Source organism: Variovorax sp. RO1, assembly GCF_002849325.1.
Classification (GTDB): Bacteria; Pseudomonadota; Gammaproteobacteria; order Burkholderiales; family Burkholderiaceae_C; genus Variovorax.
On sequence record NZ_PKMT01000004.1, the window covers coordinates 223718 to 567195 of the forward strand.

The following is a 343478-nucleotide window of genomic DNA, read 5'->3' on the forward strand; positions in this document are numbered from 1 at the left end:
GCAGTTCAGCACCTCCTTCGTCTGCCATGTGGTGCGGATCTTTCTCGAATCGCACCCGAACGTTCGCTGCCAGCTCGACGTGGCGAACGGCTTGCAGGCCCCGCAGATCGGCGAGGTCGATTGCTATGTGGGCTCGGCGCCGCCCGACCTGCCGGACCTGGTCGCCAAGCTGCTGGGCCGGCTGGCCTATGGCCTGTACGCCAGCCCGCAGTACCTGGTGCGGCACGGCACGCCGCAGACGCCCGAGGCGCTGGCGCAGCACCGGATGATCGCGATGCACGAGCCGTCGGGGCCGCCGTCGCCGCTGCGGCTGGTGTCGCAGCAGGCCTCGGGGCGCCACGTGGTGCGCACGGAGCCGGCCTTCGAGACCAACGACCACTGGGTGATGAAAACCTTCTGCATCGACGGCCTGGGCATCGCGCCGCTGCCGGTGTTCTTTGCGGGCCCCGAGGTGGCGCAGGGCGTGCTGGTGCCGGTGCTGCCGCAGTGGCCGCCGGAGGCGCGGCGGCTGTACTGCGCCTACCAGCGGCAGCGCTACATGGGGCAGAAGCTGCGCGCGTTCGTCGACCTGATGGCGCGCTGCGTGGCGGACATCGGCTCGTACAACCACTACGTGGGCTCGACCGCGGCGGTGTCGTCTTCAGCGCGCCGGGCGCGGCCTGCAGCGCGACCATAATCGGCCTTCTTCCTGCATCCGTCTGCTTCCTTCACCGATCCATCATGAAGAAAATCCTCGTTCTCAACGGCCCCAACCTCAACCTGCTCGGCACGCGCGAGCCCGAACAGTACGGTCGCGACACGCTCGCCGACGTCGAACGCCTGTGCAAGGACACGGGCGCCAAGCTCGGCGTGGAGATCGAATGCCGCCAGTCGAACCACGAAGGCGTGCTGATCGACTGGGTCCAGGAGGCGGGCCGCGAAGTGGCCGCCGGCAACATGCTGGGCGTGGTGATGAACCCGGGCGCCTACACCCACACGTCGATCGCGCTGCACGACGCCATCAAGGGGGCGAGCGTGCCGCTGATCGAGCTGCACATCTCGAACGTGCATGCACGGGAGGAGTTCCGCCACAAGTCGTACATCTCGCCTGCGGCGCGCGGGATCATTGTGGGGCTGGGGGTGAAGGGCTATACGCTGGCCATCGCCGCGCTCGTGCCCTGACCCTTCTTCAGTAGTTCTGCTTGGGCGCAGCAGCCTTCCAGCTGCGGCTGACCCGGCCGCCGCTGTCGACGCTTTCCAGGTGGACGTCGAAGCCCCAGAGCCTTGCGACGTGCTTCAGCACTTCTTCGGCGCTGTCGTTCAGCGGCAGGTTGTTGCGCTGTGTGTGGCGCAGCGTGAGCGAGCGGTCGCCGCGCGTGGCGACGCTCCAGACCTGGATGTCGGGCTCGCGGTTGCCGATGTCGTACTGGCGTGACAGCGATTCGCGCAGCGCCTGGTAGCCGCTGTCGTCGTGGATGGCCGACACCTCGAGTTCCGATTCGCTCTGGAAATCGCGGATGGCGAACAGGCGGAAATCGCGCATCGTCTTCGGGCTCAGGAACTGGCCGACAAAGCTCTCGTCCTTGAAGTTGCGCATGGCGTAGTCGAGCGTCCTGACCCAGTCGGTGCCCGCGTAGTCGGGGAACCAGCGGCGGTCTTCCTCGGTCGGCTTTTCGCAGACGCGGCGCAGGTCGGTGAACATCTTGAAGCCCAGCGCATAGGGGTTGATGCCGCTGTAGGCGCGGTGGCCCACGGGCGGCTGGAACACCACGCTGGTGTGCGAGCTGAGCCATTCCATCATGAAGCCGTCGTCCAGCTGGCCGCGGTCGTACATGGTGTTGAGCAACGTGTAGTGCCAGAAGGTGGCCCAGCCTTCGTTCATGACCTGGGTCTGGCGCTGCGGGTAGAAGTACTGCGCGATCTTGCGCACGATGCGCACCACCTCGCGCTGCCACGGTTCGAGCAGGGCGGCGTTCTTCTCGATGAAATAGAGCAGGTTCTCCTGCGGCTCCGACGGAAAGCGGCGTGCGGCTTCGGCTTCCGACTCTGCCGCCTGCTCGCTCTTGCGCGGCAGCGTGCGCCACAGGTCGTTCACCTGCTGCTGCATGTGGCGCTCGCGGTCGGCGCGCTGTGCGCTTTCTTGCGCCAGCGAACGCTTCTGCGGGCGGCGATAGCGGTCGACGCCGTAGTTCATGAGCGCGTGGCAGGAGTCGAGCAGGTCTTCCACGGCATCGAGGCCGTGGCGCTCCTCGCACTCGGCGATGTAGTGCCGCGCGTAGACGAGGTAGTCGATGATCGACGACGCATCGGTCCACATGCGGAACAGGTAATTGCCCTTGAAGAAGCTGTTGTGCCCGTAGGCCGCGTGAGCGATCACCAGGGCCTGCATGGCCATGGTGTTTTCTTCCATGAGGTAGGCAATGCACGGATCGGAGTTGATGACGATCTCGTAGGCCAGTCCCATGTGGCCGCGCTTGTAGTTCTTCTCGGTGGAGATGAACTGCTTGCCGTAAGACCAGTGCCTGTAGATCATGGGCATGCCCACGCTGGCGTAGGCGTCCATCATCTGCTCGGCCGTGATCACCTCGAGCTGATTCGGATAGGTGTCCAGGCCGAAGCTCCTGGCTGTCTTGGCGATCTCGGTGTGGTACGTCTCGATGAGCTCGAAGGTCCAGTCGGACGGACTGGGCAGGCGCTCCAGGCGCGAGGTGGGCAGGTCGGTGCTGCGCGGCAGGACGGGGGCACCGGGAGGGCGTTCGGTGGTGGTGATCATGCGGGGACCCCTTCCTTCTTGAACAGGTCGCGGAACACCGGGTAGATGTCTTGTGCGTCCGACACCTTGCGCATCGCGAAGTTGGGCGCGACGCCCTCGAGCTGCTGGTACTCCTGCCACAGGTTCTGCTCGGTCTCGGCCACCTGCACGTAGGCGTAGTAGCGCACCACGGGCAGGATGTTGTCGACCAGCAGTTCGCGGCAGCGGCCGCTGTCCTGGTGCCAGTTGTCGCCGTCGCTGGCCTGGGCGCCGTACACGTTCCATTCGCCGCTGGCGTAGCGGGCCTTGACGATCTCGTCCATGAGCACCAGCGCGCTCGACACCACGGTGCCGCCGGTTTCGGTGGCGTGGAAGAACTCTTCCTCGGTCACCTCTTGCGCCTGCGTGTGGTGGCGCAGAAACACGAGGTCGATGCGCTCGTAGTGCCGCGTGAGAAACAGGTACAGCAGCATGAAGAAGCGCTTGGCCATGTCCTTGCGCGCCTCGTCCATCGAGCCCGACACGTCCATGAGGCAGAACATCACGGCCTTGGCGCTGGGCACGGGCGTCTTCACGCGGTTGCGGTAGCGCAGGTCGATCGGGTCGATGTAGGGCACGTGTCGCATGGTGCGGCGCAGCTCGGCGATGAGATCCTCGGTCTCGCGGATTTCCTTCTGGATGAGTGCCGTCTCGGCCTGCGGATGTGCTTTCAGGACCAGGAGGTGCGCCTCCAGGCGCTTGAGTTCCTTGCGCGGTTCGCCGCCGAGCGCAATGCGCCGCGCGAGCGCGCCGCGCATGGAGCGCACCACGTGCAGGTTGTTGGGCGAGCCGTCGCTGGTGAAGCCGGCGCGGTGGCTCTTCCACTCGGGCACTTCGGCGATCTGGGTGCGGATGAGGTGCGGCAGCGCAAGGTCGTCGAAGAAGACACGCATGAACTCCTCGCGCGTGAGGCGGAAGACGAAGTCGTCCTCGCCTTCGCCGCTGTCGCTGGCCTCGCCGCTGCCCGAGCCGCCGCCGCCCTGGCCCTCGGGGCGCGCGATGCGGTCGCCCTTGAGGTATTCCTGGTTGCCGGGGTGCACGTACTCGCGGTCGCCGCCGCGCGCATGGCCGAACACCGGCTCGGAGACATCATGGCGCGGCAGGGTCACGTCTTCGCCTTGCTCCAGTTCGCGGATGTTGCGCCCGCTGACCGCGCGCCGCACCGCCTCCTGGATCTGCCCCTTGTAGCGCCGAAGAAAGCGCTCGCGGTTGCCGATGGACTTGTTCTTGCCCGAGAGCCGACGATCGATGATCTGCTGCAGGATGGCCACGATGTTTTCAAAGCTCCTTGCAAAACGGTGGGCGATGCGATGGTTAGGTTCGTCGCATGCGCCCGTTGTTCCCGCTGTCCGCTATGAACTCTTGCGCACGCGCAGGTACCACTCGCACAGAAGCCGGACCTGCTTGGCGGTATAGCCCTTCTCGACCATGCGGGTCACGAAGTCTTCATGCTTCTTCTGCTCGTCGGCGCTGCTCTTGGTGTTGAAACTGATCACCGGCAGCAGCTCTTCGGTGTTGGAGAACATCTTCTTCTCGATGACTGCGCGCAGCTTCTCGTAGCTGGTCCACGCTGGGTTGCGCCCCGCGTTGCCGGCCCGTGCGCGCAGCACGAAGTTGACGATCTCGTTGCGGAAGTCCTTCGGGTTGCCGATGCCGGCGGGCCGCTCGATCTTCTCGAGCTCGCCGTTGAGCGAGGCGCGATCGAACACTTCGCCGGTGTCCACGTCGCGGAACTCCTGGTCCTGGATCCAGTAGTCGGCGTAGGTCACGTAGCGGTCGAAGATGTTCTGGCCGTACTCGCTGTAGCTCTCGAGGTACGCGGTCTGAATCTCTTTGCCGATGAACTCGGCATAGCGCGGCGCCAGCAGCTCCTTGATGTAGCTGATGTACTTCTGCTCGGTTTCCGGCGGAAACTGCTCGCGCTCGATCTGCTGTTCGAGCACATACATCAGGTGCACGGGGTTGGCGGCCACCTCGGTGCTGTCGAAGTTGAACACCTTCGAGATGATCTTGAAGGCGAAGCGCGTCGACACACCGCTCATGCCCTCGTCGACGCCCGCGTAGTCGCGGTACTCCTGGATCGACTTGGCCTTGGGGTCGGTGTCCTTGAGGTTCTCGCCGTCGTACACCTGCATCTTGCTGAAGGTGCTGGAGTTCTCGGGCTCCTTCAGGCGCGTGAGCACCGACAGCTGCGCCATCATGCGCAAGGTGCCGGGCGCGCACGGGGCCTTGGCCAGCGACGAGTTGCGCACCAGCTTCTCGTAGATCTTGATCTCTTCGGAGGCACGCAGGCAGTACGGCACCTTGACGATGTAGATCCGGTCGAGGAAAGCCTCGTTGTTCTTGTTGTTGCGGAACGCCTTCCACTCGCTCTCGTTGCTGTGGGCCAGCACGATGCCGTCGAAGGGAATGGCGCCGAAGCCCTCGGTGCCCTTGAAGTTGCTTTCCTGCGTGGCCGTGAGCAGCGGGTGCAGCACCTTGATGGGCGCCTTGAACATTTCCACGAACTCGAGCAGGCCCTGGTTGGCCAGGCACAGGCCGCCGGAGTAGGCGTAGGCGTCCGGGTCGTCCTGGGCGTAGGTTTCGAGCTTGCGGATGTCGACCTTGCCGACCAGCGAGGAGATGTCCTGGTTGTTCTCGTCGCCCGGCTCGGTCTTGGCGACCGCGATCTGGCGCAGCACCGAGGGGTAGCGCTTGACCACCTTGAACTGGCGAATGTCGCCGCCGTACTCCTCGAGCCGCTTCACGGCCCAGGGCGACAGGATGCGGTTCAGGTAGCGCACGGGAATGCCGAACTCTTTCTCGAGGATCTCGCCGTCTTCGAGGGTGTCGAACAGCCCCAGGGGCGATTCGTTCACCGGGGAGCCGTGGATCGCATAGAAGGGCACGTGCTCCATGAGCTGCTTCAGGCGCTCGGCGATCGAGCTCTTGCCGCCGCCGACGGGGCCCAGCAGGTAAAGGATTTGCTTCTTTTCTTCCAGGCCTTGTGCGGCGTGGCGGAAATAGGACACCACCTGCTCGATGGCATCTTCCATGCCATAGAACTCCTTGAACGCCGGATAGATCTTGATGACCTTGTTCGCGAAGATCCGCGAAAGACGGGGGTCATTGCGGGTATCTACCAGTTCCGGCTCGCCAATGGCCTGAAGCATTCGTTCGGAGGCCGTTGCATATGCCGTCGGATCGCGTTTGCAGATATCCAGATATTCCTGCAGCGAGAGAACTTCCTCGCGGGTGCGTTCGTAGCGGGCTGCAAAGTTGCTGATCACGTCCATGGTCGCGCCTCCTTAGGTCGGCGGGGCTTTTGACCCCGATGCCTACAGCCAGAGACTGCGTCGCTCCTCTTGGAAGAGGGGCCCCGCCCATGGCCGTATGCCGTGGAAAACTCCCTTACACACTACCTACTCAATCGGTTCAATCAGCATAAAGCAAAGAAAGAACCAGGCAAATGTTTTATTTATTCTGAACCCCTCTGCCGAGTAAAGTTCCTCGGAAAACAAGGAACTTCTATTCGCGTTTCTGTTAAATTGAAAAGCTCGCGCTCGCGTAATTGTCCCCGGATGAAATGACTATGCCGAATGGCTATCGTCCTCATTGCAATTCTCCGGCGAACAGGTTTCCTAATTGAACCCGGGTTCAATAAAGCCGATGCCTTTCATCAATAACGCACGACCTGTCGTTTGGTTTATTGCATATCCAAAAAAACATTAAAGCAATCCCCGCGCCACTTCCACAGCGGGTGGCTGGCGCATGCAAACGTGGGAAGACAGCGCGGGCGCCGGTCGGCGGCGTTCCGCAACGGTGCGGGGAGCACCGTTCGCGTGCCTGGCGCGCCGCCGAAGGGCGGAGGCGGCCGAAAGAGGGCACGCAGCGGGCCGACAGGGCGTCGGCCCGGCGCTGACGAAGGCCGTCAGCGCGTCAGCAGCAATATCTTCAGCTGAAGAATTCCTTGGCCTTGTCGAACCAGCCCTTGTCGGTCGGGCTGTGCTTGTCGCCGCCCTTCTTGAGCGATTCGTCGAGCTCCTTGAGCAGCTTGCGCTGGTGCTCGGTGAGCTTCACGGGCGTTTCCACGCGCACGTGGCAGTACAGGTCGCCCGGGTAGCTCGAACGCACGCCTTTGATGCCCTTGCCGCGCAGGCGGAACTGCTTGCCGCTCTGCGTGCCGTCGGGAATGTCGATGGCGGCTGCGCCCTTGAGCGTGGGCACGTTGATCTCGCCGCCGAGCGCCGCGGTGGTGACGCTCACGGGCACCACGCAGTGCAGGTCGTCGCCGTCGCGCTCGAACAGGTCGTGCTTCTTGAGGCGGATCTCGATGTACAGGTCGCCGGGCGGCCCGCCGTTGGTGCCGGGCTCGCCGTTGCCGGTGCTGCGGATGCGCATGCCGTCGTCGATGCCGGCCGGAATCTTCACCTCGAGCGTCTTGTTGTTCTTGATCTTGCCCTGGCCGTGGCACACGGTGCACGGGTCGGGAACGATCTTGCCGCTGCCGTGGCAGGTGGGGCAGGTCTGTTGCACGCTGAAGAAGCCCTGGCGCATCTGCACGGCGCCCGCGCCGTGGCAGGTGGTGCAGGTGATGGGCTTGGTGCCGGGCTTGGCGCCGGAGCCGTGGCAGGTGCCGCAGTCGTCCCAGCTCGGGATGCGGATCTGGGCGTCTTTGCCCTCGGCGGCTTCCTCGAGCGTGACTTCCATCGCGTAGCTCAGGTCGCTGCCGCGGAACACCTGGCGTCCGCTGCTGGTGCGGCCGCGGCCGCCACCGCCGAACACGTCGCCGAAGATGTCGCCGAAGGCTTCCGCGAAACCGCCGAAGCCTTCCGCGCCCGGGCCGCCGCGCATGTTGGGGTCGACGCCGGCATGGCCGTACTGGTCGTAGGCGGCGCGCTTCTGGCCGTCCGACAGCATTTCGTACGCTTCCTTCACCTCCTTGAACTTGGCCTCGGCGTCCTTGCTGGTGTCGCCGTGGTTGCGGTCGGGGTGGTGCTTCATCGCAAGCTTGCGATAAGCCTTCTTGATTTCGTCCTCGTTGGCGTTCTTGGGAACGCCGAGGGTTTCGTAGTAGTCGCGTTTGGTGGCCATGTCAGCAGATTCGGTCGGGCGGCAGGAACTCGGGGAACTGGAAGCGAGAAAGGCTGGAGCACCTGTTCAGGTGTTCCAGCCTTGTGCAAGGGGCTGAAGATCAGCCCTTCTTGACTTCCTTGACTTCGGCGTCGACCACGTTGTCGTCGGCCTGCGCGCTGGCAGAGGCTTCCGCGCCTGCCGGGCCGCTGGCTGCCGAGGCGCTGGCCGCGGCGGCCTGCGATTCGGCATACATCTTCTCGCCGAGCTTCTGGCTCGCGGTCATCAGCGTGTTGGTCTTTTCCTCGATCACGGTCTTGTCTTCACCCTTGAGGGCTTCCTCGACGTCCTTGATCGCGGCTTCGATCGCGTCCTTCTCGGCGGCTTCGAGGCTGGCCCCGTGCTCGCCGAGCGACTTCTTCACGCTGTGCACCATGGCTTCGCCCTGGTTGCGCGCCTGCACGAGTTCGAGCTTCTTCTTGTCGTCTTCGGCGTTGAGCTCGGCGTCCTTCACCATCTTCTGGATCTCGTCTTCGCTCAAGCCCGAGTTCGCCTTGATGGTGATCTTGTTTTCCTTGCCGGTGCCCTTGTCCTTGGCGCCGACGTGCAGGATGCCGTTGGCGTCGATGTCGAAGCTCACCTCGATCTGCGGCGTGCCGCGCGATGCCGGCGGAATGCCCTCGAGGTTGAACTCGCCCAGGGCCTTGTTGCCCGAAGCGATCTCACGCTCGCCCTGGAACACCTTGATCGTCACGGCCGGCTGGTTGTCTTCGGCGGTCGAGAAGGTCTGTGCGAACTTCGTCGGGATCGTGGTGTTCTTCGTGATCATCTTGGTCATCACGCCACCCATGGTCTCGATGCCCAGCGACAGCGGGGTCACGTCGAGCAGCAGCACGTCCTTGCGGTCACCCGAGAGCACCTGGCCCTGGATGGCGGCGCCGACAGCCACGGCTTCGTCGGGGTTCACGTCCTTGCGCGGTTCCTTGCCGAAGAAGGCCTTCACCTTTTCCTGCACCTTGGGCATGCGGGTCATGCCGCCGACCAGGATCACGTCGTTGATGTCGTTCACGCTGATGCCGGCGTCCTTGATGGCCAGGCGGCAAGGCGCGATGGTGCGCTCGACCAGCTCGTCGACAAGGCTTTCCAGCTTGGCGCGGGTGAGCTTGATGTTCAGGTGCTTCGGACCCGATGCATCGGCCGTGATGTACGGCAGGTTGATGTCGGTCTGCGCGCTGTTCGACAGCTCGATCTTGGCCTTTTCAGCGGCTTCCTTCAGGCGTTGCAGGGCGAGAACGTCCTTGCCCAGGTCGACGCCTTGTTCCTTTTTGAACTCGCCGATGATGTAGTCGATGATGCGCTGGTCGAAGTCTTCGCCGCCCAGGAAGGTGTCGCCGTTGGTCGACAGCACTTCGAACTGCTTTTCGCCGTCGACGTCAGCGATTTCGATGATCGACACGTCGAAGGTGCCGCCACCCAGGTCATACACGGCGATCTTGCGATCGGCCTTGTCCTGCTTGTCCAGGCCGAAGGCCAGAGCTGCAGCGGTGGGCTCGTTGATGATGCGCTTGACGTCCAGGCCCGCGATGCGGCCGGCGTCTTTGGTGGCCTGGCGCTGTGCGTCGTTGAAGTACGCCGGCACCGTGATCACGGCTTCGGTGATGGTTTCGCCGAGGTAGTCTTCGGCGGTCTTCTTCATCTTGCGCAGGATGTCGGCGCTGACCTGTTGCGGGGCCATCTTCTTGCCGCGCACTTCCACCCATGCGTCGCCGTTGTCGGCCTTGGCGATGGTGTAGGGCATCAGGTCGATGTCCTTCTGGACTTCCTTTTCCTCGAACTTGCGGCCGATCAGGCGCTTGATCGCGTACAGCGTGTTCTTGGGGTTCGTAACGGCCTGGCGCTTGGCCGAGGCACCGACCAAGACTTCACCGTCTTCCTGGTACGCGACGATCGACGGCGTGGTGCGGGCACCTTCCGAGTTCTCGATCACACGCGTGGTGTTGCCTTCCATGATCGACACGCACGAGTTGGTGGTGCCGAGGTCGATGCCGATGATCTTTGCCATGTTCTTACTCCTGAAATTCGGAAAAATATGTTGTTATGAACTTGTGGATAACCCGGCGTGATTCAAGGGATGACGCGGGGATTTCCTGTGGGAATCTTGTGGGCCGATGCCGCTTTTACTTGGGCGCGGCCACGGTGACCAGCGCCGGGCGCAGCACGCGCTCGTTGATGGTGTAGCCCTTCTGCAGCAGGCCGACCACGGTGTTGGCTTCCTGGTCGGCAGGCACCATCGAGATGGCCTGGTGCAGGTGCGGGTCGAACTTGTCGCCGGCGGCGGGGGCCACTTCGATCACCTTGTTGCGTTCGAGCGCGCTCTTGAGCTGGCGCAGCGTGGCTTCGGCGCCTTCGCGGATCTGCTCGGGCGTGGCGTCCTTGATGGCCAGGCCGGCTTCGAGGCTGTCGGTCACCGGCAGCAGGCTCTCGGCAAAGGCCTCGACCGCGAACTTGCGGGCCTTGGTGATCTCGTCGTCGGCGCGGCGGCGGGCGTTCTGCACGTCGGCTTGCGCGCGCAGGTACTGGTCGGCCAGTTCGACGTTCTTGGCCTGCAGGGCAGCCAGCTCGCCTTGTGCCACGGCCAGGGCGTCGAGCGCCTCGGCTTCGTTGGCGGCGTGCGCGGCCTCCAGTTCTTCGGGACTGGGCTCGCCTTGCAGCATTTGAGAATTCTGTGCGGATTGTTGCGGGTCAGACATTTTTCAAAGAACCGGCGTGCGCCGGAAAACAAACACAGCCAGCCACTTGGGGCTGCTCTAGGGCTTTTCAAGCGTAAAAATGCGGCCGAAAGGGCCGCAATACGGGTCGCGAAGTGGTTTTCGCGAGAGACACCGAGGAACCGGCTTCGCCGGGCCTCAGGTGTCGCCCCCGGTAGGGGGTTGGCGCAGCGGACACGAAGTGCCGCGCAGCCTGGGGGGCGAGCCCTTAATGCGCGTCGAGGAGCTCGACGTCGAACTTCAGGGTGGCGTTCGGGGGGATCACGCCGCCGGCGCCGCGGGCACCGTAGCCCAGCGCAGCGGGGATGATCAGCGTGCGCTTGCCGCCGATCTTCATGCCGGCGACGCCTTCGTCCCAGCCCTTGATGACCTGGCCGGCGCCCAGCGAGAACGCGAAGGGGTCGTTGCGGTCGCGGCTGGAGTCGAACTTGGCGCCTTGCACGCCGTCGTTGAAGAGCCAGCCGGTGTAGTGCACATGCACGTGGTGACCGGCCTTGGCTTCAGCGCCGGTGCCGACTTCGGTGTCTTCGTATTGCAGGCCGGAGGGGGTGGTGGGCATGGGAAACGCTCCTTGCGTCGATGAAATGGGAGAGGAATCGGAGCCGCGGAGTTTACCGAGGCTCGGAGCGCCCCCGCTTCAGCCCTGGCTGTCGGAGCCGGACGGCGTCGATGCGGGAGGTGTCGCGTCGGGTGCGGAAGGCGCGGGCGTCACAGGTGTGGACGCGTCGGCAGAGGCCGGCTGGGCGGCGGCCGGCCCCGCGGCCTTCTTGCTCTGCCCGAGCTGCCACTTGGCGGCAAAGGCCTGCAGGTCGGACAGGCGCTTGAGCAGGTCTTGCCCGCTCAGCGTGAGGCAGTAGCCGTCGCTGCCGTGGCTCACGACGCCGGCTTCGCGCAACTCTTTGATGCGGGTGTTGAGGGTGTTGGGAGTGATGCCGCCGACGCTGTCCTGCAGCAGCCGGAAGGTCTGGGCGTGGCCGTCGCGCAGGGCCCACAGCACACGCAGCGCATAGCGGGCTTCGAGCAGGGCGAGCAACTGGCTGATGGCTGCGTTTTCCTTGGTACTCATCGACATCATCTCCTCGAAGCTGGGCGGACCGTCGGCCGGGGGGCGGGCCGGGGCGGCGCACTCTTGTTTGTGATTGGTCGTCATGGACCGTCTGACTGGCCGACGACTATAGCGCGAAGGATCAGGATGCTACTGGTTTTATAGCTGTGCAGGCATGCAGCATGCGGGTTTCGAGACAAAGCTTCACAAATCAGGCGTAGTTGGCCATGGCTTCGCCCAGGCGGATCGCGCGGGTGGGCGACCAGTCCGGGTTGAAGGCCAGCGCAGGCGCCGGGAACAGCATGACGACGGTCGAGCCCAGCAAGAACCGGCCCATCTCGTCGCCTTTGCGGATGTCGATCTGCTGGTCGTTGTAGTGCCACTCGCGCAGCTCGCCCACGCGGGGCGGGTTGACCACGCCGTGCCATACGGTGGCCATGCTGCCCACGATGGTGGCGCCCACCAGCACGAGCACGAAGGGGCCGTTGGCCGATTCGAAGACGCACACCACGCGTTCGTTGCGCGCGAACAGGCCGGGCACGCCGCGCGCGGTGGTCGGGTTGACCGAGAACAGGTCGCCGGGCACATGGATCATGCGCACCAGCCGCCCGTCGCAGGGCATGTGGATGCGGTGGTAGTCCTTGGGGCTCAGGTACAGCGTGGCAAAGCTGCCGTGCGCGAACTTGGCAGCCAGCGCCGCGTCGCCGCCGACCAGCGCGGTGGTCGTGTAGTTGTGGCCCTTGGCCTGGAAGATCTGGTCGCCCTCGATGGCGCCGAACTGGCTGATGGCGCCGTCCACGGGGCAGACGAGGTCGGCCTGTGCGAGCGGGCGCATGCCGGGCTTGAGGGCGCGCGTGAAGAACTGGTTGAAGCTCTTGTAGTGATGGATGTCGGACTCGAGCGCTTCGCCCATGTCGACGCCGTACTTGGCAACGAAGCGGCGAATGATCCAGGTGGTGACCGCGCCTCGTTCCTTGCCTGCGACCCAGCCGGCGAAATTGGTCAGGGCCTGCTTGGGGAACAGGTATTGGGGCAGAACTGCGGAGCGATCGGACACGTTGTGAAAGGCCTGGAATGCGGAATCGGACGGGCATTCTATAAAGCGCTTCCCTCGGGGGGCGTAGGAAGCTTCCCTTGGTTCGCGGGGGGGCGGGTGCTCTTTGCGGGGCACGCGCCCGGCGGGCGGTGCGGTGCGGGCGGCCCCACTGTGCCGGCCGCTTCGCGGCTGCCCTGCGGTGCTCGCGTTTCGCGGGGTCTCGCAGAACTCGCTCCACTGCGTTCCGCTCAGACAGCTGCGAGCCCTGATCCGCGAAACGCTGCGCGCCTCGGCGGCACAGAGGGGCCGCCCGCACCACACCGCCCACCGGGCGCTTGTGGGGGTGTGGAGGCTGTCGGGCGCCGCTGCTGAGGGAGTTGGGTCAGTCGGCCTTGATGCCTGCTGCCTTGATCACCTGCGCCCACTTCTCCACTTCCGACTTCTGGAAGGCGGCGATCTGTGCGGTCGTCAGGTCGGCGGGCTCCATGCCGAAGCCCTTGAGCTTGTCCTGCATCTCGGGCGTCGCGAGGATCTTGCGGATCTCGGTGTGCAGGCGCTCGACCACGGGGGCGGGCGCGCCGGCGGGCACGAAGATCGCCTGCCACGACACCACCTCGAAGTCCTGCAGGCCGGGCACGCCCGATTCGGCGACCGTGGGCACGTCGGGCATCGAGGCCAGGCGCTTGGCCGAGGTGACGGCAATGGCGCGCAGCTTGCCGCTCTGGATGTGCGGGCCGGCCACCACGGTGGTGTCGAACATCATGTCGACCTGGCCGCCGATCACGTCCTGGATCGCCGGGCCGCTGCCCTTGTAGGGGATGTGCGTGAACTTCACGCCCGACTTGAAGCCCAGCAGCTCCAGCGCCAGGTGCTGCGAGGTGCCCGTGCCCGCCGAGGCCGACGAGAGGCCGCCGGCCTTGGCCTTGCTCGCGGCGATCACGTCCTTCAGCGTCTTGTAGGGGCTGGCCTGGTTCACGACCAGCACGACGGGGTTGGTGCCGATCAGCGTCACGGGCGCGAACGACTTCTGCGGGTCGTAGCCGAGCTTGGGGTACAGGCTCACGTTGATGGCGTGCGAGCTGATCGTGCCGCCCACCAGCGTGAAGCCGTCGGGCGCGGCGCGCGCGCCGATCTCGGAGCCCACGCTGCCGCCGGCGCCGCCCTTGTTGTCGATGATCACGCTCGTCCCGAGCGCGGTGCCGAGCCTCTGGCCGATGAGGCGGCCCAGCACGTCGGTGGTGCCGCCCGCGGGGAAGGGCACGAGGTAGGTGATGGCCTTGCCCGTGGGCCAAGTGGTGCCGCCTTGCGCAAAGGCGGGCAGGGCCGCGGCGAGCGAAACGGCGAGGGCGGACTGGATGAGTGTGCGGCGTTGCATGGCAGTGTCTCCTTGTCGTGGGGCGTTCACGGCTTGATGTTCAGTTTGGTGATCAGCGCCTTGAAGTAGGCGTTGTCCTTGGCCAGCGTGTCCTTGAACACGGCGCCGTCGGTGTAGACGTAGCCCAGGTTCTGCTTGTCCATCACCTCGTGCATGAGCGGCTCGGCGGCGGTCTTGGCGGTGATCTCGCGCAGCTTGGCCATCACTTCAGGCGGCGTGTTCTTCGGCGCGCCCAGGCCGCGCCACGTGCCGATCGACAGGTCGATGCCGCGCTCCTTGGCGGTCGGGACTTTCTCGAAGCCCTTCACGCGCTTGTCGGCCATCACCATCAGCACCTTGAGCTTGCCGCCCTGCACGTGCGTCGTGACTTCGGCGGGGCTCACGGCCACGGCCTCGATGTGGCCGCCCAGCAGCGCCAGCACGGCGGGCGCCGCGCCCTGGTAGGGGATGTGGCCGAACTTGGTGCCGGTCTTGTCTTCGAGCGCGGCGGCGGCCAGGTGCCAGATCGAGCCGTTGCCCGAGTTGCCCACGCGGATGCCTTCGGGCGACTTCTTCGCGGCGGCGAGGAACTCTTCGATCGTGTTCCACGGCGCATCGGCCTTCACGGTGATCGCGGCCGGGTCGGCGTTGAGCTGCGCAATCGGCTGGAAGTCGTCGTAGTTGAACTTGGCCAGGCCCAGGTGCGGCAGCGTGAGCAGCTCCACGGTGAGCACCGCGAGCTTGTAGCCGTCGGGCTTGGCGTTGATCACCTCGGTCCAGCCGATGGCGCCGCCCGCGCCGGGGCGGTTGACGATCACGATGCTCTGCGAGATGTGCTTGCGGCTTGCTTCCGAGAACGCGCGCGCCAGGCCGTCGGTGCCGCCGCCGGGTTGGTAGGGCACGAGCAGCTCGATGGTGCGGTTCGGGAAGTCGTTGGCTTGTGCCGCAGCGGGCGCGGCCAGGCCGAGCGAGAGGGCGGCGGTGGCCGAAAGTGCGGCAATGCCGCGGACGAACTGGCTTCTTTGCATGGTGTCTCTGTCTCCGTTGTTGATCTGTGGTGCCGAGAAGGCGGGGAGGTCAGGGCATGTACTGCCCGCCGTTCACCTCGAGCACCTGGCCTGTCACGTAGCCCGAGAGCTGTTCGGACGCGAGGTACAGGAAGGCGCCCACGCATTCGTCGGCCGTGCCCAGGCGCCCCATCGGGATGCCGGTCTTGAAGGTCTCGAGCATCGCGGGCGTCGAGAAGCGGTCCTGGAACGGCGTCTGGATCACGCCCGGCGCCACCGCGTTCACGCGGATGCGGTCGCCCACGAGTTCTCTTGCGAGGCCGTGCGTCGCCGTGCTCACGAAGCCTTTGGCGCCCGCGTACAGGTAGGCGCCGGGCCCGCCGCCGGTGCGTGCGGCCACCGAGGTCACGTTGATGATGGTGCCGCTGCCTTGCTTGCGCATCTGCGGCACGGCCTCGCGGCAGAAGGCCAGCACGGAGCGCGCGTTGATGTGCATCACCTCGTCGAACAGCGCATCGTCGAACTCGGCAATGGGCATGCGCTTGACCAGGCTGCCGGCGTTGTTCACGAGCACGTCGATGCGGCCGAACTGCGCCGTGGTTTCCTGCACGCAGGCGCGGATCGCAGCCGTGTCGCGCACGTCGGCCTGCAGCGCGAAGGCCGTGCCACCGGCGGCGCGGATGGTGTCGACCACGCGGGTCGCCGCCTCGGCCGAGCTGTTGTAGTGCACCGCCACGCGCATGCCGCGCGCGGCAAACGCGATGGCCACCGCCGCGCCGATGCCGGTGCTGGCACCGGTGACGAGGGCGGTCTTGTCCTTGAGGTCTTCCATGGATGCTCTCCTTTCGGTGTCAGGTCACGGGTGCCGGGTTGAACAGCACCAGCGCGTTGTGCAGCTTCCAGTGCTCGGCCCAGGTCTTCTTGCGGCCGCTGGCCACGTCGAGCATCAGGCGGAACATCTCCCAGCCGATGTCTTCGATGCTGGCTTCGCCGTCGGCGATGCGGCCTGCGTTCACGTCCATCAGGTCGTGCCAGCGGCGCGCGAGGTCGCTGCGCGTGGCGACCTTGATCACCGGCACCTCGGCCAGCCCGTAGGGCGTGCCGCGGCCGGTGGTGAACACATGCAGGTTCATGCCGGCCGCGAGCTGCAGCGTGCCGCAGATGAAGTCGCTGGCGGGCGTGGCGGCGTAGATCAGGCCCTTCTGCGCCACCTTCTCGCCGGGCGCGAGCACGCCGGTGATCGGCGACGAGCCCGACTTCACGATCGAGCCCATCGCCTTCTCGACGATGTTCGACAGCCCGCCCTTCTTGTTGCCGGGCGTGGTGTTGGCGCTGCGGTCGACGCGGCCCTTGTCCAGGTAGGCGTCGTACCAGGCCATCTCGCGGATCATCGCGTCGGCCACTTCGGGCGTGGACGCGCGCGAGGTGAGCTGGTCAATGCCGTCGCGCACCTCGGTGACTTCCGAGAACATCACGGTGGCGCCCGCGCGCACCAGCAGGTCGGTGCAAAAGCCTACGGCCGGGTTGGCGGTGACGCCCGAGAAAGCGTCGCTGCCGCCGCATTGCACGCCCACGACGAGTTCGCTGGCGGGCACGGTCTCGCGTCGGCGTTGGTTCAGGCGCGCGAGGTGCACGTCGGCCTGTCGCATCACCGAATCGATCATCGACATGAAGCCGACGTGCGCGTCGTCCTGCAGGCAGACCACGTCGAGATCTTCAGCGGGCGCACCGCGCTGGTCGGTGATCGGGATGGTGCCGGGCGGCAGCAGCCGCTCGGGCTGCAGCTTCTCGCAGCCCAGGCTCACGACCATCACCTCGCCGCCGAAATTCGGGTTGAGGCTGATGTTGCGCAGGGTGCGGATCGGCACGATGGCGTCGGGCGCGTCGATGGCGACGCCGCAGCCGTAGCTGTGCTCGAGCGCCACCACGTCGTCCACATGAGGGTATTTCGGCAGCAGCTCGGCCTTGATGCGCGTCACGGCGAACTCGGTCACGCCGGCCACGCACTGCACGGTCTGCGTGATGGCCAGGATGTTGCGCGTGCCCACCGAGCCGTCGGCGTTGCGGAAGCCCTCGAAGGTGTAGCCCTCGAGCGGCGGCAGGGCAGGGGGCTTGACCGTGGCAATGGGCAGGCCGTCGAGCTCGGGCGCGACCGGCATGCGCATCACGCGCTCATGCACCCAGCTGCCGCGCGGCAGCGCCTTGAGCGCGTAGCCGATCACCACGTTGTAGCGCACGATGGCCGCGCCTTCGGCCAGGTCGGTCAGCGCGACCTTGTGCCCTTGAGGCACGGTGTCGACCAGCACGAGGCCGTCGTCAAAGGCCGTGCCGGCCTTGAGGCCGCCGTCGTTCGCGACGATGGCGACGTTGTCGGCCGCGTGGATGCGGATGTACAGCGGCGGTCGGGTGTTCGCATCGGCCATCGGGAGGCCCTTTCTTCTGTCTTTACTTCACCACCATGAACAGGCCCGGGAGCCAGGTGGAAAACGCGGGAACAAAGGTAACCACCCCGAGCGCAAAGATCAATGCGCCATAGAAGGGCCAGATCGTTCGCATCACCGTGCCCACCGACACCCCGCCGATGGCACAGCCGACGAACTGCGTGGTGCCCACGGGCGGCGTGTTCAGGCCGAGCGCGCAGTTGATGAGCATCACCACCCCGAATTGCACCGAGGTCATGCCGTAGTGCTGGGCAATGGGCAAAAAGATCGGCGTGCACAGCAGGATCGTCGCGGCCATGTCCAGGAAGGTGCCCAGCACGAACAGGATGATGTTGATGAGCAGGAAGATCATCCACGGCGTGGTGGTCACCTGCGACAGCATCTCGCCCGTGAGCTGGGCCACGCCGTACAGGCTGATGAGGTAGCCGAAGGTGCTCGAGATGCCGATGAGCAGCAGGATCACGCCTGTGGTGCGCACCGCCTTCGCAGCCGCCTTGATGAAGTGCTCCCACTTCAGCGTGCGGTACACGAAGATCGTGAGGCCGAGCGCATAGAGCACCGCCACCGCCGCCGATTCGGTCGCCGTGAAGATGCCCGACAGAATGCCGCCGAGGATCAGCACCACGATGAACAGGCCCGGCAGCGCCGCCGCGAACGAACGCGCCACGATCTCCCAGCCCGGGAACTTGCCGGCGGGGTAGCCGCGCTTCACGGCCACGAGGTAGGCGGCTGCGAGGTTGCTGATGGTGAGCACGGCCGCCGGCAGCAGCGCCGCCAAAATCAGCGCCGCGATCGACACCTTGCCGCCCGCTGCGAGCGAGTAAATGATGAGGTTGTGGCTCGTCGGCATGAGTGCGCCGACCAGTGCCGCGTGCGTCGTCACATTGACCGCGTAGTCGGCGTGGTAGCCCTCCTTCTTCATCATCGGGATCATCACGGCGCCCATGGCCGAGACGTCCGCCACGGGCGAGCCCGAGACGCCGCCGAACAAGGTGCAGGCCACCACGTTCGACATGCCGAGGCCGCCGCGCACGTGGCCCACGAGGTTGCGCGCAAAGTTGACGATGCGGTCCGCGATGCCGCCGTAGAGCATGAGTTCGCCGGCGAAGATGAAGAATGGAATCGCGAGGAACGAGAAGATGCCCATGCCCGAGGTCATCTGCTGGAAGCCCACCGCGAGCGGCAGGCCTTCGTACAGCAGCGTGGCCAGGGCCGAGAGGCCGATCGAGAACGCCACCGGCACGCCGAGCAGCAGGAACAGCGTGAACGAGAGGCAAAGAATGAGAAGAGGGGTCGTCATGATGAGGTTCAGCCCCAGGCGGGTTCGACTTCGCGGCCTTGAGCGAGCGCGATGATGTGTTCGATGGAGAACATCACGATGAGGACGCCCGACACGGCGGCGGGCACGTACTTCCAGCCTTCGGAAATCCACAACGTGGGGAGGCGGTAGTCCCACACCGATTCAGCGAGCGAGGCGCAGTTCCAGGCCATGGCCAGGCCGAACAGCAGGATCAGCGCGTGGATGAGGTATTCCATCTTCAGGCGCAGCCAGTCGGGCGCGAGTACGAGGAAGGATTCAAGCCCGATGTGCCCCGCGTCGCGCACGCCCACGGCCACGCCCAGCATGGTCACGTAGAGCACCAGCAGCAGCGCGAGGCTTTCGGCCCAGGTGGGGGTGTTGTTGAGCACATAGCGGCCGAACACCTGCCAGCTCACGGCGCAGATCACCGCGACGAGACCGAGGATGCCCATCCACATGCAGGCACGGGCGAGCGTGCGGCAAAGTTTGGTGTACATGAAGGTTCTTTTTTCTGTCTCCCTCCCCTTCCGGGGGAGGGCCGGGGTGGGGGCCAGCGGCGTTGCGATGCCAGCGCCGTCGTGCCCCCATCCCAACCTTCCCCCGGAAGGGGAAGGAGCCAATCAGCAGAGGGACTTGCTTACTTGGTGTCCTGGACGCGCTTGACCAGGTCTTTCAGCTTCGCGTCCGTGATGAACTTGTCATACACCGGCTTCATCGCGGCCTGGAACGGGGCCTTGTCGACGTCGATGATCTCGGCGCCGCCGGCCTTCACCGTGGCCAGCGACTTCACTTCACGCTCCTGCCACTGCTTGCGCATGTAAGGCACCGATTCCTTCGCGGCCTGGCGCAGCCAGCCTTGCTCTTCGGTGGAGAGCTTGTCCCACACGCGCTTGGAGAACAGCAGCATCTCGGGCGCCATCGAGTGCTCGGTCTTGCTGTAGTACTTGGCGACCTCGAAGGCGCGCGCGCTTTCGTAGGTGGGGTAGTTGTTTTCTGCGGCGTCGATGAGGCCGGTCTTCAGGCCCGTGTACACCTCGCCCATGGGCATCGGCGTGGCGTTGGCGCCCATGGCTTCGAGCATCGACACCCACAGGTCGGACTGCTGCACGCGGACCTTCAGGCCCTTCATGTCGGCGAAGTTGCGCACCGCCTTCTTGGCCGTGAACATCGAGCGCGCGCCGCTGTCGTAGTAGGCCAGGCCCACGAAGCCCTGCTTCTCGCACGACTTCAGAATTTCTTCACCGACCGGACCGTCGAGCACCTTGTGCAGGTGGTCGACCGAGCGGAACAGGAAGGGCATGGTCGGCACCTGCGTCTCGGGGCAGATGTTGTTCATGGGCGCGATGTTCACGCGCACCATCTGCAACGCGCCGATCTTGGTCTGCTCGATCGTGTCTTTCTCGTTGCCGAGCGCGCTGTTGTTGAAGACCTTGATGCTGTGCTTGCCCCCGGACAACGCCTTGAGCCGTTCGCTCATGAACTTCACGGCGGTCACCGTGGGGTAGTCGTCGGGGTGGATGTCGGCCGAGCGGAACTCGGTGGCGCCTGCAGCCAGTGTGGTCAACGCGGCTGCAGCGCCGGCAGCAAGTGCGATGAGTGTCTTGTAGAGCTTCATTTGTCTCGTCCTCTTGGTGGTTGTCGTAAACAGAAAGAAAGGGGTCAGCCGAACGCCGGCTCGGGCACGCCGGCCACGCCGGGGCGCAGCGCGAACACGCCGCCGGCCAGCGGCTGGTCCGACAGGTCGATGCCGCCGGGGCGGATCGAGGTGACGAACAGCGTGTCGAGGTTCGCGCCGCCGAAGGCGCACATGGCGGGCTTCTTCACCGGCACGGCGAGCGAGCGGTCGAGCCGGCCGTCGGGCGTGAAGCGGTGCACCAGGCCGGCGTCGTTGCCGCAGATCCAGTAGCAGCCGTCGACGTCCATCGCCGCGCCGTCGGGGCGGCCGGGCAGGGGCTGCATGTCGACGAACAGGCGCCGGTTGTGGGGCGTGCCGGTGTCGGTGTCGTAGTCGAAGGCCCAGACGGCCTGCACGCTCGGGTGCGAATCCGACAGGTACATCGTGCGGCCGTCGGGGCTGAAGGCCAGGCCGTTGGGCACGATGAGGTCGTCCAGTTGCAGCGTCGCACTGTCGTTGCCGGCGCCGTAGCGGTACAGGCGGCCGACGCGTGCGCCTGCGGCCATGTCGAGCAGCATCGTGCCGGCCCAGAAGCGGCCCTGCCGGTCGCAGCGGCCGTCGTTGAAGCGCATGCCCGGCGCGGCGTGCGCCACCGGGGCGAGCGGCGTGGCCGCGAGCGTGCCGTCGGCGCGCGGGCGCAGCGAGAACAGGCCGCTTTCCATGCCGGCGATCCACTCGCCGGGCTGGCCGGCGCGCGGTGCGATGCAGGCGATCATTTCATCGGCCTGCCACTTCGCATGGCCTTCGGCGGCGTGCCAGCGGTTGAGCGTGCGCGCGGGAATGTCGACCCAGTAGAGCGCCTGCTCCGCGCCCAGCCACACGGGGCTTTCGCCCGTGCCGTTGCGCGCGTCGAGAACGAGTTCGGCTTGCATCGGGTGCCGTGCGTTCAGTCGCCGAATGGGCCTTGCGCGGTGAACGCGCCGCCCTGGTAGATGGCGTTCGGGTCGGTGGGCGCCACCTTCGGCTGCGCCTCGACCTTGTCGCGGAACACCTCGGAGCTGTCTTGCGGCACGAAGCCCAGGTGCGCGGCGGCGGCGTTGTCCCACCACAGGTCGCGGTTGGCCGACATGCCGTAGACCACCGTGTGCTTCACGTCGGGCGTGAAGAGCGACTTTTCGATCAGCGTCGTGAGGTCGCGGTAGCTGAGCCAGGTGCTCATCATGCGGCGGTTGAGCGGCTCGGGGAACGACGAGCCGATGCGGATGCTCACCGTTTCGATGGCCCAGCGGTCGAAGTAGAACTGCGCCATGTCTTCGCCGAAAGACTTCGACAGGCCGTAGTAGCCGTCGGGCCGGCGCGCGGTGTGCGCGTCGATGTGCTCGTCCTGTTTGTAGAAGCCGATCACGTGATTCGAGCTGGCGAACACCACGCGCTTCACGCCGTGGCGGCGCGCGGCCTCGTACAGGTTGAACACGCCCTTGATGTTGGCTTCGAGCACTTCTTCAAACGGGCGCTCGACCGACACGCCGCCGAAGTGGGCGATGGCGTCGCAGCCGGCCACCAGCGCGTCGACCGCGGCCTTGTCGGACAGGTCGCAGGGCACGACTTCTTCATGTGCGCCCGTGGCCGGCGCGATGTCGGCGATGTCAGAAAGGCGGATCACGTTCGCAAACGGTGCGAGCCGCTCGCGCAGCACGCGGCCCAGGCCGCCGGCGGCGCCGGTCAGCAGCAAGCGGCCGAGTGGGGAGGAGGGGGCTTCAGGCGTCGACATGTCTTCGAGATGTGTGATGGGAAGCGGAGGGAGTGGACAACTTCGTCACCGTTTTTAGGTGATAAGTTATCTGTTGTCGTACAACTGTGAGGGGATTATGATCGTCGCCATGGCCCAAACGACTGCGGGTAATCCCGAGGTTCAGAAAACGACCGCCGACAACCCGGCGGGGAGCGCCGCCTTCGTCGGGCGGCCGCGCCAACGCGCGCGCGGCCTGGCGCATGGGCTGGTGGAAGACCTGGGCGAGAAGATCCGCAGCCAGTCGCTGCGGCCGGGCGACAAGCTGCCCACCGAGTCGGCCATCATGCAAGCCTATGGTGTGAGCCGCACCGTGGTGCGCGAGGCGCTGTCGAAGCTGCAGGCGGGCGGGCTGGTCGAGACGCTGCACGGCGTGGGCACCTTCGTGCTGCAGCCGCGACCGGGTGGCATGGGCGGGGTGTTCCGCCTCGATCCCGGCGAGATCGCGACCTCGGTCGACGTGCTCGCCGTGCTCGAGCTGCGCATCAGCCTGGAGACCGAATCGGCCGGGCTGGCCGCGAGCCGGCGCACCGACGAGCAGCTGGTCGCAATGCGCCAGGCGCTCGATGCGTTCGAGCAGAACGTCACGGTGGGCGGCGACACCGTGGCGCCCGACTTCGCTTTCCACCTGGAAATCGCGCAGTCGACCGGCAACCCCTACTTCGCCGACATCATGCGGCACCTGGGTACGACGATCATCCCGCGCACGCGCATCAGCGCGATCCGCGTGCAGGACGGCAGCTACCTGAGCCGCGTGAACCGCGAGCACGAAGAAATCTATGCGGCCATTGCGCGCCGCGACCCCGAGTCGGCACGCGCCGCGATGCGCATCCACCTGACCAACAGCCGCGAGCGGCTGCGCATGGCGCAGGAAGCCGCGCAACAGCAAAAAGCCAAGACGGAGGCGGCCGGCAACGGCGCCGCTTCGTCCGACCCCACCCCTTCGCGTTGAGTTCGCCCTGAGTTTTCAGGGCTCAAGTCTGGACAAGCTGATTTTCTAGTTGTACGATGACTGATAACATGCGGCGCCATCGCGGCCACGCATGCCCCGCATCGAACTTCAGGAGACAGCACCCATGACCGTCAACCGACGCGGCGCGCTCGGCGCCGCCCTCGCCACCACACTGGCTGCCAGCCTGCCCTTGCACGCTTTCGCGCAAGGGGCGGGCGGCAACTGGCCTTCCAAGCCCATCCGTTTGATCGTGCCGTACCCGCCGGGCGGCTCGTCGGACATCATTGCGCGCGCCATCGGCCAGCCGCTCTCCGAAGCGCTGGGCCAGCCCGTGGTCATCGAGAACCGCGCGGGCGCCAACGGCAACCTCGGTGCCGACATGCTCGCCAAGGCGCCCGGCGACGGCCACACGCTCATGCTGTGCGACCTCGGCGCGCTGGCCATCAGCCCGTCGCTGTACCCCAAGCTGCCGTTCGATCCGACGAAAGACCTGCGCAGCGTGGCCATGCTGGCCTACTCGCCGCACCTGCTGGTGGTGCACCCGTCGGTGCAGGCGAACACGTTGAAGGAGCTCGTCGAGCTGTCGAAGAAGAGCGACCTCAACTTCGCCGTCACCGCCAGCGGCAGCACCGCGCACCTGGCCGGCGTCGAACTGCAGCGCAAGAGCGGCGCCAAGTGGGAGTACGTGCCCTACAAGGGCGGCGTGCAGGCCGTGCTCGACACCGTCGCGGGCCAGACGCAGGTGCTCATGAACGGCATGCTGGCCACCTACCCGCATGTGCAGAGCGGCAAGCTGAAGCTCATCGCCGTGTCGAAGTCGACGCGCATGCCGCTGATCGGCAACGTGCCGACCATCGCGGAGCAGGGCGTTCCCGGCTACGAGTCGGGCACATGGCAGGGCGTGGTCGCAGCGCGCGGCACCCCTGACGCGGTGATCGCCCGGCTCAACAAGGAGCTGGTCCGCATCATCCGCACGCCCGACATCCGGGCGCGCCTTGCGGGACAGGGCGCCGAGGTCGTGACCATGACCGCGCCCGAGCAGGACCAGTTCTTCGCCAAGGAGCGCGCGCGCTGGGCGCAAGTGATCCAGCAAGCCAACCTGAAGCTCGATTGAGCGGCCCCTTCTTCTTTCTTCTTTTCCTCATTTCTCTTTTTCACTGGACGACTTCCGATGAACCCGCAAGAACTCAAGACCATCATGGGCTCCGGCCTGCTCTCGTTCCCGCTGACCGACTTCGACAGCAACGGCGACTTCCACAAGAAGGGCTACGTCGAGCGCCTCGAATGGCTGGCGCCCTACGGCGCGAGCGCGCTGTTCGCCGCGGGCGGCACGGGCGAGTTCTTCTCGCTGACGGGTGAGGAGTACCCCGAGATCATCCAGACCGCGGTCGACACCTGCCGCGGCGTGGTGCCGATCATTGCCGGCGCCGGCGGCCCGACGCGCTTTGCCATCCAGTGCGCGCAAGCCGCAGAGAAGGCCGGCGCGCACGGCATCCTGCTGCTGCCGCACTACCTCACCGAAGCCGGCCAGGAAGGCCTGGCCGCGCACGTTGAAGCCGTGTGCAAGAGCGTGAAGTTCGGCGTGATCGTCTACAACCGCGCCTCGAGCCGCCTCAAGCCCGACACGCTGGCCCGCCTGGCCGAGCGCAACCCGAACCTCGTCGGCTTCAAGGACGGCGTGGGCGACATCGAAGCGATGGTCGCGATCTTCCAGAAGATGGGCGACCGCTTCGCCTACCTGGGCGGCCTGCCCACGGCCGAGGTCTATGCCGCGGCCTACAAGGCAATGGGCACGCCGGTGTACTCGTCGGCGGTCTTCAACTTCATTCCGAAGACGGCGATGGACTTCTATCACGCGGTCGCCAACGACGACATGGCCACGCAGCACCACCTGCTGAAGAACTTCTTCATGCCCTACCTGGAACTGCGCAACCGCGTGCCCGGCTACGCCGTGAGCATCGTGAAGGCGGGCGCCAAGGTCGTCGGCCACGGCGCCGGCCCTGTGCGCGCACCGCTCACCGACCTGAAGCCCGACGAGATGGACGCGCTGAAGGCGCTCATCGACACGCTCGGCCCGCAGTAAGCGGGCACTGATCGCAGTAGTCGACCGCACCACAAAACAAACAGGAGACAACGACATGCTCATCAGAAAATTCATCCTCGCCGCCGCAGCGACCGCCGTGTTCGCGGGTTGTGCCGCCAGCGGTGGCAGCAGCAACAGCGCATCGGCCGAACCGGCGGTGGCCGCGGCCGCCGAGCGGCTGCGCGTCGCCATGGTCGACCCGACACCGGCCGCGCTGCGCGCGCTGGTGGCCGACGACCTGAGCTACGGCCATTCGGGCGGCAAGGTCGACACGCAGGCCAGCTTCATCAGCGACCTGCTCGACCGCAAGTCGGACTTCGTGACCATCGCGATCACCGACCAGACCATCAAGGTGGTCGACGGAAACACCGCCATCGTGCGCCACACGCTCACGGCCGACACCAACGACTCGGGCAAGCCCGGCAAGGTCGCGCTGAAGATCCTCGGCATCTGGCAGAAGCAGGGCGGTGAGTGGAAGCTGCTCGCGCGCCAGGCCGTTCGTCTCACGACCTGACGGAGGCGCGATCGATGAAGAGACAACACCTCCTGGCCGCGGGCCTCGCGCTCGCCGCCACCACGCTGCTGCCGCTGCACGCTTCGGCACAAGCCGACACATGGCCGCAGCAGAAGCCCGTGACGATCATCGTGCCGTTCCCCGCCGGCGGCTCCACCGACATGGTGGCGCGCGCATTGGCGCAGCAGCTGCAGGGCAAGCTCGGCGGCAGCTTCGTGGTCGACAACCGGCCCGGTGCCACCGGCACCATCGGCACCGGCTTCGTGCGGCGCGCACTGCCCGACGGCTACACGCTGCTCGTGTCGTCGCTCGGCGCCTTCGTCGTCACGCCGCACCTGCAAAAGAGCGTGCCCTACGACGCCACCAAAGACTTCGACTACATCAGCGTGCCCGTGCAGGCGCCCAACGTGCTCGTGGCGAATGTCGCGCGGCCCGAACACACCGTGGCCGACGTGCTCGCGCTCTTGCGCAAGACGCCGGGCAAGGTCTCGTTCGCGAGCTCGGGCAACGGCTCGTCCGACCACCTGTCGGCCGAACTCTTCTGGCAGCAATCGAAGACCGAAGGCGTGCACGTGCCCTACAAGGGCGGCGCGCCGGCAGTGAACGATCTGCTGGGCAACCAGGTCGATTTTTCGTTCCAGAACGTGAACGCCGTGCTGCCGCACATCCGCGCCGGCAAGCTGCGCGCGATTGCCGTCACCGGCGACAAGCGTTCCCCCGTGCTGCCCGACGTGCCCACGCTCGCCGAAGCCGGCGTGAAGGGCGCCGAGGTCTATTCGTGGCAAGGCATGGCCGCGCCCAAGGGCCTGCCGCCCGCCACGAAGAAGAAGCTGAGCGACGCCGTCGTCGCCGCCATGCAAGACCCCGAGACGAAGAAACGCATGCTCGACCAGGGCCTGGAAATCGTCGCGAGCACCCCAGAAGACTTCACTGCTTTCCAGTTGCGCGAATGGGCGCGATGGAAGACGCTCATCGACACCCGCCACATCACTGCAGACTGAGCCACCGAGCCCGAAGATGACCTCTCCTGAATCCGCTGCTTCCCCCGTCGTGTCGGGCGCGCCCGTCGTCACCGCCATGCGCGTCGTGCCCGTTGCGGGCCACGACAGCATGCTGATGAACCTCAGCGGCGCGCACGGCCCGTTCTTCACGCGCAACCTGCTGATCCTCACCGACAGCGCCGGCCACACCGGCGTGGGCGAAGTGCCGGGCGGCGAGAAGATCCGCCAGACGCTCGAAGACGCGCGCGACCTCATCGTGGGCCAGCCCATCGGCAACCACAACGCCGTGCTCAATCGCATGCGCAGCGCGTTTGCCGCGCGCGACAGCGGCGGGCGTGGCCTGCAGACCTTCGACCTGCGCGTGACCATCCATGCCGTCACCGCCGCCGAAGCCGCGCTGCTCGACCTGCTGGGCCAGCACCTGGGCGTGCCCGTGGCTGCGCTGCTCGGCGAAGGCCAGCAGCGCGATGCGGTGCAGATGCTCGGCTACCTTTTCTACGTGGGCGACCGCACGAAGACCGACCTGGCGTACGAGACCGACCCCGGCGCCGACAACGACTGGTTCCGCCTGCGCCACGAAGAAGCCATGACGCCCGAGGCCATCGTGCGGCTGGCCGAGGCCACGCACGCGCGCTACGGCTTCACCGACTTCAAGCTCAAGGGCGGCGTGCTGCGCGGCGAAGAAGAGGTCGAGGCGATCCGCGCGCTGCACGAACGCTTTCCGCAGGCGCGCGTCACGCTCGACCCGAACGGCGGCTGGCTGCTGGCCGACGCCATCCGCCTGTGCCGCGACCTGCACGGCGTGATGGCCTATGCCGAAGACCCCTGCGGCGCCGAAGGCGTGTTCTCGGGCCGCGAGGTGATGGCCGAGTTCCGCCGCGCCACCGGCCTGCCCACCGCCACCAACATGGTCGCCACCGACTGGCGCGAGATGGTGCACAGCCTCTCGCTGCAGTCGGTCGACATTCCGCTGGCCGACCCGCATTTCTGGACGATGCAGGGCTCGGTGCGCGTGGCGCAGCTGTGCCAGGCCTGGGGCCTGACCTGGGGCTCGCATTCCAACAACCACTTCGACGTGTCGCTCGCGATGTTCACGCACGTGGCCGCTGCCGCACCCGGCAAGGTCACGGCCATCGACACGCACTGGATCTGGCAGGACGGCCAGCGCTTGACGAAGGCGCCGCTGCAGATCGAAGGCGGTCTCGTGCAGGTGCCCACGCGCGGCGGCCTGGGCATCGAGCTCGACATGGCCGAGGTCGAGAAGGCGCACCAGTTGTACCTGAAGCACGGCCTCGGGGCGCGCAACGACGCGCAGGCGATGCAGTTCCTCATTCCGAACTGGACCTTCGACAACAAGCGCCCCTGCATGGTCCGCTGAGCGCCCGGTGCCTTCGTGCGCTGACGGCTGAAACATCCAAGGAGACTGAATGAACAAGCACATGGATCGCCGTCGCCTGCTGCAAGCGGCTGCCGGCTCGGCACTCGGCGCCGTGGCCGCCGCCGCGGGCGCCCAGTCGTTTCCCTACAAGCCGCAGCAGCGCTACCCCGACCCGTCGGTGCTGATCCTCGACCCCAGCTTTGCGAGGTACCGCATCTACAGCAGCACGCTCGAGCAGGTCGGCACGGGCATGCGCTGGGCCGAGGGCCCGGTGTACCTGCCGCGCGAGGGCTACCTCGTGTGCAGCGACATTCCGAACAACCGGCTGATGCGCTACGAGGAAAAGACCGGCGAGTTCAAGGTCCACAAGGCGAATGCCGGCTACTGCAACGGCAACACGCGCGACCGACAGGGCCGCCTCATCAGCTGCGAGCACTCGGTGACGCGGCGCGTGGTGCGCACCGAGCCCGACGGGCGCATGACCGTGCTGGCCGATCGCTACCAGGGCAAGCGGCTGAACTCGCCGAACGACGTGGTCGTGAAATCGGACGACACCGTGTGGTTCACCGATCCGCTCTTCGGTATCTCGGGCACGTGGGAAGGCGAGAAGGCCGCTCCCGAGCAGGCGACGACCAACGTGTACCGCCTCACGCCCGACGGCCAGCTCTCGGCGGTGATCACCGACCTCGTGAACCCGAACGGCCTGGCCTTTTCGCCGGACGAGAAAAAGCTCTACGTCGTCGAATGGAAGGGCACGCCCAACCGCAGCCTGTGGAGCTATGACGTGGCGGCCGACGGCAGCGTGTCGAACAAGGCGAAGCTCATCGACGGCACGGGCGCCGCGGCGCTCGACGGTTTTCGCGTCGACCGCGACGGCAACCTCTGGATGGGCTGGGGCTGGAACGGCGCGCTCGCGCCCGAACCTGCCGATGCCGGCAACGGCATGAAGGTCTATCAGCCGCAGGCCAAATCCGAAGACCTCGATGGCGTCAAGATCTTCAATGCGCAAGGCAAGCCCATCGGTTTCATCCGCCTGCCCGAACGCTGTGCCAACCTCACCTTCGGCGGCCCCAAGAACAACCGCCTCTACATGGCAGCCAGCCACTCGCTGTACGCCCTCTACGTGGAGTCCGAAGGCGCCACCTAGCCTTTAGACTTTTCCAATCTCCTCACCGCAACACGCACACAAGGACATCGACGATGACTGAATTCAACAACCTCATCAATGGCGAATGGCTGGCTGGCCAAAGCTACAGCCCCAACATCAACCCCAGCAACCTGGCCGACGTGCTGGGCCAGTACACGCAGGGCGACAAGGGCCACGTCGATGCGGCCGTGGCTGCTGCCACCGCCGCCTTCCCCGCATGGGCGACGGGCAGCATCCAGGCGCGCTCCGATGCGCTCGACAAGATCGGCACGGAGATCCTCGCGCGCAAGGAAGAGCTCGGCACGCTGCTCGCACGCGAAGAAGGCAAGACCAAGGCCGAAGGCATCGGCGAGGCCACGCGCGCGGGGCAGATCTTCAAGTTCTTCGCGGGCGAATGCCTGCGCCTGTCGGGCGAGCTGCTGCCGTCGGTGCGGCCGAACATCGGCGTCGAGATCACGCGCGAGCCAGTCGGCGTGGTCGGGCTCATCACGCCGTGGAACTTTCCCATCGCGATTCCCGCATGGAAGATCGCGCCCGCGCTGGCCTTCGGCAACTGCGTAGTGCTCAAGCCCGCCGACCTCGTGCCGGGCTGCGCCTGGGCGCTGGCCGAGATCATCAGCCGCTCGGGCATTCCGGCCGGCGTGTTCAACCTCGTGATGGGCCGCGGCAGCGTGATCGGCGATGCGCTGGTCAATCACCCCGGCATCCATGCGATCAGCTTCACGGGCTCGGTGGGTGTGGGCCGCAACATCGCGGTGCAATGCGTCACGAACCACAAGAAGGTGCAGCTCGAAATGGGCGGCAAGAACCCGCAGGTGGTGCTCGACGACGCCGACCTTGCACAGGCCGTGGAGCTCAGCGTGCAGAGCGCGTTCTATTCGACGGGCCAGCGCTGCACGGCGTCGAGCCGCCTCATCGTGACCGAAGGCATCTACCCGAAGTTCATCGAGGCGATGAAGACGCGCATGGCAAAGATCAAGGTCGGCGACGCGCTCGCGCAGGGCACCGACGTGGGCCCGGTTTCGTCGAAGTCACAGCTCGACCAGGACATGGAATATGTCGCCATCGGCAAGGGCGAAGGCGCCACGCTGGCGGCCGGCGGCGAGCTGCTGAAGCTGGAGGCGGACGGCTACTACATGTCGCCGGCGCTGTTCAGCGAATCCGCCGCCCACATGCGCATCAACCGCGAGGAAGTGTTCGGCCCGGTGGCGAGCGTGATCCGCGTGAAGAACTACGAAGAAGCGCTGGCCACGGCCAACGACACCGAGTTCGGTCTGTCGGCTGGCATCGCGACCACCTCGCTGAAGTACGCGACGCACTTCAAGCGCCACAGCCAGGCGGGCATGGTGATGGTGAACCTGCCGACGGCGGGTGTGGACTATCACGTGCCGTTCGGTGGCCGCAAGGGTTCGAGCTACGGGCCGCGTGAGCAGGGCAAGTACGCGCAGGAGTTCTTCACTACGGTGAAGACGGCTTACACGTTGGCCTGACGTCTTTCCTCGAATGGATGGAAGCCCCCGCTCGGGGGCTTTTTTGCGTCTGCTTGGTTCGGGGCGCGTGCACAGGCCACCGGGTACTTCCCTCCGCGAATGTCCCCCGCTTCGCTCCTCCTTGATTTCGCTGCGGGAAGCACCCAGTGTCCTGCGCCCGCTGAGCGCTGTGGTTGTGCTGGCTGATCAACGACTGCACTGAACACGCTCACGTCGATGCGGTGCCTTGCGCAGCGAAATCAAGGAGGAGCCCGAAGGGCGGGGGACATTCGCGGAGCAAGGTACCGCGTCGGCGGGAGCGTCGCCCTGAACCACTCAAGCCAATGGCGCCCTGCGACTGCGACGCATCAGAAATTCGATCAATTCGAAGATGCCTTCGCTGATCAACGCCATCGCCGCAGCCGGCAGTGCGCCGGCCATCAACAGCTCGCGGTCATTGAGCGCCAGCCCCGTCACGATGCGCTCACCGAAACCGCCCGCGCCGATGAAGGCCGCGATCGTGGCCGTGCCGATGGCGATGGCCGTGGCCGTTCGCACGCCCGCCAACAGCGTGGGCAATGCAAGAGGCAGCAGCACCAACTGAAGGCTCTGCGGCGGTGTCATGCCCAGCGCAGTACCGGCCAGTCGCAGGCCGTGGGGCACTTCGGTCAGCCCGGTCACGGTGTTGCGCATGATCGGCAGCAGCGAGTACAGCGTGAGTGCAATGAGCGCGGGCAGGGCGCCGATGGCGCCGAGCAGCGAGATCAGCACCGCGAGCAGCGCGAGCGAGGGCACGGTCTGCATCACGCTCGCAAAGCCCAGCACCACGGCGCGCAGCCGCAGGTGCGGAAACACGAGGATCGCGAGCGGCACGCCGATGAGGATCGCCACGCCCACCGACACCGCCACCAGCAGCAGATGCTGGCGCGCGAGCGGCCAGAGGTCGGGCCCGAAGAGTTTGGCTGTGAAGCCGCGCGCGGCGCTCGGCGGCGTCTTGCCGTCCTTCGTGGCGCCGGCGAGGAAGTCGCGCGCGATGGTGTCGAAGCGCACGCCCTGCAGTTCGGCGCGCGCGTTCATCGCGATCATGGCGTGCTCGTCGATCTTGCCTTCGAGCGTCTGCAACGCAGCCCAGGCCTTCGGCAGCCGCGTCGGCAGGTCGAGGCGGTAGAGCACCACGGCGTCGTAGCGTGGGAAGTACTTCTTGTCGTCTTCCAGCACGCGCAGGCCGAGGTGGTCGATCTTGGCGTCGGTGGTGTAGATGTCGATGGCGTCGATCTGCTTGGCGGTCAGGGCGTCGTAGGCCAGGCCGTGGTCGAGACCGGTCGGTGTCTGCGTGAAGCCGTAGCTTGCCGCCAGGCCTTTCCATCCGTCGGCGCGGCCGATGAATTCGTTCGACAGCCCGATGCGCAACTCGGGGTGCTTCGCCAGGTCGCTCAGCGTGCGCAGCCCGAGCTTGTCGGCATCGGCGGCGCGCACGGCCAGCGCGTAGCCGTCGTTGAAGCCCAGCGGAATCGCCAAACCCAGCCCGAGCGGCGCGAGCGCGGTGTTCATGGCCTCGCGCGTGTCGGCGGGCGAGCCCTTGAGAATTTCGAGGGCGATGGTGCCGGTGTATTCGGCGTAGAGGTCGATGGCGCCGGAGCGCAGCGCCTCGTAGACGATGGCCGTGTTGCCCAGGCCTTGGCGTATGACGGGCGGCGATGCGGTGTGCGGCGCGGCGGTCTGCGCGAGCACTTCGGCCAGGATGTACGACTCGGTGAAGCGCTTGGAGCCGACGCGCAAGGTCTCGTCGGCGGCCTGCGCCGAAGGTGCGGCGGCCAACCAGAGCATCGCGGGAAGCCACAGGGCGGCGCGCCAGAAGCTGCGAAGCAGGTGCATCCGGGTCAGTGTATCGGCATCGCCGCGCCGGCCGTACCCGTCCGTCTCCTACACGCCGTGGTGCGCGGGGCCGATGCGCCCGGGCTGCGCAGCGGCCCATAGTGGCCGTCATGAAAAAAACAAAGCACGCGCTCCCCGGTCCCGACATCCACGGCCTGCGCGAGCTGCCCGGCCTGCGCGTGGACGGCTACAGCCTGCAGCTGCGCGACAAGGACGGCTTCGTCGGCGACCAGGCCAGCCAGACGGCGTTTCGCGAACTGCTCGAACGTTGGCGCAAGCGCCGCCGCAAGACGGGCCGCGACCCGTTGGGCAAGACCCATTCGCGCGACCTCAGCAAGAAGGACCTCGACCGCGTGCTGCAGGAAAAAACCGCGACGGCCGCCGCCGATGTGATGCATGGCGCCATCGAGGAGTTCGCCGAAGAGCTGGCCTTCGTGATCCAGCGCTTCGTGCGCCAGCCCTCGTGGCGCAAGGTGCAGCGCATCGTGGTCGGCGGCGGTTTTCCCGAGAGCGACGTGGGCGAGCGCGCGATCCTGGAGGCGGGCGCGATGCTCGAAGACCTGGGCGTGCACGTGCAACTGGGCCGGCTGTCGCACAACGTCGACGACGGCGGGCTGATCGGCTGGGTGCACCTGACGCCGCCGGCGCTGTTGAAGGGGCACGACGCGATTCTTGCGGTGGACATCGGCGGCACCAACGTGCGCTGCGGCATCGTGAAGACGCGCCATCGCAAGGCGCCCGACTTCTCGCGCGCCAAGGTGGTCCGGCGCGAGAAGTGGCGCCACGCCGACGACGGCCCGAACCGCAGCCACATGGTCGAGCGCATCGCCGACATGCTCGAGGACATGGTGATCTACGCCGAGCGCCGCAAGATCCGGCTCGCGCCTTTCATCGGCATCGGCTGTCCAGGGTTGATCCGCTCCGACGGCTCGATCGCGCGCGGCGCGCAAAACCTGCCGGGCGACTGGGAGAGTCGCGCCTTCCACCTGCCGGCCGCACTGTGGCAGCGCCTGCCGATCATCGGCTCGGGCGCGACGCTGGTGCTCATGCACAACGACGCGGTGGTGCAGGGCCTGAGCGAGCTGCCCTTCATGCGCGACGTGCGCCACTGGGGCGTGCTGACCATCGGCACTGGGCTGGGCAACGCCAGCTTCACGAACCGGCGCTGAGTTCTTCCCGCTCTTACAGATCCTCGGGCCGCAGCTCCGCGCCGACGCGCGCGATGGCTGACGCGGTGGCGACATTGCCTGCCGCATCGGTGGCACGCAGCTCGATGTTGGCCAGACCCGCGCGCGCGGGCGTCCAGTTGCAGGCGTAGGGCGCGGCGCGCAGTGCGCAGACGGTCTTGCCGTCGACGATGAAGGCCAGCTCGGCCACGCCGACATCGTCGGACGCGCTGGCCGACAGCCGCACCGGGAGGCCGGCGGCCGACGAGGCCATCGGCGGCACGTTCAGAGTCACGACCGGCGCCGTGGTGTCGGCCGGCGCGCGCACGATCACCTGCGCCGACGCGACCTCGGCATTGCCCGCGGCATCGATGGCGATCACGCGGATGATCTGCACGCCCGGCGCAGTCGGCGTCCAGTGGCAGGTGTAGGGCGGCGCGGTGAAGGTGCACAGCGGCAGGCTGTCGGTGCCGATCACCTTCACGCCGAACACGCCGACGTTGTCGACCGCGACGGGGGCCAGCGCCACCGGCTGGCCCACGGTCGCCATCGCGGGCGCGGCCAGCGACACGGCCGGCTTCTGGCTGTCGGGCACGCCCAGCGGCAGGTCGATGGTGAAGGCGGCCTGCCCTTGCACCGCCTTCTGCTCGAAGGCATCGAAGATGGTGAACCAGGTCGCGCCCGGCGCGCGGCCCGAGGCCTGGGCCTTCACGAGCAGCGTGGTCTTGCCGACGGCGAAGCAGCTGAAGCCGCAGCGCCAGTCGAAGACGAAGCGGCCTTCGGCATTCGTCGTGCCCTGTGCGATGGGCTCCAGCGGCTTGCCGGCGCCCGGGTCGCGCCACACCGAGACGGGCGCGCCGGCCAGCGCGGCGCCGCTCTCGCGTTCGGTCACGCGCACCTGCGTGGCGGTGGTCGCGGCCATGAACTTCGAGCTGCCGAGCTTGGGCCAGTCGCGCCAGTCGGTGTTGATCTGTGCCTTGGTGCCTTCGGTGAAACGGATCAGGCCGAGTGTGGCGACGCGGTTGGCGGCCGGGTCGTAGCGCTGCTCGAACACGGTGCCCAGCAGCGGGTCGAGGCGCCAGTGCTGGCGCGTCCACCAGTAGCGGTCGGTGTGCTTCACGAGGGCGAGGTCGCTGGCGGGTGCGGTCTCGGTGGTGTCGGCGACGGCGATGGCGTTGTAGTACTCGCCGGAGCCGGCGCCGAACACATGCTCCAGCTCGTGCAGCAGGGTCTTGAGCTGGCGGCCGAGGTAGTCCTTCTCGGTGGATTCGGGCGCGGCGGAGGTGATGGCGCGCGACAGGCGCAGCGGGTCGTGGATGGCGGTCCAGTTCAGGTTCCAGGTCACGCCGGTGGGCGGGAAGGTGGTGCTCGTGGTCAGGCCGCCGTGGCTGTAGCCGCGCTTCGACGGGCCGACGCACAGCACGATCTCGCCGCCGGCCACGCCGCTGAAGCCGCAGGGCGGCGCCGCGCCGGGCGCGACGATCTGCAGGTCTTTCGCGGGATCGAAGGTGAAACTGCGCACCGTCTCGCGCATAAACACGGTGTTGAGGTCGGCCACGTACTGCGCGAGCCGGCGACCGGCCTCGGGCGCGCCGATGTCGGCCGCCAGTTGCGGGTCGATGAAGAAGCGCAGGCGGTGCACGCTCGGCGTGGCGCGGCCGACTTCGTTCAGGGCCGCCCAGGTCGGGGCGGCGGACAACGGCAGCAGCAGCGCGAATGCGACGGGCAAGGCTGCGCCCAGCCGGCGCGCGAGCGCCAGCAGCGAATCCATGGAGGGCATCGATTTTTCTCCCCGTGCTCAGGGGAATCCGGCAGTGATCAACAACAAAGGGGATCGCTTCGGGCCGCGCGAAGGTGTCGCCCGGCGCCCAGCGCTCAAACCCCGCCGCGACCACCTTTGCTGGTCACGCTCCTGCATCGCATCGAGGTCGCCGAAGGCGATACGCCCTGACGGACGCCGATGCTTCTGAAGTGCGGGGAACTGGTCGCAAATTCAGGAGAGGAAGAGCAGACCGCTCATTCCCCAACGCGAAGTTGCGATAACCAGTGAACCTTTATCTTAATTTTTGACCCCCGTAGGAAGGGGGCTTGCCTCGCTGTAGTGGGTGCCTGTTATTTGGGCACTTTGTCACGACGGCGGTATTGCGCGTGCAAGCACCCTGGGGGTGCGGCGAGAAGAAAGCTCGCATCGGTTTTTCCCCGGAGCCGGGGCGCAAGATTTCCAACGGATGGCGCTTCGGTCGGCCAGACAGGCCGGGCCGGAGCGGGCTGCCCCGCGATGCAGGGGGCTCCGACAGATCGTCATCCACCGGAACCGGTGGCGATTCTAGTGGGAATGTTCAATTGGTTGCAATTGTGTTGCATTCGTGCGTCTGAAGCGATGCACGACCGTCGCTGGGCACCTACAGCTGGAACGCGACCGTCAGCAGCAGCCCTTCGGCCACGTCGCGCAGCAGCCCCGGTCGCCGCGCGCGGTAGGGCTCGCCGGCCGAGGCGGTGGCCTCGATCCACTCGGCGAACCATTCGATGTCGCTGCGGCCGTAGAACACCACGGCCGCCTCGTGGTTCAGCAGCAGGCTGCGCAGGTCGAGGTTGATCGAGCCGCACATCGCCAGTTCGTCGTCGACCACCACGGCCTTGGCGTGCGCCATGAAGGGCAGCATGCGAAAGCTCACGCCCGCGCGTGCGAGGTCGCGCATGGCGCGTGCGCGCACGAAGTCGGCGAGGCGGTGGTTCGATTGCGCGGGCATCGCGATGGTCACCTGCACACCGCGCCGCGCGGCGAGGCGCAGCGCGTCGCGCAGGCCGTCACCTGGCACGAAGTAGGGCGTGATGGCCAGCAGGCGGTGCTCGGCGCGAAAGCAGGCGTCGATGAGCAGCGCGTGCGCCGTGTCTTCGGTCTGGTCGGGGCCGCTCGGCAGGAACTGCGCCATCGCGCAGCCGGGGCCTGCGGGCACGTCGTCGGCGGTGATGGCGCGTGCCTTGCGCCCGCGCACCGAGCTCCAGTCGTGGTCGAACTGGCGCGCGGCGGCGCCGGCCACGCTGCCGCGCAGGTCGAACGACAGGTCGTGCCAGGCTTCGGGGTGGGTGTCGTTGCCGGTGAAGTACTCGCCCGCAAGGTTGCGCCCGCCCGACCAGAGCCAGCGGTCGTCGGCGATGGTGAGCTTGCGGTGGTTGCGCAGGTTGCGCGGCCCGATGCGGCGCAGGCTGAAGAAGGGGCGGAACACGGCCACCTCGCCGCCCGCCGCGCGCAGCCGGTCGAAGTGATGGCGCGGCAGCGAGAGCGCGCCGAAGCCGTCGAGCAGCACGCGCACTTTGATGCCTTCGCGCGCGCGTTTGGCAAGCCGCGCAATCACCGCGTGGCCGAGTTCGTCGTCGCCAATGATGAAGGTGCACACGTCGATGCGCTCGCGCGCGCCGTCGATCACCTCGAACAGCGCTTCGCGCGCGGCCTCGCCGTCGGCGTGCATGCGGATGGCGCAGCGACCGGGCGGCGCCAGGCCGAAGCTCTCGATGAGGTCGGCCGCCCAGTGGCCCGGCGGCATCGAACGCGGCGGCCGCGGCGCACCCGCCGGGCGCAGCTTGCGCTGGCCGAACAGCAGGTACATCGGAAGGATCACATACGGCATCAGCACCAGCCCCATGACCCATGCGATGGCGGTGGTGGGCGCGCGCTGCTCGCGGCGCGTGCGCGTGGTCAGCACATAGACCAGCAACGCGAAAGTGACGGCAAGAAAATGCTGCGAAGGGGAGGGCAGCCAGTCGAAGGCGGTGTCCGGCATGGGGCGGGTGATGCCTCGGTGCCCGCTCAGCGCTGAAGGAAGGCCGGCACGCCGCGCCCTTGCGACGCCAGGAACCGCATCATCGGATCGACCACCGCGCGCACCGCGGGCCGAGCGCCCACGCGGTCGCGCCAGGCCACGAGGCGCGGCGTGGCATCGGTCATGCCGGCGCCCTTGCGATCGGCGAACACGTGGGCCATGTAGAAGGCGATGTCGGCGAAGCCGTACGGCCCGGCCAGGTACTCGCGCGTGGCGAGCAGGTCTTCCATCTCTTCGTAGAAGCGCGCACACGCGGCGCATGCGGCCATGGCCGGCGCGCTCTGCATGTCGTGCTGCAGGCCGAAGAGCTTGACGACGTTCGGGAAGAACAGCTCGTCCGATCTCTGCTCCAGCTGTCGCGCGCGGGCCCGGTCGGCAATGCCTTCAGGCCACAACGCAGGCTGCGGGTAGCGGTCTTCGAGGTACTCGAAGATCTGCGTCGAGTCGAACAGCGCCACCTCGTTGTCGACCAGCACCGGCACCTGCTGCTTCACCGGGTTCACGCGCAGCACCTCGGGGTGCCGGGGCTCGTAGGCGTCGTCGGTGGTGAACGGCACCATGATGAGCTCGAAGGTGATGCCTTTTTCGTACGCGGCGATCTGCACCTTCGCGCCGAACATGCTGAGGGGGCCGGAGTAAATCTGCGTCGTCGTCATGCCCCCGACTTCAACAGAAAGCGCGCGTCAGGTCGAGCCCCAGACTTCCTGCGCGGTTTCGACCACGAGCCGCAGCTTGTTGCGCTGCGCTTCGACGGCGATGTTGTTGCCGTGCACCGTGCTGGAGAAGCCGCACTGCGGCGACAGCGCGAGCTGTTCGAGCGGCGCGTACTTGGCGGCCTCTTCGATGCGGCGCTTGAGCTCGTCCTTGTCTTCCATCTCGCCGAACTTGGTGGTCACGAGGCCGAGCACCACGGTCTTGCCCTTGGGCAGGTAGCGCAGCGGCTTGAAGTCGCCCGAGCGCGCGTCGTCGTACTCCATGAAGTAGGCGTCGAGGTCCATCTCCTTCAGAAGCGCCTCGGCCACGGGCTCGTAGTTGCCGGCGGCGGCGTGCGTGCTCTTGAAGTTGCCGCGGCACAGGTGCATGGCCAGCAGCATGCCCGGTGGCTTCTGCGCCACCACCTTGTTGATGAATGCTGCATAGCGGTGCGGCAGTTCGTTCGGGTCGTCACCGCGCTTGCGGGCGGCTTCGCGCATGTGCTCGTCGCACAGGTAGGCGAGGTTGGTGTCGTCCATCTGCACGTAGGTGCAGCCGGCTGCAGCCAGCGAGCGCAGTTCGTCGCCATAGGCCTTGGCCACGTCGTCGTAGAAGGTCGGGTCGAGCTCGGGGTAGGCCTCTTTGCTGATGCCGGCGCGGCCACCGCGGAAGTGCAGCATCGTCGGCGAAGGAATGGTCACCTTCGGCGTGCGGCCGGCCGACACCTGGCTCTTGAGGTACTGGAAGTCGGCGAGCTGGATGTCCTTCACGTGGCGCACCTTGTCGAGCACGCGCATCGCGGGCGGCGCCAGTTCCTCGGTGCCGTCGGGGCGGCGGATGGTGACCGGAATGTCGGTCTTCACGCCGCCGAGCTGGTCGAGGAAGTCGATGTGGAAGTAGGTGCGGCGGAACTCGCCGTCGGTGATGCTCTTCAGGCCGATGTCTTCCTGGAAGCGGACGATCTCGGTGATGGCCTTGTCTTCGACCTCGCGCAGTTGCTCGGGCGTGATCTGGCCCTTGGCTTTCTGCTCGCGTGCTTCAAGCAGGTATTGCGGGCGCAGGAAGCTGCCCACGTGGTCGTAGCGGGCGGGCAGGGCGGCATGCTGGGACATGGAATGAACTCCGTCGTGACTGTGAACGAGCGGAATCCTAGCGCCTTCGCGCGAAGCTTGTTTGTATACGTCGAACTCGGTGTTTACCCTCGAATAATGGGTTGTACGCTGGAATTTCTCGCTGTTATGTATACATTGCGTATTCATGAAGACGCCCACGACCGCCTTTCCGCTCAACGCCTGGTATGCCGCCGCCTACGACGTCGAAGTGCGCCACGCGCTGCTGCCGCGCACGATCTGCAGCCAGAAGCTGGTGATGTTCCGCCGCACCGACGGCCAGGTGGCCGCGCTCGAAGACGCCTGCTGGCACCGGCTGATGCCGCTGTCGCTGGGCCGCCTCGAAGGCGACGAGCTGGTCTGCGGCTACCACGGCCTGGTCTACAACAGCCAGGGCCGCTGCACCCACATGCCGAGCCAGGAAACGCTCAACCCCTCGGCCTGCGTGCGCAGCTTTCCGGTGGTCGAGAAGCACCGCTTCGTGTGGATCTGGCCCGGCGACCCGGCCAAGGCCGACCCCGCGCTCGTGCCCGACATGCACTGGAACGACGACGCTGCCTGGGCCGGCGACGGCAAGATGATTCGCGTCAACTGCGACTACCGCCTCGTGGTCGACAACCTCATGGACCTCACGCACGAGACCTTCGTGCACGGCTCGTCGATCGGCAACCGCGAAGTGGCCGAAGCGCCCTTCGTGGCCACGCACGGCGACCGCTCGGCCACCGTCACGCGCTGGATGGAGAACATCGACGCGCCGCCGTTCTGGGGCAACCAGATCCGCCATGCGCGCGGCTACACGGGCAAGGTCGACCGCTGGCAGATCATCCGTTTCGAAGGCCCGTGCACGGTGAACATCGACGTCGGCGTGGCCGAGGCGGGCAGCGGTGCGGTGCCGTCGGGCAGCAACCCCGGCGACCGCAGCAAGGGCGTCAACGGCTATGTGCTCAACACCATCACGCCCGAGACCGACAAGACCTGCCTGTACTTCTGGGCCTTTGCGCGCAACTACTGCCTGGGTGAACAGCGCCTCACGCACGAACTGCGCGAAGGCGTGTCGGGCATCTTCCGCGAGGACGAGATCGTGCTCGAGGCGCAGCAGAAAGCCATCGACGAGCACCCCGACCACCAGTTCTACAACCTCAACATCGACGCCGGCTCGATGTGGGCGCGCCGCCTCATCGACCGCATGATCGAGAAGGAGCGGCCCGCGCGTGCCGCGATCCCGATCCGCCCCGTCGAAACGACACAGGCCGCGTGATGAAGGTCGCCCCCCTGACTTCTGCGGAGCCCGGCGACAGCGGCAGCTCGCAGGCCGTGAAGGCGCAGTTGCGGTTGCGCGAAATGATTCTGGCGGGCGAGCTGCCCGGCGGCGCACGCATTGCCGAGGTCGCCATCTCCGAGCAACTCGGCGTGTCGCGCACGCCGGTGCGCAGCGCGCTGATGCGCCTCGAGCAGGAAGGGTTGCTCGAAGCCTTGCCCAACGGCGGCTATGCGGTGCGCACCTTTTCCGAACGCGATGTGGCCGACGCCATCGAACTGCGCGGCACGCTCGAAGGCCTCGTGGCGCGGCTCGCGGCCGAACGCGGTGCGGCGCCCGTGGTGCTGCGCGAGGCGCGCGCCTGTCTCACGCGCATCGACGAGCTGCTGCGCGAGCCCGCGCTCGACGACGCGGCCTTCTCGCGCTACGTGACGCACAACGAAAAATTCCACGCGCTGCTGTGCGAGATGGCGGGCAGCCCCCTCATCGCGCAGCAGCTCGAACGCGTGGTCAACCTGCCGTTCGCCTCGCCCTCGGGCTTCGTCATCGTGCAGGCCAATTCGCCGGCCGCGCGCGACATGCTCGTGATCGCGCAGGACCAGCACCTGCAGGTGCTCGACGCCATCGAGTCCGGCGAGGGCTCGCGCGCCGAGGCGCTGATGCGCGAGCACAGCCGCATCGCACGGCGCAACCTGCGCGAGGCGCTGCACGGCACGCCGAGCGCCGAGCAGCGTCCGCTGCCGGGCGTGCAACTGATCCGCCGTCGCGGCTGATCGACGACGTTCTTCCTTCTTTCTTTCCCTGCTGGTGTTCCCCCGATGAAAAGCGATCTCCAATGGATGCAGGCGCAGATCGTGGCGCTGCGCGACGTCACGCCCACCGTGCGCGAATTCACGCTGCGCCCCGACGCCGACTTTGTCGCCGCACATGAGCCCGGCGCCCACCTGCAGGTGCAGGTGATGACCGAGCAGGGCCGCGTGCAGACGCGCTCGTACTCGCTGGTGGGCGAGGGCGACGGCAGTTGCTGGCGCATCGCCGTCAAGCGGCTGGACGACGGTCGTGGCGGCTCGCGCGCGATGTGGCGGCTGGCCGTGGGCGACCGGCTGCAGGTGAGCGCGCCGCAGAACCACTTTCCGCTCGACCTCGCGGCGCCCGGCTACCTGCTGGTGGCGGGCGGCATCGGCATCACGCCGCTGGTGCTGATGGCGCAGCGCCTCGGCGCGCTGGCGCTACGCCGCGGCGTGCCGGTGTCGATGCTGTACGGCGCGCGCCACGCGGGCGAGTTCGGCTACCTCGACACCCTGCGCGAGGCATTGGGCGAAGCCGGCGTGCAGGCGCACGAAGGCGCCGCCCCCATCGACTTCGACGCTGCCATCGCCGCGCTGCCGCCCGGCGGCCAGCTCTACACCTGCGGCCCCGTGCCGATGCTCGAAGCCGTCAAGCGCGCCTGGGCCGCGGCCGGCCGGCCGCTCGCCGACCTGCGCTTCGAAACCTTCGGCAGCAGCGGGCGCCTCGCGACGCAGGCCTTCACCGTGCGCATTCCGCGCCACGACCTGTCGATCACCGTGCCGGCCGACTGCACGCTGCTCGACGCGCTCGATGCCGCCGGCGTGCAGACCCTGTCGGATTGCAAGCGCGGCGAGTGCGGCCTGTGCGCCATGGACGTGCTCGCGGTCGACGGCGAAGTCGACCACCGCGACGTGTTCCTGAGCCCGCACGAGAAGCAGGCAACCACGCGCATCTGTGCCTGCGTGTCACGCGCCGTGGGTACGCTCACCCTCGATTCCGCCTACCGTCCCGACCGCTGAAAACATCGGTTGCGCGATCATCGCGCAACCATTCGATTGATCGCGCAACAAAGTCCCGTGCGGCGGGTGGGTAGGTGGTTGCCTTCTCCGCCAATTGTTGCGAATTGTTCAAAATACGCCCGGTTTCGCGTTCCGTCCCTCAAAGGAAAAATTCCATGCAAAGACGCCATCTCATCCAGACCGCCGGCCTTTCGGCGATTGCGCTCGCCACCGCGCTGTCGCTGCCTGCGGCCAGCGCCCAGGACAACAGCAAGTTCAAGATCGGCCTGATCCTGCCGATGACGGGCCAGTCGGCCTCCACCGGCCGCCAGATCGAGGCCGCCGCGCGCCTGTACATGGCGCAGAACGGCGACACCGTGGCCGGCAAGAAGGTCGAGCTGATCGTGAAGGACGACACCGGCCTGCCCGACGTGACCAAGCGCCTGGCGCAGGAACTCATCGTCAACGAGAAGGTCAACGTGATTGCCGGCTTCGGCATCACCCCGGCTGCGCTGGCCGCCGCGCCGCTGGCCACGCAGTCGAAGACGCCGCAGGTCGTGATGGCCGCCGCCACCTCGAGCATCACCGAAGCCTCGCCCTACATCGTGCGCAGCAGCTTCACGCTGCCGCAGGTGTCGGTGGTGATGGGCGACTGGGCGCCGAAGAACGGAGTGAAGTCGGTCGTGACGCTGGTCACCGACTACGGCCCCGGCAACGACGCCGAGAAGTTCTTCAGCGAGCGCTTCCAGCTCAACGGCGGCAAGGTGCTCGAGAAGCTGCGCGTGCCGCTGCGCAACCCCGACTTCGCGCCGTTCCTGCAGAAGGTGCGCGACGCCAAGCCCGACGCGCTGTTCGTCTTCGTGCCCTCGGGCGCGGGCGCGGCGGTGATGAAGCAGTTCCTGGAACGCGGCATGGACAAGGCCGGCATCAAGATGATCGCCACCGGCGACGTGACCGACGACGATCAACTCAACGATATGGGCGACGGCGCGCTGGGCGTGGTCACCTCGCACCACTACTCGGCCGCGCACCCCTCGGCGCTCAACAAGAAGTTCGTCGAGGCCTTCCAGAAAGCCAACCCCAAGATGCGCCCCAACTTCATGGCCGTGGGCGGCTATGACGGCATGCGCGTGATCTACGAAGCCCTCAAGACCACCAAGGGCCAGGGCGGTGGCGAAGCACTGCTGGCCGCCATGAAGGGCCAGGTCTTCGAGAGCCCGCGCGGGCAGGTGCTGATCGATGCACAGACGCGCGACATCGTGCAGGACGTGTACCTGCGCAAGGTTGAAAAGAAGGACGGGCAGCTCTACAACGTCGAGTTCGACGTGATCAAGGGCGTGAAGGACCCGGGCAAGGCGAAGTAATTTTTGCTTCGTCGCGTGGGAGCGCTGCTGTTCAGGGCGACGCTCCCGCCGACGGGGAACCTTGCTCCGCGAATGTCCCCCGGGGCTTCGCCCCTCCTCCTTGATTTCGCTGCGCAAGGCACCCCATCGACGTGAGCGTGTTCAGAGCACTGGTTGATCGGCTGTGATCCGACAGCGTGCCTTGTGCGCAGGGCACTGGGTGCTTCCCGCAGCGAAATCAAGGAGGAGCGAAGCGGGGGACATTCGCGGAGGGAAGTACCCGGTGGCCTGCGCACCCGCCCTGAACAGCATCACCCCGAACAGCAGCATCCAGAACGAACGCACCCAGACAACCGACATGCTGACCATTCTTTTCGACGGCATCGCCTACGGCATGCTGCTCTTCGTCCTCGCCGTGGGGCTGGCCGTGACGCTCGGGCTGATGAACTTCATCAACCTCGCGCACGGTGCCTTTGCCATGGCCGGCGGCTACCTCACCGTGTTCGCGATGCAGAAGCTGGGCTTGCCGTTCCTGGCCTGCCTGCCGCTCGCGTTCATCGTCGTCGGGCTGGCCGGCGCGCTGCTGGAGCGCACGCTCTACCGGCCGATGTACGGCAAGCCGCACCTGGACCAGGTGCTGTTCTCCATCGGGCTGGCGTTCATGGCCGTCGCGGCCGTCGACTACTTTGTTGGCTCGTCGCAGCAGAACCTGCAGCTGCCCGAGTGGCTGCGCGGACGCAGCGAATTCGGCGACGGTGCGTTCCTGCTGGGCATGGGCCACTACCGCATCTTCATCATCGCCGTGTGCGCCGTGCTCACCGTGGTGCTGCAGCTCATCCTCTCGAAGACGCGCTTCGGCAGCCGCCTGCGCGCCGCCGTCGACGACCCGCGCGTGGCGGCCGGGCTGGGCATCAACGTCAACATCGTGTTCCTGCTGACCTTCGCCGTGGGCTCGGGCCTGGCCGGGCTGGGCGGCGCACTGGGCGCGGAAATCCTCGGGCTCGACCCGACCTTCCCGCTCAAGTACATGATCTATTTCCTCATCGTGGTCTCGGTCGGCGGCACCTCGTCGATCACCGGGCCGCTCGCCGCCGCACTGCTGCTCGGCATTGCCGACGTGGCGGGCAAGTACTTCATTCCGAAGATGGGCGCGTTCACCGTCTACCTGCTCATGATCCTGATCCTCATGTGGCGGCCGCAAGGCCTGTTCACGCGCAAGGGAGGCCGTTGACATGAGCGCGCCTGCCTATGAATCGGCCCTGCTGCGCACCGCGCGCTGGCGGCCCTGGGAGTTCGTGATCTGGGCCGTGGCCTTCGCGCTGCCGCTGGCCATGCCCTCGCATTCGCTGCTGGTCAACGAGATCGCCATCGTCGCGCTGTTCGCGATGTCGCTCGACCTGATCCTCGGCTACACCGGCATCGTGTCGCTTGGCCATGCGGCCTTCTTCGGCTTCGGTGCGTATGCCGCCGCGCTGTTCGCCAAGCTCGTCATGCCCGACCCGACCGTGGGCCTTGTGTTCGCCACCGTGCTGTCGGCGCTGCTGGGCCTCGTGGCCAGCGTGACCATCTTGCGCGGCAGCGACCTCACGCGGCTCATGGTCACGCTGGGCACCGCGCTGCTGCTGCTCGAACTGGCCAACAAGCTCGACTGGCTCACCGGCGGCGCCGACGGCCTGCAGGGCGTGGTCATGGGGCCGGTGCTCGGCCTCTTCGAGTTCGACCTCTACGGCCGCACGGCCGCCTGGTACTCGCTGGCCGTGATGCTCGTGCTGTTCCTCGTGATGCGCCGCATCGTGCACTCGCCCTTCGGCGCCACGCTCAAGGCGATTCGCGACAACCGGCTGCGTGCCATGGCCATCGGCATCCCGGTGGTGTCGCGGCTCGCCGTGGTCTACACCGTGGCCGCCGGCATCGCGGGCGCGGCGGGCGCGTTGCTGGCACAGACCACCGGCTTCGCCTCGCTCGACGTGCTGGCCTTCGACCGCTCGGCCGATGTGCTGCTGATGCTGGTCATCGGCGGCGTGGGCTGGCTGTATGGCGGCGTCACCGGCGCCATCGTCTTCAAGCTGCTGCAGAACTGGCTGTCGTCGGTCACGCCGCAGTACTGGATGTTCTGGATCGGCCTGATCCTTGTGCTGCTGGTGCTCGTGGGGCGCGATCGGTTGCTGAAACCATGGACGTGGTTCGGCGCCGGAAAAAAGAGGGGCGGTGCCGCATGAGCGATACCGTGCTCTCGACCCAAGGCCTCGTGATGCGCTTCGGTGGCATCACCGCCACGAACAACGTCACGATGGAACTGAAGCGCGGCGCGCGCCATGCGCTCATCGGACCGAACGGCGCCGGCAAGACCACGCTGATCAACCTGCTGACGGGCGTGCTTACGCCGACCGAAGGCCGCATCTCGCTGCTCGGCGAAGACATCACCACGCTCGCGCCGCACAAGCGCGTGGCGCGCGGGCTGGTGCGCACCTTCCAGATCAACCAGCTCTTCGATTCGATGACGCCGCTGGAAACGCTGGCGCTCGTGGTGTCGCAACAGAAGGGCATCGCCGCGCAATGGTGGCGTCCGCTGGGTGCGGACAAGCGCATCGCGGAGCGGGCAGGGCAACTGCTGGAGCAGTTCCACCTCGCCGACGTCGCGCAGCAGCAGACCAAGTTCATGGCCTACGGCAAGCGCCGCCTGCTGGAGATTGCGATTGCGCTGGCTTGTGAGCCGCGCGTGCTGCTGCTCGACGAGCCCGTGGCGGGCGTGCCCGCCGGCGAGCGCGAAGAGCTGCTGCAGACCGTGGCCGCGCTGCCGTCCGATGTGTCGGTGCTGCTCATCGAGCACGACATGGACCTGGTGTTCAGCTTTGCCGACCGCATGACGGTGCTGGTCAACGGCGCGCTGCTGACCGAGGGCGACCCGGAAACCATCGCCAACGACCCGAAAGTGAAAGAGGTCTACCTGGGCCACGGAGAACACGCCCATGTCTGAACTCTTGCGCATCGATAACCTGAGCGCCGGCTACGGCGAGGCCGTGGTGCTGCACGACGTGGCCTTCACGCTCGGCGAGGGCCAGACGCTCGCGCTGCTGGGCCGCAACGGCACCGGCAAGACCACGCTCATCAACACGCTGGCCGGTGCCACGCGCCAGCACGGCGGCACCATCGCGCTCGGCGGGCAGGCGGCGCTGCACAAGCTGCAGCCGCACCAGCGCGCGGCGGCGGGCATCGGCTGGGTGCCGCAGGAGCGCAACATCTTCAAGTCGCTCACGGTGCACGAGAACCTCACGGCGGTGGAGCGGCCGGGCAAGTGGAACCCGCAGCGCGTCTACGAGATGTTCCCGCGCCTGGCGGAGCGCAAGACCAACCTGGGCACGCAGCTCTCGGGCGGCGAGCAGCAGATGCTGGCCGTGGGCCGCGCGCTGGTGCTCAACCCCAAGCTGCTGCTGCTCGACGAGCCGCTCGAAGGGCTCGCGCCCATCATCGTGGAAGAGCTGCTGCGCGCCATTCGCCGCATCACGCAGGACGAGGGGCTGGCCGCGATCATCGTGGAGCAGCACCCGCAGGCGATCCTCGCGATTTCCGACCATGCCGTGGTGCTCGACCACGGGACCATCGTGCACACCGACACGGCGGCGGCGCTGCGCGCGCAGCCGGAGGTGCTGGATCGGTTGCTGGGCGTGGCGCGGTAGCAGCGGCCACTCACAACGAACCACAAGGAGACAGACAGATGGCGATCCCCCCAACAGTGTTCAGCGGGGGCGCCATGCTGGCGACCGCCGCCTTGCTCGCCGCATGCGGCACCGCCCCGACCGGCCCCACGCGCCTCGGCCTCGGCGCCGATCCGGCGCAGGCTTGCGCGGCGCTCACCGCACCGGTGGCGGCCACCGCCATCGGCCTGCCCAGCGGTGCGGCGACGATCGATTCCGCGGCGCTCGTGCCGGCGTCCGCGCTCGCCGTGGCCGAGCGCGGCCCCAGCCCCGCGTCGCGCATCACGCCGGCGATGCCCGCGTACTGCAAGGTGCTCGGGCGCATCGCACCGGTCGACGCGAGCGCGCCGCCGATCCTGTTCCAGGTCAACCTGCCGCTCGCATGGAACGGGCGCAGCGTGCAGTACGGCGGCGGGGGCTTCAACGGCACGCTGATCACCGGCCTTTCGCTGGTGCCCGCCGCACGCTTCGACCTGCCCACGCCGCTCGCGCAGGGCTACGTGACCTACGGCACCGACTCGGGCCACCAGAACGTGCAGGGCCAGCCGCCGCAGGCCTTTGCGCTCAACGACGAGGCGCTCGTGAACTTCGCGCATGCCTCGTACAAGAAGGTGCGCGACGTGGCGGTGGCGTTGACGCAGCGCGCCTACGGCCACGCGCCGCAGAGGCTCTACTTCATGGGCAGCTCCGAAGGCGGGCGCGAGGCGCTCACGATGGCGCAGCGCTATCCGCAGGACTTCGACGGCATCTTCAGCCGCGTGCCGGTGATCAACTGGACCGGGCTGCAGCACGCGGGCACGCGCAACGGCATCGCCACCTTCGGCGAAGGCTGGCTGCGGCCCGCGCAGGTGCAGCTGGTGCACAGCGCCGTGCTTGCGTCGTGCGACGCGACGGATGGCGTGGCCGACCGCATCGTGTCGAACCCGGTGGCCTGCCTGCAGCGCTTCGACCCGGCCACCTTGCGCTGCGCGTCGGGCACGAGCGGCGACAATTGCCTCAACGACGCGCAGGTGCAGGCGGTGCGCACGCTGCGCTCGCCGTGGCGCTCGCCCGTGCCGCTGGCGCATGGCGTCACCGAGTACCCGGGTTGGGGCATCGGCGGCGAAGGCACGCCGGCTTTCGCGTCGATGGGTGGCTGGAACGCGTGGTGGACCGGCACCGCCGCGCCGACCGTGCCGCCGCAACCGAGCAACGGCATCGCGTGGTTCTATGGCAGCGGGGCGCTGCAGTATTTCTATGCGCGCAATCCGTCGCTCGACGTGCGCAACTACCGCGCCGAAGACTTCGCCGCGCGCATCGCCACCGTGTCGCAGCTGATGGACTCGACCAACCCCGACCTCAGCGCCTTCCACGCGCGCGGTGGCAAGCTCCTCGTGCTGGAGCACATGGCCGACTACGCACAGAGCCCGTTCGCGGGCATCCGCTACTACGAGTCGGTGGTGGCGCGCATGGGCCGCGAGAACGTGGACCGCTTCATGCGCCTGTACACCGCGCCCGGGGTCGACCATGTGGGCAGCGGCGCACCGGCCAACGTCGACATGCTCGGCGCGCTGGCCGACTGGGTCGAGCGCGGGCGTGCGCCGGTCGGGCTGCAACTGCTCGAACAAGAAGTGCAGGCGCCGTTCAAGACCACGCGTGCGCGTCCGCTGTGCGAGTGGCCGCTGTGGCCGCGCTACGTGAGTGGCGATGCCTCGCAGGCGGCGAGCTTCCAGTGCAGCCGGTAGCGGCCGCTTGAATCGGCCGCGATCTTCAAGGGGCGATTGAAAGAGTTTCCGGGCGCGGGGGCTTTTTCATGTGCGGGCATCACCGCAGACTGCAGGCAACAAAACTTCTTGCCGCAGCGCACCGACCCATGAGCACCACGCCCCTCATCAGCATCGCCGTATTGAAGGCCAGGACCGGCCAGCGCGAGGCGCTGCGCGACGCCTTGAGCGCGCTGGTGGCGCCCACGCGGCAGGAGCCTGGCTGCCTCGACTACACCTTGTTCGAACTGCGCGACGAACCCGGCAGCTTCTACATGCGCGAGTCGTTCCAGGACCAGGCCGCGCTGGATGCGCACTTCGCTACGCCGTACTTCCAGGCTTTCGAAAAGCGGTTCGGCGAACTGCTGGACGCGCCGATCCGGCTGGTGTTCCTGGAGAAGGTCGCCTAGATCGCGCAGCCGTCGGGGCCGCACGCTTCAGGCGCTGCAGCTGCTGAAGGCGTCGGCGCGACGAAGGTGGCGAGTTGCGCCTTCCAGTCGTCCGCACGCCCCAGCCACGGCCCGATGTCGATGCGGCCCGTGCTGCCATCGGCCTGCGCCAGCACGAAGGTCGGGAAGCCCTGGCCGCCCGCGCGCTGCAGCAGGTCGCGGCTGGCGGCGATGTGCTGTGCGGTGGCGTCGCCCGTGTGCTGCTCGAAGGCGGTGGCGAAAGCCTCGGCATCGAAGCCGAGTTCGGCCGCCAGTGCGGCGAGCACGCCGGCTTCCGCGATGCGCTGGCCTTCGACGTAGTGCGCCTGCTGCACACGGTGCGCCATGTCGAGCCCGCCGCCCGCGCGCAGCGATTCGGCGGCGAGGATGGCGGTGATCGGCGGGGCGGAATCCATCACCGCGCCGCTGTCGCGCAGCAGGCCTTCGAAGTAGGCCTCGCCGAAGGGCTGGCCCGTGAGTTCGGCGATGCGCTTGTCGTGCGGGATCACGTAGTCGCGCCACTGCGGCGTGATGGGGCGGCGGTTGGCGCCGGTCATCATGCCGCCGCCGTGGAACGCGACGCGCAGGCCCGGCACGGCGCGTGCCGCCTCGACCAGCGGCGCGGCGGCGTAGCACCAGCCGCACAGCGGATCGAAGATGTAGTGCAGGGTGGCGGTGCCGCCGTTGCTGCTGGTTATTGCGGCCACTTCATTTCTCCCTTGATGACCTTGGCGCCGAGTTCGAGCGACGAGGCGTCTTCGAGCTTCGGGTAGCGCTGCTTCATGGCGGCGATCAACGCAGCCGAGTCCTTGGCCTTGGTGGCTTCGGTCTCGAAGGCCTTGAGGTAGTCGCGCGTGAACTTCACCGAGGCCACGGTGTAGGGCGCCGAGCCGTCGGCGTTGGGCAGGTAGTGACCGGGCACCACGGTCTTGGGGTGCAGCGCGGCGATGCGGTCGAGCGTCTTGAGCCAGTCGCGGCGCGACTGCACCGTTTGCGTGTCGGCCACCCAGACGTGGATGTTGGCCGACACCGGAATGCCCCCGACCACCGCCTTCAGCGAGGGAATCCACGCGAAGGTGCGCGCGGGTGTGGAACCGCCGAGGCCGACGACCTGGATCTTCTTGCCTTCGAGCGTGAGGCTGTTGCCGGCCAGCGGCTCGGGCACGACCAGCGCCTGGGGCGCGTTGTCCTTGAGGATCGGGCCCCAGTGCGCGAGCTTGCCGTCCTTCGAGGCCTGGATGGCGGCCACGGTCTGCGGCGTGGCGACGATCTTCGCGTCGGGGAACGCGGCGCGGATCACGTCGAGGCCGAAGTAGTAGTCGGGGTCGCTGTGGCTGATGTAGACCGTGGTCAGCTTCTTGCCGCTGTCCTTGATCTTCTGCACCAGCGCCTGCGCGTCGTTGCGCTGGAATTGGGCGTCGACCAGCACGGCATCGGTGGCGCCGGCGACCAGCGTCGACGACACGGGGAACATCGACTTCGTGCCGGGGTTGTAGACGTCGATCTTCAGCGGCTGGGCAGCCTGGGCGGCGAGCGGCGCGAGAGCAAATGCGGCGGACAGGGCGGCGGCGGCAACGAGTGTTCTGCGGAACATGGCGGTGTCTTTCGGTCGGTGGGTTGGATGGGTGACAGCGTGAACAGACCGAATGTTAGGTTGCGGGAAACGAAACAAAAACCACCGCCAGGACAATGGATCGTTTCGGTTATCGGACGAATCAGCTGTCTTCTGCGCGGTCCGTGGCGCACCGCTCGAGGTGCGCCACCAGCAGCTGCGCCGAGGGCGACAGCGTCGCCTCGCTGCGAAAGCAGATCGCAAAACGCCGGCGCGCCCAGTCGTCCGTGAGCGGCATCAGCCGCAGCCCGAAGGCCTCGGTGAAGGGCCGGGCGACTTCCGCGGGCACCACGCTGATGGCCAACCCCGCGCGCACCACGCGCAGCGCCGCGTCGAAGTTGGACACCAGCACGCGGTACACGAGCGGCTTGCCGGCCACGGCCGCCTCGCGCGCGAGCATGAGCTGCACGGCGCTCAGCGCGGGCATGCCGACGAATTCGTGGTCGAGCACCTGCTCGAAGCGCACCGCGTCGTGGCGCGCCACGGGGTGCGACGGGTGCGCGACGATCGCCAGGTGGTCCGAGCGGTAGTCGCGCCGCTCCAGCCCGTCGAGGTCGGCCGCGTCCCAGCACAGGCCGATGGAGGCCACGCCCTCGCGGATGCCGCGCACGATCTCGGGGCTCACGCGCTCTTCCATGTCGACGCGGATGTTGCGGTGCGCCGGGTCTTGCAGAAAGCCGGCCACGTCCTCGGCCAGTGATTCGGCCATGACCGAGGCCGACGCCAGGATGCGCACATGCCCACGCGCGCCGCCCGCATACGCCGCCATGTCGCGCTCGATGCGGGTGGCGCTGCCGAGCATGGCGCGTGCGTGTTCGAGCAGCGTTTCGCCGGCCGGCGTGGGCACCACGCCGCGGCGCTTGCGCAGCAGCAGCGGCGTGCCGACCGTGTCTTCGAGCTGCGCGAGGCGCTTGCTGATCGCCGAGCCGACGATGTTCGCTTGCTCGCCCGCGCGCGCAATGCTGCGGCTCTCGCAGACGGCGACGAACAGGCGCAGGGTGGTCAGGTCGAGGTCTCTCATGAAGTTCCAATATGGAAGCGAATGGCTTCCAAAATATACCTTCAGGACTGAATCGGAACTTCTACGATGGGCGCCATTCCCTCACGACGGAGACAAAACTTGATTCACGCCTTCCTGCCGCCGCGCGCGGTCGTCCGCGAAGTGGGCCTGCGCGACGGGCTGCAAAGCATCGCCCGCGTGCTGCCCACGGCGCACAAGCTCGAATGGATTCGCGACGCGCACGCGGCCGGCCAGCGCGAGATCGAGGTCGGCTCGTTCGTGCCGGCGCACCTGCTGCCGCAGCTGGCGGACACGGCCGAACTGCTGGCGTATGCGAAGACGTTGCCGGGGCTTTTCGCCTCGGTGCTCGTGCCCAACCTCAAGGGCGCCGAGCGCGCGATTGCGGGCGAGGCCGACCTGATGATGGTGCCGCTGTCGGCCAGCCACGCGCACAGCCTCGCCAACCTGCGCAAGACGCCCGACGAAGTGGTGGCCGAGGTCGGTCGCATGCGCGCGGCGCGCGATGCGGCGGGTTCGAAAACGCTGATCGACGGGGGCGTCGGCACGGCGTTCGGTTGCACGATCCAGGGCCATGTCGAACCTGACGAAGTGCTGCGGCTGATGCAGGCATTGCTCGATGCCGGCGCCGACCGCGTGAGCCTGGCCGACACGGTGGGCTACGCCGATCCGGCGATGGTGCGCAGCCTGTTCGAGCGCGCGCTGCGCATCGCGGGCGACCGCCTGTGGTGCGGCCATTTCCACGACACGCGCGGGCTGGGGCTCGCGAATGTCTACGCGGCATTGGAGGTCGGCGTCACGCGCTTCGATGCGTGCTTGGCCGGCATCGGCGGCTGTCCGCATGCGCCGGGCGCGAGCGGCAATGTCGACACCGAGGACCTCGTCTTCATGTTGGAGAGCATGGGCGTGGCGACGGGCGTCGACCTGCCAAGGCTGCTCGACCTGCGCAAGCGCGTGGCCGGCTGGCTTGATGGCGAGACGCTGCAGGGCACGGTGTGGCGCGCGGGCTTTCCGAAGACCTTTGCACTGTCGGAAGGCGTCGCGGCATGAGCAACGAAGCAAAGCGCCTGCCGCTCGCGGGCATCCGCGTGGTCGAGTTCACGCACATGGTCATGGGGCCGACCTGCGGCATGGTGCTCGCGGACCTCGGCGCGGAAGTCATCAAGGTCGAGCCCATCGACGGCGACCGCACGCGGCATTTGCTGGGCGCGGGCGCGGGCTTCTTCCCGATGTTCAACCGCAACAAGAAGAGCATCGCGCTCGACCTGCGCCACCCGCAGGGGCTCGAAGCCGCGCTGCGGCTGTGCGCCACGGCCGACGTGGTGGCGCAGAACTTCCGGCCCGGCACGATGGACAAGTACGGGCTCGGTTATGCCGCGCTGGGCAAGCTCAATCCGCGCCTCGTGTACGTGAACCACACGGGCTTTCTGCCCGGCCCGTACGAGCACCGCACCGCACTCGACGAGGTGGTGCAGATGATGGGCGGGCTCGCTTACATGACGGGCCGCCCCGGTGATCCGCTGCGCGCGGGCACCAGCGTGAACGACATCATGGGCGGCATGTTCGGCGCCATCGGCGCGATCGCCGCGCTGATGCAGCGCGCTGAAACCGGCAAGGGGCAAGAGGTGCAGTCGGCGCTGTTCGAGAACAACGTGTTCCTCGTCGGCCAGCACATGCTGCAGTACGCCATCACGGGGCAGGCGGCGGCGCCGATGCCCGAGCGCATCTCGGCCTGGGCGCTGTACGACGTGTTCACCGTGAAGGACGGCGAGCAGATCTTCCTGGCGGCGGTGAGCGACGCGCAATGGAAGACCTTCTGCGACGCGCTGGGCTTCGACGACCTGAAGGCCGACGCCACGCTGCAGACCAACAACGACCGCGTGCGCCTGCGCCCCAGCTTGCTGGCCGCGTTGCGCACGCGCCTGGCCGACCGATCAGCCGCGGAGTTGTCGGCGATCTTCGAGGCGCGCGGCCTGCCGTTCGCGCCGATCACGCGGCCCGAAGACCTGTATGCCGATCCACACCTGAAGGCCACCGGCGGGCTCGCGGACATCCGCCTGCCCGACGGCGAACGCGCTGGCGAGATGGCGCAGACGACGCTGTTCCCGATCACGCTCGGCGGCGAGCGCCTGGGCGTGCGGCTGCATCCGCCGACGCTGGGCGAACACACGCGCGAGCTGCTGGCCGAGCTGGGCTACGCCGGCGCGCAGGTGGATGCGATGCATGCCGACGCGGCCATCGCCTGAGTGCTTCATCCAAAACAAGACGAGAGACAAGACCATGACCACGAACTTTTTTCCGATGAACCGTCGCGCGATGCTGGGCTTGGGCGCAAGCGCCGCGGCGCTCGCCGCGTTTCCTGCGCTCGCGCAGGGCTCCGACAAACCGATCCGCTTCATCCTGCCGATCAGCGCAGGATCGGGCGTGGACGCCATCGCGCGCGCCGCCTCGGTCGCGCTCGGCAAGGCGCTGGGCCAGCCGGTGGTGATCGAGAACCTGCCGGGCGCCGGCGGCATCACCGGCACGTCGGCGGTGATCAAGGCACCGCCCGACGGGTTCACGCTCGGCATGGTGTCGAACAACCATGTGATCAACCCGAGCGTGTTCAAGAAGATGCCCTTCGATGCGATCAACGACATCACGCCGATCAGCGTGGTCGGCGCCACGCCGCTGGTGCTGGCCGTGAACCCGAAGCTGCCCGCGAAGAACGTGAAGGAGCTGGTGGCGCTGCTGCGCGCGAAACCCGAGGGCTACAACTACGCCTCGTCGGGCAACGGCACCATCATCCACCTCGCGGGCGAGATGTTCATGGACGAGGCCGGCGTGAAGGCGCGGCACATTCCGTACAAGGGCACGGGGCCGATGGTGACCGACATGATCGCGGGGCAGGTCGAGATGGGCGTGGTCGCGCTGCCGGCGGTGCAGCCGCATCTGAAGAGCGGCGCGCTGCGCGCCATCGGCGTGTGCGGCCCGGCACGCTCGCCGGCCGCGCCCGACATGCCGACCATCGCGGAGCAGGGGCTGCCGAACTATGCGGTCGAAGGCTGGTTCGCGGTGATCGGCCCGCCGAAGATGCAGCCGGCTGACGTCAAGCGCGTGCACGAGGCCATCGTGGCCGCCTTTGCCGCGCCCGAGGTGCGCGAGGCGATGGACAAGCAGGGCAACATCGTCAAGCCCACGTCGCCCGAGCAGGCCGCGAGCTACTTCCGTACGGAGGCCGCGCGCTATGCGGCGCTGGTGAAGAAGGCGAACGTGGTCTTGGAATGAAGGTCTTGCTCCTTCCCCTCCCGGGGGAAGGTTGGGATGGGGGCACGCGGCCTTCGATGAAGCGCCGCGTTGTCACAGAGGCTGTCGTGCCCCCACCCCGACCCTCCCCCGGAAGGGGAGGGAGAAATACACGCGAGGCCTATCAGGCCGGGCTCACCGCGCGGTACAGCGCTCGCACGAAATCCGACTGCGTGATCATCCCCGTCAGCCGCCTCTCGCTGTCGATGATCGGGATGTGGTGGTGGCCGCCTTCGGAGAACAGCGGCACCAGCTCGACCACCGGCCGGTCGGCGCTGGCCACGCGCACCTGGCGCGTCATGATCTGGCCGACCACCTCGGGCTTGTTCGAGATCACCGTGCGCGTGGCGCGGATCAGGTCGCGCAGCCGGCCCGCGATGCCGTCGTGGTGCTGCAGGTCGAGCTGGCGAAAGAAGTCGGCTTGCGTGACGATGCCGACCACGCGGCGCGTGCGGTCGGTGACCGGCAGCGCCTTGATGCGGTGCTGGTGCATCAGCGTCCAGGCTTCCTGCAGCGGCGTGCCGAACTCCACCGAGATCGGCGTGCCCGACATGATGTCGGCGCAGTGCAGCGTGCCCAGGCGGCGCTTGTACGACTCGAGCTCGGTCTGCTGGATCAGCGACTCGAGGTCGTCGCGGCTGATGTCCAGCACCTGGTTGTAGCGCGCCAGCACGGCGTCGATGTCGCTCTGGCTGAAGCGCGCATCAGGCGAAGGCGGGCGCGCCACCTGCACGTGCGGATAGCGCCGCCCCGTGAGCGTGTTGTAGGCCACGCCGGCCAGCACCAGCAGCACCGAGTTCAGGAGCACGGGGAACAGCGCCGCCGAGAAGTCGGTGGTGTGCGTGAGCACCGCCAGCAGCGCCGCCGCGCCGCCGGGCGGGTGCAGGCAGCGCGTGAAGAACATCAGGCCGATGGCGAGCGCCACGGCCACGGCGGCGGCGAGCGCGGTGTCGGGAATCCAGCTGGCGCAGGCGATGCCCACGAGCGTTGACAGCGTGTTGCCGCCGATCACCGACCAGGGCTGGGCCAGCGGGCTGGCGGGCACGGCGAACACGAGCACGGCGGTGGCGCCCATCGGCGCGACCAGCCACACGGCGTGCTCCAGCGGGACGGCCAGCCAGCGGCAGAGCAGGCCGGTGATGAGCAGCCCGATGCCTGCGCCGCCCACGGCGCGCAGGCGCTCGCGCGCGTTGACGTTGGAAGGGCCCGGGAGCCAGGCGCGCAGATAAGTCCACAGTGCGGCGAATCGCATCCCCCGTCTCCCTCAGGCTTCGTCGTGAGCCACCCGACGCCCGATGTCGGGCCAACGGTGGTGCAGCCAGACCCAGGCGACCAGCCCGATCGAGAGCATCAGCGCGGAGGTGAGGGCCAGTGCCAGCGTGGAGTGCATCACCAGCGGCGCCACCGCGCCGGCCACGACGCCGTTGGCGGTGGAGCCGATGACGGCCTGCAATGACGACGCCATGCCGCGGCGCTCGGGGTGCAGGTCGAGCACCAGCAGCGTGACCACGGGCACCATCAGCGCCCAGCCGAAGGCGAACACCGCCAGCGGCCACACGGCCCAGGCCACGTGCGCCTGGAAGAAGATGTTGGCCACCACGTTGACCACCGAGGTGACCATCATGATCAGGAAGCCGTCGCGGATCTGCCGCTTGGGCGCCACCTTGCCGGCCATGCGGCCGCTGGCGCGCGCGCCGAGCATGATGCCGCCGATGGTCAGCAGGAAGAACCAGAAGAACTGCTGCGGCTGCAGCGCCAGGTGGTCGCCCAGGAACGCGGGCGCGGCCAGCACGTAGAGGAACATCCCGTTGAAGGGCACGCCGCTCGCAAAGGCCAGCAGCAGAAAGCGCGGGTCGGAGCACAGGTCGCGGTAGCCGCGCATCAGGTGGCGCACCTGGAAGGGCTGGCGATGGTCCTTGTGCAGCGTTTCGGGCAGCAGCTTGTAGTTGGCGACGAACAGCACGACGCCCACGGCCACGAGGAACCAGAAGATCGAGTGCCAGCCCGCATGCACGAACAGGAAGCCGCCCACGATAGGCGCGATGGCCGGTGCCACGCCGAAGTAGATCGTGACCTGGCTCATCACGCGCTGCGCCTCGGCCGGCGGGAACATGTCGCGGATGACGGCGCGCGACACCACGATGCCGGCGCCGGTCGACAGGCCCTGCAGTCCGCGGAACAGCACCAGCTGCGTGATGTTCTGCGACAGCGCGCAGCCCAGCGAGGCGAGCGTGAACACGGCCAGTCCCCACAGCACCACCGGCCGGCGCCCGAAGCTGTCCGACAGCGCACCGTGGAACAGGTTCATGAACGCGAAGCCGAACAGGTAGGCCGACAGCGTCTGCTGCATCTCGGCCGGCGTCGCGCCGATGGAGTGCGCGATGCCCGCGAACGCCGGGATGTAGGTGTCGATGGAGAAGGGCCCGAGCATGCCCAGCACGGCGAGCAGCACGGCAAGCGCCCAGCGCGGGGCCTGCCAGAGTTTGTCTGCGTCGGGATTCATGGAAAGACGGCTCCGTTGTACTTGGTGTGTGTGTCGGTGGAAAAAACGAGAACGCCCGCCGCCCGGGTGAGGGGCAAGGCGGGCGCTTGGGCTTCAGCGAACCTGGATTACAGGGTGTCGATGAAGCTGCGCAGCTTGTCGGAACGCGACGGGTGCTTCAGCTTGCGCAGCGCCTTGGCTTCGATCTGGCGGATGCGCTCGCGGGTCACGTCGAACTGCTTGCCGACTTCTTCCAGCGTGTGGTCGGTCGACATTTCGATGCCGAAGCGCATGCGCAGCACCTTGGCTTCGCGCGGCGTGAGGCTGTCGAGGATGTCCTTGACCACGTCGCGCAGGCCGGCTTGCATCGCGGCCTCGATGGGGGCCGTGTTGCTGCTGTCCTCGATGAAGTCGCCCAGGTGCGAATCGTCGTCGTCGCCGATGGGGGTTTCCATCGAGATCGGCTCTTTCGCGATCTTCATGATCTTGCGGATCTTGTCTTCCGGGATCTCCATCTTGGCGGCCAGGATGCCGGCGTCGGGCTCGAAGCCGAACTCCTGCAAATGCTGGCGCGAGATGCGGTTCATCTTGTTGATCGTCTCGATCATGTGCACCGGGATGCGGATGGTGCGCGCCTGGTCGGCGATCGAGCGCGTGATGGCCTGGCGGATCCACCACGTCGCGTACGTCGAGAACTTGTAGCCGCGACGGTATTCGAACTTGTCGACCGCCTTCATCAGGCCGATGTTGCCTTCCTGGATCAGGTCCAGGAACTGCAGGCCGCGGTTGGTGTACTTCTTGGCGATGGAGATCACGAGGCGCAGGTTGGCCTCGATCATTTCCTTCTTGGCATCGCGCGAGGACGATTCGCCCTCGTTCATGCGCTTGTTGATGTCCTTGAGCTCGGTCAGCGGCACCACCACACGCGACTGGATGTCGGTGAGTTTTTGCTGCAGTTCCTGCACCGGCGGGATGTTGCGCGCGAGCACGGCGCTCCAGGGCTTGCCGGCTGCAGACTGCTTCTCGACCCACTTGAGGTTGAGCAGGTTCGAGGCGATGCGGTTGCCGTTCTTGTCGAAGCCGCTGAAGTCGCGGATGAACTCGTCCTGCGGGAAGCCGCACTTGTCCACGATGATGCGGCGCAGTTCGCGTTCCTTCTTGCGAACGTCGTCCACCTGCGTGCGCACCAGGTCGCACAGCTTCTCGATGGTCTTCGCCGTGAAGCGGATGGTCATGAGCTCGTCGGACACGGCCTGCTGGGCCTTGGTGTACGCCGGCGTGCCGTAGCCTTCCTTCTCGTAGATCTTGTGGATCTTCTCGAACATTTCGGCAATGCGGTCGAAGCGCGCGAGGGCTTCGTTCTTGAGCTCTTCGAGCTTCTTGGTCAGGGCCTTGGAGCCGCCCTTGCCGTCGTCGTCGTCTTCTTCGTCGAATTCGTCGAAGTCTTCTTCGGCCACGTAGTCGTCGGCCTCGTTCGGGTTCGAGAAGCCGTCGACGATGGTCGAGATGACGACCTTGCCTTCACGGATGGTCGCGGCCATCTCGAGGATCGCGGCGATGGTGGCGGGGGAAGCCGAGATGGCTTCCATCATGGCCATCAGGCCGCCTTCGATGCGCTTGGCGATTTCGATTTCGCCTTCGCGCGTCAGCAGCTCGACCGTGCCCATTTCGCGCATGTACATGCGAACGGGGTCGGTCGTGCGGCCGAATTCGCTGTCCACAGTGGACAGAGCCGCTTCGGCTTCTTCTTCGGCTTCTTCCACCGTGGTGGCGGTGGGCGCGGTGTTGTTCAGCAGCAGGGTTTCGGCGTCGGGCGTCTGCTCGTACACCGCCACACCCATGTCGTTGAGCATGGTGACCACGACTTCCATGGTCTCGGCGTCGACCAGCTTGTCGGGCAAGTGGTCGGAGATTTCGCCGTGCGTGAGGTAGCCGCGGGTCTTGCCCAGCGTGATCAGGGTCTTCAGGCGCGAGCGGCGCTTGGCCAGGTCTTCTTCGGAGAGCACGGTCTCGTCGAGGCCGAACTCCTTCATCAAGGCGCGTTCCTTCGCCTTGCTGATCTTCATGCGCAGCGGCTTGACCTTCTCTTCGGTGGTCGCGACGACCGCGGGCTCGTCACCGGCCAGGTCTTCCTCGATGTCCGACAGGTCGATGTCGCTCTCGCCGGCTTCCTTGGCGGCCTTGGGCTTGCGCCCGCGCTTGGCGCCGGTGGCGGGCGCAGCTGCAGCAGCGCTGGCGGCCTTGGGCGGGCGGCCAACTTTCTTGGCGGCGGGGGCAGCCGTGGCAGTGGCTGCGGCTTTCTTGGGATCGTCGAGAGAGGTCGATTTCGTGGGCACGGGTTTCACTTTCGTTGCGGCTGCCGTTTTGGACGCGGCGGCAGCCGTCTTGGTTGCCGGTTTGGCACCGGCTTTCAACGGTTTCTCTGCTGCGGGCTTGGTGGCGACGCTTTTGACGCTTTTTGCAAGTGAAGGAGCAGGCTTCTTTGAACTGGGCATACGACCTCGTTACGACAAGAAAAGACAAGCGGGATCACAGGCGCGCCGTCACGCGGACAGCACCACCAGGCCCGTGCACAGGCACGGACAGAACAATTGGGAAATGAGGAATTAATTCCTCATCAGGCAAGATGTCGGGCGAACATTTGGTATGCAGTCCTTGCGGTTATTGACCCTTTCCGCCGGAATTTACCGTTGGAGTGCGTTGCGCTAGGGGTCGGCCCGGAGGTGCTGCTGTCGCTCTTGCCTAATTTCGCCAGTTGCGAAGCCCTACATTATAGCCTGTTGCGCAAATTTCAAGCAGTATCTGTCCCCGACGCGCGAATGCGGTCTCGCAATTCGAGCCGGCGGGCTTCCAGCGCCTTGTAGCGTTCCAGGGCTTTCGGGTCTTTTCCGACCGAAGCGATGGCCTCGCTCTGCTGGGCCTTCAGGCGGTCGTCGAGCATGAAGTCGAGCACGCTCGCCAGCTCCTTGGCGGCATCGGCCAAATGTTGTTCTTCCTCGCCTTCGGGCACCGGACCGGCCTCCGACACGCTCATGAGGCGCTCGGCCAGCGGCGCGAAATCGAGCCCGCGCAGGCCTTCGCGCAGCGCCGCCCACGGTTGCACGCCGTGCTCGTGCAGCTGGCTGTCCAGCCAGGTGAAGAGGCCGCCGTGCTCGCCCGGCAGGTCGCACAGCATCACATGCAGCTCGTGCGACAGCGCCTCCCACTGCGCCATGTTCGACAGCACCAGCCGCACCGCCACGTCGGGTCGGCTCGGCGGCTTGCCGCGTCCGCGCAGCGGCTCGATGGGTTCCTCGAACTTGCCGCCCCAGCGCTTGCCCTTGGTGAACTTGCGCGGCTGGAACTTGGGTTTGCTCTCGTTTTCGTAGCGCGGGGGCTCGTAGTCCTGCGTCGGCGGCATGTCCGGGTAGTAGTCGCCCGGGTCGTTGCCGTAGCTGTCGGGCTCGCTATGGCGCTGCGGGGCCTGCGACGGCGCACCGGCACCCTTGCGGGGGCCGGGCGCGGCGGTGGCCCACAGGTCGGACAGCGCCGCGGCGTCGAGCTGGACCAGCGTGGCGATCTCGCTGAGCAGCTGCCGCTTGAGCGCGCCGTCGGGCATGGCGCTCCAGAGCGGGCGCACGTTGCTCGTCATGTGGGCGCGGCCCTCGGCCGAACTCAGGTCGCAGCCTTCGCGGGCGGCCTCGAGCATGAAGCGCGACAGCGGCGTGGCCTCGGCCACGAAGCCGGCGAAGGCCTCGGCGCCGTGCGCGCGGATGTAGCTGTCGGGGTCGTGCTCGGCCGGCAGGAACAGGAATTTGATGCTGCGCGTGTCGGTCGCGTAGGGCAGGGCGCCGTCGAGCGCCTTGCGCGCGGCACGGCGTCCGGCGGCGTCGCCGTCGAAGCTGAATACCACCGACTCGGTGAAGCGGAAGAGCTTTTGCACGTGCTCGGTGGTGCAGGCCGTGCCCAGCGTGGCCACCGCGTTCGGAAAACCGAGCTGGGCCAGCGCCACCACGTCCATGTAGCCCTCGGTGACGAGCGCGTAGCCGCGGTCACGGAAGGCGGCGCGCGCCTCGTACAGGCCGTAGAGCTCGCGGCCCTTGCTGAAGACGGGCGTTTCGGGCGAATTCAGGTACTTGGGCTTTTCGTCGCCGAGCACGCGCCCGCCGAAGCCGATGCACTCGCCCTTGACGTTGCGGATCGGGAACATCACACGGTCGCGAAAGCGGTCGTAGCGCTTGGCCTCTTCGTCGCTGAGCTTGCCTTCCTCGTTGTTGACGATCACCAGCCCGCTCTCGGCAAGCAGCGGATCGTCGTAGTCGGGAAACACGCTGGCCAGCGCGCGCCAGCCGGCCGGCGCATAGCCGATGCCGAACTGCTTGGCGACCTCGCCCGACACGCCGCGGCCCTTGAGGTAGTCGATGGCGCCGGGCGCCTGGCGCAGCGCCTTGCGGTAGGCGTCGCCGGCTTTCTCGAGCACGTCGGTCAGCGTGGCCTGTTTCTGGCGCTGGGTGGCGGCGCGGGCGCGCTCGGCGGGCGAGACGTCGTCTTCGGGCACGACCAGGCCGTACTGGCCGGCCAGGTCGTGCACGGCTTCGACGAAGCCCATGCCCGCATGTTCCATGAGGAAGCCGATGGCGTTGCCGTGCACGCCGCAACCGAAGCAGTGATAGAACTGCTTCGTCGGGCTGACCGAGAACGAGGGCGACTTCTCGCCGTGGAAGGGGCACAGCCCCATGAAATTGGCGCCGGCCTTCTTGAGCTGAACGTAGCGGCCGACAATTTCGACCACATCGGCGCGCGCGATGAGTTCCTGGATGAATGAAGCGGGGATGGTCATGGCTGCGGGGAGCGGCAAATCATACGCAAGCGCGCGGGCGGCATACTGAACCCCGCCGCAAATCCACATCACGCATGAAGACGCCCCTGCCTTTGCAACACGCCGCGCCGCTGCTGCGCCATCCGCTGCGCTTCGTCTGGGGTGCGCTCAAGGACTTCCGTGCCAACCAGGGGTTGCTGTTGGCGGGGGCGGTCGCCTACTACGCGCTGCTGTCCATCGTGCCGCTGCTGATCGTGAGCGTCATGGCGCTGTCGCACGTGATCGACCAGGGCGAGCTGCTGCGCACCATCGGGCGCTACCTTGAGTGGCTGCTGCCGGGGCAGTCGAAAGCCATCGTGGCCGAGCTGTCGAGCTTCCTGGACCACCGCTCCGTGCTCGGGCCGGTGCTGCTGGTGACGATGATTTTCTTCAGTTCGCTGGCGTTCAGCGTGCTCGAAAGCGCCATGGCGGTGATCTTTCACCACCGCAAGGACGATCACAAGCGCCACTTTCTCGTGTCGGTGGCGATGCCGTACCTCTACATCCTGAGCCTGTGCGCAGGGTTGTTGCTGGTCACGCTGGTGTCGGGCGCGCTGCAGCTCGTGGGGCAGGAAAGCGTCGACCTGCTGGGGCGCAGCTGGTCGCTGTCGGGCATTTCGGGGGTGTTGCTGTACCTGCTCGGGCTGGGCGGCGAGATCTTCATGCTGACCTCGCTCTACCTCGTGATGCCGGCCGGGCGCATGTCGTTGCGGCATGCGTTGCTGGGCGGCGTGACCGCTGCGCTCTTGTGGGAGGCCACGCGGCGCGTGCTGATCTGGTACTTTTCGACGCTGTCGCAGGTGAACATCGTCTACGGCTCGCTCACCACGGCGATCGTGGTGCTGCTGAGCCTGGAAATCGCCGCCATGCTGGTGCTGCTCGGGGCCCAGGTGATCGCGAACTACGAGCGCCTGGACCGCACCGGCAGCACGAAGCTGCCGGCGTCCGAGATCAGCGAGGGGCCAATCGAATCGCTCCGTCCAGACGAATCACCTCGCCGTTGAGCATGTCGTTCTCGATGAGCTGAAAAGGTCGGTGTTCCCCGGCGATGATTTCACCCGGATAAAATCTGATCCCTTTTCTGAGCCCAGTCGCCGTTCCCCTCTTGAACCCGAGCTTTGTGCGCCAATCTACAAAGCTGGTTTAACAAAAAATGGAGAGAGCGTGGCGAACAAATACGAACGTGGAGACATCGTCAAGCTGAATAGCGGCGGCCCAGACATGTCTGTGAAGACGGTCCCGTCGGAAGCTCGCGTGTGGTTCCGATGTGACTGGTTTGCAGGAAAGAAGCTCGAATCGGGCGAGTTCCGTGAGGAACAACTGATCTTGGTCAAGAAGAAGCCGTGACTCCGGAAGACCTCGCACAGTGGATGTACGCACGTCTTGTAGATCAGGAGTGCGTCTACCAAGATGAGTCGGTGGATCACGCGTTGTATCCCGATGGTCATGATGCGTTGTACAAAGTGACCGACGACGGAAACATTCATCTGGCGAAAGAAGTCCTGGCAGCGTTCAGGAAGTTGGATGACGAAAACGTCGTATGGGTCAAGCCGGATCGTTACTGGCGGTGGCGCTGCGACACAGACGAGCCAGGACGCGAACAGCGCGGTTGAAGAAAGGGACCATCGAGGTCCCTTTTTTTACTTCGACGCCTTCGCCATCAGCTTTTGAGCATTCTTGAACAGCAGCACGTTGTCGCCGTTGTTCTCCTTGGCGTCTTCCTTCTTGATGTTGTACTTGTCCTCCAAGGACTCCTGCATCTTCTGAAGCATGGTCACGGTCGCCATCGTCTCTTTCAGGATCGACATCTGGCTCTTGCGACGTTCAACGGCATCGCGGTCGAACAGCTGATCGACCTTGACGAGCAGAAGGCCCTGTAGCTCCTGGCAGAACTGACGCAGCATCTCGTTGATCGCCACGCCCAGTTGAGCGTGCATCTCCTTTTTCTCTTCGTAGCTCTTCTTCAGGCGAGCACGGTTGCGAGCGGCGTTTGATGTCTCTTGTGCACGGCGACGATTCTTCAACGCCAGTGCCGCCTTCTCTTCGACCGCCTTTGCTGCTCGCTCAGCCTTCGCCATCGCACGATCCATGATCGACGTCTCGACAGCTTCCACGGCTGGCGTGAACTGCGAGAGGTTTACTTTTTCTTCCATCCCTGTCTCCTTGTTGTTATTGGTTCTCTCGGTGGTGCTCGTACTTCAGGATGAGCTTCGTGAACATCTGGCCGAGTGGCGTGTTCAGGTACGGCATCAGCTGCGAGCTGTTCATCCAGATCTTTTCTTTCTTCTCGTCCGTCAGCGTGTCGTCGGTCGCCAACTGCCCGAGGCCCTTGACGCTCTTTGCGACACGTCCGATGCCGCCCATGATCGGAACGGATTCCTTCTCCATGCTGTACTTCGGTGTCAGGCCGAGCCATTCACCAGCTTGACCCATTGAAGGCTCAAGCACCTTCATCGCCGTCATCAGCAAAGAGGAGGGTAGAAGAAGTGTGTTGTTCAGCGCTCGGCCCCAGATCGCGTTCTGCGTGCGCTCGTCGTCAATGTCGTGCTTTCCGTACATCAGCTGCCACGTGTAGGCGCCCGCGTAGTTGTACGCTGCGAGCTTCATGTACGTCTTCAGGATCTCAGTAGGTCCAGCCTGGAACGTGGGAACAATCTGCTTGTCGATTGCCGCACGAATGAAAGACGTGAACTGAAGCACGGTCGAGAAGAAACCGGAATGCTCCCCGCGCTCGATCACCATCTTGGTCGTCGCGTCAGGTTCAAGGATGTACGAGTTGATGGCGCGCTTGTTGAACCCCATGAAGTGCTCGGCTGCCTGTGCGTCATCCCACAGATGGGTATTTGGGTAGTCGATCCCGTCCACTGTCTGGCCGTGCCTCAAGACCTGCACATGCACGCGCTGTGTCATCGGATCATCAAGGTTCGTCGCCAGACCGAAACGGTTGTATTCGGACAACTGTGTTTCGTTCAGTGATCGATTGCCCTTCAGGAACTTGATGAAGTTGTCATTGATGTCGGTCGTCATCATCTTGCGGCCGGAATCGTTGAAAGCCTTCATGCCGCTGAAGACGTGAGTCGTATCAGCGAACCACTGAGCACCGCGCCTCCATGTTGAGACGCGAGCACGGTCCATCTCAGAGACGACCGTATTCATGCCGTCGTTCATCGAGTCATACATGAAGTGGCGTTGGATCGTTCCAAGGCGTCGTGCCTGTTCGAAGTCAATCGATCCTGGTGCCGATGGGTCAGCAATCGCACGTCGGATGCCTGCGACGATCTCAGTAGGGAACTCGACGAACACACGTTTGATCGAATCGAGCACCGTCATCGAGTGCAAGTCGCCCATGTTCGCGTTCAGCGAGCGACCGAGCATCATCCCGCTCATTCCAGTGCGGAGAGTTGAAATGATGTCCGATTGCTTCTCAGCAACGCCAAGCGCCCGATCCAGGCCCCATTGAAGCTGCTCTGTGTCCTTCTTTGCTCTCGTGAGAATCTTTGCCTGCTCAGCTTCAAACTGACCCGGCTTCAGGTCTGCTCGTTGACCAAGTTCGACAATCTGGTTCTCAGCCTCTTGATGAACCTGTGCGATACGTTTGTTGTAGACGGTTGTCCACTCAGGGCTTTCGAAGTGCTCACGAGGAACGATGGCACGGGCGCTACGCTTGACATACATCTCCGTCAGAAGACTCGCATCGTTCTCAAGGAAGTCGATGAAGGCATTCGTCGGCAAGTGCCCGAGAACGACACCCTTTGAGGAATCCGGTCCACCAGTTGCACCACGGAACTCAAGCGCGCTGAACTCACCATCGGAGTCACGGAAGTGATGGTAGAGGCGCCAAGCCTGATCAAGCGGCGTGCCTTCGATCTCAGGATTGTGGAAGCGAGCAGCGATGCGGACGAACGGCGGCAGGTCATCACCCGGGATCATCGCAATGATCTTGTCGCGACTCCACAGGCGAGCTTGGCCGTACGTTTCCGAAATTCCACGCTCAGCATCGGTGTCGATACGCCACGCGCCAGCGCGGTTTCCTCGTGTAGCAATGTCGTTCGTGATCTGCTGATTGAGCATTCGGCTGTAACGGGTGACGGATGGGATCGGTGCTTCAAATCCGTTGTCGCCGGCGAACTTCGCCAGCATGTTGAAGTCCTTGCGTGCAGGGTCGTTCGCCATGCTTCTACGCGTCCCTTTCAGCACAGGGATTTCTGCAGCATTTGAACGGAAGCGATCCACAAGCTCATACGCGCGAATGCGGTCGCCGTTCGTGATCACCTGTTCCGCCCAATCGACAATCGCCTCGTGCTGCTCGGCACTCATCTTCGACCACTCGGCCTTGTACTCAGAAAGGTTGTGGTTCTCCAGTTCATCCAGCTTGTCGAGGTAACGATGCTTGAACGATTCGACCTTCGAGCCAAGAGGCATAGGGTTGCCCGAGCCTGATTCGGAAAGACGTGTTGCGGTGTTGAGGGGAAGCAAGTCAGCTGCCAGCGCGCGTGTGCTTTGGTTCTTCGACATCAGCATGTAGCTGTTGAAAGTCGTTGTCGCATCCCACTTGTCGCCGGTCAGATTGCGCGCCAACCGGTCAACGCCGGTTGCGACAGCCGTCAGGCGTGGACTGGTTGAGTCGAGCGCGTACTGACCCGGAACACCATCAAACGGGAATGTTGCAGGCGTGTCATGCCCGCGCCCCAGAAGTTGTCCTGGCTGGGCGTAGGCTGCACCGCCACTGTGATCTGGAGCTTCAATGTCCTTGCCGACCTGATCGACTACCGTGCGTGGTGGAAGGCCTTGCATTAAAGAGTCATCGAACAATTCAAACTGACGGCCAGCCTCATCGCTACGAACACGGAGGTTGTTCGCCGCTGCCGTTTCGCCAAGAACTTCGTCCTTGCGGGCGACGAGAGGTGCGTTGTTCCATGAGCGTAGAGGCGTCGTGTCAGGTTCGAGGACTGCTTTTCCAAGCTCTTGCTCGGCTGTCGTCCCCTTGTTGATGAATGCCTGACGTGCAGCTTCTTCGTTCGGGCCAACGGAGGCTCGGCGAGCGATAGCGCCACCGATACCTTCAAATGCGCCTTGGAATGCACCACCAAGGATTGCAGCGCCAGCGACGGTGTATGCGGATTCCTGCATCGTGCGGGTTTCCTGCAGCTGGTGCAGCGCTGTTTCCTTGCCCGCCGTCAACGCCGCATTCGTACCCGAAGCGATGCCAACACGAGCCACAACCGCACCGACGCGGGAAAGCGTTGCCGGGATGGCACGGTAAGCCACTGGAGGGACGGCAAGCGATGCCAAGGTGCCGAGCAACACTTCATCCTGAGAGAACGTAGCGCGAATCTGTTGGCCGAAGGAGGCATAGCTCAGGAGGTCACGTGCTTCGTCCTCCTGCTGCTTCTTGACCTCAGGCGCATCGTTGCGGTGGTCGAAGTTGTCGATTACGTTGTTTAGGCGAGCGTCAGCCGCACGGACCTCCTTGAACGTCGGGCGCCATTGATCACCCATAGCAGAGCGGGAATTGACGTTGTCACCCTGTGTGTGGGTCAATTGTGTGGAGAGCCGCTCTTCCGGCTTGAGTAGACCTGCCATTACCAGTCTCCCTGTGGTTGTTGTGTGCTTGGGTTGCTAGGGGTGTTGAAGCTGGCAGCAGATCGAGCGAGAGGGTTGCCCTTCTTTCCTGTGCGCTCTGCGAGTCCTGGCTTCTTGACGATCACCTCCGGTGGGCGCTTGTCGTTCGGATCGAATTCGATCTCTACCGGGCCGCGCGCGTCAATGAGAGGCTTCGGAACCCCCGTGCGTTTGTCCAGGACGTTGACGCGATAGACAGGGTGCTTTCCCTTCTGACCGACGTACGTGTACTGCGTGTTCTCTGTGCCGCTCAGCGTTGTGGTGATAACGACGTCCTTGCCGTCCTTGTCCAGACCGCGTTCATTGATCTGAAAGCCCTTCAGGTATTTCTCCTGCTGGTACTTCAGGTCCGGCTCGGCAATGCCGAACTTGTCCGGCTGCTTGTAGCGGACGACCTTCTTGCCGTCTGTTGTTGAGACGGAGTAGTCACGCTGAACAACTGCCGCAGCGTCTTTCGATGCAGCGTCAGCGTCCTGGTTGTTCGTCTTGAATGAGTTGCCGAAGTTCGCCTGGTACGTCGCTTCCACCTGAGGCGGAAGGGTTGCGCCCTTGAAGGCAGGACCGAGAACCTTCTGTGCAGAGAACGGAGCCATCTTGGTGGACGTGCTGTCCGTGTTCAGCTTGATGCGGTCCTTGATGACAGCTTGTTCCTCGGGCGTGCGGATCTGGTCATCGAGTACGCCCTTGCGAGCGGCCTCAGGTGTCATGCCGTGGCGGTCCACGTTGTGAATGATCGTCTGCATCGGCTTCGGCAGCTGCTCCATGACGTTCGAATCGATCTTCGTCAGGGTGGACAGCCGGCGAACTGCATCTGCCGCAATCGCGGGGTCGTTGCTGTTTGCGCGTTGCTTCAGTTCGCGTTCGCGCTTCTCTGGGAGGTAGCCAAAGCGACCGACATACTGCTGGTCGAAATCTTGTTGCTGTGCCGGGTTGAGCTTGTTGTATCCGTTCGCCGTCTGAAGCTTGTCGTATAGCGCGTCGCCCATCTTGCGGCTCTTCGGATCGGTTGGATCGATCCGTGCGCCACTGGCAACGAAGTCACCAAGGCCAGCATCCGCTTGACCTTCCTTGGCAACGCGGTTCGCATCTGCTTGTGCCTTGCGCTGGCGTTGCTCAAGTTCATTCGTCATCTGGACGACGCTGCGACCAACGACATCGAGCATGGGGTTGCCCGGATCGTTGGCGATCATGTCCTTCATCTTTGAGCGTTCAAGTACAAGGCGTTGGCCGATCTGGTGAGAGCTCGTCTTCGGATCGGTCATGAACAGAATCACTTCGTTCTGGTAGCCGTTCGCCTCGACGCGCTGTTGCTTCTCCAGTTCGCGTGCCTTCTCTTCATCCGCACGCTTGGCGTACTGACCGAAGTCGTTTTGCAAGTCGAGCAGCTTTGTCGTTGAGAATCCGCGCAGCGGGTCGGCTATCAATGCAGACTGGTCGCCCGACTTGTCAGCGGCAGCACGTAGCGCAAGGCTGGCATCCGTCAGCTCAACAACCCGCTTCGGGTCTTGGATGGCGAGCGTCTTCATCGCACCGTCACTCCAGATGCGGTTCTTGCGAGTCGCTACTTGGTCAGGCGTGAACAACACTGCAGCCGGACCCGATTCGTAGGCCTCTGCTGCCGCGGCACTGGCTGCAAGCGCACCCAAGATGTCACCGCCCGCGCTCAACGTTGCAGCGCGTGTCTGGTGGCTCTGGGCGATCTGCTCGATGTTGCGACGACCAATGTCAGCGATGCGAGGTTGAACGACACTGCGCATGTACGATTCATTTGCCGCGCCGACCCACTTCTGTTCGTAAGCGCCTTTCTCGTCTCCCAGCCAGTCGACCTTGTACTTCGGCGAAAGTTCTGCCTTCGCTTGATCCAGACGTTGGTTGTAGTCGGTCTGAAGCTGTTCGGGCGTCCACATCTCGCCCTTTTCCTGTTGCTGTTTCTGCTGCTCGACACGAATCTGTGCTTCACGCGCACCCAGTTCAGCGCCGTACGCTTCGAGCTTCTGTCTGTCGTTTGTGATGCCAGCCTTGCGGATGACTTCTGCACTCTGTTCAATCGTGTCGCCCAGCTTCGCCATTGCGAGCGCTGGCAGCGTTGCAGATTGAATGGAGTCTTCCGGAACGAGTTGTGCCGCGCGTGGTGCCTGGGCAGCACCAGCACTCAGTTTTCCGAATGTGTTACGTGGATCAAGCGCCATTATTCGCGTCCCCATTTGAATGTGTCACCCCATCCGGCCACCTGTGGGCTGCTGGAGCTTGTTGTTGTTCTTGCGCCGGAGTTGTACTTGCCTGCTGCGCTGACAGCAGAACTGAGCAACGTGCCGACTGCCTGTGCTTGAAGTGCTTGACCTTGCGCATCGCCTTGCTTGATCTGCTGCATTGCGTTCGACGTGCCACCCTTGATGATGTTTTCTGCGCCAAGCTTTCCGGCGATGTACTTCTGGCCGCCGTCATGGAGCATCGCCAGAGCGTCAGCAGCGACGAGGTTGTCCGTCTCTTCTTGGAGGACTTGGGCGGTTCCGCTGTCGTACGTGAAGCCAGACGCAGCGACGAGCGCCTGCTGTGAGCTGCGGAACTCGCGTGCTTGGCCTTGAAGCTTCTGCGCGTTCACCTGAGCAACACGGCGTGCTTCCTCTGCCTCGTACATCAGCGCACCGGCCTCTGCACCTGCGTTCTGTGCGGCAATAGCGGCACTGTCCCGGCCGGCGCGTGATGCAGCCTTACCTGCTTGCGCTTGTTGGTTCGCGCTGTACGCGCCAGCGGCTACGGTTACACCCGCAATCACCAGTGATGAAACTGCTGCCATCTTCCTGTCCCTTTACAAATCTAGCTTGTAGAAGCCGCCGACGTGTTCCATACCTACGTACTGGTACAGCCGCTCGACGTGCTTCGAGAACACACCTGTTGTGTTCGTCACTTGCGCCTGTGATGCGCCTTTTTCTCTCGCCTGACGGAACGCTTCTTTGAGAAGGTTCACTGCCGTCATTCCGCCGCGATGTGCCGGGTGGATGAACAGGGCGTTGTCGTACATCACCTTCGTCGTGCGGCAGAACCACATCACGTCTACACCGCCAACGAATCCACCGACGATCTCTCCGCTGTCATCACGGCAAACGATCACGATGCCGCTATCAGAATCAACCAGGTTGACGAGGATGTCGAACACCTTCCCGCCGTCGAAATCGTTGTAGCGCCCATAGTTCGGGCTCTCGTTGAACATGACGACTGCCAGCTTCACCAGCGGCAGCACGTCCTCCATAGTTGCGTTCTCAATAATCATGTTGTGTCTCCCTTGCTTCTCTATTTATGTTTCGCAGGGAGCACTAGTCGTTCACGGATACCTTCATGACGACCGCCAGCAACGTGAACGGCATCGGCAGTTCTTGTTCGATCTTCATGTTGAGCGGTGTTCCCCAGCCCATCGACGCGAGGCGCTTGTCACCGGAGTACGGAACGGGAGCCTTGTCGGCAAGCTGTCCAATTGAATTGAACGCAACTGGGCTGCCGTTCACCTTGCAACTGACCGTCTGATCGACAACCAGAGTGACTTCGTGGACTGATAGCTGGCGACCGCGAGCTGTACCGCCATCCACCTGAGGGTTCGGGTGGAGAAGTTCGATCGTTGTCGTGTACGGAAGGCCGATGGCGACTTCCTTTGCTGCCACATCGAGCACGATCTGACCGCCCGTGACGATCTTGCGTGTGGCATTGCTGTTGTCACCGACGATGACGACTTCCTTACCCTCTAGGTGGCCCAGTCCCGTCCAAGTTGTTTTGGCAACCGCATTGGCACCGAAGATCGTGGCGTCGGACAGGGACTTCAGCACATAGTCAATGCTCTCGATGTACTTCTTGTAGACGCCGTTGACGAGGCGTTCGACGCAAACATAGGTCGTGTCGCTGTTGTTCTCAGGGATCGTCGCCACGGCCTTGAACCAGCCGTCCGTATCATGGCGCGCCCACGCAATGACATCCTGTTCGTTCAGGTAGGTCAGAGAGACAAGGTAGCCGTCCTTGCGGATCAGCCAGACATTGAAGTCCGGGTCTTGCTGGAACGCCATGTCGATGACACCTGTGCCCGTGATGTGTTCGGAAGTCACGGTCATGTCGGCTGCGGTGTTCGACCCTTTGCCCAGGTCATAGGCTGCAGCACGGACACGGCGGCCGTCGCGCTGGACAAACACAGCAGCGTTCCCGATGCGCAGAGGGGAGACGAGGTTGCAGCCGTATGTGGTCTGAGGTTTGACGATGGCCGTCTTTGGTGTGTAGACGCCACTCGTTGAACTCATCACGAACTCGTTTGCGTAGCTCATGATCAGCAGGTCCGTTGGGGACGGCACCATGTGCAAGATCATGTCGTTGGAAGAGCTTGCGAGCGTCAGTTCGACACCGTCGTTGTCGTCCGGTCCGCGTGTGAAGTTCGTGATGTCGAGGTCTGAGCCTGACTTCGAACCCCATAGCGTCTGTGGTTGTGCTGGAGTGCCAGCCAGGAACATGCGCTGTTGGTAGAAGGCAATCGCGGCTGGGTAGTTGCCTGCTTTGAAAAGCAGGGCCATCGCGCCTGACACGGAGCCGACGACGCTCCATTCCTGGCGTTGCGAGTCGGCATAAATGCAAGTGACCGTCCATGTCTCGGCTGGGCTTCCTGCTTTGCTCGCTGCAACCATCTGGCCGTAGCCGGTTCCTGCGAATGTCGCAGTAGCAGCGCCCCCACCGCCAGGACTCGTCACGGTGAACACGCCGCCTGCCGTGTATGGGTTCGTTGTGTTGCTGATGATGCGGAAGCGAATGTTCGCGTTCTCGTACCAGTAGTCCGTCAGAGCGCGGTGGACGAACGCCATGTCAGTGAATGTCCAGCTGGTATCGCCAGTACGGAAGAGGCGCTTCGGCGGGTAGTTCGGGTGCGTGAAGTACACGCTGTTGCCGAACTGGGCAAAGCGAAGTTCGTTCAGTTCGTCGCTCGTGTACGGGTGCGTGATTTCGTAGCGAACGCCCGGCGATGTCTCGATGAAGTCGCCGTCCTTGATGAACTGGATGCGGCTGTTGTTGAACACGCACAAGAAGCTCTGCGTGCGCGAGTAGATGAACGGCACCAACTTGACGGCGAACGAGCTGTCACGCACCTCGCCATGGAAGAACGTGCCAGGACGACGCTTCGTTCCACCGTGATAGAACGGCAGAGCGTTGAGCATCGTCTTCGTGCTGGTGTCGTAACCCTTGAGGTCCGTGCGACCAAGCATCTTCGGAGAGACTTCACCGCCCAAGAAGGCGGTCTGGATCATCGTTGTCTTCGCCATGCTTAGAACCTCACGGCGATGAACGAGCTGGCATCTGGGCCGAAGTCGTCTGAGATGTCCTCCGAGGCGTCGATGGCAAGTGCCGATTGCAGGGCGAGTTGGAGGTTTTGCTGAGCGAGCGATACCTGATCGGCACTCTTGGTGATCGGATACGCGAGGCGAAGTGTCATCGCCGCCGTCAGAACCTCGATGAACCCCTGCGACCACTGCGATGTGTCGGTCACTTCAGCGACGTACTTGAGGAAGCACGTGCTCTTGTTCGTGACGATGCGACGGCCTTCAGCGTTGTACTTCTGGTCGCCGTCAACAGTCAGGATGCGCAGGCAATCCGCCGGGAGCGTGAACTGATACTTGTATTGGTAGAGCGGCGTTTCGACATCTGGCGGTAGCTCGATGCGACGGATGGCGAAGTTCCACGGGTGCTTGTCGAGGTATGCGCGAACGAGTTGCTCATAGAACGTGTTGCAGAGAGCGGCTTCCGTCCCTGCGTCGTTCAGACTGTGAATTGGATTTGCGCCGAGTTGCGCAAGTGCGATGTTGCAGATCGAGACTGCGCTGACCATTGCCATGAGACATCCCCCTAGATGGATTCGTTAGGGGGTATTTATGGAAACGGTGGACCGGATGAGAGGCGACTGACAAATGAGCAATGAAAGAAAACACGTCGCGCTGCTCACCGGCTGTGTATTTATCGAGCAGGCAAAAAGAAAGGGCTCCAAACGGAGCCCTTGTTCATTCACCTAGGTTGCTTAGACTGCGCAAGGCATCTCGATCACACCCGTTGGGTCGATGATTACAGCGCCTGCGCTGATCTTCGCCATCACTTGCCATGCGTCCATCTGAACGACACGCTCCACTGCCACCTTTGGTTCTTGGCCGATTGCCAAGCCGACCGCGCGCTTGTTGAAGTAAAGAGCCGTTTGAACGTTCGTTGCTGTCGGCAGCAAGTTCGAAACGATGACGTTGAATCCCATGAACTTGCCAACTTCGCCGGACACTGCTGGCAACAGACCTGCTGTGTAGTCAGCACTGATGACCTTTACTTCGTTCATCATTTCGCTGAGAGCCTTGGAGCCGATGACCATGAAGCGGTCTGCTTCATCTACGTCAGCTGCATTCAACAGTGTGAAAGCTTCCAAGTGCTTTGCGTATGTCCACCCACCAGCCGTTGTGCCTGTGACGTTGGAGCCAGCAAGAGCCGCTGTGATGATGATTTCATCGAGCTTGCGGTTGATCGTGCTCGTGACCTGAGTCACATACTCTTGGCGGAGAGCAACGTTGGTCTTGATCTCGTCGAGGTCATCCAAGTACTCTGTGGAATACCAGTCGCCCAGTGTTGCGACAACGCGGCTGTGATCGCCTTCAAACGGAACTAGGTTGCCGTTGCGTGGCTTCTGTGCCGCTGTGCCCTTGCCGAGGATAGGGAAGCCATACGTGGATCCAATCACGCCGTTCGCTTGACGGACTGCGCTACGCAGCTTTGTGTTGGACTGCTGGAATACTTGGTGGATTTCCTCGGAGAACTGAGGAATGAAAATGTTTGGTTGTGTGTTAGCCATGGTTGCCCCTTCTTTTTGTTTTTGTTAGGCAGGAGTTAATTGATTGCTGGCTTGTCTTCGTCCTTCGAAGGGCCTCAACTACTTCACCTACACAGGGCAATCGCGTATCTGTTCGGTCTTTCGTTATTCCTATTTATTGCGGTGCTGAAAATTCACAGCACAAGAAAAAAAGGCTCCCGAGGGAGCCTTGATGTGTTTGGTCTGATTTGGTTACTTGCTGTTCTTCGCGTACCAGTCGGCAACCTTGCCTTGGAGCTCTTTTCCGGTCTTCGTGTTCTTGTAGTAGTCGGGATGGGCCATCATCTTGCGAATCTCGTCTTTGCCGACGCCGACAGGTCCCGAGGACTTAACTCGCGTCACGTCTTCACCCAGTTCGCTGCCGATGCGGGAAAGGATGTCGATGATGAAAGGGTTGTTCCCGATCACTTCAATTGGAATGTGTGAGGGCACGTACGTTTCAAACGCGTTGATTGCGTTCTGCACGTTCTTTTCGTAGTCAGAACCCCATTGCTTCTCCAGGTACACCTTCGCCTTCTCTGGGGTGTCGGTCGTTTGCTCGTATGCCTTCTCGTATTGCTCAAGTGCCCACTGGTATTGCGCAGGCGTCAGGCCAGCCTTCAGTGCGTCTTCCTTGAAAGCCTTGTTCGACTCATCATCCAGCTGGATTGACTTCGGTGTGTACTCGTAGGCATCGACAGATTCAGGAGCGAAGTTGCCCTTGGTGCTGATCTTCTTCTCGAGAGACTGGTAGCTCTTAGCCAGGTTCTGGAAATCAGGCTTGCCGTCACGGAGGAACTTGGCTGGAACCCAGCTGAGGTCTTCATCGTCGCCGCTGTCTTCAGCCTTTGCCTCGACCTTCGCAGTCGTGTCGACTGGCTTCTCTGCTGGTGTTGCAGGGACGGTTGTTTGAGCTTGAGGTGTCAGCACTGTCGCAGCGGGTGTAGCTGTCTCAGTTGCTGGCGCGGATTTTTGGTCTTGTGAGTTGTCTGCCATTGCAGGCTCCTTTTCTTGTTGTTATCTGACCTGCTTGAACAAGTCTGCTTTTGTGCCGGTCTCAGGAAGAACTTCCTTCTGACGGCGCTTGTATTCGGCGAGCCATTGCTCACGAATCTCTTGTGGCGTGTCTGCTGTCACGCCGTCTTCGTACTTCCACGCCTTCGGTGCTGGCTGTACTGGTGTTGCTTGCACTTCGGGTGCTGGTGTCTTGCGCTTGAATGTCATTCGTCTTGTGCCTCATCGGGTAGTTGTGCGAGCTTCTGCAAGACGAATCGCACAACACTTCGCTGCCCTTCGAGGAAGGCGGTGTGGTACGGGTCTTCTCTGGTGTAGCTGGCGATGTCGTAGAACAGGGCAGTCAGGTCTTCGAGGACCTTCTGCCCGGTTGTGTCTCGTGCAAAGAGGGATTGATACGCTTGCGCGTCAACGGGTTGGTACATAGATGTGATTCCTTTCACTTCTATTTATGCAAACCGCCCGACGCGTTTATTGCGTGATCTGATCAACCAGTTCGTTTGCCTGTCCTGGCTCTGGGCGCGCGCTCAATGCGCGCGCTGCTGCCTCACGTTGAGCGGCCTCAGCTTCTGCTTGCGCACGTTGCTGGCGAATCTGATCGATCTCGCGTTGATCGCGCATCAGTTCTACGGGGATGCCGAGAATCTCTGCTCGCTTCTGTGCAGCCTTGTCCACGTCATACGTGTCAGCGACTTGAGGTCCGAACGCCTGCATCGACTGAGCAAGGCTGGATTCGTAGCGATCCATCGCCGTCACATCGTCCATGCGCTGCGCACGGGCGAGTGGTGACTTGAACTCAGGAATGAAGCGCATCTCCATCAACTCATCCGGTGGCTGACCGAGGAGACCAGCGCGGAAGGCCAGGTTGAAGCAACGCTCGATCAGGGGGTTCAGGAACTCAGCTTGGAGGCGGCTGAACGTAGGACCGAGAATTTGTCGGATGATCTGCGTGCGAGTACGAACCTCTTCAGCGGTCATCGGTGCGCCGCTCTGCGAAGGTGCCAGCTCGTCCGACATCATCACGCGCTTGATCTGACCCTGAAGGCGCATGATTTCGCCTTCAGCGATACGCCAGTTGCCGCCGGATGCCAGAGGCTTGATGTTGTCTGGATCGGCGACCATGATCACCTTGCGGGGGCCGATGCGGACGGTTGACGGGTTGAACACGCCGTCATGCTTCGCCACGAACGTCCCAGCGATTGCCATCTCACCGTTCGTCAGCACCATCTCGACCAGCTTGTTCAACGTCTTCACGTCTGGCAGTGCGTCGTTCAACGGGCCGACTGCGTACTCTGTTCCCGGGATGACGGACCAGCGAGGGATGACCAACGGAAACTCTTGGTAGCCAGACTCGTAGCAGACCTCGCCCGACTTCTCACAGACGTACGTCGATTCGAACGGCATCGCCTTCGCCATCTTTCCCGCTGAGCGTTTGCCAGCTCGGAAGCGAGGACGGATGCAGTGGATGTACGGGTGCTTGACGATGCTTGTCGGGTCGTTCTCCAGCAAGCTCTTCGCTGACGGAGGAAGGTTGGCGGCACCGAACTTTTCCGCCGCCTCTGCCACAGTCATCATCAAGCGGCGGTAGACGGTATCGACCTTCTGAGCCTTGGTGCTGTCTGCGATGTACAGACTTGCAAGGGGCCAGTGTTCGAAATGCAGGCGACCTGACTCTTCGTTCATCTCAATGAACAAGCCGGCCTGACCAGCAACCGCGATGTCGATGAAGAACTCGTACGCCTCGGCGTTGTAGTTCGAAGAGTGGATCATCGAGAACAACGTCTCGGACGACTGCTGCAGCCACGCACGCACAGGCCGCGGAATGTAGGCGTCAGGTGTGTTCGGGACGGAAAGACTGAACCACTGAGACGTGCTCGGTGTCAGGCCGCCGATCATTGATGCTGACAACAGGCGGCATGCATCCGTCCCTGTGCTGTCAAACAGTTTGGCTTGATCCGTGCGTGCTCTCGTTGCATTCGTGAACGGATCGTCGTTGCCGTAGAAGCCTTGACCTCGCAGCGGGTACGAGTATTCGAAAGCTTCCTTCCATGTCTGTTCAAGAACGCTGCGTTGTGATTGCAGGCGTTTGAATGACTTCAGGATCTCTTGTCCTTTGTTGTCTCCCATAGCGACCTTCCTTGTTTTTATTGTTTTGGTGCGCCTGTCACTCCGCTCGTCATGATTCGCTCAAGGAGGGATTGCTTCGCTTTTGTTTTTTCTTCTTCGTCTTGCTGGCCGGGTGCGAACAACTGCTGCTTGTCATCTGCACCGAGGACCTTCTTGTCCTCTTGCGCAACCAAGTCGTTGTCCTTGACGTTCGCAACACGCAACATGTCGCCCAACATAGTCTCGTTGCTGATCTTTTGTTCAGCCGCCAACTTCTCGTGCTTCGCCTTCTCAGCAGCTACGCGCTCTGCCTCACGTGCTGCACGTTCCGCTTCGAACTGAGCGGCCTGTGCTGCCTGTTGCCGTTGAAGCTCCGCTTGTTGCTGGTTGAATGCGTCCGCCTGCGCCTGGAGCTGTGATTGCCATTCAGCGCGTTGTGTGGCGTTCTGCGCTTCGATCTGCTCACGTTCACGCGCAAGCTGGTAGTCCCAATCCAGCTGCTTGACCACTTGCTCACGCTGCTGCACGTACGACGCATTGACAGCCTGCCTGCCATTCATCTCAATGCCGCCGAATCCTTCGAAGCCCTCTGGTGCCAGCGCATAGAACTGGCCTGTCTCTTCGCTCGTCCAACCAGTCACCCAGTCGTACGTGTAGTCCTCGACACCGACTTGCGTCATCTCGACATCGCCACCACTGGCTTCCCACACACCACGTTGGCCGGTGCGTTTCTCTGTCACTCGTTTCAGTGCCATAAGAACGCTCCTTACCCAGCCTTGGACGCTTGCTTGCGTCGCGTGCTCAGGCTTTGGTTGGCGTCGTCGTAGTTGTTGTCGTCGTCCAAGTAATAGAACGACTCCAGGTACGTCTTGCGGCGTGCTTGGTCTGCGGCGAGTTGTTGGCTGTTGAGCTCGCTGTTGTTGCGTGCCTTCTCAGCTTCTTGTTGTGCGGCGAGTTCCTTTTGCTGCTCTTCTTGCAACAGACGGTCTTGCTCTTTCTGCTTGTCCGCCGCCAGTTGGTCTTGGTACTGCTGGCGTTGCTGGTCGGACTGCTGCTGGAGTTGCAGCATTCGTTGACTCTGGGCCTCGCGTTCGAACGACATCTGGTTGTCGATGCGGCTTCGCTCGGCGTCTTGCTCTGCCTTCAAGCGGTCACGTTCAGCACCAGCACGTGCTTCAGCTTGGAGCTGAAGCATCAGTTGGTCCTGCATGCTTGGTCCTTTACTTCCTTTTCCCATTCTTTTTCTCCCATTCGGTTTGATTGAATGGGGCTATTTATGGAAAGAAGTTGAATAGGCCGTTGAAGCACTGGTCCCGTAATGGACGGTTTTGAAAAATCGCGCAATTTCAAAGTCGTCTATAAAAATTCTGGGCAGATTCCTTTCTGGGGCATACCCGTTTTTCGCCGGGGAGCTATACGGTCGAGCCAAAAAGTTCTCCGCAGCGGACGCCCAGCATTCATCACTGTGAGCTTCCCCAGCGAGCGAGAAGACCTGGAGCAATGTCGCTCTCGCTGCGGTACATGCTCGTCAGGTCTCAATGTGGATTGCAGGCAGTAGAACGGCCGAGAAGCGACTGAAACGGTCTGGTTGGTGGGATGGCACCAGCACGTCTGGGAAACGTCTTCTAGGAGGTGGGCGAGCAAATCACTATGGATGACATGCTTCCTCCCAGCTACAGCCGCGATGTGATCCCAAATCTGATGCAAGGACCACGCAAAAACAATAGGGTTATAGCCGGCTAAAATTATTTGAATCGTCCATGTCGCAGCGATTCAGGATTTGAATCGACCATCAAGGCAGCAGGATCGATTCAATTTGTGAGGTACCACAGACAAATGCAGGTCTGTCTAGGTCGTCTCACACATCGATAAAGCTCACGGAGGCCACTCTCTTTGCAGTGGGAGCGGCATCGAAACCGCCTGACTGTCTTGAAGAGTTGAGCTAGCAATAGAAGAACTGTGGCTGTTCTTCGTTGGTTTCATTGCCTCTCTCAATCCTTCTCTTCTATTAGTCCATTCATCCATGTCTATCTTGGATGTCTTCTTGATGCTATTGATGTGGTCAAGGAGGTTTTTGACATAGGCGTTTGCTGGAGAAAAACAAATACCAGACTGAGATGTCAGCTCATTTCCACTTGAGATGTTGACCTTGATTGAACTCGTGTTGATGGTCACGTCATCGATTAACAAACCAAGGAAACGAAATGAACGAAACGATTAAAGAACTGCTGATGTCGGTCAAGGGGAAGTCTTTTGACGAGGCATTTCAGTTTGTCGATCAGTACTTCCAAAACATCATGTTCTCTATTGAGGCTGATGAGTGGAAGGTTCGGATGTCTCAAACGGAAAAGGAGAAGTTCATCAATGCACTGCTGACATGCAAAAAGAAGTAATTCAATTCATCTATTTCAATTCACTTATTTGATTCAAGGAAACAACCATGACCGAACAAACCACTGCTACCTCTGCTGCAACGTCCAAGCGTCAAGCTCAACTGGAAGCTCTGATTGCCAAGGAGGAAAAGGCGAGGGCGGAACGGATGGCAAACCTCAAGGCTCGTCTGGAGAAGGAGCAATCGAAGACGAAGGAGCTGGCTGTCGGAATGGAAGGGCTCGGAGCAGTGATGGATCAATTGGACGACCTGGCTACCAAGCACTCTGTCTCGATGTTGAAGCTGCTGGACTTCCTGGCTAAGCAGAAGGTCGGCGAGACGGCACGGGTTGTCTATCGCAGGAAGCGTGAGCCGAAAGCTCCCAAGGAGCCGAAGGCACCACGGAAAGTTGCAGCAAAGAAGGTCGTGAAGAAGTAAGACGACCTCATCTCAATCCTCAAGGGCCGCAAGGCCCTTTTCTTTTTTCCGTCTGTGGTAGCTGCCGACAGCTTTCAGGCGACGCTCAACGAAGGATGCATTGAACTCCTTCATGATCTTGTTGAGCTTGACGATCTGCCTAACAAGCTCGTCATCGTCAATCCATCCTTGCTTGTGCAGTTGCTTCAAATAGAACGCGACATGTTTGGCAAGTGATACACCCAGTACTGGCTTCTGTGTCTGGAATTTCCGTCCGTCTGCTGTGTAGATGAAGTAGATGTGAACCGGAATGGCTGGGTTTGGTTGTCGTCCGTACATGGAAATCCTTTGGTGCATCACCTATTTATGGGGCTGATGCCACCTGATTTCCCGTGCTAGGTAGTCCCGGATGAAAAAACAAAAGGCCCACACCTGTTTGAATGTGGGCCTACTTGCTTCTTAAGGAGATGTGACCTTCACAGGCGACAGATGTATTTATGCAACAATGTCATTGGCCGATTTTGGTCGTTTACTTGGAAGAAGAATGAGCAAGCCAACGCTGGAGCTGAGTGGTTTTGATGGGACTATTGAAGGTCATCCGGACCTCACCGCTCTTTTTAAAGTGATCCTTAATGCCGAGCCGGTAATGACTTCCGTTGGCAAGCAAAATGGAAGGCCAATAGTAGGCGTAGGCAATTTGGAAGAGCCGAAAGTATTGTTTATTTTTACACAAACAGATGAGGGCTACACTCTTACCCGTAGCAGGTAGTTCTGAGTAGCAGGTGTCGGTCTTCCTTCACCTGCTTGTTAGATTTACTGATGGGCAAATCAATGCATACAGCGACCCGCACGGGGTTCCTGTTACCGTAGCACTCGTTTGTAGGGAAATTGGATTCATCTCCATCATTTAATTCATCTGCTTGTTGAGTTTGACTGAAGTCGGAGAGGAGAACAACTTGTCGCTGCGCGAATCACCTTCACATCTGCTCCTTTCGTCGCATCTGTTCAGTTGATTGATTTCATCCAAGAAATTTTGGACACAGTTATCCCTAATGCCTGCCGCAAAAATCTAATTTGCGGTGAGAGCCCCTGACCATGCCTGCCTAACGTCATCGCTGCAGTTGCGTTCCGCCTTGACGATGGACCAGTTGTGAAGTGATCCGTTCGGTCTGCTGGTTGTCATCGATCATCAAGGAACCCGATGCAGCTTTGAGCTATGTGCTCTGGCGATACTGGCAGACGTTGCAAGTGTTGGGACACGTTCATCTGTTCTCTCGCCCGGTCTCTCGGCATAGTGCTGAGAAGTTAGGTTTGGGTTTCGGAAATGAGGAAACCCACGACGGCCTTGGACAGCTTTTATCGTGGGTTTCGAAGTGATCGTTACGGTGGGGTTGTCCAAGACCTTGAATGTATTTATGTCGATGGACAGAACCGAAGCAAAAAAATAGGTTAATGGTTACTAACCTCAGCTTTCACCCCAATGTTTTCTTTTTAATGGGGTAAAGAGCCTGACTGCTCACCGTATAGAGTGAGCAGGTCGGAGGCTTCTTTGCCGAGGCGACAGGCTTCGTTCGCAGTAGCCTTCATTTCCTCAAGCGTCATGTTGTTCGGGTGGCGCAGCTTTTCGTGAAGGCGCCATCTCCGGTTGGATGTAGAGCAGTACTTTTCAAAGAGGGGCCATGCAGCGTTGATGCGGTCGATGTTCATGTTGGTCTCCTTCATGCCTGTATTTATGACGGATCGAACACAACATTCCTCGCCGGGGAAATCGAAGCGGGATGGGTCCTCCGCATAAATAGAAGTGCATCTTGAAAGGAAGCACTCATGGAACTCATCACCATCCTCACACCGCTCGCAATCGGCACACTGCTGATCGTCATCTACAACCAGCACCAAGCGCTCAAGCGATCCAAGCTACAGGCACAGCTTGCACAGTCGAAGTACCAACTGCTCCTGGCTGTGCAGTCGGAGCTTCCTCTTGACTGACATCCACGGCATCAGCAGGAAGGAATGGAAGTTCGTAGCGAACGCATCCAGAGCCGACTTCGAGCTGCTGGTTGCCGCTGAGGAATGGAAGGTGCTGGACAACCTGGCCGAGAAGGTCAGGTACTACGGCACTCAGTTCGAACCGGAGGCCGGTCATCAAGACTTCCTCGACCTGTACGACTACACCTCCGAATACTTGACCCAGCATGGCGAACTACCGCCAGCCGTCCAAAAGCTAGTACGAGGGGAATGACCCCTGTGAGGCATTCCAGATCAACGCATGCGCCTGCTTGACGGCACGACCAGCAACGGCGTTCAGGATGTTCTTTCCGTCCGCATCACTTGGCTTGGCCTGAGGGGCAAGGCGAAGTTCGACCGCCACCTCCCACAGCTTCTTTTCCTCGATCACCCGCGCATGGAAGACATCCAGCAGCTTGTTGATCTGAGCAACGTTCGGTAGGCGCGCAAGGGGGTACTCGGCAAACGACTCCCGCACGGGTCGGCCGCGCTTGACCTTCTTCAGTGACTTCAGCTTCTGCTCGATGTCGGCCAGGAGCACCGATGTTGGGTTCGCAAGGTTGACGAGCAGCACAGCCTCGTTCAGCCCGAGCTCGTCCGTCTCCCAGAGGCTCCATTGCTCGGCCTCTTCCTTGGTGTCGATCACCCTTGAGATGAACGGCGGCACTTCCTCCAGCAGCTCGCCCACCTCATCCCACCAGTCCTCGAACGAGAGCGACTGTGCCGTGCCGAGGTCTTTCCTCACTGACGCCTTCCAGTCCTTCAACGGGACCAGCTGAAGGCATTTCCACCAGAGCTTGTACGGGTTCTTTTCCATCCAAAAAGCATAACAGATCAATTGAGGAAATTAATTGACTAGCGAATTCCTAGCGTCAAAAAAATACATTAACTCATCGCTTCTGCATCGCCAGAACGAATGCCTCGAAAGAGGGTTGCTCCTTAACAATTTGGGTTGGACTTCAGATTTCGCATTCCGAATACCCCAATAAAGAGGGTAGGGAAGGATAACTCGTTCAACCACTATCAGTAGTGAGCCTATCCCTTGAAGGCGTAACGCTCACAAATCAACTTTTATAGGAGGTTTTATAGAGGTAAATCTAATCTAGTTTTATCGGTGTAGGAAGAGAGTCACACCCTCAAACGGCTGTGGCTCTTTTTGTTTGTATTTCAATTTACTAGGGAGTTTTAAATGAGCGATACGTTCTATTTGTACAAATGCGGCTGCTGCGAGCGGCTATTCATCTCGTCGGCCACTGAAAAGAATGTGATGGAGATCACCTCCACACAAGCTCAGATGTGGCTTGAGGCAAAGGCGAAGCTGGGATTTCCCCTGACTTCTATTCAAAAAGACATTCTTAAAGGAAAAATTTAAATGAGTAACAGCAATCAAAAACTTCAAAACGTCATCAGTTTGGTGATGTCGGACCTGGACCTGATTCATGAGCAGGTGTGCTTCCGGGAGGAAGACTTCGGAGGCAACGCGTGGACCGCAGCATCCGTGAACGTCACCTACAACATCTGCCTGTGGAAGGCGGCGATTGTTGAAGAGGTCGGAGATCTGAACCTCTACCGTGAATGGGAAGCGAAGTGCGAGGCGATCAAGGCTGTGATGGTCGAGCTGGCAAAGCAGGAAGGAGGTGCAGCATGAGCAAACTCTCCCTAACCACTGGCAACGCCCGGACCGATGCGGCGCTTGAGTCGCTCATCAATGCCTACGGCGAATGCGCGAGGATCATTCGATGCGACGGTAAAGCGATCGATCAGGTTCGCACGGTCGCTAGCCTCATCGCAAACGTGATGGTCGATCTTTCCAGCGAGTCGGAAGTGGACAAGCTGTTCAGTGACGTGCCAGAGATCGTAGAGGCGAATCGTCGGCTGTACATCGAAGAGCACGATGATGGCCTTGAAGTGAGGCAGTACCGCTGGTATCTCGGAGCGATTGGGTCGCTGCTGCATGACGATGTGGTGAGAGGGCCGCTCAACCATGAGCGCATCACGTACGGCCAGACGCCACTCACTGGTGATCTGCGAACCGATCTGCCGATGCTGCTTGAAGAGTACCGTGCGTGGAGGGACAAGCAGCAGAACTGAAACAGTAGCTCGCTAGGGAACTGAGGAATTTCTTCGGTTTTCTGGCGACCTTCTCTAAATAAATGGGTCGGTGAGAACAGCACATGCGGTGCTCGACTCCCGACCCATTCATTTTTCTTGAGGAGGAAACACAAATGAGCAACACGAACGCAGCACTACAGCACCCAGTCATCACGATCCGCGTCACAGAAATCTTCGGCCATGTGGTCAAGTACAAGCTGTGGCATGTCGGTGAGAAGGGCAAGGAATTCACGTTCGCCGGAATGATCATGGCGGACAGAGACACCATCGCAACGATGGAGCCGGGTCGCGGCTATCAGGTTGTGCAGTCAGTGGACTCATTCAACTGCACGCACTGGACGGCAGCACACCCATACGCCGGCGGCAAGGTGATCAAGCAGGACGCAATCATCGAGCGTGTTGCGGCGAAGAAGGCAGAGCGCAAGTACAACGAAGCATGGCTGGACACCGTTGAGTTCTGAGCCATAAGTACAGGACCAAGGAGAAAAACATGAACGAACGATTGAAACGCGACTTCGAGGAATGGAAGTCACAACCGGGAAACCAAGCGGGCGAGGTGACGTCAAGCCAGATTCGGCAAGCGACACAGAAGCTGAAGCAGTACGACTCAGACGGCGTGCCGTTGATGACCGCGGCGCTTGCAACCTTCCTGTTGCAGTACGAACAATAAAAAAGGGGCCGCAAGGCCCCTTCGCTTTTGGTCGATGTGCTTCAGTACTCGTCTGGCAGAAGCACCGTTGTCACCGATCGATCCCACTCAGTGATGATGTAAATCTTGACGTTCGTTGGTGGCAGGAAATACACGCTCAGGACGCGCAAACCGTTTGCCACAGCGTACTCGTTCGCCTCCTTGTCTGCTGTTTGCAGATCACCCCAATCGCCTTTTGCATGTCTCGTGATGTACGTGACAGGGTTCTCTCCGCTGTCATCGAAGGCCCCGATTGCGCCTTTCGTGGCAACCACTTTTCCTAGTTCAAGCATTCGCTCTCCTTGTTGATGGAGCGAGCACCGTCCTGGCTGAACCCCATTTCAACAACTGGGAGCACCGCAGCGGTTCTGCCGGGACGAGCAGGTCATTCCCGTTGTCTTTCTCATAAATACAGGGGAGGGTGGACATCACCTCAACTGCAATGAAAGGCAACCAATGATTCGCAAACCAAAGAACAGTACGAACTTCCACTTCCGATTCAACTACATGGGAAAGACGTACTCGGGCTCAACGGGAACATCGAGCCGACACCTCGCCACCCAGTACCTCAGCAAGTACCGCGATGAGGTCTACAAGAAGGTAGCGCTGGGGGAAGTGGACGAGCCAGACCGAATGAAGCTGAGTGAGGCAATTGCTCAGTACTTCAAGGACAACCGCCACACGACGATCCCAACCACGTACACCACATGCAGCACCAAGCTGTTCGGCAAGAAGCGATGCAACCGCACGCACAAGATGCTGCGTGTCTATGGCCTTCGAGACGAATCAATCGAGACGTACAAGGACAAAGACATCCAGAAGCTGATCAACGAACGTCGGAATGAGGGGAACAAGAACACGACGATCCTCTATGAGCTTGTGTTCCTCAGTGTCGTGTTCAAGCACGTCAAGCGTCTCGGCTACCAAGTACCTGACATCGACTTCGATGAACTGAAGAAGGCGAACAAGCTGAATGCGAATCGCGGCCGCCTGCGCTTCCTCTCGATGCCAGAAGAGAAGAAGTTGCTGATCGAACTGTCCCGAACGCTCGACGCTGACAACGAATTCACCAAGCTGTGCCGCGTGAACGCCCTTCACTTCGCTGTGATGCTGCTCGACATCGGTTGTCGTATGGGCGAACTTCAGAACCTCAAGTGGTCAGACATCGACATGGAGAAGCGACAGATTCAACTCTACCGCTCCAAGGTAGACAACGAATCCGCACTGGCGATGACGAACCGTGTGCATGAAGTGCTGACCGACCGCCTTGCCTCGAAGGCCGAAGAGCAAACGATGGTGTTTGAGGGAATGATTCAGCGCGCCAAGGGCAAGGGTCGCGGGACGTTGAAGTGCCGTGCTGCATTCAGGAGTGCATGTGAGCGGGCAGGGATCACGGGCTGCTCGTTCCATACGCTGCGTCATACCCATGCATCTCGTCTCGTTCAGGCTGGTGTGTCGCTGTACGTTGTGCAGCACCAGCTCGGCCACTCGTCGCCAACCACGACAACTCGCTACGCGCATCTGGCACCACAGCAGGCAACGATGCAAGCAGCAAGCGTGCTCAATCAAATTCAGGAGGCAGCATGACCATTTTTGAACTGATTGCATGGTACGGAGGCTTTGCCGCGTTCCTGTACGGCGCTCTGTGGATCGAGAAGGCAGTGAAGAAGAACAAGAAGAGGCGGTTCGACCTTGAGACCGAACGGATCAACAGGACTCGAGATCGCATGCTCGCTGAGGAACGAATGAGCACATAACCGCGCCCTCACCAAAACCATAAATACCCCCTGACGGCTACGGCCTCAGGGGGTATTTTCTTTGGCAAACAAGAAGCAAAGCTCGATCACATACGAGCAAGTTGACGGCACGACAGTGGGGTTCAGGGAGTTCTATGCGGTGTATGCCGTCATGGAAGGGTTTGGCTCCGTCCCGTCGTTTCACTGGGACATGGTTGACTTCCTTGAGAACGACGACCAATGGCTGAACAACGTCGGGGTGATGCAGTGCTTCCGTGGTGCGAGCAAGTCATCGCTCAGCGCCGCATGGATCGCTTGGCGGCTTGCTCGTGACCCAACGCTGCTGTTCCTGATCCAGTCGGCAGACGACTCACTGGCGATGAAGATGTCCAGCGACATCGCCAAGATCATCACGAACCACCCGCACTGTTCGCACCTTCTCAGTTCAACAAACAAGTGGACTGAACGTGGTTTTCGAGTACGAGGCGCAACATCAGGCCGAAACCTCAGCGTCACAGCACGCGGCATCTTCTCCAACGTCACTGGCTTCCGCGCACACATCCTCGTCTATGACGACTGCGAGGTTCTGAACACGGCCAGGTCTGAGCCACTGCGCGACGACCTCCGCACCCGTATCTCAGAATCTGCACGCCTGCTGCATCCAAACGGCAAGCGCCTGTTCATCGGCACGCCTCACGCCGTCGATTCGATCTACCCGGAAATGATCGACCGTGGAGCCTCATCGTTCCGCGTTCCATTCCTCGAAAAATTGACTGGCGAGTGGCCTGCATGCACGGGGGTATCGAACTGGCCCGAGCGTTGGCCGCTGGAACTGATCGAGCAGGTTCAACGCTCATGCAAAGGCAAGGCGGAGTTCTACTCCCAGTACCAGTTGATCCCGACGCTGGCAGAAGACAGCTACCTCGACCCTGCATTCATCCGCACGTACAAGGGCGAGCCCGAATTCATCGAGTCAAACGGAAGCAAGCTCTATCGCCTTGACGGCAAGAAGATCACTGCGCACTGTGCATTCTGGGACCCGTCACTGTCAAAGGCGGGCCGGGATAACTCAGTTCTCGCCATCGTGCTCTGCACGCAGGACGGGCAAATCTTTATCCACCGCACTGTCTCACTCGTGGGGGAGATCGAACGCCAGTGCGAGCAAGTCCGCAAGCTGCTGATCGACTTCCACGTTCCGACTTGCTACATCGAAACGAACGGCATCGGCTCGTTTGTGCCGCAGCTATTGCTCAAGCACACGGCGGGCCTGGGGATCGCAATCGACGGCAAGCACACGTCCACCAAGAAGTCCGAATCGATCCAGACGGCCTACGAGACGCCGCTCAGTGCGGGAATCTTGTATGTGCACGAGAGCGTGATGGACACGCAGTTCCTTTCGCAGCTTCGTGACTTCAATCCTCGCTTCATGAAGGGCAAGGACGACTTCATTGACGCCCCAGCGAAGGCGATCCACCTGTTGCCGATCTCGCTGCGCTCAGGTGCTGCGCTTGATCCGAACGGCTTCGAGCCGTATCGAGCGTACGGAACTGTGATCGACATCGAGCGCGACTACGCATGACGGATACCCATAAATAAGAAAAACAACGAGGAGGGACGATGACAGTCTCAGTTCAAGATCCAATCAAAAAGTATTTCGGAAACGGCTCGGCCGTCAGCTTCACCTATCCGTACCTGCTGCTCGACCAAGCAGACTTGAAGGTCTATCTCAACGGCGTTCTGGCGTCGGGCTACACAGTTACGGGGATCGGAAACGGCGGCGGTGGCGCGGTGATCTTTCCATCACCTCCGGCGAGCGGCACGCTGGTCATCCTCCAACGCCTTGTGGTGCTGAACAGAGAGACTGACTACCAAGAGGCTGCCGCAATTCCGACCGACACCCTTGATCGCGACTTCGACCGTGCATGGCTTGCGATTCAGGACACACGTGCAGCTGCACCGTTGACGCTCAATGGCTTGGGTGAGCTTGACGCAACGACAAAGCGGATCATCAATCTGGCCGATCCGATCAATGCGCAGGATGCTGTAACAAAAGCATGGGCGGAGACGGCGGGCACAGCCCAAGTCGCGCTCGCAGCTGCACAGGCGGTGATCGCCTCGAATGCAGCCAATGTTGCATCAGCAAGCTCGGCGGCTGCATCCTCCTCTCAATCTGCGGCGGCTGCATCGGCAACGATTGCAAACGCGGCGGTGGCAACTGTCGGAGTGTCGGAAACCAATGCTGCGGCGAGCGCAGTTGCTGCCGCTAGCTCACAGACCGGCGCAGCTGGATCGGCGGCGCAGGCAGTCACACAGGCGGGGCTAGCAGATGCTTCCAAGGTCGCAGCGGGAGTGTCCGAGGTAAACGCGGCTACGTCCGCTACGAACGCAAACACATCGAAGGTGGCGGCTGGTGTCTCTGAGACAAACGCAAGTGCTTCCGCAGTAAATGCAGCAGCAAGCGCTACGGCGGCAGCTGCGAGTGCAGCAAGCATCGCTGGTGGGCCGGTTGCTTCGATTGCCGGTCTCACTGGGGCCGTGACATCTGCAGCACTGAAGACGGCAACAGCGCTCAATCTGGTCAACAACACAGCCGACCTGAGCAAGCCGATAAGCACAGCAACACAGGCGGCGATCAATGCGCTAGCGGTCGCAACGACTGGAGACTTCAAGTTCGTGATGCGTGCGACTGCTCCAACTGGATGGGTCGCAGGCGATGGATCGACCATCGGGAATGTCGGCAGCGGCGCGACTCGTGCCAACGTTGACACACAAGCACTGTTCACCGCGTGGTGGACGGACTACACGAACGCACAGCTTCCGATCCTCACTTCGACAGGCACAGCAAGCACTCGCGGTGCCAGTGCCGCAGCCGACTGGACCGCTGGCAAGCGCCTCACCGTGTTCGATGTGCGCGAGAGGTTCATTCGTAGCTCGGGGACGGTCGTCATCAACGGCACCAAGTACGCCGAGTCTGTCGGCCCTCACACCCACCCAATCTCGCCGATGGTGGCGCTACCCGGCACAGGCGGCGGCAGCGGCTTCACGTACAACCAAGTCAGCACTGGCTCACCTCTTGGTGCAGGCAACACCGGAAGCCCAGCAGGAACTGAAACGGCACCTGTTCACATCGCAATGTTGGGGTGCTTCAAGCTATGACGTCCACGGGCCGGACGCTGCATGACCATAAATAGGGGGAAACAAAAATGACAGTATCTATGACCACGCCTACAAACCAGCCGATCAGCCTCACGAAGGCCGCATCAGCAATCCTTGTCCCCGTCATCGTCGCCCTCATCATCGGCGGGTTCACTTTGATCTGGAAGATGGACCGACTGACGGAAACCCTGACGTACAAATTTGAGACAGTCGCCAATCAAGTGAAGGGCCACGATGGCAAGCTTGAGGAGATCGACCGCCGCATCCGTGTGCTTGAACTCGAAGTCGCTCTAAACGCAAGGGGTCGCCGATGATCGTCAGGAATTTTTGGAGATCATGGTCATGGATTGCAGCATCGATCGGCCTCGTGCTTCCTGAACTGCTGTCCCTAATCGCATCGAACTCCGATCTGATTCCCTACCTCGACGCAGAAGCCACGGATGCGATTCGACTCGTGTGCCTGGTGCTCGTCGTCGTCTTGCGCCCGATCCCTCAGAAGGCTTTGCGCAATGACTGAGCGGTAGTGACTGGAGCGCCAGCTTACGGAGCAGCGACCGGCGCAAGGCGTTGCCGGCTTGCTAAATGTCCGACTTCGCCTTCTTGGCTGCATCTTCCCGCGCGCCGTTCGCACGGTTCTTGGCAGCTTCGCGGTCCGCCTCAAGGCGCTGTCTGCGCGCGGTCAAGACCGAGGGGTTGGTTAGCACGACCCGGGCGGCACCCAGCTTCATGGTCTCATCAGCACGCGTCCATGTGATGCCGTTGTCGTAAGAATCGCGCGCATTCGCCACCTCGGAGGTGGGCGGTCCATACCGTTGCGTGAACGCCTCCAGGAATGTGCCTGGATTTTTTCCTTCATGGAAAACGATGATCTCGCTCGCCTGCGCATCGAAAAAGCTGATACGAATGAGCTTGACTTGGTTTCCACCAATGGTTGCCATCCGCTGCATGGCTGGCGTCAACGAACTGGCAGGCAGATAAGTTGTCGTGCAATCCTGAAATTGCTGCCACATCCCTTGTGGAAGCCCGCTCTTCTTGACTGCGCACGTACGGACCTCAAGGTTCGACTCGCAGACCGTGGTCAGGTAGTTCTGGCGATCTGGTGAGCACTTGAATGCAGAGGTGCCGGTTGCCAAGCCGGCAAGCGCGTCCTGCTTGACATTGAGATTGAGGCCCTTCACTTCGAAAGTGGGCACGGCGGTCTGTGCCGGGGCGGGCACGCCAGTCGCACTGAGGACCGAAAACAGCAAGAGGGGCAGCGCGGTCCTTTTAGAAATCACCACGACGCTTCTCCTTGTCGGCCTTCGCTTTCACCCCATCAGCTTGGACCTTTGCATCTTCAAGCGCTTTCGCTGCAGCATCACGCTGCGCGCCAACGACCGGGCTGTGGATTTGCACACGATCACGCGACAGGGCCAACTGTTCGCCCTTGCCGTACCAGAAAGTCATTCCATCGCGCCTCTCGCGTGGCGCGCCGTATTTCGAAGAAAGCGCATCCTCGGCCGGTGCATTTTCCAGATTCGCGAACAACGTAACGTTGAGGGTCTTGTTCTGGAAGAACGAAACCTGGACCTCGACGACGTTCCGGCCTGCGAAGGTGGTCAGTGCCTGTACGCCTGCAGGCAGGCTAGAGGGGGCCGCCTGCACGGTCTTGCATTCCATCCGCTGCATCGGACCTTTTGGGGTGTCGACAACTTGCGGAATGCACGTCTTGGAATCCAGCACAGCGAAGCAGGTCTCCACTAGTTGGAAAGAGGGGCTGGGCTTGCAACTGAAGAACGAGCGACCCGGCGTCATGGCCATCAAACTCTCTTTGGTGAGCGCTAACGTGAGCCCTTTCAACTCGAAATTCTTCGCTTCGGTACTCCACTCAGCTTGCTGCTGCTTCCTGGTCGCCGCAGCACTCGCCTTCGCCTCAATGGCACTTGCTCGCCCGAGAATCTGCTGGTTCCGCTCCATGATGTCGGCAGTCGTGAGCTGAGCTGCGCAACTGTCTTCGAACCTGCGTCTGGCCATGGTGGCTGCGTTCTGATCACGCTGCGTGGCCTCCTGCGGCGGCACGATGCAGGAAGTCGATCGGGCAGCGCCCTGCGCGTAGTACTCCTTGATAACCAAGTAGGAGCAGAAGTTGCGCTTGTTCGTTTCGACGGCCTGCCTTAGCTCATCGATCGACTGCCGGCCATACATCCAGTCTCCGGAATCGTTGACCGAAGCGATGCACTCTCGTGGTGGGCGAGGCGACCAACCCGCCGATTGCTGCGCCGCGTCAGGCGCAGCCGGCGAAGCTGAAGTTATCGGCACATCCGGCCGAAGCTCTCTGGCTCGCAGGCTCTGCGGTGTCGAGCCCAACGGCTGGGCTGCGGCACCTTGCTGGCCAGCCTTCGCTAGACCATCAAGTGCCTGAAAGAAGTTTTGCACATCGCGCTGCTGCGCGCTGGCGCTACAGCCAAAGGCCGCAAGCGATACAAAAAGGGTGATGGCGGGCAATGCCCGGCCAACTTCGAATCCGCGGCGCATAAGGTCCCTCATGTTGTTCTGGGGACAACCAGGGATTCGGGCCGTCCTTCCACGCTTTGACGCGCGTGTCGATGATACGAATGGATACATGGCCGGTCAATGCGATCGTAGCGATACCAAGATCGAGCTACGGCCCGCGACCGCAAACGCAATCGCTTCAATCTCCAATTGCTGTCTCGGAAATCTAGGAATCCGTCAAGACGTGTTCGTGGGGCGCTTGTCGCGGCTCACGAAGAATTGATTCGTGCAGCGGCCAAGTGGTCCGTCTATCGCTTGTTGAGATCGAATCGCTGGCCTTCGTTCAGCATGGTCTGGTTTTAGGCAATCAGCAGACCCTCATTTCTCCTGCGCCTGCTTGCAACTAGTGCCCTGCTTGAGGGTGTCTGAACCAGAGCAGAAGTAGGTCTTGGTATTGCACTTGGCGGTCCATGAGGAAGTGTGCATGTTCAATCTGTAGTCTGAGATTGAGACTTCACTTGGACTGCAGCCGATCGCGCCGGACGAAGCCGACTGCAAACTTGCCGTTGATGCTGCACAACCGGAAAGCAAGAGCAATGGTATGAGGCGCATCCCTCGGAGTCGGCAAGTCTTCATGTAGGGCCCTAACGACAAGAGAACATCTTGCGGAATGTGCCTTGGATCACGCCTTCCGACAAGAGCCGCACAGGGCGCTCCCTCAAATTCGTGCTGTTCGGGTGCCTCGTTGTCGCGCTGATGGGGCTGTGATGCGTGTCGATGCATTCCCATCTCAGTGAAAAAAGAGGTAGGAGCTACTGATCGGCTTGGGGTTGCGATTGTTGTGCGCGTTCGGCAGCTTCTTTCTTTGCGGCTGCGGCCATGTCGAACATCTTCTTCTGCATCGCTCGTGAGTCGATGACGACTTGAAGTCGGCGAGCTTCTTCGGCACGCAGACGGGCTGCACCAGCTGGATCAAAGCGCTCGCCAACATAGTTGGCCTGGTTCTCTTCCGGAAAATCTTCGAAGTAATCTGACCATTCACCCATCTCGTTCTCCTCGTTGAATGTTCGACTCTGCAAGGTGCTAGGCACCGTACTCCATGTTCAACCTCTGTTTGATCTTGAAACGCAACTGACGCCAGATCGAAATCGGCTCGTAGGTCTCGAAGGTGACGCTTGGATGCTTCTGTGTTGAGGTCCGTGCGTAAGCGCCGACGATGTCCTTCCTAGACAAGTCCACATGAACTTCATACCGTTCATTGCGCGCCCTCAGTATGGAACTCCCGCTATAGGCATCTCTGGAGAGCTCATCGCCAAAATGGTTCGCCCATAGGTCGGGAACGGAGAGAAGCTTGCCGTCGCCGAGTACAAATCCGTAGTCGGTGACCTCCAGCGTGTGGTCACTACGGCTGATTACGTGCATTGCGTAGCCAGGTGATTCGTCATAATGAGCTGACCCATAGCGGACTTGAATTCTGTCTGACTCTGCACGTACCTTCCACCACCAGTTGATGAGGAATGACATGAGGCCGCCCACCATTGCACCAACGGTAGAGGCGATGCCGACGATCTTTCCGATCTCTTCGATGTCCATGTCAAATCGCTCCGCTTAGAGCTTCCGAGCGTCGCTTTGCGCGACGCAGTTCCCCGTAGCGGTTACACGTCTTTCCTGGCGACCCATTGGGTGTGCTCACGCGAGAACGCATTCTCTGCATCGCCGACAAACAGGGAAAACTCCTCATCGGTACTGGGTAGCAGCGACTGCTCTCGGATAAGGCTAATTTCATGTGCCGCCAGCGCGTAAGACGCAGCAAGTTCAGAAAACCTCTTTGCTTGCATCCAACTCAATAAGCTGGCCGCAGCAGCGACCAAGACGTCAGTCGGCCAGTACGGCACTTCGACAAACTTGATCCTCAGGATTGCGCAGACGACGGCGACCGCATTGGTCACGATTAGCGCCCAGAAGAACCCATTGGAAGTTCTTCGGTTGAAGGCCGCTTTTTTGACATACCAAGTGAGCTGGTTACCAATGCGACTCGTTGCGTACTTCGCCTTTCTTTCCTCTAGGGATTGCGCCCGCATCTGAGCCATGACTTCAGTTATCTGGGGTGCGTCCAGGTGGTTCGTAAGGCTCTGGACGACCTCTCTGTTCTGCTCAACGACAGCTTTCAACTTCTGCCGCAAGTCGCTCTTGGCCGCAGCGTCGCCGCCTTGGAAAGGCTCGGCTCGGCAGACGTAGCGCCAAGTAATTGTCTTGATGGACTCAGCCACCGCCCGACCGGCATACCAAAGGCGATCAGGTCGCCGGCTGAACAGGTAGATCGAGCATGACAACGCCCCGAGCAGTGCAAGCAGTTGAAATGCCGCAACTGACCAGTGGGGGATGCTCACAATAGACAGCACAGCCGCGACAACCAGCAAGATCAAGTGCAACTTAAGAGCGCGGAAAAAGTGCCTCTGTGACGCCAGTGATAGTTCGTCGGCTGACCTGTAGAGGGCGGGAAAGTCCTGCTCTTGCATACCTCGGACCTTCAATCAGTAGCCGAGCTGGGTGTAGACGTGATCCTTGTAGTGGAAGTCGTCATTCGCCCCCATCTCGTAGTTCGCCAGCGCGTGGGCGATGATCTTTGGAGAGAACGGCACGAAAATGGCTCCAATGTTTCGGATGATCGGTGGGCAGGTTGCGTCGACGACGCGGCGGGAACCGTCGATGTTGATGCCGATGATCCTGCACTTCTTCTCGATGGCGACCTCCATCTCCCAGCGGACGTACTTGTGCTTTGACCGCGTGTCCTGACCGATCAGCACGGCAAACGTGCCGGCCATGTCGATACGCTCGCGGCACTTTCGCTTGATGTAGGCCTCATTCTCGGAATTGATCTCGTTTTCGAGTTGGACGTCTGCGAAATTGAAGTCAATGTGCTCATTGGCTTTCCATGCCTGCATGAGCCTGTAGTACCGAATGTCAGTGCTGCTGAATCCGACGAACGTCCGTGGAAGTCCCATGCTCAATACCCCTTATGAAATAATTTGGTTACATCTGGGGCATGTTACCTGCACTTCAAGTTATTAAGAAAGATTACTTCTTAGATGGGAGTGCTGAGCGTTTGTTGACGGCAGACGAAGGCTGCGTGTTGAGGAGACGGCGAACCTTCGACCCTCGCATTGCGAACGACATCCGGATCGTCAACTCGCCGCACCTTTTTGCCGGAGTCAATAGGGTTACATGATCACCCTTGCGTCTGAGGTGATCCCATTTCCAACGACGGCTTACCCCACTGAATTCGCAGCTTCGATTGAGTGACCAAACTCGATAGTCACCCTAAATCGCATCGCTACAAAAAAGGGAGCGCGAAGCTCCCTATTCATGCGGCTTTTAGCGAGGGGCCAATCGAATCGCTCCGTCCAGACGAATCACCTCGCCGTTGAGCATGTCGTTCTCGATGATGTGCTTGGCCAGCTTGGCGTAGTCGTCGGGCGTACCCAGGCGCGAGGGGAAGGGCACGCTGGCGGCCAGCGCGTCCTGCACCTCTTGCGGCATGCCGAACAGCATGGGCGTGCCGAAGATGCCGGGGGCGATGGTCATGTTGCGGATGCCGCTGCGCGCGAGGTCGCGGGCGATCGGCAGGGTCATGCCGACCACACCGCCCTTCGAGGCGCTGTAGGCGGCCTGACCGATCTGGCCGTCGTAGGCCGCGACCGAGGCGGTCGAAATCAGCACGCCGCGTTCGCCGGTGGCTTCGGGCTCGTTCTTGCCCATGGCATCGGCCGCGAGGCGGATCATGTTGAAGCTGCCGATCAGGTTGACCGTGACGGTCTTGCTGAACACGGCCAGCGCGTGCGGGCCGTTCTTGCCCACGGTCTTCTCGGCCGGTGCGATGCCGGCGCAATTGACCAGGCCCATGAGCTTGCCGAGCTTGACGGCGGCAGCCACCACGGCCTGGCCGTCGGCTTCCTGGCTCACGTCGCACTTGACGAACACGCCGCCGATTTCCTTCGCAACGGCTTCGCCCTTGTCAGCCTGCATGTCGGCGATGATCACCTTGGCGCCGTTGGCGGCCAGCATGCGCGCCGTGCCTTCGCCGAGGCCCGAAGCGCCACCGGTCACGATAAAAACCTTGCCGTCGATTTGCATGAAAAGTCTCCAGAGATGAGACCTGCATTATCGAAGACGCCGCCGGACGAAAAAAAAGGCCTCGTCGTGAGACGAGGCCCTGAATTGGATCCGTGAGGACCCAAGGAGACAACTGGTGGTGGTCGGTGCTTAGCGCTTGCGCGAAGCGGTGGCCGTCTTGGCAGCGGCGACGGCTTGGGTCGACACGGCGTTGAAGTTGGCTTCGGCGACGTCCGACGCTTGCTTGACGGCCTTCTGGACCGATTCGAAAGCGTTGTTGGCGGCAGCCACGGCGCTCTTCAGCACGGCGACGGCGGTTTCCGAGCCGGCGGGGGCGTTCTTGGAAGCGCTGTCGACGAGGCCGACGAAGGCTTGCTGGGCTTCAGCGGCCTTGGCTTCGAAAGCCTTCGAGAATTCGGTGCTGGTGCCTTGGGCGATGTCGTACAGGTGACGGCTGTAGGCAGCGGTCTTTTCGGCCAGGGGCTGGAACAGGCTGGCTTGCAGCGTCAGCAGCTCCTGGGCGTCCTTGACGTTCAGGGCAGCTTGAGCGGTGCTCTGGGCTTCGGTCAGGGCGGCCTTGGAAGCGGTCACGTTCAGTTCGACCAGCTTTTCAACGCCTTCGAAAGCCTTGGTGGTCAGGCCGAACAGGGTTTCGAGGTTTGCTTTTTGAGCGGCGAGGATTTGGTCAGCGGTCAGGGCCATTTGAGATCTCCAGAAAGGATGATGGGGTGGTCGATTCACGTTGCGCTGCGCCTCGTCGTTCATGTTGCGGTGCAGCATGGCCTGAAGTATAGGCAGCTGAACGCAGCGATCAAGCGGTTTTTGCTGCTGTGCAGCAATTTAGAAGTGGCCTTCTAAATCGGGCCTGCGCGGCCAGAATGCGGCCATGCGTGCTTTCTATTCCGGGCAGTTCGTGCTGCCCCTGCCGCCGGGCCACCGCTTTCCCATGTCGCGCTACGCGATGCTGCGCGACCGCCTGCAAGAGCAACTGCCGGCCGTCGAGATGGACCCGGCTCCGCGCGCCACCGACGACGAGCTTGCGCTGGCCCACACGCCCGAATGGATCGCCGCCGTCAGCGAAGGCCGCGTGAGCCCGCAGGCCATGCGCGAGATCGGCTTCCCCTGGAGCGAGGCGATGGTCGAGCGCTCGCGCCGTTCCACCGGCGCCACCATCGCGGCTTGCCGCGCCGCCTTCGCGGGCGGCGTGTCGGCCAACATGGCGGGCGGCACGCACCACGCCTACGCAGACAAGGGCAGCGGCTTCTGCGTCTTCAACGACGCAGCGGTGGCCGCGCGGCTCATGCAGGCTGAGCAGGCCCGCGCCGGCCGGCTGCTCAGGGTGGCGATGATCGATCTCGACGTGCACCAGGGCAACGGCACCGCCCGCATCTTCCAGGGCGACCCGAGCGTGTTCACGCTGTCGGTGCACGGCCAGAAGAACTTCCCGTTCCGCAAGGAGGCGAGCGACCTCGACGTGGAGCTGCCCGACGGCTGCGGCGACGCCGACTACCTCGCGGCGCTGGAGCACGCGCTCGACGAACTCGACCGCCGCTTCTCCCCCGGCCTCGTGATCTATCTGGCCGGCGCCGACCCCTTCGAGCGCGACCGGCTGGGTCGCCTCAAGCTGAGCTTCGACGGCCTGGAGGCGCGCGACCGCCGCGTGTTCGACTGGACCTGGCAGCGCCGCATCCCGACGGCCTTCGCGATGGCCGGTGGCTACGCCAGCGACATCGCCGAGACGGTGCAGGTGCAGCTGGGCACCTTCCGGGTGGCGCTGGACTACTGGCGCCGCTGGCAAAATGCCGCGCGATGAGCGCCCCGACACCTACTCCCAAGCCCACGCCCCACACCCGCAGCGCCTACCGGGCGTTTCGCAGCATCCCGACGCGCTGGGCCGACAACGACATGTACGGCCACGTCAACAACGTCGTCTACTACAGCTGGTTCGACACCGCGGTGAACGCGCTGCTCATCGAGCGCGGCGCGCTCGACATCCACGGCGGCCAGACGATCGGCTTCGTGGTCGAGACGCAGTGCAACTATTTCGCGCCGGTCGCGTTCCCGCAGACGGTGGAGGCGGGCATCCGCGTGGCGCAAGCAGGGCGCTCGAGCGTGCGCTACGAGATCGCACTCTTCGCCGAGGGCTCCGACAGCGCCGCCGCGCAGGGCCACTTCGTGCATGTGTACGTCGACCGCGCAACGCAGCGGCCGGTGCCATTGCCCGAGGCGCTGCAGCAGGTGGTCGATTCGCTGCGCGCCTGAGTGCCCACGAAAAACGGCGCCCGCAGGCGCCGTCGTGGTCAGTGGGGCATGACCCCGCTTACATCGTCTTCTTCATGGCCTTGATGTCGGCCTTGCCCTGGGCTTCGTCGGCCTTGGCCTGCTTCACGCAGGCGGACTTGGCCTCGCCCTGCTGGTCGTCGCACTTTTCCTTCGCGACTTCATAGGCGGCCTTCACCTTCTCTTCGGCCACCTTGCGGGCATGGCTGTCGCTCGGCTGGTACTGCTGTTCCAGTTCGGCCTTGGCCACTTCTTCCTTGCCCTTGGCTTCCTTCTGGCAGACGTCCTTGGCGTTGTCCTTCATCGTGTCGCACTGGGCCTTGGCGACCTTGTAGTCGGCCTCGACCTTTTCCTTGGCGACCTTGTACTCGTCCTTGGTCATCGCGCCGGCCTGGCTGGCAACGAAGCAGGTGGAGGCGAGGGCGAGCATGACGAGGTGTTGTTTTTTCATGGTGTGTGTCCTTTGCGGTGAGTGGCTGGAAGAAGGAGGGCGCAGGGCGCTGTCGTTCTCAGTACTTTTCGAACCAGAGGGCGTCGGGCGAGCGGCCGTCGCGAGATTCCCAGTCCTTGACCTGCTTCTCGGCCTCGTCGCGGCTGATGCCGTGGCGTTCCTGGATGCGGCCCAGCAGCTGGTCGCGCTTGCCGGCGATGACGTCGAAGTCGTCGTCGGTCAGCTTGCCCCATTGCTCCTTGACCTTGCCCTTGAGCTGCTTCCAGTTGCCTTCGATGGTGTCCTTGTTCATGCGAATCTCCTTGCGTAAGAGTGATGACCCGGCGGAACATGCCGCCGCCGTGAAATCAATGTCGCGTGGGTGATTCCCCCTGCCGGTAGGACGTGCAGTGCGGCCTTCGTAGGCAGAGGCCGACTCAGGCCGTGATAATGGAACGGACGCCGCAGCCAGAGACCCGAGACACCGCGCACCGCACCATGATCATTCACAGCCTGCTCGACACCGACCTCTACAAGTTCACGATGATGCAGGTGGTCCTGCACCACTTTCCGGGGGCGCGGGTCGAGTACCGCTTCAAGTGCCGCAACCCCGGCGTCAACCTCGCGCAGTTCGCGGGACAGATCCGCGACGAGATCCGCAGCCTGTGTTCGCTGCAGTTCCGCGACGCCGAACTCGCCTACCTGCGATCGATGCGCTTCATCAAGAGCGACTTCGTCGACTTCCTCGGGCTGTTCCGGCTCAATGAGAAGTACATCAACGTCATCCCCCAGCCCTCGGGCGAGCTCGAGATCCGCATCAAGGGCCCGTGGCTGCACACCATCCTGTTCGAGATCCCGGTGCTGGCCATCGTGAACGAGGTCTACTTTCGCAACACGCAGAAGAACCCCGACTTCGAAGAAGGCCGCCGCCGCCTCGACATCAAGATCAGCCAGCTGCAAGAGGCCGGCCTCGGCGACCTCAAGATTGCCGACTACGGCACGCGCCGCCGCTTCTCCAAAGACTGGCATGAAGAGGTGCTGCGCACGCTGACCCAGCGGCTTGGCGCCGTGGTCTCGCCGCCGGCCAAGTCGCCCGCCGGCGAACACCTGCCGCAGCTGGCGGGCACCAGCAACGTGCTGTACGCCATGAAGCTGGGCCTCATTCCGCTGGGCACCATGGCGCACGAGTACCTGCAGGCCTGCCAGGCGCTGGGCCCGCGGCTGCGCGACAGCCAGATCTTCGGCTTCGAGAGCTGGGCCCGTGAGTACCGCGGCGACCTGGGCATTGCGCTGTCCGACGTGTACGGAATGAGCGCCTTCCTGCGCGACTTCGACCTGTACTTCTGCAAGCTCTTCGACGGCGCGCGCCACGACAGCGGCGACCCGTTCCAGTGGGGCGAGCGCATGCTGGCGCACTACCACGCGAACCGGGTCGATCCGCTCACCAAGACGCTGATCTTCAGCGACGGCCTCACGGTGCCCCGCACCATCGAGCTCTACCAGCAGTTCCGCGGCCGCTGCCTGCTGGCCTTCGGCATCGGCACCAACCTCACCAACGACCTCGGCTACGAGCCGCTGCAGATCGTCATCAAGATGATCCAGTGCAACGACCAGCCGGTGGCCAAGCTGTCGGACACGCCGTCCAAGAACATGTGCGAGGACGAGAAATACCTGGCCTACCTGCGCCAGGTGTTCGAGATCGAACAACCCCCCGTGTGAACCCTGTACCGATCTCCGTGCAGCACTTCGTCTGGTACGGTACAGCCCCATGAAAAAATCCCTCCGACTGGCCGCGGCCGCGCTGCTGCCGCTGATGTTTCCTGCCCTGGCGTCGGCCGCCGAATTCAACGGCGCCACGCTGTCGCCGCTGTGGGGCGTGCCCTTCGCGGGCATCCTGCTGTCGATCGCGCTCATGCCGTTGCTGGTGCCGTCGTTCTGGCACCACCACTACGGCAAGGTGTCGGCGGCCTGGTCGCTGGCCTTCCTGCTGCCGTTCGCCGCGATCTACGGCGCGCCGCTGGCCGGGGCGCAGACGGTGCATGCGCTGGTCGAGGAATACATCCCCTTCATCATCCTGCTCACTGCGCTGTTCACGGTGGCGGGGGGCATCCACATCCGCGGCAACCTGCATGGCGCGCCCGGGCTCAACACGGCCATCCTGGCCATCGGAGCGGTGCTCGCGAGCTTCATGGGGACCACGGGCGCCTCGATGCTGCTGATTCGCCCGCTGATCCGCGCCAACGACAACCGGGCGAACCGCGCACACGTGGTCGTGTTCTTCATCTTCATCGTCTCGAACGCGGGCGGCTCGCTCACGCCGCTGGGCGATCCGCCGCTGTTCCTGGGCTTCCTGAAGGGCGTCGACTTCTTCTGGACCGCCAAGCACATCCTGCCCGACACGCTGTTCATCCTGGCCGTGCTGCTCGTGCTGTTCTACCTGATCGACCGTTACTACTACCGCAAGGAAGGCGTGCTGCCGGTCGACCCGACGCCCGACACCAAGCGCATCGGCTTCGACGGCGCCATCAACTTCGTGCTGCTCGGCGGCGTGGTCGCGCTGGTGCTGATCAGCGGCTTCTGGAAGTCGCCGGTCACCTTCGACATCTACGGTTCCACGATGGGTCTGCCGGGGCTGGTGCGCGATGTGGGCCTCATTGCCATCACGCTGCTGTCGCTGAAGATCACCGCCGCCAAGGTGCACGCCGACAACCAGTTCGAGTGGGGCCCGATGGCCGAGGTGGCCAAGCTCTTCGCCGGCATCTTCCTGACCATCATCCCGGTGATCGCCATGCTCAAGGCCGGCACGCAGGGCCCGTTCGGCGCCATCGTCGCGGCCGTGACGCGCGCCGACGGCCAGCCCGACCCGGCCATGTACTTCTGGGCCACCGGCATCCTGAGCTCGTTCCTGGACAACGCGCCCACCTACCTCGTGTTCTTCAACACGGCGGGCGGCGACCCGGTGGCGCTCATGACCACCTACGCCACCACGCTGGCCGCCATCTCGGCGGGCGCCGTGTTCATGGGCGCGAACACGTACATCGGCAACGCGCCGAACCTGATGGTCAAGGCCATCGCCGAAAGCCGCGGCGTGCGCATGCCCAGCTTCTTCGGCTACATGCTGTGGTCGGGTGCGATCCTGATCCCGCTGTTCGTGCTGACCACCTTCATCTTCTTCGTCTGATCCTTCCCACACGTTCAAGAAAGAGACACGTTCCATGAGCAGCAGCAAGCCCAAGATCCTGGTCGCGCGCGCGGTGTTCCCCGAGACCCTCGCGCGCCTGGCGCAGCACTTCGAGGTCGAGTCGAACCAGGCCGATGAGACCTGGAGCAAGGACCAACTGATCGCGAAGCTGCAAGGCAAGCAGGGCGCCTTCACCACCGGCAGCGAGCGAATCGATGCCGCCGTGCTCGACGCCTGCCCCGAGCTGAAGATCTGCGCCAACATGGCCGTGGGCTACAACAACTTCGACGTCGACGCCATGGCCGCGCGCGGCGTGCTCGGCACCAACGCGCCCGACGTGCTGACCGAGACCACGGCCGACTTCGGCTTTGCGCTGCTCATGGCCACTGCGCGCCGCATCACCGAGAGCGAACACTTCCTGCGTGCCGGCAAGTGGGAAAAGTGGAGCTACGACATGTTCGCCGGCTCCGACATCCACGGGTCCACGCTCGGCATCATCGGCATGGGCCGCATCGGGCAGGGCATTGCCAAGCGTGGCGCACACGGCTTCGGCATGAACGTGATCTATCACAACCGTTCGCGCCTCGATGCCGCGCTCGAAGCCGAATGCAAGGCCAGCTACGTCGGCAAGGAAGAGCTGCTCAAGACCGCCGACCACGTCGTGCTGGTCGTGCCGTACTCGCCGGCGTCGCACCACACCATCGGCGCGGCCGAGATCGCGCTCATGAAGCCGACCGCCACGCTGATCAACATCGCGCGCGGCGGCATCGTCGACGACGCCGCGCTGGCCGTGGCGCTGCGCGAAAAGCGCATCGCCGCCGCCGGCCTCGACGTGTTCGAGGGCGAGCCGAAGGTCCACCCCGACCTGCTCACCGTGCCCAACGTCGTGCTCACGCCGCACATCGCCAGCGCCACCGTGCCCACGCGCCGCGCGATGGCCGACCTGGCGGCCGACAACCTCATCGCCTGGGGCAGCGGCAAGGGCCCACTGACACCCGTCACGCCGGTGCCATCGGCCACGAAATAGTCCAACCTGACCGCGAGAGCGACACGCCCCCACCTTGGAACTGACGGAATTGATTCTTCTCGCACTGGCCGCACTCGCCGTGGTGCAGCTGGTGCTGGTCATCTGGCTGCTGGCGCGCCGGCAACCCGCACCTGATCACAGCGAGATGCTCGGCGTGCTTGCCGCGATGGGCAACGCCAACGAGCGCACCGAACGCGAACTGCGCCGCGAGATCGGTGAGAGCTCGCGCGGTGCACGCCAGGAAACCGCACAGGCCTTCGCCACCTTCCAGCAGTCATTGACGCAACAGGGCGCCGAGGCCACGCGCACGCAGAACGCGCAGCTCGACGCCTTCGCGCTGCAGCTCGCGTCGCTGCAGAAAACCCTGGCCGACACGCTGAATACCCAGCTGCAGGGGCTGAGCGAATCGAACGCACGCCGCCTTGCCGAGGTGCGCACGACCATGGAAACCCAGCTCGCGCAGCTGCAGCAAAGCAACGCCGCCAAGCTCGACGAGATGCGCAAGACCGTCGACGAAAAGCTGCAGAGCACGCTCGAAGCGCGCCTGGGCGAGAGCTTCAAGCAGGTGGCCGACCGGCTCGAGCAGGTGCACAAGGGCCTGGGCGAAATGCAGACGCTGGCCGTGGGCGTCGGCAGCCTGCAGCGCGTGCTGACCAACGTGAAGACGCGCGGCGTGTTCGGCGAAGTGCAGCTCGAGGCGCTGCTCGAACAGGTGCTCACGCCCGAGCAGTACGCGCGCCAGATCGAGACCAAGCCGCGCAGCGGCCAGCGCGTCGACTTCGCGATCCGCTTTCCGGGGCGCGGCGACGACGGTGCACCGGTGTGGCTGCCGATCGACGCCAAGTTTCCGCGCGACGACTACGAACGCCTCATCGACGCCCACGAGCGCGCCGATGCCGCCGGCGCCGAGGCCGCGGCCAAGGCACTCGAAGCCCGCATCCGCACCGAGGCCAAGTCGATCGCCGAGAACTACCTCGCGGCGCCGCACACCACCGACTTCGCGATCCTGTTCCTGCCGGTCGAAAGCCTTTATGCCGAGGTGCTGCGCCGCCCCGGCCTGATGGACGCGATCCAGCGCCAGCACCGCGTGACGCTGGCCGGCCCGACCACCTTGCTCGCGATGCTGAACAGCCTGCACATGGGCTTTCGCACGCTGGCGCTGGAGCGCCAGGCTTCCGAAGTCTGGAAGGTGCTCGGCGCGGTCAAGACCGAGTTCGAGCGCTATGGCGAATGGGTGGCGCGCATCAAGGAACAGGTGGCCAAGGCCTCCGACACCATCGACAAGGCCGACACGCGCGCCAAGCAGATGCGGCTGGCGCTGCGCAAGGTCGAGGCCTTGCCCGAGGCGCAGTCTGAAGCATTGCTGCCACCCGCTGCTGACACTGACAGCGAGGGCGACGACACCCCGTGAAAGGTTCTGAACTGCTGCGCGTCATCGTGGCGCAGGTCTGCCTGCACGCCACGATGGCGGGCATGCGACTCGCCACCCCGCTGCTCGCGCTGCAGCAAGGCTACAGCGCAGCGGCTGTCGGCCTGCTGATCGCGCTGTTCGCGCTGACCCAGGTGTTCCTTGCGCTGCCGGCCGGGCGCTTCGCCGACCGGCATGGGCTCAAGCGGCCGCTGTGGCTGTCGGTGATCGCGGCCTCGGGCGGGGCAGGGCTGGCATTGATTTTTCCGGTGTTCCCCGTCATGTGCATCGCCGCGCTCCTGACCGGTGGCGCCACCGGCGCGACCGTGATCGCGCTGCAGCGGCACGTGGGGCGCTCGGCCACCGACCCGACGCAGCTCAAGCGCGTGTTCAGCTGGCTGGCCATTGCGCCGGCGGCGGCGAACTTCGTCGGGCCCTTCCTGGCCGGCATGCTGATCGACCATGCCGGCCGCGCGCCGGCCGACCTGCTGGCGTTTCGCATCTGCTTCGCCGTGATGGCCTTCCTGCCGCTGCTGTGCTGGCTGCTGGCGCGCGGCGCGCACGAGCCGCCGCGGGTGCCGCCGGTGCCGGGCGCCGTGCCCACGCGCGCCTGGGACCTGCTGCGCGAGCCGATGTTCCGCCGCCTGCTGTTTGTGAACTGGCTGCAGTCGTCGAGCTGGGACGTGCACGCCTTCGTGCTGCCGGTGCTGGGCCACGACCGGGGCATCAGCGCCTCGGTGATCGGCTCCATCCTCGGCGCCTTCGCGATCGCCGCGGCGATCATTCGCGTGGTGCTTCCGCTGATCGCGTCGCGCGCGTCGGAGCGCAGCGTGATCCTGAGCTCGACCGTCGTCACGGCCGCCGTGTTCGCCGTCTATCCGTTGCTGAATTCGCCGTGGACCATGGGCATCTGCTCCGTGATCCTGGGCTTCGCGCTCGGCGCGGTGCAGCCGATGGTGATGAGCATGCTGCACCAGATCACGCCGCATGCGCGGCATGGCGAGGCGCTCGGACTGCGGCTCATGACCATCAACGCATCGAGCGTCGCGATGCCGATGCTGTTCGGCTCGCTCGGCGCGCTGATCGGCATCACCGGCGTGTTCTGGGTGGTGGGCGGCGTGCTGGCGCTGGGCGCGAAAGCGACCTGGGGATTGAAGCTCTGACGTGCGCGGGAGGGCGCCTGACTGCGGCCTGAATCCCACGTTGCAAATAACAGTAATTCTCATTTGATTGACAAAATACTGACCCAAAGTCAGTATCGGCGCCTTCTTCGTTCCTGACCCGAAGGCGTCCATGGACTCCCATTCCCCGTCGGCGGCTGCCGACCCGCGCCGCCGCCTGGCCCTGGTGGCGGCGGTCTACCTCGGCAGCTTTATCGCCACGCTCGACGTGAGCATCGTCAACGTCGCGCTGCCCACGTTGCAGCGCGCGCTCGCGACCGACCTGGCCGGGTTGCAGTGGGTGATCGACATCTATGCGCTGTGCCTGTCGGCCTTCATGCTGTCGGCCGGCCCCCTCGGCGACCGCTACGGCCGCAAGCGCGCCTGGCTGGCTGGCGTGGTGGTCTTCACCGTGGGCTCGGCGATGTGCGCGATGGCGTCGGGCCTGCCGATGTTGCTTGCGGGCCGCGCAGTGCAGGGCGTGGCGGGCGCGCTGATGATCCCGGGCGCGCTGTCGCTGCTGGCGCATGCCTTCCCCGAGCCGGCGAGTCGCGCGCGGGTGATCGGCGGCTGGTCGTCGTTCACGGCGCTGTCGCTGATCCTCGGGCCGATGCTCGGCGGCCTGCTGGTGGACCACGCGGGCTGGCAGAGCATCTTCCTCATCAACCTGCCGATCGGCGTGCTGACCGTGGCGCTGGGCATGTGGGGCCTGCGCGAGTCGTCGCACCCCGAGCATGCAGCGCTTGACCCGGCGGGGCAGGTGCTCAGCGTGCTCTGGCTGGGCGCGCTGACCTACGGACTCATTGCCGCGGGCGAGCACGGCTGGGGCTCGCGCCACGCGGCGATGGCACTCGTCGCGGCGGGTGTCGGGTTGGCGCTGTTCCTGGCCGTGGAGGCGCGCGTGGAGCGGCCGCTGCTGCCGCTCGCGCTGTTCCGCGACGCGCGCTTTTCGGTCACCAACTTCGCCTCGTTCGTGCTCGGCTTTTCGACCTACGCCAGCCTGTTCTTCTTCTCGCTGTTCCTGCAGCAGGTGCAGGGCTGGTCGGCCAGCGAGACCGGCTGGCGGCTGGTGCCGCAGTTCGTGGCGACGGGCATCGTGGCCTCGCAGTTCGGCCGGCTGGCGCGCCGCTTCGAGGTCCACACGCTGATGGTCGCGGGCTACGGGCTGATCGGTGCAGCGATGCTTCTGCTGACGCTGTTCTCGGCCGACACGCCGTACCTGCCGCTGGCGTTGATCTTTGTCGCGCTCGGTGCGGGCGCAGGCTTGGCCGTGCCAGCCACGAGCACGGCGGTGATGGCCTCGGTGCCCGCACAGCGCTCGGGCATGGCCTCGGCGACCATGAACGCGTTGCGACAGGGCGGCATGCTGATCGGCATCGCGCTGCTCGGCACGCTGATGCGCACGCGCGCCACCGCGTTGATGACCGACTCGCTCGCGCGTGCCGGCGTGCCCGAGGCATCGCAGGCGGCGGTGGCAGCGGTTTCGCGGCACGACCTCGGCGCGCTCGCGGCGCTCGACGCCGGTACCGCGCAGCGGCTGTTGAGCGATGCGCTCGCGGGCGGCTTCCATGCCGCGATGGCCTGTGCCGGCGTGGCCGGGTTGGTGGCTGCGGGACTGCTGCTGCGTGTCAGGCCGCGTGCCGACGCGCTCGCCGCTGCCACGCGCGCCTGAGCTGGGAGCCGCTCGCCATGCCCGCTGTACGCGTTCCTTTCTTGCGCCGGAGTGCCCGGCGCCTTCTTGTGATTCCGAAGGAGACTTTCATGGTCCGTCACGAACTCAGCCAATGGCCGCTGGTCATCAGCGTGTCTGCAGGCTTGCAGACGCTGGAAAGCATGCAGGCCTTCACCGAAGACTGGAACCGCTGGCTCGACCGCGGCGAGCCCTTTGTCTCGCTGCGCGTGTTCGCGGACGCCGACGCGCTGGTGCATCCCGAGGGCAGTGCGCAGCGCGCCAAGCAGTGGCTGCAGGCGCGCGGCGCCGACATCCGCCGCCACATGATGGGCATGGCGAGCGTGGTGCCCGCCGATCAGTTCGAGAAGATCAGCAAGATGAACGTCGAGAAGCTCTTCGGCATCCCTGCAAGCACTTTCGCCCGCACCGACGAAGCACTGACCTGGTTGCGTGAGCGCGTGATGGCGCCGCGCGGTCTGGCCCTCGATGCCGCCGCGGCGCGCGCCGCCATCGATACGGCACGCACCGGCACCACGGCGGGTTCCTGACCATGACAAACAGCAGCCCCGACGACACCCCCGCCACCGCACGCCGCCGCACCAAGGCGCCGCAGACCCGCGCCGCCGCGCTGATGGACGCCGCCGAGCAGCTGTTCATCACCAAAGGCATTGCCGCCACCAGCATCGACGACATCGCGGCCGGCGCGCAGGTGGCCAAGGGCACCTTCTACCTGTACTTCCCGTCGAAAGAGGCGATGCTCGGCGCGCTGCAACAGCGCTTCGTCGACACCTTCTGCGGGCGTCTGCAGGAGGCGATGGACCGCCACGCACCGGGCAAGTACCGCGCACGGCTCAAGGCCTGGGTGGAAACGGGGCTGGAGACCTACCTCGACAACGTCGCGTTGCACGACGTCGTGTTCCACGAGTACCGGCCCGAAGACCGGCGCATGCGCAACGACAACGTCGTCATCACGCAGCTCGTGACCCTGCTGACGCAGGGTGACGCCGCGGGCGTGTGGGAGGTCGAGGACGCGACGTTGACGGCCGTGATCCTCTTCAATGCGCTGCACGGCGTGGCCGACGATGCCGTGGCCATGGGGCCGCATGCGAACCCCGTGGCCGACCGCCGCCGCCGCGCCCGCGCGCTCACGCGCTTCTTCGAGCAGGCCCTGCGGCCCGACGACAGCGACGACGCCTGATCCGCTCGATCAGAGCTTGTAGAAACGCTTGATCGCGTCCCACGCGTCTTCCGGCGCGTCGACGTACTCGAAGAGCTTCACGTCACCGGGCGAGATCACGCCTTCGTCGACCAGGAAGTCGAAGTCGATCATCTTCTTCCAGTAGGCCGAGCCGAACAGCACGATCGGCACGGGCTTCGACTTCTTGGTCTGCACCAGCGTGATGACTTCGAACAGCTCGTCGAGCGTGCCGAAGCCGCCCGGGAACGCCACCAGCGCCTTCGCACGCATCATGAAATGCATCTTGCGGATCGCGAAGTAGTGGAACTTGAAGCTCAGCGCCGGCGTGACGTAGGGGTTGGCTTCTTCTTCCATCGGCAGCGCGATGGCCAGGCCGACCGAGAGGCCGCCGGCTTCGTGCGCGCCGCGGTTGGCCGCCTGCATGATGCCGGGGCCGCCGCCCGTGCACACGAAGAGCTTGTCTTGTGGTTCCTTCTTCTCGCTGTACTGCGCGACCAGCTTGCCGAAGGTGCGCGCCTTCTCGTAGTAGTGCGAGTTGCGCGCGAGCCGGCGCCAGCGGTCGGCCGCGGCCGTGTCGCCGGCCGCCTCGGCCTGCGTGACCAGCGCGACGGCTTCGTCTTCGCTGCGGAAGCGCGCGCTGCCGAAGACCACCACCGTGTTCTCGATGCCGTGCGCGCGCTGCTCAAGGTCGGGCTTCATCAGCTCCAACTGCATGCGGATGCCGCGCGTTTCGCGGCGCAGCAGGAACTCGGGGTCGGCGAAGGCCAGGCGCGAAGGATCAGGGTCCAGGGGGAGGCCCCGGTCGGAATGGGACTGCAGCGTGGCCCAGGCATCGGCCAGGCGCTTGTCGTGAATGTTGTGCGTGTTGTTCATGGAGCTGTCGAGCTGAATTGACTTGGCATTGTGCGCCGACGCAAGCGGTGTGCCCGCCAACGAAAAAGGCTCCTTGCGGAGCCTTTTCGGGGTGGTGGTCAGCCGGGTGCGAACGCGCTCAGACGCGCTTGCGGTATTCGCCGGTGCGCGTGTCGATTTCGATCTTGTCGCCTTGTGCAACGAAGAGCGGCACGCCGATTTCGAAGCCGGTGGCGATCTTGGCAGGCTTCATGACCTTGCCCGAGGTGTCGCCCTTGACGGCCGGCTCGGTCCAGGTGATTTCGCGCTCGACGCTGGTCGGCAGTTCGACCGAGATGGCCTTGCCGTCGTAGAACACCACTTCGACAGCCATGCCGTCTTCGAGGTAGTTCAGGGCGTCGCCCATGTTCTCGGCTTCGACTTCGTACTGGTTGTACTCGGTGTCCATGCAGACGTACATCGGGTCGGCGAAGTAGGAGTAGGTGCACTCCTTCTTGTCGAGCACGATCTGGTCGATCTTGTCGTCGGCCTTGAAGACCACTTCGGTGTTGAAGTTGGCGATCAGGCTCTTGAGCTTCATGCGCACGGTGGCGCTGTTGCGGCCGCCGCGGCTGTATTCGGTCTTCAGGACGACCATCGGGTCCTTGCCGTGCATGATGACGTTGCCGGCGCGGATTTCTTGAGCGATTTTCATATCAGGTTCTCTGGATGTTGGCCGCTCGGTGCGCGGGGCCCTCGGCGCTGTGTGCCGTCGTATCTGGCCCCGCCGTACATGTCCCGCGGCAGGTTTGGCGAAAGGCGTCCCGGACCACGGCGGTCAGGGCTGAATTCCGCAAAGCCCGCTATTTTAGCTTTTTCCGGCGACCAGCTGCCGCAGTTGGGCCAGCAGATCGTCCTGCGCGAGCAGCCTGTCGCGCGCCGCACGGGCGGTCTTGCGCCATGCCGCCAGCGGGCCGGGTGGGGGCAGGGCACGGTCGCCGAAGCCGTTCCAGGCGTGGTGAAAAAGCCGCAGCTCCGGCGGGGCGCCGAGCCAGTCGAGCCAGGCGTTGAGCTTGACGTGGTGCGCGTCGTCGTCCTGCGGGTAGATCTGCCAGACCAGCGGCGCGCCGGCCCAGAGGGCGCGCACCAGCGAGTCTTCGCCGCGCACGAAGTTGAGGTCGCAGGCCCACAGCAGGTGGTCGAAATCCGTCTGGCTGAGGTAGGGGAGGTATGAAATTGATAGCGAACTTTGAACGTCCAACGGGCGATCTGGCATGCACGCCTGCACGGCGCGTGCGGCCCGGCCCGCGGTGACCAGCAAGCGCGTGGGCTGCGGGTCGGCGGCCAGCTGGGCGAGCAAGGCAGCCAGCGCCGGGGGCTCATAACAGAAGAGCGAGACCAGACGTTCGCCCTTCCGCCAGGGAATCTGCTGCGCCTCCAGCCAGCGCGCCCGGTCGAAGCGCGCCTGGCGCGCCATCAGGTCGGGCTCGCGCAGCAGGCCGCCGGTCGCGGGCGTGAAGCCCGGATAGAAGAAACGTTTCGTCAGCCCCGCGCCCGGGCCCTTGAACACCGGCGACGGCAGCCGGTGCAGCTTCTCCACATAAGGTTCAGCGGACAGGTATTCGAGGTTGATCCAGGCCTGCGCATGGCTCGGGGCTTGTGCGAAACGTGCGACGAGTTCCGACTCCGGGTCGCAACCGAAAGCTTCGACCAGAACATCAGGCACCGAATCGGCAACGGCGCGGCGCACGACTTCGGCGTCGGACCAGTCGATCACTTGCACGCCCTCGCAGCCGGCCGGAGCTATCCAGTGCAGCGCCGTCGGGTCGTCGACCCACAGCCGCGCGCGCTCGCCCGCCGCCGCCAGCTGGCAGGCCAGGCGCCAGCAGACGCCCAGGTCGCCGTGGTTGTCGATGACCTTGCAGAAGATGTCCCATTGCATGTGCGTGCCCATGGCCGCGAGTGTGCCCGTCTTCGCGGTCGCTCAGGCGCAGGCGAAAACGCCGCGTGATTGCTATGCTGGCTCTCGCCACAACAACCATCGGAGAGAGCCAGACCATGAGGATGCAGACCCGTCGCCGTTCATCGTTTTCTTCTTCGCCCTTGAGCACCGCCAAACGCGGCGTGCTCGCGCTCTCGCTGGCCCTGGCCGGCATCGCCGGCGCCCAGGCGCAGACCGCGCCGCTCACCGCGCAGCAGCAGCGCTTCCGCGAGATCTACAAGGAGCTGATCGAGATCAACACCACCCACTCGGTGGGTGACAACACCGCCGCGGCGCGGGCCATGGAAAAACGGCTGATCGACGCCGGCTTCGCTGCGGGCGACATCCAGATCTTCGAGCCGTTCCCGAAGAAGGGGAACCTGGTGCTGCGCTTCAAGGGCGACGGCAGCAAGAAGCCGCTGCTGCTGCTGGCGCACATCGACGTGGTCGAGGCCCGCCGCGAAGACTGGAAGACCGATCCCTTCAAACTGCAGGAAACCGGCGGCTACTTCACGGCGCGCGGCGCCATCGACGACAAGGCCATGGCCGCGGCGCTGGTCTCCGTGCTGGGGCAGCTCAAGCAGGAAGGCTTCAAGCCCAAGCGCGACATCATCCTGGCGCTCACGGCCGACGAGGAGCGCGGCGACGCGCTGAGCAACGGTGCCTTCTGGCTCATCAGCAACAAGCCCGAGCTGCTGCAGGCCGAGTTCGGCATCAACGAAGGCGGCGGCGGCGAGCTGCGCGGCGGCAAGCCGAACTTGCACCGCATGCAGGTGGCCGAGAAGATGTACACCACCTACATGCTCGAGATGCGCGACGTGGGCGGCCACAGCTCGGTACCGACCAAGACCAACCCGATCTACGCGCTCTCGGCCGGCCTGGAGCGCCTGGGCAACTACGCCTTCCCGATCAAGCTCGCGGACGTCACCAAGACCTACTTCGCGCGCAGCGCACCCTTTGCCACCGGCCAGCTGGCCGACGATATGCGCGCCATCGGCAGCGGCACCCCCGACGCCGGCGTGCTCGAGCGCATGACGGCCAACCCGGCCTACAACGCGCAGCTGCGCACCACCTGCGTGGCGACGATGGTGCAGGCCGGCCATGCCGAGAACGCGCTGCCGCAATCGGCCAAGGCCACGGTCAATTGCCGCATCCTGCCGCACGACGACCCTGAAGAAGTCGAGCGCCTGCTGACCCAGGCGGTGGGCAACGACAAGATCGTGGTGCGCAACATGGGCAAGCCGCTGCGCAGCCCGGCGTCGCCGCTCAACGGCGACCTCGTGAAGACGGTCGAGACGCTCACGCAGCAGATGTGGCCCGGCGTGCCCGTGGTGCCCGCCATGAGCACCGGCGCCACCGACAGCCGCTTCCTGCGCAACGCCGGCATCCCGATGTACGGCGTGACCGGCATGTTCCTGGAGCCGGCCGATGCGCGCGCGCACGGGCTCGATGAACGCATCGAGATCCAGCGCCTGTACGACGGGCGCGAGTTTCTGTACCGGCTGGTGTCGGAAGTCGCGAAGTAAGTAGATAGGTGATCAGGCAAGGGGGCTGGCACAGCGAAGGCTGCACCAGCCCCTTTGTCGTTCAGGGCGTGAAGGTGTCGCCCAGCACGATGCCTTCGCGGCGCGGATCTGCGCCGCCGGTCAGCACGGGCTTGCCGCCGACGTTCGTGCGTAGGATGGTGCTCACGCCGCTGGACTGCGGGGTCACCGACACCTTGTGACCCAGCCCGATCAGCCCGGCGACCAGCGGGTCGTTGAGGCCCGAGTTGGTCTCGTCGACATTCGGGTGCTCGCCGCCGACGTTGGTGGTCACGGAGTTGGGAGCCCCGAAGTCGACCAGCGACGTGGCCTGTTGCGCATCCAGGCCCCAGTCGATCGCGCCGACCAGCGTCTTCACCACGTACTGGATGATGTTGCTGCCGCCGGGCGAGCCGGTGCCCATCACAAATTCGCCCACGCTGCCGTCGGCGTTCTTCTTGAACACCAGCGTAGGCGCCATCGAGCTGCGCGGACGCTTGCCCGGAGCGACGCGGTTGGCAACCTTGTAGGTCTGCGTGGGCTTGCCGTACGGTTCGTCCGAGAAATCTGTCAGCTGGTTGTTCAGCAGGAAGCCCTGCGTCATGTGGGCCGACCCCATTCCGCCTTCCACCGTGGTGGTCATCACGACCACGTTGCCCTGCTTGTCGACGATGGTGAAATGTGTGGTGCCGTGCTCTTCGGTCTTGTCGATGCCGAGCGGAACGTCGCCAAGATCGCCGGGCTGGGCGGTGCCCATGCTCTTCGCCAGACTGATGAGGCTGGCACGGCCCTGCAGGTAGGGCTTATTGATCAGGGAATCGATCGAGCCGTACGGCAGCGGGACGAAGTCGGTGTCGGCCACGTACTTTTCGCGGTCGGCGTACGCCAGGCGTTCGGCCTCACTCACCAGGTGCACACCCATCACGCTCGGCTTGCCGCCTTCGAGGTCGATGGCGGTCGGCTTGTGCAGGCCGAGATTGAAGGTCTCGAGGATGCCGAGCGTCTGCATCACCGCAATGCCACCCGAGGACGGCGGCGACATGCCGCACACGTAGTAATCGCGGTAGGTGCCGCAGACCGGGTCGCGGCGCTTGGCCTTGTAGCTGGCCAGGTCGGCCAGCGTGGTCTTGCCGGGCGTGATGGCCGAGCCGTCGCTGGCTGCCGTGGTGACGCCGATCTTGTCGACGATGCCCTTGGCGATGTCGCCCGCGTAGAAGACGTTGGCGCCTTGCGTGGCGATGGCGTTCAGCGTCTTGGCGTAGGCCGGGTTCGTGAGCTTGGTGCCCAGCGCCTTCGGCGTGCCGTCGGCGTTGAAGAAGTAGGCCGTGGCGTCGGCGTCGCGCTTCAGGTGTGTCGCGGAGCCCGCGATGGCGGTCGCCATGCGTCCGCCGATCAGGAAGCCGTCGGACGCGAGCGTGATGCCGTAGCCGAACAGGTCTTTCCAGGGCAGTTTGCCGTGGTCTTGATAAGCGATGTCGAGCATGCGGACGGCACCGGGCGTACCGATGGAACGGCCACTCCAGCGGGCGCTGGGCACGGGCGCGCTGGTGTCGGTGGCATCGTCCACATAGCGCAGGTAGTTCTCGGTGGCAGCCGCAGGCGCCGTCTCGCGCCCGTCATACGCCTGCACCTTCTTCGTCGCCGAGTCGTAGTGCAGCATGAAGGCGCCGCCGCCCAGCCCGCTCGACTGCGGTTCGACCAGGCCGAGCACCGCCTGCACCGCCACCGCCGCATCGACCGCGCTGCCGCCGGCTTTCAGCACGTCGCAGCCGGCGCGCGTGGCCAGCGGGTGGTTCGCGACCACCATGTAGTTCTTGGCGTACACCAGCTTGTGGCCGGGCACATAACCCGACGCCGGTTCCGGTGCGGCCGGGTCGCCTGGGTCGCCCGAGCCGACGACCACGGAGCTGCCGCTGCTCGGAATCTGGCAGCCGTTGTCGGCGGCTGGCGGGGCCGTGGGGCCGGGCTGGTTGGCCGCGTTGATCGCGGCGATGGCCGCGACCAGTGCGGCGTTGTTCTGTGCGTTGTTGTTGCTGTTGCCGCCGCAGCCGGCCACGACCAGGGAGAGCGCAAGGGGCGTCAGGGCCCACCACGCGCGCACGGAGTTTTTCTTCATCAGAGTTTCCCTTTGCTGTTTTTGAAAGACAGGAATGACAACGGGCGCTCCTCGCGCCCGCGCCCATCATGAGCACATTTCGTTCCCGCTCGTGTCGCGTGCGTACGGGTGTGGCCGGGTTCGCTGCGGGGCCTCACGCCGCGCGCCACAATAGCCGTCATGTCCGACGTGCATTCCGATCAATTGCTCAGTGAAGTCGCGGCCCTGCCGCAGCTGCCGGGCGTCTACCGCTATTTCGACGCGGCCGGTGCCGTGCTGTATGTGGGCAAGGCGCGCAACCTCAAGAAGCGGGTGGCCAACTACTTCCAGAAGAGCCACGGGGGCACCCGCATCGGCCACATGATCTCGAAGATCGTGCGCATGGAGACCACGGTGGTGCGCTCCGAAGCCGAGGCGCTGCTGCTCGAGAACAACCTGATCAAGACGCTCAAGCCGCGCTACAACATCCTGTTTCGCGACGACAAGAGCTACCCCTACCTGAAGATCGCCTCGCACGCGTTTCCGCGGCTGGCCTACTACCGTGGCGCGGTCGACAAGAAGCACCGCTACTTCGGGCCGTACCCGAGCGCGTGGGCGGTGAAGGAATCGATCCAGCTGCTGCAGAAGGTGTTCCGCCTGCGCACCTGCGAGGACACGGTGTACGCCAACCGCACGCGGCCCTGCCTGCTGTACCAGATCAAGCGCTGCAGCGGCCCCTGCGTGGCGCTCATCTCGCCCGAGGACTACGCGCAGGACGTGGCCAGCGCCGAAGCCTTCCTGATGGGCGACACGCAACTCGTGCTCTCGAAGCTCGAGCAACGCATGACGACGCATGCCGAGAAGCTCGAGTTCGAGCAGGCGGCCGAGCTGCGCAACCAGATGTCGGCGATCTCGCGCGTGCTGCACCAGCAGTCGATCGAGGTGGTGTCCGACAAGGACGTCGACATCCTCGCGGTCAAGGTGCAGGGCGGCAAGGCCTGCGTCAACCTCGCGATGGTGCGCGGCGGGCGCCACCTGGGCGACCGCGCGTACTTTCCGGTGCACGTGGACGATGCGGCGCAGATTCACCACGGCGAGCTCGACGCCGAAGAGGGCGCCGACCCGGTGGCCGCCGACCCGATCGAGGTGCAGGTGCTCGAGGCCTTCATCGCGCAGCACTACATCGACGTGCCGGTGCCCGCCACGCTGGTGCTGGGCCGGCAGGTGAGCCGTGCGCTCATCGAGGCGATTTCGCAGCAGGCCGGCGCGCGCATCACGGCGGTGTTCCAGCCGCACGAACAGCGCCGCCACTGGCTCGAGATGGCCGAGACCAACGCCGGCCTGCAGCTGGCGCGGTTGCTGGCCGAAGAGGGCTCGCAGCAGGCGCGCACCCGCGCGCTGGCCGACGCGCTCGAGCTGGCGTCGGACGACCTGGACAACTTCCGCGTCGAGTGCTTCGACATCTCGCACACGGCGGGCGAGGCCACGCAGGCCTCGTGCGTGGTGTTCGCGCACCACGCGATGCAGAACCGCGAGTACCGCCGCTACAACATCGAGGGCATCACGCCCGGCGACGACTACGCCGCCATGCGCCAGGTGCTGCATCGCCGCTACGGCAAGCTGGCCGAGGTGATGGCGGCCGAGACCGAGGCGCTGGCCCCGGGCGACGCCGAGAGCGAAGGGGCCGAAGGCGTCGAGGCGCCCCCGCCCAAGACCCCGGCCGCGCGCATGCCCGACCTGGTGCTGGTCGACGGCGGCAAGGGCCAGGTGTCGATGGCGCGCGAGGTGTTCAGCGAACTGGGCCTGCCGCTGTCGCTGATCGTCGGCGTCGAGAAGGGCGAAGGCCGCAAGGTCGGGCTCGAAGAACTCGTGTTCGCCGACGGCCGCGAGAAGGTCTACCTCGGCAAGGATTCGGCGGCCCTGATGCTGGTGGCCCAGATCCGCGACGAGGCGCACCGTTTCGCCATCACCGGCATGCGGGCCAAGCGCGCCAAGGTGCGGGTGGGCGGCAGCCAGCTCGAAGACATTCCGGGCATCGGCCCGAAGCGCCGGGCGCGCCTGCTGCAGCGTTTCGGCGGCATCCGCGGCGTGGCGGCGGCGAGCGTGGAAGACATCGCCTCGGTCGAGGGCATTGCCACCGAGCTGGCCGAGGAAATCTATCGCGCGCTGCGTTGAAGACGGGATTGCCCCCGACCTTCCAGCGCTTCACGCCTGCATGACACAATCGCCCGCATGTTCTGGACCCTACCGACCATCATGACCTGGACGCGCATCGTCGCGATTCCGTTGATCGTCGGCGTTTTCTACCTGCCGATCAGCGAGCCGATGCGCAACCTGATCGCCACGGTCATGTTCATCGTTTTCGCCGCCACCGACTGGCTCGACGGCTACCTGGCGCGCAAGCTCAACCAGACCTCGGCCTTCGGCGCCTTCCTCGATCCGGTGGCCGACAAGTTCCTGGTGTGCGCCGCGCTGCTGGTGCTGGTGCATCTGCAGCGCGCCGACGTGTTCGTGGCGCTCATCATCATCGGCCGCGAGATCGCTATCTCGGCGCTGCGCGAATGGATGGCGCGCATCGGCGCCGGCAAGAGCGTGGCGGTCCACATGATCGGCAAGGTCAAGACGACCGTGCAGATGGTCGCGATTCCCTTCCTGCTCTATGACGGGCATCTCTTCAAGGTGATCGACACGGGCCTCTGGGGCCAGTGGCTGATCTGGATCTCGGCGGTGCTCACCGTCTGGTCGATGGTCTATTACCTGCAAAAGGCCATTCCCGAGATCCGGGCTCACTCCAAATGACCGCGGCCGTCTCGGCCCGCAACGCAGGCTGGCTGCGGGCGATGCCGGCGGTCTTCGTGCTGATCTGGAGCACGGGTTTCATCGTTGCGCGCTATGGCATGCCCTACGCGCCGCCCCTCAAGTTTCTCGCCGTGCGCTATGCGCTGTCGCTCGCCTGCTTCGGCCTCTGGGTCACGCTCGCACGCGTGGCGTGGCCGTCGAAGCGCACGCAATGGGGGCACCTCGCGGTCACGGGCGTGCTGATGCAGGCCGGCTACCTCGGTGGTGTCTGGGCTGCCGTGCATGCAGGCATGGGCGCGGGGCTCGTCGCGCTGCTGGTCGGCATCCAGCCGGTGCTCACGGCGGTCTGGCTGTCTTTCAACGGCGGGCGCATTTCGGGGCGGCAATGGGCCGGGCTTGCCCTGGGCTTCGCGGGGCTGGTGCTCGTGGTGTCGCGCAAGCTGGGGCAGGGCACCGAGGTCAACGCGCTGACGATGGGGCTGGCCGTGATGGCGCTGCTGTCGATCACGGCGGGCACGCTGTACCAGAAGCGCTTCGTTGCGCCCTGCGATGTGCGCAGCGCCAGCGCGGTGCAGATGGCGGCCGCGCTGCTCGTGACCCTGCCTTTTGCCGCGCTCGAGGCGCAGGCCATCGAATGGAACACGCATTCGATCGGCGCGATGGCGTGGTCGGTGCTGGCGCTGTCGTTGGGCGGCAGTTCGCTGCTCTATATGTTGATCCAGCGCGGCACGGCCACCGCCGTCACCAGCCTGCTGTACCTCGTGCCGCCGTGCACGGCGCTGATGGCCTGGCTGCTGTTCGCCGAACCGATCACCTGGACCACGGTGCTGGGCATCGGCCTGACAGCCATCGGCGTGAGCCTCGTGGTGCGTGCCGAGCGCTGACCGCGCTTTCTCTTTCTTCAGCGCCCGCCCGGCTTGACCGGCTTCCAGGGCTCCGAGCGGAACTGCTCGACCAGGTGATCGACCAGCAAGCGCACGCGCCGCGGCGTCTTCGGCCGCCAGGGCGCGACCCAGTGGATGTCGGCATCGGGCATGCTGTACTGCGGCAACACGCGCACCAGGTCGCCGTTTGCCAGCTGCGGCGCGATGTCCCAGAGGCTGCGCAGCATCACGCCGTGGCCCGCGAGGCACCAGTCGCGCACCATCTCTCCTGAATTGCTCGTGAGCGGACCGTGCACCCGCACGCGGGCCGTGCTGCCGTCGCGCGCGTGGCGCAGCGTCCAGAGCGCGAACTGGCGCGGCTGGGCGGCGTCGCCGTTCTCGCGCGCGATCAGGCAGTCGTGCGTGGCCAGCGCTTCCACCGTGGCGGGCGTGCCGCGGCGTGCCAGGTAATCGGGCGAGGCGGCCAGCACGCGCTGGTTGCGTGCGATGCGGCGCGTGGTCCAGTCGGCGGCGCGGTGCTGCTGCACCGCCCACAGCCAGACCGCACCGTCGTAGCCTTCGGCGCCGAGGTCGGGCAGTTGCTCGGTCAGCAGCAGCTCGACCTGCAGGCCCGGGTGCTGCGCCTGGAAGTCGGCGAGGGCCGGGCCGAGCCAGCGCCGGCCGAAGCCGAAGGTGGCGGCGAGGCGGACCGTGCCGATCAGCGCGTTCTGCCGTTCGCCGAGTTCGCTTTCGAGCGCCGCGAAGCCTTCGAGCAGCGTGCGCGCGTGCAGGCACACGGCCTCGCCTTCGGCCGTGACACTGAGCCGCCGCGTCGTGCGGTCGAACAGCCGTTGCCCGAGCCGGACCTCCAGCGCGCCGAGCCGCTTGGTGATGACCGAAGGCACCACGTCGAGCGTGGCGGCCGCGCCGGCCAGGCTGCCCTGGTCGCGGATGGCCAGCACCAGTTCGAGATCGCCGCGTTCCATCGCGTGAGGATTCATGCCAAAACGGAAAGTATGAATTGGCTGATTGTTGCTTGATGGCTGCCGGGGTGCAACGCACAATCGTGGCGTGACGGCCTCTTTCCTCGACTTCTCCCGCTTCGACATCGCCCGAGATGGCGTGCGCGTCCACGGTCGCATCGGCGGGCAGGGCGCCCCCTTGCTGCTGTTGCACGGTCATCCGCAGACGCATGCGATCTGGCACCGCGTGGCGCCCGCACTGGCCGAGCGCTTCACGGTGGTTGCCGTGGACCTGCGCGGTTATGGCGATTCGGGCCGCCCCGCGGCCGACGCCGAGCACGCGGTCTACAGCAAGCGGGAGATGGCGCGCGACGCGCTGGCCGCGATGCATCACCATGGCTTCGAACGCTTTGCCGTGCTCGCGCACGACCGCGGCGCGCGCGTGGCGCACCGGCTCGCGGCCGACCATCCGGGTGCGGTCGAGCGCATGCTGCTGCTCGACATCGCGCCGACGCTGGCGATGTACGAAGGCACTTCCGAAGCGTTTGCCAAGGCCTACTGGCACTGGTTCTTCTTGATCCAGCCGCCGCCGCTGCCCGAGGCGCTCATCGCTTCCGATCCGGTGCGCTATATACGCAGCGTGATGGGCGGGCGACATGCGGGGCTCGCGCCGTTCGCGCCCGAGGTGCTGGCCGAATACGAGCGCTGCATCGCCATCCCGGGCACCGCCGAAGCCATCTGCGAGGACTACCGCGCCTCCGCCACCATCGACCTCGTGCACGACCGCGCCGACATCGCTGCCGGCCGGCGCCTCGCGCAGCCGCTGCGCGTGCTGTGGGGCGAACACGGGGCGGTGGGGCGCGCATTCGACGTGCTCTCGCTGTGGCGCGAACGGGCCGACGACGTGTCGGGCCGCGCGCTGCCCTGCGGCCACTACATCCCCGAAGAAGCCCCCGACGCCTTGCTGGCCGAGGCGCTGAATTTTTTCGTTTCCCCTGAACACCCAGGAGCCAACCCATGAGCACCCACAGAATCGCAGTCATCGCCGGCGACGGCATCGGCAAGGAAGTCATGCCCGAGGGGCTGCGCGTGCTCGATGCGGCGGCGCGCAAATTCGGCATCGACCTGAAGTTCGACCACTTCGACTTCTCGAGCTGGGACTATTGCGAGAAGCACGGCCAGATGCTGCCCGACAACTGGAAAGACCAGATCGGCGGTCACGACGCCATCTTCTTCGGCGCGGTCGGCTGGCCCGAGAAGATTCCCGACCACGTGTCGCTGTGGGGCTCGCTGCTGATGTTCCGCCGCGAGTTCGACCAGTACATCAACCTGCGTCCCGCGCGCCTGATGCCGGGCATCATCGCGCCCGTGGTGCGCCGCGACGGCTCGCCGCGCGCGCCCGGCGAGATCGACATGTACATCGTGCGCGAGAACACCGAGGGCGAGTACTCGAGCATCGGCGGGCGCATGTACCAGGGCACGCCGCGCGAGATCGTGGTGCAGGAAACCGTGATGTCGCGCATCGGCGTCGACCGCGTGCTGAAGTTCGCGTTCGAGCTCGCGCAGTCGCGGCCGAAGAAGCACCTGACGAGCGCCACCAAGTCGAACGGCATCTCGATCACCATGCCGTACTGGGACGAGCGCGTGGTGGAAATGGCCAAGGGCTATCCGGGCATCACGCTCGACAAGTTCCACATCGACATCCTCACGGCGCACTTCGTGCAGCGGCCCGACTTCTTCGATGTGGTGGTGGCGAGCAACCTGTTCGGCGACATCCTCTCCGACCTCGGCCCCGCCTGCACCGGCACCATCGGCATCGCGCCGAGTGCCAACCTCAACCCCGAGCGCACCACGCCCTCGCTGTTCGAGCCGGTGCACGGCTCGGCACCCGACATCGCCGGCCAGGGCATCGCCAACCCGATCGGCCAGATCTGGTGCGGCGCGATGATGCTGGAGTTTCTCGGCCACAAGGATGCGCACGACGCGATCCTGGCGACCATCGAGAAGGTGCTTGCGCCCCAAAGCGGCGCACCGCGCACCCCCGACATCGGCGGTCGGGCGAGCACCGCCGACCTCGGAAAGGCAATTGCCGAGGCCCTTTGAAAAGTACGTCGCGAAACGCCCCTAAAATCGCGCGCTCCGCTGGGCTGCGCAGCGGCGTGTCTTATTGACACCCCGCAGACCAGTGGTTGTAATCCTCGCTGGCAGTGCGCTGCCGAGGCGTCAGGCCTGCCATGTTCTTGAGTCGCACCCGTCGCGGCCAGGTCGCAGCTGACGAAAGCCGACCAACTTTATTTCTTCGACAAGGGGCCCTTGTGAACAAGACCGAACTGATTGAGCACATCGCAAAGAACGCCGATATTTCCAAAGCCGCAGCGACCCGTGCGCTCGAATCCACCATTGGCGCCATTCGTACCACGCTCAAGAAGGGCGGCTCCGTGTCGCTCGTCGGTTTCGGCACTTTCGCAGTAGGTAAACGCGCAGCCCGCACCGGCCGGAATCCCCGCACCGGCGAGGCGATTAAAATCAAGGCAGCCAAGATCCCGAAGTTCCGTCCCGGCAAGGCGCTCAAAGACGCGCTGAACTGAGGCTGTAGACTCGGAGAGTATTTCAGGTGGGGTGCTTAGCTCAGTTGGTAGAGCGGCGCCCTTACAAGGCGTAGGTCGGGGGTTCGAGCCCCTCAGCACCCACCACCACCCGATGCAAAGGCGAACACCGGTTCGCCTTTTTTATTGCCTTCCGGCGCCCGTCCAAAAGAGTGTTCAAGCATGTTTGATACCTTCCGCAAGTACAACAAGATCGTGATGATTTTCTTGTTCTTGCTGATCATTCCCTCGTTCGTTTTCTTCGGCGTCGAGCGTTACCAGGGACTCGGCGGCGACGAGAAAGTGGCTCGCATCGAGGGCCACGACATCACCAAGCCCGAGTGGGACCAGCAGCACCGCGTCGAGACCGACCGCATCCGCCAGCAGTCGCCCAACGTCGATCCGACGCTGCTCGACTCCGACGCGCTGCGCTACGCCACGCTGGAGCGCATGGTGCGCGATCGCGTGCTGGCCACCGCGGCGACCAAGGCCAACGTGTCGGTGTCTGAAGACCGCCTCTCGCGCATGTTCGCGCAGGACGCCGGCCTGGCCGCCTTCCGCACGGCCGACGGCAAGTTCGACCGCGAAGCCTTCCTTCGCGCCACCGGCCGCACGCCCGAGCAGTACGAAGCCTCGGTGCGCGCCGATCTCGCATCGCAGCAGGTGCTGCTGGGCGTGACCGGCACGAGCTTCGCGCCGCCGGCGCTGACCGCGGCCACCGTGAATGCTTTCTACGACCGCCGCGAGATCCAGGTGGCGCGCTTCGCCCCCGAGAGCTTCGCGTCGAAGGTCACGGTCAGCGATGCCGACATCGAGACCTACTACAAGGACCACACGGCGCAGTTCCAGGCGCCGGAGCAGGCCAGCATCGAGTACCTCGTGCTCGACCTCGAAGCCGCGAAGAAGAACATCGTCGCGAACGAAGCCGACCTCAAGACCTACTACGAGCAGAACACCGCGCGCTTCGGCACTAAGGAAGAGCGCCGTGCGAGCCACATCCTGATCACCGCGCCGACCAGCATGTCCAGCGGCGACCGCGCCAAGGCGAAGGCCAAGGCCGAGCAGCTGTTGGCCGACGTGAAGAAGGCGCCCGCCACCTTCGCCGACGTGGCACGCAAGAACTCGCAAGACCCCGGCTCGGCCGAGAAGGGCGGCGACCTCGACTTCGTCACGCGCGGCGCGATGGTCAAGCCTTTCGAAGACGCGATGTTCGCGCTCAAGAAGGGCGACATCAGCGACCTCGTCGAAACCGAGTTCGGCTATCACATCATTCACCTGACCGACATCAAGCCGGCCGTGGTGCCGCCTTTCGAGAAGGTGCGCGCGACCATCGAGAACGACGTGCGCGCCCAACAGGCCACGCAAGAATTCGCGAAGGCTGCGGAAATTTTCACGGACAGCGTGTATCAGCAACCCGAGAGCCTCAAGCCGGCCGCCGAGAAGCTGAAGCTCACGATCCAGACCGCGACCAACGTGCCGCGCACGCCCGCACCGGGCGCCACCGGTCCGCTGGCCAGCCGCAACTTCCTGCAGGCGTTGTATGCCTCCGACTCGCTCGAGCGCAAGCAGAACACCGAAGCCATCGAAGTCGGTCCGAGCCAGCTCGCATCGGGCCGCGTAACGCAGTACACGGCCGCGCATCCGATTCCGCTGGCCGAGGTGAAGGACAAGATCCGAGCGCAGCTCATCACCGAACGCGCCGCTGCTCTGGCCAAGACCGAGGGCGAAGCCAAGCTCGCTGCCTGGAAGGTGAAGGCCGACGGCGCTACGTTCGGCGCGCCGGTCACGGTGTCGCGCATCGACGCGCAGTCGCAGCCCGCACCGGTGATCGACGCCGCGCTGCGTGCCGACGGTGCCAAGCTGCCCGCGCTGCTCGGCGTGGACCTGGGCGCGCAAGGCTACGCCGTGGTCCGCGTGACCAAGGTCGTGCCGCGCACGCCTCCGACCGCCGAACAGGCACAGCAGGAAAGCATGCAGATCGCCCAGTCGGTGACCGCCGCCGAAGCCGCTGCGTACTACGAGCTGCTGAAGCAACGCTTCAAGGTCGAGATCCTCGTGCCGAAGCCGGCCGACACGCTGCCGACCGCTGCAGCGGCTCGCTGATACAGACGCGCAACTGCTGCTCGCAACAAGCCCGGGTCCGACGACCCGGGCTTTTTTTTGGTCGCACGAGGGACAAGCGCGGTTCGCGCTTCTTGCCAGAATCCGGCGCATGGGAACCCTTTACCTCGTGCGCCACGGGCAGGCCAGTTTCGGTGCTGCCGACTATGACAACCTGAGCGAGCTCGGACACCGGCAGGCCGTGCGCCTCGGCGAGTACTGGCGCGAGCGCGGCATGCGTTTCGATGCCGTCATCACCGGCACGCTGAAGCGCCACAAGCAGACCTGGGAGGGCATCGCGCAGGGGCTCGGGCTGTCACGCGACGATGTGCTGCCGTGGCCGGGACTCAACGAGTACGACAGCGAGGCCGTCATCGCGACGGTGCACCAGGGCAAGCTCGAGAAGCCCGATTCACCCGAGATGTACCGCCATCACTTTCGCCTGCTGCGCGACGGGCTGGGCGCGTGGATGCAGGGCCGCACGGCGCCGGTCGGCATGCCGAGCTACGTCGACTTCCTGGCCGGCGTGACCACGGCGCTGGACCATGTGCGCGAGCGGCACCATGGCGCGAAGGTGCTGGTGGTATCGAGCGGCGGGCCGATCAGCACCGCGGTCGGCCATGTGCTGGGCACCAGCGCCGAGACGACCATCGAACTCAACCTGCGCATCCGCAACAGCTCGGTGACCGAGTTTGCCTTCACGCCGAAGCGGCACATGCTCGTGACCTACAACACCTTGCCGCACCTCGACGGCCCGGCGTACGAGGATTGGGTCACTTATTCCTGAACAGCGTCAGGCCTGCCAAACGCCGTAGCCGGCGCGGCGCAGGGCGATGCCCAGGTCGACCTCCATCAGGCGCGCATCGTCATACGGCATCGGGTTGTGGCGTTCGTAGAGCGCAGGCAGCAGCCGCAGGCCGAACTCCTGCACGAAGCGGTTGGCCTGAATGCCGGCCTTGTGCTTGTCGAAGCGGATGTCGGGGTCCAGGCCGGTCATGCCGACATAGACGAAGGGCTTGCCGAGCTGGTAGTCGGGGTTGGCGCGCCGGAAGCGGCCGTTGTTCCAGACGCGATCGTCGAGTTCGACCACATAGACGTGGTGACGGGCGCGTGGTTTGCGGGGCATCGGCGGGGAGGCCTCGCGAGGCTGGCTGAAGAAGTGTGGGGGTTCAGTCAGCCGGAACCGCCGGCCGCGTGGCGCGGCACGGCGTCACGGGCATCAGCTCTTGCGCTTGATGAGACCGTAGAGAACCAGCAGCACGATCGCGCCCAGCACGGACGCGATGAAGCCGGCGCCCTGGCCGGCGGTGTACCAGCCCATCGCCTGGCCGAGGTAGGTGACGCCCACCGAACCTGCGATGCCGATCAGCGTGGTCACGATGAAGCCGGCGGAGTCGTTGCCCGGCTTGACGGCCCGCGCCACGAGACCCACGACGAACCCGATCAGGATAGTCCAGACGATGCTCATGAAGAAGTTCCTTTGATGAAGTGAAGTGGCGAAAGCCGGGCCCGGGCGGGCCGCTCTATTCATGATAGCGGAGCCATTCGCGCGCCGGCATCGGGGCAGGCACATCGGACGTGCGACCGCGAAGTTGTGCCGATGAGGCAGGGCGCCTGTGTTGCGGCAAGCCATCGCGGACCGCTTTTGAAGGAGCCCGCCGCAGTCCGATGTGGCATTTCGGCGTCTTTGATGATCGCAAGAGTGAAAGCCGCGATTTTTAACGCTACAATCAGAGGCTCTACGGTGGCTGTAGCTCAGTTGGTAGAGTCCCAGATTGTGATTCTGGTCGTCGTGGGTTCGAGTCCCATCAGCCACCCCAAAAAATTCCGTCCCTGCGCTATTTCTCAATAGCACCCAAGGGATTCCAACGCCGGGCTTGCCCGGCGTTGTCATTTCTGGCTTCGCCGTCGCTTCAAGCGCCGGGTTGCAAGCCGCATTCTTTCCCCTGCTCCCCCCGATTTTGAAAGTGCCCAAAATGGTGCGTGCGTGTTGCGCCTTGTTGCATTCAACCAATGCGTCTGCATTTTTCTGCTGAAAAGGCGCTTGTGGCAAAAGCGGTTTGAATTAGAATTCAGCCGTTTTCAATTCACAACAGGAGTCCAACAATGGCTTCGTCACTCGCCGATATCAATTCCCAGATCCAGAAGCACGACGAGCAGATTGCCCAATTGCGCAAGCAGGCCGAAGACCTGCGTAACCAGGAACGGGCCGGCGTGATCGAAGAAGTGCGCAGGAAGATTGCGGAATACGGTTTGACCGCTTCCGATCTGAAGCTCGGTGGTGGCCGTGCCGCCGCAACCAAGCGCAGTGCAGGTCCTGCAGCCGCCAAGGCTGCTGCCAAATACCGCGGCCCGACGGGCGAAACCTGGTCCGGTGGCCGTGGCCGCAAGCCGCGCTGGGTCACGGAAGCCCTGGCAGCCGGCAAGTCGCTCTCCGATTACGAGATCAAGTGATTGCCTGCAGAATCAGTTGGACATTCGCCCAATAAAAAAGCCCGCTTCGGCGGGCTTTTTTATTGGGAAGCGCACATGCGGATGCGCGCTCGTCCGATCAGTTCACCATCACCAGTTTTCCCTTGACGCCGCGCGATCCCATGTGCGCATAGGCGGCCTTCAATTCGGCCATCGGCATCGTGCTGTCGATCACGGGCTTGATTTTTCCCTGGCCGTACCACTGGGCCAATTCGGCCATCATCTGTGCATTGGCCTTGGGTTCGCGCTTGGCGAAATCGCCCCAGAACACGCCCACGAGCGACGCGCCTTTGAGCAGCGTCAGATTCAATGGCAGCGACGGGATCGGGCCCGACGCAAAACCGACCACCAAATAGCGACCGCGCCAGCCAATCGAGCGGAATGCCGGTTCTGCGAAATCGCCGCCCACGGGGTCGTAAATCACGTCCGGGCCTTTACCGTCGGTCGCAGCCTTGATGGCATCACGGAAGCCATTGGGCAGTGCGTGCGTCGTGTAATTGATCGTCGCGTCGGCGCCAATCGAGCGGCAGAGTTCGCACTTCTCGTCGGTCGATGCTGCTGCAATCACTTTGGCGCCTGCCGCCTTGGCGATCTGGATGGCCGCCGTGCCCACGCCGCCGGCCGCGCCGAGCACCAGCACGGTTTCACCGGCCTTGAGCTGCGCGCGGTCCATCAGCGCGTGCCACGAGGTGGCGTAGATCATGATGAAAGCGGCGGCATCCACGTGGCCGAAGCCTTCGGGCAGCGGCATGCACAGCGCGGCGGGTGCCAGCGTGTGGGTGCCGAAGCCGCCGGTGCCCGAGAGGCACGCCACGTTCTGGCCGACCTTGAGGTGCGTCACGCCTTCGCCCACCGCCTGAATCACGCCCGCATATTCCGATCCGGGAACGAAGGGCAGCGGCGGCTTCATCTGGTACTTGTTCTGCACGATCAGCAGGTCGGGGAAATTCAGGCTGGCCGCCTTGATTTCGATCAGCACCTGGCCCGGGCCCGGCGTGGGGGTGGGCAGTTCTTTCCAGGTCAGCGCGTCGACGCCGGTGGGGTTTTCGCAAAGCCATGCGTGCATGCTCGGGGTCTCCTTCGAATGAGTCGTGTGGGCAATGAATTCGGGGCGATGATAGGCGGCGCTGTGGTGCGGCGTTGTCCCTGCTGCGACGCACCCCGCACCTACAATCCGCTGCACCCAGAAGCACCATGAAGATACTTATTTCCAATGACGATGGCTTTCAGGCGCCGGGCATCGTCGCGCTGCACGACGCGCTCAAGGACATCGCCGACGTCGAGGTGGTGGCACCCGAGCACAACAACAGCGCCAAGTCGAATGCACTGACGCTGGCCGCGCCGCTGTACGTGCACAAGGCGCACAACGGTTTCCGCTACGTGACGGGCACACCGGCCGATTGCGTGCACATCGCGCTCAAGGGCCTGCTCGACTACCGGCCCGACCTCGTGGTCTCGGGCATCAACAACGGCGCCAACATGGGCGACGACACCATTTATTCGGGCACCGTGGGCGCGGCGATGGAGGCCTACCTGTTCGGCATCCCGGCCATTGCGTTCTCGCAGATCGAAAAGGGCTGGGCGCATGTCGATGCGGCGGCCCAGGTGGCGCGCCGGCTGGTGCAGCAGATCGAGCGCGAAAAGATGATCGGTGGCCCCGCCTTCCTGCTGAACGTGAACGTGCCGAACCGCCCGTTCGACGAACTGAAGCCGATCAAGGTCTGCCGCCTCGGCCGCCGCCACGCCGCCGAGAAGGTGATCACGCAGGACAGCCCGCGCGGAGAAACCATGTACTGGATCGCCGGTGCAGGCAGTGCCAAGGACAGCGGGGAGGGCACCGACTTCCACGCGACCGCGGCCGGCCACATCGCGCTGACGCCGTTGCAGATCGACCTGACGGACCACGCCAACCTTGGCCAATGGCGCGAGACGGTTGCACGTCTCGGCAATTGACGACATGGCGACCCCTCCACGGCCCAGTTTCCCGGTTCGACTGACCCCCACCGCCTCGGCAGCCACGCGCGGGCGCATGCCCGCCGTGCCGGTCAAGCCGATGGTGCCGTCCACGCCCTCGATGGCCTCCGACGCCATACGGGCGCGCATGGTGCAGAGGCTCGCGGCCCAGGGCATCAGCGATGCGCGCGTGCTGCGTGCCATGGGCGCGGTCGAGCGGCACCGTTTTGTCGACAGCGCGCTGGTCAACCAGGCCTACGAAGACACCAGCCTGCCGATCGGGCTGGGTCAGACCATTTCCAAGCCCAACGTGGTGGCCCGCATGATCGAGCTGCTGCTGGGCGCGCCGGCGCTGGCCGGCAAGCCGCAAGACCGGCTCGGGCGCGTGCTCGAGATCGGCACCGGCTGCGGTTACCAGGCCGCGGTGCTGAACGAGGTGGCCACCGAGGTCTACAGCATCGAGCGCCTGCGCGGGCTGCACGAGCGCGCGCGCACCAATCTGCGGCACTTCCGGCTGGCCACCGTTCACCTGATGCTGGGCGACGGCATGATCGGCTACGCCAAGGGCGCGCCGTACGCGGGCATCATCGCGGCGGCCGGTGGCGAGTCCGTGCCCGAGGCCTGGATCGCACAGCTCGCCGTGGGTGGACGCATCGTCGCGCCGACTCATTCCGCCACCGGTGGACAAGCCCTTGTCGTGATCGACAAGACCCCCCGGGGACTCGAGCGGCGCATTCTTGAGGCGGTTCACTTTGTCCCCCTAAAATCGGGCATCGCTTGAAGGAATAACAAATGCAGGGTTTTGGCAATCGGAGTTTGTTCGCAGGCATCACGTTGGCAGTTGTGCTCGTGATCGCGGGCTGCTCCGCACCGCGTGGTCCCGCACCGGTCGAAGACCGGGGCACGATTACGCGCGCACCCGGGGCGACGACGCCCGGTGGTCCCCCCATCACGACCGATGCGTCCGGCAAACCGCTCGCCGGTATCGAGAACTACGGCAAGCCCGGCTACTACGCCGTGCGCCCTGGCGACTCCATCCGTCGCATCGGCAGCGAAACGGGCCAGCGCTGGCAGGACATCGTGCGCTGGAACAATCTCGACAACCCCGATCTGATCGAAGTCGGCCAGGTGCTGCGCGTGATTCCGCCGAGCGGCGCGAGCACGGCGGTTGCCACGGCACCGTCCACCACGGCGCCGTCGGCCACTGAGGCGACGACCAAGCCGGTGACCCCGCAGGCCTCTGTCACGCCGGCCGTGCCGGCCAGCGGCGCGAGCGGCTCCACCAAGCCCCCCGTCACGGCCTCGCCCTCGGGCCCGAGCAGTTCGGGCGACGACGACCTGGGTTGGATCTGGCCTGCCAGCGGTTCGCTCATCGCCGGGTTCGACGAAGCCAAGAACAAGGGCTACGACATCAGCGGCAAGGCCGGCGATCCCGTGCTGGCCGCGGCCGACGGCCGTGTCGTCTACGCCGGCGCAGGCCTGCGCGGCTACGGCAACCTGATCATCCTGAAGCACAACAACACCTACCTCACGGCGTATGCGCACAACCAGACGCTGCTCGTGAAGGAAGACCAGTCGGTTCAGAAGGGCCAGAAGATCGCCGAAATGGGCAACAGCGACGCCGATCGCGTGAAGCTGCATTTCGAGATCCGCCGCCAGGGCAAGCCCGTCGACCCGTCGCGTTACCTGCCCAACCGGTGATGCCATGGCTGCCTCCCGCCCTCGCCGCACACTGCCCGTGCGCGGGCTGGCGGGGCAGGGCAGCCCTTCACCCCAAAACAACGGCGGTCGCAATGGCCACCAGGACAGCGGCGACGAGCCGCTGAGCGCAGACTCTCTTCCCGACGACCCCACCGCGGATCCGTCGATTCCCTCTGCGGTATCGACCCCGCTTCACGGTGCGACCGCCGAAGTCATGGGTGGCGAGGGCGCCGATGCCCTGACCATCTACCTGCGCCAGGTCCGGCGCACCGAGCTCTTCACCCCCGCCGAGGAATACACCACCGCCTGCGCCGCGCGCGCCGGCGACTTCGCGGCGCGGCAATCGATGATCGAGCACAACCTGCGGCTCGTGGTCAACATCGCCAAGAACTACCTGGGACGCGGCATGCCGCTGTCCGACCTCATCGAGGAAGGCAACCTCGGGCTGATGCACGCCATCACCAAGTTCGAGCCCGAGCGCGGGTTTCGCTTCTCCACCTACGCGACCTGGTGGATCCGCCAATCGGTCGAACGCGCCGCCATCACGCAGGCGCGGGCGATCCGCCTGCCGGTGCATGTCGTGCGGGAGCTGCAGCAAGTCTTGAGGGCGCGGCGCGCGCTCGAAGGCGATGCCGACTTCATGGCGAGCCGACCCGACGGTGTGCGCGTCGAGGACATGGCCGCGCTGCTCGGTCGCGACGTGCAGGCGGTGACCGACCTGCTGGCGCTGGCCGAGGCGCCGCGTTCGCTCGATGCAGGCGACGCCCACGGCGAAGAAGGTTTCACGCTGGCCGACACCGTGGCTTCCGACGACGAGCAAGGCAACCCGGCCGGCGTGACGCACACGCACGAGGTGGAGCGCTTGCTCGATCAGTGGGTGCAGGCGCTCAACGCGCGGGAGCGCGAGGTGCTTGAAGGCCGCTACGGCCTGCACGACCGGGAGCCCGAAACGCTCGAGGTGCTGAGCGTGCGGCTGGGCCTGACGCGCGAGCGCGTGCGGCAGATCCAGAACGAGGCGCTGGCCAAGATGCGCAAGCAGTTGGCACGCTCCGGCGTCGGCCGCGACGCGTTGTTCTAGCCGCCTGACAGAAAGAAGGTAACCCGTCGCGGCCGGACCACCCTGGCGACGCTGAGACAATCGGGGGATGACGGAATCCATCGAAGAAAAGAAAGTCCCCGCGAGCCCCGCCGATGAATGGCTCCAGGTTGAGTCGCTCGACCTGGACGCGCAAGGCGTTTCACACAAGTCCGACGGCATGGTCGTGTTCATCGAAGGCGCACTGCCCTTCGAGGAAGTGCAGTTCAACGTCCATCGCCGCAAGAACAACTGGGAACAGGGCACGGTCACGCAGATCCGCCGCGAATCCTCGCAGCGCGTGCGCCCCGGCTGTCCGCACTTCGGCCTGCACACGGGCGCGTGCGGTGGCTGCAAGATGCAGCACCTCGACGCCGCTGCCCAGGTCGCGGTGAAGCAGCGGGCGCTCGAAGACAACCTCTGGCACCTCGGCAAGGTCAAGCCCGAGAACGTGCTGCGTCCGCTCGAAGGCCCGGCCTGGCATTACCGCTACCGGGCGCGCCTGTCGGTGCGCCATGTGGTCAAGAAGGGCACGGTGCTGATCGGCTTCCACGAGCGCAAGAGCCGCTACCTGGCCGACATGCAGGTCTGCCCCGTGCTGCCCAAGCAGGTCAGCGCCATGCTGATGCCGTTGCGCGCGCTGATCGGCTCGATGGATGCGCGCGAGACCTGCCCGCAGATCGAACTGGCCTGCGGCGACGCGCCGGGTTCGACCGCGCTGGGCACCATCGCCTTGGTGCTGCGGCACCTCGAGCCGCTGTCGGATGCCGACATCGGGCGGCTCAAGGCGTTTGCGGCCGAGAACGAGGGCGTTCAATGGTGGCTGCAGGCCAAGGGCCCGGACACCGTGAAGCTGCTGGAGGAGGGCGGCATGCCGCTGGCCTACCGCCTGCCCGCGTTCGGTGTGACGATGCCGTTCAAGCCCACCGATTTCACCCAGGTCAACCCGCACATCAACCGCGCGCTGGTCGGCAAGGCGCTGCGCCTGCTCGACGTGCAGCCCGAAGAGCGCGTGATCGACTGGTTCTGCGGCCTGGGCAACTTCACGCTGCCGCTGGCCAGCCAGGCGCGCGAGGTGCTGGGCATCGAAGGCAGCGACACGCTGGTGGCGCGCGCGACCGAGAACTTCAAGAGAAATCAGCCTGCAACGCCCGAGCGGCGCGCGCTTTCAGCCACCCAGTTCGTGACGCGCAACCTGTTCGAGATGACGCCCGAGATGCTGGTGGCCGACGGCAGCGCCGACAAGTGGCTGGTCGACCCACCGCGCGAAGGCGCCTTCGCGCTGGCCAAGGCGATGGCCGACCTGCATCTGCAACCCGAACTTCGCGCCAATGGCTGGACGCCGCCGAAGCGCATCGTGTACGTGAGCTGCAACCCGTCGACGCTGGCGCGCGATGCCGGCCTGCTGGTGCACCAGGCGGGCTACCGCTGCACCTTCGCGGGCGTGGTGAACATGTTCCCGCACACGGCGCACGTCGAGTCGATTGCGGTCTTCGAGCTGGAATGAAAAAAGGCCCGAAAGGGCCTTTTTTCTTGGGGTTGGAGGTAACCGATCAGTCGCGCTCGCCGCCGAAGATGCCCAGCAGGGCCAGCAGGCTCTGGAACACGTTGAACATGTCCAGGTACAGGGCCAGCGTGGCGCTGATGTAGTTGGTTTCGCCGCCGTCCATGATCTGCTTCAGGTCATAGAGCATGTAGGCCGAGAAGATGCCGATGGCCGCCACCGAGATCACCAGCATGCCGGTGCTCGAGCCCACGAAGACGTTGATGACCGCGCCGAGCATCAGCACCAGCGCGCCGACGAACAGGAACTTGCCCATGCCCGACAGGTCACGCTTGATGACCGTGGCCAGCGACGCCATCACGAAGAACACGCCGGCGGTGCCGCCGAAGGCCGTCATGATCAGTTCGGGGCCGTTCTTGAAGCCGAGCACCATCGCGAGCAGGCGCGAGAGCATCAGGCCCATGAAGAAGGTGAAGCCCAGCAGCACCGGCACGCCGGCGGCCGAGTTTTTGGTCTTCTCGATCGCGAACATGAAGCCGAAGGCGCCGCCGAGGAAGACCATCAGGCCGAGTCCGCCGGTGAGCGAACGGGTGATGCCGGTGCTCACGCCGACCCAGGCGCCCAGCACGGTGGGCAGCAGGCTCAGCGCCAGCAGCCAGTAGGTGTTGCGCAGCACGCGCTGGCGTTCGGCCTGCGGCAGTGTCTGGCCGTAGCCGGTGGAAGTGTCGAGGGTGGTTACACGGTCGTTCATGGCCGAAGCTCCTGAGGTTGCTGCATGCAATAACACACAGTTGGGCGCATTCTAGGGGGCTGCAAGAGGGCCCCCGGCAAAGACCGTATGCCCGATGTTCTTAAGCCCCGGCGGGACGCTGCGGCGCCCCGCCGTTATGCTGTCGGGTTTCGACGCAACCTGAGCTTATTCATGAAGACCAAATCATTCCTCGAACTCGCCGACGTCAAGGCCATCGCCGCTGCAGCGGAAGCCGAGGCCCTGAAGAACAACTGGGCCGTGACCATCGCCATCTCCGACGACGCCGGCAACCTGCTCTGGCTGCAGCGCCTGGACGGTGCCGCCGCGCTGTCCTCGCACATCGCCCCCGCCAAGGCACACACCGCCGCCATGGGCCGTCGCGACAGCAAGGTCTATGAAGACATCATCAACGGCGGCCGCACCGCGTTCCTGACGGCGCCCCTGGTGGAAGGCCTGCTCGAAGGCGGCGTGCCGATCGTGAAGGACGGCCACGTCATCGGCGCAGTCGGCGTGAGCGGCGTGAAGTCGAACGAAGACGCGCAAATCGCCAAGGCCGGCATCGCCGCGCTCGGCCTGTAAGCCTTTTCGCTTCGCCCAAAGCAAAACGCCGACCAGATAGTCGGCGTTTTCGTTTTTGGGGCTTCAGCGTGAAAAAAAGCTTGGCTAGTCGGCGAACCGTTGGCTAGCAAAAAACGACCCTTCGGAGATGAATCTCCTCGAGTCGCCCCACGATGAAACTTGCGCGAGGGGCGGGCTGATCGACTTACTTGGTCAGGATCAGCTTGCCGAGTTTGGTGGCTTGAAGCCGGTAGAGCGAGCCGTTGTGCATGATGCCCACGGTCTTGCTTCCTTTCAGAAGCTCCGTGCTTTCGACCATTGGCGCCGGACGCGCCACCTGGATCGATGCATGACCGCCACCCGATTGGTCGAGCGAAGGGTGGTTCAGAACAGAAAAGGCATTCGGGGTGGCTGGCATCTGGAGTTCCTTTATGGAAGCGATGAGTGAATGATAATGATTCTCAATATAAAGTCAATCGTCGCGATCAACTTTTTTTCGATCATTTGCTCATTCGTTCAGATCACTTCGTGTCGGGCTCGGTGATGAAGCCGATCTTGCGCACGCCGGCTTCACGCGCCTCGGCCATGGCCTTGGCCACGCGCTCGTAGCGCACGGCCTTGTCGCCGCGGATGTGCAGCTCGGGCTGCGGTTCCTTGGCGGCTTCGGCGGCCAGGCGGTTCGGCAGTTGGCTGTCGTCGATCTTCTCTTCGTTCCAGTAGTAAGAGCCATCGGCCGTGACGCTGAACAGGATGTTCTGCGGCTTGGGCTGCTCGGGCTCGCTGCTGGCGCGGGGCAGGTCGATGTTCACGGCGTGCTTCATGACTGGCACGGTGATGATGAAGATGATCAGGAGCACCAGCATGACGTCGACCAGCGGCGTCATGTTGATCTCGTTCATCACCTCATCGGGTTCGTCTTGGGTTCCGAAAGCCATGATGCTGCTCAGCCCTTCTTGAGCGGAACCACGACGGCTTCACCGCTGCCGCTTTGCACGCGGGCGCCGGTCACGAAGTAGGCGTGCAGGTCGTGGGCGAAGCTGTTGAGCTTGGTCAGCACGAACTTGTTGCCGCGCACCAGCGCGTTGTAGCCCAGCACGGCGGGGATCGCGACCGCCAAGCCCAGCGCCGTCATGATCAGTGCTTCGCCGATCGGGCCGGCCACCTTGTCGATGGTCGCCTGGCCGGCAGAGCCGATGCTCATTAGCGCGTGGTAGATGCCCCAGACCGTGCCGAACAGGCCGATGAACGGTGCCGTCGAGCCCACCGAAGCGAGGATGGCGAGGCCGGTCTGCAGGCGTGCCGTGAAGGCGTCGATGCCGTTGCGCAGCGAACGCGTGATCCAGTCGCTCACGTCGAGCGCGTCATGCAGGTGCGCCTTGGTGTTGCGGTGGTGGGCGGCGGCTTCGCGGCCCTCGAGCGCCAGGGCGCGGAACGGGTTGCCGTCGTCGGTGCCCAGTTTGTTCAGGGCGGTGGCGAAGTCTTCGCTGTGCCAGAAGTCTTGCGAGTGCTTGGCGAAGCGCTTGTAGCGGATGACGTCGAGCGCCTTCACGATGATCACGATCCACGACGCGAGGGACATGCCGATCAACAGAACCGCGACAGCCTTGGTGACGAAGTCGCCCTGATTCCAGACGTTCATCAAGCCAAAATGGGAATCCATACGAAGTTGCTCCAGAGAAAAATTAGTTCAGGACGTAGTTGACGGGGGCGTCGTAAGACATGGCCTGCACCACGCCGTTGACCTTGCCGGGCACGAACCGGCATTTCATGATGTATTCCACGGCGGCCTCGTCGAGGCGATCGAAGCCGCTGGATTTCTTGACCTCGGCGCTCTTGGGCAGGCCGTCGGCGCCCACGAGCACGCGCACGATCACCTTGCCCTGCTCGCCGAGCCGCTTGCTCATGGCGGGGTAGACCGCTTTCGGGTTCTGCAGGTAGTCGGCATTGCTCGACGGCAGCTGCACGGCGGGCGGCGCCGGAGGTGCCGGCGGCGGTGCGGGAGGGGCTGGCGGCGCGGGCGGTGCCGGTGGCGCGGCCGGGGGCGGCGGCTCCGTGGTGCCGACGGGCGCGCTCGGCGCAGGCGTCGGCTTGGGCTCGCGAATGGCCTGCGGGCGCGGCGGCGGCGGCGCCTTGTTCACCTTGGGTTGCGGCGGCGGAGGAGGCGGGGGGGGCGGATCGGCCTTGGGTTTCGGCGGTTCGACGAACTGGCTCAGGATCTCGACGGGAATCACCACTTCGGCGGCCCGGCGCAGCAGGCCGCTTTGCAGCGCCCACAGCGCGGCGCCGTGAAACAGGATCACACCGCCGGCGATGACGACAGTGCGCGACAGGCCAAGGAAAGAGGGAGGGGGGGCAAAGCGGTCAGACACGATCAACCATTCGAATGCGGGCACTACAAATCGTGCCCCGATTGCAGCAAAACCGCTACAGAGACGCTACTTGCGAAAAATCCACCAGACAGAGCCGGCGACGAGGATCAGGCTGCCGCCGAGAGCCGAGACGAGTTCCATGCTTTGCTTTCCTTGATGGAGTTGGCAAGCTGGATCGCTCTCGGCGCCGATTCGCAGTGGAGTGCGGCGACCGGGTGAGAGACGCTGCACTGCGCCACGATGTCGCGGGCACAACCTTCACACTGACCACACTGGGTGGCCACGCCGAGTTCGAACTGGACTTCGTCGAACGTCATCCCGGCTCGCACATGACGTGCGATTTCACGGTCAGAGACTCGGCGGCAGACGCAAACGATCATGGTGGTGAAAGCGGCAGTTGGCTGGCTGTTGGATGTGACTCATTATAAATAAGAATCCATCGCATTTGCAATAACTATGACTGACATGCGGTCGGAGTTTGCAAGCCGGTGTTACACCTCGGCCCAGAGCCGCAAGAGGTTGTGATAGTGGCCGGTGAGCGCCACGGTTTCCTCGCATTCGCCCAGGCGGGCGCGCAGTTTCTGGATGGTCTGGTCGAGTTCGAACAGCATCCCGCGCTGCGCGTCGCTGCGCACCATGCTCTGCAGCCAGAAGAACGAGCACACCCGCGCCCCGCGCGTGACCGGGTGCACGCGGTGCAGGCTGCTTGCCGGGTAAAGGATCAGGTCGCCGGCTGGCAGCTTGACCTCGTGCGAGCCGTAGGTGTCGATCACTTCCAACTCGCCGCCGTCGTAATCGTCCGGGTCGCTCAGGAAGAGGGTGCACGACAGGTCGGTGCGCAGCTGCTGGCTGCTGCCCGGCACCGCGCGAACCGAGCCGTCGACATGCACACCGTAGTGTTCGCCGCCTTCGTAGCGGTTGAACAGTGGCGGCACGAAACGCGCAGGCAGTGCTGCCGAGAAGAACAGCGCGTGGCGCGAGAGCGCGGCCAGGATGGTCGCGCCGAGTTCGCGCGAGACGGGCGAAGACTCCGGCAACTGGCGGTTGCGCTTCACCTGCGCGCCCTGGTCACCCACGGTTTCGCGGCCGTCGACCCATTGGGTGGCGTCGAGCGCGGCGCGCATCTCGCGCACCTGGTCTGGGCTCAGCACGTCGGGCACATGCAGCATCATTTCGGTGAACTCCACAAGAAAAAAGCCCCGGCGCAGGCCGGGGCTTGAGTGTCGCACTGCGCCTGCCGCAGGGGCCGGCACAGAGGCGACGCGGTCGTCGGGATCAGAACGCGAAGTTCGCGGTGATCTTGGCCGAGCGAGGCGTGCCCGGCGTGTAGCGGTAGCCGCTCTTGTTGATGGCTGCCGCGTACTGCTTGTCGAACAGGTTGGCGATGTTCAGCTGGATGTCGATGTTCTTGTTGATGCGGTACGACGCCATGGCGTCGAACACCCAGTAAGAATCGATGTACGCAGGCGTGCCCACCGCGCCGTCGGTGCCGCGGTGCAGCTTGCCGTTGTAGCGCGCGCCGCCGCCGACCGTCAGGCCGAACGGAAACTGGTAGGTGGTCCAGGCCGTGAACGAGTTCTTCGGCGTGTAGGTCAGCACGTTGGTGCCGTCGGCGGTGACGTTGGGGCCGCTCTGCACCTTGGTGTCCATCGTCGTGAAGCCGGCGCTCATGCCCCAGCGTTCCGTGATGGTGCCTGCCACGCCCAGCTCGATGCCCTGCACGCGCTTCTTGCCGCTCTGGTAGTACAGCGCGGTGTTGGTCGGGTCTTGCACCACTTCGTTGGTCACGTCGGTGCGGTAGACCGCGCCGGTCAGCGACAGCTTGTCGTCCAGCACGTCCCACTTCGTGCCGACTTCAAAAGTCTTGGCCTTCTGCGGCAGGAAGTCGGTGCGCGCCGCGCTGTTGCCCGTGCCGGCAGCCGACAGCGAGAAGTTCGCGCCGCCCGGGGGCTGGGCCGAGGTGCCGTAGGCCGCATAGATGCTGCCGTTCTTCGCGGGCTTGTAGACCACGCCGATCTTGCCCGTGAACAGGTTGTCCGACAGCTTGAGCGACGAGGGCACCAGCGTGCCGACCGGCAGGCCGGGGTTGGTCGTTGCGGTCGACAGCGTCGCGCTCTGGAACGAGGTGTTGTAGTGGTCGAAGCGCAGGCCACCGGTGATCTGCCACTGCTCGTTGAGCTTGACGGTGTCGAAGGCGTAGAGGCCGACCGTGTTGGTCACGCCCTTGCTGTCGGCGCCGCTGAGCATGCGGTTGTAGCCGTTCACGTACGGGTTCGGCGCGTAGAGGTTGGCCACCGGCCAGGCGCCGTTCTGCACGACCTTGCCGTTGAACGTCGCACCGGGGCTGAAGTAGCCCAGGCTCGATTGCTCTTCACGGATCAGCTCGACGCCCGCGCTGAGCGAGTGGCTCAGGCTGCCGGTGTTGAACTTGGCGGTCACGTTCGTCTGGTTGACGAAGATCGTGTTTTCCTGGTTCTTGTTGGTCGGCGAGTTGCGTGTGACCGTCCACGACGCGGGCAGGCCCGGAATCGGCGTGTCCAGGAAGGCGGCGCCGGCTGCCGGCGGCCGGCCGGTTGCTGCAAGGCCCGCGAGCATGAACGACGTCAGCATGTAGTCCTGCTTCGTCTTGCCGTAGCGGGTCGTGTTGCGCAGCGTCACGTCGGGCGTGAAGTCGTGCTCCACGCGCGCGGTGAACATGTCGGCCGTCACCTTGTTGAAGTCGTATGCGGTGCCGTAGAAGTTCTTCGGATCGACCGGTGCCGCGTAGTTCAGGAAGCTGCGGCGACGTGCGCCGAGGGCGACCGGATCGGGGTTTGAATAGCTGGGCAGGCCGATGGTCGGCACGCCGCCGTCAGGCACGTTGTCCTGGTCGACGTGCAGGTAGTCGAAGTAGAAGCGCGTGGGCGAGTTCAGGCCGAGTGCGATCGACGGTGCAATGGCGGTGCGCTTGTTCTTCACGAAGTCGCGGCCGGGCACGCCGCCGTCTTCCATTGCTGCATTCAGGCGGAAGGCCGCGCCGATGCCGTTGGCGCTGCTGAGCGACTTGTTCCAGTCGATGCTGCCGCGCTTGTAGTCGGCGCTGCCGAAACCGAGCGAGCCCAGGAAGCTGTCTTCGAGCTTCGGCTTCTTGGTCACGAGGTTGATGTAGCCGGTGGGCGAGGCGCGGCCCACGTCGGTGCCCGACGGGCCCTTCACCACTTCAACTTGCTCGATGTTGAACATGTCGCGCGAGACCGAGCCCAGGTCGCGGATGCCGTCCACGAAGATGCTGCTGGAGCTGTCGAAGCCGCGCATGAACACGGCGTCGCCGGTGTTCGTGTTGCCGTTCTCGCCCAGGAAGAAGGTGCCGACGCCGGCGGTGTTGCGCAGCGCTTCGGTCAGCGTGGTCGCGCCCTGTTCGCGAATGATCTGTTCCTTGATCACCTGGATCGTCTGCGGCGTGTTCACCAGCGGGGCCGTGAACTTCGGGTTGGCCGAGGTGTCGGTCTTGTAGTCGGCGGCCGTCGAATCCTGCACGCGGACTTCAGGCAGTGCGCGCCCGGTCTGGGCAAAGGCGGCGGGGGCTGCGAGGGCCAGCAGCGTGGCTGCGGCGGCACCCGACAGGTGAGGAACTGCGCGGGCGACGGCGTGTTTGCGGCTCTTGATGTAGGCCATGTTGTTTTCTCCAGAAAGGGCGGGCGGGCAGGGCTCGACTGGCTGGGTCCGGGCGGCGCACTCTCAGGGGAGAAAAGGGCGGCAAGACTGGCTGGGTGAGCTGATTTGCGAGGGTTTTTGCAAATCGATGCAAATGATATTGCTTCTCAATACCAAGGTGCTAAAAAGTGAACTTTTAAGCCAAAAGTTTCTCGCCACCCGTTGCCGGGACGCAACTGAGCCCGCCGCGCGAGCTGTTCAGTAGACGTCGCGGCGGTAGCGCCCGCTGGCCGACAGCTCGGCCCAGAGGTCGTCGCCGGCGATCTGCCGCAGCGCGGCATCGACGCCCGACGCCATGCCCTGCAGGCTGCCGCAGACATAGACGGCGGCGCCGTCGCGCAGCCAGGCCTGCAGCGTGTCGGCCACCTGCAGCAGGCGATGCTGCACGTAGAAGCGCTCGGCCTGATCGCGCGAGAACACCATGTCGAGCCGGGCGAGCGTGCCGTCGGCCTGCCAGGCCTCGATCTCCTCGCGGCAGAGGAAGTCGTGCGCGGACTGGCGCTCGCCGAACACCAGCCAGTTGTCTTTTCGCCCGGCGGCGGCGCGTGTGCGCAGGTGGGCGCGCAAGCCGGCCAGGCCGGTGCCGTTGCCGATCAGGATCAGCGGGCGGTTCTCATTGCCCTCGAGCCTGAAGCCGCGGTGCGCCCGCAAGCGCAGCGCGACGCTGTCGCCGACCGAGAGCGTCGAGGTGAGCAGGCCCGACGCAGCGCCCATCGAGCCGTCGGGGTGCTGCTCCTGCCGCACGAGCAGTTGCAACTCGCCGTCGGCGGGTAGGGAGGCGATCGAGTAATCGCGCGGCCGTGCCGGATCGCTCGCGACGGCGACCTGCACGAGGTCGCCCGACGCCCAGTGCGGCAGGGCGCCGGCTTGCGGCGTCAGGCCGAGGTGAAAGACGGGGCCGCCCGTGCTGCCGGCGTTGAGCAGTTCGCGCCGCGTGAGCCGCCAGGGCGCAAAGCTCGCCGGGGCGTCGTCGATGTCCTCGGGTGCATCGCCCCAGCGGGACTGCCAATCGGCGAGCGCGACGGGGTCGCTGTTGTCGACCTCGATGGCGTCGAAGTCGCGCACGGCGCCGGACGTGTGAAGCCACGCGTCGAGCGCGCGCCCGAAGCCGCAGAAGTGGGCGTACTGGCGATCGCCCAGCGCGAGCACGGCGTAGCGCAGCGAAGGCAGCGCCAACGGCGCGCCCATCACGCGTTCGGCGAACACGCTGGCGCCGTCGGGTGCATCGCCCTCGCCGTAAGTGCTGGCCACGAAGAGGGCACGTCGGGCCGAGGCGAGCGTGGCGCTGTCAAGCGCGTTGAGCGCCATCACGCGCACCGCGGTGCCGGCTGCGCGCAGTCGCCGCGCGGTCTGCCACGCGATGGTTTCGGCCTGACCGGTCTGGCTGGCGAACAGCACGAGGGTGGGCGACGCCTGCTCGCCGTCACCGGCTGACAGCACTGCGGCTTCGCGGGCGGCCATGGCATGCAGCCGCCGCTGGCGCGCATAGATGCCCAGGCACAGCGCGGCATAGGCCGCGACCGTCGCGCTGGCGCCCAGCGCACGCCACAAGGTCTCTGTCATGCGCCGGCCTGCGCCTGCCACGCCCGCGTGGCGCGCTCGGAGACCGATCCGTCGTCGGCGCGGGAAATGAACAGGGCCGCGATGTCGCGCGGCTGCGCAAAGGCCAGGCCCTCGTCGGGTCCGAGCACGGTCAGCACGGTGGCGAGCGCGTCCGCCTGCATGCATTGCGGATGCAGCACCGTGACGCTGGCCAGCGCGTGCGCCACCGGTTCGCCGTCGCGCGGATCGATGGTGTGCGACCAGCTGCGGCCTTCGAGCGCGCGCCGGTGCCAGCGGTCGCCCGAGGTCGCCACTGCCATGTCGGCCAGCGCGATGCGTTGCGGGGTCGGCATCTCGGTGTCGACCTGCACCTGCCACGGCACGCCGCCGGGCCGCCGGCCGATGCCGCGCAGCTCGCCGCCGATTTCGAACAGCAGGTCGCTGAGGCCGAGTGCGCGCAGCGCGTCGACGCCGTGGTCCACCGCGAAACCCTTGGCGATGCCTGAGAGGTCAAGCTGCACGCCGCCGGGTTGCAGCAGTGTGTGGTTGGAGGCATCGAATGTCAGCCGTTGCCAGCCGACGTGCGAGTGAATTGCGGCCAGCGCGTCGGGCGCCGGCAGGGCGTTGTCCTGCGACGCTGCGGGGCCGAAGCCCCAGCTCGCCACCAATGCGCCGACCGTCGGATCGATCGCGCCGCCGCTGGCCTGCGCCCACGTGAGCGCGCACTGCATCACCTGCGCAAACTCCGCCGGCAGCGCATGGCGCGAACCGGCGGGCGCGGTGTTGAAGCGACTGATGAGGGAGTCCGGCTCCCAATGGCTCATCTGCGCGATCACGCGCGCGTGCGCGGCTTCGACCGCCTCGCGCACCTGCGCGAGCGGCAGCATCTGCGGGTTGTCGAAGCGCAGCGACCAGGTCGTGCCCATCGTCTGCCCGCCGAGCTGCTGAAGGCTGGCGGGATCGGCGCGACGGGGGACGGCCGCGTTGGCGTAGCCGCCCGCGCGCCAGGTGCTGAACGAAAGACTCAAGGGAACGGGAGGATCAGGGCATCACTTCCAGGGTGGCCGCGTAGCTCAGGCGGCGTTCCTTGGCTTGCGGCACGGTGGTCTTGCTGTCCTTGGTGCTGGCGTCGAGCCAGTACATGCCGGCGTTCGGCCAGGTCACGCTGAACTGGCCCTTGTCGTCGGTCTTGAGCTTGACCTCGTCGAGCTTGTCGCGGTACTGGGTGTTGCCGGCGGTAACGGTCACTTCGAGGTCCTTGGCGGGCTTGCCGTCCAGGTGCAGCGTGAAGGTCGCCTTCTCGCCCTTGACGAGGTCGGTCGGGCTGCCGGTGGAGATCAGTTCCAGGCCCTGGCCGATGGGCTTGAGCGCCGAGGGCTTGCCGACGGTCACGAAGGTCTCGATGCGGCCGGCCGATTGCGTGATCGTCACCTCTTGCGCGTCGGCCGGGATTTCCTTGGCGATGGTTTCGGCCGTGCCGCGGGCGCGCTTGTTCTGGCCCGTGGCCTTGTCCTTCCAGGCGGCGAACGCGCCGTTGTTGACCACCGCGATGCGGTAGGTGCCCGCCTGTGCCACGTTCACGTCGAACACGTTGCGCAGCTTGAGCTTGGCTTCGGATTCAGGCTTGACCACGCTGCCGTCGGGAGCGGTGATCTGCAGGCCCTCCAGGCGCAACGGCGCGTGGTTGGCGACAAACAGGTCGTTCGACACGGCCGCGTCGACGCTCACGGTGTCGGCCTTCGACAGCACGGTGGTCGAGGGCAGCAGCCAGGCGTTGTGCGCCTGAGTCACGGAAGCAACGGCCGAAAGGGCGAGGGCGAGGCCGGCGGCGCGCAGGGTGAAGCGGGTCATGGGGGTCCTTGGAATGAGAGAGCGGGCGAAGGGGGCGGATCGGTCGGAAGTCAGGGCTTGAGTTCGAGCTTAATTTCGCCGAGCTCTTCCTTGCCGGCTGCAACCGGTTGCGCGGCGGCGGTGGGCGGCCACTGGAACGGGATGGTCACGACCTCGCGGCCGCCGACTTCACGGGCGGCTTCCACCACCAGCTTGTAGGCGCCGGGGGCGAGCTTGGGCATAGCGCCCGAGCCTTCGGTGAAGCTCAGCTGGTGCTTGCCCGCGGGCTTGGAGGCGCCGGTGATGCCGTCGACCGGCACCGCCAGTTCACGGCCGCCGCGGCGCCACCACTGGCGCATGTCCTTGAGCCACTTGGTGCCTTCGCCCTCGGGGTTGTTGGTCTTGGTGCGCACGTCGTACCAGACGGCCAGCGTGCCGGCCATCGTGCTGTCGGCGCGCTCGATCCAGGTCGCCACGTAGGGGCGGTGGTACTCCGACACATTGAGTCGGGGAATCTCGATGTTGACCGACAGGCCGGCGGCAAGGGCCGGGGCCGCGAACAGCGCCGACATGGCGATCGGTGCGAGCGAGTAGCGAAGGTGCACGGGAAACCTCTTTTCCTGAATCAACAAAAACAACGTGCCGACCGGTCCAGCTATCGGATCGGTCAGTGAATGAACAGCAGCGCGAGCAGCACGGGCACCACCAACCCCATGCCCACCATGGGCCAGGTGAAGGGGCGGTTGCCCGCATGCATCTTGAGAATGAACAGCCCGGTGACCGAGAAGACCAGCGTGGCGGCCGCGAAGATGTCGATGAACCAGCTCCAGGCGGTGCCGGTGTTGCGGCCCTTGTGCAGGTCGTTGAAATAGGAGAGCCAGCCGCGGTCGGTGCGCTCGTATTCGACCTCGCCCTCGGGCAGGCTCAGGCGCAGCCAGGCGTCGCCGCCGGGGCGGGGGAGCGAGAGGTAGATTTCGTCGTCGGACCACTCGGCCTCGCGGCCGGCGGTGTCGATGTCCCACTGCTTGCGCAGCCAGGCTTGCAGTTCGGCGGGCAGCGGGGCCTTGCCTTGTTGAGCCTTGGCGGCCGGCAGTTGCTGTTCGAGGCGGGCGCGCAGCGCGTCGTCGACGGTGCCGTTGTGCGTGGTGACGACCGGCTTGGCCTCGATCTGGCCCGCGTGGTTGAGCGTGAAGCCCGTGACGCTGAACAGGATCATCCCGACGAGACAGATGGCAGAACTGACCCAATGCCACTCGTGGAGGGTCTTGAGCCAATAGGCGCGGCGGCGGTTGTCGGAACGGGCGGGGGCAGTCATCGAAAGCGCGAATTGTATTCGCGCGAATGAGAATGACTGCTATTCAGTGGGGATAAAGTTAAGTAAAGAGCAATAAAAAACGGGGCCGAGGCCCCGTTTGTTTGCAATGCCGTGGCGGCGTTGCGTTGTGCTTACTCGAGCTCGCCCATCTGCGACTGCAGGTAGTTCTGCAGGCCGACGCGGTCGATCAGGTCGATCTGCGTCTCGAGGAAGTCGATGTGCTCCTCGGTGTCGTCCAGGATCTCTTGCAGCAGGTCGCGCGAGACATAGTCGCGCACCGATTCGCAATGCGCGATGCCGTCCTTGATGGTCGCTTGCGCCCCGGTTTCGGCGCCGAGGTCGCAACGCAGCAGTTCGGGCACGTCTTCGCCGATGTTCAGCTTGCCCAGGTCCTGCAGGTTGGGCAGGCCGTCGAGCATGAAGATGCGGTCCATGAGCTTGTCGGCGTGCTTCATCTCGCCGATGGATTCTTCGTATTCTTTCTTCGCCAGCTTGTCCAGGCCCCAGTGCTTGAGCATGCGGTAGTGGAGGAAGTACTGGTTGATCGCAGTCAGCTCGTTCTTGAGCTGCGCCTGCAGGTGTTCGATGACTTTGGGGTCGCCCTTCATGATTATTTTCCTTGTTCTGAAAGCGGTGATTGTCCGAGGGGAGAACACGCACTTGCAAGCAAACCCATGCTGCGCCGGTCTGCATGCGTGTGATGGTGATACACGTTCGTATTGACCTGGCGCAAGGCGATGCGCGGCGCGATCGCAAACATAGCGGGTTCCAATACTTTCAATAGTTGATATCTATCAAAAACAATATATTGGTAGTTATACTCATGGCTCGCACTTTTCTTTCCAACCGCAGCATCCAAGGAATCACATGTCCCTGATCAACACCGCAGTCCAACCCTTCAAGACCCAGGCTTACCTCAATGGCAAGTTCATCGATGTGTCCGACGAGACGCTCAAGGGCAAGTGGTCTGTGCTGATCTTCATGCCGGCGGCCTTCACCTTCAACTGCCCGACCGAAGTCGAAGACGCGGCCGACCACTACCCCGAGTTCCAGAAGCTGGGTGCCGAGGTCTACATCGTGACCACCGACACGCACTTCTCGCACAAGGTCTGGCACGACACGTCGCCGGCCGTCGGCAAGGCCAAGTTCCCCCTGGTGGGCGACCCGACCCACACGCTGACCAACGCGTTCGGCGTGCACATCCCCGAAGAAGGCCTGGCACTGCGCGGCACCTTCGTGATCAACCCCGACGGCATCATCAAGACCGCCGAAGTGCACTCCAACGAAATCGCCCGCGACGTCAAGGAAACCCTGCGCAAGCTCAAGGCAGCGGTCTACACCGCCGAGCACCCGAACGAAGTCTGCCCGGCCAAGTGGAATGACGGCGACAAGACCATCGCTCCGTCGTTCGACCTCGTCGGCAAGATCTAAGCGCCCCGCGCAAAGCCCGGGCGCTCACGAGGCCCCGGGCTTTTTTGTCCCCAGTTGATAGTTTTCAGATATCGAAAGTGAGTCCCTCATGCTTGACGCCAGCACCAAAGCCCAATTGAAGAGTTACCTCGAACGCGCCACGCAGCCGATCGAGATCGTTGCCTCGCTCGACGACAGCAAGGCTTCGGGCGAAATGCTGTCGCTGCTGAAGGACGTTGCCGAAGTCTCGCCGCTGGTCACGCTGACCGAAAGCCGCGACGACAACCACCGCAAGCCCTCGTTCTCGGTCAACCGCCCGAGCGAAAACCACGGCCCGCGCTTTGCCGGCCTGCCGATGGGCCATGAATTCACGTCGCTGATCCTTGCGCTGCTGCAGATCGGCGGCTACCCCCCCAAGGTCGAGCAGGCCGTGCTCGACCAGATCAAGGCGCTCGACGGCGATTTCGAGTTCGAAATCTACGTCTCGCTCACCTGCCACAACTGCCCCGACGTGGTCCAGGCGCTGAACCTGATGGCCATCCAGAACCCGCGCATTCGCACCACGATGATCGAAGGCGGCACCTTCCCCGACGAAGTGAAGGAACGCCAGATCATGGCCGTGCCGACGGTGTTCCTGAACGGCACCGAGTTCGGCCAGGGCCGCATGAGCCTGGAAGAAATCCTCGCCAAGATCGACACCAGCGGCGTCGAGCGCGAAGCCGCCAAGATCGCCGCCAAGGACGCGTTCGACGTGCTGATCGTCGGCGGTGGCCCGGCCGGTGCCGCCGCCGCCGTGTACGCCGCGCGCAAGGGCATCCGCACGGGTGTCGCCTCGGAGCGCTTCGGCGGCCAGGTGCTCGACACGTTGGGCATCGAGAACTTCATCTCGATCAAGGAAACCGAAGGACCGAAGTTCGCCCATGCGCTCGAAGAGCACGTGCGCGACTACGACGTCGACATCATGAATCTGCAGCGCGCCAAGGCGCTGGTGCCGGGCAAGGACCTCATCGAGGTGCAGCTCGAAAGCGGCGCGTCGCTCAAGAGCAAGACGGTCATCATCTCGACCGGTGCCCGCTGGCGCAACATCAACGTGCCCGGGGAGCACGAGTTCAAGAACAAGGGCGTGGCCTACTGCCCGCACTGCGACGGCCCGCTGTTCAAGGGCAAGCGCGTCGCCGTCATCGGCGGCGGCAACTCGGGTGTTGAAGCCGCCATCGACCTCGCCGGCATCGTCGGCCATGTCACGCTGATCGAGTTCGACACGCAACTGCGCGCCGATGCCGTGCTGCAGCGCAAGCTCAAGAGCCTGAAGAACGTCGACATCTTCACCAATGCGCAGACCACCGAGATCACCGGCGACCAGAAGGTCAACGGCCTGGTCTACAAGGACCGCGCATCGGGCGAGCTGAAGAAGGTCGAACTCGAAGGCGTGTTCATCCAGATCGGCCTCGTGCCCAACACCGACTGGCTCAAGGGCACGGTCGAGCTCACGAAGCACGGCGAGATCGTTGTCGACGCGCGCGGCCAGACCTCGGTGCCCGGCGTGTTCGCGGCGGGTGACGTCACCACGGTGCCGTTCAAGCAGATCATCATCGCGGCCGGCGACGGCGCGAAGGCGGCGCTCGGCGCGTTCGACCACCTGATCCGCACGACGGCGCCGGCCTGAGTTCAGGGGGCTTTGAAAGAAAAAGGGGGGCCATCGAACAGATGGCCTCCTTTTTTTTCTCGTGCGAACTGGAGGGGCGGGTCAGTAGATCAACCGCTCCGGCCGTAGCTCCTGCAGGATCGTGGTGGCGATTTCCTCGATCGACTTGGTGGTCGTCGAGAGCCAGCGGATGCCGGCGCGCCGCATCATGGCCTCGGCCTCGCTGACTTCGTGGCGGCAGTTCTCGAGGCTGGCATAGCGCGAGTTGGGCCGGCGCTCGTTGCGGATCTCGCTCAGCCGCTCGGGCTGGATCGTCAGGCCGAAGATCTTCTTGCGGTGCGGGCTCAGCGCCGGCGGGAGCTGGCGGCGGTCGAAGTCTTCGGGAATCAACGGGTAGTTGGCCGCCTTCAGGCCGTGCTGCATCGCCAGGTAGAGCGAGGTCGGCGTCTTGCCGCTGCGGCTCACGCCGACCAGGATCAGGTCGGCGCCTTCGAGGTCGCGGTTGCTCTGGCCGTCGTCATGCTGCAGGCTGAAATCGATGGCCGCGATGCGGTCGTTGTACGCCTTGCTCTTGCTGACATCGCTGAAGCGGCCGATGCGATGGTTCGACTTCATGGCCAGCTCGATTTCGAGCGGGCGCACGAAGGTGCCGAACATGTCGAGCAGCATGCCCTTGCAGCCGGTTTCGATCACGCCCAGCACGTCCATGTTGGCCAGCGTGGTGAACACGATGGGCCGGACGCCCTCGATTTCGGCCGTGTGGTTGATCTGCCGCACCGCCTGGTGCGCCTTGTCGACCGTGTCGGTGAAGGGCAGCCGCACGTGGCGCGGCTTCATCTCGAACTGGGCCAGAACGGCATTGCCGAAGGTTTCGGCGGTGATGCCGGTGCCGTCGGAGACGAAGAAAACAGTGCGTGTATGCATGGTGTTGCTTTTGCGGCGGAGTCCTGCGGCGCGCGCGACCTGCCACGCCTACAATCCGGGCCATTATCGGGAATCCGCTTTCCCAACCCCCTCGAATTCTTTCCATGCACACCGCGACCGCACCCAAAGCAACGACAACGATCGTGCTGCGCCGTCTGCATGCAGCGCCGGTTTCAACTTCTGGAGCTTCCCCATGTCTGCACTTTTCGAGGCGACCGCACTGGTCGTGCCATTTGAAAACCTGAGGATGACCGACGTCGAGTCGGTTGGCGGCAAAAACGCCAGCCTCGGCGAAATGATCTCGCAGCTGCCACAGGGCGTGCGCGTGCCGACCGGTTTTGCGACCACGGCCCACGCGTTCCGTCAGTTCCTGGCGCACGACGGCCTGGCCGACAAGATCAGCAAGCGCCTTGCCGCGCTGGACACCGAAGACGTGCGCGCCCTGGCCGTGGCCGGCGCCGAAATCCGCGCCATGGTCGAGGCCCAGCCGTTCCCGGCCGACCTGCAGAAAGCCATCGGCGAAGCCTTCGCCACGCTGAGCGCCGGCAATCCGTCCGCCTCGTTCGCCGTGCGTTCGTCGGCCACCGCCGAAGACCTGCCCGACGCTTCGTTCGCCGGTCAGCAGGAAACCTTCCTGAACGTGGTCGGCATCGACGACGTGCTGCACAAGATGAAGGAGGTGTTCGCCTCCCTCTACAACGACCGCGCCATCAGCTACCGCGTGCACAAGGGCTTCGAGCACGACGTGGTCGCGCTGTCGGCTGGCGTGCAGCGCATGGTGCGCTCCGACCTCGGCGCCGCTGGCGTGATGTTCACCATCGACACCGAGTCGGGCTTCGACCAGGTCGTGTTCATCACCTCGAGCTACGGCCTGGGCGAGACGGTGGTGCAGGGCTCGGTGAATCCCGACGAGTTCTACGTGCACAAGCCGACCCTCAAGGCCGGCAAGAAGGCCGTCATCCGCCGCAACCTCGGCTCCAAGCTGATCCAGATGGAGTTCGCCACGCCCGAAGAGAAGAAGGCGAGCGGCAAGCTGGTCAAGACCACCGACGTCAAGGCCGAGCAGCGCAACCGTTACTCGCTGAGCGACGCCGATGTCGAGCAACTGGCCCGCTACGCGCTGGTGATCGAAGAACACTACGGTCGTCCGATGGACATCGAGTGGGGCAAGGACGGCACCGACGGCCACCTCTACATCCTGCAGGCGCGTCCCGAGACCGTGAAGAGCCAGCAGCAGGGCAAGGCCGAGCAGCGCTACAAGCTGCTGGGCAAAGGCGCCGTGCTGGCCGAAGGCCGTGCCATCGGCCAGAAGATCGGCACCGGTGCCGTGCGCATCGTGCACAACATCAGCGAAATGGACCAGGTGCAGGCCGGCGACGTGCTCGTCACCGACATGACCGACCCCAACTGGGAGCCGGTGATGAAGCGCGCCGCCGCCATCGTCACCAACCGCGGCGGGCGCACCTGCCACGCGGCCATCATTGCGCGCGAACTCGGCATTCCGGCCGTGGTCGGCTGCGGCGACGCCACCGACCTGCTGAAGGACGGCACGCTCGTCACCGTGAGCTGCGCCGAAGGCGACACCGGCTTCATCTACGACGGCCTGCTCGAGACCGAAGTGACCGAAGTGCAGCGCGGCGTGATGCCCGAGATCGATCTGAAGATCATGATGAACGTGGGCAACCCTCAGCTCGCCTTCGACTTCGCGCAGCTGCCGAACCACGGCGTGGGCCTGGCCCGCCTGGAGTTCATCATCAACAACAACATCGGCGTGCACCCGAAGGCGATCCTCGACTACCCGAACGTCGACAACGACCTGAAGAAGGCCGTCGAGTCGGTGGCCCGCGGCCATGCGTCGCCGCGCGCGTTCTACGTCGACAAGGTGACCGAAGGCGTCGCGACCATCGCCGCGGCCTTCTGGCCCAAGCCCGTCATCGTGCGCCTGTCGGACTTCAAGTCGAACGAGTACCGCAAGCTGATCGGCGGCAGCCGCTACGAGCCCGAAGAAGAAAACCCGATGCTGGGCTTCCGCGGTGCCGCGCGCTACCTGAGCGCCGACTTCGGCGAGGCCTTTGCCATGGAGTGCGAGGCGCTCAAGCGCGTGCGCAACGACATGGGCCTGACCAACGTGCAGATCATGGTGCCCTTCGTGCGCACGCTGGGCCAGGCCGAGCGCGTGACCACGCTGCTGGGCGAGCACGGCCTGAAGCGCGGTGAAAACTCGCTCAAGCTGATCATGATGTGCGAGGTGCCGAGCAATGCCGTGCTGCCGGAAGAGTTCCTGAAGTTCTTCGACGGTTTCTCGATCGGTTCGAACGACCTGACCCAGCTCACGCTGGGCCTGGACCGCGACTCCGGCCTCGAGCTGCTGGCGGCCGACTTCGACGAGCGCGACCCGGCCATCAAGGCACTGCTGAGCCGCGTCATCAAGGCCTGCAAGGCCGAAGGCAAGTACGTCGGCATCTGCGGCCAGGGCCCCAGCGATCACCCGGACTTCGCACTGTGGCTGGCGGAGCAGGGCATCGAATCGATCTCGCTGAACCCGGACAGCGTGATCGACACCTGGCAACAGCTGGCCCAGAGAGGCTGAGCCAGCGCGCGACCGGGCATGCCCGGCCGTGCGATGCAACGCGGCGAATGGCGGAAATCCCCATGGGGGATTCCCCCGTGCTTGCCCCGTGCAAATGAAACAAAGTGCGTTTCCGGTGTCAGACTCGTGACATTCGCAGGCGCCGTATCGCGGCTGCCCGCCTGAGGCGGCACAGGCCCGCCCGGGCCCGTGTCAGCACTTCGCCGGAGACCCCCATGATTCTTGTCAAGACGGAAGCCGGACAGCAGGTCCTCAAGGACCGCTCGGTGCCGTTGACGCCGCGTCAGCGCTCGGCCTTCATCCAGTTCGACGGCAAGCGCTCGATCGACGACGTGCTCGGCTCGGGCCTGGGCATCGGACGCGAGGAGATCGAACAGATGATCGCGCTGGACTTGCTGGCGCCCTTGGCCGGCCAGCCGGCTGCCGCGCCTCCAGTTCCGGCAGCCCCGGCAGCTGCCGCGTCTTCCGGCCGCAGCCGGCAGCAGCGCTACAAGGACGCGTACCCCATCGCCACCCAACTGACCGGCAGCCTGGGCCTGATGGGCTTCCGGCTCAACCTCCAAGTCGAGGGCACGACAAGCTACGAAGACCTCCTGGCGCTGGCGCCCAAGATCCGCGCCGCCGTGGGCCCGGAGAAGGCCGCGGCCCTCGACAAGGCCCTCAACGACTGAGGCGCCTTGCCGGATCTCGCAAGACAGGGCTATAATCGCCGGCTTTGCCTTGCCATACCGCGCCCGACGCTGCGGATGGCTTTTCCTCTTCCACGGAAGAATCCACAAGGAGTGCCATGCGTCACTACGAAATCATCTTGCTCATCCACCCGGATCAGAGCGAACAAGTTCCGGCCATGCTGGAGCGTTACAAGGGCCTGATCACGGCCGGCGGCGGCAAGGTCCACCGCGTTGAAGACTGGGGCCGCCGTCAGCTGGCTTACCAGATCAACAAGCTCAACAAGGCCCACTACCTGTGCGTCAACATCGAAGCTGAACAAGCCGTGATGGGTGAACTGGAACACGCGTTCAAGTTCAACGATGCCGTGCTGCGTCACCTGACCGTTCATAAGAAGAAGGCCGACACCGGTCCTTCGTCGATGATGAAGACGGTCGAGCGCGAAGAGGCCCGCAAGGCCCAGCAGGCCGAATACGCCGCCAACAACAACTGATGGCGTGACGGCTGCCGCTGCGGCGACCGGGGTCAACCAGCTTCTGCTGACCGCCTCTGTCGCCGAACTCGGAACCCTGCGATACACGCCAGCCGGCCTTCCCGCCCTCGATCTGAAGCTCGACCATGAGTCGACGCTCCAGGAGGCAGGGAAGCCCCGGCAGGTGAAAACGGCCCTTAAAGCCGTTGCGTTCGGCGCCATCGCCGAGCGGCTCGCAGCGCAGTCGATGGGAAGTCTCTGGCGATTCCAGGGGTTTCTCGCGACACCGGGCAACGGCAAGCATCCGGTCCTGCACATCCAGGATTTTCAGCAAGATTAATTTTCGACAAGAGGTCCCCCAATGGCCACGTTCAAGAAATTCAACAAAGACAAGCGCCCGAAGCGCAACACCCAGTCGCTGCTGTTCAAGCGCAAGCGCTTCTGCCGTTTCACCGTCGCTGGCGTCGAAGAAATCGACTACAAGGACATCGACACGCTGCGTGACTTCATCAGCGAAAACGGCAAGATCATCCCCGCACGCCTGACCGGCACGCGCGCGATCTACCAACGTCAGCTGAACACCGCCATCAAGCGCGCGCGCTTCCTGGCCATGGTGCCGTACAGCGACCAGCACCGCGTCTAAGAAGGAGTACACACCATGCAAATCATTCTTCTGGACAAGGTTCTGAACGTCGGCGGCCTGGGCGACATCGTCAAGGTCAAGGACGGCTACGCACGCAACTTCCTGATCCCCTCGGGCCGCGCCCGTCGCGCCACCACTGCCAACAAGGCCGAATTCGAAGCCAAGCGCGTCGAACTCGAAAAGGCTGCGGCCGCCAAGCTGGCCGAGTCGCAAGCCCAGGGCGAAAAGCTCGCCGGCTCGACCGTCAAGCTGACCCAAAAGGCTGGCGTGGACGGCCGTCTGTTCGGTTCGGTCACCAACGGCGACATCGCCGAAGAGCTGAACAAGCAAGGCTACAAGGTTGCGAAGTCGCAAGTGCGTCTGCCCAACGGCCCGATCAAGGTTGTTGGCGACAACACCGTGAGCGTCTCGCTGCACACCGACGTGGTCGTCGAGATCACCGTCACGGTCTACGGCGAAACCGCCTGATCGTTTGCAGCGCCCCGTGCGCTGACGCAAGAAAGCCGCCTTCGGGCGGCTTTTTCTTTTCTGCGCGCGAGTTGTCCAAGTTGTCCACCTCGGCGCACCGGAAGTTCACTGTTTATCAACAACCTTGTCCACACACGCCGCGCCCCGCGCGGCTTAGCATGCAGGGTTGCAAGGGAAGTCCATGTCCGCCGTTTTCTCCTATGCCGACAATGATTCGTCGGCCGACCGCCAGATCGCGCAATTGCGCATTCCGCCTCATTCCATCGAGGCCGAATCCAGTGTGCTGGGGGGCTTGCTGCTGGACAACGGCGCCTGGGACCGCATGGGCGACCTGCTGGTCGACGGCGACTTCTACCGCCATGAGCACAAGCTGATCTACGCGGCCATCGGCGGGCTGATCAATGCCAGCAAGCCGGCCGACGTGATCACGGTCTTCGAGCAGCTGCAGAACCTCGGCAAGGCCGACGACATCGGCGGGCTGGTCTACCTGAACTCGCTCGCGCAGTACGTGCCGAGCGCGAGCAACATCCGGCGGTACGCCGAGATCGTGCGCGAGCGCTCCATCCTGCGCAAGCTCGTGTCTGCCGCCGACGAGATCGCAACCAACGCCTTCAATCCGCAGGGCAAGGCGGTCGACAAGATCCTGGACGAAGCCGAGCAGAAGATCTTCAACATCGGCGAAGAAGGCACGCGGATGAAGCAGGGCTTCCAGAGCATGGATGCCCTGGTGGTCGAGCTGCTCGACCGCGTGACCGAGATGGCCGAGAACCCGAACGACATCACGGGCGTGCGCACGGGCTTTCACGATTTCGACAAGATGACCTCGGGCCTGCAGCCGGGCGACATGATCGTGCTGGCCGCGCGTCCGTCGATGGGCAAGACCTCGCTCGCGATCAACATCGCCGAGCACGTGGCGCTCGAAGAGGGGCTGCCGGTCGCTGTGTTCTCGATGGAAATGGGCGCCGCCCAGCTGGCGGTGCGTATCGTGGGTTCCATCGGCCGCATCGACCAGGGCCACCTGCGCACCGGCAAGCTCAGCGACGAAGAGTGGCCGCGCCTGACCGAAGCCATCGAGAAGCTGCGCACGGTGTCGCTGCACATCGACGAGACGCCGGGTCTTTCGTCCAGCGAGCTGCGCGCCAATGCGCGCCGGCTGGCGCGCCAGTACGGGCGCCTCGGCCTGATCGTGGTCGACTACCTGCAGCTCATGTCGACCAGCACCTCGGGCGACGAGAACCGCGCCACGGCCGTGGGCGAAATTTCGCGCGGCCTGAAGATGCTGGCCAAGGAACTGAAGTGCCCGGTGATCGCGCTGTCGCAGCTCAGCCGCGGCGTGGAAGCGCGTACCGACAAGCGCCCCATGATGAGCGACTTGCGCGAATCCGGCGCCATCGAGCAGGACGCGGACATCATCATGTTCATCTACCGCGACGACTACTACAACAAGGAGTCGAAGGAGCCGGGCGTGGCCGAGGTGATCATCAGCAAGCACCGGAACGGCCCGACCGGCACGGTCAAGCTGGCCTTCCTGAAGCCGATCACCAAGTTCGAGAACTTGGTCGGCTACAGCAACAACGACGACTACTGACCGGCCGCGCGGCAGGCCGTCAGCCGACGTCGCTGCCGGGTTCGGGCGTCGAGGCCGGCGGCTTCTGCTCCCACTCCTTGTGCCGCGCCGCCTCGGCCTTCACCTGCCGCAGCAGGTCGGCCAGCGTCTTGCCCGGCTCATCTTGGAAACGGACGGCGAGCACGTCCACTGCCTCCATGCGATCGACCCGGAAGCCGCGGAAATCGTTGCGCAGCTCGCACCATGTCGAGAGCGTCCAGACCTTGCCCCAATAGAAGCAGCCCAGCGGCCGCACCGTGCGCTCGCTGGCATCGCCCGAGACGTCGCGGTAATGCAGCCGCAGTTTCTGGTGGGCCTGCACGGCCTCGCGCAGCGTCTGCAGCCGGGTGCGCAAGGCGTCGTCGAGGCCGAGCGCGGGCGCATACAGCGCCAGCGCCTCGGCCGAGACGCGAGCCGCCGGCGGCAGCACCGACAAAATCTTTCCCAAGCCTGTCTCGATGTTGCGTGCCATTGCCGGATCGACCCAGCTCTGGGTCATGCGTGCGGCGGCCACGAGTGCCGACGCTTCGTCTTGCGTGAACATCAACGGCGGCAACTCGAAGCCCGCGCCCAGCCGGTAGCCGACGCCGGCCTCGCCTTCGATGGGCACACCCTGGTGCTGCAGGTCGGCCACGTCGCGGTACACCGTGCGCTCCGACACCTCCAGGCGCTGCGCCAGAAAAGCGGCCGTGGTGAGCCGGCGGCCGCGGATGAGCTGCACGAGCTGGAAGAGGCGGTCGGCGCGGCGCATCAACGCGTACCGACGAGGTTCCTGGCGAAGTCCTCGACAAAGTAGCGCTTGCCGCGCTGGACTACCGTGTGGCCTTCGGCTTCGAGCCGTGACATCTGGGCCTCGATGCCGCCTGGGTAGTTGGGGTTGAGCTCGCCGCCGATCTTGAGCGTGCGCCAGTAGGGCGTGCGCGGCGTGCGGCTGTCTCCGGTCATCGCTTCCTCGGTGGCGTGCGCCACCATGTGGGCGAAGATGGCCGTGGTCACGGTGCAGCCGATGGTGGCCTGGTGCCGTGCCGCGATTTCTTCGCCGATGCCAAGCACCGTCGCGAGTCGGCCTTCGGGCACGCCGCGCATGGCCTCCTCGACTTCGGCGGGCGAGGGCGTGGCGATGGTGCCCTCTCCATGCCGCGCGCGCATGGCCGGGGGAATGGCCTTCACGTTCGGCAGGTTCGGGTAGCCGGCCAGCCTGTCGCGCCAGCCCTTGCGTGTGCTCATGAGACTCCGATGTAGATCGCCACTGCGTCCGGCCCCTCGTAGGCTTCGAAATCGCTGCGGTAGCGGCGAACGATTTCCGGGTGCGCCTCGAAATACTGCCAGATGCGCTGCCAGGTGGCGATCACCATCTGCGGCATGTCGCCGCGGCCGGTGAACACGAGGTAGTCGCCCGTTTCGATGGCGACGCTGTCCGCGCCCTCCGAGACGGCCACGCCGGCCGTCACGTCGAAGGCGCCGTGCGCGTCCGATTCGTAGGCGGAGTAGACGCTGAAGATGCGCGTGTCGCCGGTGCGGTGCGGCGTCGAGTCGTAGGTCTGCTCGCCGAAGAAGCGGTTCCACAGCGCGCCGATGCGCGCGGTGGCGGGGTCGATCTCTTCGCGGTTGGTGGTGCGTGCGGTGAGGCCTGAGACCCGGAAGGCGTCGTGGTGTTGGCGGATGGGGTCCATGAGGTTTTTCTCCGGAGGTGTCGGATGAGGAGGGCGAAGGCGCTCAAAACAGAAGCGCCTTCGGTTCGGCCTTCATCGTCTGTGCGATCAGTTTCATGTCGATGTCAGTGATGTCGAACAGGCCGAAGCGGAATTTGTAGCCCCATTGCTTCGGGGTTTCGATGAAGGCGAGGCGTTCGATCAGCGGGGCGATGGGCGCCTCGTGTGCGGCGACGTAGGCCACGTCGCGACGCCACGGGACGAAGCCGTTGCCCATGTCGAACTCGTAGGGATCGCCGGGCTGGACGATGCCGAGCGACACGAAGCTTTGCAGCTTGTCCGTGCCGCCGAACACCGTGGCCGGCGAATAGTAGGCCACGCGGTCGCCCACTGCCACGCGCTTGAGCGGCGCCAGCTTGCCGTGGCCCAGCTGCATGAACCCGAGCGGCCGGTGGTCCCGCCCGCGCCGGGCATGCTCGGCGCTGGCGACCGCAATCCAGTTGCGTTGTGCCATGGTCTCAGGCCGGGGCGTGCAGGCCGACTTCGTTCCCTTCGGTGTCGCGCAGGTGGGCGATGAAGCCCATGCCCGGTGGCAGCGCCGACTTGGGTGCCACGATCTGTCCGCCGGCCGCCTCGACGCGCGAGAGCACGGCATCGATGCCGGTGCAGTCGAGGTAGACGCGGATGCCGCTGCCGGCCTGCGCGCTGGTGTTGGCGCCGGGCTTCAGCGCGCCGCCGGTGGCGGGTTCGTCGTAGGGGAACACGACCAAGGGGTTGCCGCCGAAGTCCTCGCGGCGCAGCTTGCGCGCGAGCACGGTTTCGTAGAAGGCCTGGGCGCGGTCCAGATCGGCGACGGGAATCTCGAACCAGGTGATGGCGGTGGTTGTCATGAGGTGCTCGCTTTCGTTCGTTGTTGCGTTGGAAGGAGCCTGCATGGTGCGAGCCGCCTCCTGACAACGTCTTGTCAGTAGCCTGTCATGACGGACGAAAAAAAGCCCGCGATGCTCCGGGAGCATGCGCGGGCTTCGATCGGCCGGAGCCGATGGATTTACAGCACGTCGCTTGCGAAATCCGCCAGCCGCGAGCGTTCGCCGCGCGCCAGCGTGATGTGCCCGCCGTGCGGCCAGCCCTTGAACTTGTCGACCGCGAAGGTCAGGCCCGACGAGCCTTCGGTGAGGTAGGGCGTGTCGATCTGCGCGAGGTTGCCCATGCAGATGATCTTCGTGCCGGGGCCGGCGCGGGTGATCAGCGTCTTCATCTGCTTGGGCGTCAAGTTCTGCGCCTCGTCGATGATCACGTACTTGTTCAGGAAGGTGCGCCCGCGCATGAAGTTCATGCTCTTGACCTTGATGCGGCTGCGGATCAACTCGTTGGTGGCTGCGCGGCCCCACTCGCCGGCGCCGCCGCCATCGCCCTTGGCCAGGAACTCGAGGTTGTCGTCGAGCGCGCCCATCCAGGGGCCCATCTTTTCTTCCTCGGTGCCGGGCAGGAAGCCGATGTCTTCGCCGACGCTCACCGTGGCGCGGGTCATGATGATCTCGGTGTAGCGGCGGTCGTCCAGCACCTGCGTGAGGCCCGAGGCCAGCGCCATCAGGGTCTTGCCGGTGCCGGCGGTGCCGGTCAGCGTGACGAAGTCGATCTCCGGGTCCATCAGCAGGTTCATCGCGAAGTTCTGCTCGCGGTTGCGCGTGTTCACGCCCCACACGGCGTTCTTGCCCGAGCTGTAGTCCTTGAGCGTCTTGAGCACCGCGGTCTTGTCGCGGATCTCGGTGACGCGCGCGTACATGCTCGGCTCGCCGGGCGCCTCGAAGAAGACGAACTGGTTGATGTACAGGTTGGGCACGATCGGACCGCTGATCCGGTAGAACGTGTTGCTGCCGCTCTGCCAGCTTTCGACGGTCTTGCTCTGGCGGGTCCAGAAGTCGGGTGGGAGCGCCAGCGAGCCGGCGTAGAGCAGGTCGCCGTCTTCCAGCGTCTTGTCGTTCTGGTAGTCGTCGGTGGCCAGGCCCAGGGCACGCGCCTTGACGCGCATGTTGATGTCCTTGGACACCAGCACCACTTCCTGCTTCGCCTTTCCCGGGCGGTCTTTCGCGTATTCGTCGCGCAGGGCCTGGACCACGCCCAGGATCTGGTTGTCGGCCTTGCCTTGGGGCAGGCTGACCGGCAGCGAATAGTCGAGCGGCGCGGTCTGGAAGAACAGACGGCCGCCGGCCTCGCGATGGCCGGTGGTGTCGAGCTTCAGGCCCTTGTCGATGTCGGCGTCCTGTGCGCCGGCCAACGCATCGAGCGTGCGGCTGGTCTGGCGGCCGTTGCGGGCGACTTCGGTCGTACCCTTCTTGTGGCCGTCGAGCTCTTCCAGCACGATCATCGGCAGGAAGATGTCGTGCTCCTCGAAGCGGAACAAGCACATCGGGTCGTGCAGCAGCACGTTCGTGTCGAGCACGAACAGCTTGGCCGGGCCGGTCGACTTGCGCTTGGGGCGCGCCGGGCTATGGAGCGACGCGACAGGTGCGACGGCTGCGGGCGGCGGCGTGGGCACGCGCGTCTCGACCTGCACCATTGCGGGCTGTGGTTGCTGCTGCGGTGCGCTCACCGGTGCCGACGTGGGCGCCGGGGCGGGCGCAGCCTTCGTTTTCGATCGGCGTGCCGGACGCGCGGCCGGCGCATCGCCGCCGCCTTCGGTGCCGAGGTTGTCGAACAGCTCCAGCGGCTGCGGCCCGCTCTTGGCGGGAGCGTCGTCGCGCGCGTCGCCGGAGCGGCGCGAGCTTCTGTGCGAGGAGCGGGCGGGTGCATCGATCGCATCCGGCGAGAGCAATGCGGCGCGTTTCGTGGGGGCGGGAGGCAATGGCATGGGTCAGGTCGCTCGCAAGAAAAGGGGGGAACCGGAAAACGAAAAAGCCGCCTGTAAACCCAGGCGGCTTCGTTCGGTGGATGCGGTCGTGGAGCTCAACGGCATGAAGCCATTATGCACACCGCGAAAGACGCACCGGAGGCTCTTTGCGTACCGCGTGGGGCAATTCCCACGACTTGACGCAAAAGCGCACGCCCGGTGCCCTGCAGCGCGATCAGGCCGCCTTCTTGAGCGCCTTGACAGCCTTGAGCACGTCTTCGACATGGCCCGGGACCTTGAGTCCGCGCCATTCGGCCTTCAGGATGCCGTCGGCGCCGATCAGGAAGGTGCTGCGCTCGATGCCCTTGACCTTCTTGCCGTACATGATCTTGTTCTTGACCACGCCGAACATGTGGCACATTTTTTCTTCGGTGTCGGCAATCAGTTCGAACGGGAGTTCGAGCTTGGCCTTGAATTCGTCGTGCGACTTCATGTTGTCGCGCGACACGCCGAAGACGGTGGCGCCTGCTTTTTCGAAGTCTTTGTAGTGATCGCGAAACTGCATCGCTTCGGTCGTGCAACCCGGAGTGTTATCTTTCGGGTAAAAATACATGACCAGCACGTGGCCGAGGTGCGAGGTATTCGAGACCTTCAGGCCGCCCGTGGCGTTGGCGTCGAATTCAGGAATGGGTTTGTTGACAACGATCGCCATGAAACTTGTTTTCTCCGTTAGATTCCGTTCTCCGAGCCCTCTCAGCCTTTTTCGGGCTTGCTCGATGAACGGAGGATTGGTCGTTGCTAACTCTGGGTAGCTGGCCGGTTCGCAACCCGGTATTTTACCTCGAAAACCCCTCCCTCAGCCACCCGCCGGGCTCTCGACGAGCAGGGCGGCGATCACGTGCCGGCCTTCGCCGGCCAGGATGTTGTAGGTTCGGCAGGCCGCCGGGGTGTCCATGGTCTCCACGCCGGTGCGTTGCGCCATCAGGGGCTGCAGCCATGCGGGCTGGGGAAATCGGATGCGGGTTCCGCTGCCGAAAATAACCAATTCGGCGCCCAAAGAGGCCAATTGCGCGAAATGTTCGGGGCCTAGCTCGTCGAAACGCGTGCAATCCCAGACAAAGCGTTCGCCACGCGAACCCACGACGACGCTGCCCTCCACCTTTTCGTTGTTGATCGCGACCCAGCCGGGGCCGTGTGCGGTGAGGGTCTGGGCGTCGGATTTGTCGGGCTGGAGCTTCATCGGGGCACTGGGAACTGTGGTCAAATTATAGGTTTTCCCTAGTGACACGAGGCTCGCAAGGGCCTTTGACCTTCGAGTAAACCCGCCCGGGAGGGCCCCTTTGAAGCAGCTCAAGAAATCGGCCAAGCTGGCCAACGTCCTCTATGACATCCGCGGTCCCATCATGGACGCCGCCAAGCAGATGGAGGAAGAAGGCCAGAAGATCATCAAGCTCAACATCGGCAATCTGGCCGTGTTCGGGTTCGATGCGCCTGAGGAGATCCAGCAGGACATGATCCGCAACCTGCCGACCTCGGCGGGTTACTCGGACAGCAAGGGTGTTTTCGCGGCGCGCAAGGCCGTGATGCACGAGACCCAGAAGCAGGGCATCGCGGGCGTCACGCTCGATGACATCTACCTGGGCAACGGCGCCAGCGAGCTGATCGCCATGTCGACCAACGCGCTGCTCAACGACGGCGACGAGCTGCTGCTGCCGGCCCCCGACTACCCGCTGTGGACCGCCTCCACGAGCCTGTCGGGCGGCACGCCGGTGCACTACCTGTGCGACGAGGACAACGGCTGGATGCCGAACCTGGCCGACATCCGCGCCAAGATCACGCCGCGCACAAAGGGCATCGTGGTCATCAACCCGAACAATCCGACCGGCGCGCTCTATTCCGACGACCTGCTCAAGAGCCTCGTCGAGATCGCCCGCGAGCACGGCCTCGTCATCTTCGCCGACGAGGTCTACGACAAGGTGCTGTACGACGGTGTCAAGCACACCGCCATTGCCAGCCTGTCGACCGATGTGCTCACGCTGACCTTCAATTCGCTCTCCAAGAGCTACCGTTCGTGCGGCTACCGCGCCGGCTGGCTCGTGGTGTCGGGCGACAAGCGCAGCGCACAGGACTACATCGAGGGCCTGAACATGCTCTCGAACATGCGCCTGTGCGCCAACGTGCCGGGCCAATGGGCCATCCAGACGGCGCTTGGCGGCTATCAGAGCATCAACGACCTCGTGTGCGAGGGCGGCCGCCTGCGTCGCCAGCGCGACCTGGCCTACGAACTGATCACCGCCATTCCGGGCGTGAGCTGCGTCAAGCCCAGCGCCGCGCTCTACATGTTTCCCAAGCTCGACCCTGAGGTCTATCCGATTGCGGACGACCGCCAGTTCTTCCTTGAGCTGCTGAAAGAAACCCGCGTGATGCTGGTGCAGGGCACCGGCTTCAACTGGGCCACGCCGGACCACTTCCGCATCGTGTTCCTGCCCCATGAAGACGACTTGCGCGAGGCCATCAACCGCATCGCCAAGTTCCTGGAGCAGTACCGGTTGCGTCGCAAGACGGGACCATGAAATCCGCCTGCGTCGCTGCCGCGCTGTTGCTGGGCGCACTGTCTGTCGGCGCGGCCGGGAAGAAAGAGCTGGTCTCGTTTTCGCACAACGACTGGGAGCTGGTCTGCGACAACACGCGCACCTGCCGCGCCGCCGGCTACCAGGCGGATGGCGGAGAGCATCAGCAGGTGTCGATGCTGATCACCCGCGCGGCCGGGCCGAACACGGCCCTCGACATCCAGCTGCAGATCGGCGATGACGGCGGTGCCAAGGGGCCGCTGCGCTTCAAGGTCGGCAAGGCGGCCCTGTCCGGCCTCGACGCGGGAACCGCCAGCTTCGACGAAGGCCAGATCCGCGCCGTGCTGCCCGAGCTGCTCAAGAGCGACGACGCCACCGTCACGGCCAACGGCGGCAAGAAGTGGACGCTGTCGCTCGCCGGCCTCAACGCCGTGCTGCTGAAAATGGACGAAACGCAGGGGCGCGTCGGCACCCCGGGCGCGCTGGTGCGCAAGGGCACCAAGCCCGAAGCTTCCGTGCTGCCCCCCGTGCCGGCCCCCGTCGTCAACGTGGTCAAGCCGCCCAAGGCAAAGCCCGGCGACGCGGCACTGCCCGCGCGCATCTTTCCGTCGCTCGATATCGCCGCAGTGAAGGAACAGTGCAACAACAGCACGGACTTCAGCGCCAAGTCGCTCGAAATCGTCCGCCTGAGCGGCAGCAAGGTGCTGCTGTCCATGGGCTGCGGCATGGGCGCGTACAACTATTCGAGCCTGCTCTGGATCGCCAACGACAAGCCGCCCTATGCGCCGGTGTCCCTCGAAGCGAACGGCGACTTCGACGACAAGGACGCCAGCGTCACCTCGGCCATGAAGGGCCGCGGCATCGGCGACTGCTGGTCGAGCGAAACCTGGCACTTCAACGGCACGACCTTCGTGCGCACCGGCGCGTCCGGCGACGGCATGTGCCGCGGCTTCGCAGGCGGCGCCTGGAGCCTGCCGCGCTACGTCAGCCGCCTCGTGGACGCCGCAGCACCGCCCCTCACCTCCTCCAAACCATGAACGCGACCCCTCCCATGAAATCCATCCAAGTAGGCCTGCTCGGCGCAGGCACGGTCGGCAGCGGCACCTTCAAGGTGCTCCAGCGCAACCAGGAAGAAATCAAGCGCCGCGCCGGCCGCGGCATCGAGATCACCATGGTGGCCGACCTCGACACCGCCCGTGCTCGCGAAGTGGCCGGTGAAGGCGTGACCGTGGTCGCCGATGCGCGCGAAGTCATCGCCAACCCCGACATCGACATCGTCATCGAGCTCATCGGCGGCTACGGCATTGCCAAGCAGCTCGTGCTCGAGGCCATCGCGGCCGGCAAGCACGTGGTCACGGCCAACAAGGCGCTGCTCGCCGTGCACGGCACCGAGATCTTCGCGGCCGCGCACGCCAAGGGCGTGATGGTGGCCTTCGAGGCCGCGGTGGCCGGCGGCATCCCGATCATCAAGGCGCTGCGCGAAGGCCTCACGGCCAACAGCATCCAGTGGCTGGCCGGCATCATCAATGGCACGACCAACTTCATCCTGTCCGAAATGCGCGATAAGGGCCTCGATTTCGCCACCGTGCTGAAGGAAGCCCAGCGCCTGGGCTACGCCGAAGCCGACCCGACCTTCGACATCGAAGGCGTCGACGCCGCGCACAAGGTCACGCTGATGAGCGCCATCGCGTTCGGCATCCCCGTGCAATTCGACAAGGCGCACGTCGAGGGCATCACCAAGCTCGCCGCGCAGGACATCAAGTACGCCGAACAACTCGGCTACCGCATCAAGCTGCTGGGCATCACCAAGCGCACTGCCCAGGGCATCGAGCTGCGCGTGCACCCGTCGCTGGTGCCGTCCAAGCGCCTGCTGGCCAACGTCGAGGGCGCGATGAACGCCGTGGTCGTGCACGGCGACGCCGTCGGCACCACGCTGTACTACGGCAAGGGCGCCGGCAGCGAGCCGACCGCCAGCGCCGTCATTGCCGACCTCGTCGACATCACCCGCCTGCACACCGCCGACGCCGCGCACCGCGTGCCGCACCTGGCCTTCCACCCCGATGCCATGAGCGACCTGAAGGTGCTGCCGATGTCGGAAGTCGTCACCAGCTATTACCTGCGCCTGCGCGTGGCCGACCAGGCCGGCGTGCTCGCCAAGGTGACGGGCCTGCTCGCCACCGCCGGCATCAGCATCGACGCGGTGCTGCAGCGCGAAGCCGACGAAGTGGGCGGCGAAGGCTCCACGCAGACCGACCTCATCATCCTCACGCACGACGCGCGCGAAGGCACCGTCGACGACGTCATGGCCGAGCTGCAGGCGCTGCCGACCGTGCTCGAACCCATCGTGCGCATCCGCAAGGAAGAGTTGAAGTGAACTACCTGAGCACCCGCGGCCACCCCGACCGCAAGCGCTTCTGCGAAATCCTCCTCGAAGGCCTCGCGCCCGATGGAGGCCTCTACCTGCCCGAGACGTACCCGCAGGTCGACACCGACACGCTCGCCAAATGGCGCACGCTGCCGTACAACGAGCTGGCCTTCGAGATCCTCTCGCTGTACATCGACGACATTCCCGCAGCCGACCTGAAGGCGATCTGCGCGAAGACCTACACGGCCGAGGTGTTCGGCTCCGACGAGATCGTGCCGCTGCGCGAGCTCGAAGACGGCGTGTACCTCGAAGCCCTGTCCAACGGCCCCACGCTGGCCTTCAAGGACATGGCGATGCAGCTGCTGGGCAATCTGTTCGAGTACGAACTGGCCCGCCGCGGCGCCGAGCTCAACATCCTGGGCGCCACCAGCGGCGACACCGGCAGCGCGGCCGAGTACGCCATGCGCGGCAAGAAGGGCGTGCGCGTCTTCATGACCTCGCCCGACGGCCGCATGAGCCCGTTCCAGCAGGCGCAGATGTTCAGCCTGCAAGACGAGAACATCCACAACATCGCCATCACCGGCGTGTTCGACGACTGCCAGGACATCGTCAAGGCGGTGTCGAACGACCTGGGCTTCAAGCGCAAGTACCGCATCGGCACGGTCAACTCGATCAACTGGGCGCGCCTGCTGGCGCAGGTCGTCTACTACTTCGCGGGCTACTTCCAGGCCACCGCAAGCAACGACAAGCCCGTGAGCTTCACGGTGCCTTCGGGCAACTTCGGCAACGTCTGCGCGGGCCACGTGGCGCGCATGATGGGCCTGCCGATCCAGACGCTGGTGGTCGCCACCAACGAGAACGACGTGCTCGACGAATTCTTCCGCACCGGCGTGTACCGCGTGCGCGCCGCAGTCGACACGCACGAAACCTCAAGCCCGTCGATGGACATCAGCAAGGCCAGCAACTTCGAGCGCTTCGTGTTCGACCTGGTCGGTCGCGATGCGGCCCGCCTGCGCCAGCTGTTCGTGGACGACCTGGGCCTGCGCGGCAGCTTCGACCTGAGCGCCGACCCAGTGTTCCAGCAGGCGGCCGAGCGCTTCGGCTTCCGCAGCGGCCGCAGCACGCATGCCGACCGGCTCGCGATGATCCGCGACACCGAGAAGCGCTTCGCCACGCTGATCGACCCGCACACCGCCGACGGCCTCAAGGCCGCGCGCGAGCAGCTCACGCCCGGCGTGCCGATGGTGGTGCTCGAAACCGCACTGCCGATCAAGTTCGCGGCCACGGTGGTCGAGGCGCTGGGCGAAGAACCCGCGCGCCCGAAGAAGTTCGAAGGCATCGAAGCCTTGCCCAAGCGCGTGGTCCAGCTGCCGGCCGATGCCGAGGCCGTCAAGGCCTACATCGCCGAGCACTGCGACTGACGCAGGCGGCCACGGCATGAAGGTCGTCGGCTTCGCCGGTTACTCCGGCGCAGGCAAGACCACGCTGGTGGAGCGCCTGATTCCCGTGCTGAAGCAGCGCGGCCTGCGCGTGTCGGTGGTCAAGCACGCACACCACCGCTTCGACATCGACCATGCCGGCAAGGACACCTGGCGCCACCGGCAGGCCGGGGCCTTCGAGGTGGTCGTGGCGTCCGACCAGCGGCTTGCGCTCATGCGTGAGTTCGAGGTGCCCGCCGATCTCACGGTGCACCAGTTGCTCGCCGAGTTGCACCCGGCGGTCGACTGGGTGCTGGTCGAGGGCTTCCGGCACAGCGACGTGCACAAGATCGAGGTCTGGCGCCCGAGCGACGACGGCGAGGCGCCGCGCTCTGCGCTGTACATCGACGACCCCTTCGTCACCGCCATCGCCACCGATGCGCCGGCCGGCCTGCCCGAGCCCACGGTGCGCCCGGTGCTCGACCTCAACGACGCCGAGGCCATTGCGACGTGGTTGATCGACAGCGGCGAGCGCTTCGACTACAACCCCGAACACCATGGCTGACTCTTCTCCCGTTCCCTTCGCCGCCTCGTCCTTGCGCCCGCCGCTGATGCCGCTCGATGAAGCGATCGCGGCGCTGCTTGCGAAGGTGCAGTCGGTGCTGCCGGCCGAAAGCGTCGGCACCTTCGACGCCGACGGGCGCGTGCTGGCGCAGGACCTCGTCTCGGGCCTCACCGTGCCGCCGCGCGACAACAGCGCGATGGACGGCTATGCCGTGCGCGCGGCCGATTGCGCCACGCCCGGCACCGAGTTGACCGTGACGCAGCGCATCCCCGCAGGCACCGTCGGCACGCCGCTCGCGGCCGGCACGGCGGCGCGCATCTTCACGGGTGCGCAGATTCCAGAGGGTGCCGACGCAGTCGTCATGCAGGAAGACACGACCGCCACGCCGCAAGAGGGCGGCCTGGGCTCGGTGCGCATCGCCATCGCGCCCGTGGCCGGCCAGTGGGTGCGCCGCGCGGGCGAAGACGTGGCCTCGGGCGATGTGGTGCTCAAGCGCGGCGAACGCCTCACGCCCGCCGCGCTCGGCCTGGCCGCCAGCGTCGGCTTCGACACGCTGCAGGTTGCGCGCAAGCCGCGCGTGGCCATGCTCTCCACCGGCGACGAGCTGGTGATGCCCGGTGAGGTCGCGCCCGACGCCATGAAGCCCGGCGCGATCTACAACTCGAACCGCTTCTTCATGCGCGCGCTGCTGCATCGGCTGGGCTGCGAGGTGAACGACCTGGGCATCGTGCCCGACAACCGCGACGCCACCATCGCCGCGCTGCGCGATGCGGCCGAGACGAGCGACCTGATCATCACGACCGGTGGCGTCTCGGTCGGCGAAGAGGACCACATCCGCGCCGCGCTGCAGTCGCTCGGCGAACTGCAGCAGTGGGCGCTGTCGATGAAGCCCGGCAAGCCTTTCGCCTACGGCTCGATTGCCCGCAGCAACGGGCAGGGCGCCTGCCACGTCACGGGTCTGCCCGGCAACCCGGTGTCGAGCTTCCTGACCTTCCTGATGCTGGTGCGGCCCTTCCTGCTCACGCTGCAGGGCGCCACGCGCGTGACGCCCGAGGCCGTGCCGCTGCGCGCCGATTTCGACTGGCTGCGCGCCGACAAGCGCCGCGAGTTCCTGCGCGTGCGGCGCAACGCGGCGGGCGGGCTCGACCTGTTCGCCAACCAGAGTTCGGGCGTGCTCACGTCGATGGTCTGGGGCGACGGCCTGGTCGACAACCCGGCGGGCCGGACGATCAAGACCGGCGACACCGTGAACTTCATTCCCCTCGCATCGCTGCTCGGCTGAGTCTTCCCATGAAAGTCCGCATCCGTTATTTCGCCTCCGTGCGCGAGGCACTGTCCAACAGCGGCGAAACCGTCGACACGCAGGCCGGCACGCTCACGGCCCTGCGCGACGAACTCATTGCCCGCGGCGGCGCCTACGCCAGCGCGCTCGCACGCGGCAAGGCCGTGCGCATGGCGCTCGACCAGGCCATGAGCGACGAAGCCGCCGCGCTGAGCGACGACTGCGAAGTCGCGTTCTTCCCGCCCGTCACGGGCGGCTGAGCCGCGCGTCCAGCGCCACGAGGCGCTCGCGCAGGCCGTCCGACGCGCGCGTCATCGGCGAGCGCAGCTCGTCACGCAATTCGCCCGCATGCGCCAGCAGCGCCTTCAGCGGGCCCGGGTTCGGTTCGGCAAACAGCATCTCCAGCAGCGGTTGCAGCGGTTGCCATTCGGCGCGCGCTTCGGCCAGCCGGTTCTCGGCCAGCAGGCGCACCAGCCGCACGAGACGCCTCGTCTGCACATGGCCGCTGGCCGCGATGGCGCCCACGCCGCCCTCGGCCATGGTCGCGAAGATCTGGTGGTCTTCGCCCGTGAGCACCTGCAGCCGGCCATCGGCGATCACCGCGCGCGTCTTGGCCATGTCGCCGCCGCAGTCCTTGATGCCGCGGATGCGCGGGTGCCCGGCCAGCGCCAGCAGCGTCTCGCGCGCGATCGTCACGCCGGTGCGGTAGGGAATGTCGTAGACCAGCACCGGCACCGTGCTGGCATCGGCGATGGCGTGGAACCATTCGACGACACCGGCCTGCGACGGGCGGATGTAGTGCGGCGCGGACACCAGCAGGCCCGCCAGCGGGCGTTCCGAGAGCTTGCGCGCCCAGGCCGTGGCCTTGCCCAGGTGGTAGCCCGACACGCCCATGACGACCGGCAGGCCGCCCGCGGCGGTCAGCACGGTGTCGAGCACGGCCAACTGCTCGGCCTCGTCGAGCGCGGCGGCCTCGCCGGTCGAGCCGCAGGGCACGAAGCCCGTCACGCCGTCGTCGGCAAGCCGCCGGACGAGCGCCGCCAGGGCGGTGTGATCGACCGCGCCGTCGCGGAACGGGGTGACGAGCGCGACCCAGAGGCCCGAGAAATCGGAGGGGGTGTCGGCGGTTGGTTGTTGTTGTGGCACGCAGGCTTCCTTTCAGGAATCGACCGATGGAAAGAACCACCGTCCGATGCGCGCGCAACCCAAGAGGGGCCAAAGCCTTGGCAGGGTTCCGTCGCTCATCCGACGACGGAACCTCGGCTCCGGTCAGACGAGCTTTGGTTTTTTGGCTTTGCTGCCCTGGCGCGCGCAACGGCTCTCGGGCTGCGACAGCAGCGGGGAGAACGTGGCGAGACAAGGCATTGCGGCAGTCTAGCCTAGGAGGCCTAGGCTGATGAAGTGCCGAAGTTCGCAATGACTGCCATTGCGGTGGACGCCCAGCACGGGGCGCGCCGCTCGCCATGTGCACACACGGGTTGAAGGGGGCTGGAACGCGTCGATCTCCTCTCCTGGGAGGAAAAGAATCCAGAGCGAAGCCCTGTTGCAACCACACCAATGAGGCGTTCTGACGTGGTCGGCGTGCGATGGATTTTGCAAACTACTCCGCACTCTCTTTGAGTTTGTCCGCTGGCAGGAGCCGCGTGACCATTGTTTGCTTTGGTGCAGGGTGCGCACGCCCCAGACTTTTTGACCGATCACTCGTCAAGGTCCAGTGCGTGTCTTCCATCTTTACCATCTCACGAACCGTCTGCATCAGCAGCGCCGCCATGCCCAGCTTGCTGGGCAGTCCCGCACTGGAATTCAAATCCCTCGACGGTCGCGAAGCGTTGGGGGAGCTCTTCGAATACACCGTGCGGCTGCAGACCCCCGACAGCCCGGCGCTCACCGAGTACGTCACCGCCAATATTCCGGTCAAGCAACTGATCGGCAAGGAGTTCGGCATTCGCCTCGAACTCGACGGCAAGGGCTTTGGCGTGGCTGCCCGCACGGGCGCAGGCACACGCGAGATCAACGGCCTGGTGACCAGCGCACGGTTCGTGCAGCACGAAAACCGCCGGGGCATCTACGAGATATCCCTGCAGCCCTGGCTGACCCTGGCCACCCGCACCAGCGACTACAAGATCTTCCAGAACAAGACCCCGCTGGAGATCATCGAGGAGGTGCTCGCCGACTACAGCTTTCCGACGGAGAAGCGGCTCACCCATCGCTACCCCCAAAGGGTGTTCCAGGTCCAGTACGGCGAAACGGACTTCGAGTTCATCACGCGGCTGATGCAGGAATTCGGCATCTACTATTTCTTTGAACACAAAGAGGGTGCCCACAAACTGATCCTGGTGGACGACGTCGGCGCGCACATGAAGTTCGAGAGCCAGGCCTATCACGCCATTCGCTACGACCCGCCAGGCCACAAGATCGACGAGGAATACTGCGACAACTTCTGCAGCGTCGAAAACCTGGAGTCGGGCCAGTGGGTCACCGACGATTTCGACTTCACCAAGCCACGCGCCCGGCTCCAGCAAGTCTCCAAGATGCCGCGCCACACGGGCAACAACGCGCAGGAAATGTACAGGTGGCCGGGAGACTACAGCGATCCGGACGAAGGCGGCGATCTGGCGCGCACGCGCATGGAAGCCGCCGGTGCTCCTGGCAGCCGTGGCAGAGGAAGCGGCAACCTGCGGGCCGTGGTGACGGGCTGCACCTTCTCGCTGGCCAACTACCCTCAAGACATAGCGAACCTCGAGTACCTAGTCATCGCCAGTACCTTGCGCCTGCACGAAAGCGCGCATGCCAGCGGACAGGAAGACTACGTTTGCCGCACCGACTTCGAGGTTCAACCCGCCAACAAGATCTTTCGCTCACCGCAGACCCAGCCCAAACCCAGAACCACGGGCCCGCAAACAGCCATCGTCACCGGCCCCAGCGGTCAGGAAATATGGACCGACGAGTACGGCCGCATCAAGGCCAGCTTCCATTGGAACCGCTACTGCACGAAGGACGAAAACTCTTCTTGCTGGATTCGCGTGTCCTCCCCTTGGGCGGGCACCAACTTCGGCGGCATGCACATTCCACGCATCGGCCAGGAAGTGATCGTCGACTTCGAGAACGGCGACCCGGACCGGCCCATCGTCACCGGCCGGGTCTACAACCGGTTGAACATGCCGCCCAGGCAATTGCCCGAGCAGAAGAACCTATCCGGTTTTCGCAGCCGGGAACTGAGCGCGGACGGCAAAGGCCCGGGTGGGCGAAGCAACCACCTCGAACTGGACGACAAGGCCGGAAAGATCCAGGCGCAACTCAAGAGCGATCACCAGTGCAGCAGCCTGAGCCTGGGGCACATCGGGCGCATCGAAGACACGGCGGGGCGCAAGGACGACCGGGGCCAGGGCGTCGAACTGCGCACCGATGGGCATGGCGCCATCCGTGCCGCCAAGGGCTTGCTGCTCACGACCGAGGCCAGGTCCAACGCGCAGGCCCACATCACCGACATGGGAGAGACCGTAGCGCGCCTGACGGCCGCACGCGATCTGCACGAGGGGATGAGCGATACCGCGCAGAAGGCGAAGGCGCACCTGGCTGGCGATCAGGATGTGGTCACCGAGGTCCTGAAGGCGCAGAACGACGCCATCAAGGGCAAGGGCGGCAATGCATCGGAAGGGCAATTCCCGGAACTGAGTGAACCTCACTTGGTGCTTGCCAGCCCGACGGGCATTCACAGCACCGCCGGCACGACGACGCACATCGCGAGCATCGAGCACACCTCCCTCAGTAGTGGCGGGCACACCAGCATCAGCGCGGGCAAGAGCCTGTTGGCCAGCGTCAAGGACGCCGTGCGCCTCTTCGCCTACAAGGCCATTCGACTGACGGCGGCCACTGCGGGCATCGACATTGTGGCGCTGCAGAACAGCATCAACCTCATGGCCAAGCTCGATATCAAGCTGGAAGCCAACCGGATCACGATCACCGCCAAGGAAGAGATCCTGGTCAACGGGGGGAGCAGCTACACGCGGTGGAACGCCTCGGGCATCGTACATGGCACCAATGGGGTGTGGTGTGAACATGCGGCACAGCATTCGCTGATCGGCCCTGCGAGCTTGCCTGTGCCCCACAGCCTTCTTCCGATCGTGGAAATAGAGCAAAACAAAGAACACCGGTATGTGCAGAAATTCGACATCACCACATTGGTCGACTACGGCCCCATGGCCGAAGTATTGCAAGGCAAGTCATACCGAATCTATTTACCAGACGGCAGCTTGGTCCAGCAAGGCTATGTGTCCGAGACAACGGCTTTGGTCCATACCGAAACTTCGGTCAAGGTGCGTTGCGAGATTGGCGCAGGCGATTGGGATGTGCATGAGAACGGCTATGACTACAACCAAGTCAATGGCGGTGAAGCTAAACAAAATGACGACAACCGAGATAGCAGGCAATGACCACTTACTCCTTTAACTCCACGACTGGTAGAGTTTCAAACGCCCCGGCCAATACCGTAAGATCGGAAAAAAACATGCCCAGTATCACCGACCCTGTTGTGAGAAAACCCGGCGACGTCGATGTAGAAGCAACTTTTGTTTTTGTTGATTCGGTTAAGCACGGTATCAAAGGGCTGACGGTCAAGATTGAGGGGGGCGAGAAAAGCGAGATAGCTGTCACTGCGGAGGATGGGACCGCAGTTATCTGGCACAACGCGAAGCGCGGCGAGCCAATCAAGATCTACGTCAAGAAGCGAAGCGGAGATTTCGACCTCAAAGGCACGGTTGCGCCGAAATTGGATGTAAACAATTACACCATTCAAAGTCCCGAATATCATATCGAGGCCATTACCAGACTGACTTCCGAAGAGCAGTTGGCAAAAGACCTGAATATCCCCGTTGTGAAGAGCGGTGAAGTCATGACGGTGCAGCGACTGACAGGGGAGTTGGCCCCCTATATTGCATCTAAGCAGGTGGTGACAGAAGCTGGAAAAGTGATCAAGGACAGCCCTGTGCGAAAAAAAATCAAAACCCAAGACCCGAAAACCAAAAAAATAACAACAAAAATAGAAATCGAGCACCACTATCATGCGGTAGACACAAAAAAACCGCGCACAGTCGTAATGCACGTGCTTGGATCGAGATTGAACTACCCGACTACGCTTGAAGTGACTGAAGCTCAATATGCCGCCATGGCCAAGGAGCTTGGATGCGAGGTGGCTGCAATCAAAGCAGTAGCACAAACAGAAACCACTGGCGAAGCGTATTTTTCCAATGGATTGCCAGTAATTCTATTTGAGCGCCATAAATTTTTCAAACTAACCAAGCCTGCAAAAGGAGGGCACCCATACGCCAAATTTTCGGATATTTGCAATCCTATAGTTGGCGGTTATAACCCGCCTGAAGGCTATGCCCACGACGCGTTGAAAATTTGGCAGTATGAACGAATGGTGAAGGCGGCCCAGTTGGATCGCGCCGCAGCAGTTGCATCATGTTCTTGGGGTGCTTTTCAGGTGATGGGTGAATATTGGAGTTCGATGGGATACAGCAGCCCGGAAAGCCTTGCAAATGAATGCATGGCTTCCATTGATGGGCAAGCCAAGCTTTTCATGAAATACATAAAAATGAAAAACAAAGAGGTGGGGATAATAAAAAAACTGATAGATAAAGATTGGGAGGGATTTACTGGCTACTACAATGGAGCAAACTGGAAATCCCAAAATCCAAGCTACCCCGCAAAAATGAAGAAGGCCTATGATGAGAATAAGTAAATCGATCATCCTGATTGCGATTTATTTTTTGACGCCGTTCTCCTTTGCCGGGAGGTTGCTTCAGTTTGAATATCCATCGCTCCTGATATTTAAGTCCCAAGCTGGGGTTTATGGGTATTACAGATCGACTTTGCCGGAAGTAAGTGGGATTAGAAAATCGCCGATTGAATGCAGATTTTTCTTTTACTCCAAGGGTCGGCCGGCGATTGAAAGTGGGAAATATTTTGCTGATGTTTTTCTCACTGAAGGAGCTTTTTCAAAAAGAAATAAATCATCCGACACTTTCGCTTCGATATATCATCAAGATTCCACTTGGTTTATTCAAGTGCAGCAACAAGACGCGAGTTGCGATGGTGCGGCGGGTTGGGATTTTCGACTTGGCCCGAACGACAGAGACGTCACAAGATTTGATGTCACGGTCAACACCGGGGCCATGTATTTACGCCTTGCTTTAAAAAAAGAGAAGATTCTTCCTCACTGGAAAAGTATTTCTTCTCAAGCGATTAAAAATTTAAACCCCGGTGATGTCGTCGCTGTCACGAAGGAAGAGTTCATGTTCTCCAAAGTCAGATGGTTGAGCCCTGAGACAGGCGAGATAATTGAAGGATGGGTAAGAACGGAGACTCTTGTAAACCCATTCCCTGATTGAAAAAATTTCGAATAGATATTTTTTTCGGTCGGTGATCGGTCTTCGCCTCGCTTGGCAGTAGGTGAGAAAAGGATTTTGACGGTATGAATAACGCAACGACGTTGGGCCCGACGCCGCCCAAATCACTCTCAGCAGCAGGATGTTTCGGCAGCTTCGTGGCGCCATCGCTGCTGTTCATTGACGACTTCGAGGTCCAACAGATGATTGTGCAGATGTGCTGTTTGGGCTGGAATGTTGGGTTGTTCTCCGACGCGGATCAGCGTGAAGCGTGCATCGATCAGGTATATGCCACGGTCGCGATCCACGTGCAGCCACCGGGCGTCGAGCGAGCGTGGAAGCGGGAGGTGCGCGAACTAGCAGAGCTCAAGCGCGAGTTGTTTCCTTGGCTGCTCCAGACCCTGCCCGAAGCCGATCTGCACCGGGGTGATCGTCACAACGTGCTGATTGCTGGAAATGGCGCAAACGCGATTGAACGCGAAGTGGTGACGTTTCCGCATGTGGGCGGCGTGCTGCACCTCGTCAAGTTGTTGCACACGATGGAGGTCGACATGCAGATGGAGGTCGAGCGGGTTGGCAAAGCGAAGCGAAAGCGCGGAGCATTGACGGATGTGGGAGCGACGCAAATTGCGAATGCCTGCTGCGCGCAGCGGGCTGATTTGCGGAGCTATAGAAAAATGCTCGAGCACTGGCAGGAGATTCAGATGGCCGAGTTCTATCAACGAGTGACCAGATCTGCGCTCGGCGTGGTTGACAGAATCGAGGGACGCGCTCGGGAGGTTCTGGCTATTCTTTGGCGTTGATGCAAAGAGAGGCGAGCGGCCAGCATCTATGTGTTGATCGAATCGAAGCCGCGCTGGTGCGCTCGCTCCGACGCTGAATCTACATTGCGATGCCACAATTCGGACATGAACGTTGCGCGTGTTTCGATCCAGACGGCCGATTTCGATCTCTCTGAAGAGGTCGCCACGTTGCGTGCCGGCGACAAACGCGTGGGCGCCGTCTGCAGTTTTGTCGGCACGGTCAGGGACCGCAACGACGGCAGCACCATCGCCTCGATGGAGCTGGAGCACTACCCCGGCATGACCGAGAAGGCCATCGAGGCCATGATCGACGAAGCCCACACGCGCTTCGACATCCTCGGCGCGCGCGTGATCCATCGCGTGGGGCTGCTGCAGCCGCTCGACCAGATCATGATGGTGGCGGTGGTGTCCGCCCACCGCGGCCAGAGCTTCCAGGCCTGCGAGTTCCTGATGGACTACCTGAAGACGCAGGCGCCGTTCTGGAAGAAGGAGCAGACGCCCGAGGGCGCCCGCTGGGTCGATGCCCGCGTGACCGACGACGAGGCGCTGGCACGCTGGGGCATCGCGGCGTCGAACAGCGCCACCTGAGCGGCGCGTTCGGGGTCTGCGAAGTTCAGGGCGCGATCAGTGCCGAGGTCGCCAGTGCCTTGGCTTCCGCGCCGCAATCCTGAGCGGGCACCGCGCCTGCCGCGCGTGCCTTCGCAATCTCCGACCGCGCGCCCGTCATCTGCGCCTGGAACACCGGGTTCGTGTGCAGCTTCGCCACGGTCGCCGCGCCGACCAGCCGGCCGTTCTCGATGTCGCTCTGCCAGTGCACGCCGCAGATCGCGCGGCTCTGCGAGAAGGCGCGGCCGCGCTGCAGCAGCGCATCGGCGCGTTCGGGGGCGAGTTCCGTCAGCACCAGTGCCCAGGCCCAGCCCAGGGCTGCGTGGCCTGAGGGGTAGGAGCCGTCCTTGGCCAGAAAGGCTTCTTCGGCGGGCGTGCAGCTGCCGGTCTTGAACGCGACGAAGGGGCGCGTGCGGTTGTAGGTGTTCTTGGCCTTGTAGGTGGCCGAGCCGGCATCGGCCAGCGTGCGGCGCAGCAGCATGTTCAGGTTCGGCGTGGCCTGCTCAGAGATGGGCATGCCCAGCGCGCACGAGAACACCTCGGCGGCCTTCGGAAACTTGAGGTTGGCGTCCTGCACCGCCAGTGCGCCGCGCGGCGTGCCCTGCAGGGCCGTGAGCGCGCGGAAGGTGGCGCCGTCGGCTGCCAGCGCAGGCGAGCCTTCGGCCGGGGGCGGGGGCAGCAGGGCGAGGCTGTCGGGCAGCTCGGCGGTGGGCAGGTAGCCCTTCAGATAGCCCGAGCCGGGGCGCAATTCGCCGACTTCGGCAGGAGAAATGGGGGCGGTGGTGCCGCAGGCGCCAAGCAGCAGCGCAGCCGCCAGCGAGGCGGCGAGGGTCGTGAATTGCATGAGGGATGTGTCTCCGGCTTTGTTTTTTTGAAAGGTGAGGTCCCATCGTAGAGGGACCCCACCGGGCCGGAAGATCACCCAGGTGACGGCCGTGTCAGGCCGCGCAGATCAGGGCTTGAAGCCGCTCGCCTGGATGATCTTTTCCCAGGTCTGCGTGTAGCTGCGCACGCGGCCCGCGAACTGGCCCTGGGGCTCGTAGCCGACCGTCAGGCCCATGGTGGTGAGCTTCTGCTTCACGTCGGGCATGGCCAGCACCTTCTGCAGCGCGTCGCCGTATTTGTCGATGACCGCTTGCGGCGTGCCCACCGGCGCGAAGATGCCGTAGTAGGGCAGGTCTTCCAGGTTCGCAAAGCCCAGCTCGGTGAAGGTCGGCACGTTCGGCAGCAGGGCCTGGCGCTTGGCGCCGATGGACGCCACGATGCGCACCTTGCCCGCGCGGTGGTTCTCGATGAAGTCCGGCACCGAGGCGATGCCCGCGGTGATCTGGTTGCCCAGCATGTCGGCCGTCATGGGCGCGCTGCCGCGGTACGGTGCGGGCTGCACGTCGATCTTGTACTTGTCCGAGATCATCTTCACGAGGAACTCGGGGATCGACGCGGGCGCCGGCACGCCGATGGTTTCTTTGCCGCCCTTTTGCGTGCGGATCCACTTCACGTACTCGTCGATGCTCTTGGCCGGCGTGCCGCCCGACACCGCCAGCACGTTGGCAAAGGTGGCAAAGCCGGCCACGGGCACGAAGTCGGTGGCGGGGTTGAAGCCCGGGTTCTTCACCACCTGCGGCAGGATCGAAATGGAGTGGTCGTGCGACAGGAACAGCGTGTGGCCGTCGGCCGGCGCGGCCTTCAGCGCCTGCGCCGCAATCTGGCCGCCCGCACCCGCGCGGTTCTCGACCACCACGGGCACGCCCAGCACGTCCTTGAGCTTTTCGCCCAGGGTGCGCGCAATCGCGTCGGTGCCCGCGCCGGCGGGAAAGCCGACCAGGAGGCGCACCGGCGTGCCGCTCTGGGCCTGTGCCAGGCCGGCCATGCCCAGGGCAGCCGCCAAAAGACCCACGCTGAACGCGCGGCGCATCGGCTGGACGCGCTGCATTGAAAAAACCATGATCGACTCCATTCGAGATAAAGAGAGAAATGCCTGTGGCAGGACGCTGCGGGGCCCGGTGCAATACCCGTGCCCAGGGTGCAAATCCGATTCACAACCTTGAATCGTGCCCGAACAGCCCTATTTTGGATGCAGGAATACCACCATGCGACAAGACAAACTCACCACCAAATTTCAGGAAGCACTGAGCGACGCCCAGACGCTGGCGCTCGGTAACGACAACGCCTACATCGAACCGGCCCACCTGCTGGTCGCGATGCTGCGCCAGGACGACGGCCCGCGTGCCCTGCTGGAGCGTGCCGGCGTCAACGTGCCCGGGCTGCTGCAGGCGGCCGAGGGCGCCATCAAGAAGCTGCCCCAGGTGCAGGGCCACGACATCGTGCAGGTCGGCCCCGAGCTGGGCAAGCTGCTGCAGGCGACCGAGAAGGAAGCCATCAAGCGCAGTGACCAGTTCATTGCGGGCGAACTCTTTCTGCTCGCCGTGGCCGACAGCAAGGCCGACATCGGCAAGCTCGCCAAGGACAACGGCCTGAGCCGCAAGTCGCTCGAATCGGCCATCGAGGCCGTGCGTGGCGGGCAGGGCGTGAACAGCGCCGATGCCGAAGGCCAGCGCGAAGCCCTCAAGAAATACTGCATGGACCTCACCGAGCGCGCCCGCCTAGGCAAGCTTGACCCGGTCATCGGCCGCGACGAAGAAATCCGCCGCGCCATCCAGGTGCTGCAACGCCGCACCAAGAACAACCCCGTGCTCATCGGCGAACCCGGCGTGGGCAAGACCGCCATCGTCGAAGGCCTGGCGCAGCGCATCGTCGCGGGCGAAGTGCCCGAGTCGCTCAAGGGCAAACGCGTGCTGTCGCTCGACATGGCCGCGCTGCTCGCGGGCGCCAAGTTCCGCGGCGAGTTCGAAGAGCGCCTGAAGACTGTTCTGAACGAACTCGCGAAGGACGAAGGCCAGACCATCGTCTTCATCGACGAGCTGCACACCATGGTCGGTGCCGGCAAGGCCGAAGGCGCGATGGACGCGGGCAACATGCTCAAGCCTGCGCTCGCGCGCGGCGAGCTGCACTGCGTCGGCGCCACCACGCTCGACGAGTACCGCAAGTACATCGAGAAAGACGCCGCCCTGGAGCGTCGCTTCCAGAAGATCATCGTGGGCGAGCCCAGCGTCGAGGCCACCATCGCCATCCTGCGCGGCCTGCAGGAAAAATACGAAGTGCACCACGGCGTGCAGATCACCGACCCGGCCATCGTGGCCGCGGCCGAACTGTCTGACCGCTACATCACCGACCGCTTCCTGCCCGACAAGGCCATCGACCTGATCGACGAGGCCGCGGCCAAGATCAAGATCGAGATGGACTCCAAGCCCGAGGTCATGGACCGCCTCGACCGCCGGCTGATTCAGCTGCAGATCGAGCGCGAAGCCGTGCGCCGCGAAAAGGACGAAGCCTCGCAGAAGCGCTTCGGCCTCATCGAGGACGAGATCGCCAAGCTGCAAAAAGAAATCGCCGACTACGACGAGATCTGGCAGGCCGAGAAGGCCCAGGCCCAGGGCAGCGCGCACGTGCGCGAAGACATCGACAAGATCAAGTTCCAGATCGAAGAGTGGAAGCGCAAGGGCGACTTCAACAAGGTCGCCGAGCTGCAATACGGTCAGCTGCCTGCGCTCGAGAAGCGCCTGAAGGAAGCCGAAGAGAGCGAGGCGAACAAAGGCAAGTCCAGCGCGCCCACGCTGCTGCGCACGCAGGTCGGCGCCGAAGAAATCGCCGAGGTCGTGGCACGTGCCACCGGCATCCCGGTCGCCAAGCTGATGCAGGGCGAGCGCGACAAGCTGCTCGTGATGGAAGACAAGCTGCATGAGCGCGTCGTCGGCCAGGACGAGGCCATCGGTGCGGTCGCGAATGCGATCCGCCGCTCGCGCTCGGGCCTGTCGGACCCGAACCGCCCCACGGGTTCGTTCCTGTTCCTCGGCCCCACGGGCGTGGGGAAGACCGAGCTGTGCAAGGCGCTCGCGGGCTTCCTGTTCGACAGCGAAGACCACCTCATCCGCATCGACATGAGCGAGTTCATGGAGAAGCATTCGGTCGCCCGCCTCATCGGCGCGCCGCCGGGCTACGTGGGCTATGAAGAGGGCGGCTACCTCACGGAAGCCGTGCGCCGCAAGCCCTACAGCGTGGTGCTGCTCGACGAGGTGGAGAAGGCCCACCCCGACGTGTTCAACGTGCTGCTGCAGGTGCTCGACGACGGTCGCCTCACGGACGGCCAGGGCCGCACCGTGGACTTCAAGAACACCGTCATCGTGATGACCAGCAACATCGGCTCGCCGATCATCCAGGCGATGGTGGGCCAGCCCAGCGAGGACATCAAGGAAGCGGTGTGGGACGAGCTGAAGAACTACTTCCGCCCCGAGTTCCTGAACCGCATCGACGAGACGGTCGTGTTTCACGCGCTCGACGCGAAGAACATCGAATCGATCGCGGCGATCCAGCTCAAGGTGCTCAAGGCCCGTCTTGCGAAGATGGACCTGGGCCTGGAGGTGTCGCCCGCGGCGCTGGCCGAAATCGCCAAGGTCGGCTTCGACCCGGTGTTCGGTGCGCGTCCGCTCAAGCGCGCCATCCAGCAGCGCATCGAGAACCCGCTCTCGCGGCTGTTGCTCGACGGCAGCTTCGGGCCGAAGGACACGATCGAGGTCGAAACCGACCCGATCCAGTCGCCGGGCCAGTTCTCGTTCCGCAAGGGCGGGGAACCAACGGCGGCTGCATCGGCCTAAAGTCGGATGATGAACTTCATTCTTCGCGTCATTCTTCTGCTCCTGGGGCTGGTCTTCGCGGCCAGCCTGGCCGTGGCGGCCCTGCTGCTGGCGGCGGTGTGGGGTGTGCGCTACGCCTGGGGGCGCCTCACGGGCAAGCCCGTGACGCCCTGGGTCATGCGTTTCAACCCGCGCTCAGGCTTCGACCGATTTCGCCATGCGGCACAACAGCCGGCCGAGCCCACGGCGGCTGACGTGGTCAGCGCCCGTGCACGCGGCGAGTCGGTGCGCAGCCCGGTCGTGCTGGGCCCCGCCGACGATGTGACCGACGTGCGGGCCCGGCCCGTGCGCGGCGACTGAGCCCCGTTTCCCCCGATCAGGCGCTGTACAGCGCCTCGATCTCGTTGGCGTAAGACTTGTAGATGCTGGAGCGCCGCACCTTCATGGTGGCGGTGACTTCACCGTCGTCATGGTCCAACTCTTTGGTGAGCAGATGAAAACGTCTGATCTGCGACACCTGCGCCAGCTTCCCATTGCCGCGCGCCACTTCGGCCTCGATCAGCGCGCGCACCTTGGGTTCTTCCACCAGCGAGCGGAAATGCGTGAAGGGCAGGCGCTGGGCTTCGGCCCATTTGCCGACCGTTTCGTAGTCGATCTGCAGCAGCGCGCCCACGAACTTGCGGCCGTCCGCCACCACGATGCATTCCTTGATGAAGGGGCTGCCCTTCATGGTGTTCTCGATCTCCGAGGGTGTGAGGTTCTTGCCGCCGGCGGTGATCATGATGTCCTTCAGCCGATCGACGATGCGCAGCTGGCCGCCGGCTTCTTCGCGCACCACGTCGCCCGTGTGCAGCCATCCATCGCGGATCGATGAGGCCGTGGCCTCGGGGTTCTTGTAGTAGCCCTCGAACACCATGTCGCCGCGCACCAGCAGCTCGCCCGCTTCGCCCACGCGGTGCTCGGTGCCTTGCGTGGGCGGGCCGACGGTGCCGATGGTCACGGCGTCGGCGCGGTGGCCCGCGACCATGCCGGTCGATTCGGTCAACCCATACACCTCGACCAGCGGCACGCCCAGCGTGCGAAAGAAGCGCACCACGTCCGCCGGAATCGGCGCCGCGCCCGTGAGCGCGATGCGTGCGCGGCGCAGGCCGATGAAGTTCTGCAGCGCGCGCAGCACGGTCCAGTAGGCGAGGGCGAAGCGGCCCCGTTCGGCCAGCGTCCAGGCGCTGCGCGGTTTCTCGGCCAGCGGCGCGCAGGCCTCGATGGCCTTGTGGAACAACGCGCGCTGCAATCTGCCGGCTTCCTGCATCTTGATGCTGATGCCCGCATGCAGCTTTTCCCAGATGCGCGGCACGCCGAGGAACATGGTGGGCGCGACCTCGCGCAGGTCTTCCTGCACGGTGCGGATCGATTCGCCGAAGTTGACCTGCGAGCCCAGATACAGCGGCACGAAGGCCGTGAGCATCTGCTCGGCCACGTGGCACAGCGGCAGGTACGACAGGTGCGTGGTGCCGCCGTCGAGCCCGAGCCGCTCGACGATGCCGGGCACGACGCCGCGGATGTTGCGGTACGAAATCATCGCGCCCTTGGGCTTGCCGGTGGAGCCCGAGGTGTAGATCATCAAACCGATGTCGGCGAGCGTCTGGCGCTGCAGGGCGGCGTCGATGAGCGCGGTGCCGTCGCGGGCCAGCACTTCGGCGCCGGCCTGCTCGACTTCGGCAAAGGTCGCGATGCGCTCGCGCACCTCGGGCGGGTAGCTCGCGAGGCCCTTGGTCTCGATCACGATGATCTTGCGCAGACTCGGCAGCTGGTCGAGCGCGTCGAGCACCTTGTCGGTCTGCTCCTGGTCCTCGCAGACGATCACTTCGATGTCCGCATGGCCGACCACGTACGCGACCTCGTTGCTCGGGCTGGTGGGGTACACGCCCACGGTCACGGCGCCGATGAGCCCCGCGCCCATCTGCGCGAGCAGCCATTCGACGCGGTTCTCGGAAATCACGCCCAGGTGCCCGCCGGGCGCAAGGCCCATTGCGTGCAGGCCCAGGCCGAAGCGGCTGGCGCGCTGCAGGTAGCCGGCCCAGTCCAGCGGGTGCCAGATGCCGAAGTCCTTCTGCCGGATCGCGATGCGCTGCGGCTGCAGGCGCGCCTGCTCGCGCAGCATCTGCGGCAGCGTGAGCGAAGGAAGCGGGTTCATCGTCATGACAGCCAGCGCTTGCGGCGCTTGTAGTGCTTCAGCTCGCGGAAGCTGCGCGATTCGCCACTGCCGCCCACGCCCAGGTAGAACTCGCGCACGTCGGGGTCGGCCGCGAGGCGCTCGGCACTCCCGTCGATCACGACCTTGCCGCTTTCCATGATGTAGCCCGTGTGGGCGATGGCCAGTGCCACGCTGGCGTTCTGTTCCACCAGCAGCATCGAGGTGCCGCGCTCGGCGTTGATGCGCGCGATGATCGTGAAGATGTCTTCGACGAGCTTGGGCGAGAGGCCCAGCGAGGGCTCGTCGAGCAAGATCAATTGAGGCTGCGCGACCAGCGCGCGGCCGATGGCGAGCATCTGCTGCTCGCCGCCCGAGAGGTAGCCCGCAAGGCCCTTGCGGCGCTCATGCAGGCGAGGGAAGTAGGCGTAGACGTCGTCGAAGTTGCGCGATGCCGGCGCAGCGCCCGTGCGCCCCGTCAGCGCGTAGGTCGCGGCCACCAGGTTCTCTTCGACCGTGAGGTCTTCGAACACACGACGGCCTTCCATCACATGGCTCAGGCCGCGCCGCACCAGCTGCTGCGGCGCGAGCCGATCGGTCGGTGCGCCGTCGAACACGATGCGCCCGGCCTCGACCTCGCCGTCTTCCAGCGCGAGCAGGCCCGACACCGCCTTCAGCGTGGTCGACTTGCCCGCGCCGTTGCTGCCCAGCAGCGCCACGATCTGCCCGCGCGGCACGGCCAGCGACAGGCCGCGCAGCACCTGCACGACCTTGTTGTAGACCACCTCGATGTTGTTGACCTCGAGCACGAGGTCGGGCGGTGCCGCGCGCGCGTCCATCGTGCCGGTCAGTTCAGTGCGATCCAGTCCGACGCCGGCACCATCTTCTGCGCCTTCATGTCGGCCTTGTAGACGCGGCCCACGGGAATCGAGTTGCCCTTGATGGTGATCGGCGTGCCGATGATCCCGCCCGTGTCGAAGTCCTTGATGGTGTTGAGCGCGGCCTTCAGGTTCTTGCCGTCCAGCGGCTTGCCGGCGTCGAGCGTGCGTTTGGCGGCTTCGGTGAACAGCATCGCCGTGAGAAAGCCCTGCGTGTAGGCCGTGCTCTGGTACTCGGGGCGCAGCGCGCGGATCTTGTCGAGCATCGGCGCCTTGGCTGTGGTGTCGTAGTAGTAGCGGTAGGGCATGACGCCCATGAAGCCGTCGCCGCCTTCGCCCATCTTCATGACGGTGGAGCTGTCCATGGTCCAGAAGGTGCCCATCCACTTGCTGGTCATGCCCATCTGCTTGCCCTGCTGCACGAACTCGGGAATGGGCGCGAGGATGTAGCCGTGGAAGATCGTGTAGTCGGGCGCGGCGCGGCGCAGCTTGATGACCTCGGTCGACACGTCGACGCTGCCCGCGGGCGTCATGAGCTTCACCGGCACGCTCAGGCCCAGCTTCTTCGCGGCGGCTTCGCTGGCCTCGATCGGGTCGCGGCCGAACTCGGAGTCGGAGTACACGAAGGCCACCTTTGCGCCCGGCTTTTCCTTGGCGATGTGGCGCAGCAGGATGCCGATCTGCTCGGTGTAGTCGGGGCCCACGAGAAACTGGTTCGGGTACTTGGCCGGGTCGTTGAGTTCGGTGGCGAACGACGCGCCCGCCATCAGAATCTGGCCGCCGCGGTCCAGCTCGGGGTTGATGGTCTTCGAGAAACCGGTGGAGTCGCCGTAGTAGAGGTTGACCTTGTTCTGGCTCGTGATCTTCTTGAAGGCCGCCACCGACACGTCCACCTTGTAGCCCGTGTCTTCCGGCACGTAGCGCAGCTTGCGGCCCTTGATGCCGCCCGCGTCGTTGACGATCTTCACGTAGTCGGCAATGCCGGCGTTGATGCCCACGCCCGCGAAGGCGAACACACCGGTCATGGGGATCGAGCCGCCGATGACGATGTCTTCGTTGGCTTGCGCGTGCGCGGCAAAGGGCACGGTGGCGGCCAGGCCGGCTGCGAGCAGCAGGGCGCGGCGCTGGTGAGAAGGCTTCTTCGTTGTCTTGGGCATGTGTGTCTCCTGGTTCTAGTTACGGAACGGCCATAGGTGAAAGAAGCGGCGCAGGCGCCGCCACACTTCTGCGAGCCCGTGCGGCTCGAACACCAGAAATCCGACGATGAGCAGGCCGAAGACGACGGTGCGCACCGGCGAGAGGAACACGGTCATCTCGACGCCGCCCGGCAGCAGGTCGACCACCAGCTTGAGCAGCTCGGGCACCATGGTCATGAACACGGCGCCGAAGATGCCGCCCAGGATGGTGCCCATGCCGCCGACGATGATCGCGGCCAGGAAGAAGATCGACATCAGCAGCGGAAAGCTCTCGGGCGTGACCACGCGAAAGAAGTAGGCCCACAGCCCGCCCGCCACGCCCGCGTAGAACGACGAGAGTCCGAACGACAGCAGCTTGTAGCGCAGCAGCGGAATGCCCAGCACCTCGGCCGAGATGTCGCGGTCGCGGATGGCGATGAAGGCGCGCCCCACGCGCGTGCGGAACAGGTTGGCCGCGCCGAGCACCATGAGCACCATCACCGGAACGATCACCCAGTACAGGCGGAACGAGGTGTCCAGCGGCAGGCCGAAGAGCTGCGCGGGCGGCAGCGAGATGCCCGTGGTGCCGCCCGTGAGCTTGAGGTTGGCGAACAGGAAGTGCGTGATGAACGAGGCCGCGATGGTCGCGATGGCCAGGTACAGGCCCTTCACGCGCAGCGACGGAATGCCGACGACCAATCCGCCGAGCATCGCGACCACGCCGCCCGCGAGGATGTTCAGCAGGAAGGGCGTGCCCAGCCGCGTCTGCATGATCGCGACGGTGTACGCGCCCAGGCCCATGAACGCGGCCTGGCCCAGGCTCACGAGGCCCGTGTAGCCCGTGAGGATGTTCAGGCCCGTGGCGCTCGCGACGTTGATGGCGACGAGGCACGCGAGGTACAGCCAGTAGTCGCTGGCCATGAAGGGGAACAGCACGAGCAGCGCGACGCCGACCGCGAGCCACACCTTCTGCGTGCGCGAGTCGAACAGCGCCGCGTCGGCGGTGTAGCTTTGCTTGAGGGTGCCGATGCGCATGGCTAGAGTCTCTCGATCTCGTGCGTGCCGAAGAGCCCGTACGGCCGCACCATCAGCACGAACACCAGCACGATGAAGGTGGCGAGCAGCTTGTATTCGCCGCCGAGGTAAGAACCGGCCAGTGCTTCGATCAGCCCGATGAGCACGCCGCCCACCAGCGCGCCCAGCACGCTGTCGAGCCCGCCGACGATCACCACCACCAGCACCGACAACCCGAACACGCCCATCGACGACGAGATGCCGCCGATGGCGCCGACGATGATGCCGGCCACCGCCGCGATCATGGACGAGGCCACCCAGGCCAGCGAGAACACGCGCGGCACGTGGATGCCCATCGAGTACGCCGCCGCCTGGTCCGAGGCCGTGGCCCGCAGCGCGACGCCGCCGCGCCAGAAGCGAAACAGCAGCAGCACCAGCCCGATCAGCACCACCGCGATCAGTGCGCCATAAGCGATCTTCGGCGCCAGGAAGGCCTCGCCGACCATCACGGGCGTGTTGGGCAAAAACTCGGGCAGGCGGCGCTGGTCGGCGGTCCAGATGATCTCGACCAGCCCGACGAGGATCGACGCCAGCCCCACCGTCACCATGAACACCGAGATCGGCGGCTCGCCCAGCAGCGGGCGGATCATGGTGCGCTCGATCACCGCGCCCAGCAGGCCGGTGCCGATCACCGAGCCCAGCACCGCCATCCAGATCGGCAGCGAGAAGCTCGCGGCGAAGGTGAAGAACAGGTAGGCGCCGACCATCAGCATCTCGCCGATGGCGATGTTGACCACGCGCGTGGCTTTGTAGACCAGCACGAAGGCCAGCGCCGCGAGCGCATACAGGCCGCCGCCGGCAATGCCGGTGAGCGCGATCTCGAAGAGGTAGGCCCAATCCATCAGGCGGCTCCCACGGCAGCTTCGCCGCGCAGCCGGCGACGCAGCTCACCGACATCGCCCGCGCCGAGGTAGGCGCGAATCACTTCGGGGTCGGCCTGCACCTGCGCCGGCGTGCCTTGCGCAATGACCTGGCCGAAGTTGAGCACCACCACGTGGTCCGACAGGTCCATCACCATGCCCATGTCGTGTTCGACCATCAGCACCGTGATGCCCCACTCGCGCCGCACGTCGAGGATGAAGCGCGCCATGTCTTCGGTCTCCTCGCGGTTCATGCCGGCCACGGGCTCGTCGAGCATCAGCACCTTGGGCTGCATGGCCAGCGCGCGCGCCATTTCCACGCGCTTCTGCAGGCCGTAGGGCAGGGCGGCCACCGAGGCGTGGCGGATGTGGTCGATCTCGAGGAAATCGATGATGCGTTCTTCGACGTCGCGGCGCAGCTCGGCCTCTTCGCGGCGCGCGCGGCCCAGGTAGAAGAGGGCGTCGAACACATTGGTCTTCAGGTGCGTGTGGCGGCCGAGCTTGATGTTGTCGAGCACGGTCATGCCGCGGAACAGCGCGATGTTCTGGAAGCTGCGCGCCAGGCCGAGCGCGGCGCGTTTGGGAGCGGGCAGGCGGGTGATGTCCGCGCCTTCGAACAGCACGCGGCCCTGCGAGGGCTTGTAGAAGCCCGAGATGGTGTTGAACAGCGAGGTCTTGCCCGCGCCGTTGGGCCCGATCACCGCGGTGATGGAGCCGGACGCGACGCTGAAGCCGACGTTGGTGAGCGCCTTCACGCCGCCGAATGCCAGCGTCAACGCCTCGGCCTGCAGCACCGGGGCCGTGGCGGAAGGTGCGGACATGGAGGGTTCCCGTCGGGTCTCGTCAGGCATGGCTAAGGGGCGCGCCGCAAGGTCAGGGTTTGTGTCCAGCAGCGAAATGCTACTGGCCCGTAAAATTCCTACTGGTCGGTAATGTCTGTGTTCGCCGCAGGTCGCGGCATCGGGACTTTCCCCGCCCGCACAAACCCCATGCCCCGTTCTTCCGCCGTTCCAGCCTCAGCGCCCACTTCTCCGTGGGAACCCGCCGACCGCCGCGCGCAGCAGCGCGAGGTGAAGCGCATGGCCGTGTTGCGCACGGCCGCCCAGCTCTTCAACGAGCGCGGCTTCCACGCGACCTCGCTCGACGACATTGCCGAGCGGCTCAACGTGAGCAAGCCCACGCTGTACTACTACATCGAGAACAAGGACCAGATCCTGCTCGAGTGCGTGAAGATGGCGCTCGACCTCATGCAGACCGGCATCGGCGAGGTGCGCGCCGCGGGCGGCAGCGCCATCGACCAGCTCAAGGCCTGCATGCGCATCTACTCGGGCGTGGTCACGCAGGACTTCGGCATGTGCGTGATCCGCATCGGCGAAGACCCGCTGCCCGATCCGCTCAAGAAGGAACTGCGCCGCCTCAAGGCCGGCATCGACGGGCATTTCCGCCGCCTGATCGAAGAGGGCGTGGCCGAAGGCGCACTCGCGCCCTGCGACGCGAAGATGGCCGCCTTCATGCTGGCCGGCGCGCTGAGCTGGATCGGCCGCTGGTACCGCCCCGACGGCGACCTCACGCCCGACCAGATCGCCGACCAGGGCATCGAGCTGCTGCTCAACGGCGTGCTGCAGCGCGCCCCGACGAAAGCAAAGACATGACGACAACCCCAGAGACTTCTTCTTCCGCACCCCTGCTGGTGGGCCGCGAAGGCGCGGTGGCCACGCTGCGCTTCAACCGGCCGGCCGCGCTCAATGCCATCGACGTGCCGATGGCCACCGCCTTCCTCGCCGCCGCACGCACCTTGGCTGCCGACAAGGGCGTGCGCGCCGTGCTGCTGAGCGGCGCGGGCAAGGGCTTCATGGCCGGCGGCGACTTGGGCGTGCTGAGCGCCGACCCGAAGCAGGGCGCGGCCGACCTCATCGGCCCGCTGCACGAGGCGCTGACCGTGCTCGACGCCATGGACGCACCGCTGGTCGCACAGGTGCACGGCGTGGCGGCCGGCGCCGGCCTGAGCCTGATGCTGCAGGCCGACTTCGTGCTCGCGGCCGAAGGCACGCGCTTCAACCTGGCCTACGTGAACATCGGCACCAGCTGCGACGTCGGTGCCTCGTGGGCGCTGCCGCGCCTCGTCGGCATGCGCCGCGCGCTCGAGATCGCGATGCTCGGCGACACCTACGACACCGCCGCCGCCGAGCGCATGGGCCTGATCAATCGCGTGGTGCCTGCGGCCGAGCTTGAATCCGAAGCCATGGCCCTCGCGCAGCGGCTGGCCAAGGGGCCGACTGTGGCGCTGGGCAACCTGCGCCGGCTGATGCGCGGCTCGCTCGACCGCGACCTCGCGAGCCAGCTCGACGCCGAGTCGGCCGCGTTCCAGTCGTGCGCGGCCACCGACGATTTCCGCATCGGCCTCGATGCCTTTTTCGGCAAGAAGCCCGCGGCCTTCACCGGCCGCTGAAGAATTCCTTGTTTTCGTTTTTTCAATCCAGGAGATCCATCCCATGACTTCACGCGACATCTTCGTGGTCGGCACCGCCCGCACCGCCATCGGCACCTTCGGCGGTGCACTGAAAGACGTGCCCAACACGCAACTGGCCACCACCGCCGTCAAGGCCGCCATCGAACGCAGCGGCGTGGCCGCAGACGCCATCGGCCATGTGGTCATGGGCAACGTGATTCCCACCGACGTGAAGGACGCGTACCTGAGCCGCGTGGCCGCCATCGATGCGGGCTGCCCGATCGAGACACCGGCCTTCAACGTCAACCGCCTGTGCGGCTCGGGCCTGCAGGCCATCGTGTCGGCGGCGCAAGCCATTGCGCTGGGCGACTGCGACATCGCCATCGGCGGCGGCTCCGAATCGATGAGTCGCGGCCCGTACTTCGACACCTCGGCGCGCTATGGCGCACGCATGGGCGACGCGGTGCTGGTCGACTACATGCTGGGCATCCTGCACGACCCGTGGGAGAAGATCCACATGGGCATCACCGCCGAGAACGTGGCCGCACGCTACGGCATCACGCGTGAGCAGATGGACGAACTGGCCGTGACCAGCCAGCAGCGCGCCGCCGCCGCCATTGCCGCGGGCCGCTTCAAGGAGCAGATCGTTCCGGTCGAGGTGAAGACGCGCAAGGGCGTCGTGCTGTTCGACACCGATGAGCATGTGCGCGCCGACACCACCATCGACACGCTCGCGAAGATGAAGCCCGCGTTCAAGAAGGACGGCCTCGTGACCGCCGGCAATGCGTCGGGCATCAACGACGGCGCAGCCGCCGTCGTGCTGGCCGAAGGTGGCCGCGTGAAGGCGCTGGGCCTGAAGCCGCTGGCACGTCTGGTCGGCTACGCACACGCAGGTGTCGAACCCGCGTACATGGGCATCGGCCCGGTGCCCGCCACGCGCAAGGTGCTGGAGCGCACGGGCCTGAAGGTTGCCGACTTCGACGTGATCGAGTCGAACGAAGCCTTCGCGGCACAGGCCTGCGCCGTCATCAAGGAACTGGGCTTCGACCCGGCCAAGGTGAACCCGAACGGCTCGGGCATTTCGCTGGGCCACCCGGTGGGCGCGACCGGCGCGATCATCACGACGAAGGCGATTGCCGAGCTGCACCGCACGGGCGGCCGCTATGCGCTGGTCACGATGTGCATCGGTGGCGGCCAAGGCATCGCCGCTGTCTTCGAGCGCGTTTGAAGGCACACTCGCGGGCATGCTCCGCCCCCCACTCCTGATCGACCCCGACGAGGTCGACTTCAGCGCCATCCGTGCGCAGGGGGCGGGCGGGCAGAACGTCAACAAGGTGTCGAGCGCGGTGCACCTGCGCTACGACATCCATGCCTGCTCGCTGCCCGCCGACGTGAAGGAACGGCTGCTCGCCTTGCGCGACAGCCGCATCACGCAGGAAGGCGTGTTCGTGCTCAAGGCGCAGCAGCACCGCACGCAGGAGATGAACCGCGCCGACGCGCTCGCGCGGCTGCAGGCGGTGATCGACAGCGTGGCCACGCCGCCGCGCGTGCGGCGCGCCACCAAGCCCACCTACGGTTCGAAGCAGCGCCGGCTCGAAGGCAAGAGCCAGCGCTCGCAGATCAAGAACCTGCGCGGGCGGGTGCAGGACTGACCGGCTTGTCGCCGCGCAGCCGCTGGATCTGCAGCGTCACGCCGACCACATACAGCGCGCCGAGCACCGCGGTGATCGCCTTCAGTTCGGGCGCCTCGGCGCTCGGCAGCAGCGGCGCGCCCAGCGGCAGGCGCGTCAGTGTTTCGGTGAAGGCCGGAATCCAGTGGAAGAGAAAGCTCGCCGAATAGGCGACGGCCTCGATGTAGCGCGATTTCGGCCCGAGCCGCCCGTACCCCGCCAGCGCGCCGACGGCCAGCGCCACCAAAGTGATGATGCCCAGCGCATGCGGCTTGCCGAAGCCGCCGTGCTGGAAGATGCCGAAGCCCGTGAGGCAGGTCAGCACCGTGGTCCAGATGAAGACCTGGCCCAAGCCGGTGCGCAGGGTGATTTCCTTGTAGCGCAGCAGGGCCCAGAGGCCTGCGAACACGGCGATCAGGCTGATCGCGGTGTGAACCGTGCCGAGTGACGTCAATCCCAGCCATCCTGTGGGTGCCATGCGGATCTCCTCGTGGTCGTGGTGCGGCATTCTGGTGCCGTCCGTAACTTGTGTCATCTGTTTCAAAAAAACCGTAAGTCCCCGTTTGCACGCCCGAAACATTGGGCAAGCAAAATGGAGGGCATGAGTGCTTTCGTTTCGCGCGTCGTGTCGGCGTTGCTAGTGACCTTCGCGTGCATCGGACTGGCCGGCTGTGGTCAGGAAGGAGCAGGCGAGCAGGCGGCGGGCCCATCCGCCGCACAGGAACTTGCATGGGACGCCCTGATCCCCAAGGACTGGGACCCCACCAAGCGCTACCGCAACATCAGCCTCGAGGCGTTGCGCGACAACGACCCGCGCGCGATCCAGATGCTCGACGAGATGCGTGCCGTCTGGGACAACGCGCCGGTCAACGTCACGCTCGACGGCACCGTCGCCAAGCTCTCGGGCTTCGTGGTGCCGCTCGATGCCACGCCCGACGGCATCCGCGAGTTCCTGCTGGTGCCGTACTTCGGCGCCTGCATCCACACCCCGCCCCCGCCCGCCAACCAGATCGTCCATGTGATCGCGCCCGCGCCCGTGAAGGGGCTGCGCGCGATGGACACGGTGCGCGTCAGCGGCATGCTGAAGGCGGCGCGCTACGCGTCGGCGGACATGGGGGTGAGCGGCTACGAGATCGCGTCGGCGGCGGTCGAGCGGCTGGTGGTCACGCAGGGGCCATGAGCGCCGCCAGCTCGCCCAGGGCCGGCTCCAGCAGCCGGTAGCTCAGCCGCTCGGCGACCCGGAACGCAGCGCCCGGGATTCACGACGATCTTGTTACTCCCCCACCCAGCCCTCGCTCGAATAGATTGCCCCTCATCACTTCGAAAGGGCAAGAACCATGAACCCGGCCTACACCGGCGGTTGCGCGTGCGGCGCCATTCGCTACGAGATTTCAGGGGAACCCGTGTTCCAGAACGACTGCCAGTGCCTGGACTGCCAACGCAAGAGCGGCACGGGCCATGGCTCGTATCTCAGCTTCGCGGGCGCCGAGGTGAAGCAGACCGGCGCGGCCACGCTGTGGAGCCTCAAGGGCGACAGCGGCAACGTCAAGACGCGCGCCTTCTGCCCGACCTGCGGCTCGCCCGTGTACATGACCTTCGCGGCGATGCCCGGCGTCTTCACCGTGCATGCCGCGAGCCTGGACGACCCGGGGCGCTACCGGCCGCAGGCGGTCACGTACGCGGTGCGCGGGCACGCCTGGGACTTTCTCGACCCGGCACTGCCGAAGTTCGAGCGGATGCCGCCGGGCTGAACCCAGCCGGTCAGGCCATGCGTTGCGACAGGAAATCGAGGAACGAGGTGATCCGCGCCGACAGCTGCGTGTTGCGGTAGTACACGGCGTTGACGGGCTGGCGCACGTCGACCGTGTCCTTCGGCAGCACATGCACCAGCGCGCCGCTGGCGCGGTCGGTGGCGGTCATGAAGTCCGACAGGCAGACGATGCCCACGCCGGCCAGCGCGAGCTGGCGCAGCGTCTCGCCGCTCGATGCGACGACGGTGGGCGTGATGGTCCATTCGTCGCCGTGCACGCCGCGCAGCGGCCAGCGGTTCAGCGACTCGGGCTGCGTGAAGCCCAGCAGCGCGTGGCCGGCCAGCTCGTCCACCTTGCGCGGCTTGCCGTGGGCCTCCAGGTACGCGGGGCTTGCGAGCACGCGCAGCCGGTGCGTGCCGAGCGGGCGCGCATGCAGCGTGGAATCGCGCAGCGGGCCGATGCGTATCGCTACGTCGGTGCGCCGCTCCAGCAGGTCGATGGGCAGGTCGTCGGTGTCGAGTTCGAGGCTGATCTGCGGGTAGAGCCGGCGGAACTCCGGCACCAGCGGCACGATGGCGTGCAGCATGAAAGGCGAGGCCGCGTTCACGCGCAGGCGGCCGGCCGGCTGCTGGCGGCGCGCGGCCATGTGTTCTTCGGCGTCGTCGATCGCGTCGAGGATGGCCCGCGTGCGCTGCAAAAAGGCGGCGCCTTCTTCGGTGAGTTCGAGCCGCCGCGTGGTGCGGCGCATCAGCGTGGTGCCGAGCTTCTGTTCGAGCCGGCTCAGCGCGCGGCTGATGCCCGACACGGTCTGGCCGAGCTGGTCGGCTGCGGCGGTGATCGAGCCGGTGTCCACCACGGCGCGGAAGGCGACCAGTTCTTCGATGGTGGTTTTCATGGCGCCCGTGTCCGGGAAGAGAGGCGCGCGGTCAGGCCGCGGCTTCGGCCTCTTCAGGCATCTCGATGCGCGGCATCAGCGCGGCCAGCGCCTCGGCGTCGGTGCGGTAGCTGAAGAGCATCGGCCCCGGCGCGAGCAGGCCGGCGCGTTCCAGCACCTGCATCGCGGGCAGCTTCATGCCGCTCAGGTGCAGGCGCACGCCCTTGGATTCCATCATCCGGCGGATCGAGCCGAACACTTCGGCGCCGGTGATGTCGATGCGGTTGATCGGCTGCGCAAACAGGCACACGTCGGTCAGGTCGGGGCGCTCGGCCAGCGCGACCGTGAGCGCGCGCTCCAGCGTGGAGGCGGAGGCGAAGTCGAGTTCGGCGTCCATGCGCACGGCATAGAGCTGCGGCGCGAGCGGCGGCAGCTTCCAGAGGTGGCGGTCGCGCAGGCTGCCGTCGGGGTGCAGGCCCACTTCGATGATGCGCGGGTGCAGGTGGCGGTACATGTAGTGCGCCAGGCTGGCGAGCAGGCCGCCCAGCACGCCCCAGTAGATGCTCGGCGCGGTGGCGATGGTGAGCACGAAGGTGCCGAAGGCGATGCCTGCCTCCAGCTTCGAGATGCGCCACAGCGCAGTGAAGCTCGACGGCTTCACCAGTCCGAGGATGGCCGTGACCACCACCGCCGCCAGCACCGCCTGCGGCACGTGGTACAGCAGCGGCATGAGCCACAGCAGCGCACCGGCCACCACGGCCACGCTGAACAGCGTCGCCCAGCCGGTCTGCGCGCCTGCGTAGAGCGTGATGGCCGAGCGCGAGAACGACGAGCTGGTGGGGAACGCGCCCGAGAAGCCTGAGGCCAGCTTGGCCAGGCCCTGGCCGATGAGGTCCTGGTTTTCGTTCCACAGCGTGCCGGCCCGGCCGTTGTCGACCTTGGCGCTCGAGGCGGTTTCAAGAAAGCTCACCAGCGTGATCATCAGCGCGGGCAGCACCAGCGCGCTGAAGGTGTGCGCCGGCAGTAGGCCGGGCCAGTAGAACGAGGGCAGGCCCGAGGGCAGGGCGCCCACCACGGCGCCGCCGCGCAGCGCGTAGTTGATGGTCCAGCTGATGGCCGCGGCGCCGGCCACCAGCGCCATCGTGGTCGGGAAGCGCGGCACCCAGCGCTTGCCCAGCCACAGCACGGCGATGCTGCCCAGGCCGAAGGCGATGGCCGTGAGGTCGGGCAGCGGCCCGCCTTGCAGCACCTGCGGAATGGTGCGGCCCGTGAAGCCCAGCAGCGCGGGCAGCTGCGAGATCGCAATCAGCACCGCCGCGCCCTGCGTGAAGCCGATCAGCACCGGCGAATTGACCAGCCGCAGCAGCCAGCCGAAGCGCCCCGCGCCGAGCACGATCTGGATCGCGCCCGACATCAGCGTGAGCCACACCGCCATCGCCACCCATTCGTCGCTGCCCGCCACCGCCAGCGGCGCGAGCGACGCGCCGACCAGCAGGCTGGTGAGCGCGGTCGGCCCCACCGACAGCCGCTGCGACGAGCTGAACATCACGGCGATGAGCGCCGGGAACAGCGCCGCGTACACGCCAGTGACCAGCGGCATGCCCGCCAGCGCTGCGTAGGCCACACCCTGCGGCAGCACCATCAGCGCGACGGTGATGCCGGCCATGGCCTCGTTGCGCAGCAGCGCGGCGGACGGACGAGGCCAGGCGAGGCAGGGAACCCAGCGCGCGAGGCGCTGGCGAAGAGAGGGTGCGGGGGAGGAGGAAGGGGAAGCCGGATTCATGAAGCGGGGCGCGCGCACGGCGGGCACGCCGCGCGCGGAGAGCGGGAGAGAGAGAAAGAGCCTAGATCAGGGAGGTCGCGTTTTTGAGGACGTAGTCGCAGGCCTTTTCCTTGACCTTCGACGACAGCCCCTTGAGGTTGAGCGACTTGCCGTCGCCGCCCTTGAGCAGGCCCTTGGCGCCGCTCGCAAAGTCGTTTTCCTGTTTCTTCTGGCCCGTGATCTTGGCCAGCAGCTTGTCCTTGACGGACGCTGCATCGCCGCCGAGGTAGTTGTTCTTGACGCAGTACTCGAGCACGCCGGCCGCGCTGCCGATGGTGCTGGAGCCGACGGCTGGCATCTTGAAGCCACCGAGGCTGAGGCCGCTGAGTGCCGAGCCGCCTCCGCTGCTGTTGCCGGTGCTGCTACTGCTGCCTTGCGAGTTGACTGCCGCGCCGGCCTGTTCTTTCAGCTGGTCGAGCAGGTTGTTGGCCTGCACCGAGGCGCCTGCGGCGAGCAGGGCGAGGGCGACGAATGTGGAGCGAACGTGCATGGTGGCCTCCTGGGACGGACATGGGGGGAGAAGCGCCCACCAGCATACCGGAGCGCCCGGAATGTCTCTATCGCGCGGGGCACAGCGGCACGGGGTGCGCACGGCCCGAAAAAACACTCAGCCCTTGCGGAACAGCAGCACCGAGTTCGTGCCGCCGAAGGCGAAGGAGTTGCTGATGGCGGCGTCGAGCGTGGGCGCGGCGCTGTCGCCGAGGGCGACGAGGTTCATCTGGCAGTCGGGGTCGATGGCGCTGCAGTTCGCGTTGGGCGGCAGCTCGCGCCGGTGCAGCGCCAGCACCGTGATGAGCGCCTCGATGGCCCCGGCCGCGCCCAGCATGTGGCCGTGCAGCGCCTTGGTCGAGCTGACGCGCAGGGCGTCGAAGTCGCCGCCCCAGACCTCGGCCAGCGCGTTGCGTTCGACCACGTCGCCGATGCGCGTGGCCGTGCCGTGCGCATTGCAGTAGCCCACGTCGCGCGGCTGCAGGCCGGCCTGGCGCAGCGCGGCGCGCAGGGCGCGGGCCTGGCCGGGCGCGTCGGGCTTGGTGAGGTGTGTGGCGTCGCTGCTCAGGCCCCAGCCGGCCAACGTGGCGTAGCGGCGGGCGCCGCGCGCGCGGGCGCGCTCGGCCGATTCAAGAATCAGGAAAGCCGAACCTTCGCCCAGCGCAAAGCCACTGCGATCCGTGGCAAAGGGGCGCACCGCGCCGGCCGCTTCGCCGGGCTGGAACCCAGCCAGCGTCTGCATGGCCTGCCAGGCCAGCACCACGCCCGGGACGATCAGCGCTTCGCTGCCGCCCGCGATGGCGATGTCGACCTCGCCGCGCTGCACCGCCTTGGCGGCCTCGGCGATGGCCACCGACGACGAGGCGCAGGCGACCGAATAGGTGAGCACCGGGCCCAGCACGCCGTTGCGCATCGCCACGTGGGCCGCCGGCGCATTGGGCATGAAGGCAGGAATGGTGAGCGGCGAGACGCGCCCGTTGCCGCGGTAGGCGGCCTCGAGCGCGGCGGCGCCGCCCATGCCGCAACCGGCGTAGACGCCCACGCGCTCGGCATCGACGCCGTCATCGCTCATCGCCAGGCCGGCGTCGCGCAAGGCGAGGTCGGCGGCGGCCACGGCGAGCTGGCTCACGCGGTCGACCCCCGCGAGCTGCAGCTTGGTGAACCAGCGCGTCTCGTCGAAGGCGACCGTGGCGGCGGCGGCGGGTTTGGGGAGTTCGGGGAAAACCGGCGCGAGGGCCGAGCGGCCCTGCAGCAGGGCGTTGAACAGCGCGTCGGGCTCGGCGCCGTGGGGCGCCATGACGCCCAGTCCGGTGACGGCGACTTCGTGTGTGCTCACGCTGGTTTGGCGGCCCGGACCTTGTCGACCAGCTGCGCGAGCTCGGCCAGGGTGTCGATGGTCGCGTCTTCGTCGGGCATGGTGATGCCGAAATGGTCTTCGATGGCGAACAGGAATTCGGCCAGTGCCAGCGAATCGAGTCCGCCGGTTTCACGCATCGAGGCGTGGGGGTCGAGCTTGGACGGTTCGATGCCGTACTTCTCGTGGATCAGGTCCTGCAATTCCTTCAGCGAACTCATCTGCGATGCCTGTCGTCTTGTGCCGCCGTTGATCGATGGGCTGCCGGGTCCTTGCGGATGGCGGGCCACGGGTCGATCCCTTCCTCGTTCGGCCTGTGTTGAATGATCAATGGTGATTGATGATATCCGCTTCGACCTTAGGGAAATCCTCTGGTCGACCTCGGATCAGCGTTTGCCGGGACGCCAGCGCAGCGAGGGCAGCGCGAAGGCCAGCCCGAGTAGCGCACCGGCCACCGCGTCGAGCACCACGTGCTGCTTGACCGCCAGCGTGGAGTAGGCAATGGCGGCAAACCAGGCCCAGTTGATCGCATGCAACAGCCACGGCGTGCGCGCCGCGCGCAGCACGTCGGCCATTCGCACGGCGGTGAAGATGGCGACCGCCACGTGCATCGACGGGCAGGCGTTGCCCGCCGCGTCCACGCCCTGCAGCATCGCGAAGCCGGGATAGCCCGAGACGTCGATGCTCAGCGGCGGGATCTGCGTCGGCCAGACATAGAAGATGCCCAGGCCGCTCAGGCACAGCGCGACGATCCACAGCCCATAGACCACCAGCTCGCGGAACGTGAGCTGCAGCCCCGGCGCGATGCCCACGTACACCCACAGCGACAGGTAGGCGCCGAGCGTGTAGGGCTGGAACGGAATCAGGTGGTCCAGTGCCGTCAGCGGCATCACCGTGACCGGAAAGGCCGGGTTGCGCAGCAGGTGGAAGTAGCCGATGAAGAACAGCCACGTGAAGGCCGTGGTGCCGACCGCCTTCAGCAGGAAATGGCGGCGGATGCGCAGCCAGATGTCGGCGGTCCACGTTGCAGGCCTGGCCTCGGCCGCGATGTGCAGGGGGATCGGTGAGTGCATGGTGTCGGTGTCGGTCGCCGATCTTGCCAGAGCACCATGGCGTGCCCGCTCCATGCCCTGCGGTATCAAAGGGTGGCCGGCCGCTTGCGGTGCTGGAACGATGTGGGCGAGCGCCCGGTGGCCGCCTTGAACATGGCGCAGAAGGCGCTGTCGGTGGCGTAGCCGCTGGCCGACGCCACCTGGCTCACGGCCATGCCGCGTGCCAGCAGCGGCAGCGCGTGCGCCATCACGGCCTGCTGGCGCCATTGCTGCCAGCTCATGCCGAGCTGGTCGCGAAACAGCCGCGCCACCGTGCGCTCGCTGGCGCCGATGGCGGCGGCGCGCTCGGCCAGCGTGGCGCGGTCGGCCGGGTTGCGCAGCAGCGTTTCGCACAGCTGGCGCAGGCGCTTGTCGGAGGGCAGCGGCACGTCGATGCGGATCTGCGTGGCGCGCTCGACCTCGTCGACCAGCAGCGGCGCGATCATGCGTTCGCGCTGCGGCGCATGCGGGTCGGCCGGCGGCAGGCCGTCGGGCGTGGTGTCGAGCGCAAGCATCAGGGCGCGCAGCAGCGGGCTGATCTCGAGCACCTCGCACTTCTCCCAGGTGGGCGCGATCCAGGCGTGCAGGTAGACGGTGCGCAGCTCGGCGTCTTCGATCAGCGTGATGCTGTGCTGCATGTTCGCCGGCACCCAGAGCGCGCGCGAGGGCGGCACGATGTAGCTGCCGTCTTGCGTGCTCAGGCGGATCACGCCGCGCGTCGAGAACGTGAGCTGCGGCCACGGGTGCTCGTGCAGTTCGACCAGCGTGTCGGCGCTTAAAAAGTGTTCCTTGGCGCGCAGCGGGCGCACCGCGTCGGGGGCGTACAGGTGCGGCGTGAGCGGGCCCACGCTGGTGGTCGGCGCGGTGGGCGTTCCGCGCGGCTTGGTGGGAGCGGCTGGCTCGGAAGCGGGCAGGGCGGTCGGAGCGGTGGGGGGAACGGCGCTTGGCATAGTTTCGACAAATGTTGTCGCTGTATCGCCATTCTGCCGCGTCGCCGCCGCATAGCATCGGTGCCCGCACCGGTTTTTTGTAGCAATCCATGTCTTCCACTTCCTCGACAGCCGCTCCCGCCACCACTTTGCGCACCGACGCCCAACTGATCGGGCTGGTCGGCCTGGCGCATGCGGTCAGCCACTTCAGCCAGCTGATCCTGGCGCCGCTGTTCCCGTGGCTGAAGGACGCGTTCAACGTGAGCTACACCGAGCTGGGCGCGGTGCTCACCGTGTTCTTCGTGGTCTCGTGCATCGTGCAGGCGGCCTCGGGCTTCATCGTCGACAAGCTGGGCCCGCGCCCGGTGCTGTTCGTCGGGCTGGGTGCGCTGGGGCTCGCGGCCTTCGGGTACGCCATGGCGCAGAGCTACTGGATGCTGCTGGCCTGTGCCGTGGTCGGCGGCATCGGCAACGGCGTGTTCCACCCGGTCGACTACACGCTGTTCAACCGTAAGGTCGCGCCCACGCGGCTGGGCCATGCCTACAGCGTGCACGGCATCACCGGCAGCCTGGGCTGGGCGCTGGCGCCTGCCTTCGTGGTGCCGATCGCCATCGCCTTCTCGTGGCGCGTGGCGCTGGCCTCGGCCGGCGTGGTGGCCATCGTGGTGCTGCTGATCCTGTGGATCTACCGCAGCGTGCTGGCGCTCGACGCGGCGGCCGTGCACAAGGCCACGGGGCACGGCGAGCCCACGCCGGTCGGCGGCGAGTTCGACTTCCTGCGCATCCCGGCCGTGTGGATGTGCTTCGGTTTCTTCTTTTTCTACGCCGCCGTGATCAGCGTGGTGCAGACCTTCGCGCCCGTGGCCGCGGGCCACCTGCACGCGGTGCCAGTGGCGCTGGTGGCGGTGTGCCTCACGGTCTACATGGTGGCGAGCGCGGCCGGCATGGTGGTGGGCGGCTTCCTGGCCTCCGACCCGTCGCGTTGCGAGCGCATCGTGGGCGCGGGCTTCGGCGTGGCGGCGGCGCTGGCGTTGGTGCTGGCCTTTGCGCAGTTCCCGCCCGTGATGGTGCCGGTGCTGTTCGGCGCGATGGGTTTCGTCTCGGGCATCGCCGGGCCGTCGCGCGACCTGCTGGTGAAGAAGTCGACGCCGCCCAATGCGACCGGGCGCGTCTACGGCGTGGTGTACGCGGGCCTGGACATCGGCCAGGCCGTGGCGCCGCTGGTGTTCGGCCGCCTGATGGACGCCGGCCAGTACACGAGCGTGATCGTCGGACTGGCGCTGGTGCAGGGCGTGCTGATCGCCAGCGCCTTCAATGTGCGGCGCGTGCGTCGCACGGCGCTGGTTCCCGCATCGGCGTAAACCGCCAGAGGGCGAGGCAGCGGCCCCTATCATCGGCCGCATGCAAGCCTTGTATGTCTATGTGATCGTCGGCGCTGTGCTGGCGGGGTTCGTGCAGGGCCTGTCGGGCTTCGCTTTCGGCATGGTCGCGATGTCCGTGTGGGCCTGGACGCTGGAGCCGCAACTGGCCGCCGTGCTCGCGCTGTTCGGGGCGCTCACGGGGCAGGTGATTGCGGCGCTCACGGTGCGGCGGACTTTCGACAAGCGCATCCTCTGGCCTTTCGTGCTCGGTGGCCTGGTCGGCGTGCCCTTCGGTGTGTGGCTGCTGCCGCATCTGGACATCGTGCTGTTCAAGGTGTGCCTGGGCACGCTGCTGGTGCTGTGGTGCCCGGCCATGCTGATGTCGCAGCACCTGCCGAAGATCACCTTCGGTGGCCGCGCGGCAGACGGCGTCGCGGGCGTCATCGGCGGCGTGATGGCGGGCATCGGCGGCTTCTCGGGCGTGGTGCCCACGTTGTGGTGCACGCTGCGCGGTTTCCAGCGCGACACGCAACGCGCTGTGATCCAGAACTTCAACCTCTCGATGCTGGCCGTGGCCTTCGCGGTGCATGTGGCGAGCGGGAGCATCGGACGTTCGGTGGTGCCTCTTCTGGCACTGGTCGCGGCGGCTGTCGCGGTGCCGGTGTTGTTGGGGGCTCGGCTGTATATCGGGATCAGTGAAGCGGCGTTTCGCAAGATCGTGTTGAGTCTGTTGACCTTGTCGGGTATCGCGATGCTGGCGTCGGCGGTGCCCGCGTTGCTGCAGCGCAGCTGACGCCCGCGCCGGCGTCAAACGGCGCACCTCTTTTTCACAAAACTACCTTGACCCTCTCGTAACGGCACGCTCTACGATGCCTTCAACTTGAGAGGGAAGGCATGTACCTGAGGATTGGTGAACTGGCCCGGCGCACCGGGCTGACCGTGCGCGCGCTGCGGCACTACGACGACATCGGCCTGCTGGTGCCGTCGCAGCGCTCGGACGGTGGCTACCGTCTGTACGACCGCACCGACGTCGCGCGGCTGTACCGCATCCAGGCGCTGCGCCGGCTCGACCTGTCGCTGGCCGAGATCCAGGGCCTGCTCGACCGTGCGGCCGACGGGCTGTCGGAGGTTGTGGCGCAGCAGCTGTCGCAGCTCGAACGCGAGATCGCGCAGGCCACGGCATTGCGCACGCACCTGCTGACGCTGCAAGCCCAGTTGCAGGCCCGCACCGAACCCGCCATCGACGACTGGCTCGTGGCGCTCGAGCGCACGGTCGCGGGCGCGAAGTATTTCAGCGACGACGAACTCGGCCGGCTCCAGGCGGGCCGCGACGGTTTCGCCGATGCGGTGGCACCCGAGCGCGCCGAGCTGACCGCGACGCTCCATGCCCTGGTTGCCGCGGGCGCCTCGCCGGAAAGCGCGCAGGCGCAGGCCCTCGCGCAGCGCTGGATCGCGCTGCTGCTCGAAGAAGCCGGCGGCGATGAAGCCTTGCTCATGCAGCTCTACGCCATGCACTGGAACGAGCCCGCGCTGCACTCGCTGACCGGTGTCGACCGCGCCGGCATGCAGTTCATCTCGCATGCGATGGCATACGCGCGGCTGCAGCGGTACGGCGCGCATTGCGACGCCGCCGAGATGGCCTTGCTCGCGCAACACTACGTTGCGCAGACCGACGCCTGGCCCCCGCTGATCGCCGATGTGCGACAGCAGATGCGGCAGGGCGCGACGCCTGACAGCGCGCCGGTGCGCTTGCTGGCCGCCCGCTGGCAGGCGCTGTCCCTGGCCAAGGCCGGCGGCGATGCGGCACTGAACGCGAAGCTGCAGGAGGCCTTCCGCAACGACCCCGCGCTGCGCGCCGGCTCGGGCATCGACGCGCCGCTGGCGGCCTACATCGGACGCGCCATCGCGCAGCTCGCCGAACCCCATTCCCTTTGAACGACCAGGAACTCCCAGTGACCGCCATGCCCCGGGCCCACGCCCATTTCTTCACCGGCAACTACGCCCCGCTCACCGAGGAGCACGACATCGCGGCCCTCGCCATCGACGGTGCGATCCCGCCGGAACTCTCGGGCACGCTCTACCGCGTGGGGCCGAGCCCGCAGCATGCGCCGCGCGACGACAACTACCACCGGTTTTCGGGCGACGGCATGGTGCATGCGTTTCACATCGATGGCGGGCAGGTGTCGTACCGCAACCGCTGGGCGCGCACGCCCAAGTGGCAGCTGGAGCACGAGGCCGGGCACGCGCTGTTCGGCTCCTTCGGCAATCCCGCGACCAGCGACCCGGCGGTGATCGGGCGCAACAGCGGCACGGCCAACACCAGCATGCTCTGGCACGGTGGCCGGCTGTTCGCGCTCGAGGAATCGCACCAGCCCTTCGAGCTCGACGCCTTCACGCTGGCGTCGAAAGGGCACCAGAGCTTCGGCGACCGCCTGACGACGCGCTGCACCGCGCATCCGAAGCACGACCCGCACAGCGGCGAGCTGCATTTCTTCGCCTACTCACCCGACGGCCCCGGCACGCCCGGCATGCTCTACGGCGTGATGGACAGCCAGTGCGAAGTGACCGCGCTGCAGGCCTTCGACGCGCCGTACGCCAGCATGGCGCACGACTTCATGCTGACGCGCGGGCATGTGCTCTTTCCGGTCATGCCTTTGACCACCAGCGTGGAGCGCGCGATGCGCGGCCTGCCATTGCTGGCCTGGGATGGCGACAAGCGCACGCACGTCGGCGTGATGCGACGTGGTGCCGCGGTCGACACGCTGCGCTGGTTCGAGACCGAGGCCTGCCACATGTTCCACGTCATGAACGCATGGGACGAGGGCGACACCGTCGTCGCGCTCGTGATGCAGTCGGACACCGCGCCCGGCTTGCCCGATGCGCAGGGCCGACCCGGCGATCCGCACGCGATGGCCGCGCGCCTGTGCCGCTGGACCTTCGACCTGGCCGGCAGCGGCAATGATTTCCAGCGCGAGTACCTCGACGATCTGGTCGGCGAGTTCCCGCGCATCGACGAGCGCTTCGCGGGCAGCCGCACCCGGTACGGCTTCTATGCCTGCCATGCGACCGCCCGCGCCCGGGGCGATGCCGAGAGCGTGCTTTTCGACAGCCTTGCGCACTTCGATCTGGAGACGGGCGAGCGCCAGCTCCATACGCTGCCGCCGGGCGATGTCGTGTCGGAGCCGGTGTTCGTGCCGCGCGCACCGCACGCCGACGAAGGCGACGGCTGGCTCCTGGCCGTGGTCTGGCGCGCGCAAACGCGACGCAGCGACCTGATCGTGCTCGACGCCCGCGACCTGCGCGCCGCGCCGGTCTCGACAGCCCGGCTGCCGCACCGCGTGCCGTTCGGCTTCCACGGCAACTGGCGGCCGAACGCGTAGCCGCCGGTGGGTCAGCGTGGCAGCGCCAGCGCGAACGGCAGGCTTGCCACGCCCAGGATGGTCGACAGCGTGACCAACCCCGCGACATACGGCCCGTTGTAGCCCATGCGCGCCGCCAGCACATAGGCACTCGAGGCGGTCGGCACCGCAGAAAAAGCCATCAGCACCGAAGCCTGTGTCGCATCCAGCTTCAAAGCCAGCGACAACCCCCAGGCAACCAGCGGCAAGAGGAAATGCCGTATCGCCAGCACTGACACCGCCAGCGTCTTGCCTCGCCCCAGCGTCGCGAACTGCATGCCCGCACCCGCAGCAAGCAGCCCCAACGCCAGCGAGGCTGCACCGATCCGCGTGAGCGTCGGCGTCAGCCAGGTCGGCACCGTGAGGCCCAGCACGTTGGCGATCAGGCCCGCCAGCGTGGCCACGATCAGCGGGTTGCGCACCAGCTGGCGCACGAAGCCGGTCTGCGCGTGGCGCGTCATCGGCCACACGGCGGCGATGTTGAACATCGGCACGCACACGCCGATCAGCACGGCAATCAGCAGCAGGCCCTCGGGCCCGGCCAGCCGCTCGGCCAGCGCCAGGCAGATGAAGGAGTTGAAGCGGAACGCGATCTGCGCGCTGGCGGCGTGGTCGTGCCGGTCGATGTGCGAGCGCAGGCCTGGCACGAAGGGCAGGGCGTAGGCCATCGCGATGCCGGCCAGCCCGACACCCACGCCCGCGGTCAGCAGGCTCGAGGTGGCACCAAAGTCGAGCGGGCTGCGCACGATCGAATGGAACAGCAGGACGGGAAATAGAAAGTAATACACCAGGCTCTCGACCTGGTCCCACACGCGGCGGTCGAGCGCGGTGTAGCGGCACAGGAGCCAGCCGATGGCGATGAGGGAGAAGTCGGGGAAGAGCAGCTGCGCGTAGTTCACCGCTTCGAGCATAAACCGCCACAACTGTGGGTATTCCACAGCATGAAGGAAAGCCCCGACCCGCTAGCATCCGGGCTTCGCTTTTTTCCGGCCCCGGCCGGTCCCGTCTAGTCAAGGAGTTATCGATGCAACGTCGTCAATGGAGCGCGCTTGCGGGCGCCGCCGCGCTGGTCGCAGTGGCAGGTCAGAGTTTCGCGCAGGGCTATCCCACCAAGCCGGTCGAACTGAGCGTGCCGTTCGCACCCGGCGGCACGACGGACATCGTGGCGCGCGTGATCGCCGACCCGCTGGGCAAGGTGCTGGGCCAGCCCGTGGTGGTGATCAACCGCGCCGGTGGCGGCGGCATCGTGGGCGCGGCCGAAACCGCGCGCGCGCCGGCCGACGGCTACAAGCTGGGCGTGGCCACGGTGTCGAGCACGGCGGCCAACCCGGCCATCAACCCGAAGACGCCGTACGACCCGATCACCGACTTCACGCCGATCATCAACATCGCGGCCACGCCGAACGTGATCGCCGTGAACCCGAGCTTCCCGGCCAAGAACTACGCCGAGTTCGTGGCCGAGCTGAAGAAGAACCCGGGCAAGTATTCGTACGCCTCGTCGGGCACGGGCGGCATCGGCCACCTGCTGATGGAGTTGTACAAGAGCCTGACCACCACCTTCGTCACGCACATCCCGTACCGCGGCGCGGGCCCGGCGCTGAACGACGTGGTGGCCGGCCAGGTGCCGATCATTTTCGACAACCTGCCTTCGGCGATGCCCTTCATCCAGAGCGGCCGCCTGGTGCCGATCGTGGTGTCGGCGCCGACGCGCGTGGCCGGCCTGCCGAACGTGCCGACCTTCAAGGAAGTCGGCCTGGAGCCGGTGAACCGCATGGCTTACTACGGCATCCTCGGCCCCAAGGGCCTGCCGAAGGAAGTGGTCGACAAGATCAACGCGGGCGTGAAGAAGGCGGTGGAAGATCCGGCCGTGAAGAAGCGCATCGAAGACACCGGCTCGCTGATCGTGGCCAACACGCCCGACCAGTTCGCCGCGCAGATCAAGGCCGAGTTCGACGTGTACAAGCAGGTCGTGAAGAAGCAGAACCTCAAGCTCGACTGAGCCCCTTCGCTTCCCCTGAAAGCCGCCCGCGTTCCGGGCGGCTTTTTCTTTTGTTATCTTGCACCGCATGACCGAGGCCGCCGCCGCTCCCCCCACCGCCGACATCGACACCTTCATCGACGCCCTCTGGCTCGAGGACGGGCTGTCGAAGAACACGCTGGCCGCGTACCGCCGCGACCTCGCGCTGTTCGCGCAGTGGCTGCGCGAACAGCGGGGCGGCATGGAGCTCGATGCCGCCCGCGAGACCGACCTGCAGGCCTACATGGGCGTGCGCCTGTCCACCAAGGGCAAGGCGACCTCGGCGAACCGCCGCCTCACGGTGTTCAAGCGCTACTACCGCTGGGCGCTGCGCGAGCGCCGCATCACGGCCGACCCGAGCATCCGGCTCATGCCCGCACGCCAGATGCCGCGCGCCATCAAGACGCTGTCCGAGAAGCAGGTCGACGACCTGTTGGCCGCGCCCGATGTCGAGAGCCCGCTCGGCCTGCGCGACCGCGCCATGCTGGAGCTGATGTACGCAAGCGGCCTGCGCGTGAGCGAGCTGGTGGCACTGAAGGCCATCGACATGAGCCTCAACGACGGTGTGTTGCGCGTGCTCGGCAAGGGCAACAAGGAACGCCTCGTGCCCTTCGGCGGCGAGGCCCGGCGCTGGATCGAGCGCTACCTGGAGGAATCGCGCCCCGTGATCCTCGACGGCCAGCAGACGCCCGACCTGTTCGTGACCGCACGCGGCGCGGGCATGACGCGCGTGATGTTCTGGGTCATCGTGAAGAAGCAGGCCGCTGCAGCCGGCATCCACGTGCCGCTGTCGCCGCACACGCTGCGCCATGCGTTCGCCACGCACCTGCTGAACCACGGCGTCGACCTGCGCGCGGTGCAGCTGCTGCTGGGCCATGCCGACATCTCGACCACCACCATCTACACGCACGTGGCGCGCGAGCGCCTGAAGCAGCTGCACGCGCAGCACCATCCGCGCGGCTGACGCAGCGGTCGTTCGTTCAGCTCTTGCGCTTGCGCGCCTCGATGGCCGGCACCAGCGTGTCGTAGAAGGCGCTGACCATGCGCATCTCGCGCCGCTCGGCCAGGCACAGCACGTGGGCGTAGGTAAAGATCTCGGTGTCGCTGAAGCCGACCATGTGCAGGTTGGGCCCCGGCACAAACTCCACGCCCGACACGGCCGCGATGCCCAGGCCTTGGGCCACGGCTTCGCGGATCACTTCGCGGCTGCTGATCTCCATCACCACGTCGACCTCGACCTTGGCTTTCGTGAGCGCCAGTTCGAGCGCCTTGCGCGTGGTCGATCCTTGCTCGCGCAGGATGAGCCGCTCGCCCTGCAGTTCCGCGAGCCGGATGTTGCGCCGCTTCGCGAAGCGGTGCGTGGAGGGCACGAACATCACGACAGGGTGCTGGCTGAAGGGCACCGACAGAAAGCGGTCGTCGCGCACCAGCTGCGCGAGCACACCCACGTCGGCGCTGTAGTCGAGCAGGCGGTCGAGCACGTCCTGTGAATTGCCGGTGCTCACCGTGACCTTCACGTCGGGGTAGCGCAGGCTGAAGTCGACCAGCATCTTGGTCACGTGGTACGGGCCCACGGCCGCCACGCGCAGGTGGCCGGTGCGCAGCGTGCCGGCGTCGCCGAGCAGCGCCACCGCATCGCCTTCGAGGCTGAAGATCTGCTGCGCGAGCTGCATGAGCTGTTCGCCGATTTCGGTGAGCTGCACGCGCCGGCCGCGCCGGTGGAACAGCTCGACCTGGTAGGCCTCTTCGAGAAAGCGCACCTGCGTGGTGATGGTGGGCTGGCTCACATGCAGGTGTTCGGCAGCCCGCGTGAAGCTGCCTTCGCGGGCCACGGCATAGAAGGAACGCAACTGGGTGAGGCGCATCGCGGGAGCCTTTCTGATCTATAGGTTCAGTATATAGATCATCGAAAAAATTTGAATTTGATAGATATGAGTACCAGTGATGTACTCGCGCTCAAGACGGACCAGGCCTCGACAGAAACACGCCGGACGTCCCGAATCCTCGCGCTGTCATGACCATGACACGCACGACTGGAAGACTCGAGACGGGTACTTTTGCCCTTCGAAACGACCTGAGGATTCCATGCAACGCAGACCACTGGAGACAACCATGATGAAGCGTAGAAAGTTGCTGCTCGGCACTGCCGCCGTGACAGCGTCCGCCTTCGTGCCGATGGCACGGGCACAGCAGGTTCTCACTGTCGGGCTGATTCCTTCCGAGGACTCGCGCGCCATGATTGCCAACAGCCAGGCCATGATGGACATGCTGTCCAAGGCCCTCGGCTTCGCGGTCAAGCCCTTCGTGGCGGCCGACTACAACGGGGTGATCGAGGCGCTGCGTTCCAAGCGGCTCGACGTGGCCTACCTCGGACCGTTCTCTTATGTGCTGGGCACCACGGTGGCCGACATCGAGGCCTTTGCAGTGGCCGAGACCAAGAAGGCCGGGCGCTCCTACTATCACAGCCAGATCGTGACCCACAAGGACACCGGCATCAAGACGGTGGCCGACCTCAAGGGCAGGACCTTCGCCTTCGTCGACCCCAGCTCCACCTCGGGCCACCTGTTCCCGAAGGCCGGCCTGATCAAGGTGGGCTTCAACCCCGACAAGGATTTCGGCCGCGTGATCTTTTCGGGCTCGCACGACTCGAGCGCGATCGCGGTGCAGAACAAGAAGGTGGACGCCGCGGCCATTGCCGACCGCATCCTCGACGCTGCAGTGTCCAAGGGCCTGGTCAAGCGCGAAGACCTGGTCGAGGTCTGGAAGTCGGAGCCGATTCCCGAGTCGCCCACCGTGTGGCGCAAGGACCTGCCCGCCGACCTGAAGGCGCGCGTGCAGGCCGCCTTCCTGCAGGTCAAAGACATCCCCTGGTCCGACCAGGGCCTGCTCAACGGTTTCCACCCGACCAACGACGCGGCCTACAACATCATCCGCGACACGGCCAAGGTGCTGAACCTCGACCTGAGGAAGATGAAATGATCGAAATCCGCGGGCTGTGCAAGCGCTACGGCGACTTCACCGCGCTTCACCGTGTCGACCTCACGGTGGCCAAGGGTGAGTTCGTCGTCATCCTCGGCGCGTCGGGTGCGGGCAAGTCGACCTTGCTGCGTTGCATCAACCACCTGGCCGAGCCGAGCGAAGGCGAGATCCACGTGGACGGAGAGCGCTCACGCGGCGACCGTGCCGGGCTGCGCAAGGTGCGCCGCGACGTCGCGATGATCTTCCAGCACTACAACGTGGTGCCGCGTCTGTCGGTGCTCAAGAACGTGCTGACAGGGCGGCTGGGTTCCATGCCTGCGCTGCTGTCGTGGTTCCAGGTGTTCCCCGCGAAGGACATCGCCATCGCCCGCGAATGCCTGCGCCGCGTCGAGCTCGACCACAAGGCCGACCTTCGCACCGACACGCTCTCGGGCGGACAGAAGCAGCGCGTGGGCATTGCCCGCGCACTGGCGCAGAAGCCCAAGGTGATCCTGGCCGACGAACCCGTGGCCAGCCTCGACCCGAAGACCTCGCGCAAGGTGCTCAACTACCTGAAGCAGGCCAGCCGGCAGGACGGCATCACGGTGATCTGCAACCTGCACCAGGTCGACTACGCGCGCGAGTTCGCGCAGCGCGTGATCGGCGTGGCGGCCGGGCGCATCGTGTTCGAAGGCCGGCCCGACGAGCTGACCGACGAGGTGCTGCACCTCATCTATCCGGGTGGCGTGGACGAGGGCGCTGAAGTCGCCCCTGCAGGCGCAGAGCCTGCAACGCCGGCCGTGCCCGCCGCGGCCCTTCATGCGGCGCCGGCGCGCACCGCCCCGCAACTCGCCATGGAGCAATCATGATCGCCATCGGACGCTTCAACGTGCTGATCGCCAAGAGCGGCGGCAACCCCGGCTGGTGGAAATACGCCGTGGCCGTGCTTGCCGGCATCGGCGTGCTCTGGTGGGCGGCCATCGGCAGCCAGGTGAGCTTCGGCGAACTGGCCAAGGGCATGCCGTGGATCGCCGACTTCCTCGGGCGCATGCTGCCGCCCAACTGGGAGTTCATGCAGAAGCTCGTGGGCCCCGCCATCGAGACCGTGCAGATCGCGCTGTGGGGCACGCTGCTCGCGGTGATTCTGGCGGTGCCGCTGTGCTTCTTCGCGGCGCGCAACATCTCGCCGAACGTCGCCGTGTTCCATGCGATGCGGCAGGTGCTGAACATCACGCGCGGCATCAACGAGATCATCCTCGCGCTGATCTTCGTGGCGGCCGTTGGCCTCGGTCCGTTCCCCGGCGTGCTGGCACTGGCACTGCATGGCGCGGGCATGCTCGGCAAGTTCTTCGCCGAGTCGATCGAGGAGATCGACCAGGGTCCGCTCGAGGCGCTGCGCGCCACCGGCGCCGGACCGATCCAGACCATCATCTTCGGCGTCATTCCGCAGGTGATCACCGCATGGATCGGCGTGATCGTCTACCGCTTCGAGACCAATCTGCGCCAGGCCACCGTGCTGGGCATGGTGGGCGCGGGCGGCATCGGCTTCGAGCTGGTGGGCAGCATGAAGCTGTTCCAGTACCAGGACACGGCCACCTGCATCCTGGTGATCGTCGTGATGGTCATGACGGCCGACTACCTCTCGACCCGGCTGCGTGGCTGGATCCAGCAGGGCGCGCACCGATGAGTCGCTCTTTCTCAGCCTCGTTCCAAGCGCCTGTCCCCGCGGCTTTGGCCGCCTCCTGAAGAAACCTCTCCATGAGCGCCAACTACCACAACCCTGTGCACAGCGTGTACGGGGCAGGGGCCCTGCTGTCCCTGCCAAAGCTGCTCGAAGGCCGGCGCGCCGCGCTGGTGACCTTTCCCGAGGCGCGCGCGCTCGGGCTGCTCGACCGGCTGGAGGCGGTGCTCGGCGACGCGCTGGCCTGCACGCTCGACCAGACGCGGCCCAACCCCGACGTGGCGGAACTGGCCGAAACCTACGAATGGTTCTGGCGCACGCATGCCGACGTCGAGGTGATCGTCGCGGTCGGCGGCGGCAGCGCCATCGACACCGCGAAGGCGCTGATGGTGGCCGACGACCACGGGCGCTTTGCCGACCTGGTGGCGGGGCTTACGGGCGAGCGGCCCTTCGTGGCCACGCGCCACAAGACGCTCATCGCCGTGCCCACCACCGCGGGCACCGGCAGCGAGGTCACGCCCTGGGCCACCATCTGGGACCGCGAGCGGCAGAAGAAATACTCGCTGCACCTGCCGCAGACCTGGCCGAGCCATGCCATCGTCGACCCCGAGCTGATGCTGTCGCTTCCCGCGGCGGTCACGCTGCAGAGTGGGCTCGATGCGCTGTCGCACGCGCTCGAGGCGATCTGGAACGTCAACGCCAATCCGATGTCCGACACCTTCGCCGTGGCGGCCGTGCAGGACACGCTGGAGGTGCTGCCGCAGCTCATGGCCCGGCTCGACGACGTGGCGCTGCGCGGGCGCATGGCGCTGGCAGCGCTGAAGGCCGGCATGGCGTTTTCCAACACCAAGACCGCGCTCGCGCATTCCATCTCGTACGAGATGACGCTGCGCTACGGCCTGCCGCACGGCATCGCCTGTTCGTTCCCGCTGCCGATGGTGCTGGCGCGCGCCATTGGCCGTCGGCCCGACCGCGACGCGGTGCTGGCGCAGGCGCTGCGCATGCCGCTGGCCGACGCGCCGGCGCTGCTCGCGGCCTTCATCGAATCGCTGGGCGTGAAGACGCGCTTCGCCGACTACGGCGTGGGCGAGGACGAGGCGCGCGAGATGCTGCGCCACGCGCAGGGCGGGGCGCGCGGGCGCAACTTCATCGGCAACGACGTGGAGGCGCAGGAAGCCTGAGCAGGTGCGAGCCGGAGGTCCGGCGATGTTTCAAAATGGATGCTCTTATTCAAGAGACATCGAGAGACATCCATGAACCTTCGCAGACTCTGCACCGGCCTCGCACTGGCCACGACCGCCGGCCTGGCCATCGCCCAGGGCTATCCCACCGCCAAGCCCATCCGCCTGATCGTCGGCTACCCGCCCGGCGGCGGCATCGACTTCGCCGCGCGCACGGTGCAGGTGCCGCTGCAAGAGGCGCTCAAGCAGCAGCTGGTGGTCGACTACAAGCCCGGCGCGAGCGGCATGATCGCGGCGACCGAACTCACGCGCCAGCCGGCCGATGGCTACACACTGCTGCTGGCCAACACCGGCCCCTTCGCCATCGCGCCGTACCTGCAGAGCAAGCCGCCGTACGACCCGATCAAGCAGTTCACCTACATCGGTCAGATCAGCCAGGGCAGCTACATCGCGGTGACGCGGCCCGACCATCCGGCGAAGAACCTCAAGGAGTTCGTGGCGTGGGCCAAGGGCCAGCCCGGCAAGGTCAACTTCGCCTCGGGCGGCAACGGCACCTCGACGCACCTGAACGGCGAGCTCATGAACCAGGTGACGGGCCTGGACATGACGCACGTGCCGTACAAGGGCAGCGCGCCTGCGGTGCAAGACCTGCTCGGCGGGCAGACGCAGATCCTCATCGACGCGGGCAGCGTGCTGCTGCCGCAGGTGAAGGGCGGCAAGCTCAAGGCGCTGGCCGTGACCGGCCCGGTGCGCGACCCGCAACTGCCCGACGTGCCGACCGTGAAGGAACTAGGCCTCGCGGGCATGGAGGCGGTCGGTTTCCAGGGGCTGGTCGGCCCCGCCAACATGCCGAAGGAGGTGGTCGATCGCCTGTCGGGTGAACTCGCCAAAGCACTGGCGACGCCCGAGATCAAGGCCAAGTTCGCGACGGCCGGCGCCGAGGTGCATCCGCTCGGCCCGGCGGCGTTTGCGGCTTTCGTCAAGGCGGACAATGAGAAATGGTCCAAGCTGATCCGCGAGCGCAAGCTGCAGCTGGACTGACCGATCTCCTTTCCTTTCGACGCATGTTTCTCACTGACACCATGAACTTCCTCGCCGCCTCCAAGCACTCGCGCCGCACCACGACCCGGCTGCTCGCCGCCGCGGCGCTGTGCGCGGCCAGCGGCGCGCATGCGCAGGCCGTGCCGCGCACCGTGCGGCTCATCGTGGCCTACCCGGCGGGCGGCGTGAGCGACGTGGTCGCCCGCGCGCTCGGCGACCGGCTCGCCACGCAACTGGGCACCACGGTGATCGTCGACAACCGCGCAGGCGCGAGCGGCGCCATCGGCATGGACGCCGTGGCCAAGGCCGCGCCCGATGGCGCGACGCTGGGCTTCTCGGCCATCAGCCCGCTGGTGCTGAGCCCGCACCTGGGCAAGCTGCCGTTCGACCCGCTGAAGGACATCGTGCCGGTGGCCAGCGTGATGTATTCGCCCGTGCTGCTGGTGGCCACGCCCGCGAGCAAGGCGAAAGATTTCCGTGCGCTGATTGCCGAAGCCAAGACGCAGCCCGGCGCGGTGCGCTGGGCCACGTCGGGGCCGGCCTCGCTCGGCCACATCGTGCTCGAGCAGGTGCGCGCAACGGCCGGCGTGGACATCACGCACGTGCCGTACAAGGGCGGCGGCCAGCAGCTCAACGACGCGCTGAGCGGGCAGTTCGAAATTCTGTCGACCAACGCCAGCCCGACGCTGTCGGCGCACATCCAGTCGGGCAAGCTGCGTCCGCTGGCGGCCGGCGCGCCCGCGCGGCTTGAGAGCCTGCCGCAGGTGCCCACGCTGGCCGAGCTGGGCTACAGCGCGGCCAACATCCATTCGCTGTTCGGTGTGTTCGCGCCCGCGGGCACGCCGGCGGCGCTGGTGGCCAAGTACAACGCCGAGATCAACAAGGCGCTCGCCAGCCCCGAACTGCGCGCCAAGCTCACGGCCACCGACAACGTGCCCGCCACGGGCACGCCGTCCGCCTTCGCCAAGGAAATCGCCAGCGAGTTCGAGAGCAACGGCCGCATCGTGAAGGCCGCGGGCATCAAGGCCGATTGACCCCGGCGCTTGCAGGGGCGAGATTGCCTACCTTATAGTAGGTAGATGCACGACGCTTCCACCCTGGCCCCCGGCGGCACTCGCGATCAGATCCTCGCGGTGGCGCGCGGGCTCATCGAAACCCGTTCGTACCTGGGCTTCAGCTTCCAGGACGTGGCCAACGCGGTGGGCGTGCGCAAGGCCAGCCTGTACCACCACTTTCCCACCAAGGAAGCGCTGGGCATCGCGGTGATCCAGGGCGCCACGCAGGGCTTCAAGGACTGGGTGGCGGCGCGCGCCCGCGAGCCCAAGGACGCGCTCGAATCGTATTTCCGCATGTACCGCAACACGCTGAAGGCCGGCTCGGGCCTGTGCCCGGCGGGCGCGCTGGCGCCGGGCTGGGACTGCATCAACGAAGACCTGCGCCAGGCCGTGCAGGCCTTGCGCAACACGCAGGTGATGTGGCTCACCGGCGTGCTCGGCGCGCTGGTGCCGGCGCAGGCACAGAAAGACAACCCCGTGGCCTCGCTCGCGGCCTTCGTGTTCTCGTCGTGCCAGGGCGCGTTGCTCGCGTCGCGCATGACAGGCCGCGTCGAAGACTTCGACGACGCCATCGCCCAGCTGCGGCGCGCGCTGCCGCTGGACTGACCGATCTGTTTCACCACGGGCACGCCGGGCGTGCCTTTTTTTGAACCCCGAAGCCTACCGATTGGATGGTAGTTTTTCTCCAAGGAGTGTTCCCATGAAAGCCGTGATTTCCGCCTACGCCCGTTCCCCGTTCCACTTCGCCAGGAAGGGCGCGCTGGCCGAGGTGCGCCCCGACACGCTCGCCGCCGGCGTGGTGCAGGGCCTGCTGCAGCGCACCGACCTCGACCCCGCGCTGCTCGAAGACATCATCCTGGGCTGCGCCTACCCCGAGGCGTCGCAGGGCAACAACCTCGCGCGCGTCGTCGGGCTGCTGGCCGGGCTGCCGCACGAAGTGGGCGGCATGACGGTGAACCGCTTCTGCGGCTCGTCGATGCAGGCCGTGCACATCGCCGCCGCGCAGATCGAGGCGGGCATGGGCGAGGCTTTCCTGTGCGTGGGCGTGGAGTCGATGACGATGGTGCCGCAGGGCGGCTTCAACTTCTCGCCCAGCCCCGAGCTGCTGGCGAACACCGATGCCTACATCTCGATGGGCGAGACCGCCGAGAACGTCGCGCAGCGCTGGAACGTGAGCCGCGCCGACCAGGAAGCGCTGGCCGTCGAGTCGCACCGCAAGGCGGCCGAAGCGCGTGCGCAGGGCCGGCTGGCCGCCGAGATCGTGCCGGTGCGGCTGGCCTCCGGCGAGGTGGCCGATGCCGACGGCTGCATCCGCCCGTCGACCTCGGCCGAGGCGCTGGCCAACCTCAAGCCCGTGTTTCGTCCGGACGGCGTGGTCACGGCCGGCACCTCATCGCCGCTGACCGACGGCGCGGCCGTGGTGCTGGTCACCAGCGACGCCTTCGCCGTCAAGCACGGCCTGAAGCCGCTGGCGCGCATCCGTTCGTTCGCGACCGTGGGCGTCGACCCGGCCGTCATGGGCATCGGCCCGATTCCCGCCACGCGCAAGGCGCTCGCACGTGCGGGCCTGAGCGTGGCCGACCTGGACGTGGTCGAGATCAACGAAGCCTTCTCGTCGCAGGCGCTGGCCTGCATCCGCGACCTCGGGCTCGATCCGGCGACGGTGAACCTCGACGGCGGCGGCCTGGCCATCGGCCACCCGCTGGGCGCGACCGGCGCGCGCATCACGGGCAAGGCGGCTTCGTTGCTGGCGCGCGAGAACGGCCGTTATGCGCTGGCGACCCAATGCATCGGCGGCGGGCAGGGCATTGCCACCATCCTCGAGCGCGTCTGATCGCCCGAGAATGACGGGCAACGAAACAAGGAGACTCCCATGGCCACGCTGTTGTATCTCGAAGACCTGAAGGTCGGCGATCGTTTCCAGAGCGGCGAACACCTGCTCGACGTGGCGCAGATCAAGGCCTTCGCGCAGCAGTTCGACCCGCAGCCCTTCCACACCGATGAAGAGGCTGCAAAAAACACCTTCTTCGGCGGGCTGGCCGCGAGCGGCTGGCACACGGCGGCGCTCACGATGAAGCTGCTGGTCGACAGCGGCATCCCGCTGGCCGACGGCATCATCGGCTCGGGTGGCGAGCTGCAATGGCCCAAGCCCACGCGGCCCGGCGACGTGCTGCATGTGCTGAGCGAGGTGGTCGACATCACGCCCTCGCGCTCCAAGCCCGGCCGCGCGATGGTCACGATGCGCTGCCAGACGCGCAACCAGCGCGGCGAGGTGCTGCAGTACTTCACGCCGAAGCTGGTGGTGCACAGCCGCACCGCGACGTCTTGAATCTCAGACGACGCGCAGGCCCAGTTCCTCGACCAGCGCGGCGGCCTGCCGGTGGGAGATGGTCGCGCCCTTGAACGGCGCGGCGTTGGCCAGCCGCAGGCCGCCCAGGTCCACGTCGCGCAGGTCGGCGCCTTCGAAGCGCGCGAGCTTCAGGTGCGCGTTGCGCAGGCTGCCGCCTTCGAAGATGGTCTCGCGGAAATCGCAGCCCGACAGGTCGGCCTCCGACAGGTCGAGCTGCGCGAGCGTCTGCTTGCGGAACGACAGGCCGCGCAGGTGCGCGTCGATCAGCAGCGAGTCCTTGAAAACCACGCCCAGCGCCGACACCTCGCCGAAGTGCGCGCCGGTGAGCTTCACGCCCGTGAAGAGCGCCGAGGCCAGCTTGGCGCGCGCCCACTGCGTGTTGTTCAGGTCGCAGTCCTGGAAGCGCGCGTTCGTGAGGTCGGCGAGCCCGAAGTCGGCCTGGCGCGCGCGGCATCCCACCCAGCGCGTGTCGGCCAGCTGCGCGCGGTCGAAGGAGGTTTCGGCAAAGCTGCACAGCGTGAACTGCGCACCGCGCAGGTCGAGGCGCGACAGGTCGGCCTCGTCGAAATGGCAGCGTTCGAAGTGCGGCGGCGTGTCGCGGTCTTGCAGGCAGGCTTGCAGGTCGGCGCGTGACCAGGTCTGGTCGGAAATCACATCGGTCATCACGAGAATTATTCGGGGCGGGAATCGGTCAGCGCGCGCAGCTCTGCGGGGCTGAAGCCCGCCCGGCTGCGTGCTTCGAGGTTGAAAGGCGGCTTGTGGCGCGGCGCGTCGTAGCGCGCGACCAGGGCCGGGTAGTTGGCTTCGGCGTCGAGCCCGGCGCGTTCGCACAGCCAGCGGTACCAGTGGTTGCCGATGGCCACGTGGCCCACTTCGTCGCGCAGGATGATGTCGAGGATCTCGACCGCGCGCAGCGCATCGGGCGTGTTCACGCGCTTGAGCTTGGACTGGATCAGCGGCGTGGCGTCGAGCCCGCGCGCCTCGAGCGTGCGCGGCACCAGCGCCATGCGCGCGAGCACGTCGTCTTTCGTCTTCTCGCACATGTTCCACAGGCCGTCGTGGCCCGGAAAGTCGCCGTAGCGCCAGCCCATGCCCTGCAGGTGCGTGTGCAGCATCGTGAAGTGCTGCGCCTCTTCGTCGGCCACGCGCAGCCAGTCGCGGTAGTAGGCCTCGGGCATGCCGTCGTAGCGCCACACGGCGTCCAGCGCGAGGTTGATCGCGTTGAACTCGATGTGGCAGATCGAATGGATCAGCGCGGCGCGGCCGTCGGGCGTGAAGGGCGAGCGCTTCTGCACCGCGGTGGCGGCCACGCGCAGCGGGCGCTCGGGGCGGCCCGGCACGCCGTCATCGTCGCCGGGCGTGCGCAGGGGCTCGAGTGCTATGGAAACAGTAGCTGCCTGTGCAGCTGTGGCGCGCGTGGCGGCCACCTTGTCGTCGGGGTCTGTCAGGCGCAGCGCGGCCAGCGCGCTCAATCGGGGGTGCATCCCTACAATTCTAGTTTTGCCCCTCCGGAGACAACCACGATGGCGATTTACGAATTGGATGGCATTGCCCCGCGCCTTGGCGAAGGCGCATGGGTCGCGGACAGCGCCCAGGTCATGGGCAATGTCGAACTGGCACAGAACGCGAGCGTCTGGTTCGGCGCCGTGCTGCGCGGCGACACCGAGGTGCTGACCATCGGGCGCAACAGCAACATCCAGGACCTGTCGGTGCTGCATGCCGACATCGGCTGCCCGCTGACCATCGGCGACAACGTGACGGTGGGGCACCAGGTGATGCTGCACGGCTGCACCATCGGCGACAACTCGCTGATCGGCATCCAGGCGGTGGTCTTGAATAACGCCAAGATCGGCCGCAATTCGATCGTTGGCGCCGGCAGCGTCGTGACCGAGGGCAAGGAGTTTCCCGACAACTCCCTCATCATCGGCTCGCCCGCCAAGGTGGTGCGCACGCTCGACGATGCCGCCGCCGCCAAGCTGCGGCAAAGCGCCGAGCACTATGTAGAAAACGCCCATCGCTTCGCGAAGGGCCTGAAAAAAATCGCCTGACCCGCGCAGGCACTGAGAGAAAGAATCCGTTTTGAGCGAGCTGCACAAATTCCTGTTCGATGGCCTGCCGGTGCGCGGCATGATCGTGCGCCTGACGGATGCGTGGCAGGAGATCCTTGCGCGGCGCGCCTCCAACACCGCCACCGGCCCGTACCCGCCGCCGGTGGCCGAACTGCTCGGCGAGATGACGGCTGCGGCCACGCTGATGCAGTCAAACATCAAGTTCAACGGCGCGTTGATCCTGCAGATCTTCGGCGACGGCCCCGTGAAGGTGGCCGTGGCCGAGGCCAAGCCCGACCTGAGCGTGCGCGCCACTGCCAAGGTGATCGGTGACCTGCCGGCCGACGCGCACCTGCCCGACATGGTCAACGTGAACAACAAGGGCCGCTGCGCGATCACGCTCGACCCGAAAGACAAGCTCCCGGGCGCCACGCCGTACCAGGGCGTCGTGCCGCTGTTCGGCGAGGACGGTGAAAAGCTCGGCAAGCTCAGCGACGTGCTCCAGCACTACATGCTGCAAAGCGAGCAGCTCGACACCACGCTGGTGCTCGCGGCCGACGACCAGGTGGCGGCCGGCCTGCTGATCCAGCGCCTGCCCATCAAGGGCGAGGGCAACCTCGAAGGCACCTCCGACAAGGACCGCGACCAGGCCAGTGAAGACCGCATCGGCCGCAACGAGGAATACAACCGCATCTCGATCCTCGCGTCGAGCCTCACGCGCGACGAGCTGCTCACGCTCGACGTCGAGACCATCCTGCGACGCCTGTTCTGGGAAGAAAAGCTGCTGCGCTTCGAACCGCAGGCCGGCCTGCAGGGCCCGCACTTCGCATGCACCTGCGGCCGCGAGCGCGTGGCGCAGATGATCCGCGGGCTCGGTGTGGAAGAGGCCGAGGAAATCCTCGCCGAGCGCGGCGACATCGAGGTCGGCTGCGACTTCTGCGGCAAGCAGTACCGCTTCGACGCGATCGACACCGCGCAGCTGTTCAAGCCGCCGAGCGACCAGCTGCCGGGCAGCCCGGTCGTCCAGTAAGCGCGACGCGGGTCAGTCGGGCTGCGGCTGCTGTTGTCGCAGCACCTTGACCATCGCGGCCAGGCGCTCGTTGCCCAGGCCCGCGCCCAGCGCACGGTCGAACTGCCCCATCAAAAAGTCCGGAAAGCTCGCGTCGAGCTGCGCCTCGCGCGCCTGCTTCACGAACAGCCGGCCGGAGCCTGCGCAGGTGGCCATCGAACTCTCGGGCTTGCCGTACTGGCCGGCGTGGATGGCTTCGCCCTCGGCCTGGATCATTTCGCCGAGCACCGGCGAGATCGCGCCGATCATCTGAGAGAACCCGTCCACCGGCAGCCCCTCGGCTTCGCAGATGCGCACGCCGTGAAAGAAGCCGCTCATCGCGCCGAACATGCACGAGAGCGTGGCCAAGTCCCACGCGGCCGCGTTGCCGATCGGCTCGCCCATGTGCTGGATGTTGCCGGCGATGGCTTCGAGCAGCGGCCGACAGGCGGCAAGGGCGCGTGCTTCGCCGGAGATGAAGAGCGGCGTGTCAGGCCGGCCGATCTGGCCCGGCGTGGCGAGCAGGGCGCCGTCGAGGTAGGCCACGCCGCTCAGCGCGGCCCAGTCGTCGCGCGCGTCCTGCGGCGTGCCGGTGCTCAGCTGCACCAGCACCTTGCCGCGCAGCGCATCGTGAACGCCGGGCGCGGCGAGGATGGCGCGCGACGCCGGGTAGTCGGCCACGCAGACCAGCACCACGGGGCTGGCCTGCACGGCGGCGAGGGCTGTCGGTGCGAGCACCGTGCCTGGGTTCAACAGAGGCTTCGCGCGCTCGGCGGTGCGGTTCCACACCGTCAGCGTGAATTTCGATGATTGAAGGGCGCGCGCGAGGGCAATGCCCATGGGGCCGAGGCCGATGAGGGAAACGTCGGTCATGTGAGGTCCTTGGTGAGAGATCGGATCAAGCGGCAGCCGGTGTCAGGCCCTGGCCCAGCCCGCCGTCGACGGTGAGCCGTGCGCCCGTCGTGAAGGTCGCCTCGAAGGCGAAGAAGAGCACCGCGCGCGCCACTTCGGCCGACGTGCCGTGGCGACGCATCGGCGTGATCTGGTCGCCCAGGCGCATGAACTCGGCGCGCTCTTCGGCGCTCGCGTCGGTCACGCCGAGCGTGGGCGTGTCGATGAAGCCGGGGCTCACCACGTTCACGCGGATGCCGCGCGTCACCAGCTCCGCCGCGAAACCCGAGGCCATCGAGCGCAGGGCGGCCTTGGTGGCGCTGTAGACACTCAGGCCATGCATGCCGCCTTCGTCCGCGATGGACGAGGTGAAGACGATCGCGCTGCCCGCCGGCATCAACGGCGCCAGGCGCTGCACCGTGAAGAACGGGCCCTTGGTGTTGACCGCGAACGCGCGGTCGTAGCCCGCTTCGGTCACCTGTTCGAAGGGTTCGAGCGACGAGATGCCCGCGTTGATGTGCAGCAGGTCGATGCGGTCGAAGCGCTCGCGCACCATGGCGGCCAGTGCATCGATGTCGGTCAGCGAAGCGGTGTCGGACGCCAGCACGTGGGCCCGCGTACCGAACGGGCCGAGCACGCGTCGTGCGGCCTCCAGGTTCTGCGGGTTGCGGCCGGTCACGAGCACGTCGGCGCCGCCTTCGAGCAGCGCCTGCGCGGTGGCCAGGCCCATGCCGAGGGTGCCGCCGGTGATGACGGCTTTCTTGCCTGCGTAGGGTGTAGATGAGGTGGTGTTCATGGCCGTCGATGATCCGGATCGCTCGGCTTGCGGTCGCGCACGTTCAGCCGTGGGGGAGCACAAACGGTCGACGGCATGCACGCCGCTCGCGGCCCATAATGTTTCGATGAGCGATACCGATCTGGACACCGATCTGCGCGGGCACGGTGGTGCGGCGCCCGAGGTGGCGCTGTCGGCCGACAGCTTTGTCGCGCCACCCGCCACCGACAGCCTGCGCGTCGACGTGCGCCAGACCCCCGGCGGTGTGGTCGGCTACGAGGCGCTGCCCGACCACCGCCTCAAGCTGCACGCAGGTGCGCCAGTGGCAGGCGCGTGCCAGTTCCATCGCTTTCTCTACACGCGCGGCGACCTCGACATCCTGCCGGCCGGCAGCACCGACATCTGGCACGAGGAATCGGCGAGCACCTCGGTGGTGGTGCGCATGGCGCCCGCGTTGCTGGTGCGCACGGCCGACGAGATGGGCCTGCCGGCCGAGCGCGCGGTGCTCGGCGAACGCCACCAGTTCCGCAATCCACAGATCGAGCACATTGCCTGGGCGCTCGACGCCGAGCGCCGTGCGGGCTTTCCCAACGGCCGGCTCTACACCGACAGCCTGGGCACTGCGCTCGCGGTGCAGCTGATCGCCGCCGGCCCGCAGGTGGCGCCGTCACCCGCGCAGGGGCTGACGCGGCTGCAGCTGAAACGCGTCACGGAGTTCATCGAGGCGCATCTGGACGGTGACCTGTCGCTGGCCGCACTGGCCGAGGTCGCGGGCCTGAGCGCCTCGCACCTGAAGACGCAGTTCAAGCGCTCGACCGGGCAGGCGGTGCATGCCTACGTGGTGCATCGCCGCGTCGATCGCGCGCGCAGCCTGCTGCTGAACAGCGAACTGCCCGCGAGCCTCGTGGCGCTCGAGAGCGGCTTTTCGCACCAGAGCCACATGGCGCGCTGCATGCGCCGCGTGCTGGGCCTCACGCCCGGCGAGGTGCGGCGCGCAGCGTAGTGTTCAGCGGGCTTCGTCGTCGAAGCCGCTGAACGCGATGTCGGGTGCGCTCGTGTTGTGCTTCGAGGGCAGGCTGCGGCCGAAGCGCACCTGCGTGGCGTTCAGCGTCTTCACCTCGGGCAGCGGCAGCACCTGCTCGGCGGCCTGTGGCGAGGCCTGCCAGCGCACCTCGCTCATGTCGGCGTTGTCGGGCGTCACGTACATCGAACGCAGCACCGCAAAGGGCTGCTTCGCGCTCGCCGTGGGCTTCGAGAGCGTCACGTCGAGCGCGGTACGGGTGCGGCTGATTTCGGTCACACGCGCCACCGCCTTGCCACCGTCGGCAAAGTTCAGGTGGATGGCGAGCGGCTTCGGTATCACGCGGATCGACGCGATGTTCACCACCGGCCGCCCGGCCTGCTCGACCGGGCCGAGCAGGAACGACGAGCCGTACACGCCATCGCCGAAGCGCGCCTCGGGCAGCGGCTTGAGGCGCCAGTAGCCGTCGGAGGGGTAGAGCACGATGGCTTCGAGCGCCTTGCCGTTCTCCTTCTTGAACACCTGCAGCAGGTGAAAGCCGCGGTCGTGGCGCGCGCCGACCTGCACCGGCACGCGCGCCGATCGCCAGAAGGTCGGCAGCGTCATGCCGACGATGCGCCATTGCGCGTTGTCGAGCAGCACGACGGTGCGCTTCTTGAAACGGTGCGCCGGGTCGGTCGGGTGGGCGCCGCCGTCGAAATTGCAGCCCGAGAAATCGGGCGCGGTGACGTCGTTGCCGATGCTGCCGAGGTAGCTGGGTTGCAGCGCTTCGATGCGCATGTGGCGGATGCCGTCGCCGCGCAGCACCATCGACACGTTGTCTTCCTCGGCGCAGGCTGTCGGGGTGGTGGCGTTCTCGACGGTGGCGGCCACGGGCGCTGCAGAAGCGGCGCCGGCGGTCAGCAGCAGGGCGAGGAAAGCGGCGGCGGGAGCGCGCGGGGCAGGGCGCGCAGCAATCGAAACGGGCATCGGGTCTCCGGTGAAGGGGAGAGGGCGCGCGAGCACCTGCGAACCGAAAGGCTCAGGTGGGGTCGCGGTGCGCCATCAGGTCGCTGAAGAGCTTATGTTCGCATTCCGGGTCGGAACACTTCTCGCAAGGCCATGTCCACGAGGCGGGCTTCGCATCGCAGCGGGTGCGCGTGCGGGCGCGGCCTTCGTTGCCGGCGATGGTGTTGATCGCATTCCATGCGTTCGCCAGCCGTTCGCCGCCGCTGCCGTGCACCACGGCATACGAGAGTCCGGCGCGCGAGAGCGCAGCGCGCACCAGCGTGTCGGTCGGCTGGCGCGCATGCGGGCCGTCGCGCATGTCGTCGGCCACCCAGGGCAGGTCGAGCGCGGTGAGCAAGGTGATGGCATAGCGCCGCTGCGCGGCGAGTGCGCTGTCGTAGAGCGAGGCGTCGGCGAACAGCTGCTCGCTGTAGACGGCCGTCATGAGCGCCGTGGTGTCGGCCACCACCACGCCCGCGGTGGCAGCGGCGGCGATGCGGCGCATCTGTTCGTCGGCGATGGCCTGTTGCTCGTCGGGGCGCGGCGTGCGGCCTTCGCGTTCGCACCATTCGCGCAGGTACTCGCCCACCAGCGTGACGGGCGTGCCGCGGTCTTGCAGGCGCTGCGCGATGGCGCGCGAGAGCTCGGTCTTGCCGGTGCTCTCGGCACCCACGAGCGCGATGACGCAGCCGGTCGGCAGGTTCGGCGTCATGCGGGCACCGCCTTCGCTGCGGCCTTCGGCAGGCGTCGCTGCCATGCCAGGAAGCCGGCCACGCTGAGCACGGCGAACACCGCGTACAGCGCCGTCGTGAGCCACAGGCCCTTGTGGATGAACAGGCCCACGCTGACCACGTTCACGGCCAGCCAGATGAGCCAGTTCTCGATGAACTTGCGCCCGAGCAGAAACTGCCCGACCAGGCTCAGGCCGGTGACAAAGCCGTCCCACCAGGGTACGTCGGTGTTGGTGAAGCGGCGCAGGAAGAGGGCGACCACGGGCCACGCAATGGCGCAGGCCACGAGGGCGTAGGCGGTGCCGCGCGGCGACAGCCGGCTGACCCGCAAGGCGCTGCCGTCGGCGCGAAAGCCGCGCAGCCATTGCGCCCAGCCCCACAGGGCGACGACAGCGAAGAAGACTTGAAGGGAGGCGTCGCCGTAGATGCGTGCGTTGGCGAACACCACCACGTAGAGCAGCGAGCTGACGATGGCCAGCGGCCAGCCCCAGTGGATCTCGCGCATGTTGCAGCCGACCATCGCGAGCGCGAGCACGGCGGCGACGAGTTCGAGCCAGGTGACGGGAGAACCCCACAGCGCAAAGGCGGAGGCCGAGAGAAGCTCTGGCATCGAGAAGCGGTGGCGAAGGAAAGGGTCAGTGCGCGATCTGCACGAAGACTTCGTTCGGTTTGACCATGCCGAGTTCCGCGCGGGCGCGTTCCTCGACCATCTCGAGGCCGTCTTTCAGGTCATTGACTTCGGACGCGAGCCGCTCGTTGTTGAGCGCGGCCTTGGCGTTGGCGTCCTTCTGGTCGGCCAGCTGGGTGCGCAGCTGGGCGACCTCGCGCACGCTGCCGCGCCCGTTCCACAGCTGCCACTGCAGGATGACCAGCAGCAGCACCAGGATGAGAGGAGGGACGAAGCGCGCGCGCATGCAGGCTGCGAGGCGCTACTTGAGGTTGTAGAACGCGCCGCGGCCCGGGTAGACGGCGATGTCGCCGAGGTCTTCTTCGATGCGCAGCAGCTGGTTGTACTTGGCGATGCGGTCCGAACGCGACAGCGAGCCGGTCTTGATCTGGCCGGCGTTGGTGCCCACGGCGATGTCGGCGATGGTGCTGTCTTCGGTTTCGCCCGAGCGGTGCGAAATGACGGCCGTGTAGCCGGCGCGCTTGGCCATCTCGATGGCGGCGAAGGTTTCGGTCAGCGTGCCGATCTGGTTGATCTTGATCAGGATCGAGTTGGCGATGCCCTTGTCGATGCCTTCTTGCAGGATCTTGGTATTGGTGACGAACAGGTCGTCGCCCACCAGCTGCACGCGCTTGCCCAGGCGTTCGGTCAGGTGCTTCCAGCCGTCCCAGTCACCTTCGTGCATGCCGTCTTCGATGCTGATGATCGGGTACTTGTCGACCCAGGTGGCGAGCATGTCGGTCCAGCTCTCGGCCGTGAGCGAGAGGTTCTCGCCCGACAGCACGTACTTGCCGTCCTTGTAGAACTCGCTGGCCGCGCAGTCCAGGCCCAGGGCGATCTGTTCGCCGGCGGTGTAGCCGGCCTTGTCGATGGCTTCCAGGATGAGCTGGATGGCTGCTTCGTGGCTCTCGACGCTGGGGGCAAAGCCGCCTTCGTCGCCCACGGCCGTGCTGATGCCGCGGTCGCCCAGGATCTTCTTCAGGGCGTGGAACACTTCGGCGCCGTAACGCACGGCCTCGCGGAAGCTCTTGGCGCCCACGGGGATGATCATGAACTCTTGCAGGTCCAGGCTGTTGTTGGCGTGCGCGCCGCCGTTGATGACGTTCATCATCGGCACCGGCAGCTGCATGCCGCCCATGCCGCCGAAGTAGCGGTACAGCGGCAGGCCCGATTCTTCAGCCGCGGCGCGGGCCACGGCCATCGACACGGCGAGCGTGGCGTTGGCACCCAGGCGGGCCTTGTTGTCGGTGCCGTCCAGGTCGATCATCGTGCGATCGAGGAAGGCCTGTTCGCTGGCGTCCAGGCCCAGCACGGCTTCCGAGATCTCGGTGTTGATGTTCTCGACGGCCTTCAGCACGCCCTTGCCGAGGTAGCGGCTCTTGTCGCCGTCGCGCAGCTCGATGGCCTCGCGCGAACCGGTCGAAGCGCCCGAGGGCACGGCCGCACGGCCCATGGTGCCCGATTCGAGCAGCACGTCGCACTCGACGGTGGGGTTGCCTCGGCTGTCGAGAATTTCGCGGCCGACGATGTCAACGATTGCACTCATCTCTATTTCTTTCTCTGGGTCTCTTGGTGGAGTGGACTGGCAAAAAACGGAATCAAAGGCCTTCGACCGCGATCATGTTCATGATGGCGGCGCCGGCACGCGCTTCGCGTGCCTTCAGGTATTCGGGCGTTTCGTAGAAGGCCTTGGCCTGCTCGAAGCTGGGGAATTTGAGCACGACGACGCGGGTGGGTTTCCAGTCGCCCTCGAGCGGCTGCACCTGGCCGCCGCGCACGCAGACTTCGGCGCCGTGCGCCTGCATCGCGACGCTCGACCACTTCTTGTATTCCTCGTACTGCGTCGGGTTGGTAACTTCGACGTGGGCAATGACGTAACCGCTGCTCATGCTTGAAAACTGTCCTCTAGGAATGCGTTTTTCTTGGTGACCCGGTCGAGCGCCAGCAGCGTTTCGAGCAGGGCCTTCATGTGCTTGAGCGGCACGGCGTTGGGGCCGTCGCTCAGGGCTTTGTTCGGGTCGGGGTGGGTCTCCATGAAGAGACCGGCCACGCCCACGGCCACGGCCGCACGCGAGAGCACCGGCACCATTTCGCGCTGGCCGCCCGAGCTGGTGCCCTGGCCGCCGGGCAGCTGCACCGAGTGCGTGGCGTCGAACACCACCGGCGCCTTCGTCTCGCGCATGATCGCGAGCGAACGCATGTCCGAGACGAGGTTGTTGTAGCCGAAGCTGGCGCCGCGTTCGCAGGCCATGAAGCTGTCTTCGTCGAGGCCAGCTTCCTTGGCGGCAGCGCGGGCCTTGTCGATCACGTTCTTCATGTCGTGCGGTGCGAGGAACTGGCCCTTCTTGATGTTCACCGGCTTGCCCGACTGCGCCGCGGCGTGGATGAAATCGGTCTGGCGGCACAGGAACGCAGGCGTCTGCAGCACGTCGACCACCTTGGCGGCCTCGGTGATGTCGTCATGCGTGTGCACGTCGGTCAGCACGGGCAGGCCGAGTTCGCGCTTCACCTTGGCCAGGATTTCGAGGCCCTTGTCGCGGCCCGGGCCGCGAAAGCTCGTGCCCGACGAGCGGTTGGCCTTGTCGAAGCTGCTCTTGAAGATGAACGGAATGCCCAGCGACGCCGTGATTTCCTTCAGCGTGCCGGCCGTGTCCATCTGCAGCTGCTCGGATTCGACCACGCAGGGGCCGGCGATCAGGAAGAAAGGCTGGTCCAGCCCGATGTCGAACCCGCAGAGTTTCATGCGACGGCCTTGAGCGTCTTGCTGGTGCTGCCCGCGCCCTTGTCCTTGTGGTCGAGCGCCGCCTTGATGAAGGCGTTGAACAACGGATGGCCGCCCCACGGGGTCGACTTGAACTCGGGGTGGAACTGCACGCCCATGAACCACGGGTGCACGTCTTGCGGCAGCTCGACGATTTCGGTCAGGTGCTCGCGCTGCGTGAGCGCGGAGATCACGAGGCCCGCATTGCGCAGTTCGTCGAGGTAGTTGACGTTGGCTTCGTAGCGGTGGCGGTGGCGCTCGGTGACCACGTCGCCGTAGATGCTGTGCGCCAGCGTGCCGGGCGAGACGTCGGAGCTTTGCGCGCCCAGGCGCATCGTGCCGCCGAGGTCGGACTTCTCGTCGCGCGTCTTCACGGTGCCGTCGGCGTCCTTCCACTCGGTGATCAATGCGATCACGGGGGTGGGCGTTTCCGGGTCGAACTCGGTGCTGTTGGCGTTCTTGAGGCCGGCCACGTGGCGGGCGTACTCGATGGTGGCCACCTGCATGCCCAGGCAGATGCCCAGGTACGGCACCTTCGATTCGCGGGCGAAGCGGGCGGCCGAGATCTTGCCTTCGACACCGCGCTGGCCGAAGCCGCCCGGCACGAGGATGGCGTCGTATTTCGCCAGGCGCGACACGTCTTGCGTCGAGATGGTTTCGGAGTCGATGTAGTCGATCTTCACGCGCGCATGGTTCTTCATGCCGGCGTGGCGCAGCGCCTCGTTGAGCGACTTGTAGCTGTCCGACAGGTCGACGTACTTGCCGACCATGGCAATCGACACTTCCTGTTGCGGATGTTCGACTTCGTACACCAGGTCGTCCCAGCGCGTGAGCTTGGCCGGCGGCGTGTTGATGCGCAGCTTGTCGCAGATCAAGCCGTCCAGGCCCTGTTCGTGCAGCATGCGGGGCACCTTGTAGATGGTGTCCACGTCCCACATCGAGATCACGCCCCATTCGGGCACGTTCGAGAACAGCGAGATCTTGGCGCGCTCGTCGTCGGGAATCGGGCGGTCGGCGCGGCACAGCAGCACGTCGGCCTGGATGCCGATGGCGCGCAGTTCCTTGGCGGTGTGCTGCGTGGGCTTGGTCTTGAGCTCGCCGGCGGCGGCGATCCAGGGCACGTACGAGAGGTGCACGAAGGCCGAGTTGTTCGGGCCGTTGCGCAGGCTCATCTGGCGCACGGCTTCCAGGAAGGGCAGCGATTCGATGTCGCCGACCGTGCCGCCGATCTCGACGATGGCCACGTCGACTTCGTGCGAGGTGCCGATGCCGGCGCCGCGCTTGATGTATTCCTGGATCTCGTTGGTGATGTGCGGAATCACCTGCACGGTCTTGCCGAGGTAGTCGCCGCGGCGTTCCTTCTCGAGCACGGTCTTGTAGATCTGACCGGTCGTGAAGTTGTTGGCCTTGCGCATCCGCGTGTTGATGAAGCGCTCGTAGTGGCCGAGGTCGAGGTCGGTCTCGGCGCCGTCATCGGTGACGAACACCTCGCCATGCTGGAACGGTGACATCGTGCCGGGGTCGACATTGATGTACGGATCGAGCTTGATGAGGGTGACTTGGAGGCCGCGCGATTCGAGGATCGCGGCGAGCGAGGCGGAGGCGATTCCCTTGCCAAGGGAAGATACGACACCACCGGTGACGAAGACAAATTTGGTCATGCCAGTTCCGGACGCGTGAATCCGGGCAGTGGGAAATTGCGATTATAGGTGTCCCCTTTGTGCCTCCACGGCCCAAGGCCATCCCATTCCTGATCTTGTCGGTATGTGAGCAACAATATGTCCCATGCAAGATCTCGCCGGCAAACACATCGTCCTCGGACTCACAGGGGGCATCGCCTGCTACAAATCGGCCGAGCTGTGCCGCCTGCTCGTGAAGGCGGGCGCCACGGTGCAGGTCGTGATGACCGAGGCAGCCGAGCAGTTCATGACGCCGGTCACGATGCAGGCGCTCTCGGGGCGCACCGTCTACACCTCGCAGTGGGACGCCCGCGAGCCCAACAACATGCCGCACATCAACCTGAGCCGCGAGGCCGACGTGATCGTGCTGGCGCCCTGCAGCGCCGACTTCATTGCGCGACTGGTACAGGGGCGTTCCGATGAACTGCTGAGCCTGCTGTGCCTGGCGCGTCCAACCGACCGCGTGCCGCTGTTGATCGCCCCGGCCATGAACCGCGAGATGTGGGCCCATCCGGCCACGCAGCGCAACCTGATGCAGGTGGCCGCCGACGGCGCGACGGTGCTGGGCGTGGGCAGCGGCTGGCAGGCCTGCGGCGAAACCGGTGACGGGCGCATGCTCGAACCGGCGCAGCTGCTTGAGGACATCACGGCCTTCTTCCAGTCCAAGCTGCTGGCGGGCCAGAAGGTGCTGGTCACCGCCGGCCCGACCTTCGAGGCGCTGGACCCGATCCGTGGCATCACCAACCACTCGTCCGGCAAGATGGGTTTCGCCATCGCCCGCGCGGCGCGCGAAGCCGGTGCCGAGGTCACGCTGGTGGCCGGCCCGGTGCACCTGCCGACACCGCGCGGCGTGAGCCGCATCGACGTGTTGTCGGCGCAGGAGATGCTCGAAGCCACCACCCGCGCTGCACAGGCAGCTAGTATTTTTGTAGCAACGGCCGCCGTGGCCGACTGGCGGCCGGCGACGCACAGCGACCAGAAGATCAAGAAGGACGGCAGCGGCCAGACGCCGGTGCTGCACTTCGTCGAGAACCCCGACATCCTGCTCACCGTGGCCAAGAGCGAGCGCGCGCAGACCAGGAAGCTGTTCTGCGTGGGCTTTGCCGCCGAGAGCGAGAACCTCGCCGAGCACGCCAAGGCCAAGCGCGAGCGCAAGGGCATTCCGCTGCTGGTGGGCAACATCGGCCCGCTGACCTTCGGGCAGGACGACAACGCGCTGCTGCTGGTGGATGCCAAGGGCGTGCGCGAGCTGCCCCGCGCGCCCAAGCTCCGGCTGGCGCGTGAGCTGATGACGGAAATTGCCGCGCGACTTCCTGATTGGAGGGCCTGATGAACACCGAATCGAACACACCACCCAATGGCGACTTCGCTCGCTACGTGGAGCAGCTTTCGGCGCGCGCGGGCCAGTCGGCCCGCGTTCCCGGCAAGGAGTCCGAGCACGGGCTGGACGTCGGCATGACGCCTTCGCCCGGCGCGCAGGGGACCGTTGCCACGCGGCGTGAATCGCCAAGTGGCGAGGCCGCGAAAGCCGACAACAAGGCCCTCGCCCCGGCGTCGCTCAAGGTGCTGGCCGGTGCGGCCGCGTTCGTGTTCCTGGTGCTGTGGGCTCTCGGCGTGTCGCTCCCCGTGCTGGTCCTGGGAACCGCCGCGGCCGCGTGGTTCGGCAAGCGCTTTCTCAAGGGCCTCAACCTGAGGCCCGGCGTCGCCAAGTGGCAGCAGGTGCTCGAAGAGGCCGCCCGCAAGCAAAAAGAACAGCAACAGAAGTAAATAAGGCAGCAAGTCAGTGAAAGTCGACGTCCGAATCCTCGATCCGCGCATGGTGGATCAATTGCCCGCGTATGCCACCCCCGGAAGTGCCGGCCTCGACCTGCGGGCCTGCCTCGATGCGCCGGTCACGCTCGAACCCAATGCCTGGCAACTGGTGGGCACCGGCATCGCGATCCACCTGGCCGATCCGGCCTATGCGGCGCTGATCCTTCCGCGCTCGGGCCTGGGCCACAAGCACGGCATCGTGCTGGGCAACCTCGTCGGCCTGATCGACAGCGACTACCAGGGCGAGCTGAAGGTCAGCGCCTGGAACCGCAGCAACACGCCTTTCGTGCTGCAGCCGATGGAACGGCTCGCCCAACTGGTCATCGTGCCGGTGGTGCAGGCGCAGTTTCAGGTCGTCACCGAATTTGCAGCCTCGCAACGCGGCGAGGGCGGCTACGGCTCGACCGGCAAGCACTGAGCGTTTGGTGGCCCGGCAAAGCTGAAGAGCACCTGAGTATCCAAGGCGTAAAGAGCGGAACTGCCGGCGCGCGGCTCGCCTCGAAGGTTTCAGCGTGTGTCTTTGGTCATCGCGGCTTCGGCTGAGGCGTTAGACACAGCAGGCACGCCGTCCGTCCGGGCGCGTGCTGTTTTCTTCGAGGAGCCTCTTTCATGAACATCTCAATGCGCTTCATTTCCGTCACTGCGTCCGTGCTCGCACTGGCCACGCTCACGGCCTGTGTCGCGCCGGCCCCGGTCTACCAGACCTCGCGCTACCCCTACCAGGCCCCGCCGCGGGCGATCCAGTACCAGGAAGCCGCCTACGTCGAGTACGGCCACGTGGCCAACATCGAGGTGCTGCGCAGCGAAACCGCTGGTACCGGCACCACGGGTGGCGGTGCCGTGGCGGGTGGCCTCATCGGCGGCGTGGTGGGCAACCAGTTCGGACACGGCAACGGCCGCGCCGCAGCCACCGCGCTCGGCCTCGTGGGCGGCGCCCTGCTGGGCAACACCATCGAGGCCCAGCAGAACGGCCCGCGCGCCTACGAAAGCTACCGCGTCTCGGTGCAGACCGACCGGGGCGGCTACCGTGCCTTCGACGTGCAAAACCCGGGCGACCTGCGCATCGGCGACCGCGTGCGCATCGACAACGGCCACATCTCGCGCATGTAAGCGGTCGGCCGCGCGCACCAAGAAAAAAGCCGGGCAATGCCCGGCTTTTGCTTTGTTGGATGGTGTGGTCTCAGTGCAGCATCTGGTTGCCCGGCGCCATCGGCGGCACCTTGAAGAAGGCGGTGCCGGCCGTGCCGCGGCCGACTTCTTCTTCGGTCGCTTCGCGCACCGAACGCACCGTGATGTCCAGGCGAATCGCAATGCCCGCCAGCGGATGGTTGCCGTCGAGCACGAGGTGGTCGGGGTAGATCTCGGCCACGGTGTAGATCGCATCCTTGGGGATGCCGTCGCTCACGCCCTTGGGCAGGGCGGAGCCGTCGAAGGTCATGCCTTCCTCGGTGCCTTCGGGGAACAGCGAACGCGGCTCCAGGAAGAGCAGCTGGTCGTTGAAGTCGCCGAAGCCCTGCTCGGGTTCGATCTGCAGTTGGACGCGCGCGCCGGGCTCATGGCCCTGCAGGGCGGCCTCGATCACGTCGAAGAGGTCGTCACCACCCACCATGAATTCCACCGGCTCGTCGAGCACGTCCAGCACATCGCCCAGCGTGTCTTTCATGGTCCAGGTCAGGCCGACCACGCATTGTTCAGAGATTTCCATTGCAGAATTCTCCCATGGAGATCAATCAACCGCTGCCGTTGCTCGGCGGCCTGAGTCCCGCGCAGTTCATGCGCCGGTACTGGCAAAAGAAACCCCTGCTGATCCGGCAGGCCATTCCTTCGATGGTGCCGCCGATCGACCGCCCCGCGCTCTTTGCGCTGGCGGAGCGCGAGGAGGTCGAGTCCCGCCTGATCCGGCATGGAAAAGCCGGCTGGTCGCTGAAGCACGGCCCGCTGCCCCGGCGCGCGCTGCCGCCGCTGAAGCAGCCGGGCTGGACGATGCTGGTGCAAGGCGTCGACCTGCACCACGACGGCGTGCACGAGCTGCTGCGGCAGTTCCGCTTTCTGCCCGATGCGCGCCTGGACGACCTGATGATCAGCTACGCGAGCGACACCGGCGGGGTCGGCCCGCATTTCGACAGCTACGACGTGTTCCTGCTGCAGGCGCAGGGCCAGCGCCGCTGGTCCATCGGCAAGCAGTCCGACCTGCGGCTGCAGCCCGGTGTGCCGCTCAAGGTGCTCGAGAACTTCGAGCCCGAGCAGACCTTCGTGCTCGAGCCCGGCGACATGCTGTACCTGCCGCCGAAGTACGCCCACGACGGCGTGGCGGTGGGCGACGACTGCATGACGTACTCCATCGGGCTGCGCTCGTCCGCCGTGGGCGAACTGGGCGCAGACCTGCTGGCGCGCGTCGCGCAGGCCTATTCGGAAGACCTGGAAGACGCCGGTCCCGCCGAACTCGCGCGTTATCGCGACCCGTCGCAGCCTGCGGTCGAGGCCCCGGCCGCGATGCCGGCAGCGCTGCAGGATTTCGCGCGCAAGGCCGTCGAAGCCGCGCTGCGCGACCCCGACGCGATCGACCGCGCGCTGGGCGAATCGCTCACCGAGCCGAAGGCGAACGTCTGGTTCGGCGAGGGCGTCCAAGCGCCCGAGGTGCTGCGCGAGGTCACGCTCGACCGCCGCACGCGCATGCTCTACGACGCGCGGCACATCTACATCAACGGCGAGAGCTTCCGCGCCGGCGGGGCCGACGCCACGCTGATGCGGCGGCTGGCCGACCAGCGCGCGCTTGGCGCGCGCGACCTGGCCCGTGCCAGCGAGGGCGCGCGGGCGCTGCTGGGCGATTGGTGCGAGGCGGGCTGGCTGCATGCCGGGTGAGGGCGCCGTACCGGTCCTGATCGAAGGCCGCTTCGACGGCCGGGAGGCCTTCGCCGACCTCGTCCGTAACGCCTTGTCTGCCGCCACGGACCAGGGCTGGAGCGAGATCGTCTTCAGCGACCCCGACTTCACCGACTGGCCCCTGGGCGAGCGCGCCAGCATCGAGGCGCTGCAGGCCTGGTCGGCCAGCGGGCGCCGCCTGTTGCTGCTGGCACGGCGCTTCGACCTGGTCGAACGCGGCCATGCGCGCTTCGTGACGTGGCGCCGCACCTGGGACCACATCGTCGAATGCCGGGCGGCAGGCCGCACGGGCTCGGCCGAGGAGGTGCCCAGTGCCCTCTGGACACCCACCTGGTGCCTGCACCGCATCGACCCCGAACGCAGCCGCGGCGTCTGCAGCAGCGAGGCGCGTGCACGGCGTGACCTGCGCGAAAGCTTCGACGAGTGCTGGCGCCAGGGGCGGCCGGTCTTTGCGGCCTCCACGCTCGGCTTGTAAGCCAATGCCGCAAATACACCCCCGCGACATATCCGGGCGGGGTTGGCGGTCTAGAATTTTTTGGTTCCAGATCTTCATTGCCAAAGGAGTCCTCATGAAGAAGCCGTCGTCCGTCCTGATTGCCTCGCTGATCGCCGCTGCCGCCCTGGTGGCCTGCGGAAAGAAGGAGGACGCCGCGCCTGCGGTCGTGACCCCGCCGCCCGCTCCCGTGACCGAACCCGCACCCGCCGCACCGCCGGCCGCCGCGCCTGCATCGGCACCGTCGGCCGCCGCTTCGTCGGCGCTGGACGCTGCCAACGCCGCGACCGAAGCCGCCAAGAAGGGCGAGGCACCGAAGCAGTAATTCCGCTGTCAGGTCCACAGCATGCAAAAAGCCGCCCTCGGGCGGCTTTTTCATGGGGGGAGGGTGATGCCGCGGCTTCTCAGACGTCGAGCCAGGGCGAGCCCTCGGCAGCGGTCGCCGTGAGCATCTCGGCCTCGTCGCCACCCAGTGCGTCGGCCATGAGGCGGCGCACGATCTCGGGTCGGTTGTTCTGCTCGCTCAGGTGCGCCGCAACCACGTGGCGCAGCCCGTCGTGCAGCACGGCGCGAGCGATCTCGGCTGCCGCGGTGTTCGACAGGTGGCCGTAGTTGCCGCCCACGCGCTGCTTCAGAAACGACGGGTAGGCCGAACCGGCGAGCAGGTCGCTGTCGTGGTTGAACTCGAGCAGCAGCGCGTGCGCGCCGCGCAGCCGGGCCAGCACATGGCTGGTGGCGTGGCCCAGATCGGTCAGCACGCCCAGCGTGCGGTTGCCGTCGGTGCAGCGCAGCTGCAGCGGCTCGCGGGCGTCGTGGGGCACGGTGAAGGGCTGCAGGCAGAGGTCGCCGACCGTGAACTCGGCGTCGTCGCGCGCCAGGTGCAGGCGGCCTTCGTAGTCGCGGCCGCCGGTGGCGAGCCAGGTGCCTTCGCTCATCCAGACCGGGATGCGGTCGCGCAGCGACAGCGCATGGGCGCAACCGATGTGGTCGCCATGCTCGTGCGTGATGAAGACGGCGTCGAGGTCCGCTGCGGCAAGGCCCGCCTGGGCCAGCCGCCGGTCGAGCTGGCGAATGCCGAAGCCGCAGTCGACGAGGAGGCGGGTGGTGCGGCCGGCGCTGGTCGTCGATTCGACCAGCGCGGCGTTGCCCGTGCTGCCGCTGCCGAGGCTTCGGAAGCGGAGCATGCGGGTTACTTCAGGTCGTCGGCGATGACCTTGACGATGCGCTGCGCGTTGGCCGAGGTTTCGGGTGCGCCGGCGTCGTTCAGGACCGAGACCGTGGTGGCTTCGCCCTGGCTCTTGACCGAGATGCGGAACTTGATCGGCGCTTCGTCCTTCTTGGAGCCGCTGAACAGCTTGCCGAAGAAGCCGTCGTCCTTCTTGTCGGGGTTCGGCGTCACGTAGCGCACGAAGTAGACGCCGGCGCTGCGGTCGCGGTCTTCGACGGTGAAGCCGGTGCGGTCCAGGGCCAGGCCGACACGGCGCCATGCGCGGTCGAAGCCTTCGTTGATCTGTACGACCGGCTGGTTGCCGATGCTGGCCACGGTGGCGGTCTTGGGCGTTGCGGTGGTCGCGGCGAGGATCTTCGACTGCTCTTGCGTCACGCCGAGCTTGACCATCAGGCGGCGCAGGAATTCCGTCTCGAGCTCAGGATCGCTCGGGCGGGCCTGCCACACGGTCTGGTCCTGGCGGGAGTTGTTGTAGACCTCCTGCATGCCGCGGTGGCTGACGAAGATCTCGGTGCTGCCGTTGGGGTTACGCTCCAGGCGGGTGCGGAAGCGATCGAGTTCGCCGGTCGAGTAGACCGAGTCGACCAGCTTGCCCAGCGTGCCGCGGATGATGTCCTGCGGCAGCTTGGCGCGGTTCTCGGCCCAGTCGGTTTCCATGATGCCCAGGTTGCGCTGGTCGGTGGTCAGCAGAAAGCCGCTTTCCTGCCAGAAGTCTTTGACGGGCTCCCAGAGCTGGTCGGGCGTGCGGTTGATGACGATCCAGCGCTGCGTGCCCGAGCGCTCCATGCGCACGTCGCCGATGTTGGCCACGGCGGTGGGGATGCCCGGTGCGTTCGCGACGCCCGCCTGGTAGGCGTTGGCAGTGACGGAACCGCCTGGCACCGCGTAGCGGTTGTCACGCGAGAGCTGCGAGAGATCGGGTGGGACTTCGAGCGTCGGGGCCTTGCCTGCGCTCTTGTAGTCGATCTTGTCGCTCTCGAGGACGGAGCAGGCGGCGAGGCTGGCAACGAGGGCCAGCAGTGCAAGTCGCGAAATATTCTTCAACGTCGTCTTCCTTGGTGGAATGGTTCGGTCAATCGATGGGCCCCAGCGCCCCGCCCTCTCTGAGCACTGTTCCGGCAAAAGGTTGCTTGACCTTGTTGCGAACAGGGGGAAAAGGCAGGCGGGAACCGGTGTGATCGGTGGGAAGCTCGGTCAGTCCTTGAGCAGGCCGGTGGCGCGCAGGGCGCCCTCGACCGCCGGGCGGCTCGCTTCGCCGAGTTCCGTGAGCGGCAGTCGCAGGGCGCCGCCGCACAGACCCAGGCGGGCCATGGCCCACTTGAGCGGGATCGGGTTGGGTTCGACGAACAGGTTGCGGTGCAGCGGCATCAGTTCGAACTGGATCTGCATGGCGCGCTTCACGTCGCCAGCCAGCGCGGCCACGCACAGCTCGTGCATCTTGCGCGGCGCCACGTTGGCCGTGACGCTGATGTTGCCCTGGCCGCCGCACAGCATGAGCGCCACCGCGGTCGGGTCGTCGCCGGAGTACACGGCAAAGCTCTTCGGCAGATCGCGGATGAGCCACTGGGCACGCTCGATGTTGCCGGTGGCTTCCTTGATGCCGATGATGCCGGGCACCTGCGCCAGGCGCAGCACGGTGTCGTGCGCCATATCGGCGACGGTGCGGCCGGGCACGTTGTACAGCACGACGGGCAAGTCGCCGACAGCTTCGGCGATGGCCTTGAAGTGCTGGTACTGGCCCTCTTGCGTGGGCTTGTTGTAGTAGGGAACGACCTGGAGTTGCGAGTCGGCGCCGACGCCTTTGGCGAACTTGGCGAGCTCGATGGCTTCCTTGGTCGAGTTCGCGCCGCAGCCGGCCATCACGGGCACGCGGCCCCGGGCTTGCTCGACGGATACGCGGATGATTTCGCAGTGCTCTTCCACATCGACCGTCGGCGATTCGCCGGTGGTGCCGACCACGCCAAGGCAGTCGGTGCCTTCGTCAATGTGCCAGTCGATGAGCCGCCGCAGGGCGGGGTAGTCGACACTGCCGTCGTCGTGCATCGGCGTGACGAGCGCGACGATGCTGCCTGTCAGTTGCTCCAAGGGAATCTCTTTGTCGGTGGACGAAAGCGGCCATTCTACTGACTCCGGCCGGGCCGGAGACAGTTGTGTCGGCGCGCTCAGCTGCCCTTCAGGAAGTGGCGCAGCGGGGCGCCCGCGGCCGCTTCGCCGGGCCGCACGGCGGCAATGCGCTGGACGAAGCGCGCCGGCTCCGGCAGGAAGCCGTCTTCATAGGCGATCACCTGCAGGCTGGCGCAGGCCCCGAGCAGCTCGCCCGGCTGCAGCAGGAAATCGGGGCGCGAGGGCTTGCCGACGGTTTCATTGCCGGCCGCGAAGGTCTCGTACAGCAGCACGCCGCCCGGCGCCACGGCGGCCACGATGTCGGCCATGCGCGGGCGCCAGAGGTAGTTGGTGACGACCACCGCGCCGAAGCGCTGGGCCGTGAAGGGCCAGGGGCCCGATTCGATGTCGGCCGCCACCACGCGCCCGAACGCGCCGGCTGCCTCGACGGCCTCGGGTGACCGGTCGACGCCGGTCGCTGCATGCCCGCGCCCGGCGAACCACTGCATGTGCCGCCCGGACCCGCAGGCCACATCGAGCACCGTGGCGTTCGGGGCGAGCAGGTGCGACCAGCGCACGATCCATTCGGACGGTGCCGTGTTCGCGTGCATGGGAATTGCTACATCTTTCATAGCTGCTTCCGCCCGATGGACGGGCGTTTCAAGGCTAAATCGTTCAGAAACAGGACCACACCTGGTCGACCAGCGTGACCAGGAACGCCGGATGCACGTACAGCGCGAACACGCCGCCCAGCGCCGCCAGCACGGCGGTGAGCCAGGCGGCTTGGGCCAGGTAGTGGTTGCGCGTACGGGGCGTCATCGCGGTTCTCCTTAACAGGGGCGGTCAGCCCGCCACGGCGGCCGGCCGGACCCCGCGCGCAATGGCGCTTTCCTTGACCGGCAGGTTGATCAGCGCCGCGAACACGCCCAGCGCGATCGAGATGTACCAGACGATGTTGTAGCTGCCCGTCGTGTCGTACAGGAAGCCGCCGAGCCACACGCCCAGGAACGACCCCACCTGGTGGCTCAGGAACACGAAGCCGCTGAGCATCGACAGGTGGGCCACGCCGAAGATGCCCGCCACGATGGCGTTGGTGGCCGGCACGGTCGACAGCCACAGGAAGCCCATCGCCGCCGAGAAGACGTACACGCTGAGCGGCGAGATCGGCACCAGCAGGAAGAGGGCGATCGACACCGCCCGCGCCAGGTAGATGGCCGCCAGAATCTTCGGCTTGGACAGCTTCTGCCCCAGCAGGCCGACCGTGTAGGTGCCGAAGACGTTGAACAGGCCAATCAACGCCAGCGCGTAGCCCGCCACGTCGGCCGACAGGCTCTGGTCGCGCAGGTAGGTCGGCATGTGGATGCCGATGAAGGCCAGCTGGAAGCCGCACACGAAGTAGCCCGCCATCAGCAGCCCGAAGCTCGGGTAGCGGAAAGCCTCGCCCACGGCCTGCAGCACTGACTGGTCGCGGTGGCCGGCCAGCGCCGCGGTCTTGGGTTCGCGCAGGCCGAAGGCCAGCGGGACGATCACGAGCACCACCACCGCCAGCACCGCCAGCGCGGTCTGCCAGCCGAAGGCGCCGATCAGGCGGCCTTCGATGGGCGCCATGAGGAACTGGCCGAACGAGCCGGCCGCTGCCGCCACGCCCATGGCCCACGAGCGGCGCTCGGCCGGGATCTGCCGGCCGATCACGCCGTAGATCACGGCGTAGGTCGAGCCCGCCTGCGCGGCGCCGATCAGCACGCCCGCGCTCAGGGTGAACAGCAGTGGCGTGGGCGAATGCGCCATGCCGAACAGGCCCAGCGCGTAGAAGATCGCGCCGCCGATCAGCACGCGGAACGCGCCGAAGCGGTCGGCCAGCATGCCGGCGAACACGCCGAAGATGCCCCACGACAGGTTCTGCACCGCGAGCGCGAACGAGAAGGTCTGCCGGCTCCAGTCCTGCGCCTGCGTGATGGGCTGCAGCCAGAGGCCGAAGCCGTGGCGGATGCCCATCGAGAGCGTGACGATCATGGCGCCGCAGAACAGCACCTGCTTGATCGAAAGGGTGGGAGCGGGGGAGGCTTGCATCCTTTGAATGTAGCGAATGCATGCTGTGGCAGGTGTCGTGGCGGCCAAAGCCATTGATGATTTGTGGGCGCGGTTTCGATGCGCGGACGGCATCAAAGAAAGAAGGCAGGCGCGCGGCCTGCCTTCAGCGTGTTGTCAGCGCGCCGGCGCCGTTGCCGCGCCGCGCACGCCCGGAAAGCCGTGCTCGCAGGCCCGCCATGCCAGCACCAGCCCCGGCACCAGCAACGCAAGTAGCGCCCAGGGCAGGCTGCCCGCGCCGCCGCCCTGCAGCAGCAGGCCGCCCACCAGCCCGCCGCCCGCGATGGCGAGGTTCCAGGTGGTCACCACCATCGACTGCGCCACGTCCGCCGCATCGCCGGCCGCCTGGGCCGAGGCGGTCTGGAACAGCGTTGCCGCGCCGCCGAAGGCCAGGCCCCAGACTGCGACCGCGAGGTACACGCCCGCCGCCGATCCGCCTGCTGCGGCGAGCATCAGCGCCGCCAGCGCGAAGGCCGCCGTGCCGGCCAGCACCAGCACGCGCAGCCAGCGGTCGATCAGCACGCCCGTGAGCCAGATGCCGCCCAGCGAGGCCGCGCCGAAGACCAGCAGCACCCGTCCGACCTGTGCGCCGAGCCCGGCGTGCGCCAGGAAGGGCGCGATGTAGGTGTAGAGGATGTTGTGCGCCAGCACGAAGGCGAACATCACGGCCAGCACCGGCCGCACGCCCGGCAGCAGGAACACGCGGCGCACGCTTTGCTGGCGTCCGGCGGCCTGGCCCGGGAAGTCGGGCACCTGCCAGCGCACCCAGCCGAGCAGCAGCACCGACAGCGCCGACATGATCAAAAAGGCCGGCCGCCAGCCGACGCTCGCGCCCAGCAGCGTGCCCGCCGGAATGCCCAGCGACAGCGCCAGCGGCGCGCCCAGCATCGCCACGGCAATGGCGCGGCCCTGCTGCGACGGCGTCACCATGCGCGCGGCATGCCCGGCCAGCAGCGCCCACAGCAGGCCCGCGAAGACGCCGGCGAAGAAGCGCGCGACCAGCGTCAGCGTGTAGTCGTGCGACAGCGCCGTCACCGTGTTGACCACCGCGAAGCCGCCGATGGCGCCCATCAGCAGCGGCCGGCGCCGCCAGCCGCGCGTGAAGGCCACCAGCGGAATGGCCGCCACCAGCGAGCCCAGCGCGTACACGGTGACGAGCTGGCCGACCAGCGCGGGCGCAACGCCCAGGTCGGCGCCGATCTGCGGCAGCAGGCCGGCCGGCATCGCCTCGGTGAGGATGGTGATGAAGCCGCCGGCTGCCAGTGCCAGCAGGCCGGACAGGGGCAGCCGGGAAGAAGAGGTCGTGTCACGCATAGACGGCATCCCGCAGGTCGGTGACGAAGCGGCCCGACATGCCTTCGTAGAGCGTGTTCGTGAAGGCCACCACGCTGAGCCCGCGCGCCCGGTCGACGAACCAGGCGTGGCCGTAGGCGCCGCCCCAGCGCCAGGTGCCGGGCGATTCGGGCGTCTGCGTGGGCTGCGGGTCGTGCAGCACCGAGAAGCCCAGGCCGAAGCCCCAGCCCGGCGCATCCGCCGGGCCCCGGTCGCCCGTGTGGTTGCGGCCCATCGCGTCGACGGTGGCGGCGCGCAGCAGCGGGGCGCCACCGGTGCGCAGCGTCTCGAGCAGGCGCAAGAAGTCGCCCGCGCTGCCGACCATGCCGGCGCCGCCCGAGGGCCAGGCGCTGGCGTCGAAGGCGCGTGCCGGGTCGAAGCGGATGCCGACGGCGCCCTCGAACGGCGTGGCGACGACGGGGCCGTCCATGCGCTGCGGCGGCGTGGCGCCGGGTCCGTTCACGTAGGGCGTGGCGAGCCGCGGGTCGCCGGGTGCGGCGGCGAAGCCCGTGTTGTGCATCTGCAGCGGCACGGTCACCAGCGTGCGCACCGCCTCGGGTAGCGGCAGGCCGCTGGCGGCCTCGACCACCGCGCCGACCGCGTCGATGGCCAGCGAATAGAGCCAGCCTGTGCCGGGTGGATACAGCAGCGGCACGCCCGCCAGGCGCTGCAGATTGCCAGCCAGCGTGAGTCCGTCGTCGCGGTCCATGCCGTCGGACACGCCGGCGCGCGCGTACGGGCCGTCGTCCGAACTTTCGAAGAAGCGGTAGCCCAGCCCGGCTGTGTGGGTCAGCAACTGCCGCAATGTGATGACGGCTTCGTCGGTGCTATCAGGCAAGCGAGGGCGGAAGTCCGGCAGCCAGCGCGTCACCGGGTCGTCCAGGCCCAGGCGGCCCTGGTCCACGAGCACCATCGCGGCGGTCGAGACGATGGGCTTGGACACCGAGGCCAGCCGGAACAGCGCGTCCTCGCGCATCGGCAGGCCGGCTTCGCGGTCGGCCAGCCCGGCGGCGCGCCGGTGGACGAGGCGCCCGCCGTGGCGCACCAGCACCACCGCGCCAACTAATCGCTCCTCGGCGAGCGCGCGGTCGATGGCGGCGTCGATGCGCGACGGGTCCGGGCCCGGCCAGGCCGGGGCAAAAGTGGGGGAAATTTCGGGGAGAAAGGTCATGCGGCCCACGATAGGAAGAAGCCGACTTCGGATAAAGACGGCTACAGTTCCACTCAATGCGGACACCAAAGTCCGCAATGGAGATTCCCCATGGACAGCCTCAGCGGCTTTGCCGTCTTCGTTCAGGTCGCTGAAACCCGCAGCTTCGTGGCGGCCGGGCGCGCGCTCGGCGTGTCGGCCTCGGCCGTGGGCAAGCGCGTGGCGCGGCTCGAGGAACGGCTGGCCGTGCGCCTGTTTCACCGCAGCACGCGCAGCATCACGCTCACCGCCGAGGGCGCGCTGTTCCTGGCGCGCAGCCGCCGCGTGCTGGCCGAGATCGAGGCCGCCGAGCAGGAGCTGTCGCACGCCGCAGAGGCGCCGCGCGGGCGGCTGCGCGTGAGCCTGCCGCTGGTCAGCTCGCTGGTGCTGCCGGTGCTGGCCGACTTCATGGCCGCCTACCCGGCCATCGAGCTCGACCTCGACTTCAGCGACCGCCTCGTCGACGTCATCGAGGAAGGCTTCGACGCCGTGGTGCGCACCGGCGAGCCGGCGGATTCACGGCTGTCGTCGCGCCAGCTCGGCGAGTTCTCGCAACTGCTCGTGGCTTCGCCCGGGTACCTGGCGCGCCACGGCACGCCCGCCTCGCCGGACGATCTGGCCCGGCACGCCTGCCTGCACTACCGCTACCCGGCGACCGGCCAGGTGGAGGTCTGGCCGCTGGCGCCCGGGCCCGACGGCAGCGAGGTGCGCCCGCCGGTCTCGATGATCTGCAACAACATCGAGACCCGCCTGTGCTTCGCCCTGCGCGGGCGCGGCATCGCCTGCCTGCCCGACTTCAGCGTGCGTGCCGCGCTGGCAGAGGGCACGCTGCAACCCGTGCTGGCCGACCACCTGCGGCGGCCCCGTACCATCGCGTTCCGCGTGCTCTGGCCGTCGGGGCGCCATCCGTCGCCCAAGCTGCGGGCGTTCATCGACTTCCTGGGCGCGCGGATGTTCGGCCCGCCCGTAGAAATCAGCGCCTGATGTGCGAAAAGACCGAAGCCGGTGCCTGTATGGGTATCCAGTCATTTCAACCCAACTGACTACAATCCGCCCCCATGGCGACTTCCCCCAAGACATCTTCAGATTCCGCTTCCGGCTATTCGGAAGGCTCCATCCGCGTGCTCAAGGGCCTCGAGCCCGTGAAGCAGCGCCCGGGCATGTACACCCGGACCGACAACCCCCTGCACATCATTCAGGAAGTGCTCGACAACGCCGCCGACGAAGCGCTGGCGGGCTACGGCAAGAAGATCAAGGTCACGCTGCACACCGACGGCTCGGTCAGCATCGATGACGACGGCCGCGGCATTCCCTTCGGCATGCACCCCGAAGAGAAGGCACCCGTGGTCGAGCTGGTGTTCACCCGGCTGCACGCCGGCGGCAAATTCGACAAGGGCTCGGGCGGCGCTTACAGCTTCTCGGGCGGCCTGCACGGCGTGGGCGTGTCGGTGACCAACGCGCTGTCGAAGCGCCTCGAAGTGACCTCGCACCGCGAAGGCTCGATCGCCAAGCTCGCCTTCAGCGCCGGCGACGTGATCGAGGCACTCGAAATCCGCAAGCTCGAAGCGGGCGAGCGCAAGCAGGGCACCACCGTGCGCGCCTGGCCCGACGCCAAGTACTTCGAGACCGCCGCGCTGCCCATGGGCGAACTCACCCACCTGCTGCGCAGCAAGGCCGTGCTGATGCCCGGCGTGAGCGTCACGCTGACGGTCGAGAAGACCGGGGAAAGCCAGCAGTGGCTCTACAAGGGCGGCCTGAGCGACTACCTCATGCAGACGCTCAACGGCGACCCGGTGATCCCGCTGTTCGAAGGCAGCGGCCATGCCGACAAGAACGCCGACAACTTCGCCGAAGGCGAGGGCGCCGACTGGTGCGTGGCCTTCACCGAAGACGGCCAGCCGGTGCGCGAGAGTTATGTCAACCTGATTCCCACCAGCGCCGGCGGCACGCACGAAAGCGGCCTGCGCGACGGCCTGTTCACCGCGGTGAAGAGCTTCATCGAGCTGCACTCGCTGCTGCCCAAGGGCGTGAAGCTGCTGCCTGAAGACGTGTTTGCGCGCGCCTCGTACGTGCTCAGCGCCAAGGTGCTCGACCCGCAGTTCCAGGGCCAGATCAAGGAACGCCTGAATTCGCGCGACGCGGTGCGCCTGGTGTCCAGCTTCGTGCGCCCCACGCTCGAGCTGTGGCTCAACCAGCACGTCGACTACGGCAAGAAGCTCGCCGAGCTGGCCATCAAGGCCGCGCAGACGCGCCAGCGCGCCGGCCAGAAGGTCGAGAAGCGCAAGGGCTCCGGCGTGGCCGTGCTGCCCGGCAAGCTCACCGACTGCGAGAGCAAGGACATCAGCCACAACGAAGTGTTCCTGGTCGAGGGCGACTCCGCCGGCGGCAGCGCCAAGATGGGCCGCGACAAGGAAAGCCAGGCCATCCTGCCGCTGCGCGGCAAGGTGCTCAACACCTGGGAAGTCGAGCGCGACCGCCTGTTCGCCAACACCGAAATCCACGACATCTCGGTGGCCGTGGGCGTCGATCCGCACGGACCTACTGACACGCCCGACATGAGCGGCCTGCGCTACGGCAAGATCTGCATCCTGTCGGATGCCGACGTGGACGGCTCGCACATCCAGGTGCTGCTGCTCACGCTGTTCTTCCGGCACTTTCCCAAGCTCATCGAAGCCGGTCACGTGTATGTCGCAAAGCCGCCATTGTTCCGGGTCGATGCGCCCGCGCGCGGCAAGAAGCCGGCCTCCAAGGTCTACGCGCTGGACGAGGGCGAACTCACCGCCACGCTCGACAAACTGCGCAAGGACGGCGTGCGCGAAGGCGCCTGGAACATCAGCCGCTTCAAGGGCCTGGGCGAAATGAACGCGGAACAATTGTGGGAAACCACGCTCAATCCGGACACCCGGCGCCTGATGAAGGTCCAATTGGGTCGGTTCGACTTTTCGTCCACCCAGGGCGAGATCACCAAGCTGATGGGCAAGGGCGAAGCGGCGGCGCGGCGCGAGCTCATGGAATTGCGCGCAGACGACGTCGACATCGACGTCTGAGCTTTCCCTTTTCTTTCCTTCTTCTCACACGCCATGTCGGTTCTCAAGCGTTCGCTGTGGTTGGCCCTTCTGCTGTGCATGCAGCAGGGGCTCGCGCACGCCGCCGACATCTACGGCTACATCGACAGCAACGGCGTGGCGCACTTCGCGGCCGAGAAGGTCGACGAGCGCTACAAGATCTTCTTCCAGGGCGGCCAGAGCTTCGACACCGCCAAGGGCATTTCGCCGCTGGGCCGAGGCAACATCAATCGTCGGCTCGACGGCAAGGTGTCGTCGGCGTCGCAGAACCTGCTCGCCATGTTCGAGGCCTCACCCGGCTACAAGACCGCCAAGTCGGCGCTGCGCGATGCGTCGAGCAAGCACGCCATCGACTACGAGCTGCTGCAGGCGCTGGTCGCTACCGAGTCGGGCTTCGACGCCAGGGCCGTCTCGCCCAAGGGCGCGATGGGGCTCATGCAGCTCATGCCCGCCACCGCGCAGCGCTACGGCGTGGCGACGGACAAGCGCGGCACGATCGAGAAAAAGCTGTTCGACCCGCACATCAACATCGCCGCCGGCTCGCGCTACCTGCGCGACCTGATCGCGATGTTCCCGGGCCAGATTGAGCTCGCATTGGCCGCCTACAACGCGGGCGAGGGCGCGGTGCAGCGCGCGGGCAACAAGATCCCGAACTACAAGGAAACGCAGAACTACGTGCAGACCGTGCTGCAGCTGTATGCGTACCTGAAGCCCTCGGCCGTGACGGTGGGCGGCAACCTGCGCAGCGGCACGGGCAGCAGCGGTGGCGGCAAGACGCCGGGGCGCATCCGCATGGAGATGTCGGTGCCCAAGGGCGGCGCGATCGGCCGCGGGAACATGCCGTCCGAGTCGCCGCGCAACGTGCCGACCATGCCTGAGGTGCCCGAACTGTCCGACGTGCCGACCAGTGCGGCCGAGCCAGGCGATGCTTCGCCGCCGTCTCCGTTGTCGTGACGCCGAAGACCGCGATGCACCCCTCTTTCACTTTGGGCTGAGCGCACCACGCACGCAGCCCCACGCAACTGTTTTCTTTCTCTCTTCTTCATGGACGACTCTCAACCTCCGCTCGACCTTGCAGGCCCCACCGACGGCGACACCACCCTCACGCTGGCCGACTACGCGCAGACCGCCTACCTCGAATACGCCCTGAGCGTGGTCAAGGGCCGCGCGTTGCCCGATGTGTCCGACGGCCAGAAGCCGGTGCAGCGGCGCATCCTGTACTCGATGTCGCGCATGGGCCTGGGCTTCGGCGGCACCAACGGCACCGTGGGCGCCAAGCCCGTGAAGAGCGCGCGCGTCGTCGGTGACGTGCTCGGCCGCTTCCACCCGCACAGCGACCAGGCCGCGTACGACGCGCTGGTGCGCATGGCGCAAGACTTTTCGCAGCGCTACCCGCTGGTCGACGGCCAGGGCAACTTCGGCAGCCGCGACGGCGACGGCGCCGCGGCCATGCGCTACACCGAAGCGCGCCTGGCGCGCATCACCAGCCTGCTGCTCGACGAAATCGACGAAGGCACGGTCGACTTCATTCCCAACTACGACGGCAGCACCGAAGAGCCGCGCCTGCTGCCCGCGCGGCTGCCGTTCACGCTGCTCAATGGCGCCAGCGGCATCGCCGTGGGCCTGGCCACCGAAATCCCGAGCCACAACCTGCGCGAGATTGCCGACGCCTGCGTCGCGCTGATCAAGTCGAACGGCAAGCTCAGCGAAGAAGAACTGCTGGCGATCGTGCCCGGCCCCGACTACCCGGGCGGCGCGCAGATCATCAGTGGCGCCAGCGACATCGCCGATGCGTACCGCACCGGTCGCGGCTCGCTCAAGGTGCGCGCGCGCTGGACGATCGAAGACCTCGCGCGCGGCCAGTGGCAGCTCGTGGTCAACGAACTGCCGCCGGGCGTCAGCACGCAGAAGGTGCTCGAAGAAATCGAGGAAATCACCAACCCGAAGGTCAAGGCCGGCAAGAAGGCGCTGAGCGCCGACCAGACCCAGCTGAAGGCCGCCATGCTGTCGATGCTCGACGTGGTGCGCGACGAGTCGAGCAAGGACGCCGCCGTGCGCCTGGTGTTCGAGCCCAAGACCTCGCGCATCAGCCAGGACGAGTTCGCGACCACGCTGCTCGCGCAGACCTCGCTTGAAACCTCGTCGTCGATCAACCTGACGATGGTCGGCATCGACGGCAAGCCGACGCAGAAGTCGCTGCGCCAGATGCTCAACGAGTGGATCGCGTTCCGCGAGATCACCGTCGAGAAGCGTTCACGCCATCGCCTGAACAAGGTGCTGGACCGCATCCACATCCTCGAAGGCCGGCAGCTGGTGCTGCTGAACATCGACGAAGTCATTGCCATCATCCGCGCCGCGGAAGACCCGAAGGCGGCGCTCATTGCGCGCTTCAACCTCAGCGACCGCCAGGCCGAGGACATCCTTGAAATTCGGCTGCGCCAGCTTGCGCGGCTCGAAGCCATCAAGATCGAACAGGAGCTGGCCGGCCTGCGCGACGAGCAGAAGAAGCTCGAAGACATCCTTTCCAGCCCGGCCACGCTGCGCCGCCTGCTGATCAAGGAAATCGAAGCCGACGCCAAGACCTTCGAAGACCCGCGCCGCACGCTCATCCAGGCCGAGAAGCGCGCCGTGGCCGAAGTGAAGGTGGTCGACGAGCCCGTCACCGTGATCGTGTCGCAGAAGGGCTGGGTGCGCGCGCAGAAGGGCTGGGCCAGCGAGAAAGCCGCCGCGAATGCAGACAAGGGCGGCACCGCGCCCGAGTACAGCTTCAAGTCGGGCGACACGCTCTACGGCGCCTTCGAATGCCGCAGCGTCGACACGCTGCTGGTCTTCGGCAGCGCCAAGGACAAGAGCGTGCGCGTCTACACCGTGCCCGTGGCCTCGTTGCCCGGCGCGCGCGGCGACGGCCAGCCCGTCACCACGCTCATCGAGCTCGATGCCGGCACGCACGTCACGCACTTCTTCGCGGGCCCGGTGGGCGCCTGCGTGCTGCTCGCCAACACCGGCGGCTACGGCTTCATGGCCACCGTCGAGAACATGATGTCGCGCCAGCGCGGCGGCAAGGCCTTCATCGACGTGGGCGAGGGCGAGCAGCTGTGCCGTCCGTCGCTGGTGGGTGGTGCGAGCGGCGCCGAGCCGATGCCTGCGGCCACGCACGTGGCCTGCGCCTCGAGCGGCAAGCGCATCCTGACCTTCGACATCGCCGAGCTCAAGAGCCTGCCCAAGGGCGGTCGCGGCCTGACGCTGATCGACCTGGAGGCCAAGGACACGCTGGCCGGTGCGGTGGCCTACACGCGCAGCGTGCGCATCGAAGGCGTCGCCCGCGGCGGCAAGGAGCGCGAAGAAACGCTCGAGATCCGCTCGCTCAACAACGCGATGGGGACCCGCGGGCGCAAGGGCAAGGTGGCAGACCTCGGGTTCACGCCGGCGAGCGTGCTGCGGGTGCTCTGATGCTGGGCGGCATCGACATCAGCATCCTCGGCGTGATCCTCGCCGTGGTCACGGGCTTCGGCAGCTACATCCTGGGGCGCCGCATGCGCGAGAAGCGGCAGGGCAAGCGGCGCGCGAAAGACCGCGCCATCGCGCAGGCCAACGAGACGCGTCAGGTGCGGCGCGCGCGCGAGCGGCGCGAGCAGGAAGGCAAGTAAGCAAGCCGAGGGGCTTGCTTACCAGCCGTCGTAGCCGCCGACGTTCTCGCGCGTCACGAGCTTCGAGGGCAACAGCAGCACGCGCTGCGGCGGTGTCTGGCCCGCCAGGAGCTTCAACCCGATTTCGGCCGCCCGCTGGCCCATCAACGTGGGCGACTGCGTCGCGCTGCCGGCGATCAATGTGGCCGGGTCTTGCAGGCGTTGCACCACCTCCGGTGAGCCGTCCATCGCGGTGATGACGAGGTCGCGCCGCCCTGCGACCCGGGCCGCCATTTCCGCGCCGATGCCGCACAGGTCGTTGATCGCAAACACGCCCGACAGCTTCGGATGGTGCGCGAGCAGTCGCGTCATCTGCTCGACGCCGCCGTCCTTGGTGGCGCCGCCGCCGAGCGCGATCGGCACGACGCGCACGCCGGGCGCGGCGCCCAACGCCTCGCGGCAACCCTTGACGCGGCCGACTGCGGCTGTGTTCGGAGGGCCGTCGATGATGCCCACTTCGCCTTTGCCGCCGAGCGTGCGCACCAGATGTTCACAGGCCAGCTTGCCCGCCGCGCGGCTGTCGGTCACCACGGCTGCATCGGCGCCCTGCACGAGCGCATCGACCGCCACGACCTTGATGCCGGCCGCGCGCGCCTCCGCGACGCGGACGTGGAGGCTGGTCGAGTCGACGGGTGTCACGATCACGAGCTGCACGCGCTGGCGGATCATTTCCTTGAACTGCTCGTCCTGGCGCTGCGGATCGAACCCGCTCGACACGACCGTGATCTGCGCGGCGCCGCGTCCTTCCTGGTTCAGGGTCGACTCCACCGCGCGGGCGATGTAGGCGAAGAAGGGGTTGCGCAGATCGCTGACGAGCACGCCGACACGTGGGCCTTTGCCTTGCGGGTTGCCGTGCGTCGCGAGCGCGTTGCCGGCGAGGCCCATGCCGAGAACGATGGCCAGCAGCCAGATGCGCGGGCGTCGTTTCGTGAGCGGGGATGCAAGGGGCATCGTCGAGAGCGGAAGCAGTGAGCGGAATTCGATGATGACAGGTTCGATGCGTCCTGACACCCCTCGCGCAGGGGGTCTGCGGGGCGTTACCGGCATTCGTGGTGGTTCATGCCGCAAAGCATGCGCCGTGGTGCGCGCGCACCCTTCGAAAGCACTCGAACCAGCGGTCCAAGTGCCCCCGAAGGGTGGTTGCCTCTGCCTCGGTGACGGGGCCTCATGTCGCACCGGTTCCTGTTGTCGTCGTGCTCCCTGTGGCTGCTGCCTTGCAGACGATCTGGCTTCCCCGCCGGCGCTTCCTTCGAGGGAGTCGTCGCGGCGGTGAGGCGATTGAACCGATGGTCAGTTAACCGTCCGTAAACCTTTTAAAAGTGGCGAGAAACAATCGAAATATTCACCGGTGCGTGGAGGATGGCGCGCTCACTTCAGGCCGGCCCACCAACGCACGTTGGTGCGCGCCTGCCCGACCGTCAGCACTTCGCCGATCACCGGCGTGGCCAGGTCGATCTTCTTTGCCTGCGCCAGGTCGGCGATGCGGTCCAGCGGGTCGTGCCAGGTGTGGAAGGCCAGGTCGAAGGTGCTGTTGTGCACCGAATAGAGCACCTTGCCGCGCAGGTCTTCGAAGGCCTGCACGCTCTGCTCGGGTGTCATGTGCACGCCGGGCCAGTAGGCGTCGTAGGCGCCGTTTTCCATCAGCGCGAGGTCGAAGCCGCCGAAGCGTTCGCCGATCTGCTTGAAGCCCGGAAAGTAGCCCGAGTCGCCGCTGTAGAAAATGCGCTGGTCGCCGCTTTGCACCACCCACGAGGCCCACAGGGTGCGGTCGCGGTCGGTCAGCGTGACCGCGCGGCCCGAGAAGTGCTGCGCGGGCGTGGCCGTGAGCTTCACGCCCGCATGCTCGCCGCCCTGCCACCAGTCGAGCTCGGTCACGCGCTCGGCCGGCACGCCCATCTCGACGAGCCGGGCGCGTATGCCCAGCGGCACGAAGTAGCGCTGCACGCGTGTGGCGAGGTACTCGATGGTGGCGACGTCCAGGTGGTCGTAGTGGTCGTGCGAAAGAATCACGGCCTCGATCGGCGGCAGCTGCTCCAGCTGGATCGGCGGCTTGTGAAAGCGCTTCGGCCCGACCCACGTGAAGGGCGAGACGCGCTCGCTGAACACGGGGTCGATGAGCCAGTACTTGCCCTTGAGCTTCAGCAGGTGCGACGAGTGGCCCAGGCGCACCACATGGTTGGCGTCGGTGGCGAGCGCGTCGAGCGCCTGGGGCGTCAGCGCGCGCACCGGAATCGGGTCGACCGGCACGGTGTCGACCTTGCTGCCGACGATGAAGCGCGACCAGATGCGCCACGTGCTGGCCGCTGGCAGCAGTTCGGGGTTGGCCATGTTCTGGAACACGCCGCCCTTGAACTGCGGCGATTTTTCATAGGGCGTTTCCCCGCCGCCGGCGCTGCTGCAGCCGGCCACGAAGGCGCAACCCGCCGCGGCAAGCACCGCACTGCGGCGCAGCAGTCGGGGGAGATAAGCGCCTTGCGAACCCGAGTCGTCAGCCATGAGGAAGCCTTCTTGATGTGTATTGGTCTTGAGGCGCGAGACTAGCGGGAGTCGGCCTTTCAATGGTTTCAGCGACAGAAACATTCGGCGCGCGGGGGCAATCCGCGCGCCGGCGGCATACTCCGGCGATCCACGGCTACAGCCCTTCATTGCCATGAAAACTGCCATCCTCGTCATCGACATGCAGCGCGGCCTTTGCGACGATCCGCCCCGGCCGTACGAATCCGAAGTGGTCATCGGGCGCATCAACGCCCTCACGGCACGGGCCCGCGAGGCTGGCGTGCCGGTGGCCTTCGTCCAACACGAGAACGCCATCGACCTGGAATTCGATTCCGAACGCTGGCAGCTGGCCGATGCCTTGCAGGTGACGCCAGCCGACGCCCGCCTGCGCAAGACCACGCCCGATTCGTTCCTGCGCACGCCGCTCGAGGCCTGGCTGACGGAGCAGGGCGTGCGGCGCGTGGTGGTCTGCGGCTATTCGTCCGAGTTCTGCGTCGACACCACCGTGCGCCGTGCTGCCGCGCTGGGCTACGAGGTGGTGTTGGCGGCCGACGCCCACACCTCGCACGACAAGCCGCATGCCAAGGGCGCCTTCATCCGCGCGCACCACAACGCGACGCTGGCGGACATCACGAGCTTCGGCGTGCCGATCCGCGCGGTCGACAGCGCGCAGATCGTTCTCTAAGGCATGCGCCCGGTCGCCAGAGCATGGGCCCAGTCGGGCCGCCCGTGCTTCAGCGCCAGCGCCGACATGGCCGTGTGGTCGTAGGGCACTGAAACCAGCCGGGCGGTCCAGCCACCCTCGCGCTGCTCGGCGATGGCATAGCGTGCATTCGGCGAACCTGTTTCGACGGCATGCGGATGCGGGTGGATGTCGGCATACGCCGGCAGGCCGACGCTGCCCGGGTTGACGATCAATTGCCCGCTGGACGCGTGCACCGCGCGCGGCACATGCGTGTGGCCGCACGCGATCAGTTCGGCCTCGACGTGGCCGAGGCGCGCATCGATTTCCTGCAGCGTGGCCGCACGGAAATTCGCGGGCTCCACGGTTTCCAGGAAGTATTCGAGATCGCTGGCGGGCGTGCCATGGCAGAGCACAACCTCAGGGCTGAAGCGAAGGTGGGGCACCAGCGACGCCATCCATTCGAATTCCTTCGCACCGAGCCGCGCATGCGCGAACGCGTCGGACGGGCCGCGCCCTCCGGCAGGCAAGGAGAGAAGCTGGCGTTCATGGTTTCCGGACAGCTGAACCCAGTCCTGCGCCATCAGGAACTGCGCGGTCTCCAGCGGCATCAACGGGCCGGAAAGGCTGTCGCCCAGATTGACGATGGCATCCGCGCCGCGGCGGGCGATGTCCTCGGCCACGGCTTCGAGCGCGGGGAGATTTCCGTGGATGTCGGAGACGATGGCAATGCGCATTCGCGGGCCTTGGGCATGGAGCAGGGTGGGCGCGATCTTAGATCGCGCGTCTGCGGCCCGTGTCGGCCCGGTGTCACCCCACGAGCTTTCGCGCGATCAGGTCCTTCATGATCTCGCTGGTGCCGCCGTAGATGCGCTGCACGCGCGCATCGGCATACATCCGCGCGATCGGGTACTCGACCATGTAGCCGTAGCCGCCAAAGAGCTGCAGGCACTCGTCGGTCACCTTGCCCTGTTGCTCGGTGCACCACAGCTTGGCCATGTAGGCGGCTTCCTGGTCGAGCGTGCCGTCGACCATGCGCTGGATGCAGTCGTTGACGAAGGTGCGCACCACGTGCGCGATGGTGGCGCACTCGGCGAGCTTGAAGCGCGTGTTCTGAAAGTCGAACACCGTCTGCCCGAAGGCCTTGCGCTGCTGCGTGTATTCCACCGTCAGCTCCACCGCGCGCTCGATCACCGCGGCGGCCGGCACGCACAGGAACAGGCGTTCATACGACAGCTGGCTCATGAGCTGAATGAAGCCGTCGCCCTCCTTGCCGCCGAGCAGGTGGTCGGCCGGAACGCGCACGCCGTCGAAGAAGATCTCGGCCGTGTCCGATGCGTGCTGACCCAGCTTTTCGAGCCGCCGGCCGACGCGAAAGCCCGGCAGGTCCTCGGTCTCGAGCACGACCAGCGACACGCCGCGGCTGCCCGCCTCGCCGGTGCGCACCGCCACCACCAGCAGGTTGCCCGTGAAGCCGTTGGTGATGAAGGTCTTGGCGCCATCGATCACGTAGTGGTCGCCGTCGCGCCGGGCACGGGTGCGCAGCGCCTTCAGGTCCGATCCGCAGCCGGGCTCGGTGAGCGCGATGCCGGCCAGCATCTCGCCGCTGGCGAGCTTCGGAAGCCAGCGCATCTTTTGCGCCTCGGTGCCGTAGTCGAGGATGTAGTGCGCGGCGAGGTTGTGCACGCCGGTGTTGGCGGGAAACTCGGCCTTGGCCAGTTCGTCCTGCACCACCATCTGGTAGGCCGGCGAGGCGCCCGCACCGCCATAGGCCTCGTCTACTTCGGGCAGCAGGAAACCCATTTCCCCGAACGGGCGCCAGACCTCGCGCGGAATGAAACCCTGGCGGCGCCAGCCGTCCAGGTGCGGCGAGAGCTCGGCTGCGATGTAGCGGCGCGCCTGCTCGCGGAAGGCGTCGATGTCTTCGTCCATCCAGCGATGGCGGTACAGCTGTGGAAGCATGGGTTTGTCTCCGTCGGACCCGCGAAGGCAGGGTCTCTTTGTGAGTGCCCATGGTAGGAATCAACGATGCCGCAGCGCGAGTGCGCATCGCATCGTTCCGATGGCAAAAGACCTCAGTTCTTCACACGGACCCTGCGTCGCGGCGCCGAGGCGTCAGTCCGCCCCCGCCCGCCACACCCGCGCCAGCGCCGCCAGCTTGCCCCGCAAACTCAGCTTGTCGTTCGACAGCGCATCGATGAAGTCCGACAGCCGCTGCGACTTCACCATCGTGTAGATCGTGAGCCAGGTGGTGAAGGTGAACACCACGCCGAACCAGATCGCCTTGCGCCACAGCGGCGCGTCGGCCTCGGCCAGCAGGTTCATGCCGAGGAAGCCTGTCGTCACGGTGCCGATGAGGCCGAACAGCGTGACCACCGTGAGCCGCACGACGGTGCTGGCCTGACGGCGCAGGCTGTCGGCGTCGAGGTAGGTGTTCATGTCGGCGATGCGCGCCTTCACCTCGTCGTACAGCGGGTCGAGCCGCAGGTGCGTGGCGCACATGTGGGAGAGCGCGCGCACCTGCGCCTGCTCGGAAATTTCGTGGAACCAGTAGCGGTGCGTGAAGCGCAGGAAGCGCTCGAAGCTCGCGCGGATGGCGCGCTTGAACTGCTTCACGCTCGGCGTGTTGCGGATGTCGAGTTTGTTGAGCGCCTCGACCAGCTGGTCCGAGAACATCAGCAGCGAGGCCTTCTGGAAATGCGCGATGAGGAACAGCAGGAAGTGCTGGTGCCTGAACTGCGCGAGCACGCCGCGGTCGCGGCAGCAGAAGAACTCGGAGCGCGCGTCGCCCACCACGATGAGCGCGTGGCCGTTGCACAGGTAGCGCGTGTTGGGGGCGGCGCCCGCGTTCACCCAGAAGCGGTCGTAGCAGTAGGTGTGCTCGAAGTCGGCCAGATGCTGCTCTGCGTAGGGCAGGTGGGCGTCGGCCCCGCCCGCGCCTGTGACGAGCGCAAGCCGCACGAAGTCGTCGCGCGTGAGGCGGCGCGGATCGTCGAGCGACAGGTAGGCCATCACCGGCATGCGGTAGTACTCGATCTGGCGGTAGCGCAGCACGCCGGGGTCGTCCGAATGGTCGCTCACCAGCGGCTGCATCAGGTAGGCCCAGTGCGCGGCGATGCGCGGTGCGCGGTGCTGGGCCACGTGCGACAGGAAGGCGTTGCGCTGCTGCGCGTCGGAGGCGGCGAGCACGCGGCCGTCGGCGCCCAGCCACTCGACGCTGGCCATGCAGTGCAGGGCGGCGCCGTCGGGCTCCCAGCCTGAAGGGTAGGCACGGCCGAAGCGGTAGAGGATGTCCTGCGCCTGCGCGAGGCTCAGGTGGTCGGTGCCGACCTCGAGGTTGAGCAGCACCACGTCGATGTCGAAGAAGAAGTACAGGTCGCAGTGAATCACGTCGAGCGTGACGGGGGCCTCGCCGGGCCGCGCCACCAGCCGCACGGACGCGATGTCGCGGCGGCGGAACACGCGCATGGGCGAATCGCCGTCGCTGGTTCCATCGTTGCTGCCGCGCGATCGGCCTTCGCCGTACAGGAAGCGCTGCACATACGGCAGGAAGCTCACGAACTCGTTGTAGTGGCGCTCATGGAAGCGGCCGCTGTCGCCGGTGTATTCGTCCACCTCTTCGCGCCAGGGCGATGCGTCGCCCATGTCGCGCAGCACGTGCCAGGGGCCGTGGTGCGAGGGGGCCGCACCGGGCGCCGGCACGAGGCGCAAGGGCCAGAGCAGCGCCTGCCGGAAATGCTGCACGACGGGGCTGTCAGCCGGGGTGCTTGCCGTGGAGGAAATTGGGTCCGCATGGGGGTTCGGCATCGCGCCAGTGTAGGCAGGCGGGTGGGTCAAAACGCCCACCTAGGGGAATCCCTAGATTGCTCTGAAACCGGTTTCATTTAAGCTGCAAGCATTCCTTTCAGGGTCCGTGCCCGGCTTCTCCGGGCTCGCTCCACCATGAACTACCAGTTCCAATTCGACGCCGTCTTTGCCGCCTGGCCGCTGTTGCTCAAGGGCACGTGGATCACGGTTCAGCTCTCGCTCATCGCCACCCTGCTGGGGCTGGTGGTCGCCATTTTTTGCGCCTGGGGCAAGACCTCGGGGCCGGGCTGGCTGCGCTTCATCGTCAATGCGTACATCGAGGTGATCCGCAACACGCCGTTCATCGTGCAGTTGTTTTTCTTCTTCTTCGCGCTGCCGGCCATCGGCCTGCGCTGGTCGCCGCAAACGGCCGCGCTGGTGGCCATGGTGGTGAACCTCGGCGCCTACGCCACGGAGATCATCCGCGCGGGCATCGAGTCGATTCCCAAGGGGCAGATCGAGGCGGGCCGCGCGCTCAACCTCAAGCCCTGGGAAATCTTCCGCTTCGTGATCATCAAGCCTGCGCTGAAGGCGATCTACCCGGCGCTCACGAGCCAGTTCATCCTGCTGATGCTGAGCTCGGCCGTGGTGTCGGTCATCTCGGCCGACGACCTGACCTCGGTGGCCGCCAACCTGCAGTCGCAGACCTTCCGCAGCTTCGAGATCTACATCGTGGTTGCTGCCATCTACCTCGCGCTGGCGCTGGCCTTCTCGGCCATGTTCAAGCTGATCTACAAGCGCACGCTCAACTACCCGGACCGCCGGTAACTGACTGACCACGACGGACGGAGCACACACCATGCGCACCTTCGGTTTTCCCGAATTCCTTTTCATCCTCGAAGCGGCCAAGTGGACGCTCGCGCTGTCAGCCATCGCCTTCGTGGGCGGCGCTATTCTTGGGCTTCTCATCGCGCTGATGCGCACGTCGGAATCGACGTGGGCGCGCGCCGTGTCGACCACCTTCATCCAGATCTTCCAGGGCACGCCGCTGCTGCTGCAGCTGTTCCTGGTGTTCTTCGGCGCGCCGGTGCTGGGGCTGGACATCAACCCGTGGGTGGCCGCGGGCGTGGCGCTCATCCTGAACAGCGCGGCCTTCCTCGGCGAAATCTGGCGCGGCTGCATCCAGGCGATTCCGCGCGGCCAGTGGGAGGCGGCGCAGGCGCTCAACCTCAAGTACACGGCGCGCATGCGCGACGTGGTGCTGCCGCAGGCTTTCAAGATCGCGCTGGCGCCCACGGTGGGCTACCTGGTGCAGATCATCAAGGGCACGTCGCTCGCGGCCATCATCGGTTTCGTCGAGATCACGCGCGCCGGGCAGATCGTCAACAACGCCACCTTCCAGCCGCTCATCGTGTTCTCGGTGGTGGCCGCCATCTACTTCGTGATCTGCTGGCCGCTGTCGCTGCTCGCGGCACGCATGGAGCGCAAGCGCGCTCTCGCGCTGGCCCGCTGATCGATCCTCGTTTTTCTCGTCGCTTCCTTTCTTTTTCAGGAGACACATCCCATGACCCGTTCCACCACCCGCCGCGTTGCGCTCGCCGCCCTGGGCCTCGGCGCCGCCCTGACCGTGTTCGCTCCCTTCGCGTCCGCACAGACCGTGGCCGACATCAAGAAGAAGGGCGAGATCACCATCGGCATGCTGGTCGACTTCCCGCCCTACGGCACCACCGACGCGAAGAACCAGCCCGACGGCTACGACGCCGACGTGGCCAAGCTGCTGGCCAAGGACTGGGGCGTCAAGGCCAACATCGTGCCGGTCACCGGCCCGAACCGCATTCCCTTCCTGCTGACCAACAAGGTCGACCTGCTGGTGGCTTCGCTGGCCGTGACGCCCGAGCGCGCCAAGCAGGTGCAGTTCTCGCAGCCCTACGCAGCCGCGACCATCGTGCTGTACGGCGCGACCAAGACCTCGATCAAGGCCGCTGGCGACCTGAAGGGCCTGCGCGTGGGCGTGGCCCGCGCTTCGACGCAAGACGTGGCCGTGACCAAGGCCGCACCCGAAGGCACCGAAATCCGCCGCTTCGACGACGACGCCTCTGCCATGCAGGCGCTGATCTCGGGCCAGGTCGATGCGATCGGCTGCTCGGTCACCGTGGCAGCGCAGATCGCCAAGCGCGTGCCGGCCAACACCTTCGAGAACAAGTTCACTCTGGTGCAGCAGTCGATGGGCATCGCGATGCGTCCGGGCCAGGAAGAGCTGACCAAGGCCGTGAACGAATTCGTGCAGAAGAACACCGCCAATGGCGAGCTGAACAAGCTCTATCAAAAGTGGCTGCAGGCCGACCTGCCGAAGATGCAATAAGCGAAAGCGCTTGAAGGGAATCCTGGCATGACGACGGAATCGATCATCCGCATGGAAGCGGTCAACAAGTGGTACGGTGAATTCCAGGTGTTGACCGGCATCGACCTGTCGGTGCGCCAGGGCGAGCGCATCGTGATCTGCGGGCCTTCGGGCTCGGGCAAGTCGACGCTCATCCGCTGCATCAACCGGCTCGAGACGGTGCAGAAGGGCCGCATCGTGGTCGACGGCATCGACCTCACGGCGGGCGGCAAGAACGTCGACGCGGTGCGTGCCGAAGTCGGCATGGTGTTCCAGCAGTTCAACCTGTTCCCGCACCTCACCATTCTGGAGAACTGCACGCTGGCGCCGATGCGCTCGCGCGGCATGACCAAGGCGCAGGCGGAAGAGGTGGCCATGAAGTACCTCACGCGCGTGCGCATTCCCGAGCAGGCCAGGAAGTACCCGAGTCAGCTCTCGGGCGGCCAGCAGCAGCGCGTGGCCATTGCGCGCGCGCTGTGCATGTCGCCCAAGATCATGCTGTTCGACGAGCCCACGTCGGCGCTCGACCCCGAGATGGTCAAGGAAGTGCTCGACACCATGATCGGCCTGGCCGAAGACGGCATGACCATGCTGTGCGTCACGCACGAGATGGGCTTTGCCCGCAGCGTGGCCGACCGCGTGATCTTCATGGCCGACGGCAAGATCGTCGAGCAGGCACCGCCGCAGGAGTTCTTCGGCAACCCCAAGGACGAGCGCACGCGCCAGTTCCTCGGCCAGATCCTCAGCTCGCACCAAGCTCACTGATGGCCTTCGAAGTCCTGATTTCTCTGTCGTCCTTCGGTGCGGCCGAGGTGGGGCGGCACGGCCAGCTCTGGTGCTCGCAACTCTCGCGCGCCGCGGGCGCCGATTCGGTGGAAGTGCGCGGCGAGATGCTGCGTGACGCCGATGCGGAACTGTCGGCATTGAATGGTCTTGCTTCCGTGTACTCCAGCCCCGAGGGCCTGTGGGCCGAAGGCGGCTGGCTCGACAGTGCCGCGCTGCAACGCGGCATCGCTGCCGCCACGCGCGTGGGCGCGAAGCGGCTCAAGATGGCCATCGGCGATTTCCAGCCCTCGTCGCACGGCTCGCTCTGGGGCCTGAAAGTCGCGCTGGCCGAAACCCGCGTCGAGCTGCTGATCGAGAACGACCAGACCGTGCGCGCCGGCACGCTGGCCGCGCTGCAGACCTTCTTCGACGTGGCCGACCGCGCCGGCGTGTCGCTGGGCATGACCTTCGACATGGGCAACTGGCACTGGCTCGGCGAGTGCCCGCTGCAGGCCGCGCAGGCGCTCGGCCATCGCGTACGCTATGTGCATTGCAAGGGCGCGCAGCGCCTGCCGCACAAGTGGGTGGCGGTGCCGATGGGCGATTCGGTCGCGCCGTGGCGCGCGGTGCTGCGCGCACTGCCGGCCGATGTGCCGCACGCCATCGAATACCCGCTCGTGGGCGACGACCTGCTGGTCGTCACCCGCACGCAGATCGACTTCATCCGCGCCGCACGGGCGTAGGGACACACACATGACGGAACCCACCGCTTTCGATGTCGCCTTGTTCGGCGAAGCCATGCTGCTGCTGGTGGCCGACCGGCCCGGCCCGCTGGAAGATGCCCAGTCGTTCCACAAGCGCACCGCCGGCGCCGAGACCAATGTGGCCATCGGCCTGTCGCGCCTCGGCCTCAAGGTCGGCTGGGCCAGCCGCCTGGGCACCGATTCGATGGGCCGCGCGTTGCTGGCCGCGATGCGCGCCGAATGCATCGACTGCTCACACGTGATCACCGACGCGACGCAGCGCACCGGCTTCCAGTTCAAGGGCCGCGTCACCGACGGCAGCGACCCGCCGATCGAATACCACCGCAAGGGCTCGGCCGCGAGCCACATGGGTCCGGCCGACGTCGACGAAGCCTGGCTGCGCTCGGCACGCCACCTGCATGCCACCGGCGTGTTCGCGGCCATCTCCGAGACCAGCCTGCAGGCTGCGCTCAAGACCATGGACGTGATGCGCGCGGCCGGCCGCACCATCTCGTTCGATACCAACCTGCGGCCCACGCTGTGGTCGTCCACCGAGACCATGCGCCACTGGGTGAACGAACTCGCGTCACGGGCCGACTGGGTGCTGCCCGGCATCGAAGAGGGCCTGCTGCTCACGGGCCACGACAAGCCCGAAGACGTCGCGAAGTTCTACCGCGAACGCGGCGCGAAGCTGGTCGTCGTCAAGCTCGGTGCCGCCGGCGCGTACTACGACAGCGACGTGGCTGGCACCGGCCATGTAGCCGGCTTCCCGGTGAAGGAAGTGATCGACACCGTGGGCGCGGGCGACGGCTTTGCCGCCGGCGTGGTGAGCGCGCTGCTCGAAGGCAAGAGCGTGCCCGACGCGGTGCGCCGCGGCGCCTGGATCGGCGCGCGCGCCGTGCAGGTGCTCGGCGACACCGAAGGCCTGCCGACGCGGGCGCAACTCGACGAGGCGGGGCTCTGATGACCAAGAAGAATGTGCTGGTGTTCCGGGCGCTGCCCGAAGACCAACTCGCGCGCCTGCAGGCCGCGCACCACGTCACCGTGGCCGATCCGCGCAAGGCGCCCGAGGCCTTTGCCGCTGCGCTCGCCACCGCGAACGGGCTGATCGGTTCGAGCTACAACGTCGACGCCGCGCTGCTGGATGCGGCGCCGCAGCTCGAAGTGATTTCGAGCGTGTCGGTCGGCCTCGACAACTACGCGCTGGCCGAACTGCACCAGCGCGGCATCGTGCTGTGCCACACGCCCGACGTGCTCACCGAGACGGTCGCCGACACGGTGTTCGCGATCCTCATGGCCACGCAGCGCCGCGTGGTGGAGCTGTCGAACCTCGTGCGCGAAGGTCGCTGGACGAAGAACATCGGCGAAGAATTCTTCGGCACCGACGTGCACGGCAAGACGCTGGGCATCCTCGGCTTCGGCCGCATCGGCCAGGCCGTGGCGCGTCGTGCCGCGCTGGGCTTCGGCATGCCGGTGCTGTACCACGCGCGCCGCCCGGTCGACCTGGCCACGCAGGCGCCCGAGTTGCAAGGCCGTGCCACGCACACGCCGCTCGATGATTTGCTCGCGCGCGCCGACATCGTGCTCGCGATGCTGCCGCTGACCGACGCCACGCGCGGCATGATCGACGCCGCTTTCTTCGCGCGCATGAAGCCGGGCGCCTCGTTCATCAACGGTGGCCGTGGCGCCACCGTGAACGAAGCCGCGCTGCTCGACGCGCTCGACCACGGCACCTTGCGCGCCGCCGGCCTCGACGTGTTCGCGAAGGAACCGCTGCCGGCCGAGTCGCCTCTGCGCATGCACCCGCGTGTGACGCCGCTGCCGCACATCGGCTCGGCCACGCACGAGACGCGGCATGCGATGGCCGAGCTGGCCACGACCAATCTGTTGCAGGTGCTGGCCGGCGAGAAGCCGACGGCGCCGTACGACACGGCAGGCGCATGAGACCGCCCATGTCTTTCTCCCTCCCCTCCCGGGGGAGGGCCGGGGTGGGGGCCAGCGGCGCATCCATCGAGCGCTCTGCCTGCCCCCATCCCAGCCTTCCCCCGGAAGGGGAAGGAGCAATACAGACACAGCGGCCGCGAAGGCCCGGACTGTCTTGCTCCCTCTCCCCTCGGGGAGAGGGCGGGGGTGAGGGCCGCGGCCGTCGCGCACGCACGGCCTGCATCAGTGCCGCTGGCCCTCACCCCAACCCTCTCCCCGAGGGGAGAGGGAGCCAATGCCGGCCACCGCGTTCCTCGCCTTTCGGGGGCAGACCATGAAACCCACAGGCCGCGCCACCATCGCCGACGTCGCTGAGGCCGCGGGCGTCTCCAAGGCCACCGTCTCGCGCTTCCTGAACCACCGCGAGCGCCTGCTGAGCCCCGACATCGCCACGCGCGTCGAGGCCGCCATCGCCAAGCTGGCGTACTCGCCCAGCCCGATGGCGCAGGCGCTGAGCCATGGCCGCTCGCGGCTCATCGGCCTGATCGTGGCCGATATCACCAACCCGTACTCCGTGGCCGTGCTGCGCGGCGCCGAGAAGGCCTGCCAGGACGCCGGCTACCTCGTGATGCTGTTCAACCTCGGCAACGAGAGCGAACGTGAGCGCGAGGCCATCAATGCGCTCGCGGGCTACCAGGTCGACGGCTTCATCCTCAACACGCTGGGGCGCGGCAGCAACGTGGTCGATGCGGTCACGCTGCACGGCAAGCCCGCCGTGCTGGTCGACCGCCGGCACACGGGCATGCACACCGACTTCGTCTCGCTCGACAACCACGCCGCGATGCGCGACACCTGCGGCCATCTGGTCGAGGGCGGCTACCGCGAGTTGCTGTACGTCACCGAGCCGCAGAAGGGCGTCAGCTCGCGGCGCGAGCGCACGGCCGCCTTCGGTGCTTGCGTGGCGGCGCACGAGCCGCGCGTGGCGGGCGAGGTCTTCGAATCGGTCGAGGGCGAGAACGACGCGCTCGACGAGGCCTTGCGCGCGCTGCGCCAGCGCGCCAAGCGCGGCCGCCGCGCGGCGGTGGTCGCGGGCAATGCCGTGGTCACGCTGCGCGTGGCACAGGCGATGGCGCGGCTCGACTGGCGCTTCGGCGCCGACCTGGGCTTCGTGGGCTTCGACGATCCCGAATGGGCTTCGCTCATCGGGCCGGGCCTGAGCACCGTGGCGCAACCGACCGACGAGATCGGCCGTGCCGCCGCCACCTGCCTCATCGAGCGCCTGCGCGGGCTCGACGCGGCGCCGCGTCAGCTGCTGCTGCCGGGCGAACTCATGGTGCGAGGCTCATCGACGGCACAGCCGTAGCGGGTTCCGCGAAGGCGTCAGGCCCGCGCATCCAGCCGGCCGCACGCTCCGCGATCATGACCGTCGGCGCGTTGGTGTTGCCGCCGATCAGCGTCGGCATCACCGAGGCATCGACCACGCGCAGGCCCGCGATGCCGTGCACGCGCAGCTGCGGATCGACCACCGCCATCGCATCGACGCCCATCTTGCAGGTGCCCACCGGGTGGTAGATGGTGTCGGCGCGCGCGCGGATGTGCTGTTCGAGCTGCGCGTCGGTGTGGGCGTCGGCGGTGTAGACCTCGCGGTGGCGGTACTTTTCGAGCGCGGGCGAACGCATGATCTCGCGCGTCTTCTTCACGCCCTGCAGCAGCAGTGCCATGTCTTCCGGGTCGGCCAGGAAGCGCGGATCGATGCGCGGTGCCGAGTCGGGGCTGGCGTCGGTCAGGCGCACGTCGCCCCGCCCCTTGGGGCGCAGCACGCACACGTGGCACGAGAAGCCGAAGCCCGCATGCAGCTTGCGTGCGTGGTCGTCGGTGATCGCGATCACGAAGTGCAGCTGCAGGTCGGGCCGGCGCAGCTCGGGCGATGACTTGATGAAAGCGCCGCCTTCCGCGAAAGGCGTAGCGACCAGGCCCGTGCCGTCGCGGCGCCACTGGCCGATGGCCTTCAGCAGCTGCAGCCCGCCGACCGGTCCGATGCCGAACATATCGGTCTGCTTCGACTTGTAGGCGACGATGAAGTCGCAGTGGTCCTGCAGGTTCTGCCCCACGCCGCGCAGCGCATGCCGCACCGCGATGCCGTGGCGCGCGAGTTCGTCGGGGTCGCCGATGCCCGAGAGCATCAGCAGCTGCGGCGAGTTGAAGGCGCCGCCGCACAGCGCCACCTCGCGGCGCGCGCGAATCGTCTCGACATTGCCGCCGCGCCGCACCTCGACACCCACCGCGCGCCGGTCTTCGAGCACCACGCGCAGGGCCTGCGTGCCGGTCAGCACCGAGAGGTTGGGGCGCTGGTCCATCACCGGGTGCAGGTAGGCCGCGGCGGCCGAGCAGCGCTCGCCGTTCTTTGGGCCGCCGTGGAACTGCGTGACCTGGTAGAGCCCCGCGCCTTCCTGCTCGGGGCCGTTGAAGTCGTCGTTGCGCGGAATGCCGCACTCGGCGGCCGCGCGCACGAAGGCCTCGCTGAGGGCGCGCGGGCTTTGCTGTTCCGCCACCTGCAGCGGGCCGTCGGCGCCGTGCAGCGCGCTCGCACCGCGCTGGTTGCCCTCGGCGCGCAGGAAGTGCGGCAGCACCTCGTCGAAGCTCCAGCCGGCGCAGCCTGAACGTGCCCAGTCGTCGTAGTCCTCGCGGTGGCCGCGCACGTAGAGCATGGCGTTGATGGCGCTGGAGCCGCCGAGGCAGCGCCCGCGCGGCTGGTAGCCGCGGCGCCCGTTCAGGCCGGGCTGCGGCACGGTCTGGTAGGCGTAGTTGTTGATGCGCGGGCGGCCTGGCAGCATCGCGACCACGGCGGCCGGCGCCCGCACGAGGATGCCGCGACCGTCGCCGCCGGCCTCGATCAGGCAGACCGTCACCGACGGGTCTTCGCTCAGGCGCGAGGCCAGCGTCGCGCCGCCCGAGCCGCCGCCCACGATCACGTAGTCGAATTCCGCCATGGCATCTGGTCCTTCTTGTCGTTGGATGTTCGGAGCGCCGATGCGCGCACCGGCATTGTGGCCAGCGACCCCGGGGTCGGGCCCAGCGGGTTTCCCCTGCTGGCCACGGGAAACCGTGGGCCAGGCGCAGGTTGCGGCCAGAATCGGTGCATGCCCGCCACCATCCTGCTGATCGACGACCATGCGATGTTCCGCGAGGGCCTGTTCCTCGCGCTGCGCGAGGCCGAGCCCTCGATGACCGTCGCCACGGCCCGCAACGGCGCCGAAGCGCTCGAAGCACTCGCCACCTTGCCCCGGCTCGATGCGGTGATGACCGACTACTACCTGCCCGACCTCGGCGGCGCGGCCCTGCTGGCCGAGCTGCACCGGCGGCGCAGCGGCCTGCGCATCCTGGTGCTGTCGGCCTCCGAAGATCCGCAGGACATCGACACCGCGCTCGACGCCGGCGCGCAGGGCTTCGTGCACAAGTCGGCCGACAGCCAGCAGCTCATGGACGCGCTGCGCCGCGTCATGGCGGGCGAGCAGAACGTGGTGCAGGCCTCGCCGGCGGGCGCTGCCATGCTGCCCGTGCTGTCGACGCCGACCGATGCGCTGAGCACGCTCACGGGGCGGCAGTCCGAGGTGCTGCAGCTCTTGTGCGAAGGGCTGCGCAACGCCGAGATTGCGCTGCGCCTGGCCACCAGTGAGAAGACGATCAAGGCGCACATCTCGGCGATCTTCGGCGCGCTCGGCGTGACGAGCCGCACGCAGGCCGTGATTGCGGCGCGCCGCGCGGGGATGCTCGGGCGCCCGCGCTAGCTAGCGCCGCAATGCAATCAACGCGGCTGCTGCTGCGTCGTGCAGTGGATGCCACCGCCACCGGCGGCAATGGCGTCGATGTCGAGCTGCACCACCTCCCGCTTCGGGAACAGCTCGCGCAGCAGCGCGCGGGCGTTGCCGTCGGCACGCGCATCGCCGAACTGCGGCGCAATGACCGCACCGTTGCAGACGTAGAAGTTGATGTAGCCCGCCGCGAACTCGTCCGACTCGAAGGTGCTGCGCACCGTCTCCGGGCCGCGCAGCACTTCCACGCGCAGGCGCTGCCCGCGCGCATCGGTGGCCTGGCGCAGGATCTCCAGGTGGCGCCGGGTCACGGCGTGGTCGTAGGAATCGGGGTCGTCGTCCAGGCCCGCGACCACCACGCCCGGCGCGGCAAAGCGCGCATAGAAATCGGTGTGACCGTCGGTGATGTCGCGGCCCGCGATGCCGGGCAGCCAGATGATCTTGCGCAGGCCCAGCAGGCGCTTCAGCTCGGCTTCGCAGGCGTCCTTGCGCAGGCCGGGGTTGCGGTTGGCATTGAGCACGCAGCTCTCGTTGATGATGGCTGTGCCCGCGCCGTCGACCTCGATGCCGCCGCCTTCGAGCACGAGCCGCGTGCGCAGGCGCTGCACCTCGGCGGCGTCGGTCACGTATTCGGCCACCCCGGCGTCGCGCGCATGCGATTGCTTGTTGCCCCAGCCGTTGAAGTTGAAGTCGACGCCGGCCCACTCGCCCGCGCCGTTGCGCACGAACACCGGGCCGGTGTCGCGCATCCAGAGGTCGTCGACCGGCTGCACCTCGAGCGTCACGCGGTTGCCGCACAGCCGCGCCGCCAGGTCGTGCTCCTGCTCGCGCACCAGCAGGTGCACGGGCTCGAAGGCGGCGATGGTGCGTGCGATCTGCGCCAGGTGCTCGCGCGCCGGCTTCAGCAGGCGCCGTCCCCAGACGCGCTCGCTGGGGCCGAAGGACATCCAGGTGGCGCGGTGCGCATCGCCTTCGTCGGGCATGTGCCAGGTATCGGGTGTCGCGGCCGTGGCGACCAGGCCCAACGAGGCCAGGGGCGCCAGGCCCATGCCGTGCAGCAGGCGGCGGCGGGTCAAGGGAAGGTGCATGTCGGTCTCCGCAATGAAGGGCAGGGGCGCGGCGTCACGCCGGTTCCTGTTGCGTCGTGCAGTGGATGCCGCCGCCGCCCGCGGCGATGGCGTCGATGTCCAGCTGCACGAACTGGTGGCTGGGCAGGTGCGCGGCCAGTGCGGCGCGGGCTGCGTTGTCGGCCACGGCGTCGCCGAACTCGGGCAGGAACACCGCCTTGTCGGTGAGCAGGAAGTTGACGTAGCCGGCTGCGAACTCCTTGCGTGCGTAGGTGGGGCGCACCTGGCTCGGCGTCTTCAGCGTGACGATCTGCAAGGGGCGGCCGCGTGCATCGGTGGCGCCGGTCAGCAGCTCCAGGTGGCGGCGCGTCACGGCGTGGTCGTACGAATTTGGGTCGGTGTCGAGTGCCGCCACGACCACGCCGGGCTTGAGAAAGCGGGCGTAGAAGTCGGTGTGGCCGTCGGTGATGTCGCGGCCCGCGATGCCGGGCAGCCAGATGATCTTGTCCAGCCCCAGCATGCGCTTGAGTTCGACCTCTGCATCGGCCTTGCTGACGCCCGGGTTGCGGTTGGTGTTGAGCACGCAACTCTCCGTGACGATCGCCGTGCCTTGCCCATCGACCTCGATGCCGCCGCCTTCCATCACCAGGCTGCTGCGCAACAGCGGCACGCCCGTGAGTTCGGCCATGCGCGCCGCCACCGTGGCGTCGCGTGCATGGGTCTGCTGGTTGCCCCAGCCGTTGAAGTTGAAGCTCACGGCGGCGCGCTCGCCGCGGGCGTTGCGCACGAAGACGCAGCCCGTGTCGCGCATCCAGAGGTCGTCGATGGCGTGTTCGATCAGGTGCACGTTGGAGCCGCAGAGTTGGCGGGCCGTGGAAACATCCGCGGGGTTCACCAGCATCTTGACCGGTTCGTAGACGCTGATGGCATTGGCGATGCGCGCTAGCGCCTGAAACACCGGCTGGCGCATCTCGGCCGTCCAGATGGATTCGCGCGCCGCAAAGGCCATCCACACGGCGCGGTGGGCGTCGCCTTCGTCGGGCATGCGCCAGCCGGACGCGGGCGCCGGGGCCGGGGCGGGAGCCGGCGAAGGGGTGGGCATGGGCACGGGGAAGGGCGGCAGCATGCCACTGCCGCCACCACCGCCGCCGCCACAAGCGGTCACGAATCCACCAAAAAGGCCCAGGCCGCTCAGGCCGAGAAGAGTGCGTCGCGTTGTCATTCGAATCAGGGTTACTACTAGGAAGCCTTGGATTCTGTCGACGCCTATCTATCTACACAATTGATGTCTTTTCACCAGATTGATCGATCTGGCTCATGCCATTGGCATCTTCCTGCGCAAACAGCCGCAGGCTGTCGAACACCTCCCGCACCAGCGGCAGGCGTGACGGGCCCTCGGTGCGCGAGATCCAGAGGGTGCCCAGCGGCAGGCTCGGGCTGTCCGCCAACTGTCGCAATTGCCCCGTGCGCAAGGCGTCGTCGGCCAGCAGGCGCGACACCAGCGCGATGCCCCGGCCGCGCAGCGCTGCGTCGAGCACCAGGCGTGGGTCGTCGTAGATCGCGGCCTTGCGCAGGCCGCCGAAATGCGCGCGGATGAAGGGGCCGATGCGGTCGCTCGTGAGGTCTTCTTCGAGGCACAGCAGGCCGAGGTTGGCATCTTCTTTCTGTGCGGGCGGGCCGACGGCCACGAGTTCGTCGGTGAGCAGCGGCACCTCGAACACGCCCTCTTGCCGCAGCGGTTCGCGCGTGATCGCGATGTCCACGTCGAGCTCGTCGATGAAGCGCGCGCTTTCGTCGACCGAGATGATCGGGCACAGCTCGGGGTGCGCCTGCAGCAGCCGATCGACACGCGGCTGCAGCCAGCCGCTGGCTACCGGCGCGGGACACACCAGCGTGACGAGGCGGTCGTCCATGTAGGTTTCGATGCGCGCCAGCCCGTTGCGGATGTGCTCGAGCGACTTGCCCACGCTGTCCAGCAGCAGGCTGCCCGCCACCGTCAGCTCCACGCCGCGCCCCTTGCGCCGGAACAGCGGCTGGCCGACCTGCTGCTCGAGCTGCGAAATCTGATGGCTCACGGCGGACTGCGAGACGAACAGCTCTTCCGCCGCGCGCGAGTAATTGCCCAGGCGCGCCGCCGCCTCGAAGCCGATGAGGAACTTGAAAGAGGGCAGCCGGGCGTTGGACATATGAATGGCGTCGATGGGTTTAGCGGGAAATGTCGCTGTTCCATCGACGGAATTCAAGCGTGACGCGCGAGCCCGCAGTTCGCGGTGCCGACGTCAGCCAGCAATCAACTGCGACACCGTCGCCTGCAACTGCGCCGGGTCCACCGGCTTGTGCAGCATCTGCCAGCCGCGCGCCGCCACGTCGCTCAGGCGCCGCGGATCGGTGTCGCCGCTCACGATCAGCGCGGGAATGCCGTCGTCGTTGTAGTCCTCATGCAGGCGGTCGACCACATCGATGCCGGTTTCGCCGGCGCGCAGGCGGTAGTCGCTGATGATGAGCGCCGGCTTGCCGGCCTGGCGTGCGGCGAGCGCCAGCAGCTCATCGCCGCTTTCGGCCGCGATCACGCGCAGGCCCCAGCTTTCGAGCAGCAGCTGCAGGCCGTAGCGGCTTTCTCCGTCGTCCTCGGCCACGAGCACGAGGCGGCCGGTGTCGGCCGGCAACGGCGGGGGCGGCGCTTCGGGCGCGGGCAGCGCCTGCCGCGCCAGCGGCACCGTCACCGCGAACACCGTGCCCCGGCCCACGCGCGAGCGCAGCGCCAGCGGATGGCCGAGCAGCGCGGCGGTGCGCCGCACGATGGCCAGGCCCAGGCCCAGCCCCTTGGTGCGGTCGCGCTCGGGGTTGCCGAGCTGGTGGAACTCCCAGAACACCTGCTCCTGCTCGGTGGGCGGAATGCCGACGCCGGTGTCCCACACCTCGATGCGCAGCGCGTCGGCGCCCGCGCGGCGGCAGCCGATGAGCACGCCACCGCGCGCCGTGTAGCGGATCGCGTTCTCCACCAGGTTGCGCAGCACGCGGTCGAGCAGTGCGGGGTCGGAGTGCACCACGGCATCGACTGGGCGCAAGCGCAGCGACAGTGACTTGCCCGCCGCCTGCGGCGCGAACTCCAGCACGATCTGGTCGAGCAGGCCGGCCAGCGCAAACGGCCGCGCCTTCACGCGCACCACGCCCGCATCGAGCCGCGAGACATTGAGCAGCCCTTCGAACAGCAGCCCCATCGCAGCGGCGGCGCGGCCGATGCTGTCGACGAGGTGCCGGCTCGCTGCCGGCAGCGCCTGCCCGCGCAGCACGCCCACGAACAGGCTCAGCGCATGCACCGGCTGGCGCAGGTCGTGGCTGGCGGCGGCGAGGAAGCGCGACTTGGCCAGGTCGCTGCGCTCGGCCGCGTCTTTCTCGAGGCGCAGCTGCCGCAGCAGGTAGAGGTTTTCAAAACGCAGCTCGAGCGAATCGACCTGCGTGCGGTACATGCGCTGCGCGAAGGCCAGCGTGACGAACAGGTAGAGCACGCCGGCCGCCGACATCACGCGCAGCAGCACGTCGTCGAGCGTGGCCATCGCGAGGATCGCGGGCGCGAAGTACGTCACCTGGAAACCGTAGAGCAGCCCCAGGTCGATGCAGTACGCGTAGATCGCGCCCGTGCCCATGGTGAGCATCGCCACCACGATGAACATCTGCTGCGGCAGAGCGACCTGCAGCATCCACCCCGCGAGCGGCAACCCCCACAGCAACCCGCCGAGCACCGCGCCGACCATGGCACCGCGCTGCCAGCGCCGCAGCGCGGCCGTATCGTGCTCGGCCAAGCGGTAGCGCGCCACCTGCCAGGCACGCGCCGCCGTCAGCGCCGTGTTGGCGCCGACCCAGGCGAGCAACTGCTCGTGTGCGACGGCGCCCCACAGCGCCACGACGACCAGCCCCGCCGTGAGCATCACGCCGAGCAGCGAGAACGGAAAGTTGCGTCGCAAGGCGGCCATGCGCGCGGCAAAGACGGGGTCGGCGGGCGTCGTGGGTGGGGTGGCGCTCATCGGTGGGGCGGAGTGGCGGGGAGGTGAAGGGCAGGGCAGTCGGTGCACGCAAGTTAGGGCATCGCGTGGGGCCTGTCATGAGACTTTAGTCCAAGGCCCGTGGGGGCCGTGCCCGGGCCGCGCCTGGACCTAAGGTTTTCCCGAAGAGGGTGCATGCGCTGCGCATCGGATGCACGGCCGTGTCATTGGAGGGGCGCGAAGGAGACCTATTTTTTAGTTCACCCGTTGCGAAAAACGATGCTTGGTGCGCTCACGCCGCACTTCTACATTCGCCTCGCTGGCCCTCGGTGTCTCGCACCACCGGTCGGCCCACACGCCGAATGACTCCACCTCATCGCATCGAAGAAAAGGAATCCGCCATGGCCAATCTCCGGGACCCCGGTCGCCGAAGTCTCCTCAAGACGTCCCTCATCGCCGGCGGACTTTCCGCGGGTGGCCTGCTGTCGGTCGATGCCTTCGCGCAGGGCAAGGCACGCATCAACATGCAGTTGGGCTGGATCGTCGGGGTCAACCAGATCGGCGAAGTGGTCGCGAAGCGCATGGGCTTCTACGAGCAGGAAGGCATCGACTTCGCGATCCAGCCGGGCGGCCCCAACATCGACGGCGTGGCCATCATCGCGTCGGGCCGCTACGAAGTGGGGCAGGTGTCGTCGAGCCCGTCGATCATGCTGGCCGTGTCGCAGGGCTTGCCGATCAAGTGCTTCGCGGCCGGCGCGCAAAAGCACCCGTACACCTACTTCTCGCTCGCCAAGAATCCGGTGCGCAAGCCGGCCGACCTCATCGGCAAGCGCGTGGGCATTCCGTCGACCGCGGCCATCCTGCTGCGCGCGCTGCTGGCCAAGAACAAGATCCTCGAGAAGGACGTGAAGGTGGTCTCCGTCGGCGCCGACATGACGCCGCTGCTCACCGGGCAGGTCGATGTGGTCACGGGCTGGCTCACGAGCACCACCGCCATCAAGGTGCTGGGCCCCGACCGTGTCGAGATGACGCTGTGGGACGCCGGCGTGCGGCTGTATGCGCTGCCTTACTACGCATCGACCAAGACACTGGAAACGCAGCCGAAGATCATCGAGGCCTTCCTGCGCGCCACCGCCAAGGGCTGGCAGCATGTGCGCGCCAACCGCGACCAGGCGGTGGACATGCTGGTCAAGGAGTACCCCAACCTCAAGCGCGAAGACGAGCGCGTCGCGGTCGACGTGATGCTCGACTACTCTTTCGGCGGCGCCGCGCAGACCCAGGGCTGGGGCGCGATGGACCCGGCCGTGTGGCAGGAGCAGATCACCACCTATTCGGAGCTGGGCCAGTTCACCGCGCGCACGCCGAAGGTCGAGGACGTGATCTCGCTCGATGCGCTCAAGGCCACCGCGGCCGCGCGTGCAGGGAAGGCCTGACGCGATGGCCGCCGTTCTCAACGCGCCACCGGCTTCTGCACCAGCCATCGCTTGCCGCGACATCGGCGTGCGCTTCTTCACCGAGCGCCGCGACGTCACCGCCATCGGAAGCCTCGACCTCGACGTGGCGCAGGGCGAGTTCCTGACCCTGCTCGGCCCTTCGGGTTGCGGCAAGTCGACCTTTCTTCGCGTGGTGGCCGACCTGCTGCAGCCCAGCCGCGGCCGCATCGAGGTGCTGTCTTCCACGCCGCAGGCCGCACGCAAGAACCGCGACATCGGCTTTGTCTTTCAAGATGCGGCGTTGTTGCCGTGGCGCACGGCATTGCAGAACGTCGAGCTGCCGCTGCAGGTCGGTGGTGGCGCGAGCCGCAAGGGCCGCCGCTCGCCGCAGGAACTGCTCGAACTGGTGGGTCTGAAAGACCGCCTGGGCGCGTTCCCGCACGAGATGTCGGGCGGCCAGCGCCAGCGCGTGTCGATTGCGCGCGCGCTTGCGAGCGACCCGAAGATCCTGCTGATGGACGAGCCCTTCGGCGCGCTCGACGAGATCACGCGCGACCGGCTCAACGAAGAAATTCTTCGCGTGTGGCGCGAGACCGGCGTGACGATTCTGTTCGTCACGCACAGCATCCACGAGGCCGCCTTTCTGGGCCAGCGCGTGCTGATGCTCGCCGCCAACCCGGGCCGCGTGCGCGAGATCGTGCCCGTCGAGCTGCCGGCCGACCGCACGCTCGAAATGCGCGAGACCCCCGAATTCGTTCGCCTCACGAGCCATCTGCGCCGTGTGCTCGAAACCTGCTGAGGCCGATGCCATGAACACCCGTTCCTTCGACTCCGCCGTGCCCGGCGCCTTTGCCGCACCGGCCGATCCCGAATACATCGCCTGGGCCGCCGCGCGCCAGCGCCGCCTGTGGCGACGCCGCATCCTGCCGGCGCTCGGCATCGTCGGCCTGGTCTTCCTGTGGTGGGCCGTGATCGTCGTGTTCGACGTCAAGCCCTTCATCGCGCCCACGCCCTGGGCCGTGCTGGAGACGCTCTACGCCAAGCGCGACGTGCTGCTCGACAACCTGCTGCCCACCGCCATGGAGGCGGCCGGTGGCTTCGTGCTCGGCAACCTCGCGGCCATCGCCATCGCAACGGTCTTCGTGCACAACAAGACGCTGCAGGACATCTTCTTTCCGGTGGTGCTGATGTTCAACGCCGTGCCGCTGGTCGCCAAGGCGCCGGTGCTCGTGCTGATCATGGGCAACGGCATGGAGCCCAAGATCACCATCGCGGCGCTGGTGTGCTTCTTTCCGACGCTGGTGAACATGGTGCGCGGGCTGGAGTCGGTCAACCCGCAGGCGATGGAGCTGATGCGCGTGCTGTCGGCCAGCAAGACCGAGATCTTCTTCCGGTTGCGCCTGCTGAATGCATTGCCTTACCTGTTCTCGGCCCTGCGCATCGCGGCGTCGATGTGCGTCATCGGTGCGGTGGTGGGCGAGTGGGTCGGTGCCACGGTGGGCATCGGCGCCATGATTTTGCAGGCCACCTTCAACTTCGATTCGCCGCTGCTCTACGCCGCGATCGTCATGAGCGCCACGCTCTCGGGCCTGTTCTTCCTGCTGGTGACGCTGGCCGAGCGCTGGGTCATCCGCTGGCAACCGGAAGCCGCCCCGTGATCCCTCGGGCGCATTTCAAACACACATCCCAACACATCAACAGGAGAGTTCTATGAGCCGTATTGGCGACTGGATGCAGGAGCCCGCGCACGACGTGCGCGTGGCAGCCGAATCGGACGTGGTGGTGGTCGGTGGCGGCCCCGCGGGGCAGGCCGCTGCGTTGGCCGCCGCGCGCAACGGCGCCAGCGTGACCTTGCTGGAGCGCTACAACCACCTGGGCGGCCTGGCCTCGGGCGGCATGGTGCTGGTGCTCGACGACATGTGGGACAGTCACCAGCAGGAAATTTCGGTGCGCGGCATCTGCCTGGAAATGATCGAGCGCATGTCGGCGCTGGGCCTGGCCGAGTACCCGCGCCAGCAGGACTGGGGCACGCTGCCCGAATCGGTACGGCGCTGGAAGCGCTGGGGCACCTACGACTTCCACAGCAAGGAAAAGCCGCACCCCATCTGCTTTGCCGCTGCCTTCGATCCCGATGCGTGGAAGCGCACCTCGCTCGAGATGGTGCAGCAGGCCGGCATCGAGCTGCGCCTGCACTCGTGGTTCTCGCGCACGCTGGTGGAGGACGGCAACGTCAAGGGCGTGGTCTGCGAAACCAAGGGCGGGCGCGAAGCCATCCTGGGCAAGGTGGTGATCGACACCACCGGCGACCTCGATGTGGCCGCCTCGGCCGGCGCGCCGCACATCAGCGGCAGCTACATCGTGACCACCGTGTTCCGCCTCGGCGCGGTCGACACCGACGAAGCCGAGCGCTTCGAGCGCGAAGAGCCCGTGGCCTGGCAAGCGCTGGACCGCGAGGTCAAGCACATGCTCGGCGGTGCCTGGGATGCGTGGTGGCTCAAGACGCCGCTGCCCGGCGTGGTGTGGTGCAACTGCCCGCACATGCCGGGGCTCGACGGCCTGAAGGTCAGCGACCTCACGCGCGCCGAAGTGCAGGGCCGCGCCACCATCCACAAGGTGATCGAGTTCGTGCGCGCCAAGCTGCCTGGTTTTTCGAAGTGCACGCTGATCGACATGGCGCCGCAGACCGGCATCCGCCAGACCCGCCTGCTCGAAGGCGCCTACGTGATGACCAAGGAAGACGTGGCCCAGCGCACGCGCTTCGACGACAGCGTGGCGCGCGGCCGCGACTACTACTACCCGTACCGCACGCTGCTGCCGCGCAGCGTCGAGAACCTGCTGGTGGCCGGCCGCCACTACTCGGCCACCTCGGCCGCGCAGAAGATCTCTCGCGAAATCCCGCCCTGCATGGCGATGGGCGAGGCCACCGGCACTGCCGCGGCGCTGGCGCTGAATGCCGGCGTGTCGGTGCGCGATGTCGATGTGGCCACGCTGCAGAAAACGCTGCGCGCGCAGGGCGCCGACCCCGGCGACCAGAAGGGACCGAACGCCGACGTGCCCGCCATCGCGCGTTCGTTCAACAAGGAGGCCGCATGAGCACCGGCGCACTGCCGCTCGACGGCATCCGCGTGATCGACTTCACGCAGGTCATGATGGGCCCGGTCTGCACGCAGATGCTGGCCGACCATGGGGCAGACGTCATCAAGGTCGAGCGCAAGGGCGCGGGCGACCTGAGTCGCTCGACCTTCGCGCCTGTGGCTGGCAACGACAACCCGATCTTCTGCAGCCTGAACCGCAACAAGCGCAGCGTCGAGATCGACCTGCGCGACGCGGACCAGATGGAGCTGGTGAAGGCGCTGATTGCCGGCGCCGACGTGGTCACCAACAACTTCCGCGCCGGCGTGATGGAGCGGCTGGGGCTGGGCTACGAAGACTGCAAGCGCCTGAACCCGCGCATCATCTACGCGGTGGGCACCGGTTTCGGCGAGACCGGCCCCTACGCCCACAAGGGTGGACAGGACGTGCTGGCGCAGGCACTCACCGGCGTGATGGCGCGCCGCGCCGACGCCTCGGTGCCGGTGTCGATCTACCCGACTGCGCTGGCCGACTACACCGCCGGCATGCACATGGTGCAAGGCATTCTGCTGGCGCTGCTGCAGCGCGAGCGCACCGGCGAAGGCCAGAAGATTTCGGTGTCGCTCTACAACTCCATGCTCGCGATGCAGATGCAGGAAGCGGCCATGGTCATGATGGAAGACTCCGAAGTGAACTGGGCCGCGATGCCGCTGTCGGGCGTGTTCGACACGCAGACCGGGCCGCTGGTGCTGGTGGGCGCCTTCAAGGCCAACCCGCTGCGCGACATCTGCACGGCGCTGGGCATCGACGACCTGTCGGCCGATGCGCGCTTCTCGGGCATGGCGGCGCAGTTCGCCCACAAGGCCGAGCTGCATGCGATCTTCCGCGAGCGCTTTGCCAGCAACACGCGCGACCACTGGCTGGCAAAGCTCGAGGAACAAGACCTGCTCTCGGCCCCCGTGCGCGACATGCGCGAGGCGCTGGTCGATCCGCAGACGCTGCACAACGCGATGATTCTCGAAGGCGATGCGTCGTCGAGCCGTCCGCTCAAATTCATCGCCAGCCCGATCCAGATGTCGGGCGCCAAGGCCGGCCTGCGGCGCGAACCGCCCAGGCTCGGGCAGCACACCGAAGAAGTGCTGGCGGAAGCGCGCGCGCTGATCGAGGAGGCCGACGCATGAGTGTTCTCTACGACGTCGTCGACCATGTCGCCACGGTCACCATCGACCGGCCCGAGGTGCTCAATGCGGTCGACCTGCCGACCGAGGTCGAGCTGCAGCGCATCTGGACCGACATCGAATCGCGCGACGACATCCGCGCGGTGGTGCTCACCGGTGCGGGCGAGCGCTCGTTCTGCGCGGGTGCCGACCTGAAGAACACCTCGAACCTGAAAGGCGTCGAGTACTGGGCCGCAGCCCGCGCCGGCGGCTTCGGCGGCATCGCGCTGCGCGAGACGCTGGACGTGCCGGTGATCGCGCGCGTCAACGGCCTGGCGCTCGGCGGCGGCTTCGAGATGGTGCTGGGCTGCGACATCGTGGTGGCCTGCGAAGAAGCCAGCTTCGGCCTGCCCGAACCGCTGGTGGGGCGCCTGCCGCTGGACGGCGGCATGCTGCTGCTGCAGCGGCAGATTCCCTACCGCCAGGCCATGGGCATGATGCTCACCGGCCAGCGCGTGAAGGCGCAGCGCGCGCTCGAGATGGGCCTGGTCAACGAGGTGGTGCCGCGCGCCGAGCTCGACATCGCCGTCCACCGCTGGGTGCAGCAGATGCTGGCCTGCGCGCCGCTGTCGCTCAAGGCCATCAAGCAGGTGGTGCGGCGCACCGGCACGCTGGCGCCGGCCGACGCGCACCGCATGCGGCTGCCGGCGCTGGTCGCGGCGCTGCAGTCCGAAGACGCCAACGAAGGCGTGCTGGCGTTCCAGCAGAAACGCAAGCCGCAGTGGCTGGGCCGCTAGGCACCCGGCCCTTCATGCCATGGCCTACGTCATTACCGCTGCCTGCATCGACGTCAAGGACGGTGCCTGCGTCAAGTGCTGTCCGGTGGACTGCATCTACGAAGGCGAGCGCACTCTGTACATTCACCCGGATGAATGCATCGACTGCGGCGTTTGCGTGTCTGCCTGTCCCACCCAGGCCATCTACGAAGACCTTCGGCTGCCGCCCGAAATGGAACACTTCACGGCCATCAACCGCGAATTTTTCGCGGCCAATGTCAGCGGGCTCGGCTCGCCCGGCGGCGCCGACGCGAAGCGCGTGGCCTGCGACCATCCGGCCGTTGCCGCGTTTCCGCAAGCACCGGGCTGAGCCCGCGTTGCGCGGGAGGGCCGGTTGATGCACGCCAGCATCCTCAAGTACTTCATCGAGGTCGCGAGCTGCGGCTCGGTGCGCAAGGCCTCGGAGCGGCTCTACGTGGCGGCCAGCGCCGTCAACCGCCAGATCCACAAGCTCGAAGACGAGCTGGGCGTGGAACTGTTCGACCGCATGCCCAACGGCCTGCGGCTCAATGCGGCGGGCGAGCGGCTGCTCAAGCACGCGCAGGAAACGCTGCACCAGTACCAGGTGATGCGCACCGAGCTCGATGCGCTGAAGGGCGAGCGCACCGGTCACGTGAAGGTGGCGGCCATGGACTCCTTCTTCGAAGAGATGCTGCCCTCGGCGGTGGAAGATTTTCTGCAGGTGTTCCCGGCCGTCACGTACACCATCACCGCGGTGCAGCCGATGGACGTGCCGCAGATGGTGATGTCGGGGCAGGTCGACGTGGGCATGACCTTCGTGAGCCGTCTGCCGGGTGGCGTGGCCGCGGTGGCGCTGGCCAACCTGCCGATCGGCGTGGTGATGCCGCCGGGCCATCCGCTGGCCAACCACGCCAGCGTGTCGCTGAAGGAGTGCGCGCGCTACCCGTTCCTGCGCTCCAGTTCGCACCCGGTCATCAGCGCCGGGCTGTCGCCCGAGTTCGCGGCGTTCTGGGACGACATGGAGCCGGCTGCCACCTGCAATTCGACGCCGATGCTCAAGCGGCTGATCATGGCGGGCAAGGGCATTTCGTGCTTCTCGAAGATCGCCTTCATCGAAGACCTGAAGCGCGGCGACCTGATCTGGCGGCCCTTCGAGCTGCCTGCGCTCGACCAGTTGCAGGTCGGCATCGTGGTGCCGTCGCAGCGCGTGCTGCCGCATGTCACGCAGAACTTTGTCGGCCGCATGGCGCGGCGGCTGACCCAGCTGGAGATTGCCGCCGCTGCCGTGTGAATGCGGTGGCGCGGGCGGCTTTGTTCTATTTGCCTTCCAGGATGCCGGCGGTCCGGCACAGCGCTTCGGTCAGGAGCACGGTGTCGCGGCCGGCTTTCTGGCTCGAGACCACGAAGGCGTTGCTGTCGTTGAACAGGCGATAGGCCATGGCCGACTCCGGGGACGGTTGCTTGCCCGTCTGTCGTGCCTCTTCGGCGAGCGCCTGGCGGAACGTGATCAACCGCGAGTCCGGGTGCTGCCTGCGCAAAGCTTCGAAGACCTCACGCGGCGTGGAGCGGTCCGTCAGCGACGGAAAGACCTCGCGCAATTCCGCGAGCGGCACGCAGCCCGATTCGCGGCTCATGACGAACCACCTCGGTTCCGCCGCATGGCTCGGCATCGCGTGCGCTGCAATGAACAGGGTGGCCAGGGCGACGAAGGTGCGGGATGCTGCGATCAAGGCCGGAATCTCCAGGAAAGGGGCGGGACGCACATTCTGCTGCGGGCCGTGCATGGCATCATCGTGCGCCACTCCCACCCGCATGCCCATGTCCGCCGATTCCTTCGTCCGCCGCGTTCGCAGCCAGCTCGACCAGTTGTCCGCGACCGAACGCCAGCTTGCCGATTTCGTCCTGGAATTTCCCGGCGAGCTGGCCAGCTACGCGGGCAACGAACTGGCGGAGCTTGCGGGCGTGTCGCCCTCTACGGTGAGCCGCTTCATCCGGCGCATCGGCTACGAGAACTACGAGGAAGCCCGGCGCCAGGTGCGCGAAGAAAAGCAGACGGGCTCGCCGCTGTTCCAGAACGCGACCGAAGCCTCGAAGCGCGGCCACCTCGTGGCCACGCACTTCCAGCAGTCGCAGGCCAACCTGGCGAGTACCTTCGAGCGCCTGAGCGACAAGCAGATGGCCGAGATCGTGAAGGCGATCATCGGCGCGGGGCAGGTGCTGATCTTCGGCACGCGCAGCAGCCACGCGTTCGCGCTGTACCTGCGCTGGCAGATCATCCAGGTGGTGCCGCGCGTCACGGCCATTCCGGGCCCCGGCGAAACGCTGGCCGAGCACTTGGCGGGGCTGGGCGAACGCGACTGCGTGATCGTGTTCGGCACGCGCCGCCAGACGCGCCAGCTCGACACGCTGCTCGCAGGCGCGCAGCGCGTCGGCGCGAAGATCGTCTACATCAGCGACCGCGCCTCGCCCGATTTCGCGGGCGCCACGTGGTCGCTTCAATGCGACTGCCGCGGCCCGGGGCTGCTCGACAACCACGCGGCCGTGATGGGCGTGTGCGACCTGATCGCCACGATGGTGATCGAGGCTGCGGGCTCGGCCGGCCGCAAGCGGCTGGCGGCGATCGAGCTGGGGCACGAGGAAAACGACGAGCTTTAAGAGGCCGCGCGCGGCCTCTCGCTGATTACTTCGCCGCCTCGTTGCGCGGCAACTGCGCCTTCAACAACAGCGCCATCTCCTTCTTGCGCGCCGGCGGCAGCCGCGGCGTGATCGCGCCGAAGCTGATTGCCGCCAGCGTGGTGGCCGACGCCGCAAAGGTGCGCCCCACGCCCGACACGCCTTCGGTGAGCGTGTCCACGATGTCGGCATGGCCCGCCGCGCGCGTGCGCTTCACGGCCTGCTTCATGCGCTCGCGGGTGAAGCCGGCCTGCGCGTACTCGGTGGTGTGGCGCTCGAGGATGCGGTCGATCTCGGCGTCGGACAGCGCGGCCATCAGCGCCAGCCCGCCCGCGCCCAGGCCCAGCAGGCGGCGCCCGCCGACGTCGGTGGTGAACACCTTCACCGGAAAGTGCCCCTCTTCGCGGTGCAGGCACACGCAGTAATCGCCCTGGCGGATCACGAGGAACACGGTGTCGCCCGACATGCGCGCGAGCTTCTGCATGAGGGCGCGGCACGAGTCCACCAGCGGCACGCGGCGCATCGAGGCAAAGCCCAGTTGCATGGCGTCGATGCCCAGGCGGTAGGCCTTGCCGTCGGGGTCGCGTTCGGCGAACTGCTCCTCGGCCAGGCACGAGAGCAGGCGGTGCACGGTGGAGCGCTCCAGCCCCGAGGCGGCGATCACTTCGGTGAGCTTGATGCCTTCCTCGTGGTGCTCGGCCAGCAGGCGCAGCAGCTGCAAAGCGCGCCGCAGGCTCTGGGCGCCGGCGGTCTCTCTGGGTTCGTCCATATAGTGGGAAAAATTGGAATTAGTGTTTGGGATGCAGGAATTTCGAAGTCTAAACTGCCCTCGCCCAAGACCCAGACCAGACACAGACCCGGAGACACACGATGGCGTACGACACCCTCGAAATCGAACACCACGGCGCCGTGCGCCGCATCCTGCTGGCCCGCGATGCCCAGCGCAACGCCCAGAGCCAGCAGATGCTGGACGAGCTCATGGCCGCCTTCGACGACGCCGCGCGCGACGACACGGTGAACGCCGTGGTGCTCGGCGGCAAGGGCGCGCACTTCTCGGCCGGCCACGACCTCAAGCAGGCGCAGGCCGAGCGCGCCAACTTCACCGTGGAAGAGCGCTGGGCCTACGAAGAGCTGCGCTACTTCGACTACTCGATGCGCATCTGGGACTTTCCCAAGCCCACCATCGCGCAGGTGCAGGGCGCCTGCGTGGCGGGCGGTTTCATGATCGCCAACATGTGCGACCTGGTGGTCGCGGGCGAGTCGGCCTTCTTCAGCGACCCCGTGGGCCACACGCTGGGCGCGGCGGCCACCGAGGTGCTGATCCACCCGTGGGTGATGGGCGCGCGCAAGGCCAAGGAAATGCTCTATACCGGCGGCAAGCTGTCGGCGCAGGAGGCGCAAGCGATCGGCATGGTGAACCGTGTGGTGCCCGATGCCGAGCTGGCCGACGCTGCACTCGCGCTTGCGCAGCAGATCGCCAAGGCGCCGCCGTTCGGGCTGCGCCTGATCAAGCGTTCGATCAACCGCACGCTCGACGCGCAGGGCCTGCGCACCGCGCTGGCCGCGCACTTCGACACGCACCAGCTCTCGCACCTGAGCGAGGGCTTTCTCACGGCCCGCGACCGCGGCCTGGCTTCGGCCATCCAGAAGAACCCCGCCTCCGCCTGAATCAAGATGACCCTGCACCGCCTCGAACCCCTGCTGAACCCGGCCTCCATCGCCGTGATCGGCGCCAGCGGCAATGCCGCGCGCATCGGCGGCATGCCGCTCGCGCACCTCACGAAATTCGGCTACCAGGGCGCGATCTACCCGATCAATCCCAAGTACGAAGAAGTCTTCGGCCTGCGCTGCTGGCCCGACCTCGAAGCGCTGCCCGCCGCACCTGACCTGGTGGTGCTGGCACTGGCTGCGGCCGAGGTCACACCGATGCTGAAGCGCTGCCAGGCGCGCGGCGTGCGTGCCGTCATCGTGTATGCCGCGGGCTTTGCCGAAGCCGGGGACGCGGGTGCTGCATTGCAGGCCGAGCTGGAAGCCTTCGTGGCCACCACCGACATGGTGGTGGCGGGCCCGAACGCCATGGGCTTTGCCAACCTCAACACGCAGGCCCATACCAACTTCGCATCGGTGTTCAACACCGCGCCGATGCAGCAGGGGCCGGGCCGCGTGAGCCTGCTCACGCAAAGCGGCAATGTGTGCGCCGCGGTGTACGCCATTGCGCGGCGGCTGGGCGTGGACTTCAGCCACTTCATCAACACCGGCAACGAAGCCTGCGTGGACTTCGCGCAGTACCTCGAGTACCTGGCGCAGGACGACGCGACCGAAGTGGGCATCGGCTACATCGAAGAGCTGCGCGACGGCCCGCGCTTCATGGAGGCCGCGGCCGAGTTCGTGCGGCGCGACAAGCTGCTCATCCTCTACAAGGCCGGCGAGACCGAGAAGGGCTCCGAGGCCGTGCGCTCGCACACCTCGGCGCTGGCGGGCGACCAGCAGATCTATCAGGCGGCGTTCCGCCAGCTCAACATCATCCAGAGCCACGACTTCGCGCAGATGGCGCAGCTCGCGCACCTGGCGGGCTACCGGCAGCGCAGCGCGGGCAAGCGCGTGGCAATCATCACGATCTCGGGCGCGCTCGGCGCAATCCTGGCCGACAAGTTCATCGGCCAAGGGCTCGACGTGCCGACGCTGCCGCAGCCGCTGCAAGACCAGCTGCGCGCCGGCATTCCCGACTACGGCATGGTCTCCAACCCGGTCGACGTGACGGGCAACGTGGTGAACGACCCCGGCTTCGTGCACACGGCGATGGAAGCGCTGGCGGTGTCCGACGCGATCGACGCCATCGTGGTCTACGCGCCGGGCTACATGCTCGACCGCATGGCCGACGACCTGTGCGCCGTGGCCGAAAAGCACTCGCGCCTGATCGTCGCCATCGACACCGGCGCGGCCAAGACGCGCGAACAGTTGCGCGCAGGCGGCGTGCCGGTGTTCGAGGACATCGGCGTGGCGGTGTCGGCGTTGTCGCCCTTCCTGCTGTGGCAGGAGCGGCGCAAGCACAACCCGTGGCTGCAGGTGCGCAGCCAGCCCGCGCCCCCGCGCGCCACGCTGGCGGGCCGTGCCGACGAACACACCACCAAGCGCTACCTCGCCGAGTTCGGCGTGCAGCCGGTCGACGAGGCCGTGGCGCGCACGGCGGATGAAGCCGCGGCAGTGGCCGAGCGGCTGGGCTTTCCGGTCGTGCTGAAGGTGCTCAGTGCCGACATCGCGCACAAGACCGAGGCCGGCGGCGTGCGCCTGCGGCTGGGCAATGCGCAAGAGGTGCGCAAGGCCTTCGACGAAGTGATGGCTTCGGCGCGCGCCTACGCGCCTACGGCGCAGATCGACGGCGCGCTGCTGCAGAAGATGGAAGCGGGGCAGGCCGAACTCATCCTCGGTGCCACGCGCGACCCGGTGTTCGGCATGACGCTCACCGTGGGCCTGGGCGGCGTGCTCACCGAGCTGTACAAGGACGTGAGCCACCGCGTGCTGCCCGTCGACGCTGCCATGGCGCGCGACATGCTCGGCGAGCTCAAGGCCTTTCCGTTGCTCACGGGCTACCGCGGCCGGCCGCTGGGCGACGTCGAGGCCGCATGCCGTGCCATCGCCGGTTTTTCACGCGCCGTGCTGGCGCTGCAGGAACAGGCAGACGAGGTCGAAGTCAACCCGCTGCTCGTGAAGGAACAGGGCCAGGGCGTGCGTGCGCTCGACGCGCTGGTCCTGGCTTCGTAGACAGAACCACAACCATCGACAGAGACAGGAGACATCCCATGTTCAAGAAAGCACTGGCCTGCGTGGCCCTGGTCGCCGCCGCTTTTGCGGCCAGCACCGCCGTGGCGCAGACCTACCCGACCAAGCCGGTCACGCTCGTCGTGCCGTTCTCGCCGGGCGGCGCGGCCGACATCATGTCGCGCCTGCTCGCCGAACGGCTGCACAAGCGCCTGGGCCAGCCCGTGCTGGTGGAGAACAAGCCCGGCGCCGGCACCATGATCGCGTCGGAATACGTCGCCAAGGCCGCGCCCGACGGCCACACGCTGCTGCTCGCGGCCTCGTCGCTGGGCATTGCGCCCAGCCTCTACAGCAAGGTCAACTACGACCCCGTGAAAGACTTCGCGCCCGTCTCGCAGGTGGCCTCGGTGGTGCACGTGCTCGTGGTGCATCCGAGCATTCCGGCCAGGAACGTGGGCGAGCTCGTGAGCTGGCTCAAGGCCAACCCCAACAAGGCCAACTACGGTTCAGTGGGCGCGGGCACGTCGACGCACCTGGAGGCCGAGCTCTTCAACAGCGTGGCCGGCGTAAAGATGCAGCACATCCCGTACAAGGGCAGCGCGCCCGCGCTCACCGACATGATCGGCGGCCAGCTGCAGGTGATGTTCGACGCGTATGCGTCTTCGGGCCCCTTCATCAAGGACGGCAAGGTGCGCCTCTTGGCCGTGACCACGGCGCAGCGCTCGCAGTCGCTGCCCGACACGCCCACCGTCGCCGAGTCGGGCCTGCCCGGCTACGAAGCCATGCCGTGGCTCGGCGTGGTCGCACCGGCCAAGACGCCCGCAGCGGTCGTGAACAAGCTGCACGACGAGCTGCAGGAAGTGCTCAAGGAACCCGAGGTGAAGGACAAGTTCCGCAGCCTGGGCCTGGACATCATCGGCAACAAGCCCGACGAGTTCGCCGCGTTCCTGCGCAAGGACATCGTGAAGTGGGCCAAGGTCATCAAGGACTCCGGCGCAAAGGCCGACTGACATCCGCAGTACATCAGCAAGAACGAGAAAGCAGACAAGCATGCAAGTGGGTTATTCGGCAGAAGACGAAGCCTTCCGCCTCACGTTGCGCGACTGGTTCGAGACGCACTATCCGCGCTTCGTCGCGGCCTGGCCCGGGGGCGCGCCCGACGCCAACGAGCTGACCTGGCGCCGCGCCTGGGAAGACCACGTGTGCCAGGCCGGCTGGTCGGGCCTGGGCTGGCCTGAGGCCCACGGCGGCAAGGCCTGGCCGCTCACGCGGCAGGCGATCTTCCACGAGGAGCAGGCCCGCATCGGCGCGCCGCTGGGCGTGAACATCATCGGCCACGGCATCCTGGCGCCCACGCTGATCCACTTCGCAAGCGAGGCGCAGAAGGCGCGCTTTCTGCCGGGCATTTTGAGCAACCGCGAGATCTGGTGCCAGGGCTACTCCGAGCCCGGCGCGGGCTCCGACCTGGCGGCGTTGTCCACGCGCGCCGAGCGGCGCGGCGACCACTACGTGCTCAACGGCCACAAGGTGTGGACCTCGTTCGCACACATTGCTGACTACTGCTTCGTGCTCGCGCGCACCGACGCCGCGGCCGCGCGCCACAAGGGCATCAGCTTCCTGCTGGTCGACATGAAGAGCCCCGGCGTGCGCGTGGAACCCATCCGCCAGATCACGGGCGAGTCGGACTTCAACGAGGTCTTCTTCGACGACGTGAAGGTGCCGCTCGACGCACTCGTGGGTGAAGAGAACGGCGGCTGGCGCCTGGCGATGGCCGCCGCGAGCTTCGAGCGCGGCACCTACTTCATTCCGCGCCAGGTCCGCTTCACGCAGGAGCTGGGCGCGCTCACGCGGCTGGCGGCCAGTGTGCAGAAGGGCGGACGCCCCGCGCTCGACTGCCCGCACCTGCGGCGCGACCTCGCGCGGCTGGCGGTCGACAGCCATGTGCTCAAGCTCAAGTCGTACCGCGCGCTCACGCACGCGATGCGCGGCGGGCCGCCGGGGCCCGAAGGTTCGTCGACCAAGCTGCACTGGAGCGAGTCGCACCAGAAGCTGCTCGCCACGGCGATGGACGTGCTGGGCGAGCGCGCGCTGGCCGGCCCCGAGCCCACGGGCGCCGACCCGCAGGCCGCGGCCTGGGTGCGCGACTACCTGTGGACCCGCGCCGAAACCATCCTGGCGGGCACCTCCGAAGTGCAGCGCAACATCCTGGCCGAGCAGATGCTGGGCCTGCCCAAGAACTGACTGAAGACGACGACACGAACGCCATGGATTTCGCATTGAACGACGAGCAGCAGATGCTGCATGCGTCGGCCCACCGCTTCTTCGCCGACCACCACCCGCTCGCGCGCGCACGGCGCGCCTTGCCCTGGACCGATGCCACGCAGCAGTCGCTGTGGGCCGACATGGCCGGCATGGGCTGGATGGCGCTGCTGGTGCCCGAGGCGCACGACGGCCTGGGGCTCGGCATGAGCGAGGCCTGCATCGTGGCCGAGGCCGCAGGCCGGCAGTTGCTGAACCTGCCATTGGCCGGCAGCGCCGTGCTGTTGCCGCTGTGGCTGCAGGCGTGTGGCGACGCACCGCCCGATACGTTGCGCGGGGGGGTGCGCGCGGCGATGGCGGGCGACCGCGCCTTCCATTGCGTCGCGGAGGGCGATGCATGGATCGATCACGCGGGGCAGGCTTCGGACCTCGTAGTGGTGCAGGGCTGGCATGACGATGCCGTGCCGCTGCGTGTGGCGTTGCTGCCGATGCCGGAGGGCGTTGCATCCGATGCGCTCGACCCTACGTTGCGGCAAGCGGCGGCGACTCCTGCGCCGTCACTCGCATGGGAGACACTGCCCATCGCCCCCGAAGCACGCGCCCGCGTGCGCGCCGCCCATCGCCTCGCACTTGCCGCCGAACTCGTCGGCACCGCACAAGCCGCACTCGACCTGGCCTGCGCCTACGCCCGCGAGCGCGTGCAGTTCGGCAAAGCCATCGGCAGCTACCAGGCCATCAAGCACCAGCTCGCCAACGCCTGGATGGGCGTCGACAACGCACGCCTGGCCGTGCGCTACGCCGCTGCCGCGCTCGACGGCGGCCTGCCCGACTGGCGCTTCGCGTGCGCCGCAGCCGAGTTCTCGGCCATCGAAGGCGCGCAGCAGACCACCCGCACGGCCATCCAGGTGCATGGCGGCATGGGCTTCACCTGGGAGCACGACGCGCACCTGCACCTGAAGCGCGCGCAGCACCTGGCGACGCGCCTGGGCGGTGCGTCGCGTGCGCTGGACCGGGTCGAGGCGCTCGCGCTGGCCTGAGCGGCTTCAGGCCAGCGGCGCGGCATCTGCGCGCAGACCATCGATCAGCAGCGACAGGCTCGCCCGGAACTCGGTCTCTGCATCGCTGGCCGTGGCAGCAGTCGCGATCTCGATCAGATGGGGGAACCGGTCCGGCGGCAGCGCCTGGAACCGCGCGATGGTCTCGTCGGGCGATTCGTCGGCCTGCAGCGTGAGCGGCCCGGCGAGCTCGGCCTGCGCGGCGCCCATGATGAGCGCGGACACCGCGCGAAAACCCACGAGCAAGCGGGCACCGCTGCGGCCGCTTTGGGCCAGCGTGTGCAGCAGGGCTTCGGTCACCTCGAACACCGTCGGCGAACGGCTGCGCTTCGTGAGGATCAGCGGAATCACATGGGGATGGTCGCGGATCACGCGCCACAGCGCGATCGCGATGTCTTCCAGCGCTTCATGCCAGGGCTGGTGGCCGTCGGTCCCCCAGCGCACCTTGCCCAGCACCGCTTCGACCACCAGCATCTCCAGCTCTTCGCGTTGCGACACGTAGTTGTAGAGCGTCATGGCGCCAGTCTCCAGCCGGCTCGCCAGCGCACGCATGGTCAGGCCGGAGAGGCCGTCCGCATCGACCAGCGCCAGCGCGGCCTGCTGGAGCTGTTCACGGGTGAATTTGGCGGGACGTCCCACGCTTGACTCCGTTCTCGAAGGGGTTGTAAAGTAATAAACGTACAGTGTACTTAAAAATCGGAAGACGCTTTCCAGCAACCTGGTCCGGCGTCTTCGCAACCCTTCTGAAGGACCTTCGATGAAGTTCTCGCCCGGCGATGTGGTGCCCGCCACGGTCCTGGAAACGATCCACGGAAAGCCCTTGCAGCTGCCGGAGGCCGGCGCGCGCTGGGTCCACCTGCAGTTTCGCCGCTTCGCGGGCTGCCCGGTCTGCAACTTCCATCTGCTGACTTTTGCCCGAAGGCAAGGTGAGCTGGCGGCAGCGGGCATCCGCGAGGTCGTGCTCTTTCACTCGTCCGCTCAGGAGATGCGCAAGTACCAGGCGCAGCTGCCGTTCGACTGCGTGGCCGACCCGACCAAGAGCCACTATCGGCGCTTCGGCGTGGAAACCTCGCGGCTGGCGTTCATGCATCCGCGCGTTTTCTGGAGCGGCCTGCGCTGGATTCTTGCGACGGGCCGGTTCTACAAGCGGGCGGAGAACGGCATCACGGGTTTGCCGGCCGACCTGCTCATCGATGGGCGGGGCACCGTGGTCGCCGCCAGGTACGGCCGGCACGCAGACGATCACTGGGACGTCGACGAGCTGCTGGCGCTGGCCGGTTCGGCGAGGTCCTAGCGGCGCACGCCCTCGGTGCACGAGCGCCCGCTGCAGGTGCGTTCGCGCCCCTTTTTTTCAGTCCAACCCCTGAGGACCCACTGCCTGAGCCTGAGAAACCCCGGCACGCCGCTTGCTTGAGGCTGTCCTTGTCTGAAATTTGGATTTCAAATAATCAAAGTAGGTGAAATCCATATGCCATTCAGACGCGTTGCCGCCTACGATTCGATCCGCGACATCGGGCTGCCACGCGCAAGCAAGCACTTCATTCCTTCTTCAGAGGTTTCTCATGGCTGGACCTGCACTTTCTTCCGGGCCCGACTCGCCCCGAGTCGCCGAGCTCGATCGCGCGCTCGACACCATCGGCGTCACGCGCTCGCACCACACGATCATTTTTCTGATCCTCATCGGCTGCCTGTTCGATGCCTTCGAGCAGAACGCGGTGGGCATCGTCGGCCCCATGCTGCGCGAGCAGTGGGGGCTGAGCGCGTCGGACATCGGTTTCCTGAACACCGTCACCTTTGCCTGCGCGGCCATCGGGCGGATCATTTCGGGCTTCATTGCCGACCGCTACGGCCGCCGCGTGATGCTGTCGATCGACCTGCTGCTGTTCACGCTCGGCGCAGGCATCTGCGCGATGGCGCCCAACTTCACGGTGATGGCGCTGGGCCGCGCGGTCGTGGGCTTTGGGCTGGGCGGTGAGATCGCCATTGCCGTGACCATGCTGGCCGAGTTCTGCTCGACCAAGTTCCGCGGCACGGCCGTGGGGATGGTGAACGTGGGCGCGGGCGGGCTCGGCAACTTTCTCGCGCCGGGCTTCGGCCTGCTGGTGTTCTGGATGTTCCCGGGCGACAACGCGTGGCGCTGGCTGTTTGCCTGCCTCATGGTGCCGGCGCTGCTCGGCGCCTTCTACCGTCGCTACATCCCCGAGACGCCGCGTTTCCTGCTGTCGCAAGGCCGCGTGAAGGAAACGAATGCAGTGCTGTCGCGCCTCGCCTCGGGGCGGCTGTCGGGCAAGCCAGCGACGCCACACCCCTACATCACCGACGACGGCACGCTCGCGCAGGCCGCACGGCCGAAGGTGCGCGTGACCGAGATCTTCCGCGGCGCGCTGGCGCGGCGCACCGTGCCGCTGTGCATCACGATCTGGATGACCTACGGCGCGCAGATCTCGGTGCTCACGCTGATGCCGACCATCCTCGTGACGCTGGGCTACAGCATGTCCAAGAGCCTGCTGTTCACGATGGTGATGCAGGGCGGCAGCCTGCTGGGCGCCATTGCGGCCTCGCTGCTGGGCTTTCACTTTCCGCGCAAGCGCGTGCTCACGGCCGGCGCCGTGTGCGCCTGCCTCGCGGCGCTGACCATCGGCTTCGTGGCCAAGAGCATCGTCGTGATCCTCATTGCGGGCGCGGTGTTCCAGTTCTTCGTGCTGCTGCTGAACACCACCATCTGGATCTTCGCGCCCGAGCTGTACCCGACGCGCGTGCGCGCCTTCGGCACGGCCTTCATCCTTGCGACGGGCACTGCGGCAGGCGCGTTGATGCCGCTGGTCGCAGGCCGCTTGTTCGATGCCTTCGGGCTGGTCGGTGTGTTCGGCCTGGCCGCTGCGATGTACGCGGTGTTCGTGATCAGCGTGCAGTGCGTGCCCGAGACCTACGGCCAGTCGCCCGATGCGCTGCCGTTGCCCGGCGAGGCCGAGCCTGAAGCGCGTGCGCCTGACGCGACGCTGGCCCGTTCGAACTGAGCCGCGCAGCGACCGATCTCCCAAGACAAAAGAAAGCGCCTTTCCGCATGCCCGACATCCTGCTCATCAACCCCAACGCATCCGTCGCGACCACCGACATGATGGTCGGCATTGCGTCCGCCGAAGCTCCCGCCGGTTGCCGCGTGACCGGCCGCACCGCGATGCAGGGCCCGCCGATGATCGTCAACGAAGACGAGCTGAACGCGGCGGCGCTCGAGGTGCTGAAGGTGTGGCGCGCGGCAGCCGGCGAGGGTTGGGACGGCGTGATCGTCAGCGCCTTCGGTGACCCCGGCGTGGAGCTGCTGCGGCGCGAAGCCGGAGTGCCCGTGGTCGGCATCGCCGAAGCCTCGATGCTCGCGGCGGGCGAGGGCGGCCGGCGCTTCGGCATCGCCACCGTCACGCCCGACCTCGTGGTGCCGATCGAGGCACGCGCCGCGGCGCTCGGACTGCGCGCGCAGTACAGCGGCATCCGCTTGACGCAGGGCGATCCGCGTGCGCTCGCGGCCGATGCGCACGCGCTCGAAGAGGCACTGGCACAAGCCGTGCAACGCTGCATCGACGACGACGGCGCGCAGGCCGTGATCATCGGCGGCGGTCCGCTCGGGCAGGCCGCACTGGCGTTGACGCCGCGCTTCGACGTGCCGGTGATCGCACCGATCGGCGCTGCGATGCGGCTGCTGTGTTCGAAGCTCGCGGTCACACCGTGAGACGATCGTCGCAGCGATGAGATGCGAGGCGTTTGGGCAATGAACGCCTTCTAGAATCAAACGACACACTTGTCCGAAAACATCGGGCAAGCCGCATCGTTCGTTTTCTTTTTTCATGCCTCACTTTCGACCGCGTTCCGCTTTCCTCGCTTTCCTTCTTCTCTCTTCCTTCGGCGCTGTCGCTCAACAAAACGCGACACCCCAACTCGTCCTCGTGCCGAACCACGAACGCGTGAAGGAATCCTCCCAGGCCCCCGCACTCGACCTTGCCGTGACGCGCTTCGCGGGCATGGCGTCAGGCTCGTACTACTGGCCTGAAGGCCTGCTGGCCGAGCAGCTGATCTCGGGCCTGGCCTCGCGTCCCGACCGCAAGCAGCAGGCGCTGCCTGAAGGCCAACGACTGCTTTCGTCGTACCGCCGGCCCTACGACGGCGGCGAGCGCGCGGCCGTGCTGGTCGACGACCGCAGCGGCGACGTGCTGGCTGCCGCGCTGGTGCATCGCAGCTGCGGCAAGGACTCGTCGTCGAGCGGTTGCCTCGACGACCAGCACGCCGTGCTCTCGGTCTTTTTGCGCCCCGGCTTCGATCGCACCAAGGCGCAACCGCTGGTCGCATGGAGCCAGCAGGTTCCCGACCGCATGCAGGGCGGCGAGGGCGTGGGCGAGAAGATCGCCACCACCGAGTACGTCACGATGGACGCCGCGCGCACCACGGCGCGCCCGATCGTGCGGCCCAACAAGGCTTTCTCCGCGCAGGTGCCGCTGTACCCCAAGGCGCTGATCTACGGCACCGCGCAAGACGCGCTGAGCGACGCCAAGGCCAAGCGCGTGCTGCGCCTGCAGACCGTCGACACGCCGGAGCAGGTGCTGGCGTTCTACAAGCAGCTGTCGCCGCCGCTGAAGGACATCGAGTCCAGCAACGGCTTCATCGCCGGCAGCCGCGACGGCCTGAGCTTCTCCGTCAGCACGACGATCCCGCGCGACATGCCCGCGATCACGAACATCGAAGTGGAAATTTCCGAATGAAGAAGACCTTGATTCAGTCGGCGCTGGCGTCGCTTGTGTTCGCCTGCGCGCTCACCGCTCACGCACAAGATGCTGCAGCGCCCGTCACGACGGAGCTGCCGCCACCCGCGCTGCGCCTGAGCGAGCAGACGCGCATCCGCAGCGCCGTGATCGGCCTGGTCGGCTACGCGCGCGGCAGCTACACCGAGCCCGACACGCTGATCGCGCAGCAGCTGCTCGAGGGCATGCGCTCGAAGTTCGATGTCACGCGCACCGTGTGGCCCGACGGCCGCCAGGTTATTGCGTCCGTCAGCGGCGGTGGTCACGGCGAAGAGCGCGCCGCCATGCTGATCGATGCCGACGGCCGCGTGCAGGCGGTGGGGCTGGTCAACGGCCACTGCCGCGCAGCCGCGAAGCGCGACGATCCCAAGGTGTGCAACCCCTTGCCGCAGACCGTGCTGTCGGTCTTCCAGCATGCGGGTGCCAGCCAGGTCGACGCCGCGCCGCTGGTGGCCTGGAGCAAGCAGCTGCCCTCGTACCTCGCGGCCATGGCCGAGAGCGACGATCCGGCGGACGTGGCGGCTGCGCAGAAGATCGCCAGCGTCGAATACATCACCGGCCAGCCCAATGTGCCGGGCTGGCGCGTCGCGCAGTTGCCGCCGGGCTTCCCCGCGTCGCTGCATCCGATGCTCGTGCAGACGGCCGAGGTGAACAGCTCGGCCAGCGCCGGCAAGATCGTGCTGCCCAAGGGCCTGGCCGGCCTGCCGATGCGCACGGCCTACGAGCGCTCGCAGCGCCCCGAGGCGCAGTTGCCCGATGCCGAGGTCACGCTGCGCAGCTACGAGCCGATCGCCAAGCTGGTCGACACCTACCGCGAACTCGCCAAGGGCGCGACGCTGGACGAAGAGGGCCGCGAGGTCGTCTTCAACGGCACCGACGGCGCGGGCCGCTACAGCGTGCGCCTGCGCGACGCGAAGGAAACCGGCGTGTTCATCACCGTGGCGAGCTGGAAGCGCAAGTAGCAACAGCAACCGCTGCTGCTGCGAGAACCCGGCGGCTCAGCTGCAATCGCTGTAGCCGCCCAGCGTGTCGCAGTGCAGGCAGCGGAACACGTAGACCGCGGCGTGGCGCTCGCGCGAGGGCGTGGCAAGCAGCCACTGCCACTCGGCCTCGGTCGGCAGCTGTTCCTGCGCCTGCATGTCCTGCTTGAACGCGCGCGCCGACTCGGAGGCCAGCAGCGCGCGGTCGACATGCTCGATCTCGCCGAGAAAGCATCCCGCGTCGTTGCAGTGCGCCCACCACTGCTCCTGCTGGTAGCTGAAGAAGCTGGGCGTGCGCCGGGACACCTCGTCCACCACCGCCGGCGGCAGCGCGACCTCGCCCATGCCGACGGAGGCGGCGTCGTTGAATTCGCCGTCGAACTTCGCCGCGGCCGAGCCGTCGGCGATGCACCAGGGGCAGAACTGCGAGGCATCGCCCACGGCGTAGAAGCTGCCGTCGTAGATGTAGCCGGTCGCCCGCCCGCAGCATTCGCAGGTGTCGCCCGCCGTGCGCATCACGCCGGATTCGAAAGGATCTGCGTAATAGCGGAAGACCGGCAACGCGCGCGACGGGTCGGGCTGCACGGCTTCGGGCGTGCGCCGCTGCGCCATGGCCGCACGCAGGTCGCTCGCATAAGGCGCGGACCAGCGGGCGGTGTGGGCCTCGAACAGGAAGATCTCGTCGCCAATAACGCCTGTGGCTTCGTCGCGCAGCACCAGCAGTTGGCGGCTCATCGTGTAGTCGTGCGCGATGCTGAGGCCGTGACGCGGAAAGTGCGTGTTCCGCAGCGCGATCTGCGTGAAGTGAAGAATGTCTTCTGCCGTGCGCTTGAGCTGCTTGCGGTCGCTGCTGTCGCGCACCGGGTGCAGCTGCCACTCGGCATCGCGCCGCTGCGGATCGCCGAAGCGGCCGCCGTTGATGGTGGCGTAGCAGTGGCGCAAGACCGGGGGCAGGGCGGTGCCGAGCTTTTCTTCCAGCGCGCGCAGGGCGTGTTCGGGAGCGGGGGGCGCGTCGTGTGAATGCATGGCGATGGGACAAGGCAACGAGGGGACGCCGTCGAGTATGCCGAACGGATGAGCGGCCTTGCATGGCCCTTTGCGGCCCGGATGTCAATCGGCGGATTCTTGCTGCGGCCCTCCGATGACACCGAGGCGGCGGCGCGGGGTGCTCACGAGAATCGATGCATGACCCTGGCCGTCAGAGCCTGCCGCATCCACCTCGAGGAGACAACCACCATGCATCGCTGCCGTTCCCTTCCAGGCCTTTTGCGCCTGCTGCTTCGCACCACGGTCCTGTGGGCGTTCGCCGTGCTCGCGGTGCCCGCGCTGGCCGCCTACAACCAGAGCCTCACGCGCACGCTCGACGCGGGCCAGATCTACGGCAAGGTTGCCGCCAACAACACGCACGCCTTCCTGGGCATTCCATTCGCGCAGCCGCCGGTCGGCAACCTGCGCTGGCGCGCCCCGCAGCCGCCGCAGCCGTGGAGCGGCGCGCGCGCCGCGACCACGCTGGCCGGCATGTGCGCGCAGGTCGGCAACCCCTTCGGCGAGCCCGATCCGGCCACCTTCGGCCAGCCTGTGGGCACGGAGGACTGCCTGTACCTCAACGTGTGGCGCCCGAACTCCAGCGCCGAGAACCTGCCGGTGTTCTTCTGGATCCACGGCGGCAGCAACACGAAGGGCTCGGCGCGCGAGCCGGCCTACGACGGTGCCTACCTGGCGCAGAAGGCCAACATGGTGGTGGTCACGGTGCAGTACCGCATGGGCATGCTGGGCTGGCTGAACCATCCGGCGATGAAGACGGGCAACGCGCTGGACGACTCGGGCAACTTCACCACGCTCGACCTCGTGCGCGCGCTCGACTGGGTGAAGGCCAACGCCCGCGCCTTCGGTGGCAACCCGGGGCTGGTGACGGTGGCGGGCCAGTCGGCCGGCTGCATCAACACCTGGGGCCTGCTGCAGTCGCCGCTGGCCGACGGCAAGTTCCATCGCGCGGTGTGCATGTCGGGCGTGCCCAACGCCTACCCGCCGGTGGTGGGCACGCTGGCGGCCGACTCGCTCATCGACAGCCTGCTGGTCGACACCGGCCGCGCCTCCACGGCGTTGCAGGCCGCGGCACAGCGCGTGACGATGAGCCAGTCCGACATCGCCGCGCTGCTGCGCGGCGCGAGCGCGGCGCAGATCATGAAGTTCACGCCCAGCCCCGTGGTGCCGGGCCACTTCACCGACGGCACCGTGATCCGCGCGAGCGGGCTGCCCGGCCTGATTGCGGGCAACTACAACAAGATGCCGCTGATGATCGGCTCCACGCACGACGAGGGCTCCTACTTCGCCTTCCTGTTCGGCATGGGCCAGCCGTCGCAGCAGGAGTTCTGGAACCTCGCCAACTACGCGGCGCCCGGCACCGTCACCTTCAACCAGCTGATCAAGCCCGAGTTCCAGCCGATCTACACGCAGACCCATGAAGTGATCAGCTACGCGCTGGACAACGTGATCGACAACGTGATCCGCGTGCTGCGCCTGCAGAACGGCGACATCTACCGCTACAACTACAACTGGGACGACACGCCGCAGCCCTGGAAGGACACCTTCGGCGCGTTCCACGGCATCGACGTGGCGGCGCTGTTCGGCAACTTCGTGACCGACGAGCCGAACTTCATGCGCTTTGCCTGGAGCAGCGCGAACGCCAGCAGCCGCAAGGCGCTGTCGGACAAGTTCATCGGCCACACGGCGAGCTTCGCCCGCTACGGCGCACCGAGCCGCATGTTCGATGGCCAGACGACCTGGAACAACTGGACCAATTTCGTGTGCCTGCTGTGCAGCAAGCGGATGGTCTTCGACAACCAGCCGCGCATGTCGGCCGACGACTACCTGTTCTTCTGGCCGCGCTATTCGCTGCTGTCGCCGCAGCAGCGCGAGTTCCTGTTCCAGCAGATCGACTTCAACGCGCTGCCCGACTCCGTCGATCCGTTGCGCAACGGCACCCGCTGAGTTCCTGACGCGACCTACTGAATGATCCCGTGGCGCACTGCATAGAGCACCAGCTCCGCCGTGCTGGCCACGCCCAGCTTGTCGAGGATGTTGCTGCGGTGCGTGCTCACGGTCTTCACGCTGATGAGCATCTCGTCGCCGATGGCGGTGAGCGAGATGCCCTTGAGCATCATGAGCATGATCTGGTGCTCGCGCACCGTGAGCCGCTGGTGCGCGGGGCGGTCGTCGCGGCCTTCGAGCTGGCCACTGACCTGCGAGGCGGCGCGCGCGCTCAGGTACTGGCCGCCGGCCGCCACGCAGCGGATGGCGCGCACCAGCTCGGCGGGCTCCGCATCCTTGGCGATGTAGCCGCGCGCACCGGCCTGGATGGCGACCAGCGCGTACTGTTCCTCGGCGTACATCGACAGCATGAGCACCGGCAGCGCGGGCTGCGCGGCGCGCATCGAGGCCAGCACCTCCAGGCCGTTGCGGCCTTCCATGTTGATGTCGAGCAGCACCACGTCGAAGCGGCGCTGGCGCACGAGCTCGAGCGCCTCGGCGCCGTTGCCGGCCTCGGCCGTGGTGCGCAGGTCGGTCTCGTCGAGCAGCAGGCGCTGCAGGCCCGAGCGGAAGATCGTGTGGTCGTCGACCATCAGGATGTCGATCATGCGGCGCCGCTCTCCTGGTGCAGCGGCACGCTCAGCGCGAGCCGCGTGCCCGCGCCGGGCGCCGAGCGGATGTGCAGCTCGCCGCCGATCTCGCGTGCGCGCTCGCGCATGCTCAACAGGCCGAGCGCGCTGCCCTCGGGCGCGTCGACGTCGAAGCCGCAGCCGTCGTCATGCAGCGTGAGGCGCAGGCGCTCGCCTTCCACGCGCAAGCGCACGTCGACGTGCTGCGCCTTCGAGTGGCGCGAGACGTTCGTCAGGCCTTCCTGGAAGATGCGGTAGACCGCCGTTGCGTGTTTGGGCGCAAGCCGCAGCGCGGGCGCGTCGGCGTCCAGCGAATGGGGCACGCCCGAGCGCCGCGTGAAAGCCTGCAGCTCGTTCGCGAGCGCCACCGACAGGTCGAGGTGGTCGAGCGCGCTGGGGCGCAGCGCTTCGGAGATCTGCTTCACCGTGTCGATGGTCTGCTGCGTGAGCGCGATCAGGCCCTGCGTGAGCGCCTGCACCTCGGGGTTGTCGGCGCGGCGCTGGATGCGCGTGGCGTCCATCTTGATCGAGGTCAGCATGCCGCCGAGCACGTCGTGCACATCGCGTGACAGCGCCAGCCGTTGTTCCTCGAGCTTGTTGGCGGTGTAGGCGGCCAGCGCCTGCAGCTGCTCGCGCGAGCGCTGGCGTTCTTCCTCGTGGCGCACGCGCTCGGTCACGTCGACGCCCACGCCCATCACGGCGGGCCGGCCGCGGTAGGTGATGCGCGAGCCGTGCACTTCGACGAAGCGCACGCGGCCGTCGCGGTGCAGGCCGCGCGTGATGAAGTGCATGCTCGGCGGCAGCCCCGCCAGCCGGGCGCTGATGCGCGAGCGCACCACCTCGAGAAAGTCGGGCGGCACGATCTGCGCGAGCGACATGCCGGTCGCTTCTTCGGCCGTGTAGCCCGCGATGCCGGCCCAGGTCGCGTTGCAGTACACGAAGCGGTCGTCCTGGATCACGTAGATGCCCGCGACCATCTGTTCCACGATGGTGTCGAAGGGAATGTCCGGCAGGCGCTCGGGTGCGGGATCGGTCATGGGGTGGGCGGTGGCGCGCTGGATGATAGGACGCGGGCCGTGCCACGCACCCCGCGCCCGAGGGTTTGCGAGCAGCAGGGTTCCCCGTAGCGTCGGCCGGAAATGTCCGATGGCCGCGGCGTGCGGTGCGCCGCCAAGATCGGGGCCCGCCTGCTTCAGGCTGCCCCATGGCCGGCGACACCGGCAAGGACGACACCACGATGGTCTACCGCTGGCTTGCGTTTCTGGGTCTTCTCTTCCTCGGCCTGCCGGGCCGCGCCGACGAGATCGTGGTGGGACAGTCGCTGCCGCTGAGCGGGCCGCTCGGCGAGGCCGGGCGCAACGTGAAGGACGGCATCGACGCCTACCTCGCCCGCGTGCAGCGCGACGGCCTGCTCGGGCGGCACAAGCTGGTGTGGCGCGCGCTGGACGACGGCTACTCGGTGGAGCGCCACACGCAGAACATCCGGCAACTCGTGGTGCAGGACAAGGTCGATGCGCTGGGCCTGTCGGCCGGCACTTCGCACATCGATGCGGCCTACCCGACGATGCGCGAGGCGGGCACGCCGCTGATCGGTGCGATGACGGGGGCCTCGTCGCTGCACGGCGCGCAGCGTGCGCTCATCTACCACCTGCGCGCGAGCTACGCGGACGAGGTGCGTCAACTGGTCGCGCAGGCCGTGTCGGTGCGGCAGCGGCGCGCGTTCGCGGTCTGGCAAGACGACGGGCTGGGGCGCGATGCGTTCGCGGCGTTGGAGACCGCGCTGCGCGGCGCGGGCATCGAACTCGTGGGGCAGCAGGGCGTGGCGCTGGCGCAGATGGACGGCGCCGCGCTGGCCGCGAGCGTGCGTGCGGCGAAGCCCGATGCGCTGTTCGCGCTGTGCGTGACGCCGTGTGGGGTGAAGCTGCTGTCGGGGCTGGCGGCGGAGAGTGGCATCACACGGCCGACGCCGTACATGCTCTCGATCGTCAATGGCGAGGCGCTCGCGAAGAGCGTGGGGCCGGCGGCGCGCGGCACCGTGATCTCGCAGGTCATGCCCAACCCGCGCCTGGCAACGTCGCCGCTGGTGCAGCGCTACCAGCAGGACATGCGCAGCCACATGGGCCGCGACGAGTTCAGCTACTTCTCGCTGGAAGGGTACGTGGTGGCGATGGTGACGGTGGAAGCGGCGCGCACCGCGCTGGCCGCCTCACCACGCCGTTCGATGCAGGACGCCATGAAGCTGATGCTTCGGCGTGAGATCGAGGGGATTCCGGTGTCGGGGGGTGACGACCCGGGAGTGCGTCCGCATCCAGTGACGCTCTCAATGATTGGCAACGGAGGACGGCTCATCCACTGAAGGCGCGAATAAACCTACTGCGCGTCCCGATCTCGCATCTGCGGTCCTCACCGTACGGGTGTACGGTTCCGGTCCTCGATGCGACCTCGGGCCGCTCGCTACGGTTTCTTCACGCCTTCAGAGACCGAGCCGCCCGAAAGAAAGATCAGCTGATCTCGGCGATCAGGTCGATCTCGACGCAGGCGCCCATCGGGACTTGCGCCACGCCGAAGGCGCTGCGTGCATGCGCGCCCTTTTCGGCGCCGAAGACTTCGGCGAAGAACTCGCTCGCGCCGTTGGTCACCAGGTGCTGCTCGGTGAAGGTGCCGACCGAGTTCACGAGGCTCATCAGCTTGACGATGCGCTTGATCTTGTTGAGGTCGCCCACGGCGGCGTGCAGCGTGCCGAGCAGGTCGATGGCGATGGCGCGTGCGGCCAGCTTGCCTTCTTCGGTGGTGATGTTGGCGCCGAGCTGGCCCACCCACGGCTTGCCGTCCTTCTTGGCGATGTGGCCCGAGAGGAACACGAGATTGCCGGTCTGCACGAAGGGCAGGTAGGCGGCCGCGGGGACGGCGACCGGGGGCAGGGTGATGCCGAGGCTGGAAAGCTTGTCGTAAACGCTCATGGAGACTCCTGATCTGGGGATAACGGTGACAGGTGTGATTGTGTCTGCGTTTGCGCCGGCGATTGCGGCAACGCGATCACTTCCCCCACGGGTTGCACGGTCACGCCGACATGCAGCGTGTGGCGCGCACCGCCATGCAGTACGCCGCGCATCGGCGAGACGTCGGAGTAGTCGCGCCCGATGGCGAGCGTGACGTAGTCCTCGCCGGGCTGGCGGCCGTTGGTGGGGTCGAAGTCGGCCCAGTCGCCGACGCTCTCGGGGCCTTCGCCCTCGCCGGGCAAATACACCGACACCCACGCATGCGAGGCGTCGGCGCCCACCAGGCGCGGCTGGCCCGGCGGCGGTTGCGTGAGCAGGTAGCCGCTCACGTAGCGCGCCGGCAAGCCCATGGCGCGAAAGCACGCGATGAGGATGTGGGCAAAGTCCTGGCACACGCCCTTGCGCTGCGCCAACGCTTCGACGGCGGGGGTGTTGATCTCAGTGCTGTCGGCGTCGTAGGCGAAGTCGCGGTACATGCGCTCGGTGAGGTCCATCGCCACGTCGAAGGTGGGACGCTCGGCTACGAAGCTGGCGCGCGCGTAGGCCACGAAGTCGTCGTGGCGCGGCACGTACGGCGAGGGAAAGACGAACTCCGAGGCGGGGTCGAAGGGCGCGTCCTTGCGAAAGCGGAAGCGCTCGCGTACGGTCTCCCAGGGCAGCTCGCGCGCCACGGCGGGCGAGAGCACGGGCTCCGACGTTTTCACGACGCTCTCGGCCGTGACGATGAGGTGATCGTGCGTGGCCTCGAGCGCAAAGAAGGCGCGCGTGTTGCCGTACAGGTCGGGCACTTCGGTGTGCTGCGCGGGTGCGGGGTCGATCGTGAGCTGGTGGCTCACGAGCTCCTGCGACGCGGTGGCCAGCGGGCGCAGGTGCGCCAGGTGCTGCGCCGTCTCGACCGCCGGCGCGTACGCGTAGCGCGTTTCGTGGGTGACGTGCAGCAGCATCGCGCGGGCCCGTTGCTTACTTCGATTCGGCGCCGAAGTGCGAGGCGTAGATCTTGGCGTAGGTGCCGTCGGCCTTGATGTCGGCCAGGCCCTTGTCGATCTTCGCGAGCAACTCGGCGTTGCCCTTCTTCACGGCGATGCCGTACTGCTCGGCCGAGAAGCCGGCGTCGCTCACCGTCTTGAAGCCGCCGCCCGGGTTGTTGGCCAGGTAGTGCGCGACCACGCCGTTGTCCGCCACCACGGCCTGCACGCCGCCGGCTTCGAGTTCCTTGAGCGCCAGCGGCGTCGACTCGAAGCGCTTGATGTCGGTGCTCGACTTGCCGAGCAGCTTGCCCACCACCTCATCGCCGGTGGTGCCGTTCTGCACGCCGACCTTGAGCTTCTTGATGTCGTCGAACTGCGCGACCGTCGAATCGCTCTTCACGGCGATGAGCTGGCGGGCCTCGAAGTAGGGCTGCGAGAAGTCCATCGTCTGGCGGCGCTCGGGCGTGATCGTGATGGCCGACACCAGCAGGTCGCGGTCGCCCAGGTCGAGCGTGTTGAAGATGCCTTCCCACGGCGTGTTGACGAACTTCACTTCGATGCCGGCCTTCTGCGCGACGGCCTTCACCACGTCGATGTCGAAGCCCACGACCTCGCCCTTTTCGTTCTGCGATTCGAAGGGCGTGTAGGCCGCGTCGGTGCCGACGACCAGCACGCGCGGTGCGGCAGCGGGCGGCGGCGTGGAAGCGGCCGCGGGCGTGGCGGATTCCTGCTTGCCGCAACCGGCGAGCGCGAGGCCGACCAGCAGGCTGGCGGCGGTCAGTGTGAGACGGCGGTTGAGGGCGATGCCTGACATGGAAATGCCTCCTTCGAAATATCGTTGTCTAGTTATGAGATCAGGCCCCGACGGAACGCAGCGATTCCGAGGTGAGCGTGAAGTAGCGCGTGCCGATGGCGTCCGACACGTGGTACGCCGCCGTCTCGCAGGTGGCGAGCAGCTGCACCAGCGCGGGGTAGTCGGCGCCGGGGCCGGCTGCGCACAGGTGTTCGAGCGTCCAGGTGGCCGGGTCGGGCAGTTCGTACGACAGGGCAGTGAGCTTGCCCGGTGCGCTGCCTGCGAGCCGCGCGATGCGCCCGCGCAGCGTCTGCGTGACCCAGGCCAGCGAGCGCGGGTTCTCGGCATCGAGCACCAGAAGGTCGACCAGCGTGGCGACGTCGCGGCGCTGCTGGTAGCGCGCATGGAAGGTGATGGTGCTGTCGAACAGTGCCACCATGGCCTCGAAGCCGCTCACCTCGTGCACCGCGCCGTTGGCAAAGCCGGCCTCGAGCGCGCTCGACAAGAAGGCCAGCCGCTCGATGTGGCGGCCGATCGACAGCAGCCGCCACGCGTCGTCGCGCGTCATGCGGTCGGTCTGCGCGCCGGTCATGGCTGCCAATGCGGTGCTGGCGGATTCGAGTGCGCGCAGCGCGGCGCCGGCCGCAAAGCTGCCTTCGCCGGCCTGTTCGGCCGCGCGCCGCAGGAAGTCGCTTTCGGCGCGCACGATCTGGTTCCAGTTGTCCTGCGACAGCCGTTCGCGCACGGCCGCCGCGGCCTGCCGGATGCTGCGCAGGCTGTAGCCCACGCTGCCGCCTTCGTCGACGTCGCCCAGCTCGGCGATGAGTGCGCGTTCGAACACGCGGCGCGAATGCGTCGCCCGCGTGGTGTCTTGTGATGGCGCGCTGCCCGGCGCCTCGGCCGGCACCAGCGAATTGCGCACCGCCATGCGGTGCAGCCATTCGAGCAGCGGGCGCGACGACTGGTCTTCGCTGCCCAGCAGGTTGAGCGTGAGCCGCGCGAGTCGCACCGCGTTCTCGGCGCGCTCGGTGTAGCGGCCGAGCCAGAACATGTTCTCGGCCGCGCGGCTGGTGACCGGCGCGCGATGCCGCGCGAGCGAGGCCGGCGTGGCGTGCGGTTGCAGCAGCGTGGTGCGGTCGACCTCGCCGTGCGTCTGCACCCAGACGTCGGCACTGCTGCCGCCGCGCTGCATGGAGGCGATCTGCGCGTCGGGGCCCGCGAGGCGCGCGAGCCCGCCGGGCAGCACGCGCCACGACTGCGGGCCGTCGCTCACCGCGAACACGCGCAGCATCAGCGCGCGCGGTGCGATGTGGCCGGGGCCGAGGTCACTGGCCCAGGTCGGCATCTGCGACAGCGGCAGGTAGCCCTGCACCGTGTGGACGTCGCCTTCGCGCACGATGCGGCCGGCCCATTCGTCGAGTTCGCGGCGGCCGAGCTGGCTGCCGAGCACCGCGTCGAAGCTGGCGCGCCCCTCGAAACCGGGGTAGGTCGGCTTGATGGCGCTCTCGCCGAGCTGCGGCAGCACGGCCTCGAGCGAGGCGCGTTCGCCGCACCACCAGGTCGGCAGTGCCGGCAGCTTGAGCTTCTCGCCGATGAGCCGCAGCGCCAGCCCCGGCAGGAAGCCCAGCAGCGCGGGCGACTCAAGAAAGGCCGAGCCCGGCATGTTGGCCACCAGCAGGTTGCCCGCGCGGATCGCCTGCAGCAGGCCCGGCACGCCGAGCGTGGAGTCGGGGCGCAGCTCCAGCGGGTCGAGGAACTGGTCGTCGAGCCGCTTGATGAGGCCGTGCACGGGGCGCAGGCCCTGCAGCGTTTTCAGGTACACGCGCTGGTCGCGCACCGTGAGGTCGCTGCCCTCGACCAGCGTGAGGCCGAGGTAGCGCGCCAGGTAGGCGTGCTCGAAGTAGGTTTCGTTGTACGGGCCGGGCGTGAGCAGCGCGATGTGCGGCGGCGAGCCCGACGGGCACATGCGCTGCAGGCCTTCCATCATGGCGCTGTAGGTGGCGGCCAGCCGCTGCACGTGCAGCGCCTCGAAGGCCTGCGGAAACTGCCGCGTGATCGCGAGGCGGTTCTCCAGCAGGTAGCCCAGGCCCGAAGGCGCCTGCGTGCGCTGCGACACCACCCACCAGTTGCCATCGGGGCCGCGCGCGAGGTCGAAGGCGGCAATGTGCAGCCAGGTGTCGCCCGCGGGCTTCACGCCGTGCAGCGCGCGCAGGTAGCCCGGATGGCCGCGCACCAGCGCCGGCGGCAACAGGCCCTCGGCCAGCAACTGCTGCGGGCCGTAGGCATCGGCCATCACGCGGTCGAGCACGCGCACGCGCTGCTGCACACCGTCCTCGATCTGCGCCCAGCTCTCGGGCGAGACGATCAGCGGGAACAGGTCGAGCGACCACGGCCGCTGCGGCCCATTGGCGTCGGCGTACACGTTGTAGGTGACGCCGTTGTCACGGATCTGCCGCTCGAGGCTGACCGCGCGGCGGGGCAGGTCATTGAAGCCACCGGGGCCGAGCTGTTCGAAGAAGGCGTTCCAGGCGGGGGTGAGGGGGGGCTGGTCGCTGGAAGAAGAGGGTTCCGGTCCCTGGGACTGGGATTGGGAGGACGAGGGGGACTGGGACTGGGACTGGGACTGGGACTGCGATTGCGATTGCGACGGAGCCGGTCGCTCCCCCGCGGTGTCGTACAGCAGCGGTGCCGCGGCGGGCGCCGGGGCCGCGCCCGGCAGGGGCCGCGAGGGCACCGCAGGCGTCGCCTGCCCGCGCAATTCATCGAAATGCCCAGGCAGCGCCGCCGGCGCGAGCGAAGACGCCAGCGCCGCCGGATGCTCCGGGGCCTGGGCGTCGAACAGGGATTCGTTCAGGGGTTCCACAGGGGGGAGATTGTCACATCACCGTCACTGGGGTCGATCCGGCGATGCGACAGGGTTCCCCTGAGCCCTCGGGCCGGTCAGCGCCGCAAGTCCAGCGTGAACGGAAACTCCCGGCTGCCCGGCAGGTCGATGGTGGCCGGTGGCGTGCGCAGCAGGCCCGGCGTGTGGCCCATGCGGGTGAAGCGCGAGTGGCGACGGCTTTCGGCCTCGTAGGCGTTGACCGGGAAGGTGTCGTAGTTGAGCCCGCCCGGGTGGGCGACGAAGTACTGGCAGCCGCCCAGCGAGCGCTTCATCCAGGTGTCGACGAGGTCGAAGGTCAGCGGTGCGTGGGCCGGGATGCTCGGGTGCAGCGCCGAGGGCGGGTTCCACGCCTTGTAGCGCACACCGGCCACGAACTCGCCGGTGACGCCGGTGGGCTGCAGCGGCAGCACCTTGCCGTTGACGGTGACGACGTGGCGGCTTTCGTTCAGGCCGGTCACGCGCACCTCGATGCGCTCCAGCGACGAATCGACATAGCGCACCGTGCCGCCGGCCGAGCCTTCCTCGCCCATCACGTGCCACGGTTCGAGCGCGTTGCGCAGCGACAGCTCCACGCCCATCGACTGCATCTGGCCCACGAGCGGGAAGCGGAACTCGAAGTGCGGCGCGAACCAGTCGGCATCGAACGCAAAGCCGGCCTGGCGCATCTCGCTGATGACGTCGTCGAAATCCATCTTGACGAAGGTCGGCAGCAGGAAGCGGTCGTGCAGCTCGGTGCCCCAGCGGGTGACGGGCGCCTCGTAGGGCGCGTCCCAGAAGCGCGCCACGAGGGCGCGAATGAGCAGCTGCTGCGCGATGCTCATGCGCGCATGCGGCGGCATCTCGAACGCGCGCAGTTCCAGCAGGCCCAGGCGGCCGGTGCTGGAGTCGGGCGAGTAGAGCTTGTCGATGCAGAACTCGCTGCGGTGCGTGTTGCCCGACACGTCGATCAGGATGTTGCGCAGCGTGCGGTCGACCAGCCACGCGGGCATGTTCTGGCCGTAGATTTCGCGGTTCTTTGCGATTTCTTTCAGCGCAATTTCGAGCTCGTAGACCTGGTCGTTGCGCGCTTCGTCGACGCGCGGCGCCTGGCTCGTCGGGCCGATGAACATGCCCGAGAACAGGTAGCTCAGCGACGGGTGGTTGTGCCAGTACAGCAGCAGGCTGGCCAGCAGCTCGGGCCGGCGCAGGAAGGGGCTGTCGGCGGGCGTGGCGCCGCCCATCACGAAGTGGTTGCCACCGCCGGTGCCGGTATGGCGGCCATCGGTCATGAACTTCTCGGCCGACAGGCGGGTTTCGAACGCGGCGTTGTAGAGAAACTCGGTGTGGTCGACGAGTTCCTTCCAGTTGTGGGCCGGGTGGATGTTGACTTCGATCACGCCCGGGTCGGGCGTCACGGCCAGCATCTTCAGGCGCGGGTCGCGCGGCGGCGGATAGCCCTCCATCACGATGCGCACGCCGAGCTGTTTCGCGGTGGCTTCGATGGCGGCGACGAGGTCGAGGTAGTCCTCCAGGCGCGCGAGCGGCGGCATGAAGACGTAGAGCACGCCCGAGGCGCTGCCTTTCTTCTCGGCCGCGGGGCCGTTGGCACGGCGCGGGTCGCGCACCTCGACGCACAGCGCGGTGCGCGTGACCCAGTGGGCGGATTCGCCGCGCAGTGGCTGGCGCGTGGCGGGTGTGGCGGAGGCACTGGCGGCATCAGCGGCTGCTACTGCTGCCGCATCGCCCTTCGCCGCATCGCCGGGGCTCTGCATGCGCAGCGACGCGGCCACCACGGGCGGCGTGCCGAAGGTGTAGGGCACGTCGCCCAGTTCGGCACCGGCCGCCGTCGTGGCGGTGGCGTAGCGCGCGCGGTAGTCGGACGCGCTCGGCAAGGCGCCGCGCGGCGCGGTCGGGTCGCGCTCGATGAGGTAGGGGTAGTCGCCCTTGCTGGCCCACGGCTGCGAGTCGAGCGGCAGGCGGTAGCCCATGGGCGAGTCGCCCGGGATCAGGAACAGGCGGTCGTCGCGCAGGAACCAGGGGCCGGTCTTCCAGCCGGGGCCGGCGAGCGCGGGCGTGTCGATGTTCGCGTTGCCGGGTTCGATGGGCAGCATGTAGCCGATGACGGCGTCGAGCTTCTGCGTGAAGACGCGGCGCAGGCGCACGCGTTCAAGTTCGTCGTCGAGCTTGGAGTCGAAGGGGTCGACGTTCACCGGCAGGCGACGCTCACGCCAGAGGTAGTAGTAGGTGTCTTCGTAGCCGGGCTGCATGTAGCGCTCGGTGAGGCCCAGCTTGTGCGCCAGCACGGTGGTGAAGCGGCGCGCGTCTTCGCTTGTGTAGTGCGTGGGCACGCGCTCGTCGGCGAACAGCTCGGGGTCGTGCCACAGCGTCTGGCCGTCGGCGCGCCAGAAGATCGACAGCGCCCAGCGCGGCAGCTGCTCGCCCGGGTACCACTTGCCCTGGCCGAAATGCAGGAAGCCGCCCTGGCCGTACTCTGCGCGCAGCTTGTGCACGAGCTCGGTGGCGTAGCCGCGCTTGGTGGGGCCGAGCGCGTCGGTGTTCCATTCGGGCGCGTCGCGGTCGCTGGTGGCCACGTAGGTGGGCTCACCGCCCATCGTGAGGCGCACGTCGCCAGCCACGAGGCGCGCATCGACGGCGTCGCCGAGCGCGAGCACCTCGGCCCATTGTTCTTCGGTGTAGGGCTTGGTGACGCGTGGCGATTCGTAGATGCGCGTGACCTTCATCTCGTGGCTGAACTCGACCTCGGATTCGTCGACGCCGCCCTCGATGGGCGCGGCGCTCGACGGCGAGGGCGTGCAGGCCAGCGGAATGTGGCCTTCACCGGCCATGAGGCCCGAGGTGGCGTCGAGGCCGATCCAGCCGGCGCCCGGCAGGAACACCTCGCACCAGGCGTGCAGGTCGGTGAAGTCGACCGTGGTGCCGCTCGGGCCGTCGAGCGCCTTCACGTCGGGCGTGAGCTGGATCAGGTAGCCCGAGACGAAACGCGCGGCCAGGCCCATGTGGCGCAGCAGCTGCACCAGCAGCCAGCCCGAGTCGCGGCACGAGCCGCTGCCGTTGGTGAGCGTTTCTTCCGGCGTCTGCACGCCGGGCTCCATGCGGATGAGGTAGTTGACGTCCTGCTGCACCTGCTGGTTGATGCCAACCAGGAAGTCGATGGTGCGCTGCTCCTTGCGATCGACCTTGTCGAGGTAGGCCTCCAGCAGCGGCGTGACCGGGTCGGCCACGAGGTAGGGCGCCAGCTCTTCGGCTTGCGAGGCCGTGTACTTGAACGGGAAGTTCTCGGCCTGCGGCTCGAGAAAGAAGTCGAAGGGGTTGTAGACCGCCATCTCGACCACGAGGTCGACCGTGACCTTGAACTCGCGCGTTTTCTCGGGAAACACGAGCCGCGCCTGGTAGTTGGCGAACGGGTCTTGCATCCAGTTGACGAAGTGCTCAGCCGGTTCGACCCGCAGCGAATACGAGATCACATTGCTGCGGCAATGGGGCGCGGGGCGCAGTCGCACGACTTGCGGGCCCAACTGCACCAGGCGGTCGTATGTGTAGTGGGTGACGTGGTGGAGTGCGGCGTGAATGGACATGCGTAGGGGCGTGCAGTGCAGCGAGGTTGCATCGAAAAGATGTCTCTGGTGAGACGCATACTAGCCCAGTTGCCAAGCAATTAACGCGCCATCGAGCGTGGATTGGGGGAGGGTTTGCATCATGGTTTCAGAGGTGTCTGGAGGTCGGTCGCGGCGTGCGTCCGGCGTGGTGGCGGGTGGGTCGGGGGCCTTCGTTGCGCTCGGCGGCACGCTGCTCGGCGCGGCCTTGCAGCTGCGCCAGCCGCAGCTGTGGGAGGCCGGCGTTTACGTTGCGTTGCTGCTCGTGGGGCTCGGCGGCGGATGGCTGCTGTGGCGGTGGCGCGGGCGTCGGCTGATCGTGCTGGTGCTGTCGCTGGCCTGCGGCGCGATGGCCGGTGCGGGTCTGGCCGGATGGCGTGCGACGGCCTATGCGGATGGGGCGCTGAGTCCGCAGCTCGAAGGGCGCGACCTGCGGCTCACGGGCGTGGTCTCTCAGATGCCGCAGCACAGCGAGATCGGAACGCGCTTCCGTTTCGATGTGGAGGCCGCGCAATGGGCCGAGGCTTCGCGCGGCGCTGCGCCGCCGAAGGTGCCCTCACGCATCGCGCTCGCCTGGTACGGCGAACACAGCGGCGTGTGGGAGCAACCCGCCGAGCGGCGTGCGTCCACGGCGCGCAGCGTGGGCGAGGTGCACGCCGGTCAGCGCTGGCAACTGACCGTGCGCCTGCGCGCGCCGCACGGCAACCTCAATCCGCACGGCTTCGACAGCGAGCTGTGGGCGTGGGAGCAGGGCGTGCATGCCCAGGGCCATGTGCGGGCCGGGGCACGCGACCTCGCGCCGCGACTGCTGGGCACCACGTGGCTACACCCGATCGAGCGGGCACGTGAGGCCGTGCGCGATGACGTCTTCGCGCGCGTGGACGACCGGCGGCAGGCCGGCGTGATCGCCGCGCTGGTCACGGGCGACCAAGGCGCCATCGACCGCGCCGACTGGGATGTGTTCCGTGCCACCGGCGTGGCGCACCTGATGTCGATCTCGGGCCTGCACATCACGCTGTTCGCATGGTTCGCGGCGCATGTCGTGGGCGCGCTCTGGCGACGCAGCAGCCGGCTCATGCTGTGGCTGCCCGCGCAGCAAGCTGCCCTCGCGGGTGGTGTGCTGCTGGCCGCGCTCTATGCGCTCTTCAGTGGATGGGGTGTGCCCTCGCAGCGCACGGTCTGGATGCTCGCGGCCGTGGCGCTGCTGCGCCTGACCGGCAGGCGCTGGCCGTGGCCGTATGTCTGGCTGCTGACGGCAGCGGTCGTGGTGGCCGCCGACCCATGGGCGCTGCTGCAGGCCGGCTTCTGGCTCAGCTTCGTGGCGGTGGCGGTGCTGTTCGCCTCGGCAACGGCCGTGCCGGGCGAGGGCAGGGTGGGGGCGCTCACGCGGCTGCGCCGCTTCTTCCGCGAGCAATGGACCATCACGCTGGCGCTCGCGCCGCTGAGCCTTCTGCTGTTCCAGCAGGTGTCCGCGGTCGGGCTCGTGGCCAATGCGATCGCGATCCCGTGGGTGACGCTGGTGATCACGCCACTGGCGATGCTCGGCGTGGCGGTGCCGCCGCTGTGGGACGTGGCGGCCGGCGCCGTGAAGCTGTTCGCCCTGTTGCTGCAAGCGTTCGCGGGCTTGCCGTTCGCCACGCTGTCGATGGCCGCACCGCCGCCGTGGCTGGCTGCGGGCGGCGTGGCGGGTGGCGTGCTGCTGGCGATGCGCCTGCCGTGGTCGATGCGCACCCTCGGCCTGCCGCTGTTGTTGCCGGTGCTGCTGTGGCAGCCGGTGCGGCCCGCCGTGGGCGAGTTCGACCTGCTCGCCGCCGACATCGGGCAGGGCAACGCGGTCCTCGTGCGCACCGCCACGCACAGCCTGCTGTACGACACCGGGCCGCGCTACGGGCTCGACAGCGACGCGGGTCACCGCGTGCTCGTGCCCCTGCTGCGCGCCCGCGGCGAACGGCTCGACACGCTGCTGCTGAGCCACCGCGACATCGATCACACGGGCGGTGCGCCCGCCGTGCTCGCCACGCAGCCGCAGGCCGCGCTGCTGAGTTCCATCGAGGCCGGGCATCCGCTGCAGGCGCTGCGCCCCGCGCGCCGCTGCGAGGCCGGGCAGCGCTGGACCTGGGACGGCGTCGATTTCGAGCTGCTGTTTCCCTATGCCACCGACTACCGCAGCTTCACGCGGCCCAATGCCGTGTCGTGCGTGCTGCGCATCGGCAACGGCCGCGCCACGGCGTTGTTGGCCGGTGACATCGAGCGGCTGCAGGAGGCCGCGCTGGTGTCGCGAACCCCCGGGCTGCAGGCCGACGTGCTGCTGGTGCCGCACCATGGCAGCAAGACGTCGTCGAGCGAGGCCTTCCTTGACGCGGTCCAACCGCGCATCGCGCTGGTCCAGGCCGGCTACCGCAGCCGCTTCGGCCACCCGGCGCCCGAGGTGGTGGCGCGCTACGTCGAACGCGGCGTGCAGGTGATCGACAGCCCGCGCTGCGGCGCCGCGCACTGGGCGAGCCCGCGGCCGGCCGAGGTGACGTGTGAACGCGCGCATGATCTGCGCTACTGGCGCCACCGGATGCCCTGAAGGACCGAAACGCCAAATGCCCTCGCATTGCGTTCAAACCTAGGGCTTCTACTGGCCTTGAACTTGCTAAGCTATGGCTCAAGGAGATTGGTCGTTCCATGCACAAATTCGACGAGATGTATGAGCAGCTCCCCTATGCGGGCGCTGCAATCCGGCAACACTACAAACGCTACGACCAATGGCTTGCGAAGCAACCCGGTGAGGTGATGCGATCGCGGCGTGAAGAGGCGGAGATGATTTTCCGCCGGGTCGGCATCACCTTCGCGGTGTATGGCGCCAAGGACGAGGACGGCTCCGGCACCGAGCGGTTGATCCCGTTCGACCTGCTGCCCCGGATCATTCCCTCCCACGAGTGGGAGAGCATGGAAAAGGGGCTGGTGCAACGTGTCACGGCGCTCAACCGCTTCCTGTACGACGTGTACCACGACCAGGACATCATCAAGGCCGGCATCATTCCGGCCGAGCAGATCCTGAACAACGCCCAGTTCCGCCCCGAGATGATGGGTGTGAACGTGCCGCACAACGTCTACTCGAACATCTCGGGCATCGACATCGTGCGCGCCCCCGATGCCCAAGGCAACGGCGAGTACTACGTGCTCGAAGACAACCTGCGCGTGCCCAGCGGCGTGAGCTACATGCTCGAAAACCGCAAGATGATGATGCGGCTCTTCCCCGAGCTGTTCAACCAGAACCGCATCGCGCCGGTCGCCCACTACCCCGACCTGCTGCTCGAAACGCTGCGCGCCAGCGCACCGCCGGCCACGGCCGAGCCCACGGTGGTGGTGCTCACGCCCGGCATGTACAACAGCGCCTACTTCGAGCACGCCTTCCTGGCCCAGCAGATGGGCGTGGAACTGGTCGAAGGGCAAGACCTGTTCGTGAAGGACGACTTCGTCTACATGCGCACCACGCGCGGCCCGTTGCGGGTTGACGTGATCTACCGCCGTGTCGACGACGACTTTCTCGACCCCGACGTGTTCCGCCCGACCTCCACGCTCGGCACGGCCGGCCTCATGCGCGCCTACCGCGCGGGCAATGTCGTCATCTGCAATGCCGTGGGCACCGGCGTGGCCGACGACAAGTCGATCTACCCGTACGTGCCGAAGATGATCGAGTTCTACCTCGGCGAGAAGCCGATCCTGAAGAACGTGCCGACCTACATGTGCCGCAACAAGGACGAGCTGCAGTACACGCTCGACAACATGAAGGACCTGGTCGTCAAGGAGGTGCATGGCGCCGGCGGCTACGGCATGCTCATCGGCCCGGCCGCCACGCAGGCCGAGATCGAAGACTTCAAGAAGGCCGTCATCGCCAAGCCCGACGGCTACATCGCCCAGCCCACGCTGAGCCTGTCGACCTCGCCGACCTTCGTCGACGCCGGCATCGCGCCGCGCCACATCGACCTGCGTCCCTTCGTGCTCTCGGGCAGCGAGGTGCAGATGGTGCCCGGCGGCCTCACGCGCGTGGCGCTCAAGGAGGGGTCGCTGGTGGTCAACTCGTCGCAGGGCGGTGGCACCAAGGACACCTGGATTCTCGAAGCGGACCGCACGGCCAAGCCGAAGGCGGCCACGCAGTCGCAAAGCCAATCGCAGTAGGAGCACAAACGATGCTGTCCCGCACCGCAGACCACCTCTACTGGATGTCGCGCTACACCGAGCGTGCCGAAAACACGGCGCGCATGCTCGACGTCAACTACCAGACCTCGCTGCTGCCGCAGTCGGCCGAGGTCGCCAAGTACGGCTGGCAGGGCGTGCTGTCCATCAGCGAGCTGCTGCCGCTGTACAACGACAAGTACGACCACATCGCGCCGAATGAGGTCATGGAGTTCATGGTCAAGGACGAGAGCAATCCGTCGTCGATCGTCTCCTGCCTGAAGGCCGCCCGCGAGAACGCCCGTGCCGTGCGCGGTGCGCTCACCACCGAGGCCTGGGAAACGCAGAACACCACCTGGCTCGAAGTGAACCGCATGCTGCGCGCTGGCGATTTCGAGCGCGACCCGGGGCAGTTCTTTGAGTGGGTCAAGTTCCGCTCGCACCTGTCGCGCGGCGTCACGCTGGGCACCATGCTCCAAGATGAGGCGTTCTACTTCTCGCGCCTAGGCACCTTTTTGGAGCGTGCCGACAACACGGCACGCCTGGTCGACGTGAAGTTCCACGCGCTCAACAGCGAGTTCTTCGGTGCCGCCACCGAGGAAGACCAGGAGTACGACTTCTATCACTGGAGCGCGATCCTGCGCAGCGTCTCGGCCTTCGAGGTGTACCGCAAGGTGTACCGCGACGTGATCAAGCCCGAGCGCGTGGCCGAGCTGCTCATTCTTCGCGCCGACATGCCGCGCTCGCTGCACGCGAGCCTGGTCGAGGTGGTCAGCAACCTCGCGAAGGTGCAGAACGAGCAGAGCGCCGAAACGCAACGCCGTGCAGGCAAGCTGCTGGCCGACCTGCAGTACGCGCGGGTCGATGAGATTCTGGCGACCGGGTTGCATGCGTACCTCACGCAGTTCCTTGATCGCGTGAATGAGCTGGGCGGGCGCATCAGCCAGGACTTCCTGGTGCCGGCGCACTGAGCGAACGGATCGCGACGCCTGTGCCGATGAGGGTGATAGCCCATTCGCCACGGGCCTTTTCCATCGAGGGCTTTCTCGCACCCGAAGAGTGCGAGCAGTTGATTTCGCTGGCCGAGCGTGAAGGTTTCGCCTCGGCCGGCGTTCGTACCGCGGACGGACCGAAGGCCATGCCTGCCATTCGCAACAACGAACGCGCGATGCTGCCCTCGCCGGAGTGGGTCGAACTGCTGTGGGCGCGGTTGGGGCAGGTCGCATTGCCTGAGGTCGCCGGGCAGGTGCCCCAGGGCCTGCCGAAGGACTTGCGCTTCTACAAATATTCGCCCGGCCAGCGCTTCAAGATGCACAAGGATGGGCCGTGGCATGAAGACGGGCTGACGAGCCAGCTCACGCTGCTGGTCTACCTGAACGACGGCTTCACAGGCGGCGACACCGACTTCCGCGAATTCCGCGTCAAGCCGGAAGTCGGCGCGGCCCTGCTGTTCATCCACGACACGTGGCACGAAGGCGCCGCCATCGAGTCCGGAACCAAGTACGTGCTGCGCTCCGATGTGATGTACGGCAACGCCGTTTGAGCGCGCTGCACCGCAGGCTGTCGGCTGCCTCGGCGTCCTAGCGGGAGAACGACTCCACCACCACCGGAATCTCCGGCGCCTGCCACTGGTAGGCATCACCCAGCACATTGCGCTCCGCCTTCTGCCCGCTCCAGCGAATGCCCAGCAGGTCCATCAAGCTCCAGCCCGCCCAGTCCGCGCGAAAGGGCTGTTGCGCAGCGACGCCGGTGGGCAATGCCTCGCGGTTGCGCCAGACGACGGCCGGGATGCGGTAGCCCGAGGCGGTCGCGGGGCTGTGGCCTGCGCGGTCGCTGCCGTGGCCGACTTCCTGGCCGTGGTCCGACAGGTACATCCAGGCGCGGTAGTCGTCCGGCTTGCCCGTGCTGCGGGTCTGCTGCAGCAGCTCCGACACCACGAAGTCGTGGTACAGCAGCGCGGCGTCGTACTGCTGGCGGAAGTGCCGCACCCAAGCTGAGCGGCCGTTCTTCACGAGGCCGGTTTCGATCGCATCGACGTTGTCGTCGAAAGGGTTGGCGTTCTCTGGAAAGCGCAGGCTGTAATGCGGGTGCGCGCCCATCAGGTGGACCACGATGAGCTTGCGCTCGGTGCTGGTGTCGTCCAGCGCTTCCTGCACGCAGTCGAGGATCTCGCCGTCGAGCGAGGCGCTGGCGCGGCCCGGCGTGCGGTTCACCATGTCGACCACGTCGGCATAGCGTGCGTGCTCCTGCTCGATGGCCAGGTCGTCGTGGTTGCTGATCCACCAGACCTTGTAGCCGGCGGCGCGGGCCAGGGCGAGCAGGTGGGGCGGGTTCCCGGCGTCCTCGTTGTTCCCGCTGTTTCCGTTGGCGGGCTGGCCGAAATGGAACATGTTGCGCAGCGCGGGCAGGGTGCTTGCGTCCACTGACCACGCGTTCTGCAGCACGGCCATGCGATCGCCTTCTTGCGCCTTGTGCGCCTGCAGGCGCGGCGTGGTCGGGCGGCCGTAGCCGTACAGGCCCATGTTGTCGCGGTTGATGCTGTCGGTGATGACGAGCACGACTGTCGACGGCCCCTCGCGCGAGAACACCGGGGCGATCTGCCGGGCCTGGGCCATCTGTGCATCGCGGGTTTTTTCCTGGCCGGCCCAGGCGGCGCGCTGATCCTGCAGCGACTGCGACCACTGGGTCCAGAAGACGACCGGGTGCAGCCGGCGCCAGGGTTTGCTCACATAGGCCACGCAGGCCGCGAGCAGGATCAGGAGCAGCAGCGAGCGCACCCAGAACGGCCGCCGCGCACGCGGCGCCGTGGCACCGCGCCGCGCGAACAGTCCCGCCACCACGCCCGCCGCCGTGAGCGCGGCCGACCAGACGACGGCGGAGCGCCAGTGCATGCGGAGGTACTCGACGCTTTCGCGTGCGTTGGTGTTGGCGGCCGCGCCCAGCACCATGGCGCTGTCGGGTGCGGCCTGGTAGGTGTCGAGCAGGTAAGCGCGCACCACGGCGTCGAGCCCGAAGCCCATGACCCAGAGCCACACGAGCGCCGTGCGCCAGCGCCGCAGGCGCGCGCTGTGCAGCGGCCACAGCAGCCAGAGCACGGGCGGGGCGGCGAGCACCGCGAGCTGAGCGATGCGGCGGCCGTCGTGGCCCAGCGCGATGAGCGCCAGCAGCGTGGCGCCGACCACGCCGCAGGCCAGCAGGGCGCTGGCGGTGGGACGCGGGGCGTCGATGTGAGGATGTGTCAAACGCGGCGTTGGGGGGAGTCGAAGGCGGCCGAATTCTGCCCCGCACCCTGCGGCAACGCGTTCAGTGTCCCGACCCTCGCGGGGTCTTTGGGACACGTCTCAGGGATATCCCCGCGGAACTTATTCCCGCCCAGCGTCCCAGAGGGGCTTCGCCCGGCGTTTGCCGGACCCGTGTCTTCTTGAAAGGAACCCTCGCCCCATGGCCCGATTCAGCCGCCGACTGCCCGCGCTCCTGCTCGCATTCTTTTTCTCGTGGATGGTGCTGCCGTCCGCCTTTGCCGCGCAGCCGCAGATGGTCAGTGTCGCGGTCAAGACGCTGAACATGCGCACCGCCCCCAGCCAGCGCGCCGAGGCGCACTGGACGGTGAGCCGGGGTTATCCGCTGCGCGTGATCGGCCGCAAGGGCGACTGGCTGCGGGTCACCGACTTCGAGAACGACAAGGCCTGGGTCTTCCGTTCGATGACGAGCAAGACGCCGCACCATGTCGTGAAGGCGAAGACCGCGCAACTGCGTCGCGCACCCGGCGCGCGCAGCCCGGTCGTGAAGCGGGCCGTGTACGGCGACGTGCTGCGCACCCTCGAGCGCCGCGGCGACTGGGTGAAGGTGCGCCACGAAGGCGGCACCACCGGCTGGGTGCTGAAGCGCTCCCTCTGGGGCTGGTAAGCGCGCGTCAGCCACCGACCCCGTTGCTAACAGCTGCTAGAAACTAGCGCGATTCCTTCGTGGGACACCGCGAAACCGGCTTCGCCGGGCCGCAGGTGTCGCCCCCGGTAGGGGGTTGGCGAAGCGACACGAAGTGCGCGCAGCCTGGGGGCGAGCCTCAAGTGCTCGTGGCCTGGCGCACTGCGCGCTCCCAGCGCGCCATCGATTCCTCGGCCTGCGCACGGCCCATGGTCGGCATGAAGCGGCGCTCGATCTTCCACAGCTTCGAGAGCTGGCGCGCGTCGGTGTAGACGCCGGTCGACAGCCCCGCGAGGTAGGCCGCGCCCAGCGCAGTGGTCTCGATCACCTCGGGCCGCACCACCGGAATGCCCAGCAGGTCGGCCTGGAACTGCATCAGCAGGTCGTTGACGCTCGCGCCGCCGTCCACGCGCAGCTCGGCCACGGGCTTGCCGCCCGCGGCCACGGCATCGCGGCTCATGGCCTGCAGCAGCGCGGCACTTTGATAAGCGATGCTTTCGAGCGCGGCGCGCGCGATGTGCGCGACCGTGGTGCCGCGCGTGAGGCCGGTGATCGTGCCGCGCGCGTCCGCATCCCAGTAGGGCGCGCCCAGGCCGGTGAAGGCCGGCACCATCATCACGCCGCCCGCATCGGGCACGCTCTCGGCGAGCGACTGCACTTCGGCGCTGCCCTTGATGGCCTTGAGGCCGTCGCGCAGCCACTGCACCACGGCGCCGCCGACGAACACGCTGCCTTCCATGGCGTACTGCGGCGTCGCGTCGGTCTGCGCGGCGCTCGTCACGAGCAGGCCGTTCTGCGAGGGCTGGAAGGCCGCGCCTGTGTGCATCAGCAGGAAGCAGCCGGTGCCGTAGGTGTTCTTGGCCATGCCGGCCTCGAAACAGGCCTGGCCGAAGAGGGCGCTCTGCTGGTCGCCGGCCACGCCGCCGATGGGCAGCGTGTGGCCGAGCAGCGCGGCATCGGTGTCGGCAAAGTGCGAGCTCGACGGCTGCACCTTCGGCAGCAGCGCGGCGGGGATCTTCAGCGCGGAGAGCAGGTCGGCGTCCCATTCGTTGGTGTGCACGTTGAACAGCATGGTGCGCGAGGCGTTGCTCACGTCGGTCACGTGCACCTTGCCGCCGGTGAGCTGCCACATGAGCCAGCTGTCGACAGTGCCGAAGGCCAGTTCGCCGCGTTCAGCCTGCGCGCGCGCGCCGGGCACGTGGTCCAGCAGCCAGCGCAGCTTGGTGCCCGAGAAGTACGCGTCGATCACGAGGCCGGTCTTGTCGCGGATGGTGTCCGTCATGCCTTCGTCGCGCAGCTGCGCGCACAGCGGTTCGGCGCGGCGGTCCTGCCAGACGATGGCGTGGTGCACGGGCTGGCCGGTGGCGCGGTTCCACAGCACGGTGGTCTCGCGCTGGTTGGTGATGCCGATGGCGTGGATGTCGGTGGGCTGCAGCTTGGCCTTGGCCAGCACCTCGCGCGCGGTGGCGAGCTGGCTGCGCCAGATTTCCATCGGGTCGTGCTCGACCCAGCCCGGCTGCGGGTAGATCTGCGTGAGTTCCTTTTGCGCGATGGCGACGATGCGGCCTTCGCGGTCGAACACGATGCTGCGCGAGCTGGAGGTGCCCTGGTCGAGGGCGAGCAGGTAGGTGGTCATTCGGTGGATGTTTCTGGGGTCAGAGGTCGCGCGCGATTTCCAGCCGCACCTGCGCGGCATGCAGCAGGTCGGGAAACGGCGGCGGCGGCGCGGCGTCGGTGAACAGGCGGTCGATCTGCGAGAGCGTGCCCAGCTCGATCATCGCCGGCCGGTTGAACTTGCTCGCGTCGGCCGCCAGCCACACCTCGCGTGCCTGGGCAATGATGGTCTGCGCGACCTTCACCTCGCGCAGGTCGAAGTCGCGCAGCGAGCCGTCGGCCTCGATGCTCGACACGCCGATGAGCGCGATGTCGACCTTGAACTGGCGGATGAAGTCGATGGTGGCCTCGCCCACCACGGCGCGGTCGCGCGGGCGCACCGAGCCGCCGGCCACGATCACCTCGCAGGCCGTGTTGCCGCTCAGGATGGTCGCGACGTTCAGGTTGTTGGTGATCACGCGCAGGCCCGTGTGGCGCATCAGCGCCTTGGCGATGGCCTCGGTGGTGGTGCCGATGTTGAGGATCAGCGAGCAGTCGTTGGGCACCAGCTCGGCCACGCGGCGCGCGATGCGCGCTTTGCCGTCGGCGTTGAGCGTTTCGCGCTGTTGGTAGCCGATGTTCTCGGTGGTCGAACTCGGCACGCGCACGCCGCCGTGGAAACGCGTCAGCAAGCCCGCATCGGCCAGCCGCTGCACGTCGCGGCGCACGGTCTGCAGCGTCACGCCCAGCATGTCGGCGAGCTGTTCGACGGTGACGGAGCCGCGCGCGCGCACGGTGTCGAGAAGATTGATCTGGCGCGGATTGGAGTTCACAGAGACGTCGTGGAAAGCGGAAAGACTGGGGTCGAGGGTACAGGCCGCGTCACTTTAAAACGAAAGAAAACGAATCTGAGTAAGGGAAAACTCGGAGGAAAATCGCGCCAAAAGGAATCCAAATGAAAAAACTCGAAAATACAATCTCGGCCTTTGCTGACAAAAGTCACGAACCTACGGACCCCCAGCCTGTGACCGATTTCTCTTCTCCAGCGGCCGCGCCGGCCACCGAATGCGATGTGCTGATCGTCGGCGGCGGCATCAACGGGTGCGGCATTGCGCGCGACCTGGCCGGCCGGGGCTGGCGCGTGGTGTTGTGCGAGAAGGACGACCTGGCCTCGCACACCTCTTCTTCTTCGACCAAGCTGATCCACGGCGGGCTGCGCTACCTGGAGTACTACGAGTTCTCGCTGGTGCGCAAGGCGCTGCAGGAGCGCGAAGTGTTGCTCAAGAGCGCGCCGCACATCATGTGGCCGCTGCGCTTCGTGATGCCGCACGACCCGTCGATGCGCCCGGCCTGGATGATCCGCATCGGCCTGTTCATGTACGACCACCTCGCCAAGCGCGAGGTGCTGCCGCCGTCGCGCGGCATCGACCTGCGCCAGCACGCGGCCGGCGCGCCGCTCAAGGCGCAGTACAAGCGCGGCTTCGTGTACTCGGACGGCTGGGTCGACGATGCGCGGCTGGTGGTGCTCAACGCCATCGATGCGCGCTCGAAGGGCGCCGAGGTGCTCACGCGCACGCGCTGCATCCATGCGCAACGCGGCGCCGACGGCTGGGTCGCCACGCTCGAAGGCCCCGACGGCGCGCACCGCACCGTGCGCGCACGCGCCGTGGTGAACGCGGCCGGCCCGTGGGCCGAGTCCTTCCTGCGCGGCGTGGCCCAGTCGGCGCGCGGCGAGGCGCTGGCCACCAAGAGCCTGCGGCTCGTGAAGGGCAGCCACATCATCGTGCCGCGCCTGTTCGACCACGACCACGCCTACATCTTCCAGAACCCCGACAAGCGGATCATCTTCGCCATTCCTTACCAGGGCGCGTTCACGCTGATCGGCACCACCGACATCGAGATCAGCGGCGACGATCCCGGCGGCGCGCGCATCGCGCAGGAAGAAATCGACTACCTCTGCACCCAGGCCAGCCGCTACTTCGACAAGGCCATCGTGCCGGCCGACGTGGTCTGGACCTACTCGGGCGTGCGCCCGCTGCTGGACGACGCCTCGGGCGACCCCTCGGCCGTTACGCGCGACTACCTGCTCGAGTCGAACACCACCGCCGCGCCGCTGCTGTCGGTGTGGGGCGGCAAGATCACCACCTTCCGCAAGCTGGCCGAAGATGCCGCCGACGAGGTCGGCAAGATGCTCGGCCAGTCGGGCGCGCAACGCCCGGCATGGACCGACGGCGCCTTCCTGGCCGGCGGCGACCTGTCGGCCTGGATCGGCGCGCCCAAGCGCCCCGACGACGACTTCGGCCGCTTCGTGACGGCCGTGCAGGCGAAGTACCCCTGGCTCGACGCCAAGGTCGCGCTGCGGCTGGCGCGCGGCTACGGCGCGCGCGTGGCCGAACTGGTCGGCGAGTCGCAGGCGCTGGCCGACATGGGCGCCGAGGTCGCGCCCGGCCTGTATGAGCGCGAGCTGCGCTTTTTGCAGGCGCGCGAATGGGCCGTGAGCTCGGACGACGTGCTCTGGCGCCGCACCAAGCTCGGCCTGCACTACACGCCCGCCGAGCGCGAGCAGGTGGCGATCTGGCTGCAGGCCCACGCGACGAACAACAACGACACCGTGGAAGTGGAGGTGAGCTGATGCAGCTGACTCTGGAGCGCGTCACCAAGAAGGTCGGCGCGCACACCTGGCTCTACGAGCAGAGCATTGCGCCCAAAAGCGGCGCGGTGACCGTGCTGCTCGGCGCCACGCAGGCCGGCAAGACCAGCCTGATGCGTCTCATGGCCGGGCTCGACACACCGAGCACCGGGCGTGTGCTGGTCGACGGCAAGGACGTCACCGGCACGCCGGTGCGCGAGCGCAACGTCGCGATGGTCTACCAGCAGTTCATCAACTACCCCTCGCTCAAGGTGTTCGACAACATCGCCTCGCCGCTGAAGCTGCGCGGCGAATCGAACATCGAGGCGCGCGTGAAGGCGCTGGCCGACAAGCTGCACATCGGCATGTTCCTCGACCGCCTGCCGGCCGAGCTGTCGGGCGGCCAGCAGCAGCGCGTGGCGCTGGCGCGTGCGCTCGCCAAGAACGCACCGCTCATGCTGCTCGACGAGCCGCTGGTCAACCTCGACTACAAGCTGCGCGAAGGCTTGCGCGAAGAACTCACGCAGCTCTTTGCCACCGGCGACTCGACCGTCATCTACGCCACCACCGAGCCCGGCGAAGCGCTGCTGCTCGGCGGCTACACGGCCGTGATGGATGCCGGCGAGCTGCTGCAGTACGGCCCGACCGCCGAGGTGTTCCATGCGCCGCAGTCGCTGCGCGTGGCACGCGCCTTCAGCGATCCGCCGATGAACCTGCTGGCGGGCACGGCCACCGCCGGCCAGGTGCAACTCGCAGGCGGGCCCGCACTCACGCTGGCCCTGCCTGAAAGCGTGTCGGGCCCCGTCACCGTCGGCCTGCGCGCGAGTGCCTTGAATGTGGGTGCAGGGGAGGGCGACATCGCCTTGTCCGGCAAGGTGGAGCTGGCCGAGATTTCGGGCTCCGACACCTTCGTGCACGTCGATACCGCGGTGGGCGAACTGGTGGCGCAGCTCACCGGTGTGCACCGCTTCGAGCTGGGCGCCGCGATCACGCTGTACTTCAGCGCGTCGCAGGCCTATGTGTTCGATGCCAGCGAAAAGCTGGCGCGCGCGCCGGCATGGCGCAAAGGAAGCTAGTCATGGCACGCATCGATCTCGACCTGGCCCACGCCTACCGCGCCAACCCCACGCAGGACAGCGACTACGCGCTGCTCCCGCTCAAGATGAGCTTCCGCGATGGCGGCGCGTATGCCCTGCTCGGCCCTTCGGGCTGCGGCAAGACGACCATGCTCAACATCATCTCGGGCCTGCTCGTGCCCTCGCAGGGCAGCGTGAGCTTCGACGGCCGCGACATGACGCGCGCCACGCCGCAGGAACGCAACATCGCGCAGGTGTTCCAGTTCCCGGTGATCTACGACACCATGACCGTGGCCGAGAACCTCGCGTTCCCGCTGCGCAACCGCAAGGTGCCCGAAGACCAGATCAAGAAGCGCGTCGGCGAAATCGCCGAAATGCTCGACATGAGCGGCCAGCTCAACCAGCGCGCCGCGGGCCTGGCGGCCGACGCCAAGCAGAAGATTTCGCTGGGCCGCGGGCTGGTGCGCAGCGACGTGTCGGCGGTGCTGTTCGACGAACCGCTCACCGTGATCGACCCGCACCTGAAGTGGCAGCTGCGCCGCAAGCTCAAGCAGATCCACCGCGAGCTCAAGCTCACGCTGATCTACGTGACGCACGACCAGGTCGAGGCGCTCACTTTCGCCGAAGAGGTGGTGGTCATGACGCGCGGCAAGGCCGTGCAGGTGGGCAGCGCCGAGGCGCTGTTCGAGCGGCCGGCCCACACCTTCGTCGGGCATTTCATCGGTTCGCCGGGCATGAACTTTTTGTCGGCCCACAGCGCCAACGGTGCGCTCGAAGTGGCGGGCACGCCGCTGGTGCCGACGCGCGAACTGCCGCCCGGCGCGCTCAAGATCGGCATCCGGCCCGAGTACCTGCGCCTGTCGAATGCGGGCGCCGCCGGCGCCGTGCCGGCTGTGGTGAAGCAGGTGCAGGACGTCGGCACGCACGCGATGTTGAGTGCGGAGGTCGGCGGTGGCGTGGTCAAGGTTCGCATGCACTCGGACGAACAGCCGCCGGCGGTGGGCGACACGGTGTGGCTGCGGGTGCTTGATACGCACACGTGCTACTACAAGGACGAGGAGCTGGTCGCATGAACCCAACCAACAAGCCGATCAACCAGAAGGCATGGTGGCTCGTGCTGCCCGTGCTGATCTGCGTGGCCTTCTCGGCCATCGTGCCGCTGATGACGGTGGTCAACTACTCCGTGCAGGACATCATCTCGCCCGACCGGCGCGTGTTCGTCGGCACCGAATGGTTTGCCGCCGTGATGCGCGACGACGAGCTGCACCAGGCGCTGTGGCGCCAGCTGGGCTTCTCGCTCTCGGTGCTGCTGGTGGAGATTCCGCTGGGCATCGCGCTCGCGCTGTCGATGCCGGCCACGGGCTGGAAGTCGTCGGCGGTGCTGGTGGTGGTGGCGCTGTCGCTGCTCATTCCGTGGAACGTGGTGGGCACCATCTGGCAGATCTACGGGCGCGCCGACATCGGCCTCCTGGGCCACGCGCTGCAGGTCATGGGCATCGAATACAACTACACCGGCAGCGCGACCGACGCGTGGCTCACGGTGCTGGTGATGGACGTGTGGCACTGGACGCCGCTGGTGGCCTTGCTCTGCTATGCGGGGCTGCGCTCGATTCCCGACGCCTACTACCAGGCCGCACGCATCGACGGCGCCAGCAAGTTCGCGGTGTTCCGCTACATCCAGCTGCCCAAGATGCGCGGCGTGCTGATGATTGCCGTGCTGCTGCGCTTCATGGACAGCTTCATGATCTACACCGAGCCCTTCGTGCTGACGGGCGGCGGGCCGGGCAACGCGACCACCTTCCTGAGCCAGTACCTCACGCAGAAGGCCGTGGGGCAGTTCGACCTGGGGCCGGCTGCAGCCTTCTCGCTGATCTATTTCCTGATCATCCTGTTGTTCTGCTTCGTGCTCTACAACTGGATGCAGCGGGTGGGTACGCAAGAAGTGGAGAAAGAACAATGAACGAGAAACGCTTCCACAAGCGCAGCATCTTTTTGCTGCTGTACATCCTGTTCGCGCTGTTGCCCATCTACTGGATGATCAACATGAGCTTCAAGACGAACGAGGAGATCGTGTCGAGCTTCTCGTTCTTTCCGCAGCAGCTCACCTGGGCCAACTACGCGCGCATCTTCACCGACGAGTCGTGGTACTCGGGCTACATCAACAGCCTGATCTACGTGGCGATCAACACGGTGATCTCGCTCACCGTGGCGCTGCCGGCAGCGTATGCGTTCTCGCGCTATTCGTTCCTGGGCGACAAGCACGTGTTCTTCTGGTTGCTCACGAACCGCATGACGCCGCCCGCGGTGTTTCTGCTGCCGTTCTTCCAGCTGTACAGCACGGTCGGGTTGATGGACACGCACCTGGGCGTGGCGCTGGCGCACCTGCTCTTCAACGTGCCGCTGGCGGTGTGGATTCTCGAAGGCTTCATGAGCGGCATTCCGCGTGAGATCGACGAGACGGCGTACATCGACGGCTACTCGTTCCCGCGATTCTTCCTCACCATCTTCCTGCCGCTCATCAAGGCCGGCGTGGGCGTGGCGGCGTTCTTCTGCTTCATGTTCAGCTGGGTCGAGCTGCTGCTGGCGCGCACGCTCACGAGCGTGAACGCCAAGCCCATCGTGGCGACGATGACGCGCACGGTGAGCGCCTCGGGCATGGACTGGGCGACGCTGGCCGCGGCGGGTGTGCTCACCATCGTGCCGGGCGCGATCGTGATCTGGTTTGTCCGCCACTACATCGCAAAAGGCTTTGCGATGGGCCGCGTCTAAGGAGACCAAGACATGTTCGACTGGATGGTCTGGACCACCCCCGTGGCCGTTTTCTTCACCTGCATCGCGCTCATGCTGGTCGGCATGACCGTGTGGGAGATCAAGTCGCCCACCGTCATGCGGCGCGGCTGGCTGCCCATTGCCACCACGCGCGGCGACCGGCTGTTCATCGGCCTGCTGTCCGCTGCGTACGTGAACCTGGTCTTCGTCGGCGTGGCCGGCAAGGTGCAGGAGTGGATGAGCCTGGAGGCCGAACCTTCGATCTGGATCGGCTTCGTGCTGTCGATGCTGGTTCTTGCCCTGGTCATGCGTAAAGGCTAGAAAAATGTGCCCCCCGGCTTGTCACTTCGTGTACTTCTCCACCCCCCAAGGGGGAGGCGCGGCTCGCCTTGGGGCGGCCCGGCGGCGACCGCAACCTTAATTTCGCCAACGCGTCCGGCTCTCCGCCTCCCCGGAGCCGCGATGAAAAAACCGGGGAAGCACAACCGAGGAGACATATTCATGAAGATGCGCTACACGGCATTGGCAATGGCGGCGGCGATGGTCGCCGCGCACGGCGCATGGGCCGCAGAGCCCGAGGCCAAGAAATGGATCGACAGCGAGTTCCAGCCGTCGACCCTGAGCAAGGACCAGCAGGCGGCCGAGATGAAGTGGTTCATCGATGCGGCCAAGAAGCTGCAGGCCAAGGGCGTCAAGGAAATCTCGGTGGTGTCGGAGACCATCACCACGCATGAATACGAATCGAAGACGCTGGCCAAGGCCTTCGAGGAAATCACCGGCATCAAGGTGAAGCACGACCTGATCCAGGAAGGCGACGTGGTCGAGAAGCTGCAGACCTCGATGCAGTCGGGCAAGTCGATCTACGACGGCTGGATTTCCGACTCCGACCTGATCGGTACGCACTACCGCTACGGCAAGATGATGAACCTCACCGACTACATGGCCGGTGCGGGCAAGGAGTACACCAACCCCGGGCTCGACATCAAGGACTTCATCGGCACCAAGTTCACCACTGCGCCCGACGGCAAGCTGTACCAGCTGCCCGACCAGCAGTTCGCCAACCTGTACTGGTTCCGCGCCGACCTGTTTGCGCGCAAGGACCTGCAGGACAAGTTCAAGGCCAAGTACGGCTACGACCTGGGCGTGCCGCTGAACTGGAGCGCCTACGAAGACATCGCCGAGTTCTTCAGCGTCGACGTGAAGACCATCGACGGCAAACCGATCTACGGCCACATGGACTACGGCAAGAAAGACCCGTCGCTGGGCTGGCGCTTCACCGACGCGTGGCTCTCGATGGCCGGCACCGCCGACATCGGCACCCCGAACGGCATGCCGATCGACGAGTGGGGCATTCGCGTGGCCGACGACAAGTGCACGCCCGTGGGCGCCGCCGTGTCGCGCGGCGGTGCGACCAACTCGCCGGCCGCCGTGTACGCGCTCACCAAGTACATCGACTGGATGAAGAAGTACGCGCCCAAGGAAGCCATGGGCATGACCTTCGGCGAAGCCGGCCCGGTGCCCGCGCAGGGCCAGATTGCCCAGCAGATCTTCTGGTACACGGCCTTCACGGCCGACATGACCAAGAAGGGCCTGCCCGTGGTGAACGAGGACGGCACGCCCAAGTGGCGCATGGCGCCCGGCCCGAACGGCCCGTACTGGAAGCAGGGCATGCAGAACGGCTACCAGGACGTGGGTTCGTGGTCGTTCTTCAACGGCCATGACGCCAACAAGACGGCAGCCGCCTGGCTCTACGCCCAGTTCGTGACCTCCAAGAGCGTGTCGCTCAAGAAGACCATCGTGGGCCTGACCCCGATCCGCGAATCGGACATCCAGAGCAAGGCCATGACCGACATGGCGCCCAAGCTGGGCGGCCTGGTCGAGTTCTACCGCAGCCCGGCCCGCGTGGCGTGGACGCCCACCGGCACCAACGTGCCCGACTACCCGAAGCTGGCGCAGCTGTGGTGGAAGAACGTGGCCGAAGCCGTCACGGGCGAGAAGACCCCGCAAAAAGCCATGGACAACCTGGCCGACGAGATGGACAACGTGATGGGCCGCCTGCAACGCGCCGGCATGGCCCATTGCGCACCCAAGCTCAATCCGAAGGGCGACCCGAACAAGTGGCTCAGCGACAAGAACGCCCCGTGGAAGAAGCTGGCCAACGAAAAGCCCAAGGGCGAGACCATCGACTACAACAAGCTGCTGAGCGCCTGGAAGGACGGCAAGGTGCGCTGAACGCACACCGGGCATCACAAATGCAAACAAGGGCCGTGCCGCGAGGTGCGGCCCTTTTTCGCGTTCTGCCCGAATGGTTCGTCGGATTCATGCGACGCCATGACCAATGGCAGATGCACCTTTGAAAAGCTTCGCTTACATTCGACGGCCCCCGCCACGCCCCGCCAGTGAATCCAAGTTCTTCCAGCCCCACCGCCAGCCCTCTTGCCACCCCGAGCGCGCGTGTCAAACGCGTCCTGCTGATCCAGTACTCGCAGACCGGGCAGCTCGACCGCGTGGCCGGGCAGATCGCCGCGCCGCTGCGCGCCGATCCGGGCATCGAACTGCATGTGGAAACGCTGCGGCCGCTGCAGAGCTTTCCCTGGCCCTGGCCGTTCCTGACTTTTTTCGACGCCTTCCCCGAGTCGGCCCACATGAAGCCGGGCCCGCTGGCGCCGCTGACCCTCACGGGCGATGAAGACTTCGACCTCGTCATCCTGCCGTACCAGGTCTGGTTCCTGGCGCCCGCGCAGCCGATTGCGGCCTTCCTGCAGCACCCCGTGGCGGCGCGACTGCTCAAGGGAAAACCCGTGGTCACGGTCATTGCGTGCCGCAACATGTGGCTGCTGGCCCACGAAAAGCTCAAGGGACTGCTCGCCGCCACTGGCGCGCGCCTGATCGACAACGTGGTGCTGACCGACCCCGGCCCCACGCTGGCCACCTTCTTCACTACGCCGGCCTGGCTCATCTGGGGCCGCAAGCGCGGTTTCTGGGGCATGCCCGACGCGGGCCTGAGCGAAGAGCAGATTCGCCGCTGCAGCCGCTTCGGCCGCGCCCTGCGCGACGCGCTGCACGCAGGTAAAGAGCAGGGCGATGCGCCCTTGCTGGCCGGGCTGGGTGCGGTGCGCGCCGACGCGCGCCTGCTGGTCAGCGAGAAGGCCGGCACGCGCAGCTTCTACCTCTGGGGCAAGCTGATCATGGCGGCCGGTGGGCCGGGCGCGGCGGTGCGCAAACCGCTGCTGCTGCTGTACGTGTTGTTTCTGCTGGCGCTGATCGTTACCGTCGTGCCGGTGAGCCTGACCCTGCAGGCGCTGCTGCGTCCTTTGTTCCGAGGGTGGCTGACTAAAATGACCGCTCAATTCGAGCGCCCGTCGGGCTCTGCCACGGACCGGCTCCCTCTTTATGACGACTGATGTTTTCCTGACCCGCACCGCTGCCTTCCTGCCTTTTTCTCCGGTCAGCAACGAAGACATCGAAGAAGTGCTGGGTCGCATCGGCGGCAAGGTGTCGCGTGCGCGACGCCTCATCCTGCGCAGCAACGGCATCCAGTCGCGCCACTACGCCATCGACCGCGCCACCGGCCAACTGGCCATGACCAATGCACAGCTCACCGCCGCGGCCATCCGCGCGCTGGGCGACGACATCGGCCCGGTCGACTGCCTGGCGACCGGCACCTCGCTGCCCGACCAGCTCATGCCCAACCACGCAGTGATGGTGCACGGCGAACTCGGCTGGCCCCGGCTCGAGGTGGTGGCCTGCGCCGGCATCTGCCTGGCCGGCGCGGCGGCGCTCAAGCATGCGTGGCTCTCGGTGCGTGCGGGCGATGCGCGGCGCGCGGTCGCCACGGGTTCCGAGCTGGCCTCGGCCGTGATGCGCGGCATCAACTTCGAGGCCGAGCTCGAACACAAGATCGAGGCGCTCGAAGCGCGCCCCGAGATCGCCTTCGAGAAAGACTTCTTGCGCTGGATGCTGTCCGACGGCGCCGGCGCGGTGCTGCTGGAGCGCGAGCCGCGCGGGCCGCTGTCGCTGCGCGTCGAATGGATCGAGCTGTCATCGGCCGCGCACGAACTGCCGGTGTGCATGTACGCCGGTGCCGACAAGAACGCGCAGGGCGGCCTCGACGGCTGGGCCCGCACCTCGCCCGCCGACTGGCAGCGCGACTCGACCTTCGCGGTCAAGCAGGACGTGCGCCTGCTCAACGACAACATCGTGCGCGCCACGCTGACCGAGCCGCTCGCAGCCCTCATCGAGCGCCGCGGGCTGAAGACCGACGACATCGACTGGTTCTTGCCGCACCTGTCGTCGCACTATTTCGTCGAGCCCGTGGCCGCCAGCCTGGCCTCGCTGGGCCTGCCGATTCCGCGCGAGCGCTGGTTCAGCAACCTCGCGACCAAGGGCAACACCGGTTCGGCCTCGCCGTACATCATGCTGGACGAGCTGTTCCGTTCCGGTCGCATCAAGCCCGGCCAGAAGTTGCTGATGTTCGTGCCCGAAAGCGGTCGCTTCTCGAGCGGCTTCATCTACCTGGAGGCGGTGTAGCCATGGACCTCGATGCCGTGCCACAGGAGGGCAACGCGACCCTCGCCGGCCATTCCAAGCTGATGTACGCCCGCGACGCGCAAGGCCGCGTCGTCACCACCACGTCGAAGGGCTGGGAGGCGGAAGAGATCGTCACCAGCCACGCGGTCGACGTGCTGGTCGAGCAGGCACAAGAGGCCAAGACGCGCGTGAAGGCCGGGCTGGCTTCGCCGCTCGAATACTGGATGTACGAGCGCCGCATGGACGTGGCGCTGCTCTCGCAGACCAGCGGCTTCTGGCAATGGCGCGTGCGCCGCCACCTGCAGCCGCGCCATTTCGCCGCGCTGTCGCCGGCCCAGCTCGCCCGCTACGGCCAGGCGCTGGGCTTGCCCGTTTCCACCCTGCAAGGCCTGCCGTGAACTTCCAACACCAACAGGCGGCGCACTGCGAAAGCGGCGTCATCTCCAGCCTCATGCGCCACCACGGCGCGCCGATGAGCGAGGCGATGGCGCTGGGGTTGTCGTCGGCGCTGTCGTTCGCCTACCTGCCGTTCATCAAGCTGTCGGGCCTGCCGCTCATCTCGTACCGCATGCCGCCCAAGGCCATCATCAAGGGCCTGCTGGCGCCGATGGCCGCGCGCTTTCGCTTCGAGACCTTCCGCAGCCCGCAAGCCGGGCAGCAGCGGCTCGACGCGTTGCTGGCCGACGGTCAGCTCGTGGGCCTGCAGACCTCGGTCTACTGGCTGCCGTACTTTCCGCCGAACATGCGCTTTCACTTCAACGCGCACAACCTGCTGGTCTACGGCAAGGACGGCGACGACTACCTGATCAGCGACCCCGTGTTCGAGGCACCCGTGCGCTGCGCGAGCGAAGACCTGTCGCGCGCCCGCTTCGCCAAGGGCGTGCTGGCGCCCAAGGGGCTCATGTACTACCCGCAGGCCATCGAGCGCAAGGCGGTCGACGCCGCCTCGGTCACCAAGGCCATCCGCAAGACCGTGCGCAACATGCTCGCGCCCGTGCCCATCGTCGGCGTGCGCGGCATGCGCACGCTGGCCAAGCGCATGCAGAAGCTGTCGCCCAGCGATCCGCGCAGCGTCGACTTCATCGGCCACCTGGTGCGCATGCAGGAAGAAATCGGCACGGGCGGGGCGGGCTTCCGCTTCATCTACGCGGGCTTCCTGCAGGAGGCGGCGCAGCTGCTCGACAAGCCGCAGCTCACGCAGATGTCCGAACGCCTGATCGCCATCGGCGACGGCTGGCGCGCGTTCGCGCTCAAGGCGGCGCGCATGGTGAAGGGGCGCGAGCCTGTGGATCCGGTCGCGCTCGCCGGCAAGCTGCGCGAGCAGGCGCAGCAGGAAGAAACCTTCTTCCGCGACCTCAAGGCCGCTGTTGCCTGATGTTGGAGCTGCACCAGCTCGGCTACCGCTACCCGCACGCTGACAAGGCCGCGCTGGCCGACGTGTCGCTCGCCGTGCCGCGCGGTTGCGTGCTCGGTCTTCTCGGCCCGAACGGCGCCGGCAAGACCACGCTGATCTCGCACCTGTCGGGCGCGCTCGCGGTGCAGTCGGGCGACATCCGCATCGACGGCCAGCCGTTGCAGCAGGTGCGCGCCAAGGCGCCCACGCGCATCGCCGTCGCGCCGCAGGACCAGGCCTTCTATCCGATGCTCACCGTGGCCGAGAACCTGGCCTGCTTTGCCGCGGCCGGCAAACTTTCGGGGGCGCGGAAGAAGGCGCGCATCGACACATGCACGCAGTTCGCGCAGCTGGAGCAGTTTTCGGGCGTGCGCGCCGAACGGCTCTCGGGTGGCCTCAAGCGCCGCCTCAACCTCGCGATCGCCTTGCTGCCCGAACCCGAGCTGATGCTGTTCGACGAGCCGACCGTGGGCGTCGATCCGCAGTCGCGCGCCTTCATTCTCGACGCCATCAAGAGCCTGGCGCAGGCCGGCGCGGCAGTGATCTACGCCTCGCACTACATGGAAGAGATCGAGGCCATCGCGGACCGCGTGGCCATCCTCGACCAGGGTCGCGTGCTGCGCGAAGGTCCGCTCGACGCGCTGCTGTCGCAAAGCGCGATGCTGCTGACCCTGGCCGCCGACGGGCTCGACGCGCAGATGCTGTCGCGCTTCGGCACGGTGGAGCAGGGCGCGGCGCACTGGCGCATCCACCTCAATGCCGGCAGCGGCCCCGGCCCCGTGCTGGCCGCGCTCGAAGCCGAGGGCATCGAGGTGCGCCAGGCCGAGTTCGGCCGCCACGACCTCGAGCAGCTCTTCATGGCGCTCACCCACCGTTCGCTGCGCGACTGATCGAACGCCATGCTCTTCGCGCTCATCAAGAAAGAACTGCTGGCTCTCGTGCGCGACATGCACGGGTTGGCCGTGCTGTTCGTGATGCCGATGGTGTTCATCGTGCTGATGTCGCTCACGCTGAAAGACATCTACCGCCCGCCGCTGGCCGAGTTGAGCTACGCGGTCGACGTGCGCGACAGCGGCACGCCCGCCAAGTGGCTGCTGCAGATCTGGCAACGCAGCCACGGCGTGCCGCAGCCACTGGGCGCCGACTGGCAGGCGCGGCTGCGCAGCGGCACGCTCAAGTACGTGATCGTGCTGGAGCCCGGCCTGTCGGAAGAACTGGAATCGGCCGCGCTTTCCACGCGCGCCCACATCCGCCTGCTGGCCGAGCCCGGCATCGATGCCAACCTGTTCAACGCGCTGCGCGCCGAACTCATCGGTGCCTCGGGCGAACTCAAGGCGCGGCTCGCGCTGGCGGTGCCCGGCACGGCCAGCCCTGCGCCCGACGCGTCCATCCAGGCGATGGTGCAGGCGGAGCGCTTTGCCACGGCCGGCCCGCGGCCCACGTCGGTGCAGCAGAACGTGCCGGCCTGGCTGGTGTTCGGCATGTTCTTCGTCGTGGCCTCGCTGTCCAGCCTGTTCGTGCAGGAGCGCGGCTCGGGCGCGCTCGGCCGGCTGCAGAGCCTGGGCGTGTCGCGCTCGATGCTGCTGGCGTCCAAGGCCTTGCCCTACCTCGGCGTGAACGCGCTGCAGGCGCTGCTGATGCTGGCGGCAGGCATCTGGCTCATGCCGATGATCGGCGGCGATGCGCTCTCGCTGTCGGGCATCCACTGGGGCGGCCTGCTGCTCTCGCTCGCGGCCGTGAGCCTGGCGGCCGTGAGCCTGTCGCTCGCGGTGGCCTGCCTCGTGAAAAGCCATGCGCAGGCCGCCACGCTCGGCCCGATGGTGAATGTGCTGATGGCGGCGGCGGGCGGCATCATGGTGCCCAAGTTCGTCATGCCGGGCTTCATGCAGCGCATGGTCGAAATCTCTCCCATGAACTGGGGGCTCGAAGCGCTGCTCACCGTGCTGCTGCGCGGCGGCGGCGCGGCCGAGGTGCTGCCGCAGGTCGGCCGGCTGGTGGCGTTCGCGGCCCTCATGTTTTTCGTGGCTGTCTTTCTGTTTCGCAGGCGCGCACCGTGACGAGCACCGTTTCTTCTCCTGAATTCATCGCCCGCCTCAAGGCCCTCGTGCTCGAGGCCGTCGAGAAAGAACCACCGCCCGGCGGCCTCGGCGACGACGAGCCGCTGTTCGGCCCCGAGGCGCGGCTCGACCTCGACTCGCTCGACGCGCTGCAGGTGTCGATGGCGATCCAGCAGCACTTCGGCCTGCGCATGCCCGACAGCAAGGACACGCGCCGCGCCCTGAGCTCCATCGCGCACCTGGCGGAACACCTGGTGCAAGCGGGCAAGGCATGAGCCTGAGGAGTCCGGTGTACCTGGCCGGTATGGGCCTGGCTTGCGTGCTCGGCGACGATGTGCCGTCCGCGCTCGCAGCATTGCGGCGCGGCGGCGTTCCACCCACACCGGTGACGGTGGCCGATGGCCTGCAGTGGCCGGTGTACACGCTGGCGGTGCCGCCCGGTGACTGGGCGCAGCGCGTGCAGCACACGGTGCGCCGCGTGGTCGCGCAGACCGGCGCTGGGCTGGACCGCCAGGGGCCGCTGTTCGTGGCGTCATCGTCGCTCGACATCGGCGCGATGGAACACGCGCAGCACGACGAACGGCTGAGCGGCGACCTGCAGGACTTTGCCGACATCGCCGCCGCCGCGCTCGACTGGCAAGGCCCGGTCTTCACCGTCTCGACCGCCTGCACGTCGGCGCTCAATGCGATGTTGGCGGCGGCCGACATGGTGCGCGCGGGCGAGGCCCGCGAGGCGCTGGTGATCGGCGCCGAGCTCGACAACCGCTTCACCGTGGCCGGCTTCGGCGCGATGCAGCTGCTGGCGCCCGACAGCGCACGGCCCTTCGGCGCGGGACGCCAGGGGCTGGTGCTCGGCGAGGCCGTGGCGGCACTGCGGCTCGGATCGCAACCTGCGCGCTGGGCGCTGGGCGGCGGCGCCAACGTGGTCGACGGCCGCAATCCCTCGGGCACCGAGGCGAGCGCGGTGCGCGCGATGTGCCTCGAGACGCTCGCGCGCAGCGGCCTGCAGCCCGCGGACATCGACCTCATCAAGGTGCAGGCCGCCGGCAGCCCGGTCAACGACGCGATCGAGGTCGAGGCGCTGCGGCAGGTGTTCGACCCGCTGCCGCCGCTGGTGTCGCTCAAGTCGGCGATCGGTCACACGCTTGGCGCGGCCGGGGCGGCGGAGCTGGCCTTGCTGGTCGGCTGCATCGAAGGCGGCGTTTGGCCGTCGGTCGGCTATGCGCTGGACGAGACGCTCGGCATCGCGCTGAGCGACGGGCCGCCGGCGCGGTTGCGTCACATCCTGCTCAACGTGGTGGGCTTCGGCGGCGGGCATGCGTCGCTGGTGCTCACGGATTGCGGCGCCGCATGAGCACTGTCACCCTTGCTTGGCGCACGGCCGCGCATGTCGTGGCGCATCCGCCACCCGATGATTGGCGCGACGCACTCGCGACGCGCCTGGGCCGCCGGCCGCGCCGCGTCGGCTTGTGGACCGAACTCGCGATGTACGGCGCGCGCGCGTGCCTCGACGCCGCCGGCGAAGCCGCGTTGCCTACAGGGGCGCGCCTGCGCGTGACCAGCCAGCGCGGCGCGTGGGAGGCTACGCGTGCGGGGCTCGCGCAGCTCGATGCGGGCTTGCCGATGCCGTTCACTTTCATGCAGAGCCAGCCCGCATTGATGCTGGCCGAGGTCGGCCGCTGCCTCGACTGGCAGGGCGATGCGAGCTTCATGCTGTGCCGCGATCTCGCGCGTCCGCTGGCGTTGTCGCAGCTCGGCGCAGGGCCGGATGGCCTGCTGTTCGGTGTGGTGGAAGAAGCCTACGGCGATGCGCCGCCGCGCACCGAGTGGTGGCGGCTGGTGCCGAGCGATCAGCCCGCGATCGAGCGCTGAAGGTTCGCGCGCGCTCGCGCTTCGAGCAGCGCATGCAGGCGCGGCGTGGCGTAGATCGCCGGGCGGTCGAGAAAGCGCTGGAGGATCGCGCGCCGACGCGGCAGGCGAATCTCCTCGCGAACGAAACCGTATTCCGCGTGCACCTGGCGCTCGTACTCGTCGAAGCGCGTGCGATCGGCACCGAGGATCGACAGGTCGATGTCGATCAGCAATTCAGCATCGCGGCCCTGGGGCACGGCGTCGTGGCGCGTCGCCATGACAAGCGCGTGGACGCGATCGGCCGCCGCTGCGTCTGCGCCGGCGGCTTGCAACGCCTGCCGCGCCCAGTCGGCGCTGCGCGCCTCGTTGTCGTGCGCATGCACGTCATAGATCGCGTCGTGGAACCACAGCGCCAGCGCGACTTCGCCGGGGCGTTCGGCCAGCGCCTGTTCCTGGTCGAACCACGCGAGGCATTCGCCGAGGTGCTGCATCGTGTGGTACTGCCGCTGCGGCTCGCTGTAGCGGTGCTGCAGCTCCTGCTGCAGCGTGTCGTCGGGCGCGGCCACGCCGAGCGCGCGCCAGGCCTCTGTCCAGTTCGCGTGCAGCGCCTGCGGTGTCATCACCGTTATTGCTCCATCGCGGCCTTGACCTCCTGGCCCAGGTCGAGCACCGACATCGCGTAGTAGCTGCTCCAGTTGTAGCGCGTGATCACGTAGAAATTGCGCGTGCCGGCGACGTAGGTCGGCGGCGCGTCGAGGCCGTTCTGCAGTTCGATGAGTGCGAGCAGGCCCTTGTGCTTCAGGCCTTCGCCTTCGGGCACGGCGCCTGCGGCGACGAAGCTGTCGGCGCTGAAGGTCGGCAGGATGTCGGGCGCCAGCAGCAGCGCCTTCTTCAGGCGCGCTTCCTCGAAGTGCACCGGGTAGATCGACGGCATGCCCGGCGTCCAGCCGAAGCCCTTGAAGTAGCTCGCGACCGAACCGATCACGTCGACCGGGTTGTTCACGAGGTCGATGCGGCCGTCGCCGTCGAAGTCGACCGCGTACTTGGCGATGCTGCTGGGCATGAACTGCGGCATGCCCATCGCGCCGGCGTAGCTGCCCACGGGCGTGAGCGGATCGTCGGCGGTGCGGCTTTCGGTGCTCAGGAAGCTTTCGAGCTCGCCGCGGAAGAAGGCGATGCGCTCGGCAGCGCGCGGGTGGCCTTGCGGAAAGTCGAAGGACAGCGTGGCCAGTGCATCGATCACGCGGAAGTTCCCCATGTTGCGGCCGTAGATGGTTTCCACGCCGACGATGCCGACGATGATTTCCGGCGGCACGCCGTAGGTCGCTTCGGCGCGCGCGAGCGTGTCGGCGTTGGCGCGCCAGAAGCGCACGCCGGCCGCGATGCGCACCGGGTCGATGAAGCGGCTGCGGTAGGTCTGCCAGTTCTTCACCGTGCCGACGGGGCCCGGCAGCATCAGGCGCGGCACGTTGGGCAGGAAGCGCGCGGCGCCGATGGTGGCGCGCACCCATTCGCGGTCGAGGTTGCGGCGCTGGGCGACGTCGTCGGCGAAAGCCATGGCGTCGTCGCGCGTGGCGTACGGGATGCTGCCACGCACCGGCGTGACCGCGGGGCGGCCGTTGGCCTGGGGCTTCTGGGCCAGGGCGCCCGTGGGCCAGGCGGCGCAGGCGGCGAGGAGGGCGGTGGCGGCCACTGCGGCGCGCAAAGGCATGGGGAAGGCGTGTGACATGGACATGATTGTGCCGCCCGTGCGCATGCGCACTTTCGGGCGACACATGTGGTTGCAGCCGCGTGTCCTGTGTGTCAGGCGCGCGGTGGTGTGGGCGGCCAGGGCAGCCGGCGGAACTCGGCGCGCAGCGCGGCGAGCGAGGCCGGGGTGGTGGGGGCGTAGCGCTGGGCTTCGAGCTTCAGCAGCCAGTCGCGCACGGCCTGCGCGGCGGGCCCGAAGCGGGCGTCGGCCGCCTGGGCCATCTGCCGCGGTGACGCGGTCTCGGGCAGCGGCAGGCCGGCCTTCGCGAGGCGCGCGCGCGCGCGGCCCAGCAGCCGCAGCCACGGGTCGTGCTGGCTGCGCTCCCACAGCGTCCAGCCGGCGCCGGCCAGGCTTGCGGCCACCAGCAGGTACAGCAGCACGTAGGCCAGGTCTTCCAGGCTCGGGGCGTTGAAGCCGAGGGTCTTGAGCAGGTCGAGCTGGCGGCTCTGCGTGTAGTTGAGCACCCACTGGTTCCAGCCGTTGTTCACGGCCTCCCAGGCGGCGCGCAGGTTCTGCACCAGCGTCGGGCTCATGACGCCGATGGCGCCGGCGAACAGGCCGGGTTGCGGCACGAGGCGCTGGAACTGCCCGATGCGGCCCGGTGCGACCGAGCCGGTCGGGTCGACGCGCACCCAGCCCGCGCCCTCTTGCCACACTTCGGCCCAGGCGTGCGCGTCGCTCTGGCGCACCACCCAGTAGTTGTCGACGTTGTTGAGCTCGCCGCCCTGGTAGCCGGTGACGATGCGCGCGGGGATCTGCAGGTTGCGCATCAGCACCACGAAGGCGGAGGCGATGTGCTCGCAGAAGCCTTCCTTGCGATCGAACCAGAACTCGTCGGCGGTCTCGTTGCCGTACACGCCGGGCTCCAGCGTGTAGGTGTAGCCGCCGGTGCGCAGGCGTTGCAGCGCGGCCTGCACGAACGCCTGGGCATCGGCGCCGGCCAGCGCGGGGTCGGCGCGCATCTGGGCGGCGAGCGCGGCGGTGCGCGGGTTGCTGCCGGGCGGCAGCGCCAGGTAGGGCTGGAGCCGGCTGCCAGTGCGTGTGACCGGGCCGCTTTCGAACTGCGGATGGCTTTCTGCGCGGTAGCGCACGAGGTCGGTGACCGGCCGATTCACGAACCACTGCAGGTCGGATGTGCCGATGACCTCGTAGCCGGGCAGCGCGGGCGCGCGCGGCGCCGCGTCGAGCGTGAGCAGCCATGGGCGCTGGCTGGCTTCGAGCGTGACCTCGTAGCGCACCGGCTCGCCGCGCGTGCGCAGGTTCGACACCGACTGCCCGCTGCGCGCCCAGGTCGGCAGCGCCGTCCACTCACGGCCGTCGAACTGCGCCAGCACGGGGCCGCGAAAGTAGAGCTGGCTTTGCGGCGGCGCGCGGTTGTCGTCGAACTTGATGCGCGCGGCGATGCTGTCGTCGAGCGCCAGTTCGGCGATGGTGCCGACCCGCATCGTGTTCGACAGCCCGCTGCGTCCGGCCATGGCGTCGCTGGGCGTGCCCCACAGTGGCGCGAAGCGCGGGAACAGCAGGAACAGCGCGAGCATCACCGGCGCGCCCGCCAGCGCCATCCAGCCGGCGGTGCGCGCCGCCTGCATCAGCGGCGGCCGGCCCACCGGCATGTGGGCGTTGACCAGCGCCGTCAGCAGGCCCAGCAGCGCCAGCAGCATGGTGAAGGCGGTGAGCAGCGACTGCGAATAGAAGAAGTTCGTGAGCATCGCGAAGAAGCCCAGGAAGAAGACCACGAAGGCGTCGCGCCGCGCGCGCAGCTCCAGCGTCTTGAGCGCCAGCAGGCACACGACCAGCGTCACGCCCGCGTCGCGGCCCAGCAGCGTGCGGTGGGTGGCGTAGGTGCCGGCCAGCGCCAGCGCCAGCAGCGCGATGCGCCACCACTTGCTGGGCAGCGGGCGCGCCTGCACCGCCAGCGAGGCGCGCCACAGCAGCACCATGGCGGTGATGGCCGAGCACCACCACGGCAGTTCGTTCACCTGCGGCAGCAGGATCAGGCCGATGACGCAGAGCAGGAACAGCGTGTCCCGTGCGTCCCTTGGCAGTGCGGTGAGTTCGCGTGCGACCCGGTTCATGCGACGACCTCGTTCATGCGCACAGCGCCAGCGCTTCGAGGCAGGCGCGCCGGTGGGCTTCGCCCTGCGAGGGGTTCACGGTGCGCCCGGCGACGCGCACGCCGTAGTCCACGCCGAGCCGGTCGGCCATGAGCACCCAGGCGCACAGGCGCGACAGGCGGGCTTCGGCGTCGGGCAGCGCGGCAGCCTGCGCGTCGAGCCAGAGTTCTTCGCGCTGCGTGTGCTGCGTGTCGCGGCTCACGAGGTCTTCGGAGCCGTTGGCCTGTGCGCGCGCGGCCTTTTTCCACACCACGAGCTTCAGTGGATCGCCGCGGCGGTAGGCGCGCACGCCGTCGTATTCGCCGGCGTTCTGCGCCCGCATCGCGGCCGACGCGGCGGCGGGCCCGGAGAGCGGTTCACCCGGTGGCAGCGGCGGCGGATGGGCTTCGGGCGTCGGGTACACGAGCATCTGCGCGGCCGGCCGCCAGACCGTCCACACGCGGAAGGTGCCGAGCGGAAAACGCGTCTCGGCGGTCAGCGGCGGCACCGGGTGCAGGCCGCGCCGCTCGGGCTGGAAGGCGATCTCCACGGTCGACGTGCCTTCGGCCGGCACGTCGGTCCAGGCCCACTGGCCGCTGCCGCGCACCGCCATGCCGATGCCGTAGCGCACGCTGCGCCGCGTGTTGTGCAGCACCACGCGGAACACCGCGGCGGCGCCCGCGAACTGCGCCTCGGGCGGCACCATGCGCAGCGCCAGCCCGCGCAAGGTGGCGTGGCACACGTGCATGCCCACCGCGACGCTGCCCGCCAGCAGGAAGGTCAGCAGGTAGCCCAGGTTGAGCTGGTAGTTGATCGACGCCACCAGCAGTACCAGCAGCGTGGCCGCCAGCGTCCAGCCGGCGCGCGTCGGCAGGATGTAGACGTTGCGCTGGGTGAGTTCGAGCGTGTCCGACGGCAGCCGACGCGAAAGAAACCAGCCGTCGAGGCGCGAACGCAGGACGCCGACAGGGTTCACGGCAGCGGCACCGCGGCGATCATCGCGCGCACCTGTTCGACCGCACCGCGGCCCGCGTCGCCCACGGGCGTGAGGCGGTGCGCGATGGTCTGCGGCAGCACGGCCTGGATGTCGTCGGGCGCCACGTAGCTGCGGTTGGCCAGCAGCGCCTGCGCCTTGGCGGCGCGCAGCACGGCGATGCCCGCGCGCGGCGACAGGCCCTGCAAAAACCAGCGGCCCGAGCGGGTCGCGGCGATCAGGTCCTGCAGGTAGTTCAGCAGCGGCTCGGCCGCATGCACCTGCTGCACGCGCTGCTGCAGGGCGGTGAGTTCGCCGGCGGTCAGCAGGGCAGGCAGGCCGGCGAGCATCTCGCGGCGGTCGGCGCCCGCGAGCAGCTGGCGCTCGGCGGCGCGGTCGGGGTAGCCCAGCGAGATGCGCATCAGGAAACGGTCGAGCTGCGACTCGGGCAGCGCGAAGGTGCCGAGCTGGTCCTGCGGGTTCTGCGTGGCGATCACGAAGAAGGGCGAGGGCAGGGGGCGGGTCTCGCCCTCGACCGTGACCTGCTTTTCTTCCATCGCCTCGAGCAGCGCGCTCTGGGTCTTGGGGCTGGCGCGGTTGATTTCGTCGGCCAGAAGCACCTGCGCAAAGATCGGCCCGGGGTGGAACACGAAGGCCTGTTGCCCCCGGTCGTAGATCGCCACGCCCGACAGGTCGCCCGGCATCAGGTCGGCCGTGAACTGCACGCGCGAGAACTGCAAGCCGAAAGTGTGCGAGAGCGCATGGGCCAGGGTGGTCTTGCCGACCCCCGGCACGTCCTCGATCAGCAGGTGTCCGCCGGCCAGCAAACAGGCCACGCAGTCGCGCACTTGGGCATCTTTGCCAACAATCACCGTGTTAAGCTGACTCAGCAAAGAGGCTAGCTTCGCGGCTACGTCCATATTTGTATCCATATGCAAACGATACCGTAAGACCTTGCGGCCCCATGCCGTGTGAGGTCTAGACGCGACGACACGAGACACGGCGAGAGATGGGCAAGACAGGCTACTTCACGCATCGCGACTTCTGGAAGCACGACATGGGCAACGGGCATCCCGAATGCCCTGAGCGGCTGGATGCCATCGAAGACCGGTTGCTTTTGACCGGCGTCGGCGACGCGCTGGCGCGGGGCGAGGTGCCCCTGGCCACGCTGGAACAGATCACCCGGGCCCACAGCCACGCGCACGTTGAACACCTCGAGGAGCTGCAGCAGCGCCTCGTGGCCGACGCGCCCGCCGGCGGCCCCGACCACGCGCAGGTCGACCCCGATACCGTACTGACCCGATTCACCCTGCTGGCCGCGCGCCGCGCTGCCGGCGCCGCTGTCGCCGCGACCGATGCCGTGATGGCCGGCGAGATCGAGAACGCTTTCTGCCCGGTGCGCCCCCCGGGCCACCATGCCTGCCGCGAGCAGGCGATGGGCTTCTGCTTCTTCAACAACGTGGCCATTGCTGCGCGGCACGCGCTCGAGGTGCACGGCCTGGACCGCGTGGCCATCGTCGATTTCGACGTGCACCACGGCAACGGCACCGAGAACATTTTGTCGAACGACCCGCGCGTGCTGATGGTCGGGTTCTTCCAGCACCCGTTCTATCCGTACAGCGGCACCGAGCACCCGGCCTCGAACATGCTCAACCTGCCGATCCCGGCCTACACCAAGGGCATGGACGTGCGCGAGCTGGTCGAGGCGATCTGGATGCCGCGGCTCGACGCCTTCAAGCCGCAGATGGTCTTCATCAGCGCCGGCTTCGACGCCCACCGCGAAGATGAACTGGGCCAGCTCGGCCTCAACGAAAACGACTTCGCCTGGATCACCGGCCGCGTGCGCGATGTCGCCAAGCGCCATGCGCGCGGGCGCATCGTCTCCCTGCTCGAAGGCGGCTATCACCTCGACGCCCTGGCGCGCAGTGTGGAAGCGCACATCCGCGTGCTGGCAGACCTCTAACGCAGACGGCGCCCGCGGGGCACCATGTTTCTTTCATCGATGAATTTCAATTTCGACGACTTCCTTCTGCGCCTGAAACAGGTCGACGCGCACGGCCTGGGCATCGAACTGGCCGTGCTCGTGACCTGCGTGGCCGTGGCATGGGCCGTGTGCAAGTGGTTCGGCCGCGATCAGCCCAAGGACTCGATCTGGTTCGGCGAGCGCACCTTCGACGGCCTGCTGTTCCCGCTGCTCGCGCTGGTGCTCACCGGCATCGCGCGCCGCGTGGCGCTCGATGTGCTGCCGGTGGTGCTGGTGCTGCGCATCGCCGTGCCGGTGTTCCTGTCGCTGGCGGTCATCCGGCTGTTCGCGCGGGTGCTGCGGGCCGTGTTCCCGACCTCCAGCCTCGTGCGGCTGATCGAACGCACCATTTCGTGGCTGGCCTGGATCGCCGCCGTGCTGTGGATCGTCGGCCTGCTGCCGCCGGTGCTGGCCGAGCTCGACGACATCACACTGGCCTTCGGCAAGACCCGCGTGAGCCTGCAGACCATCATCCAGGGCGCGCTGTCCGCCGGGCTGGTGCTGATGATCGCGCTGTGGATTGCCAGCACCATCGAGAAGCGCATCCTGCGCGAGGCCGTGAGCGACCTGTCGATGCGCAAGGTGGCGTCGAACGCGGTGCGTGCCTTCTTGCTGCTGATCGGCCTGCTGTTCGCGCTGTCGGCGGTGGGGGTCGACCTCACGGCGCTGTCGGTGCTGGGCGGCGCGCTCGGCGTGGGCCTGGGTTTCGGCCTGCAGAAGCTGGCGGCCAACTACGTGAGCGGTTTCGTGATCCTGCTGGAGCGCTCGATCCGCATCGGCGACAACGTGAAGGTCGACACCTTCGAGGGTCGCATCACCGACATCAAGACGCGCTACACGCTCATTCGCGCGGGCAACGGGCGCGAAGCCATCGTGCCGAACGAATCGCTCATCACCAGCCGGGTCGAGAACCTGTCGCTGGCCGATCGCAAGTTCAACATCACCACCAACATCGTCGTCGGCTACGAGAGCGACGTGGCGCAGGTGCAGGGCATTTTGTGCGACGCCGCCAAGGCCCAGCCGCGCGTCATGACCGACCCGGCGCCCGTGGCCTATCTCGTCACCTTTGCGCCCGACGGACTGGAGTTCAGCCTGAACTTCTGGGTCGCCGACCCTGACAAGGGCAAGGACAACGTGCGCTCGGCCATCAACATCGCCATCCTCGAAGGACTGCGGGCCGCCCGCATTGACATTCCCTATCCGCAGCGGGTGCTGCGAGTGGAATCTTTGCCGGCGGGTGTGGCCGCAGCGCCTCCCGCTGTTTTATAATCACGGAAAAGCACGATCGTTCTTTTTTTGAGCCCTCGAGGCCAACAAGAAGAATGGAGTAGCAGCCAAGGCCGGCGTCCTAAAATGGCAGGCTGCTCTCGAAGCCCCCCTTTTTGCAATCCAATGGAGTCAAGTCAATGAAGGTTCTTGTGCCTGTCAAACGGGTCGTCGATTACAACGTGAAGGTGCGCGTCAAGAGCGACGGCACCGGGGTGGACATTGCCAACGTCAAGATGAGCATGAACCCCTTCGACGAGATCGCTGTCGAAGAAGCGGTTCGCCTGAAGGAAAAGGGCCTCGTGACCGAAGTCATCGCCGTGTCGTGCGGTGATGCGAAGTGCCAGGAAACCCTGCGCACCGCCATGGCCATCGGCGCCGATCGCGGCATCCTGGTCGAGACCACTGAAGAGTTGCAGCCTCTCGCGGTTGCCAAGCTGCTCAAGGCGCTGGTCGACAAGGAACAGCCCCAGCTGATCATCCTGGGCAAGCAAGCCATCGACGACGACGCGAATCAAACGGGCCAGATGCTGGCTGCTTTGGCCGACCTGCCGCAAGCCACCTTCGCCTCGAAGGTCGACCTGGCAGCCGACAAGGTCACCGTGGCACGCGAAGTCGACGGCGGCATGGAAACGCTGACGCTCACGCTGCCCGCGGTCATCACGACCGACCTGCGCCTGAACGAGCCGCGCTATGTGACGCTGCCGAACATCATGAAGGCCAAGAAGAAGCAACTGGACGTCTTCAAGCCCGAAGACCTGGGTGTGGACGTGAAGCCCCGCCT

The 343478-nt window shown here is 66.2% G+C and carries 339 protein-coding genes, 2 tRNA genes and 3 pseudogenes (1 of these 344 cut by a window edge); 185 read left to right on the forward strand and 159 right to left on the reverse strand.

Features of this window, described 5'->3' with window-relative positions:
* A protein-coding gene (locus tag CY658_RS21375; RefSeq protein ID WP_101492105.1) for a LysR family transcriptional regulator crosses the window boundary here: on the forward strand, window positions 1–676 show its 3' portion. It extends 323 nt beyond the left edge of the window; 676 of the gene's 999 nt are visible here — the last part of the coding sequence; its start codon lies beyond the left edge, outside the window; it ends in the stop codon at window positions 674–676.
* Between the two features lie 44 nt (window positions 677–720).
* A complete protein-coding gene (gene aroQ, locus CY658_RS21380) occupies window positions 721–1161 on the forward strand; it encodes a type II 3-dehydroquinate dehydratase (RefSeq protein ID WP_101492106.1) in 441 nt (146 codons plus the stop codon).
* 7 nt (window positions 1162–1168) lie between these two features.
* Here aroQ and CY658_RS21385 read toward each other — a convergent pair whose 3' ends face one another.
* The 18 genes and pseudogenes from CY658_RS21385 to CY658_RS21475 form a co-directional block, all read right to left on the reverse strand.
* Window positions 1169–2752, reverse strand: a complete 1584-nt coding sequence (locus tag CY658_RS21385; RefSeq protein ID WP_257884959.1) for a SpoVR family protein — start codon at window positions 2750–2752, stop codon at window positions 1169–1171.
* A complete protein-coding gene (locus CY658_RS21390; protein ID WP_099796127.1) occupies window positions 2749–4041 on the reverse strand; it encodes a YeaH/YhbH family protein in 1293 nt (430 codons plus the stop codon). Before CY658_RS21390 ends, CY658_RS21385 begins: the two co-directional genes overlap by 4 nt.
* An 81-nt stretch (window positions 4042–4122) precedes the next feature.
* Window positions 4123–6045 carry a PrkA family serine protein kinase gene (locus tag CY658_RS21395; RefSeq protein WP_101492107.1) on the reverse strand — a complete coding sequence of 641 codons (1923 nt, stop codon included), beginning with the start codon at window positions 6043–6045 and terminating at the stop codon, window positions 4123–4125.
* A gap of 658 nt (window positions 6046–6703) precedes the next feature.
* Complete coding sequence (gene dnaJ / locus CY658_RS21400; RefSeq protein ID WP_101492108.1) at window positions 6704–7843, reverse strand: molecular chaperone DnaJ; 1140 nt, start codon at window positions 7841–7843, stop codon at window positions 6704–6706.
* A gap of 100 nt (window positions 7844–7943) precedes the next feature.
* Window positions 7944–9884 carry a molecular chaperone DnaK gene (gene dnaK, locus CY658_RS21405; RefSeq protein WP_101492109.1) on the reverse strand — a complete coding sequence of 647 codons (1941 nt, stop codon included), beginning with the start codon at window positions 9882–9884 and terminating at the stop codon, window positions 7944–7946.
* A 115-nt stretch (window positions 9885–9999) separates the two neighbouring features.
* Window positions 10000–10572 carry a nucleotide exchange factor GrpE gene (gene grpE, locus CY658_RS21410; RefSeq protein ID WP_101492110.1) on the reverse strand — a complete coding sequence of 191 codons (573 nt, stop codon included), beginning with the start codon at window positions 10570–10572 and terminating at the stop codon, window positions 10000–10002.
* Window positions 10573–10798: 226 nt separating this feature from the next.
* Entirely contained in the window at window positions 10799–11149 is a 351-nt protein-coding gene (locus CY658_RS21415) for an FKBP-type peptidyl-prolyl cis-trans isomerase (RefSeq protein WP_101492111.1), read from the reverse strand.
* 204 nt (window positions 11150–11353) lie between these two features.
* Window positions 11354–11656: pseudogene (locus tag CY658_RS21420) on the reverse strand (winged helix-turn-helix transcriptional regulator); the annotation flags it as partial.
* A gap of 190 nt (window positions 11657–11846) precedes the next feature.
* Window positions 11847–12692 carry an archaetidylserine decarboxylase gene (gene asd / locus CY658_RS21425; protein ID WP_056582945.1) on the reverse strand — a complete coding sequence of 282 codons (846 nt, stop codon included), beginning with the start codon at window positions 12690–12692 and terminating at the stop codon, window positions 11847–11849.
* 361 nt (window positions 12693–13053) lie between these two features.
* Window positions 13054–14046, reverse strand: a complete 993-nt coding sequence (locus CY658_RS21430; protein ID WP_101492112.1) for a Bug family tripartite tricarboxylate transporter substrate binding protein — start codon at window positions 14044–14046, stop codon at window positions 13054–13056.
* Between the two features lie 26 nt (window positions 14047–14072).
* Window positions 14073–15053: a tripartite tricarboxylate transporter substrate binding protein gene (locus tag CY658_RS21435; protein ID WP_101492113.1), complete on the reverse strand. Its 981-nt coding sequence runs from the start codon at window positions 15051–15053 to the stop codon at window positions 14073–14075.
* A gap of 49 nt (window positions 15054–15102) precedes the next feature.
* The gene (locus tag CY658_RS21440; RefSeq protein ID WP_101492114.1) at window positions 15103–15864 is read right to left on the reverse strand and encodes an SDR family NAD(P)-dependent oxidoreductase; all 762 of its coding nucleotides are present in this window, start codon (window positions 15862–15864) and stop codon (window positions 15103–15105) included.
* Between the two features lie 19 nt (window positions 15865–15883).
* Window positions 15884–17455: a galactarate dehydratase gene (garD, locus tag CY658_RS21445; RefSeq protein ID WP_101492115.1), complete on the reverse strand. Its 1572-nt coding sequence runs from the start codon at window positions 17453–17455 to the stop codon at window positions 15884–15886.
* A 22-nt stretch (window positions 17456–17477) separates the two neighbouring features.
* Window positions 17478–18773, reverse strand: coding sequence for a TRAP transporter large permease (locus CY658_RS21450; protein ID WP_101492116.1), 1296 nt, complete (start codon window positions 18771–18773; stop codon window positions 17478–17480).
* An 8-nt stretch (window positions 18774–18781) separates the two neighbouring features.
* On the reverse strand, window positions 18782–19270 hold the full coding sequence (locus tag CY658_RS21455) for a TRAP transporter small permease (protein WP_056582957.1): 489 nt from the start codon (window positions 19268–19270) through the stop codon (window positions 18782–18784).
* 140 nt (window positions 19271–19410) lie between these two features.
* Complete coding sequence (locus tag CY658_RS21465; RefSeq protein ID WP_101492117.1) at window positions 19411–20388, reverse strand: TRAP transporter substrate-binding protein; 978 nt, start codon at window positions 20386–20388, stop codon at window positions 19411–19413.
* A 44-nt stretch (window positions 20389–20432) separates the two neighbouring features.
* Window positions 20433–21320, reverse strand: a complete 888-nt coding sequence (locus CY658_RS21470; protein ID WP_101492118.1) for an SMP-30/gluconolactonase/LRE family protein — start codon at window positions 21318–21320, stop codon at window positions 20433–20435.
* A gap of 14 nt (window positions 21321–21334) precedes the next feature.
* On the reverse strand, window positions 21335–22159 hold the full coding sequence (locus tag CY658_RS21475) for an NAD-dependent epimerase/dehydratase family protein (RefSeq protein WP_101492119.1): 825 nt from the start codon (window positions 22157–22159) through the stop codon (window positions 21335–21337).
* Between the two features lie 109 nt (window positions 22160–22268).
* On the opposite strand from CY658_RS21475, the gene CY658_RS21480 reads away from it, so the two are divergent.
* The 8 genes from CY658_RS21480 (at window position 22269) to CY658_RS21515 (ending at window position 30742) form a co-directional block, all read left to right on the forward strand.
* Window positions 22269–23129, forward strand: coding sequence for a FadR/GntR family transcriptional regulator (locus CY658_RS21480; protein WP_101492402.1), 861 nt, complete (start codon window positions 22269–22271; stop codon window positions 23127–23129).
* Between the two features lie 124 nt (window positions 23130–23253).
* A complete protein-coding gene (locus CY658_RS21485) occupies window positions 23254–24243 on the forward strand; it encodes a Bug family tripartite tricarboxylate transporter substrate binding protein (RefSeq protein WP_101492120.1) in 990 nt (329 codons plus the stop codon).
* A gap of 57 nt (window positions 24244–24300) precedes the next feature.
* Window positions 24301–25212: a 5-dehydro-4-deoxyglucarate dehydratase gene (gene kdgD, locus CY658_RS21490; RefSeq protein ID WP_101492121.1), complete on the forward strand. Its 912-nt coding sequence runs from the start codon at window positions 24301–24303 to the stop codon at window positions 25210–25212.
* A gap of 55 nt (window positions 25213–25267) precedes the next feature.
* Window positions 25268–25726 carry a nuclear transport factor 2 family protein gene (locus tag CY658_RS21495; protein ID WP_101492122.1) on the forward strand — a complete coding sequence of 153 codons (459 nt, stop codon included), beginning with the start codon at window positions 25268–25270 and terminating at the stop codon, window positions 25724–25726.
* Between the two features lie 14 nt (window positions 25727–25740).
* Window positions 25741–26727: a Bug family tripartite tricarboxylate transporter substrate binding protein gene (locus tag CY658_RS21500; RefSeq protein ID WP_101492123.1), complete on the forward strand. Its 987-nt coding sequence runs from the start codon at window positions 25741–25743 to the stop codon at window positions 26725–26727.
* Between the two features lie 16 nt (window positions 26728–26743).
* Window positions 26744–28105, forward strand: coding sequence for a glucarate dehydratase (gene gudD, locus CY658_RS21505; protein WP_101492124.1), 1362 nt, complete (start codon window positions 26744–26746; stop codon window positions 28103–28105).
* 49 nt (window positions 28106–28154) lie between these two features.
* A complete protein-coding gene (locus CY658_RS21510; RefSeq protein ID WP_101492125.1) occupies window positions 28155–29252 on the forward strand; it encodes an SMP-30/gluconolactonase/LRE family protein in 1098 nt (365 codons plus the stop codon).
* Between the two features lie 53 nt (window positions 29253–29305).
* Window positions 29306–30742: an aldehyde dehydrogenase family protein gene (locus CY658_RS21515; RefSeq protein WP_101492126.1), complete on the forward strand. Its 1437-nt coding sequence runs from the start codon at window positions 29306–29308 to the stop codon at window positions 30740–30742.
* Between the two features lie 315 nt (window positions 30743–31057).
* On the opposite strand, the gene CY658_RS21520 is transcribed toward CY658_RS21515, so the two are convergent.
* Window positions 31058–32596: a glycine betaine ABC transporter substrate-binding protein gene (locus CY658_RS21520; RefSeq protein WP_101492127.1), complete on the reverse strand. Its 1539-nt coding sequence runs from the start codon at window positions 32594–32596 to the stop codon at window positions 31058–31060.
* A 110-nt stretch (window positions 32597–32706) separates the two neighbouring features.
* Between CY658_RS21520 and CY658_RS21525 the strand changes: the two genes are divergently transcribed.
* Window positions 32707–33765 (forward strand): ROK family protein, encoded by a 1059-nt coding sequence (locus CY658_RS21525; protein ID WP_101492128.1) that lies wholly within the window; start codon window positions 32707–32709, stop codon window positions 33763–33765.
* A 13-nt stretch (window positions 33766–33778) separates the two neighbouring features.
* Here CY658_RS21525 and CY658_RS21530 read toward each other — a convergent pair whose 3' ends face one another.
* The 4 genes from CY658_RS21530 to CY658_RS21545 form a co-directional block, all read right to left on the reverse strand.
* Window positions 33779–35542, reverse strand: a complete 1764-nt coding sequence (locus CY658_RS21530; protein WP_101492129.1) for an Ig-like domain-containing protein — start codon at window positions 35540–35542, stop codon at window positions 33779–33781.
* A gap of 622 nt (window positions 35543–36164) precedes the next feature.
* The gene (locus tag CY658_RS21535) at window positions 36165–37544 is read right to left on the reverse strand and encodes a phospholipase D-like domain-containing protein (RefSeq protein ID WP_101492130.1); all 1380 of its coding nucleotides are present in this window, start codon (window positions 37542–37544) and stop codon (window positions 36165–36167) included.
* 26 nt (window positions 37545–37570) lie between these two features.
* Window positions 37571–38239 carry a glutathione S-transferase family protein gene (locus tag CY658_RS21540; RefSeq protein WP_101492131.1) on the reverse strand — a complete coding sequence of 223 codons (669 nt, stop codon included), beginning with the start codon at window positions 38237–38239 and terminating at the stop codon, window positions 37571–37573.
* A gap of 27 nt (window positions 38240–38266) precedes the next feature.
* Entirely contained in the window at window positions 38267–39388 is a 1122-nt protein-coding gene (locus tag CY658_RS21545) for a 5-methyltetrahydropteroyltriglutamate--homocysteine S-methyltransferase (protein ID WP_101492132.1), read from the reverse strand.
* Between the two features lie 145 nt (window positions 39389–39533).
* Between CY658_RS21545 and CY658_RS21550 the strand changes: the two genes are divergently transcribed.
* The 10 genes from CY658_RS21550 (at window position 39534) to CY658_RS21595 (ending at window position 49620) form a co-directional block, all read left to right on the forward strand.
* The gene (locus tag CY658_RS21550) at window positions 39534–40643 is read left to right on the forward strand and encodes an aromatic ring-hydroxylating dioxygenase subunit alpha (RefSeq protein WP_101492133.1); all 1110 of its coding nucleotides are present in this window, start codon (window positions 39534–39536) and stop codon (window positions 40641–40643) included.
* Complete coding sequence (locus CY658_RS21555) at window positions 40643–41416, forward strand: GntR family transcriptional regulator (protein ID WP_101492134.1); 774 nt, start codon at window positions 40643–40645, stop codon at window positions 41414–41416. Before CY658_RS21550 ends, CY658_RS21555 begins: the two co-directional genes overlap by 1 nt.
* 45 nt (window positions 41417–41461) lie before the next feature.
* Window positions 41462–42451, forward strand: coding sequence for a PDR/VanB family oxidoreductase (locus CY658_RS21560; protein ID WP_101492135.1), 990 nt, complete (start codon window positions 41462–41464; stop codon window positions 42449–42451).
* A 155-nt stretch (window positions 42452–42606) separates the two neighbouring features.
* Window positions 42607–43794 carry an ABC transporter substrate-binding protein gene (locus tag CY658_RS21565; RefSeq protein WP_101492136.1) on the forward strand — a complete coding sequence of 396 codons (1188 nt, stop codon included), beginning with the start codon at window positions 42607–42609 and terminating at the stop codon, window positions 43792–43794.
* 337 nt (window positions 43795–44131) lie between these two features.
* On the forward strand, window positions 44132–45004 hold the full coding sequence (locus CY658_RS21570; protein WP_101492403.1) for a branched-chain amino acid ABC transporter permease: 873 nt from the start codon (window positions 44132–44134) through the stop codon (window positions 45002–45004).
* Window position 45005: 1 nt separating this feature from the next.
* The gene (locus CY658_RS21575) at window positions 45006–45992 is read left to right on the forward strand and encodes a branched-chain amino acid ABC transporter permease (protein WP_101492137.1); all 987 of its coding nucleotides are present in this window, start codon (window positions 45006–45008) and stop codon (window positions 45990–45992) included.
* Window positions 45989–46750 (forward strand): ABC transporter ATP-binding protein, encoded by a 762-nt coding sequence (locus CY658_RS21580; protein ID WP_101492138.1) that lies wholly within the window; start codon window positions 45989–45991, stop codon window positions 46748–46750. The genes CY658_RS21575 and CY658_RS21580 overlap by 4 nt, the downstream gene beginning before the upstream one ends.
* Window positions 46743–47450: an ABC transporter ATP-binding protein gene (locus CY658_RS21585; RefSeq protein ID WP_101492139.1), complete on the forward strand. Its 708-nt coding sequence runs from the start codon at window positions 46743–46745 to the stop codon at window positions 47448–47450. Before CY658_RS21580 ends, CY658_RS21585 begins: the two co-directional genes overlap by 8 nt.
* Before the next feature lie 38 nt (window positions 47451–47488).
* Complete coding sequence (locus CY658_RS21590) at window positions 47489–49192, forward strand: tannase/feruloyl esterase family alpha/beta hydrolase (RefSeq protein ID WP_101492140.1); 1704 nt, start codon at window positions 47489–47491, stop codon at window positions 49190–49192.
* Between the two features lie 128 nt (window positions 49193–49320).
* On the forward strand, window positions 49321–49620 hold the full coding sequence (locus tag CY658_RS21595) for a putative quinol monooxygenase (RefSeq protein WP_101492141.1): 300 nt from the start codon (window positions 49321–49323) through the stop codon (window positions 49618–49620).
* On the opposite strand, the gene CY658_RS21600 is transcribed toward CY658_RS21595, so the two are convergent.
* The 3 genes and pseudogenes from CY658_RS21600 to CY658_RS21610 all read right to left on the reverse strand — a co-directional run bounded on the left by CY658_RS21600 (window position 49617) and on the right by CY658_RS21610 (window position 52271).
* Entirely contained in the window at window positions 49617–50336 is a 720-nt protein-coding gene (locus CY658_RS21600; RefSeq protein ID WP_374221127.1) for a DsbA family protein, read from the reverse strand. The genes CY658_RS21595 and CY658_RS21600 overlap by 4 nt on opposite strands.
* A 2-nt stretch (window positions 50337–50338) precedes the next feature.
* Window positions 50339–51232, reverse strand: a pseudogene (locus CY658_RS21605) (MBL fold metallo-hydrolase); the annotation flags it as partial.
* 121 nt (window positions 51233–51353) lie between these two features.
* Window positions 51354–52271, reverse strand: a complete 918-nt coding sequence (locus CY658_RS21610) for a LysR family transcriptional regulator (protein ID WP_101492144.1) — start codon at window positions 52269–52271, stop codon at window positions 51354–51356.
* Window positions 52272–52370: 99 nt separating this feature from the next.
* Here CY658_RS21610 and CY658_RS21615 point away from each other — a divergent pair, with 99 nt between their 5' ends.
* The 3 genes from CY658_RS21615 to CY658_RS21625 are packed head-to-tail and all read left to right on the forward strand — an operon-like array spanning window position 52371 to window position 55535.
* A complete protein-coding gene (locus CY658_RS21615; protein ID WP_101492145.1) occupies window positions 52371–53318 on the forward strand; it encodes a hydroxymethylglutaryl-CoA lyase in 948 nt (315 codons plus the stop codon).
* Window positions 53315–54514: a CaiB/BaiF CoA transferase family protein gene (locus CY658_RS21620; protein WP_101492146.1), complete on the forward strand. Its 1200-nt coding sequence runs from the start codon at window positions 53315–53317 to the stop codon at window positions 54512–54514. Before CY658_RS21615 ends, CY658_RS21620 begins: the two co-directional genes overlap by 4 nt.
* 34 nt (window positions 54515–54548) lie before the next feature.
* Window positions 54549–55535: a tripartite tricarboxylate transporter substrate binding protein gene (locus CY658_RS21625; protein WP_101492147.1), complete on the forward strand. Its 987-nt coding sequence runs from the start codon at window positions 54549–54551 to the stop codon at window positions 55533–55535.
* A gap of 142 nt (window positions 55536–55677) precedes the next feature.
* On the opposite strand, the gene CY658_RS21630 is transcribed toward CY658_RS21625, so the two are convergent.
* The 4 genes from CY658_RS21630 to dnaG all read right to left on the reverse strand — a co-directional run bounded on the left by CY658_RS21630 (window position 55678) and on the right by dnaG (window position 62854).
* Window positions 55678–56805: an HPP family protein gene (locus CY658_RS21630; RefSeq protein ID WP_101492148.1), complete on the reverse strand. Its 1128-nt coding sequence runs from the start codon at window positions 56803–56805 to the stop codon at window positions 55678–55680.
* A gap of 12 nt (window positions 56806–56817) precedes the next feature.
* On the reverse strand, window positions 56818–58056 hold the full coding sequence (locus CY658_RS21635; RefSeq protein WP_101492149.1) for a multidrug effflux MFS transporter: 1239 nt from the start codon (window positions 58054–58056) through the stop codon (window positions 56818–56820).
* A 107-nt stretch (window positions 58057–58163) separates the two neighbouring features.
* Window positions 58164–60530 carry an RNA polymerase sigma factor RpoD gene (gene rpoD / locus CY658_RS21640; protein WP_101492150.1) on the reverse strand — a complete coding sequence of 789 codons (2367 nt, stop codon included), beginning with the start codon at window positions 60528–60530 and terminating at the stop codon, window positions 58164–58166.
* Between the two features lie 296 nt (window positions 60531–60826).
* Complete coding sequence (gene dnaG / locus CY658_RS21645; RefSeq protein ID WP_101492151.1) at window positions 60827–62854, reverse strand: DNA primase; 2028 nt, start codon at window positions 62852–62854, stop codon at window positions 60827–60829.
* 74 nt (window positions 62855–62928) lie between these two features.
* Between dnaG and CY658_RS21650 the strand changes: the two are divergent.
* The 3 genes and pseudogenes from CY658_RS21650 to CY658_RS21660 form a co-directional block, all read left to right on the forward strand.
* Window positions 62929–63768 (forward strand): annotated as a pseudogene (locus CY658_RS21650) (YihY/virulence factor BrkB family protein); the annotation flags it as partial.
* Between the two features lie 268 nt (window positions 63769–64036).
* Entirely contained in the window at window positions 64037–64219 is a 183-nt protein-coding gene (locus CY658_RS21655) for a YodC family protein (RefSeq protein WP_101492153.1), read from the forward strand.
* On the forward strand, window positions 64216–64485 hold the full coding sequence (locus CY658_RS21660) for a DUF6953 family protein (RefSeq protein WP_101492154.1): 270 nt from the start codon (window positions 64216–64218) through the stop codon (window positions 64483–64485). Before CY658_RS21655 ends, CY658_RS21660 begins: the two co-directional genes overlap by 4 nt.
* A gap of 27 nt (window positions 64486–64512) precedes the next feature.
* On the opposite strand, the gene CY658_RS21665 is transcribed toward CY658_RS21660, so the two are convergent.
* The 15 genes from CY658_RS21665 to CY658_RS32520 form a co-directional block, all read right to left on the reverse strand.
* The gene (locus CY658_RS21665) at window positions 64513–65025 is read right to left on the reverse strand and encodes a hypothetical protein (RefSeq protein ID WP_101492155.1); all 513 of its coding nucleotides are present in this window, start codon (window positions 65023–65025) and stop codon (window positions 64513–64515) included.
* A gap of 16 nt (window positions 65026–65041) precedes the next feature.
* Complete coding sequence (locus tag CY658_RS21670) at window positions 65042–68455, reverse strand: hypothetical protein (RefSeq protein WP_143713734.1); 3414 nt, start codon at window positions 68453–68455, stop codon at window positions 65042–65044.
* On the reverse strand, window positions 68455–70683 hold the full coding sequence (locus CY658_RS21675) for a hypothetical protein (protein ID WP_143713736.1): 2229 nt from the start codon (window positions 70681–70683) through the stop codon (window positions 68455–68457). The genes CY658_RS21670 and CY658_RS21675 overlap by 1 nt, the downstream gene beginning before the upstream one ends.
* Complete coding sequence (locus CY658_RS21680; RefSeq protein ID WP_143713738.1) at window positions 70683–71291, reverse strand: hypothetical protein; 609 nt, start codon at window positions 71289–71291, stop codon at window positions 70683–70685. Before CY658_RS21680 ends, CY658_RS21675 begins: the two co-directional genes overlap by 1 nt.
* 12 nt (window positions 71292–71303) lie before the next feature.
* Window positions 71304–71765, reverse strand: coding sequence for a GNAT family N-acetyltransferase (locus CY658_RS21685; RefSeq protein WP_101492159.1), 462 nt, complete (start codon window positions 71763–71765; stop codon window positions 71304–71306).
* A 43-nt stretch (window positions 71766–71808) separates the two neighbouring features.
* On the reverse strand, window positions 71809–73767 hold the full coding sequence (locus tag CY658_RS21690) for a hypothetical protein (RefSeq protein WP_180839012.1): 1959 nt from the start codon (window positions 73765–73767) through the stop codon (window positions 71809–71811).
* A 17-nt stretch (window positions 73768–73784) separates the two neighbouring features.
* Window positions 73785–74351, reverse strand: coding sequence for a hypothetical protein (locus tag CY658_RS21695; RefSeq protein WP_101492161.1), 567 nt, complete (start codon window positions 74349–74351; stop codon window positions 73785–73787).
* Window positions 74352–74531: 180 nt separating this feature from the next.
* The gene (locus tag CY658_RS21700; protein WP_101492162.1) at window positions 74532–75341 is read right to left on the reverse strand and encodes a phage capsid protein; all 810 of its coding nucleotides are present in this window, start codon (window positions 75339–75341) and stop codon (window positions 74532–74534) included.
* A 210-nt stretch (window positions 75342–75551) separates the two neighbouring features.
* A complete protein-coding gene (locus CY658_RS21705; RefSeq protein WP_143713740.1) occupies window positions 75552–76334 on the reverse strand; it encodes a hypothetical protein in 783 nt (260 codons plus the stop codon).
* A gap of 21 nt (window positions 76335–76355) precedes the next feature.
* Window positions 76356–76562, reverse strand: a complete 207-nt coding sequence (locus CY658_RS32515; RefSeq protein WP_143713742.1) for a hypothetical protein — start codon at window positions 76560–76562, stop codon at window positions 76356–76358.
* On the reverse strand, window positions 76559–76777 hold the full coding sequence (locus CY658_RS21710) for a Bbp19 family protein (protein ID WP_101492164.1): 219 nt from the start codon (window positions 76775–76777) through the stop codon (window positions 76559–76561). The genes CY658_RS32515 and CY658_RS21710 overlap by 4 nt, the downstream gene beginning before the upstream one ends.
* A gap of 46 nt (window positions 76778–76823) precedes the next feature.
* The gene (locus CY658_RS21715; RefSeq protein WP_101492165.1) at window positions 76824–78479 is read right to left on the reverse strand and encodes a portal protein; all 1656 of its coding nucleotides are present in this window, start codon (window positions 78477–78479) and stop codon (window positions 76824–76826) included.
* Window positions 78480–78496: 17 nt separating this feature from the next.
* On the reverse strand, window positions 78497–79213 hold the full coding sequence (locus tag CY658_RS21720) for a hypothetical protein (RefSeq protein WP_101492166.1): 717 nt from the start codon (window positions 79211–79213) through the stop codon (window positions 78497–78499).
* Between the two features lie 11 nt (window positions 79214–79224).
* Window positions 79225–79668: a hypothetical protein gene (locus CY658_RS21725; protein WP_101492167.1), complete on the reverse strand. Its 444-nt coding sequence runs from the start codon at window positions 79666–79668 to the stop codon at window positions 79225–79227.
* Between the two features lie 665 nt (window positions 79669–80333).
* On the reverse strand, window positions 80334–80633 hold the full coding sequence (locus tag CY658_RS32520; protein ID WP_143713744.1) for a hypothetical protein: 300 nt from the start codon (window positions 80631–80633) through the stop codon (window positions 80334–80336).
* Between the two features lie 29 nt (window positions 80634–80662).
* Between CY658_RS32520 and CY658_RS21730 the strand changes: the two genes are divergently transcribed.
* Window positions 80663–80851, forward strand: coding sequence for a hypothetical protein (locus CY658_RS21730; protein ID WP_101492168.1), 189 nt, complete (start codon window positions 80663–80665; stop codon window positions 80849–80851).
* Between the two features lie 47 nt (window positions 80852–80898).
* Complete coding sequence (locus tag CY658_RS21735; RefSeq protein WP_101492169.1) at window positions 80899–81267, forward strand: hypothetical protein; 369 nt, start codon at window positions 80899–80901, stop codon at window positions 81265–81267.
* Between the two features lie 12 nt (window positions 81268–81279).
* Here the strand turns inward: CY658_RS21735 and CY658_RS21740 are convergent, their stop codons facing one another.
* On the reverse strand, window positions 81280–81585 hold the full coding sequence (locus CY658_RS21740; protein ID WP_143713746.1) for a hypothetical protein: 306 nt from the start codon (window positions 81583–81585) through the stop codon (window positions 81280–81282).
* Between the two features lie 130 nt (window positions 81586–81715).
* On the opposite strand from CY658_RS21740, the gene CY658_RS32525 reads away from it, so the two are divergent.
* Window positions 81716–82015 (forward strand): hypothetical protein, encoded by a 300-nt coding sequence (locus CY658_RS32525; protein WP_143713748.1) that lies wholly within the window; start codon window positions 81716–81718, stop codon window positions 82013–82015.
* Between the two features lie 722 nt (window positions 82016–82737).
* Here CY658_RS32525 and CY658_RS21745 read toward each other — a convergent pair.
* Window positions 82738–82953: a hypothetical protein gene (locus CY658_RS21745; RefSeq protein ID WP_143713750.1), complete on the reverse strand. Its 216-nt coding sequence runs from the start codon at window positions 82951–82953 to the stop codon at window positions 82738–82740.
* A 117-nt stretch (window positions 82954–83070) separates the two neighbouring features.
* On the opposite strand from CY658_RS21745, the gene CY658_RS32815 reads away from it, so the two are divergent.
* Window positions 83071–83232, forward strand: coding sequence for a hypothetical protein (locus tag CY658_RS32815; protein ID WP_180839013.1), 162 nt, complete (start codon window positions 83071–83073; stop codon window positions 83230–83232).
* Complete coding sequence (locus tag CY658_RS21750; RefSeq protein WP_101492172.1) at window positions 83225–83485, forward strand: hypothetical protein; 261 nt, start codon at window positions 83225–83227, stop codon at window positions 83483–83485. The genes CY658_RS32815 and CY658_RS21750 overlap by 8 nt, the downstream gene beginning before the upstream one ends.
* Here CY658_RS21750 and CY658_RS21755 read toward each other — a convergent pair.
* Window positions 83468–84067 carry a hypothetical protein gene (locus CY658_RS21755; protein WP_101492173.1) on the reverse strand — a complete coding sequence of 200 codons (600 nt, stop codon included), beginning with the start codon at window positions 84065–84067 and terminating at the stop codon, window positions 83468–83470. The two genes, CY658_RS21750 and CY658_RS21755, sit on opposite strands and share 18 nt — an antisense overlap.
* Before the next feature lie 372 nt (window positions 84068–84439).
* On the opposite strand from CY658_RS21755, the gene CY658_RS21760 reads away from it, so the two are divergent.
* From CY658_RS21760 to CY658_RS21780, 5 genes are all read left to right on the forward strand, one after another.
* On the forward strand, window positions 84440–84622 hold the full coding sequence (locus CY658_RS21760; RefSeq protein ID WP_101492174.1) for a hypothetical protein: 183 nt from the start codon (window positions 84440–84442) through the stop codon (window positions 84620–84622).
* Window positions 84623–84898 (forward strand): hypothetical protein, encoded by a 276-nt coding sequence (locus CY658_RS21765; protein ID WP_101492175.1) that lies wholly within the window; start codon window positions 84623–84625, stop codon window positions 84896–84898. It begins immediately after the preceding gene.
* Window positions 84895–85341 (forward strand): hypothetical protein, encoded by a 447-nt coding sequence (locus CY658_RS21770; RefSeq protein WP_101492176.1) that lies wholly within the window; start codon window positions 84895–84897, stop codon window positions 85339–85341. The genes CY658_RS21765 and CY658_RS21770 overlap by 4 nt, the downstream gene beginning before the upstream one ends.
* A gap of 134 nt (window positions 85342–85475) precedes the next feature.
* On the forward strand, window positions 85476–85823 hold the full coding sequence (locus tag CY658_RS21775; RefSeq protein ID WP_101492177.1) for a hypothetical protein: 348 nt from the start codon (window positions 85476–85478) through the stop codon (window positions 85821–85823).
* Between the two features lie 29 nt (window positions 85824–85852).
* Window positions 85853–86032 (forward strand): hypothetical protein, encoded by a 180-nt coding sequence (locus CY658_RS21780; protein WP_101492178.1) that lies wholly within the window; start codon window positions 85853–85855, stop codon window positions 86030–86032.
* A 41-nt stretch (window positions 86033–86073) separates the two neighbouring features.
* Here CY658_RS21780 and CY658_RS21785 read toward each other — a convergent pair whose 3' ends face one another.
* On the reverse strand, window positions 86074–86343 hold the full coding sequence (locus CY658_RS21785) for a hypothetical protein (protein ID WP_101492179.1): 270 nt from the start codon (window positions 86341–86343) through the stop codon (window positions 86074–86076).
* 214 nt (window positions 86344–86557) lie between these two features.
* Between CY658_RS21785 and CY658_RS21790 the strand changes: the two genes are divergently transcribed.
* The 6 genes from CY658_RS21790 to CY658_RS21810 all read left to right on the forward strand — a co-directional run bounded on the left by CY658_RS21790 (window position 86558) and on the right by CY658_RS21810 (window position 91459).
* Entirely contained in the window at window positions 86558–87637 is a 1080-nt protein-coding gene (locus CY658_RS21790; RefSeq protein ID WP_180839014.1) for a tyrosine-type recombinase/integrase, read from the forward strand.
* Window positions 87634–87807, forward strand: coding sequence for a hypothetical protein (locus CY658_RS32820; RefSeq protein WP_180839015.1), 174 nt, complete (start codon window positions 87634–87636; stop codon window positions 87805–87807). Before CY658_RS21790 ends, CY658_RS32820 begins: the two co-directional genes overlap by 4 nt.
* Window positions 87808–87868: 61 nt before the next feature.
* The gene (gene terL / locus CY658_RS21795) at window positions 87869–89365 is read left to right on the forward strand and encodes a phage terminase large subunit (RefSeq protein ID WP_143713751.1); all 1497 of its coding nucleotides are present in this window, start codon (window positions 87869–87871) and stop codon (window positions 89363–89365) included.
* 38 nt (window positions 89366–89403) lie between these two features.
* Complete coding sequence (locus tag CY658_RS21800) at window positions 89404–90942, forward strand: phage tail fiber domain-containing protein (protein WP_101492182.1); 1539 nt, start codon at window positions 89404–89406, stop codon at window positions 90940–90942.
* Window positions 90943–91001: 59 nt separating this feature from the next.
* Window positions 91002–91256, forward strand: coding sequence for a hypothetical protein (locus tag CY658_RS21805; protein WP_101492183.1), 255 nt, complete (start codon window positions 91002–91004; stop codon window positions 91254–91256).
* Entirely contained in the window at window positions 91253–91459 is a 207-nt protein-coding gene (locus tag CY658_RS21810; protein ID WP_101492184.1) for a hypothetical protein, read from the forward strand. Before CY658_RS21805 ends, CY658_RS21810 begins: the two co-directional genes overlap by 4 nt.
* Window positions 91460–91520: 61 nt before the next feature.
* Here the strand turns inward: CY658_RS21810 and CY658_RS21815 are convergent, their stop codons facing one another.
* The 8 genes from CY658_RS21815 to CY658_RS21850 all read right to left on the reverse strand — a co-directional run bounded on the left by CY658_RS21815 (window position 91521) and on the right by CY658_RS21850 (window position 98229).
* The gene (locus CY658_RS21815) at window positions 91521–92222 is read right to left on the reverse strand and encodes a hypothetical protein (protein WP_101492185.1); all 702 of its coding nucleotides are present in this window, start codon (window positions 92220–92222) and stop codon (window positions 91521–91523) included.
* Window positions 92209–93456, reverse strand: a complete 1248-nt coding sequence (locus tag CY658_RS21820) for a hypothetical protein (RefSeq protein WP_143713753.1) — start codon at window positions 93454–93456, stop codon at window positions 92209–92211. The genes CY658_RS21815 and CY658_RS21820 overlap by 14 nt, the downstream gene beginning before the upstream one ends.
* 770 nt (window positions 93457–94226) lie before the next feature.
* Complete coding sequence (locus CY658_RS21825) at window positions 94227–94460, reverse strand: hypothetical protein (RefSeq protein ID WP_101492187.1); 234 nt, start codon at window positions 94458–94460, stop codon at window positions 94227–94229.
* Window positions 94461–94497: 37 nt separating this feature from the next.
* Window positions 94498–95007: a hypothetical protein gene (locus tag CY658_RS21830; RefSeq protein ID WP_101492188.1), complete on the reverse strand. Its 510-nt coding sequence runs from the start codon at window positions 95005–95007 to the stop codon at window positions 94498–94500.
* A 62-nt stretch (window positions 95008–95069) separates the two neighbouring features.
* Window positions 95070–95933: a DUF4231 domain-containing protein gene (locus CY658_RS21835; RefSeq protein WP_101492189.1), complete on the reverse strand. Its 864-nt coding sequence runs from the start codon at window positions 95931–95933 to the stop codon at window positions 95070–95072.
* A 15-nt stretch (window positions 95934–95948) separates the two neighbouring features.
* The gene (locus CY658_RS21840; RefSeq protein ID WP_101492190.1) at window positions 95949–96419 is read right to left on the reverse strand and encodes a TIR domain-containing protein; all 471 of its coding nucleotides are present in this window, start codon (window positions 96417–96419) and stop codon (window positions 95949–95951) included.
* A gap of 370 nt (window positions 96420–96789) precedes the next feature.
* Entirely contained in the window at window positions 96790–97548 is a 759-nt protein-coding gene (locus tag CY658_RS21845; RefSeq protein WP_101492191.1) for a 3-hydroxyacyl-CoA dehydrogenase, read from the reverse strand.
* Window positions 97549–97677: 129 nt separating this feature from the next.
* Window positions 97678–98229, reverse strand: coding sequence for a phasin family protein (locus tag CY658_RS21850; protein ID WP_095950673.1), 552 nt, complete (start codon window positions 98227–98229; stop codon window positions 97678–97680).
* A gap of 184 nt (window positions 98230–98413) precedes the next feature.
* On the opposite strand from CY658_RS21850, the gene CY658_RS21855 reads away from it, so the two are divergent.
* Both CY658_RS21855 and CY658_RS21860 read left to right on the forward strand, forming a co-directional pair.
* Window positions 98414–99340 carry a histone deacetylase family protein gene (locus CY658_RS21855; RefSeq protein WP_101492192.1) on the forward strand — a complete coding sequence of 309 codons (927 nt, stop codon included), beginning with the start codon at window positions 98414–98416 and terminating at the stop codon, window positions 99338–99340.
* The gene (locus CY658_RS21860) at window positions 99337–99789 is read left to right on the forward strand and encodes an acyl-CoA thioesterase (RefSeq protein WP_101492193.1); all 453 of its coding nucleotides are present in this window, start codon (window positions 99337–99339) and stop codon (window positions 99787–99789) included. Before CY658_RS21855 ends, CY658_RS21860 begins: the two co-directional genes overlap by 4 nt.
* 58 nt (window positions 99790–99847) lie before the next feature.
* On the opposite strand, the gene CY658_RS21865 is transcribed toward CY658_RS21860, so the two are convergent.
* Window positions 99848–100258, reverse strand: a complete 411-nt coding sequence (locus CY658_RS21865) for a hypothetical protein (RefSeq protein ID WP_101492194.1) — start codon at window positions 100256–100258, stop codon at window positions 99848–99850.
* A 58-nt stretch (window positions 100259–100316) separates the two neighbouring features.
* Window positions 100317–100550 carry a CsbD family protein gene (locus tag CY658_RS21870; RefSeq protein WP_101492195.1) on the reverse strand — a complete coding sequence of 78 codons (234 nt, stop codon included), beginning with the start codon at window positions 100548–100550 and terminating at the stop codon, window positions 100317–100319.
* 185 nt (window positions 100551–100735) lie between these two features.
* On the opposite strand from CY658_RS21870, the gene pncB reads away from it, so the two are divergent.
* The 8 genes from pncB to CY658_RS21910 all read left to right on the forward strand — a co-directional run bounded on the left by pncB (window position 100736) and on the right by CY658_RS21910 (window position 109883).
* A complete protein-coding gene (gene pncB, locus CY658_RS21875) occupies window positions 100736–101956 on the forward strand; it encodes a nicotinate phosphoribosyltransferase (protein ID WP_101492196.1) in 1221 nt (406 codons plus the stop codon).
* 49 nt (window positions 101957–102005) lie between these two features.
* Window positions 102006–103418, forward strand: a complete 1413-nt coding sequence (locus CY658_RS21880) for a sodium:proton antiporter (protein ID WP_101492197.1) — start codon at window positions 102006–102008, stop codon at window positions 103416–103418.
* Window positions 103419–103452: 34 nt separating this feature from the next.
* Window positions 103453–104445 carry a 2-hydroxyacid dehydrogenase gene (locus CY658_RS21885; protein WP_101492198.1) on the forward strand — a complete coding sequence of 331 codons (993 nt, stop codon included), beginning with the start codon at window positions 103453–103455 and terminating at the stop codon, window positions 104443–104445.
* Between the two features lie 40 nt (window positions 104446–104485).
* Window positions 104486–105856: a DNA recombination protein RmuC gene (locus CY658_RS21890; protein ID WP_101492404.1), complete on the forward strand. Its 1371-nt coding sequence runs from the start codon at window positions 104486–104488 to the stop codon at window positions 105854–105856.
* Entirely contained in the window at window positions 105853–107016 is a 1164-nt protein-coding gene (locus CY658_RS21895) for an MFS transporter (protein WP_101492199.1), read from the forward strand. Before CY658_RS21890 ends, CY658_RS21895 begins: the two co-directional genes overlap by 4 nt.
* A 130-nt stretch (window positions 107017–107146) precedes the next feature.
* The gene (locus tag CY658_RS21900; RefSeq protein ID WP_101492200.1) at window positions 107147–108685 is read left to right on the forward strand and encodes a DHA2 family efflux MFS transporter permease subunit; all 1539 of its coding nucleotides are present in this window, start codon (window positions 107147–107149) and stop codon (window positions 108683–108685) included.
* Window positions 108686–108774: 89 nt separating this feature from the next.
* Window positions 108775–109233 (forward strand): hypothetical protein, encoded by a 459-nt coding sequence (locus tag CY658_RS21905; protein WP_101492201.1) that lies wholly within the window; start codon window positions 108775–108777, stop codon window positions 109231–109233.
* A gap of 2 nt (window positions 109234–109235) precedes the next feature.
* Window positions 109236–109883 carry a TetR/AcrR family transcriptional regulator gene (locus tag CY658_RS21910; RefSeq protein WP_101492202.1) on the forward strand — a complete coding sequence of 216 codons (648 nt, stop codon included), beginning with the start codon at window positions 109236–109238 and terminating at the stop codon, window positions 109881–109883.
* Window positions 109884–109892: 9 nt separating this feature from the next.
* Here CY658_RS21910 and CY658_RS21915 read toward each other — a convergent pair whose 3' ends face one another.
* From CY658_RS21915 to earP, 3 genes are all read right to left on the reverse strand, one after another.
* Window positions 109893–110756 (reverse strand): TIGR00730 family Rossman fold protein, encoded by an 864-nt coding sequence (locus CY658_RS21915; protein WP_101492405.1) that lies wholly within the window; start codon window positions 110754–110756, stop codon window positions 109893–109895.
* Window positions 110757–110874: 118 nt separating this feature from the next.
* Window positions 110875–111429 (reverse strand): elongation factor P, encoded by a 555-nt coding sequence (gene efp / locus CY658_RS21920; RefSeq protein ID WP_093011949.1) that lies wholly within the window; start codon window positions 111427–111429, stop codon window positions 110875–110877.
* A gap of 153 nt (window positions 111430–111582) precedes the next feature.
* On the reverse strand, window positions 111583–112668 hold the full coding sequence (earP, locus tag CY658_RS21925; RefSeq protein ID WP_101492203.1) for an elongation factor P maturation arginine rhamnosyltransferase EarP: 1086 nt from the start codon (window positions 112666–112668) through the stop codon (window positions 111583–111585).
* 104 nt (window positions 112669–112772) lie between these two features.
* Between earP and CY658_RS21930 the strand changes: the two genes are divergently transcribed.
* Window positions 112773–114221: a M20/M25/M40 family metallo-hydrolase gene (locus CY658_RS21930; RefSeq protein WP_101492204.1), complete on the forward strand. Its 1449-nt coding sequence runs from the start codon at window positions 112773–112775 to the stop codon at window positions 114219–114221.
* 61 nt (window positions 114222–114282) lie between these two features.
* Here the strand turns inward: CY658_RS21930 and ggt are convergent, their stop codons facing one another.
* Window positions 114283–116334, reverse strand: a complete 2052-nt coding sequence (gene ggt / locus CY658_RS21935) for a gamma-glutamyltransferase (RefSeq protein ID WP_219589604.1) — start codon at window positions 116332–116334, stop codon at window positions 114283–114285.
* A gap of 159 nt (window positions 116335–116493) precedes the next feature.
* On the opposite strand from ggt, the gene uvrC reads away from it, so the two are divergent.
* Genes uvrC through CY658_RS21950 form a run of 3 tightly spaced genes read left to right on the forward strand, consistent with a single transcriptional unit; the run spans window position 116494 to window position 119975 of the window.
* Window positions 116494–118467: an excinuclease ABC subunit UvrC gene (uvrC, locus tag CY658_RS21940; RefSeq protein WP_101492205.1), complete on the forward strand. Its 1974-nt coding sequence runs from the start codon at window positions 116494–116496 to the stop codon at window positions 118465–118467.
* Window positions 118468–118524: 57 nt separating this feature from the next.
* Complete coding sequence (gene pgsA / locus CY658_RS21945; protein WP_101492206.1) at window positions 118525–119091, forward strand: CDP-diacylglycerol--glycerol-3-phosphate 3-phosphatidyltransferase; 567 nt, start codon at window positions 118525–118527, stop codon at window positions 119089–119091.
* Window positions 119088–119975: a DMT family transporter gene (locus CY658_RS21950; protein ID WP_101492207.1), complete on the forward strand. Its 888-nt coding sequence runs from the start codon at window positions 119088–119090 to the stop codon at window positions 119973–119975. The genes pgsA and CY658_RS21950 overlap by 4 nt, the downstream gene beginning before the upstream one ends.
* A 17-nt stretch (window positions 119976–119992) precedes the next feature.
* Here CY658_RS21950 and CY658_RS21955 read toward each other — a convergent pair whose 3' ends face one another.
* The gene (locus CY658_RS21955) at window positions 119993–120955 is read right to left on the reverse strand and encodes a LysR family transcriptional regulator (RefSeq protein ID WP_101492208.1); all 963 of its coding nucleotides are present in this window, start codon (window positions 120953–120955) and stop codon (window positions 119993–119995) included.
* 70 nt (window positions 120956–121025) lie between these two features.
* Here CY658_RS21955 and CY658_RS21960 point away from each other — a divergent pair, with 70 nt between their 5' ends.
* The 6 genes from CY658_RS21960 (at window position 121026) to CY658_RS21985 (ending at window position 126388) form a co-directional block, all read left to right on the forward strand.
* Entirely contained in the window at window positions 121026–121937 is a 912-nt protein-coding gene (locus tag CY658_RS21960) for an alpha/beta fold hydrolase (RefSeq protein WP_101492209.1), read from the forward strand.
* Entirely contained in the window at window positions 121934–123019 is a 1086-nt protein-coding gene (locus CY658_RS21965; protein ID WP_101492210.1) for a tartrate dehydrogenase, read from the forward strand. The genes CY658_RS21960 and CY658_RS21965 overlap by 4 nt, the downstream gene beginning before the upstream one ends.
* Window positions 123020–123231: 212 nt before the next feature.
* A complete protein-coding gene (locus tag CY658_RS21970) occupies window positions 123232–123504 on the forward strand; it encodes an HU family DNA-binding protein (protein ID WP_099796196.1) in 273 nt (90 codons plus the stop codon).
* A gap of 29 nt (window positions 123505–123533) precedes the next feature.
* Window positions 123534–123609 (forward strand) — tRNA-Val (locus tag CY658_RS21975).
* A gap of 75 nt (window positions 123610–123684) precedes the next feature.
* Window positions 123685–125604, forward strand: coding sequence for a SurA N-terminal domain-containing protein (locus CY658_RS21980; protein ID WP_101492211.1), 1920 nt, complete (start codon window positions 123685–123687; stop codon window positions 125602–125604).
* 109 nt (window positions 125605–125713) lie between these two features.
* A complete protein-coding gene (locus tag CY658_RS21985; RefSeq protein WP_099796198.1) occupies window positions 125714–126388 on the forward strand; it encodes a histidine phosphatase family protein in 675 nt (224 codons plus the stop codon).
* A gap of 6 nt (window positions 126389–126394) precedes the next feature.
* On the opposite strand, the gene CY658_RS21990 is transcribed toward CY658_RS21985, so the two are convergent.
* The gene (locus CY658_RS21990; RefSeq protein ID WP_101492212.1) at window positions 126395–126727 is read right to left on the reverse strand and encodes a hypothetical protein; all 333 of its coding nucleotides are present in this window, start codon (window positions 126725–126727) and stop codon (window positions 126395–126397) included.
* Window positions 126728–126820: 93 nt separating this feature from the next.
* Complete coding sequence (locus CY658_RS32825) at window positions 126821–127069, reverse strand: GlsB/YeaQ/YmgE family stress response membrane protein (protein ID WP_180839016.1); 249 nt, start codon at window positions 127067–127069, stop codon at window positions 126821–126823.
* A 276-nt stretch (window positions 127070–127345) separates the two neighbouring features.
* Here CY658_RS32825 and CY658_RS22000 point away from each other — a divergent pair.
* Both CY658_RS22000 and CY658_RS22005 read left to right on the forward strand, forming a co-directional pair.
* Window positions 127346–127421: transfer RNA gene (locus CY658_RS22000), tRNA-His, on the forward strand.
* A gap of 286 nt (window positions 127422–127707) precedes the next feature.
* On the forward strand, window positions 127708–128055 hold the full coding sequence (locus CY658_RS22005) for an H-NS histone family protein (RefSeq protein ID WP_056583066.1): 348 nt from the start codon (window positions 127708–127710) through the stop codon (window positions 128053–128055).
* 97 nt (window positions 128056–128152) lie between these two features.
* Here CY658_RS22005 and CY658_RS22010 read toward each other — a convergent pair whose 3' ends face one another.
* Window positions 128153–129139: an NADPH:quinone oxidoreductase family protein gene (locus CY658_RS22010; protein WP_095744683.1), complete on the reverse strand. Its 987-nt coding sequence runs from the start codon at window positions 129137–129139 to the stop codon at window positions 128153–128155.
* A 128-nt stretch (window positions 129140–129267) separates the two neighbouring features.
* Between CY658_RS22010 and surE the strand changes: the two genes are divergently transcribed.
* From surE to rlmD, 5 genes are all read left to right on the forward strand, one after another.
* Window positions 129268–130026 (forward strand): 5'/3'-nucleotidase SurE, encoded by a 759-nt coding sequence (gene surE / locus CY658_RS22015; protein ID WP_101492214.1) that lies wholly within the window; start codon window positions 129268–129270, stop codon window positions 130024–130026.
* A 4-nt stretch (window positions 130027–130030) separates the two neighbouring features.
* Window positions 130031–130807 carry a protein-L-isoaspartate(D-aspartate) O-methyltransferase gene (locus CY658_RS22020; protein ID WP_101492215.1) on the forward strand — a complete coding sequence of 259 codons (777 nt, stop codon included), beginning with the start codon at window positions 130031–130033 and terminating at the stop codon, window positions 130805–130807.
* An 11-nt stretch (window positions 130808–130818) separates the two neighbouring features.
* The gene (locus CY658_RS22025) at window positions 130819–131727 is read left to right on the forward strand and encodes a peptidoglycan DD-metalloendopeptidase family protein (RefSeq protein ID WP_101492216.1); all 909 of its coding nucleotides are present in this window, start codon (window positions 130819–130821) and stop codon (window positions 131725–131727) included.
* 4 nt (window positions 131728–131731) lie between these two features.
* Complete coding sequence (locus CY658_RS22030) at window positions 131732–132805, forward strand: sigma-70 family RNA polymerase sigma factor (protein WP_101492217.1); 1074 nt, start codon at window positions 131732–131734, stop codon at window positions 132803–132805.
* A 67-nt stretch (window positions 132806–132872) separates the two neighbouring features.
* The gene (gene rlmD, locus CY658_RS22035; RefSeq protein WP_101492218.1) at window positions 132873–134309 is read left to right on the forward strand and encodes a 23S rRNA (uracil(1939)-C(5))-methyltransferase RlmD; all 1437 of its coding nucleotides are present in this window, start codon (window positions 132873–132875) and stop codon (window positions 134307–134309) included.
* A gap of 46 nt (window positions 134310–134355) precedes the next feature.
* Here the strand turns inward: rlmD and CY658_RS22040 are convergent, their stop codons facing one another.
* Window positions 134356–135057, reverse strand: coding sequence for a Bax inhibitor-1/YccA family protein (locus CY658_RS22040; protein ID WP_101492219.1), 702 nt, complete (start codon window positions 135055–135057; stop codon window positions 134356–134358).
* 171 nt (window positions 135058–135228) lie between these two features.
* Here CY658_RS22040 and CY658_RS22045 point away from each other — a divergent pair, with 171 nt between their 5' ends.
* Window positions 135229–135636: a GlcG/HbpS family heme-binding protein gene (locus CY658_RS22045; RefSeq protein WP_099796207.1), complete on the forward strand. Its 408-nt coding sequence runs from the start codon at window positions 135229–135231 to the stop codon at window positions 135634–135636.
* Window positions 135637–135820: 184 nt separating this feature from the next.
* Here the strand turns inward: CY658_RS22045 and hemP are convergent, their stop codons facing one another.
* The 13 genes from hemP to bfr all read right to left on the reverse strand — a co-directional run bounded on the left by hemP (window position 135821) and on the right by bfr (window position 146972).
* The gene (gene hemP / locus CY658_RS22050) at window positions 135821–136033 is read right to left on the reverse strand and encodes a hemin uptake protein HemP (protein ID WP_099796208.1); all 213 of its coding nucleotides are present in this window, start codon (window positions 136031–136033) and stop codon (window positions 135821–135823) included.
* 103 nt (window positions 136034–136136) lie between these two features.
* Window positions 136137–136550, reverse strand: coding sequence for an ExbD/TolR family protein (locus CY658_RS22055; protein ID WP_056583083.1), 414 nt, complete (start codon window positions 136548–136550; stop codon window positions 136137–136139).
* Between the two features lie 8 nt (window positions 136551–136558).
* Entirely contained in the window at window positions 136559–137275 is a 717-nt protein-coding gene (locus CY658_RS22060; RefSeq protein WP_101492220.1) for a MotA/TolQ/ExbB proton channel family protein, read from the reverse strand.
* A 22-nt stretch (window positions 137276–137297) separates the two neighbouring features.
* Window positions 137298–137987, reverse strand: coding sequence for an energy transducer TonB (locus CY658_RS22065; RefSeq protein ID WP_374221128.1), 690 nt, complete (start codon window positions 137985–137987; stop codon window positions 137298–137300).
* Window positions 137988–138091: 104 nt separating this feature from the next.
* A complete protein-coding gene (locus tag CY658_RS22070) occupies window positions 138092–138364 on the reverse strand; it encodes a (2Fe-2S)-binding protein (RefSeq protein WP_101492222.1) in 273 nt (90 codons plus the stop codon).
* Window positions 138365–138475: 111 nt separating this feature from the next.
* Window positions 138476–139156: a Fe2+-dependent dioxygenase gene (locus tag CY658_RS22075; RefSeq protein ID WP_101492223.1), complete on the reverse strand. Its 681-nt coding sequence runs from the start codon at window positions 139154–139156 to the stop codon at window positions 138476–138478.
* Between the two features lie 103 nt (window positions 139157–139259).
* Entirely contained in the window at window positions 139260–141638 is a 2379-nt protein-coding gene (locus CY658_RS22080) for a catecholate siderophore receptor Fiu (protein ID WP_101492224.1), read from the reverse strand.
* Between the two features lie 237 nt (window positions 141639–141875).
* Window positions 141876–143240 carry a sulfite reductase subunit alpha gene (locus tag CY658_RS22085; RefSeq protein ID WP_101492225.1) on the reverse strand — a complete coding sequence of 455 codons (1365 nt, stop codon included), beginning with the start codon at window positions 143238–143240 and terminating at the stop codon, window positions 141876–141878.
* Window positions 143237–144247, reverse strand: a complete 1011-nt coding sequence (locus CY658_RS22090; protein ID WP_101492226.1) for an FAD:protein FMN transferase — start codon at window positions 144245–144247, stop codon at window positions 143237–143239. Before CY658_RS22090 ends, CY658_RS22085 begins: the two co-directional genes overlap by 4 nt.
* A gap of 13 nt (window positions 144248–144260) precedes the next feature.
* Window positions 144261–145070 (reverse strand): DUF4198 domain-containing protein, encoded by an 810-nt coding sequence (locus CY658_RS22095; protein ID WP_101492227.1) that lies wholly within the window; start codon window positions 145068–145070, stop codon window positions 144261–144263.
* Between the two features lie 50 nt (window positions 145071–145120).
* Window positions 145121–145654, reverse strand: a complete 534-nt coding sequence (locus CY658_RS22100) for a DUF2271 domain-containing protein (RefSeq protein WP_101492228.1) — start codon at window positions 145652–145654, stop codon at window positions 145121–145123.
* A gap of 62 nt (window positions 145655–145716) precedes the next feature.
* The gene (locus tag CY658_RS22105; protein ID WP_062473039.1) at window positions 145717–146364 is read right to left on the reverse strand and encodes a PepSY-associated TM helix domain-containing protein; all 648 of its coding nucleotides are present in this window, start codon (window positions 146362–146364) and stop codon (window positions 145717–145719) included.
* Window positions 146365–146495: 131 nt separating this feature from the next.
* Complete coding sequence (bfr, locus tag CY658_RS22110) at window positions 146496–146972, reverse strand: bacterioferritin (protein ID WP_056583098.1); 477 nt, start codon at window positions 146970–146972, stop codon at window positions 146496–146498.
* 259 nt (window positions 146973–147231) lie between these two features.
* On the opposite strand from bfr, the gene ahpC reads away from it, so the two are divergent.
* Together ahpC and ahpF are read left to right on the forward strand one after the other, a co-directional pair.
* Window positions 147232–147795, forward strand: coding sequence for an alkyl hydroperoxide reductase subunit C (ahpC, locus tag CY658_RS22115; RefSeq protein WP_062473036.1), 564 nt, complete (start codon window positions 147232–147234; stop codon window positions 147793–147795).
* A gap of 88 nt (window positions 147796–147883) precedes the next feature.
* Window positions 147884–149440 (forward strand): alkyl hydroperoxide reductase subunit F, encoded by a 1557-nt coding sequence (gene ahpF / locus CY658_RS22120; RefSeq protein WP_101492229.1) that lies wholly within the window; start codon window positions 147884–147886, stop codon window positions 149438–149440.
* Between the two features lie 81 nt (window positions 149441–149521).
* Here the strand turns inward: ahpF and ppsR are convergent, their stop codons facing one another.
* Window positions 149522–150343, reverse strand: coding sequence for a posphoenolpyruvate synthetase regulatory kinase/phosphorylase PpsR (gene ppsR, locus CY658_RS22125; RefSeq protein ID WP_056583104.1), 822 nt, complete (start codon window positions 150341–150343; stop codon window positions 149522–149524).
* 193 nt (window positions 150344–150536) lie between these two features.
* On the opposite strand from ppsR, the gene ppsA reads away from it, so the two are divergent.
* From ppsA to dnaB, 7 genes are all read left to right on the forward strand, one after another.
* Window positions 150537–152933, forward strand: coding sequence for a phosphoenolpyruvate synthase (ppsA, locus tag CY658_RS22130; protein WP_101492230.1), 2397 nt, complete (start codon window positions 150537–150539; stop codon window positions 152931–152933).
* Between the two features lie 215 nt (window positions 152934–153148).
* Window positions 153149–153604 (forward strand): hypothetical protein, encoded by a 456-nt coding sequence (locus CY658_RS22135; protein WP_101492231.1) that lies wholly within the window; start codon window positions 153149–153151, stop codon window positions 153602–153604.
* Window positions 153605–153720: 116 nt separating this feature from the next.
* The gene (gene rpsF, locus CY658_RS22140) at window positions 153721–154095 is read left to right on the forward strand and encodes a 30S ribosomal protein S6 (RefSeq protein ID WP_101492232.1); all 375 of its coding nucleotides are present in this window, start codon (window positions 153721–153723) and stop codon (window positions 154093–154095) included.
* A 4-nt stretch (window positions 154096–154099) separates the two neighbouring features.
* Window positions 154100–154414 carry a primosomal replication protein N gene (priB, locus tag CY658_RS22145; RefSeq protein WP_062473014.1) on the forward strand — a complete coding sequence of 105 codons (315 nt, stop codon included), beginning with the start codon at window positions 154100–154102 and terminating at the stop codon, window positions 154412–154414.
* A gap of 21 nt (window positions 154415–154435) precedes the next feature.
* A complete protein-coding gene (gene rpsR / locus CY658_RS22150; protein WP_007830781.1) occupies window positions 154436–154717 on the forward strand; it encodes a 30S ribosomal protein S18 in 282 nt (93 codons plus the stop codon).
* Window positions 154718–154732: 15 nt separating this feature from the next.
* Window positions 154733–155185 (forward strand): 50S ribosomal protein L9, encoded by a 453-nt coding sequence (rplI, locus tag CY658_RS22155; RefSeq protein ID WP_101492233.1) that lies wholly within the window; start codon window positions 154733–154735, stop codon window positions 155183–155185.
* A gap of 181 nt (window positions 155186–155366) precedes the next feature.
* A complete protein-coding gene (dnaB, locus tag CY658_RS22160; protein ID WP_101492234.1) occupies window positions 155367–156773 on the forward strand; it encodes a replicative DNA helicase in 1407 nt (468 codons plus the stop codon).
* A 19-nt stretch (window positions 156774–156792) separates the two neighbouring features.
* On the opposite strand, the gene CY658_RS22165 is transcribed toward dnaB, so the two are convergent.
* The 8 genes from CY658_RS22165 to CY658_RS22200 all read right to left on the reverse strand — a co-directional run bounded on the left by CY658_RS22165 (window position 156793) and on the right by CY658_RS22200 (window position 162513).
* Window positions 156793–157542 carry a helix-turn-helix transcriptional regulator gene (locus CY658_RS22165; RefSeq protein WP_101492235.1) on the reverse strand — a complete coding sequence of 250 codons (750 nt, stop codon included), beginning with the start codon at window positions 157540–157542 and terminating at the stop codon, window positions 156793–156795.
* Entirely contained in the window at window positions 157542–158018 is a 477-nt protein-coding gene (locus CY658_RS22170) for an MGMT family protein (RefSeq protein ID WP_101492236.1), read from the reverse strand. The genes CY658_RS22165 and CY658_RS22170 overlap by 1 nt, the downstream gene beginning before the upstream one ends.
* Complete coding sequence (locus tag CY658_RS22175; protein WP_101492237.1) at window positions 158015–158464, reverse strand: GyrI-like domain-containing protein; 450 nt, start codon at window positions 158462–158464, stop codon at window positions 158015–158017. The genes CY658_RS22170 and CY658_RS22175 overlap by 4 nt, the downstream gene beginning before the upstream one ends.
* A 43-nt stretch (window positions 158465–158507) precedes the next feature.
* Complete coding sequence (locus CY658_RS22180) at window positions 158508–158957, reverse strand: EVE domain-containing protein (protein WP_101492238.1); 450 nt, start codon at window positions 158955–158957, stop codon at window positions 158508–158510.
* 4 nt (window positions 158958–158961) lie between these two features.
* Window positions 158962–159333 (reverse strand): VOC family protein, encoded by a 372-nt coding sequence (locus tag CY658_RS22185; protein WP_101492239.1) that lies wholly within the window; start codon window positions 159331–159333, stop codon window positions 158962–158964.
* A 158-nt stretch (window positions 159334–159491) separates the two neighbouring features.
* Window positions 159492–161294, reverse strand: a complete 1803-nt coding sequence (locus tag CY658_RS22190) for a PhoH family protein (RefSeq protein WP_101492240.1) — start codon at window positions 161292–161294, stop codon at window positions 159492–159494.
* A gap of 214 nt (window positions 161295–161508) precedes the next feature.
* Window positions 161509–161985: a peroxiredoxin gene (locus CY658_RS22195; protein ID WP_056583127.1), complete on the reverse strand. Its 477-nt coding sequence runs from the start codon at window positions 161983–161985 to the stop codon at window positions 161509–161511.
* Between the two features lie 144 nt (window positions 161986–162129).
* Entirely contained in the window at window positions 162130–162513 is a 384-nt protein-coding gene (locus CY658_RS22200) for an Mth938-like domain-containing protein (protein WP_101492241.1), read from the reverse strand.
* 100 nt (window positions 162514–162613) lie between these two features.
* Here CY658_RS22200 and CY658_RS22205 point away from each other — a divergent pair, with 100 nt between their 5' ends.
* From CY658_RS22205 to CY658_RS22235, 7 genes are read left to right on the forward strand one after another with little or no spacing between them, the layout of a single operon-like run.
* Window positions 162614–163846 (forward strand): pyridoxal phosphate-dependent aminotransferase, encoded by a 1233-nt coding sequence (locus CY658_RS22205; protein ID WP_101492242.1) that lies wholly within the window; start codon window positions 162614–162616, stop codon window positions 163844–163846.
* Window positions 163843–164880: a DUF1176 domain-containing protein gene (locus tag CY658_RS22210; RefSeq protein WP_101492243.1), complete on the forward strand. Its 1038-nt coding sequence runs from the start codon at window positions 163843–163845 to the stop codon at window positions 164878–164880. The genes CY658_RS22205 and CY658_RS22210 overlap by 4 nt, the downstream gene beginning before the upstream one ends.
* A gap of 14 nt (window positions 164881–164894) precedes the next feature.
* The gene (locus CY658_RS22215; RefSeq protein ID WP_101492244.1) at window positions 164895–166217 is read left to right on the forward strand and encodes a homoserine dehydrogenase; all 1323 of its coding nucleotides are present in this window, start codon (window positions 164895–164897) and stop codon (window positions 166215–166217) included.
* A complete protein-coding gene (gene thrC / locus CY658_RS22220) occupies window positions 166214–167629 on the forward strand; it encodes a threonine synthase (protein WP_101492245.1) in 1416 nt (471 codons plus the stop codon). The genes CY658_RS22215 and thrC overlap by 4 nt, the downstream gene beginning before the upstream one ends.
* A 16-nt stretch (window positions 167630–167645) precedes the next feature.
* Window positions 167646–168191: a molybdopterin-guanine dinucleotide biosynthesis protein B gene (gene mobB, locus CY658_RS22225; protein ID WP_101492246.1), complete on the forward strand. Its 546-nt coding sequence runs from the start codon at window positions 167646–167648 to the stop codon at window positions 168189–168191.
* Complete coding sequence (locus CY658_RS22230) at window positions 168184–169473, forward strand: molybdopterin molybdotransferase MoeA (RefSeq protein ID WP_101492247.1); 1290 nt, start codon at window positions 168184–168186, stop codon at window positions 169471–169473. The genes mobB and CY658_RS22230 overlap by 8 nt, the downstream gene beginning before the upstream one ends.
* A gap of 8 nt (window positions 169474–169481) precedes the next feature.
* Window positions 169482–169733: a MoaD/ThiS family protein gene (locus tag CY658_RS22235; protein WP_101492248.1), complete on the forward strand. Its 252-nt coding sequence runs from the start codon at window positions 169482–169484 to the stop codon at window positions 169731–169733.
* Here the strand turns inward: CY658_RS22235 and dapA (CY658_RS22240) are convergent.
* On the reverse strand, window positions 169720–170619 hold the full coding sequence (gene dapA, locus CY658_RS22240; protein ID WP_101492249.1) for a 4-hydroxy-tetrahydrodipicolinate synthase: 900 nt from the start codon (window positions 170617–170619) through the stop codon (window positions 169720–169722). The two genes, CY658_RS22235 and dapA (CY658_RS22240), sit on opposite strands and share 14 nt — an antisense overlap.
* A 623-nt stretch (window positions 170620–171242) precedes the next feature.
* On the opposite strand from dapA (CY658_RS22240), the gene CY658_RS22245 reads away from it, so the two are divergent.
* The 5 genes from CY658_RS22245 (at window position 171243) to CY658_RS22260 (ending at window position 177253) form a co-directional block, all read left to right on the forward strand.
* Window positions 171243–173906: a type VI secretion system Vgr family protein gene (locus CY658_RS22245; RefSeq protein WP_180839017.1), complete on the forward strand. Its 2664-nt coding sequence runs from the start codon at window positions 171243–171245 to the stop codon at window positions 173904–173906.
* A complete protein-coding gene (locus CY658_RS22250) occupies window positions 173903–175216 on the forward strand; it encodes an N-acetylmuramidase family protein (protein WP_257884960.1) in 1314 nt (437 codons plus the stop codon). Before CY658_RS22245 ends, CY658_RS22250 begins: the two co-directional genes overlap by 4 nt.
* A complete protein-coding gene (locus CY658_RS32530) occupies window positions 175203–175865 on the forward strand; it encodes a hypothetical protein (RefSeq protein WP_143713755.1) in 663 nt (220 codons plus the stop codon). Before CY658_RS22250 ends, CY658_RS32530 begins: the two co-directional genes overlap by 14 nt.
* 83 nt (window positions 175866–175948) lie before the next feature.
* Window positions 175949–176665, forward strand: a complete 717-nt coding sequence (locus CY658_RS22255) for a hypothetical protein (protein ID WP_143713757.1) — start codon at window positions 175949–175951, stop codon at window positions 176663–176665.
* 105 nt (window positions 176666–176770) lie between these two features.
* The gene (locus CY658_RS22260; RefSeq protein ID WP_101492253.1) at window positions 176771–177253 is read left to right on the forward strand and encodes a molybdenum cofactor biosynthesis protein MoaE; all 483 of its coding nucleotides are present in this window, start codon (window positions 176771–176773) and stop codon (window positions 177251–177253) included.
* 25 nt (window positions 177254–177278) lie between these two features.
* Here the strand turns inward: CY658_RS22260 and CY658_RS22265 are convergent, their stop codons facing one another.
* The gene (locus CY658_RS22265; RefSeq protein WP_101492254.1) at window positions 177279–178115 is read right to left on the reverse strand and encodes an acid phosphatase; all 837 of its coding nucleotides are present in this window, start codon (window positions 178113–178115) and stop codon (window positions 177279–177281) included.
* Between the two features lie 108 nt (window positions 178116–178223).
* A complete protein-coding gene (locus tag CY658_RS22270) occupies window positions 178224–179216 on the reverse strand; it encodes a Bug family tripartite tricarboxylate transporter substrate binding protein (RefSeq protein WP_101492407.1) in 993 nt (330 codons plus the stop codon).
* A gap of 145 nt (window positions 179217–179361) precedes the next feature.
* Here CY658_RS22270 and clpB point away from each other — a divergent pair, with 145 nt between their 5' ends.
* Complete coding sequence (gene clpB / locus CY658_RS22275; RefSeq protein ID WP_101492255.1) at window positions 179362–181983, forward strand: ATP-dependent chaperone ClpB; 2622 nt, start codon at window positions 179362–179364, stop codon at window positions 181981–181983.
* A gap of 9 nt (window positions 181984–181992) precedes the next feature.
* Entirely contained in the window at window positions 181993–182322 is a 330-nt protein-coding gene (locus CY658_RS22280) for a hypothetical protein (protein WP_223301262.1), read from the forward strand.
* 16 nt (window positions 182323–182338) lie between these two features.
* On the opposite strand, the gene CY658_RS22285 is transcribed toward CY658_RS22280, so the two are convergent.
* Genes CY658_RS22285 through CY658_RS22310 form a run of 6 tightly spaced genes read right to left on the reverse strand, consistent with a single transcriptional unit; the run spans window position 182339 to window position 188961 of the window.
* Window positions 182339–184156 (reverse strand): AMP-dependent synthetase/ligase, encoded by a 1818-nt coding sequence (locus CY658_RS22285; RefSeq protein WP_101492408.1) that lies wholly within the window; start codon window positions 184154–184156, stop codon window positions 182339–182341.
* Between the two features lie 2 nt (window positions 184157–184158).
* Entirely contained in the window at window positions 184159–184992 is an 834-nt protein-coding gene (locus CY658_RS22290) for an ABC transporter ATP-binding protein (RefSeq protein ID WP_101492256.1), read from the reverse strand.
* Window positions 184993–185000: 8 nt separating this feature from the next.
* Window positions 185001–186188 (reverse strand): ABC transporter substrate-binding protein, encoded by a 1188-nt coding sequence (locus CY658_RS22295; RefSeq protein WP_101492257.1) that lies wholly within the window; start codon window positions 186186–186188, stop codon window positions 185001–185003.
* Between the two features lie 15 nt (window positions 186189–186203).
* A complete protein-coding gene (locus tag CY658_RS22300; RefSeq protein ID WP_101492258.1) occupies window positions 186204–187241 on the reverse strand; it encodes a branched-chain amino acid ABC transporter permease in 1038 nt (345 codons plus the stop codon).
* Between the two features lie 2 nt (window positions 187242–187243).
* Window positions 187244–188122 (reverse strand): branched-chain amino acid ABC transporter permease, encoded by an 879-nt coding sequence (locus tag CY658_RS22305; protein ID WP_056583166.1) that lies wholly within the window; start codon window positions 188120–188122, stop codon window positions 187244–187246.
* Window positions 188122–188961, reverse strand: a complete 840-nt coding sequence (locus tag CY658_RS22310) for an ABC transporter ATP-binding protein (RefSeq protein WP_101492259.1) — start codon at window positions 188959–188961, stop codon at window positions 188122–188124. The genes CY658_RS22305 and CY658_RS22310 overlap by 1 nt, the downstream gene beginning before the upstream one ends.
* A 168-nt stretch (window positions 188962–189129) precedes the next feature.
* Between CY658_RS22310 and CY658_RS22315 the strand changes: the two genes are divergently transcribed.
* Genes CY658_RS22315 through arfB form a run of 4 tightly spaced genes read left to right on the forward strand, consistent with a single transcriptional unit; the run spans window position 189130 to window position 192241 of the window.
* Window positions 189130–189792, forward strand: coding sequence for a TetR/AcrR family transcriptional regulator (locus CY658_RS22315; RefSeq protein WP_257884961.1), 663 nt, complete (start codon window positions 189130–189132; stop codon window positions 189790–189792).
* Entirely contained in the window at window positions 189789–190589 is an 801-nt protein-coding gene (locus tag CY658_RS22320; RefSeq protein WP_101492261.1) for an enoyl-CoA hydratase/isomerase family protein, read from the forward strand. The genes CY658_RS22315 and CY658_RS22320 overlap by 4 nt, the downstream gene beginning before the upstream one ends.
* 43 nt (window positions 190590–190632) lie before the next feature.
* Window positions 190633–191817 carry an acetyl-CoA C-acyltransferase family protein gene (locus CY658_RS22325; protein WP_101492262.1) on the forward strand — a complete coding sequence of 395 codons (1185 nt, stop codon included), beginning with the start codon at window positions 190633–190635 and terminating at the stop codon, window positions 191815–191817.
* Window positions 191818–191833: 16 nt separating this feature from the next.
* Entirely contained in the window at window positions 191834–192241 is a 408-nt protein-coding gene (gene arfB / locus CY658_RS22330; protein WP_101492409.1) for an alternative ribosome rescue aminoacyl-tRNA hydrolase ArfB, read from the forward strand.
* Here the strand turns inward: arfB and CY658_RS22335 are convergent.
* Window positions 192210–192737: a hypothetical protein gene (locus CY658_RS22335; RefSeq protein ID WP_101492410.1), complete on the reverse strand. Its 528-nt coding sequence runs from the start codon at window positions 192735–192737 to the stop codon at window positions 192210–192212. The two genes, arfB and CY658_RS22335, sit on opposite strands and share 32 nt — an antisense overlap.
* A gap of 123 nt (window positions 192738–192860) precedes the next feature.
* Between CY658_RS22335 and CY658_RS22340 the strand changes: the two genes are divergently transcribed.
* Window positions 192861–193439, forward strand: a complete 579-nt coding sequence (locus tag CY658_RS22340; RefSeq protein WP_180839018.1) for a DUF3299 domain-containing protein — start codon at window positions 192861–192863, stop codon at window positions 193437–193439.
* A 157-nt stretch (window positions 193440–193596) separates the two neighbouring features.
* Window positions 193597–194010 (forward strand): GFA family protein, encoded by a 414-nt coding sequence (locus CY658_RS22345; RefSeq protein ID WP_101492264.1) that lies wholly within the window; start codon window positions 193597–193599, stop codon window positions 194008–194010.
* A gap of 10 nt (window positions 194011–194020) precedes the next feature.
* Here the strand turns inward: CY658_RS22345 and CY658_RS22350 are convergent, their stop codons facing one another.
* The 7 genes from CY658_RS22350 to CY658_RS22380 form a co-directional block, all read right to left on the reverse strand.
* Entirely contained in the window at window positions 194021–194905 is an 885-nt protein-coding gene (locus CY658_RS22350) for a LysR family transcriptional regulator (RefSeq protein WP_101492265.1), read from the reverse strand.
* A 31-nt stretch (window positions 194906–194936) separates the two neighbouring features.
* On the reverse strand, window positions 194937–196667 hold the full coding sequence (locus CY658_RS22355) for a SulP family inorganic anion transporter (protein WP_101492411.1): 1731 nt from the start codon (window positions 196665–196667) through the stop codon (window positions 194937–194939).
* A 61-nt stretch (window positions 196668–196728) separates the two neighbouring features.
* Entirely contained in the window at window positions 196729–197196 is a 468-nt protein-coding gene (locus CY658_RS22360) for a DUF2501 domain-containing protein (protein ID WP_101492266.1), read from the reverse strand.
* Window positions 197197–197313: 117 nt separating this feature from the next.
* Window positions 197314–198531: a beta-ketoacyl-[acyl-carrier-protein] synthase family protein gene (locus CY658_RS22365; RefSeq protein WP_101492267.1), complete on the reverse strand. Its 1218-nt coding sequence runs from the start codon at window positions 198529–198531 to the stop codon at window positions 197314–197316.
* Window positions 198528–198770 carry an acyl carrier protein gene (locus CY658_RS22370; RefSeq protein WP_099796257.1) on the reverse strand — a complete coding sequence of 81 codons (243 nt, stop codon included), beginning with the start codon at window positions 198768–198770 and terminating at the stop codon, window positions 198528–198530. The genes CY658_RS22365 and CY658_RS22370 overlap by 4 nt, the downstream gene beginning before the upstream one ends.
* Before the next feature lie 165 nt (window positions 198771–198935).
* Window positions 198936–199622 carry a phosphatase PAP2 family protein gene (locus CY658_RS22375; RefSeq protein WP_101492268.1) on the reverse strand — a complete coding sequence of 229 codons (687 nt, stop codon included), beginning with the start codon at window positions 199620–199622 and terminating at the stop codon, window positions 198936–198938.
* A gap of 65 nt (window positions 199623–199687) precedes the next feature.
* Window positions 199688–200590: an AraC family transcriptional regulator gene (locus CY658_RS22380; RefSeq protein ID WP_257884962.1), complete on the reverse strand. Its 903-nt coding sequence runs from the start codon at window positions 200588–200590 to the stop codon at window positions 199688–199690.
* A gap of 89 nt (window positions 200591–200679) precedes the next feature.
* On the opposite strand from CY658_RS22380, the gene CY658_RS22385 reads away from it, so the two are divergent.
* The 4 genes from CY658_RS22385 to CY658_RS22400 all read left to right on the forward strand — a co-directional run bounded on the left by CY658_RS22385 (window position 200680) and on the right by CY658_RS22400 (window position 205310).
* Window positions 200680–201930 (forward strand): MFS transporter, encoded by a 1251-nt coding sequence (locus CY658_RS22385; RefSeq protein WP_101492269.1) that lies wholly within the window; start codon window positions 200680–200682, stop codon window positions 201928–201930.
* Window positions 201931–201970: 40 nt separating this feature from the next.
* Window positions 201971–202723, forward strand: coding sequence for a sulfite exporter TauE/SafE family protein (locus CY658_RS22390; RefSeq protein ID WP_101492270.1), 753 nt, complete (start codon window positions 201971–201973; stop codon window positions 202721–202723).
* Between the two features lie 101 nt (window positions 202724–202824).
* Window positions 202825–203865, forward strand: coding sequence for a MerR family transcriptional regulator (locus CY658_RS22395; protein WP_101492271.1), 1041 nt, complete (start codon window positions 202825–202827; stop codon window positions 203863–203865).
* A 26-nt stretch (window positions 203866–203891) separates the two neighbouring features.
* Window positions 203892–205310 carry a carotenoid oxygenase family protein gene (locus CY658_RS22400; RefSeq protein ID WP_219589608.1) on the forward strand — a complete coding sequence of 473 codons (1419 nt, stop codon included), beginning with the start codon at window positions 203892–203894 and terminating at the stop codon, window positions 205308–205310.
* Between the two features lie 11 nt (window positions 205311–205321).
* Here the strand turns inward: CY658_RS22400 and CY658_RS22405 are convergent, their stop codons facing one another.
* Window positions 205322–206239: an AEC family transporter gene (locus CY658_RS22405; RefSeq protein WP_101492273.1), complete on the reverse strand. Its 918-nt coding sequence runs from the start codon at window positions 206237–206239 to the stop codon at window positions 205322–205324.
* A gap of 113 nt (window positions 206240–206352) precedes the next feature.
* Here CY658_RS22405 and CY658_RS22410 point away from each other — a divergent pair, with 113 nt between their 5' ends.
* Together CY658_RS22410 and xerD are read left to right on the forward strand one after the other, a co-directional pair.
* On the forward strand, window positions 206353–207327 hold the full coding sequence (locus tag CY658_RS22410) for a tripartite tricarboxylate transporter substrate binding protein BugE (RefSeq protein ID WP_101492274.1): 975 nt from the start codon (window positions 206353–206355) through the stop codon (window positions 207325–207327).
* 67 nt (window positions 207328–207394) lie between these two features.
* Window positions 207395–208309 carry a site-specific tyrosine recombinase XerD gene (gene xerD / locus CY658_RS22415; RefSeq protein ID WP_101492275.1) on the forward strand — a complete coding sequence of 305 codons (915 nt, stop codon included), beginning with the start codon at window positions 207395–207397 and terminating at the stop codon, window positions 208307–208309.
* A gap of 16 nt (window positions 208310–208325) precedes the next feature.
* Here the strand turns inward: xerD and CY658_RS22420 are convergent, their stop codons facing one another.
* Complete coding sequence (locus CY658_RS22420) at window positions 208326–209210, reverse strand: LysR substrate-binding domain-containing protein (RefSeq protein ID WP_101492276.1); 885 nt, start codon at window positions 209208–209210, stop codon at window positions 208326–208328.
* A gap of 250 nt (window positions 209211–209460) precedes the next feature.
* Between CY658_RS22420 and phnD the strand changes: the two genes are divergently transcribed.
* The 9 genes from phnD to CY658_RS22465 all read left to right on the forward strand — a co-directional run bounded on the left by phnD (window position 209461) and on the right by CY658_RS22465 (window position 217590).
* Window positions 209461–210324, forward strand: coding sequence for a phosphonate ABC transporter substrate-binding protein (phnD, locus tag CY658_RS22425; protein ID WP_101492413.1), 864 nt, complete (start codon window positions 209461–209463; stop codon window positions 210322–210324).
* Window positions 210321–211172, forward strand: a complete 852-nt coding sequence (gene phnC, locus CY658_RS22430) for a phosphonate ABC transporter ATP-binding protein (RefSeq protein WP_101492277.1) — start codon at window positions 210321–210323, stop codon at window positions 211170–211172. Before phnD ends, phnC begins: the two co-directional genes overlap by 4 nt.
* Window positions 211169–211990 carry a phosphonate ABC transporter, permease protein PhnE gene (gene phnE, locus CY658_RS22435; RefSeq protein WP_101492278.1) on the forward strand — a complete coding sequence of 274 codons (822 nt, stop codon included), beginning with the start codon at window positions 211169–211171 and terminating at the stop codon, window positions 211988–211990. Before phnC ends, phnE begins: the two co-directional genes overlap by 4 nt.
* 71 nt (window positions 211991–212061) lie before the next feature.
* Window positions 212062–213165: an iron-containing alcohol dehydrogenase PsrA gene (psrA, locus tag CY658_RS22440; protein ID WP_101492279.1), complete on the forward strand. Its 1104-nt coding sequence runs from the start codon at window positions 212062–212064 to the stop codon at window positions 213163–213165.
* A 72-nt stretch (window positions 213166–213237) separates the two neighbouring features.
* Window positions 213238–214206 (forward strand): Bug family tripartite tricarboxylate transporter substrate binding protein, encoded by a 969-nt coding sequence (locus CY658_RS22445; protein WP_101492280.1) that lies wholly within the window; start codon window positions 213238–213240, stop codon window positions 214204–214206.
* Window positions 214207–214247: 41 nt separating this feature from the next.
* Window positions 214248–215240 (forward strand): Bug family tripartite tricarboxylate transporter substrate binding protein, encoded by a 993-nt coding sequence (locus tag CY658_RS22450; protein ID WP_101492414.1) that lies wholly within the window; start codon window positions 214248–214250, stop codon window positions 215238–215240.
* A 45-nt stretch (window positions 215241–215285) separates the two neighbouring features.
* Window positions 215286–215867: a TetR/AcrR family transcriptional regulator gene (locus CY658_RS22455; protein ID WP_095947288.1), complete on the forward strand. Its 582-nt coding sequence runs from the start codon at window positions 215286–215288 to the stop codon at window positions 215865–215867.
* Between the two features lie 94 nt (window positions 215868–215961).
* Window positions 215962–217095 carry a thiolase family protein gene (locus CY658_RS22460; RefSeq protein ID WP_101492281.1) on the forward strand — a complete coding sequence of 378 codons (1134 nt, stop codon included), beginning with the start codon at window positions 215962–215964 and terminating at the stop codon, window positions 217093–217095.
* A 39-nt stretch (window positions 217096–217134) separates the two neighbouring features.
* Complete coding sequence (locus tag CY658_RS22465) at window positions 217135–217590, forward strand: MaoC family dehydratase (RefSeq protein ID WP_099796273.1); 456 nt, start codon at window positions 217135–217137, stop codon at window positions 217588–217590.
* Window positions 217591–217593: 3 nt separating this feature from the next.
* Here CY658_RS22465 and CY658_RS22470 read toward each other — a convergent pair whose 3' ends face one another.
* Window positions 217594–218274 carry a pentapeptide repeat-containing protein gene (locus CY658_RS22470; protein WP_101492282.1) on the reverse strand — a complete coding sequence of 227 codons (681 nt, stop codon included), beginning with the start codon at window positions 218272–218274 and terminating at the stop codon, window positions 217594–217596.
* A gap of 8 nt (window positions 218275–218282) precedes the next feature.
* Complete coding sequence (locus tag CY658_RS22475) at window positions 218283–219095, reverse strand: ferritin-like domain-containing protein (RefSeq protein WP_101492283.1); 813 nt, start codon at window positions 219093–219095, stop codon at window positions 218283–218285.
* A gap of 39 nt (window positions 219096–219134) precedes the next feature.
* Between CY658_RS22475 and CY658_RS22480 the strand changes: the two genes are divergently transcribed.
* Window positions 219135–219659 carry a gamma carbonic anhydrase family protein gene (locus CY658_RS22480; protein WP_101492284.1) on the forward strand — a complete coding sequence of 175 codons (525 nt, stop codon included), beginning with the start codon at window positions 219135–219137 and terminating at the stop codon, window positions 219657–219659.
* A 31-nt stretch (window positions 219660–219690) separates the two neighbouring features.
* On the forward strand, window positions 219691–220689 hold the full coding sequence (hslO, locus tag CY658_RS22485) for an Hsp33 family molecular chaperone HslO (RefSeq protein WP_101492285.1): 999 nt from the start codon (window positions 219691–219693) through the stop codon (window positions 220687–220689).
* Window positions 220690–220701: 12 nt separating this feature from the next.
* Here the strand turns inward: hslO and CY658_RS22490 are convergent, their stop codons facing one another.
* Both CY658_RS22490 and CY658_RS22495 read right to left on the reverse strand, forming a co-directional pair.
* Window positions 220702–221580 carry an NAD(P)-dependent oxidoreductase gene (locus CY658_RS22490; protein WP_101492286.1) on the reverse strand — a complete coding sequence of 293 codons (879 nt, stop codon included), beginning with the start codon at window positions 221578–221580 and terminating at the stop codon, window positions 220702–220704.
* 25 nt (window positions 221581–221605) lie between these two features.
* Window positions 221606–222394, reverse strand: a complete 789-nt coding sequence (locus CY658_RS22495) for an SDR family oxidoreductase (RefSeq protein ID WP_101492287.1) — start codon at window positions 222392–222394, stop codon at window positions 221606–221608.
* 106 nt (window positions 222395–222500) lie between these two features.
* On the opposite strand from CY658_RS22495, the gene CY658_RS22500 reads away from it, so the two are divergent.
* Window positions 222501–223376, forward strand: coding sequence for an AraC family transcriptional regulator (locus CY658_RS22500; protein ID WP_101492288.1), 876 nt, complete (start codon window positions 222501–222503; stop codon window positions 223374–223376).
* 3 nt (window positions 223377–223379) lie between these two features.
* On the opposite strand, the gene CY658_RS22505 is transcribed toward CY658_RS22500, so the two are convergent.
* From CY658_RS22505 to CY658_RS22540, 8 genes are read right to left on the reverse strand one after another with little or no spacing between them, the layout of a single operon-like run.
* Window positions 223380–224363 carry a hypothetical protein gene (locus CY658_RS22505; protein WP_101492289.1) on the reverse strand — a complete coding sequence of 328 codons (984 nt, stop codon included), beginning with the start codon at window positions 224361–224363 and terminating at the stop codon, window positions 223380–223382.
* Window positions 224364–224415: 52 nt separating this feature from the next.
* Window positions 224416–225093, reverse strand: coding sequence for an AAA family ATPase (locus CY658_RS22510; protein ID WP_101492290.1), 678 nt, complete (start codon window positions 225091–225093; stop codon window positions 224416–224418).
* Complete coding sequence (gene pnuC / locus CY658_RS22515; protein ID WP_101492291.1) at window positions 225090–225722, reverse strand: nicotinamide riboside transporter PnuC; 633 nt, start codon at window positions 225720–225722, stop codon at window positions 225090–225092. Before pnuC ends, CY658_RS22510 begins: the two co-directional genes overlap by 4 nt.
* 25 nt (window positions 225723–225747) lie before the next feature.
* Entirely contained in the window at window positions 225748–226026 is a 279-nt protein-coding gene (ftsB, locus tag CY658_RS22520) for a cell division protein FtsB (RefSeq protein WP_070059525.1), read from the reverse strand.
* 15 nt (window positions 226027–226041) lie between these two features.
* The gene (eno, locus tag CY658_RS22525) at window positions 226042–227325 is read right to left on the reverse strand and encodes a phosphopyruvate hydratase (RefSeq protein ID WP_062474653.1); all 1284 of its coding nucleotides are present in this window, start codon (window positions 227323–227325) and stop codon (window positions 226042–226044) included.
* Between the two features lie 52 nt (window positions 227326–227377).
* Complete coding sequence (locus tag CY658_RS22530) at window positions 227378–227668, reverse strand: DUF1330 domain-containing protein (protein WP_056583246.1); 291 nt, start codon at window positions 227666–227668, stop codon at window positions 227378–227380.
* A complete protein-coding gene (gene kdsA / locus CY658_RS22535) occupies window positions 227665–228522 on the reverse strand; it encodes a 3-deoxy-8-phosphooctulonate synthase (RefSeq protein WP_101492292.1) in 858 nt (285 codons plus the stop codon). Before kdsA ends, CY658_RS22530 begins: the two co-directional genes overlap by 4 nt.
* Window positions 228519–230201 (reverse strand): CTP synthase, encoded by a 1683-nt coding sequence (locus CY658_RS22540; protein ID WP_101492293.1) that lies wholly within the window; start codon window positions 230199–230201, stop codon window positions 228519–228521. The genes kdsA and CY658_RS22540 overlap by 4 nt, the downstream gene beginning before the upstream one ends.
* Before the next feature lie 124 nt (window positions 230202–230325).
* Here CY658_RS22540 and coaBC point away from each other — a divergent pair, with 124 nt between their 5' ends.
* The 4 genes from coaBC (at window position 230326) to CY658_RS22560 (ending at window position 233141) form a co-directional block, all read left to right on the forward strand.
* Window positions 230326–231549, forward strand: coding sequence for a bifunctional phosphopantothenoylcysteine decarboxylase/phosphopantothenate--cysteine ligase CoaBC (gene coaBC, locus CY658_RS22545; protein WP_101492294.1), 1224 nt, complete (start codon window positions 230326–230328; stop codon window positions 231547–231549).
* Window positions 231549–231986: a hypothetical protein gene (locus CY658_RS22550; RefSeq protein ID WP_101492415.1), complete on the forward strand. Its 438-nt coding sequence runs from the start codon at window positions 231549–231551 to the stop codon at window positions 231984–231986. Before coaBC ends, CY658_RS22550 begins: the two co-directional genes overlap by 1 nt.
* 16 nt (window positions 231987–232002) lie before the next feature.
* Window positions 232003–232449: a dUTP diphosphatase gene (gene dut / locus CY658_RS22555; RefSeq protein ID WP_101492295.1), complete on the forward strand. Its 447-nt coding sequence runs from the start codon at window positions 232003–232005 to the stop codon at window positions 232447–232449.
* A 191-nt stretch (window positions 232450–232640) separates the two neighbouring features.
* A complete protein-coding gene (locus tag CY658_RS22560) occupies window positions 232641–233141 on the forward strand; it encodes a glycine zipper 2TM domain-containing protein (protein WP_101492296.1) in 501 nt (166 codons plus the stop codon).
* Window positions 233142–233211: 70 nt separating this feature from the next.
* Here CY658_RS22560 and CY658_RS22565 read toward each other — a convergent pair whose 3' ends face one another.
* A complete protein-coding gene (locus CY658_RS22565; RefSeq protein WP_101492297.1) occupies window positions 233212–233736 on the reverse strand; it encodes an FKBP-type peptidyl-prolyl cis-trans isomerase in 525 nt (174 codons plus the stop codon).
* A 14-nt stretch (window positions 233737–233750) separates the two neighbouring features.
* Here CY658_RS22565 and CY658_RS22570 point away from each other — a divergent pair, with 14 nt between their 5' ends.
* The 3 genes from CY658_RS22570 to CY658_RS22580 all read left to right on the forward strand — a co-directional run bounded on the left by CY658_RS22570 (window position 233751) and on the right by CY658_RS22580 (window position 235732).
* On the forward strand, window positions 233751–234893 hold the full coding sequence (locus tag CY658_RS22570; RefSeq protein ID WP_101492298.1) for a JmjC domain-containing protein: 1143 nt from the start codon (window positions 233751–233753) through the stop codon (window positions 234891–234893).
* Window positions 234883–235389: a hypothetical protein gene (locus CY658_RS22575; protein WP_101492299.1), complete on the forward strand. Its 507-nt coding sequence runs from the start codon at window positions 234883–234885 to the stop codon at window positions 235387–235389. The genes CY658_RS22570 and CY658_RS22575 overlap by 11 nt, the downstream gene beginning before the upstream one ends.
* 94 nt (window positions 235390–235483) lie before the next feature.
* Window positions 235484–235732, forward strand: coding sequence for a hypothetical protein (locus tag CY658_RS22580; RefSeq protein ID WP_101492300.1), 249 nt, complete (start codon window positions 235484–235486; stop codon window positions 235730–235732).
* Between the two features lie 79 nt (window positions 235733–235811).
* Here CY658_RS22580 and CY658_RS22585 read toward each other — a convergent pair whose 3' ends face one another.
* From CY658_RS22585 to CY658_RS22615, 8 genes are all read right to left on the reverse strand, one after another.
* Window positions 235812–236591 carry an MBL fold metallo-hydrolase gene (locus CY658_RS22585; RefSeq protein ID WP_101492301.1) on the reverse strand — a complete coding sequence of 260 codons (780 nt, stop codon included), beginning with the start codon at window positions 236589–236591 and terminating at the stop codon, window positions 235812–235814.
* Between the two features lie 5 nt (window positions 236592–236596).
* Window positions 236597–237679 carry an outer membrane protein assembly factor BamC gene (bamC, locus tag CY658_RS22590; protein WP_101492302.1) on the reverse strand — a complete coding sequence of 361 codons (1083 nt, stop codon included), beginning with the start codon at window positions 237677–237679 and terminating at the stop codon, window positions 236597–236599.
* A gap of 150 nt (window positions 237680–237829) precedes the next feature.
* Window positions 237830–238726, reverse strand: coding sequence for a 4-hydroxy-tetrahydrodipicolinate synthase (gene dapA, locus CY658_RS22595; protein WP_374221129.1), 897 nt, complete (start codon window positions 238724–238726; stop codon window positions 237830–237832).
* Window positions 238727–238797: 71 nt separating this feature from the next.
* Window positions 238798–239349 (reverse strand): class I SAM-dependent methyltransferase, encoded by a 552-nt coding sequence (locus CY658_RS22600; protein ID WP_374221125.1) that lies wholly within the window; start codon window positions 239347–239349, stop codon window positions 238798–238800.
* 64 nt (window positions 239350–239413) lie between these two features.
* Window positions 239414–239557, reverse strand: a complete 144-nt coding sequence (locus CY658_RS32830) for a hypothetical protein (protein ID WP_180839019.1) — start codon at window positions 239555–239557, stop codon at window positions 239414–239416.
* A gap of 24 nt (window positions 239558–239581) precedes the next feature.
* A complete protein-coding gene (locus CY658_RS22605; RefSeq protein WP_101492305.1) occupies window positions 239582–240808 on the reverse strand; it encodes an MFS transporter in 1227 nt (408 codons plus the stop codon).
* Between the two features lie 135 nt (window positions 240809–240943).
* Window positions 240944–242140 (reverse strand): MFS transporter, encoded by a 1197-nt coding sequence (locus CY658_RS22610; protein ID WP_257884963.1) that lies wholly within the window; start codon window positions 242138–242140, stop codon window positions 240944–240946.
* Window positions 242133–243329 carry a serine hydrolase domain-containing protein gene (locus CY658_RS22615; RefSeq protein ID WP_101492307.1) on the reverse strand — a complete coding sequence of 399 codons (1197 nt, stop codon included), beginning with the start codon at window positions 243327–243329 and terminating at the stop codon, window positions 242133–242135. The genes CY658_RS22610 and CY658_RS22615 overlap by 8 nt, the downstream gene beginning before the upstream one ends.
* A gap of 90 nt (window positions 243330–243419) precedes the next feature.
* Between CY658_RS22615 and CY658_RS22620 the strand changes: the two genes are divergently transcribed.
* The 5 genes from CY658_RS22620 (at window position 243420) to CY658_RS22640 (ending at window position 250059) form a co-directional block, all read left to right on the forward strand.
* Window positions 243420–244331, forward strand: coding sequence for a LysR family transcriptional regulator (locus CY658_RS22620; RefSeq protein WP_101492308.1), 912 nt, complete (start codon window positions 243420–243422; stop codon window positions 244329–244331).
* Between the two features lie 74 nt (window positions 244332–244405).
* Window positions 244406–246394 carry a DNA topoisomerase IV subunit B gene (locus CY658_RS22625; RefSeq protein WP_101492309.1) on the forward strand — a complete coding sequence of 663 codons (1989 nt, stop codon included), beginning with the start codon at window positions 244406–244408 and terminating at the stop codon, window positions 246392–246394.
* Window positions 246395–246427: 33 nt separating this feature from the next.
* Window positions 246428–247366, forward strand: coding sequence for a lytic transglycosylase domain-containing protein (locus CY658_RS22630; RefSeq protein ID WP_101492310.1), 939 nt, complete (start codon window positions 246428–246430; stop codon window positions 247364–247366).
* Between the two features lie 90 nt (window positions 247367–247456).
* Window positions 247457–249862 carry a DNA topoisomerase IV subunit A gene (gene parC / locus CY658_RS22635; protein ID WP_101492311.1) on the forward strand — a complete coding sequence of 802 codons (2406 nt, stop codon included), beginning with the start codon at window positions 247457–247459 and terminating at the stop codon, window positions 249860–249862.
* On the forward strand, window positions 249862–250059 hold the full coding sequence (locus CY658_RS22640) for a hypothetical protein (protein ID WP_225617000.1): 198 nt from the start codon (window positions 249862–249864) through the stop codon (window positions 250057–250059). Before parC ends, CY658_RS22640 begins: the two co-directional genes overlap by 1 nt.
* Before the next feature lie 18 nt (window positions 250060–250077).
* On the opposite strand, the gene CY658_RS22645 is transcribed toward CY658_RS22640, so the two are convergent.
* Together CY658_RS22645 and CY658_RS22650 are read right to left on the reverse strand one after the other, a co-directional pair.
* Complete coding sequence (locus CY658_RS22645) at window positions 250078–251049, reverse strand: ABC transporter substrate-binding protein (protein ID WP_180839020.1); 972 nt, start codon at window positions 251047–251049, stop codon at window positions 250078–250080.
* A gap of 417 nt (window positions 251050–251466) precedes the next feature.
* Entirely contained in the window at window positions 251467–252594 is a 1128-nt protein-coding gene (locus CY658_RS22650; RefSeq protein WP_101492313.1) for an MBL fold metallo-hydrolase, read from the reverse strand.
* A gap of 154 nt (window positions 252595–252748) precedes the next feature.
* On the opposite strand from CY658_RS22650, the gene CY658_RS22655 reads away from it, so the two are divergent.
* Complete coding sequence (locus CY658_RS22655; RefSeq protein ID WP_101492314.1) at window positions 252749–253279, forward strand: cysteine hydrolase family protein; 531 nt, start codon at window positions 252749–252751, stop codon at window positions 253277–253279.
* Here the strand turns inward: CY658_RS22655 and CY658_RS22660 are convergent.
* From CY658_RS22660 to CY658_RS22670, 3 genes are all read right to left on the reverse strand, one after another.
* On the reverse strand, window positions 253276–254013 hold the full coding sequence (locus CY658_RS22660) for a metallophosphoesterase family protein (RefSeq protein WP_101492315.1): 738 nt from the start codon (window positions 254011–254013) through the stop codon (window positions 253276–253278). The genes CY658_RS22655 and CY658_RS22660 overlap by 4 nt on opposite strands.
* Window positions 254014–254086: 73 nt before the next feature.
* The gene (locus CY658_RS22665) at window positions 254087–255238 is read right to left on the reverse strand and encodes an acyl-CoA dehydrogenase family protein (protein ID WP_101492316.1); all 1152 of its coding nucleotides are present in this window, start codon (window positions 255236–255238) and stop codon (window positions 254087–254089) included.
* A 153-nt stretch (window positions 255239–255391) separates the two neighbouring features.
* The gene (locus tag CY658_RS22670) at window positions 255392–257083 is read right to left on the reverse strand and encodes a hypothetical protein (RefSeq protein WP_101492317.1); all 1692 of its coding nucleotides are present in this window, start codon (window positions 257081–257083) and stop codon (window positions 255392–255394) included.
* A gap of 135 nt (window positions 257084–257218) precedes the next feature.
* Here CY658_RS22670 and CY658_RS22675 point away from each other — a divergent pair, with 135 nt between their 5' ends.
* From CY658_RS22675 to CY658_RS22715, 8 genes are all read left to right on the forward strand, one after another.
* A complete protein-coding gene (locus CY658_RS22675; protein WP_101492318.1) occupies window positions 257219–257890 on the forward strand; it encodes an amino acid ABC transporter permease in 672 nt (223 codons plus the stop codon).
* 31 nt (window positions 257891–257921) lie between these two features.
* Window positions 257922–258575: an amino acid ABC transporter permease gene (locus CY658_RS22680; protein ID WP_101492319.1), complete on the forward strand. Its 654-nt coding sequence runs from the start codon at window positions 257922–257924 to the stop codon at window positions 258573–258575.
* A gap of 51 nt (window positions 258576–258626) precedes the next feature.
* Window positions 258627–259424 (forward strand): transporter substrate-binding domain-containing protein, encoded by a 798-nt coding sequence (locus CY658_RS22685; protein WP_101492320.1) that lies wholly within the window; start codon window positions 258627–258629, stop codon window positions 259422–259424.
* Between the two features lie 27 nt (window positions 259425–259451).
* On the forward strand, window positions 259452–260207 hold the full coding sequence (locus tag CY658_RS22690) for an amino acid ABC transporter ATP-binding protein (RefSeq protein WP_101492321.1): 756 nt from the start codon (window positions 259452–259454) through the stop codon (window positions 260205–260207).
* Window positions 260207–260950 (forward strand): sugar phosphate isomerase/epimerase family protein, encoded by a 744-nt coding sequence (locus CY658_RS22695; RefSeq protein ID WP_101492322.1) that lies wholly within the window; start codon window positions 260207–260209, stop codon window positions 260948–260950. Before CY658_RS22690 ends, CY658_RS22695 begins: the two co-directional genes overlap by 1 nt.
* 10 nt (window positions 260951–260960) lie before the next feature.
* Window positions 260961–261914, forward strand: a complete 954-nt coding sequence (locus CY658_RS22700) for a sugar kinase (protein WP_101492323.1) — start codon at window positions 260961–260963, stop codon at window positions 261912–261914.
* Complete coding sequence (locus tag CY658_RS22705) at window positions 261914–262894, forward strand: 2-hydroxyacid dehydrogenase (RefSeq protein ID WP_101492324.1); 981 nt, start codon at window positions 261914–261916, stop codon at window positions 262892–262894. The genes CY658_RS22700 and CY658_RS22705 overlap by 1 nt, the downstream gene beginning before the upstream one ends.
* 313 nt (window positions 262895–263207) lie before the next feature.
* Window positions 263208–264236, forward strand: coding sequence for a LacI family DNA-binding transcriptional regulator (locus tag CY658_RS22715; RefSeq protein WP_101492416.1), 1029 nt, complete (start codon window positions 263208–263210; stop codon window positions 264234–264236).
* Here CY658_RS22715 and CY658_RS22720 read toward each other — a convergent pair.
* Window positions 264202–265863 (reverse strand): GMC family oxidoreductase, encoded by a 1662-nt coding sequence (locus tag CY658_RS22720; protein WP_101492325.1) that lies wholly within the window; start codon window positions 265861–265863, stop codon window positions 264202–264204. The genes CY658_RS22715 and CY658_RS22720 overlap by 35 nt on opposite strands.
* A gap of 150 nt (window positions 265864–266013) precedes the next feature.
* Between CY658_RS22720 and CY658_RS22725 the strand changes: the two genes are divergently transcribed.
* Complete coding sequence (locus tag CY658_RS22725; RefSeq protein WP_101492326.1) at window positions 266014–266661, forward strand: response regulator transcription factor; 648 nt, start codon at window positions 266014–266016, stop codon at window positions 266659–266661.
* 17 nt (window positions 266662–266678) lie between these two features.
* Here the strand turns inward: CY658_RS22725 and CY658_RS22730 are convergent, their stop codons facing one another.
* The 4 genes from CY658_RS22730 to CY658_RS22745 all read right to left on the reverse strand — a co-directional run bounded on the left by CY658_RS22730 (window position 266679) and on the right by CY658_RS22745 (window position 271777).
* A complete protein-coding gene (locus CY658_RS22730; protein WP_101492327.1) occupies window positions 266679–267773 on the reverse strand; it encodes an agmatine deiminase family protein in 1095 nt (364 codons plus the stop codon).
* 34 nt (window positions 267774–267807) lie between these two features.
* Window positions 267808–268854 (reverse strand): agmatine deiminase family protein, encoded by a 1047-nt coding sequence (locus CY658_RS22735; protein ID WP_257884964.1) that lies wholly within the window; start codon window positions 268852–268854, stop codon window positions 267808–267810.
* A 172-nt stretch (window positions 268855–269026) separates the two neighbouring features.
* A complete protein-coding gene (locus CY658_RS22740; protein ID WP_101492329.1) occupies window positions 269027–269938 on the reverse strand; it encodes a LysR family transcriptional regulator in 912 nt (303 codons plus the stop codon).
* A gap of 93 nt (window positions 269939–270031) precedes the next feature.
* On the reverse strand, window positions 270032–271777 hold the full coding sequence (locus CY658_RS22745; protein WP_101492330.1) for an ATP-binding response regulator: 1746 nt from the start codon (window positions 271775–271777) through the stop codon (window positions 270032–270034).
* A gap of 359 nt (window positions 271778–272136) precedes the next feature.
* Between CY658_RS22745 and CY658_RS22750 the strand changes: the two genes are divergently transcribed.
* The 8 genes from CY658_RS22750 to CY658_RS22785 are packed head-to-tail and all read left to right on the forward strand — an operon-like array spanning window position 272137 to window position 279485.
* Window positions 272137–273168: an ABC transporter substrate-binding protein gene (locus CY658_RS22750; RefSeq protein ID WP_101492331.1), complete on the forward strand. Its 1032-nt coding sequence runs from the start codon at window positions 272137–272139 to the stop codon at window positions 273166–273168.
* Between the two features lie 4 nt (window positions 273169–273172).
* Window positions 273173–273967, forward strand: a complete 795-nt coding sequence (locus CY658_RS22755; protein WP_101492332.1) for an ABC transporter ATP-binding protein — start codon at window positions 273173–273175, stop codon at window positions 273965–273967.
* Window positions 273968–273977: 10 nt separating this feature from the next.
* Window positions 273978–274826, forward strand: coding sequence for an ABC transporter permease (locus tag CY658_RS22760; protein ID WP_101492333.1), 849 nt, complete (start codon window positions 273978–273980; stop codon window positions 274824–274826).
* A 52-nt stretch (window positions 274827–274878) separates the two neighbouring features.
* Window positions 274879–276261 carry an FAD-dependent oxidoreductase gene (locus tag CY658_RS22765; RefSeq protein ID WP_101492334.1) on the forward strand — a complete coding sequence of 461 codons (1383 nt, stop codon included), beginning with the start codon at window positions 274879–274881 and terminating at the stop codon, window positions 276259–276261.
* Complete coding sequence (locus CY658_RS22770; protein ID WP_101492335.1) at window positions 276258–277421, forward strand: CaiB/BaiF CoA transferase family protein; 1164 nt, start codon at window positions 276258–276260, stop codon at window positions 277419–277421. The genes CY658_RS22765 and CY658_RS22770 overlap by 4 nt, the downstream gene beginning before the upstream one ends.
* The gene (locus CY658_RS22775; protein ID WP_101492336.1) at window positions 277418–278194 is read left to right on the forward strand and encodes an enoyl-CoA hydratase-related protein; all 777 of its coding nucleotides are present in this window, start codon (window positions 277418–277420) and stop codon (window positions 278192–278194) included. The genes CY658_RS22770 and CY658_RS22775 overlap by 4 nt, the downstream gene beginning before the upstream one ends.
* A 19-nt stretch (window positions 278195–278213) precedes the next feature.
* A complete protein-coding gene (gene fdxA / locus CY658_RS22780; RefSeq protein ID WP_101492337.1) occupies window positions 278214–278543 on the forward strand; it encodes a ferredoxin in 330 nt (109 codons plus the stop codon).
* Between the two features lie 27 nt (window positions 278544–278570).
* Window positions 278571–279485: a LysR family transcriptional regulator gene (locus tag CY658_RS22785; RefSeq protein WP_101492417.1), complete on the forward strand. Its 915-nt coding sequence runs from the start codon at window positions 278571–278573 to the stop codon at window positions 279483–279485.
* 25 nt (window positions 279486–279510) lie between these two features.
* On the opposite strand, the gene CY658_RS22790 is transcribed toward CY658_RS22785, so the two are convergent.
* Window positions 279511–280014 (reverse strand): hypothetical protein, encoded by a 504-nt coding sequence (locus CY658_RS22790; protein WP_101492338.1) that lies wholly within the window; start codon window positions 280012–280014, stop codon window positions 279511–279513.
* Between CY658_RS22790 and CY658_RS22795 the strand changes: the two genes are divergently transcribed.
* Window positions 280007–280849, forward strand: a complete 843-nt coding sequence (locus CY658_RS22795) for a MurR/RpiR family transcriptional regulator (protein ID WP_180839021.1) — start codon at window positions 280007–280009, stop codon at window positions 280847–280849. The two genes, CY658_RS22790 and CY658_RS22795, sit on opposite strands and share 8 nt — an antisense overlap.
* Before the next feature lie 25 nt (window positions 280850–280874).
* Here CY658_RS22795 and CY658_RS22800 read toward each other — a convergent pair whose 3' ends face one another.
* Window positions 280875–281636 carry an IclR family transcriptional regulator gene (locus CY658_RS22800; RefSeq protein ID WP_101492339.1) on the reverse strand — a complete coding sequence of 254 codons (762 nt, stop codon included), beginning with the start codon at window positions 281634–281636 and terminating at the stop codon, window positions 280875–280877.
* 101 nt (window positions 281637–281737) lie between these two features.
* On the opposite strand from CY658_RS22800, the gene CY658_RS22805 reads away from it, so the two are divergent.
* From CY658_RS22805 to CY658_RS22825, 5 genes are read left to right on the forward strand one after another with little or no spacing between them, the layout of a single operon-like run.
* The gene (locus CY658_RS22805; RefSeq protein ID WP_062480497.1) at window positions 281738–282535 is read left to right on the forward strand and encodes an enoyl-CoA hydratase; all 798 of its coding nucleotides are present in this window, start codon (window positions 281738–281740) and stop codon (window positions 282533–282535) included.
* Window positions 282536–282541: 6 nt separating this feature from the next.
* A complete protein-coding gene (locus CY658_RS22810) occupies window positions 282542–284629 on the forward strand; it encodes an acetate--CoA ligase family protein (RefSeq protein ID WP_101492340.1) in 2088 nt (695 codons plus the stop codon).
* Window positions 284630–284667: 38 nt separating this feature from the next.
* Window positions 284668–285636: a tripartite tricarboxylate transporter substrate binding protein gene (locus CY658_RS22815; RefSeq protein WP_101492341.1), complete on the forward strand. Its 969-nt coding sequence runs from the start codon at window positions 284668–284670 to the stop codon at window positions 285634–285636.
* Window positions 285637–285676: 40 nt separating this feature from the next.
* Window positions 285677–286867 (forward strand): acyl-CoA dehydrogenase family protein, encoded by a 1191-nt coding sequence (locus tag CY658_RS22820; protein ID WP_101492342.1) that lies wholly within the window; start codon window positions 285677–285679, stop codon window positions 286865–286867.
* Window positions 286868–286890: 23 nt separating this feature from the next.
* The gene (locus tag CY658_RS22825) at window positions 286891–287922 is read left to right on the forward strand and encodes an acyl-CoA dehydrogenase family protein (RefSeq protein WP_101492343.1); all 1032 of its coding nucleotides are present in this window, start codon (window positions 286891–286893) and stop codon (window positions 287920–287922) included.
* A gap of 6 nt (window positions 287923–287928) precedes the next feature.
* Here the strand turns inward: CY658_RS22825 and CY658_RS22830 are convergent, their stop codons facing one another.
* A complete protein-coding gene (locus CY658_RS22830; protein WP_101492344.1) occupies window positions 287929–288579 on the reverse strand; it encodes a TetR/AcrR family transcriptional regulator in 651 nt (216 codons plus the stop codon).
* Window positions 288580–288697: 118 nt separating this feature from the next.
* Between CY658_RS22830 and CY658_RS22835 the strand changes: the two genes are divergently transcribed.
* The 5 genes from CY658_RS22835 (at window position 288698) to CY658_RS22855 (ending at window position 293689) form a co-directional block, all read left to right on the forward strand.
* The gene (locus CY658_RS22835) at window positions 288698–289234 is read left to right on the forward strand and encodes a peroxiredoxin-like family protein (RefSeq protein ID WP_101492345.1); all 537 of its coding nucleotides are present in this window, start codon (window positions 288698–288700) and stop codon (window positions 289232–289234) included.
* Between the two features lie 268 nt (window positions 289235–289502).
* On the forward strand, window positions 289503–290957 hold the full coding sequence (locus CY658_RS22840) for an MFS transporter (RefSeq protein ID WP_101492346.1): 1455 nt from the start codon (window positions 289503–289505) through the stop codon (window positions 290955–290957).
* A gap of 47 nt (window positions 290958–291004) precedes the next feature.
* The gene (locus tag CY658_RS22845) at window positions 291005–291664 is read left to right on the forward strand and encodes an aspartate/glutamate racemase family protein (protein ID WP_101492347.1); all 660 of its coding nucleotides are present in this window, start codon (window positions 291005–291007) and stop codon (window positions 291662–291664) included.
* Window positions 291665–291878: 214 nt separating this feature from the next.
* Window positions 291879–292688 (forward strand): hypothetical protein, encoded by an 810-nt coding sequence (locus CY658_RS22850; RefSeq protein WP_180839022.1) that lies wholly within the window; start codon window positions 291879–291881, stop codon window positions 292686–292688.
* A complete protein-coding gene (locus tag CY658_RS22855) occupies window positions 292685–293689 on the forward strand; it encodes a hypothetical protein (RefSeq protein WP_101492348.1) in 1005 nt (334 codons plus the stop codon). The genes CY658_RS22850 and CY658_RS22855 overlap by 4 nt, the downstream gene beginning before the upstream one ends.
* A gap of 36 nt (window positions 293690–293725) precedes the next feature.
* Here the strand turns inward: CY658_RS22855 and CY658_RS22860 are convergent, their stop codons facing one another.
* Window positions 293726–294733, reverse strand: a complete 1008-nt coding sequence (locus CY658_RS22860; protein ID WP_101492349.1) for a CbrC family protein — start codon at window positions 294731–294733, stop codon at window positions 293726–293728.
* Between the two features lie 210 nt (window positions 294734–294943).
* Between CY658_RS22860 and CY658_RS22865 the strand changes: the two genes are divergently transcribed.
* Window positions 294944–296698: a carboxylesterase/lipase family protein gene (locus CY658_RS22865; RefSeq protein WP_180839023.1), complete on the forward strand. Its 1755-nt coding sequence runs from the start codon at window positions 294944–294946 to the stop codon at window positions 296696–296698.
* 14 nt (window positions 296699–296712) lie between these two features.
* On the opposite strand, the gene CY658_RS22870 is transcribed toward CY658_RS22865, so the two are convergent.
* On the reverse strand, window positions 296713–297345 hold the full coding sequence (locus CY658_RS22870; protein ID WP_101492351.1) for a response regulator: 633 nt from the start codon (window positions 297343–297345) through the stop codon (window positions 296713–296715).
* Window positions 297342–298403, reverse strand: coding sequence for a sensor histidine kinase (locus CY658_RS22875; protein ID WP_101492352.1), 1062 nt, complete (start codon window positions 298401–298403; stop codon window positions 297342–297344). Before CY658_RS22875 ends, CY658_RS22870 begins: the two co-directional genes overlap by 4 nt.
* Before the next feature lie 167 nt (window positions 298404–298570).
* On the opposite strand from CY658_RS22875, the gene CY658_RS22880 reads away from it, so the two are divergent.
* Window positions 298571–299722: an ABC transporter substrate-binding protein gene (locus CY658_RS22880; RefSeq protein ID WP_101492353.1), complete on the forward strand. Its 1152-nt coding sequence runs from the start codon at window positions 298571–298573 to the stop codon at window positions 299720–299722.
* A gap of 145 nt (window positions 299723–299867) precedes the next feature.
* On the opposite strand, the gene CY658_RS22885 is transcribed toward CY658_RS22880, so the two are convergent.
* The 5 genes from CY658_RS22885 to CY658_RS22905 form a co-directional block, all read right to left on the reverse strand.
* Window positions 299868–300326, reverse strand: coding sequence for a RidA family protein (locus CY658_RS22885; RefSeq protein WP_101492354.1), 459 nt, complete (start codon window positions 300324–300326; stop codon window positions 299868–299870).
* The gene (locus CY658_RS22890) at window positions 300323–301309 is read right to left on the reverse strand and encodes a transglutaminase family protein (RefSeq protein WP_101492355.1); all 987 of its coding nucleotides are present in this window, start codon (window positions 301307–301309) and stop codon (window positions 300323–300325) included. Before CY658_RS22890 ends, CY658_RS22885 begins: the two co-directional genes overlap by 4 nt.
* A 16-nt stretch (window positions 301310–301325) precedes the next feature.
* Window positions 301326–302147, reverse strand: coding sequence for a basic amino acid ABC transporter substrate-binding protein (locus CY658_RS22895; protein ID WP_101492356.1), 822 nt, complete (start codon window positions 302145–302147; stop codon window positions 301326–301328).
* Window positions 302148–302187: 40 nt separating this feature from the next.
* Window positions 302188–304989 carry a circularly permuted type 2 ATP-grasp protein gene (locus CY658_RS22900; protein WP_101492357.1) on the reverse strand — a complete coding sequence of 934 codons (2802 nt, stop codon included), beginning with the start codon at window positions 304987–304989 and terminating at the stop codon, window positions 302188–302190.
* A gap of 77 nt (window positions 304990–305066) precedes the next feature.
* Window positions 305067–308585: a transglutaminase family protein gene (locus CY658_RS22905; RefSeq protein ID WP_101492358.1), complete on the reverse strand. Its 3519-nt coding sequence runs from the start codon at window positions 308583–308585 to the stop codon at window positions 305067–305069.
* A gap of 121 nt (window positions 308586–308706) precedes the next feature.
* Here CY658_RS22905 and CY658_RS22910 point away from each other — a divergent pair, with 121 nt between their 5' ends.
* The 4 genes from CY658_RS22910 (at window position 308707) to CY658_RS22925 (ending at window position 314310) form a co-directional block, all read left to right on the forward strand.
* Window positions 308707–311175 carry a DNA internalization-related competence protein ComEC/Rec2 gene (locus CY658_RS22910; RefSeq protein WP_101492359.1) on the forward strand — a complete coding sequence of 823 codons (2469 nt, stop codon included), beginning with the start codon at window positions 308707–308709 and terminating at the stop codon, window positions 311173–311175.
* A 98-nt stretch (window positions 311176–311273) separates the two neighbouring features.
* Window positions 311274–312770 carry a circularly permuted type 2 ATP-grasp protein gene (locus CY658_RS22915; protein ID WP_101492360.1) on the forward strand — a complete coding sequence of 499 codons (1497 nt, stop codon included), beginning with the start codon at window positions 311274–311276 and terminating at the stop codon, window positions 312768–312770.
* Window positions 312771–312781: 11 nt separating this feature from the next.
* Complete coding sequence (locus tag CY658_RS22920) at window positions 312782–313738, forward strand: alpha-E domain-containing protein (RefSeq protein WP_101492361.1); 957 nt, start codon at window positions 312782–312784, stop codon at window positions 313736–313738.
* Window positions 313739–313905: 167 nt separating this feature from the next.
* Window positions 313906–314310, forward strand: coding sequence for a 2OG-Fe(II) oxygenase (locus CY658_RS22925; RefSeq protein ID WP_101492419.1), 405 nt, complete (start codon window positions 313906–313908; stop codon window positions 314308–314310).
* Window positions 314311–314347: 37 nt separating this feature from the next.
* On the opposite strand, the gene CY658_RS22930 is transcribed toward CY658_RS22925, so the two are convergent.
* The gene (locus tag CY658_RS22930) at window positions 314348–316009 is read right to left on the reverse strand and encodes a sulfatase-like hydrolase/transferase (protein WP_101492362.1); all 1662 of its coding nucleotides are present in this window, start codon (window positions 316007–316009) and stop codon (window positions 314348–314350) included.
* Between the two features lie 199 nt (window positions 316010–316208).
* On the opposite strand from CY658_RS22930, the gene CY658_RS22935 reads away from it, so the two are divergent.
* Complete coding sequence (locus tag CY658_RS22935) at window positions 316209–316673, forward strand: SH3 domain-containing protein (protein WP_101492363.1); 465 nt, start codon at window positions 316209–316211, stop codon at window positions 316671–316673.
* Between the two features lie 157 nt (window positions 316674–316830).
* Here CY658_RS22935 and glpK read toward each other — a convergent pair whose 3' ends face one another.
* Window positions 316831–318327: a glycerol kinase GlpK gene (glpK, locus tag CY658_RS22940; RefSeq protein WP_101492364.1), complete on the reverse strand. Its 1497-nt coding sequence runs from the start codon at window positions 318325–318327 to the stop codon at window positions 316831–316833.
* Between the two features lie 19 nt (window positions 318328–318346).
* Window positions 318347–319117 carry a DeoR/GlpR family DNA-binding transcription regulator gene (locus CY658_RS22945; protein ID WP_101492365.1) on the reverse strand — a complete coding sequence of 257 codons (771 nt, stop codon included), beginning with the start codon at window positions 319115–319117 and terminating at the stop codon, window positions 318347–318349.
* A 122-nt stretch (window positions 319118–319239) separates the two neighbouring features.
* On the opposite strand from CY658_RS22945, the gene glpD reads away from it, so the two are divergent.
* From glpD to CY658_RS23025, 16 genes are all read left to right on the forward strand, one after another.
* Window positions 319240–320916, forward strand: coding sequence for a glycerol-3-phosphate dehydrogenase (glpD, locus tag CY658_RS22950; protein ID WP_101492366.1), 1677 nt, complete (start codon window positions 319240–319242; stop codon window positions 320914–320916).
* Window positions 320916–321989: an ABC transporter ATP-binding protein gene (locus CY658_RS22955; RefSeq protein WP_101492367.1), complete on the forward strand. Its 1074-nt coding sequence runs from the start codon at window positions 320916–320918 to the stop codon at window positions 321987–321989. Before glpD ends, CY658_RS22955 begins: the two co-directional genes overlap by 1 nt.
* Window positions 321990–321991: 2 nt before the next feature.
* Complete coding sequence (locus CY658_RS22960; protein WP_101492368.1) at window positions 321992–323062, forward strand: ABC transporter ATP-binding protein; 1071 nt, start codon at window positions 321992–321994, stop codon at window positions 323060–323062.
* Complete coding sequence (locus CY658_RS22965) at window positions 323059–323949, forward strand: carbohydrate ABC transporter permease (RefSeq protein ID WP_062476737.1); 891 nt, start codon at window positions 323059–323061, stop codon at window positions 323947–323949. Before CY658_RS22960 ends, CY658_RS22965 begins: the two co-directional genes overlap by 4 nt.
* Complete coding sequence (locus CY658_RS22970) at window positions 323946–324758, forward strand: carbohydrate ABC transporter permease (RefSeq protein WP_101492369.1); 813 nt, start codon at window positions 323946–323948, stop codon at window positions 324756–324758. The genes CY658_RS22965 and CY658_RS22970 overlap by 4 nt, the downstream gene beginning before the upstream one ends.
* Before the next feature lie 12 nt (window positions 324759–324770).
* Window positions 324771–325079, forward strand: a complete 309-nt coding sequence (locus CY658_RS22975; RefSeq protein ID WP_101492370.1) for a DUF2160 domain-containing protein — start codon at window positions 324771–324773, stop codon at window positions 325077–325079.
* A 180-nt stretch (window positions 325080–325259) separates the two neighbouring features.
* The gene (locus CY658_RS22980; protein WP_101492371.1) at window positions 325260–326990 is read left to right on the forward strand and encodes an ABC transporter substrate-binding protein; all 1731 of its coding nucleotides are present in this window, start codon (window positions 325260–325262) and stop codon (window positions 326988–326990) included.
* A gap of 167 nt (window positions 326991–327157) precedes the next feature.
* Entirely contained in the window at window positions 327158–328162 is a 1005-nt protein-coding gene (locus CY658_RS22985) for a dialkylrecorsinol condensing enzyme (protein ID WP_257884965.1), read from the forward strand.
* Window positions 328152–329288: a beta-ketoacyl-ACP synthase III gene (locus tag CY658_RS22990; RefSeq protein WP_099796352.1), complete on the forward strand. Its 1137-nt coding sequence runs from the start codon at window positions 328152–328154 to the stop codon at window positions 329286–329288. The genes CY658_RS22985 and CY658_RS22990 overlap by 11 nt, the downstream gene beginning before the upstream one ends.
* Before the next feature lie 2 nt (window positions 329289–329290).
* On the forward strand, window positions 329291–329686 hold the full coding sequence (locus tag CY658_RS22995; protein WP_101492372.1) for a hypothetical protein: 396 nt from the start codon (window positions 329291–329293) through the stop codon (window positions 329684–329686).
* Window positions 329683–330663: a BtrH N-terminal domain-containing protein gene (locus CY658_RS23000; RefSeq protein ID WP_101492373.1), complete on the forward strand. Its 981-nt coding sequence runs from the start codon at window positions 329683–329685 to the stop codon at window positions 330661–330663. Before CY658_RS22995 ends, CY658_RS23000 begins: the two co-directional genes overlap by 4 nt.
* Complete coding sequence (locus CY658_RS23005) at window positions 330663–331571, forward strand: ABC transporter ATP-binding protein (protein WP_101492374.1); 909 nt, start codon at window positions 330663–330665, stop codon at window positions 331569–331571. The genes CY658_RS23000 and CY658_RS23005 overlap by 1 nt, the downstream gene beginning before the upstream one ends.
* A 9-nt stretch (window positions 331572–331580) precedes the next feature.
* Window positions 331581–332738 (forward strand): ABC transporter permease, encoded by a 1158-nt coding sequence (locus tag CY658_RS23010; protein WP_101492375.1) that lies wholly within the window; start codon window positions 331581–331583, stop codon window positions 332736–332738.
* Window positions 332735–333013, forward strand: a complete 279-nt coding sequence (locus CY658_RS23015) for an acyl carrier protein (RefSeq protein WP_101492376.1) — start codon at window positions 332735–332737, stop codon at window positions 333011–333013. Before CY658_RS23010 ends, CY658_RS23015 begins: the two co-directional genes overlap by 4 nt.
* Window positions 333010–334092: a beta-ketoacyl synthase N-terminal-like domain-containing protein gene (locus CY658_RS23020; RefSeq protein ID WP_101492377.1), complete on the forward strand. Its 1083-nt coding sequence runs from the start codon at window positions 333010–333012 to the stop codon at window positions 334090–334092. Before CY658_RS23015 ends, CY658_RS23020 begins: the two co-directional genes overlap by 4 nt.
* Window positions 334089–334610 carry a hypothetical protein gene (locus CY658_RS23025; RefSeq protein WP_101492378.1) on the forward strand — a complete coding sequence of 174 codons (522 nt, stop codon included), beginning with the start codon at window positions 334089–334091 and terminating at the stop codon, window positions 334608–334610. The genes CY658_RS23020 and CY658_RS23025 overlap by 4 nt, the downstream gene beginning before the upstream one ends.
* On the opposite strand, the gene CY658_RS23030 is transcribed toward CY658_RS23025, so the two are convergent.
* From CY658_RS23030 to CY658_RS23050, 5 genes are all read right to left on the reverse strand, one after another.
* Entirely contained in the window at window positions 334589–335209 is a 621-nt protein-coding gene (locus tag CY658_RS23030) for an HD domain-containing protein (protein ID WP_101492379.1), read from the reverse strand. The genes CY658_RS23025 and CY658_RS23030 overlap by 22 nt on opposite strands.
* 5 nt (window positions 335210–335214) lie before the next feature.
* A complete protein-coding gene (mltB, locus tag CY658_RS23035) occupies window positions 335215–336300 on the reverse strand; it encodes a lytic murein transglycosylase B (RefSeq protein ID WP_180839025.1) in 1086 nt (361 codons plus the stop codon).
* Between the two features lie 92 nt (window positions 336301–336392).
* Complete coding sequence (locus CY658_RS23040) at window positions 336393–338414, reverse strand: transglutaminase TgpA family protein (protein WP_101492380.1); 2022 nt, start codon at window positions 338412–338414, stop codon at window positions 336393–336395.
* 13 nt (window positions 338415–338427) lie between these two features.
* Complete coding sequence (locus CY658_RS23045) at window positions 338428–339408, reverse strand: DUF58 domain-containing protein (protein WP_101492381.1); 981 nt, start codon at window positions 339406–339408, stop codon at window positions 338428–338430.
* Window positions 339405–340325 (reverse strand): AAA family ATPase, encoded by a 921-nt coding sequence (locus CY658_RS23050; protein ID WP_101492382.1) that lies wholly within the window; start codon window positions 340323–340325, stop codon window positions 339405–339407. Before CY658_RS23050 ends, CY658_RS23045 begins: the two co-directional genes overlap by 4 nt.
* An 89-nt stretch (window positions 340326–340414) precedes the next feature.
* Between CY658_RS23050 and CY658_RS23055 the strand changes: the two genes are divergently transcribed.
* The 3 genes from CY658_RS23055 to CY658_RS23065 form a co-directional block, all read left to right on the forward strand.
* The gene (locus CY658_RS23055) at window positions 340415–341368 is read left to right on the forward strand and encodes a histone deacetylase family protein (protein ID WP_099796365.1); all 954 of its coding nucleotides are present in this window, start codon (window positions 340415–340417) and stop codon (window positions 341366–341368) included.
* 39 nt (window positions 341369–341407) lie between these two features.
* On the forward strand, window positions 341408–342697 hold the full coding sequence (locus tag CY658_RS23060; protein WP_101492383.1) for a mechanosensitive ion channel family protein: 1290 nt from the start codon (window positions 341408–341410) through the stop codon (window positions 342695–342697).
* A 137-nt stretch (window positions 342698–342834) separates the two neighbouring features.
* Window positions 342835–343478 (forward strand): electron transfer flavoprotein subunit beta/FixA family protein (locus CY658_RS23065; RefSeq protein WP_101492422.1); only part of this gene is annotated, 644 nt, incomplete at its 3' end.

Excerpts from the sequence above, each read along its gene's own strand:
- aroQ (WP_101492106.1), top strand. The coding sequence starts at position 721 with ATGAAGAAAATCCTCGTTCTCAACGGCCCCAACCTCAACCTGCTCGGC.
- CY658_RS21385 (WP_257884959.1), bottom strand. The coding sequence starts at position 2,752 with ATGATCACCACCACCGAACGCCCTCCCGGTGCCCCCGTCCTGCCGCGC.
- CY658_RS21395 (WP_101492107.1), bottom strand. The coding sequence starts at position 6,045 with ATGGACGTGATCAGCAACTTTGCAGCCCGCTACGAACGCACCCGCGAG.
- dnaJ (WP_101492108.1), bottom strand. The coding sequence starts at position 7,843 with ATGGCCACCAAACGCGACTACTACGAAACCCTCGGCGTTCCCAAGAAC.
- dnaK (WP_101492109.1), bottom strand. The coding sequence starts at position 9,884 with ATGGCAAAGATCATCGGCATCGACCTCGGCACCACCAACTCGTGCGTG.
- grpE (WP_101492110.1), bottom strand. The coding sequence starts at position 10,572 with ATGTCTGACCCGCAACAATCCGCACAGAATTCTCAAATGCTGCAAGGC.
- CY658_RS21415 (WP_101492111.1), bottom strand. The coding sequence starts at position 11,149 with ATGCCCACCACCCCCTCCGGCCTGCAATACGAAGACACCGAAGTCGGC.
- CY658_RS21430 (WP_101492112.1), bottom strand. The coding sequence starts at position 14,046 with ATGCAACGCCGCACACTCATCCAGTCCGCCCTCGCCGTTTCGCTCGCC.
- CY658_RS21435 (WP_101492113.1), bottom strand. The coding sequence starts at position 15,053 with ATGCAAAGAAGCCAGTTCGTCCGCGGCATTGCCGCACTTTCGGCCACC.
- CY658_RS21440 (WP_101492114.1), bottom strand. The coding sequence starts at position 15,864 with ATGGAAGACCTCAAGGACAAGACCGCCCTCGTCACCGGTGCCAGCACC.
- garD (WP_101492115.1), bottom strand. The coding sequence starts at position 17,455 with ATGGCCGATGCGAACACCCGACCGCCGCTGTACATCCGCATCCACGCG.
- CY658_RS21450 (WP_101492116.1), bottom strand. The coding sequence starts at position 18,773 with ATGACGACCCCTCTTCTCATTCTTTGCCTCTCGTTCACGCTGTTCCTG.
- CY658_RS21455 (WP_056582957.1), bottom strand. The coding sequence starts at position 19,270 with ATGTACACCAAACTTTGCCGCACGCTCGCCCGTGCCTGCATGTGGATG.
- CY658_RS21465 (WP_101492117.1), bottom strand. The coding sequence starts at position 20,388 with ATGAAGCTCTACAAGACACTCATCGCACTTGCTGCCGGCGCTGCAGCC.
- CY658_RS21470 (WP_101492118.1), bottom strand. The coding sequence starts at position 21,320 with ATGCAAGCCGAACTCGTTCTCGACGCGCGCAACGGCACGGGCGAAAGC.
- CY658_RS21475 (WP_101492119.1), bottom strand. The coding sequence starts at position 22,159 with ATGTCGACGCCTGAAGCCCCCTCCTCCCCACTCGGCCGCTTGCTGCTG.
- CY658_RS21480 (WP_101492402.1), top strand. The coding sequence starts at position 22,269 with ATGGCCCAAACGACTGCGGGTAATCCCGAGGTTCAGAAAACGACCGCC.
- CY658_RS21485 (WP_101492120.1), top strand. The coding sequence starts at position 23,254 with ATGACCGTCAACCGACGCGGCGCGCTCGGCGCCGCCCTCGCCACCACA.
- kdgD (WP_101492121.1), top strand. The coding sequence starts at position 24,301 with ATGAACCCGCAAGAACTCAAGACCATCATGGGCTCCGGCCTGCTCTCG.
- CY658_RS21495 (WP_101492122.1), top strand. The coding sequence starts at position 25,268 with ATGCTCATCAGAAAATTCATCCTCGCCGCCGCAGCGACCGCCGTGTTC.
- CY658_RS21500 (WP_101492123.1), top strand. The coding sequence starts at position 25,741 with ATGAAGAGACAACACCTCCTGGCCGCGGGCCTCGCGCTCGCCGCCACC.
- gudD (WP_101492124.1), top strand. The coding sequence starts at position 26,744 with ATGACCTCTCCTGAATCCGCTGCTTCCCCCGTCGTGTCGGGCGCGCCC.
- CY658_RS21510 (WP_101492125.1), top strand. The coding sequence starts at position 28,155 with ATGAACAAGCACATGGATCGCCGTCGCCTGCTGCAAGCGGCTGCCGGC.
- CY658_RS21515 (WP_101492126.1), top strand. The coding sequence starts at position 29,306 with ATGACTGAATTCAACAACCTCATCAATGGCGAATGGCTGGCTGGCCAA.
- CY658_RS21520 (WP_101492127.1), bottom strand. The coding sequence starts at position 32,596 with ATGCACCTGCTTCGCAGCTTCTGGCGCGCCGCCCTGTGGCTTCCCGCG.
- CY658_RS21525 (WP_101492128.1), top strand. The coding sequence starts at position 32,707 with ATGAAAAAAACAAAGCACGCGCTCCCCGGTCCCGACATCCACGGCCTG.
- CY658_RS21530 (WP_101492129.1), bottom strand. The coding sequence starts at position 35,542 with ATGCCCTCCATGGATTCGCTGCTGGCGCTCGCGCGCCGGCTGGGCGCA.
- CY658_RS21535 (WP_101492130.1), bottom strand. The coding sequence starts at position 37,544 with ATGCCGGACACCGCCTTCGACTGGCTGCCCTCCCCTTCGCAGCATTTT.
- CY658_RS21540 (WP_101492131.1), bottom strand. The coding sequence starts at position 38,239 with ATGACGACGACGCAGATTTACTCCGGCCCCCTCAGCATGTTCGGCGCG.
- CY658_RS21545 (WP_101492132.1), bottom strand. The coding sequence starts at position 39,388 with ATGTCCCAGCATGCCGCCCTGCCCGCCCGCTACGACCACGTGGGCAGC.
- CY658_RS21550 (WP_101492133.1), top strand. The coding sequence starts at position 39,534 with ATGAAGACGCCCACGACCGCCTTTCCGCTCAACGCCTGGTATGCCGCC.
- CY658_RS21555 (WP_101492134.1), top strand. The coding sequence starts at position 40,643 with ATGAAGGTCGCCCCCCTGACTTCTGCGGAGCCCGGCGACAGCGGCAGC.
- CY658_RS21560 (WP_101492135.1), top strand. The coding sequence starts at position 41,462 with ATGAAAAGCGATCTCCAATGGATGCAGGCGCAGATCGTGGCGCTGCGC.
- CY658_RS21565 (WP_101492136.1), top strand. The coding sequence starts at position 42,607 with ATGCAAAGACGCCATCTCATCCAGACCGCCGGCCTTTCGGCGATTGCG.
- CY658_RS21570 (WP_101492403.1), top strand. The coding sequence starts at position 44,132 with ATGCTGACCATTCTTTTCGACGGCATCGCCTACGGCATGCTGCTCTTC.
- CY658_RS21575 (WP_101492137.1), top strand. The coding sequence starts at position 45,006 with ATGAGCGCGCCTGCCTATGAATCGGCCCTGCTGCGCACCGCGCGCTGG.
- CY658_RS21580 (WP_101492138.1), top strand. The coding sequence starts at position 45,989 with ATGAGCGATACCGTGCTCTCGACCCAAGGCCTCGTGATGCGCTTCGGT.
- CY658_RS21585 (WP_101492139.1), top strand. The coding sequence starts at position 46,743 with ATGTCTGAACTCTTGCGCATCGATAACCTGAGCGCCGGCTACGGCGAG.
- CY658_RS21590 (WP_101492140.1), top strand. The coding sequence starts at position 47,489 with ATGGCGATCCCCCCAACAGTGTTCAGCGGGGGCGCCATGCTGGCGACC.
- CY658_RS21595 (WP_101492141.1), top strand. The coding sequence starts at position 49,321 with ATGAGCACCACGCCCCTCATCAGCATCGCCGTATTGAAGGCCAGGACC.
- CY658_RS21610 (WP_101492144.1), bottom strand. The coding sequence starts at position 52,271 with ATGAGAGACCTCGACCTGACCACCCTGCGCCTGTTCGTCGCCGTCTGC.
- CY658_RS21620 (WP_101492146.1), top strand. The coding sequence starts at position 53,315 with ATGAGCAACGAAGCAAAGCGCCTGCCGCTCGCGGGCATCCGCGTGGTC.
- CY658_RS21625 (WP_101492147.1), top strand. The coding sequence starts at position 54,549 with ATGACCACGAACTTTTTTCCGATGAACCGTCGCGCGATGCTGGGCTTG.
- CY658_RS21630 (WP_101492148.1), bottom strand. The coding sequence starts at position 56,805 with ATGCGATTCGCCGCACTGTGGACTTATCTGCGCGCCTGGCTCCCGGGC.
- CY658_RS21635 (WP_101492149.1), bottom strand. The coding sequence starts at position 58,056 with ATGAATCCCGACGCAGACAAACTCTGGCAGGCCCCGCGCTGGGCGCTT.
- rpoD (WP_101492150.1), bottom strand. The coding sequence starts at position 60,530 with ATGCCCAGTTCAAAGAAGCCTGCTCCTTCACTTGCAAAAAGCGTCAAA.
- dnaG (WP_101492151.1), bottom strand. The coding sequence starts at position 62,854 with ATGACCATCCCCGCTTCATTCATCCAGGAACTCATCGCGCGCGCCGAT.
- CY658_RS21665 (WP_101492155.1), bottom strand. The coding sequence starts at position 65,025 with ATGGAAGAAAAAGTAAACCTCTCGCAGTTCACGCCAGCCGTGGAAGCT.
- CY658_RS21670 (WP_143713734.1), bottom strand. The coding sequence starts at position 68,455 with ATGGCAGGTCTACTCAAGCCGGAAGAGCGGCTCTCCACACAATTGACC.
- CY658_RS21675 (WP_143713736.1), bottom strand. The coding sequence starts at position 70,683 with ATGGCGCTTGATCCACGTAACACATTCGGAAAACTGAGTGCTGGTGCT.
- CY658_RS21680 (WP_143713738.1), bottom strand. The coding sequence starts at position 71,291 with ATGGCAGCAGTTTCATCACTGGTGATTGCGGGTGTAACCGTAGCCGCT.
- CY658_RS21685 (WP_101492159.1), bottom strand. The coding sequence starts at position 71,765 with ATGATTATTGAGAACGCAACTATGGAGGACGTGCTGCCGCTGGTGAAG.
- CY658_RS21690 (WP_180839012.1), bottom strand. The coding sequence starts at position 73,767 with ATGATCCAGACCGCCTTCTTGGGCGGTGAAGTCTCTCCGAAGATGCTT.
- CY658_RS21695 (WP_101492161.1), bottom strand. The coding sequence starts at position 74,351 with ATGGCAATGGTCAGCGCAGTCTCGATCTGCAACATCGCACTTGCGCAA.
- CY658_RS21700 (WP_101492162.1), bottom strand. The coding sequence starts at position 75,341 with ATGGCTAACACACAACCAAACATTTTCATTCCTCAGTTCTCCGAGGAA.
- CY658_RS21705 (WP_143713740.1), bottom strand. The coding sequence starts at position 76,334 with ATGGCAGACAACTCACAAGACCAAAAATCCGCGCCAGCAACTGAGACA.
- CY658_RS32515 (WP_143713742.1), bottom strand. The coding sequence starts at position 76,562 with ATGACATTCAAGCGCAAGACACCAGCACCCGAAGTGCAAGCAACACCA.
- CY658_RS21710 (WP_101492164.1), bottom strand. The coding sequence starts at position 76,777 with ATGTACCAACCCGTTGACGCGCAAGCGTATCAATCCCTCTTTGCACGA.
- CY658_RS21715 (WP_101492165.1), bottom strand. The coding sequence starts at position 78,479 with ATGGGAGACAACAAAGGACAAGAGATCCTGAAGTCATTCAAACGCCTG.
- CY658_RS21720 (WP_101492166.1), bottom strand. The coding sequence starts at position 79,213 with ATGGCACTGAAACGAGTGACAGAGAAACGCACCGGCCAACGTGGTGTG.
- CY658_RS21725 (WP_101492167.1), bottom strand. The coding sequence starts at position 79,668 with ATGCAGGACCAACTGATGCTTCAGCTCCAAGCTGAAGCACGTGCTGGT.
- CY658_RS21730 (WP_101492168.1), top strand. The coding sequence starts at position 80,663 with ATGAACGAAACGATTAAAGAACTGCTGATGTCGGTCAAGGGGAAGTCT.
- CY658_RS21735 (WP_101492169.1), top strand. The coding sequence starts at position 80,899 with ATGACCGAACAAACCACTGCTACCTCTGCTGCAACGTCCAAGCGTCAA.
- CY658_RS21740 (WP_143713746.1), bottom strand. The coding sequence starts at position 81,585 with ATGTACGGACGACAACCAAACCCAGCCATTCCGGTTCACATCTACTTC.
- CY658_RS21745 (WP_143713750.1), bottom strand. The coding sequence starts at position 82,953 with ATGAACATCGACCGCATCAACGCTGCATGGCCCCTCTTTGAAAAGTAC.
- CY658_RS32815 (WP_180839013.1), top strand. The coding sequence starts at position 83,071 with ATGGAACTCATCACCATCCTCACACCGCTCGCAATCGGCACACTGCTG.
- CY658_RS21755 (WP_101492173.1), bottom strand. The coding sequence starts at position 84,067 with ATGGAAAAGAACCCGTACAAGCTCTGGTGGAAATGCCTTCAGCTGGTC.
- CY658_RS21760 (WP_101492174.1), top strand. The coding sequence starts at position 84,440 with ATGAGCGATACGTTCTATTTGTACAAATGCGGCTGCTGCGAGCGGCTA.
- CY658_RS21765 (WP_101492175.1), top strand. The coding sequence starts at position 84,623 with ATGAGTAACAGCAATCAAAAACTTCAAAACGTCATCAGTTTGGTGATG.
- CY658_RS21770 (WP_101492176.1), top strand. The coding sequence starts at position 84,895 with ATGAGCAAACTCTCCCTAACCACTGGCAACGCCCGGACCGATGCGGCG.
- CY658_RS21775 (WP_101492177.1), top strand. The coding sequence starts at position 85,476 with ATGAGCAACACGAACGCAGCACTACAGCACCCAGTCATCACGATCCGC.
- CY658_RS21780 (WP_101492178.1), top strand. The coding sequence starts at position 85,853 with ATGAACGAACGATTGAAACGCGACTTCGAGGAATGGAAGTCACAACCG.
- CY658_RS21785 (WP_101492179.1), bottom strand. The coding sequence starts at position 86,343 with ATGCTTGAACTAGGAAAAGTGGTTGCCACGAAAGGCGCAATCGGGGCC.
- CY658_RS21790 (WP_180839014.1), top strand. The coding sequence starts at position 86,558 with ATGGGAAAGACGTACTCGGGCTCAACGGGAACATCGAGCCGACACCTC.
- CY658_RS32820 (WP_180839015.1), top strand. The coding sequence starts at position 87,634 with ATGACCATTTTTGAACTGATTGCATGGTACGGAGGCTTTGCCGCGTTC.
- CY658_RS21800 (WP_101492182.1), top strand. The coding sequence starts at position 89,404 with ATGACAGTCTCAGTTCAAGATCCAATCAAAAAGTATTTCGGAAACGGC.
- CY658_RS21805 (WP_101492183.1), top strand. The coding sequence starts at position 91,002 with ATGACCACGCCTACAAACCAGCCGATCAGCCTCACGAAGGCCGCATCA.
- CY658_RS21810 (WP_101492184.1), top strand. The coding sequence starts at position 91,253 with ATGATCGTCAGGAATTTTTGGAGATCATGGTCATGGATTGCAGCATCG.
- CY658_RS21820 (WP_143713753.1), bottom strand. The coding sequence starts at position 93,456 with ATGCGCCGCGGATTCGAAGTTGGCCGGGCATTGCCCGCCATCACCCTT.
- CY658_RS21825 (WP_101492187.1), bottom strand. The coding sequence starts at position 94,460 with ATGGGTGAATGGTCAGATTACTTCGAAGATTTTCCGGAAGAGAACCAG.
- CY658_RS21830 (WP_101492188.1), bottom strand. The coding sequence starts at position 95,007 with ATGGACATCGAAGAGATCGGAAAGATCGTCGGCATCGCCTCTACCGTT.
- CY658_RS21835 (WP_101492189.1), bottom strand. The coding sequence starts at position 95,933 with ATGCAAGAGCAGGACTTTCCCGCCCTCTACAGGTCAGCCGACGAACTA.
- CY658_RS21840 (WP_101492190.1), bottom strand. The coding sequence starts at position 96,419 with ATGGGACTTCCACGGACGTTCGTCGGATTCAGCAGCACTGACATTCGG.
- CY658_RS21845 (WP_101492191.1), bottom strand. The coding sequence starts at position 97,548 with ATGCAAATCGACGGCAAGGTTTTTATCGTGACCGGTGGCGCTTCGGGC.
- CY658_RS21850 (WP_095950673.1), bottom strand. The coding sequence starts at position 98,229 with ATGGCCCTGACCGCTGACCAAATCCTCGCCGCTCAAAAAGCAAACCTC.
- CY658_RS21855 (WP_101492192.1), top strand. The coding sequence starts at position 98,414 with ATGCGTGCTTTCTATTCCGGGCAGTTCGTGCTGCCCCTGCCGCCGGGC.
- CY658_RS21860 (WP_101492193.1), top strand. The coding sequence starts at position 99,337 with ATGAGCGCCCCGACACCTACTCCCAAGCCCACGCCCCACACCCGCAGC.
- CY658_RS21865 (WP_101492194.1), bottom strand. The coding sequence starts at position 100,258 with ATGAAAAAACAACACCTCGTCATGCTCGCCCTCGCCTCCACCTGCTTC.
- CY658_RS21870 (WP_101492195.1), bottom strand. The coding sequence starts at position 100,550 with ATGAACAAGGACACCATCGAAGGCAACTGGAAGCAGCTCAAGGGCAAG.
- pncB (WP_101492196.1), top strand. The coding sequence starts at position 100,736 with ATGATCATTCACAGCCTGCTCGACACCGACCTCTACAAGTTCACGATG.
- CY658_RS21880 (WP_101492197.1), top strand. The coding sequence starts at position 102,006 with ATGAAAAAATCCCTCCGACTGGCCGCGGCCGCGCTGCTGCCGCTGATG.
- CY658_RS21885 (WP_101492198.1), top strand. The coding sequence starts at position 103,453 with ATGAGCAGCAGCAAGCCCAAGATCCTGGTCGCGCGCGCGGTGTTCCCC.
- CY658_RS21900 (WP_101492200.1), top strand. The coding sequence starts at position 107,147 with ATGGACTCCCATTCCCCGTCGGCGGCTGCCGACCCGCGCCGCCGCCTG.
- CY658_RS21905 (WP_101492201.1), top strand. The coding sequence starts at position 108,775 with ATGGTCCGTCACGAACTCAGCCAATGGCCGCTGGTCATCAGCGTGTCT.
- CY658_RS21910 (WP_101492202.1), top strand. The coding sequence starts at position 109,236 with ATGACAAACAGCAGCCCCGACGACACCCCCGCCACCGCACGCCGCCGC.
- CY658_RS21915 (WP_101492405.1), bottom strand. The coding sequence starts at position 110,756 with ATGAACAACACGCACAACATTCACGACAAGCGCCTGGCCGATGCCTGG.
- efp (WP_093011949.1), bottom strand. The coding sequence starts at position 111,429 with ATGAAAATCGCTCAAGAAATCCGCGCCGGCAACGTCATCATGCACGGC.
- earP (WP_101492203.1), bottom strand. The coding sequence starts at position 112,668 with ATGGGCACGCACATGCAATGGGACATCTTCTGCAAGGTCATCGACAAC.
- CY658_RS21930 (WP_101492204.1), top strand. The coding sequence starts at position 112,773 with ATGAGGATGCAGACCCGTCGCCGTTCATCGTTTTCTTCTTCGCCCTTG.
- ggt (WP_219589604.1), bottom strand. The coding sequence starts at position 116,334 with ATGAAGAAAAACTCCGTGCGCGCGTGGTGGGCCCTGACGCCCCTTGCG.
- uvrC (WP_101492205.1), top strand. The coding sequence starts at position 116,494 with ATGTCCGACGTGCATTCCGATCAATTGCTCAGTGAAGTCGCGGCCCTG.
- pgsA (WP_101492206.1), top strand. The coding sequence starts at position 118,525 with ATGTTCTGGACCCTACCGACCATCATGACCTGGACGCGCATCGTCGCG.
- CY658_RS21950 (WP_101492207.1), top strand. The coding sequence starts at position 119,088 with ATGACCGCGGCCGTCTCGGCCCGCAACGCAGGCTGGCTGCGGGCGATG.
- CY658_RS21955 (WP_101492208.1), bottom strand. The coding sequence starts at position 120,955 with ATGAATCCTCACGCGATGGAACGCGGCGATCTCGAACTGGTGCTGGCC.
- CY658_RS21965 (WP_101492210.1), top strand. The coding sequence starts at position 121,934 with ATGAGCACCCACAGAATCGCAGTCATCGCCGGCGACGGCATCGGCAAG.
- CY658_RS21980 (WP_101492211.1), top strand. The coding sequence starts at position 123,685 with ATGTTTGATACCTTCCGCAAGTACAACAAGATCGTGATGATTTTCTTG.
- CY658_RS21985 (WP_099796198.1), top strand. The coding sequence starts at position 125,714 with ATGGGAACCCTTTACCTCGTGCGCCACGGGCAGGCCAGTTTCGGTGCT.
- CY658_RS21990 (WP_101492212.1), bottom strand. The coding sequence starts at position 126,727 with ATGCCCCGCAAACCACGCGCCCGTCACCACGTCTATGTGGTCGAACTC.
- CY658_RS32825 (WP_180839016.1), bottom strand. The coding sequence starts at position 127,069 with ATGAGCATCGTCTGGACTATCCTGATCGGGTTCGTCGTGGGTCTCGTG.
- CY658_RS22005 (WP_056583066.1), top strand. The coding sequence starts at position 127,708 with ATGGCTTCGTCACTCGCCGATATCAATTCCCAGATCCAGAAGCACGAC.
- CY658_RS22010 (WP_095744683.1), bottom strand. The coding sequence starts at position 129,139 with ATGCACGCATGGCTTTGCGAAAACCCCACCGGCGTCGACGCGCTGACC.
- surE (WP_101492214.1), top strand. The coding sequence starts at position 129,268 with ATGAAGATACTTATTTCCAATGACGATGGCTTTCAGGCGCCGGGCATC.
- CY658_RS22020 (WP_101492215.1), top strand. The coding sequence starts at position 130,031 with ATGGCGACCCCTCCACGGCCCAGTTTCCCGGTTCGACTGACCCCCACC.
- CY658_RS22025 (WP_101492216.1), top strand. The coding sequence starts at position 130,819 with ATGCAGGGTTTTGGCAATCGGAGTTTGTTCGCAGGCATCACGTTGGCA.
- CY658_RS22030 (WP_101492217.1), top strand. The coding sequence starts at position 131,732 with ATGGCTGCCTCCCGCCCTCGCCGCACACTGCCCGTGCGCGGGCTGGCG.
- rlmD (WP_101492218.1), top strand. The coding sequence starts at position 132,873 with ATGACGGAATCCATCGAAGAAAAGAAAGTCCCCGCGAGCCCCGCCGAT.
- CY658_RS22040 (WP_101492219.1), bottom strand. The coding sequence starts at position 135,057 with ATGAACGACCGTGTAACCACCCTCGACACTTCCACCGGCTACGGCCAG.
- CY658_RS22045 (WP_099796207.1), top strand. The coding sequence starts at position 135,229 with ATGAAGACCAAATCATTCCTCGAACTCGCCGACGTCAAGGCCATCGCC.
- hemP (WP_099796208.1), bottom strand. The coding sequence starts at position 136,033 with ATGCCAGCCACCCCGAATGCCTTTTCTGTTCTGAACCACCCTTCGCTC.
- CY658_RS22055 (WP_056583083.1), bottom strand. The coding sequence starts at position 136,550 with ATGGCTTTCGGAACCCAAGACGAACCCGATGAGGTGATGAACGAGATC.
- CY658_RS22060 (WP_101492220.1), bottom strand. The coding sequence starts at position 137,275 with ATGGATTCCCATTTTGGCTTGATGAACGTCTGGAATCAGGGCGACTTC.
- CY658_RS22070 (WP_101492222.1), bottom strand. The coding sequence starts at position 138,364 with ATGATCGTTTGCGTCTGCCGCCGAGTCTCTGACCGTGAAATCGCACGT.
- CY658_RS22075 (WP_101492223.1), bottom strand. The coding sequence starts at position 139,156 with ATGATGCTGCATGTGCCCGACGTGCTGAGCCCAGACCAGGTGCGCGAG.
- CY658_RS22080 (WP_101492224.1), bottom strand. The coding sequence starts at position 141,638 with ATGGCCTACATCAAGAGCCGCAAACACGCCGTCGCCCGCGCAGTTCCT.
- CY658_RS22085 (WP_101492225.1), bottom strand. The coding sequence starts at position 143,240 with ATGACAGAGACCTTGTGGCGTGCGCTGGGCGCCAGCGCGACGGTCGCG.
- CY658_RS22095 (WP_101492227.1), bottom strand. The coding sequence starts at position 145,070 with ATGACCCGCTTCACCCTGCGCGCCGCCGGCCTCGCCCTCGCCCTTTCG.
- CY658_RS22105 (WP_062473039.1), bottom strand. The coding sequence starts at position 146,364 with ATGACTGCCCCCGCCCGTTCCGACAACCGCCGCCGCGCCTATTGGCTC.
- bfr (WP_056583098.1), bottom strand. The coding sequence starts at position 146,972 with ATGAAGGGCGACCCCAAAGTCATCGAACACCTGCAGGCGCAGCTCAAG.
- ahpC (WP_062473036.1), top strand. The coding sequence starts at position 147,232 with ATGTCCCTGATCAACACCGCAGTCCAACCCTTCAAGACCCAGGCTTAC.
- ahpF (WP_101492229.1), top strand. The coding sequence starts at position 147,884 with ATGCTTGACGCCAGCACCAAAGCCCAATTGAAGAGTTACCTCGAACGC.
- ppsR (WP_056583104.1), bottom strand. The coding sequence starts at position 150,343 with ATGCATACACGCACTGTTTTCTTCGTCTCCGACGGCACCGGCATCACC.
- ppsA (WP_101492230.1), top strand. The coding sequence starts at position 150,537 with ATGTCTGCACTTTTCGAGGCGACCGCACTGGTCGTGCCATTTGAAAAC.
- CY658_RS22135 (WP_101492231.1), top strand. The coding sequence starts at position 153,149 with ATGATTCTTGTCAAGACGGAAGCCGGACAGCAGGTCCTCAAGGACCGC.
- rpsF (WP_101492232.1), top strand. The coding sequence starts at position 153,721 with ATGCGTCACTACGAAATCATCTTGCTCATCCACCCGGATCAGAGCGAA.
- rpsR (WP_007830781.1), top strand. The coding sequence starts at position 154,436 with ATGGCCACGTTCAAGAAATTCAACAAAGACAAGCGCCCGAAGCGCAAC.
- rplI (WP_101492233.1), top strand. The coding sequence starts at position 154,733 with ATGCAAATCATTCTTCTGGACAAGGTTCTGAACGTCGGCGGCCTGGGC.
- dnaB (WP_101492234.1), top strand. The coding sequence starts at position 155,367 with ATGTCCGCCGTTTTCTCCTATGCCGACAATGATTCGTCGGCCGACCGC.
- CY658_RS22165 (WP_101492235.1), bottom strand. The coding sequence starts at position 157,542 with ATGCGCCGCGCCGACCGCCTCTTCCAGCTCGTGCAGCTCATCCGCGGC.
- CY658_RS22170 (WP_101492236.1), bottom strand. The coding sequence starts at position 158,018 with ATGAGCACACGCAAGGGCTGGCGCGACAGGCTGGCCGGCTACCCGAAC.
- CY658_RS22175 (WP_101492237.1), bottom strand. The coding sequence starts at position 158,464 with ATGGACCCCATCCGCCAACACCACGACGCCTTCCGGGTCTCAGGCCTC.
- CY658_RS22180 (WP_101492238.1), bottom strand. The coding sequence starts at position 158,957 with ATGGCACAACGCAACTGGATTGCGGTCGCCAGCGCCGAGCATGCCCGG.
- CY658_RS22185 (WP_101492239.1), bottom strand. The coding sequence starts at position 159,333 with ATGACAACCACCGCCATCACCTGGTTCGAGATTCCCGTCGCCGATCTG.
- CY658_RS22190 (WP_101492240.1), bottom strand. The coding sequence starts at position 161,294 with ATGCCATTGCCTCCCGCCCCCACGAAACGCGCCGCATTGCTCTCGCCG.
- CY658_RS22195 (WP_056583127.1), bottom strand. The coding sequence starts at position 161,985 with ATGGCGATCGTTGTCAACAAACCCATTCCTGAATTCGACGCCAACGCC.
- CY658_RS22200 (WP_101492241.1), bottom strand. The coding sequence starts at position 162,513 with ATGAAGCTCCAGCCCGACAAATCCGACGCCCAGACCCTCACCGCACAC.
- CY658_RS22210 (WP_101492243.1), top strand. The coding sequence starts at position 163,843 with ATGAAATCCGCCTGCGTCGCTGCCGCGCTGTTGCTGGGCGCACTGTCT.
- CY658_RS22215 (WP_101492244.1), top strand. The coding sequence starts at position 164,895 with ATGAAATCCATCCAAGTAGGCCTGCTCGGCGCAGGCACGGTCGGCAGC.
- mobB (WP_101492246.1), top strand. The coding sequence starts at position 167,646 with ATGAAGGTCGTCGGCTTCGCCGGTTACTCCGGCGCAGGCAAGACCACG.
- CY658_RS22230 (WP_101492247.1), top strand. The coding sequence starts at position 168,184 with ATGGCTGACTCTTCTCCCGTTCCCTTCGCCGCCTCGTCCTTGCGCCCG.
- CY658_RS22235 (WP_101492248.1), top strand. The coding sequence starts at position 169,482 with ATGAAAGTCCGCATCCGTTATTTCGCCTCCGTGCGCGAGGCACTGTCC.
- CY658_RS22245 (WP_180839017.1), top strand. The coding sequence starts at position 171,243 with ATGCCCAGCTTGCTGGGCAGTCCCGCACTGGAATTCAAATCCCTCGAC.
- CY658_RS22250 (WP_257884960.1), top strand. The coding sequence starts at position 173,903 with ATGACCACTTACTCCTTTAACTCCACGACTGGTAGAGTTTCAAACGCC.
- CY658_RS32530 (WP_143713755.1), top strand. The coding sequence starts at position 175,203 with ATGAGAATAAGTAAATCGATCATCCTGATTGCGATTTATTTTTTGACG.
- CY658_RS22255 (WP_143713757.1), top strand. The coding sequence starts at position 175,949 with ATGAATAACGCAACGACGTTGGGCCCGACGCCGCCCAAATCACTCTCA.
- CY658_RS22260 (WP_101492253.1), top strand. The coding sequence starts at position 176,771 with ATGAACGTTGCGCGTGTTTCGATCCAGACGGCCGATTTCGATCTCTCT.
- CY658_RS22265 (WP_101492254.1), bottom strand. The coding sequence starts at position 178,115 with ATGCAATTCACGACCCTCGCCGCCTCGCTGGCGGCTGCGCTGCTGCTT.
- CY658_RS22270 (WP_101492407.1), bottom strand. The coding sequence starts at position 179,216 with ATGGTTTTTTCAATGCAGCGCGTCCAGCCGATGCGCCGCGCGTTCAGC.
- clpB (WP_101492255.1), top strand. The coding sequence starts at position 179,362 with ATGCGACAAGACAAACTCACCACCAAATTTCAGGAAGCACTGAGCGAC.
- CY658_RS22280 (WP_223301262.1), top strand. The coding sequence starts at position 181,993 with ATGAACTTCATTCTTCGCGTCATTCTTCTGCTCCTGGGGCTGGTCTTC.
- CY658_RS22285 (WP_101492408.1), bottom strand. The coding sequence starts at position 184,156 with ATGAACCCGCTTCCTTCGCTCACGCTGCCGCAGATGCTGCGCGAGCAG.
- CY658_RS22290 (WP_101492256.1), bottom strand. The coding sequence starts at position 184,992 with ATGGACGCGCGCGCGGCACCGCCCGACCTCGTGCTCGAGGTCAACAAC.
- CY658_RS22295 (WP_101492257.1), bottom strand. The coding sequence starts at position 186,188 with ATGCCCAAGACAACGAAGAAGCCTTCTCACCAGCGCCGCGCCCTGCTG.
- CY658_RS22300 (WP_101492258.1), bottom strand. The coding sequence starts at position 187,241 with ATGCGCATCGGCACCCTCAAGCAAAGCTACACCGCCGACGCGGCGCTG.
- CY658_RS22305 (WP_056583166.1), bottom strand. The coding sequence starts at position 188,122 with ATGGATTGGGCCTACCTCTTCGAGATCGCGCTCACCGGCATTGCCGGC.
- CY658_RS22310 (WP_101492259.1), bottom strand. The coding sequence starts at position 188,961 with ATGTCCGCACCTTCCGCCACGGCCCCGGTGCTGCAGGCCGAGGCGTTG.
- CY658_RS22315 (WP_257884961.1), top strand. The coding sequence starts at position 189,130 with ATGCCCCGTTCTTCCGCCGTTCCAGCCTCAGCGCCCACTTCTCCGTGG.
- CY658_RS22320 (WP_101492261.1), top strand. The coding sequence starts at position 189,789 with ATGACGACAACCCCAGAGACTTCTTCTTCCGCACCCCTGCTGGTGGGC.
- CY658_RS22325 (WP_101492262.1), top strand. The coding sequence starts at position 190,633 with ATGACTTCACGCGACATCTTCGTGGTCGGCACCGCCCGCACCGCCATC.
- arfB (WP_101492409.1), top strand. The coding sequence starts at position 191,834 with ATGCTCCGCCCCCCACTCCTGATCGACCCCGACGAGGTCGACTTCAGC.
- CY658_RS22335 (WP_101492410.1), bottom strand. The coding sequence starts at position 192,737 with ATGGCACCCACAGGATGGCTGGGATTGACGTCACTCGGCACGGTTCAC.
- CY658_RS22340 (WP_180839018.1), top strand. The coding sequence starts at position 192,861 with ATGAGTGCTTTCGTTTCGCGCGTCGTGTCGGCGTTGCTAGTGACCTTC.
- CY658_RS22345 (WP_101492264.1), top strand. The coding sequence starts at position 193,597 with ATGAACCCGGCCTACACCGGCGGTTGCGCGTGCGGCGCCATTCGCTAC.
- CY658_RS22350 (WP_101492265.1), bottom strand. The coding sequence starts at position 194,905 with ATGAAAACCACCATCGAAGAACTGGTCGCCTTCCGCGCCGTGGTGGAC.
- CY658_RS22355 (WP_101492411.1), bottom strand. The coding sequence starts at position 196,667 with ATGAATCCGGCTTCCCCTTCCTCCTCCCCCGCACCCTCTCTTCGCCAG.
- CY658_RS22360 (WP_101492266.1), bottom strand. The coding sequence starts at position 197,196 with ATGCACGTTCGCTCCACATTCGTCGCCCTCGCCCTGCTCGCCGCAGGC.
- CY658_RS22370 (WP_099796257.1), bottom strand. The coding sequence starts at position 198,770 with ATGAGTTCGCTGAAGGAATTGCAGGACCTGATCCACGAGAAGTACGGC.
- CY658_RS22375 (WP_101492268.1), bottom strand. The coding sequence starts at position 199,622 with ATGCACTCACCGATCCCCCTGCACATCGCGGCCGAGGCCAGGCCTGCA.
- CY658_RS22380 (WP_257884962.1), bottom strand. The coding sequence starts at position 200,590 with ATGCCAAGCGCCGTTCCCCCCACCGCTCCGACCGCCCTGCCCGCTTCC.
- CY658_RS22385 (WP_101492269.1), top strand. The coding sequence starts at position 200,680 with ATGTCTTCCACTTCCTCGACAGCCGCTCCCGCCACCACTTTGCGCACC.
- CY658_RS22390 (WP_101492270.1), top strand. The coding sequence starts at position 201,971 with ATGCAAGCCTTGTATGTCTATGTGATCGTCGGCGCTGTGCTGGCGGGG.
- CY658_RS22395 (WP_101492271.1), top strand. The coding sequence starts at position 202,825 with ATGTACCTGAGGATTGGTGAACTGGCCCGGCGCACCGGGCTGACCGTG.
- CY658_RS22400 (WP_219589608.1), top strand. The coding sequence starts at position 203,892 with ATGCCCCGGGCCCACGCCCATTTCTTCACCGGCAACTACGCCCCGCTC.
- CY658_RS22405 (WP_101492273.1), bottom strand. The coding sequence starts at position 206,239 with ATGCTCGAAGCGGTGAACTACGCGCAGCTGCTCTTCCCCGACTTCTCC.
- CY658_RS22410 (WP_101492274.1), top strand. The coding sequence starts at position 206,353 with ATGCAACGTCGTCAATGGAGCGCGCTTGCGGGCGCCGCCGCGCTGGTC.
- xerD (WP_101492275.1), top strand. The coding sequence starts at position 207,395 with ATGACCGAGGCCGCCGCCGCTCCCCCCACCGCCGACATCGACACCTTC.
- CY658_RS22420 (WP_101492276.1), bottom strand. The coding sequence starts at position 209,210 with ATGCGCCTCACCCAGTTGCGTTCCTTCTATGCCGTGGCCCGCGAAGGC.
- phnD (WP_101492413.1), top strand. The coding sequence starts at position 209,461 with ATGAAGCGTAGAAAGTTGCTGCTCGGCACTGCCGCCGTGACAGCGTCC.
- phnC (WP_101492277.1), top strand. The coding sequence starts at position 210,321 with ATGATCGAAATCCGCGGGCTGTGCAAGCGCTACGGCGACTTCACCGCG.
- phnE (WP_101492278.1), top strand. The coding sequence starts at position 211,169 with ATGATCGCCATCGGACGCTTCAACGTGCTGATCGCCAAGAGCGGCGGC.
- psrA (WP_101492279.1), top strand. The coding sequence starts at position 212,062 with ATGAGCGCCAACTACCACAACCCTGTGCACAGCGTGTACGGGGCAGGG.
- CY658_RS22445 (WP_101492280.1), top strand. The coding sequence starts at position 213,238 with ATGAACCTTCGCAGACTCTGCACCGGCCTCGCACTGGCCACGACCGCC.
- CY658_RS22450 (WP_101492414.1), top strand. The coding sequence starts at position 214,248 with ATGAACTTCCTCGCCGCCTCCAAGCACTCGCGCCGCACCACGACCCGG.
- CY658_RS22455 (WP_095947288.1), top strand. The coding sequence starts at position 215,286 with ATGCACGACGCTTCCACCCTGGCCCCCGGCGGCACTCGCGATCAGATC.
- CY658_RS22460 (WP_101492281.1), top strand. The coding sequence starts at position 215,962 with ATGAAAGCCGTGATTTCCGCCTACGCCCGTTCCCCGTTCCACTTCGCC.
- CY658_RS22465 (WP_099796273.1), top strand. The coding sequence starts at position 217,135 with ATGGCCACGCTGTTGTATCTCGAAGACCTGAAGGTCGGCGATCGTTTC.
- CY658_RS22470 (WP_101492282.1), bottom strand. The coding sequence starts at position 218,274 with ATGACCGATGTGATTTCCGACCAGACCTGGTCACGCGCCGACCTGCAA.
- CY658_RS22475 (WP_101492283.1), bottom strand. The coding sequence starts at position 219,095 with ATGCACCCCCGATTGAGCGCGCTGGCCGCGCTGCGCCTGACAGACCCC.
- CY658_RS22480 (WP_101492284.1), top strand. The coding sequence starts at position 219,135 with ATGGCGATTTACGAATTGGATGGCATTGCCCCGCGCCTTGGCGAAGGC.
- CY658_RS22490 (WP_101492286.1), bottom strand. The coding sequence starts at position 221,580 with ATGACCGACGTTTCCCTCATCGGCCTCGGCCCCATGGGCATTGCCCTC.
- CY658_RS22495 (WP_101492287.1), bottom strand. The coding sequence starts at position 222,394 with ATGAACACCACCTCATCTACACCCTACGCAGGCAAGAAAGCCGTCATC.
- CY658_RS22500 (WP_101492288.1), top strand. The coding sequence starts at position 222,501 with ATGAGCGATACCGATCTGGACACCGATCTGCGCGGGCACGGTGGTGCG.
- CY658_RS22505 (WP_101492289.1), bottom strand. The coding sequence starts at position 224,363 with ATGCCCGTTTCGATTGCTGCGCGCCCTGCCCCGCGCGCTCCCGCCGCC.
- CY658_RS22510 (WP_101492290.1), bottom strand. The coding sequence starts at position 225,093 with ATGACGCCGAACCTGCCGACCGGCTGCGTCATCGCGCTCGTGGGTGCC.
- pnuC (WP_101492291.1), bottom strand. The coding sequence starts at position 225,722 with ATGCCAGAGCTTCTCTCGGCCTCCGCCTTTGCGCTGTGGGGTTCTCCC.
- ftsB (WP_070059525.1), bottom strand. The coding sequence starts at position 226,026 with ATGCGCGCGCGCTTCGTCCCTCCTCTCATCCTGGTGCTGCTGCTGGTC.
- eno (WP_062474653.1), bottom strand. The coding sequence starts at position 227,325 with ATGAGTGCAATCGTTGACATCGTCGGCCGCGAAATTCTCGACAGCCGA.
- CY658_RS22530 (WP_056583246.1), bottom strand. The coding sequence starts at position 227,668 with ATGAGCAGCGGTTACGTCATTGCCCACGTCGAAGTTACCAACCCGACG.
- kdsA (WP_101492292.1), bottom strand. The coding sequence starts at position 228,522 with ATGAAACTCTGCGGGTTCGACATCGGGCTGGACCAGCCTTTCTTCCTG.
- CY658_RS22540 (WP_101492293.1), bottom strand. The coding sequence starts at position 230,201 with ATGACCAAATTTGTCTTCGTCACCGGTGGTGTCGTATCTTCCCTTGGC.
- coaBC (WP_101492294.1), top strand. The coding sequence starts at position 230,326 with ATGCAAGATCTCGCCGGCAAACACATCGTCCTCGGACTCACAGGGGGC.
- CY658_RS22550 (WP_101492415.1), top strand. The coding sequence starts at position 231,549 with ATGAACACCGAATCGAACACACCACCCAATGGCGACTTCGCTCGCTAC.
- CY658_RS22560 (WP_101492296.1), top strand. The coding sequence starts at position 232,641 with ATGAACATCTCAATGCGCTTCATTTCCGTCACTGCGTCCGTGCTCGCA.
- CY658_RS22565 (WP_101492297.1), bottom strand. The coding sequence starts at position 233,736 with ATGGAAATCTCTGAACAATGCGTGGTCGGCCTGACCTGGACCATGAAA.
- CY658_RS22570 (WP_101492298.1), top strand. The coding sequence starts at position 233,751 with ATGGAGATCAATCAACCGCTGCCGTTGCTCGGCGGCCTGAGTCCCGCG.
- CY658_RS22575 (WP_101492299.1), top strand. The coding sequence starts at position 234,883 with ATGCCGGGTGAGGGCGCCGTACCGGTCCTGATCGAAGGCCGCTTCGAC.
- CY658_RS22580 (WP_101492300.1), top strand. The coding sequence starts at position 235,484 with ATGAAGAAGCCGTCGTCCGTCCTGATTGCCTCGCTGATCGCCGCTGCC.
- CY658_RS22585 (WP_101492301.1), bottom strand. The coding sequence starts at position 236,591 with ATGCTCCGCTTCCGAAGCCTCGGCAGCGGCAGCACGGGCAACGCCGCG.
- CY658_RS22600 (WP_374221125.1), bottom strand. The coding sequence starts at position 239,349 with ATGCACGCGAACACGGCACCGTCCGAATGGATCGTGCGCTGGTCGCAC.
- CY658_RS32830 (WP_180839019.1), bottom strand. The coding sequence starts at position 239,557 with ATGACGCCCCGTACGCGCAACCACTACCTGGCCCAAGCCGCCTGGCTC.
- CY658_RS22605 (WP_101492305.1), bottom strand. The coding sequence starts at position 240,808 with ATGCAAGCCTCCCCCGCTCCCACCCTTTCGATCAAGCAGGTGCTGTTC.
- CY658_RS22610 (WP_257884963.1), bottom strand. The coding sequence starts at position 242,140 with ATGCGTGACACGACCTCTTCTTCCCGGCTGCCCCTGTCCGGCCTGCTG.
- CY658_RS22615 (WP_101492307.1), bottom strand. The coding sequence starts at position 243,329 with ATGACCTTTCTCCCCGAAATTTCCCCCACTTTTGCCCCGGCCTGGCCG.
- CY658_RS22620 (WP_101492308.1), top strand. The coding sequence starts at position 243,420 with ATGGACAGCCTCAGCGGCTTTGCCGTCTTCGTTCAGGTCGCTGAAACC.
- CY658_RS22625 (WP_101492309.1), top strand. The coding sequence starts at position 244,406 with ATGGCGACTTCCCCCAAGACATCTTCAGATTCCGCTTCCGGCTATTCG.
- CY658_RS22630 (WP_101492310.1), top strand. The coding sequence starts at position 246,428 with ATGTCGGTTCTCAAGCGTTCGCTGTGGTTGGCCCTTCTGCTGTGCATG.
- parC (WP_101492311.1), top strand. The coding sequence starts at position 247,457 with ATGGACGACTCTCAACCTCCGCTCGACCTTGCAGGCCCCACCGACGGC.
- CY658_RS22640 (WP_225617000.1), top strand. The coding sequence starts at position 249,862 with ATGCTGGGCGGCATCGACATCAGCATCCTCGGCGTGATCCTCGCCGTG.
- CY658_RS22645 (WP_180839020.1), bottom strand. The coding sequence starts at position 251,049 with ATGCCCCTTGCATCCCCGCTCACGAAACGACGCCCGCGCATCTGGCTG.
- CY658_RS22650 (WP_101492313.1), bottom strand. The coding sequence starts at position 252,594 with ATGGCTGACGACTCGGGTTCGCAAGGCGCTTATCTCCCCCGACTGCTG.
- CY658_RS22655 (WP_101492314.1), top strand. The coding sequence starts at position 252,749 with ATGAAAACTGCCATCCTCGTCATCGACATGCAGCGCGGCCTTTGCGAC.
- CY658_RS22660 (WP_101492315.1), bottom strand. The coding sequence starts at position 254,013 with ATGCGCATTGCCATCGTCTCCGACATCCACGGAAATCTCCCCGCGCTC.
- CY658_RS22665 (WP_101492316.1), bottom strand. The coding sequence starts at position 255,238 with ATGCTTCCACAGCTGTACCGCCATCGCTGGATGGACGAAGACATCGAC.
- CY658_RS22670 (WP_101492317.1), bottom strand. The coding sequence starts at position 257,083 with ATGCCGAACCCCCATGCGGACCCAATTTCCTCCACGGCAAGCACCCCG.
- CY658_RS22675 (WP_101492318.1), top strand. The coding sequence starts at position 257,219 with ATGAACTACCAGTTCCAATTCGACGCCGTCTTTGCCGCCTGGCCGCTG.
- CY658_RS22680 (WP_101492319.1), top strand. The coding sequence starts at position 257,922 with ATGCGCACCTTCGGTTTTCCCGAATTCCTTTTCATCCTCGAAGCGGCC.
- CY658_RS22685 (WP_101492320.1), top strand. The coding sequence starts at position 258,627 with ATGACCCGTTCCACCACCCGCCGCGTTGCGCTCGCCGCCCTGGGCCTC.
- CY658_RS22690 (WP_101492321.1), top strand. The coding sequence starts at position 259,452 with ATGACGACGGAATCGATCATCCGCATGGAAGCGGTCAACAAGTGGTAC.
- CY658_RS22695 (WP_101492322.1), top strand. The coding sequence starts at position 260,207 with ATGGCCTTCGAAGTCCTGATTTCTCTGTCGTCCTTCGGTGCGGCCGAG.
- CY658_RS22700 (WP_101492323.1), top strand. The coding sequence starts at position 260,961 with ATGACGGAACCCACCGCTTTCGATGTCGCCTTGTTCGGCGAAGCCATG.
- CY658_RS22705 (WP_101492324.1), top strand. The coding sequence starts at position 261,914 with ATGACCAAGAAGAATGTGCTGGTGTTCCGGGCGCTGCCCGAAGACCAA.
- CY658_RS22715 (WP_101492416.1), top strand. The coding sequence starts at position 263,208 with ATGAAACCCACAGGCCGCGCCACCATCGCCGACGTCGCTGAGGCCGCG.
- CY658_RS22720 (WP_101492325.1), bottom strand. The coding sequence starts at position 265,863 with ATGGCGGAATTCGACTACGTGATCGTGGGCGGCGGCTCGGGCGGCGCG.
- CY658_RS22725 (WP_101492326.1), top strand. The coding sequence starts at position 266,014 with ATGCCCGCCACCATCCTGCTGATCGACGACCATGCGATGTTCCGCGAG.
- CY658_RS22730 (WP_101492327.1), bottom strand. The coding sequence starts at position 267,773 with ATGCACCTTCCCTTGACCCGCCGCCGCCTGCTGCACGGCATGGGCCTG.
- CY658_RS22735 (WP_257884964.1), bottom strand. The coding sequence starts at position 268,854 with ATGCCCACCCCTTCGCCGGCTCCCGCCCCGGCCCCGGCGCCCGCGTCC.
- CY658_RS22740 (WP_101492329.1), bottom strand. The coding sequence starts at position 269,938 with ATGTCCAACGCCCGGCTGCCCTCTTTCAAGTTCCTCATCGGCTTCGAG.
- CY658_RS22745 (WP_101492330.1), bottom strand. The coding sequence starts at position 271,777 with ATGAGCGCCACCCCACCCACGACGCCCGCCGACCCCGTCTTTGCCGCG.
- CY658_RS22750 (WP_101492331.1), top strand. The coding sequence starts at position 272,137 with ATGGCCAATCTCCGGGACCCCGGTCGCCGAAGTCTCCTCAAGACGTCC.
- CY658_RS22755 (WP_101492332.1), top strand. The coding sequence starts at position 273,173 with ATGGCCGCCGTTCTCAACGCGCCACCGGCTTCTGCACCAGCCATCGCT.
- CY658_RS22760 (WP_101492333.1), top strand. The coding sequence starts at position 273,978 with ATGAACACCCGTTCCTTCGACTCCGCCGTGCCCGGCGCCTTTGCCGCA.
- CY658_RS22765 (WP_101492334.1), top strand. The coding sequence starts at position 274,879 with ATGAGCCGTATTGGCGACTGGATGCAGGAGCCCGCGCACGACGTGCGC.
- CY658_RS22770 (WP_101492335.1), top strand. The coding sequence starts at position 276,258 with ATGAGCACCGGCGCACTGCCGCTCGACGGCATCCGCGTGATCGACTTC.
- CY658_RS22775 (WP_101492336.1), top strand. The coding sequence starts at position 277,418 with ATGAGTGTTCTCTACGACGTCGTCGACCATGTCGCCACGGTCACCATC.
- fdxA (WP_101492337.1), top strand. The coding sequence starts at position 278,214 with ATGGCCTACGTCATTACCGCTGCCTGCATCGACGTCAAGGACGGTGCC.
- CY658_RS22785 (WP_101492417.1), top strand. The coding sequence starts at position 278,571 with ATGCACGCCAGCATCCTCAAGTACTTCATCGAGGTCGCGAGCTGCGGC.
- CY658_RS22795 (WP_180839021.1), top strand. The coding sequence starts at position 280,007 with ATGCCCATGTCCGCCGATTCCTTCGTCCGCCGCGTTCGCAGCCAGCTC.
- CY658_RS22790 (WP_101492338.1), bottom strand. The coding sequence starts at position 280,014 with ATGGGCATGCGGGTGGGAGTGGCGCACGATGATGCCATGCACGGCCCG.
- CY658_RS22800 (WP_101492339.1), bottom strand. The coding sequence starts at position 281,636 with ATGGACGAACCCAGAGAGACCGCCGGCGCCCAGAGCCTGCGGCGCGCT.
- CY658_RS22805 (WP_062480497.1), top strand. The coding sequence starts at position 281,738 with ATGGCGTACGACACCCTCGAAATCGAACACCACGGCGCCGTGCGCCGC.
- CY658_RS22810 (WP_101492340.1), top strand. The coding sequence starts at position 282,542 with ATGACCCTGCACCGCCTCGAACCCCTGCTGAACCCGGCCTCCATCGCC.
- CY658_RS22815 (WP_101492341.1), top strand. The coding sequence starts at position 284,668 with ATGTTCAAGAAAGCACTGGCCTGCGTGGCCCTGGTCGCCGCCGCTTTT.
- CY658_RS22820 (WP_101492342.1), top strand. The coding sequence starts at position 285,677 with ATGCAAGTGGGTTATTCGGCAGAAGACGAAGCCTTCCGCCTCACGTTG.
- CY658_RS22825 (WP_101492343.1), top strand. The coding sequence starts at position 286,891 with ATGGATTTCGCATTGAACGACGAGCAGCAGATGCTGCATGCGTCGGCC.
- CY658_RS22835 (WP_101492345.1), top strand. The coding sequence starts at position 288,698 with ATGAAGTTCTCGCCCGGCGATGTGGTGCCCGCCACGGTCCTGGAAACG.
- CY658_RS22840 (WP_101492346.1), top strand. The coding sequence starts at position 289,503 with ATGGCTGGACCTGCACTTTCTTCCGGGCCCGACTCGCCCCGAGTCGCC.
- CY658_RS22845 (WP_101492347.1), top strand. The coding sequence starts at position 291,005 with ATGCCCGACATCCTGCTCATCAACCCCAACGCATCCGTCGCGACCACC.
- CY658_RS22855 (WP_101492348.1), top strand. The coding sequence starts at position 292,685 with ATGAAGAAGACCTTGATTCAGTCGGCGCTGGCGTCGCTTGTGTTCGCC.
- CY658_RS22860 (WP_101492349.1), bottom strand. The coding sequence starts at position 294,733 with ATGCATTCACACGACGCGCCCCCCGCTCCCGAACACGCCCTGCGCGCG.
- CY658_RS22865 (WP_180839023.1), top strand. The coding sequence starts at position 294,944 with ATGCATCGCTGCCGTTCCCTTCCAGGCCTTTTGCGCCTGCTGCTTCGC.
- CY658_RS22870 (WP_101492351.1), bottom strand. The coding sequence starts at position 297,345 with ATGATCGACATCCTGATGGTCGACGACCACACGATCTTCCGCTCGGGC.
- CY658_RS22875 (WP_101492352.1), bottom strand. The coding sequence starts at position 298,403 with ATGACCGATCCCGCACCCGAGCGCCTGCCGGACATTCCCTTCGACACC.
- CY658_RS22880 (WP_101492353.1), top strand. The coding sequence starts at position 298,571 with ATGGCCGGCGACACCGGCAAGGACGACACCACGATGGTCTACCGCTGG.
- CY658_RS22885 (WP_101492354.1), bottom strand. The coding sequence starts at position 300,326 with ATGAGCGTTTACGACAAGCTTTCCAGCCTCGGCATCACCCTGCCCCCG.
- CY658_RS22890 (WP_101492355.1), bottom strand. The coding sequence starts at position 301,309 with ATGCTGCTGCACGTCACCCACGAAACGCGCTACGCGTACGCGCCGGCG.
- CY658_RS22895 (WP_101492356.1), bottom strand. The coding sequence starts at position 302,147 with ATGTCAGGCATCGCCCTCAACCGCCGTCTCACACTGACCGCCGCCAGC.
- CY658_RS22905 (WP_101492358.1), bottom strand. The coding sequence starts at position 308,585 with ATGTCCATTCACGCCGCACTCCACCACGTCACCCACTACACATACGAC.
- CY658_RS22910 (WP_101492359.1), top strand. The coding sequence starts at position 308,707 with ATGGTTTCAGAGGTGTCTGGAGGTCGGTCGCGGCGTGCGTCCGGCGTG.
- CY658_RS22915 (WP_101492360.1), top strand. The coding sequence starts at position 311,274 with ATGCACAAATTCGACGAGATGTATGAGCAGCTCCCCTATGCGGGCGCT.
- CY658_RS22920 (WP_101492361.1), top strand. The coding sequence starts at position 312,782 with ATGCTGTCCCGCACCGCAGACCACCTCTACTGGATGTCGCGCTACACC.
- CY658_RS22925 (WP_101492419.1), top strand. The coding sequence starts at position 313,906 with ATGCCTGCCATTCGCAACAACGAACGCGCGATGCTGCCCTCGCCGGAG.
- CY658_RS22935 (WP_101492363.1), top strand. The coding sequence starts at position 316,209 with ATGGCCCGATTCAGCCGCCGACTGCCCGCGCTCCTGCTCGCATTCTTT.
- glpK (WP_101492364.1), bottom strand. The coding sequence starts at position 318,327 with ATGACCACCTACCTGCTCGCCCTCGACCAGGGCACCTCCAGCTCGCGC.
- glpD (WP_101492366.1), top strand. The coding sequence starts at position 319,240 with ATGAAAAAACTCGAAAATACAATCTCGGCCTTTGCTGACAAAAGTCAC.
- CY658_RS22955 (WP_101492367.1), top strand. The coding sequence starts at position 320,916 with ATGCAGCTGACTCTGGAGCGCGTCACCAAGAAGGTCGGCGCGCACACC.
- CY658_RS22960 (WP_101492368.1), top strand. The coding sequence starts at position 321,992 with ATGGCACGCATCGATCTCGACCTGGCCCACGCCTACCGCGCCAACCCC.
- CY658_RS22965 (WP_062476737.1), top strand. The coding sequence starts at position 323,059 with ATGAACCCAACCAACAAGCCGATCAACCAGAAGGCATGGTGGCTCGTG.
- CY658_RS22970 (WP_101492369.1), top strand. The coding sequence starts at position 323,946 with ATGAACGAGAAACGCTTCCACAAGCGCAGCATCTTTTTGCTGCTGTAC.
- CY658_RS22975 (WP_101492370.1), top strand. The coding sequence starts at position 324,771 with ATGTTCGACTGGATGGTCTGGACCACCCCCGTGGCCGTTTTCTTCACC.
- CY658_RS22980 (WP_101492371.1), top strand. The coding sequence starts at position 325,260 with ATGAAGATGCGCTACACGGCATTGGCAATGGCGGCGGCGATGGTCGCC.
- CY658_RS22990 (WP_099796352.1), top strand. The coding sequence starts at position 328,152 with ATGACGACTGATGTTTTCCTGACCCGCACCGCTGCCTTCCTGCCTTTT.
- CY658_RS22995 (WP_101492372.1), top strand. The coding sequence starts at position 329,291 with ATGGACCTCGATGCCGTGCCACAGGAGGGCAACGCGACCCTCGCCGGC.
- CY658_RS23005 (WP_101492374.1), top strand. The coding sequence starts at position 330,663 with ATGTTGGAGCTGCACCAGCTCGGCTACCGCTACCCGCACGCTGACAAG.
- CY658_RS23010 (WP_101492375.1), top strand. The coding sequence starts at position 331,581 with ATGCTCTTCGCGCTCATCAAGAAAGAACTGCTGGCTCTCGTGCGCGAC.
- CY658_RS23020 (WP_101492377.1), top strand. The coding sequence starts at position 333,010 with ATGAGCCTGAGGAGTCCGGTGTACCTGGCCGGTATGGGCCTGGCTTGC.
- CY658_RS23025 (WP_101492378.1), top strand. The coding sequence starts at position 334,089 with ATGAGCACTGTCACCCTTGCTTGGCGCACGGCCGCGCATGTCGTGGCG.
- CY658_RS23030 (WP_101492379.1), bottom strand. The coding sequence starts at position 335,209 with ATGACACCGCAGGCGCTGCACGCGAACTGGACAGAGGCCTGGCGCGCG.
- mltB (WP_180839025.1), bottom strand. The coding sequence starts at position 336,300 with ATGCCTTTGCGCGCCGCAGTGGCCGCCACCGCCCTCCTCGCCGCCTGC.
- CY658_RS23040 (WP_101492380.1), bottom strand. The coding sequence starts at position 338,414 with ATGAACCGGGTCGCACGCGAACTCACCGCACTGCCAAGGGACGCACGG.
- CY658_RS23050 (WP_101492382.1), bottom strand. The coding sequence starts at position 340,325 with ATGGACGTAGCCGCGAAGCTAGCCTCTTTGCTGAGTCAGCTTAACACG.
- CY658_RS23055 (WP_099796365.1), top strand. The coding sequence starts at position 340,415 with ATGGGCAAGACAGGCTACTTCACGCATCGCGACTTCTGGAAGCACGAC.
- CY658_RS23060 (WP_101492383.1), top strand. The coding sequence starts at position 341,408 with ATGAATTTCAATTTCGACGACTTCCTTCTGCGCCTGAAACAGGTCGAC.